Below are 454,397 nucleotides of genomic sequence, written 5' to 3' on the forward strand. Positions count from 1 at the left end.
GGCTTCCATCTCCATGCGGATCGACTCTTCCAGCGAGATGTTGGGCGCGCGGTTGATGCCGGGCACCACCGAGCCTTCCTTCATCTCCGGAATGAACGCCGTGCCGAGGAACGGCATCAGCGCACCGGTGGCCAGAAACACTGCCACGGCCACGATCACGGTCTTGCGGCCGTTGTTCAGGCTCAACTCCAGCAAGCGCAGATACGGCTTCTTCATCTTGCGGATCAGCCACGTGTCATGCGCGTCGTGTTCGGCGTGTGGGTCATCGCTGTGTTCACCTTCCACGCGCTTGTGCGCCTTCGGCTTGAGCAGATACGACGACAGCACCGGGGTGAGCGTGAGCGACAGCACCAGTGAGAAGAACAGCGCAATCGCAATCGTGAAGGCCAGCGGCGCGAACATCTTGCCTTCCATGCCCTCCAGCGTCATCAGCGGCAGGAACACCAGGATGATGATGCCCACGCCAAAGATCACGGGCGTCGCCACCTCCGTCACCGCATGCAGGATCACGCGCGCGCGACTCTCGTTCGGATCGCGCGGCTTGGCGAGGTGCGCGAACGCGTTTTCCACCACGACCACGGAGCCATCGACCATCAAACCGATGGCGATCGCCAGCCCGCCCAATGACATCAAGTTGGCCGAGATGCCCAGCTTGTTCATTGCTATGAAAGTCAGCAACGGCGTGAGGATCAGCGTGCCGACCACGATGAGCGACGAACGGATGTCGCCGAGGAACAGCAGCAGCACGATCACCACCAGCACCACGCCTTCGGCCAGTACCTTGATGACGGTCTGCAGGGCCGAATCGACCAGCTCCGAACGCTCGTAGTACGGCACGATCTTCAGGCCGTCAGGCAGCATGCCGTCGCTGTTGATGGCCTTGACGCGATCCTGGATGCGGGCGACGACTTCCTTGGCGTTGCCGCCGCGCATCATCATCACCACACCGCCGACGGATTCCGTCACGCCGTTCTTGACCACCGCCCCCGCGCGCACCGCCGTGCCGATCTTCACCTCAGCCACATCGCGGATTGTGAGCGGCGTGCCGTTGACCTCCTTGAGCACGATGGCGCCAATGTCGTTGGTGTCGCGCACCAGGCCCACGCCGCGGATCAGGTATTGCTCCGCGAAGTGCGGCAGCACACCGCCACCCGAGTTGGCGTTGTTGGCGGCCAGCGCCTCGAACACCTGCTTGACCGTCACGTTGTGGTGGCGCAGGCGTTCCGGGTTGACGAGCACCTGATACTGCTTCTCGTAACCGCCCTGCGAGTTGATCTCCGCCACGCCCGGAATCGAGCGCAGCAGTGGCCGCACCACCCAGTCCTGCGCGATACGGCGCTGGGTGAGTTCCTCGACCGAGAGTTCCTTGTCGCCGTCATCCGGTTTGTCGAGCGTGTACTGATACACCTCGCCCAGGCCCGTCGATACGGGGCCGAGCACTGGCGTCACGCCTGCGGGCATGCGCGACTGCACCTCGATCAGCCGTTCCATCACAAGCTGGCGCGCGAAGTACACGTCGGTCTCATCGGTAAAGACGAGCGTGATGAGCGACAGGCCCGGCTTGTTGAGCGAACGCATTTCGGTGAGCGCCGGCAGACCGGTCATGGCCATTTCCACCGGCACGGTCACAAAGCGTTCAACCTCTTCCGGCGAGCGCCCCGGCGCTTCCGTAGCGATCTGCACCTGCACATTGGTCACGTCCGGAAATGCGTCAAGCGACAGCTTGCGTGCGGCGTCCAACCCGAAGAACAGCAGCACGGCAGCAATCACCGCCACCACGAGCCGCTGCTTGAGCGCGCCGCGAATCAATGCGTCGATCATGCGCCCTCCATCTCGGCGCGCTTGCGCTCATTGTTCAGATGGAAGCCGCCTTCAACGACGATCGGCTGACCGGCCTGCACGCCGGAAACGACAGGGCGCACGCCGTTCGATTCATCGCCCAGCTTGACCGGCGTGAGCTGGTAGTTCGTATCGCTGGTGCGCACGAACACGTAGTCGCGGTTGTCTTCACGCACCACCGCGGAGGTCGGCACTACCACGCGTTCTTCCGGGCGCGACTGGATGATCAGCGTGGCCAGCATCGACGGTTTGAGCGCGCGCTCGGCATTGTCGACTTCGGTGCGCACCGTGACCGTACGCGTTTGCGGGTCAACAATGTCCGACACCCAGATCAGCTTGCCGACAATGCGGTCTCCTGCGCCGGTGTCGATCTCTACGACCTGCCCCGCACGCACGCCAGCAGCGGCGTTTTCGGGCACTTCGCCCACCACCCACACGCGCGACAAATCGGCCACGGTGAATAGCTCATCGGCCGGCTGCACCACCTGGCCGCGCGTTACCTTGCGCTCCACCACCGTGCCGCCGATGCTCGCCACCACGGGCGAGATCGACGACATGCCGCCCGTGCGCATCTTCGCCAGCGTGCCAGGCGACACGCCCATCACGCGCAATTGGTCGACGGCTGCGCGCACTTCGGCATCGGCCATCGCCAGTTCGCTCTGGCGCTTCTGGAGTTCGGCCGAGCCGATCACGTCGGCGGCCAGGAGCAGCTTCGCGCGTTCCAGCGCGCGGGCCTGCAAGTCACGCTGCGCGGCGGCCTTCTGATAGGCGAGCTGCGCGGCGCCAAGCTCCGTGCTGTGCAGTTGCGCAAGGATGTCGCCTGCCTTGACGCTCTGGCCCGGCGTGGCAACCAGCTCCGTCACACGACCCGTGACGGTGGCGCCGATGCGGGCCACGCGCTGTTCGTCAAATGCGATCTGCCCCGGCACCCGCAGGCGCTCGGCAATCGGCTGCTTGCCGACCGGCGCCACCTTCAGGCGCTGCACCAGCGTGGGCTGCGCAACGACGAGGTTGGGATCGACGGCCTGTTGTGCGGCCTTCGCATCGTTGCCGGCGTCTTTGCCGCAGGCGCCCAGCAACAGCATCGCCGCCAGGGCAACGCCGGCCAGCCGGATCGAAGAAGAAAGAGAAGAAGGTGCGGTCATGGTCTGGCTGGATTCGTGAGTTCGGGAGGCAACGCGATGGCTCGGGCGTGTCATTGGGCCTCCGGCCACAAGCGGTCAAGTTCAACGGCGGCGGTGCGCAGGTCTGCGCGTGCAGCAATCAGGTCATTGCGTGCCTGGCGGAAGACGCGCTGGGCATCGAGGTAGTCGAGAATCCCGCGCTCGCCGTGGCGGTATGCGGCTTCGGCCACGCGCAGCGCCGATTCGGCTTGCTTGATGACGCCGGATTCGAGCGCGCTGACTTGCGACTCTGCAATCTCGTATTGGCGATAGGCGGATTCCACCGCTTGGCGCGTGCGCAACTCGCGGTCGCGCAACAGGGCGCGTGCACGTTCGCGGGCGGCCACGGCTTCACCGACGGGACCAACGCGGCGATCGAACAGCGGAATCGACATCACCAGACCCACGCGGCTGTCCTGCAGATCGGGCTGACGGTCGACCGACCCGCGCAACGCGAGCGACGGCCAACGCTGGCTGCGCTCGTGCGCGAGACGCGCTTCGGCCTCGCGCACGGCGGCGCGGTCGGCTTCCAGCTCCGGATGCGTGGCGAGGACCGTGCTGACCAGATCGGCCAGGGGCGGCAAATGCGATACGGAAGGCGTCTCCGCACCGGCATCGACATCGAACGTCAACGGCAGATCGGTGCCCACGGCGCGGCGCAGTTCAGCCAGCGCCTGTTGCACGCGCAGTGCGGCGGCCTGTTCGTTGCGCTGCGCGTTGAGCAGCTCTGCGTCGCCACGGATGAGTTCGTAGCGCGGGGCTTCGCCGGTTTCCACCCGCACGGCCACGCCACGGCGGATCTGCTCGACCAGCGTCACGTCTTCGCGCGCGTTGCGCTGCTCGGCTTCGCGACGCACCACGTCGTAGAAGCGCAGCTTGAGATCGGCCTCCACGTCGCGTGCCTGCGATCGGGCCGTGGCCTGCGACGCTTCGTACGCGGCATCCGCGGCCTGCGTACGGGCGGCGCGCTGCCACGGCAAGTCGAGCTTCTGCGTGATCGACACGCTATTGGTGCGGCCTTCCGCCGCACCCGGCATGCGGGCACGCTGGCGGCCAGCCATGGCTTCCACCTCGGGGTTGGGCCACGCGCGTGCGGTGGCGATGCCCGCCTGCGCAGCCTGCACCTGCGCCTGTGAAGCGGCGAGCGCCGGATGGTTGGCGCGGGCCAGCTCCAGCAACTGCTGCAAGGTGTAGCGCGGCTGCGGCAGCGCCTCGTCAGCCCGTGCGGTGCCGGTCTGGGCACCACGTTGCGAAGGTGCCGGGGGCGCGGCGTTGGCGTGGACGGCAATTGCAGCCAGCACGGCGGAAAGAACAGCACGTCGCGACACGCGCGCACCCGCTGCGGGGCGCGGGGTGGCCGCATCCTGATTGGACAACATCCGAAATCATCCTGAAAAAGAAGAACAGGCAAGCGCGAACGCCCAGCCGGTCAAGGGGCCGGTTGGCGCAGCACTAGCAACTCAAGGGGATGGTTTCCGGCGAATGCCGGAGATCAGGCGTGTGCGGGAGGACGCAGCATGGGGGCCGGCGTGGGGCCAGCCTGGAACGGGGGAAGAGAGACACGGACGCGCGCGACACGCAGGCCGGGCGTCAACGCCATGGGAGGCGGCGGCAGCCACAGTTCCGGCGCGTCGCTGGGGTGGTCAGGGGCGGCGGCGCTGGTCGAGGGCGCATCGGGCGCATCGGATGCGTGCGCAACCCAGTGCTCAGCGCTGAAGCACTGGCTGGGCTGCTTGACCGCCTTGCCGAGCGCAACCTTGATGGCACGCTCGAAACCCTTGCTGGGCTTTGCAACAGGCAGCGCATCACCCGGCACGTCGTCGACCACGGCTTCGATGGCTTCCAGCGCGTCGTCCGCAGCCTGGCCATCGGGGAAATGCGTGGCCGAGAACACCGAAACCGTAAACAACAGGCACCAGATCGTGACGAGCCAGCGTACGCCGCGCACGCGCGACAGCACGCCCCGCGCGGTGGCGCGAGACAACGTCGGCAAGGCGGAGGAAAGATTCGTCACAAACATGGGCTCCGAATACTATCGGAAAAATGCTGCATCTGCACACAACGTCGGCCAGATGACGCAGATGTCAATCGGAATCGACCTGACTTTTGCGAATCCGTTCCATTTCGTGCCAATGCGCACGCACCCAGTCGTCCAGGCCGACGAGCGTCCGGTTGAGCGATTCACCGAGCGGGCTGAGACGATATTCGATGTGCGGCGGGACGCTGTCGTAGATGGTGCGCAGGATGAGGCCGTTGGCTTCCAGCTCGCGCAGCGTCTGCGTGAGCATTTTTTGCGAGACGCCGTCGCCCACGCGGCGCAGGAGTTCGTTGTTGCGCACGGGGCCGTTTTCCAGCGCGGGGAAGATACGCAACGCCCATTTGCCGGCTACCAGTTCGAGTGCGCGCGTAGACGGACAGGCGCCGGCGGTGCCTTCAGACGGGTTTTCCTGCGTTGAAGAAGGAGCCATGTTGTCGGCCATGGGGCCTCCGGAACACGATTGGGATACGCGTGACCGTACCGCCAATCGTGCTGGCCCGCAATGCGCCCCGGTCAGGACCCGAGCGCCCTTGGCGAAGGCGTCCCGCGCGTGCCGATCGATCTGGAGTGTTCAATATCGACACCTGTGGAATTCGAACAGCTTCACGTTTGTGCCGTCACCGAATCACGCGTCGTCCCAGGACAGAAACAGGCGCTTAGAAGTTGTGCCGGATCCCGATGTCGAATCCGTTGGAGGATTTACCCGGCGCGGTCACGGCGCCATCAAGCGCTGAAGCTGACGTACCCCCGTTGCTCACGTGAGCAATGGCCGTATACAAGGCAGTTCGCTTCGACATCGTATAGACATAACCAAGCGCCCACTTCTTGGCCGTCGGGCTGCTTGCCGCATCAGTGCTGTAACGCGAGTATGCGATCCGGATGGCGCCAGCGCCGGCGGGAATCTTCGCACCAACCAGCCAACCCCTAGCGCTGACCGGTCCGTTCTTGTCCCACTCGTACATGCCCATGGCGCAGACCACGCCAAAATCATAGCTCGCACCGGCGTTGTTCTGCCGAACATCGCCTGCTGCGTAGCGAGCCCGGCTGACTGCGCCAGCGACGGTAAAGGTCCCAGTGGAGTAGCCGGCGCGAACTCCAAAGCCGTTCCCGTCTTTGGAGGTAGGGGTACCACTAGGATTTTCGCCCATGTAATACATCGCGTTGAACTGGAAGCCGGAGCCGCTGAATCCCTGAGGCCCGTATCCGATCGAGGAGGCGTTGAAGCTATGTCCGTAGAGGTACGAGATGCTGTTTGAGGCGCGGACCGTAGTCGGGCCGGTGATCGCGGAATTCAGCACTTGGCTGCCGCCGCTGCCACCGAGGTCAAATGGATCAAAGACGGCAAGATTCATGTACTGCGGCACATACTCTCGGCCGAGGCGAATTTCACCCCAATTGCTTCCGACGCTGATCGTCGAACGACGGTTGAACGTGAGCCCGCCATTGCCTGTAATACCGGTGGACTGGTTGTTGATGTTGGTGGCTTGGCCAGTGCCGGTGTCCGCGTTCACACCGCTCTCCAGCCAGAATCCGGCCTTGAGGCTGCCGCCAAGGTCATCCTGGCCTCGGAAGCCGATCCGGGAGGCGGCAAGGTAGCCGCTCGCCATCTGGTTCAGGTTCGAAATGCTGCCGGAACCGTGTGCCAAAGCCATGTCCACAGTGCCGAACAGGGTCACGCTGGATTGTGCGTAAGCGGTTCCGGCCAGCGAAGTCGCGAGGACAACGGGCACGGTGATGGCTTTCCGTGTGATCGAATTCGATCGCATTGGATGTATCTCCTAAACCTTGTTAACGTTTTGATTTCTTCCGGAAGCGTTGCACCACCCCCGATAAGGAAAGCGCAGCGAGCGAGAGCGCGAAGAGCGTCCACAACCCGCGTGCTACCAACGCAGCCACGATCCCCTGATTGCCGGGCAGCCATCCGGTGTGCAGCGGGTACACCACGTTCAGATAGCGCACTGTCAGCGGCTGCTCGGTGGCTCGCACGATGCGCAGTACCGAGGCGTCAGCCTCTCGCAGGTACACCGAGTGGAAGCCAAAGGGGTTCCACTCATCCACACGCAATCGCACGCGAAGCACGCCACCGCGCGCCGCGTAGATTCGTATCGGTCGAGCTTGCGGCAATGCGACGGATGCGGCAACGAGTGCTTGGCCCAGCGTAGACCGTTGCCCCGCGCTTGCGGCCTGCCCGGCGGGTGGAGGCACAACTGAACCTCCGCCTGCAATCGCCGACAGCGCGCTGTTAGCGAGTTCGGGCGAGCGCAGTACGAAGCCGGTGGTCAGCATCATGGCGAGTGGAAGGATGGCGAACGGACCGATCCATCGATGCCATTGCTGCCAGGACGAGCGCGCAGGCATCCGCCTCACCCGCAACCAGACGCGCAGACCCATCGTGATCGATACCAGGGCGAGCAACGCCGATGCTCGAAGTACCCAGGGCCCGACTTCACCGAGCATCAGATGCTCGTGTAATTCGAACAGCTGGGTTTTCCAATCACGGTTGTCCGGCTGTAGTTCGCCTGCCGTGCCGCGCGTCGCATCGATCTCGGCCCAGCCGCTCTCGCTGGGCTGCGCCGTGCGTAGATGGACACGGATCGGCGCATCGGGGCCACGTGGCAGGTCGACGAGGTCAGCCTTTGCCGTCTGGTACCGGCTCGCCAGTTCAACCATGCCCCGATCCAGCGCTTTCCCCCATTCTTGTACCGTAGGAGGACTCGCCTGCGGCGAGGGCAGCGGCTGCAGCCACAGCAGGGTGACGCCTGTTAGCGCCGACACCGAAAGCAACGGTGCGAGCACCCAGCCTAAGTAGCGGTGCCATTGGTAGGAGAACTTCATGCGGCCTCCCGTTCACGGCTGCCGTCCGTCATGGCAGCCGCGCTGCGCTGACGGCCAACGTACTGGCTCGGCGTCATGCCCCAGGCACTCTTGAAGTGCCTGCAGAGATGGCTTTGGTCATAGAAGCCTGCCACTTGCGCTGCAGATGCCAGCGACTCGCCATCGGCTAACAGTGTTCGCACCAACTGGAGCCGCTGCAGACAGACGAAGCGGTGTGGCGAGACACCTGCGTGTTTGCGAAACACAGCAGAGAAGCGCCATACGCTCAGTCCGGCCTTCGCGGCTAGTTCATTGAGAGAAAGGCGCTCGTCGAGATGCTCGTCTATGTACGTGATCGCCCAGGCGACACGCGGGTGCGTGGTCATCTTTGGTTCCTCCAGAAACGGCGTTTTTTTGTAGCTCTATGGCCGTCAAGTGTAGGAACTACCCACGGCAGGTTCCGCTGAAATGCTTTGCCCGCAAACGAACGTCGTGGCGTTGTAATGGCGTGTAACGGCATGAAGTCTTTATGACCAGCGCATGCCAGGCGCAGCAAAATCGTCCAAGACGCTTCACTCGTTTTTCACGTAGCCAGCAGCACGAACTTTTGAAGACCGGATACGCGCCATGCTCAGCAAATCCGTCCAAGACGCTCAGGACCATGGCACATAGAATTTGCCGACCACGCCACCCAAAGCTGTTCGGTTGTCGCTTTGCTTGTGGTCCGTCGTGACGCTGCTGAAGCCCGAACTTGACCCGGTATCCGACGAGTCAGTGGCGTTAGAAGGGTGCAGCACACGCTGCCTGTTCAATCACGCTGGACCCGCCGATCTTTCAATTTCCCGCCCCAAAGAAAACCGATTGGAGAAGACAATGAAAGCTATCAACAAGCTTGCCGTCGCGGCATGTGTAATTACGAGCTTTGGCGCAGCGACCGTTGCCCAAGCTCATGGCATCTGGTTTGCACAGCGCTCGAATGAGCTTGCCCTGATCTACGGCGTGGGTGCCGATGATCTGGACGCGGTGAAGCGCCTGCCGAAGATCAAGGCTGTCGCGGCCTACGATGAGGGCGGCAAAGAAGTACCCATGCAGCTCACGCCTCGCGGACCGCTGCTCGTGGTGAGCACCGAAAACCAGACGGCGATCGTCACTGCTTTTCTCGACCATGGTCCGTGGAGCAAAACGCCCGACGGCGAGTGGTACAACAAGGGCAAGGACGAGGTGCCTGATGCCACGATCAGCGAACACACCTTCAAGTACGCGGTACATCTGCGCCGGCTGAATATGGTGCCACCAGTGCTGCCCGCCCAAAAATTGCAAATCGTGCCAATGGCGAAGCATATGCCCGAGAAGATGGGCCAAACGCTTGTGGTCCGTGTGTTGTATGAGGGCAAGCCCGTTCGGGGAGCGCTCGTGCAGCCCGATTACGTGACTGACCCCGATTCCAAACCACTGAAGACCGGTGCCGACGGCATCGCGACCATCAAGGTGCGAAACCAGGGCCTCAATGTCGTTGTTGCGACACTCATCACGCCACCTGCGAATCCGGTGCAGACGAACCGCGACGAGTATCTGGCGACGTTGTCATTCGTGCTGCCGCACCAGCCCGAATAAGGCCGACCAAGGTCAAACATGGCGGGCCCTGTACGCACGCGAAAATGCATCGAGTTTGCATATGAACAGCTCACTCCCGTCCTTTTTGCAGTTCATCACTGCGCTCGCTCTTGCAGTGCTGACCGGCCTCGCCTGGCCCCGGCTGCGCAATTGGCTGCGTGGCCGCTCCCTGGCACAGACTGCCTCCTCGATGCTGACGGTGCGGGTGCGCCGAATCGTTGACGAGACAGCCGACATCAAGTCGTTCGAACTCGTGAGCGCCGACGGCTCTGCGTTGCCCGTCTGGAGCGCCGGCGCACACATCGACGTGCGACTCGACCCAGATACCGTTCGGCAGTACTCCCTGTGTGGCGCACCTGGCGCGCAGGACGTGTATCACATCGCGATCAAGAATGCGCCAGACTCACGCGGGGGTTCACGCGCGATGCACCAGCGCGTGGGCGTCGGCGATACGCTTGTCATCGGTCATCCGCGCAATCACTTCGAACTGATCGACGATGCATGCCACTACGTACTGATTGCTGCCGGCATCGGGATCACGCCGCTGCTCGCGATGGCGCAGGAGCTGCAGGCTCGCGGTACCTCGTACGAACTGCATTACTTCACGCGTTCGATCGCCGAGACCGCATTCCAACAAATGCTTTCTGCGCAGCCGTATGCCGATCGCGTGAGCTTCCATTACGCCGTGGGCGCGCGGCTGCGTGACATGCTCCAGCTGCGGCTTTGCCACTATTCTCAAGGCCACCACCTTTACATGTGCGGCCCGCGCCGGTTTACGAGCGTCATCGACGATGTCATAGCCGGTATCTGGCCGTCTGAGGCGGTCCACGTCGAATACTTCGGCGCCGACGCTGCCGCGGCGTCCGCACCGAGCCACGCGTTCGAGGTCAAGCTCGAGCGGTCGAAGCGTACGATTCCGGTTGCCGCCGGATGCAGCATCGCCGATGCGCTATGCGCGCACGGTATCTCCGTCGCCACCTCGTGCCGTGAGGGTGTCTGCGGAACCTGTTTGACCGGCCTCGTGGCCGGCACGCCGGACCATCGCGACGCGTTCCTCAGTGACAAGGAGCGTAAGGCTGGCGACAAGATCATGATCTGTGTCTCGCGTGCGAAGTCCGCGCAGCTCGTGCTTGATATCTGACCACGACAGCGGTCGAAAGCTTCCCCTGCTCGGAGCGTCGATGAGGAGTACGTGCGTACGTGGCGCCGACCGAGCAAGCGTGATCAAGGTTTGATCGGCAACGAGGTGTTGCCCTATCTGCTCACTCCGATTCCAACAAGGATGCCAACCCCGCCGCGCGCGGATCGCTGAATGTCGTGCCGTTGTGCGGCATGAAAGTTGGTGTGCCGATAGGCTTTCAGAAAAAAATTGGCGCGCCACGCACATCGGCGGTCAACTCAATGGAATCTCCAAGATCCACTTGACCGTCCACCGGTCGGTGCTGCGCGTCAAACCGCGTCCAATACCGAAGTTGAAAACGAACGGCTTACGGTCCACATCAAACGCGAGAAATAGAGTGTGCTGCTGCTCGTGCAATGGTAGGAGATGATCAACACGCCCCAGTCCAGCGTAGTACTCCAGCCCGGTGCGAATTCCGGATGCGACTGTGCGTGCCACCTTAAAAGCGGGCGCAACCTCTGGCACACCGCTGCGATCGGGGCCAGAGAGGTTCCAGTCAAGAACCGGGTTGATGGCCCATAGCCACCGGTCATTCTGAAAACCATAAATCGGCCGCAACTCCGCCGCTTGTTGCGATTGCTCAAATCGTGTCGCAACGTGAGCCAGCTCGACGTTGAGACCAGCGAAGTGGCCAACACCATCTTCCGGTCGAACAGGCATCCACTTTACGCGGAGCTTCGGACCGGTGACGTAGTACGTGTTATCGCGCGTGAGCGAGGTCGGAACGTACAGACCGAGCTCCACTGAGGGCGTCAATCCGTAAGAGAACTCGGCGGTTGCACGCCAACCGTGGGGGGTTGTGACTTCTTTGGGGTAGGACGGTTCTGCGATGCCGCTTGGTGTCGTGTTCAGATGCAGCTCCAAACCAAACTCCCCCGGTGCGTTGATGTCGCCCGTATAGACCTGGATTTCGTCTGGCAGCGCGGCGTGCACCGGCGGTGCCGACACGTACAACAAACTTGCGGTGAGCCCGGCAATGCGGGCAATGCGCGAATTGAGCATGGGGATAATCCGTTTTCTGCAAGCCGAAGCGCAAATGTTGAGCGAGCGTTCTTGCTCAATGTCCTAGTGCGTTACAGCCAGGTGTCGAGTAGTGGATGAACTGGACTTGTACGGCACTCACCTGGGAGCTCTTGCTACGGATGTACGTTGCATTCGTTCGGAGAAGAATGTGGTCGATCTGCCAAGACGGCAGGTCGCGGAATCGGCGGCACGAAGAGAACGCGCCCGCCCCTCCGGCACAGTTGAAATCAATGCCAACCGCATGGGCGTGCGAACGGGTGCAAATCTACAGAAAATGCTAGCCGGGTCCGAACATACCGTTTGGTGCGGTTGGAAACTTGGCAGCTCTTGGGCTTGCTTCCAATGAGGCTAGTCGAGCTGGCCCTGGCAGACGTACTTGGTGTGAAGGTAGTCGTCCAGCCCGTGGACAGAGCCTTCCCGGCCGTAGCCCGATTCCTTCACGCCACCAAACGGCGCGGCCTCGGCGGCCAGCGCGCCTTCGTTGATGCCGACAATGCCGGTCTCCAGCGCTTCAGCCACGCGCCAGATGCGACGCACGTCCTGGCTGTAGAAGTAAGCGGCCAAGCCAAACGGCGTGTCGTTGGCGGCGGCAATCACGTCCTCTTCGGTGGTGAAACGCGTGAGCGGCGCGACGGGGCCGAAAGTTTCTTCGCACGCGCAGGCCATGGTGGCATCGGCGTTGATCAGCACCGTGGGTGCGTAGTAATTGGCGCCGAGCTGGGTCAGGCGTGCGCCGCCAGTCAACACCTTGGCGCCCTTCGCGATGGCGTCCTGCACGTGCCGGTCGATCTTCTCGACCGCGCGCGCGTTGATCATCGGGCCGATCTGCGAAGTCGGGTCCGTGGCCGGCCCGACGCTGAGCGCTGCAACGCGTGCTGCCAACTTGGCGGCAAACGCATCGTGCACGGCGTCGTGCACGAACACGCGGTTGGGAGACACGCAGGTCTGCCCGCCGTTGCGGAACTTGGCCGCCATGAAGCCTTCGACAGCGGCATCGATGTCAGCATCTTCGAACACGATAAAGGGTGCATTGCCGCCAAGTTCGAGCGAGAGCTTCTTGAGCGTGTCGGCACTGCGGCGCGCCAGATGCTTGCCGACCGGCGTCGAGCCCGTGAACGTGATCTTGCGCACGCGGGCATCGTCCAGCCAAACGTCCACCACTTCAGGCGTCCGCTCGCGCGAGGCGGTCACGATATTCAGCACGCCCGGCGGCACGCCGGCTTCCTGTGCCAGACGCACGAGCGCGAGCGATGTCAGCGGCGTGTCTTCTGCCGGCTTGCAGACCACGGTGCAGCCCACGGCCAACGCCGGTGCAATCTTGCGTGCAATCATCGCCGCCGGAAAATTCCACGGCGTGATGGCTGCCACCACGCCCACTGGCTCCTTGAGCGCAAACATGCGCCGGCCGGGCACCGGCGCGGGAATGACCTCGCCATTCATACGTGTGGCTTCTTCGCCAAACCATTCGATGTAGCTTGCGGCGTAGGCCACCTCGCCCTTGCCTTCGGCAAGCGGCTTGCCCTGCTCGAGCGAGATCAGCTTGCCGAGATCCTCCTGATGCGCAAGCACCAGATCGTTCCACCGCTTGATGATCTGCGCACGCTGTTTGGCGGGCACCTTGCGCCAGGTTGGGAATGCGGCATGCGCGGCATCCAGGGCGGCTCGTGCCTCCTCGGCGCCGGAATCCGGCACGCGCGTGATGAGGTGGCCAGTGGCCGGGTCTGTCACGTCCAGCAGTGGCCCGGTTGCGGTCCGCCATTCGCCGGAGATGTAGTTGGCACTGCGGATCAGGTCCGCACGATCGAGTGAGAGAGACATAGTGTTCTGGTCAACAGCAAATGAAGATCAGGCAGCGGCAACGTGCGCGGCAATCGCCTCGCCCACCTGCGTGGTGTTGGCGGTGCCGCCCAGGTCAGGTGTGCGCGGGCCGTCCTTGAGTACGGCTTCGATGGCTGCGACGATCGCGTCGTGCGCTGCCCGCCCTGCGCCCTGCCCTTGCGTCAGAAAATCCAGCATCAGTGCACCCGACCAGATCATCGCAATCGGGTTGGCGATATTCTTGCCGTAGATGTCCGGCGCGGAGCCGTGCACCGGCTCGAACAACGACGGGAACGTGCGATCGGGGTTCAGGTTGGCCGACGGCGCCAGGCCGATCGTGCCGGTCGTTGCTGGGCCGAGATCGGACAGGATGTCGCCAAACAAGTTGGTGGCGGCCACCACATCGAAGCGGCCCGGCTGCAGCACAAAGCGCGCGGTCAGGATGTCGATGTGCTGCTTGTCGAGCGTGACATCGGGGTATTGCTGTGCAACCTCATCGGCGCGGGCGTCCCACCACGGCATGCTGATGGCGATGCCGTTGCTCTTGGTGGCGAGCGTCACGTGCTTGCGCTGGCGGCTCTGTGCGAGGTCGAAGGCGAACTTCAGCAACCGCTCCGCGCCCTTGCGCGAGTAGACCGATTCCTGAATCACGATCTCGCGGTCGGTCCCTTCGTACATGATGCCGCCGAGCGATGTGTATTCGCCTTCGGTGTTTTCGCGTACGACGTAGTAGTCGATGTCGCCAGGCTTGCGATTGGCGAGCGGGCACGGCACACCTTCAAACAGGCGCACCGGGCGCAGGTTGATGTATTGATCGAACTCGCGGCGGAACTTGAGCAGCGAGCCCCACAGCGAGATGTGATCTGGCACGGTGGCTGGCCAGCCGACGGCGCCAAAGAAGATCGCATCCATACCCTTGAGTTGGGCTTTCCAATCGTCCGGCATCATCTTGCCGTGCTGCTGGTAGTAGTCGCAGCTGGCCCATTCGATGGTGTGGCACTCCAGCTCGAAGCCGAAGCGCTCGGCTGCCGCCTGGATGACGCGCAGGCCTTCGGGCATGACCTCCTTGCCGATGCCGTCCCCGGGGATGATCGCGATGCGGAATGCGGGAATCATGTCGTTCCTTTTTTTTCTGTTAGACGGAGACCAACGCAGCGCGGTCCCGCTCGTCGAGCCAGCCTTGGCGCAGTTCGGGCACCGAGTTGGCGAGTTGTTCGTAGTACGGATGATGCGGGCCGCGATCGAAATCGGCGCGCGCCACCTGCGTGAGTTTGCGGCCGTGCTGCATGACGACGATCTCGTCGCACACCGCGCGCACCGTGTGCAGATCGTGGCTGATGAAGAGATACGACACGCCAAGATCGCGCCGTAAGTCTGCCATGAGGTTGAGCACCGCCGCACCCACCACGGTGTCGAGTGCGGATGTCACCTCGTCGCAGAGGATCAGGTCAGGCTCGGCCGCCAGGGCACGCGCCAGATTCACGCGCTGCTTCTGACCACCCGAGAGACCGCCCGGCAACCGCTGGGCCACGCTGTGCGGCAAGCGCACGAGATCGAGCAACTCGCGGATGCGCCGCTGCAACGCCTCGCCCTTCAGGCCTTTGTAGAACTGCAGCGGCCGCGCCAGGATGCGTTCGATGGTGTGCGACGGATTGAGCGCCGTATCAGCCATCTGGAAAACGATCTGGATGCGGCGCAGCTCTTCGTGGCTCCGGTTGGCAAGCAGCGGCTTGAGTTCTCGGCCGGCGAACGTCATGTTGCCCTGGCACGGTGCAATCAGGCCTGCAATGGCCCGCGCCAGCGTGGTCTTGCCTGACCCCGATTCGCCGATCACGCCGATGGCCTGTCCGCGATAGAGCTTGAAGTTGATGTCATCGAGGATGCGCGTGGCCGGCTGGCCCTTGGCATCCACCGGTCCGTATCCGGCGCCCAGTTCGTGTACGTCGAGCAGCAGCTCGCCCTCGCCCAGGCAGTGCTCCGCTGGGCGAGCGGTTGGCCGCGCCGCCGCCAGCAGGCTCTTGGTGTAGTCATGATCAGGCGTGGCAAGGATGTGCGCGGTCGGGTTGATCTCCTGCATCTGGCCGCCGCGCAGCACCAAGATATGATCAGCCATCTGCGCCACCACAGCCAGGTCATGGCTCACGTAGACGGCGGTGGCGCGGCGCTCGCGCACCACGCGCCGGAACGCACGCAGCACTTCGATCTGCGTGGTCACATCCAGCGCAGTGGTCGGCTCATCCAGGATCACCAGATCCGGATCGATGATGAGCGCCATGGCAGCCATGAGCCGCTGCAACTGCCCACCCGACACCTGATGCGGATACCGCTCGCCAATGGTTTCGGGATTGGGCAGCGCCAGTTCGCGGAACAGTTCCACGGCTTTGGCCTCGGCTTGCGCGCGCGACATCGTGCCGTGAATGCGGGCAGGCTCCACCACCTGATCCAGGATCGTGCGCGACGGGTTGAACGACGCCGCCGCACTCTGCGCGATGTAAGCCACGGTGCGCCCGCGCAAAGCGCGTTGCTCTGCGGGCGGCAGGTGCAGTACGTCGATATCGCCAATGCGGATGCTGCCCGATGCGATCTCGCAGCCACGGCGCGCATAGCCCATCAGTGCGAGCGCGGTGGTGGTCTTGCCGGAGCCCGACTCGCCAATCAGCGCCAGCACCTCGCCGGGTTGGATGGCAAAGCTGAGGTTGTCTACGAGGGTCTGTTCGCCTGCGGTAATGCGCAGGCCTTCTACGACGACGGACGCACCCATGTTCAACGCCCTCCGCGTTCGCGGGCCGCCCGGCCCGGCAGGTTGTCGATGACGATGTTGACGGCGATGGTCAGGCTCGCAATGGCCAGCGCCGGCACGATGACGGACGCGCCAGCATCCGGCAGCGCACCGATGTTCTCGCGCACCAGAGAGCCCCAGTCGGCCGACGGCGGTTGAATGCCGAGGCCCAGGAAGCTTAGGCTCGCCAGCAGCAGCACGACGTACACAAAGCGCAGCCCCAGATCGGCCAGCATGGGCCCGAGGATGTTCGGCAGGATCTCGCGCAGCATGATGTACAGCGTGCCCTCGCCGCGCGTGCGCGCCACGGTCACGTAGTCGAGCGCATTGATGTTGACCGCCAGCGAGCGCGCGATGCGATACGCGCCGGGCACGTAGATGATGGCGGCGGTCACCACGAGCATCGTCACCGAAGACCCGAAGCCGGCCACCATCAGCAGCGCGAACATCTTGCTCGGGATGGCGGTGAGCGTATCGAGCACGCGGCTCAGCGTGGCGTCGACCAGCCCGCCCATGGCAGCGGCGAACAGGGCCAGCACCGTGCCCGTGCCGCTGGCCAGCAAGGTGGCCACGAGCGCCACGCCCACCGTGTAGCGCGCGCCTTCCACCACGCGGACGAACATGTCGCGGCCGAGGTAATCGGTGCCGAACCAGTGGGCCGCACTCATGGGCCCGAAGACGTCGCCGTTGCCATCGCCGCTGGTGATCAGATGCGCGGGCAACAGCGCGGGGCCGACCAGCGCCGCCAGCACCCAGAACACCAGCACGGCCAGACCGATGAGGCCCGTGACGCCGAAACCGCTCAGCAAGCGCCGTATGGGGTGGCGCGGTGCAGGTGGTGCGGGCGGCGTGCCGGCCGGCAACGTAGGGGAAGTTGGCGTGGTTTCCATCGTCAGGCTCTTGTTCATAGGATCAGCATCAACGGTGGCGCAGACGCGGGTTGGCGACAATGCCCAGCACATCGGCCGTCGTCACGAGCAGCAGATAGCCCGCGCAGAAAATCATGGCGCAGGCCTGCACCAGAGGCATGTCGCGCTGCGAAACGCCATCCACCATCAGCTTGGCGATGCCGGGGTAATTGAAGATCGTCTCGATGATGATCACGCCGCCCAGCAGATACGACAGCGACAACGCCACCGCATTCGCAATCGGCCCCACCGCGTTTGGCAACGCATGCGCGAGCACCACGCGCATCGGCGAGGCGCCCTTCAGACGCACCATTTCGATGTACGGCGCCTCGAGCTGGTCGATGACCGCGGCGCGGCTCATCCGCATCATCTGCGCAACGATCACGCAGCACAGGCTGAGCACCGGCATGGCAAACGCCTTCAGCATGTGACCCAGCGATTCGATGTCGTTGACGTACGACAGCGCTGGCAGCCAGCGCAGCTTGACGGCGAACACCAGCACAGCGAGCGTCGCCACCAGAAACTCCGGCACCGACACGACAGCCACGGACGCGGTGGAGGCAAGCCTGTCGAACCAGGAGCCGCGCCACACCGCCGAGGCAACGCCCAGGCTGAGCGCGATCGGCACCGAAAACAGCGCCGTCACCGCGGCCAGCAGCAGCGAGTTTGGCAAGCGGCTTGCCACAAGCTCGGCCACCGGCATCTGCGTGGTGGTGGATTGCCCGAGGTCGCCGCGCGCAATGCCGGCCAGCCAGTGCACGTAGCGCTGCGGCGCCGGCACGTTCAGGCCCATCTGCGCGCGCAGCGCTGCCAGGGCTTCGGGCGTGGCGTCCTGCCCCAACTGTTCTTGCGCGGCGTCGCCCGGCAGCACAGCGGTGATCGAGAACACGATGACGGACACCGCCAGCAACGACAGCAGCGCCAGCGCCACGCGCCGCACGAGCAGCTTAAGGATGACTCGATTCATGACAGCCCCTTCATCACTTTTCGCAAGAACGCCACCACCGCACCGTCAGGCTTCAAGCCAGACGTTCTCGGCAAACGAGTAGCCCATCAGGCCGCCCAGCGGGATCGGTGCCAGGCCCTTGAGCTTGGTCGTGTGCCCGTCGATGCTGGCCAGGAACAGCGGAATGCCGATGCCCGCCTTCCCATGGATCATGGTCTGCATGTCGGCATACATCTGCTTGCGCTTGCCGACATCCGTCTCGGCGCGGGCGGCGACAAGCAACTGGTCAAACTTCGGGTTCTTCCAGCGCGATTCATTCCATGCGGCGTCGGACTTGAAGAACTGCGTGAGGATCGTATCTGCGCTCGGGCGCGGGTTGACGTTGCCGAAACCCACCGGGCTGCTGAGCCAATGGTTGGACCAGTAACCGTCGGCAGGCATGCGCTTGACGTCGAGATCCAGGCCGATGCGCTGTGCGGTCTGCTGCAGCACCAGTGCAATCTCGACCGAATACTGGGCCGCCGGTGATGCGACAACAGGAATTTTTCCGGTCACGCCCGACTTCTGCAGGTGAAATTTTGCCTTCTCGATGTCGAACGCGCGCTGCGGCAGCCCCTTGAAATAGAAGCGGTTGGTGGGGTCGATCGGCTGGTCGTTGCCCAGCACCGCGTAGTCCAGCGCGATGGTCTTCTTCATCTGTTCGCGGTCGAACAGGTACTTCATTGCCATCACGAAATCGGGGTTCGCACCCGGGCCCATATCTTTGCGCATGATCAGGTCGGAGTACTGGCCCGATTGCGTCGCGAAGATCGCGTAGCCCGGCGTGCTCTTCACACGTGCCACGGCGCGCGGGTTGACGGAGGCCACCAGGTCCATCCCGCCCGACAGCAGCGCGTTGACGCGTGCGCTTTCATCGCCGATTCCGACGAACTCGATCTCGTCAAGATACGGCTTGCCCGGTTTCCAGTACCCCTCGTTACGCACGACGACCGTACGCACGCCAGGCTTGAACTCCTTGAGCTTGTACGGTCCGGTGCCGATGCCGGCGCTGAAATCCGTGGTGCCGTCCTTCACGATATGGAAATGGAAGGTACCCAGGATCACCGGCAAGTCGGCGTTCGGGGCGGTCAGCACCACGGTGACTTCGTTCGGGCCGGTGGCCTTGACGCTTTCGATCTGGTCGGCCAGCACCTTGGCCTTCGAGGCGGTGGCCGGATCCTTGTGGCGCATGACGGAATACACCACATCAGCCGGGGACAGCGCCTTGCCATCGTGGAAAGTCACACCCTTGCGCAGCGTCAACACCCAAGTCTTGGCGTCCGCCGTGTGATACGACTCAGCCAGCGCGGGGCGCGGTGTCAGGCTGCCGTCCAGCACGAACAGGCCGTTGTAGACCATGTTGCAGCGCACGTAGTCGCTCTGGTTCGACTGTTTGGCCGGGTCGAGCGTATCGGTCGCGGCTGCCGTGGCCGCCGCCACTCGGATACGTCCACCACGGCGTGGCGTCTGCGCATATACGCTGGCAGCGGTGCCAGCTAGGCTGCCGGCCAGCGTGGCCTGCATGCCGCCGGCCATCAGCATCTTCAACACGTCGCGTCGCGAGGCACCGCGCTTGAGCGACTCCATCACGCGCTGGCTTTCGGCGGGACCGACAAGGTTCTTGAACTCGTTATGGCTGTCGCTCATGGTGGGGCTCCTGATGGATCTGCTCTGAATGGAATGCGTTGCGATCGTTGGATACTGCGAAAGACTGCGTTTGCGGCACAGCTCAGGCAAATCGGTCCTTGAGCTGGTAGTACATGCCCACCGCCGGCAGGAACCACGGCGGGCCAAAGTGACCGGGAATGGCGCTCCACGCGCGATCGCGCCACGGGTTGGCGGCAGCGTCGCCGGCCATGACCGCAGCCATGCGCTCGCCCATGTGTACGGACATCTGCGTGCCGTGCCCGCTGTAGCCCATGGAATAGAACAGGCCGTCGCGCTCGCCGGCGTGCGGCAGGCGGTCTTGTGTCATGTCGACGAGCCCACCCCAGCAGTAATCGAGACGCACGTCGCGCAGCTGCGGGAAGGTTTCCGTCAGGCCGGCACGCAGGATCTCACCGCTCACCGCATCCTGCTGCGGACTCGACACCGCAAAGCGCGCGCGGCCACCGAAGACGAGCCGATCATCCGGCGTAAGGCGGAAGTAGTGGTGGATATTGGCCACCGTCACGTAGGTGCGGCGCGCGGCCAGCAACGCATGCGCGCGCTCCGCGCCCAGCGGTTCGGTGGTGACGATAAAGCTGCCGATGGGCACGATGCGCCGGCGCAGCCAGCCGAACGTGCCGTAACCGCCATGACGCGACGCGCCGGTCGCAAGCAACACCTGCCGGGCCTGCACAGTGCCGCGCGTGGTGTGGATGCGATGCACCTGCCCCTGCACCCGCTCGATGCGCTGCACGCAGGTGCGCGTATGGATCTGAGCACCCTGGCGTTGTGCCGCGATGGCCAGGCCCTGCGCAAAGCGGCCCATGTGCATCTGGCCGCTGCGCTTGTAGAGCAAGCCGCCATGAAAGCGCTCGCTCTGCACTTCGGCACGCACGCGAGCGGCATCGAGAATCTCCACGTCCGCATCCACACCGTCTGCGATCAGGCGATCTGCACTACGTTGCAGTGCCTGCATCTGGTACGGCTTGGTGGCGAGTTTCAATTTCCCGTTGCGCTGGAAGTTGCAGGCAATGCCCTCGTCGCGCACGATGCGCTCAACCGTGTCCACGGCGGCGTCGTAGGCGTGGTACCAGGCGCGGGCGCGGTCCACGCCAACCTTGGCGGCCAGGTCCGCGTAGTCCACGGCCAGGCCGTTGTTGACGTGGCCTCCATTGCGCCCCGACGCCTCGGGCGCCACCTTATCGCCCGCTTCCAGCACGACCACGCTGGCGCCGCGCCGGGCCAGCGCCAGCGCGGCCGACAACCCCGTGAAACCGCCGCCGACGATCACCACGTCTGCCTGCGTCGGCAGATCGTGCGCGTCCAGCGCCAGCGCGGGCACCGAGTCGTTCCAGTAGGAGTCGAGTTTCATGGGGGCCATGTGGGGTAGCTATGGAGACGCGGCTTAGAGACCAACAACACCGGGCAGGCCGCCGATGTCCTGGATCTCGGTGTAACGGTACGCCGGGTTGCCCGGGCCGTGGCCGCGGTTGACGAACACCTTGTTGACGATGCCGAGGTCATCGGCCGACATCAGGTCGTAGCGCAGGCTGGACGACACGTGCAGCACGTCTTCGGGGTTGCAGCCCAGCGAATCGAACATGTATTCGAACGCCTTCAGGCGCGGCTTGTAGGCCTGAGCCTGCTGCGCGGTGTACACACGGTGGAACGGCGCACCGAGCATCGCCACGTTCTTCTGGATCTGCGCGTCATCAGCGTTGGACAGGATCACCAGCGGGATTTCCTTGGCCACCTTGGCCAGACCTGCCGGCACGTCGGCATGCGGGTCCCACGTCGGCACGGCGTCGTAGTAGGCCTGGCCGTCGGTGTCGAAGTACTGAATCTTCCACTTCTTGCACAGGCGGCGCACGGCGTTCTTGAGCACCACCTCGTACGGTTTCCAGTCGCCCAGCACTTCATCGAAGCGGTAGGCAGTGAAGTCGGCAATGAATTGCTCCATCTGCTCGGCCGGGATACGGTCCGCAAACAACTCGCGCGTCATCTCGCCCATGCGAAAGCGCGTGAGCGTGCCATAGCAGTCAAAGGTGATGTACTTGGGGCGGAAGGTCATGGTTTGAGGTCCTAAGGTCCTGAATGTGGCTGCCGTTATGCAGTCTTTGCAGCGCGGTTATGACGAAATCATTGAAGCACGCGGACTCACAACGGTTGTAGGGAAATGCACGGTCTCACGTGAGAAAGCTGCTGTTTCTAGTGGCACTCGCGGCATGCCATGCGGTGTGCACTGCTGGCGTGCCGTACGCACCGCCAAGGCACGCTAGTGCGTCGCAGCAAAATCGATCAGCACACTTTTGAAGCGCAAGTTGGCCTCCACGGCTTGCCGGCCCAGATCCTTGCCGATACCCGACTGGTGATAGCCGCCGGTGGGGATGACGAAATCGGCGCTGCGCCCGTAACGGTTGATCCAGACGGTGCCCGCCGCGATGCCACGCACGGCGCGCAGCGCGCGTCCGATGTCTGCGGTGTGCACGCCGGCGGCCAGACCGTAGTGTTCGTGCGCAGCGAGTGCCAAGCCTTCCTCTTCATCATCGAAGGTCTGCACCGTCAGCACGGGGCCGAAGATTTCTTCCTGCACGGCGGGGTTGTCTGCGCGCACACCTTCGAGCAGCGTGGGCTGGAAGTACGCCCCGCCCGGGCCATCGCCAAACAGGCCCCCGCCGCAGCGCACCTGCGCGCCGGCATCCCGCGACCGCTCCACGATGTCGAGAATGCGCCCTGCCTGCGCCGCCGAAATAATCGGCGCCAGCGTAGCGGAGTCATCCCAGGTGGCACCGGGCCGTAGCGCGGCAAAGCGTCCTGCGATGCGTTCGATCAATGCCTGGGCAATCCGCCGTTGCACGATCAGCCGTGAGCCGGCCACGCACACCTGTCCCGCGTTGCCGGTGATGGCGCCCGCGACAATGCCCGCCAGCCGATCGATGTCCGGCACGTCGTCGAATACGAGCTGCGGGCTCTTGCCGCCCAGCTCCAGGGTGACGGGCTTGGGGCCGTGCGATGCGCAAGTGGCCATGATGGCTGCGCCGGTGCGTGTGGAGCCGGTGAAGGTCATCTTGGAGATCAGCGGATGCCGCGTGAGTGCATCACCCGTGGTACGGCCGTCGCCCTGCACCACATTGAACAGGCCCGGTGGCACGCCCGCTTCGATGGCTAGCTCAGCCAGCCGGATGGCCGAATATGGCGTCAGCTCGGATGGTTTGAGCACGACAGCATTGCCGGCTGCCAACGCCGCACCGACTTTCCACGAGACCATCACCAGCGGAAAATTCCATGGCGTGATCGCACCAACCACACCGTACGGTTCGGCCACCACCATGCCGAGGTTGTCGTGCCGCGTGGCGGCCACGTCGCCGCCAAGCTTGTCGGCGTATTCGGCAAAGAAGCGCAGGCCCTCGGCGGTGAACGGCACGTCCCAGGCAGTGGCGTCGCGCAGGGGGCGGGTGGAACACACGGCTTCGAGCGGCGCCATGTTTGCCACGGCGGCGTCGATCAGGTCGGCCCAGCGGCGCAGCACGCGCGCCCGGTCACGCGGGGCACGGCGCGCCCAGTCCGTCGTGCGCCACGCCTGCCACGCATCTTGCACGGCAGCGTCAACGGTGGAAGCGTCCGCCAACGGCAGCTCCGCATGCACGGCGTTGTCGGAAGGGCGGCGCACGGTAATGCGGCCCGCGTCGGGCACAAGCCTGCCGCCAATGAAATGGCCGGAGGGCACGAGGATGGTCTGGGGGTCAAATTTGGCCACGAAATTGGGGGGCGCCGAGGTCCGGCACGCATATTGAAATGAGGTCATTGATGCTAGGCAGGATGGCTCGGCATTTGTGTTCGTAACCGCGGGCGCTACCGCATCGAATTGCGAAACCCGCACCCTCCACAGAGGATGCTTGCAAATTGCGGGCAAACCCGAATTCGATCTGGCTCCGCGCCGCGATGTCGTCCAAGATAAGTGCCGGTGCCACCTTCATCCTTCGCCGGAAGGAACCTCCCATGTCCTCCTCGTCAATACCCGCCCAGAACCCGCCCACCGACGACGGCGTGGTGCTGCGCTCCATGACCGCCGATGATCTGGCCCAAACACATGCCCTGTCAGAAGAGCAGCGCTGGCCGCATCGGCCGGCCGATCTGGCGCAGAGTTTTGCGCACGCCGAGGGCATCGTCGCCGAGCGCGACGGCCAGATCATTGCCGCCGCGCAACGTTGGCGCTGGGGGCCGCGCCACGCCACCATCGGGCTGGTCATCGTGACGCCCGCATGCCAGGGCAGGCGCATCGGCCATCGCCTGATGAGCGCACTGCTCGACGGGCTGGACAACCACACCGTGCTGCTACATGCCACCGCAGAAGGACGCGGATTGTATGAGCGACTGGGCTTTGTGCGCACCGGTGAGATCCGCCAGCACCAGGGCATTGCGCAACCCACGCCGCTGATCGCCCTGCCCGCCGGCTGGCGCCTGCGCCCGGCCGGGCTCAATGAGTCTGCGGACCTGCGCCGTCTCGACGCCCAGGCGCGCGGCATGCCGCGCGATGCACTGATCGACGATCTGCTCGCCAGCGCAGACGCCTGCGTCGTGCTGGACGACGACGGCGAGGCGCGCGGCTTCGCGATGCTGCGCCGATTCGGGCGCGGCCACGCCATCGGCCCCGTGGTCGCCCCGGACGCCGAGAGTGCCAAGGCGCTGATTGCGCATCTGGCAGGCATCAACGCCGGCCACTTCACCCGCATCGACATCGATTTCGACAGCGGCCTGGCCGAGTGGCTGGAGAGCATCGGCCTGCTGCGCGTGGATGCCCCCACCACCATGGTGCGCGGCGAGCCGCTGACCACACCGCCCGGCGCGCCCGCGCTGTTTGCCATCGTGACCCAGGCAATGGGTTGAGCCCCGAACATTGCGCTGACCGCTCATCGTGACGAACACATTCCTCTACAAGTCCGACCCTGTTCGCGGCCGTCAATGGGCGGAAGTCTTCCGCCAGCACGCGCCTGACATCGACTTCCGTATCTGGCCTGACATCGGCGATCCGCTTCGGGTTCGGTTTCTTGCGGCCTGGGAGCCACCCGCCGATATCGCGACACAGTTTCCGCACCTGGAGGTGCTGTTCTCTTCGGGCGCGGGAGTCGATCAATTCAACTTTGCGACGCTGCCGCCGACGCTGCCCGTGGTGCGCATGGTGGAGCCCGGTATCGTGCGCGGCATGGTCGAGTACGTCACGCACGCCGTGTTGAGCCTGCACCGCGACATTCCCGCCTACCGCCGCCAGCAGCAGGCGGAGCAATGGCGCCCGCTACCGGTGCGGCCCGCCAATGAACGCCGCATTGGCGTGCTGGGGCTCGGCTCGCTGGGGCAGGCCGTGCTGGCGCAGTTGCAGGCTTTCGGTTTCGACTGCGCGGGCTGGAGCCGATCGCGCCATGCCATCGACGGCGTGCAGTGTTTTGCCGGGCAAGACGAACTGGCCGCCTTCCTGGCGCGCACCGACATCCTGGTCTGCCTGATGCCGTTGACCGATGCCACGCGCGGCGTGCTCAACGCAGCATTGTTTGCGCAGTTGCCGCAAGGCGCCGCGCTGGTGCATGTTGGCCGCGGCCCGCAGCTGGTGAGCGACGACTTGCTTGCAGCGCTCGACAGTGGGCAGCTCAGCGAAGCCATGCTCGACGTGACCGACCCGGAGCCGCTGCCCGCCGGCCATGTGTTGTGGCGCCATCCGCGCGTCCACATCACACCGCACATTGCCAGCATGACGCAGCCACTTTCAGCAGCAGCGGTGGTCATCGACAACCTGCGCCGCTTCACCGCCGGCGAACCCATGGTCGGGCTGGTGGACCGCTCGCGCGGCTACTGAAACCACGCATCAAACGGCGCGCCGCACGATCTGCTGCTGCGCGCCGAACAACAGCAGCACGCTGCGTTCTTCCCGCGCAAAGCAGCACCAAGGCTCAGGCCGCACAGCCTACTCTTGAGTCCATTGATTGCCTTCACTGCACGAACGGACTCTGCCATGACCCAGCTCACCGATCTGCCCCAGCTTGCCTCGCTTGACGCCATCGACCGCGCGCACCTGATCCACCCGGTCGCCTCCTGGCGCACCCACGAGCAACGCGGGCCGACCGTGCTGACATCCGGACGCGGTGCGTGGCTGACCGACGCGCACGGCAACGAACTGCTCGACGCCTTCGCGGGCCTCTGGTGCGTCAATGTCGGCTACGGGCAAGAGAGCGTGGTGCAGGCCGCCGCCGAGCAGATGCGCCGCCTGCCCTACGCCACGGGCTACTTCCATTTCAGCAGCGAGCCCGCCATCCGCCTGGCCGACAAGCTCGTGCAGATCACGCCGCGCTCGCTCAATCACGTCTATCTCACGCTGGGTGGGTCGGAGGCGGTGGATGCCGCCGTGCGGTTCATCGTCCAGTACTTCAACGCCATCGGCAAGCCGACGAAGAAGCATTTCATTTCGCTGGAGCGCGGGTATCACGGCTCGTCTTCCACGGGCGCGGGGCTGACGGCGCTGCCGGCCTTCCATCGTGACTTCGACCTGCCCCTGCCTACGCAGCACTACATCCCCTCGCCCAACCCATACCGCGCGGCCAACCCGGAGGATGCGCAGGGCATCATCGAAGCTTCGGTGGCGGCATTGCGTGCCAAGGTGGCCGAGTTGGGCGCAGACAACGTTGCCGCGTTCTTCTGCGAGCCGATCCAGGGCTCCGGCGGCGTGATCGTCCCACCCAAGGGCTGGCTCAAAGCCATGCGCGACGCCACGCGCGAACTGGGCATCCTGTTCGTCGTGGATGAAGTCATCACTGGTTTTGGGCGCACCGGCCCGATGTTTGCCTGCGATGCCGAAGGCGTCGACCCCGACATCATGACGATGGCCAAGGGGCTCACGGCCGGGTATGTGCCGATGGGCGCAACGATGGTCTCCGATCAGATCTACGCGGGCATTGCCGACGGCGCGCCCGCCGGTGTGCCGATCGGCCACGGCGCGACGTATTCGGCGCACCCGGTGAGCGCGGCGGTGGCGCTGGAAGTGCTGCGCCTGTACGAAGAAGGCGGCATCCTCGCCAACGGCCAGCGCGGCGCAACGAGTTTTGCAGCGGGGCTCGACGGGCTGCTTACGCACCCGCTGGTGGGCGACTCACGCCATCGCGGCCTGCTGGGCGCACTCGAACTTGTGAGCGACAAGGCCACCAAGCGCGGCTTTGACGCTGGACTTGGCTTGCCCAATTTGATTGCCTCGGCTGCCTATGGCAACGGCCTCGTGTTCCGGGCGTTTGGCGACAACATCCTCGGCTTCGCCCCCGCGCTGACCTACACCGAAGACGAATTCGCACAACTCTTCGCGCGCCTGAACAAGACACTCGACGACGTGCTGGCCATGCCCGCCGTGCGTGCAGCGCTCGCCTGATGCAACCGGTAGCAACAGGCCCCAACAAGCTGACACAAAAGACACCGGCTGCCGCAGAATCGGATCTATCTTCCACGCCTTCGCCCCTGCCATGACCGAAGCTCTCAAGATCGATCGTCTGGACCTGCGCATCCTCGCCCAACTGCAGAAAAACGGGCGCATGACGAACGTGGACCTGGCCGACGCCGTGGGCCTGTCGCCCAGCCCGTGCCTGATCCGCGTCAAGCGCCTGGAACAAGCCGGCTACATCTCCGGCTACGGCGCGCACATCCGTCTGGAAAAGCTGGGCGACACGCTGACCGTCTTCACCGAGGTCACGCTGTCGGACCACCACCGCGAAACTTTCGTGCGCTTTGAAGCCGCCATCCGCGAGGTGGACGAGGTGCTTGAATGCCACCTGCTCTCCGGCGGCTACGACTACCTGCTGCGCTTCATCACGCGCGGCGTCAATCACTACCAGGAAGTGATTGAAGACCTGCTGGAGCGCAACATCGGCATTGCCAAATATTTCAGCTACATCGTTATCAAATCGCCGTTCATCAAAACGCACTGTCCGATCGAACGGCTCTTTCCCAACCAACGCTGACGCCCCTCGAAACCAAGTCCACTGCTGGATGCGGTGAGGAACAACCTGCATGACAACCGCCCTGATGCTGCATCGCGCCGATGGCGCCCCAATCTCAACCGCGTTCCGGCAAGCCGGCCTGAGCGCCGACGACCCCTTCGCACAAGAACGGGAGATTGCCTGGGAAGGGCCAAACGCCATGAGTGCCGGGCGGGCGAGCTTTGTCGGCGAACGGGATGTCGCGAGCTTTCCGCATACGGAGACGCTCGCCGTCGTGGAGGGTGAGCTGACGCTCACGGCGCCGGGCTCGGCACCGCAGGTGATTGGCGCGGGCTGCGGCGCGGTGATTGCATCCGGCACGGCCGTGCGCATCAAGGCTGCCGCCGGCGTTCGATTCGTGTTCTGCGCTGCTGTCATCAACACACCGACCACGCCGGCGCTCATCCCGCTGCACGCCGATGCGGATTTCAAACCGTCGGGCGGCCCCGCTCCGGAGGTGCTGCTCGGGCCGGTTCCGCAGTGCCGCAGCGATAACGTCTTCACCGACGAGCCCACGCAATACCGCGCCGGCACCTGGGACTCGACGCCGTATCACCGCATCGTGCGCCCTCATCCGGTGAACGAGTTCATGTACGTGCTCGATGGCGGTGTGCAGTTCGCTGGCCCGGATGGCAGCGTGCTGTCCGTAAGCACCGGCGATGCCATCTTCGTGCCGCAGGGCGCCGCCGTCGGATGGCAGAGCACAGAGCGCGTCGCCAAGTTCTACGTAGTACAAAACGCACAGGCCTGAACGAACGAGGAGCACGAGTCATGTCCCAGCCGTTGCGCCTCATCGAGAGCGCCTCTTCCCTTCCATCGCAAGCCGACGTCGTTGTGATCGGCGGCGGCATCATCGGCGTCTTTGCTGCCTACTACCTGGCCAGGCGCGGCGTTTCGGTAGCCGTGGTCGAAAAGGGCCGCATCGGGGCCGAACAGTCGAGCCGCAATTGGGGCTGGTGCCGACAGCAGAACCGCGATGCGCGTGAACTGCCGATGGCCACCCGGAGCCTTGAACTTTGGGAGCAGTTTGCGGCCGACACGGGAGAAGACACAGGTTTCCGCCGGTGCGGTCTGCTCTATCTCAGCAACGACGAAGACGAACTTGCCCGCTGGACGAAGTGGCGCGATTTCGCAAAGACGGCCGGCGTGACCACGCACATGCTGAGCAGCCAAGAAGCGTCCGAGCGTGGCCGTCTCACAGGCCGCGCGTGGAAAGGCGGCGTGTTCTCACCCAGCGACGGCACGGCGGACCCCGCCAAGGCGGCACCAGCTGTGGCCGCTGCGCTCGTGAAGCTCGGCGGCACCGTGCACCAGAACTGCGCCGCACGGGGCCTTGAAGTCGAGGGCGGCCGCGTCAGCGGCGTCGTCACGGAAGCCGGAACCATCAAGACCCGCACCGTGGTGTTTGCAGGCGGCGCTTGGGCGTCTTCGTTCTGTCGCCAATTGGGCATTCGTTTTCCGCAGGCGACCGTTCGCCAATCCATCGTGCGTGTGACGGGGGTGACCGAGCCGGTGCCTGACGCGCTGCATACCGCGCGCGTGTCCATCACGCGCCGCAGCGATGGTAGCTACAACCTGGCCATCAGCGGGCGCGGACGTGTGGACCCGACGGCACAGTTGCTGCGCTTCGCTCCGCAGTTTCTGCCGATGTTCGCGAAGCGCTGGCGCAATGTGTTCCCCGGTGGGCTGGAAGGCATTCGCGCGGGCCACGAAACACTCGCGCGATGGCGGCTCGATGCCCCTACGCCCATGGAACGCATGCGCATACTCGACCCGCGGCCGGATGCAGCGGCCGTCAGACAAACCTACAACCGCGCCGTCGAACTGCTGCCGGTGCTGGGCCAAGCGGGCGTCGCCAATGCCTGGGCCGGTTTCGTCGACAACACGCCGGACGGCGTGCCCGGCATCGGAGAAGTGCCGGAGATTCCCGGGTTCATCCTGGCCGCAGGCTTCTCAGGCCACGGGTTCGGTATCGGCCCCGGCGCCGGCCATCTGATCGCTGATCTGGTGACAGGCGAAAAGCCGATCTTCGACCCTGCCCCCTACGACCCGGCACGCTTCAAGCACTCGGCATGGGGCAAGGTGGCGGATTTCTAGCGCCGCGGTATCGGGATGGAGAAAAACATGGCCGCAATTCAAGAACCTGATGGAACGGCGGCCAACGCGCGGCGAGCAACTTCGGAGAACCAGCGCACGCCCAGCGGCAGCGCGTCGTCGTTGAAGTCGTAGCACGGGTGGTGCAGCGGGTATTCGCCATCGGGGCCGGCATCCGCACGGCCTTGACCGAGCCAGAGATAGGCGCCGGGCTTGCGCTGCAGCATGAACGCGAAGTCTTCGGAGGTGAATGCAGCGTGTGGCGCCTCTGCAGCCTCCAGGCCGATCGCCTGCGCCGCGTCCAACGCGAGCATCGATTCGGCCGGCGTGTTGATGGTGGCAGGGTAATAGCGGCGGTAATCCACCGCCACCTGTGTGCCGCTGCCCAGCGCGATGCCATTGGCCGTGTCGCGCAGTGCCGCCTCGATGCGATCCTGCGATACAGCATCAAAGCTGCGCACGGTGCCGGTGATGCGTACTTCGGCCGGCAGCACGTTATGGCTGTGCCCGCCTTCGATGCGCGTGACGGACAACACCGCCGATTCGCTCGGATCAATGCGGCGCGACACGATGGTGTGCAGTTGCGCCACAAGCTGGCTGGCGGCGAGGATGGCGTCCGGCGTGTGGTGCGGTTGGGCCGCATGCCCGCCACGTCCGCGCACGGTGATATCGAACCGATCTGCCGCCGCCATGATCGAGCCCGGCCGCGTCTGCGCATGTCCGAGTGGCAGATCCGGCCAGTTGTGTAACGCATAGACGGCATCGCATGGAAAACGCTCGAACAGGCCGTCTTCAATCATCCGGCGCGCACCGGCCTGGCCCTCTTCGGCAGGCTGGAAGATGAAATGGACGGTGCCGTCGATGCCCGTGCGCGCAAGCTGGCGCGCGGCGCCAATCAGCATGCTGGTGTGGCCGTCATGCCCGCAACCGTGATGCTTGCCCTGCATGCGGCTCGCGTGTGGTGATCGACCCAGTTCCACCATCGGCAGCGCGTCCATGTCGGCGCGCAGCGCGACACTGCGGGTGCCTCGGCCGCCGCGCAGCGTACCCACCACGCCGGTGCCGCCAATGCCCTCCTCTACCGCCAGCCCCAACACACGCAGCGACTGCGCGACGATGCCGGCCGTCCGGTGTTCTTCGTAGGCGAGTTCCGGATTCGCATGCAGGTCGCGGCGCAGTGCCACGAGGTCTGGCAGCAGATCGGCGACCGGTTCCGCAATGGCGTCGCGCTTCACTCGCCGGCCTCGACTGCGTCGGCAAGCTGGGCCAACGTATGGAAGTGGTAGTCGGGCACGGTGTGCTCCGATTCGATGGTGCCGCCCGAGTCTTTCATGCCGTGCCGGCGCTCGATCCAGCAGGTGGTGATGCCCAGGCGTTTGGAGATGCCGATGTCGTGGTACTGGCTCTGCGCCACGTGCAGGTTGTCGGCTTGCTTGAAGCCCCAGGCGCCTTCATAGCGGCCACGCGCGTAGGCGAAATACTTCGCATCGGGCTTCTCGCAGAGGGCATCGTCGCAGCTGAGCAGCAGGTCGAATGGTTCGCCCAACGTCCGCTGAAAATGCTCGAGCGCCCAGGACTGCGCGTTGGTCATGGTGACGAGCTTGAAGCGCTTGCTCAACCGCTGCAGCGCCTCCACCGAATCGGGAAACGCCGGCCATTCCGCCACCGAATCGCGAAAACCACGCGCCAGCGCATCGCTATCGGGCAGGCCAAGCTGCTGCGCCACGATGTGCCAGCACGGCACCAGATCATCGGGATACCACTCGGTCTGGCCACGTTTGCGCGCTGCCCGATACGCGCCTAGAAAATCCTCGTCGGTGACCCTGCTGTCGGGCACCGCCCGGCGCAGGTAGGCAAGCATGCCTCCCTCGAAGTCGATCAACGTTCCGACGACATCGAAAGTGAGCACTTTGAAATCCCGAAGGGCCATGACAACGCTCCTGAATGGTTGGACGCCAGAATGAATCCAAGGGTGGCGGCAAGCCACCTTGCATGGCGTCTAGCTTAGGAGCAGCCACGCCAACGATGGTGCCGATCGCGCGCCACGGCACGGCAGCGAATTGCGTTTTTGCCGAGCTGGCGCACAGATCGTTTGGTGAGCGGCCCTGGGCGACGATACCCGCACCGCGCCTGGTGGTTACCTCCAGGTGCGTACTTGTTGCCGCACAGCGCCGTCCTTACTCTGAGTGCATCGCAACGCATCCGCTTGCCGGCCCGGCAGCGGACATCTCGGAGGTTCCATGCTTCAAACCGCCTGGCTCTGGCTGCTGGCAGCCGGGGCTGTGGAGATTGCCATGGCGGTCTCGCTCAAATTTGCACAGGGGTGGACGCGCCCCATCCCGAGCGTGCTCGGCATCGTGACGGCGCTTGCCAGCGTCTTCCTGCTCACGCATGCCATGCGCGGCCTGCCCGCAGGCACGGCCTACGCCATCTGGACAGGCATCGGCTCAGTGGGCGTGACGGTGCTGGGCATCGTGCTCTTTGGTGAGAGCATGCAGCCCGCGCGCCTGGCCTGCATCGGGCTGGTGATTGCCGGCACCGTCGGCCTCAATTTCTTCAACGCAGCATAAGACCGCATCAGGAGCCCAGCATGACCCGCCTGCTCTATATCGAAGCCTCTCCCATGAAAACGCTGTCCCACTCCATCGACGTGGCAAAGCAGTTTCTCGATGCCTACCGCATCGCGCACCCAGGCCATGAGATGGACACGATCGACTTGTGGAGCAAGGACATCGACCTGCCCGAATTCGACGCCGATATGATCGGCGCCAAGTTTGCGGTCTTGCGCACCCAGAACGCCACGCCGGAACAGCGTGCGCAATGGCAGCGCGCGGTGGCGCTGTCGCAACGCTTCAACGCGGCAGACCATTACCTCTTCTCTGTGCCGATGTGGAATTTTGGGGTGCCCTATCGGCTCAAGCATTTCATTGATGTGGTGACGCTGCCGGGGCAGAACTGGAACTGGTCGCCGGCCACGGGCTATCAGGCGCTGCTCTCGGGCAAGAAGGCGGCGCTCGTCTACGCCAGCGCTGGGGCGTACGCCGCACACACGGAAGGCGTAAGCGAATCGCCGGACGACTTTCAGAAACCTTATCTGCGCCGCTGGCTTCGCTTCCTGGGCATTGAAGACGTGACCGAGATCAGCGCAGCACCCACGCTCACCACGCCCGACGTGCTGGCGGCCGCCAAGGCGGATGCCAAAGCACGCGCCGCCGCACTGGCATCTGCCTTCTGAAGCGCTTACCTGCCGACGGGGTTGACCGCGCCTCAAAGTGTATCTACCATAGTTACACTTTTGCATTCACCACCATGTCCACCAGCAGCCGCTTCGCCGTCGCCGTGCATATCCTCACCCTGCTTGCTAGCGCAGAGGGGCCGGTGCCGTCGTCGCTGATCGCGGGCAGCGTGGGAACCAACCCGGCGCTCATCCGGCGTCTGGTGGCGCAACTGGCCGACGCCGGTTTCGTGACCTCGCAGATGGGCGCGACGGGCGGTGCCACGCTGGCACGGCCGGCAGAGCGCATCACGCTGCTGGACGTCTTTCGTGTGGTGGAATCGCCGGTGCTGATTGCGCTGCCGCCCAATGCACCCAACCCGGCGTGCGAGGTCGGCCGCGAGATCACCGGCGTGCTGGAGCGTGTGACGGAGCGCGCTCAATCCGCGCTGGAAGCAGAGCTTGCCGCGCAAACCATCGCCAGCATCCTCAGCGAGGTAGGACACGCACAACGCCGCCGCCGTCGAGCCTAGCCAGGCCGGCATGTCGGCCTATTTTTTTACCCCTATATGTAACTGTATTAATTACATATAACGTTTCAACCACTCGAACCATTCCATAAGGAGTTGACTATGAAGATCGCAATCATCGGCGCCACGGGGCGCGTGGGCACCCGCCTGATCGACGAAGCACTGCGCCGCGGCCATCAGGTCACGGCCATTGCGCGCACGGCATCCAAGCTGCCCGCACGTGCTGGCCTGACCACCAAGGATGTGGATGTGGCAGATCAGGCTGGGCTCACGGCCGCAATTGCTGGCAACGATGTGGCCTACAGCACGGTGCGCTTTCTGCAGGCAAGCGCCGACCAGATCGTTGGTGCGGTGAAGAAGGCGGCCGTGCCGCGCCTGCTGGTGGTGGGTGGCGCCGGCAGCCTGGAAGTGGCACCGGGCGTCGCGCTGATCGACACGCCGCAGTTCCCCAAGGAGTACTTTGAAGAAGCCTCGGCCGGCCGCGATTTGCTTAACGCGCTGCGCAAGGAAACCGAGCTGAATTGGACCTTCGTTTCGCCGTCGGCCATTTTCGAGCCGGGCGAGCGCACGGGCCACTTCCGCGTCGGCAAGGATTCGCTGCTCGTGGATGCGAACGGCAAGCCCTGGATTTCGATGGAGGACTTCGCCATCGCCTTCCTCGACGAAACGGAAAAGCCGGCACACCCGCGCCAGCGCTTCACGGTCGGTTACTGATCAGCGGCAGAGGGAAGGCACAGCCAGTGCCTTTTCGAAGGAATCGCGGCGCAAGCTCGGGTCTTGCGCGCTCAGGCAATAAGCGCTGCTCCCGACTTCCACACGGGCCTGCCAGCGGCCCGCAGGGCCGCGCGATTCCTCGATCGACCGTGCCGCACGTGGCGCAGAAGCGTCTGGCCCGAATGCGTGACCGGTGCCGTGCGCTGTGCTCTGGGCGATGTTGTCTTCAGCGTGGGATCGCGCTCGCTGGCTGGGTATCAGCGGTGCAGCCAGATCGAGCGTGCGCGCTTCAACTGCATCGGCAGCCGCGGGCACGGCAGACATGGGCTGCTGCACCGGTTCAGCTGAATGCGGGATGGAATCTGTTTGGGGCAACTTCGATGGGGTGCGCGCGCCGCGCTCCGGACGCAGCGCCGACGCCGGCGGAGGCTCGGTGTCAAGCAACCGCCCTTGCAGCATCGGCGGCGCGTCGTGGCGGGCTGGCACCGGACGATCGCGCCACCATGCCAGCAACATCAGATGCCCCAGCACCACCAGTGCCGGGACCACCAACCGCGAGCGGCGCCAATCAATGGCTGGGCGTATCTGCCATGCCGGGAGGCGCATCATCGGGCTCGATCGGCTCGGGCGCGGAATCCAGCGCAGGCAGGCGGATCACGATTGCACAGCCCCGGCCTTCTGCATGGGCCAGGCCGTCTTCGATGGCCACCGAGCCATTTCCCAATTCAACGATACGGCGCACGATCGCCAGGCCCAGGCCACTGCCCTGCGACTGGCTGGTGCGGGGGCGGTAGAAACGCTCGAATACGCGATCGCGCTCGTCGGGCGGAATGCCGGGGCCGGAATCTTCAATGCGCAGCTCGACCATCGGCGTGCCCGCCTGGTCGACACGCTTGACGGCCAGCCGCACCTCGCCACCGTTGGGCGTTTCGCGCACGGCGTTGTCGAGCACGTTTTCCACCAGCGTCGCAGCATCTTCATGTGACACCGACACCCACGCCTGGTTGGCGCCGTCGTACGACAGCGTGATGTTGCGACGCTCGGCGCGCGAGGCCTGCTGGATCACGCCGCTGCGTGCACAGCCCGCCAAGTCGGACAACGCGCCCTGCGCAAGCTGCGCCTCCACACGACGCGCATCCAGCCGCGCAATGGCGAGCAACTTTGCAAGCGACTGCGTTGCGCGTGAAATGCCGCGATCGAACTCGCGCAGCGCGGTAGAACGATCATCTTCGCTATCGGAATGCGACACGACATACGCCTGCGCCTGAATGGCCGCCAGCGGCGTGCGCAGTTCGTGCGCGGCATCGGCGAAGAAACGGCGGTCCGCCTCGATGCCACGACGTACACGCGCGAACAGCCCGTTCAAGGCGTCGACCAGCGGTTTCAGCTCCGCATGTTCCACGCTCTGCACGGGGTCAAGATCGGCGGAATCGCGCGCCTCGACCTGGCGCGTGAGCGTGCGCAGCGGCTTGAGACCCTGGTGCGCCGCCCAACCAACCATCACCATCAACGCGCTCGCCAGGATGGCCAGCGCCACCGCCACCTCTTCGAACAGGTCTCGAATGGCGCGCTCGTACGCGGTCAGGGGCTGCGCCACGGTGGCCGAGATTTTGCCGTCGACGCTGTCGACCGTGTAGCTGCGCCACGGCTTGCCCTCCAGCATGATTTCAACGACGGTGTCGTGCGCCTTGCCGCACGGCATGGTGGGTGCACCCGGGAAGGCGGTGATGACGTGGCCGGCGCGATCGCACAGCACGTAGCGGAATTCGCCCGGCAGGATGTTGGGCAGCGACAGGCCCAACTTGATGTCGGTGAGCCGGCGCAGGAATTCTTCGCGGCGCGGCACGTCGTCCATGTTGAGCGTGGTGAGGTCCGCATAGGCCTGCGCCGACATGCGTAGATCGCTCACCACCTGGCGGCTGTTGGTGCGCGAGATTTCCAGATGCGCGATGACGAGCTGCACCAGCAGCATCAGCACCAGCGCGAGCAGGATCAGCACATACAGGCGGAACGACAGCGAGCGAACCCGCAGGATGGCTGGAACCGCCAGCTTCATTGGGCGGCCCCGCGGTTGCCGCCGATCATGTAGCCGACACCGCGAATGGTCTGGATGGTTTCGTTGCCGAGCTTGCGGCGCAGGTGGTGGATGACGACTTCCAGCGCGTTGGCGCTCACGCTGTCGCCCTCGCGGTAGAGCGCATCCATGAGCGTTTCGCGCGGCACCCAGCGGTGGGCGCGGCGCACAAGTTCAAGTAGCAGTTGGTATTCACGCGGGGTCAGTTCGATGATCTGCCCCTCTTGCGTCACACGCTTCTGCGAGGGCTCGACCACCAAATTGCCGACGTTCCACTGGTTGGTGCTCTGCCCCGCATGCCGGCGCAGCACGGCGCGCAGGCGGGCGATGAGTTCATCCACGGGAAACGGCTTGACGAGAAAGTCATCCGCGCCGGAATCCAGCCCCTTGAGGCGCTCAGACAGCGCATCGCGCGCGCTGGCGATGATGACGGGCACGTCGCTGTGCGCGGCCCGCAGTTCTTCGAGGAAGGTATGGCCCTCACCATCGGGCAGTCCAAGATCGAGCACGATGGCTTCGAAGGTGTTGGTGGTGATCCATTTCTGCGCGTCGACCAGGCGGCGCACCCAGGTCGCGTTGTAGCCGGCCTGACGCAGCGCGCGGGCCAGCGCCGTGCCCAACGGCAAATCGTCTTCGATAAGGAGGATGGCGTTCATGCGCGGGAATCTCGGCGGCGGTAATGACGGTAAACGGACAACCGGCGCGTGGAAAACAGGCGCCGGCGAAGCTCGAAATCTACCGCAACGGACTGAGCTTTGCCTTAAATGTGTGGAGACACGTGACGAGAAAGTCGCCCCGCCAACACATACCGGGCGCGGTTTCAGACGTGCGGCGTGGCGTTTAGCTATCATTCTGAAATTCTGATTGCATTTTCCTTAGCAACACGCGCATGTTCCGCCTCCCCACCACCGCCACCGCCCCGTTCTGCCCATCCGAGGTGCGCGGCACCGTTGCCGTGCCGCCCGGCTTGCCGCTGTGGAAGAAGCTGTTGCGTTTTGCGGGGCCGGGGCTGCTGGTATCGGTCGGCTATATGGACCCGGGCAACTGGGCGACCGACATTGAAGCCGGTTCGCGTTACGGCTATGCGTTGCTGTTCGTGGTCGTGCTTTCGAGCCTGGCGGCCATGGCGCTGCAGTGCCTGTCGGCGCGGCTGGGCATCGTCACCGGCATGGATCTCGCGCGCGCCTCTCGCAACCGCTATCAGCCCGGCGCATTGCGTGTGCAATGGCTGCTGGCAGAGCTGTCCATCATTGCGTGCGACTTGGCTGAGGTGCTGGGCTGCGCGCTGGCCTTCCACCTGCTGCTGGGCGTGCCGATCCTGTGGGGCGTAGCGCTCACCGCGCTGGACACGCTGATCGTGCTGGGCCTGAAGGGCAAAAACTTCCGCCAGCTTGAAGCCATCGTGCTGGGGCTCATTCTCACGATCGGGCTGTGCTACTTCGTTGAACTCGTGCTCATCAAGCCGCACTGGCCGTCGGTGGCAGCCGGGTTGATGCCCTCGTGGCAGGCCGTGAGCCAGCGCGAGCCGCTGTATCTGGCCATCGGCATCCTGGGTGCAACGGTGATGCCGCACAACCTGTATCTGCATTCGTCCATCGTGCAGACGCGCATGACGGCTAGCACCGAGGCGGCCAGGCGCGAGGCAATCGGCCTGTCGCGGCTGGACACCATCGCGTCGCTGAGCCTGGCGCTACTCGTGAACGGCGCGATCCTGATCCTGGCCGCAGCGGCATTCAACGCGCATGGTCACCAGAACGTGGCGGACATCCAGGATGCCTACCACCTGCTGGAGCCCATCGTCGGGACGGCGCTGGCGGGGCTGCTGTTTGGCATCGCGTTGCTGGCGGCCGGGCAAAGCTCCACCTTTACCGGCACCATCGCCGGGCAGATCCTGATGGAAGGATTCCTCGACTTGCGCATCCCGTGCTGGCAGCGGCGGTTGATCACGCGCGCGCTGGCGCTGATCCCTGCGTTCATCGGCGTGGCGATGCTGGGCGACCACGCCATCGGCAAGCTGCTGGTCATCAGCCAGGTGGTGCTCGGCCTGCAATTGCCGTTTGCGATGTTTCCCCTGATCCGCATGACGAGCGATCGCACGCTGATGGGGGTATTTGTTAACAGCCGTTTAACGTCATGGCTCGCGTGGGGATTATTCATCGTCATCAGCATCGCCAATGTGTGGCTGGTGTGGCAGCTGCTGGCTGGCTGAGACGCCCGTTGCGGGATTCCCCCACTAAAAATCCGCGCACGGGGTTGCCTGTCGCCATTAGAATGCGCGCTTTGTTGCGCAATCCGGCCCCGCCCGCGCCCGCATCATCCCGTCGCGCCAGAGGGTCTCTCTTGCCCTGCCTTGAGCGCGAACCTGCCTACCGCTTCCGACCTGCCCGACGCACGCACACCCTCGCGTGACTATCAGGCGCGCCATTTCGTGCCGATGATCATCGCGCTGAGCAAATGCGGTGTGCTCGGCTACGCCTTCGCGATCGTGCTGGGCTGGTCGGTCGGGCTGCTGCATTGGCCCGAGCCGCTGCTCGCGCTGCTCCTGCTGCTGATGGCGATCGTGGTGGTGGCACAGCGGTATCGGCACACCGGCATGTGGGGGCTGCTGGCGCTCACGCACCTGTTGGCAGAGGAGGTGGCCATCATCGCGTTCGGTCATCAGGCGGGGCTCCAATGGGTACTGCCGGCGTTCTATCTGATGCCGCTTGCGACCAGCCCCGCATGGCTCAACCGGCGCGACTTCTGCATCGCCATGGCGTTGTGCACGGCCGGGCCCATTGTCGCGCTGCTGATCGCTCCAGAACCCGCCACGGCAATCCACCACGGCTGGCTGGGGCTGGTGCTTTATCTGCCGATCTGCATTGCCGCAGCCGCCGTCATTCACCATTACCTGCTGCGCGCCATGGCCCGGCACTTTGCGGCCGAACGCAGCCTGGCCGATCGCGCCAACACTGACCACCTGACCGGCATGCTCGCGCGGCAGCGCTTCTTCGAGCTGGGCACCTTTGCCGTCGAACGTGCGCAGCATCATGCCGAGCCGCTGTGCGCGCTGTACCTCGACGTCGATCACTTCAAATCCATCAACGATACGTGGGGACATGCCGCCGGTGACGAGGCACTCGTCGCGCTGTCCAATGCGCTGGCGGGCGTGCTGCGCCCAGCCGACCTGTTCGGTCGTCTGGGCGGTGACGAATTCGCCGTGCTGCTGCCGGGTTGCGGCCTGACCGGCGCGCTGGCCGTGGTGGAGCGGCTCAAGACTGCGGTGGCCGGCACGCAAACGCCCGCGGGGCCGCTGACTGTGAGCGTAGGCGCCGCTCCGCTACGCCCCGGACAGGACTTGGCCCACCTGCTGGCAGATGCCGATCTCGGCCTGATGGAAGCCAAGCGACAGGGCCGCAACCGCGTGTGCGTGCCGACCGACGCGGAGCCGCAAGCAACACTGCGGCAGTAAGGCAGGCACGTTATGTGCGGCGCAGCATCCGTGTTTTCTGCACGGAGATGCCCATGGAGTGGCTCAACGCCCACACCTTCCTGCGCGTGCCGGCCCGCGATTGGGCCGCCGCCGCATTGACTGTGATCGCTGCATACGTATTGCTGTCCAGCGTATTGCACCTGATCTGCAACCGGTTTGACGCGCGCGCGCGCCGTACCGGCTACCGCTTCGACATTCTCGTCACGGCGGTGCTACGCGATACGCATCCGCTGTTCATTGCGCTGGCAGCCTTACTTGCCGGCTCGTACTTCATCGATCTGCCCACGCGCATTGCCAACAAGCTCGACCACATCTGGTTTGTGATCATCGGTTTCCAGATTGCCTTGTGGCTCAATCGCGGCGTGAAGCTGTGGGCGCGCGACCGGCTGTCGACACAGACGCACGCCACACGCAACCCGGTGATCACGTCGATGACCGCGTGGGTGCTGCGGTTCGCGCTGTGGTCGATGCTGCTGCTGGCCATTCTGGCCAACGTGGGCGTGAACATCACGGCCTTCGTCGCCAGTCTGGGTGTGGGCGGCGTGGCGGTGGCGCTGGCAGTGCAAAGCATCTTGAGTGACCTGTTTGCCTCACTCGCCATCGGGCTGGATAAGCCCTTCGAGATCGGAGACTTCATCGTCTTTGAGTCGATTGCCGGCACGGTGCAGCACGTGGGCCTCAAGACCACACGCATCCGCAGCCTGTCTGGCGAAGAGATCGTCGCTTCCAACACGGCGCTGCTCAAGAGCACGATTCACAATTACAAACGGATGTCGGAACGACGCATCGTCTTCGCCTTTGGGGTGACCTACGATGCGCGTGCCGCACAACTGCAGAAGATTCCGGACATCGTGCGCCGTGCGGTAGAAGCCGCCGGCAACACGCGGTTCGATCGCGCGCACTTCAAGGAGTTTGGCGAGAACGCGCTGAACTTCGAGGTCGTGTATTTCGTAACCGATCCGGACTTCAACCTGTACATGGACATCCAGCAGCGCATCAACCTGACGATCCTGGAAGGTCTGGAAAATCTCGGCACCTCGTTCGCGCTGCCCACACGCACGATCCAGCTGGTGCGTCGTGACGGCGAGCCGGTTGAGCCCGAAGACCTGGCAGACCGCAAATCAAACGCAAACACCCAGCGCGTGAGCGCGCGCGCTAGCGGCTGACCGCCACGGGCATGCTCAGGAACGCCGCATCAAGGCTGCGCCATAGCGGCCTTGAGCGCGGCACCATGTCTTGCCGGAAGTACCACCAGAAGTAGCCGCCGACAAAGCGAGGATGGGTGACCGCGAGCCCGTAGTAATGCGCGACGAGCGCCGGCTTGCGTGCGGCATGTCGCGTCCCGACTTCTCCAAAACCCAGCGCGGCATGCGAAAACAGTCCGCCTAGCCTGGTGAACACGGCGCTCCAATCGGGCGGAGGGATCTTGCAGTCGTCTTCATAGAAGCTGATGAACACATAGTCGAGCCCATCTCGCAGGCGCAGCGGCACATTACGTTGCACCCACTCGAACATCCCGCGTGATGGCTGCTCGGCGCAGCCCTCGTTGTAGTACAGCGTGAGCGCTGTACGGCCGCCGCCGGCTTTGATGGCTTCATAGGCGGCCATGGTCTTGTCGATCACGTCACGCGTGGGGCCGGTCCACTCGCCGTTGATCTCGTTACCGATTTCCCAGACATCGACGTTGCTGCCAAGGGTGTGCAGGTAAGCAGCGGCACGCGCACGCAGTTGCTGTGCGGTGTATTGCCGGAGCGAGGAAGAATCCACCAGTTCGCCCATCACATACGCGACGTCCCGGATGGCGGCCACCGCCCCAACGTAATGCGGCGCGTCCATGCCTTCATCAAAGACGACGCGCACCGTGGGCGTGCGCGAGAGATGCGACAGCGCATCCACCACGGCTGGTACGTTGTCCACCGCATCGACCGTCACGCCATACAACGGCGCAGGGCCGACAGGCATGGCGCCTACCGGCCCTGCGGCTTCGGCGGATGCGCTCAATGCCAACATGGCTGCTGCCAGTAACGAGCGCATCCGGCACATCGTCACTTCACCGTGCTGGCGTCCGCCCAGGTGTACCCCATGCCGGTGATACCGGTGATGATGGTCTGGAAGTCGGTATAGCCGGGCGTGCCAAGTTCCGGCTCCAGCCAGAACGGATGGAAGAAGAACGAGGCAAAGCCGTCACGTACCACCTGTGCATACATCGCATTGGTCAAGATGTCCTGTGCGGTGTACGTCAGGCATGACGATGGATCGATATTGCAGATGTTGTATTCCACGTTGCCCAGGTTTTCCGGAATGATGCGCTGGTTGTAGTAGTCCTTCTGAATGATGTAGGGGAAGAACTGGCCGACCGAGAAATCATGTCCCGCGGTGGTCGAGTTCAAGGTCTGCGGGTTGTCCGAGGTGTAATACACCACGCGTTGATACGTGTTTTTGAAGTACTGCGGCACCGCCTTGATGGACAACGGAGACGATTGATAGTGCGGCGCCTCCCAGGCAAACGGCGCATAGCCGTTGAGCTGGAACTCCAGCAGCCCCGAAGACAATCGCCCGGCTGCCCATTGCGTCGAGTCCTCGTTCACAGGCCTGTTCTGCGTGGCGAGCCAGAACTCGAAGTCGTTCGCGCTGACGGCGTTGATGAGGTTCGGGATATTGCTGTACTGGTGCGTGTAGCCGTGCATCAGGATCTTCCCGCCCCGTGGCAACGCATGGTTGAGCGCCGACTTGAGCCCCGTCGCATTGACCAGGTGGATCGTCTGCGACACGCCGCCGTTGTAGACGCCGTTCGGGTCTTTGTACAGCGGGATGGTGGCGATCGAGAACGGAATCTTCTTGCTGTACAGGTAGTCCGTCAGCGTGTTGATGGACGTCACGGTATTGGTGGCGTTGACGTCTTCCAACCGAACCAGCGCGCGGTGCAACGTGGGCGCATTGGTACCCAGGATGTCATGCAGCATGTCGCACATCGCCAGGTAGCGATCGCGTGGCCCGATGTAAGAGAACGGCATGTCGGCCACGTACCAGAAATTGCCCGACCGCATGATGTATGGCGCCGTTTCCTGCGTCACCGAATTGGTGATCGTCACTACGCTGCTGGCCTTGGTGGCATCGGCCACGGAGGTCACGCCGATGTCCGGATCGGCGCTGATGACACCGCTCGTGGCATTGAAGGCGTAGTACTTGGTCATGCTCTGGCTCTTGTACGACACCGTATCGAAGAACCCGGGGTTTGGCGCGCTCGCCGAGGGCGCGGCGTTCATGCCGCGCAGACCGACAAAATTGATGCCGTAGCGCGAGGTGAACGGATACGCCGTGTTCCAGGCAAGTTCCCACAGGTTGTATTTGAACCAAACCACGGTCTTTTGCGTGGTGCTCACATCCGACAGGAACGCCGCCGGTATGGGGTTGTTGTAGTAACTCCCCATGTAAAAGATGGCGGTGTACTGCTCGGTCATGCCGGCCGTGTAGTTCTGCACGGGCAGCAGCGTGATGGTGGTGTTGAAGTGCGCGAGCAGGTTGTACAGCATGATCGCGTACGACTTGCCGAGGTTGGTGTACTGGTCGTTTGGGGGGGCGTCGTACAGCACCAGCATCGGGGCCGGCGTGCTCGTTGTTGTTCCGCCTACTGTCACGCAGATGGGCCCGAGCCCGATCGTGCAGGTGGCGGCCTGTGCCGGCGCTGTCAGCGAAACGCCGAGCAGGCCGCCCGCAAAGACGAGCGCGCACAGGAACTTACGTAGCAATGTCTTCATGATGACTCTCCGACTCATGGCAATCATGGGCGATAGAACGAGCCGTCCGCTTGGCGGTAGAGCCCGAGGTTGAAGTTGGGGCCACGATCGTGGCCACGGTCTGTACCTGTCGTCTCGTTTTCCGGCGTGCCGGGGCGGACTTCGGTCATGACCGCCGGGCGCGGCGGTGGAATGACCTGTCCGTTCTCGTCCATGACGCCGTAACCGTAGGCGCGCGCGCCTCCTGTCACGGGCCTGGGTGTGACTGCTGCCACAACGGTGGGCTGCAGGGGTTCCGCAGCCGTGGCCGTCGCCCTGGAAGACGCGGGCGTTGGGGCTTTTTTGTCGGTGTCGGCGCCGGGGCTACCCTGGTCCGTCGCGCCGGTCACGATGGCAGGTACGCGTCCATCGCCCGACCACGGCGGCGCCACGATCAGCCACCCGGCAACAAGTGCGGAGGCAACCAACACGCCGCCTCCGATTTGCTTCGCTTTCATCAAGCCTCCTAGCCGTTCAGGCGGTGCTGCGTTGACGACCCTTGCGCGGTGGCACGCGCCGCTTCCAGATCGATGATTTCGGCTTCGGTAGCCGGTTTGCGAATGAGTTGGGGGCCGCGCGCCACCATTTGTGGCTGCGTGGTGAAGGCTTTCTTCAGCGCATCGACAATGCGCCGACAGGCGTGGCCGTCGCCATAGGGGTTGTGAGCCTGCGCCATGCGCTCGTATTCGGCGGCGTTATTGAGCAGCGCTTCTGCTTCATCGACGATGCGTTGCGTATCGGTGCCGACCAGCCGCGCGGTGCCCGATGCCACGGCCTCTGGCCGCTCGGTGGTATCACGCGTCACCAGCACCGGCTTGCCCAGCGCGGGCGCCTCTTCCTGAATGCCGCCGGAATCGGTGACGATCAGGTAGGCGCGGTCCATCAGGTAGACGAACGGCAGGTAGTCCTGCGGCGCAATCAGATGAACGTTGTCGTGGCCGGAGAGGATGGCGTTGACCGGCTGCTGCACGTTCGGGTTCAGGTGCACCGGATACACGACCTGCACATCCGGATGACGCGCCGCCAGCAGGCGCAGCGCCACGCAGAAGTTCTCGAACGGCTCGCCGAAGTTCTCGCGGCGATGGCCCGTCACCAGGATCATTCGCCGGCCCGCTTCCAGGAACGGATAGCGCGCCGCCATCTGCGCTGAAAGCGTGGCGTCGTCGTCCAGCCGTTGCTTGACGGCCAGCAGCGCATCGATGACGGTGTTGCCGGTAAGCGTGACCTGCTCTGGGTCGATGCCCTCGTCCAGCAGGTTCTGGCGCGATTCGGCCGTGGGCGCGAAATGCCAGGTCGTCACAGAATCGGTAACACGCCGGTTCAACTCTTCCGGCCATGGCGACCAGATGTTGCCGGTGCGCAGACCCGCTTCCACATGCCCGACCGGAATGCGCCGGTAGAACGCCGCAAGGCTTGCCGCCAGCGTGGTCGTCGTGTCGCCGTGGACGAGCACGGCATCGGGCTTGTAGGCATCGAGCACGCCGTCGATGCCGCCCAGCACGTTCGACGTGATGTCGGATAACGTCTGCCCAGGCCGCATCAGGTTGAGGTCAAACTCCGGCACGATGCCGAAGAGTTCCAGCACCTGATCCAGCATCTGCCGGTGCTGCGCACTCACACACACCGCCGACTCAAAGCCTGCCTCGGCCTGCAATGCCTGCACCAGCGGCGCCATCTTGATGGCCTCCGGGCGCGTGCCGAACACGGTCAAAATTTTCCCTGTCATGATTCCCCCCAAGTCATCTGCATCGGCGCATGCGAAGCGCGACGACGAACGTGTCGCTTCTGACGCCGGCACAGACTTCGCCAATGAGCGAAGGCCGTGCCAAGCGTCCCGCTTTGACTCGCCATGGCGCTGCGACGCCATCCTTCGGACGCCGCTGCCATTTCTCTTTGTTACCCGTTTCCCTCGGCGGTCAAAAACGTTTCATCTGCGACACCTCTGACTGGGGTCTGCTTGAATCCAGGGTTGCTTAGAACCAAAGAATGGCTCGCGCGACCACCCCCTTTGCTCGATCCGCATGCGTCAATGGCAAGCGGTATTGCACGGTCAAATCCAGCCAACTGGCCGGCGCTGCGTAGTGCGACTCCCGAAACCAGTAGCGGAAGTTGATGCCTGGGCCAACACCAAGCGCGAGCCGCTGGCCGATCGCCTTGTTGTCGTGATCGCCCGCCAGAACGATATGCGGATAGACCGTCAGGCGATCGCTGATCGAGTTGAGCAACCACGTGTGTCCGTAGCGCATTTCCGTGCTGACGATCATGCGGCCCTGGTTGAGGAAGTACGCGCCCTCGCCATACACCTGCCACGTCTGCCAGCGCGGCTTGGTGACCTGCAGGTCGAGCCCCTGATCGGTCGAAAAGCCGATGCGTAACAACGTATCGTTGGTGGTCAGTTGCCCGATGCGAAAGAGACGCTCGGCGGTGAACACCAGGTTGATGTCCTTGATCGGCTTGTAGCGTGCGCCCACCGAGCCCTGCACGGTGGGCAGGCCGGTGTTGCCGTTGCGGTCGTACACGCTGTCGTAGCCACGCGCGAAGAGCTGGAAGATGCTGCCGTCTCGATAGCCGATGCCCGGCGGCTGCCAGTACACCTCCGCGCCCACCTGCCCTGCGCTCACTGTATTGGGCAACCCGAACGCCGACGTTTGATACGCGCCCGACACCACCATGCCGACGGTGCGCTGCATCTGTTCGACTTCACGCCGGTAGCCGAAACGGCGGTCTGGCTGGAGGCGGTCGTCGCCATTGCCACCGGTGTCGCTCTTGGCATCGGCGTCGGCATGGTCGAGGCTTTCCCGGAAGAGCTTGATGGCGGTCGGGTTGTCGCCCAGGCGCTTTGCTGCGTAGGCGGCATCGGCGTAGTGGGTCCAGGTGCCCTCGCCCGTGGCGAAGCCACGCTGGAACGCTGCCAATGCAGCGCGGTCGTCGCGCGCACGCAGGTGGCTGTAAGCCTCGTTCAACTCTCGCTGGCCGATCACGCGCGGATCATTGGCGGACGTGGCGTCGCCCTGCGCTTCGGGCGCCATCGCCTGGGCAAGCAGCGCCTTCGCGTAGCGCTGGCGCGCCGGATCCGTAGCGTGATCGACGGCCAGTGTGGCAGCCTGGGTTGCGCCATCCCGATCGCCCAATTGCAAGCGTGACTGCGCCAGGCGCACCTGCACGTCGGCATCGGGGTCGTCCTTCATGCCGCTGAGCGCATCGATGGCAGCCTGCGGATGCTTGGCGGAGTACGCGCTGTCCGACCACGCCAGATGCAGGTTGCGTTGCTCCTGCGCGGTCCAGTCGGTGCCTTGCACGGCGTGCGCAAAATCCTGCTCGGCCACAGCGGGGTCATTTGCTTTCTGCGCCAGGAACCCGTGCTGCGCGTACACGCGTGGCTCATCGGGATACTTCCGCAGCAGCGCGTCGGCCTGCGCGCGTGCCGCATCCAACTGGCCCTTGCGCGTAAGCACATCGAGTAGCAACAGGTTCAGTTGCAGGCTGTCAGGCTGCACAGCCAATGCCGCGCGCGTGGCGGCCTCGGCATCGTCGAGCTTGTTTGCATCGATGGCGTGATAGGCGCGATCGGCGCGAAAGTAGGCGTCGGGCTGCAACGGCGCTGGCTGCTCTGCCAGTGATACGCCATGACACAGCGCCCACACTGCCGCTGCAATCGGCCAGCGCAGATGGCGCACGGTTAAACGGTTGGCTCTCTCGTGTGTCATGCCACACCTCCCGCAACAGATGGATTGGGCCGCGGGTCCGGCCCATGAGGCAGGTCCGGCGGCACAGGAATCGGGGGGATGGTGGAAACCTCGGGTGCGGGTGCCGTGCCGGCTGCAACACCTGGGCCGGCGCCCGTCATGGATTCGACGGCCAGCATGGCCGAATGTGCCGCCGGGCCAAACACGACCGTCGCACGGCGGTTGGGATCGGCCATCTGCGCCAGCTCGGCCGACATCTCGTGGTCGCACGCCATGAAGCATGCGACCTTGCGGCCCGCAGCACGCGCCAGCTCTTCCAACGCTTCGCCGTCGGGCAACTCCGACACGGCGATGTTGAGCGAACCGTCTTCGCCAATCGAGAACGGCACCACGTGATGCCGCACAGCCAGGTCGCGCGGCAGGCAATCGGCCAGCGCGCCCAGCACGACGTTGGTCAGACTCACGCGCGGCAGGTCGACCTGCTCGGCCAGCGCATCGGCCAGCGTGTCGGGCGTCACCAGGCCCTGCTCGACCAGCACCTGCCCGAGACGCCGCCCAGTTTGGCTCTGGATGGCAAGCGCCGCGTCCAACTGCTCCTGCGTGAGCACTTCCCACTTGACCAGCGTTTCGCCCAGCTTGCAGCGCGTGCGGCCGAGCGCGTCGTTCGACAGATAGGTGTGCTGCGTCTTGTCCCAGGCGATGGGCTTGCCGGTCAGGCAGTAGATCAGGAAGATCTTCCACGCCCGGCATACCGAGAAGAAGTTGATGAAGTTGTTCACGACGAGCCTGGGCAGACACAGCACGCCTTGCAGCGGGCCATTGAGCCGACCGACAAAGTACACGCGCTGCGCCAGCCGGTTGAACAGCAGCGCGGCATTGACAGCCAGCAGGTCCTGCATCCAGAAGCTGCCGACCACGAACGTGCCATCCGGAATCGTGACCACGCCTTTTGCCATCAGCGCCCCAAGCGCCAGATAGTTGAGCGAGAGCACATACGCCAGGATCGAGAACAGCGCCGTCAGCACGCCCTTGCGGTCGCGGAAGAACATGTAGCGCGTGATGAGATTGCCGTTCCAGCCCATCTGCAACCAGCCCTGGAACGCAATGCCGAGCACCCAGCGTGCGCGCTGGCGATACGCCGTGCGGAACGTGCTCGGAAAGTATTCGCGCGTGGCCAGGAGTTGCGGACGCATGCCCTTGCGCCGCCCCAGGTGCCAGCGTGTGCGCGTCTTGCCCGCGGCGTCTTCGGCCGGCGCTGCGTTCTCGCAGATCGGGAAATGCACGAACGCTTCGCGCATGCCCAGTTCGCGCAGGCGGAAACTGAAGTCGTAGTCTTCCGTGAGCGTGCTGGTGTTGAACGGAGAATCGCCGCGCACCTTCATCACGGCTTCGATCGCACGGCGGCTATAGCACAGCGCCACGCCCGCCCCGGGCACCGTGCCGGTCAGCGCCTGACGCGCCACCAGGTCTTTCTGGTGCGTCTCGGAAAAATCATCCATGTACGTACCGGCCACCCACTCGTACCACTTGCGTTCAAGCGATAGCACCGGCAACTGCACCAGATCCTGATCGATGATGAAGTAATTGAAGTACTTCAGCTCCAGCGGGTGGATCACGTCTTCACAGTCGTGCATGATCACGCCGGCAAAGCGGATGCCGTGCCCCGCCTCGTGCCGGATGATGGTCTGGATGATGGTGTTCAGGCAGTCGGCCTTGCATGTCGGGCCATCGTGCGTGACGGCAGCGCGCACCACGCGGCCCGGATAGCGGCGCACCATGCGCTCGACCTCGGTGGTGGTCTCCGCATCGTTGCGGTAGGCGCCGGCAAAGATGATGAAGCGCGTGTACTCCATCGTCGCCAGGGTGTTCTCGACCATCTTGGCGATGACGTCGTACTCCTTCCACGCCGGCACCATGATGGCGAGCCATTGCTCTTCGCGCTCACGCAGCGACTGCGCCGAGATCGTGACGGGAGTGCGGCCACGCTGCGGCCAGAGCCACAGCTCCCGCACCCAATAGAAGGCATCCAGGAAAAAGTCGTCGGCGGTACTGATGAAGATGACGAGCGTGGTCGCCACCGTCAAGGTGTTGAGCAACGCGAGGTAAAGGTCCCATGGCAGATCGCTCATGGCTGCCCCCCCGCTCCCACCCTATGGGCGCGTTGCCAGTGTCCGGCGTACCCCCCGCCTTGCGCTGTGGCACTCATGCTTCTCCCCAAAGGTCTTCTTCGACGTCCGACGCAACCGCTTTGCGCCGTGACATCCGGCCCGATCGCCTGCTGCCAATCGGTGGATGTGTCGCTCTCTAGCCTGCTTCTCGCGAGGGGGAACGCGAGGACCATACCAACACCCGCCGAGGCGCGCGGTTATGCGGTGCAGTGCACCACGTACGCCTTCAGACACGTGTCGGACACGCAGGGTTGTTGCATGAGTGAACGCAAGACGGGCGTGACGAGCGTCGCTAGATCGGCGCCACGGCATGCAATGTCATCTGATGCGATGGGGTATTCGTCCAGGCAGCGGGCAGGCCTCCCTACAAATGACGGAGGCGCGGAGCGCCCGAGTGCAGGGTGTTTGGGTTAAGCGAGCGGGGGCCCGCCTGAACGGCACGGTGCGCAGATTGCGGTATGCGTGGCCGCTCGCAACGGGCAGCGGGTTGCAAAGCCTTATGCGCAAAGGATCTGCCGGAAGATTCGCAAGCCGCGGGCTGCCCGCCACGCAGTCTCGCTATGTGTGCGCGACGTTGCCGGGCGAATGGACGCCCGGGCTGACAACAGCGACCCAAGCAATTCTGCAAATCGGTTACAGCACTGAAACACAAAGCCGCGCTCTGGGCGCGGCTTGTTGGATTGAACGTATCGGCCTGTGCGTCAGAACTGTTCCCAGTCGTCTGCATCGTTGGAGACAGCAGCCAAGGCAAGCTTGCCGGGCTTGGGGGTGGCTGCCGCGGCAGGCGCTGCCTTCGCGCTCTGAACAGGAACAGCGGCTGGCTTGACCGGCGCAGCCGGGCGCTTGCGTGCCGCGCGCGACGTCGCCGCGACAGGTTTGCGTGCGGCCGGTTTAGCGACCGGGCTGGAAGCGGTCAATACGGCCGATGCAGCCGAAGCGGCAGACGCCGCCTTTGCAGCCACGGGCGCCAGCACAGGTTCGGCGCGCACACCCGCCACCGGCAAGCGGAACGACGCCACCGCCTCGCGCAGCACGCCGGCCTGCTCTTCCAGCGATTGCGCAGCAGCGGCTGCCTCTTCCACCAGCGCGGCGTTCTGCTGGGTCACCTCGTCCATCTGCGTGACGGCCTGGTTGACTTGCTCGATGCCGGCGCTTTGCTCGTCCGATGCCGAGCTGATCTCGCCCATGATGTCGGTCACGCGCTTGACTGCCACAACCACTTCGTCAATCACCGCGCCGGCCTCGGTGACCAGCGTTGAGCCGTTCTCAACGCGGCCCACTGAATCGCTGATCAACTCCTTGATCTCCTTGGCCGCCGTGGCCGAGCGCTGCGCCAGGCTGCGCACTTCACCGGCCACCACCGCAAACCCACGGCCCTGCTCGCCAGCGCGCGCAGCTTCCACTGCGGCATTCAGGGCGAGGATGTTGGTCTGGAAGGCAATGCCTTCGATCACGCCGATGATGTCTGCGATCTTCTTGCTGCTGTCGTTGATGCCCGACATCGTCTCGATCACGCGGCCCACCACCTCACCGCCCTTGACGGCGATATCCGAAGCGTTGCCCGCAAGCTGGCTGGCCTGGCGTGCGTTGTCGGCGTTCTGGCGCACGATGCTGGTCAGCTCTTCCATGCTCGATGCTGTTTCTTCCAGCGACGACGCCTGTTCTTCCGTGCGTTGCGACAGATCCATGTTGCCGGCCGCAATCTGCTTGGTGGCGCTGGCAATGGATTCGCTACCGCCGCGCATCGTCACGATGGTACGGATCAGCCCGTTCTGCATGTCGATGAGACCTTGGGTGAGCGCGCCCATTTCGTCCTTGCTGCTGACGGTGATGTGCTCGGTCAGGTTGCCCTGCGAGATCGCGCTGAAATGTCTCAGCATCTTCGACAGCGGCACCGAAATCGCGCGGTGCAGGCCGAATGCGCAGCCCAGTGCCGCCGCAATGCCCACCACGATGGCGCCAATGATCAACATCAGGAACCCGTGCGAGCGGGCGACCGCACCTTCGTAGGCAGTCTTGGCCTGCTCAGCCTGGCTGCGATCCAGTGCGTCCACGGCAGCAGACAGTGCCACGAACTGCGGCGGAATGATGGTCATCACCACCTTATCTGCGGCAGCGGTATCGTGCGCCCGCAGGGCGTTCATCAGCGGTTCAACACCATCGCGGAACAACGCTGCGCGCTTGGCCTCAACGTCGGCGGCCAGGCGCGCTTCCTCCGCGTTCATGGGCAGCGCCTTGTATTGCTTCCACGCACCCTCAGACTTGGCGCGGTAAGCGTTGGCCTTTTCGATGATGGCCGGCACGTCGGCCGCATCCGGATGGAAGACCGCCCGATCCAGCGTCGTACGCACGATCGCTGCGTTCAGCTGTGCCTTGCCCATCAGCGATGCCGAAGCAAGCTGATTGGTGTAGATCTCGTTGATATTCGCGTCGGATGCGCGCATCCCGATCACGCCAATGGTGCCGGTAATCGCCAGCAGCAAGGCGAGCAGCGTCAGCGCTGCATTGAGACGGAAACGGATGGAAAGTCGATTGAGCATGGGAATCACCGCGGGGTTATCGCCTCCGCTATATCGGTCGGCCCGCGCCGTTTCTGAAGCCGGCGCGGGCGCTCCCATGTCAGATGTGGCTAGTAAGGCACTGCCATGTTGTTTTCGATGCGGGCGCGATCACCCACGCGCAGTCCGTTCGGGTTGTTCTGTGTAAGCGTGACGCGCGAGTTGTCGTTCAGGCGCATGGTCACGCGATAAGTCTGGCCGACCACCGTGTTGCCTTCCACGGCGTTGCCCGCCATGGCGCCCGCCACCGCACCGCCGATGGTGGCCACGGTGTTGCCGCGCCCGCCGCCAACCTGGTGGCCAAGCAAGCCGCCCACCACGCCGCCGAGTACCGCACCTACGCCGCTAGACTGGCCGCGCACGGGCACCGACTCGACGTATTCAACAACGCCGTAGCGGTTATCAGCGGGCGCTTGATAAGACTGATCGCCGTTGTTCGGATACGGCGAATAGTTCGGTTGCGAGTAAGTCGGCTGGGGCTGCGAATAGGTCGGCGCCGGCTGCTGCGGATAGGGCTGCGGCGCGTTCGGGTCGTAGCTGCCGTAGCCGTTGTTGTACGTGGTGTCGTAACCGCTGCTGTAGGTGGTCGGGCCGATGCTGTTGCCGTAGGCATTGCTGCCCGCGGCATAACCCGCGCCATAGCCCGCGCCGTAACCGGGGTACGCCGGCGCTGTCACGCAGCCTGTCAGCGCCGCTGCCACGGCAGCCAATGTGGCCACTGTCACCCAACGCGCTACGCGCCCTGTACGGTCCGACTTGTTCGTTGCTCGCATGATGAATCCCGTCTTGTGAACGAGGCGTCTGGGCCGGACCAGCAGTCTGCTCTGCGGCCTGCAGCCATGCGCCTCTTGCCGCAAAGTCTATGCCGCACGCCTGCAAACCCGTGCAACCAAATCCGCTCATCGGTAACGGGGTGTAACCGCATGGCGGCCATGGCTTCCAGCACGGCTGTGGGGCACGCGTTATCATCGCCAAGCGCCGTGCTGCGCACCTCCTTGCCGACCGGGCCTTGCCCCATTCATGCGGCCCGCCTCCTCTCCTGACCATGCAACCGAACCTGCTGCTCCTCATTGCGATGACGCCCGAGAACGTGGCGCAGATCGCTGAACATTTTCACGTCATCCATGCACCGACCCGCGCCGAACGCGATGCCGCCATCGCGCGCGACGGGCAAGATGTCCGCATCGTGCTGACCAATGGCTCGACGGGCCTGACGGGAGCGGAAATTGCCGCGATGCCCAAGCTGGAACTGGCCTGCGCATTGGGCGCTGGCTACGAGAACATCGATTTGGAGGCCGCCCGCGCACGTGGCGTAGCGGTGGCCAACGGCGCCGGCACCAACGACGCCTGCGTGGCCGACCACGCCTTTGGCTTGCTGCTGGCGACCGTGCGTGGCATTCCTAAGCTGGATCGTTCCACACGCAACGGCGTCTGGCGCGACGACATTCCGCTGCAGCCCGGCGTATGCGGCAAGCGCCTGGGCATCGTTGGTCTGGGCACCATCGGGCTGCAGATCGCGCGCCGCGCTGCCGGCTTCGACATGCAGATCGGTTATCACAACCGCAAGCCGCGCGACGGCGTGTCATACCGCTACTTCGATGCACTCGAGGACATGGCTGAGTGGGCCGACTTCCTGATCGTTGCCACGCCGGGCGGCGCGCAGACCAAACACCTCGTCAACCAGACGATCCTGGAAGCGCTGGGCCCGAACGGCTACGTGGTCAACATTGCGCGCGGCAGCGTGGTCGATACGGCGGCGCTGGAAGCGGCCATCCGCTCGGGCAAGCTGGGTGGCGCTGGGCTGGATGTGTATGAGAGCGAGCCCAAGCCGCCGGCCGGGCTGCTGGACCTGGAGCAGGTCGTGCTGACGCCGCACATCGCCGGCTGGTCGCCGGAATCGGTGCAGGCTACGGTGGATCGCTTTCTCGAGAACGCCCGCGGGCACCTGGCGGGCACAGGCGTGGTGTCCCCGGTGTAAACCAGGGACACGTCAATCACGCGATTACGACGCCGGACGCTTCATCTGGCAAGACGTCGGCTGGGCCGCAAGGTGCGGTTCCAGCGTGACGTCGGTACGCCAGCCGTAGCCGGTGTTTTCCTGGTCGTACTTGATCTTCTTGCCGTCGGCCTTCACCCAGGTGGTCACGTACAGCGTCTGCTGTGCCTGGTGATCGGTCTTGCGCATCTCGATCGGGCCGTTGAGGCCGTCGACCGTCATGCCTTCCATCACCTTGGCCACCTTGGCAGGCTCGGCTGAACCGCTGGTCTTGATGGCTTTGGCCAGGAAGGCGATGCCGGTGTAAACGTCAGCGTTGAAGAAGTCGTCGTTGTACTTCTTCTTGAAGCCGTCAAGCACGGCGCTCGTTTTCGCGTTGCCGTCGTTCGGCGCGAAGTAGCTGATGACCTTCACGCGATCCGCGCCTGAGGCCCCCATCGCCGTAGGCACACCGGTGGTGCCGGCGTAGTACGTATAGAAATTGGTGGTCAGGCCCGCATCTTTCGACGCGCGGATCAGCAGTGCCAGATCGCTCCCCCAGTTGCCCGTGATGACCGTATCGGCGCCCGATGCACGAATCTTCGCGACATACGGCGAGAAGTCCTTCACTTGCGCAAGCGGGTGCAGATCTTCACCCACCACCTGGATGTCCGGACGCTTGCGCTTGAGGTATTCCTTGGCCGCGCGCGCCACCTGATGGCCGAACGAGTAGTTCTGGTTCAGCAGATAGACCTTCTTGATGTTCTGGTCCTTGGCGAGATAGCTCGTCAGGGCCTCCATCTTCATGTCGGAGTTGGCGTCCAGGCGGAAGTGCCAGTAGTTGCACTTGCTGTTGGTCATGTCCGGATCGACCGCCGCGTAGTTGAGATAGATGATCTCTTTGCCGGGGTTGCGGTCGTTGTACTTGGCGATGGCGTCCTGCAGTGCCATGCCCACGCTGGAGCCGTCGCCCTGCGCAACGTAACGGATGCCCTGGTCGGTGATCTGCTTGAGGATCGTCAGGCTTTCTTGCGGCGATACCTTGTTGTCAAAACCGACGACTTCGAACTTGGTGCCGTTGCCGCTCCAGTTCTGCTGGTTGGCCAGGTCGGCCGCATATTGCCAGCTGCGCAGCTGGTTCTGGCCCAGCGCGCCCATCAGCCCGGACAGCGGATCGATCCACGCGATCTTGACGGTCTCGGCGTGGACGGTGCTCGGGCAAAATGCGCCTGCGAATGTGCCAACTGCTGCCGCCGCGCACAGCGCGAGTCGGAATGCCTTCATGCAAATGTCTCCTGATGTCTTATCGTTTGACGCCGTGCAGAAGGCATCGTCGAGCATGGTTTTGCACAAAACCGCAAACCGAGGCTTGCAGCAGCTCGATCCTTCCATACACAAACGTATGTGCATGGTAGGAGTGCGTTTGTTGCCGTGTCAACCCGCGCAAACCTGGGGGCCTCAGCACGATTTAAGCGCTGGACAGGCCCGCCAGCGGGGCTAGAATCCGCCTTCATGCCAAAGCCATCCCTGCAGATCGACGAACACGACGAAGCCGTCGAGGTCGATGCCGATTCCGCCTCCCCTGCCACACCGCGTGCACAGCTCACGCCCGACGACTGGGTTCGCGCCGCCACCGATCTGCTCGTCACCAAAAGCATTGATGCCGTGCGCGTGGACGTGCTCGCCAAGCAGCTGGACGTGACGCGCGGCAGCTTCTACTGGCACTTCAAGAACCGAGACGATCTGCTGCACCAGGTATTGCAGGACTGGAGCGAGCGCACGCGCGTGGGCCCCAAGCTGGAGCGGCAAAATCCGTCGGTCCAGGGGCTCGTGCGCGATTTGCTCGCACTGCCGTTTCGCGGACGCAGCGCGCGCCGCACGGCCATGATCGAATTCGCCATCCGGGCCTGGGCGCGGCGCGACCCGATGGCGCAAGAGGCTGTCGAAGCCGTCGACGAGCATCGTATGGATTACTACGTCCAGCATTTCCAGGCGATCGGCTTTACGCGCAAGGATGCCAAGACGCGCGCCTTCATGCTGTACGCCTACCAGCTGTCGGAGGCCACGCTCTGGCACCAGGGCAGCAAGCCCGACAAGGACGCGCGCCGCCGCTTCTTTGAAGACACGCTGCTCGCCGGCGCACCGCAAGAAGACTCGGCCGCACCTGTGCGGGAATAAATCGTGCTGCATCGGGCGCATTCCACTTTGAGTGCGCCGCGATGCCCGAATCGCCAGCCTTCCACACATCCGACCTGCCCGGCCGGCTCGATCGCCTGCCCTGGAGCCGCTTTCACACGCGCGTGGTCATTGCGCTGGGCATTACGTGGCTGCTCGACGGCCTGGAGGTAACGCTGGCCGGCGCTGTGGCCGGCGCGCTCAAGCAAAGCCCATCACTGCATCTCACCAACGCGCAGGTTGGCATTGCCAGCAGCGCATACCTGGTCGGTGCGGTGTTCGGCGCACTGCTGTTCGGCTGGATGACGGATCGACTGGGCCGCCGCAAGCTGTTCTTCATTACGTTGGGCGTCTACATCCTGGCCACGCTGGCGACAGCGTTTTCGTGGAGCTTCGCCAGCCTGGTCGTGTTTCGCGTGCTCACAGGCGCAGGGATCGGCGGTGAATACGCGGCAATCAACTCAACCATCCAGGAGCTGACACCGGCGCGCGTGCGCGGCTGGACGGATCTCGCCATCAACGGCACGTTCTGGGTTGGTGCCGCGTTGGGCGCGGGAGCATCGTTGTGGCTGCTGGACCCAGCGCACATGAGCCTCGATACCGGCTGGCGGCTGTGCTTCTTCATCGGCGCCCTGCTGGGGCTCATCATTCTGGTGATGCGTTTCTGGATTCCGGAGAGCCCGCGCTGGCTCATCACGCGCGGCCGACACGAAGAAGCGCAGGCCATCGTGGGCGATATCGAGAACGAAATCGTGGCGCGCGGCCATCGCTTCGATACCGCGCCGCTGCCTGCATTGCGCATGCGCAGCCGCGGTCATCCACGCTTGATGGAAGTCGCGCGCGTGCTGTTCGTGCAGCACCGGCAACGCGCGCTGGTGGGCCTCGCGCTGATGGCAGCGCAGGCGTTTTTCTACAACGCGATCTTTTTCACCTACGCCCTGGTGCTGACGGATTTCTATGACGTGCCCGCAACGAAGGTCGGCACGTACCTGCTGCCGTTCGCACTGGGCAATTTTCTCGGGCCGCTGCTGCTTGGGCGGCTGTTTGACGTGGTGGGCCGGCGCACGATGATTGCCACGACCTATGCAATCAGCGGCGTGCTGTTGCTGGTAAGTGGCGCGCTGTTCAAGGCGGGTGTGCTCGATGGCACCACACAGACCATCGCGTGGACCGTGGTGTTCTTCTTTGCATCGGCCGCCGCCAGCTCGGCATACCTGACGGTGAGCGAAACCTTTCCGCTCGAGGTGCGCGCGCTGGCCATCGCGCTATTCTATGCCGTAGGCACGGGGCTTGGAGGCGTGGCCGGGCCTGCGCTGTTCGGCTGGCTGATCGATACGCACTCGCGCGGTGCCGTGTTCGGCGGCTATGCGTTCGGCGCGGTGCTGATGCTGCTTGCGGCCGCGGTGCAGGCTTGCTGGGGGACGGCAGCCGAGCGCAAACCGCTCGAACATGTGGCTGCGCCGCTGTCGGTTGACGACAGCCCGGCTTGATCTACGCCAAACCGGCGCCACGTGCGTCGTCGCCGGTCGCCTATATACTTTCGCGCAGCGCTTTCCCGTGCATTTCCCGCTTATTGGAGACACCCATGCCTGACGCGACTTACGACAACCAGAATATCTTCGCCAAGATCCTGCGCGGCGAGCTGCCCTGCATCAAGGTGTACGAAGACGACCACACGCTTGCCTTCATGGACATCATGCCGCAGGCCGACGGCCACGTGCTGGTGTTGCCCAAGGAAGGCGCGGCAGAGCTGTTCGACCTGTCCGATGACGCTGCATCGGCCGCCATCCGCACCACGCGCAAGCTGGCGCGCGCCGTGCGTGCTGCGTTCACGCCGCCGGGCATCGCGGTCTTCCAGCTCAATGGCAGCGCTGCCGGCCAGACGGTGCCGCACGTGCACTTTCACGTGCTGCCGCGCTACAGCGATACCCCGCTGCAACCGCACGCCCGGGTGCAGGCCGACAGCGACAAGCTGAAGGCCCACGCAGACAAGATCATCGCCGCACTGCAAGCCGAATAAGCGCCGCCGTTACGGCGCAGCAGACGGCACTGCCGAATCTGCCTGCGCCGTGGCGCCCGCCCGTCCATCCCCCCGTCGATAGGCAAGCCGATACAGCACCGGCAACACCAGCAGCGTCAGCGCCGTCGACGACAGAATCCCGCCGATCACCACCGTCGCCAGCGGACGCTGCACTTCCGCGCCCGTGCCGGTTGCCAGCGCCATCGGCACGAAGCCGAGCGACGCCACCAGCGCGGTCATCAACACCGGGCGCAAGCGTGTGAGCGCGCCCTCACGCACCGCCGCGTCGACCGACTTGCCGTTCTCTCGCAGGCTGCGGATAAAGCTCAGCATCACCAGCCCGTTGAGCACCGCCACGCCCGACAGCGCGATGAAGCCCACCGCCGCTGAAATCGACAGCGGAATACCGCGCAACGCCAGCGCCAGAATGCCGCCCGACAGCGCGAACGGAATACCGGAGAACACCAGCAAACCGTCCTTCAGGTTGCCGAACATCATGAACAGCAGCGTGAGCACCATGCCCAGCGCCAGCGGCACCACGACCTGCAGGCGCTCGGTGGCCGACTGCAACTGTTCGAACTGCCCGCCCCACGCCATCCAGTAACCGGCCGGCAGACGCACCTGCGCATCGAGCACCGCCTGCGCTTCTTCGACGAACGAGGCGATGTCGCGCCCACGCACATTTGCGCTGACGACGATGCGGCGCTTGCCGTCTTCGCGGCTGACCTGGTTGGGGCCGGTGACTTCGTTGAGCGTGGCCACATCGGACAGGGGCACGTAGCCCTGGCCATTGGGTAACGCCAGCGGCAAGCGGCCCAGGGCAGCCGGGTCGCTGCGTGAGGTTTCTGGCAGGCGCACGACAATGCCGAAACGACGGTCGCCCTGGAACACCATGCCCGCGTCCTTGCCGCCGATGGCAGCGGACACCGTGTCCTGTATCGCGCCGATGGAGAGGCCGTAGCGCGCAGCCTTGTCACGATCGATGTCGACGTTCAGGAAAGGCAGTCCGCCGGTCTGTTCGATCCTCACCTCGGTGGCGCCGGCCAGCTTGCCGAGCTGCGCGGCAATGATCCTAGCCTGCGCCTCAAGCACGCCCATGTCATCGCCGAAAAGCTTGACAGCCACGTCGCTGCGCACGCCCGAGATCAGCTCGTTGAAGCGCAGCTGAATCGGCTGCGAGAACTCGTACGCATTGCCGGGCAGTGCTTCCACCGTGGCACGAATGTCGGCGAGCAACTGATCCCGGTTGCGGCGTTTTCCGTCGGGGCCAGCGGGCCAGTCGCGCTCTGACTTGAGCATGATGTAGCCGTCGGAGATGCTGGGCGGCATCACGTCGGTCGCGACTTCGGCCGTGCCGGTGCGCGCGAAGACACGCTCGATCTCGGGAAACTTCGCCTTCAGCGCGCGCTCGATCTGCATCTGCATGTCCAGAGATTGCGCTAGGCCCGTGCCCGGCACGCGCATGGCCTGGATGGAGAAATCGCCCTCGTTCAGGTTCGGGACGAACTCCGCACCCAGGCGCGTGGCTGCCACCAGCGAGACCGAAACAGCCACCGCTGCAAACGTCAGCACCACGGCCGGCGCGGCCAAGACACGCTCGAGCAACGGCGCGTACATGCGGCGCGCCCAGCCCATCAAGCGGTTCTCCTTCTCGGCGACGCGCTCGCCAATGAACAAGGCCACGGCAGCCGGCACAAACGTGATGGAGAGAATCATGGCCGCAGCCAGCGCCAGCACCACCGTGATCGCCATCGGGTGGAACATCTTCCCTTCCACTCCCGAGAGCGCAAAGATCGGCAGGTACACCACCATGATGATGAGCTGGCCATACAGCAACGGGCGGCGCGCTTCGCGGGCGGCTTCAAACACCTCGTCGAAGCGCTCGGCGCGCGTGAGCGGTCGGCCGCGTAATTCCTGCGCATGCGCAAGGCGCCGCACGCAGTTCTCGACGATCACCACGGCGCCGTCGACGATGATGCCGAAGTCCAGCGCACCCAAACTCATCAGGTTGGCGCTCACTTTGGCCGACACCATGCCGCTGAACGTCATCAGCATCGACAAGGGAATCACCAGCGCGGTCAGCACCGCTGCACGCAGGTTGCCCAGGAAGAGGAACAGCACGGCCATGACCAGAATGGCGCCTTCCAGCAGGTTCTTCTTGACCGTCGCGATGGCCTTGTCGACGAGCACCGTGCGGTCGTACACCGACTCGACGCGAATGCCCGCCGGCAGCGTCTTGCGAATCTCCTGCATGCGCTTGTCCACGGCCTGCGAGACGGTGCGACTGTTCTCGCCCATCAACAGAAACGCCGTGCCGAGCACCACCTCGCGCCCATTGCTGGTGGCGGCGCCCGTGCGCAGTTCGCTGCCACTTTCGATGCTGGCGACGTCACGCAAGCGCACCGGCGTGCCGTTGGGGCTGGCGAGCACGACGTTGCCGATGTCGGCTGCATCGCGCAACTGGCCGGGCGCACGCACGAGGTATTGCTCGCCCTTGCGCTCGATATAGCCAGCGCCGACGTTGGCGTTGTTGCGGTCAAGCGCGGTCACCACATCGGCCAGCGTGAGCTTGTATGACGCCAGGCGTTCGGGGCTCGTCGCCACCAGAAATTCCTTGGCAAAACCGCCGATGGTGTTGACCTCCGTCACGCCCGGCACATTGCGGATCTGCGGGCGGATCACCCAGTCCTGCAGCTCGCGCAAGTCGGCGGGGGTGTAAACGGTGCCGTCGGGCTTGCGCGCGTTGGCATCGGCTTCCACGGTCCACATGTAGATTTCGCCGAGGCCGGTGGAGACCGGCCCCATGCTCGGCGAAATGCCATCGGGCAACTGCTCCTTTGCGGCCTGCAGACGTTCGCTCACCAACTGGCGCGCGAAGTAGATGTCGGTGCCCTCCTTGAAGATCACCGTCACCTGCGACAGGCCGTAGCGCGACAGCGAGCGCGTCTGCTCCAGCTTGGGCAAGCCGGCCATGGCGGTTTCCAGCGCATAGGTGATGCGCTGTTCGGTCTCCAGCGGCGAATAGCCCGGTGCGGGCGTATTGATCTGCACCTGCACGTTGGTGATGTCGGGCACGGCGTCGATCGACAGACGCGTATAGCTGTACGCGCCGAATGCGGCGGCCGCCAGCACGGCCAGCAGCACCAGCCAGCGCTGTCCAATGACGGTACGCAAGAGGCGTTCAAACATGTCGCCTCCTTTTAGTGGCCGTGGTCGGCGGACTTGCCGGCTTCGGCCTTCAGCACGTAGCTGTTGGTAGCCGCGTAGCGCGTGCCGGCGGGAAGCCCTTCGAGGATTTCCGTCCAGGTGCCGTCGGTGCGGCCCGTTTTGACCGGGCGCACTTCAAAGCCGGCGGGCACCGGCACAAACACTGATGGTTTCTCATCGACGGTCTGCACGGCATCGGCGCGCACGGCCACGGGCACCTGCACGCGCCCCGATTCGACCGACACGTTGACGAACATGCCGGGCCGCCAGGCGAGCTTCGGGTTGTCGAGCGTGACGCGGGCGGGCGCGGTGCGGGTCTGTTCGCCCAGCAATGTGCCAACGTAAGAGACCTTGCCTTTCACGGCGGTGTCCGTGGCCGTGGCGCGCACGATGGCGGCAGCGTTGGTGGTGACCGCTTCCAGGTCCTTGGCGGTGACGGAAAAGTCCGCCCACACGGTGCGCAGGTCCGCCACGGTAAAGACAGCTGTCTCCGCCTGCACGGCCTCACCTTGCGACAGGTGCTTGGCGACCACCACGCCATCAAACGGCGCACGCAGCTCGAAGCGATTCAACGCCGACCCGGCCGGCGCGGCACCAATGGCCGTCAGCTTCTGGCGGGCGTTGTCCGCCGCAATACGCGCTTCCTGCAGCGACGTGCGCGCCTGCTGGTAATCCTGTTCGGCGGCGATGCCCTGCTCCCAGAGGCGCTTTTCGCGTGCGTGTGTTTCCTGCGCGAGCGCAAGGCGTTGCTGGGCCGCCTGCAGTTCGCTGCGCTGATCCGACAGCGCGGGACTGGAGAGCACGGCCAGCAGTTGGCCGCGGGTCACACGCTGGCCCAGTTCCACCGCCACCTTCTCGGCCACACCGGCCACGCGCGGCACCACGTGCGCGGTGCGGTCTTCGTTCAGGCGGATCTCGCCGGGCAGGACAACCTCCGTTCGCAACTCGGTCGCCCCTGCGGTGTCCACACCGATCTTTGCATTGGCGATGGCCTCCGCCGTCATGGCAAGCGTCTCGGCGTGGGGTGCCTCGGCTTGCTCTGTGGCGGCGGGTGCGGGTGCTGCCTCAGCCTCGGACGTCGCAGTCTGGCGCGCGCCCATGCCGAACCACAGCCCGGCAGCGGCCAGCGCGCCGAGCACGACGATGAGCGCGATGGCGCGCCGTTGTTGCGGTGGAAGTGTCATGTCTGCAGAAAGAGAAAGGCCGCGCTACTGGCCGAGGATGCGATCGATGCCGGCTGCCGCCTGATGCGCGCGAGACAGCGCAGCCAGGTATTGCGCGCGCGCCTGGAACAGCGTGCGCTGGGCGTCCAGCACATCGAGAAAATTGAACTTGCCGGCATCAAAGCCGATGCGTGCAGCGTCATACGCGCGCTGCGCGCCGGGCAACACGTCTTGCCGCAGCGACTGCACGGCGTCGCGCGCCGCGTCGAGCCGCGCCACGTCCTGCGCCAGCGTGGCGTTCTGTTCAAGCTGCAGGGCGCGGTAGTCTTCAAACGCCTTGTCGGCCAGACGCTGCGCCTCGAGCTGGCTGCCCTGGTTGCGATCAAACAACGGCAGTGGCACGGCAATGCCGAGCACCGCCATGTTGTTGTTCGCGGCGCTGTCGCGCTTGGCGCCCACCGTGAGCATTACGTCGGGCACGCGCTTGCTACGCTCCACGTTGGCGAGTGCCTGGCGGCGGTCGATCTCCAGACGGGCGCGGATGGCGCGGGGCGTGTTTTCCAACGTGCCGGTGGCCTGACGCGCTTCGGGCGGCACGACGGGCAGCGTCTCTGCGCTCCCGTCGGCTTCGGGCGCGGCAGAAGGCGCGCCCCAGAAGGCCGCCAAGGCGCGCTGGGCGACCAGCAACTCAGCATTCGCGTCACGCAGCTCGATGGCGGCACTGGCACGGGCCACGCCGGCCTTGGTCTGCTCCACGGGCGACACCTTGCCTGCCTGAACGCGACGCGCGGCAGCGGATTCGGCCTGGGCGGCCAACGCATCCGACGCCTGCGCGAGCGCCAGGCGCTCCTGGGCGATCACCAAGTCGAAGAAGGCCCGCGCGACATCCGCGCGCAACTCGGCCTGCAGCACGGCAGCATCCTGCGCGGTGGCGTCTCGTGCCACTTCTGCGGCGCGTGTGCGGGCCCCGCGCTTGCCGCCCAGTTCCAACGGAATATTCAGTTGCGCCGTCATCGTGGCGCGGTCGCGGCGGACGTCTTCCGTCGTGAAGGCCGCTTCCGGATTGCGCAGGCGGCGGGCCTGGTCGAGTGCACCTTCACTGGCGGCCACCTCATAGCCGGCAGCGGCCAATGCCGGGTGTGATTGCACCGCGCGCTCAACGGCTTGCTGCAACGTCACGCGTTCAGATGCCGCAACCGCAGACGCCCCTGGCATAGAAAGGGCCACCGGAGCGACGGGGTCAGTCGCCGCAGCGGTGGCCAACGGGGCAGCCAAAAGACACATGAGGGCTGCCCCGACGGACTGGACACGGCGCATTACGCAATCGCGCCGTCGGTGTACGGATCCGGGCTGCGCGGGGTGCTCAGGCCGCCATCGGTGTAAGGGTCACGCGCGCCAACGCGGGCGTCGAGCACCGTTTGCGCGGCGCCGTCTGTGTACGGATCACGCGTGCCGGTCCGGGCACCATCGGTGTACGGGTCACGGGCACCGGCCTTGGCCAGCGGCGCGAGCATCGACTTGGCTTGCGGAGCGCAGCAGGCATCGTGATTGCCTTGCGCGGCCACGGCCGTGCCGGTTGCCAGCATTGCGGCCAGTGCAGCCAGGGGAAGCACACGTTGGAATCGAATCGCCATGAGAATCTCCTTCAAAAGGCCTGACACCAGCAAACAGGGAGGGGGCGATGTCAGTGGAGCCAGTCTAGGGAGCGGTGCACCACGCGGGCATGACTCGAAGATGACAAACTTGTCATCTTTGTGCCCCGGCCTGAGGTTTTGGCATATCGTGGCGGCATTGGCGGATACACCAGCGCGCCACTTTTCACCATGCGACTGCTCATTGTTGAAGACGAGCCCAAAGCGGGCGATTACTTGCTCAAGGGCCTGACGGAATCCGGCTTTGTGGCCGACCTCGCCCGCACCGGCCCCGAGGGTCTTTTCCAGGCCATGGAGCATGACTACGACCTGATCGTGCTCGACGTCATGCTGCCCGGCATGGACGGCTGGCAGGTGCTGCAGGAACTGCGCCGTCGCAAGAGCACGCCGGTGCTGTGCCTGACCGCCCGCGACGAACTGGCCGACCGCCTGAAGGGCCTGGAACTGGGCGCAGACGATTACCTCGTCAAACCCTTCGCCTTTGCCGAACTGGTGGCGCGCGTGCGCACCATCCTGCGGCGCGGCCCGTTGCGTGAAAGCGAGATCCTCGAAATTGCCGACCTGACCATCGACACGATCAAGCGCCGCGTGACACGCGCGGGCCAGCGCATCGACCTGACCGCCAAGGAATACGCGCTGCTGCATCTGCTGGCGCGGCGCGCGGGCGAGGTGCTCTCGCGCTCGCTGATCGCCTCGCAGGTGTGGGATGTGAACTTCGACAGCAACACCAATGTGGTCGACGTGTCGATCCGGCGTCTGCGCGCCAAGGTGGACGATCCGTTCGAGCACAAGCTGATCCACACCTTGCGCGGCATGGGCTACGTGCTGGACGCGGTGGGCCGTTAATGGCGTCGCTCACTGGTTCGCTCATGCGCTGGCCCGCATCGCTTGCGGGCAGGCTCGTGCTGGCGTTTGTGGTGGTGGCGTCGGTCACGCTCACAGCAGCTGGCACGTATCTGTACTTCGCGCTCAACGCTCAGCTGCGCGCGACCGACGATGCCATGCTGCTCGGAAAGATCGCCCAGCTACGCCACCTGGCCAGTGAGGCATCCAGCGCCGACGATCTGGTGCGTACCGCGCACCGCTATACCGATGTGGTGTCGGGCCACGATGGGCTGATCCTGCGTATTGCCACGCCGGAAGGCCGCACCCTTGTGGAGGTGAACCCCGAAGGAGAACAGGTGAAGATGCCGCCTGTGATTGGGGCTGCGGTAACGCCGTCAGAGTCCTCCGTACACACATGGACTTCGATGACCGGCATGGCATCGCGCGCCGTGGCCGCGGAGGCATGGTTGGGTCAGAACAACAGGAACGTCATCGTGCTGGTGGCGCAGGATGGCGACAGCCGTGCAGCATTGCTGACCCAGTACCAGCGCCACATCGTGTTTGCCGTACTTGGCGGCGTGGCTGCGGTGGCGCTGCTGAGCCTGCTGCTCGTGCGCGGGACGCTGCGCGGGTTGGCACGCATCGGCAGTCAGGCAGCGGCCGTGGTGCCGAGCCAGCTCGACACGCGCCTCACGCTGCAGGGTGCGCCGCGCGAGTTGGCCGACTTGCTGGCATCGCTCAACGCCATGCTCACGCGCCTGCAGGATGGCTTTGCGCGGCTCTCGCAGTTCTCGGCAGACCTGGCGCATGATTTCCGCACGCCGCTGGCCAATCTGGTGGGCCAGACTGAAGTCACGCTCGCACACCCGCGCACAGGCGAGGAATACCGCAGCGTGCTCGAATCCAACCTGGAGGAATACGCGCGCCTGTCGCACATGATCGAAGACATGCTGTTCCTGGCACGCGCCGACCATGCGCGCGTGGCGCTGTCCATCGAGGCGCTGGATGCGCGGCACGAGGTGCAGGTGCTGGTCGATTACTTCGAGGCGGTGGCCGCCGATCGCGACATCGCCATCGAGGTGCACGGCGATGCGCAACTACGCGCCGATGCCACGTTGCTGCGCCGGGCGATCAACAACCTGCTCGACAACGCGCTGCGTCACACGCCCACCGGCGAGCGCGTCGACGTGACGATCGAGACAGCGCCGCAGGGGATCGCAATCGCCGTGCACAACCCAGGGCCGGGCATTCCGCCGACCGCGCTGCCGCTACTGTTCGAGCGGTTCTACCGGGGCGACCCCTCGCGGGCGCAGTCCGGTGCGCAATCAAGCCAGTCGACCGGGTTGGGGCTAGCCATCGTCAAAACCATCATGGACCTGCACGGCGGTAGCGTGCAGGCCAGCAGCCCGCCGGGTGGGCGGACCGAGTTCCGGCTTGTGTTTCCTGCTTGACGCAAGGCTTAGGTGCCGATCCGCAGTGCCGATGGCGTACGCGCGGCATCCTGCCCGTCGTCGCGCAGAATCTGCCGATATGCCGCCACGACCATCGAGCCGATAAAACGCAGCAGGCGGCGCGGCGCATTGATGTCTTCCGTCACCGCAAAGCGGGCCGGCGTACCCTCGATCGGTTCACCGGACAGCCAGAAACGCACGCCCGCCGGCACGTCGATCGACTGGCCGGGCTTGAGCCAGATGTCTTGGCGCTGATGCTCTTGCGTGACCCACAACAGCCCGGCTTGCGCGGCGATGGTTTGGGCCCGTGCCGACCGCCAGCTCACCGGCACGCCCGGCCGGTCCAGTTCGAAGATTCTGATTTCGCGCATGGTTGAGACTCCTGTGCCGGGGTTCGTGGTGGATTTTTATGGGGACTGCTGATCGGCACGGTTCCATCTTGCGCGGCAGATCAAACCGTTGACATGAACAGTTGCGAACAGTTTGGCTGAACTGTTCAGCATCTTTCGCGAACAGTTCATCGGCGTGACCGACAGAACTGCATTTGGATATGTCAAACCGTTCGTTCTCGGCCGAGCGCGGGCTGGCTAGCATGGTCCATCGCCATTCCCGCCGGAGCCGCCATGCCAGCCGATCACAACACCGCCATCGACACCACGTTCGGCACCCTGCGCGTACGCCGCGTGGCAGGGCATATCGGCGGGGAGGTGCTCGACCTCAAGCTCGGCGCCGAGTTGACGGAAGACACGTTCGCGAGCCTGTATGCGGCGCTGCTCAAATACAAGGTGTTGTTCTTTCGCGACCAGCAGCAGTTGGACGATGACCGGCATCAGGCCTTCGGTAAGCGCTTTGGCCGCATCGTCGCCCACCCGACCGTGCCCGCGCCCACCGGCACGCAGCTGTTTGAACTCGACGCATCAAAGGGCGGCGGCCGTGCCGACTCGTGGCACACCGACGTGACGTTTCTCGATGCGTTTCCGAAGGTATCGATCCTGCGCGCGGTGACGATTCCTGCTTACGGCGGCGACACGGTCTGGGCCAACACCGCCCGCGCCTATGAGCAGTTGCCCGACCCGCTCAAGCAGCTTGCCGAGCAGCTCTGGGCCGTGCACACCAACGATTACGACTACGGTGCCGAGCGCACGCAGATCGACAGCGCACGCCTGCGGCATCACCGCGATGTGTTTACCGCCTCGGTGTATGAAGCCTCGCACCCCGTGGTACACGTGCACCCGGAGACCAGCGAACGCGCCCTGCTGCTCGGGCATTTCGTCAAACGCTTCACGGGCCTGACGGGAAGCGAATCGACGCGGCTGTTCGAACTGCTGCAGAACCGCGTAACGCGGCTGGACAACACCGTGCGCTGGCAATGGCGCCAGCATGACGTCGCCATCTGGGACAACCGCGCCACGCAGCACTACGCCATCAACGATTACGGCAACCAGCCGCGCCTGGTACGCCGCGTGACCGTGCACGGCGACACGGCCATCTCAGTGGACGGCAGCCGCAGCACGCAACTGCGCCGCCCTGAAGCCACCAACGACCCGCACATCGACACGCTGGTGGCCAACGCCCACTGACCCACTGATATCAAGCCCCGGCCGCCTGCTGCACCAGCCGGTGGTAGAACCGGATCAGCTCCACCAGATTGGCCTCGGTGATCCGCTCGTTGGTGCCGTGAAAGCGCGGCAAGTCTTCGGGCTTGGCGCGCACCGGCGAGAACCGATACACATGGTCGGCAATCTCGATCATGTGGCGCGAATCCGTCGCACCTATCATCAGCCCGGGTGCCACGACCGTGCCCGGGAACAGCTCGCGCACCGTCTTGTTGATCAACTGATACGACGCCGACTGCGTGGGCGACACTGGCGAGGCCTCGCTCGAACCGGGCAGCCGGCTCAGTTCGAACTTGCCGTGGGGCGCTGCCGCCTTGGCGGCATCTTCCACGTGCGCGGTGACGGAGGCGATGGTGTCGCCGGGCAGCAGGCGGAAGTTGACCGTGGCCTCGGCGCGGCCGGGCAGCACGTTGTCCTTGTTGCCGGCCTGCACGATGGTCAGCGCAGTCGCGGTGCGCAGCATGGCGTTGGAGCTGCCTGACGCCTCCAGTTGCTTCTGCACCAGCGGCCCGAACAGCCACAGATTCGACAGTGCCACGCGGCTGAAACCCTGCATCTCGGGCGCCAGCGTTGCAAACATCTCCTGCGCAACACCGCGAATGCCGGCAGGCAATTGATCGTCATCCAGCCGCTTGAGCGTGGCGCTCATCATGGCGATGGCGCTCTGCCCATGCGGAGGCGGCATCGACGAATGCCCCGGCGTGGCCCCCACCTTGAGTTGCACGGAGAGAAAGCCCTTCTCTGCCACGCCGATCAGCGCCGCCGGTTTGGTGAGCCCCGGCAGCACGCCTTCGGTAATCAGCAGACCTTCGTCAATCACGAAGTCGAGACGCTCGCCGCGCGATTTGAGCAGCGCGGCGATCTGCCTGGCGCCGCGCTCGCCACCCACTTCCTCGTCGGCGCCAAAGGCCAGGTGGATGGTGCGGCGCGGCTTGAAGCCGCTGGCGGCCAGCAGCTCGATGGCCTCCATCTGCGAGATCAGGTTGCCCTTGTCGTCCCATGCACCACGGCCCCAGACCATGCCGTCTTTCACCACACCGTCGAAGGGCGGCTGGGTCCAGTCGCCCTCGGTGCCCGGGGCGATGGGCACGACGTCCTGGTGCGCCATCAGCATGATGGGCTTTAGCGACGGGTCGGAGCCCTTCCAGGTGTAGAGCAACGCAAAGTCGCCCACTTGCTCACGCTGCAGCACGGCATGCGCTTTGGGATAGCGCGCCTCGAGCATGGCGTGCAACTGGCGGAACTGGTCGGCGTTCAGTTGCGCATCGGTCGCGCTCGACACGGTGCGTGCGCGTACGGCTTCGGCCAAGTGCGCCGCAGCGGCTGGGCCATCTACTGCGACCGGCGTGACAGCGGGTACATCGAGCTGGCGCGAGCTGTGCCGCCACGTGTTGAACGCCACGAAAGCGGCCACCAACACCACAACCGCAATGACCAGGCGCAACAGCCGCCCCACGACGGTTCCACGGCGTTTGAACGACGTACGCATCTGTCTCCTCTCCTTTGAAGGTGCATGGCCTTCGCCCGATTTATATGCGCCGGGCGTAAGGCGCCAGTATCGCCGGAGTCGCTTGTGTTCGGTGGGCTTCCGAATGCGGCCTCAAAACGCGCGAAAGAATGGCCCGGCTCCCCCTTTTTACGGAGCCAGCCCGGCGCATCGTCCCGAGGAGAATGCGGCCCGCCGCGTGATAATCCGCACCGCCCCGTTCTGGCGTGTTTGGCTACAATGCCTGAACAGTACTGAACAGTCACGTGCATCTGTTCAGCAGCATCCAGACAAGCCTTCGCGCCCATGAAACTCCTCATCGATGCCACCACCCGCGTGCCGATTGCCGACCAGATCGTGGCCGGCGTGCAGGCGTGGATCCGCGACAACGACGTGCGCCCCGGCGCCAAGCTGCCGTCGATCCGGCAACTGGCGGCCGATTACGGCATCAGCCGCTTCCCGGTGATCGAGGCGTACGACCGATTGGTCTCGCTGGGCCTGCTGGATTCGCGCCACGGCTCCGGCTTCTATGTGGCCGAGAGCAACCTGACCGGGCGCGACGGGCGCGGCTGGTCAGACCCGCGCCGGGCAGAGGCCGAGTCCAAACACATCTTCGAGCAGTTCAGTTACCCCGATGGCATGCTCAAGCTCGGCGGCGGCTTCGTGCCGGCCGACTGGCGCGATGTCGACGGCCTGACGCAGGCTATCCGCCAGGTCTCTCGCACCGACACACACGCGGTGATCGACTACTCCTCGCCACTGGGCAACATGGCGCTGCGCCATCAGGTCATGATGCGGGCACGCCAGCTTGGCATCCAGGCGGAACTGCCCAATGTGTTGATCACCGCCGGCACAAGCCAGGCGATCGATCTTGTGATGCGCCACCTGCTCAAACCCGGTGACACGGTGTTTGTGGAAGACCCCGGCTATTACACCGTGTTCGGCCTGCTGCGGTTGCATGGTGTGAAGCTGGTCGGCATTCCGCGCCGCAGCGACGGGCCCGACGTGGAAGTTACCGAAGCGATGCTGCGCGAGCACCGCCCCAAGCTGTTCTTCATCAACAGCGTGCTGCAGAACCCCACCGGCTCGGTCGTGTCGCCGCCGGTCGCGTTTCGGCTGCTTGAGCTGGCACGGCGCCACGGCTTCACGTTTCTGGAAGACGACATCTTTGCCGACCTGCAGGCCGATCCCACCGCGCGGCTGGCAACGCTGGACCAACTCGACCAAGTGATCTACGTGGGCGGGTTTTCCAAGACGGTGTCGGCGTCGCTGCCGGTGGGTTACCTGATTGCCAAGCGTGAGCTGGTGCACGACCTGACCAACGTGAAGATGCTCACGAGCGTGGGCGGCTCGCGTTTTGCCGAAGCCGTGGTGAGCACGCTGCTGGAGCGCGGCGCCTATCGCAAATATGTGGAGCGGCTTCGCCAGCGCGCGGGTGACTCCGTCATCGCGTCGCTCGATGTGCTGGCCGACGCCGGCTGGGAGGTGTTTCACCATCCGTCGGGTGGCAACTTCCTGTGGGCGCGGGTGCCGCATGTGGAGGATTCGCGCGATCTGGCGGCCACCGCAGAGAAGCACGGCGTGACGTTGGCGCCCGGACACTACTTCCGCCCGAATCTGGAGGTATCTCCGTGGGTGCGCATCAATAGCGCGTACGCAACGGAGCCGCGTGCGGTGGCCTTCCTGCAGGAGGCAGGCAAACGGGCCACCCGCAAGCGCGCATAGACGCGGCGCTGGCATGACGGTTGCGGCAGGTTTGCCGTCTGCTCTCACTCAGGAGCCCGTTATGCCCTCCGACAAGTTCCGTTCTGCCCGCCCGCCGCTGGATGAAGTCGGCAAGGCAGGCACCACCTATGTTCAAGGCCCCAGCCCTGCCGACCCCGTGCGGCAGGCGTCACAACGCATCCGCTCTGTGGATGCCGCCGGCACCGAAGCCTCCGGCAGCACGATCGACACCGACGGCAAAAGCCAGGAGGCGGCCAAAGACCCGTCGCTCTGGCAAGACAACGTCATCTATTCCAACGCGTCGCTGGTCAACACCAGGCCCGAGCCGGACCCGGACGCGCCCATTGCCGGCATCGACAGCCGCCGCAGCCAGGGACAACCGACGGTAGCGCCGGAAAGCGGACACAAGCTCGTGCACCGCGGGGTAGTCGACGAGACCGTGCGCAACGGCACGCGTGCGGCACAGCGATTTTCTTTGGAAGACGACGAGCAAGCTTAGCCCGGTCCGCTGCACCCCTTCCGTCACGGCACCTGTTACCCCGCTCAGGTATTTGAATCCCCCCCGCGTGGGCTGAAGGTGCGCGGGAAGACGACCGGCGCGCTGCGGTCAATCAGGCGATAGCCCTTGGCGGGGCGGTACGAATCGCCTTCTGCCACCCCCGCCTCTTCCAGAAAATTGGCCGACAGCATTCGGGTGCGGAAGCCGCTTTTATCGACTGGGCGACCGAGCACAATCTCGTACATGCGCTGCAACTGCGGCAGCGAGAACGGCTCGGCCAGCAAAAACGCCGGCAACGACGTGTATTCGACCTTGCTGCGCAAACGCTCCACGGCGGTGCGCAGGATCTCCGCGTGGTCGAAGGCGAGTTCAGGCGCGCGAAGCACGTCGTCCACTGCAAACCACGCCACGTCGGCCGCATTGGCGCCCTTGGCAAGCGCCACACCCTGCGCGGGCATCAACGCAAAGTAGACATGCGTGGCCGACCAGCCGCGCGGGTCGCGTGTGGCCCCACCCCAACTGCCGAGCTGCTCAAGATACGGGCTCCCCACGCCGGTCTTCTCCAGCAGCTTGCGGCGCGCGCAGTCTTCCAACGTGGCATCGACAGCCGTATCGACAAACCCGCCGGGCAGCGCCCATGCGCCGGGAAAAGGCTCGCCTTCGGCGTTGGGGCGCTGCACGAGCAGCACGCGCAATACATCATCCAGCACCGTGAAGATGACGACATCCACGGTGGTGAACGGTAGCGGGAAGGACTTGGCAGACGATCGGGTGGCCATGGCGGGTCACAAATTTCTTGACTGCCTCAATAGTAAGTTGTATTGTCCAACCCATACAAGTTGTACTGTACAACTCAAACACAAAAAGGGAGGTCACCATGTTCGGCATCCGTTTCATCAAGTCGCAGCCCACCGTTCACCTCATGCAGTTCCGCGCCGGCAAGGTGGTGCGCGAAGGATCGGGCCTGTCGTTCTTCTATTACGGCCCGACGACCACGCTGGTGGCCGTGCCGGTGGCCAGCCAGGACCGCCCGTTCATCCTTGAACTGGTGACGGCCGATTTCCAAAGCGTGACTGTGCAGGGCCAGGTGACATACCGCATCAGCGACCCGCGCCGCACCGCCGCGATGATGGATTTCTCGCTTGCCAAGAACGGCCAGACCTACGTGTCGGAAGACCCGAAGCGTCTGGGCGATCGCGTCGCTCAGCAGGTCGAAGTGATCGTGCAGCAGGCCGTCCAGGCGATGGAGTTGAAGGCTGCGCTGCGCGCATCGGCCGCCATCGCACGCACCGCGCAAGCCGAATTGGCTGCGCAACCGGAAGTGGCTGCGCTGGGGCTGGAAGTCCTCGGCGTGTCGGTCATGGCGGTCAAGCCGACGCCCGACATCGCTCGCGCGCTGGAAGCCGAGGCGCGTGAATCCAACCTCAAGGCCGCGGATGACGCCGTCTATTTGCGCCGCATGTCGGCCGTAGAAAACGAACGCGCCATCCGCCAGAACGAGCTGGACACCGACATCGCCGTCGAGCAGAAGAAGCGCCAGATCCGCGAGACGCAGATGGAAGCCAAGGCCACGCTGATGCGCAAGGAGAATGCCCTGCGCAACGAACAGATGGCCGCCGATGTGGAACTCGAAGGCCAGCGCAAGGCCTTCGTGGCCGGCCAGGCCGAGAACAGCCGCACGCTGGCCGAAGCCGAGGCTTACCGCGTGGCCGCCGTCATGCAGGCGCTGGAAAAGGCCGACCCACGCATCGTCAACGCGCTTGCTGCAGCCGGCATGCAGCCTGGCCAGCTCATCGCTCAGGCCTTTGGCGGCATTGCCGAACGTGCCGAGCGCATCGGCCAGCTCAACGTGTCGCCAGACCTGCTGCAAGGGCTGATGAACGCCACCGCCACCAGCAAGGCAGCATCATGAGCACCGATGGCCGCAAGGTCGTGCTGGTGACGCGCCGCACCCGGCTTGAAGAGCTGGTGGCGCGCCACCACACGCTGGCGCAGGCAAAGTTCTATCTCGAACACCTGGGCGCCGATTTTTCCGACTACCTGGCCGAGAACGCCGCCTACGCGCGCAGCCTCGAAATCACCGTGCGCGCGCTTGAAGCCTGGGGCCGTTACCAGGTGGTGGACCGCAGCTACCTGCCCAACTTCATCTTTGCGCCGGACGACATCATCGTGGCGCTTGGGCAAGACGGGCTGGTCGCCAACTCGATGAAGTATCTCGACGGCCAGCCGCTGATTGGGCTGAACCCGGAGCCCGGCCGCTGGGACGGCGTGCTGCTGCCCTTCGAGCCGAAAGACCTCGGCACCGTGCTGGCCGACGTGGCGCGCGACAAGCGCCCCACCAAGGCCGTGACGATGGCCGAAGCGCGTTTGTCCGACGGGCAAGTGCTGCGCGCCGTCAACGACCTTTTCATCGGGCCGCGCACGCATGCATCTGCGTTGTATGAAATCGAGGTGGGCGAGCGGCGCGAAGCGCAATCGTCGTCGGGGATCATCGTCGCCACGGGGTTGGGTTCGACGGCGTGGCTGAAGAGCATCGTGACGGGTTCGATGGGCGTTGCACGCGCCATGCATGCGGGCGGCGATGGCTTTCGCTACGAACCCGAACCGTGGGACACCCCGCAACTGACGTTCGCCGTGCGCGAGCCGTTTCCGAGCCGCGCATCGCAGGCCACGCTCGTGTTCGGGCATGTGGATGCGGATCAGCCGCTCAAGCTGCGCTCGCGCATGCCCGAGAACGGCGTGATTTTTTCCGACGGCATGGAAGCGGATTACCTGCGGTTCACCGCTGGCATGGAAGCGACGATTTCCGTGGCGGCAACACAGGGGCGCTTGGCGGTTTGAATGAAAAAAGGCGGCCGGACCAGGACCGCCGAAGGAGACACCGCCGCGCTCAGTGCGCCACGGCGTTGAAATTGGGCGGCCGTCGATCGACGAACGCCCGGAAGGCTTCATGCGCCTCCGGAGACTTCAGGCGCTGCGCAAAGCAGGCGCTCTCGGCATCCATCTGCTGCTTGAGCAATTCGGCATCGCGCATCAGCCGCTTGGTTTCGGTCAGGGCGCCCAGCGGCTGGCGCGCCAACCGCGCCGCAATTGCCTCCGCCTCCGTGCCGAGCTGATACAACGGCACCACCCGATTCGCCAAGCCCCACGCGAGCGCCGATTCCGCGCTCACCGCATCGCCCAGCGCGAACATCTCGAACGCGCGCACATGGCCCAGGCGCGCGGGCATCAGCAGGCTCGATGCCGCTTCCGGCACCAGCGCCAGATTGACGAACGGCGTGGAAAGCTGCGCGTTGTCCGCCAAGAGCACGAAGTCGCAATGCAGCAGCATGGTCGTGCCGATACCGACCGCGCGGCCCTGCACTGCGGCCACCAGCGGGCGCGTGGCACGTGCCAGCGCATGCAGGAAACGGATGACGTTGCGTTCGCCCTCACCCTTGCCGCCGGTCATGGCAATCGATGCGAATTCGCCGATGTCGTTGCCGGCGGAGAACATGTCGCCTTCAGCGCGCAGCAGCACCACGCGCACGTTGTTGTCGCGCTCGGCGGCGTCCAGCGCATCGGCCAGCGCGCCGTACATCGCGTCGGTCATGGCGTTCTTCTTGTCGGCGCGTGCCAGGGTGAGCGTCAACACGCCATCGGCGGTGCGGCTCTGGATGTGTTCACTCATTGCTCGTCTCCGTTGGGGAACTTGGTTTGCAGGCTGGCGAGCCAGCGTGCGACAACATCGATCTCGGCGTCGGTAAAGCCTTCGGTCAGCCGCGCATTCAGCTCGGCAAGGCCGTTGCGTGTTTCTGCCAAGGCTTCACGTCCGGCGGGCGTGATCCAGAGCTGCCAGGCGCGGCCATCCTTGGCATCGGCGCGGCGCTCGATCAAGCCGGCGTCGACTGAGCGATCGACCAGGCCGCTCATGGCGGACGGGCCGAGGTCCAACGCGGCGCCGGCTTCGCGCATCAACGCGCCGTCGTTCTTCTCCAGGAAGAACAGCAGGCCGGACTGCGCGGCGGTCACGCCCTCGCCAGTGCGCGATTGAATCCAGCGCTGCAGGCGGCGTTGCCCAACGCTGATCAGATAGACAAGGCGGCGGTCGGGTGCCGTCATGCAGCCACCGCTTCGTTGCGTGTGGCGGCGGCACGCTCGCGTAGCCAATCCGCCAGACCTGGCCACAGCGTGGTGGCGAACTGCGAGCGGAAGAAGCCCATGTGCCCCACCGCGCCCCCGGCCTGTGCAGGCGTGATTTGCCGGCGCTCGACCCACGTGTTGGTGAAGTGCATCGTCAACGCGTTGATGGCGGCGGGCGTAGCCCACGGGTCGTCGTCAAAGCCGTAGACGAGCACGGGATGCGTCACGCGGTTGAAGCGTTCGGTGGCGCCCAGCGTCGGGTCGTCGAAAAAGTAGCGCGGCATGCCGGCCCACGCGCCCCATTCGATGGCAACGCCGCCGGGCAGATCTTCGCCCAGGCCCATGCGCTTGCCCGGCACGTAGCCAATCAACCGCGCCATCAAGGGGCCAATGCCGCGCAGGATCAACTCCACGCGCCAGCGTTCGCCGCGTTGGCGGATGAAGCGCGAGTTGCCCGTGTGGCAGGCCACCTGCACCACGCCCGCGACATCCCAGTCGGCGCAGCACAGACCGATGGCGTGGCCGCCCACCGAATGCCCGACCGCCAGTTGCGGCAGCTCGGGGTAGCGCGCCCTTGCCCATCGCATCACGCCTTCGGCGTCGAGCAGCGCCCAGTCGCGCATGCGGGCAGCAAAGCGGCGCAGGCTCTTCGGCCGGGATGCGCCGATGCCGCGGTAGTCATACGTGATGGCGTGGAAACCGCGTTCGGCCAGGAACTTGGCGAACGCTTGGTAGATGCGTTGCGGCACGCCCGTAGCCGGATGCATGACCAACACACCCTGGGGTGTGCCGGCAGCCGCCCAGAGCATGGCGCCCAGCGGGTAGCCGTCCGTAGCGGGAATGGTGTGCGGTGTGCTGTTCATTACGTCGATTTAGTTCGCATGCGAAGTGTTTACTTTGTATGCGAAGTAAATTGGTGTGTCAACGACAGAAAGATAAAGTACTTGCTTAACTATTCAGAGTCGCTATAGTTAACCACATGCTTAACCATGACACTTCCCTCGATCTCGCCTTCCAGGCACTGGCCGACGGCAACCGGCGCGCGATGCTGGTGCAGCTCGTGCGCGGGCCGGCGTCGGTGAGCGAACTTGCCCAACCGCTCGATATCTCGCTGCCCGCGGTGATGCAGCACCTGTCGGTGCTGGAGAACTCCGGTCTCGTGCGATCGGAAAAGGTGGGCCGCGTGCGGACTTGCCGTATCGAACCCGAGGCGCTGAGCCTCGCCGAGCAGTGGATCAACCAACGACGCCTGGAGTGGGAACAGCACTTCGACCGCCTCGGCGCCTATCTGGACACCCTCAAAACCCAAGGAGACTTGCATGACGACGACCATTGACAGCCCCGCCAGCACGACCCTGCGCCCCCTCGTGATCTCGCGCACCTTCCCGGTATCCCGCGACTGGGTCTTCAAGGCCTGGAGCACCGCCGAGCACATCAAGCGCTGGTTCTGCCCGACGCACTACACGGTGCCCGACGCGACGGTCGAGTTTCGCGTGGGCGGCAAGTTCGACGTTTGCATGCGCTCGCCCGAGGGGCAAGACCACTGGTCGCGGGGGCACTTTCTGGAGATCGTGCCGAACGCGCGCCTGGTGATCGACATGAACGTCGTTGACGGCGACAACCGCCCGCTGATGAACGCCCACACCGTCGTCACATTTGCCGAAGAATGCGGGGGCACGCGCATGGAAGTCACGCAGACCCACACGCCGCTCGCGCCGATTGCCGAGATGATGATCAAGGGCGCGTCCGAAGGCTGGAAGCAGACGCTGGACAAGCTGGAGCGCGAAGCCGCAAGCGTGCCGGTGGCCGATGGCATCCAGCGCTCGGTGGTGCATGCCACCTTCACGGTGGAGCGCACGTACGACGCACCGCGCTCGCGCGTGTTCAAGGCCCTCACAGACCCGGCCGCCAAGGCCAAGTGGTTTGCCGGCGGCAACGGCTACACCTTGCTCGTGCGTGAGATGGATGCCACGCCCGGCGGCCGCGAAGTCGTCAAGGGCCGGTGGGACAGCGGTGTCGTGTCCAGTTTTGAAGCGCTGTATCACGACGTCATCCCCAACGAGCGGGTCGTCTATTCGTACGTGATGCACCTGGACGATCGCAAGATTTCCGCCTCGCTCGCCACGTTGGAATTGCGTGAGCCGAAGGACGGTTCGGGCGGCACGCACCTTGTGATGACCGAGCAAGGCGCCTTCCTGGATGGCTACGACGATTCCGGATCGCGTGAGCGCGGCACGCAATTCCTGCTCGACATGCTCGGCAATTCGCTCAAGGACTGAGCATCTGCAATACGTCGCGCGTGACGGCCGCCAAGGTGACCGCCGCGCCGACAATCAACACTGCCGCCCACAACACGCCGCCCAGGTGCGCCAGAAGCGCCTGGCGCGGCGTCATTGCGCGTACTGCGCGATACCGTTGCCGAACGACCAGTTCTCGGGCAGCACCTCCACCAGATTGATGAACACATCTTCGGGCCGCACGCCGGGCTTGTCGCCCAGCAGCTCGACGATGCGGCGATAGAGCGCCTGCTTCTGCTCACGGTTGCGCGTGTTGTTGGCGGTGATCTGGATGATCACAACGTCGTCGCTGCGCGCGATGCCGAAGTAGGTCGGGCTGACGCTGAAGGTGCTCGCGTCGTGCTCGGTGAGCGTCATGAAGCGATCGTCTTCCGGCACGTTGAACGTCTCGCGCATGGCGCGATAGACGCCGTCGAAAATGGCCTGGTGATAAGCGGCTGGCTTGCCGCGCCGCAGTGACACCTGAACGAGAGGCATGGTCCACTCCTTGGTTTGCAGTGACCACAGCATGCCTCACATTGATCATTGAAAAAAGACATCCTAAGATATTTCAATCATTCGATTTCAAAATGATTGAACATGAGAATGCTCGACCTGGAGGCTGTACAGGCTTTCGTGCTGACGGCCGATCTGAAGAGCTTCACGCGCGCGGCGGAGGCCATGGACTCCACGCAATCCGCCGTGAGCCTGAAGATCAAACGGCTGGAAGATGCGCTCGGCCGCCGGCTTCTGGAACGCACGCCGCGCCTCGTGCGGCTATCGCAGGATGGCGCCGCCTTTCTGGCAGCGGCGCGCGAGCTGGTGGCCGCGCACGAGGGCGCGCTGGGCGCATTTGGCGTGGAACGGCGACGGCTGTCGGTCGGAATCAGCCATCACATCGTCGGGGCCGAGCTGCCACGTCTGCTGCGTCAGATGGGCTTGGCCGAACCGGCGTTGACGCTGGAAATCCGCATCGCCAGTTCGTGGGAGGTCCTCGACATTTTTGAGAGCGGCGCGTTGGATGCCGCCATCGTGCTGCGCCACGACAACCGCCGCACCGACGGCGAAGTCCTTATGGAAGAACCGTTCGGCTGGATGGCCGCGCCCGACTTCGAGCACCGCGCCGGCGAGCCAATCCGCCTGGCGAATCAAGCTGATACGTGCCGCATACGGCAGATGGCAGTCGCCACGCTGGAAGGCGCGGGCATTGCCTGGCAGGAGGTGTTTGTGGGCGGCGGCGTGGCCACCATCGTGGCAGCCGTGGCAGCGGGCTTGGCCGTGGCGGCGCTCAGCCGCCGCGTGGCGCCACCCGGCACGGTGGACATGGGCGAAGCGCTCGGTCTGCCCCCGCTTCCACCACGCAGCGTGGTGCTGCATTCGCGTTTGACCGATCCTGTGGCGAAGAAGGCGCTACGCACGTTCGCGTCCACCTTGCGGGCCACGGCGGGGCGTTAGCCGATAGCCATAGGCGCACATTTGCGCAATCGCTGCACCGCGCGGCGCCTGCGGGGCGACTATGCTTTGCCCCATGAAACCGCGCACTGAACACGACTATCACCGCCGCATCGCCCGCGTGATCGAGGCGATCCTGGCCGACCCTGCCGCCCCGCACACGGTGCAGAGCCTGGCGGCGGTAGCGCACCTGTCGCCGTTTCACTTTCATCGCATCTACCGCGCGCTCACCGGCGAAGGCGTGTTCGAGACCGTCCAGCGCCTGCGGCTGGCGCAGGCTGCGCACCGTTTGAGCGGCGCAGAAGATTCCGTCACCGATGTCGCACTGAATGTCGGCTATGGCAGCCCACAGGCCTTCGCCCGCGCTTTCCGTGAATTCACCGGCGTAAGCCCGCGCGCGTTCCAGAGCCGGCAGCAGGCGTTCAATGTGCGCAGCACCGAGACCGCAGACCTGCCGCCCATCGAGCTGATCGAACAGCCGCCTCTGCACGCGCTCTGCCTGCGCCACGACGGCCCCGTTGCGACCATTCGCCAGACGTTTGTCATGCTGCGGCAACTGCTTGGCATCGATATGGAATCGGCGGATGCGCCTGACCGCATTGGCGTTTGCTATGGCGACCCGGAAACGCCTGGCTCGTTCGAATACTTCGCGGGCGTGATCCTCGATACGCCGCGCGCGATCACTGGCCGCCTGCTGCCGATGCGCATCGAAGGCGGTTTCTACGCTTGTCATCGGCTGATCGGCCCTTACGCGCTGATCGCGCCCACCATGCAGGCGCTCTACGGCGGCTGCCTCCCGAGCTACGGCTTCGAACCAGACGACCGGCCAGCGCTTGAGTTGTATCGCGGCCCAGGGCGGCACCGCCCGCCACGCGCGTGCGTCACCGACCTGATGATCCCCATCCGCAAGGAGTAAAGATGTTGCGTCGTTGCCTTGCCGCCGCACTGGCGGCCATTGCCATGGGCGCTGCCTATGCCGGTTCCGCTGATGAGCCTGCTGCGCAGTACCACGTAGGTGAAACCACACGCGCGTTCCACCCGCAGGCTGAGCGCCATTGGCGCGGGGCACGCACGCAGGCGCTCATCACCAACGTCTGGTATCCGGTGGACGTTTCTGTGCCGGAGGTGTTGCACAACATTGACGCACCGGGCCGGTCGCCCTTCCGCATGCAGCCATCGGCGGGCGAAGCGCCGCTCGCGTCAACGCATGCGCAATATCCGCTGCTGCTGCTTTCGCACGGCACGGGCGGCACGGCAGGAAGCCTCGATTGGATGGCCGCAGCGTTGGCAGCAAACGGCTACATCGTCGCGGGCGTGAACCACCCGGGCAACACGGCGCTGGAACCGCTCACGCACGACGGCTTCATGCTGTGGTGGGAGCGCGCCACTGATGTGAGCGAGGTGTTGGATGGCGTTCTCGCCGACCCCGTATTGGGCGCGCATGTCGACCGCACGCGCATCGGCGCAGTGGGCTTTTCGTTGGGCGGGTATACCGTGCTGGAGCTAGCCGGCGGGCGCACGGATGTTCCGGCTTTCATGGCGTTCTGCGGCTCGCCGCAGGCCGATGCGATCTGCCATCCGCCGGAGATGGCCCGCGCGCAGATCAACCCGGCTGCCGACACAACGAGGTCACCGCAAACGGAAGCATCCCTCGCCCGCTCCGGTGCGTCCTACCGCGACGCACGCATCAAGGCCGTCTTTGCGATGGCGCCCGCAGTGGGCATGGCGATGGACGCCACATCGCTCGGCAATATCAGCATTCCGGTCTCACTGATGGCCGGAGACGCGGATGTCACCGTGCCCGTCGACACCAACGTACGCCGCGTCGCCAAGATGCTGCCCAAGGCCGATCTGCTACTGGTGCCGGGCGCGTCGCACTACACGTTCGTGGACACGTGCCTGCCAGGTGCCGCACCCTATGTGCCGCTGCTGTGCAAGGACAACCCCGGCGTCGATCGCGATGCGGTGCATGCCCAGGCCGTGCGCCGGGCGTTGGACTTTTTCGCGGCGACGCTGCCCGGTCAGACCTGAGCGTCGTCCGCGATTCGGTGCAGGTCGATTACTGCTTCTGTACCGCCACGCTGCCGATCGAATAGCCCGCGCCAAACGAGCAGATCATGCCCAGGTCGCCCGACTTCAGGTCGGCACGGTGGCGGTGGAACGCAATGATGGAACCCGCCGATGCCGTGTTGGCGAATTCATCCAGAATGACCGGCGCTTCGTCCGCCGACGCATCGTGCCCAAGCAAGCGCTTGCCGATCAGCTGGTTCATCGCCAGGTTGGCCTGATGCAGCCAGAAGCGGCGCACGTCGGCCGGGACATGGCCCAGTTGCTGCAGATGACCGGCAATGTGTTCGGCGGCCATCGGGCAGACTTCCTTGAAGACCTTGCGGCCTTCCTGGCGGAAGAGCTGATCGCGGTCGTCCGGGTTGCGGTCTTCACTGCGCGAGAGGTAGCCGGCGTTGTTGCGGATGTTGTTGGAAAAGCTCGTCGCGCATTTGGTGCCGAGCACACGCCAGGCGTCGGTGGAGCGCGTGTCTTCTGCACGCTCGACCAGCACGGCCGTGCACACGTCGCCAAAGATGAAGTGGCAGTCGCGGTCTTTCCAATCGAGGTGGCCAGAGGTGATTTCCGGGCTCACCACCAGCGCGGCGCGCGCTGTGCCGCTGCGCACCGCATTGATGGCCTGCTCCAACCCGAAGGTGGCCGACGAGCACGCGACGTTCATGTCGAACGCGTAACCGCCCGCGCCAATGCCGTTTTGAATCTCCACGCCCAGTGCCGGGTACGGGCGTTGGAAGTTGGACGTCGCGCACAGCAGCATGTCGACGTCGGCGGCATCGCGGCCAGCGGCGGCCAATGCATCGCGCGCGGCCGCCACGCCAATCTCGGCTTGCAGCGACAACGCATCGTCGGGGCGTGGCGTCAGATGCGGGCGCATGCGCGTCGGGTCCAGCACGCCAGCTTTGTCGACCACGTAGCGCTGGCGAATACCCGAAGCCTTCTCGATGAACTCCGCCGACGATTCCGCCAGCGCCGGCAGCTCGCCCGCCGCAATCGCCGCAGCGTGCTCCGCGTTGTAGAGCTGGGTGTAGGCGTTGTACGAGGCGACCAGCTCCTCGTTGGTGATGACCTCGGGCGCGACCCACAGGCCCGTGCCGCTGATGACGACGTCGTGCATACCCGGAATTTGTGAATTTTTCGTGGCGGCGACGATAGCACATCGGCCCGGCAATGCGGGTTGCGGGATGTGGTCGTTTACATCTAGTTTGGCCTTGCGCTGCCGCGCGCACATGGGCACGCGGCCGCTCCTGACTCTACGCCCGAGCGGAAAACAATGCGTTACGCTAGCCGCCATCCCCCAACTTCGCAGGAAACCCGCATGCCTATGCTCAGCCCCTCCCGACTTGCCCGAGCATGTGTGGCCGTCGGTGCCGCCCTCATCACCACGCTGGCGCTGGCCCATCCAAAGCTGCTCTCGGCCAATCCCGCCGACAAATCGACGGGCCCAGCGCCGGCCCAGATTGCGCTCCATTTCTCGGAAAAACTGGTCGCGCAGTTCTGTGACGCAACGCTTGTCATGACGGCAGCATCCGGCCCCACCAATGTGGCCGCCAAGGTTGCCACCAGCAGCGACGGGCGCACGCTGACCATATCGCCCACGCAGCAACTCGCGGCCGGGCCGTATCGCGTTGACTGGCATGTTGTTGCCGCAGACACCCACCGCGTGGCCGGCAACCTCACGTTCCAGGTGAAGTAACGCAATGCCGGAGGACTGGCTGGCCGTCACCCTGCGCTTTGCGCTGTATCTGGATTTGATGGCGCTCTTTGGCGTATCGCTCTTCAGCCTTTACGCGCTGGGCCCGACCGATCGGCCGTCAGCCATCTCGCGCTTGTACGGCAGGGTGGCCGAAGCATCGGCATTGGCCGGCATCGTGCTGTCGCTCTGGGACGTGGTGGCGATGGCCGAGTCGATGACAGGCGCCACGCACTACAGCCAGTTGACCCGCCATGTCTTCGACATGATCCTGACCGGCACGGCAGTCGGCGCGGCATGGCTGGTGCGCATAGCGGTGCTTGCGGCGGGTCTCGTCACGGCAATCGCGTGGCGTCGAAATACGCGCCGCCGACAGATTGGGCTGGCGGCGTCGGGCGGCATCGCGCTGGCCACGCTTGCGTGGGCCGGGCACGGCGCCATGGACGACGGCGTGCGTGGCATGGTCCATCTCGCCGCCGACATCGCACATCTGCTGGCGGCTGGCACGTGGGTGGGTGCACTGGTCGCCTTCGTCTTGCTGTCGTTGGCTGCGCGGGCCCGCACGCCGGATTCGGTGCAAACGCTCAGCCTTGCCTCCAGCGGCTTCGCGACCATCGGCACGTGCATCGTTGGGATGTTGATCGCCACGGGCGTTGTCAACTACGTGCTTGTCGCCGGCCCAACGTTCGATGCGCTCTTCACCACGCCGTATGGATGGTTGCTGCTTGGCAAGCTCACGCTGTTTGTGTTGATGCTCGCGCTGGCGGCAGGCAATCGCTATCGGCTGAGCCCGGGGCTTGCGGCCGCCCTCAGCGTGGGCGATTCGACGGGCGCGGTGAAGGCGCTGCATAGAAGCCTGCAGGCGGAGACCTGCCTTGCCATGCTCATCCTCGTGCTTGTGGCTTGGCTGGGTTTGCTTTCGCCGATGCCTGCTTAGCGGCCCGCGCGGTCAACAAAACAAAACGGGTGACAGCGCCGCGCCATCACCCGTTCGTTGTTGCGTACCGCCGGCGCGGCGCTTACTTGTTCGCCGCAAGCTCCATGATCATGCGCGACAGCAGATAGAGACGCGGCACGAGGCTCTCCACTTCCGCGTATTCCTCCGGCGTATGGATGCCGCCGCCAACGATGCCGAAACCATCGAGCGTGGGCGTGCCGACACCCGCCGACAGGCTGGAATCAGCCGCGCCGCCGCTGCCCTCAAGCGTCAGCTTGCGTCCGATCTCGCCGTAGATGGCTTGCGCCTTGGCGGCAAGTTCGTCCGACGCGGCATTGCGCGGCATCGGGGGGAAGCCTCGCACCAGCGACGTCTTCACTTCCGTATCGGGGATCAGCTTGTTGGCCGACACACGCGTCAGATCGCGTTCCACGCGGTCGAACTCCTCCGGCACGGCCACGCGCACGTCTGCATAGGCCGTTGCATGGTCGGGAATGACGTTGGTTGCGTCGCCCGCCTTGAGCACGGTCACGTTGAAGGTCGTCTGCTTGGCGCTGTCGCCCAACTTGCCGAGCTGCAACACCTGGTGCGCCAATTCGTTGGCGGCGTTGCGACCCGATTCGGGTGCCACACCGGCGTGCGCGGCCTTGCCTTTGATGTCGATCTCCGCCGTGCCGCTGCCCTTGCGCCACACGACCAGCCCATCAGCGGGCCGGCCGGGCTCCAGGTTGAGCGTCACGTCATGCTGCTTGGCCTCGCGCTCGATCAACGCGCGCGTGCCCTTGGAGCCGGTTTCCTCGTTGGTGTTGAGCAGCAGCGTGACTTGCCCGTATTGCTTGAAGTCGAGCTGCTGAAGAATCTTCATCGCGTACAAACCCGCCACCACGCCGCCCTTGTCGTCCATCACGCCGGGGCCGTAGGCGCGCTTGTCCTTGATGGTGAACGGCTTGGCGCGGGCCGTGCCGTCTTTGAAAACGGTGTCCATGTGGGCCATCAGCAAGATGCGCGTCTTTCCAGTGCCCTTCCAGGTGGCGAGGATGTTGTTGCCGACTGCCGGCGCGGCGGACACCGTTTCCACGTGGGCGCCGGCCTTGCGCAGTTCATCGGTGACGATGCTGCCCATCTGGCTGAGCCCCGCTTCGTTGCCCGTCCCCGAATCGATATTCACCAAGCGCTCAAGCAGGTGCAGTGCGTCGCCACGGTAACCCTCTGCGGCGGACAGCACCTTGGGATTGGCATCGGCAGCGCAGGACAGCCCTGAGGCACACAGCAGCAGCGCAGCAACGGCAAGGCGGGATGGTTTCATACGGGACCTTTGTAGCGGAGTGGCAAAACGGCCATTACACACAAGATCGGTGCTTGCGGGGGCGGCCATGTTGCGCGAGGCGCACGGGTGTCACCCGCAGCTTGCTCTGGCAGACAAGTCATGCAGGGGCGGCGGGTGGCACGATCAAGCACTGGTGCAACTATTCATTGCATGCATTACCGGTCATTCAAAGAATAAATTTCACAAATAATGCACGCCCCGCTAATCTGATCCCCTTTGATTTGGCGAGCAGACGATGGCGGAGCTTTATCTCGTACGGCACGGACAAGCCTCGTTTGGCGCGGCAGATTACGACCGGCTCTCTGAACGCGGCGAGCAGCAGAGCGTCTGGCTTGGTGAATATTTCGCGCGGCAGGACATTGTTTTTGATCGCGTCATCTGTGGCACCTTGCGCCGCCATGAGCAGACCGTCGACGGCATCCTGCGCGGCATGGGCATTTCGGGCGCAGCGTATGAGCAGCACGCCGGGCTGAACGAATACGACTTCCAGGGGCTCTTTGCCGCGCTCGGCGAAGATTTTCCGGAGCTGACACAACTGGCCTCAGGCTCGATGCGCGATCACTACCGGGCGCTCAAGCAGGTGCTGCATCTTTGGTCGGACGACAAGATTCGCGGGCCGCTGCCCGAGACCTGGGCCGCCTTCCAGCAGCGCGTGGCCGATGCGCGCGCGGCCATCCAGGCCGGCGGCGGGCAGCGTGTGCTGGCGATCAGTTCCGGCGGCCCAATTGCGGTAACCGCGCAGCAGGTGCTGGCCGCCCCACCCACGAGCGCCATCGCGCTGAATCTGCAGATCCGCAACAGCAGCGTCTCGCAGTATTTCTTCAACGCTGAATCGTTCCAGTTGGCCACTTTCAACGGCGTCCCGCATTTGGACGACCCGACGCGACGCGCATTCCAGACATACGGTTGATCGCCCTGGCGGACGACCAAAACACAAAACCATTGGAGGAGCACACCATGAGCACGAACCTGTTCGACCTGACCGGAAAGATCGCCCTGGTCACCGGCGCCAGCCGCGGTATTGGCGAAGAGATTGCCAAGCTGCTTGCAGAACAAGGCGCGCACGTGATCGTATCTAGCCGCAAGCTGGCCGACTGCGAAGCCGTGGCAGAACGCATCCGCGAAGCCGGCGGCAAAGCAGAAGCCCTCGCCTGCCACGTCGGGCGCATGGAAGACATTGCAGCGGCGTTCGACACCATCCGCCGCACGCATGGCCGGCTCGACATTCTCATCAACAACGCGGCGGCAAACCCGCACTTCGGCCACATCCTCGACACAGATTTGGCGGCCTATGAGAAGACCGTGGAGGTGAATATCCGGGGCTACTTCTTCATGTCGGTTGAAGCCGGCAAGATGATGAAGGCGCAGGGCGGCGGTGCGATCGTCAATACCGCGTCGGTCAATGCGCTGCACCCCGGCGACAAACAGGGCATCTACTCCATCACCAAGGCCGCCGTGGCCCACATGACGCGCGCCTTCGCCAAGGAATGCGGGCCGTTCGGCATTCGGGTGAATGCGCTGCTGCCGGGTCTGACCAAGACCAAGTTCGCAGGCGCCCTGTTTGAAGACAAGGCCACGTACGACCGCTGGATCAGCGAGATCCCGATGCGCCGCCACGCCGAGCCGCGCGAGATGGCCGGCACGGTGCTTTACCTCGTGTCTGATGCGGCGAGCTACACCAACGGCGAGTGCATCGTCGTCGATGGCGGCATGACGGTCTGACGCAGGCCTTGCCGCCCGAAGGAAGCGAGATGACGACCCTGCCCCACGCCGCAGTCGCGCGTGCCGATTTCGGCCGTGTGTCGGTGTTCTTCGGTGAGAAAAGCGGGAAATATCCCGATGGCAACCAGGTCGTCATCCGCGGCTCGGACACGCTGGCCGCGTTCGACACGCCGCTGGTTTCCAACCACATCGGCCCGGAATTTGACGCCACCGAGCTGGTGGTAATGGGGCATGTGCATGAAGACCACATGGCCGGTCTGCATCGGCTGCCCCGCGCGACGGTGCACGTGAATGAAGCCGATCTGGCCGCGGCTCAAAGTTGGAACGGCATGGTCGCCACGTACGGCCTGGACGATGCCACCGCCCCGGCCATGCTGGAGAAGCTGCAGCGCGAATTCTTCTATGCGCCTCGCCCCGATGCGCTGGGCTATGAAGACGGGGCGCAGTGGGACCTGGGCAATACGCAAGTCCGCGCGTTTCACATGCCCGGCCACACCGCCGGCCATACCGTTCTGCTGGTCGAGCCCGAAGGCGTGGCATTCATCGGCGACATTGACTTGACCGGCTTCGGGCCCTATTACGGCGACGCCTCCTCAAGCCTGCGAGATTTCCGCCGCACTCTGGCGCGCTTGCCGGACATTCCAGCCGAGGTGTGGGTCACGTCGCACCATCGCGGCATCTACACAGACCGGGAGCATTTCCTGCGCGACTTGGCGGCGTATACGGCCAAGCTCAATGAACGCGAACAGCGCCTGTTGGCCATGCTGCGCGAATCCCCAAAGACTGTGGCGCAATTGGTGGAGCAACGTCTGCTGTATCCGCCGGGCTACGAGGCGTTGTGGGTGGTCAGCGCGGAAACCCGCACGATTTCCCAGCACCTGGCCGAACTGCAGGCCGATGGGCGGGTGCAGGTGGACGGATACGGCATGTACCGGGTCGACTGAGGCGACCGTCGCGGTGATGCGGCGCGCCCGCAACATCGTCCTTGAAATCTGTGGATACCTGTATATATTTACAGTAACTGTAAATTTATACAGCACTCGCCATGGACGACCTGATCCGCATCAAAAACGAGTACGACCGCCAGACGGTGCTCTGGCTGCGCGAGCGCCTGGGTGAACAGGCGCTGAACGAAGTCGTGTTGCGCATGGAGGTGCGTGGGCGGCCGTATGCGTCGGAAGTCTGCCGCACGCTGGGTCTGACGCCGCCGCCGCGCAAGCGGGCGACCCCGCGTGCGCGACCGCTCAATCGGGCCGTGGGCGAGGCTTATCTGGCCACCATTCGCGGCATCCTGGGCGGTGGGCATATGGCGGCGTAGCGCCGGTTTGCGTCATTCCTCCAGCGTGGCAGCGGTCTCTTCGCGCAGCCAGGCGAGCCAGGCGCCAGCCGGGCTGTCGGCGGCAATAGGCGCATCGGCCAGCAGGTAGTAGCCTGAACCGTCACGCCTAAACCCTTCGGGCGCAATCAGCCGCCCATCTTTCAGGTCATCACCCGCCATCAGCTTCGATGCGATGGCCGTGCCCTGCCCCGCCAAGGCCGCCTGCAAACTCAGATAGAAATGTTCATATCGCGCCTCTGGCAGCCGCCCACGCGGCCGCGCCGTGCCGCTGGCACGCCACCACGCCTGCCATGCATCTGGGCGCGTGGCGGTGTGCAGCAGCCGACGGCGCGCGGCAGGATCCGCTTCGCGGGCGTGCACCGGACCAATCCATTCGTCGCAAATGGGCGCCGCATGCACGTGTGCGGGCCATGCAAAGTCATCACGGCGCAATGCCACGTCCACACCGGTGCGTGCGAAATCGATGGGGCCGCCCGCCGCAAACAGATGAATCTGGATGGCCGGATGCCGCGCCTGAAAACGCGACAGTCGTGGGATCAACCACCGCATCGCAAGCGTCGGTTCGCATGACACCACCAATGCGGAAGACGTCGCCCGGCGAGCAATCCGGTCGATGCTATCCGTGAGAATTCCGAACGCATCGGTGGCGGCCGCATGCAACTGTTCACCCGCGGGCGTCAGGAAAACCGCCCGATTGCGACGCTCGAACAGATCCACGCCTAACGACGCTTCCAACTGCCGTATCTGCCGGCTGACAGCGCCATGTGTCACGTGCAGTTCCTGCGCCGCGCGCACGAAGCTGCCATGCCGAGCTGCGGCTTCAAACACACGCAGCGTATTCAAGGGAGGCAATGCCATCTGTCAGTTTTTCTCACCGAAAAACGGCATCATAAATCGATTTTCAGCGATGGCGGAGGCCTCCAGAATCGGCGCATCCTCACTTTGCGATTGCGCCTGACATGAGCGAACTCCTTGCTGTTGCCGTCATCACCATCCTGGCCGTCATCAGTCCGGGCGCGGACTTTGCCATGGTCACGCGCAACAGCCTGCTGCATGGGCGGCGCGCAGGCGTCCTGTGCGCAGTGGGCATTGCGCTGGGCGTGCAGGTGCACGTGTTCTACACGATGTTCGGCGTAGGGCTGCTGATCGCGCATGCGCCAACGCTTCTGCAGGGCATCAAGCTGGTGGGCGCGGCGTACCTGGTGTGGATTGGCTGGAAAACGCTGTCGGCCAAGCCGTTGCCGAGCGGCGAGACTGCCGGTGACAGCGTCGGTGCTCCAACGCTATCGACCATCGCCGCGCTGCGCATGGGCTTTCTCACCAATGCACTCAATCCGAAAACGACGCTGTTTGTGGTCAGCACGTACACGCAGGTTGTTCACGCGGGCACACCGCTCGCCGCCCAGTTCGGCTATGGCGTCTTCATGTCGGCGGCGCACGCGATGTGGTTTGCGTTGGTGGCGGCGGTGTTTGCCTCAGGTGCGTTGCGACGCTCGCTGCTGGCACGGCAACGCCTCGTAGACCGTGTGATTGGCGTGATCCTGATCGGTTTGGGATTGGCGCTAGGGCTCGCGCGGCTTGCGTGATGTCACACAGAGCGGCCTGCCCGTGCCTGCGCCCATGCCGTCTGCCCCAGGTCTTCTGCTGCATTAACAGGCGCCAGCCTGTTTGAGACAGTGCCCTCGCGCCCTGCCCCGTCGCCACATGGCGATGGAGGCCACCGCGCAGACCCGCTGACCCGCAGCACAACCTCACACCTGGAGTGCAACCATGCAATGGAATCGCGCCTTCACCGACCTCATCCGCAACGGTCGCGCAGCTTACTGGGGCAACTGGACGCTCGCCCCCACCATCAAACCCGGCGCCGTCGGTTTTGTGTCGCCCGACACCGGAGACTTCACACCCGTCAAGCCTGAAACGCCGGGCGTGGCAGTCAATACGCGCACCGTACCGAATCAATGGAAGCTGTCGACCAACAACGTCCACCGCACCGAGACCAGCGTCAAGCTCGATGGCTCGGCCACCGATCCTGAAAGCGGCACGAAGATTAACGCAGGCGTGGAAGTGAAATGGGAGTTCTCGGCGGTCGGGTCGATCGCCTCGGAATTCGGCATTGCGTCGGAGTCGTACATCAATGACCTGACGCAGCTCACACGGCCCGAGACGATCAAGTGGCTGGCTGAGCAGGCACAGTCCGTCAGCATGGGTTCGGGCGGGAACATCGCGCAGGGCTTCGGCGTGGTGACCAGCGTGATTCTGGCCAACAGCGGGCTGAACGTGGGCTCGCAAGACAACAACTCGTCGTTCTCGATTACTGGTTCAGCAGGTGCCGTGCATGACATGCTCGGCAGCGCGACGGGCAAGGGGTCGTTTGTGTCGGTCAACCAGACCAAGAGCGTCGACCAGCATCTGTGGCCGTTCGAGCCCGGCAAGCAGGCGCCCGCGCCCATTCCGGTGGCCTACACCTTTGCGTCGTTCGACGGCAACCTGCTGATCCCGAACTGGATCACGCGCCTGGGCGGCTTCGAGATCTACTTCAACAACAAGCCCGGCTGCACCTACGTCACGCACATCAAGCTGCGTTTCAACACGCCGCAAGGCCCGCGCAGCGACGAGTTTTCGCTCAGCGGCGGCATCTCGAAGACGGTCGCGAACATCCCGCTCAACGCCACCGATATCCAGGTCGACGTGAAGTTCCAGGGCGTCGTGAACAGCGACAACTATTCGTTCCGCTGGCCCAGCCCGCTCGGCCAATGGCTGACCGGCCGGCGCGAGATCGAAATGACCGGCGTGTGGCCGGGCCCGACCCACGCCGTCGAAAAGTAACGCCAAAAGCAAAGCGGCGGATCGGCCGGGAGGGGACGTCCGCCGCGCTGTCTCTGTATGCGACGTCTGGTACGTTAAGCCACCTGCTGGCGCTTGCGCTCGATATCCGGCAGGAACACCGTCAGCAGGCCGATGAGCGGCAGGAACGAGCAGAGGTGATAGACGTTGTAGATGTCGGTTGCGTCAGCCAGCTTGCCGAGCACCGCAGCGCCAATGCCGCCCAGCCCGAACGCAAACCCAAAGAACAGGCCCGACACCATCCCGACCTTGCCGGGAATCAGCTCCTGCGCATACACGAGGATGGCCGAGAACGCCGAGGCCAGCACCAGCCCGATGATCACCGTCAGCACGGCGGTCCAGAACAGGTTGGCGTACGGCAGCAACAGCGTGAACGGCGCCACGCCCAGGATCGACACCCAGATCACGACCTTGCGGCCCACGCGGTCACCAATCGGCCCGCCCACGATCGTGCCCACCGCCACCGAAAACAGGAAGAGGAACAGGAACAGCTGCGACGTCTGTGCCGAAAGCTGGAACTTGGTGATCAGGAAGAACGTGTAATAGCTGTTCAGGCTCGCCAGGTAGAAGTACTTGGAAAACAGCAGCACGACCAGCAGCGTCATCGCAAACGCCACCTGCTTGCCCGACAGCTGAACCGCGGCATGCGCGCGGCCGCCTGCCTTGCGGCCATGGCCCGCGGCGCGTTCACGCTTGTACCAGCCGCCCACGTGATAGAGCACGAAGATGGCGATCAGCGCCGCGATCGAAAACCACGCAAGGCTGTGCTGCCCGTACGGCATGATGATGATTGCTGCCAGCAACGGACCCATCGCGCTGCCCACATTGCCGCCCACCTGGAACAACGACTGCGCCAGCCCATGACGGCCACCCGAGGCCATACGCGCCACGCGCGACGATTCCGGATGGAAGATCGACGAGCCTGTGCCCACCAGCGCCGCCGCCAGCAGCACCGTGCCAAAGTTGGGCGCCACCGACAGCAGCACCAGCCCCACCAGCGTGAAGCCCATGCCCACCGACAGCGAATACGGCTTCGGATGCTTGTCGGTATACAGCCCGACCATCGGCTGCAGCAGCGACGCCGTGATCTGGTACGTAAGCGTGATCAGCCCAATCTGCGAAAAATCGAGGTGGAAGTTGCCCTTGAGCAGTGGATAGATCGCCAGGATCAACGACTGCATCATGTCGTTGAGGAAGTGCGCGAAGCTGATGGCGCCGATCACGCCAAAGCCGGTCTTGTCGGCCTGCGCGGCGGGGGCGGCCGATGCAGCGGCCGTGCCGTTTGCGGTGGTTTGCATGATGGTTTGCGGTAACGGTGTTGAGGCGAGGAAGCGCTCAATCTTGCGCCTAAACGGTGCAGGCGTGTTACCGCAAATTCGACAACGATTAACGCAAACCGGACAATTTACTGTCGGGGCAAAAGCGTCAGCCCGCGCGGCGCCGTTTCCACCCAGATACCGGCCATCTTCCCGCAAACCCTTGCCCAGCTTGCCCTGGCAGGTAGCTAACGTGTTAGCCGTTTTCTCGCCCGGGGCTACTCCGTTCGGAGCATGGCCGCTCAGGAGACGCTTTCTATACTCGGCAGCATGGACTGCAGCACGACGCCAGAAACAAGCGCAAGGCGCCAGTGCCGACAGCCTGACGGAACCCGCTGCGTGACCAACTTCACACGCACAACGATCCGCAAACTGAACCGATGACCAGCATCGACGATGCCGCACATCGGCCGACATGGGAGGGGAGCCATGATGATCCTGCTAACGGGAACGCTATGCCGCGCGATGGGAGACCTTTTTTATCAGGCCCTGCTCGACGACCGGGTCGTCTGCTGCTTCGTCACGTCCGAAGCCGTGGATGTCACTGGCAACGCCTCGCGCCCGTCGCCCGCTTCGTCCCCGTGTACCGACCCTCGGCTCGCTGACGTCTCTCGGTCAGCGAGTTATTGCGCGCCCCTCGTCCCGTAGGGCGCGCTCTTTTCTGCCGATGCCGTCAGCGCGGGGGCGCTGGCGGGTCACCCCGCACCTCACCCCAAGAGATGGCTCAGCCGATCAGCCCGGCGTCCGTCAACTCACGCTTCATATAGGCATAAAGCACCGGCGCAGCAATCACGCCGCCCACGCCAAACAGCGCTTCCATCACGATCAGCGCGAGGATCAGCTCCCACGCGCGCGCATCGATGCGGCTGCCGATAATGCGTGCATTCACGAAGTACTCCAGCTTGTGCACCACCACCAGAAAGATGAGCGATGCCACCGCAAGTTCCAATGAGGCGGTCACGCTCATCACCACGATGGCCGTGTTGGAGATGAGGTTGCCCGCCACAGGAATCAGCCCGGCCACAAAGGTCAGCAGGATCAGCGATTTGGAATACGGCACGTGCTGCCCGAACAGCGGCAGTGCGCCCAGCAGGTAGATGGCCGCGAGCGCGGTGTTGAGCGCCGAGATCTTGACCTGCGCGAACACCACCGCCTCGAATGCATCGGTCAACCGGCTCAGCCGGTTCACCAGTGCTGCGGCCAGCGGCTTGTGGTCCTCGGGATCAAGCGTATCCGACCAGGCCACCATCGCCCCCAGGATCAGCCCAACCAGCATCAATGCGCTTGCACGCAACCCGTCGATACCGAGGGTCGACACCTGATGGCCGTGCTCCTTGATCATCTGCACGAGCTGGACACGCAGCTCAGTCACCGATTGCGGAACGTAATCGACCACCGCCGCCGGCAAGGATTCCCGCAGGTTGTCGAGCACGTCGGCAATGCGCGTAAGCATGCCTTCGAGCCCATGCCCGTGCTCGACCAGGCGCCCGATCCCGATGCCAAGCCCAGCAAGAATGAGGGCGGCGATGACGAACACGCAGATCACCGCGACCGCCTTCGCGCGCCTGGATAGCCTGCTGCGCTCGCGCAAGCGCGCTTCCAGCTTGCGCGCCAATGCGTAGACGAGGAAACCGGCAATGGCAGCCGGCAACAGGTGCAGCCACAGCACGGCTGCAATCATGGCCGCCACCAACACATAGCTGACAGCATTGATGGGGCGAGTGTGTGCGTTGGAAGGAAGCTCGGGAGGCAGCATCGTCATGAAAACAGGCCAGCAGCAATGTTGATGGAGAGCGCGAGGATGCTCGTATTGAAGAAGAACGACAGCAGTGATTGCCCTAGCACCGCTCGCCGCATTGCACGCGAACGAATGCTGATATCGGCCGTCTGGCTGGCGACCGCGATCGTAAAGGAGAAGTAGAGGAAATCCCAGTAATCGGGGTCGAGCTGCTCGTCGGGAAACTGCAGCGGCGGCTCGTGGGGCGAACGGTAATACAGATGCGCGTAGTGCACCGTAAACATCATCGGCACCATGAGCCACGCGCCGAGCACCGTGATACCGGTGAACACGTAGTGCGACGTCTGCGCATGCCCCGCCGACTTGGCTGTCGCAAGCTCAAACGCAATGGCCACCATGCTGGCCACGACACCGAGGCAGACCACCGCCAGCACGGCCGACGTACGCTCGTCTTCACGGCGGGCGACGGCGCGGATACGGCGTGGGTCTGCGCGCAGCATCATCACTGTAATCAGGATCAGGTATGCCCACACGGCGATATCCCAGCCGAGCAGCAGGCGCGTAAGCCACCCGTGCGCTGGCACAACAGCGACCGCAACGGCGCCCAGCGCAAACGCAGACAGCAGGCGCGGCCGTGTCGCAGCAAAGCGGGAAACCTGGGAAATCTCGGAGGACTTGTCTTGCGGGTTCACATGCGCCTCAGGTGCGTGCTCGGGATATTCACACAAGGCCGGCACCGCCAGCCGATGAGGCGACATGGTAGCCGCTTCAGCGCAGCATCAGGACGGCGAGAGCATTGAGGCAAACGAACGCTTGCAGCGTTCCTGCAGGCGCTCGTGCGTTGAGAGCTGCTCTGCGACGACGGTGGCCTCCGGATACACGCGGCACATGCCGATCATGGCGGTCTCCAGCGACCCCTGCGAGCCAGCCTGGAACTGGAATTGCTCCAGCACCGTGTCATCGGCATCACGCACGGTAATCTGGAACGGGCCCGGGGTGACGGTCGCACAGCCAGCCAGCATGGCGGCCGAGGCCAGCGTAAGGCACAGAAGGGAGCGGGTCGGACGACGGAAACGGATCATCATGGCTTCCTGGTTGCGATGAGAGTGAGACGCCGCAATGGCGACTCGGTTCGCAATCATCGCGCTTCCCCGGTGACACAAACAAAAACGCCCGCGGTGTGCGGGCGTCTTTCCGGGAGGAACCAGGCTCAGGCCACGGCGCCTTCGGTGTACGGGTCAAACTTGCTACCGGCCTTGGCACCTTCAGTGTAGGTATCGAACTTGCCGGCACGGGCCAGGGCGCCTTCGGTGTACGGGTCAAACTTGCTACCGGCCTTGGCGCCTTCAGTGTAGGAATCGAACTTGCCGGCACGGGCCAGGGCGCCTTCGGTGTACGGATCGAACTTGCTGCCAGCCTTGGCGCCTTCGGTATAGGTATCGAACTTGCCGGCACGGGCCAGTGCGCCTTCCGTGTACGGATCGAACTTGCTGCCGGCTTTGGCGCCTTGCGTGTACGGATCGAACTTGTCGCCAGCCTTAGCGCCATCCGAATACACGTCGAAACGTTGGCTGACCTGCGCAGCACCTTGCGTGTACACGTCAAACTTGGCTGCTGCCATGGCCGGCACACTTGCCAGGGCGATCAGGGCAGCAATCAGAGTACGTTGGGCTTTCATGATGTCTTCTCCAGATGGGCGCAGCGCGTCGGGCAGGTGATCCGGGCGTTTCCTGGATCTTCTTTTCGCTGCGGCGCCGCATTCGATGGAGTCATCGTAGGCGAGCCTGTTAAGACAATAAATGTCGCGACAGACAATTTATTGTTGCGGTTTGTGAAATTACGGGAAAACCCGCATCAACAGTGGCTTTGCGGCCTGCAGCAACGGCTGGCGGTTCGATTTGCGCAAACCGAGGATGTGACTTTTTCGCCTAAAGTCAGCGTTGTGCGGCTTTCGAACGCGTTTTATTGTTGCGCTCTGACGCATCGCGTCATGGTTTTGAGACCCACACAGATTGCCATTTCCCGATACAAACGCGCACAGGTTGGCGAAAGACTCTGTGTCACACTGCCCGGCATTCGCTTTCAAACCCATCCACGATGAAACACCTTCTGCTCGCTGTGTCCCTGCTTGGTGCTGCACTTCTTTCCGGCTGCGGCGTCGTGGCCGCGCCGTGCCGCGTGGCATCTGCGGGCCTAAAGATGGTGCCGCTGGTTGGACATGTGGCGGCCGCGCCCACTGACGCCTGCGCCGACATCATCGATTGAGCGTCATTAGGCGAGGCAAACCCAATATCTGCGTCTATTGAGGCTTCGCAGCCTCCTGCTGCTGAATCACCCAGTCCTGCAAGTCTTTCAGTTGCTGGGCGTTGCTGTGGAAAGCTTCGGCCTCGCGCTCGTGCTGGGCTTCAACGTCAGAGAGGACAACGCCACTGGCGGTTTCATCAAGGAGGCCGGCGGCGCTGGGAAGCCCGGCCCGGTTGGCGGAGTTCCACATGCCGACAAAGCGACCAGGGATGCGGCAAGCAGCATCGTCGTGCACAACGATTTCATGGGGTACCTCGCGGTTTCGGTAAAGGATGCGGTCTCGGAAGACGGTCTGGATGCGCGTCTGCGCCTGGGCTGCTTGATCGGCCACGTGCGCGCTGACATTTGCCTGGCGCGTTTCGGTTTGTGCGACAGCCACCTTGGCTTGCAGCGCGTGCGATCGCTCGACCTGAAGCCGATGCAGATCGCCGGCGCCGTAGCCAAGGCCGAACGCGAACACCAACGCCAGGATGGCGCACGCCCAGAAGCGTGGGTCGAGCAGGCTCATGACGGGGCTCCTCCAGTCAGTACAGCACGAGCGCGCAACCACAGCGCGCGCCGATCATCGAGGCCATTCGTGCCGCCATTGACGCGGCGCGTCAGTTGCACGAAGGCGGCGTCGCTGTCCTGATCGGCAAAGCGGTTGAGCCCATTGTTCAGCCAGAACCACGCGGCCGATGCCGTGGCGTGCGCGGGTGTCTCGAGCAGTTCGGGCTGCGCTTCGAGATCGAGGCCCAATGCGATGCCGCACGCACGGTAATTGGCACGGCCCGTGATCTGGATAAGGCCGCGGCCAAGAAAGCGCTTGCCGTCGCCGGGTTGCGTATTGCCGAGGTCGGCACGCCCTTCGTAGCCGCGCTGCGCCAGCGTGGGACCCCACAGCTCGCGCACGTAGCGCAGTTGCCCGGATTCGTGCCCGACCTGCGCAAGAAACGCGGCAATGCGTGCGGTCGTGTTGATCTGCCGGAACAGCAACACGTCGGCCAGGATGGGGGCGAACACATCGGCGCGCCCGCCGGCGCTGGGCATGACGGCGCGCAGTTGCGCCGCGGTGAGAAGCGGTTCAGCCATGGTTTGCCTTGTGCAGGGATTCGCGCACGTCGTCGACGACCTCGGCGAGGTCGGCATCGCGCCGCTTGTTGATGAAGTTGAAGACCCAGCGCACGAACGCCCAGCCAGGCAGGCCGCAGACAAAGTAGATGCCGCCGAGTGCCATGGCACCGTTGGCCGAGCCGATCCAATGCGCCACCCCGAAGTACTGGATGACGGTGGCCCCGCCCCCTACGCTGGCGATGACGGTGGAGATGAGCGCAACGGCCCACTCTCCGCGGGCGCGAGGCAAGGTCATCACCATGACGACGATGGTGGCGAGCACAGTCGCAGCAAAAGCCACGGCTGCGAACCCGCCAAGCGCCTTGAAGGCAGCAGCGCCCGCCACCCCCGCAACGGCGCTGCCGCTGATGGGTTCAGACATGGTTCCCCCGGAAATGAAAAAGCCCGCGCGAAGGCGGGCTGTGTTGCTGGGATGGCGGTGCTTACCAGTCGATGGCTTGCACCTCTTCAATACTGTTTGCGGCGTTGATCCTGGCGATCAGGTCGGCGTACTTCTGCTGCGCGGCGACGCGGTGGGCCAGCCAGTCGGCGTTGACTTGCTGGATTTGCGCGGCAGTGTGCGCGGTGAAGGACCAGGCATCGTTGTTGGCGCACCAGATGCGTGTTGTCCAGTTTGACGGTGCGACAGCCGAGGCGCTGACGGCGCTTTGGAGGTTGCGTTGATCGTCGTCTTGGGATGGGTACGTGTGGGGTGTGCCGAGGGCGGATGAGGTGAAGCCGGTGGTGAGGGCCGAGGCGCAGACGGTGCTTGCCTTGATGGCTTGTGCTGTACGCACTTGGTCCAACGTCATGAGCGAGAGCGGATCGACGGCAATCGGGTTGCCGTCTGCATTGGCAGTGATCCTCTTGCCAGCCGCTTGCGCGTCCATCAGTTGCGCATGGGTCGTCGACCATTTGGATTCGTCGATGGCGTCGGCAGGAATGTTTGTGCCGTGGATGGCGGGATCGTAAAAGCCACCGGTGGATTTTGCGTAGAAGATCATGTTTTATTCCTCATTTTCCGATTGCCAAATACGAGCCACCACTAATGTTGCGCGTGCCGCCTTCCCCAAAAATGACGCTGGTCGCGGACGCGCCACTAAAGTTTTCAAGCGTCCCTTGCGCACCACCAGTGGGCAAACCTACTAGGCAATAGCACGCGATTGAAAATGAAATCGGAAACGTTACCGAAGCTGTCCCGGTTGCTGGCATCGCCGGAATTTGGCCCCACTGCAAAATCAATCCACTTGGTAACTTTTGGTAGCCACTGCTCTGCAGAGACGAGCCGAGCAGAGACGAAAACTGCATCTGCCCGGAGCCTGAAATCGGGATCCAACTGACTGTTGAGGCTAGCAAGGTGATTGAATCGGTTCCACTCAAAGCAAACGATGCCAAATTTCCACCGGCGCCAAAGATGTTGTCCGAACCTTGACGCTGGATGACGGTGCCTGATGCACCACCAGGGTGAAAGGTAATGGTCGAGCCAACAGGAACCGACGACAACAAAGGCAACGTCAATGTGATGCCGTTACCTACCAACGTAACCACCTTCCCACAGACTGAAGCAGGCAATGTAGTGTTCGCGCTGAACCCTACGTAGTCCGCAAGCTGCAGCCCTGCGGTCTTCACAAACGCCGTCGTAGCCAACTTCCCACTGTTATCAAACTGCGCAGGCGTCACCCCCGTCGTCAAAGTCTGCCCGGCGCTCACCCACCCATTCACCCCATTCGACACAAACTGCACAGCTTCACCGGGATTCAGCGTGAGGCTGTTGGCGCTGCTGCCCTGGCCGAACGCGAGCGTATCGGCGCCATTGCGCGTGACGGCGGTTGAGCCGCTGGCCTGCATATAGGTCACGCAGATGCTCGTGCCGTTCGGGCAGTTGGCGGCGGGCGGCAGCGTCATGGTCTGGCCGGTGGCCGTGACGTTAACCAGTGCGCCAAGCGCCGCCGTGGTGAGCGTGCTCGATGTGGCGACGTTCTGGATGCTGGAATAGCGCTCGCCGATCGCCGCCAGAAAGCCACCCGTCGGTGCCGTCGGCACGTTGGGATACGGGACGATGCTGGCGTTGGTAATCGTGCTCTGCCCGTTGGCAACCGTGATGACGGCCAACCCTACGTAGCCCGCGGTTACAGCGGGCGTGGTCTGCGTGCCGGTAGATGCAGCAGTGCCAGCCACGAGTTGCAACGACACCTGCCCCGCCCGCGTCGTCGGCTGCGCATTGCCGCTGCCACCCGGCCCGTTGAATGCCTGCGAAGGGTTCGCGCTGTTGTAGTACGGCAGCACGACGTTGTTGACGTCGCTCTCAAGGTAAGCCGCCTGGATCAGGTAGTTCTGGCTGTAGCCGGACGTGGCAGGTGCCGTGAGAGTAAAAGACTGCGCATCCAGCAAGATGCCTTGCTTCAGGATGCTGTGCGCAGTGTCTTGCGGCAGCGCGCTGTACAGCGTGCCGTCCACATTGGCGAGCTGGTAGATCTGCCCCGGGTTGATGGTCACGCTCATCGACGCGGGCGTGGTGGGCACGCAGCCCAGGCCCGAGATGACGGTGGATGTGCCAAACAGATCCGCGCACAGCTTTGCCAGCGCGATCATGGTCTGCCGGTTGGTGTTCAGCAGGTCCGTGGTTTGCGGCACCTGGCCGCTGTAGACAATCTGACGATCCAAGACTGTTCTCCAAAAGAAAAGCCCGGCGTCTTGCCGGGCTGTCGGTGGTAAGGAAAGCGCGTGGGTCCGCGCTTAGGAACTGATGCGCGTCCAGATGATCGAGGCGGCGGGCCGCACCGATTCGATGGCGGCATAAATGTCGGCGTCCGACACGGTGTTGCTGCTCATCGATGGGTCAACGTATTCGCCTTGCGAGGGCGCGCTGTAGCCTGTGGTGACAATGCTGTAGCCGGCCACGTTCGGGATGCCACTGCCAAGCGGGCGATACGCCTGCACAAACGCCTGATACGTCAGCGAGACCTGCCCGTAAGCGCCGGCCATACCGTAGCCGCTGTTCGGCGCATCGTAGGCGCCGCAGTCTGTAGGGCGGCTCGGTTCGATGATCGTCGGGGCACGTCCGGTCAGGTCGTTCAGCACGCGGATGATGGCGCCGCGCGTGCCGCGTTCACGAAACAGGTTGGCGACGATGTTTGCACGAAACGATGCGTCGGATTGCCCGGTCCTGCGCCGGATCGACAGGCCAAAGAAGTCGGCCGCAATCATGTCGAGCCAGCCGTCAGTGGCGGTCAGAATGCGCGTCTGCTCCCTCGCATAGGCATACAGGCCGTAGACGTAGGCGCCGCTGTATGCGAGCCCCTGCAGCAGCCCGTTGAGGATGGGCGACTGCGCCACATCACCAAACCAGCGCGGTAGATACCCGCGTATGCGCGTGAAGATGTCTTGTTGGTCACCGGTTGCCATTACGTCACCGTGATGGAGTTGGTTGTGGCTTTGATGACCTGCAGGCTGGTGGCCGGCAAATCCGCTGTGCTGCCGTTGAGCAGTGTGCCGGTGACGTTGGTGACGGCCGGCGACGCGTCATACGCCACCTGCGCCAGTCGTGAATACGTCAATGCTGTGCCCAGCGGCAAGCTGTTGATGTAGCTCAGCAAGGCCGCCTGCACTTGCAGCGCGACGGCCTGATGCGTGTAGCCTGCAGCCGTGGCGATGCTCATGGAGACCGTGGCGTTAACGACGACAGGCCCGTACACATAGAACGTGCTCGTCACCGGGCGCACGGCATCCACGGCGTTGCTCACGCTGGCAAGCAGCGTTGACGTTGGCGAGCCCGTGCCGTCATCCACGATCACGATGAACGTGCCGTTCTGCGGCAAGCCGGCGTAGGTCTGGTTCTCCAGAATCACGTACGTCAACCCCTGCTTCACGCTGGCGATGGCCGAGCCGATGGCCGTCCTGGTGGCCTTGGACAGACTCGCAACATAAGCGATGAAGCGCGATCGGAATGCGGTATCGGGCTCGGCATCTGCGCCGTTGACGAACGCCGCCGTATTGCTGACCGTGTCCACGCCCGAGATGGCACCCACGATGGTGGATACAGCACCCGCCACCGCATTGCCCGCCGCGCCGGGCGTGACCGCTTGCACTGGCACGCTCACGCTGGCCGTACCGGCTGCAATCACATAGCCGCCGAGCGTGGCGCTGTAGGCAGGGTTGGTCGTATCGACCACCACGTTGAACTGCTGCGTACCGTCGCCCGTCTGCACCACCGCCGTCACCGGCACCAGCACCTGCAGCGTGACGGTGAAGCGCGAGAACGTGACGCTGCCCGTGGCCGGCACGGCGGCCAAGCGTGTCAAGCCGAAATCGGCCATCCACGTATCGAGATCGGCGCCGCTCGAGGTTGCCGCTCGAGTGATCGCCAGCACCTGCAGGATCAACCCTTGCAGCCACACCGTGACCGCCGCGTTGGCTTCAATGACGGCGCGCAGCACCGATCCGACCGTCAGGTCGACCAGCACCTTGGCGTAACCCTGGATAGCCGCCACCTGGTTACGCACGAGCGTCACCCAGTCTTGCGTCTGAATGGACATATCACTTGCTCACATTGAATTGAAGGGACACCGGCTCACGTGTGACCGCGCTGCTGTACAGAATGCGCACGCTCACACCACCGGTGATGGCCGCGACATCCACCTGCGGCTCGGGGTCTTGCGCAACGCCGGCTTCCTGCAGGATTTGCGAGCGGATCAGCCCGCGCATCGCCGGCACGTCGAGCGTTTCGCCGATCTTCTGCGGCAGGCCTGCGCCGTAGTCGGTGTGAAAGATGTAGTCGCCAGGGTTGGTAACGAGGCGCCGCACGATGCGTTGCTGCGTTCGCAGGTCTGCACTGGCCAGACCCAGATCGCCGGTGGGCGACACCATGATGTCGCCGCCCACCCAGTGGTTCGCGTCGTTCAGAAGTTGCTGCGTCATGCCACGCTCCCTGTGTTGCTGGACCCAGACTGCACGCCGGTATGGCGGTGCGTGTCATCGATCCGATGGCCATTCGCCGAAACCTGGCCGCTGAACTGCGTATTGCCGCTGATGCTCATCGAGTTTCCCGTGCCGTTGTTGCCCGACACCGCCATGCCCGCCTGGCCCGTGATGGTTTGCGTAACCACCAGCGCACCGTCGATCTGCACAGGCCCCGTGTGGTTCCACTGCGGCGCCTGGGTGGTGAGCGTGCCTGCGCTGATGAGCGTGACCGTGCCGTCGTTGTGGAATTGCAGCTTGGAGCCCGACGCGTGTGTCAGGAAGAACTCGCCCGACTGCGCGCCGGTCGGCCGCGCCTGATCGCTGAACAAACGCGCGCAGATGTAGCCGTTCTCGATGTCGCCGCCAAGAAACTGCACTTCCACCTGGTCGCCCGGGCTGACCGGCGCATCGATGCCCCAGCCATTGCCGACCCAGGCAGAGGCAACGGGCATCCAGCCGGTCAGCGAGCGCGCTGGGTCGGCGGGGTCTTCAGGTTGGAGGCGTACGCGCGCGGAGGCCGTACCGGGGTCGTAGCTGGTGACGATGCCCATGCGGTTCTCCGCGCGATTGGACTGCGCCATCATCGCGGCGAGCACCATTTGGTTGCGAAGCTGTTGGATCATTTGCTCGTTCCCTTGTTGATGTTCTTGGCCGAGATGTCCATCACATAACCCTCGCTCAGGCTCATGCTGCGGGTGATGCTGTCGATGAGGTAGTCCTGGTCAAAACGGGTGCCGGTACCTGTTAGACGGAGGGTGTCGGTCTGCCACAGGAGGTGGTCCGCAGGCAGGCGAGCGCGTAGCTTCATTGCGTGCTGAACCGTTTCGTCGTGTACCTGCTTGGCCAAACGCTTGACGCCCGCCTGATCCAAGCCGTTACCCACCGCAGTACGCGTTGGCTTACGCCCTTGCCCGCCATCGGACTCGCTGCTGTATCGAGCGGTCAGGGTCTTGCCTTGCTTCAAATTCCAGGAGCGGGCTTCGACTGTGATGCCCTTCGCAATGGTCAGATCGCGCGATAGCTGGAGGCTAGTCACGTTGGCAGTGGGCATACCCCGCGCATCGCTAGTCCAACGCAACTCGTAGGGTTCTGGCGGCTCGGGGGCGCGAGGGCCGAAATACAGCGTCCTGCCCGTCACGTAGCAGACAAAGCTCTCTGCACGCGCCAGCGCGGTCAGCAAGTCCCACTCGCTGCGCTGGCTGGTCATGCCGACCTTGTCGTGGGCATACAACTTTCCGACCGGACGCTCCGTGTCATTGCCGGCAATCTGCAACCCATACCCAGCCGCAAGGGCGGCCGCCACCTCAGACGCGGTCTGATTCTGGAACTGCATCGTCACCATCGCATCAATGAACAGCGCGGTGAGATCGCGCCCGCTCAGTGTCAGTTGAGCCGATGCAGGATCAAAATCAACGCTATCGACGTGGCCGTAGATGAGGCTCAGCAGATTGGACTCGTCATACTTCAGCGGATTTGATGGAAACCCGGCGAAGATCTCGACCAGTAACTCGGGTTGGCTGGAAAACCAATTCGCGTCTCGGTCAGGTGGCAGTGCACTCGCCGCCAACGTGAGTTGAAACGTGTCCGCCTGCTCATACGAGTTGTTCTGGACTGACCAGCTCACACAGGCCGGCACGCGTTCACCACCCACCTTCACGATAGAGCGCGGCTGCCGCACCTCGGGGATCACAGGTAGCTTGTTCAGGCTCATAAGAAAAAAGCCCCGCATTGCGGGGCTGTCCAGTTGACGAGAACGATCGGCTATGGCTTAGGCAACCCGCCAGCACCGTCCTTGTTGGGCGGCACCACGAGGTTCCTGATGCCTTGCACCAGTGGGTCCCACGCAAGATCTGGGTTGGCCTTCGCTAGGCTTGTCCACGCCATTGCATCGTTGTACTCCTTGGCGGCAATCTTCATCAGGTCCCCTCCTGCAGTCACCACCTGCTTGGCGCTTTTATAGACAGACGTGATGTTCTTCTGCACGCGGCCGGCAACGCGATCAAGCTGAACCAACACCGGCAAGCTCAACGCCGAATTGATCTGGCCATTGAGCTTCGCTACCTGCTGTGCCACCGGGTTGTTCGGCAAGATGCCACCCAACGTCGCCACCGTCATCAGCTGGTTGTTCGCCGAGGTCACCAATGCTTGCGCACGATCACGCACGGCCGTGACTTGCTGGAGTACGTTGCTCAACGTTGATTGCGCCGCATTGGCAAAACTCGCTACCGTTGTGATTGCCGAGTTAGCTGAATTGATCAGACAGGAGAGCGTGCCATCGCCAACCGCGTTTGCCATGTCGGCAAGGGCGGCCGCATCACTCCTGATCTGGCCATCAATGCTTTGCACATCGCTGCTCTGAGGTTTTGCCGCCGTGCTCGATACCTCGCACGAGATCTTGTACGGTATTTTGTAGGCGCGCTGAAAGTCCGCATTGAACTCGCGCACAACAACCCAGTAGTACAACTCCGACCACTGCAGTAGCAATCGCTGGCCGCCGATACGCAGGTTGTCCAGCTCGCGTGCACGTGACAGTGCATCCTCGCCAAGCAACCAGCCCGACCACTCGATGGGACGCTCGAAGTCGCCCATGGAATGGATCACGCGCGTGCCGCCTACAAGTTCGTGCACCGCCAGCTTCTGCGTTCCGCCAAAAGGGAGGGCTTCAGGAATCTCCAAGTCCTTGAACTGGAAGCTTCCAAGTTTGAGAGCAAAATCAGGCATAGGTGGTATATCCAGATGGTGACACGTGCATGGCAGTGTTGAAGTCACTGGACCCGGTTTGCGGACGCGCCAGGTGGTTGTCAGCGTGCTTCCATACCACCGTCCCAACAGCACGGCCGTCCATGACTACATCGCCTTTGAGCGCAACAGGCCTTGCATCCGCAGGCTTGACGGTGTTGCTCACAGGGTTGCGGTTATGCCCCTCGTTCGAGTATGAAGCGGCGTGATCACGAACGATTGAATCCGTGTATGCCTTCTTAAGCTTCGTATCGATGTAGTCAACAACGTCGCCGAGATTGAATCGTTGTGCGAAAGATCGGAACGCGTCAACGACGCTCTTTATGAACGCCTGAATGAAGGTGAATGGCATTGCCGCGATTCTGCTGAAAGAATCCCAAGCGTCTTGGACTCTAGCTTTGATCTTGTCGAAAGTCGGCTCGACATACCCCCACAGCGTCGCAACTACAGATTTGATCTTGCTAAGAATCGGCTGCACATGTTCCCAGAGTCCTGCCGCAAAGGTTTTGACTCTCTCGAAAAACACGAATAAATGTGCTTGGACCCAATCGGCTGACTGCTTCACCAGCTCAAAAGCCCCAAGCAATCTCGGCTTGATCTCGTTCCAGTTTTTGTAGATCAAGATTGCCCAGCCAGCTACGGCAGCAAGCACCAGGGTCAGCGGTAACGCGACCGCGCTGATCGCGCCCACTGCCGCGGCCATTGCGGCACCGATGCCTGCGCCTATCGTCGTCATCACCATGCCGATCACCGACATGATCACGGGGAAAATCCCGCTTAGTGCAGTGAGTGCTGCTCCGAACTGCAAGACAACGCCCGCCCCCACGGCTGCGCCCGCTAGCACCGCAGCCAATCCGAGAAAAACTTTGGTCAGCGTGGGATGCTCCTTCGCAAACTCCGTCACGCTCTGGAGCAACGCATTGAGCTTCTCCAAACCAGCAATTGCCACCGGCAGAATGTGCTCACCTAACGTCATCTGAAGATTGGCAAGCTTGGCTTGGTACTCGAGCTCCAAGGCCTGCATGCTCGGCTTTGCCACACCCGACGTGCTCGTCGCGGTTCGAGGCAATGCGATCGACTTGGCGTAGTCGTCCGAAGTCGCCTTTCCATTCGTCGCGACGTAGGTCTGACGCATCGAGTCCAGCACATCCGACACTCTCTGCGGGGCAATCAACCCGGTATTCGGGTTCGTAATGGCACTCTGCAGCTGCTTGGTTTTTAGCGCTGACAGCGCGCTCTCTTCAAACTTACCGCCAGCATCAGAACCCATGACCGCCATCACGCCAGACTTGGCCTGCGCGAGCTGAGGCATCACCAACTTTGCCTGGTCAAAGCTACCAAGCGTCGCTGTTGTTTCACGCAGCAGTTTCAAGTTATCGAGGGACGACTGCCCCATGACATTCAGGCTCTTGGCGAACTTGTCCGCCTGAGATGCCATCGCGTCGCCTGGCATGACTTGGCTGAAGCGCTGAAGCTCGGTCTGATACTGCTTGGCGGCATCCAACGGGCCGTCAAGCATCTTGAAGCCCTTGGCACCTGCACCGGAAAGCACGCCTCCGGCGTCAATCATCTTGCCGATCTTGTCGAGCCGCGCCTTCAGCGCGTCTGCATCCAGATTCAAGCGATTGAAGTGTCCCGCGAGGGTCATCAACCCACGCGAAACGTTATCCACCAACGCAATCTGTATCCCAATCTTGTAAGCATCGAGGCTCATAGGAATCCTTGTTCGTCTGTTGAGGCCACCGATCTCACGTGTGCGCGTTTGCGGTGGGATCGATCGGGCGGCCCTCCAGCGCCGCCGTCACCGCATCGCCCACGCTCATTTGCACTGCGTCGGCGTGCTCGTTCGCCACCACACCCAGGAAGGGGTGCGGTGGCGTCTGCGCACTGCCTAGCTCCAGGACGACAGCCTGGTTGGCGTTGGAGCCGATGGCCGCCTCCAACCCTTTGACTTCGCTGCCGATGGAGTCACGCAGCGCATTCACGCGCGCCGCCTCGGTCATGCCGGCGGCGGCTGCACTCTCCACGGCCTTGGTGCGGGCGGCCTGCTCCATTGCCGCAGCGGCTGCGGCCAGCCCCTGCGACAACGCCTCCGGCACCCGCGTCTCCAATTCGGTCAGGCGACGCACCATCTCAGTCAACGAGAGGTTCATTCGCGCTCCTTGAAAGACATCGTCCTCAGGTCGAACTCCGCGCCATGGAATTCGCTGCATTTGATGGCCATCGCCTGCCGCATGGTGTCGTCCAGTGAAAACGCCACGTCGAACGGAACACCGTTATGCACGAGCCACATCGCCTCGTGAAACGGGCCGTTCGTCAGGAGTTTTTTAGCTCGGACTCCGACGTGGCAATGTTGAGGAAGCTGGCCGCCACACCGCGCTGCGCGGCTTCGTTTCCTTCTTCGCCCAGGCGTTGATACAGCGCACGCAACTGGGCTTCCGAGGCAGGCGTCGGCACCGGATCACCATCGATCGCGCTGACGAACTTCAGGTGCGCGACCTCGGCCAGGTAGAGCATGTTCAGCTCGCTGCCGCCCGCGGCCTTGGCAAAGTCCAGATTGGCCAGCGGGCTGGGCTTGCGCAGCGTGATCTTGCGGCCCAGTGCATCGTCGACCACCGCTTCTTTCGCGGCGGCCTTGATGATCTGTTCAGACGGAGTGATGGTCACGTTGGTCATCAGGACACCTTGATGCGGCGCGAAGCCACGAAGTTGACGGATTGCTTGATGGTGGCATCGCCCGCGCGGTTGCCAGCATCGGCCAGGGTCATGAGCACGCCGTCATAGCGGAACTGCGAGACCGAGCCATTGGCTTCCTGAATCGTCTCGTAGATCTGCGCGGGGGCTTCGTTCACGCCTGCGTAATAGCCCGCTTCGAGTTGCGCGAAGTAGTTGTCGAGCGTGGCGTCCTGGCGCTCTACGTCGAACGAACCTGACCAGCCGTCGAAGAAGCGCACGTGGTCAGTAATACCGTCCAGGCGCTTGACACGCACGTCGGTCACGTCCTGCTTGCTCTTGAAAGCCGTGATCTTGTTCGGTTGCAGCGTGCCGCTTGCGGTTTGGATGACCAGCGTGTAGTCGCGGCCGACGGAGTAGCCTTGAATCGGCATAACGTTCTCCAAAAGAAAAGGCCTCGCGCCGTGCGAGGCCAAAAGGTTGATTGACAGGTATCAGGTGGATTACTGATTCGCGGTCGAAGTGCGGATCACCGTGGCTTGCGAGCCTTCCACGTTCACCAGGAACTTCTCGATGACCGACAGGTAGACCACCTTCACGTCGGCCTGCATGTAACCCAGCGCCACGCGGTTCATGGGGTTGTTGTTCGCATCGATCTGCACCGAGAACGCCGGGCCACCATTGACCGCGCCGATCATCCCTTGCTGCTCCATCGAGCTGAGGAAGTTCGACAGCGTGGCCGCTGCCTGCGCGCGCACCGTGGCCGACTGCAGCTGGCCGACGTACTTGCCCATGCCCGCGTTGATCGTGCTGGCGATGTAGTTGGTCATGCGCGTGTAGTTGTCGCCCTGTGTGAGCGCGTTCGAGCTGGTGTTGTGCCCCGCGCGGCAACCGAAGTACGCGCCGCCCGGCACCGGATTCGTCACCACATCAATGCCCGCCTGGATCAGCGCTTGCAGCTCGGCCGAGCTGTAGCTCTGGTTCGCGAACGTCTTCTGCGTGCCCACCACGCCGTAGATCTGCTTGTTCAGGCTGCTGTTCTGCGGGGACAGGTTGGCCAGCAGGCCCGCGACAAACCCTTGCGGCGACACCAGGCGCGTCACACCGTTGACGGTATCGAGCCAGTACACCCAATCGCCAAACAGCAGCTTGAAGGCGTACGAATCAATGCCGGCAGTGCTCTTGGCCGTCACGGCGTTGGCGATGGTGTCGCCGCTCGGGCCCGTGCCGATCATGTAGATGCCTTCGGACAGGCCAAACGCCACCTGCGTCGGCCAGGTCGTCGCATCGGCGCAGTCGGCCAGCATGGCGATCGACACGCCTTGGTTGCGCAGCGCGTACATGCCCTTGCGCGGTACGGTGTCCTGGCCGAGCAACACAGCGCCGGTGATGGTGGCCGCGCCATCGGTACCGCCCGCCAGTTGCAGCGTGGCGGCCGTCGGTGCGGTGGTGCTCGCGCCTGCGGTGGCAGTGATGATTTGCGAAGCGCCGCGCATCACGCTGACGCCGTTGTTGATGGCGTTGGCGATCGCCACCCACAGCGCATTGCCGGTCTGGCCTGCACCGATGTTGTCGAACACTTCCGGCGCCAGCGTGGGCGCGGCCACAGTCACTTTCCACGTGTTGGCTGCCGAGCCCGCCGACAGCGCCACCGTGACAGTGTTGCCCAGCGAGCCCGTGTACTTGGCGGTGAACGTCACGCCGTTGGTCTGGGCGACCACCGTGGCAGCGGTGTCGGTGCCGTCGGTCACGCGCACGCAGCGGAAGTTGTTGGCGCCCTGTTGCACTGCCACGGCCACTGCAGTACCCATGTCGTAGGTGCGGTTCTGGATCGCGCCGAACGTCTGCGCGTACATGGCCATGTTGCCGATCAATGTCGGCGAGTTGACGGGACCCCAGCTGGCCGTGCCGACCACGCCGAGCACGTTGGTGGGAACGCCGTTGAGCAGGGTGACCTGCGGCGGAACAATCTGGACGTACAGGTCCGGAACGATGAGAGCAGTGGTATTGATGCTGCCCTGCTGGACGATCGGCATGCGTGCCTCCAAGTGAGAAAACAAAATGGCCGCACAAAGGCGGCCGGCAATAAAAACCGCCCGAATGATTAGGGGCGGTGCGGTTGGTTGACTTCGATTACTGCACGATGGTCCGAACAGGAAACTGTGCGCCCATCGAGGCACCGGCCGTCACGTTCTCCGCCCCCGTCGCAATCTGGTAGGCCGTGTCGGTCACGATGGTTGCGTACTCCACGGCGTACCGCAGGTCACGCCGGTAGATGCCATTGGTCAGATCGTCATGCTGATGGCCGCGCTTGTAGCGCAGCGCGGCGCCCTGGTCGGGCAACGTCAAGCGCACGATGCCCGAGAGCACCGAATCAACCTTGCCGGCAATGACGTCGCGCGGCGCGCCGCCATTCGCCCACGTCGAGATCAGGAACGTGCGCTCTTGCCGGCGTGTCTCGCGCTGCACGGTCCCGATGCCACCCACGCGCGGCGAGATATACGTCGCATTCGGAATGGTGATCGACGTGCCAGCAGCCGTTGCCGGTTGATCGACCGCCACCAGCGCAGCGAGCGCCGCCGCGACGCTGGCCGGCGTATCGCTGGCCTGCGCGGCGTAGGCATACGCCCGGTCATCCACGAGCAGCACAACGTTCTGCGGCGTGCTGACGGTGCCGTTCACCATGACGGTTTGTGCGGCTACGCTCAAGGCCAGCGTGTTGGCCGGCGGTGTGGCCACGGTCCAGTCGGAGAACGCGGTGTTCGCATGCCGTTGATGGCTCGTGATCGGAAAGACCGAGACGTGCGCCTTGTTGGCCTGCAGGTCGGTCTTCAGTTGCGTCATGTTGGGCCAGCCGCTGTAGACCACCACCGGATTGCCCGTGATCGACGGCTGGCTGGTTCCGTTCGGATAAACCACGCCGGTGACGAGCGTGACGAGTGCGTTGGAAACATCGGAGAGATCTGCCATAAGACAAGCGCCTTCATCGATGCGCGCAGGAATGCGTGATCGATCGAGTGAGTTGCATCCAGGTTTGAAACGGCCCCGATCGGATGGTCACCGTGCAGTGACGTCGAGGCAGGTGTTGCGTGCAAGTGCATCAGTGAGCAAAGCGGAGAAACAAAAAAGCCCGCTGGGTGGCGGGCTTTTCTTCGCTACGTCTGCGCTTCGTCTGGGTAAGTCAATGCACCCCAGTGGGGTGCATGTCTCGGTCTGAACCGGTTACGCCGCGAGGGCAATCGAACATCTGGGAAACAGAATACGAAGGGGATATAAACGGTGCAAGGGGGCTGAAGAAAAAAATCAGAAAAATTTTCAGGCGGCCATCGGAGCCGCCGCTGCGGCCTTGGCTGCAGCACGCACGGCCTTCGTCATCTGCGCGCGAGCGACCTCCGAATCGATGACGTGCGACATGATCGACTGCGCCTTCGCAAGCCGCACCTTCCAGTGCTTGAGCGTATGCGGCGACGCGCCGTACTTGCGCACGAGAATGCGGCACACCATCTCTGCCGGCATGCGATGCACGTAGTGATACTGCAGCAAGCGCTTTGCTACAGGGTCAGCAATTTTCTGCCAGGCGTGCTCCACCAGCCAGCCGTCGTTCACATCGATGCTGACGATGGCCTGCGGCGCGCCGCTTTCCGCATCGCGCATGGCAACGGCCAGGCGTGCCCACGATGCGCAGTACTGCGGTTGCCAGCTTGGGTCGCGCACCACGCGACTCCAGTTCTCCAGACGGTCTTCGATTCCCATGTCCCTTGTCCTCGTATGTTCAGTGCTTGTTGATAGCGATATCGGCATGCGTCAATCGGCTTCGCGCGGCCGCCTTGCCCACTGCAGACAGCGCAAGAACGCGACGGCGCATGCGCCTATTGAAAGACGCGCACCTGCGCGGGCGCCGCACGCACCGATTGCACCCAGCGGCCTGTGACGCCGCACTTGCGCTCCTCATCCAGCTCCAGCCGCTTGGCGGCGATCAATTCGCTGCGGCGCGCAGAGACGCTCGACTTTTCAATGCGCAGCGCCTGCGCGATTTCGGCAATCGTGGCGGTGCCGCTGCGTGCCACGTAGTCGGCAATGCGATCGCACTGCAGCTTGGCCGTGGACGTGGTGCGGCCACGTCGAAAAGCATCCATCGAAGTTTGGGTGACAGTCATGGAAAGAGGCTCCAGTCGGCGCGGGGTGGCGCGCGGATTGAACAAGATTCGGATCGGCCGCGGCGCCTCCAGCAAGCGGGAGGTCGGTCGATGCAGAGAAGTTTAGATTGTTCTAAACTGTTGCGTCAAGACACTTCTAATACACAAATTAGAAATTTCTTGCTCTAATGCGACCCATGGACATCTACGACAACCGCCGCCAGTGGCTGACCTACTGGATCCAGACCCTCGTCAACGGAGACCGCTCGGCGTTCGAGCGTCTGTACGGGTATTCGCGTTCGCAGGTGGCACAGTTTCTCTCGCGCACCTACCAGGATGGCCGCAGCATCGGCGACATTGCCGCGCGCCGCCTTGAGAAGAAGCTGGGGTTTGCCGACCGTGTGATGGACACGCCCTTCTCCGATGCCGCCGCGCATGCTGCAGGCGGCAGCGCTGGCGACGTGGTACGCACGAGCGCTGGCGCTTCGGCGCACAGCAAAGGCTTTCCCGCACGCCCCATCACCACGTACAACAGCCTGGACGAACTGCCGGCCGAGACAACGATCCTGATTACGCACGTCGACGTGGCGCTTTCAGCCGGCAATGGGCGAGAAACGTGGCACGTTGAAGAGAAGGAACCCCTGCCGTTCCAGGCCGATTACGTCCGCCGGCTGGACGCCAGTCCCAAACACCTGGTGGCGGTGAAGGTGCGTGGCGACAGCATGGAGCCGCGCCTCTTTGATGACGACACGGTGGTCGTCGATAAGGCGGACCGGCGCATCCCCACGGGCGGCGGTGTGTTCGCGCTGGTGTACTGCGGCGAGATGCTGGTGAAGCGGTTGTTCCGCCTGCCCGACGGCTCAATCCGGGTGGTCAGCGACAACAAGGAGAAGCACGATCCGTTCATCGTGGCACCCGAGCAGCTCGAACACATCGACATCGTCGGCCGGGTCAAGTACCGGTCAGGCATGGGCGATTTCTGAGCGCCCCCAACGTCGACTTCTCAACACACAAACCCGCTTCGGCGGGTTTTTTTGTACCAAATCGCAGTCTTCTAAACATCACAAATTAGACATTTCTTGACATAAAGTTAGAAATGTCTAAAATACTGGGATGCGATGCGCTCAAGACAACGTCGCAGGGAGAGGGGAAGATGGCCGGCACGGCCTCGATCAAAAATGGGGCATGGCCCCGGGTAGCGTGAATCGCCAGCCCCGGTGTCGCGCCTGGATGCGAGGCCGGCAGGTCGATCTGGTGATCGTGGTAGCGCTGTTTTGCGCGGCGTTGCGCGAGCTCGGGCGCCTGCTCTGACGCGGAGACCCTCATGAAGCATGAACCGAACGCCGATCCAAGGCCTGTGGCCAGCGGCAACACGGCCTTCGTCGACTGGTTGCTCATCATCGGGATGGGGCTTTTTGCCGGCGGCGCGATGTATCTGGCCGTGCTCGTGCGCACGACCTACTAAACGTGCCGCGCTCAAACCAACTTAACGCGAACTGAATGACTTGAATGACTGAAACTGAAACACTGAACCGTATTCTTGAAGCAACCCGCACGGCATGGGGCCTGCCGGCCCTGCGATGCGGCGCCGCTTCACTCACCTCACAAAGCGCGCTGCATCAGCAGACAATCCAGCCAGCGATCAAACTTGTAGCCCACCGCCTCCAGCACGCCCACCTCGCGAAACCCGCAACGCGCGTGCAACTTGGCTGAGCCCGGATTTTCGCGGCCGCCGCCCACCACCGCCACCATCTGCTTGAAACCGCGCATCTGGCATTCACGGATGAGCGCCTCCAGCAGCAATGTCCCAACGCCCCGCCCTTGCGCTGCAGTGTCGAGATAGATGGAATCTTCCACGGTGTGGCGATACGCAGGCCGCGCGCGATGCGGGCCGGCATACGCATAGCCGAGCAGCACGCCGTCAGCTTCGGCCACAACGTATGGCATGCCGGCATCCTGCAGTGCGTGAAACCGGCGCGTCATCTCGGGCAGATCGGGGGCGTCGATCTCAAAGCTGGCGGTGCCGGTCTGCACGTTATGTGCGTAGATGCCGACGATAGTGGGCAGATCCTCCACCGTAGCCGGACGAATAGCGATGGCACCAGATTCGTGCACGGAAACGGCAGCGTTGATGGGCATTGCAGAAGACATGGCGGCAGGATTCAGAAGCGATATGAAGCGTTCATTGTCACGCCAATTCCACACGATCCGCATATCACCGAGTGCATTCCGGTGACATGGCTATCGGGCGGCGCCGGAATGCGGTAACTTGGCAGACGCTTTCGCCCCCCGCCCGCCGCGCCCTTCCTGCCATGCATGACCTGTTTCCCCTGATCGCCGAATACGGCGCGTTTGCCGTATTCCTGAATGTGCTGCTGACGCAAGCCGGTGCACCACTGCCGGCCGTGCCGACGCTGCTGGTGGCCGGCGCGCTCACGTTCCACGGACCGCTCTACCTGATGGAGCTGGCGCCCGCCGCCGTGTCCGGTGCACTCCTGGGCGACGGCCTGTGGTACTTCGCAGGCAAGCGCTATGGCCGGCACGTCATGGCACTGCTGTGCCGCGTATCGCTGTCGCCCGATTCGTGCGTACGGCGCACGCGCACGCAGTTCGAGCGCTGGGGCGCGCCGATGCTGCTCATTGCGAAATTCGTTCCGGGTTTGTCGACGGTCTCGTCTGCGCTGCTGGGCACGATGCGCACGCCGTTCAGCACATTTGCGCTGTACAACCTGGTGGGCTCGGCAGTTTGGGCAACGCTCTGGCTGCTACTGGGCCGCGTGGCGCATGACAGCATCGACCAGGCGCTGCGCCAGCTCGATCTGCTCGGCACGCGTGCCGTGCTGTTGATCGCATTGCTGGCCGCGGTGTATGTGGCGGCACGCTGGCTGCAGCGCTGGCGCTTTCGCAAGATGCTGGAGATGGCGCGCATCTCGCCCGATGAACTGCACGCACTGATCGAATCGGGCGCGGCCCCCGTCATCATCGACGTGCGCGCCGACAGCTCGCGCATGCTGCAGCCGCAACGCATTCCGGGGGCGATGCTGTACGACATGTCCACCAGCCACCGCGCGATCGAGATCGACGGCCCCGACCGCGAGATCATCATCTACTGTGCCTGCCCCAACGAGGCGTCTGCCGTGATGCTGGCACGTACGCTGATGGGACGTGGCTTCAAGCGCGTGCGTCCGCTACACGGCGGTATCGATGCATGGGTGGAGCGCGGCTACGGCGTGGAGCACGTGGTATCGGTCACCCCCGCCACACTCGCAACGGCGGAGGCGGGCGCCTGAAGCTCACGACGCATGTGCGCCGCACCGACAAAGCGAGCGCACAAAAACAAAAAGCGCACCTCGCGGTGCGCTCTCCCGTAAGTACGGCAAACATGCGGTGCGCCAGCCCCCCGGCTCGGACACCCCGCATCGGTCCGTGTGCATCCGCCCGAGGACGGATGTGGCGAAATGATCCCCGTTTGATCCCTTCTTCGCCAGTCGGACTTGACCCCCTTGTTATTCATTTGCAACGCTGCCGCATCAAACGTATGCGCGGCGTGCTCACGTTGTTATTTCCCGTCCTTCTTTCGTTGCCTTGCGGCTGGCCATTTATGCATGGCACTCCTGCGTACTAACGGCCGGCTAGCCTCAAACTTTAGGCGCCGCCGGCAATCGTCAGGCAAACGTATCGATCGCACCTTCGTGGCTGGACACACGGCGCGGCGCCACCGTCAGCGTGTCGGCGCGGTCTTGCGAGCCGCCGTTGCCATAGCGGCTGCCGCTGCCCCCGTTGCCCGAACCGCCACCCTGGTTTTGCGCCGACGAGCCTTGTGATGCGCTCTGCTGCTGGCTGAAATCGCCCGTGCTGACGGACGTTTGCGCAAGCTGCATCCCGCCTTGCTGCATGGCGTCGCGCAGGCGCGGCATGGCGTCCTGGACGAGTTCGGCCACGGCTTGGTGCTGGCAGACAAAGCTCGCGTTGACCGCGCCGTTGTCCACTTCCAGCTTGACGTGCATGCCGCCCAGCTCGGCCGGATTCAACTGCAGCTCGGCCGACGATTGGCGATGCACCTGCATGAAGGCGAGCTGGCTGGCCATGCTCTGCGGCCACGCGGCATCGCCAAACGTGGGCAGCGTATGGATTTGCTGCGGCGTGATCGACGTTCCTGCTGCAGCGGTTGTGTTGGCGCCAGCCACAGCAAAGGTCGGTGCGGCCATGCCCGCGTCGCCATTGGCGCGCGACAGCACGCCCTGGAACTGCATACCGCCGCCCTGCGCATTGGCCTGCGTGCCGGCGTTATCCGAATTGCCGGTGTTACCGCCATTGCTGGCGTGGCTGGTGGCATCGGTCACGGCGGCGGTTGCCGGTTGCGCGACGGTGCTGTGCGCATTCAGGTCGGTGCGGCGCGGCAGGCCGCGGTCGGCATTGGCGCCCTGTGCAGACGACGTGCTGCCGAGTTGGCGCACGGCAGCCGGCGTGTTGTCGGCAACGGCGCGCGTGCGGGCCATGGTCTGGGCCAGCGTGCCGCTGTCGGGCAGTGCGGTGGCAGGTGGCGTCGGCGTGTTTGCGGCGTTGGCTTTGGCGTCCTTGGCGGCGGGCAATCCGGCTTGGCCGGCTTGGCCCGCTTGTGCCGTCGTAGCCGGGTCTGCGGCGCCCTGCGTACTGTTGGCAGCCGCAGTTGCGGCGGCCAGTGCGGGGGCGTCATTTGCGGACGATTTGCCAGCCGCCTGCGCCGTCGCGTCGGCATCGGCGTTGGTATTCGATTGGGCAGCGGGCTGGGCGATCGGCTGTTGGGCGGCAGCGGCTTGCTGTGCGGCCTGGCGTGCGGCCTCGATCTGCGCAGCCAGTTGTGCCGCCGGGTCAACCACGGCCTGCTGCGCAGCGGTATCGAGATCCTTTGCACTGGCAGGCTGCGCCGGCTTGGCGTTGGCCGTATCGGCGGTGGTACTGGCCGGCGTGGTGACAGCCTGCGCGGGCGCGTTGGCATCTGCCGGTTTCACATCCTGATCGTTGCGTGCGGCGCCGGTGCGGGCGACATCCTTGCGGGCGATATCGGCACGGCGGCTGGCATCGTCGGCGGTGGATTGTGCGTCGGCGCGTCGGCGCGCGGCGTCTTGGGCCAGGCGGTCCGACAACAGGTTACCGAAGGTATCGGTGCCCGACGAGGAGGCCTGTGTCTTATCGGCGGCGGCAGTATTGCCGGCCGACAGCATGGCGCCCAGGTCCTTGGCAGCGGCGTTGGGGGTGGCACTCAAGCCCACGTTGACTCCATCTTGCGACTGCGTGTTCGCGTTGGTCTTCAATTGCCGCCCTGTGCCGCACGCATGCGGATCACCTTGGCGGCGTGTTCGTCGTTGTCGCGCTGGGCACGGCGTTCTTCGTCCAGGCGCTGCTCTTCAATGTGGCGTTGGCGCAGGATGTCGAACGATTGCTCGCGGCGCTGCTTTTCGAGCCAGTTGGCCCGGCTCATCGCAAGCTGCTGCTCCAGCGCGTTGATGGTGCCCTTCTGCTGGTGCACGGCATTGCCCAGGCGGTCGATAAAGGCCGCGTAGTTGCGCAAACGCGTGACGTCCATACCGCCTTCGGCGCTGCTCAGCATCTGCTGGTGATAGTTGTTGCGGTAGTCGGACAGCAGTGCCAACTTTTGCGTGGCGGCCTCGCGCGTGTTCATCAGGCGGCCGACTTCCTGCGTGGCTTTCTCGGTGTCCTTCTGCGCCAGTTCCAGCACGGTTTCGAGGCGGAACGGCTTGTTCATGGTGGTCATCGGTAGACCCTCCAGCTTCCCGTTACATCAACCCATCGGACGCAAACCCGGCGGCTTTAGCCTCCGGCTTGCGCAACGCTTGCGGTTTCACAGTGTCAAGTGGGCGTTTCATGCCAACACTCCCTGCATCTTCTCCAGCGTGTGCTCGCGGCTTTCGTTCTCGAACATGCCCTGCTGCAGGAACGCTTCCATGTCGGGGTAGCGCGCGATGGCCTGGTCGGTCACCGGGTCGCTGCCACGTGCGTAAGCGCCCACGGCAATCAGGTCGCGGTTGCGCTGGTAGCGGGCATAGAGCTGCTTGAAGCGGCGGGCCGTGTCGAGCTGCTCGCGCGGCACGATGGCCGACATCACGCGGCTGATCGACTGTTCGATATCGATGGCCGGGTAGTGGCCCTGCTCGGCCAGCTTGCGCGAGAGCACGAAGTGGCCGTCCAGAATGGCCCGAGCCGCATCGGCAATCGGATCCTGCTGGTCATCGCCTTCGGCCAGCACGGTGTAAAACGCGGTGATGGAGCCGCCGCGCCCATTGGCATCCACCATGCCGTTCCCGGCACGCTCGACCAGCGCGGGCAGCTTGGCAAACGCCGAGGGCGGATAGCCCTTGGTGGCCGGCGGCTCGCCGATGGCCAGGGCGATCTCGCGCTGCGCCATCGCATAGCGCGTGAGCGAATCAACGATCAGCAGCACGTTGCAGCCGCGGTCGCGGAAGTACTCGGCAATCGTGTGGGCGTAAGCGGCGCCCTGCAGGCGCATCAACGGCGAGGTGTCTGCCGGTGCGGCCACCACGGCCGAGCGTGCCATGCCTTCGTCGCCAAGAATCTCGTCGATGAATTCCTTGACTTCGCGGCCGCGCTCGCCGATCAGTCCCACCACCACCACGTCGGCTTCGGTGTAGCGGGCCATCATGCCCAGCAGCACGCTCTTACCCACGCCGGAGCCGGCGAACAGACCCAGACGCTGGCCCTGGCCGACGGTCAGCAGACCGTTGATGGCGCGCACGCCCACGTCGAGCACATGCTCGATCGGCTTGCGCTTGAGCGGGTTCAGCGGTGCCGGGTTCAATGTGCCCCAGGCCAGGTCTTCATGCGCGCCCAGCGGCCCCTTGCCGTCGAGCGGCTCGCCGTTGGCGTCCACCACACGGCCCAGCAGGCGCGGCCCCACGGGCAGGTATTTGCTGTGTGAAATCGTCGGGTCGGCTCCGTCTTCGCTCGACACCGCCAGACGTTGCGGCTCCAGCGGGAACACGCGCGCACCGGGCACCACGCCCATCAGATCCGTTTGCGGCATCAGGAAAGCGCGCTCTTCGGCAAAGCCCACCACTTCGGCCAGCACGTGCCGGCCGTGCGGCAGTTCCACGCGGCAGGCACTGCCCACCGGCAGCTTCAGGCCAACGGCTTCCATGACCAGGCCGGCCACACGCGTAAGCTTGCCGCACGTCACCACCGGGCGCGCCAGACGCGCACGCTGCGCGGTCTGCTGCAAGTGGGTTTGCCACATGCGCACGTTGGGATTGTTGACGGCGCTCTGCGCTGCCGGCTGCATGGTCTCAGGCGACATGGAGTGCCCCTCCTGCCACGCGCTCGGCTTCCGAGCGCTCGCTGGCAAGCCATGCGGTATCGCGGCCCAGCGCGCGGGTCAGTTCGGCCCAGCGGGTTTGCAGCGTGGCATCGGTTTCGCCAAAGCGGGTCTGCACGCGGCAGCCACCGCGCTCGATGGCGGCATCGACGATGAGCGTCCAGCCGGCGGCGGCCAGCTCGGTGCCCAGCGTCTGGCGGATCAGCTCTGCATCATCGGCATGCACGCGCAGCATGGCGGGCGCCGGTGCGGTGGGCGCATCGCCCAGCACTTCGCGAATCAGCGGCAGGATGCGCTCAGGCTGCGCATGCAGCGCGCCATGCAGAAACTGCTGCGCGAGTTGCAACGCCAGATCGACCAGCTCTTCGGCAACGCTGCCGTTCAATTGGTCGATCGCGTCGCGCACGGATTGCATCAGCGCGGCGATGTGTTTGGAATCTTCCTCGCCCTGGCGACGGCCTTGTTCAAAGCCATCCTGAAAGCCTTGCGCGAAACCATCGCGGCGGCCTTCGTCACGGGCGGTGGCAAGCTCGGCGTCCAGCGCGGCCTGCCATTCCTCTTCGGAAATCGGCGGTTCTTCAGGCTCGGGCGGCGGAGGCGGCGGCGCGGCGGCAGCAACAGCCTCTGCGGCCTGCCGACGGAAGTCGGTCGGCTCCCACGCCTGGTATTCGACCAGCGTGTCGCGCGGGATGATCGGCGGACGCGGCATCTCAGCGCCCCATCACAGCAAAGCGGCCAGCACGGTCAGACATAAGCGTCCTCCGCCTTGCGGCCGATGGTGATTTCGCCTTCGTCGGCCAGGCGGCGCGCAACCACCAGGATTTCCTTCTGCTGCGCTTCGACTTCCGACACCTTGACCGGGCCCAGCACTTCCAGCTCTTCCTTGAGCATCGTGCCGGCGCGCTGCGACATGTTGGCGAACACCTTGTCGCGGAACTCCTGCTTGGCGCCCTTGAGGGCCACCACCAGAACGTCCTGGCTGATCTCGCGCAGCAGCGTCTGCAGCGCACGGCCGTCCAGATCGATCAGGTTGTCGAACACGAACATCTTTTCGACGATGGCATCGGCCAGTTCCGGATCGCGCGAGCGCACGCCTTCGATGACGGAGCTTTCTACGGCGCTCGGCACCAGGTTGAGGATTTCCGCTGCCGTGAGCACGCCGCCCATCGCGTTCTTCTTGCGATGGTCGTTGCCTTGCAGCAGCTTGGTCAGCACGTCATTCAGCTCGCGCAGCGCGCTGGGCTGAATGCCGTCGAGCGTGGCGATACGCAGGATGGTGTCGTTGCGCAGGCGCTCGGTGAAATAGGTCAGGATTTCCGAAGCTTGATCGCGGTCCAGGTGGACCAGGATCGTGGCGATGATCTGTGGGTGTTCGTTGCGGATCAGTTCCGCCACCGACGATGCATCCATCCACTTCAGGCCTTCAATACCGCTGGTGTCGCCGCCCGACAGGATGCGGTCGATGATGTTGGCAGCGCGGTCGTCGCCCAGTGCCTTGCGGAAGACGGTGCGGATGTACTCGTTCGAATCCACGTCCAGCGGCAGGTCTTCGGCTTCGATGAAGAACGCGTCAAAGGCGTCGAGCACACGCTCGCGCGACACGTTCTTCAGCGCGGCCATGGTCGCGCCCAGCTTCTGCACTTCGCGCGGGCCCAGGTGCTTGAGCACTTCGGCGGCTTCGCTTTCGCCCAGCGACATCATGAGGATGGCGCTGCGTTGGAGTCCTTCGGCGCTCATTCGTTACTCACCCATTGTTTGATGACGGCCGCGACTGCGCGCGGGTTGCTCTGCGCCACGCGGCGCATGGTCTCGAGCTTCTTCTCGAAGTCGTTGTTCTTGAGTTGCGGCAGCGCGTCCGGCAGCTCTTCGGAATCGGCGCCGGCAGCCGCCGGGCCTTCCAGCTCCGGCCCGGCCGAAGCCGCGGCGCCGGTGATGATCGGGGCGTTCGGATCTTCGCCTTCGCGGCCGACGAAGGTGGGCGTGGCCGCCTCGTCCTTCTTGCCCATCGAGCGGATCGCCGGACGGATCACCGCGAACACCAGGATCAGGAAGCCGATTGCCAGCGCCAGATATTTGGCGGCCTGGATGGCGTACTGGATCATCTCCGGCTGCTTCCACAGCGGCAGGTCATCCTTGGCGATCGGCATCGAGCCCGAGAACTGGCTGTTGACCACGTTCACGGAGTCGCCACGCTTGGCGTCAAAGCCCACGGCATCCTTGACCAGCGCGTTAAGGTTGGTCATCTCGGCTTCCGACAACGGCTTCCAGGTCTTGCCGTCGCCACGGTAGTTGACCACCACGGCCACCGACAGGCGGCGCACGGTGCCCACTGCGGCGCGGGTGCGGCGCACGGTCTTGTCGACTTCGTAATTGGTCGTGGTGTCGCGGGTGCTCGACGAATTGCCGGTGGCTGTGCTGCCGCTCGTGTTGGCAGCCGCCGCTTGTTGCGGTTGGCTATTCGGGCCGTTTGCAGCCGGTTGCGACGCCGAGGCCGGCGCCGGTGCGGTCGGCAACATGCGCGGCGCGGTCGGCGGTTGGTTGGACAGCGCGCCCGGAACGCCGCCCTGGGCGTCGGCCTTGTTCTGCGTGGCTTCAGCGGTGTGCGTGCTGCGCACGGCTGCATTGGCCGGGTCCTGGTTCGGACGATACGTCTCGGCCATCTGCTCGGTGTTGTCCAGATCGACGTCGGCCGTCACCTGCGCACGCACGTTGTCTTCGCCCACCACAGGGCCGAGGATGGCTTCGATGCGCTTGATATAACCCTGCTCGACGTCGCGCACGTAGCTCAACTGCGTCGGGTCAAGGCCCGAGGCGTTGTCCTGGAACGACGACGACAGCAGGCGGCCCGATTGGTCGACCACCGTCACGTTGGCCAGCGGCAGGTTCGGCACGCTGCTCGACACCAGGTGGCCAATGGCCTGCACCTGCGAGCGGTCAAGCATGCGGCCCGGATACAGCTTGAGCAGCACCGACGCGCTGGGCTTGGCCTGCTCGCGCACGAACACCGACGGCTTGGTCATCGCCAGATGCACGCGGGCGGACTGCACCTCCTGCATGGCCTGGATGGTGCGGGCCAGCTCGCCTTCCAGGGCGCGCTGGTAATTGACTTGCTCGGCAAACTGGCTGGTGCCGAATTTCTGGTTTTCCATCAGCTCGAAACCGGCCTGGCCGCCCTTGGGCAGACCTTGCGAAGCGAGCTTCAGACGGGCTTCATGCACGCTCGTCTCGGGCACCATGATGGCGGTGCCGCCTTCGGCAAAGCGGTACGGCACATTCATTTGCTGCAGCGCAGCGATGATCGCCCCGCCGTCGCTGTCGGACACATTGCTGTACAGGACGCGGTAGTCCGGAGCGCGGCTCCACAGCATCGCGGCGGCAATGACGGCCACCAGCGCGGCACCGCCGATCATCAGCAGCAGTCGCGGCGACAGACGGCCAAGCGGGCCCAGGGCGCCCAGCGCACCTGCACCTCCCGCTTTCTGGCGCGTCATCGCGCCCTGGCCCACCGCCGGCATATCGACCGTACCGAGCGTGTCGGCGACAGCAACCGAATCGGCTGTCGTTGGCATCCCAAATCTCCTGACTGACTACGTTGCTTGAGCGCTCACCCAATGTCTGGGCATGGCTCCGTGGTTGCCATTATCGGCAGCGGGTGCGCAAGCAAATTGCCAAGAAGAGGGCCTTTTCCCGTTCTTTTGGGCGCTTGGGAACGGCGGGCGGGCGGCTACCTTTGCATCACCGTGGCGCCATAGCGACCAACCGGCCGGGGCGGAAAGCGCTCCAGGAATGCCGGCCCAGGCAGCTAATCAACGGCCCCACAAGCAAGACAGAGAAACGAGGAGCTTTCTTCACATGGACATTACGAACGCCAATTCAGTGGTCTCGCTAATGAACAGCGTGCTGGCGCCGTCCAGCACGGTGGGCGGCATTGGCGGGGGCGTCGGTTCGGCCACGGGCGACGGCGCCAAGGTCAGCGTGGACTTCGGGGCGGTGCTCAAGTCGTCGCTGGACCGGGTTGACGCGTCGCAGCAGAAGGCTGAATCCGTTTCGCGCAGCTTCGAAATGGGCAACAACGACGTGGATCTGCACGACGTGATGCTCTCGCTGCAGAAGGCCAACATCGACATGCAGACCGCGGTGCAGGTGCGCAACAAGTTCGTCTCGGCGTACCAGAGCATCATGAGCATGTCGATCTAACGTCACTTTTCTACGCTTCTTTTTCTTCGCGCCGCATGTCCAAACACGCCAAACACCGAGCCAAGCCCGCCCGAGGCAGTCTGGCGCTGGTCGTCATCGCCCGCGACGAGGCCGCCTGCATCGAGCGCTGCCTGATGAGCGCCAAGCCGCACGTCGACCGCATGATCGTGCTGGATACCGGCTCGACCGACGACACCGTGGCGATCGCCAAGGCGTGCGGCGCGCAGGTGCACCATTTCACGTGGGTGGATGATTTTTCCGCCGCCCGCAATGCCGCGCTGGCCGCCGCCAATGCGGACTGGAACCTCGTGCTGGACGCCGACGAGTGGATCGAGGCCGGCACGGAAGAGCTGCGCAACGCCTGCACCTTTGGCCCGCTGCTCGGCGTGGTTTGCATCCGGAGCGAATACGACATTTCCGGCCATGTGGAGCATTCCAATAGCTGGATCGCGCGCCTCTTGCCGCGCGGCGTGCGCTACAAGGGCCGCATCCACGAGCAACCCGTCGCAACCGCAGCCAACCTGCAGCGCGTGCGGCTGCCGCTCGTGATTGGCCACGACGGCTATATGAACGCCAAGCTGGACCAGAAGCGCGGGCGCAACCACACCCTGCTGCAACTGGAGTTGGCCGCGCATCCGGATGACCCGTATGTGCTTTACCAGCTCGGCAAAGATTTCGAGATCAACCAGAAAGACCCGGCCGAGGCCGCCGCGCATTACCAGCGCGCGCTGGCCACGGCACCCAAGGCGGCGCCATATCGGCATGACCTGTGCATCTGCCTGCTGGCGTGTCTTTCCAAATCGAAGCAACTCGACGCGGCCATCACGCTGGCGGGTGAATGGATGGAGGAGTGGTCCGGCTCGCCCGACTACTTTTACATGCTGGGCCACCTGATGTTCGAGGCAGCGGCACAAGACCCCGCGCAGGCCGAGAAACAGTGGCTGCCAATGGCGGAAAACGCCTTCCTGAAGTGCCTGGAGATTGGCGAGCAGCCCAAGCTGGACGCTGCCGTGTTCGGGCGCGGCAGCTTTGCCGCCGCAAAGTACCTGGCGCTGACCTACCGCGCCCTGGCCGACACGCTGGCCATCAAGTCGAACCAATATTCCGACCTCGCGCGGCAGATGCAGGAACGCAGCGCAGTCGCGGCCGCATGAGCACGCAATCATGAAGACAGTCATCCTGGCCGGGGGCCTCGGCACGCGCATCAGCGAGGAATCGCACCTGCGGCCCAAGCCGATGATCGAGATTGGTGGCCGCCCGATCCTGTGGCACATCATGAAGATCTATGCCGCCCACGGCATCAACGACTTCATCATCTGCCTCGGTTACAAGGGCTACGTCATCAAGGAGTACTTCGCCAACTACTTCCTGCACATGTCGGACGTGACGTTCGATATGTCGAAGAACGAAGTGACGGTGCACGAACGCCACGCCGAGCCCTGGCGCGTCACGCTGGTCGACACGGGCGAACAATCGCAGACCGGCGGGCGCCTGAAGCGCGTGGCCGCCTATCTAGACCCGAACGAGCCGTTCTGCTTCACCTATGGCGACGGCGTGTCCGACATCGACATCACGAGCAAGATCGCCTTCCACCGCGAGCACGGCAAGATGGCCACCGTGACGGCCGTGCAGCCGCCTGGCCGCTACGGCATGCTCCAGCGCGACGGCGCACGCGTGACCGGCTTTACTGAAAAGCCTCCCGGTGACGGCGGCAGTTGGATCAACGGCGGCTTCTTCGTGCTCAATCCATCCGTGATCGAATACATCGCGAGCGAAGACACGCCGTGGGAAGGCGCGCCAATGGCACGCCTGGCCGAGATGGGCGAATTGAACACGTTCGAGCACCACGGTTTCTGGCAGCCGATGGACACGCTGCGCGACAAGAACAGTCTGGAAGCCCTTTGGCAGGCCGGGAGTGCACCGTGGAAAAAGTGGTGACGCTCGACCCGCGTGCTTGGGTTGGCAAGCGCGTCTTCCTGACCGGGCATACCGGTTTCAAGGGCAGTTGGCTTGCGCTCTGGCTGCGCCAGCTTGGCGCCGAGGTGTACGGCTACAGCCTGGCACCGGAAACAACGCCGAATCTGTTCACCGCTGCTGACGTGGAACCCGCATTGGCCGGTCATACGCTGGCGGATATCCGCGATGCGGAGGCCCTGCGTATCGCGATGACAGCGGCGCGGCCCGATGTGGTGTTCCATCTCGCGGCGCAACCGCTGGTGCGTGCGTCGTACAACGACCCGGTTGGCACCTACGCCACCAATGTGATGGGCACCGTGAACGTGCTGGAAGCCGCGCGCGGCTGCACGAACCTGGCTGCCATCGTGGTGGCTACCACCGACAAGTGCTACGACAACCGCGAGTGGGCCTGGGGCTATCGCGAGACCGATGCACTCGGCGGCCATGACCCGTACAGCGCATCCAAGGCCTGTGCCGAACTCGTCGTCGCAAGCTACCGGCGCGCCTTCTTCGCCAACGGCCCGCTGCTGGCCACGGGCCGCGCAGGCAATGTGATCGGCGGCGGCGACTGGTCAGAAGACCGGCTCATCCCCGATGCCGAGCGCGCGATGCGTGCCGGTACCCCGCTAGTCATCCGTTCACCTCACGCTACGCGGCCCTGGCAGCACGTTCTGGATTGCCTGCATGGGTATCTGGTGCTCGCGCAACGGCTGCTGGCCGGCGACGCGGCCTGCGCGACCGCCTGGAACTTCGGCCCGGACAGCGCCGCCACCCGCACGGTCGAACAGGTCTTGCAAGGCTTGCAACACCATTGGCCCACGCTGATCTGGCAACTGGACGCCAACTCCGCCACCGGCAAGCACGAAGCCGGCATGTTGCATCTGGACGCCAGCCGGGCACGCCAGCAGCTAGGCTGGCAGACAGCGTGGCCGTTCGAGACCGCGCTGGAACAGACCGCCGCGTGGTATCGGCATCTGCATGAAAAGACCGCGGGCGCACGCGCGCTCTGTGACCAGCAGATCGACCGCTTCACCGCCGTCGCGTCTGCCGCCACATCCTGGAGCGCCGCATGAGCCGCTTCACCATCCAACCGACACCGCTGGCCGGCGTGGTCGAGATCAGCCGCAAGGTCATCGGTGACCATCGCGGCTACTTCACGCGCTTCTTCTGCGCAGACGAACTCGCCGCCGCCGGCTTTGACAGCCCGATCGCGCAAATCAATCACTCGTATTCCGCCAAGCGCGGCACCGTGCGCGGGCTGCATTTTCAGTACCCCCCGCATGCCGAGATCAAGCTCGTGAGCTGCGTGCGTGGCCGTATCTTCGATGTAGCCGTTGACCTGCGTGCGGGCTCGCCGACGTTCCTGCAATGGCATGCGGTGGAGTTGTCCGCCGAACGCCACAACAGCCTGCTGGTGCCGCGCGGATTTGCCCACGGCTTCCAAGCGCTGGAAGACGATTGCGAGCTGCTGTACCTGACCTCGACGCCGTACGCGCAAGCCGCTGAAGACGGGATCAACCCGACCGACAGCCGCCTAGGCATCGCCTGGCCGCTCGACATTACCGAATGCTCCGACCGGGACCGCAACCATCCGCCGCTGACGAACGCGTTTGCGGGCATTGCGCTGCGAGCCCTGAATCCTGAACTGCAGGAACAGCCATGACCCAGAAGATTCTGTACTCCAAGCCGTCGATCACCGAGCTGGAAGTCGAATACGCCACCGACGCCGCACGCAACGGCTGGGGCGACCAGTGCTACGCCTACATCAATCGCTTCGAAAAGCAGTTTGCGGAATTTGTCGGCACGCAGTACGCCATTGCCACATCAAGCTGCACCGGTGCCATGCACATGGGCCTGGCCGCGCTCGGCATCGGCGCCGGCGATGAGGTGATCCTGGCCGACACGAACTGGATCGCCACGGCATCGCCCATCACTTACGTGGGCGCCACGCCGGTGTTTGTCGACATCCTGCCGGACACGTGGTGCCTGGACCCGGCACTCGTGGAAGCGGCCATCACGCCGCGCACAAAAGCGATCATCGCCACGCACCTCTACGGCAACCTGTGCGAGATGGACCGCCTGCTGGACATCGGCAAGCGCCACGGCATTCCTGTCATCGAAGACGCGGCCGAGGCTGTGGGCTCTCGCTGGCACGGCCACGCAACGGGGTCGCAAGGCATCTTCGGCACGTTCTCGTTCCATGGCACCAAGACCATGACGACGGGCGAAGGCGGCATGTTCGTCACGAACGACCGCGCGCTGTACGACCGCGTGATGACGCTGAACAACCATGGCCGCGTGCCCGGCGGCAAGCAGTTCTGGTCTGACTTCATCGGCTTCAAGTACCGTATTTCCAACGTGCAGGCCGCCATCGGCTGCGCGCAGCTCGAGCGCATCGACGCACTGGTTGCGCGCAAGCGCGAGATCTTTGCCGAGTATCAGGCGCACCTTGGCGGCGTTGCTGGCCTTGCGCTGAACCCCGAGGCGCCCGGCACGCTCAACAGCTACTGGATGCCCACCGTCGTGTTTGACGAAGCGCTGGGCATTACGCGCGACGGGCTGCTGACTGCGTTCTCGCGCCGCGGCATTGATGCACGCGTGTTCTTCTATCCGCTGAGCGAAACCGAGCTGTTCGGCACGTCCGCCGCCACCGCGCGCCACAACGCGCCCAACAGCTACGCGATTGCCGAGCGCGCCATCAACCTGCCGTCGTATCACGACATGTCGAGCGAGAACATCGAGACGGTGTGCAACGTCGTGCTCGATCTCGTGCGCGAACATCAGGAGACGCTGACATGCCTGGCATCCTGAGCCCCGATCAAATCGAGACATTCCAGCGCGACGGCCTGCTGATCCTGCGCGACTTTTACGCGCCGTCGCAGATTGAGCCGATTCAACGGGCGATCTACGACATCATCGGTCTGGTGATCGACAAATACCGTCTCGACATTGACCGCGCACCGTTTGCGCCGGAACGATTCGACGACGGCTATCAGGCGGTCATCAAAGCCAATCGCAAATACGGCGCCGAGGTGTACGACGCCGTGAAGCAGATCCCCGCCTTTGTCCGCCTGCTGGGCGACGAGCGCCATGAGCAGCTCGTTCGCAGCGTGCGCCCCGGCGCGCTGCCGGGCATTGCGCACGCCGGCTCCGGCATCCGCATCGACAACCCGCGCGAAGAGAAATTTCGTGCCAACTGGCATCAGGAATATCCGGCCCAGTTGCGCAGCCTCGACGGCGTGGTGTTCTGGAGCCCGCTGGTGGAAATCACGCCCGAGATCGGGCCGGTGGAATTCTGCCCCGGCTCGCACGTCGAAGGCCCGCTGCCCGTCTTCAGCGCGGACCCGGACAACGCCGGCAAGCAAGGCGCCTATGCATTGCTGATCAAGGACGAGGCGAGCTACCTCGCGCGCTATCCGCACGTGCAGCCTCTGACCAAGCCGGGCGATCTGGTGATGGTCGACTTCCTGGTGCTGCACGCATCGGGCCACAACACGAGCCAGCGCTCACGGTGGTCGATGCAGTTCCGCTACTTCAATTTCTGCGAGCCGACCGGGCGCTCGCACGGCTGGAAGGGCTCGTACGCCAACGGCGTCGACTTCCGTACCGTCCACCCCGAACTCTCCGTGGAAGCCTGACCATGATCCAAGGTGCACTGCCCTGCAACGTCTGCCAGCAACCGCTGCCAGAACCGATTTATCGCGCCGCGCCGCAAAGCTCGCTGTCTTCCCTGCGCCGCGCCATGGACGGCACGCTCGAGGTCTTCTGCTGCGCCGCGTGCGGCCATATCCAGACCGTCGAACTGTGTGACAACGGCAGCTTCTACGACACCGAGTACGACATCCTCGTGGGCAGCGAGGAAGAAGACCAGATTTACGCTGTCGAGAACGGCCAGAAGATCTTCCGCGCCGATCACCAGGTCGCCACGTTCCAGCGCAAGCTCGCCTTACCGGAAGGCGCGCGCGTGGTCGACTTCGGCTGCGCAAAGAGCGCGACCATGCGCCTGCTGAAGCAGCAACGCCCGGACGTGAACGTCCACCTGTTCGACATCAGCGACCGCTACGTGGGCTTCTGGGAGAAATTCCTGAGCCCGGAAGAATGGGCCACGTACACGATCCCGCCGGCATGGCAGCGTTCGTTCGATGTCGTCACCTCGTTCTTCTCGCTGGAGCACATCCCAGACCTGAAGACGGCGCTGCGCAACATCCACGGCCTGCTGCGCGACGGCGGCCGCCTGTACGCCATCGTGCCGAACACATTCACCAATTCGGTGGATTTTCTGGTGGCTGATCACGTCAACCACTTCACGCATACGTCGCTGCAGACGCTGCTGGCCAATCACGGGTTTGACCTGCTCGAAGCCGATGCGCAAAGCCACCGTGGCGCGTTCGTCGTGACTGCCGTGCGCCGTCCTGGCGACAGTAAAGTCGCGCCGGTGGTCGACGCACAAGAATTGGCCGACACACAAAGCGCAGCCAACAAGCTGGCCAACTTCTGGCAGCAAGCGTCCAGCCATCTGACCGACTTTGAAACGCAGCACGGCAGCGCGCCCGCGGTGATCTATGGCGCCGGTTTCTATGGCGCCTACACCGCAAGCAACTTGCAACAGCCGCATGCCCTGCGCGCGTTTGTCGATCAGAACCCATACCTGCAAGGGTCCTCCCTGGCGGGCAAGCCGGTCGTGGCGCTGGACAGCATTCCGGATGAGGTTGAGGTGGTGTACCTGGCCGTCAACCCAGTCATTGCAGATGAAGTGCGGCACACCGTGGAAGCGGCGTATCCGAATCGCTTCCGCTATTTCCGCTTCCAGCCATGATCGCGCGCGGCTCCCTCGTCCTTCGGGAATGGCGCGAGAGCGACATCGCGCAACTGCTGCCGTTGCGCAACGATGTGCCGACGCAGCTGCAGCTCATGACGCGCCCGCGGCCCAACTCGGCCGCGAGTGTGCGCGACTGGCTGATTGCAAAATCGAAGCAGAGCGATCTGGTGCTCTTCGTCATTGCCAGTCAGGCAGATGACAGCGTGCTGGGCTACCTGCAGTTGAACCACATCGATGCGGTGAACAGGCACGCTTCGCTCGGCATCTGCCTGGCGTCGTCTGCGCAAGGCAAGGGCCACGGGCGCGCCGCATGCGAAGCCGCATTTTCCTACGCCAGTGAAACGCTGTGCCTGCGCAAGATCACGCTGGAAGTGCTGGCCGAAAACACGCGCGCCATCGCGCTGTACGAGAAGCTCGACTTCCGGACCGTCGGCACGTTGGCCGGCCACTACCTGCAAGACAACCGCTGGCACGACGTTGTTCTCATGGAACGGATGCTGGCGCCATGAAGGTCGTGATCACACAACCGATGCTCTTCCCGTGGGTCGGGCTGCTTGAGCAGATCCTGCTGGCCGACGTGCTCGTCAATTACGCCGACGTGCAGTTCTCCAAGGGCAGCTTCACCAACCGCGTACAGATCAAGGAGCCGGCCGGCACGCGCTGGATGACGGTGCCGCTGGAGAAGTTCCACCTCGGCGCACGCATCGACGAAGTCAAACCCGCCACCAACGTTGACTGGCGAGCACAGCATCTGCGCATGCTGGAGCAGGCCTACGAGGCCGCGCCGCATGCAAGCGACATGCTGACGCTGGTGCGCTCCGTGTACGAAGCCGACTACGCCAACATGGGCGAACTGGCACTGGCATCCATGCACGCGGTGTGCCGCTACCTGGGTATCGAGCTGGACCGCAAGTTTGTCGATTCGCCTGAACTGGACATTCCCGGCCGCAATACCGACCGTGTGCTCGCCATCGTGAAGAAGCTGCAAGGCGACACCTACATCACCGGACACGGTGCCAAAAACTACCTGGCCCACGCCAAGTTCGAGCAGCAAGGCGTTGCCGTCGAATACATGAATTACGCCATGCGGCCGTATCCGCAGTTGCATGGCGCGTTCACCCCGTTTGTCAGCAGCCTGGACCTGATTGCCAATCATGGCCCGGCCGGCAAGCAGTACATGTGCCCTCAGACCCTCCACTGGCGCGAGTTCATCCAATGAGTGAAATCGAAGCAATCCAAACCGAAGCGCTGCGAGACGTGGCGCCCGTGAAGCAGGCGGAGGCCATCCAGCAGGTTGCGCTGAGCGTCTGCATCCCGACCTACAACCGCGCCCGCTATCTCGACAACCTGCTCGCAGAACTGGTCTCGCAGATTGGCGAACTGAAGTTCAGCTACGAACTGCTGATCGGCGACAACTGCTCGACCGACGCCACCGAAGAGGTCGTCGGCCGCTATCAGGACAAGCTGAACATACGGTATTTCCGCCGCCCATCCAATCTGGGCTCGGCAGAAAACCTGAACCAGCTTTATCGCAGCGCGCAGGGCAAGTACGTGCTCTACCACGCCGATGATGACCTGCCGATCCTGGCCGAGATCAACAACAACATCGACATCTTCGAGCGCAACCCGGGCGTGGATGTCATCTTTGCGCCGTGGTTCATTCACGACTTGCCGACGCGGCAGGATGTCACCGCGTTCTATCGCCAGGACGACAACTACCTGATCGAGCAGCACGACTACGCCAAGCTGCTGGCGCTGGTCTTGTCGCACCACCTGTTTCCGGAGATCTACCTGGCACGCCGCGAGGTGATGGACCGCATCTATTTCAGCGCGCCCGAACCTGCGTTCTACGCCTTCGTGCACGCGGCAGAAATGATCGGCTCCAGCGCGGTGTACTTCAGCAAGACGCCGTTCTATCGCTCGGTCTCGCGCTACTTTGCCGACGAGACCCGCGCCCAGGCCGGCAACGAAGAAGTGAAATATGCATGGGACCGCTATCGCGGCGGCCTGGAATACCTGTTCGGCAAGTTTTCGCACACGCTGCCGGCAGCCGAGCGCCCGGAGTGGCTGAACGCCATCAACCAGTTCGTGCTGGCGCGCATGAAGGTCGCGCTGCGTCTGCGCACGCATGAAGGCGGCAACTGGATCGACAACTATTACATCGCCAACCGCATCCGCGCGCTGGGCGAAGTGTCCGATCTGCCGGCGCCGTATGACCTGTACCGCGTCAATGCCGCGTTCGAATACGTAACCAAGCTCGATCCGTTCAAGCCCGAGCCGCCGAAGTACGCCACCCTGCGCCGCGCGCCGCTTCAGGTCTTTCACCATGCGCACGGCTTTGCCGAAACCGGGTTTCTGGTGCTCGACGACGATGCCGCCATTCCGCATCACACCATCGTCGTGACGCCAATTCCGATGGACATTGCGGTGCCGGCCGGCCGCGAAGTCCGCTTCGTATCGGAACTCGAAACGCTCGCCAAATTCCCCTGAGTCACTGGTCACGCCAACATGGACCTCTCCAACGCCAATTCCGTGGTCTCGCTGATGAACAGCGTGCTGGCACCGTCAAGCGCCGTCGGCGGCAGCACCGCCAGCGGCGATGCCGGCAAACCCAGTGTCGACTTCGGCTCCGTGCTCAAGTCGTCGCTGGACCGTGTCGACGCTTCACAGCAGAAGGCTGAATCCGTTTCGCGCAGCTTCGAAATGGGCAACAACGACGTCGACCTGCACGACGTGATGCTCTCGCTGCAGAAAGCCAACATCGACATGCAGACTGCCGTGCAGGTGCGCAACAAGCTGGTCTCGGCATACCAAAGCATCATGAGCATGTCGATCTGAGATCACGCTGCCCCGCCCTTTTCCATGTTCCGGAAAAGGCTTTTTGGTCGTCCTTGATATTTATATTGCGTGCAATATAATTGCGTCATCGATTTCAAGATCGATCTCCCGGCCGACATGTCGCCGACCGGGCTTCCCAAATAAGAGGACCCGACCATGAAGACGCTCTACCAGACCCAAGTCACCGCTGAAGGCGGCCGTGCCGGCCATGTTCGCAGCGCCGATGGCACGCTGGATCTGCCCCTCTCGCTGCCGCGCGAACTCGGCGGCGCAGGCGGTGCCGCCACGAACCCGGAGCAACTGTTTGCCGCCGGTTATGCCGCCTGCTTTGAAAACGCTGTGCTGCATGTTGCACGTGGCAAGCAAATCAAGCTGGCGTCGACATCGGTGACGGCCACGGTGGGCATTGGCCCGCGCGAAGATGGCGGGTTTGCGTTGACAGTGTCGCTGGCTGCCACCCTGGGCGGCGTGGATCAGGCGACGGCGGAGGCGCTTGTGACTGCCGCACATGGTGTATGCCCCTATTCGCATGCCGTCCGTGGCAATATTGACGTCCAATTGAACACGGTCACGCGCTGAGCCTTGCTAGCCCTTCTCGGGCCGATGCGGCACTCGCCGCTCGGGCGCCAGACCGTCCCCCCGGGAGTTTTCCGTGAACGACGTGCTGGCGCTCGATCAGCAGCTCTGCTTTCCTTTGTATGCCGCCGGCCATCTGCTGACGCGCCTCTACCGCCCGCTGCTGGATGAACTGGGCCTGACCTATCCGCAATACCTGGTGATGCTGGCGTGCTGGCAGCAGGCGCCGTGTGCCGTGGGTGACCTCGGGCGCACGCTGTACCTCGATACGGGCACGCTTACGCCGCTGCTCAAGCGCCTGGAAGAACAAGGCCTGGTCACCCGCACGCGCGATCCCGATGACCAGCGCCGCGTCGTCATTGAGTTGACCGATGCCGGCCGCACGCTACGCGAACGCGCCGCCAAGGTGCCCGAAGCGCTTGCGTGCAAGATTCCGCTGGAACGCGATGAAATTGGCGCCACGCGCAACGTGCTGCGCAAGCTGCTCGACGCCCTCGCCACGGCGGAGGACCGCGAATGAGCGCCCCGTCCGCTTCTGCCGACGTGGCGTTGGTCGTCATCGCCCGCAATGAAGCCGCCAGCATTGCGCGCTGCCTGCTCAGCGCGAAGCCGTTTGTCGATCGCATGGTGGTGTTGGATACGGGCTCCACGGATGACACCGTGGCCATTGCGCAGTCGTGCGGCGCACTTGTCAGCCACATGGCCTGGACGAACGATTTCTCAGCCGCGCGCAACACGGCGCTGCAGGCAGCCAACGCCGACTGGAACCTCATCCTCGACGCTGACGAATGGCTGGAAAGCGGCGGCGACCATCTGCGCACACTCTGCGATGCAGAACCGGCAGTGGGCGTGGTGTGCGTCAAGAACGATACCGACGCGGCCGAATCCGCCAGCCAACTGATTGCGTGGATCCCGCGTGTGCTACCGCGCGGCGTGCACTACACCGGGCGCATTCATGAGCAGCCCGTGTCGTCATTGCCTGCGGCGCGCGTGCCAATCGTGGTGCGCCATGACGGCTATACCGCGGTCAGGATGCAGATAAAAGGCGAGCGCAACATGCAACTGCTGCTCGATGAACTCACCCAGAGGCCGGATGACCCGTATGTGCTGTATCAGCTCGGCAAGGAGACCGAGCTGCATCACGAAGACTACGCAAAGGCCGTGAATTACTATGCACGAGCCTTCAGCCTTGCACCGCCTGATGCGCCGTACCGCCGCAACCTGACGCTGCGCTATGTGTACAGCCTGGGCAAGGCCGACCGCATTGAAGAAGCACTGGCGCAAGGCGATGTCGCCATCCAGACGTGGCCAGATTTTCCGGACCTTTGCTTTGCGTTGGGATTGGTCTTGCTGGATGCGGCCGCCAAACACCCTGATGAGGCGGCCAGCCGGTGGCTACCGCTGGCAGAACAGGTCTTCAACCGCTGCCTTGAGATCGGTGATCAGCCGGAGATGGACGGCAGCGTCGTCGGTCGGGGCAGCTTCCTCGCTGCCCAGCAACTGGCCATCGTGTACCAGATGCAGAGCCACGCGCTCGCACGCAAGTCCGAGCACTATCTGACGCTGTCAAAACAACTGCAGGACGCTTCGTCTCAGTAACGCGCCATGCTGCCGTAAGCGTTGCTTGCGGTAGTGGCGCGGCGCGCCGTGTCGATACGCTTTTGCAGGCGGTCCAGGCGCGGATACACCATGGCGCGCACGCGGGCGTCATCTTCCAGAATACGTACGAGCAGCGTGCGCTTGCGCTCCACGTCGGCGCGCGAGAGCTGCGGATGCGGCTCGGAACGGCGCAGTGCGTCCACGTAAGCGGCGCTCTCGCGTTCAAGCGTACTGACGACTTCCCAGTTACCCACTTCGGCCGCGCTCACCATTTCGGCGGTCAGGCGTGCGATGGCTTCGTAGCAGGTGAACAGACTTTCGCTGTCCTTGATCGGGATGTTGCGTTGCATATTGGCTCCAGTTGGGCCGAATTCAGTCAAAGGTCGCTTAACTTCAAAACAACCGGCAATCAGCTCACAACGCTCAGGTGGCTGTTCGCCACGGCGGTGCCAGGCTGGCCCATCTGGCCAATGGCAAGCCACGCATCCTGCAGCGGGACAAGCAACGCGTCCACTTCGGCGAGGATCGTCAGATCGTTGTTGCCGTGGGCCACCAGCAGGCGGCGCAGCATGTAGTCGTACAGATTGTTCAGTTGCACGGCGATGTCGCCACCGCGCTGGTGATCAAGGCTGGCCTGCAGGCCCTGGCCGATGATCGAGATGGCCTTGTCAAACGCCCGCACCTTGGCCAGCACGTCGCCACGCTGGATGGCGGCGCTGGCCAGGTTGATGGCGGCGCGCGCGCCTTCAAACAACATGGCGATCAGGCGGTGCGGATTTGCGTCTACCACGGACGTCTCGATGCCGACTTGCGCATAGGCACCGATGGCACGGCGTGCAGCGTACATGGAAAAGGTCCTCGCTGTAGTCTGTTTTGTTTTGGGTTGTGCTCTAAACCTGAACCTGGCTTAGTTGCTGCTCGAAGTCTGCTTTGTAATGGCCGCGAGCTGCGTCGTCAGGTAATTGCTTGTGTTCGTCATGCTCGCCACCGCTGCCGACAACGCGTTGAACTGCGTGTAGTACAGCGCCTGCTTGTTATCCAGCCGCGTCTGCATGGCGGTGATCTGGCTGGCAAGCGAGGTGAGCGAACTGTTGATCGAGTCCGTCTCGTTCTGCACCATGCCGCTGGACGACAGCAGGTTGGTCATCACCGTGTTGAGCTGGGCAGCGTAACCGCGCTGCACCGTGACCGTGCCACGGGCGCCCAGCGGACCACCGGCAATCTGCACGGTCAAGCCGTCGGTGGATGAACCGGCGATCCCAAACAGGTTCTGCCCCGAACCGGTTGCTGCAACGCCGTTGATCGTGCCCTGCACATCCACACCGTTGCTAGCCGTGGGGCTCCCGCCGAAGAGCGACGAAGCCCCATTGCCCGACACCGACACCGCCGACACCGAGCCGAACTGGCTATCGGTGATGCTCAGCACACCACTGGCATTGGCCGACACAGATGCGTTGACCTTGGCGTTCTGCAGCGTGGTCGATGCGTTGATCTGGCTCTGGATTTGCGCAGCCAGCGTCGCCGCGGTGTAGCTGCCGGCCGCCAACGTCACGTTGACGGACATCCCGCTGATGTTGAACGCGAGCGTGTCGTTCACACCCGCCGTGATGGTCGTGTTGGCAGCGGCCGAACCCGTGAGCGTGCCCTGCGAGGCCAACTGCGTCACGTTGACGGCGTAGCTGCCGGCCTGCGTGGAATCGGAGAACGTCGGCACGCTGACGAGCGAATCGGTGGCCGTGCCGGTACCGGCAAACAAACCGGCAACCTGGCTGGGCGACTTTGCAATGGCAGCCGACAGCTTGGTGTTGTCCACCGACAGCGTGCCGTCGGAATTCATCGTTACGCCCACACTGCCCAGCGACTGGTAATTGCCGTTGCCCACCGCCTGGCCCAGCACGTCGGTAATCTGGTTGATGAGCGTCTTGGTACTCACGTCGCCAGCCAGCGGGCCGTTGTTAGCCTTGTTGGTGGTGTCGATGTTGGTGAGCGCGTTCAGTTGCGTACGCAGCGCGTTGTAGCCGTTCACGAAGTTGGTGACGGCGGTGGTGGTGGCGGTCGGGTCGTTGGCGACCGTCACGTTGGTGCTGCCCGTCTTGGACAGCGTGAACGACGTGCCATCCACCACGTTCGACAACGTGTTGGTCGGGCTCTGCACGGCAATGCCGTTGATGGTGGCCAGGGCGTTCTGGCCCGTGGTCACCTCGGTCATGTTCTGCGTGCCGGCCGGGTCTTGCGAGAGCAGCGATTGCAGCGTCGAGTCGCCCGACACTGAAATCTTCATCTCCGAGCTGGAACCGCCCGCGGTCGACGTCAGCACCAGACGGTACGGGCTGCCGCTGCCGTCGTTCACGATGCTGGCCGAGACACCCACGTTGGCCGAGTTGATCGCATCACGGATACCCGCGAGCGTGTTGTTGGACGAGTCGATCGTGATCGAGCCGCCCGCCAGGTTGCCGTTCTGCGTGAACGTCGAACCGGTGTACTTGCCGCCCGAAAGCGAGCCGCCCGACACCGAGCCGAACGAAAACGAAATCGTGGTCGACGCGCCGCTGCCGATGGCGGTCGTGGTGGACGTTTGCCCCTGCGCCGCCAGCACCTGCGATTGCGCAAGCTGCGAGACATTGACAGCGTAGGAACCTGCAGGCGCCGAACCCGTTACCGACGCACTCAGCATCGAGGTGTCGTAGCCGCTGGCCTTCATCGCGCTGTAGTTCGACGCGCTCGTCAGGTTCGACAGCGTGGTCTGGAAGGTCGACAGCGCACTCTTGAGCGACCCCACAGCCGACAGCTGCGTCTGGTACGAGCTTTGCTGCGTCTGCAGCTGCGTCAGTGGCAGGCTTTCCACCTTCATGAGGCTGGACACCAGCGAGTTGACGTCGATGCTCGTCCCAATGCCAGGAATCGAGATCGGCGGTACGTAGGTGCTGGTCGAGGAGGTGGTAGTGGTAGTCGCCATGATCGGGTCTGATAAGCGTCTGCGCCGGCGGAAGTCTCTCTACACAACGGCACGGGCCGCAGCTTCTTTAGGGCAGGTTATGCAGGCGCCACCCACGAAAAGGAGGGGTATCCGACAAAAGAAAAAAGGCCGACGCCCCGAGGAGCGCCGGCCCTTGGCCCAGCCGCCAGGCAGCTGGGTGGCATTCAGCTTACCGATTAGCCCTTCAGCAGGCTCAGGATGCTGTTCGGTGCCGAGTTGGCTTGCGCCAGCATCGCCGTACCCGCTTGCTGCAGGATGTTCTGGCGAGTCATGTTCGACGTTTCCGACGCATAGTCCGTATCGATCATCACCGACTTGGCGGCAGACAGCGCCGTGTTCGACGAGGTCAGCGTGTTGATGGTCGAGGTCAGACCGCTTTGCTGTGCACCCAGGTCAGCGCGGGCTGCCTTCAGGCTGGCCAGATCGGTGTCGATCTTCGCCTGGGCTGCCGTTGCGTTGGCCGTCGACGTCACGCTCGTGCCGCTCAGCGTGCCGAAGCTTGCCAGGTTGGCGTTGGTGACGGTAGCGACGTCGGTCGATGCGTTCTGACCGTATTGGAACGTGGTCGAGGTCACCGTGCCGTCGAACAGCTTGGCGCCGTTGTAGTTGGCGTTCGTCTCGATGTTCTTGTTGGCCGTGGCCAGCTGTTGGTATTCCTTGTCCAGGTTGGCCTGGTCGGTGGTCGACAGACCGCCGTTGTTGGCTTCCACAGCCAGTTGGCGCATACGTTGCAGGTTGTTTTCAACCTGGCCCAGGTACGAGTCAGCCGTTTGCAGGTACGACTGTGCGTTGTTGGCGTTCTGGATACCTTGGGTTTGCGAGTTCAGCGTGGTCGTCAGGCTGGAGGCCACAGCGTAAGCAGCGGCATCGTCCTTCGCGCTGTTCACGCGCAGGCCGGTCGACAGACGTTGCAGCGAGGTCTGCAGGGCATCCTTCGATGCCGACAGTGCTTGCTGCGTTTGCAGGGACGAGATGTTGGTATTGAGGCTGAGGGACATGACGGCTCCTAAGTTTCCCGATGGTTTGTTGCCCGTGTTTGCTAATTCCGGCTAGGCCGGGCAACGTGACCTGCAACTTGAAGGGGATCAGGTCTGCGTTGTACTCAGGTTATCGGTGGCCTCTGAGGAAAGTTTAGGGTCGCCTTGACAAATTTGTGCGTCGGCGGCGGTTTGGGCTTGCGGCCGCCTGACTTGCGGCACCCCTCCAAAAGAGGCTGCGAGCCTGCTTCTTGGCCTGCAGGCCCTCGGCTATACTCGTTCGACCAGTTCATAGGCGCCAGCATCCCTCTATATATAGAGCGCCACACAGTGCACAGATGGGGAGTTGCAAGCCCGCCAGTTCGGCCGGAAGGCCAGCGGGCGGAAAGAAGAGCTCGATGCGAGCCCGCGTTTGACCCGCAACCCCCACCATGCTCAATGTCCTGATCGTCGAACCGCACGATATTGCCCGTGTCGGCCTGCGCCAGATCCTCAAGGATTCGCGCCTGGCCCGGCAGATCGAGGCCGTGCCGGACCTGCGCGATGCCAATAACGACCTGCTCGCCCAGCGCGAGTGGGACGTCATGCTCTTCTCGGTGGAATCGGCCACCGGAGACGAATTCCAGACCATCAAGACCGTGCGCCAGCAGCATGCGCGCCTGGCTGTGCTGGCACTGGGCCGCCACCCTGAAGCGCTGCTTGCCGTACGGGCGCTGAAGGCGGGCGCCGCTGGCTATCTGCCGATGGACGCCAGCCAGCCGCAGCTGCTGGCCGCCGTCAACGCCATCTCCAAGGGCAAGAAATACCTGCCGTCGGACCTCGTGGAAGTCCTGGCCGACAACCTGAATGTCGACTGGGATAAGCCGCGCCACGACATCCTTTCCGACCGCGAATTCCAGACGCTGCGCATGCTGGGCTCCGGCCGCACGCTGGGCGAGATTGCCGAGGCGCTGCAGATCAGCGTCAAGACGGTCAGCGTGTATCGTGGGCGGGTGCTCTCGAAGATGAAGCTGCGCAACAACGCCGAGCTGACCATGTACGTGGTCAGCAACGGCCTGCAACTCTAGGGTGCCCCGTAAAGCTACTGCGCACCCCGATCTTGGCCTTGCGATGCTCGTCGTACACGTGTACGGCTGCGCTTCTCACGCCAACCTCGGGGCGCTCGCTACGCTTTCCGGGGCACCCTAAATAGACTTAAGACTTATAGAAACCGGGGAACACGCTCGCCGTACCGGCGAGCGTTTTCGCGCACGAGGTCCTGCACCGCTGCTGGCTCCAACGGCCGCGTGAGCAGATAGCCCTGAAACTCGTCGCATCCGACTTCGCGCAGAAATTCAAGCTGGCCGGTGGTCTCCACGCCTTCAGCCACGGTCTTCATGCCCATGGCCTGCGCCATCATGATGATGGCCCGCGTGATGGCCGCGCGTTCCGCCACATGCGGCAGGTCTTGAACGAACGAGCGGTCGATCTTCAGCGTATCGATCGGGAAGCGGTGCAGATACGACAGCGACGAATATCCGGTACCGAAATCGTCCAGCGCCAGCGATACGCCCATCGCGCGCAGCTCGGTGAGCAACGCATGCAATGACGGATCGTCGCGAATCAGAATGCCTTCGGTCATCTCCAGTTCCACCGCGTTGCCGGGCAAGCCGCTGGTCGATAGCGCGCCACGCACCATCGCACTCAGCTGCCCCGAGCTGAATGCCTGGCCCGAGAGGTTGATCGACATGCGCAAGTCCGGCAGCCCGATGCGGCGCCAGCGCGCAAGCTGGTCGCAGGCGGCGCGCAGAATCCAGCGGTCGATCTCGACGATCAGGCCAGTTTCTTCGGCGTCCTGAATGAACTGGCCAGGCATCATGCGGCCGAAATCGGCCGAGTTCCAGCGGATGAGCGCTTCCACGCCGACGATGCGGCCGCTCCTGACGTCTACGCGCGGCTGGTAGTCGGCGTAGAACTCGTTGCGGTCGCTCGCACGCCGCAGGCCCGATTCAATGCGGAAGCGGCGCGAGACGCGATCGTCCAGGTCGCTCGTAAAGGTCTGGAAGTTGTTGCGGCCGCGCTCCTTTGCCAGGTACATGGCGGCATCGGCCTTGCGCAGCAGCGTGTTCGGGTCGTCGCCGTCGTGCGGCGCCACGGCAATCCCAATCGACACACCCAGGTACAGCTCCTGCCCCTCGATATGGAACGGCGCGCTGATGGCCGAAAGAATGCGCTCGGCCACGCGTCGCGTGCCCAGGCCATCGAGCGCTTCGAGCATGACGACAAATTCATCGCCGCCCAGGCGGGCCACGGTGTCGGCCTCGCGCGCACAGGCCTGCAGGCGGGCCGCCACTTCACGCAGCAGCATGTCGCCAAACTGGTGGCCCAGCGTGTCGTTGACGTTCTTGAAACGATCCAGGTCAAGGAACATGACCGAGACGCGCGAGCGGTTGCGGCGTGCAATCGCCAGCGCGTGCTCCAGGCGATCTTCCAGCGCGGAGCGGTTCAGCAAACCCGTCAGCGTGTCGTGCGTGGCCAGATGCCGGATGCGCTGCTGGGCTTCGCGGATCTGCGTGATGTCGACCAGCGACACCAGCACCGAGTATGGCGTCGCGCCGGCTTCCGACGCCCGCGGGGAGGCCGTCATCGAATGACCGCCGTCGGCATACAGGGGCGTCCAGTTGCTGGAAACCCACACGGTGCGGCCATCCACGCAGTGCATCCCGAAAATCTGGTTCAACTGCGGCTGACCTTCGGCGATCACGTCTTGATCGGGCCAGTCGGCCTCGTGGATGGACGCATCGAATTCATCCACCGCGGCGTTGACAACCGTGGGCAGCAAGCGCCCCACCAGCGCTTCCACCGGCAAACCCAGCAGCCGGGCGGCGCTCGGATTGGCGTAGGTGATGCGGCGGTCTGCCCCGCAAACGAGGATGCCCTCTGTCAGCGCGTTGACCATCGACAGCAGGTCCAGCTTCGGGCAGAAGCCCGGCGGCTCTCCGCGCGCAGGACAGTCGGCCGGCAAGCCATCGGCATCGACAAGTGCAAGGTCAATACGGGTGGAAAAGGGCAAGGAATTCAAGGCGGCTTCCGGCAAGGCAACGCAGGTATGCAGGGCCGGGACGTGCCGGCGCGTTCCTTCATTACAACGGCACGCACGGGCAAATCTTTCGGGCCAACGTCACTTTTGCGGCGGAACTGGCCAGCCGGGAGGCGCTAAGGCGCGCGATGCAACATCATTGGCACATGAAAGTGCTCTAAAAACCACTTTCCGTGTACGCACCGCCCGACCCTGTACATCGCAAACGCCCGAGATAAGCGGGATTGACCGCGTTTCTTGCTGGAATGAGCTGGACACAGGTGGGGAAGAATGCCATCCGAGAACCCGACTCTGTGCTTTGCGTTGTTTTACGGTGTGTTGCGCGATGCGAGCCGGGAAAGCCCACCCCCCCCTTAGTCCCCGAGTGATCCCCATGGCCGAAGCCGCTGCCGCCACTACCGCCCCCGCCCCAGCAAAGGGCGGCTCTACCAAGCTGCTGCTGATCATCCTGATCGTGCTCCTGCTCGTCGGCATGGGCGGCGGCGCTGCTTGGTTCTTCCTCGGAGGCGGCAACCACGCCGCGTCCGGCCCCGCTGCACCGCCCAAGCCCAAAGAGCCGGTGTTCGTGGCCATGGAAACCCTGACCGTCAATCTGCAGCCCGAGGAAGGCAACGACCGTTATCTGCAGATCGGCATCACGTTCAAGAGCTTCGACAAGCATGCCGAAGAAGAGATCAAGACCTATACGCCCGAGTTGCGCAGCAAGGTCCTAATGCTGCTGGCCAGCAAGACGCCCACCGAGCTGTACCCGGCGGAGGGCAAGGTCAAGCTGTCCAAGGAAATCGTTGAACTGTGCGAACACGTCTTCAAGGCTGTCGGCAAGGAATCACCCGTCGCAGACGTCTTGTTCACCAACTTTGTGATCCAGTGACATGCTCAAGGAAGAGTTTCTTTCCCAGGAGGAAATCGACGCGCTTCTGAAGGGCGTGTCCGATGACGCGGACGACGACCCCGTCGAAGCCGCCGACCCCTCGGGCGTACGCTCGTACAACCTGGGCTCGCAGGAGCGCATCGTCCGTGGGCGCATGCCCACGCTGGAAATCATCAACGAGCGGTTTGCGCGCAACTGGCGCATCGGGCTGTTCAACTTCATGCGGCGCAACGCGGAGATTTCCGTCGGGCCGGTGAAGGTGCAGAAGTACAGCGAGTTCATCCGCAACCTGGTGGTGCCGACCTCGCTCAACCTTGTGCACGTCAAGCCGCTGCGTGGCACGGCGCTGTTCGTGTTCGACCCCAACCTGATCTTCCTGGTGGTCGACAACCTATTCGGTGGCGACGGGCGCTTCCACATGCGCGTGGAAGGCCGCGACTTTACCGACGTGGAGCAGCGCATCATCCAGCGCATGCTGCACCTCGTCTTCGAGCACTACGCCAAGGCGTGGCAGCCGGTCTACCCGATCGATTTCGAATTCCTGCGCATGGAAATGCACACCGAGTTCGCCAACGTGGCCACGCCCAATGAAGTGGTGATCACCACCAGTTTCAGCATTGAGCTTGGCAACAACGGCGGCGACGTGCACATCTGCATGCCGTACACCATGATCGAGCCGATCCGCGACCGGCTCACCTCCGCCATCCAGGGCGAAGCGCTGGAAGTGGACAAGCGCTGGCTGCGGCTGCTGTCGCAACAGGTGCAGACCGCCGAGGTGGAGCTGATTGCCGACCTCGCTACGGCCAAGGTGCAGGTGTCAGACATCCTGAACATGAAGGTCGGCGACGTCATTCCGCTGGAGCTGGATGACTGCGTGACCGCCAAGGTAGACGGTGTGCCCGTCATGGAATGCAACTACGGCACGTTCAACGGCCAATACGCACTGCGGGTCAACCGCATGCTGAATATGAGCGGCAGCGAGTCTGCCACGGAGTCTGACGATGACAACTGAACCGACCATGAACCCCGAAGCCAACGCCGACGACATCGATGTCGAGATGACGATGGAAGAGGCCATGGCCCTGGAAGCCGCGCAGCGTGCCGCGGCAAACCCGCCGGCGGCTGCGCCCGCCGCCGAATCCAACCCGGTGTTCAAACCCCTGACGGCCGACGGCCTGGGCGGCGCCCAGCGCAACGACATCGACATGATCCTGGACATCCCCGTGCAGTTGACGGTGGAGCTGGGTCGCACCAAGGTGCCCATCAAGAACCTGCTGCAACTCGCGCAAGGTTCGGTGGTAGAACTCGACGCACTGGCCGGTGAGCCGATGGATGTACTTGTCAACGGTTACCTGATCGCCCAAGGTGAAGTGGTGGTGGTCAACGAGAAGTTCGGTATCCGCCTCACCGACATCATCACGCCGTCGGAACGCATCCGTAAGTTGAACCGATAAGCCACACAAGTGCGCCGTCAATCGGCACCCTGACAGCAACCAATGCTCCCCCCGGGCAAGGTGTTGAAATGAACCATGCAGTGGATTGGGCCCGCACGCTAGGCGGGCTGTTTGTAGTGTTGGCGATGATCGTGGCGGCCGGCTGGCTGCTGCGCCGTCTGCAGCAGCGCGCGGGCATGGGCCCCGCCGGTTTAGGCCGGCGCCGCAGCCAGGTGATCACCGTGGTCGCGCAGCAGATGCTGGGCGCCCGCGAGAAGGTCGTCGTCGTCGAAGTGGAAGGCACTTGGCTCGTGTTGGGCGTCACGCAGCAGCACGTGCAGACGCTCCACACGCTGCCGCGCCCCGCTGAAGCCGCCTCCACGCCGGACGATCATTCCGGCGATGGCACTTCCGGCTCCGGCAAGCCGCCCCGCTTTGCCGACGCGCTGTCCATCCAGCTCAAGCGTCACCTGACGGGAAAGTCGGAATGAACGCGCGCACCTTCTTCCGCTGCCTGATAGCAATGGCCCTGCTGGGCGCCACACCCGCCGTATTCGCACAGGCGCAACCCGGCCTGCCGCTGCTCACGGGCACCGCCGGTGGCCAAAGCTATTCGCTGCCCGTGCAGACGCTGGTCTTCCTGACGTCACTCGGGTTTCTGCCGGCCATCATCCTGATGATGAGCAGCTTCACGCGCATCATCATCGTGCTGTCATTGCTGCGCCATGCGCTGGGCACGCAAACCACGCCGCCCAACCAGGTACTGATCGGGCTGGCGCTGTTCCTCACGTTTTTCGTCATGTCGCCGGTGCTCGACAAGGTGTACACCGACGCCTACGTGCCGCTGCGTGACAACAAGATCACCGTTGAACAGGCCATGGATACGGCCGCCACGCCGCTGCGCCAGTTCATGCTCAAGCAGACGCGCGAGCCGGATCTCGCCCTGTTCGTCAAGATGGGCAACATGCCGGCCATTGCCTCGCCTGAGCAGACGCCCATGCGCGCGCTCATTCCAGCCTTCGTCACCAGCGAGCTGAAGAGCGCGTTCCAGATCGGGTTTGCCATCTTCATCCCGTTCCTGGTGATCGACATCGTGGTGGCGGCCGTCCTGATGTCGATGGGGATGATGATGGTCACCCCGTCGATCTTCTCGCTGCCGTTCAAGATCATGCTGTTCGTGCTGGTGGATGGCTGGCACCTGCTGCTGGGCTCGCTGGCGCAGAGCTTTGTGCAATGAGCGCCGATAGGAAACCGACATGACACCCGAGTACGTTCTCGATATGGCCCGGCAGGCCATGCAGGTCGCGATGATGGTGGGCGCGCCGATGTTGCTGGTGTCGCTCGTCGTCGGTTTGCTGGTGGCCGTGTTCCAGGCCGCCACGCAGCTCAACGAGCAGACGCTGTCGTTCATCCCCAAGCTGCTGGCCGTGGCTGCCACGATGGTGCTGGCCGGCCCGTGGATCGTCGCCGTGATCGTCGACTACACGCGCGGCGTGCTGACCAATATCCCCAACTACGTCAACTGACGCGACGTAGCGCGCAGGCCACCGATGATCCAATTCACCGCCACGCAGCTCAACGGCTGGATTGCCATGTACTGGTGGCCGCTGGTGCGCGTGCTGGCGTTTATCGCCATTGCACCCCCGTTTGCCAATACCGAGATCCCGACATCGATCAAGGTGGCATTTGGCGTGGTCATCACGGTGGCGCTGGCGCCCATGCTTCCGGTGCCCGCAGGCGTGTCGGTGGGCTCATACGAAGGGCTGTGGATCACGCTGGTGCAGGTGTTGATCGGGCTGGCGCTGGGCTTTTGCGTGCAGCTCGTGTTCTCCGCCATCAGCGGTGCCGGCGAGGTGATGTCTGTGCAGATAGGCCTGGGTTTCGCCTCGCTGCTCGACCCGACGCAAACCGAGAGCAGCATGTTGCTCGGCCGCTTCCTCAGCCTCACGGCCGTCACCGCGTTCATTGCCGGCGATGGCCATCTCGTGCTGCTGCACGCCCTGTTCGACAGCTTCACCGCCCTGCCCGTCTCGGCAGCTCCGCTGGCCAATCCGGGCTGGCAGACGCTGGCCGGGGGCGGCACGATCGTCTTCGCGCTGGCCCTGCGCATCGCCCTGCCCATCATCGCGATCATGATGATCGTCAACCTCGGCTTTGCCGTACTTTCGCGCACGGCACAGGCGCTCAACCCGTTTGCGGTCGGCATCGCCGCCACGCTCGTGGTGGGGCTGATGCTCGTCATGGTGATGATGACGTCGCTGGCGCCGGTAGTGGAGCGGTCGGTGATGGATGCGCTGGATTTGGGTGGACGGGCGTTCAGCCAGTTCAGTACACCCCAGGTATCGGGCCAGCCCCGTCCATAGTCCGCACGAATTTAAACGACAGTTTCAATACCCCTCTATATGAGGGAATCCATTCAAGCACCATCGCTTCAATAACCGCGCGAACGACACCATCCTGTTTGTCACATTCCTCGCGCATTCTCGCCGGCGTCGCGCATGTGACACGAAGTCACGCAAGCGGTTGTTTTCCTAGGGGACTTTTCAGTATGATTCGGCCCCAGGGTTGGGGAATAGCAAGCGCTTTGAAAGACAAAATCGGCCGAGAATAACGGCCTGCGCATTCACCCAGATCAATCGAAAACAATGAGAGCGAATCGGGTGAGGCAAGTGTTGCGTTGATGCGCGACAGCCGGCCCCGCGCCGGGCACCGCACACACTGCGGCCACTGGCAGTGCTCCACATGCGAACACCGATATGCCCGATTTGCACTGGACAATCCCGGTTGCTCGCTGGTCCTGCTGGCCTGCCATTGGTGCTGATTCAATATCGTCTCCGGAAATCGGTTTTATTGAACCGATGGTTCGGCGGCGTCTGAGCTCGCTCTCTAAAAGCGCGCTGAAGGTCGCACACGATTGCGCGGCCGATGTCCCACGCGCGCGTATCGTCTTTGCCTCCCGGCATGGCGAATTGCGCCGCACGGCCGGCATTCTGGCCGACATCGAGAACGCCGATCCGGTTTCTCCCACGGCATTCAGCCTGTCTGTACTGAACGCCATGAGCGGCGTATTTGGCATTGCGCGCGGCGACACCTCGCCTGCCATCGCCGTGTCGGCCGGCCCCGCTACGCTGGGGCTCGCTCTGCTGGAAGCGCATGCACAGTACGAATCGGACCCTGCTTCACCGGTGCTGCTGGTCTACGCCGATGAACCCGCCGATGCGCGCTTCGGCTCCGTGGCCGATGAGGTGGACACGTGCGCGCTGGCCGTTCTGCTGGACGGGTCAGCCGGCGCTTCGTTGATGTGTTCGCATGGCTGCGCAACGGAGGGCAGGCAAGCGGCGCATGCCATGACCACGCAAAGCCGGGCCGTTCTGCACTGCCTGACATCTCGCACCTCCAGCACTTGGCAACACGCAGACAGCAGTTGGACATGGCAATGGCGCGAGGGCCCATGGCAAGCACACTGAGCGCCCGCCTCAACTTGGCATGGCGCTTGGTGGCAACGGGGCTGGCCTTTACCGTCTTCGGCGTCTGCGGGGTGCTGTTCTCCGTCGTCGTATTTCCTTTGGCTTGGCTGTGGCCGCATCGGGCATCGCGCCAACGCACTGTCACGTTCGTTATCCATTGGTTCTTCCGTACGCTGGTGCGCGCGCTCCAATGGCTGGGCGTGATGAGACTGGATGTGCAAGGTGCGGACGATCTGCGTGCACGCCGACCCGCCATTGTGGTGGCCAACCACCCGACCTACCTGGACGTGATGGTGCTTCTGGCGCTGACTCCGTCAGCCTGCTGCGTGGTGAAGAACGCCCACTGGGGTAACCCGTGCTTCTGGGGCATCGTGCGTGCCGCCGAATACATCAGCAACGCAGACCCGACCGAACTGGTAGAGGCGAGCGCGCGCCAGTTGGCCGCGGGGTACACCATGATCATCTTCCCGGAAGGCACGCGCAGTCCGGCCAAGGATCGCTTACATCCGTTCTCGCGCGGCTTCGCGCACATGGCGCTTAACGTGGGAGCCCCCATCGTGCCCGTGCTGATGGATTGCGACCCGCCCGCCTTTACCAAAACCATGCGGTGGTACGACGTGCCACCACGCGCGTTCTGCATGAAGGTCGCCGTGCTGCCGCCCATCAGCGTCGCGCAATACGTGCCGGATGGCGCGCCGCCAGCGCTCGCCGCACGCGCGCTTACCACTGGCGTCGAAACCCACATCACCGATCATCTTCTGCAACATGGATTCTTTGAAGCTCGAAATTAAGCAACTTCTTATCGAAGCGCTCGATCTGGAAGATATGACGCCAGCCGACATCGACGACGATGCACCGCTCTTTGATACGAACGGTATTGGCTTGGATTCCATTGACGCACTGGAAATCGGCATCGTCCTGCGCAAGCGTTACCAATTGACGATTGCCGCCAATGACGAACATACGCGCGAGCATTTCCGCTCGATTAACACACTCGCCGCACTGGTGAAGAGCCAACAATAATCGCCCGGGCATTGGCACCGGCAGGCACAGGGAGAGAAAAACATCATGACGGACACTGAGATCCTCGAGCGCATTCGCGCCATTTTCAAAGAGAACTTCGATATCGATCCGGCGCGCGTCACGCCCGAAGCGCATCTATTCGAAGAGCTGGATCTGGACAGCATCGATGCGGTCGATCTGGCAATCAAGTTGCAGGAAATGACCGGGCGACGCATCAAGCCGGAGGAGTTCAAGACGGTACGCACGGTGGGCGACGTCATCGGCGCAGTCGAATCGCTGCTCGCGGCATAAGCGAATGCAGGCGCAACCTGCACGCCAACCCAAAGCACTGCCCAACTGGGCGCGTGGCGCAGCACAAGCGGCGCTGAAGATCGCGTATCCGCTGGTGCTGATCGGGGCATGGCATTTCGGCACGCCGCGCTACGCTGGCATCGCGCTGCTGACGTTGCTCTGGATGCAGCGGTGGATCGGCGCGGGCAACGTATCGACGCTGCTGCGCCAGCTCACGCCGCTGGATTGGCTGACCGCGGGAACGCTGACATGCATGTCCGCCGCCGTCGCCATCACGGATAGCGAATTGCTGCTGCGCCTGTATCCGGCGCTGGTCAATGCTGGGCTGTTGCTGAGCTTTGCAGCCACCCTTCGCTCGGGCCCTTCCATGATCGAAAAGTTTGCGCGCATGCGCCTGCCCGACCTGCAGCCGCGCGCCGTTTGCTATACGCGGCGCGTCACTCAGGTGTGGTGCGTCTTCTTCGCACTCAACGGAGTGACGGCAATGATTGCGGCCGTGTACTGGTCGCGCGGTGCGTGGGCGCTGTACAACGGCGTGATCGCTTACGTCCTGGTCGGCGTGCTGGTTGTAGCGGAAATGGCGTTCCGTCATTGGATTGTGCGCCCGCACGCCCTGCCGTCGGAGGCGACATGATTGCCCTCCACGATTTGCTGTCGCCTGCGCAGCCTGATGACACTGTCGTCTGTGCCGATGGCCAGCAATCCATAACGTCCAGCGTCTTCCGTGCCCGTGTAGCAGCCTGCTCAGCGGTGTTCGCTGGCCAGCAGGCGACACGCTACGCGCTGTGCGTCGACGATCCGTTCGATTTCACATGCGCGCTTTTTGCGTTGTTTGCTTGCGGCAAACACGTCGTGATTCCCGCCAGCGCTGCGCCTGCCTATCTCGGTACGCTGGCGGACGCATACGACGCGCTCATCACCGATACCGACCTCTCGACCATCGGCACGCATGCCGAAGGCGTGACGCTCGGCGCGATCCATCCGGATGCCCTTATCACGCTGTACACCTCGGGTAGCGCCGGCGCACCCAAGCCTATCCGTAAGACGCTCGCGCAATTCGATGCGGAAGTCTTGACACTTGAACGCCAGTGGGGTGTGCAGATGGGCACCGGCGTAGTGCTGGCCAGTGTGCCTCATCACCATATTTATGGGCTGCTGTTCCGGGTGTTCTGGCCGTTGGCTGCCGGGCGCGCATTCAGCCGACAGACCGTTACCGAACCCTCCGCATTGCAGCGTGCCCTGGTATTGCAACCCGCTGCCGCGTTGGTCTCCAGCCCGACCCAACTGGCACGATGGCCGTTGCTTTCGGGTTTCGATGCGTTGCCTGCACTCCCAACCGTGTTTTCGTCTGGTGGCCCGTTGGATGCGGCTGCAGCAACAGCGTTTGCAAATGCACATGGAAGTGCACCCATCGAAGTGTTTGGCAGCACGGAAACCGGCGGCATCGCCTGGCGCCGCCAGGACCGCTCCCACGCATGGCAGCCGTTCGGCAGCATCGAAGTCCGCCAGGAAGACGACGGCGCCCTTGCCGTACGCTCGCCGCATCTACCACACCGCGACTGGCACCGCACCGATGACGCGATCGCGTTTGACGACAGTGGCCGCTTCGTCCTGCGTGGCAGGTTGGACCGCGTCGTCAAGGTTGACGGCAAGCGTGTCTCGCTGCCAGAAGTCGAAGCGTGGTTGGGTGCACATCCATTTGTGGCGCGGGCCGCGGCAACACTGCTAACGGGGGGGGCGCGCGACCGATTGGGCGCGCTGGTCGCGCTCACCCCGGCTGGCGCGCAGGCGCTGGGCGCGCAAGGCCGCGTGGCGCTGGCCAAGACGCTGCGCCGGCACCTGTCCGCCTACACCGAGCCCACGTTGATCCCGCGCCGCTGGCGCTTCCGCATGGCCATGCCGGTAGACGCGCGCGGCAAATTGCCCGCAGCAACCGTGGCGGCTGCGTTCCGGCCTGGCGCCGAGGGCTTCGAAACGCTCTCCCATGTCAGCGATGCCGACAGCGATCACTACGAGTTACGCGTCGGCCACGATCTCGTCCATTTCGCGGGCCACTTTCCTGGCCTCCCGATCCTGCCCGGTGTGGTGCTCATCGACTGGACTGTGGGCCTGGCCGCTGCCCGTAACAGCGCGGTACGTACGATTACGTCAATCGACCAACTGAAGTTCCTGGCGCCCGTACTGCCTGGCGCCGTGGTGTCGCTGCGCCTCGCGCACGAGCCGGATCGCAGCCGCGTACGCTTCACTGCCCGACTCGGCACCCGTGATTGCGCTTCGGGCGTACTGGTCCATGGGGAGGCTGTGTGAGCCCGAACACGGTCATCGTCATCCCGATCTACAACCACAAGGATGCGATCGGCAACACCGTCGCAAACCTGTTGGTCCACGGGTTGCCGATCCTCATCGTCGACGACGGCAGCAACACGGCCACGCAATCCGTGCTGGCCGCGCTCGCTCAGCAGTACGCACAACAAGTCACGCTGCTGCGGCTACCGGAAAACGGCGGCAAGGGCGCAGCTGTGATGGCCGGTCTGCGTGCGGCCCACGCTGCCGGCTATACCCACGCCCTGCAGATCGACGCCGACGGCCAGCACAATGCGGGCGACGTACCACGCTTTCTTGCCGCCGCCATCTCCGCGCCCGACGCCATCATCCTCGGCCGCCCGGTCTACGACGCAAGCGTGCCCAGGTCACGCCTGTACGGCCGCTACCTCACGCACGTGTGGGTGTGGATCGAAACGCTGTCACTCGACATCCGGGATTCGATGTGTGGCTTTCGCATCTACCCCTTGGCGCTGGCGTGCAAGCTGATGGATGACGTGGCGCTGCCCACCCGCATGGATTTCGATATCGAGATTCTGGTACGCCTGCATTGGCGCCGGGCGCGCATCGTCACGCTGCCCACGCCCGTGACGTATGAACGCGGCGGGCTGTCGCACTTTGACGTGCTGTGGGACAACATCCGCATCAGCAAGAGCCACACGCGGCTGGTGGCGGGCATGCTGCTGCGCTTTCCGATGCTACTGGTCGGAAAATGCTTGCCGCGCTGGCGTCATTCTTCGGCATCAAACACGACGCAAGGTTGGTGGCGCGTGGCCGAGCGTGGCAGCCGGTTCGGCATGCAGCTTCTTGCACTGAGCTGCCGCCTGTTCGGCACACGCTTCACTTCGTTGTGGCTATACCCGATCGTCGCGTATTTCCTGATCACCGGCCGTGCGGCGCGAGAGGCATCTCGGCAGTACTTCACCCGCCTGCATTCGGCGTCGCCGGGCACGGGTATGCCGCAACCGGGTTGGCTCAGTGCGTACCGCCACATGATCGCGTTCGCGCAGTCGGGGCTGGACAAGCTAGCCGCATGGTCGGGGCAGGTCAAAAATGAACGCGTGCGCTTTGATGACCCGACGGCATTCGAAGCGCTTGTTGCCAGCGGTCGCGGTGCGCTGGTCATCGGCGCGCACCTGGGCAATCTGGAGATGACCCGCGCGCTGGCTGCCCGTCATGGCCTCGCCAAGGTAACGGCGGTGGTCTATACCGAGCATGCGCAGCGCTTTAACCACGTGCTGGCGCAGGCGCATCCGGATGTCGTCTCGCACCTGATGCAAGTGACCGACTTCGGCCCGGCCACAGCCATGCTGATGCAAGAGCGCATCGACGCAGGCGAGCTGCTCGTGATTGTGGGCGACCGAGTGCCCGCACACGAATCCGGCCGCACCGTGGAGGCCAGCTTTCTGGGCGCGCCCGCGCAATTCGCACAGGGCCCTTATGTGCTGGCACACGCGCTGGGCTGCGCGGTGTACCTGTTTTTTTGCCTGAAGACGGGGCGAGACCATACGCTGTATTTCGAGCCATTTGCCGAGCACGTGACGCTACCGCGTGCCGATCGCGCACGCCACCTTGGCGCATTGGCCCAGCGTTACGCCGAGCGTTTGGAACACTATTGCCGCAAAGCCCCTTTCCAATGGTTCAATTTCTTCGATTTTTGGGCGCGCCCCAACACCACCAAGAACATGGACGCCCATGGCTGAACACGATTTGAACGTGCCCGCGCAAATCAATGCGCCCGCCCAACGGCTCGGCGTTGTCATCGGCAACCGTCATCTGACGATTGAAGACGTCGTTGCCATTGCGCGCGACCAGCAGCCGGTTTCGCTCAGCGCCGATGCCGCGTGGCGCGATCGCATCGAACGTGGCGCGCAATTCCTTTCCCAACGGCTGGCCGAAGGCGCAACCATCTACGGCGTCAACACAGGCTATGGCGACGCTTGCCAGGTGAACGTGCCAATGGCGCTGGTTGAAGCCCTGCCGCTGCAGCTCACGCGCTATCACGGTTGCGGCATGGGGCGCCACCTGGAGCCGGCTGAAACGCTGGCCGTGGTGGCTGCACGGCTGAACTCGCTGGCCCACGGCTATTCGGGTGTGCGGTACGTGCTGCTGCAGCGCCTGGCCGACCTGATCAACCATCGCATCCTGCCGCGTATTCCGGCCGAGGGATCGGTGGGCGCAAGCGGTGACCTGACGCCCCTGTCGTACGTCGCCGCCACGCTGGTCGGCGAGCGCGACGTGCTTTTCAACAACCATGTGCAGCCCGCTGCCGGCGTGTGGCAACAGATCGGCCACGCGCCCATCACCCTGGCCCCAAAAGAGGGGCTTGCGCTGATGAATGGCACTGCGGTCATGACTGGCCTCGCGTGTCTCGCCTACGCCCGCGCTGAACAACTGATTCGCCTGTCTTCTCGACTGACGGCCCTGGCCACGGTGGCACTCGACGGGCGTGCTGCGCACTTCCACCCGACAATCTTCGCGGCCAAGCCACATGCGGGGCAGGCAGAAGTTGCCGGATGGATTCGCGCGGATCTGGCGGGATGGGATGACGCATCCGCGCACCGCGTACAAGATCGCTATTCGATCCGCTGTGCCCCGCACGTGATCGGCGTGGCGCGCGACGCGCAGTCGTGGATCCGCCGCGACATCGAGAACGAACTCAACAGCGCCAACGACAACCCTCTGGTGGATCCCGACGCGCAGGAGATCCTGCACGGCGGCAACTTCTATGGCGGGCACATCGCGTTTGCGATGGACGCGCTCAAAACAGCCATTGCCAACCTGGCCGACCTGATGGACCGCCAGTTTGCGCTGCTGGTGGACGACAAGTTCAACAACGGGTTGCCGCGCAACCTGTCGGGCGCCACTGCCGAGCGCGCACCGATCAACCACGGTTTCAAAGCCGTGCAGATCTCGTCATCAGCCTGGACGGCCGAAGCGCTCAAGCACACCATGCCGGCCAGCGTCTTCTCGCGATCAACGGAAGCGCATAACCAGGACAAGGTCAGCATGGGCACGATTGCGGCGCGTGATTGCCTGCGCGTGCTGGAGCTAACGGAACAGGTGGCCGCCGCACATACGCTCGCTGCTGTGCAGGCAGTGCGATTGCGCTGTCAGCTTGACCCGTCCACGCAGGTTCCACCATCCGTACAGGCGTTCGTGGAGCGTATCAGCGCCATGTCGACGTTCGTGAGCGAAGACCGCCCACTGGAAGCCGATCTGCGCGCACTGACGCTCGCCATCGAGCGCGGCCTGCTCACCAACGCAGACAACCAACAGGAAATGCCAGCATGACTTCCCGCGACCTGCCGCCACTGGCCGCCAGCGCCCAGGTTGAAGTGCCGTTTCACGACGTCGACGCCATGGACGTCTGCTGGCATGGTCACTACCTGAAGTACTTCGAGATCGGCCGCGCCGCGCTGCTGCGCCGCTTCAACTACGACTACCGCGAGATGCGCGACTCCGGCTATCTATGGCCCGTTGTCGAAGCACGCCTGAAGTACATCAAGCCGGCAACCTACGGCCAGCAGATCGAGGTGCGCGCAACGCTGCTGGAATATGAGAACCGCCTGAAGATCAGCTACGAGATCGTCGATTGCGGATCTGGCATCCGGCTGACCAAGGGCACCACCACGCAGGTGGCGGTATGCGCCCGCACCGGCGAACTGCAGTTCGTCTCGCCGCCCGTGATGATCGAACGTGTGGAGCGTGCATGGTTGGGCTAAACGCTATCGTGCGCGCGTGGATTGCCGCGCTGATGCTGGGGGCATACACACTCGCCAGCGCGGCATCGACCGAAGTGCCACAGGGCAGCACACTCGTCTCGCAAGTCGCTGCGCAATTGGCACAGGCACGTGGCGTACGCGCGCAGTTCGTACAGACGCAATCATTGCAGGCCATGCAGAAGCCGCTGGTAAGCAACGGCACGCTGCTGTTCTTGCGCGATCTGGGCGCAGTCTGGCGCGTCGAGCAGCCTACTCGCATGACGTATGTGATGACCGATTCCGGCGTCACGGTGCTGGATGCCAACGACAAGCCGACGCGTGGCGCGCGCAACGCCGCTGGTGTAGCGCAGGTCTCGCGCATGATGCGCGCGATGCTCACGGGCGACCTGTCCGCGCTGTATTCGCAGTTCAACGTCAATGCACAAGGCAACGTCAGCCGCTGGCATCTGAAGTTGACCCCCGCCCAGCCGCAATTGGCGCAGGCACTGCGCGGACTGGATCTGTCTGGCGACACTTACGTGCGGAGCATCCGCATCCAGTCAGCCAATGGTGATGAAACACGCATCGAGTTCTCGGGCAACACGCGTGTGGAAGCGCCCAGCGCTGCCGAGCGCACGCTCCTGGGAGCGCCCTGATGACGCAGGAGCTGGGGTTGCATCGGCCAGCCCTCTCTGTCCGACGAATGTGGGGCATCCGGCTCGGCTGGCTGGCGGTCGTGCTGGCCGCCCTGCTCTATTGCGGCGTGCGCCTGCACGACGGTACGGCGTTGCAAACGAACCTGCTGTCGTTGCTGCCGGATACCGAGGCCGACCCGGTTGCGGAAAAGGCTGTCGACACGCTGGCGACATCACTGGGGGACCGCGCGGTCTTCCTGCTCAGTTGCAGCAACGCTGACCATGCAAAAGCGGCAGCCATGCAGTTCGGTTCGCAACTCAAGCGCAGCAAGGCTTTCCGCACCGTGATTGCCCAGTTGCCGCCATTCGATACCGCGCAGATCACCCGCTTCTATCTGCCTTACCGATTCAGCCTCCTAAGCGCCGCAGACCGCGCAACGCTGGATGACACATCCACCGCGCTGCCCACACTGCTCGCGCAAAGGCTGTACGTGCCGGTCGAGGCCGGGCTGAGCGCTCCGCTGGCTGACGACCCATTCGGCTGGCTCAGCCACTGGCTGGCGGGCCTGCCGCTGGCCGCCACGCGGCTCGAACTGGAAGACAACCTGCTGATTACCCGGCGCGGTGACACCACCAGCGTCTTGGTCACCGGCACGCTGGCCGCTTCCGCCTACGATGGGCAAACCCAGGCCGACGTCCGCACCGCCGTCGCCCAGGCTGAGCAATCATTGGCACGTACCTTTCCGGACGTCACGCTGGTGCGCACCGGGGCAGTGTTCTATGCCGCCGCTGCGCGCAGCGCTTCGGAACAGGAACTGCATCGCATCGGCATCATCTCGACGCTCGGTATCGCTTTGCTGATGTTGTGGGTCTTCCGCTCGCCGCGCTTTCTGCTGCTCGGGTTCCTGTCCACAGCCATTGGGATCGTGTTTGCGTTGGCGGCAACGATGCTGGTCTTTGGAAAGCTGCACCTCCTCACGCTCGTATTCGGCGCCAGCCTGATCGGCGAGGCGGTGGATTACTCCATTCAGTACTTCGTCGGTCACCTCGGTGCCCAGGGGCAAGACGCACGGCGCACCGCGCGCGAGGTCCGGCCGGCGCTGCTGGTGGCGCTTGCAACAAGCCTGCTCGGCTACGCGATCCTGGTCGGCGTGCCATTTCCGGCGTTACGCCAAATTGCGTGCTTTGCCATCGCAGGGATCGGAGCGGCCTTCTTGTCAGTGGCATCGCTGTTGCCTGCACTGCTGACGAATGCGCCGCGACAGCCATACCGCACCTACGATTGCGCCGCGCGTTGGCTGGGCCGCTGGCAAGCAGCACTGACGCGACGGGGGGCTTGGGTTTGCCTGGCACTCATTGCGGCGGCCGCCGTACCCGGATGGCTACGCCTGACCAGCGACGACGACATCCACCTGCTGATCCAGCGCGACCCCGATCTGGCACGACAAGAAGCTTTCGTGCGCGAAGCCATCGGCGTAGAAAACAGCACCCAATTTTTCGTTGTGAAGGGCGACTCCGCCGAGCAGGTGTTGCAACGTGCTGAAACACTGCAACACAAGCTGGAGCTGCCAATTGCAGGTGCCTCGCTCAAGGGCGTGCAATCCGTCGCCCAGTTCGTGCCTTCGGCTCATCAACAGGCGGAAGACCGCGCCCGCCTGAGCAAGCGCGTGTCTGCTGATCCGCAGGCCCTGCGCGCGACCCTGACGGACGCTGGTTTCCGGCCGGAGATCGCCGCCAAGTACGTGGCGGCGGTTGAAGCCGCGCCTGGCAGCCCGCTTACGGTGGACGCATGGCTGGCGATGCCTTGGTCGCAGCCCTATCGCCACCTTTGGCTAGGCCAAGTGTCGAGCGCCGGTGCGCCGCCCATGTTTGCCGCCATCGTCATCCCGACCGGTGTCACGACGGCGCAGTTGCCCGCGTTGGCAGCGTTGGCCGATGCCACCCCCGGTATCCGCTTCGTCGATAAACCCGCCAGCGTCGCGCGCCTGTTCGCCACTTACCGCGTCGATAGCGGTTGGTGGCTGGCTGGGGCGCTCAGCCTGATCCTCATGCTGTTCTGCCTGCGCTATGGCGTCGCCGCCGGCGTGCGCGTGACCTTGCCGGTCGTCTGCGCTGTCGGCATCACGTTTGCTGTGTATGGCTACGCGGGCATTCCGCTGAACCTGTTCCATTGGCTGGCCCTGATGCTGGTGCTGGGCGTCGGGGCCAACTACGCTGTGTTCCTGCGCGAAGGTTGTGCCCGGCAGCGCGCGGATATCGGTGGCGTATTGGGGGGCGTGTTGCTGTCGGCGTCTACCACGCTGCTCTCGTTCGGCCTGTTGGGTACCAGTGCCATGCCGGTGCTGCGCAGCTTCGGCATGACGCTAGCCCTGGGCATTGTCATTGCGGTTGCCTTGGCGCCGCTGGGAATGCCCATTGTCAGACATCGACCATCATGACCGCTTCTCCTGTTTATCTGCACGCGCTCGGCATGGTCAATGCGCTGGGTGATGACGTGAATGCCATCCGCCGCAACTTGGCAACCGGGCATGCGCCTGGCATGGGCGTGATTGACCGGCCGGATGGCTCAACGGGCATGGTCGGACGCGTCTTGTCGGCCCTCGAGCTCGAGCCGCCCGAGCACTTGTCTGCCTACGACTGTCGCAACAACCGGTTGCTGCTTGTCGCGCTCGCGCAGATTCAATCGGCGGTGGAGCGGGCCCGCACCCAATATGGCCCGCGCCGGATTGGCATCGTCCTCGGCACCAGCACGTCGGGCGTCGACGCTGCCGAGGCGGCACTGCGCCATGCAAAAGAACACGGCAACCTTCCTGACGCGTTTGACTATCGCCAGATGGAAATCGGCACGCTGGCACCGTTCGCCGCTGCGGCACTGGGCACCACTGGTCCGGCTTATACGGTATCCACCGCTTGCACATCGAGCGCCAAGGCTTTCGCCTCGGCCCGCAGGTTGCTGCAACTGAATCTGTGCGACGCGGTGGTCGTAGGTGGCGCGGATTCGCTGTGCGAATTGACGCTGCAGGGCTTTGCCTCGTTGGAATCGACCAGCGCCGCGCGCACCAACCCCATGAGCCGCAACCGTGCCGGTATCAACATCGGCGAAGGGGCGGCCGTATTCCTGATGACACGTGAACAGGGCCCTGTACGGCTGGCGGGTGTGGGGGAATCGAGCGACGCTCACCACATTTCTGCGCCCGACCCGACCGGCGCCGGCGCTGAGGGCGCCCTGCGTGCCGCTTTGGCGGATGCTGGCGTCGATGCCAGCGCCATCGGTTACGTTAACCTGCACGCCACCGCCACCCGCAAGAACGACGAGATGGAAGCGCATCTGATGGCGCGCGTCTTTCCAACAGGTGTGCCGACCAGCGGCACCAAGCCGCTGACGGGGCACACGCTGGGCGCCGCAGGCGCCACCGAACTCGGCTTCGCATGGCTGACGCTTGCCGATGAAGGCATCACCCTGCCGTGCCACATCTGGGATGGTGAAGCCGACCCCGCGCTACCCACGCTCGATCTGATCGAAGACACCTGTCGCCTGGGCTCCGGCCGGTACGTAATGAGCAACTCGTTTGCTTTCGGCGGCAGCAACGCCAGCCTGATCCTGGGCCAGGGATGAGCATGACTGATACCGAAGTGAGGGCTGCTTTCCCCTTGGCTCCTATCGAATCGATCCTGCCGCATCGCGGCACGATGTTGCTGCTCGCAGGCGTCGACTCCTGGGATGACGAATGTCTTGCGGCGGTTGCCCATGTCGACCCTGCCGCCTGGTATGCCGACACCTGCGGCAACATGCCTGCGTGGATCGGTATCGAGCTGATGGCGCAAGCCATTGCAGCGCATGTCGGCCTGCTTTCGACGCGCGACGGGCAACCGGCACGGCCTGGCGTGCTGCTGGGCTCACGCAAATACGAGGCCAGCGTGCCCGCGTTTGAACACGGCCAGCCGTTGCGCGTGGAGGCACGCGAGCTGTTGCGCGGTGCCGAGGGGCATGGCGCATACGAGTGCACAATTAGCGCCGGCGGACGGCGCTTGGCCAACGCCATCATCAAGGTCTACCAGCCGACCGATTTTCAAGCATTCATCGAAGGGAGTCTCAAGATATGAGCCGCCGTGTTCTTGTGACGGGCGCGAGCCGTGGCATCGGTCGCGCGATCGCCTATCAGCTCGCATCCGACGGGTTTGACGTCTCGGTGCATTGCCGCAGCGGCCGCAACGAGGCCGATGCCGTTGTCGCCGGTATCCAGGCGCAGGGTGGCACTGCCCGTGTGCTCCAGTTCGATGTACGCGACCGCAATGCCTGCCGTACGCAACTTGAAGCCGACGTTGAGGCGCATGGTGCCTATTACGGCATTGTTCTGTGCGCGGGTGTCACCCGCGACGCTGCCTTCCCCGCCTTGACGGACGAAGACTGGGACATCGTGCTCGAAACCGGCCTGGACGGTTTCTATAACGTCCTGCACCCGCTCACCATGCCGATGGTGCGCGCACGCAAGGGCGGGCGTATCGTCACCATCGCATCGGTCTCGGGCGTGATGGGCAATCGAGGGCAGGTCAATTACAGCGCGGCCAAGGCCGGGCTGATTGGTGCAACGAAGGCCCTGGCAGTAGAACTGGCTTCACGCAGCATCACCGTCAACTGCGTCGCCCCGGGTCTGGTCGAAACCGAGATGCTGTCCAACGTCGAACATCTGGACCACGCACTCCAGACTGTCCCGATGCAACGCGTCGGCCGGCCGGCCGAGGTAGCTGCGGTGGTCGGCTTTTTGATGTCGGATGCGGCGTCGTACGTCACACGCCAGGTCATCGGTGTTAACGGCGGGATGATCTGATGAAGCGTGTTGTCGTCACCGGCATGGGCGGCGTTACCGCCCTCGGCTCTGAGTGGAGCGAAATCCAGTCGGCCCTCGCGCGGGGCCGTAATGCCGTTCGGCGTATGCCGGAATGGGATTACTTCGACACGCTGCACGCTCGGCTGGCGTGCCCGCTGCCGGCGTTCACGACGCCGGCGGACTACCCGCGCAAGAAGACGCGTTCAATGGGGCCTGTGTCGGTGTACGCCGTGCGCGCAAGCGAGCTGGCCCTGGCCGATGCGGGCTTGGCGGGAGACACCTCCATCGCCGATGGCCGCATGGGCGTGGCGTATGGCTCGTCGTCGGGCTCGGTGCAGCCCATTCGCGCGTTTGGCAGCATGCTGGACACAGGCTCGATGCAGGGCGTCACATCCAACAGTTACGTGCAGATGATGCCGCACACGACTGCGGTCAACGTCGGGCTGTTCTGGGATCTGAAGGGCCGGGTCATTCCCACGTCGTGCGCGTGCGCATCGGGCAGCCAGGCGATCGGCTATGCCTATGAAGCCATCGCGACCGGCAAACAGACGATGATGCTGGCCGGCGGCGCCGAGGAACTGTCCGCCCCGGCCGTGGCCGTGTTTGACACCCTGTACGCCACCAGCACGCGCAATGACGAGCCGCACCTCACGCCTCGCCCGTTCGACAAGGCCCGCGATGGTTTGGTCGTGGGCGAAGGCGCAGCCACACTGGTATTGGAAGACTACGACCACGCCCGCGCGCGCGGCGCGCGCATCCATGCCGAGGTCGTCGGTTTCGGCTGCAATTCCGACGGTGCGCACATGACGCAACCGACCGCGGCCACCATGAGCCAGGCCATGCGCCTGGCGCTGCAGGATGCACGCCTGCCGCAGGACGCCATCGGCTACGTCAACGCGCACGGCACATCCACAGACCTGGGGGACGTAGCCGAGAGCCATGCCACGGCCGAGGTCTTCCGCCCCACGATGCCGATCAGCTCACTCAAGAGCTATATCGGTCATACGCTGGGCGCATGCGGCGCCATTGAAGCGTGGTGGACCATCGAGATGATGAAGCGCAACTGGTACGCGCCCACGCTCAACCTCGAGAACGTCGACCCGGCCTGTGCACCGCTGGACTACATCGCTGGCACTGCGCGCGCCCTTGATACCGAGCACGTGATGAGCAACAACTTCGCGTTTGGCGGCATCAACACGTCGCTGATCTTCAAGCGCGCTGCTTGATGTCGCTTAGCACTTCGCGCCCCTTGGCTGCACCGGAACGCGTGGTCGTGACGGGCCTGGGTATCGTCAGTTGCCTGGGTAATACGCTGGATGGGGTTTCTGCGGCGCTGCGCGACGGCCGCTCAGGCCTCTCGCACGTTCCGGCCTGGCAGGCGTTGGGGCTGTCGAGCCAGGTCGCAGGCTTGGCCTCAGTTGAGGGCGCTCCGCCGTTTGCACGCAAGTTCGAACGCTTCATGGGCGAGACCGCACGCATGGCTTGCCACGCGGCACGCAACGCCATCGACGATGCTGGCCTGGACTCGGTGGCTCTGCAAACGCCGCGTGCGGGCTTGGTGGCGGGCTCCGGCAGTGGTGCGTTGGCCGCGTATGACATTGCGCTGGACGCCGTACGTGCGCGCGGCGTGGAACGGGCGTCGCCCTATATCGTGCCGCAGGTCATGAGCAGTACGGTGTCCGCCAACCTTGCGCAGGTGTTTGGACTTGGCGGCATCAGCTACTCACCGTCTTCAGCTTGCACCACGTCGGCGCTGGCGATTGGTCAGGCTGCGCAGTGGATCCGATCGGGCCAGCAAGACATCATGCTGGCCGGCGGTGCAGAAGAACTACACGACAGCTATGCCATGTTCTTCGATGCCATGGGCGCGCTGTCGCGAGCACCGGCGCACGCGCCCGAGCGCGCGTCACGCCCCTACGATGTGGCGCGCGATGGCTTCGTGCTGGCTTCCGGCGCTGGCATGCTGGTGCTGGAATCGCTTACGCACGCACGCGCCCGTGGCGCCCGGATCTACGCGGAACTGACCGGCTTCGGGCAGAGCACCGACGTCAACTCGATGGTGTCGCCACGTGCACCGGGCATTGCGCGCGCGATCCAGAGCGCGGTAGATGATGCAGGCACCCGCCCTGACTACATCAATACGCACGGCCCATCCACACCCTCGGGCGACGTGGAGGAGCTGCTCGCCCTGCAAACCGTATTTGGTACCGCGGTGCCGCCGTTCTCGTCCACCAAGGCCCTCACTGGGCATCCACCAGGGGCGGCGGGCGCGCAGGAAGCCATCTATACCCTGCTGATGATGCGGGACGGCTTCATTGCGGGTTCGGCCGGTATCGAAACACTCGACCCGGCGGTTGTCGGCCTGCCGCTGGTGCGCCAGTCGCGTGCCGCTCGCGTCGAGCGGGCGCTATCGATTTCCTTTGGGTTCGGCGGCAGTTGCGCCGGGCTGATGTTCGACGCCGTGATCTGACACCATCCTCGGCGATTTTCTCAACGCAATAAGAAGACAGGAGTGCTCTCAATGAAGAAACAACTGCTGCTGGCCGCCAGCGCGCTTGCCATGCTCACCCAGGTTGCACACGCGCGCACAGAAGTCATGACGTACCCGATCCAGCCCGTGCTGCAATCGCAGCAATTCGCCCCCGGCGTGGCGCTCTACTTCGGCAACCAAGCGCACCCGGCCGTGGTGTCCAGCCTGGGTGAAGTCACGAAGTCGTCCCACCCGGCGCGAAAGACCGCCACCGAGGTCGAAATCTGCAACGCCACGCTGGCCGATGCCCTGCGCCAGCTCGCAAGCGCCGCGCACGACCGTGGCGCGAATGCTGTCATCAACATCAAGACGTGGTTCCATTCGACCGAGAGCAAGGACGAGAACAACTACACCTGCGGTGTCAGTGGCGTATCGGCGGCATTGCGCGTGAGCGGCGAGCTGGTCACGGTCGAAGCGGCCAAGTAATCGGCGTTCATCGTCCGCACCCACTCACACTCGTTACAGGAGTCTGGAATGAAGCGTCACCTGATGCTGGCCGTGCTATGCGTTGCCACGAGCACCGCCGCGTTTGCCCGCAACGATGTCGAGGCGTACTCACTCGATGCGGCCTTTAAGAGCGAAGGCTCCGACAAGGTGGGCAGCGATATCGCGCTCGTCTTCGCTGGCCAGAAGCATGCGGCGGTCGAGAAATCGATGGGCGAGATTGCCACCAACAAGAAGACCAATGGCGTCGGCCGCAGCGATGAAGCGGCGTGCCAGTATGTGTTCCTGTCTGCCGTGCTGGCGCTGCAGGAACGTGCGCGCCAGTTGGGTGGCAACGCGGTCATCAATATCAAGAGCAACTACAAGAACAAGCTGACCGAAAGCGCCACGGAGTTCACCTGCGGGTCTGGCGCCCTCATGTCGGGCGTTGCACTGAAGGGCGAGGTTGTGACCCTGAAGAAGTAGTGGCCAGCGGGCGCCGCCGGCCAGGAAGATCGGTCGGCGGACCCTCAGGCAGCCAACTTGGTGGCGGCGACATTGACGAGCGTCTCGCGCCGCTTGCCCGGTTTCGGATGATGCAAGCCCAGGCGTTCAAACAAGCCGAAATCTGCCGCCCTGCTCCACCAGAGATACGGTAGCGACACATTGCGTTGGTCAAAATCGAAACCACCTGCACGCAGCATTTGCAGATACCCGTCCGCACTCTTTTGCACATGCATCGGATGACGGAACAGCAATCGGATGACCCACGACTTGATATACGCGTCGGTCGATTCAGCGAACAGAAGTACGCCGCCCGGCTTCAATACGCGGTGGAACTCCGCCAGCGCGCGCTCCTGTTCGACAAGATGATGAAATGTCTGATGGCAGAAGACGATATCTGCGCTGGCATCGGGCAAGGGCAGCGCCGCGCAATCGGCATGCAGGATGTCGACCGGTGTGCCGATGGCACGGGCCGCCCCGCGCGAAGCCTCCAGCGAAGGCGCATGGCAGTCCACACCGACAATCCGTTGCGGGGCAAACGCTTGCTCCAGCAACCGAAAGGAAATGCCCTGTCCGCACCCCACATCCACCAGGACCGGCGCGGCAGGCAGCGGTTTGGTGATCAGACGTTTGAGGTCATTGATGGCAACACGCAGCACATGGTGCTCCCACGTATACGTGCGCAGAAACCAGATGCCGAAAGCGGTTTCCGGAACAAAAGATCCGATATGCGCAGGCGTTGAAGTGGTATCCATGGATGAATGGTGTCGGTCTGAAAATCAAAACGGGTTTTCAAGGCTGGCGCATTGTACCGACATCGAACACCGGTTTTCAAAGCGTTTGGGAAGACGTAATCTCGTGCGTTATCTCGGCCGGCCGCAGAAAGACAACGATAGTTACAACCGATAATGCACACCACTACCCCAGCAGTCGAAAAGCACGAACATGTTGACGTCGCCATCATTGGCGCGGGCCCGTCAGGCGCAGTAGCGGCAGCCTTGCTGCAGCGCGCCGGGCGCAATGTGCTGGTGCTCGAACGCCAGCATTTCCCGCGCTTCTCCATTGGCGAAAGCTTGCTGCCGCAAAGCATGGCCTACCTTGAGGCGGCGGGCATGCTGCAAGCCGTTGTGGAAGCAGGATTCCAGTACAAGAACGGGGCGTATTTCGTACATCAGGACAAGCACGCCTCCTTCGATTTCCGAGACAAGCATTCCGCTGGCTGGGGCACGACGTATCAGGTTGAACGTGCGGTGTTTGATCAAACATTGATTAAAAGCGCCGCCGAACAAGGCGCCGACGTTCGCTTTGGCCACACCGTGCGCACGATGCAGCCGGGCGATGCGCCTGTGCTGGAGGTAGAAGACGAAGCTGGAAACGCGTATGCCGTACACGCCCGCTTCGTGCTGGACGCCAGCGGTTTTGGCCGCGTGCTGGCACGCCTGCTGAATCTTGAAGCGCCGACCCGCATGCCAACGCGTGCCGCGCTGTTCACGCACGTGCGCGACGCCTTGCCTGCCGGTAGCACCGATCGCGACAAGATCTGCATCGCCGTTCACCCGGAGCGGCGCGACGTCTGGTACTGGATGATCCCGCTGGCCAACGGCCGCTCGTCAGTCGGCTGCGTAGCCGAAGCGAGTTTCCTCGACGTGCCGGAGGCAGAGCGCGAAGCGACCTTGCGCAAACTGATCCAGGCCGAACCGAATATTGCAGCGCTGATTGGCGACGCGCCATTCCTCATGCCCGTGCGACAGATCGGTGGCTACGCGGCCAATGTAGAGCGCCTCTATGGGCCGGGCTATGCGTTGCTGGGCAATGCGGGCGAGTTCCTGGACCCGGTGTTCTCGTCAGGCGTAACGATCGCATTGCGCTCGGCGGACCTGGCAACGCGCGTCCTCGTGCGCCAACTCAACGGCGAAACCGTCGATTGGCTTGCCGATTACGACAAGCCGCTACGCAAGGGTGTCGATACGTTCCGGGCCTTCGTTGACCGGTGGTACTCGGGCGAGTTACAGGACATCATCTTCCACCCGCGCCACTCGCCAGGCATTCGCCGCATGATCAGCGCCATCCTGGCGGGCTACGCCTGGGACGAAACGAATCCGTTCGTGGTCAATCCGGAGCGGCGCCTCAATACGCTGCACGAGGTATGCCGGCGGGAAATGGCCTGAGGGAAGCGCCGCTGCGCACGCCGGGGCCGATGCAGCCCGGGCCGCTTACCGACGGCGCGCCAGCAGATCATCCACCACCGGCACAACGGCCAGCAGCATCAGGATGGACGCCAGCGGAATCGTGGCGGCATAGCCCAGATGCTTGAAGCCCAACGCGCCCGCCACGCCGCCCACGAAGAACATCCCCAGCAATGACGCCAGCAGGCGTAGCTTGGGCCGATTGGCGACGACGGCCGGCAGGTTGCGGTGCCCGTGGTTCCAGTAGATCGCCTTGCCGATTTCGATGCCGATATCGGTGGCCAGGCCAGTCACGTGCGTGGTGCGGATTTCCGCTTTCGAAATCTTGGTGATGATGGCGTTCTGCAGCCCCATCAGGAAACACAGCAGTGCCACGGTGGCCGGCACGAACACGACCCGGTATTGCCCAAGCGACGTGCCCATCAGGCCGAAGAGCAACAGCAGCGCGGCCTCGAGCATGAGGGGCAACGCGAATTCACTCTGCGTGCTGCGCCGGCGGCCCCAGTTGACGAGCACCGCCGTGCAGGCGGCACCGCAAAGGAATGCCAGCAGCGAAGCAAAGCCTGCAAGCACGAGGACGATATCGCCCAGCACAAGCGAGTCGGCCATCGCCGAGACGATGCCGGACATGTGGGAGGTGTATTGCTTGACTGCGAGGAATCCGCCTGCGTTGGCGGCGCCCGCCACGAAGGCCAGCGACTGACCGAGGCGCCGGTTGGCATCCTCTGAGCGTTCTGGGCTGGTCAGGCGGCGAAGATACTGGATGGGCATGACCAGTCCTGACGGTAGGTGAGCCGACATGATACGCCGCGCCCTCCGACCGCCCGACCTCGCCGTATCAAGGATTGATGTACTGGAACAGCGACATGCCCTGCATGGCCGTGAACGTCTTCTGCGCGGCCTGCAGCGACACCTGCTGCTGAGAAAACTGCGAAATGGCGCTGGTGTAATCCACCGATTGCAGCTTCGAGATCTGCTCCTTCAACTGCTCGCCGTAGTTCGAGCCGCTGCTGTTGAGCGTGGTGATCTGCGCTTGCTGCGTGCCCACCGTCACCTGCGCTTGCAGGGCGACCTGATAAGCATTGTCCAGATTGCCCTGCGCCGTTTGCACGGCCTTTTGCAGGTTCGCGACGTCCGTGGCCTGGGTGGCCGCGTTGATCGGGGTCGACAGTGCCGTGATCAGGTTTTCGTACGTCTTGAAGACGCTCTGATTGGTGTTCGGGTTGGACGTATCCGAGTTGGGGATGCGCACAAACACCGAATCACCCGACACCGAATTCGGCATCGAAATGTTCTGGGATACCTGCACCGTGGGCGGCTGGCCGCTGCCAACGTACTGCACGGAACCGCTGGTATTGGTGAAAGGATCAGTCGTGCCGTTGGCGCCGCCAAACAGAGCCACGCCCGAGGCATCGCGCTGGTTGGCCGTCGACAGCAGCTGCTGATACTGCTGCTTGACCTGCGCCAGCACACCAATGCGCTGCGAATCCGTCATCAGCGAGGTGTTGGCACCCACCAATGTCTGCTTGCCCTGCTGCAGCGTGGTCACCAGGTTGGTCAGCGCCGAAGACACGCTGGTCAGGCGTGCGTCGGTGGTGTCACGGTTGGACTGGTATTGGTCGTTGGCGTCCTGCGTTTGCTGCAGTTGCGCCATCTGGCCAAACGCGCTGGGATTGTCGCCCGCGCTGTTGAGCGCGATGCCGCTTGCAATCTGCTGCTGCAGCGTGAGCAGGTTCGATTGCGTGTTCTGCATCGAAGCGGAAGACGCGGCAAAGAATTGGGCGCTACTGACTCGCATGATCGGTCCGGACGAAGGGCTTTAGGACGTTATCGGCTGGCGGGGCGATTTCTTCAGCCGCCCGATCAGCCGCCGGCAATCGACAACAAGCTGGCGAACAGCGAATTGGCCGTCTGCATCACCTTGGCGGAGGCCTGGTAGGCCTGCTGATACTTCATCAGGTTCATCGCCTCGTCATCGAGGTTCACCCCCGACACCGACTGCTGCTGTTGCGTGGAACTGGCCAGCAGCGCCTTCTGCGAGGTCAGGTTGGTGCTGGCCCGGTTGGCCTGCACACCCACCTGGGTGACGAGGTTGTTCCATGCCGAGCCGATCGAGGTCGTGCCGCCGTCCAGCAGGTTGCTGTTGCGCAGCTTGGCCAGCGCGCTGGCGTTGCGGTTGTCGGTGCTATTAGCGGTGTTGGCTGAAATGGCGAAGGTGTCACCGTTGCCTGGCGAGCCCGACAGCGTCATCTGCACACCGTTGAACGCATATGTCGCGCCCTGCGTGTACGGCGCCGTGCCGCCCGTATACGTGGTCGACGTGCCGCCCACCGTGACCGTCACACTGCCCGGGAACCCCGACAGCGAACCACCCACGGCCGAGCTGTACGTCAGGTTGACCGGCGAGGCGAGCGGCGAACCGGCATACGTGCTGTCCACGCCCAGCGACGACACCGTGGCGCTGCCCGTGTTGTTGCTGCCCTGGTTGAGCACCACGGGCGAGGCCGCAGCCACGTTGTGATAGTCGGTGGTGAGCGTCTGCATGGTGGCCGCCGCGTTGGCGGTCGGGCGCACCAGGAAGGAATCACCGCTGTTCATCGTGCCCGACAGGTTGAGCGTGACGCCGTCAATCGTGGTCGGCCAGCTCGACACCGTTACAGAGGCGGAGCCGTCCGGATAATGCGAAACGGTGTAGGCGCCGCCCTGAAACTTCACCTGATAGTCGTAGCCCTGCCCCGCATTGGCGTTGGTGATGCTGGCAGTGAGCGTGCCGCTGCCGGTGTTGTTCGTGCTGGGCGCAACGCTCGGGCTGGCCACGGAGAAGAGGTCCGTGCCCATCTTGCCGTTGGCGTCCATGCCAAGCTTGTTCTGCGCGTTCACGTCGGCCGTCACAGCCGTGGCCAGGCGGCCCAGGCTGTTTTGCGCCGGGATCAGCGTGTTGTTGCGGAAGTCCATCAGGCCGCCGAGCGCACCGCCGCCGAGCTGGCTGTCGTCGATGTTGACCGTGCCGCCCGGGCTCTTGTACCCCACCGACAGTTGCGTCGGGTCGTACTGCGACGGCACTGCCGTCAACTGGTAGCTCTGGTTGCCCTGTACCAGCGCCTGGCCGTTGCCCACGTAGATGTTGAACTGGCCGTCGCCGGTCTGCACCACGCTCGCCTTGATCGACTGATTGAGCGTCTGGACAAGCTGGTCGCGCTGGTCACGCAGGTCGTTGGCCGGCTGGCCGGTCGACGCTTCCGCCTTGGAAATCTGGTCGTTCAGCGAGGCGATCTGCTGCGCGGTGCCGTTGACCGAACTGATCTGCGTCTGCACCTGCGTATTGACCTGGCTGTTGAGCGAACTCAGCTGCCCGGCAATCGAATTGAATCGGCTTTGCAGGCCCGCAGCCGCATTCAGGAAAACCTGGCGCGCGGTGGTATCCGACGGCTTGGAAGCCAGGCCATCGGCGGCATTGAAGAAGCTGGTGAGCGACGAAGTCAGGCCGCTGTTGCTGTCCGACATGTACTGGCTCAAGCCCGACACCAGGCTATTGAGCTGGTCGGCCGCGCTGGTCGAGGCCTGGCCGCTTTGCACCTGTGCAGTCAGGAACTGGTCGTAGATGCGCTTGACGGTCGTGACATTGGCGCCCTGGCCGAGATAGCCCACGCCGGCATACAGCGGAATGTTTTCCGTCTGCACGGCTTCCTGGCGCGAATAGCCGGGCGTGCTGGCGTTGGCAATGTTGTTGCCGGTCACCTGCAGGTTGATATCGGCAACCCGCAGGCCGGACGCGCCAATATTCAGAAGGGAGCTGCTCATAGTTGTCTCGGTGCGGGCAGCACGAAGCCGCCGGAATAAGCTCTAGAAACAACATCGGCCGGACAAGCGCAAACTTGAGCCGGCCGTCGTCGCCAAAATATGGCTCTTAGATCACTCAAACGATCTGTTTGAGCACCGCCATGATCTTGTGGGCGTAGTTCGGATCCGTGGCGTAGCCTGCGCGCTGCAAGCCCTTGGCAAACGACGCCGCATCGTTGCCGTTGCCGGCTGCCACGACGTTGCTGTAGCGCGGGTTGTTGGCCAGCAGGTTGGCGTAGTCCTTGAACGCCTCGGCGTACGAGCTGTAAGCGCGGAATTTCTCCTGCACTTTGTGGGCCACGCCGCCGATGTATTCGGTGGTGGTTACCGTGGCGGTCTTGCCTGCCCACGAGCCGCCAGCCTTGATGCCGAACAGGTTGTGCGTATTCGTGCCGTCCTTTGCCTTGATCTCGCGGCGGCCCCAGCCGGACTCCAGCGCGGCATGGCCGATCATGAAGTTGGCCGGAATGCCGGTTTCCTGCGCGGCCTGCGACGCGTGGCCGATCAGCTTGTTATAGAAGCTGGTCATGCGCTCGCCGCGCGGCTCAGCGGCCACCGTCGACAGGTCAACCTCTGGCGGTGCGCTCGGCGCCTGGGCTTGCGCATCCGCCTGCTTGCGCAGGGCGGCCAGTGCACGTTGCACGCGTTCTTCCAGACCCGGGCGCGGTACGGTACTGATGCCCGAACCGTCGTCTTCGGTGCCCGGCGCGACGGCCGCGGCCATGCTGTTGAGCGACGAGCGGGCGATGGCCTTGGCGGCATCGCTGGTGGCACCGGCAGCACCCGGCAGCGCGGTATTGGTGGCCGTCGTGTTGGACAGCGCGGTATTCACCTTGCCGCCTGCATCCGGGTTCACATGGTTGGCCTGACGCAGCATCTGCTTCAGAAGCTGGTCTGCCACGCCCACGCCGCGCGAGGCCATGGTCTGCGAAAGCTGCTGGTCGAGCATCGACGTGTACATCTTGCTCGACGACGAATCGAGCGGCCCGTTCTGTGGCGACGCATCGCGCATCTGCTTGAGCATCATGTTCACGAAGATCGCATCGAACTGCTTGGCGACGGTCTTGGCGGCGCCGGTCGGATCCGTACGTGCCGTTTGCTTGAGCGACTCGAAACCCTTGGAATCGAGCGCCAGGCGGCTGGTGAGGTCGGTTTGATTCATCGTGGCCTCTCCAGCGTCAGATGATTTCCAGATCGGCGCGCAGCGCGTTGGCCGCCTTCATCGCCTGCAGGATCGAGATCAGGTCTTGCGGATTGGCGCCAATCGCGTTGATGGCCTTGACCACGTCCGCCAGGTTGGTGCCGCCCTTCACGTTGATGAGGCTGCCGCCTTGCTGCTTGACCTCGATGTTCGAGCGCGCGCCCGCCACCGTCTGCCCTTGCGAGAACGGCGCCGGCTGGCTCACGACCGGATCTGTGCTGATGGTGACCGACAGGCTGCCGTGCGCCACCGCGCAGGGCTCGAGCTTGACGAGCTGGTTCATGACCACCGAGCCCGTGCGGGCGTTGATCACCACACGTGCGGCAGCCAGCGCCGGCGTCACGTCAATGTTCTGCAGCTTGGCCAGAAAGCCGACGCGGTCCGACGCCAGGGCCGGTGCGCGCACGTTGATCGTGCGGCCGTCCGCGGCTTGCGCCGTGTCCGTACCGAACTGCTTGTTGATGGCGGTGACGATGTTCTGCACGGTGCCGAAATCTGTCGTGCCGGTATCGAGCTGGATACTGCCCGCCTCGCCCACCGTGGCCTGCACGGCACGCTCCACCGTCGCGCCATTGGCGATACGGCCGGCGCCGAGCTGGTTGATCTGCACCTTGCTGCCATTGGCCGATGCGCCTGCGCCGCCAATCACCACGTTGCCTTGTGCCAATGCGTAGAGCTGGCCGTCCACGCCCTTGAGCGGCGTGAGCAGCAGCGTGCCGCCACGCAGGCTCTTGGCGTTACCGATGGACGACACCGTCACGTCGATGGTCTGACCCGGCCGCACGAAAGCGGGCAACGTGGCCGTCACCACCACGGCGGCGGTGTTCTTGAGCTGGATGCTCGCGCCGGCCGGCACATTGATGCCGAACTGCGTGAGCATGTTGTTGAAGCTCTGGACCGTGAACGGGGTTTGCGTGGTCTGGTCACCGCTGCCGTCCAGGCCGACGACAAGGCCGTAGCCGATCAGCGCGTTGTCGCGCACGCCGGCAACGGTGGTCAGATCCTTGATGCGATCCGCGTGTGCCGTTGTCGGAACAACCGCCGAAATTGCGCTCAGTGCCACCAGGGCCGCGCCAAGGGTTCGATACAACCTCGTTCGATGCAAAGTCATGGCAGATCCCTTAGAACGGTGACACGGTCAGGAAGAACCGCGACAGCCAGCCCATCTGCTGGGCTTCGGCCACATAGCCCGTGCCTCGGTATTCCATACGTGCGTCCGCCACCTGGGTAGACAACACGGTGTTTTGATTGTTGACGGTGGTCGGGTTGACCACGCCGGAGAACTTGATCGACTCGGTGCCCTGGCCCACGGCCATCTGCTTCTCGCCGCTCACCACCAGGTTGCCGTTGCCCAGGACTTCCACCACGGTCACGGTAATCGTGGCCGTGAAGTTGTTTTGCGCACCGTTGGCGCCCTTGCTGTCGAACTTGTTGGCGTCGCTGGCCGACACACCCAGCAAAGACAGCACGCCCGGGTTCATGCCGGCGAATGTCGGCACCGAAGCGCTCATGCTGCCCGAGCGGTTGACGCTGCCGGAGGTCTGCTTGCTGGCCGCCGTGTTCTCGGTGATCACGATGGTGATTGTGTCGCCCACCATGTGGGCGCGGCGGTCTTCAAACATGCCGCGGAAACCGCCGCTGCCCGATGCCACTTCCTGGTAGATCGCCCCGTTCTGGCGCGGCGCCATCACCGGCATCGGTGGGCGCGCGGTTGTCGGACCTTGCACGATCGGGGCCGGCGGCGGCAGCATGCCGCACGCCGTAGCGAGCAAGGCGGCCGTGCCAAGCACGACCAATTGAACGACTCGAACAGCAGACACAGCGCGGCCGCTGTGCTTGCCATTCTGGAGCGAGTAAACCGGGGGGGTATGCATCGCACTACATCCTCAAAAACTGCGCCGTCAGCTCAAAGCTGAGACAGCTTCTCCAGCATCTGGTCCGACGTCTGGACCGACTTGCTGTTGATCTCATACGCACGCTGCGTCTGGATCATGTTGACCATTTCTTCCACCACGTTCACGTTCGACGTTTCAACGTAGTTCTGATTGAGCGCGCCCACGCCGTTCGAGCCCGGGTTGGCCAGGTTGGCCGTGCCCGACGCTTCGGTTTCGGCGTACAGGTTTTCGCCCATGCTGCGCAGGCCGGCCGGGTTGATGAAGTTGGCCAGCTGGAACGTGCCCACCTGCGTGTTGTTGACCGTGCCCGGCGTGGTGACCGTCACAACGCCGTCCTTGCCGATGGTCAGGCTGGTGGCGTTCTGCGGCACCGTCACGGCCGGCTGGACCGGGTAACCGCTCGAGGTCACAAGCTGGCCCTGCGCGTTGATCTGGAAGCTGCCGTCACGCGTATAGGCCAGCGTGCCGTCGGGCATCTGCACCTGGAAGAAGCCGTTGCCGTTGATGGCCACGTCGGTCGAATTGCCGGTCTGCTGCAGGTTGCCCTGCGTGTGCAGACGCTCGGTGGCGACGATGCGCGTACCGGTACCGATCTGCATGCCCGAAGGCAGCGTGGTCTGTTGCGACGACTGCGCACCCGGCTCGCGCACGTTCTGATACAGCAAGTCTTCGAACACGGCGCGCGAGCGCTTGAAGCCCGTCGTGTTGACGTTCGCCAGGTTGTTCGAGATGACATCCAGCTGCGATTGCTGGGCGTCCATCCCGGTTTTGGAAATCCACAGGGAGCGAATCATGTTCGAGTCCTTGGTTGATTCAATTCAATGCGCCGGCCGCTCAGGCGTGGCGCAGCAGTTCATTGGCCGACTGGGCGTTCGTATCGCTCGTGTGCAGCGACTTCATCTGCATTTCCAGTTGGCGCGAGATTTCGATCATGTTGACCAGCGAGTCGGTCAGGTTGACGTTGCTGCCTTCCAGCGCCCCGCCGGTCACACGAACTTTTTCATCCACGTCGGCATCCTGACCGTCGCGCTGGCGGAACAGGCCATCGGCGCCGCGGTCGATGTTCGACGGGTCGATGCTCACCAGCTTCAGACGGCCCAGCGACACGGGCGGCGTACGGCTGTCGGCGCTGATCGCGTTGACCGTACCGTCCTTGGCAAACTGCACCGTGGTGTCGGGCGGCAGCGTGATCGGGCCGCCATCGCCCAGCACCGGCTGGCCGGAGAGCGTCTGGATCGTGCCGTCAGGACCGAGCTGGAACGTACCGGCGCGGGTGTAAGCCTCGCCGCCATCGGGCGTCTGCACGGCAAAGAAGCCTTGCCCGTCGATGGCCACATCCAAGCTGCGGCCGGTGGTCTCGATCGGGCCGGGCGCGAGGTCCGTACCGATGGCCGAGGCCATCACGTAGCTGCGCGTGGGCGAGCCATCGCCTTGCACACCCACCGTATGGAACGCGTCGATCTGCGCCTTGAAGCCGGTGGTGCTGGCGTTGGCGAGGTTGTTGGCGCTGGCAGCCTGTTGATCGAACAGGTGCTTTACGCCAGTCATCGACACGTAGATCGAGCGGTCCATGCGAGTGTCCTTGGTGTGCGGTCAGTCAGCTTCGGGCAACGACGATTACATCGTCACCAGGGTCTGCAGGATGGTGTCCTGCGTCTTGATGGTCTGCGCGTTGGCTTGATACGAGCGCTGGGCAATGATCATGTTGACCAGCTCGGCAGACAGGTCCACGTTGGATTGCTCCACCGCCGACGACTGCAGCAGGCCGAACGAACCCATGCCCGGCGTGCCCAGGTTGGGGGCGCCCGAGTTGGACGTTTCCACCCACTGGTTGCCGCCGATGTTCTGCAGACCTTCGGGCGACTTGAAGTTGGCCATGGCAACCTGGCCCAGCGTCGACGTGCGGCCGTTCGAGTAGCGCGCGGTGACGGTGCCATCGGTACCGACCGCGTAGCTGGCCAGGCGACCGGTGGCGTAACCGTCTTGCGTCACGCCCGGGGCCGTGTCGTTATAGCCGCCGCCGTACTGCGTGGTGCCCGTGAAATCCATGCTGGCGATGCTCATGCCGGCGAAGGCCGTGGCGATCTTGCTCGGCGTGGAAGTCAGCTGGCCGCTGCTGTTGAACGTCAGCGATGTCACCGGGTTGCCGCCGGTCGGGTTGTTGCCGTCAACTTGCGAGTACACATCCCAGCCCGCGGCGGTGCGCACGTAGTAGTTGGTCAGCATGTGGGCCGTGCCCGTACCGTCGTACACCTGTTCCGAAACGGAGTGGTTGAACGTGGCCGAGTTGGTGGCCGAGAACGGCGTGGTGGTCGGCGCCGTGGCGGCAGCATCCAGGTTCACGCCGAACGCGGTGTTGGTGGTCGCCAGCGGCGCCAGGTCGTTGACGGGAATCTTCAGGTTGGTCAGCACGGCGGTGTTGACCTTGCCGGTGGAATCCACGCCGTAGCCGGTCAGGTTCTGGCCGGTGGCCGAGATGATGAAACCGTTCTTGTCGGTCTGGAACTGGCCGTTACGCGTGTACGACACCTGGCCGCTGGACGGGTCGACCATGCGGTAGAAGCCCGTGCCGTTGATGGCGATATCCAGCGGGTTGCCGGTGTTGGTCACGTTGCCCTGCGTGAACGACTGCGACACCTTGGTCACGCTCACGCCCTGGCCGATCTGGTTGTCGGACGCACCCACGAGCGAGCGTGCGTACACGTCGCCAAACTCGGCGGTCGATTTCTTGTAGCCGACAGTGTTGGCGTTTGCCACGTTGCTGCCGATCACGTCGAGGTTTGCAGAGGCGGCGTCGAGACCGCTCAGGCCTTGCTGGAATCCCATAGTGTTCTCCCGTAGAAGATAAAAGCGCGGGGTCTGCCCGCAGTTGACCGGTGATTACTGAATCGATGCAACGTCGGACAACCTGGCGGTTCCGCCAGACGCCAACGCCAGTTGCATCGTGCCGTTGTTGATCGTGACGCCGGCCACCTTGTCGATGCCCAGCGCGTTGGCCGTGACGACTTTTCCACCCTGCGTGGCCGACACCTTGATGGAGTAGGCACCGTCGGCGAGCTGGTTGCCCTTGTCGTCTTTGCCGTTCCACGTGTAGTTGCCACTGCCGGCCGCCATCTGGCCGAGGTCGACGGTGCGCACAGCCACGCCCGCAGCGTTCGTGATCGTGACGACGACATCGTCGGCGCCGTTGGGCACCGAGACGCCGAAGTTGGCAGCGCCCGAAGCCAGCGTCAGGTTGTTGGTCGGCACCTGCACGGTGCGGCCGATCATCGACGACGCCTGCGTTGTCGCGTTCTGCGTGAGCATGCTCGACATCGTGGTGTTCAACTGCTGAATGCCGTTCACAGTGTTGATCTGCGCAAGCTGCGAGGTCATCTGCGAGTTGTCCATCGGGTTGAGCGGATCCTGGTTCTTCAACTGTGCCACGAGCAGTTGCATGAACGTGTTCTGCAGGTCGTTGCCGCTCGTGATGGCAAGCTGGTTGCCCGAGGTCGTGCTCGAGGCGCCGGTGGTGCTGGTGGTTGAGCTGACGGTCATGTTGGTGTCTCGCTGAGAATGGAGCCGCTTACTGGCCCAGGGTCAGAGCCTTGGAGGCCATCGTCTTGGTGGTGTTGGCGACTTCCACGTTGGCCTGGTACGAGCGCGACGCAGAAATCATGTTGACCATTTCGTCCACCACATCGACGTTCGGCATGGTCACGTAGCCGTCGGCATCGGCCAGCGGGTTGCCTGGCTGGTGCATGCGCTTCATGGGGGTGACGGTGTCTTCCACCACGCGGTCGACCGACACGCCGGTGGCGTAGTCGTCAGACTCCTGCGCGGGCGAGAACACCACCTGCTTGGCGCGGTATGCCTTGCCGTCCGGGCCCGTCACGCTTTCGGCGTTGGCCAGGTTGGAGGCGACCACGTTCATGCGCTTGGACTGCGCGGTGAGCGCGCTGCCAGCTACATCCATCACCTTGAATAGCGACATGTTGATTCCGATGTCTTCAAACACTGTTGCCGGCATTGCTGCCGAACCGATCCGGTTGTTCTGTATGGCGGCTTGCTCCGGACCGATCTTTCCCGGCCCGGAGCGCCACACAGTTCCCGCCCCTCTTTCGCCGCGCGTGATTGCAGCGCGGTCGTCTTAATGCCTGTCTGCTGCTCTTGCTACGTCGCGCTAGCTGTTCTGAATCGCCGCCAGCATCGACTTGATCTTCTGCGTCACGATGCTCAGATCGGCCTCGTAGCGCACGGTGTTGTCGGCAAAGCGCATGCGCTCGCCATCCATGTCGACCGTGTTGCCATCGATGGACGGCTGCTGCGACGTGCGGTATTGCACTTCGCCCTGCAGCGCCTTGGTCTGCTGCGACAGCGACGCTTGCATCAGCGACACATCGCCGGCCGGTGCGCCATCCACTGTCAGATGGCCTGAGGCCGTTGCCGTCATCGGCAGGCTGTTACCGCTTTGCTGGCCGACCGCCTTCTGCAGCGCCGACTGAAAATCGAAGTCGCGCGCCTTGTAGTTGGGCGTATCGGCGTTGGCGATGTTCGAGGCCAGAATCTGGTGGCGCTGCGAGCGCAGGTGCAGCGCCTGCTCCTGAAAACCGAACAACTGATCCAGCTTGTCGACCATGTCTGTCATTCCTTGCGCGTGGCGCCCTGGTTACTGCTGCCACCCGCCTGGGTTGCGTTCTGTATTGCGTTTGCGTGTTGCACGTTCCCTTCGGCCGGAGAACTCGGCATCAGCGGCCCCTTCAAAACCGCCGATGCCGTCTCCAAAACCGCTGAACCGCTTGTCATGCTGAGTTGCCGTCATGCAACCTCAGTGGAAAAGACCTGTCTGCGATTCCGATATCTGGCCGAAGAATGGGCAACCTAGCCGTCTACCGGGGCAGGCTGTACGGCCAGGAACCGCACAACGCCAGGGACTTCACCACGTTGCAAAGTCTAGGGGCCGGTGTGCAAGACCATTCGTCCGAATAAGGGGGGGATTGGCCGACATTTCCGCATTTGGCGTTCGCGCACGCGTGGCTAAACTTCACCGGACTTTTGATGAAGGGGCTCTCCATGTCCACGCGGTTTGCACGCAGCGCGCACCACCAGAACCGACCTGCCGCCACGGCCATGCCGCTGGCTGGGCGCAAGCGCCAGCTGTTGTTGATCCTGGCGCTGGGCCTGCTGGCGAGCATCGCGCACCCGATCCTGGCGCACGCACAGGGCATGGTGCGCGTCGGCTATCCGCCGGCCCAAGCCGTGCAACAGCCCGCGCAGCCCACCACCATCCAGGGCCCGAACGCCATCCAGATGCAGATTCAGCAGCAACTGCAGTCGCAACTGGACATCCTGGGCGGCACGAATGAGACGGGAACGCCACGTGCGTCGGTGGAAGTCGGCCCGGTAGATGCCCGCGTGGCCAATCAGCCCTGCGACCAGATCGACCTGATGCTGCCGGCGGCCAACCGTCTGCGCGGCCGTATACAAGTGGGCGTGCGCTGCCGCTCGCCGCACGCCTGGGCGGCCTGGGTACCGGCCACGATTCAGATTACGGGGACGTATTACGTCGCCTCGCACCAGCTTCCGCCGGGCAAGACGCTTGATATGGGGGATCTGGAAGCCCGCACGGGCGATCTCTCGATGCTGCCAGCCTCGGTCGTGCAGCAGCCGGCCGATGTGGTGGGGCGTGTACTGCTCACAAGCGTGGCCGCCAACCAGCCGCTGCGCGCCGAAAGCCTGCGCCTGCCGGTTGCCGTGCAGGCCGGCCAGACTGTCAAGCTCATCGCCGAGGGCGGCGGCTTCCAGGTCAGCAGCGACGGCCGAGCCATGAACCAGGCTGCCGTGGGCCAAGTGGCGCAGGTGCGCACTGCCAACGGCAATGTCGTCTCCGGTATCGCGCAGTCCGCCGGCGTCGTGGCGATCCAGTTTTGATACCAAATTGATAGCGATAGATCACTTTCACACTGTGATGCGTTATCGTTACCCGCCGCTAAAGTTTGGGCCGGGGTTGGCCGATATGGGTGTTAGGATGAACGCGCTCTTCGGAGACACCCGTGAAAATCAACCATATCGTGAACAACACGCCGGCCGTTGCGCCGACCAAGGACGCTGCGTCCGGGTCGACGCGCGCGACCGGCTCGTCCCCGGCCGCTACGACGGCTTCGGGCACTACGCGCCACACCGGCGATGCGCCGTCGCTGTCGGTCCAACAAGTCTCGCGCCAAGTGGGCAGCGGCGACTTCGACGCCGCGCGCGTCGAGCAGATCCGCAGTGCCATTCAGAACGGCACGCTCAAGATGGACGCCGGCAAGATCGCCGATGCGGCGCTTTCCGACGCGCAATCGCTGCTCTCCACGCGATCCAAGAAGGTCTGACGGGGCATTCCCGTCGTCCGTCCCCTGCATTTTCTGACGCCGCCGGTCCGAGAGTTTTCGACTCCGGACTGATCGCGGCGGGGCGGCGTGCCGGCCGGCGGCTGCCCAAGCTCCCAAGCCGAAGGTAGTCACATGGACAACACACTGCTGATCCGCACCCTTGCCGACGAGCAGGAACTGCTGCGCGCAGCCACCCTCACCCTGGATGCCGAAGCGCAGGCGTTGCGCGATGGCGACATGGTCGAGCTTGAGCGCATCACCCAGACCAAGCAGAAACAGCTCGCCGCCCTTGGCGAGGCCGACCGCGACCGCCGCCTGTGGTGGGCTCAGCACGGCGGCGCTGATCCGTACGGGCTGGTCAAATACCTGCGTACCGATGAAACCGCCAGCCGCCTGTTCGACGAGAACCTGGCCCTGGCCCGCCTGCTGCGCCAGCGCAACATCGACAACGGCACCCTGATCGACCTGCGCCTGCGCGCCACGCAGAACGCGCTGTCCGTCCTGCATGCTGCCAACAACGGCGGCGGCACACCCTATGGCCGCGACGGCAAGCAACCGCTGTCGATGCCACGCTTCTCGGTCGTCGCGCAATAAGCCACCACAACACGTTTTTTGGGTACAAAAGCCACGCTTTACGCTCACGTCAATGGGCGTGAAGTGGGGCTAGCTGCTGCTGCCTGATCCTGCTATCTATAGGGGGGTCTAGCACACCACCGATCGGGGTAAACAAAAAGGTTTACATCCCATTGATGGGTGCAACAAGCATGCTGGGGATTTATTCTGCGATTTTGGCGGAGTTAATCCTCCGCGCCTGGCGACATAAACAAGAAAAACCGGAAGGAATTTGCGCCTGAAATGGCGTGCCAAGGTTTCGGCCCGGCGGCACCGCATTGCGGTGACTGCCGGTTGAACGGGGAAATATACCGAGACCGCACGCCAGAAGCATTTCCACAAGCACGGCCATATTGATTTTGGACCTGCTGGGTTCAAATAGACGCGGCAACAAGCTGATTCCGGAAATGGGCAAACAAACCATAACCAGACAGGCGGCGCAGTGAAATCAATCGTAGTGGAGGCACACCCTTTGGTGCGTGCCGGCGCGACCCATGTGTTGCAATCCTTGCCGGCCATCACAGAAGTGGTCAGCGTCGAGCCAGACGAAGCTCTCTTTGAAAACCTCGCGGCGCATGCGGACGCCGAACTGGCCCTGATCGGCTTGCCCTTACCCGGCATCGACGATCTGCCAGCCCTCTCCCGGCTGTTGCAACAGCCGCATCCCCGGCATGTCGCCGTATTGGGCGAAACCGATTCCGCTGCGCACGTGCGGACGCTGATGCAATTGAATGTCTCGGCCTATCTGCTGAAAAGCTATTCCGGCAAATTGATTGCAGCGGCATTGGAATTGGTACTCGCCGGCGGCCGTTATGTGCCGGCGTCGATCGTGCTGACACGGCCTGAAGCCATTGCGGCAGGTTCTGCCAACGGTAATGACGATGGCGCATTGCTCGGTCTGACGCAGCGTCAATATGAGATTCTCGTCTTGCTTTCGCGCGGGCATCCGGTCAAAACCATCAGCCGCATGCTGAGTATTTCCGAGGCGACAACCAAGGCGCATATCAACGCGCTGTATCGCCGGCTGGAAGTGCGCAGCCGTACCGAGGCCGTCTTCGTTGCCACGCAACGCGGCGCCATGCTGCTGAATCAGTCGAACATTGGGACCGAGGCCTCAGCGCCGTCCTCCCCGCCGTTGCGCCTGGCGCGCACGGGCTGACGCAGCCGCCCTTTCGGCTTTTCCGCATAACAAAAAACGGCGCCCGGAATCCGGACGCCGTTGTAAATGCCCGCCCGCGGTGTCGAGACGCGGGCGGTGACAAGGAAAAGCAGAACGCGAAAGGCTTAGAACTTTGCGCGGATGCCTACACCGAAGGTGTCGGCCGTCGACAGGTCCGACACCTTGTCGCGGAAGTACGCCGCATATACATCGGTGCGCTTGGACAACGAATAGTCGTAGCCAACTGCCCAGGTGTTGCGCTTCACGTCAGCCGCACCCGAAGTCTTCGTGTACGCGTACGACGCCAGAACGCTGCCCGGGCCCACCGGAATCGACACACCCAGCTGACCGCCGTTGCTCTTGGCGTCGCCGGTGCTGATCGTGTTCTTGATGTACTGATATTGGCCGTACAGCTTGACCACGCCAAAGTCATACGTGGCACCCAGCTGCCCCGCCGTCTGGCGCGCGAAGCCGGCCACCAAGCTGTTCAGGTCGCCAGGGGCGCCGTCGTAACGCACCTGCTGGAACGCCGCCGTGGCTGCAAAATTGCCACGGAAGTACAGCAGGCTGCCGCCCCACTTGTTCTGACCGTTGTGGCCGGCTTGCTCGCCCGCGCCGTAGATCAGGTTAGCCGTCAGGCCGCCCATGTCCGGCGTGGAATACATGATCGAGTTGTCCCAGCCCGAATCCCCCACCAGGCCCGAGATACCTGCGGCGCCCGTACGGCCGTTGCCGAGGTAGGTGTGGAACACCATCGGCGAGAACGTGTACGAATCGATGAACGGGTTAAACAGGATCGTCGAAACGAAGTACGGCGGGGTGTTACGACCGAGCTTGATCGAGCCCCAGCTGTTCGACTGCAGACCGACAAACGAATTACGTGCGAAGAAGTGGTCGCCATCAAAGCGGCCGGACTTGCCCGTATCTGGGCGGAAGAACGCTTCCAGCGTGAAGATCGCCTTCAGGCCGTTGCCCAGATCTTCGCTGCCCTTCATGCCCCAGTACGACGTCGACATGCCGCCCGAGTTGACACCCCAGGCGCGGTCCTGGCCCAGGTTCTTGGTGGCGCCCGCCCAGGCATCCACCTGGCCATACAGCGTCACAGACGACTGGGCCTGCGCCGCGCCTGCGGTCAGGCCTGCGGCGGCGGCCAGCACGGCCAGCGAAAAACGTCGCTTGAGTTGCATTATTGATTTCTCCCTCTTGTGGTTCCGGTGTGTTGAATCGACTGAATCAGCATTGGGGCGGCAGGTGGCTCAACCCGCCGCCGCTGAGATGGCGCCATGAATGCAACTGCCGTGCCAATACGCTGTCGGCAAAGCGTCGCTTCACAAATAAATATGTTTTCTGGGGAAGGGGCGCAGACTAGCTTGAATACTTTAGGCGAACAAGTCCCCATCGCGGGGTGTGTGGCGCCGTTTCTGCACCGGTCTGGCGCAGTGCGCTTTCAGTCGTTTTGGAGCACGCGGATGTCAACTTCGCGCGTGTAGCGCTCGGGGGAAAAGTCGCAGTACGTGAGGGAGATCGGCACATCAGCCACGCTGTAGCCGATACGACGCACACGGACCAGCGGCACGCCGGCTTCCACGCCGAGCTGCGCGGCCTGGTGAGCATCGGCCACACAGGCCAGCGGGGCCTCGCGAGAGCGCGCGATGGTCAGGTTGGCGCGCTGAAAGACCTGCACGAACAGGCGGTCTTCAAAGTCGCGCGCCTCGAGCATCGCCGCAAGCCGGGACGTGAGCCACGTACGCAGCAGCATGATGGGCTGCCCATCCACCTGGGCGCGGCGCTCGACAAACGCCACCTGCGCGCCCACCGCCAGGTCAAGCGCGGCAGCCACGGTCTCGTCGGCCGCCTCCAGCCGAAATGCACTGACCGTATAGACGGCGCCCGGCATGTATTCCAGCGCGGCGTCGGACTGGCCCGGCGCGTACAGCACCGGCCGATGCGGCCCCACGCGATCGAGCACCACGCTGCGCTGCCCCCGCGAGCGCTTGAGCAGCCCGCGCGCCGCCAGCTCATTCAGCGTGCGGCGCGCCGTCAAGCGCGATACGCCGTAGCGCTGGGCGACTTCGTTCTCGCTGGGAGCGATGCTGCCCGCCGGCAGAGCTCCATGCAGGATGTCGAGCCGAATACGGTCGGCCAGTTCAAGGTATTTGGGCAGGCGAGGCGTCATGCCGTCGTTATACAGGAACGCTCATCACGCGCAGCAACGCAAATGGCCCACCGGGCAGGTGGGCCATTTGCGTTGCACGCTTGCGCGCGCGTCAGGCAGGGCCTGGCAGATCAGGCGATCAGGAACTTATCGCGGTGCTTGCCGATCCAGGCCGGAGCACGGCCGCGGCCGGACCACGTTGCGCCCGTCTTCGGGTCACGGTACTTGGCCGGCACCGGCGCCTTCGCACCGGCACGGCGGCCGCGACGCTGAGCCAAGCCCAGGTCTTCAGCCGTCAGGCCATATTCAGCAACCGTCTGGCGCACTTGCTGGATAACCGCTTCCAGTTCCTTGGCGCGCGCAGTTTCGATCTGCTCTTCCAGTTTGGCCTTTTGTGCAATCAATTCCTTGTATGACGCCATATGCGCTCCCAATAAATTCTGGTGTGAAGTCTGGTGTGGATCAGATATTAGATCAATTGTATTCATAACTGAAATCAAATTTCAACGTTTTTGATCGTGCCCCTTCAAACGGCTGCACTCAGCAAGGAATCAACTCGTGGCACACCGGATGCTCAGTTTCAACCGGAAAACCGGATTGACGCATCGGATTAGCGTACGCGATCATGCAAAGCCGCAGGCTGGTATCGCGTTGCATTTCAGTGCCACCACCATAGCAAGCGCAGCCGGGTCCCGCAATTCCGGCTTTTGCCGCAAGCAGCAATCCGCAGCAGCACAGCAAACGCAATATCAACTCATACGCAGGCCGCACCGTGCGCGTCTGCCATGCAACGCGATTGGATCCGCCATGGCATGCCCATTCGGGTTTGTCAGTAAATCGATTCAAAGCACCACCCTCATGGTTGCAGTTGGACGAGACAACAATGAATACGCCCTTGCCGCGTCGTTTTTACTATCTGCCTTTGTTTGTTGGCGTACTGGCAGGCATCCTCTTTGCCGCCGCGACCTTTTTCTTTCCCGAACGTTCAGTCGAACGGATCAGCGCTTATTTCATCCTGACAATGGGAACATGCGTTTTGATGTGTGCAATCGGGTTGGCACTGACGCATTGCTGGATCGATCAGCATTTCGCCACGCAGCAAGGTAGAAATGACGCGGATACTGAAATAGGACCAGCGCCCTCCGCCCAGCCGCAGCAAGCCGTTTTGAAACCCGCAACCCATAAGAACAACAGCGGGGCCGACAAAGCGAATCCGGAATGTGTTGTATCGACCACAAACTAGACTTTGCGCCGCGCACGAGTTTTGCGCATCATGAACAGCACTGCCCCCGACTTCCGGTAGACGGTGCGTTCTTATTGCGCGCCTCCGAAGTCCACGCTTAATGAGAGAGGACGGGCGATACCTCAGGTTGGAGCGCGGGATGCCAGACGAAATTTCCTACCCGTTGTCGGCGCAGAGCCTTCCGGTTCCGCTCTATGTGGTGCTCGAAGGCCGCATCGTCTTTGCCAATGCGGCGGGCGTCTGCATGGTGCGGGCGTTGTCGGCCGATCAACTGCTCGGCGAGCCCTTCTCGCGCTTCTTCCAGGACGTGCCCACGTGGCTGGAGACGCATACCGGCGAAGACGCCGATGTAAGCCAGCCCGATGCTGGGGCCATATCGCCAGCACAACTTGTCTCAGCCCTTTCCGCAGGCGATTCCAACGAGGTGGTCAGCGTTCGGCTGACGGTCACGCCTACCCGCTTTGACGGGCTGCCGGCGCAGCAGGTTGTCGTGCACGGATTGCCGCTGCCGCTCGATGCGCAACTGCCGGGCAAGGCCGGCGAGCGCGTGCTGAGCGCCGAGGCCATTGGTGCAGCGCTGCCGCATGAGCATCTCGATCATCTGCTTTCCACGCTGCCGTCCGCCGCCTCGCTGGGCGAGCGGTTGCATGCCGCGCTGCGGGCGCTGGAAGCGGCCTTGCCCTCGGCGCTGTGCGTGGTGGTGCGCGTCATCTCCGGGCGCGCGAGGCTCTATGGCACGCAGCGTGCCCGGGCCAAGTTGGCATTGCGCGACGATCACGCGGCGCGCCTGCCCACCGCACCACAGAGTGAGTTCGATATCGAACTGGCCCGCATTGCACCTCTGCTCAATGAGCTGGCGCCCATCGAACTGATTCGCGAAACCAATGCGCCCGCAGCTTTGCGCGAAGCGGTCGTCCGCGTGTTGGATACCGCGCAGCCGACATGGCTGTGCCGCATCCCGGCCCAGCATGGCGGCATGGCCGTCGCCGATGATCTGCTCTGCCTCTTCTTCCCAACTGCCAACCCGCCCGACGACTCAACGTTGCGCGTGGAGTGCGGCCGCTACATCGCCGCGTTGGTCAAGCTGCTGCGCCTGGAGAATGAATATCGCCAGGCCCGCGAGCTGCGCGATCAGTACCGGCTGGTCGTCAATCATTTGAGCGAGGGCGTGCTGACGCTGTCCACCGATGGCCGCGTGCTGTCGTACAACCGCAGCGCGGCCGAGATCCTGCGCATGTCGGGCGCGCCATGGAAAGGCCGCCCCCGTGTGGCACTGAACGACATGATGCTGGGCGAAGACGGCGCCATCCTGCCGCGCGCCGCATGGCCCTCCACGCTGGCCGCCCGCACGGGGCGCGCGATCAGCAACGTCGTTGTGGGTGTGCCGGCCGGCAATGGGCAGATCGTGTGGCTGCGTGAATCGGTGTTGCCGATGTTCTCACCGGACAGCGCTTCCCCCCACGCGGTGCTGGTCATCTTTACCGACATCACGGCCGAGCGCTCCGCTTACGAGCAACTTCGTCTGCTGGAGACCAAAGATTCGCTCACGGGCCTGCCCAATCGGGCGGCGTTCATCGAGCGGCTCGATGCGCGGCTGACGCTGCCGTCCACGGGCGAATCCGCGTTGCTGTATATCGGGCTCGACCACTTCAAAACCGTGAACGAGGCGATGGGGCACCACGTGGGCAACCAGGTGCTCAACATGGCGGCGCAGCGCATCCGCAGCCAGACGGGCCAGCGCGCGTTGCTGGCCCGCCTGGGCGGCGATCAGTTCTGCGTGGCCATCGATGATCCGAGCGCCGCCGACACACTCGCGCAACAGGTGCTCGACGCGCTGGCCCGGCCCTTTACCGGCGGCGAGCGCGAGGTGCATCTGTCAGCCAGCATTGGCGTAGCGGCCTACCCGGAAGATGGCGCCGATGCGGCTTCGCTGGTCAGCCATGCTGAAGCCGCCATGTACCGCGCCAAGGAAAACGGCCGCAACCGCATCACCCGGTATTCGCGCACGCTGGAAACACAGATGCTGCGCCGCTTCACACTCAACGAGCGCATGCGGCGTGCGCTCGGGCGCGGTCAAGTGCGGCTGGTGTATCAACCCAAATACGCGCTGGACTCGGGCGAACTGGTGGCGGTCGAGGCGCTGATGCGATGGTCCGACCCCGAGCTGGGCGCGGTGTCGCCCACCGAGTTCATCGACGTGGCGGAAGAGTCGGGCTACATCCTCGAACTTGGCCGCTGGGCGCTCATGCAAGCCTGCGCGCAGGGCGAGGCATGGGCGCGCAAATTCGGCTTCACGGGGCGTATGGCGGTGAATGTGTCCGCACGGCAGTGCGATGCCGGCGTGATCGAGCGCGACGTCGACGAGGCACTCAAGGCCTCGGGCATGGCGCCGGGCCGGCTGGAGCTTGAATTGACGGAAAGCGTGCTGCTGGCCGACCGACAATCGACGCAGCGTTTGCTGATGAGCCTGGCCGCACGGGGCGTGCGCATTTCGCTCGATGATTTCGGCATCGGTTTCTCGTCGCTGTCATACCTGCGCAGCTTGCCGATCCACAACATCAAGATCGATCGATCGTTCATCAGCGGCGTACCCGGGGTGGCCGACTGCGTGGCACTCACCAAGACCATCATCGCGATGGCCCGCGCACTGAACATGACGGTCACGGCCGAGGGTGTGGAGACCCCGGAGCAATCGGCTTTCTTGTCTGCACATGCATGCGACGAGGTGCAAGGCTTCCTGTTTGGGCGGCCGCTGGAAGTGTCGGCGCTGGAAGATTTGCTGCGCAGTCGAAGCCGCGCACAGGCATAAAAAAACGGACCCAAAGGTTTAACCTCGGGTCCGTTTCTTTTAGGTCGACGCTGAGGTCGAACCGAAATCAACGCGTCGATACGTTGCCCACCAGGCCGCCCAATGCGGCGCCGCCCAGCGTGGCACCCGGACCACCAATCAAAGCAGCGCCGGCCAACCCGCCCACACCCGCGCCAATAGCGGTATTGCGTTGACGTGCCGTCATGTCGGCACAGCCGGTTGCAGTCAGCAGCGTGGCACCGGCCAGCAAAATCGTCAGTACCCGAACCATGTTCTTCTCCTTGAATGCGTCGGTCGCGATCAAGCCATCGCGTAACAAAAGTCTGGCCAACGGGCGCTCAATATGCTGTTTCAAGTTGTAATCAATCGTTGCAATGTGCTGCCCATCCTCGCCGACAAGTCCGTGCCACATTCGCGAGCAGCGCCGATCCAAACCCGTCGCCACGCGGGTCGGATGGTGTTTCCCACAGACTTATCCACATGTTCTGTGCATAACCCGCCTCGCCCGCCGAGACCCAAGTCACAAAAGGGCTTGACGGGTTTGTGCAAACGTGCAGATCACGTAAAACGTGTGCGTGCAGCGCAAGTTATCCACATCGGCAGGGGCTGTTACATCGTGCAACAAACCCTTGTGCGTCAAGCGCTTGCGATGGATTCTGCAAGCAGTGTGCGCGCTACTGTGGACAAGTTGTGCCGGCCGGAAGCGCCGGGCCGGTTTGCCGACCGCCGCAGGAACCGCACGCCCACGGGCGGGCGTCGGCCTAAAACACCCGTCCACGAGCGTTTGACGCTCGAACACGCGCGCTCAACTGTCGGCGTCGAACCTCTGCGAGCGGAAGACGCCCCTCAAACAATCGCATTCGGATGTTTGAGCTCGAAATTTTCGACCTCTGACAACCGGCTCCCACCCTCGGACGGCGGCGCTTCAGCCTGAACGAGTCGACGTCGAGTCTTTGACGGCGAAGCTCGGCTCTCGGAGGTTCAATGGGTCGGATGTTTTTGGGCCGAGTCCGGACCCCTGAGGGCCGTGCACCACTGTTTGACGGTGACGTGCCGGTGTCGGACTATCGAAATCTAATGTTTGAGATCGGCACACCCACCCAACACAGCAGCGCTGGGCAAGCTGCAGTCAACCGGCGGGGCACGTAGCGCTGCATCTGCTTGGCCGGTGGCCGATCGCCGCATGCATCGGACGGACATACGCCCAGCGTGCTCGGGTTCCGGAGCATCTCGGGCCAATTCGATCATGACGATCTCACGGGTCAACGGACGTGATCTGCGGCGGCGCCTCGTTGTGAGGTGAGCCAATCCCGTTAGATCACGGGGCGAGATCAGCCGGCGTATCGACATCGCGCAAGATGCCGGCGTCATCGGTCTCGACGCGGACGAGCTTGGCGGGATCGATCAGCCGCCGCGCGCCCTCGTCGCCGTCGAGCGACATCAGCCCTGCGAAGAAGTCGGCGCCGAAGCCGATGGGGTGGCCCCGCTGCCCGGCGTGAAAGGGCGCAACGCAAGCGTGCGAGTCGAGTGCGTTGGCAACTTGAGTGATCGTCTCGGGCGCAATCCACGGCATGTCGGCCAGGGCGATGACCCAGCCGCTGGCTTGCGGGCGCGCGGCCACACCGGCTGCCAGGCTGGCGCCCATGCCACGAGCGGCATCGGCACACCGCAGGACTTCGCAGCCTGCTTCGCCCAAGAGCGCAGCCAATTGATCGACCTGCGCGCCATGCGTGGCAGCGGCGGGCACCACGGCCACCACGTCGCCCAATGCCTGCTTCAGATGGCGCGCGGCCTGGACCGCAACGGGGATGCCGTCGGGCAGCAAGGCAAGCAGCTTGTTGGCCACGCCCGCCGCATCAAACCGGCTGCCGCGGCCTGCGGCCAGCAACACGCCAACAACAGGCCGCTGCTGCATCAGACCACCTCGGTCTTGAGCGTGACTTCCACGTTGTTACGCGTGGCGTTCGAATACGGGCACACCTGATGCGCCTGGGCCACCAGTTTCTCGGCATCGGCTTGCGACAGACCGCTGATCCGTGCGGTCAGGCCCACCTTCAGACCGAAACCGCCCTCCTCGCGCGTACCGATACCCACATCGCAGTGGATCTCGATGTTGCTCGGATTGAGCTTGAGCATGCTCTTCGCAACGAAGTCACACGCCGAGCCAAAGCACGCGGCATAGCCGGCGGCAAACAGGTCTTCGGGCGTGGTGGTGTTGGGCTTGCCGGGGCCGCCCATGGCCTTGGGCACCGACAAGTCGTGCGAGACCTGGCCGTCTTCGGTCTGCGTGTGGCCGTTGCGGCCGCCTGTGGCCTTGGCGTGGGCGGTGTACAGGATATTCAATGCCATGACATGCTCCTCCGGAGGGTGAACAACGCAATCGCGGACGCAAGAATCAGTCCGCAAAACTGGGAGATACGAGGCTGCAAGAACAAGAAAGCCGGCACACATGACTGCATGCCGGCTTCGATCACATCACGCGACGATGACACTCACACCGTATCGAACGGCAGCTTGCGCTGACGCTTGCCGGTCAGGGTGAACAACGCGTTGGCTACCGCCGGTGCAATCGGCGGCGTGCCGGGCTCGCCCAGGCCGGTCGGGTTGTCTTCCGACGGCACGAAGAACACGTTCACCGGCGGCGCGTCCGGCATGCGCACGGGCGGGAAATCGGTGAAGTTGCTGTTCTTGGTGGCACCGTTTTCGATGTCGATGGCAAAGCCCGGTTGAATCATCGCCAGACCGAACACGCAGGCACCCTGGATCTGCGCTTCCGCGCCCATCGGGTTGACCACGCGGTTGGCATGCACGCCTGCGGTGACGCGATGCACGCGCGGCTTGCCCTGATCGACCGACACCTCAACCACGTACGCCACCACCGATTCGAACGACGCATGCACCGCCACGCCCCAAGCCTGGCCCTTGGGCAGCTTGCGCTTGCCGTAGCCGGACTTGTCGACGGCGAGCTGCAGTGCCGCGCGATGGCGTTCATGCTCCTTGCCGGTAAAGCGCGCGAGACGGAAAGCGACCGGATCCTGCTTGGCCGCATGCGCCACCTCGTCGACCATCGTCTCCATCACGTAGGCCGTATGCGTGTGGCCCACGGAACGCCACCACAGCACCGGCACGTTTACGTCCGGGTGATGCACCGTCAGTTGCAGCGGGAAGCCGTAGTCGTTTTCAACCACGCCCTCGACCATGGTTTCATCCACACCGTTCTTGACCATGAAGGCCTCGAACGGCGTGCCCTTGAGGATCGACTGACCGACGATCACGTGGTCCCAGCCGACAACCTTGCCGCTGTTGTCCACGCCCACGTTGACGCGGTGCAGATGCATCGGGCGGTAATAGCCACCGCGGATGTCGTCTTCGCGGCTCCAGATCACCTTGACGGGGCCGTTGTGCCCGGCCGCCGCATAGGCCTTCGCCACGTTGGCCGCTTCCACCACGTAGTCCGACGTGGTGATCGCGCGCCGGCCAAAACCGCCGCCCGCCATCATCGTGTTCAGCTCGATCTTCTCGGGCGATACGCCGAGCACCTTGGCGATGGCCCCTTGGTCGATGGTCTGGAACTGCGAGCCGACCCACACCTTCGCGCCCGTGGTCTTGCCGCCGTCTTTCTGCAGATCGATCGTGCAGTTCAGCGGCTCCATGGGCGCGTGCGCCAGATACGGGAATTCGTAATCGGCCTGAATGCGCGTCGCGGCAGATTGGATTGCGCTCATGTCGGCAGCCTTGGCCACCGTGCCGGGCTGGCCGGCGAGCTTCTTGTATTCCGCCATCAGCGCGGGCGTCGACACCGTCGAGCCGGCGTCTTCCCACGTGACCTGCAGCGCGTCGCGGCCCTGCTTGGCCGGCCAATAGCCGTCAGCAATCACGGCCACGCCCGTGCCGCCACGGTCGGTCGGGATCTGCAGCACATCGACCACGCCCTTCACCGCCTTGGCCGCAGCCGCGTCGTACTTGGCCACCTTGCCGCCAAAGCGCGGCGGGCGGGCCAGCACGGCCACCTTCATGTTGGGCAGGCGCGTGTCGAGGCCAAACTTGAGCGAGCTGTCGAGCTTCGCACGTGCATCCAGACGTGGCGTCGGCTTGCCGACAATGCGGAACTGCGACGGGTTCTTCAGCGTGACCTGCGCCGGCACCGGCAGCGCCATCGCCGCCTGGGCCAGTTCGCCATACGTGGCGCGGTGGGTGCCCGACGTGACCACGCCATTGGCGGTGCGGCACGTGGAAGGATCGACCTTCCAGCGTTCCGCCGCCGCCGAGATCAACATGGCACGTGCCCGGCCGCCCAACTCGCGGTACTGCTGGAACGAGTGGTTCAGCGCGGTCGAACCGCCCGTCATTTGAATGCCAAAGCCCGGGTCCTTGTACGGATCGCCAGCTGGCGCCAACATGCCGCGCACGTTGCGCCAGTCCACGTCGAGTTCTTCAGCCAGCGCCATCGGCAATGCCGTATGCACGCCTTGACCGAACTCAAGCCGGTTGACCGCCACCGTGACAGTGTTGTCCGGCGCAATGATGATGAACGCCTGGGGCGGCGAAGGCGGCTTGGCCTTGGCGTCCTGCGCACCCGCCAGTATCGGGGCCACACCCAGCGCCAGTCCGCCGCCGGCCAGCGTCGTGAGTTTCAGAAAACTGCGTCGGTCAAACGTTGCCGCACCGGCATCCGCAGACGCCGGTTGATGTTGCGCGCCGCCACCGGCCAGCGCTTCAAGATTTCGAATACGCATCGTGAATTCTCCGGTGGGGCTCAGGCCAGCGATTTCGCTGCATCGTGAATGGCTGCGCGAATGCGTTGGTACGTCGCGCAGCGGCACAGGTTACCGGCCATCGCGCTATCGATATCGGCGTCGGTCGGCTTCTTCTTGGTGCGCAGCAAACCCACCGCGCTCATCATCTGGCCGCTCTGGCAGTAGCCGCATTGCGCCACGTCGTGCTTGACCCACGCGTCGAGCACCGCCTTGCCGACCTTGTCGTCGGCGATGTGTTCAGACGTGGTGATCTGCTGGCCGGCCACTGCAGAGATGGGCAGCACGCAACTGCGCGTGGGCTGGCCGTTCAGATGCACCGTGCAGGCGCCGCACGAAGCGACACCACAACCGAATTTCGTGCCAGTCAGACCGAGGTTGTCGCGCAACGCCCAGAGTAGCGGCGTCGACGGATCAGCATCAACTTCCACCGGTTTGCCGTTGATGTTCAACGTGACCATTGGGGGATTCTCCTTGTGGGGCGTGAAGGGGTCTTGCCGTTATAGACCCTTTGATATAGCGGGCTGTCGGCATGGACGGGGTGTATTAAAGCAGGTTCGGATAGGTTCTGCTGGCGCCCACGTCACATGGTTTCTGGCGGGCAGCACACGTTTTCGTTGGCTCTCGATCTGGTGTTTCATTTGCCCCAAAAAAACCGTCCGGAATCCGCCCACCCAACTTGACAACACCCCGCCGTCACCATCACTATCGCCAAATGCATTCTCAGCAGACCACCTTCCGTACCGCTCCTGCCCGCACCCTCTTGTGCGTGCGCGGTCTGCTATCCGCTTCTCTACTACGCGTGTAAGCGCGTAGATCTCTCTTTCCCCCTCGTTCCGGTATTTGATCGGTCCGTGCCTTAACCGGCGACGGGCCTTGTGTGTGGCGCAATCTGTGCGCCAAATCGTTGGAGCCTCTCATGCCTGCCTCGATCCTGCTTTCGCTACGACTACCGAGCGGTTGCCAGACCACGCGCCCGTGGCTGTCTGGCCGCCACATCCCGAACCCGATTCCGGCCACCCCGGACGCCGCCCGCGCGGCTGTCCCCTTTGTACGAAACCGATCTCGATCTCACAGGACGCACACACCATGTTGAAGAACCCCAGCACCAAATACCGCCCCTTCCCCGCCATCGCCCTCGCCGATCGCACCTGGCCCAACAAGACCATCACCCGTGCACCCATCTGGATGAGCACGGATTTGCGGGATGGCAACCAGGCCCTGTTCGAGCCCATGAACGCCGAGCGCAAGATGCGCATGTTCAAGATGCTCGTGCAGATTGGCTTCAAGGAAATCGAAGCCGCTTTCCCCGCCGCCTCCCAAACCGATTTTGATTTTGTGCGCGAGCTGATCGAGGGTGGACACATCCCCGACGGCGTGGCCATCGAAGTGCTCACGCAAGCGCGAGAAGACCTCATCCGCCGCACGATGGAATCGCTGCGGGGCGCCAAGCGCGCCATCATCCACGTCTACAACGCAACCGCGCCGGTGTTCCGCCGCACGGTGTTCAACACTGACCGCGAGGGCGTCAAGCGCATTGCCGTGCAAAGCGCCAAGCTGATCCGCGAGATTGCGGAAACGATGCCCGAGACGCAGTGGACATACCAATACAGCCCCGAAGTCTTCAGCGGCACCGAACTGGATTTCGCGCTGGAGGTTTGCAACGCGGTAACCGAAGTCTGGGAGCCGACGCCCGAGCACAAGATCATCTTCAACCTGCCGGCCACGGTGGAGATGGCCACGCCAAACATCTACGCCGACCAGATCGAATGGATGCACCGCAACCTGGCGCGCCGTGATTCGATCATCCTCTCCGTGCATCCGCACAATGACCGCGGCACGGCCGTGGCTGCGGCTGAACTGGCCGTGATGGCCGGCGCCGACCGCGTGGAAGGGTGCCTGTTCGGCAACGGCGAGCGCACCGGCAACGTGGATCTCGTCACGCTTGCGTTGAACCTGTACTCGCAGGGCGTTGATCCGGAGTTGGATTTCTCGCACATCAATGACGTGGCACGGACCTGCGAAGACTGCACGCAACTGCCGGTGCACCCGCGCCATCCGTACGTAGGCGATCTGGTGTTCACGGCGTTCTCGGGTTCGCACCAGGACGCAATCAAGAAGGGCTTTGCAGTGCAGAAACCCGATGCGCTGTGGGAAATGCCCTATCTGCCGATTGACCCGGCCGACGTGGGCCGCACGTATGACTCGATCATTCGCGTGAACAGCCAGTCGGGCAAGGGCGGCATCGCCTATTTGCTGGAATCCGGCTATGGCGTTGCCATGCCGCGCCGCCTGCAGGTGGAATTCAGCAGCACCGTGCAACAGCTGACCGATGAAAGCGGCCGCGAAGCCACGGGCGCCGACATCTGGGCACTGTTCCAGCAGACCTATCTGCGCGGCGATGGCGCGATCGGCTACGTATCGCATCGCCTGACCGAGCGCGATGACGGCAGCCAGCATATCCGCCTGGTGGTGAACATTGCAGACCGCGAGCACATCTGCGAAGGCACCGGCAACGGGCCGCTGGATGCGCTGGTGCATGCGCTGTCGCACGTGCTGGCGGCACCCGTGTCGATCCATCACTACGAGGAACGTGCGCTGGGTCAGGGCGCCAACGCCGATGCCATCGCATTTGCAGAAATGGCTGCGCCGGGCGTGGCGGGCAGCGTATTCGGCGTGGGCGTGGATGCAAACCTGACAACGGCATCGATTCGCGCCGTGGTGGGCGGCGTGAATCGCCTGATCGCACGGGCCGGTGACGGCATGCTGCGCAGCGGCAAAAGCGAGGCGGAAGCGGTGTAACGCACAAGTCCGGCTCACGCAGTGGAGCGCGAGTTGCTAAATTGGAGAGATGGGTCTCGGGCAGCGCCCGGGCTCATCCTTTCCCAAGCGCGCCCGCGTGCACATCCACTGCCACAGGAGAACCGACATGACCACTCGTCCGACCGCGAAAGAGAATGCCAAGCGATTTGCCAGTGTGATCCAGGCGCTGCAGGCATGCGAGGCCGCTTGCACTCATTGCGCGACGGAATCCGGCAAGAATGGCCACGCCGAAGCCATGGCGCGCTGCATCGGCGTGTGCACGGATTGCGCGGAATACTGCGCTCTCACGCGCAAATTCCTCGAGCGCAATAGCGAATTCGCAGAACTGCTGTTGGAAGACTGCGCCGAGATCTGTTCTCAGTGCGCCGAAGAATGCGATCATCACGGCCAGGGCCATTGCAGCGCCTGTGCAACCGCCTGCCGCGCCTGCCTGGACGCCTGCCTGAAAGTCGCCGGCGTTGAAGCCGTCACCGCTGAGCCGACTGTTTTCTGATTCTTTTTTCAACGCGTATGAAAATTGGCGAACTCGCCCAGCGCACGGGCATCAGCATCGAGACCATCCGCTTCTATGAAGCGCAGGGCTTGCTGCCCCCGCCGGCGCGGGCCGCCAACAATTACCGCGTCTACACGCCTGAGCATGTCGAGCTGCTGGCCTTCATTGCGAAGTGCCGGTCGCTCGATATGGCGCACACCGAAATCCGCCGGCTGCTTGAGTTGCAGGCCAACCCGCAGGCGTCGTGCGAAGAGATCAACAACCTGCTGGACGAACACCTGCGTCACGTTGAAGCGCGCATCGCCGAACTGACCGATCTCAAAGGTCAGATCGAGGCGATCGGGCAACGCTGCACGACGGCCGCATCCGTGGCTGAGTGCGGCGTGCTGCAATCGCTGCACGAAGAGCCCGTCGCCGCCAATCATCACGGCCACAGCCATGAACATGGCGAGGGCGAACACGCGCACCGGCATATTCGCGGCGTGCATCGCTGAGCTGTCTTTTTCCATGCTGGGCACGTCACTTTGACGTGCGCTTTGACGTGCGATACTCGCCGCATTTCACGACACGTGGGTGAGGCGGATGAAGACGAAACCGACTGCAGCAGCACGATTCCAGCATCGACAACGCGTGGCATGCGCGGCGCTTGGCGCGATCGCGTCTGCCGCGGCTGTCACGGCGCAGGCAGCAACGCCTTCGCGCATCACCGATGTCACGTTGTATCCGGATAGCGCCACCGTCGTGCGCACGGCCACGGTGGCCACAGGCGCCCGCAGCGTAGAACTGACCTGTCTGCCGATGACGTTCGACGCAGACAGCCTGCGTGTGGAAAGCGACAGCAGCATCCGCGTGGGCGATGTGCGCGTAGAGAGCATTCCCAGCGAAGGCAGCGGCTGCGCCAGAACGGCGCTGGACACACAAATCCGCACGCTGGAAGACCAGCGCGCCGCGCTTGGCGTGCAGATCCAGGCGAATGCGCTGTCAGCCAGCTACCTGAAGGCCGTGAGCGAACGCACGGGCGGCGATGGGCGCGCACCGGCCACGGATTTTTCCACGCTGGGCCGCGCGACCGACGCGCTGGCACGCAACGCACAAGACGTCTTTACCCGCCAGGAACAACTGAAGAAGCGCGATGCTGAATTGAAGGCGCAGCTTGACGCGCTGCAACGCACGCACGGCTCGGCGTCCGGCACGCTGCGCACGGTGCGCATTGCCGTGGCGGCACCGCGCGGCGGTGAATTGCGCGTCAGCTATCAGACATCGCGTGCGGGCTGGCGGCCGGCGTATCAGGCGAGCGTGGATTCGCTACGTTCGAACGTTGTCGTCGAGCGGCAGGCCACGCTTGCGCAATCCACCGGCGAGGACTGGCGCGGCGTGCATCTGCGCCTGTCGACGGGCCAGCCGCGCAACACGCCGCGCGGGCCGGAGCCGTATGCGTGGCAATTGGATATTCAGCCACCGCCGCAAGCGATGCCCTACCCCGCCGCACCTGCAGCGGCGATGGCACCAGCACCCAAGGCCAGATTCGGCCGGAACAATGAGCAACGTGAGGCAGACAGCGAGCCGCTATTCGAAGTGAACGCCGTCCAGACAGCCTTTGCCACCGAGTTCGATGTGCCAGGCGCTGCCGAACTGCCCTCCGACGCCCAGAAGGTCACGCTCACGTTGGCCAGCGAAACGCTGCCCGCCAAGCTGGCGGCACGCAGCACCCCGCGCATGGACACCACGGCGTACCTCGTTGCGACGGTGGACCGCCCGCAAGGCATCTGGCCCGCCGGCAACATGCAGTTGCGCCGCGATGGCGCGGTGGTGGGCAGCACACAGTGGAATCCGGCAGGCGAAGACCAGAAGGTCACGCTGCCCTTTGGCCGCGACGACCTCGTGAGCGTGGTGGTGGAAACACCGAAGACATTCCAACGCAGCGTGGGCCTGCTCGATAACCGCAACGAGCGCCAGTTGGCGGCGCTTTACACGGTACGTAACCGCCACCGTGACGCGATCGACGTGCAGATCCTGGAAGCCACGCCGGTCAGCCAGTCCGACGATATCAAGGTGCGCTCGACCTTCTCGCCGGAACCCGCCAAGCGCAACTGGGAACGCCGCCCCGGTGTGATCGCATGGGAGCAGACAATTCCGGCCGGCGAAAGCGCGCGCTTTTCGGCCGATTACCAGATCACCTACCCGAAAGACGCGCGCATCACCGGCTTGCGCTGATCGCGTTGCCCCGCGCGCGCCGGCAAATCAGGCGCGCGTGCGCATCACGCGCAGGCCGTTGAACACCACCAGCAGGCTCGCGCCCACGTCGGCGAAGATCGCCATCCACAACGTCGCGTCGCCCATCACAGCCAGCGCCAGAAACACCGCCTTGATGCCCAGCGCCAGCACAATGTTCTGACGCAGCACGGCCACCGTGCGCCGGCTGATGCGGATGAAGCTGGCGAGCTTGCGCGGGTCGTCGTCCATGATGGCCACGTCGGCCGCTTCCAGCGCGGTAGCGGTACCTGCGGCGCCCATGGCGAAACCGATATCGGCGCGCGCAAGTGCGGGGGCATCGTTGATGCCATCGCCGACCATGCCGACGAAGCCGTGCTGTGCGGCAAGCTCACCCACCACGCGTTGCTTGTCGGCGGGGAGCTGCTCTGCGTGCACGTTGTCGATGCCGACCGTCTTGGCGATGGCCTGTGCGGCGCGGCGGTCGTCGCCGGTGAGCATGACGGGCGTCACGTCCAGTGCGCGCAATGCGGCGATGGCCTCGGCGCTTTCGGCACGCTCGCGATCACGCACGCCGAACAGCGCCACGACACCGTTCGCGTTGCATAGCGTGACGGCGGACATACCCTCCGCTTGCAGTGACTCGGCGGCAGCACGCCAGGCGGAGGTATCAAAGCCACGCTCCGCGACGAGCGCCGCATTGCCAAGATGCCAGCGCACACCGTTGAGCGTGCCCGCCACACCACGACCCGGCAGCACCGACAGGTCTTCCACCGCATTCGCATCGACCGCACCGTGCGCCGCAGCGGCCTGCACGATGGCCACGGCGATCGGGTGCGTGGTGTTGGCATCCAGCGCTGCCGCCACTGTCAATGCACGCAACTGCGTGGTGTCGGTTGCGGCGTTCAGATCTACGACGGCGCGGCGTGCGCCATCGGGCAGCATCACCGTATCCAGCACCGGGCGGCCGGCGGTGAGCGTGCCGGTCTTGTCCAGCGCCAGCGCGCGCAGGCGCCGGCCGCTTTCCAGATACACGCCGCCTTTCACGACGATGCCGCGGCGCGCCGCAGCGGCCAGGCCGCTGACCACCGTCACCGGCGTGGAGATCACCAGCGCGCACGGGCAGGCGATCACCAGCAGCACCAGCGCGCGATACGTCCACGCCAGCCAACCGTCGGCGGTGACCAGCGGGCCGATGACGGCCACCGCCAACGCCAGCAACATCATCGCGGGCGTATAGATGGAAGAGAATTTGTCGACAAAGCGCTGCGTTGGCGCGCGCTGCGATTGCGCTTGCTGAATGGCGCCGGCGATACGCGCCAGCGTGCTGTCCGCAGCCACCGCCGTGGCCTGTGCCTCGACCACGCCGTCGGTCACGATGGTGCCGGCAAGGATGGTGTCGCCAATGGCTTTTTCCACCGGCAGGCTTTCGCCGGTGACGGGCGATTCGTCCAGCGCGGCGCGGCCGCTCACGATGCGGGCGTCGACCGGCACGCGGCTGCCGGTGCGCACACGCAGGCGCGCGCCAACGGCAACGCTGTCGACAGCCACGTCGCGCCAACCGCCTGCACCATCGGCCAACTCTGCGGTGTCCGGCGCGATGGCGGTAAGAGCGCGCACAGCGTCGCGGGCCCGCACCAGCGCGCGCGCCTCGATGGCTTCTGCTACGGCAAACAGGAAGATCACCATGGCGGCTTCGGCCCACTTGCCGATCAGCAGCGCGCCGATGACGGCCACCGCCATCAGGAAGTTGATATTGAACGTGAGCGCGCGCACAGCGATCCAGCCCTTGCGCAGCGTCGGGCCGCCAGCCAATGCAATGGAGGCTAACGCCAGGGCCAGCACCGGCCACGCATGATCACCAAGCGACCAGGCGATGGCTTCCGCCCCGAACGCGGTCACGCCGCCGATACCGAGCAGCCACGTGCGGCGCGAGATACGGGACGGCTCCGCAGGCGCTGCGGCCAGGCGATCGCGCTGTTCAAGCACCTCGCCATCCATGCCGATGGCACGCAGCGCTTCCAGGAAGGGCGCCACATCGTCAACGGTGTGGTGGATGGTGAGATGCCGCTCCAGCAAGTTGAAATCCAGCGCGACAACGCCGTCGGCGCTGCCCAGCTTGGCGCGGATCATCCGTTCTTCAGTCGGGCAATCCATCTGCTCGATGCGCACGACGGTGCGGCCGGTAGCGGCTGCGCGCGCTTCGGCATCTAAGGGCGCCGCGGCTTCGGGCGCTTGGCCGTGATCATGATCGTGGTGGTCGTGATCGTGATGATCGTGGCCATGATCATGCGCAGGTTGGGCGGCGTCCCTTGCGACCGGTTGCGCATGACCGCAGCAACCGCCGCAGCCGGAGGCTTCCGGCTTGGCGTGGTCGTGGACAGGCAGGGCGGAGGCGAGATCGGGTTTCATGCCTCCATTCAAAACCCTGAAGAAGCTTCAGGGTCAAGCCCCGCATTACCGTGACGTCAGATGAGGTCTTTCGTCCACTTGGTGACGATGGCGCGGGCTTCTGGCCAGTCACCGAGGCCCGATTCGGCATTGATATGGCCGCGCGCGCCCAGGTTGACGGGCTCCGCACCCCACGTCTCGGCTTGGCTGTGGCTCCAGGCGGCGTCGCTGAATGGATCGTCGGTGCTGAAAACGAGCACAGCGGGAAACGGCAAACGCTGCTGCGGAATGGGGCGGAAGTCGGCCAGCTCCGGCGGCATGCCGGCGCGATCGAGCTGTGGCGGTGCGACCAACAAGGCCCCGCGCACCCGCACGGCACGCGCCGACGTGGCCGCCCAATGCGCCGTCAGCACGCAGCCCAGGCTGTGCGCCACCAAAACGACATCGCCAGGTGCTGCGCTGACTTCGGCTTCCAGCGCGGCCATCCAATCCGCACGCGTGGGGACAAACCAGTCGCGCTGTTCAACACGGCGATCACCATGCAGGCGTTCCCAGCGCGATTGCCAATGCTCGGGGCCGGAGTTCTGCCAGCCCGGCAGGATGAGGACGGTGGGGGTAGCGCTCACGGTGGCTCCGTCGGTAGAAGGTTGGATTGGAATGCAGAACATTCTGCCGCGATTTGGCAGGCGGCGTTGGCAGCACTCATCGACAAAACCGCTCAATCGATCCAAATATTCTGTTTCACAGGCAGATTGCCAACTTCTAGAGTCGCTCTGAAATCCCGCCAACAGGGATTCCGAATCCTAGGGTCCATCGACCCCTCACTCGGAGGAGACCATGCTCGCACTGCTCGGGCTGCTGACCATCGTCGCACTGTTTGTCGTCATCCTGACCAAACGCATGTCGCCGCTGGTCGCGCTCATCGCCATTCCCGTCATCGCCGCGCTTGTGGGCGGCTTCGGGCTCAACACCAGCAAGTTCATCATCGGCGGCATCAAGGACGTCGCGCCCGTCGCGGGGATGTTCATCTTCGCCATCCTGTACTTCGGCATCGTGACGGACGCCGGCATGCTCGACCCGATCATCGACCGCATCCTGCGCACCGTGGGCAGCCGCCCGCCACGCATCGTGGTGGGCTCGGCGCTGCTGGCGCTGCTGATTCACCTGGACGGCTCGGGCGCGGTGGCGTTCCTGATCACCATTCCGGCCATGTTGCCGCTGTACGACCGGCTCGGCATGGACCGCCGCATCCTGGCGTGCGTGACGTCGATGGCGTGCGGCGTGAACTTCCTGCCGTGGACGGGGCCGATGATCCGCGCTTCCGCATCACTGCACATGCCCGTGACAGACATCTTCAACCCGCTGATTCCGGTGCAGATTGCGGGGCTCGTTTTTGTATTCGCGTGCGCATGGCTGCTGGGCAAGCGCGAAGAAAAACGCCTGGGTCTCGCCAACCATGCCGGCGGCGCGCAAGTCGTTGCGCGCCCGCTGTCAGACGCTGAACAAGCGCTGCGCCGCCCACGCAATTTCTGGATCAACCTCATCCTCACCGTCGTGGTGATGGGCGTGATGGTGAGCGGCAAGGTCGACCCGGTGGTGATGTTCATGCTGGGCGTCGTGGCCGCGTTGCTGATCAACTACCCCAACGTCGATCAGCAACGCCAGCGCGTGGACGCCCACGCCAAGGCTGCCCTGATGATGGCGAGCATCCTGCTGGCGGCCGGCGTGTTCACCGGCATCATGAGCAAGTCCGGCATGCTCACCGCAATGGCGAAGACGGCGGTCGACTTCATTCCGCCCGGGATGGCGCACCACATTCCGGTGGTGCTGGGCGTGCTGTCGATGCCGCTGTCGCTGCTGTTCGATCCGGATTCGTTCTACTTCGGTGTGCTGCCCGTCGTGGCAGAAGCATCGAAGATGCTGGGCGTTGCGCCGGTGCATGTGGCGCAGGCCGCCGTGCTTGGCCAGATGACCACCGGCTTCCCGGTCAGCCCGCTCACACCGGCGACGTTCCTCGTGGTGGGCCTGTGCGGCATCGAGCTGGCCGACCATCAGAAATTCTCGATCCCCTTCCTGTTCGGTGCCTCCCTGCTGATGACCGCAGTGGCCGTGGTGCTGGGCGTGCTTCCGTGGTGATGGCATGAAGACCGCGTTGAAAACACTCCGCATCGGCGGCGGCGCCGGATATTCGGGCGACCGTATCGAACCGGCGCTGGAACTCGCAGAGCACGGCGACATCGACGTGCTGATGTTCGAATGCCTGGCCGAGCGCACCATCGCGCTCGCGCAGCAGGTGCGCCGCAAAGACCCCTCGCACGGCTACGACCCGCTGCTCGAAGCGCGCATGCGCGCCGTGCTGCCGGCGTGCGCGGCGCGCGGCATCCGCATCGTCACCAACATGGGCGCGGCCAACCCGCAGGCGGCTGCCGAGCGCACGCGCGACATCGCACACGAGCTGGGCCTCAAGCTGCGCGTGGCGGCCGTCACCGGCGACGATGTATTCGATCTGCTGCGAGCCCGCGGCCAGGACTTCACGCTGATGGATGACGGCGCGCCAGTCGCATCGCTGCAGGCACGTATGGTGTCGGCCAATGCGTACCTCGGCGCGCAGGGCATTGTCGATGCGCTGGCGCAGGGCGCGGACGTCGTCATCACCGGGCGCGTGGCCGATCCGGCGCTCGCGCTCGGGCCGCTCATCCACGCATTTGGATGGCGCATGGACGACTGGCATCGCCTGGGATGCGGCACGCTTGCCGGGCATCTGCTCGAATGCGCGGGGCAAATCACGGGCGGCTACTTTGCCGACCCCGGCATCAAGGACGTACCCGATCTCGCACGTCTGGGCTTCCCCATTGGCGAAGTCGGGGAAGACGGCTCGGTGCTCATCACCAAGGTCGCCGCGGCCGGTGGCCTTGTCACCGAAGCTACGTGCAAGGAGCAGTTGATGTACGAAATTCATGACCCGGCGCGCTACCTGACGCCTGACGTGGTGGCGGACTTCTCCAACGTGCGCATGCACGGCAGCGGCAAAGACCGCGTCGTCATTGAAGGCGCCACCGGCACCCCGCGCACGGGGCAGTTGAAGGTTTCGATCGGCTATCTCGACAGCTATATCGGCGAAGGCCAGATCAGCTATGCCGGCCCCAACGCGGTGGCCCGCGGCAAGCTGGCGCTCGACATCGTGCGCGAGCGGTTGGCGCTCACCGGCGTGCAGATGACGGAGACGCGCTTCGAGCTGATCGGCGTGGATGCACTGCACGGCGCAGCCCTTTCCCGCACCGATGCCGAACCGTACGAAGTGCGCGTGCGCGTGGCCGCGCGCACCGAGTCGATGGCCGAAGCCGTGCGCATCGGCAACGAAGTGGAAACGCTGCTGACGTGCGGCCCGTCCGGCGGCGGAGGCGCGACCAAGTGCGCGCGCGAGATCATCGCTGTGGCGTCGACGTTGATTCCCGAAGAACTTGCCCCGCACGCCGTGCACATCCTGGAGAGCTGACATGCCCCGCACCCTCCGCGACCTCGCCCACACCCGCGCCGGCGACAAGGGCGACATCTCGTGCATCTCCGTCATCGCGCTTCGTCCGGAATGCGCGGAAGAATTTGCCTTGCTTGAGCAGCACGTCACAGCCGAGCGCGTGCGCGCGCATTTCGCTGAACTCGTCCGCGGCGATGTCGAGCGCTACGTGCTGCCGCAGCTGGGCGCGCTCAACTTCGTGCTCCACGGCGCCCTGGCCGGCGGCGTGACACGCTCACTGGCGCTGGATGCGCATGGCAAGTCGCTCGCAAGCGCGCTGCTCACGCTGGAGATTCCAGGCTAAGCTGGCACACCACGCCCGGCATCGCCATGAACCTCTCGGTCAAGCAGCTCCGCGCTTTTGCCGCGCTGCGCGAGCACAAGAACTTCACGCAGGCGGCACAGACGTGCCACTTGTCGCAATCGGCATTCAGCGCGCTGATCCAGAACCTGGAGGCCGATGCCGGCGTGCGTCTGTTCGACCGCAACACGCGCCATGTTGAACTGACCCCCGAGGGCGAAGCCTTTGCCGAATCGGCGCTGCGCCTGCTGGCCGATTTCGAAGCGACGTTCTCGGAGTTGCGCGATCGTGCCGCGGCACGCACCGGGCGCGTGACGGTGGCCGCGCTGCCGTCGATCGCGGCGGGCATTCTGCCGGGCGTGCTGGCCGCGTTCTCTGCACAGCATCCGGGCATTCAACTGGCGCTGCACGATCAACTGTCGGACCCGTGCATCGACATGGTCCGGCGCGGCGCGGCGGACTTCGCCATCGCGGCCATGGGCGCCGACATGGCGGGCTTGGCCGCGCAACCGTTCTGCACCGACGACTTCCACCTCGTCTGTCACCAGGATCACCCGCTCGCACAAAAGCCGGCGCTGGCCGTGGGCGATCTCGTCGACACGCCGTTCATCCACCTCGCACGCAACACGAGCATCCGGCAATACCTCGATGCGGCGCTGCATCCGACCAAGCTGCGCAGCGGCATGGAAGTCGAACACCTTGCCACTGCGGCCGCGCTCGTGGCAGCCAACCTGGGCATCACCGTCATTCCTGCGCTGGCGCTGTTCCAGTTCCGTTTGCCGGAGCTGGTGGTGCGGCCCCTTCCCCTGCCGGGGCTCGTGCGCACGCTGTATGTCATCCGGCGCGACGGGCGTAGCCTGTCGGTGGCGGCGCAAGGGCTGCTGGACTTGCTGCTGGCGCACCCCGCGCGCGCGACGGCGTCTGTTTGACGCGGCGCAACCCGGGCACATCCGGGTGCAGCATCGCCCACCTGCGCTGCTACAGTGAGGCATTCCCATATCAATTCTGCGAGCGCCCCATGCATCAACGCATTCTTGCCGCTTTTGACGGCACTCATGAAGCCCACTTGGCGGTCGAGGAAGCCGCCGCCCTGGCCCGAGCATTCAACGGCCGGGTCCGGGTCGTGTGGGCGATCGGATCGCCGGCCATGCCGGAGTCGCGCGAAATCTACAGCGTCGACAAATTGCGCGAAGAGGCACACCGCACGGCCAGCGCATCGCTGGTCGAATTGCAGCGCCTGTTCGACGCTGACGGCACCGCTGCTGAAACCGGCGTGCTGATGCTCGACGCCACCGACGACGACATCGGCCACGCCCTCGAGCACGAGGCCGAGCGCTGGCAGGCCGACACCATCGTGGTGGGCTCGCACGGCAAGCACGGGCTCGCGCGCCTTCTGCTGGGCAGCGTGGCCGAGCGCACGGCGCGCCTGTCGCACCGCACCGTCATCGTGGTACGTGCCCAGCACCCAGACCTCGATGCCGGCTGATCTTGTCTGAAGTCGAATAGCTCCACTATGCAACTTGTTGCATAGAAAAAGACGGCTGTGCTATGTTGCATCCCACGTTGATGCAATCCGTTGCACTTTCTGCTCAGGAGCCAGCATGCCGCAGCCGATTCCCCAGACATTGATCGCCCCCGCGCAAGCCACGCTCGAGGCTTGGCATGCCATGCTCGACAGCGGCAACATGGACGATCTCGACCGGCTGTTTGCCGACGAAGTGGTCTTCCGATCACCCGTGGCGCATACGCCTTACCCGGGCCGCACGGCAACCACGCTGGTGCTGCGCACCGTCAACACTGTCTTCGAAGACTTCAAATACCACCGCAGCTTCGCCACCGACGAGGGCCTAAGCGTGGTGCTGGAATTCAGCGCCAACGTGAGCGGCAAGGCCCTCAAGGGCATCGACATGGTGCGCTTCAACGCTGAAGGCAAGATCGTCGAGTTCGAAGTCATGGTCCGCCCGGCCACCGGCTTGCAGGCACTCGGCGCGGCCATGGGCGCCAAGCTGGGCGACAAGATCGGCCTGCTCAAGGCCGGCGCCTGAACGCCTTTCCCTGATTTAGACCCCAATTCCATACCAAGACCAACGGAGACTGCCATGTCGCTGCCGCCGATCCTGCAAAACCGCCTGTCCGTGCCCGTGGTGGGCTCGCCGCTGTTCATCATTTCCAACCCCGACCTCGTGATCGCGCAGTGCAAGGCGGGCGTGGTTGGCTCGTTCCCGGCGCTCAATGCGCGGCCGGCCGAGCTGCTGGAGACCTGGCTGCAGCGAATCACCACGGAGCTGGCCGAATACGACGCGCAGCACCCCGACAAGCCGTCGGCACCGTTTGCCGTCAACCAGATCGTGCACAAGTCGAACGACCGCCTGGAGCATGACCTGGAGCTGTGCGTGAAGTACAAGGTGCCCATCGTCATCACCTCGCTGGGCGCGCGTGAAGATGTGAACCAGGCGGTGCACAGCTACGGCGGCATCGTGCTGCACGACGTCATCAACAATAAGTTTGCCAAGAAGGCGATCGAGAAAGGCGCGGATGGCCTGATCGCCGTGGCGGCGGGCGCGGGCGGCCATGCGGGCACCACCTCGCCGTTTGCGCTGATCCATGAAATTCGCGAATGGTTCGATGGCCCGCTGCTGCTGTCGGGCGCGATCGCCAACGGCAATGCGATCCTGGCAGCATTGGCAGCTGGTGCGGACCTGGCCTACGTCGGATCTGCGTTCATCGCTACCGAAGAAGCCAACGCGATCGAGGGCTACAAGCAAGCGATCGTGGAAAGCACCGCCAGCGATATCGTCTACACGAACCTGTTCACCGGCGTGCACGGCAACTACCTGCGCAAGAGCATCGAAGGCGCCGGCCTGGACCCGGACGCGCTACCGGAATCGGACCCGAGCAAGATGAACTTCGGCTCTGGCGGCGGTGCCAAGGCCAAGGCATGGAAGGACATCTGGGGCGCCGGCCAAGGCGTGGGCGCGGTCAAGCGTGTGGTGCCGGCAGCGGAACTCGTCAAGCGCTTTGCCGAAGAGTTCGAGGTGGCACGCCGTCGCCTGAACAACATCGAAGCGCTGCGCGCTCCGGCGGGTGACAAAGCGACGGTGTAAGCGGCCAGGCCCTTAGGACATCAGGGCCATCAGGCCGTTACAGAGGCTGGCTCCAGCAACGGCAGCACATCGTCTGCCCACGCGAGCCAGCCTTCTTCGTAAACGATGCCGCGCTGAAGCACTGCGTGCTGCAACTGCTGCGCACGTGTGAGATCAGACCGCGAAAAATCGCGCTGCTCGATCTCGCGGAAAGTGTTCAGGCGCGTGCGGTGCTGCTCGATCAGGCGCTGCATCTCGTCGGCAAAACCGAGCGGGCCAATCACCGCCTCGGCGCGCAGCTTCACCAGTACTTCCTCACGGTTGTCCGACGACACGGTCGGCTCCAGCACCCAGCGGGCGAGTTCGGCCTGGCCTGGCGGCAGCACGGTGTACGTCTTCTTGCGGCTGTCTTCCTCTTCTTCCACGCTCACCCAGCCGGCTTCGGCCATGCGGCCAAGCTCGCGGTAGATCTGCTGATGCGTGGCGCTCCAGAAATAGCCCATCGATTTGTCAAAGCGTCGAGCAAGCTCGTAGCCCGAGGAGGGCTTTTCCAGCAAGGATGTCAGCAGTGCGTGTTGGATGGACATGGTGGAATTTTTTTTGTAAGCCGTTGATTCTAAATGCAGAACGCTGCCCGGGTGGAAGATTTTTCCGGCAGAAACAAGGCTTTCGTGGCAATAAGGTCAAGCACTTGCCATGGCATTTTGAACAGTAATTGAAACCCGGAGACTTACATTCTCCAGTAGAAGTGGCGACTCAACTCGGAGCCCATCCGGGGCACCAGAGTCGGCGGGGAAGGAGTCTCGACGCTTCCAGGCACCGTCGCAAAGAAAGCAAATCCTTGATGCAGATCAAGTAAACCGGACATCCCTTCTCAGGTTTCCCCGCATCAGGCCGATTGGACAACCGGTGCAAAACAAAAATAAGAGTTGCGGCACTGCGCGCGATATCGCGATGCCCAATCTCTCGAACGCCAGGTCAACGCCCTGAATTACGCCCTTCGCAAAACGGAGGCGTTTGCAGTGCGAGCAGTCGTGAGCTGGTTTTACACATCACCACCATTTCGCACGAACGGCCTAGCTCGCCGGCATCAGGCGCCAACAGGGGACACGGTAAAGCCCGCCACGGGTGAAGCCGTATGAGAAAAACGAACTACGCATGACCCGGCCTACCCTTAAGCTCCAAGCCGCCTTTTTTGCCACCATCATTGTGGCCGTGCTGCTCGCTGGCTTCTTCGTCAGCCAAAAGAACAAATTTCGCGGGGAAATCCAGGCACTGGTCGGGGAGCATCAGCAAGCGCTGGTGAAGGACGTTGCCGCCGACCTGCGCCAGCGGTTGGACGAGTATCTCGATCTTGTGCAACGCACCGCCGGACAGACGCACTCCGTTCAATTTCGCTCGCCTGAAGACGTTCGGCGCTACTTCCAATCCATCGCGCCCGTGGCCGGTCTGTTCGATAGCGTTTTCCTTGTCGGCATGGATGGCAAGGTCAGTGCCATTTCTCCGCATGCGCAACGGGTGATCGGGTTAGACGTCCATGACCGGGACTATTTCAAGCAGGTCGTCGTCGTGGGTCAGCCCACGATATCGGCACCGCTGCGAAACCGCATCGGAGGGGCGCCAAACATCGTGTTGGCTGCGCCCGTCTTTGACGAGACTGGCCATATGGTCGGCGTCTTCTGCGCCTCCCTGGGCCTCCTGCGTCCGAACTTTCTGGGCGACATGCGCAACGCGCGCATCGGCGCAAACGGCTACCTATTCGTCGTGCAACGCGGTAACGACCCGGTGTTCGTCATTCACCCAGATGACACCAAGCTGCTGGCCAACACCAATACAGACCCCACAATTGCTCGCGCCCTGGCCGGCCGGCCCTTAGACGAAACGGAGCCCATGGTCAGCATGGAAAACGTCATCGCTGTCGGGTGGACGGTTGGATCGGTCATTCCGCGGGACGAAGTCGATGCACCGTTTGCGGCCATGCGGCACAGGTTTGGTTGGGCTGCGTTCTTTCTCATCATGCTGGTGGCCTGCTCCGTGTGGGGCGCGATGCATCTGCTGCTGCGCCCGCTGGGACGTCTGCATAAGGCCCTGCGCAATCCGGATCGCGATGAATGGAGCCGTTTGACCAAGCTCGATGTTGGCCCCGCATCGCCCGAAATCGAATCCATTGTCGGCAACCTGCGCGCGCTCATGGGAGAAGTCGTGCGGCAGCGAGCGGAACTCGAAGCAGTAAACGACGCATCCCCGCTCGGCTTCTTCAGAACCCGAAACGATGGCCAGACGACCTACATCAACGAGGCGTACTGTCGAATTCTTGGCCTATCGAAGGAAGCCGCGCTTGCGAATCAGTGGCGCGAACGGCTCGCCCCGGAAGACAGGCCACGCGCAGAGCACGCGTGGGATACGGCAAGAGAGAACCGGATCGTCTTCCGAGACAATCAGCGCATCTGCATACCGGGCGAGCCGGAACGGGAGATCTCGGTCACAGCTGCGCCCGTCGTCGTCGACGGAAAAGCGCGTGGATATGTCGGCGTGGTCGAAGACATCACACAACGTGTTCGAGCGGAACAGTCGATTGCCGCACTGATGTCGGTTCTAGAAGCCACTCCTGACTTCATTGCCCAAACAGATCGCGATGGCAAGCTGACCTACATTAATCCCGCCGGGCGGGCATTCGCCGGACTGCCTGCCGACAAGGCAATCAGCGAAACAACCATTGCCGATTATCACCCGCCAGAAACTGTCCGGACGCTGAGAGAGGTCGCCGTGCCGGCCGCCCTGCGGTCTGGCGTCTGGATGGGCGAAACGCTCGCGTACAACGCCAAGCGCGAAGCCGTGCCCGTGGCCCACACCGTCATCGTCCATCGCGACGCGACCGGTCGGCTGGACCACTACTCGGCAATCATGCGCGACATCAGCCAGGAAAGAGCCGCCAAGGAGGTTGTGGAACGCAACGCTGAAACCTTGCGAACAGTGACGGACGCCATGCCAGGCGAGGTGTGCTTTGTGGGAGCAGATGGCCGATATGAATTTGCCAATACGTCCTACGCCCGAAAGGTCGAAATGCCGCGTTCCAAACTCATCGGCAAAACCGTTCCGGAAGTCTTTGGCATCGCCGCATATGAGCGGTTACGCGAGCCGCTCGAAAAGGCGCTAGCAGGCAGTCCTCAACGGTTCGAGCGAGAAGAGCGCACCGGTGGGTCGCTCGCCTACAAGGAAGTGCAGTACGTTCCCCAGTTCCGGCCCGACGGTTCCGTCATTGGCGTGCACGTCCTGATCACGGACATCACAGCCCGCAAAGAGAAGGAGCTGCGTCTGAAGTCCTTGTCGGAAACCGACCATCTCACGGGCTTGCTCAATCGTGCTGGTTTCGAAGACCAGCTGGCAAAGGCCGTCTCAACTGACAACCGCCGTGAGCTGGGCGCCCTGCTGCTGATCGACTTGGACGGCTTCAAACGCGTCAACGATACCTATGGTCACGCCACTGGCGATGAGGTGCTTCGTAGCTTTGCAGACCGGCTGCGCACCGTCATGCGTCCGACGGACTTCGTTGCCCGCTTTGGCGGCGACGAGTTTGCCGTCATCGTCGGCCCCGTGAATGACGACACGTTGCATCGACTGGCCGCCCGCCTCATCTCGGTCGGCGCCAGGCCGTACAAGTTTGGCGAGGTGGTCATCGAGCTCGGTTGCAGCATCGGCGTCTCTCGCCTCCGTCACAACGTCGACCGCGCTGCAGTTGTCGCCGCTGCAGACGACGCGCTATATCGCGCCAAAAACCTGGGCAAAGGCCGCTACGAATTTGCTGACGACGTTGCTGGCGAAGTACTCGACCTCGACCCCGGCTCCGCCACGCCCGTGTAGCCGCTACGCAGCAGGCGCTACCGCAGACCCGATCCGACCGATTCGATCTGCGAACGTTACAGAGCCTCCAGTGGACGCTTTACGCACCAATTCGCCAACGCGGGTTTGATGCCGAACTCGCGCGTTTTTGCGCACTGCAAGAACGTTGCGTCTCAGTCGGCAGCCTGCGTCGACATGAAATCTTGGGCGGCCTTCACCAGCCATGTCCGCAGGGCTTGCAGCGGCGGATAGTCGGCACGGCTCGTGGGCCAGGCGAGGTAGTAACGCTCGGCGCTCTCCATCTCGGGCACATGCGGCAACGCCCGAACCAGGTCGCCCTGCTGCAGCTCGTGGGTGATCAGAAAGCGCGGCAGTAACGCCACGCCCAGGCCGGCAACGGCAGCTTGCGCGGCAGTGGCAAATTGGTCGAACAGCATGCCCTGGGGTTCTGCCGCCGTCACCTGATGGCTGGCCAACCAACGCGGCCAGGCATCGGGGCGCGAGGCCAAGTGCAAGAGCGGCGCATGCAGCAGATCGCGCGGCTGCGCAAAGTCGTACCGCGCCAGCAATGCCGGGCTGCAAGCAGGCACGACGGTTTCGTTCATCAGCAAGGCCAGTTCCGCCCCCGGCCAATGCGGCGTACCGAAATGGATGGCCGCGTCCACCGCTTCCAGTTGAAAGTCGAACTGCGACAGCCGCGTCGTCAGATTGATGGTGATGCCGGGGTGCTCGTCAAAAAACGCCGGCAGGCGCGGTGCCAGCCAGCGGGTGCCGAAGGTCGGCAGGATGGCCAGATTCAAGCTGCCGCCCTGCGGATTGGCTCGAAATCCGACCGTGGCGCTGGCGATGCGCATCAACGCGCCGCGGATTTCCTCCGCGTACGCCTGGCCCGCCGCGCTCAGCCGTACGGTCTGGCGTTCACGCACGAACAGCTCAGCGCCCAGGCGATCTTCCAGCGCGCGGATCTGGCGGCTGACGGCACTTTGCGTCAGATGCAGTTCAGCGGCGGCGGCCGTGAAGCTCTGGTGGCGCGCAGCAGCCTCGAACGCGCAGAGCAGGGACATCGGCGGTAGAAAGCGGCGGGACAGGAACATGGGCGGGAGGTGTACGGTGCGGAAGTGGCTTAGTCATTCTAGTTTGGAATGATCTAAGGCCGGATTATCGTTTGACCAGCGTTCCATAGCCAACCTAGCATGGCCTCGTCCCTGCCAAACCCCATTCAGTCATGAGCACCGCGCATCAACCCTCGGCGTCGAACTTCATCCACGCCAACGAAATCCGCTCCCGCTTTTCGCGCGCCATGTCCGCCATGTACCGCGAAGAAGTGCCTCAATACGGCACGCTGGTGGAGCTGGTATCCGACATCAACGCTCGCACGCTGGACGCCCAGCCCACGCTGCACGCGCAGATGGCGCAGTCGGGCGAACTGGAGCGGCTGGACGTCGAGCGCCACGGCGCCATCCGCGTCGGCACGGCCGCCGAGCTGGCCACGCTGCGCCGGCTGTTTGCCGTCATGGGCATGGAGCCGGTGGGTTACTACGATCTGTCGGTGGCTGGCGTGCCCGTGCATTCAACGGCGTTCCGCCCGGTGGGCGATGCCGCGTTGCTGGCCAATCCGTTTCGCGTGTTCACCTCGCTGCTGCGGCTTGAACTGATTGCCGACGCCGCACTGCGCGACAAGGCCGCTGCCATCCTGGCGCGCCGGCAGATCTTTACCCCGCGCGTGCTCGAATTGATTACTCAATGCGAGGCCGACGGCGGCTTGGCCGATACAGATGCCGACGCGTTCGTACGCGAGGCGCTGGAGACCTTCCGCTGGCACAGCACCGCCACGGTCGACGCTGAAACGTATCGTGCGCTGCAAGCCGCCCACCGTCTTGTGGCCGACGTGGTGTGCTTCCGCGGCCCCCACATCAATCACCTGACGCCGCGCACGCTCGACATCGACGCCGCGCAGGCCGCCATGCCTGCACGCGGCATGGACGCCAAGGAGGTGGTGGAAGGTCCGCCGCGCCGGAACTGCCCCATCCTGCTGCGCCAGACGAGCTTCAAGGCGCTGCAAGAAGCGGTGCGCTTTACCGACGATGCCGGCGCCCACACGGCGCGCTTTGGCGAAATCGAGCAGCGCGGCGTGGCGCTCACGCGCAAGGGCCGCACGCTATACGACCAACTGCTGGCCGAGGTGCGCAGCATGGGCAATGCCGGCAGTGCCGCGCCCAACTACGGAAGTCAGCTGGCCCAGGCGTTCCGCGCGTTTCCGGATACCCATGAGGCATTGCGTGCGCAAGAGCTGGCGTTCTATCGCTACACCCTCACGCCGTCAGGCCATGCCCACGCCGACACCGCAACGGCGGCCGATGCATCGTTAGATGAACTTCTGACCAAGGGCTGGGTGCAAGCCGATCCCATCACGTATGAAGATTTCTTGCCGGTCAGCGCGGCGGGCATCTTCCAGTCCAACCTGGGCGGCGAGGAGCAGAAGCAGTATCAAGCCAACGCCGCACAGCAAGTGTTTGAGATCGCGCTGGGCGCACGCGTGCATGACGAAATCGCGTTGTACGAGGCTGCGCAGCAGCGCTCGATCGATCAGGTGCGCGCCGTGCTGCGCAGCACGCCCGTCGCGGATGCCGCATGACTGGCCTGCACACGCCAGCCGCCATGCCGGGCTTTGCCGCCCCGTTTGCGAACCCTGCCGGCTCGCCCATCCGCGAACTGTTTCCGTACCTCAGCCAGCCGGGGATGATCTCGCTGGCGGGCGGGTATCCGTCGCCCAGTCTGTTCGATGCCGAAGGGCTGGCGCACGCCGCCGCCCAGGCCATGGCGGGCGATGCGCAAGCCTTGCAGTACGGGGCGACTGAAGGGCTGCCCGTCCTTCGCACGGCGCTCGCAGCGCTGATGGGCGCACGGGGCATTCAGGCCAGCGCCGAGCAGATGATGGTGACCACGGGCTCGCAGCAAGCGTTTGACCTGCTGGTGCGTGCGTTGATCGAGCCGGGGGATACGGTGCTGGTGGAAGTGCCCGCCTACCCTGCCACGCTGCAAGCCTTGCGCCTGGCGCAGGCCCGCATCGTGCCCGTGCCGATGGACGAACACGGCCTGCAAACCGATGCCCTGGCCGACCTGCTGCATCAACTGCCCGCCACGCAGCGCCCCAAGCTGCTCTACACCGTGCCGAATTTTTCCAACCCGCGCGGCACGCTGCTGTCTGCACAACGGCGCGAAGCCCTCGTGCAGCTGGCCTGCACCCACGGCTTCTGGGTGGTAGAAGACGATCCCTACGGCGAGCTGCGCTTTGATGCACCTGAGGGCCACGCCGTTGCCATGCCCCCGACGCTGCGGGCAGAGGGCGACCGGATGGCCGCAGGCGGGACGAACCCGGTGGTGTATCTCTCCAGCCTGTCCAAGACCGTCGCTCCCGCGCTGCGGATCGGCTGGATGTTGGCCGACAGCAGCCTGCTGCGTCGGTGCGCCATTGCCAAGCAGACGGTGGATCTGTGCACGTCTCCGCTGGCGCAGATGGTGGCGGCGCGCTATCTGGAAAGCGGCCGCTATCCGGCCACGGTGCAGCGCGCGCGCATCGAGTATCAACGGCGCATGCAAGCGCTGGTGCAAGGCATCGCCACGCAGCTGGATGGCCGTGTGCAGTGCGCAGCGCCGGCAGGCGGCATGTTTGTCTGGGCGACGTTCGCGCAGTCGATCGACCCGCAAGCGCTCTTTGATGCCGCCGTGTCGCAGCACGTGCTCTACGTGCCCGGAAAGGCGTTCTATCCGGACAACGCGCAACTCAACACCATGCGTCTGTCGTTCGCCGCGCCAGAGGTGCCGCAGATCGAGCAGGCCGTACAGCGGCTGGCCGCAGCCGTGGCGCTGGCCATGCGTTGACGCCTCCTCAAATAGAGACAACCTTCATCGCATAGCCATGACACCCGACAACCTGATTCCGGCCTTGCGCGACATCGTGGGCCCCGCCAATGTTCTGACCGGCGACGACTGCGCCGAATACGAATCCGATTGGCGCCAGCGCGTGCGCGGCAAGGCGCTGTGCGTGGTACGGCCCGGCTGCACGGCCGACGTGGCTGCGGTCGTGCGCGCGTGCGTACAAGCCGGTGTGTCCATCGTGCCGCAAGGTGGCAATACAGGCCTGGTGGAAGGCTCGGTGCCCGATGCCAGCGGCGAGCAAATCATCTTGAGCCTGCGCCGCATGCAGACCGTGCGCACCATCGACGCCGCCAACATGACGATGACGGTGGATGCCGGCTGCGTACTCCAGTCGCTGCAGGACGTGGCAAGCGAGGCCGGCATGCTGTTCCCGCTGAGCCTCGGTGCGGAAGGCAGTTGCACCATCGGCGGCAACCTGGCCACCAACGCGGGCGGTACGCAGGTGCTGCGCTACGGCAATGCGCGCGAGCTGTGCCTGGGGCTGGAAGTCGTGCTGGCCGACGGCCAGGTCTGGGAAAACCTGCAAGGCCTGCGCAAGGACAACACCGGCTATGACCTGCGCAATCTCTTCATCGGCAGCGAGGGCACGCTGGGCATCATCACGGCGGCCACGCTGCGGCTGTATCCGCAACCGGCCGCGCAATTGACGGCGTGGGCCGCGGTGCCTTCGCTGCAAGCCGCCACGGCATTGCTGGCGCTGTCGCACCGGCATCTGTCTGCGGCGCTCACGGGTTTTGAGGTGATGAGCCAGGAAGGGCTCAGACTGGTCGACACGCACTATCCGCATCTGCGCGTGCCGATGTGGCGCGAAACGATGTGGTGTGTCCTGCTGGAAGCGTCCGACAGTGAATCCGAGGCGCACGCCCGGGCGCAGTTTGAACACCTGCTGGAAACCGCGATGGAAGACGGCATCGTGACCGACGCGATCATCGCCGAGAACATCCGGCAGGCGCACGACCTGTGGCACATCCGCGAGAGCATCACCCTGGCCCAGGCGGCCGAAGGGCCCAACATCAAACACGATGTCTCGGTGCCGATCTCGCGCATTCCCGAGTTTGTGGCGCAAACCGATGCGCAGCTGCAAGCGCTCGCACCCGGGCTGCGGCTCATCAACTTCGGGCACCTGGGCGACGGAAACCTGCACTACAACGTGCAGCCGCCGGCGGGGGCAGACGCCGCGGCGTTCGTTGCTGCGCATGAGGCTGCGATTGGTGATGCGGTGTACCAGTCCGTCCACCGATTTGGCGGTTCGATCTCAGCCGAGCATGGCATCGGCTCGCTCAAGCGCGATCACCTTCCGCACTACAAGGCGCCGGTGGCGCTGCAATTGATGCAGACCATCAAGCAGGCGCTCGACCCGCAACGTCTGCTGAACCCGGGGCGCGTGCTCGCATGATCGCCCGGTCAGATCAGATGGCGCGATAGGTGTCGCTCACGGCCATTGATTGCATGGGGCGGCGCAGCGTCGGATCAAACGGATTGATCTGCGTGGTCAGCCGATTGGCCTCGCGCAGGAGCATGTCGTAGACGATGGGCAGGCGCTCGGCGCTCAGGCGGTTGGCGAGCGTCCCCACGGAAAGCGCGGCGACGACGTTGCCATTGCGATCGAACACCGGCACGGCAATGCCGGCCATGCCTTCAAGCAGCCCGTCCGTCTTGGCGCTGTAGCCGAGTTCGCGTGCCTTCCTGACCTCGGAGCGCAGATAGACCTCGTCGTAGACGCTGTAGTGCCGGATGCGCGGCAGGTTGTAGCGCAGCACTTCCTCCTGCTCGGCGTCGGGCAGGTGCGCGAGGATCACCAGCGCGCCCTGGCCCACACCGAGTTCGATCCGCCCGCCCACATCGCCCGTGAAGGTGCGAATGGGGTACTGCCCTTCCACGCGGTCCAGACACACCGCATCGAAGCCCGAGCGCACCAGCAGCAGCACCGTATCACCGAGGCTGGCATTCAACCGCAGCAGGGCCGGCCGGGCGACGGAGCGCAAGTCGTTCACCGCGCCCGCCTGGGCCGCCAGACAGAAGAGATCCAGGCTCAGCCGGTACAGCTTGTTCTGCTGATCCTGCTCGACCATGCCTTCTTGCGTCAGCCCCTGCAGCAGACGGTGCGTGGTGGCGGGGGTCATTCCCAGGGTCTTGGCCAGATAGGTGACGCGCACACCTTGGTGCTGCTGCTCCGCCATGGTGCGCAGGATCTGAAAGGTGCGGTGCATGGCACTGCGCTGATGCGCGTCGTCTTCGGAATCGACAGACATAAAGCTGGAATGGACTGAATTTGGTTGATCGATTGTATTCCGATGAACGGAATAAATACGAGAAAAATTCCAACTACAGCGTATACACCTAGGCTAAATCGATGTTTTGGCACACCTGTTGCAATAGCATATCCATATTGTTCAATTGGAAGAGTCTGGCGACGCCCCCAGTCGCAAAGGATCACCGATGAGTTTTCTGCGCCTGAACCATGTCTCCAAGCAGTACGGCGACCTCCGGGTCGTTCAGGACTTCAACCTGAACGTGCACAAGGGCGAATTCGTCTCGCTGCTGGGCCCGTCGGGTTGCGGCAAGACGACGACGCTGCAGATGATTGCGGGCTTCGCAGAGGTGACCGAGGGCTCGATCGAGCTGGACGGCAAGGACATCACCCGCGCCAAGGCCAACGCGCGCGGCCTGGGGATCGTGTTCCAGACCTACGCGCTGTTCCCGCACATGACGGTGCGCGAGAACGTGGAATTTGGGCTGGAGATGCGCAAGTGCCCCGCAGCAGAGCGCCGCGAGCGCGCCATGCAGACGCTGGCGCTCGTGCATCTGGACAAACATATCGATCGCTACCCGCGCGAGCTGTCCGGCGGCCAGCGGCAGCGCGTGGCCCTGGCGCGGGCGCTGGTCATCAAGCCACCGGTGCTGCTGCTGGACGAGCCGCTGTCGAACCTGGACGCCAAGCTGCGCGAAGAGATGCAGTTCGAGCTGCGCGAGATCCAGCGCAAGGTTGGCACGACCACCATCATGGTCACCCACGATCAGGCCGAAGCCATGTCGATCAGCGATCGCGTGGTCGTCATGGAAGCGGGCCGCATCACGCAGGTGGATACGCCGCTGGCGGTGTACGAGCACCCGCGCAATGCGTTCATCTCGACGTTTGTCGGCAAGGCCAACCTGCTGCATGCGGCAGTGGTGTCCGGCGCCAATGGCGAACTTCGCGCCTCGGTCGGGGCCGTGGAGCTGGCGCTGCCACCGGGCACGCCGGCAGGCAGCAAGGTCGTGCTGGCGCTGCGCCCCGAAAAAATGACGTGCAACGCAGACGGCACCGGCCGTTGCGAAGGCCGCGTGACCGAACGCTTCTTCCTCGGCAACCAGTGGATGTACACCGTCGATACGCCGCTCGGCGCGATGCTTGTATCTGCCGTCAACGATGGCGACGCCCCGCGCGACGTGGGTCAGACCGTCGGCGTGGATTGGGAAGACCGCTATGTCCGCGTGATCGGTAGCGAGGGGACCGCAGCATGAGCCGCAGACCGACCTGGGTGCCGTGGAGCATGACCGGCCCGGCGCTGGCGCTCTTCGGCGTGATGTTGTTCGTGCCGCTCGCGCTGAGTGTGATTTTGTCGTTCAACGTGTTCGACGCCGACAAAGGCCCCATTGCGGGCACCTTCACGTTTGCGCACTACCTGCACGTGGTGCAAGACCCGTACTACTACGAAATCTTCTGGCGCACGCTGCGCGTCTCGGCGCTCGTGACGCTGATCTGCATCCTGATCGGCGCGCCCGAGGCCTACATCCTGAGCCGGATGCGCAAGCCCTGGCGCTCCATTTTCCTGCTCATCATTCTGGCGCCGCTGCTGATCTCGGTCGTGGTGCGCGCCTTCGGCTGGAGCATGCTGCTCGGGCCGGAAGGTCTGATCAACGCCGCGTTCAAGGCCGTTGGCATCGGCTCGGTCAAGCTGCTGTACAACGAGACGGCCGTCGTGATTGCGCTGGTGCACGTGATGCTGCCGTTCATGGTGATTCCTGTGTGGACCTCACTGCAAAAGCTCGACCCGTGGGTGGAAAACGCCGCGCTTTCGTTGTCCGCATCGCACTTCACGACGTTGCGCCGCGTGGTGCTGCCGCAGGTCATGCCGGGCATTCTGTCGGGCAGCCTGATCGTGTTTGGCCTGGCGGCCAGCTCATTCGCCATTCCGGGCCTGCTGGGCGGGCGCCGCGTGAAGATGGTCGCCACGCTCATCTACGACGAATACCTGAACGAACTGAACTGGCCCCTGGGCGCAGCCATCGCGCTGATTCTGCTGGCGGCCAACCTCGTCATCATGCTGGGCTGGAACCGCATGATCGAAGGCCGCTACAAGAAGACGTTGGGCTGAAGGAGCGCACATGCAAAAGAACGGACCGCTCGCGCTCATCTTCAACGCGCTCGTCATCACCTTCATGCTGGCACCGCTGGTGATCGTGTGCATCGTCGCCTTCACGCCCGAAGAAACGCTCACGCTGCCCACCAGTCATTTCTCGCTGCGCTGGTTCGACCAGGTGCTGCATCACCCCGACTTCGTGCAGTCGTTCTGGAACAGCCTCTGGCTGGGCCTGGCGGCAGCCACGCTGTCGACCGCACTGGCAGTGCCGGCCGCCATGGCCATCGTCCGCTACCGCGCGCCGGGGCTGCAGTATCTGCAAGGCGTGTTTCTGTCTCCGCTGATCATTCCGCATCTGGTGCTGGGCGTGGCGCTGCTGCGCATGTTCTCGCTGGTGGGCGGGCAAGGCAGCTTCGGCTGGCTGATCTTCGCGCACGCGCTGATCGTCACGCCGTACACCATGCGGCTGGTGATGGCAGCGCTGGTGGGCTTTGACCACTCGGTCGAGCACGCCGCTTATTCGCTGGGTGCGAGCAGCTTCACGGTGTTCCGCCGCATGACGCTGCCGATGATCCTGCCTGGCATCACGGGCGGGTGGCTGCTGGCCTTCATCAACAGCTTTGATGAACTGACCATGTCGATCTTCGTGGTGTCGCCCGCCACCGTCACGCTGCCGGTGCGCATGTACATGTACGCCACGGAATCGCTCGACCCGATGATGGCCGCCGTCTCGGCGCTGATCGTCTTCCTCACGCTCGCGCTGATGCTGCTGCTGGACAAGGTCTACGGCCTGGACCGCATTCTGATCGGCAAGCATTGAGACACAGATCGCGATGAACGCTCCTGCAAACCGCTCTGCCCGCGCGCAGCTGCAGCGCCTTAAAGAGCGCAATCGCCCCACGGTGGCCTTTGTGCTGGATGGCCGCCCCGCTGAAGCCCTTGCCGGCGACACCGTACTGACGGCCGTGCTCACGCAAACAGGCCAGCTGCGCATCAATGAATTCAGCCACCAGCCGCGCGCGGGGTTCTGCCTGATGGGTGCGTGCCAGGACTGCTGGGTGCGCCTGGCCGACGGCAAATCGCTGCGCGCCTGCCAGACCATGATCGAACCCGGCATGCACATCTGCACGCAACCCGCCGGCAGCGAGGGAGCCGCGTGATGACGCAACCCGCCCCCACGCTGCAGCGGCAGTCGCAAGAGGATCTGCAGCCCGTCATCATCGGTGCCGGACCGGCAGGCGTGCGCGCGGCGCAGACGCTGCTGGCACACGGCCTCAAGCCCATCGTGCTGGATGAAGCCCCGCGCGCCGGCGGCCAGATCTATCGCCGCCAGCCGGATGGCTTCGCCCGCAGCGCCGCCGATTTGTATGGCACCGAAGCCGCGCGAGCGCAGGCCGTACATGCCGCCTTTGACCAGCTCCAGCCACAGATCGATTACCACCCGCAGACCCTGGTGTGGAATGCCCAGCCCGATCTGCTCGACCTGCTGCATGTGCCGACGCGCGCGGTCAGCAGCCTGCCCTGGCGCGATGTGATCGTCGCCACCGGCGCCACCGACCGTGTGCTGCCGATCCCGGGTTGGACGCTGCCCGGTGTCTATACGCTGGGCGGCGCGCAAGTCGCGCTCAAATACCAGGGCTGCGCGATTGGCGATGCCGTCGTGTTTGCAGGCACTGGCCCGCTGCTGTATCTGGTGGCCAGCCAGTACGCCAAGGCCGGCGCAAACGTCGTGGCGGTGCTCGACACTGCCCCGGCCACCGCGCGCTACAAGGCGGCACCGGCCATGCTGGGCCAGCCTGCCGTCATGGCCAAGGGCATGGCGCTGGTGGGCTGGCTCAAGCTGCACGGCATTCCCATGCATCACGGCGTGCGTCTGCTGCGCGCCGATGGCGACGCAGGGGTCGAGCAACTCGTGTGGCAAGACAGCGCAGGCCGTGAACAACGCACGGCGTGCTCCGCTGTGGGCATGGGTTACGCACTGCGGCCCGAAACACAGCTCGCCGATCTGCTGGGCTGCGCGTTCGAGTTTTCTGCGCTGCACCGTTGCCATGTGCCGCGCATTGATGCGATGCGGCGCAGCTCCGTCGCGGGCGTCTATCTGGCGGGCGATGGCGCGGGCATCATGGGCGCCGACGCAGCCGAGTACTCGGGCGAATTGGCCGCGCTCGCCTTGTTGCAGGATCGGCAAATCACGGTCGATACCGATCGCTTGGCTGCGCTACGCCAGCGCCTGCAGAAGATCGAGCGGTTCCGCCACGCGCTGGAAGTCGCCTTCCCGTTTCCCGATGACTGGGCCGCGCACGCCAGCGACGACCTGGTGGTATGCCGCTGCGAAAACGTCACCGCGGGCACCCTGCGCCAGACGGCAGCCGAATGCGGCGTGCACGAGCTGAACCGGCTGAAGGCGCTGTGCCGGGTCGGCATGGGCCGCTGCCAGGGCCGGATGTGCGGTGCGGCGGCAGCAGAAATCCTGGCGCACGCGCAGTCCGTTCCGCTGGCACAGGTGGGGCGACTGCGCGGGCAGGCACCGATCAAGCCGCTGCCGCTGGATGTGACCGAGGTCATCGAACAGGAGGGCCACCATGCGTGAGCAGCTTGCATGCGACGTGGCCATCATCGGCGGCGGCATCATGGGCAGTGCCACCGCGCTGTTCCTGCGGCGGCGCGGGCTGGCCGTCACCTTGCTCGAGCGTGACCTGTGTGGCTCGCGCTCCAGCGGCGTCAACTTTGGCGGTGTGCGCCGCCAAGGGCGCTCCATCGAGCAACTGCCGCTGGCCCAGCGTTCGCACCAGATCTGGGGGCGTCTGACCGAACTGATCGGCACCGAGGCCGAGTACGAGCGCAGCGGACACTTCAAGATCGCCCGTAGCGTGGCCGACATGGAATCGCTGGCGAGCTACGCAGCACGCAGCGAGGGCTACGGCCTTGGGTTGCAGCTCATCGAAGGCCGGACTGCACTGCAAAAGTACTTTCCGATGGGCGGCGACCAGGTCGTCGGCGGCTCGCTGTGCCCAGAAGACGGACAGGCCAACCCGCGCCTGCTGTCGCCCGCATTTGCGCACGCGGCGCAGGCGGCAGGCGCCGATGTGCGCGAGCACGCGCCGGTGCAATCGGTCGAGCACGATGGCGCGCGCTTCGTCGTCCATGCGCGCCAGCATGACCGCGATCTGGAGGTCAAAGCCTCCGCGCTCGTCAACTGCGCCGGGGCGTGGGCCGCCCAGTTTGCCGCGCAATGGGGCGAGCCCGTACCGATGTTCACCATCCCGCCCACCATGGGCGTGACCGAGCCGCTGCCGTTCTTCCTGCCCTGGAGCCTGGGCGTGGAAGGCGGCGGCATTTACTGCCGCCAGGTGCGGCGCGGCAATGTGGTGTTCGGTGGCGGGCGCGGCTACGTGCTGGACGACCAGCGCGCACGCTCATCGCACGTGGCGATCCTTCGCCAGTTGCCGCAATTGGCGGCGCTGCTGCCGCAACTCACAGGCGCCCACATCATCCGCACCTGGAGCGGTACGGAAGGCAATCTGCCCGACGACCAGCCCGTGATTGGCGCCAGCGCCCGCCGCCCCGGCCTGTTCCACGCGTTCGGCTTTGCCGGCGCCGGCTTCCAGCTCGGACCCGGCGTGGGCGATGTCATGGCCGAGCTGATTGCCGAAGGCCGCACCACCACGCCGATCGAACCCTTTTCCATCCAACGCTTTCTGCCACCCGCAGCTTGATGCACTTGATGCCCCAGGAGATCACCATGCTTGTGAAACACGCGAAAACACCGTTCACGTCCGTCATTGCTGCGGCTGCCGGTATGGCGCTGCTCGCCGCGGGCGCCGCCCACGCCGACACCAAGACGCTGTACATCGGCATGAACGGCGGCAACATGGAACGCACGTACACGCAGTTCGTATTCCCGCCGTTCGAGAAGGCCAATAACGTCAAGGTCGTCGTCGTGCCCGGCACCTCGACCGACATCCTCGCCAAGGCCCAGGCGACCAAAGGCAAGGCACAGATGCACGTGATGACGCTGGACGACGGCGTCATGTTCCGCGCCATCGGCATGGGACTGTGCGAAAAACTCAAGCCATCGGCCAATCTGTCGGCCGTGCCAGCCATTGCGCACCTCAAGGGTGACTACGCGGTCGGCTTGTCGATGGGCCTCACGGGCCTCGCCTACAGCACCAAGATCTTTGCCGACAAGGGCTGGACGCCGCCCACCTCGTGGGGCGACCTGGCTGACCCGAAATACAAGGGCAAGGTGGTCGTGCAATCCATGCCGGCTTCGTCGTTCGGGTTGGACGCCTTCCTGATGTTCAACCGCCTCAAGGGCGGCACGGAAAAGAACGTCGACCCAGCCTTCAAGGCATGGCCGACCACCATCGGCCCGAACGTGGTCGAGTACATCCCCAACTCGTCGAAGGTGGTGGAGATGATGCAGGCCGGCGATGCGGCGCTGTTCCCGTACACGCTCACGCAGGTCGAGCTGATGAAGTCCAAGGGCATCCCGATGGAATTCGTCGCACCTAAGGAAGGCGCCGTCGTTCTGTTGACAGCGCAGTGCGTGCTGGCCAACAACCCGGATGCCGATCTGGCGCAGAAGCTGGCCGACTACCTGATCAGCCCCGAGGCGCAGGCACTCGCCATGGAAAACGGCTCCTACAATCCAGTCAACCCCAAGGCGCCGCTCAAGGGCAAGGCGGCGGAAGAGCAAAACAAGATGAACACCATCCTGAAGACGGCCGTTGCGCCGGACTGGGACGTGATCAACGCCGAGCGCCCCGAGTGGAGCAAGCGCTGGAACCGCATCGTCGAGCGTTGAGTTGAACGCTGCCGCACCGCAACAGTTTTTCGATTGAACACGAGAGAAGAGCAAGGATTCACGCCATGTCAGATTCACGAACACGATTGCAGACCGTACTGAAGGCCCTCGGCCTGGACCTGAAGGCCTATGAAGGCACGGACTGGACGAGCCGCGCCCCGCGCGATGGCGCGGTCTTGGCGACCGTGAAATCGCATACCGCCGGCGAGGCCGAGGCCGCCATCCAGAGCGCGCATCAGGCGTATCTGGCGTGGCGCGTCGTGCCGGCACCCGTGCGCGGGGAGCTGGTGCGCCGCCTGGGCGAGGTGCTGCGCACGCACAAGGCGGCACTGGGTGAACTGGTGTCGCTGGAGGCGGGCAAGATCACCTCCGAGGGGCTGGGCGAAGTGCAGGAGATGATCGACATCTGCGACTTCGCTGTCGGTCTGTCGCGGCAACTGCATGGCCTGACCATCGCCAGCGAGCGCCCTGGGCACCGGATGATGGAAACGTGGCATCCGATGGGCGTGGTGGGCATCATTTCGGCGTTCAACTTTCCGGTGGCGGTGTGGTCGTGGAACGCCGCGCTCGCCCTGGTGTGCGGCAACGCCATCGTGTGGAAACCGTCGGAGAAAACGCCGCTCACCGCCATTGCTTGCCAGCACCTGATGCAGCAGGTTGTCGACGCGTTCAATGCGGAAAAGCCGGGCGCGATTCCTGCCGGACTGAGCCAACTGCTGATCGGCGGCCGCGACGTTGGCGAAGCGCTGGTGGCCAGCCATCTTGTGCCGGTCGTCAGCGCCACAGGCTCGACGCGCATGGGCCGTCAGGTGGGCGTGAAGGTGGCGGAGCGCTTCGGCCGCTCGATCCTGGAGCTGGGCGGCAACAACGCGATGATCGTCACGCCCTCGGCGGATCTGGAACTGGCGGCGCGCGCCATCACCTTTGCTGCCGTGGGCACGGCGGGCCAACGCTGTACGTCGCTGCGTCGCCTGATCGTGCACCGCTCGGTGGCCGACACGCTGCTCGCCCGTCTGGAAAAGATCTACCAAAGCATTGCCATTGGCGACCCGCTGGCCGATGGCACGCTGGTCGGCCCGTTGATCGACCAGGCTGCCTTCGACGGCATGCAACAGGCACTGGCGCAGGCACGCGCTGAAGGCGGCGAAGTATTGGGTGGCGAGCGCGTGCGCGAAGACCTCGGCGCCGACGCCTGGTACGTGCGCCCCGCCCTGGTCAAGATGCCGAAGCCGACGAAGGTGATGGAAAGCGAGACCTTCGCGCCCATCCTCTATGTCGTGACGTATGACGGCGACACCGAGCAGGCCATCGCTATCCAGAACGGCGTGCCGCAAGGCCTGTCGTCCGCCATCTTCACGGCAAACCTGAACGATGCGGAGCGCTTCATGTCGTCGGCGGGCAGCGACTGCGGCATTGCCAACGTCAACATCGGTACATCGGGCGCTGAGATCGGCGGCGCATTCGGCGGCGAGAAGGAAACCGGCGGCGGCCGGGAATCCGGCTCGGACGCGTGGAAGGGCTACATGCGCCGCGCCACCAACACCGTCAACTACAGCGGCGCGCTGCCGCTGGCACAGGGCGTTCGGTTCGACGTTTGATCGGCGCCTGAGCGACGTAATGATCAGGGCGGTGGCGCAGCATGCTCCGCCGCCCTGATGGTCAACGCGTGCTCAACGCGCCGCACCGCCCACATCGGTGATCGCGCTATAGACCAGCGTGCGCAGTTGCCGCCGCACAGGGTAGGCAGACGAAGGCAGCACCTGTGTCAGGAACAGGCCGATCAAATCCTCCTGCGGGTCCACCCAGAAGAAGGTGCCGGCCGCGCCGCCCCAGAAGAAATCGCCCGTGCTGCCGGGAATCAACGTGGCGGCCTGCGAGATCGTGGTCGCAAAGCCCAGCCCGAATCCCACGCCGTCATAAGCTGCCTCGCTGAACATCGAAGGCGACGACAGGCTCGACATGTCGCGCCCGCCCGGCAGATGGTTGGCCGTCATCAGCGCCAGCGTTTTCGGCCCCAGCAGGCGTACGCCATCCAACTCGCCGCCCTGCAGCAACATGCGTGAGAAGCGCAGGTAATCCGCCGCGGTGGAAACCAAACCACCGCCACCGGAAACGAAACTGGGTGGTTTCAGGTATGGGCTGGCGCGCGGATCGTCCTGCAAGACCGGCCCACGATCGGACACCGCCTTCGATCCCATCGCCCCCACGGCGTAGCATGCACAGAAGCGCGAGGCCTTCTCTTCCGGCACGTGAAACGCCGTATCGACCATGCCCAGCGGGTCGAAAATCCGCTCCTTCAGGAACGTCTCAAACGGGATGCCGCTGATCTTGCCGACCAGGTAGCCGAGCACATCGGTGGAAACGGAGTAGTTCCACGCCTCGCCCGGAGAGAACTCCAGCGGCACGCCGGCCAGCTTCTCGATCATCTCGTCGAGCGTGCCATCGGTGACGATATCGCCCAGCTTCAGCCGGCGGTACGCCGCGTCGACATTCGTGTTTTGGTGAAAGCCATAGGTCAGCCCGGAGGTGTGGCGCAGCAGGTCGACCATGCGCATGGGGCGTTTGACCGGGCGCGACTGGAAGCCCTCCATGAAGCCGCCGGCGTGCACGCCCAGGTTCGCCCATGCGGGGATGAACTTGCTGACCGGATCGTCCAGCGCAACCTTGCATTCCTCCACCAGCATCATGAACGCCACCGATGTGATGGGCTTGGTCATCGAGTAGATGCGGAAGATCGAATCCTCGGCCAGCGGCACCTGGCGCTCGCGGTCGGCCAGGCCCAGCACGGAGTTCAACGCCAGTTCGCCGCGCCGCCACACCTGGACGAGCGCGCCGGGTAGCTTGCCGGTGGCAATGTAGGCGTCATCGATGAAGCGCTCGACCCGTTCGAGCCGATCGCGGGACATCCCCTGCGTTTGTGTGCCTTGCCTGTCCATGCCTTCTCCTTGCATTGATGCCCGCGCCGGGCGCAGGCGTGCCAGACTCCGATCCGGTCTGCGCGGCATTCCGACGCGCGCAAACCGGCCCAGCGACACTGTACAGCGCTGATCCATTGCCCGCGACAATGCCCGGCCCGCGCCTATGCTTCAATGCGGTTCGACCGCAACCCCGTACCAACATGAAGCGCTTCGACGATCTTTACCTCTTCACGCGCGTAGTGGAAGCCGGCGGCTTTTCCGCTGCCGAGCGCGCCACGGGCATCCCCAAGTCACGTCTGAGCCGGCGCATTGCCGAGCTGGAGGCGCAGCTTGGCACGCGGCTGCTGCAGCGATCGAGCCATCGCGTATCGGTCACGCCCGTGGGCGAAGCGGTCTATCGGCACGCGCGCGACATGGCTGATGCGTCGGCGGCCATTGAAGCGCTGGCTGGCGCAGCACGCAGCGAACCGGCCGGCGTGCTGCGCGTCGGCACGTCGCCTTTGCTGGCGGAAACGCTGGTGGCCGGCTGGCTGGCCGAATTTGCCGATGCGCATCCAAAGCTGCGCATCGAGCTGGACTTGTCCAACACCTACGTCGACCTGATCGAGCAACGCATTGACGTGGCGATCCGCGCGGCCACGGGGCCACTGCCCTCGCGCGATGTGGTGGCGCGGCATCTGGTGGTCTCGCCTCGCGTGCTGGTGGCCAGCCCCGCATTGATTGCCCGTGTGGGTGAGCCCGACACGCCCGCCGCGCTGGAAGATTTCCCTTGCCTGGGGCAAGGCTCGCTCGCGCGCAGCCGCGATTGGATATTGCAGGATGCGCGCGGCCATCGGCTGGCGCTGCCGATCCGCCCGCGCTTTGCCAGCGACAACATCATCGCCCTGCGCGAAGCGGCCATTGCCGGCCTCGGCATCACCATCCTGCCGCAGCATTGCTGCCATGCGGCGCTTAACAGTGGCCACCTGCGCACGGTGCTGCCGGGCTGGACACCCGAGCCGGCCGACCTGCACGCACTCTATCCCTCGCGTGCAGGCGTGCCGCCTTCAGTGAAGGCGCTGGTGGCGTTCCTGCGCGAACGCTTTGCCGCCGAAGCCACCATGCAGCCGATGCCTTGACGCCGCGCGTTACTTCACCACGCGGCCAAGGAAGTCGAGCATGCGCGCACCAATTTCCGCATGGTGCGTCTCCAGCGCAAAGTGGCCGCTGTCGACAAAGTGAATCTCCGCATCGGGCAGGTCGCGCTTGAAGGCCTCCGCGCCGGGCGGAATGAAAATGGTGTCATTGCGTCCCCACACCGCCAGCAGCGGCGGGCGATGCGCGCGAAAGTACGCATGCAGCGCCGGATACAACGCCACGTTGCTCGCGTAATCCAGGAACAGATCCATCTGGATGTCGAGCTGGCCCGGACGGCTCAGGAAATATTGATCCAGCAGATAGCCATCCGGCGCCACGCGCGTCGGGTCCGGCACACCATCCAGGTATTGCCACTGCGTCATCTCATCTGACACGAGCGCATGCAGCGCGCGGCGATGGGCTTCGTCCGGGTTGTCCCAATAGGCCTTGACTGGCGCCCACGGCCCCTCGCCCAGGCCTTCCTCATAACCGTTGCCGTTCTGCGTGACGATGGCGCTGATCCGCTCCGGATGCGCCATCGCCAGACGCCAGCCCACCGGCGCGCCGTAGTCGAACACGTAGATGGCGTAACGCGACAGGCCGATCGCTTGCGTAAAGCCGTTGACCACGCGCGCCAGGTTGTCGAACGTGTAACGAAAGCCGCTCGGCACCTGCGTCAAGCCAAAGCCGGGAAAGTCCGGCGCCACCACGTGATAGCGCTCCGCCAACTGGGGGATCAGGTTGCGGAACATATGCGACGCGCTGGGAAAACCGTGCAGCAACAGCACGGTGGGCGCATCGGCTGGGCCAGCCTCCCGATAGAACACGCGCACACCTTCGACATCCACCGTGCGGTGGCGCACAGCGCTGGGGGCATACGCATCGACAACCAGATCAACGGTTCGGGCAGGGGCGTTCATGGCAAGGCTCCGGGATGGGTTTCGGGAAACAGCAGCGAAACCATCGTAACCCTTATAACCTATCTTTACAAGTTACATGAAATTTTCCCATCGTTCGCATACCGATTTGTGATGTCAAATAAAACGGGCACGCCGTCTGGCGTGCCCGCGCGGGAAACGATGCAGCCGAAAAACTCAGGTGAGCCGCTCGAGCGCCTGGGCGGCAATGCGCCGCGTGATGGCTTCGGCCGAGTCTTCCGTGGCCAACTGGCCGGCCTGGCCCGACCACAGGTTGATGAAATCACCTGAGCCGGTCGGCTCCGTCTTGGCGCGCAGCGGCGCCAATGCACCACCAGCCGTGGGGAAGGCCGGGGCAAACGCGCTCATCGGGCCAATCTCACGCATCAGTCGGTTGACGATGCCGCGTGCCGGGCGGCCGGTGAACAGGTTGGTGAGCGCGGTGTCGGCATCCGTTGCCTGCTTGAGCGCCGCGCGATGAATGGCCGATGTCTTGGCCTCCGGCGACAGCATATAGGCCGTACCGATCTGCACCGCCGACGCCCCCAGCACCAACGCCGCCACCACACCGCGCGCATCGCCAATGCCGCCCGCTGCGATGATCGGCACCTTCACCGCATCCGCCACTTGCGGCACCAGCGCGAACGTGCCGACCTGCGATTCGATCGTCTTGGCGAGGAACATGCCGCGATGGCCGCCGGCCTCGTTGCCCATGGCGATGATGGCGTCTACGCCGCGCGCTTCCAGCCAGCGCGCCTCTTCCACCGTGGTGGCAGCGGAGATGACCTTCGCCCCCGTAGCCTTTACGCGGGCCTGCAATTCCGGCGAGGGCAGGCCGAAATGGAAACTCACCACTTCCGGCTTCAATTCCTCCACCAGCGCGCAGGTCGCTTCGTCGAACGGCGCGCGGTTGACGGCTGGCGCTTGCGCGTTCAAGTCAATACCGAACTCGGCGTAATACGGTGCCAGGTGGGCACGCCATTTGGCATCGCGCTCGGGGTCAGGCTGCGGCGGCGTGTGGCAGAAGAAGTTCAGGTTGATGGGGCCGCGCACGGCCGCCCGGAACTGCTCGACCTGTTGGCGGATCTGCTCGACGCTCAGCATCGCGCACGGCAGCGAACCGAGGCCACCGCCCCGCGCCACGGCAATCGCCAGCTCCACGCCAGCCACGCCCGCCATCGGCCCCAGCACGATGGGCACTTCGATATTGAACAACTCCAGCACGCGTGCATCAGGCCATGCGCTCATGATCATCTCCGGCAAGGAACTTGGACGACACATGGTAATGCTGCGAGCTTTTCATCGGACTGACCTGTTGAAACGCGCATGCAATAAGTAACTGGAATAGCGCGTTAAATTGGTTACAATTCCATTACCGATTTTTCTTGCAGATCGCCATGTCCTCCCCCGCTTCCGCCACCGCCGATGCGCCCCTGTTGATTGCCGACGACCCGGTGCTGGACATGCTCAACACCGTGGCCAACGTCGACGGCCAGCCCCACGATTTCTGGCAAAACGACGCCGATGTCTCCGATTGGCTGGTGCGCGCTGGCTGGCTCGCGGAGCCTGTGGCAGGCCGCTATCCGTCCGGCGTGCTGCTGGCCGTGGCGCGGCACCTGCGCGAAGTGATTCGCGCCTTGGTGGAGGCGCGCAAGTCGGGCCGCGCAGCCAGCGCCGATGCGCTGAATGTGTTCCTGCGGCAGGCGCCAAGCCATCCCGTGTTGGTCTGGGAAAACGGCACCCCGCGTGTCGAACGCCTGCGCCCAACCGATTCCGTCGAGCAGTGTCTGGCGCCGCTGGCCGAAGCCGCCGCGCATCTGCTCGCAGAGGGCGATTTCCAGCTCGTGCGTGTGTGCGAACACCCCGAATGCACGCTGTGGTTTTACGACCGCACCAAGTCGCACAAGCGCCGCTGGTGCAGCATGGCTGTCTGCGGCAACCGGCACAAGGTGGCGGAATACCGCAAACGCCAGCAGGGCTGATCGCACTTCGCTCGTTCCAATGCTGGAACGCCGCGTCGCGGCCAGACTGGCTGCGCATCAGATGACTGGTTCGTAATCTGTTCTCCCGAAACATTCACCGCCTCAGGAGAACAGCATGTCTCAAACTCAATCCGCACCCACACAACGCCTCGCAGGTCGCACCGCTATCGTCACCGGGGGCTCGCGCGGCATTGGCGCTGCGGTGGCGCATCGACTGGCCGCCGACGGTGCGCGCGTAGCCGTGGTCTATCGCAGCAACGCCGCAGAAGCCGACGCCGTGGTCAACGCCGTCCGCAGCACCGGCGCGCAGGCCATTGCCGTGCAAGCCGACGTAAGCGACGCATCGTCCGTCGATGCAATGGTGAGCACCGTGCGCGAGGCCTTCGGTACCATCGACATCCTCGTCAACAACGCCGGCATTCTGGAAAACCAACCGGTCGGCAGCATCGACCTCGCATCGTTCGACGCGCAGTTCCGCACCAATGCTTTCTCGACGATTCTCGTGACGCAGGCGGTGCTGCCGCATGTGCCGGCTCGCGGCGGGCATATCGTGAACGTGTCTTCCAGTCTGGTGTACCGCCCTCGCGCAGGGCTGGCGGTATATGCGGCAAGCAAGGCCGCCGTCAGCGCCCTCACCCACGCGTTTGCCGTAGAACTGGGCCCGCGCAACATCACCGTCAACGCCGTGGCCCCCGCCCTCACGCGCACCGACATGACCGCCCCGATTCCCGATGAAGTGAAAGCGCGCATGCGCGAATCAACCCCGATGGGGCGCCTGGCTGAACCGGACGACATCGCCGATGCCATCGCGTTCCTGGCCTCCGACGACGCCCGCTGGATCACCGGCCGCACCTTGATGACCGACGGCGGCTTCATCTGAGAAAGTAACCACCCAAACGCGTGCAACGCCGCCAACTCCCGCACGCAGAGGGTGTGGCCGTACCCTGCCCTAGATGGCGCCTTGGATTTTTGTCGCGGGGAGGAAAAAGAGGGGAGGCTGTCTGAGCGCAGCGAGTTTGGCTCCTTCCCCTCCCCGTGACGAAAATCCAAGGGGAAGTCGCCATCTCGGGCGCGCCTTTCTTTGCTTACCTTTCTTTGGCAAGACAAAGAAAGTAAGTCGACCCCGCCAGGGGCCGAAACCCAACAAAAAACCAGCACCAACAAGCCGCGCCCGATGAAAAACACGAGCGCAGCGCCCAACAATTTACTCAGCCAACTGCTTCACAAGCCGATAAAGAAACTCCCGCCCGTCATACAACCGCGCAATCTCGATACGCTCATCCAGACCATGCGTGCGCAGATCAGCCGGCTCGGTAAACAGCCCCGACACGCCATACATCGGAATGCCCGCATTGCGCATGAACCGGCTGTCAGTCGCGCCCGTGCTCATCGCCGGAATCACCGGCACATTCCACATCTGCTGCGTCAGCGCCTCCACCGTCTTCACCAGGTCACCATTGAGCGGCGACGCGGGGCTTGCAAGCGGCTTGTTGACGTAGCGCACGCTGATCTTCTCGTTGCCTATCACCTGCTTCAACTGACGATCGATATCGGCCGGATCATCGTGCGGCAGGATGCGGCAATTGACGGTGGCCTTGGCCGATTGCGGCAGCGCGTTCTCGGCGTGGCCGGCGTTGACCATCGTGGCCACGCAGGTGGTGCGCAACTGCGCGTTGTAAAACGGAATGGCCGACAGCCGATCGATCGCAGCCTGGTCCGGCTTGCCGGTGCCGACCGAACGCATGTCGTCCGCCAGTTGCCCCGTGGCCAGCGGCGCGCTGCGAGCAAAGTAAGTCTGCGTCACGTCGGCCAGCTTGACGGGAAACTGATACGCCCCCAGCCGATCCAGCGCGGCTGACAACGCATAGATCGGGTTCGTCTTGGTCGGCACCGAGCTGTGTCCGCCCACGTCCCGCACTTCCAGCTCGTACGTCGTGTACATCTTCTCGGCCACCTGAATGCGGTGCAGCACCGGCTTGCCGTTGCGCAGCTCGCCGCCACCGCCTTCGTTGATACCGAACTCGGCCTTCACCAGCTCCGGCTTGTTGTTGACGATCCAGTACGCGCCGTTGGTCGGCACATCGCCGCGCTCCTCGTCGGTGGTCAATGCGAGGATGATGTCGCGCGATGGCTTGAAGCCTTCCTGCTTGAGCTGCCCCAGCACCGACACGAAGGCCGAGGCCATCGCCTTGTCGTCGATCGCGCCGCGCGCGGTGAAATAGCTGTCGATCTCTTGCAGCTTGAAGGGGTCGGTCTTCCAGTCTTCGCGCTTGGCTTCCACCACGTCAATGTGGGCGAGCAGCAGCATCGGCTTCTTGGTACCGGCGCCCTTGAAGCGCAGCACAAGGTTGCCCTTCTTCGGGAACGGCTCAAGCACCTGCATGTCGGCAGCGGCAAAACCTGCATCGCGCAGGCGCTTTTCCATCGCATGCGCGGCCTTGGTCGTGTCACCCACCGAATGCGTCGTGTTGATCTCGACCAGCTCTTTGTAGATGTCGTGGTAGCGCTGCTGCTCGGGCGTGAGCGTGGTGGGCGCGGGCTTGCTGGCGGGAATGCTCTGAGCGAACGCGCCGGCGCTGCATGCCAACACAGCTGCAGACACCAAGGCGCGAACGGGAACACGACGACACTGGAAACGCATGACACCTCCGGATAATCGTTATGTGAACCGGCTCATGGCGCGTGGCGAGTGGCTCGAGGGGCGGAGCAAGGCCATGAGCGGCTTCTGAGTGCACCGCATAAAACAAAGCGGGGCCGACCCGAAGGCCGACCCCGCAGTGTAGCGCCGCGGCAGCCATTTCGCTGCCAGGGCAACTCATCAGAAAGCGTGCTTTACATCGCCACGCGGAACACCGCCACAGCGCGGCGCAACTCGTCCGCCTGTTCTTCCAGCGCCTGCGCAGCGGCAGCGGCTTCTTCCACCAGTGCGGCGTTCTGCTGCGTCACGTCATCCATCTGCGTGACGGCTTCGTTGATCTGCTCGATGCCGGTGCTTTGCTCAGCCGAGCCCGCGCTGATCTCGCCCATGATGTCGGTCACGCGCTTCACGGCCACGACGATCTCTTCCATCGTCTTGCCGGCACGTGCCACCAGCGTCGAGCCGGATTCCACACGCGTGGCGGAATCTTCGATCAACGATTTGATCTCCTTGGCGGCAGCCGCGCTGCGCTGTGCCAGCGTGCGCACTTCACCGGCCACCACCGCAAAACCGCGGCCCTGTTCGCCTGCACGCGCGGCTTCCACCGCAGCGTTGAGCGCCAGGATGTTGGTCTGGAACGCAATGCCTTCGATCACGGCGATGATGTCGGTGATCTTGCGCGACGACTCGCTGATCTCGCCCATGGTGCTCACCACGTCCTGCACCACGGCACCGCCCTGCACGGCGATCTCGGAGGCGCTCACCGCCAGCGTGCTCGCCTGACGCGCGTTGTCGGCGTTCTGCTTCACGATGCTCGTCAGCTCTTCCATGCTGGATGCGGTTTCCTCCAGCGAGCTGGCCTGCTCTTCCGTGCGTTGCGACAGATTGGTGTTGCCCGCAGCGATCTGCTGCGTGGCGGACGCGATCGACTCGCTGCCGCGACGCACCGTCACCACGGTCTCCTTCAACTTGGCTTGCATCTGTTGCAGGCCTTCCATCAGCAGGCCCATCTCGTCACGCGAGTGGATGCGGACGTCGGTGGTCAGGTTGCCGCCGGAAATTTCGTGGAAGTGCACGAGCATCTCTGCGAGCGGGCGCGAGATGGCGCGCGACAGCACGAAATAGCAACCGGCGGCAAGCGCCAGCCCGATGGCGATCACGATGATGAACGTCCACACCAGCCCATTGAAGAAAGACTGTGCCCTTTCGTACGACGCAGTGGACACTTCCATCTGGATGGCATTGAGGCGATCGGACAACTCAGCGTACGCACGGAATTGCGCAGGCATTGTCTCCATCGCGACGCGGCGAGCGCTTTCACTGTCGCCGCGCTGGATAGCGGCAATGGCCTCGCCGATACCGCTCTTGACGATCTCACGCAGCTTCTTCGCTTCACCGGCCACCTTTTCTTCTTCTGGCGTGGAAAACGGCAAAGTCAGATAGCTTGCCCAAGCCTTGTCGCTGTTCTGGATCTGCAAATTGACACGCCCGATGGCGTCGGTGGCCTTGGCTGCGTCCGTTTGCACCACGGCACGGTCCAGTGCCGTACGCGCCTGCGCAAGCTTGGATTCCGCCTGCCCCAACGCGCGGGTGGAAGCAAGGTTATTGGAATAGGTTTCCTTGAGCGCGGCGTTGGAGCGCATGTTGCCAACCAAGCCCAGCACGCCGACACCCGCCAGGAACACAGCCAGAACAAACAGCACCAGCGCCAGCCGTGCCTTGATGGAGAGCGTCTTCATATCTGTCGCGCGAAGTTGGGGGAGCGTGAAGTGGTTCCTCTGAGGGAACTGAATTCAGCAAAACTAACGACAGATCCTCAACATTCTTTAACTACATTACGAGGGTTTTCCCGAAGAACAAGGCCCCGTGCGACTCTTGGCTCACACCTGCATGCGCACCATCAACGCGTTGTCCAGCGGCACGCCGCGCACCGTCACGGTCTGCCGCGCCACCACTTCAAACCCATTCCGGGCAAAGAAAGGCTCGGCGCTCAAGCTCACGTGGGCTTGCACGCGCGGCACATCGCACTGCGCTGCCAACCCTAGGAGGTGACTCATGAGCTGTTGCCCGACACCTCTTCGCGCGTGCACGGCCGATACGAAGAAGTGATCGATATAGCCATTCGCCTGCAAATCGGCATAGGCCACGGGCTGCCCGTTGCGTTCCGCCACGAAGGGCTGGATGCGGCGGATGCGCTCATTCCATTGTGCGACGTCGTAGTGGGTCGGGGCCCACGCTTCGCACTGCTGCGGCGTATATTGCGCGGCGGCCAGACCGTGCACGGCGGAATGGAAGACCGCATGCAGCAGGGGCTCGTCACCGGGTCTGAAGGCGCGGATGACAACAGGCGATTGTTCAAGCGGTGCGTTCATGATCATTGCCCCGCGTGCGGCAGGTCCATCGATGCGAGCACGTCCTTGATGTGCTGCGCCGCCTGCTGGGCATTCTGCGCAGCGGGCACCGGCGGCTGCTGATCGGTCGACAGGTTGCGCACGTGGTCGTCAATGCTGACACCGGTGCCCAGCGGCGCAAGCATCGCCGCCGATTCGTGCATGGCCCACTGGAAGTCATTGAGCGGCGCGTTACGGGCGGCCTGCAAACCGGCCGGGTTCGCTGCCATGGCGCGGGCGGCGACTGGGTCGCGGTTGTCATCTGGCGCACTCAATTCCAAGACCTGCCCTAGGTCGGGTGCGCTGGCATCGCGCGCAGTGAGCGGCGTCCGGATGTTGTAGCGCATGCGCAGCGTCTTGATGATGGCGGTGTGATCGTACGGCTGCGCCACGGTCGAGCGGAAGATCGTGCCCTTGGGAATCCATGGCGACACCACCACCGCCGGCACGCGCACGCCCAACCGATCGAATGCGAAGAGCTGCCCCGGCTGCGGCGGGCTAGGCGGCACCACGGCAGGCGGCGGCACATGGTCGAAACAGCCACCGTGCTCGTCGAAGGTGATGATGAGCATGGTCTGGTGCCACTGCGGCGAACTGCGCAGCGCGTTGTACACCTGCGCGACAAGCGCGTCGCCGTAGCCGACGTCATGCGGCGGGTGCATATCGTTGGGCCAGTCGAGATCGGCAAAGTAGCGGGGCTCGATAAAGCTGTACGAGGGCAACTTGCCGCTGGATGCATCGTCGAGAAAATCGTCGAACAGGTGGAAGTGGTCCAGATGCAACCACAGCCGCGTGAGCGTGAGCGACTGCGCGAAGTCGTGGTAATAGACGGCCCAGTCGTTGGGCGCCACGCCGTCGAGCACATTGAACAGCGTCGGCATCAAGTACGGGAAGTGCACCGGCGAGTTGTTCGGATAACCGTGCGCGGTGCCGGTGTGCACGAAAAACCGGTTGGGCCACGTCTGGCACGGCGCCGAGGCAAACCACGCATCGCACACGGCGTAATTGCGCGCCAGCGTGCTGAGCGCGGGCACCTGGTCCGCCGTGAAGAAATGCATGATGTCGCGCGGGTCGCCACCGTTCTTGGCGTAGTTGGTGGTGAAGCCCTGCATGGTGGGCGTCTGCCCTAGCGGCATCTGCTGGCCGAAGAGCTGCTGGTTGATGTCGGTAAAGAGTTCGCCCGGGTCGGGATTGGGCAGCGTCATCACGTTGGCCGGCGCGGGCGTCGTCCACACGCGGATGGGCTGGCCGCCACCGTCGGGGTTGGTTTCTTCGCCCGACAGGCCGTCGAACTCCGCGCTCTTTGAATACAGCGTGCCGAACAGGTTGTCGAACGACCGGTTCTCCAACATCAGCACGACCACGTGCTCGATTACATCCAGGCCTGCCATGGTGGCCCCCTCGTCTCGTTTTCGTTGCTTCGTTTTGCGGCCCGCGCGGGGCGGCGCCCTGCGGGTCACTATAGGAAGAAACGAGGGGGATTGGCGTTGCGCGCGTCTACGGACGTACCGCCGGCAGCACACGCCACGCAATCAGCGCGCTGCCCGCCGCCATCAGCCACACCACGGGCCATGACGACCACGCCAGCACCTGCGGCAGGCATAGCGATGTGAGCCCGAGGGCCGCAAACGCGCCCGTGTTGCCGAGGCCCAGCGCCGTGCCCGCACGCTGCGCGCCGGCCAAGGTGGCCAGTTCGGTATAGCCCACGCCATGCCACGCCGATACGCAAATACCGCCCGCCACCACGGCCGCCACCAGCGCGACGCGCATAACCGACAGATCGATCGACAGCGCCGACGTCATCCACGCCACCCCGGCCAGCACCGCAAACAGCGCGACGCTCAACCGCGCGCAGGTCAGCAGATAGGCGCGGCGATTGCCGTGACGGTCGGTCCAGCGGCCGCTCCACACGCGCATGACGGCCGCCCCGCCCTGCACCGCTGCCATGGTCAGACTGAGCGTGAGCACATTGGCGTGCGCAAAGTCGCGCAGGAACACCGTGGCAAAAGCGACGACCGCGCCTTGCGGCACACACAGCAGCCCAATGGCCAAGGCCATGCGCAACAGCGTCGGATCGCGCAACGGGCCCGTACCGCCAGGCGCCGCAGTGTGTGCAACCGCATTTGCCGTGTCCGGTGCGTCATGCACCCACAGCCACGTCAGCGCCGCAGTCAACGCACACGCCGCCGCCAGCACGCCATACACAGCGGCAAACCCGGCGTGCGCGGCCAGGCTCGGCAGCACCAGCGCGCCAATGCCGCCGCCCAGCGGTACGGCGGTCTGGCGGATGCTCATGGCCAATCCGCGCTCGCCTTCGCGAAACCAGCCCATGACAGCGCGCCCGCTTGATCCGTTCACGCTGCCGCCCAGCAGGCCGACGCTCAGCATGCCGCCCACCAGCCACGCAAGCGGCGGCACGAGGCCATGCAGCGGCGCCACACAACATGCCATCACGAACAGCGCCAGCGCCGTCAGCCCAAGCCCCGTCAGCAGCACCGCGCGGTCGCCCCAGCGGTCGGTCAGCAAGCCCCACGGCAATTCGCTGATGGCGATGCCCAGCCCCAGCGCACCCAGTGCCACGCCCAGTTCGGCATTGCCCAGGTGATACGCCGAGCGAATGAACACGGCAGTCGTCGGGATGCCTGAGAACGCTGCCGAAAAGCTCGCGTTGGCCGCCACACCCACGCCCAGCACCTTCCAGCGGTGATGGCGCGACATGGGCGTCGAAGTGGCCGGTAAGCACATCGCGGTTGTCATGATCGTTTCTCCAGAAATGCGTTTGACAGCAGCAGTCTGGCGGAGCAACATCAGGCCTAAATGACGTTAATCCCTCATTTCAAGACATCATGCGCAGAATCGGCTTTTTGGTGTTTCCGGGCTGCAGCCTGCTCGATTTCACTGGCCCGCTGACGGCCTTTGACGTGGCGAACCGGCTCGCGCCGCAGCCGGCATATCGCATCGACGTGCTGTCCGAAAGCGGCACGCTGGTGCAGAGCGCGCCCGGCCTCGTCATGCAGACGCAGGGCCTGGACGATCCGGCCTTCGATACGTTGATCATCTCGGGCGGCAACGGCCCGCGCGAAGACGCGTTTTCGCCGCGGCTGATCACCTTCGTACGGGAAGCGGCCGAGCATTCGCGACGCATGACGAGCGTGTGTTCCGGCGCCTTTGCGCTGGCGGCGGCGGGCCTGCTCGATGGGCGCCGCGCAACGACGCATTGGCGCATGGCGGCACTGTTGCAGCGGCGCTATCCGCGCGTGCAGGTGCAGAGCGACCACATCTTCATCCACGACGGGCCGGTGTGGACGTCGGCCGGCATCTCGTCGGGCATCGACCTGGCGCTGGCGCTCATTGAGGAAGACCTGGGCGTCGACGTATCGCGCGCCGTGGCCCGCGAGCTGGTGGTCTACCACCGGCGGCCCGGCGGGCAATCGCAGTTCTCGACCTTGCTGGAGCTGGACCCGGCATCGAGCCGCATTGCACGTGCGCTGGGCTATGCGCGCGAGCACCTGCATGAAGCGCTGGACGTCGACCGCCTGGCCGAAGTCGCCCACCTGAGCCGCCGGCAGTTCGACCGCGCCTTTGTGGCAGAGACTGGCCAGACGCCGGCCAAGGCCATCGAAAAGCTCCGTGCAGAAATCGCCCGGCCGCGCGTGGAAGCCGGTGATGAATCGCTGGAACAGGTCGCGCGCGCCGTGGGCTTTGCCGATCCGGAACGCATGCGGCGCGCGTTCATCCGCGTGTTCGGGCAGCCGCCGCAATCGGTGCGGCGCTCCGGGCGGACAGGACGATCAGGGCACACACGCCTGGTGGCCTAACACACCGTGCCAATGCATCCGCTACCCTGGTGCACCTGAAATCCGTAGCCTCGAATTCGCACCGATGTCCGACAATCAAGACTTGCCCCTGCTCTACAGCTATCGCCGCTGCCCCTACGCCATGCGTGCGCGCCTGGCGATGCTGCAGGCCCATCGACGCTTCCAGACGTTTGAGATCGTCATGCGCGACAAGCCTGCCGAACTCTTGGCGCTGTCCCCGAAAGGCACCGTTCCTGTCTTGCATCTGACGGACGGCGGCGTGCTGGAAGAGAGCCTTGACATCATGTGCTGGGCTTTCGAGGCACGCGACCCCGAAGGCTGGTGGAGCCGCGCGCAATCCGACGACAACCTCGCACTGCTACGCACCAACGACGGGGAGTTCAAACGCCAGCTCGATCGCTACAAATATCCCGATCGCTATCCCCAAGAGACCGCGCCGCGCGAGACAGCCCGTGCGCGGGCAACGGAAACCCTGCTGATACCGCTGGAATCACGCTTGCTGGATCAACGCTATCTTGGCGGCTCGACACCGTGCGCGACCGATCTGGCGATCTTCCCGTTCGTGCGGCAGTTTGCAGCGGTGGAGCCGGACTGGTTTGCCGGTCAGCCTTGGCCGGCGGTGCAGGCCTGGCTTGCCGAGTGGCTCAGCAGCCGCCTGTTCGAGGTCTGCATGACAAAGCAGCCCGTACAGGCCGTTGCCGTGTTTCCCGAGTATCAGCATCCGAATTGATCAATTGATCGACTGATCCATCGATGGAGGCGTGTGTGCAATGAACGAACCGCAAACTGCATCCCCCGACAGCACTGCAGCGCGCGTCGCGTTGTGGCGCGCTTTGCATGTGCACAGCGATGCACCGCCGCATGTGCTGGAAGACGAGGTAGGCCTGAAGTTGCTGGCCCCGGAACCCGGCTGGCAACAACGCGGCGACATGGATCCGCAGTTCACACGTCCGTTTCGCGCGTCCATTGTGGCGCGCGCACGCTTTATCGAAGACCTCGTCATCGAACAAGCGGGCCGCGGTTTGAGCCAGTACGTGATTCTCGGGGCGGGGCTGGACAGCTTTGCACAACGCCGGCCCGATGTGGCATCGCGCATGACGGTGTTTGAGGTCGATCAGCCAGGCCCGCAGGCTTGGAAGCGGCAGCGCCTGGAAGCGCTGGGCTTTGGCGTTCCGCATTGGCTGCGCTTCGTTCCGGTGGATTTTGAGGCGCGCGAATCCTGGCAGGATGCGCTGGTCGCGGCCGGGTTTGATAAGGGCAGGCCGGCCATTGTGGTGTCCACGGGCGTGAGCATGTATCTGTCGAAGGCAGCGAATGCGGCCACGCTGCGGCAGGTGGCGTCGCTTGCACCGGGCTCGATGCTCGCGATGACGTTCCTGCTGCCGTTGGAGACGGCAGACCCGGACGTCCGGCCTGGCCTTGAGATGGCGGAAAAAGGTGCACGCGCGAGCGGCACGCCGTTCATCAGCTTTTTCACGCCGCCCGAAATACTCGCGCTGGCCAGCGAAAACGGCTTTCGCGATGCCCAGCACATTTCTGCAGACACGTTGACGGAGCGCTATTTCTCTGGCCGCACCGACGGCTTGCGCCCGCCGCGCAATGCCGAAGAGCTGCTCGTGGCGACGGTCTAGCCGCGCGGCGCGTCTACCGCTCGCGCAGCGGCCCGGGCAGCGCCTTCAGGCCGATCCACAGCACCCCGATGACGACGTTGACAGGCACGCTCAACGCGCTGGGCACATAGAACAGCACCGACAGGCCCGGGGTTTTGAGCCCCAGTTCCAGCACGCCGCCCAGTGCGTAGAAAAGCAATCCGCACCAGAGCCAGCGCCGCATATAGGCCAGCAGCCAGTGCGCATGCGCCTGGTTGAAGCGCCACGCGGCGGAGCGCTCGAACAGGTTGCCGCGGCTGGCGTCTTTGAACAGCCAGCCGAAGAAGAAATAGCGGTACAGCAGCGTGCGAAAGGCGAGCTCTTGCATGATGGCTCCCTCGGCCAAACCAGCTTCAGGCAAGCAAGTTTGGCTCCAAAATCGCACGGGCGCCATGCCCTCCAGCGCCGGGTTGATCATGAAGCACCCGGCCGAGCCGCCCCTCTTTCAGCTCGCCAGCTTCTTGAAGGTCTCCAGCACTGCGTCGCCTTTGAACGGCTTGACGATCCAGCCCTTCACGCCGGCAGCCTTGCCGCGGTCTTTCATGGCAGGGCTGCTTTCGGTGGTGAGCATGATGACGTTGACCGTCTTGTTGCCCAGCTCACCGCGCACCTTCTCGACCATGGTCAGGCCGTCCATGTTGGGCATGTTCACATCACTGATGACGAGTCTGACGCCGGGGTTGGCCTTGATCTTCGCCAGGCCGTCTTTGCCGTCCACGGCGGTGTCCACCGCCAGACCGTGCTTCTTCAGAAAGCCGGCCACCTCATCGCGGACGGTGCTCGAATCGTCGACAACCAGAATCTTGCTCATGACGCTTTCCTCGTTCTCAATCTTTCCAATCAAAACAATTCCAACTCGCCGCCGGACTCCACTTCGTCGCTCACATCGGCCACGAAATCCAGCGGGGCATGGGCACACACGCACACGGTAGCGTCCACACGCACCGTGTCGTTGATGGTGACCGCGTAGGCGGCCACGTAACCGGGCCTGAGCACGTCCAGATACGGCAGGCAGCGTGCGCTCACCACATAAGGCGTGGACATGCCAAGGTCGGGAAACACCTGCAGCAGCTCCTGGTTCAGCGCGCCGCAGCACAAGTTGCCGATTTCCAGACGCGCTTCTTCAAAAGAACGCCCCGAGCCTTCACCAGTGAAGTAGGCGCGCGTGGCGTCGGAGTCATCAAAGCGCAGCACCAGCAAGAGGCGGAATGCGATGGACGAAATGGTGAGGATCAGGGCGTCCTCGCCATTCAGGGTGCCACCCTCGGCCGCGGTGCCGATATGGCAGGTGTCTTCCGGCTGCCGCGTGAGCCGCGTACGTGCGGCCTTGCGGAAGATGCGATCGAAACTCTCTTGTGCGTTGCTGCGGATCACGTCGGGCCTGCCTAGTGAAGCTGGTGTTGAAACTGGCTGGCCAGCGCCTCGACGCTCGACAGCGACGCGGTGATCATCTTGCCGCCCGCCTGGATGTCCTGGAACGTGGCAGTGGTGGTCAGATCGTTCAAATGCAGGCTGTTGCGATAGCTCTTCGACAGTTCTTCCGAACGCGCGGCGAGCGCACGCACCTCGCTGGCCACCACGGCAAAACCCCGGCCCGCCGTGCCCGCACGCGCCGCCTCGATGGATGCATTGAGTGAGACGATCACCACATGCCGCACGATGGATTGCAGTTCCTGGTTCTTCGCGTGCATATCGTGGTTCTGCTCCATGAGCGAGATCATCTGCTCGTGCCAGCGCTCGAACGTCAACGCCAGGCCGCGCAGGCGCGCCGCTTCTTCGGCAATCTGCCCGGCGCGGCTCGCCCACTGTTCCTTCGCGGCTGTGGCCGACTGCAACTCGGTACGCAGTTGCTCGATGACTTCCAGTTGATCGGCAGCAGCGTCACGCATCTGGGCAACGGTGGTTTCCAGTGCGGCAACCTCACGCATGCCCGTTTCCACCCGTGTGGCTTGCCTGTCCAGGTCGGCCGACAGATCGGCAATGCGGCGATCGGCCTCGCCCACGGTGCGCGCCATCGCATTCACTTTCCGCTGCCGGATCAGCCACACCAGTACGCCAGCGACCAAGCCGCCAGTCATCACGGCCAAAACAATCGACCCCATCACGATGCTTCCTTATCCAGATCCGTACGTACGGCGGGTGGTGCGCACAGCGCAGCGTTCACGCTGTCGACCGCAAACCGTTCAGGCAGGCACACCACCGTCTGGAACTGGCGGAACGCCGCGCCCTTGTGATCGTCGGTGAAGCGCAGCTCGATGCGGCCGTGCTCGCGCTTGAGGAACTCCAGCACAGCGTCCATGCCGACGCCGCGTCCGGACACTTCTGTCACCTTGTCCGCGGTCGAAAAGCCCGGGCGGAAGATGCACTGCGCGATGTCTTCGTCGGTCGCCTGTTGGTCTGCGCCGATGCAGCCGCGCTCCATGGCGATACTGCGGATGCGGTCGAGCGCCAGGCCGCGGCCGTCGTCGCACAGCGTGATCTGCAGCATGCCCTGGTCAACGCCCACTTCGATGTCGATCGTGCCGGCAGCCGGCTTGCCGTGGGCGAGACGCTCTTCGGCCGGTTCAATGCCGTGGTCGATCGAGTTGCGTAGCAGGTGCATGAACACGTTCTGCAGGATGCCGCGCGCTTCGGTGCTCACGCGGTAGCCGTTGTCATCAATGCGCACGGCAACAGGCTCCTTGCCCAGCTCCTGCGCCAGCGACGGCAGCGATTGCAACGCGCCGGACAACAGCGCGTCCACCGTCTCGCTGCCCAGCAGGCGCAGCAGTGGATAGACCGAATCGCGCATCGCAACAAGTTCGTGCGGGCTGCCTGGGTTGGCCGCTTCCAGCAGACGCAGGCTTTCCTGAATGCGGGCCATCACATCGGGGGCGGCCTGCACGGCATTTCCCGGTGCCGCATCGCCCTTGCGACCCAGCTTCACCTCGTTGATGCGGGCGTAGTTTTCGATGGCCTCGCGCACACGCGTCAGCTCTTCCATCAGCCAGTCCTGATCCCAGGTGTGCTCGGTGTCAGGTTCGCGCAGCGCGTGGTAGGTCTGCTCGGTCTCGTGCACCACGTTGGTCAGATGCTGCAGGTTGTACGTGCGCGCATTGCCCTTGATGGTGTGCATGTTGCGGAACAGCGCCGCAATGGCCGCGCTGTCCGCCTGCGAATACTGGCGGATGATCCGTTCGTTCTCGTGCACGAAGGTCGTGGAGCTGTCGATGAAGTGCTGGAACTTCTCCTGGCTCACCGCCAGGATCTCGCCAATCATCTCCAGGTTGCGGCGCTGCTCGCTGGCCTCGGCGGCCAGCTTGCGCAGTTCGGTCACGTCGCGCACGCACAGCATCAGGCGCAGGATCGTGTCGCTCTCGTCGGTAATGGCCGACCACGACAGATCGAGCGTCTTCGTGCGTCCATCCGGCATGCGCTTTTCCACCTCGCTCGCAAGCAGATGCTGGTTGAACGCGAAGTTGATGATGTCCTGCCCCAGGCACGCATCGACCGCCGCTTCCACCTGCGACAGCGTATCGGCGCCAAGGCTGGTATCGGCAAAGATCAGCTCCATCAGCTTGCGGCCGGCAATCTCCTGCGTCTCGAAAATCGATTCAAGGTAGATCGAATATTCCTCGTGCACCACGCCGCCATCGACCACGGTCAGGATGCCCTGCTGCATGTTCTGCAGCATCGCCTGGATGTCGGCCGTTTTCTGCTTGAGAAGCGCGGCGTTCTCCTGGATCTTCTCGATCATCTGGTTGAACGCAACAACCGAATGACCGATTTCGTCCATGCGGCCCACCGGCACACGGCGCGTGAAGTCCTGGCTTGTGGCGATCTCGCTCATCTCGGCCTGCATGCGCGTGAGCGGGCGGGTGATCTGGCGGTACAGCAGCATGCCGATGGCGGTCAGCAGCACGATGGCCACGCCGCTCACCACGCCGATGGTGGTGGCGGTGCTCGCAAGCTTGCCGTTCAGGCCGGCAATGGCTTCGTCTTTCTCACGGTTTTTCTCGATGCGCAGCGTCTCGACAATCTTTTCCAGCACGTCGCGGTAACTGGCCACGTTGGCAAACAGGAAGGCCTGTGCCAGTTCATCCTTGCCCGCGAGCTTCATGTCGGTGGTTTGCTGGATGGCCTCGACGTAGCTGTCGACGCTTTCCTTGGCCTGCGCAACCAGCCCTTCCTGCGCGTGGCTGTTGGCGCGCTTGGCCTGCACGTCCAATGCTGCCCGCAGTGCCGCTTCCTTGGTTTTCAGGTCGTCCGAGGCCTGCGCGACGATGTTGCCGTCCGGGGCATACACCAGCGCCATCGTCGCAAGTTGCACGTCCTTGACGAGCGATACAAGGTCGGCCGATGCCAGCGCGCTCGGCACCACGCCCTCCGTCACCTGGCGGACCTCTGCCGCGCTGCCGCGGGTCTGGTAAACCGCGTATCCGCCGATAGCCGCCAGCGCGGCAAACATCAGCACCACCAGCAATGTAATGCGATGACGAATGGTCATTTGAAATTCTCTCGATTCAGTCACCCCCTGAAAGAAGGGATGCCTCAATATGTTTTCCTGAACATCGGAGGCGCAATTATTGAAGTCGAAAGATGACCAATCGATGACCGCCACATCGACCATCCGGGCATTGCGGTATTGAATTTCCGTGCGCAGGTATTGCGCCGCATACCCGCGCGGCACTTGGATTCCCCGCGAAATCGTTTGACATCCCCACTCAAGTAGGGGAATTGCACGAAATCGCTAAAGTTATTTTTCTCGTCGCCGTTAACTCAGCGCCGTTTTATTTCCTCTTTTATTTCTCGCCTTATTTTTCGCGCTGATTCCAAAAGCAGAAAAAGGTGTTTCTCAGTTTCCCGGCGCGCAACCTGATGGCGCATCTCGCCCACCGTTGCCAAGTGGCTACCGGCCCATGTTCCTGCCAGAATGTTCTGCTTGGGCCCACCACGGAGGCAGACACATGAAGAAGAGCACGCAGGACACCGCCGCACCCGCATCCGAGCTGATCGACGCACGCATTGCAGAGCTGAACGACTGGCGCGGCGAGATGCTCGCCCGCCTGCGCGCCGTCATCCGCGCGGCCGACCCCGACGTTGTAGAGGAATGGAAATGGAGCGTGCCCGTGTGGTCTCACCATGGCTTGATCTGCACCGGCGAAGCCTACAAGCAGACGGTGAAGATGACGTTTGCCAAGGGCGCCTCCGTGCCTGACCCTTCCGGCCTGTTCAATTCCAGCCTGGACGGCAACACCCGTCGCGCCATCGACTTCCGCGAGGGCGACAAGGTGAACGAGAAAGCGTTGAAAGCGCTCATCCAGGCGGCCATTGCCGTGAACAAGGCCGGAACCAAACGCTGAAGAACGCGTAAGCTCGCGCGGGTCGGGCCGGAGCCGTTAACATACGGCCCGCCTGATCAACCAACGGAGCAACCGCAGTGATTCAACCGACCAGCGTATTCAAGGACAACCTCGCCCAACTGCCCACCATTGACGGCATCGAACGCATCGACTTGGTCGATGGCCAGGGCGCCGTGGTGGCCGACATCGAAAACAAGCCCGGCAAGCAAGGTTCGGTGGCGGTGTATCACTACCTGCAGCAGACGTTCGGCCAACTCGACGCCAAAGCTGCCGAGCACGGCCTGGCCGTGTTTGCCGAGCACACCATCGACGCACGCAACCGCCCCGGCGCCCACCCGAATGTGGACCGCCTGCTGGCCATCGCGGCGGGTGAGCCGGCCCTGCGCATCAACGTCGTCAAGGCTGGATGACGCATCGCTAATGCACGCCGCAAGTAGCGAGTGAACCACCTATTCTCTCGCTGCACTGCACACAGCGGCATCTGAAAAGCTGTGCGCCGCGCACGCTGATTGCCAGTCATGGGCACGCGGCGTAGCATGAGGCAGCCCTTCTTCGGGAGCCGCCTCATGCCTGACCAGCACGAAGACAAGGTCCGCCAGCACATGGCGGATGCAGTGGCCCTGGCGCGCGAACGTGCGCCCGATATTGCCGACCTGTTCGAACCGTTCCTGCGGCATTACTACGGTCTGGCAGACCCCGAAGACGTGATCTCGCGCAGCGTTGCCGACCTTTACGGCGCGGCGATGGCGCACTGGCAGCTCGGTCAGAAATTCGTGTCCGGGCAACCCCGCGTACGGGTCTACAACCCAAGCCTCGAACAGCACGGCTGGTACTGCGGTCACACGGTCGTTGAAATCGTCAACGACGACATGCCGTTCCTGTTCGACTCCGTGACCATGGAGATCAACCGGCAGGGGCTAGCACTGCATTCCGCCTTCCACCCGGTCTACCGCGTACAGCGCGATGCCGCAGGCATGCGCGTGGCGGTATCGGCCGGCGGCGGCGTACAGCGTCCGGCGGCCCTTGCGGGCGACATGCCCGATACACCCGCCGACGCGGATACGGAAACCCACGGCGCTGCCCGCTTCGAGTCGACCATCCACATCGAGGTCGATCGTTTTTCCGAGCCCGAACGCCTGCAGGCGCTGCACGACGGCCTGATGCGTGTGCTGGGCGACGTGCGTGCCACCGTGGAAGACTGGAAGCCCATGCAGGCCGCCGCCCACGCCGCCATCGAGGCGCTGGCTGTTCGTGCCGCCCAGCCGTCCGCCGGTGACGTGGAACGCGCCGAGATTGCCGAAACACAGGCCTTCCTCAGCTGGATGCTCGAGCGGCATTTCACCTTCCTTGGCTATCGTGATTACGAACTGATCACGCAAGACGACGGCCATTACCTGCGCGGAATACCCGGCACCGGCCTGGGCGTGCTGCGTGAAGCGCTGCGCGACACCTCCACGCCGGACACGACGCGCCTGGCACCGGGCGCGGCCAAGTTCATCGACGCCCCCGAGCCCATCTTCCTCACCAAGGCCAATTCGCGCGCCACCGTGCACCGCCCCGGGTATCTCGACTACGTCGGCATCAAGCTGTTTGACGCCGAGGGCCGCGTCTGTGGGCAGCGGCGCTTCCTGGGGATGTACACGTCGAACGTCTACATGGTGCCCGCTGAGGACATTCCGCTGGTGCGCCGCAAGGTGGCCGACGTCATCCGACGCACGGGCTTCCTTCCCGACGGGCATCTGGCCAAGACGCTCGTCACGATCCTGGAGCAATACCCGCGCGACGAGTTGTTCCAGATGGACGGGGAAGCGCTGCACGACATCGCGCTCGGCATCCTGCGGTTGCAAGAGCGCCAGCGCACGCGCCTGTTCGTGCGCCGTGATCCGTTTGACCGCTTCGTGTCGTGCCTCGTGTTCGTACCGCGCGAGAAGTTCAATACTGATCTGCGCGTGCGTATCCAGGGCCTGCTGCAGGCTGCGTATAACGGCACCGCTGTGGAGTTCACGCCATTGCTGTCGGAATCGATGCTGGCGCGCATCCACATCACCGTGCGCACGCAGCCGGGCAACGTGCCTGAGGTGGACGTTGCCGAACTCGAAGACCGCATCGTGCAGGCCGCCCGGCGCTGGCAGGACGACCTGGCCGACGCGCTGCTCGAACGCGGCGGCGAAGAGCGCGGCAACCGCCTGCTGCGCCGCTATGCCGGCGCGTTTCCCGCCGGCTTCCGCGAGGACTACGCCGCGCGCCTTGCCGTGCGTGACATTGAACTGATGGAGCCGCTGATTGGCGCCGACGCCACTGGCAACGTGCTCAGCATGCAGCTTTATCGGCCGCTCGAAGCGCCGCCTGGTGCGCTGCGCTTCAAGATCTACCGCGCCGGCCAGCCGACTTCGCTGTCGCACAGCCTGCCGATGCTTGAACACCTGGGCGTGCGCGTCAACGAAGAGCGACCGTACTGCATCGAGCCCGCCGATGCCGCCCCCATCTGGATGCACGACTTCGGCATGGAGACCATCGACGGCAGCGAAGTCGATCTCGACGAAGCCCGCGCACGCTTTGAAGACGCCTTCGCGCGCATCTGGAGCGGCGAGCTGGAGAACGACGATCTCAACCGACTCGTGCTGCAGGCCGGCCTGACCTGGCGCGAGGTGCGCATCCTACGTGCGTATGCGCGCTACATCCGCCAGATCGGTTCGACCTTCAGCAACGCGTATATGGAGAGCGCGCTGAACGGCAATCCGTCGATTGCGCGGGCGCTGGTGCGGCTGTTCCTGGTGCGCTTCGACCCCGCGCTGGCCGAGGCCGAGCGCTCGCGTGCAAGCGACACACTGCGCAAGCAGATCGACGAGGCACTCGAAGACGTACCCAACCTGGATGAAGACCGCATCCTGCGGCAGTTCCTGGGCGTGGTGGAAGCCACGTTGCGCACGAACTATTTCCAGAGCCTGCCGGACGCCGGACAGGGGCAGCCCAAGCCCTATCTGTCGTTCAAGTTCGACCCGTCGCGCGTGCCGGGCCTGCCCGACCCCAAGCCGATGTTCGAGATCTGGGTGTACTCGCCGCGCGTGGAAGGCGTGCACCTGCGCGGCGGCAAGGTCGCGCGCGGCGGCCTGCGCTGGTCTGACCGGCGCGAGGATTTCCGCACCGAGGTGCTGGGGCTGGTCAAGGCGCAGATGGTCAAGAACACCGTCATCGTGCCGGTGGGCTCCAAGGGCGGCTTTGTCGTCAAGCAGCCGCCACCGGCCAGCGACCGCGATGCGTATCTGGCCGAGGGCGTCGCGTGCTACCAGACCTTCCTGCGCGGGCTGCTCGACCTGACCGACAACTACGTCGATGGCCGCGTCGTGCCGCCGCGCGATGTCGTGCGGTACGACGAAGACGATCCCTATCTGGTCGTTGCCGCCGACAAGGGCACGGCCACGTTCTCCGACTACGCCAACGCCATCTCGGCCGAATACGGCTTCTGGCTCGGCGATGCCTTTGCTTCCGGTGGCTCGGTGGGCTACGACCACAAGAAGATGGCCATCACCGCGCGTGGCGCATGGGAATCGGTTAAGCGGCACTTCAGCGAGATGGGCGTCGATACACAGACGCAGGACTTCACCGTCGTGGGGGTGGGCGACATGTCGGGCGACGTGTTCGGCAACGGCATGCTGCTCTCGCGCCATATCCGCCTGCTGGCGGCGTTCGACCACCGCCACATCTTTCTCGACCCGTCGCCCGATGCAGCCACGAGCTTTGCCGAGCGTGAGCGCCTGTTCAACCTGCCGCGTTCAAGCTGGGCCGATTACGACCGGGCGCTGATCAGCCCGGGTGGCGGCATCTTCCCGCGCACGGTCAAGTCGATCGCGCTCACGCCGGAGGTGCGCGCCATGCTGGATGTGACGGCCACCGAGATGGCGCCGAACGACCTGCTGCACGCCATCCTCAAGGCGCCCGCCGATCTGCTCTACAACGGCGGCATTGGCACGTACATCAAGGCCAGCACCGAAACGCATGCCCAGGTGGGCGACCGCGCCAACGACGGCCTGCGCGTGAACGGCGCCGAGCTGCGCTGCAAGGTCGTGGCCGAGGGCGGCAACCTGGGTTGCACGCAGCTCGGCCGCATCGAATACGCGCAGCATGGCGGGCGCATCAACACCGACGCCATCGACAATTCTGCCGGGGTGGATTGTTCCGACCACGAGGTCAACATCAAGATCCTGCTGGGGCTGGTCGTGGCCGACGGCGAGATGACGCTCAAGCAGCGCAACACGCTGCTGGCCGAGATGACCGACGAGGTGGGCGAACTGGTGCTGCGCGACAACTACTTCCAGACGCAGGCGTTGTCACTTGCACGCACGCGCACGGCGCTGTGGCTCGACCCCGAGGCGCGGCTGATGCGGTATCTGGAGCGTGGCGGGCGTCTGAATCGCGCGATCGAGTTCCTGCCCGTCGATGAAGACATCGATGCCCGCCGTGCAAGCGGCGGCGGCCTGACGACACCCGAGCGTGCCGTGCTGATGGCCTACAGCAAGATGTGGCTGTACGACGTGCTGCTGGGCAGCGACCTGCCCGACCAGCCTTTCGTGGCCGATGGTCTGCCGGACTATTTTCCGAAGCCGCTGCACACGCGTTGCGCTACGTCGATCCCCCGGCACACGCTGCGTCGCGAGATTCTGGCAACGATGCACGCCAACGCGCTCGTCAACCGAGCGGGTGTGACCTTCGTGCACCGGATGGCCGAAGAAACCGGCGCAGAGCCGCTTGCCGTGGTGTGGGCAAGCCTCGTCGCACGCGCGGTCTACCGGCTCGACGCGCTCTGGCAACAAGTCGATGCCCTGGACGCTCAAGTGCCGCACGAAACGCAAACTGCCCTGTTCACAGCGCTCGCGCAGTTGCACGAGCGCGCGACGTTGTGGTTCCTGCGGCGGCGCGTGACCGATGTGCCGACCGCAGTCGAGCACTTCCGGTCTGCGGTCGATGCGCTGGCACCCGAGATTGACGCGCTGCAACCGGAGGAATCTGCGCAGGCTGCCGCGCAGCAGCGGCAGGTCTTTATCGAAGCCGGCGTACCGGAAGCACTGGCGCGCGTGGCGACTGGCGTGCCGGCACGCGTGTCGTTGCTCGACATTGCCGAGGTTGCGACCGCCGGCGGCTGCGATGCACGGCTTGCCGCACGCGTGTACTTCGCCCTCGACCAGCCGCTGGGTTACGGGTGGCTGCAAGGCGGCATCCTCGGCCTGCCGACGCAAACGCATTGGCAGATGCTGGCGCGCGCAACGCTGCTCGAAGAACTGGGACAACTGCGGCGGCGGCTCACGCAATCCGTTTTGCAGGGTGCGACGCCCGGCGCCAGCGCGGATGGCCTCATCGACACGTGGCGCGGCACACGGCAGGACGCACTGGCGCGCTACAACCGCGTGATTGCCGATCAGGTCGCAGCCGGTTCGGCAGATCTGGCGATGCTGTCGGTGGGCCTCAAGGCGCTTGCCGAAGTCGACGCTTGATCAACGCCGCTATCGGGCACGCGCCAGTGCGGCGTTAACGCGCACTGGCGGCGTGTCGTGCGAAAACGGCGGCTGCACGACGAAGGCATCCACCACGCCTGGCTCAAAGAACATGCAGTACGTCGATCCGCCGTACTGGAAGTAGCCAAGCTCCTCGCCCTTGCAAACATGCTGGCCCGGCGTCACGTCGACCATGCATGACGACACCTCCGCCATGCCGATGAACACGCAACCCACGGTGCCCACGACTGGATCGTCGCAGGCGATGGTGATGATCGCGCGCGCGGCCATCGCTGCGCTGTAGCCTTGCGAATCGTTCAGCCCTTCCGGGTCCGCACCTTCCGATTCCACGCACGAGTAGTACGTGCCGTCTACGTGGAAGGTATCGACGATGGTGCCTGCCACGGGCGCATGCCAGCGGTGATAGTTGTAGGCACTCAGGAAGGCCTGGTAAACGCTGCCGCCTGCAAACCGCTCCGCGAGGTGGGCCTTGCCCGGTCCGAAGACGTCGCGCAATGAATACGGCTGCGCCTTGATCCAGAACGCGTCTTCATAGCGCGCATCGTGGCTGATGTTATAAGGCGCGGCCTCGCAGGCGCTGACGATCAACTTGTTGTCGCCTTCGCCCGCCACCGGCCGCATGCCGGCACGAAATCGACGCGTGAAGAAGTCGTTCCACGAGGTAAAGCCCCAGTACGGTTGCGACGGGTCGCACAGAAACTGCTCCATGCCGATACGCCGTGTCGCTTCGGGGCTGAACCAGCCGTCCGGCTCGCGCGTGTTCAGATAGGCGCGCGAGTGCGGGCCGCTGAGGAAAGCGCTCCAGCCATTGAGCACCGCCTCGAGCGCATCGTTGAAGCGCCGGTCACGGAACAGCGCGTAGCCGGATGGCATGCACATCGGCCAATCAAGCAGGGCGTTGAGCGGACAGATCACCAGCGCCTTCTCGCTGAAGCGCGGCGCGCACGTGACGATGTGGTCAATGGCGAGCAGCAGCTCTGCGCTGTCCTTGTAACCGAGTTCGTATCCGCGGTCTTTCGCTTCGTCGATGGCGCGCGCAAGGTGCATGCGCAATGCGGGCTCGCTATCGATCAGATTGGCAAGCGCGCGCACGGCGGCCACAGACGGCGTCTTTGACTGACGAGACAGCGCTTGCGCAACCAGCTCGGTGCGGAACGCTGCCAGTTGTGCTTCGCCTTCCGGCAGCCAGTTGCCCAGCCGGCGGCGTCGGTCCAACGGAACATTCGATGCAGCTTCCAACGTGGTCTCCTGGTCAATGCCGGACACCAAGCAACGTGCGTTCCACATGGGTACGGTGGCATTCGGGTTGCTTTGCCTTTGCTGTTCTCACCTGCTTGCCCATGAAAAAAACCGCACCCTCTTCCCCCGACGACGAGACTCACCCCGACCAAGCGCCGGAATCGCTCGACACGTGCCGCCGCTGCGACCTCTGGCGCCACGCCACGCAAGCCGTACCCGGTGAGGGCAAGCGGCGCGCCCGCATCATGCTCGTCGGCGAGCAGCCGGGCGACGGCGAAGACCTGGCCGGCAAACCGTTCGTGGGGCCCGCGGGGAAACTGCTCGACCGTGCGCTGGACGCCGCCGGCATCCCGCGCGACACGGTGTTCATCACCAACGCGGTCAAGCACTTCAAATGGGAACTGCGCGGCAAGCGGCGCCTGCACAAGACACCCGGCCAGCGCGAAGTACAAGCCTGCATGTACTGGCTGGAGCGCGAACTGCAACAGGAAGCGCCTGCGGTGGTGGTGGCATTGGGGGCAACTGCGTTAAAGGCGCTGCTCGACGATGCACATGCGCGCCTGCAAGAGCATTTCAACAAGCCAGTGCGCCATGAAGGCCGTACGGTGTTGGCGACATGGCATCCGTCATATGCCCTTCGCGCCCCCGACCAAGCAACGCGCGAGAGCGCCTATCTCGACATCGTGACTGCACTCAAACATGCGCGACGGCTTGCTGCCGGCAAATAGGAGACCCCGGGGCACGGGCGCGCGAGTTGCGTCGGTGGAACGAACATCGACACCCCACGGGAGCACATGATGATTTGCACCCCATATTCCGCACGTGCGTTCTGCGCGGCGGTGGCAACGTTCATTGCACTTGGCAGCGGCGCTGCATTCGCGCAAGCAACAGGCGCACAGTCTGGCAGCAGCGACAACGCGCCCGCAACCAATGGAAGCAGCACCACCGCAACCGGCACCACAAGCCGCAGCGACAGCCCCACGGGCCGTGACGCCACGCGCAACCGTACCCGTACCCGCACCCGCAACGACAGCGCCAATCCTTCCGGTGAATACGTTCCCCGCACCGGCTCCACTTCGCATCAAGACAAGAACGGCAACGTGGTCAAGGACAAATCAACGGGGGGCAGCCCGCAGGGGCGCGAGCGTCCGCCCACGGCCCCGCCAAACACTCCGGCCACGCACCCTTGAAGCAACACGTAGCGCCTCGCGCGCATTCAGGAGCACCTCATGAACAATGAAAACCCCATCCCCGGCACGCCCCTGCCCCGGCCGCTCCGGGCGACGAAGCGGCGCCCGGAGCGCCCAGCAGCGGCGAAGCAGTCTGCCCCACGTGCAACGGCACCGGTCAACGCGACGACGGCAGCCCCTGCCCCATGTGCGAAGGCAGCGGCAAGATCATCCAAGGGATTGGTGGAGGCTGATGATTCCCTGCACTTCAGCGCAAGCGGCAGGGCACGGACGTCACGGTCAGCAGACCGTGTGCATTGAGATGACGCCCGACTCGCTGGTTTGCCGTGTGCGCGCGGTCGGGCGCCCTCGTCGGGTCACGCCCGATCAACGGTGTTCCATCTCTTCATGAACCTCGTGCGCATGCTCGCGCGCCTCGTGTTCGCGGTGCATCAAGGCTTCGCGATCACGCTTGATGTCGCGGTGCTCAGCGCGCAGTTCACGGTGCTCCTCGCGGCGCTCCATGTGTCGCTCATGCTCCATACGCTCCGCACGTTCGTGATCATGGTCTTCCGGATGTGGCGGCGGCATGGGCTGCGCAAAGGCAGCAGTACCGGCGAGTGCAAACAACGCGGCAAGCAGGGTGTGTTTGTTTTTCATGGGGTGGCTCCTCTTGAGTTGTCATGAGTGCCTACCCACCGACGTTGGGGCGTCGAAATTCGGGATAGGCATCTGCAATTCAGCAAGAAGCCGGCCCCCCTGGCCCGCAGGCGAGCGCACAAGCTACGCCGGGGCCACGAGCAGAGTGTTTCTGTTTGTATCGATCGCAGGCACGTCACACGCCCTCCTGGACGTAGCGCCCAGGCAGCGACTGGTTGCACTGCAATGAGGAAGAACCGTCTAGTGAGACACAGCCATCAAACGGCGGCCGCCGGTGCGGACGTGTCCGGAAGCCTTGAGCAGAACGTAGCCCTGGAGGGTGACCCGGGCATAGCTGTGGTCGGGGCCACGGCGTTCCAGCGTCACGAGCTGTCGCTCGATGAGCGCTTCGACATCGGCGCGATCCAGGTCGTCGGATTCAGCGCCGTCGTTGACGAGCAGCAGGACGGCAAATTCATGGGGACTCAGCACAGTTGGCTCCAGCTTTTCTGTTGGTCACGGCACGCGACTCGTGACAGGGGTGGGCTTGGTTTTCACTGACACCATGAGCACTGCAAGAGCCACCAAGAACAGCGTGAGAGAGTAGCTGGGCTTGCAGGAGAAGCCAGCATAGGCACGCACGCGGCCGCATTCAAGAGGGGCAAATCCGCGCATCGTCCGCTGAGCTCTGCAGCCCCATGGTCAAGGGTGGTGCGCCAAGCGTTTGCCGTGCGGTACAGCGCACCGGCGGCAACGATTGCGCATCGCAGAAAAGTCCGTCCTCCTCCGTTTGCGCTAAGTCAATTGCGCAAAAGAATGCGCCCCGGTGACTCGCATCACCGGGGCGCTGAGCGCTGCGCTCGGCAGGCGACCTTACATGTCGTCGGCGACGATGTTGGCGCGGCGGCCAAAGCCGTGCAGCGGGTCCACGCGTTCGACGCGTGGGAGTCGCGCGTACGGATCGTCCAGTTGTGCATGCGCACCAAATGCATGCAGCGCGCGATGGCGTTCCGTGGCTCGGTCCGCTGCGTGCACTGCAGCACGGCCATGCACCACGGCGGTCACGCTGCCGTAGTGACGGGCCATGCCGGGCCGCATCGCGTACGTCTGGGCCGGCGATTGGGGCGATTGCGGCTCGACCCAATCGTTACGGCCCAGACGGCCGCGATAGCCGAAGCGATGGAAGCCTGCGGCATCAGCCGTCACCGCCTCCACGGCCTTCACAACGTCACGCGGTTCTTGTGCAGGTGCATCAACGCGTGCCAGCGAAGGCTCTTCGCGGTCGAGATTCTCCAGCACGATCGCTTCGCTGACGGGGCGCATGCCCAGTACCGGCTCTTCCGGATCGTATTCCGGGCTGCGGGTGAACGGCGTGGGCGGCGTGGCGGTGCCGGCGGGTGCTGGGCGGCCTGCCCATTCCTGCCAAGAGCGCACGTGGGTGATATCGCCGTCATCGTCGTGGTCGACCACCAGCAGGCGCGTGTTGCGCGGACGCTGCCAGGCGGGTTGCTGCTGCCCCGGCAAGGCCCCGCGCGAAGCGCGAGCCGAAGCCCCGGCGGACGCAGCCGTCACTGCCGGCGTACGTGCGAGCTTGCGGCGAATGGCGCGGTCCAGCCGCGACAGGACCATCCACACCACAAGCACGCCGCCCATGCCCGCGATGATGTTGCCGTACATGCGCAGTTGTTCGAATGGCAGGCCGCTGGGCCCCACGCTGCTGATGGAGTAGCCCACATACAGGCCGAGCATGCCCCAGATCGAGATCACGAGCACCGGCCGGAAAATACGGAACCACAGCACATGGTGCAAGGTCCCGACGACACCCTTGTCCGAAAACGACTGTCGGATCGAGTTTCGCGAAACATCAATGACGAGCATGGTCATGGCGAATTCCCCTGTTGTTGTTGGATGCCCCGGTCAGGGCTGGTCCAGCGGGCACGGGCACGCGTACGCTGGAAGGCGACGGCCGGAAAGCCGACCACCGTGGTGACAAGGTTCAGGATCCAGAACGCAACCGGATACCAGACGGTGTCGATGAAGTAGCGCAGGATGTTGTCGTCGTAGCGGCGATCGATAAAGCAGCCGATCAGCAACTGCAGCACGCATGTGATGAAGAGCAGCGTGCCGTGCCAGCGTGGAAGCGCTTCCATGCGCCACTCGGGGGGCAGCTCGACGAAGAAGCTGACCATCGACCACGTGATGACGATGAGCATGTTGTAGGCCCACACAACCGACAGCGCGTACTCGAAGAAGATCGGCCACATCATCGACTGCCGCAGGCTCGCCATCGCTGGCGCGTACTTGATCAGCGCCTGGATGCCGCCCTTGGCCCAGCGCAGGCGCTGCTTGTACAGGCCGCGGAAGGTCTCGGGCATCAGGATCCACGACAGCGCGCGCGGCTCGTAGCGGATCATCCAGCCGCCCACCTGCAGCTTCCAGCTGATGTCGATGTCCTCGGTGAGCATGTCATTGCTCCAGTAGCCGACATCCTCGATGGCGTGCTTGCGGAACATCACGACCACGCCCGACACCGTCAGCAGTCGGCCATAGACCTGCTGCGTCCGCTTGATGAGGCCCACGATCGACGAGAACTCGCCCACCTGCATGCGCCCCAGCAGGGTGGACCGCGTGCGAATGCGCGGGTTGCCCGTCACTGCACCAACGTTCGGGTTCTCCATCAGGTGGCGGATCATCCAGGCAATCGCGTCCACGTCGAGAATCGAATCGCCGTCGATGCACATCAGGTACTCGGCATCGGTCACCTGTGCAGCGGTGGTAAGGCCGATCGCCTTGCCCTGGTTGGACGACTGGTGAATCACGACCAACTGCGGATACTCCGCAGCCAGTTCGTTCAGCCGCTCGCCGGTGCGGTCGGAGCTGCCGTCGTTCACGGCGATGATGTCGTAGTTCGGATACCGCATGCGTGCGAGGTGGCTGATCACCTCACGCACGTTCGCCTCTTCGTTGTAGCAAGGGACGATGATCGACACCTTGGGGTAACTCTTCACCCCCAGCAGTGCCAGTGGGTGCCGCACGTGCTCCGTCCCGCGCTCAAGCAGGAAGTAGTGCAGCAGCCCGCCGATCATCCAGAAATACGACATGAAAAACGGATAGTAGAAGACGAAATCCGAGATCCAGCGCTTGGCTAGAAGGAAGTCCACTTCCATGTCAGCCTCCCGCCTTGGTGTTGGACGACGTGGCCGCTTCGGTCGTCGCGGGTTTCCTGTCCACTCCAGCACTCGGCGGCTGGCTCTGCGGCAGCGAGGTGCTGTTGAGCTTTTCAACGCTGCCCTTGTCGCCGCCGGGCGGCTTGCGTGTCTCGATATACGTCTTGAGCGACATCACATCACGCAGCACCTCGGTATCGGGCCGGCCGGCAATGAAGTCATCCGGGTAGTAGCCGTAATTAAGAGCACCTGCCGAGCGCAGCGCGCGCATCTGGTCGCGCAGTTCGGCCGTCGGGATCGGCTTGTCCTGATTGCGCCAGTCCACCGCCTGCAGCTCGAAGATGGTCTTCTTCAGCCCATCCTTGTGCTTGGCCACGGCGGCGGTCAGCTTCTTCATCCAGTCCTTCGGGTCCTTGGCTTCTTCCATGTACGGCATGGCTTCGAGCGCCACGTAGTCGTACGCCTCCAGGAAGTCGTCATAGTTCTGCGCCGTCCAGGCCTCGGCCTTCGGGTCCAGCACCGGGCCCGAGAAGATATTGCGTGCAGTCAGCATGTCGCGGCCGTTCTGATAGCCCTGCGCCACCGAGATCAGCTCTTTCGAGAACGAGATCAGCGCAGCGGTCTTGGCCCGCGACCACTTCTGCATCAGCTCGGGCGACTGGCGGATCTGGTTGATGTCGCCGGGCAGGCCCATGGCCTCGTAAGCCTTGAGCGCGGCGGGGCTGGCATCTTCGTAGTCATCGAGCACGCCGTCGTCGTGGAAGAGCACGCCATCGATGACCGAGTTCTTGGCGAGGTCCTCATAGATATCGCGGATCATCTGGCGCGCCTGCGGATCGAACGGCGACAGGCGCGGTGGCTTGACGGAGCCCGGCTTCTGCGGAGCACCCGGCAACGACTGCACAAGGTGCGTGGCGGCTGGATTGTTGGCCGGCAGCTTGTACGACAGCATCGGCAGCCAGGCGTACACCTCCACCTTTGCACGCGTCTTCAACTGCCATGACACGCGCGAGAACAGGTCCGCACGCATCGGCATGTGGCGGTTCGGGAAGTACACGGCATCCACGGCGCCGTTGCCCTTCGGATCGGCGAAGGCCTGCAGGTAGACCACACGCGGCGCGAGGTCCTTGATGCGGTCGATCAGCTTGCCAAGGTTGGCTTCCTGCTGCTTCGGGTCCGGGTCGTAGATGTAATCCATGTCGACCTGCACGACGCGCTGCACGGGGTTGATCTCGCCGTGGTGGGTCACCGGCTCGCGCAGCGAACGCTCCAGATCGCCGGTGTTGGTGTCGTAGCCCATCAGGCTTCGGCGGATGGCGGTGAGCGGCACATCCGGCGTGTTCGGCCCCGGCTCCAGCGTGAGCATGTACTTCAACCCCACGTTGGCGGCCTCCTGGTCGAGCATCAGGTTGTGCGCGCCGTACGGCCACACCACCGTCTGCACCTTGGTGCCGACGTTCTTCTGGATGATGTCGATGCTGCGTTGCAGGTCGTCGCGCACGCGCTTGCGGTACTCGTCATCGGTTTCGTACCGACCGAGGTTGCGCAGGTATTCGTGCGTGCTGGCCGCCGGCATCTCGTTGCCCTGCGGGTTACCCAGCGCGCCGTGGTGCATGTCTTGCGTGTGGGTGGCGAACTCTGCCAGGCCCGAGGCCTGCATCTCGCGGATCTGGTTCCAGTTCATGAAGAAGTCCCGCGGAACGATCTGCTTGTCCGACAGCTTGACCTTTGCACCCGGGGGGGCGTTGGTCCATTCCGTCACCAGACCGAACACCGCCGGAAAGCGGAACTGCTTGAGCAGCGGGAAGACCTTCGTGTAGTGGCTTTCATAGCCGTCATCAAACGTCAGCAGGATCGGGCGCTTGGGCAGGGGCTTGCCGCCATGGCGCGCCGCGTCGATCTGCGCGAGCGTGACCGGGTGGTAGCCGTTGGCCTGGATCCAACTGAACATGTTCGTCAGCATCTTGGTGTCGACGGCAAACCCGTCGGGCAACGTCTCGAAGCTGGCGCGCAGGTTGTCGCGAATGTCGTGAAAGCACAGCACGCGGAACGTCTTGCCGTCGTCCGGATCGGGCTTGGGCAGGAAGTCCACCTGAACGGCAGCGGCAGGCCGGACGGCAGCCACGAGGGCCAACGCCACGGTCAATGCCATCCAGGCGAAGAATCGTCGCAATGACGGTTGTCGGAGAGCTTGCATGGGCATCACAGCGGAATGTTGAGGTTCAGGTACAGGAACTTGCGGTTCTCGGGCTGGCCGTCATAGCTATGGCGGCCAAAGCCGATGCCGTAAGACACCTGCGTCTTGCGATTGATTTGCCACACGTGCTCCAGCCGCGCTTCGTACATCGGGCTGTTGCCGAACGACTGCTGGTTGTACATGCCGCCGGTCAGGTACACGCGCTGCGTGAACGACTTGTCGGCGTAGCGCCAGGGCGTCCACGACCAGATGGCCGTGGCCTGGCCGCTGTAGTCGCGCGATGGGCTGAAGTAGTTCAGGCCCGTCATCGTGTTGCGGCTGGTATCGGCCCCGAACAGCACGCCGATGGTGTGCCGCGGCGAGGTGAACACCTGCTGGTAGAAGTTGGCTGCCACGCGCTGGCGCAGGTTGTCGTCGGTGTAGCGCGACACGCCGTACGTGAGCGAGGCGTAGCGCGTTTCGTCCCAGGTGTAGCGCACGTTGCCGCTGACGGTCTTGCCGGTCACGCCCACCTGGTACGCCTTGTAGGGCACCTCCAGGTCATCGTTCGTGACCATGCCCGACACCTTCCAGTGGTCGCTTGGAATCCACGTGGCATCCAGCGTGCCGCCGGTCTTGCCCACCGCGCCGACGGACTGGTGCACCTCGCCGTTTACCTCGACGCCGGTGTCGAACCACTGCAGGCCCGCGCCGTTGCGCACGCGGCTCTGCGATGCGCCGTCAAACTGCGCGCGGCCGGCAAAGTTGTGGAAGAACAGGCGGTAGTGATCGGCAAACGGGCCGGTGTAGGCTTTGGTGTCGATACCGTATTCGTTGTTGGCGAACGCCGAATTGCCTTTGTCCGCCGTCGACTGGATGATGAGCTGCGGGCTCTGATAGACATCCAGATCCTTGCGCAGCGCATGCACCGAGCCATTCTCCGGAAAGCGCTCGTCCAGCCCGTTGGCGACATCCTTGGCGGTCTTCAGATCGTCTACCGCCAACGACGCACGGCCGTAACCCGCCACAACGCTCAGGTCATCCGGGTGCTCGGCAAGCGCCGTCTTGTACATGTCGCGCGAGCGATACGGCTCGGTCTGCACCATCGCGCCATCGGCACGCGCGCTGACGAGCGATGCGGCGAACGGTGCTTCGTGGCGCCACTTGTCCAGCTCGGCAATGCCCTGGTGCGTGCGGCCCGTCAGGATCAGGTACTGCGCTTCCAGACGCTTGATGCGCGAGTAATCGGGATTGGGCGTACCGGCTTCGGGCGCCAGGCGCACGTATTCCGGGTTGTCGGCCTTCATCTTGTCGAGCAGCGCGCGGGCGTCTTCGAAGCGGCCCGTGTCGAGCATGGCGTAGAAGAGGCCTTCCTGGACGTCGCCCGTTTCGATCTCGCCCGGGCTCGCATCCTTGAGCGCTTGCGCGTACGCCGCAGCGGCCTTGTCCGGCGTATCGAGATACGCATAGGCATCCCCTGCGGCCACACGCGTGTAGGCCGGCACCTTGCCAGTCTGCGACATGGCTTCGTAGCGCTTGACGGCGTCTTTCATGCGCCCACGCGAAGCCAGTGCCACCACTTCATCCGCCACGATTTCCTGGCGGAATTCGGCGTTCTCGGGCGTATCGGGCACCTTCTTGAGCAGCGCCTCGATCTCGGCCACAGCCTGATCGATGATGACGAAGCGCTCCGGCCCGTTGATGACCTTCAACTGCTGACGCCCCCAGCGGATGCGCTGTGCGGCGGCGGCATGGTCAACGTGCCACGATTCGCTTTCCTTGAACCAGTCCGGATGCTGGCGCAGGTTTTCTTGCGCAAGCGTGGCCGCACCCTCGCGCGCCTCGCGCATGACCTCGTCGTGAAAGGCCTGGCGGTCGGTCGGCATCGGGCCGACGGGCGCGTTGTCGGGCGCATTGCCGGCGGCGTGGGTCGCCGCAGCATTGGCCGCTTCCGGCGACACCGGCAGCGGTTCGAGCGCGCCGGGCCCTTGAGCGCTCGGGCCCGAAGGCACGGCCGGCGCCTGTGCAGCCGTATCCGGTGCGGGGGCGCCTGGGGGCAGGATCACCGTGGGCGACGGCGGCGCAGGCGGGGGTGCCGGGGGCGCTGCCTCAACAGCAGGCATTGGCGACGTGGCGGCCGGCGCAGTTGCCGCGGGCGATGTCGTGACGGACGAATCTGCAGGCGGCACCGCCTGTTGCGCCACGAGCAGCCTGTTGGCCGGAGACGCCGGCACGTCATCACCGCCGGCGATGACGGTCGTGGATGCAAACGCGGCCGGGCCCTTGGCCGCGGCGTCGGTCAGCTGCGTATCGATCAAGCGGCGCGTGGCCGCGTTGGAAGCATCGTCGACCGCGGCGTGCGCGATCATCGGCACCGTGCCGACCACCACAACGGTGGCAGCAGCAATCGCGCAGCGGCGGGGATGCCATGCCGCAGCCGCGCTGGTGCGCTCGGCCGGCAGGCTCCAAGAGATTGGCTCGTGGGTTTTCATTGTTGTCATGTCCAGTGAGCGGGACGTGCGGGCGCACGCCATCCGCATTGCATGAAGGGCGGACCGGGCTGAGTCAGCCGAGGCGGGCCGTACCGTTAGCGGCGCGCACCGGGGCGCGCATTGGCTTGGCAGGCGTCACGCCACCGAAGGCCCGCGTCATGGCAGCCCAGCGAGACTCAGCGCCCAGTTCAGCGCCCGATGCGGTCACCGATGCCGTGGTCCGCCCGGACGCCCCCGGCTGGGGGGATGAAGACGCCATCACCGCGTCTCGGGCCGGTGCACTGGCCTGGAGCGGAGTCGGTGTGCGTGCAGCGGTTTGCACGAACACGTCTGCGTCGTGCGCATCTCCAGACACCTGGACCGATGTCTGCGCAGATGCGGCGCTGATCGTGGCGGCAGCCCCGCCTTGCAGTTCCAGTGGAATCCCCAGGCGCATGGCGGCATACACCGCTTCGCTCTTGTTGCGCACGTTCAGGCGTCGATACAGCGTGCACGCGTGCGTCTTGACGGTGGCTTCCGAAATGCCCAGCAAGCGGCCGACACCCTTGACGGAGTGACCGCGTGACAGCAGCACCAGCACTTCGTACTGTCGCAGCGAAACATTCAGCCGCTGCGCCGCTTCCGACGCATCCAGCGAGAGCATCGGCATGGCGGCATTGGCCGCACGCGGCATCAACGCCGGATACGACTGGCCGCCGGCGAGCACCAGCCGCAGCGTGGCGAGCAAGACTTCCGGCGATTGCGACTTGGCGCAGTAGGCGTCCACCCCGCACGTCATGGCGACGTGCGCTTCTTCGGCAGACAGGCTGGCGGCCAGCAGCACCACACGGCTGGCCTCGCTGGCGTCGATGGCCTCGCGCAATTGGGCAGCGAATTCACCGGCGTTGATCGGGCCCTCGGCCTCGTCCATGCCGATGACGAGCAGATCGGCTCGCTCATCGAACGCGTGCAGTTCGCCAGGAATGCCCGCAGGCAATGCCGGGGCGACGACCTCCAGGCCGAGGGTGGGATGCGCGAGCAACTGCGCAAGTCCGGCTCGTAGCAACGGATGATTCTCCAGCAGGACTGCTTTCATGGTTTCCTCGTTTTCTTGTGAAGCGATTCCGGTCAGGCGCGCGCAGGCCAGCCGCTGCGGGCGAGCACGCATGTGACCGTCGAAACCCCGGGACCGTCCGAGAGAAGCGCCCTGCCACCGGCGGTGTGCCGGTTCTGGAGAAGCGAAGTGCGAATGCCGTGGGGACCGTGGGACCGTGAGGATCAAGCCGGTTCCGGATTCGCTTATTGGAAAAACATGTTCTGGATGTGGCGGAACTGCCTTGCACATCCAGAGTGACCGCACGACATAGAGCAAGCATCGGGCCACCTCCGTGCAGCGCAACATCTGCTTACACTTGCGGCACAAATGACGTCGTGCAGAAGGCGGGCGAAACCCGCAATGGCAAAGGATCAGCGGGCAGCGGCATCGATTGATGCGATGCCGCAAATCCGATCTATTTCTGTAACGATTTAGTTACGAATTCGCGGTGTGTGATGACAGACCCGATCATGCCATCGGTTGTCCACTGAACGTTTTTACAACCTGTTTTAAAACTTACCGAGCGAGCGCTGCAGGCGCCACATTGGCGGCATGCCCGGCAGCGGGTAGATGACCGATGCGCCCCTTCAGTGCTTATGGCGCATGGCAAAAAGGAACAGGCTGTCGATGGCGCCCACCATGAAGATCAGCCCCGCAGCCGCATGCAGCATCCAGGCGCCGTCGGCAAACGGCAGTTGGATGGATGTGTGAGGAATGACCGCCACCGCGCCCGCGGCTACCGACATGCGCAGCACCGGCACCCACCATGTGCGCTTGGCGGGCGGCGGATCGTCGCGATGGCGCGGCGCAGGGTCAGGCGTCGAAGAAGACATGCGGCAGGGACGAGATGTGATGGCCATGCTGCATTGTTGAACACAACCGATCGAAGCGAAACACAAAACAGCGCCCTGCAATGCCCGCAATTCCCCTAACTGAAGCTGCCTAGGCTGGATGTGCAGCCAAGTGGGCAAGATTCTGCAGCATGTCGGTCGTCATCTCCGCCACACCGTATTCGGGCTTCCAGCCCCAGTCGCGCCGGGCGACCGAATCGTCGATGGAGTTCGGCCAGCTGGCCGCAATCGCCTGGCGGAAGTCCGGCGCATACGCCACCTCGAACGACGGACGATGCCGGCGGATCTCCGCTGCCAGTTGCTCCGGCGTAAAGCTCACGCCTGCCAGGTTGTAACTGCCGCGCTCGGTGATGCGCTCGGCCGGGGCCTCCATCAACTCGATGGTGGCGCGCACGGCGTCGGGCATGTACATCATGGGGAGCGCCTCGTCGTGATCAAGAAAGCACGTATAGCGCTCACCCTTCACGGCCGAATGGAAGATGTCGATGGCGTAGTCGGTTGTGCCGCCGCCCGGCGCAGTCTTGTACGAGATCAGGCCCGGATAGCGCAGGCTCCGCACATCCACGCCGTGGTGCTCGAAATACCAGCGGCACCAGCCCTCGCCTGCGAGCTTGGAGATGCCGTAGACGGTCTTGGGCTCCATGATCGTGCTTTGCGGGGTGTTGTCCGCAGGCGTGGTGGGCCCGAACGCGGCAATCGAGCTGGGCCAGAAGATGCGCTCAAGCTGATGATTGCGCGCGGCTTCCAGCACGTTCAGCAGGCCATTCATATTGAGCGCCCAGCCCCACGTGGGCGATTGCTCTGCTGCGGCCGACAGCGCCGCCGCCAGGTGATAGATCTGCGTAATGCCGTGGCGCTCGATGATCTCGCGCAACTGGCCGCGATCGGTCACATCCAACGTTTCGTGGCGAATCTGCGGGTGGCGGCCACGGGGCACCATGTCGCTGGTCACGACGTTGCCAGTGCCGTAGCGCTCGGCCAGCGCGGCGGCCAGCTCCGTCCCCAATTGCCCGTTGGCGCCGATGATGAGGATGCGCGGCGCCGTTCCAACATTCGCGCTGGTGCCGGTGCTCATCAGATGATCCCCAGTTCCTTGCCGGCGGTTTCAAATGCCTTGAGCGCCGCATCGAGTTGCGCGCGCTCGTGCACGGCGCTGATCTGCACGCGGATGCGCGCCTGCCCCTTGGGCACCACCGGATAAAAGAAGCCAACCACGTAGACGCCCAACTCCAGCAGGCGCTTGGACAATGCCTGCGCCTTCTGTGCGTCGTACACCATGATCGGCACGATGGGATGGTCGCCCGGCTTGATATCGAAACCCAACTCGACGATCTTGCGGCGGAAATACAGCGCACTGTCTTCAAGCTTGTCGCGCAGCGCGGTGTCGGCTTCCAACAGATCGAGCACCTTGATGGAGGCTCCGACAATGGACGGTGCCACCGTGTTTGAGAACAGATACGGCCGCGAACGCTGGCGCAGCAGCGCCACCACTTCCTTGCGCGCGCTCGTGAAGCCGCCCGACGCTCCGCCCAGGCCCTTGCCCAGCGTGCCGGTAATGATGTCGATCTTGCCGAACACGCCACGGTGTTCGTGCGAGCCGCGGCCGCGCTTGCCGAGAAAGCCCGTGGCATGGCATTCGTCAATGCCCAGCAGCGCACCGAACTCATCGCAGATGGCGCGGATTTCATCCAGCCGCGCGATGGTGCCGTCCATTGAGAACACGCCGTCGGTAAACACAAGCTTGAAGCGTGCGCCCGCCGCATCGGCGGCCTGCAATTGCGCGCGCAGATCATCGAGATCGTTGTGCTTGTAGCGATAGCGCTGCGCCTTGCACAGGCGGATGCCATCGATGATGGACGCGTGGTTCAGTTCGTCGCTGATGACGGCGTCTTCCGCGCCGAGTAGCGTTTCGAACAGCCCGCCGTTGGCGTCGAACGCCGAGCCGTAGAGGATCGTGTCTTCCGTGCCGAGAAACTTTGCCAGCCGCGCTTCCAGCGTCTTGTGCAGGTCTTGCGTGCCGCAAATGAAGCGCACCGAGCTGAGGCCAAAGCCATGCGTGTCGAGCGCCTCGTGCGCCGCCTTGAGCACCTCCGGGTGCGACGACAAGCCGAGGTAGTTGTTGGCGCAGAGGTTGATGACCTCCTTGCCGTCAGCCGTGCGAATCTCAGCGCCCTGCGGCGAGGTGATGATGCGCTCGGTCTTGTAGAGACCGGCTTCCTCGATCGCCTCCAGTTCGCGCCGGATGTGCGCGTAGAAGGCGTCGGTGGAAGCATTGGCTTGCGTTGTCCCCATGGTGCTGCTCCTGTAGACTGCGTTGATCGATAAATCGAACATGTTCGATATATCGAATAATTCGTTCAATTTACAAGATACCAACCGATGGCACAAGCCCCCGCCACCGATGTCCTCGCCGACGGCCCGCCCGCCGTTGGTGCCAAGCTGCAAGCACTGCGCCAGGCGCGCAAGCTGTCGCTCGATGAACTGTCGCGGCGCGCGGGCGTATCCAAATCCATGCTCTCGCAGGTCGAGCGCAATCTGGCCAACCCGACCGTCGCGGTGCTGTGGCGCCTGGCCACCGCGCTTGGCGTGGGGCTGGCAGATTTTCTGTCGCCCGAAGGCGCGGCCGATGCGGCGCCCGCGGTGACGGTCATCCCCGCTCACTCCATCCCAGTCATCAAAAGCCCGGATGGCAAGTGCGAATTGAAGATTCTTGGCCCCGTCGACCTGGCGGCGCGCTTTGAATGGTATGAACTGGCGATTCAGCCCGGCGGCGTGCTCGCATCAGAGCCGCACGAGCTGGGCTCGAAGGAGCACATCTCCGTGCTGAGCGGCACGGTGACGGTGCAATCCGGCCCGAGTGAGAAGAAGGTGCGGCACGGAGAATCGGCGCGCTACCCGGGGGATGTGCAGCACGCCATCTCAAACGCCGGCAAGACGGTGGCGACGGCGTTGCTGGTGGTCGAATACGCGCAATAGCCGCTGCAGATTGACGCTGCCTAGGCTGCCTGCAGTTGGGGCGCCCGCCACACGCGCGGCAGCAGCACCCCGAGCATCAGCCCGCGCAACGCCATAAACCCCAGCATCGACAACCACAGCCCGTGGTTGCCCCACAGCGGCTGCAGCGTGACCGACAAGCCCCAGAACGCGGCAGCCGCCACGGCCATCGTCACCAGCAGTTCACGTGTGCGCGTCGCGCCGATGAACACGCCGTCAAACTGGAAGCCCCATACCGACACGATCGGCAGCAACGCCGCCCACACCAGATAGTGGCGCGCGGCTTCGCGCACGGCGGCTTGATCAGTCAGCACGCCGATGATGCCGGCGCCCGCGAGCGCGTACACAGCGGCAAAAAACCCTGCCCCCAGCACCGACCAGAACGTCGACACGCGAATCGCCATGCGCAGCGCTGCGCGGTCCCGGGCGCCCATGGCGGCGCCCACCAGCGCTTCGGCCGCGTGCGCGAAGCCGTCCAGCCCGTAGGCCATGAAGGTCAGGAAGTTGAGCAGCAGCGCGTTGGCCGCAAGCACCACATCGCCCTGCTTCGCGCCCGCGTGGGCAAACCAGCCGAAGGCGGCCAGCAGGCAAAGCGTGCGCAGGAAGATGTCGGTGTTCAGGCCCATCAGGCGGCGCCAGGCGTCGCGGGCGAGCAGTTCGGCGCGCGTGAGCGGCGGCAAGCCCACGGGCCGTTGCAGCCAGAGCAGCAGCATGCCGAGCCCAAATCCGGCAATGTCAGCCAGCGCCGTTGCCGCGCCAATACCGCCCACACCCATGCCGGCCCCCAACACCAAGGTCAGCACTGCCACCATGTTCACGGTATTGATGAAGACCTGCAGCAGCAAAGCGCGCCGCACCTGCTGGCGCCCGAGCAGCGTGCCGAGCACGACGTAGTTGGCCAGCGCAAACGGCGCCGACCAGATGCGCGTGTGGCAATACACCTCGGCCATGCGTGTGACGGATTCGCTCGCACCGAGCAGCGCCAGCGTGATGCGGATCGCCGGCACCTGCAGCGCCAGCAATGCCGCTCCAATGGCAAATGCCAGCAGCAGCGCACGCACCACGCTGGCCCGTAATGCTTGCGTGTCGCCCGCGCCGTGCGCCTGCGACACCAGCCCCGTGGTGCCCATGCGCAGGAAGCCAAACCCCCAGAACACGAAATTGAAGAAGACCCCGCCCAGCGCCACGCCGCCAATGTATTCCGGCCCCGGCAGATGCCCAGCCACGGCGGTATCCACCGCCGAGAGGATCGGCTGCGTCAGGTTGGCCAGCACGATGGGAAATGCCAGCGTCAGCACGCGCCGATGCCACTGCGCAGGTGACGCAGGTGCAACCGAAGTGGCGAAAGAGGACTCCATGGGGAGAAAAAACTGCGAGGAACGATGAAAAAGGCGGTGCAACCGCTCACGATTTCGCTATCATTGCGCCCCATTGCGGGCTCCGGAATCGGGCGGCAAGTGCGGCACCCCGCACAACGTCGCCGATGACTATACGCGAATCCCCCCGGAAGGCAGACACCGTGTTTTGCCTTTCATCGCGGCCGGACGGGTGCGGTTGATGCTACGCATCATCCGGCACACGCATGTCCTAGGCTGGTGACACCCACCACATGGGACGGCGGGCGACGCCCAAACAGCGTCGCCTCGGTAGAACTAAGCGGACTGGTAAGCAACCGCGATGCCCTGTCGAACTTCCGACTCGCCGGGGCGGAGACTCCTCTTGGAAAAAAACGTACAACGCAATCTCGGCGCCTGGGCATTGATGCTGACCGGGCTGGGCTCGATCATCGGCTCCGGCTGGCTGTTCGGCGCCGGCCACGCTGCAAAGGTGGCGGGCCCCGCTGCCATCTTCACCTGGATCATCGGCGCCGTCGTCATCCTGGCCATTGCCCTGACGTATTCCGAACTGGGCGCGATGTTCCCGGAATCCGGCGGCATGGTGCGCTATGCGCGCTACTCGCACGGGTCGCTGGTGGGCTTCGTGGCGGCCTGGGCCAACTGGATCGCCATTGTCACCGTCATCCCCATCGAGGCTGAGGCATCGATCCAGTACATGAGCAGTTGGCCGTGGCCCTGGGCGCAGTCGCTGTTCCAGCACGGTGAGCTGACGCCGCCGGGGCTGGTCCTGTCGGCCGTGCTCGTCGTCGTGTACTTCCTGCTGAACTACTGGGGCGTGAAGGTGTTTGCCAAGGCGAACAACGCCATCACGATCTTCAAGTTCATCATTCCGGCCGCAACTGCGGTAGCGCTGGTTGCAGCGGGCTTTCACCCGGGCAACTTTGGCTCGAGCACGGGCGCGAATGCGGCAGGTCAAGGGTTCGCCCCGTACGGCTGGTCCGCAGTGCTGACCGCCATTGCCACCAGCGGCATCGTGTTCGCGTTCAACGGTTTCCAGAGCCCGATCAACCTTGCGGGCGAGGCGCGCAACCCGGGCCGCAACGTGCCCATCGCGGTGATCGGTTCGATCCTGCTGGCTGCGGTGATCTACGTCGCGCTGCAGGTGGCCTTCCTGGGCGCGGTGCCGCCTGAGTCGCTCGTCAATGGCTGGCATGGCATTGATTACCACTCGCCGTTCGCCCAGTTGGCGATTGCGCTGAACCTGAACTGGCTGGCCATCGTTTTGTACATCGATGCGTTCGTCAGCCCGTCGGGCACCGGCAGCACGTACATGGCCACCACCACGCGCATGATCTACGCGATGGAGCGCAACAACACCATGCCGGCCATCTTCGGCCGCGTGCACCCGCTGTTTGGCGTGTCGCGTCCGGCCATGTGGTTCAACCTGGCGGTGTCGTTCATCTTCCTGTTCTTCTTCCGTGGCTGGGGCGCGCTGGCTGCCGTCATCTCGGTGGCCACCGTCATCTCGTACCTGACGGGCCCGATCAGCGTGATGTCGCTGCGCCGCACGTCGCCGCAACTGCATCGCCCGCTGCGTCTGCCGGGGCTCTCGCTCATCGCGCCGTTCGCGTTTGTGTGCGCATCGCTCATCCTGTACTGGGCCAAGTGGCCGCTGACGGGCGAGATCATCGTGCTGATGCTGGTGGCGCTGCCCGTGTACTTCTACTACCAGGCCAAGGCCGGCTGGCCCGACTTCAAGACGGAACTCAAGGGCGCGTGGTGGATGATCGCCTACCTGCCGACCATCGCCGCGCTGTCGTACTGCGGCAGCACGGAGTTCGGCGGCCACGGCTACATCCCCTACGGCTGGGACATGGGCATCGTGGCGGTGCTCTCGCTGTTCTTCTACCACTGGGGCGTGGCCAGCGGCTGGCATACGCGCTATCTGGATGAAGTCGAACACGTACATGACGACGTGCCAGCGCACGACACCAAGCGTGCGCCGCGCGCCGTGCCGCAACGCGCCTGACACCGCTGTTGTTCGCAAGACAAAACGCCCGACCGGTTCTGCCGGCGGGCGTTTTTTCTTGCCTGCGCGCTGCCGGGATCTGCTCAGCTGTGTGCGCTAGACTGCGCCGCAACCCACCGGACTTTGCGTACAACCCAACGCCATTTCATTTGCCCATGACTCGACTCCTCGGCCTGCTCCTGATCGCGCTGTCCCTGAGCGCTTGCAGCAAGAAAGAAGAATCCGGCCCCAGCGGCGGCCTATCGCCCACGATGACGGCTGCCGCGCCGGCGCCTGCCGAAAGCGCCAAGATGGCCGATCGCGCCGAGCAGCGCTTTCTCGCCTACGAGCACCGCGTCTCATTGGAAGTCGATCCGCCGCAACTGGAGCGCCTGTACCGCGAGCTGCAGGACACCTGCGTGAATGAGGTCACATGGCACTGCACGGTCATGGACGCCAGCATCCAGCTCGAACGCGACCAACGCGGCGGCACCGCGCACCTGAACCTGCGCGCCAGCCCCGAGGGGGTCCGAGCCATGCGCAAACGCCTGACCGATAGCGGTGGCGTTGTCAGCCAGGGCACCCACGTGGACGACCTCGGCCAGCCCATTGCCGAAGTCGGCAAGCGCCTGGAGATGCTGAAGAATTACCGCGCAAGCCTGCTCGACCTGCAGCGCAAGGCGACCAAGGTGGAAGACCTGATCCTGATCGCAGAAAAGCTCGCGGAAACGCAATCGGAACTGGAGGCCGCCACTGGCCAGAACACGCACCTCATGGACCGCGTGAACCGCGAGGTGCTGTCGATCGACCTGAGCACGCGGCAGACGGCAGCGCGCAGCCTATGGGCGCCCATCGGCAATGCCTTGCGCGAGTTCCTGCCCTCACTGGTGCGCGCCAGCGCGAGCGTGATTGAAGCGGTGGCCTACCTGTTGCCCTGGGGCATCGTGCTGTCGGTATTGGTGGCGCTGTTCATCAAGCTGCGGCGCAAATGGCGCCAGCGCAAGACAGCCCAATGAGCCATCGCGCGGGGCGCTAGACCGTGGCCGGCTGACGTTGCGGCTCGGCCGCCACCACGGGCGCACCCTGCACACGCTCCACCGCCTCGAACAGGGCGCGGATGTTTGCCGCGCCAAATCCGCGTGCGCCCTGACGCTCGATCAGTTCGAAAAAGAACACTGGCTCCGCCGTGCGCGACGGCGCCAGAAATGACTGCAACAACAGGCCATCGGCATCGCGGTCGGCCATGATGCCAAGCGCCAAGGCAGCGTCGCGCGGGACGGGGCAGTGCCCGATGCGCGCCAGCATGGCGTCGAACACTTCGGGCATGGAGCCGGCAAAGTTAACCTCGTGACGTTCGAGCGCAAGGCTATGCGCCAACAGTGCAGGCACACGCAGCGCCAGGTGCTGGATGCCCGCGCCGCCGTGCACATCGACAAAGCGGTGCAGTTGCGTCGTCTGGCTGGTCGGTGTGGGCGCAGAGAGCACGAGCTTCACGCTGCCGCTGGCGTTCTGCAGCACCGTGTTGATCATGCCGAGACTGCGCGTCTGGATGTGCTCGGTTTGCGTGACATGCAGGCCAAAGCCCGCTTCGTAACGCGCGACTGTTGCGTCCATCGTGTGGCAAGGCAGGCACAGCGCGAGGTGGTCAAGCCCCTGCGCTCCATCGAAGGCAGCATCGCCGGCAGCAGGGTCGCGCTCAACAAACGTGTGCGTGACATGACCGATACCGCCCACGCGTGCCATGCGCACAGGGCGCTCCCCGTGCGGCGTGGGCAGAACGCCCCAGTGCGGCGGTGCCAGATCGGCCGCGCCGGCACGCACTGCCCGGCGATGCGCGACATCAACATCCTCGACCCCGAACATCACGTCATTGACGACGATTTCGTCGGCACGTGGCGCAGCGACGCGACTTGGCTCGACCCGCAACCACGCATGGCTGCCCACCCGTTCCACATCGCTCGCAGGCGCCTGCAAGGTGCGCAGAAAATCGCGGGACCAACTCGGGCCGCTGACCGATACCGACGCCACCGACGCTAGTGTCATGACCGTCTCCTGACGCCGCACAGCGTCGTGTTTGGATGGTTGGGGAAAACGCCTGCCGCTTCAGTATCGAAACCCGGCGGCACCGGACAACTACGGGCGGGCGTATGCCAATGCGCCCGCTGCCGTTGGCACGCACGGCTTCTCGGGGGCACGCGCTGCGCGCGGCGGCAAATAGGCGTCCGTCACGGCGGCGGACCATGCATGCGGCCGACGGACGATGCCGTGCCGCGCCAGCCACGCGGCATAGCCCGACATGAGCGAGGCATCGTGCCGGCCCCACACGCCATCGGTCAGCCACGTGGTGGACACGGCGCGCAGCGACCGCGCAATCGTGGTTCGCGGGAAATACGGAATGACGCGCTCGAACAGCGGCAGCGCGCTGGCCGGATCTGCATGGGCCGCGGCAAACCCGCGCGAGGCGGCTGCCAGCAAACCGCTGACGGCGCCGGCATTGCACGCCAGCCAGCGAGCATCCGCGGCCAGCAGATAGCTGTGATACGACGGCGCGCCGATCTCATCGATCGGCCAGACCTGGCGCTGCGCATCGGGCAGGGTCGAAGGCATCACGCCCTCCCACGCCCAGTAGCTGCCGAAGCTCGCATCGGCCACGCCATCGCGCAGCTCATCGAAGGTCAGTTCGCGCACACCAGCGTCGACCAGCTTCACGGCATCGGGGTCGCCGCCATCTGCGCGAACGATGTCGGTCAGCAAGGCGCGCGCACGCACCGTGGGGTTGAGCGCCACACGGCGCCCACAGAGATCGCGCGGGCGCGTGATGCCGTGCCCGTTTACCGAATGGATAGCTTCCAGGCTGCGCTGGTTGACGGCGGCCACACCACAGACCGGCTCGCCTGTCTCAAAACGGGCCAGCACGCGCCGCGTCGGGCACACACCCAGATGCACATCGCCGCGCATGACGTGATCGAGCGTGTCGCCTCGGGCGTCGTCACGCACGACGATTTCCACGTCCAACCCCGCACGCGCAAACCAGCCCTTGGCGCGCGCGAGGTAAAACCCGGCAGCATTCGTCCACGGGTGAAAGTACTCAAGCATGAGGCGAACGTGCTGCATGGTGCGAACGGCCGATGGCCAAGTGGACAACGGCCCCAGTGTGCGAGCCATGACCACCACCGCGTACTACGTGGATTGTGCAAACGGCTCACGGGTCCTACGAAGCCATCGCGAAAACTCGATGGAACCCCGTTGCCCAAGCAGTGCCGCAGTGGGCGCGCGGGCAGTAAGCCAGCTCTGCCGCAAGATCTGGAAGTGCCGTGCTAGTCCGAAGCGGCCTTGATGAAATCGATGAACGCCCTGAGCGGCGCCGGAACAAGGCGCCGCCCCGGATAGTAGAGATACGGCCCCGGGAACGGCCGCCACCAATCCTCGAGCACGGGTTCGAGCGCACCGCTTGCAAGGTGTGGACGTAGCCAGTCTTCATAGAGATGGACAACGCCCACGCCGGCCAGGGCCGCGTCCACAACAAGATCGGTCGCCCCGCCAATGCGAACGAGCAGCGGACCCGACGGCTCTACCCGAACCACTTCACCATCGCGCTCGTATTCCCACGGCGGCATCGCACCGCTTGCGAACTTGCCACGCAGGCAGGCGTGATCGAGCAGGTCGCGCGGATGAGCGGGCCGGCCGCGTCGATCGAGATAGCCGGGTGCCGCTGCCGTTGCGAACCGCTGCGATCGCGGGCCGATCGGAACGGCGATCATGTCCTGTTCGAGCCGCTCGTCATAACGGATGCCTGCGTCGAAACCTGCAGCCAGGATGTCGACAAAGCTCTCTTCGGCCACGACCTCCAGCTGTATCTCGGGATAGGCGTCGAGAAAGCCCGGGATGATGGCGGGCAGCACCAGCCGCGCGGCGCTCATCGGCACATTGAGCTTCAGCGTGCCGGCGGGCCTTTCGCGAAAGCTGTTGACGACATCGAGCGCGGCTTCCACCTCGCTCAAGGCGGGCCGCAGGCGGCTCAGCAGACGCTGCCCCGCTTCAGTGGGCGAGACGCTGCGCGTCGTGCGGTTCAGCAGGCGCACGCCGAGCTGTGTCTCCAACCGCCGCACCGCCTCGCTGAGCCCGGATGCGCTCGCGCCCATCAGCCTTGCACCTTCGCGGAAGCCCTTGGCCTGCGCCACCGCCACGAAGGCATTCAGATCGCCCAGATCGACTTTCATTGTTCGCATTTTCGTACAACCCGTGCGGATTATGTCCCCTTATCGCGCACCGCGCTTGCGCCTAATCTGCCGTCACCTCTTCTTTTCACACAGGAGTGTGACCATGTCTCCCATCACTCAGTCCGGCACGTTTTCCATCGGCGGCCACCAGGTGCACCGCCTCGGCTATGGCGCCATGCAGCTCGCTGGCCCGGGCGTCTTCGGCCCACCCAAGGACCGCGACGCGGCGCTTGCCGTATTGCGCGAGGCTGTTTCTTCGGGCGTCAACCATATCGACACAAGCGATTTCTACGGCCCGCACGTCACGAATCAGTTGATCCGCGAAGCCTTGCATCCGTATCGCGACGACCTGCTCATCGTCACCAAGATCGGAGCCCGGCGTGACGCGACGGGTGCGTGGCTGCCGGCGTTCTCCGCGCAGGCGCTGACCGAAGCGGTGCACGACAACCTGCGCAACCTCAGTCTGGATGTTCTGGACGTGGTGAACCTGCGGATCATGTTCGACACGCACGGCCCGGCCGAAGGATCGATCGAGGCGCCCCTCTCGGCCTTGGCCGAACTGCAACGGCAGGGACTCGTGCGGCATATCGGGCTGAGCAACGTCACGGCCAACCAGATCGCACAAGGGCGACGGATCTGCGAGATCGTCTGCGTGCAAAACCACTACAACCTCGCCCACCGAAGCGACGACGGGCTGATCGACGCGCTTGCCCGCGACGGCATCGCGTATGTCCCGTATTTCCCGCTGGGTGGGTTCAGCCCGCTGCAATCGTCCACGCTCAACGCTGTCGCAGCGCGGCTTGGCGCAACACCAATGCAGACCGCACTCGCCTGGCTGCTGCACCGGTCACCCAACATCCTGGTGATCCCGGGCACCTCGTCGGTCGCCCACCTGCGCGAGAACCTGGGCGCGGCGGCGATAACGTTGCCGGAAGATGCGATGCGCGAACTCGACGCCGTTGCACATGCCTCGGACGAGGCGGCGTGATTCTGCGCATGGCGGCTGTTCTCTGGCGATGCGCCGCCACGAAACCGGCGCAGCCTGACGGACCCTCAGCCCGGCTGAGACTGCAAAGCCAGCGCGGCCGCCGCGGCGCGCGTTTCCACACCAAGCTTCTCGAAGATGTGCTCGAGGTGCTTGTTGACGGTACGCGGGCGCATACCGAGGATGTCGCCGATGTCGCGATTGGTCTTGCCGCGTGAAATCCACAGCAGCACCTCCGCCTCGCGCGCGGTCAGACGAAACCGTGCGCAGAGGCGATCGCTCACCTTGCGGTCGTCGTGCTCTTCCAACTGGATGACCCACGCGCTGTGCGGCGCGGGGCCAGCCAACCTTGCCACCAGCCGCACGGCCTCGCCGTCTTCCGCCATCCGGCCGGCCTCGGGCGCGCCAACGGGTCCCACGCTCTGCGCCAGCCACTGCTGCAATACCGGCGGCAGCCGCTGCATGTCGCCGTGGTCCGGATAGAAGCGCGCAAACAACGGCGCGACCCGCGAGCTGCGCCAGTGGATCGCGCCGTGCACATCGGCCACCAGCGCCGCACGCCCACCCAGGCCAACGATCTCGTCTGCCTGCCGGTGCGCACGGGCTCGCTCCAGATGCGCAGCAACACGCGCAAGCACCTCTTCCGGGCGGATCGGCTTGGTGATGTAGTCGATACCGCCTGCGCGGAAACCGCGCACAACATGCTCGCTCTCCGTCAGCCCCGTCATGAAGATCACGGGAATCTGCGCGTGGCGCGCATTGGCCTTGATGTGCTCGCAGGTCTCGAAGCCGCTGATGCCGGGCATGACGGCGTCCAGCAGGATGATGTCGGGGGTCAGGCGCTCGATGCGATCCAGCGCGCTGGGCCCGTCCAGCGCCACCAGAACGGTGTAGCCGACCGCGTCGAGCGCATCGGACAGCAGCGCCAGATTGTCCGGCGTATCGTCAACGATGAGCACGACGCCGGAGCCCGCAGCGGCCGCACCGATCGCCTGCGAGGCCGATGGCATATGCAGCGCCGCAGCGCCGGCATGGTCAATCCACGCTGTGTTCATCTGAAGGGGCTCCTTTGAGCAACATATCCAGTTCAGTCAGCCGGAAGCGCCGCGCGGCCGAACGCACAGGTTGCAGCACGCCGGCAAGATCAGGATCGCGATGTTCGGCTTCATCCAGCAACTCGATGAGCCCGCGGATGTAGCCGATCTCGAGCAGCGGCCGCAACTGTGCGACCAGCTCTGCCGGCAGCGGCGCATGCGAGCGTGCCGGCGGCGGCGCTTCCTCAACCGCTTCGCTGTCGACAATCCATTCGAGGTTGAGCAGCTCGCCCACTTTGTCGAGCAGCTGCGGCAGGTGCACAGGCTTGGCAAGGTAGTCGTCGCATCCGGCAGCCGCACCGCGTGCGCGGTCACCGGCAAAGGCATTGGCTGACAACACCAGGATTGGCGCCACACTGAGCGCCTGCTTGCGGATCAGCCGGCTGGCCTCGAAGCCGTCCATCGATGGCATCGAGACATCCATCACGATCAGGTCGACCGGCAAGGTGCCAAGCTGGCGCATCGCCTCGGGCCCGCTGGCGGCTTCGACGAGCGTGAAGCCCAGCGGCGCGAGCGCGCCCACCACGATGCGGCGCTGCTCGCGTTGGTCATCCACCACCAGCACGGTCCGCCGCACACCGCGATACCCGCTGACATGGCGGATGCGGTCGACCGCGCGGGGCTCGCGCACCTCCGGCAGAAACAGTCGCACGGTGAAGCGCGTGCCCTCGCCGGGCACACTGTCCACGCTCAGCTGGCCGCCCATCAGCGTGGTGAGCATGCGGCAGATGGTCAAGCCGAGGCCAGCGCCGTTGTCCTGCGCATGCGCCGCGGCGCCCCGCTCGAACGGCAGGAAAATGCGCTCCAGCTCATCCGAGGCAATGCCGATGCCGGTATCGAGAATTTCGAACGTGGCAATCTCACGCGCGTAGGCCACACGCAGCGACACCGTACCGCTGTCCGTAAAGCGCACCGCGTTGCCCAGCAGATTGATCAGGATCTGGCGCACGCGCTTCTCGTCCATGCGCACCGCATCGGGAATGCGGCCCACATGCTCCATGCGGAAGGCCAATCCTTTTTCAGAAGCGTGCGGTTCCATCATCGCTTCGATCTGCGTCAGGAACGCTGGAAACGCCACCTGGCTCACGTCGAGTTGCAGCTTGCCGGCCTCGATGCGTGCCACGTCCAGCAGCCCGTCGACCAGGGCCAAGAGGTGCTCGCCACTGCGGAAGATGGTGGCAAGGCCCTCGCGGCGCGCCGGTGCCATCGACGGATCGCGCATCAGCAGTTGCGCATAGCCGAGGATGCTGTTGAGCGGCGTGCGCAGTTCATGGCTCAAGCCAGTCACGTAGCGGCTCTTGGCCCGGTTGGCAGACTCGGCGGCTTGCTTGGCCTGCTGCAGCATGGCGTCGGTCTTGCGGTGCGCTTCGATCTCGCGCATCAGCAGCATGGTCTGGCGGTTGGACTCTTCCTGCGCGACCTTGCGGCTTTCCTTGGCGAGCACCAGCCACCATGCGCCCACGCAGCCGACCAGCGCCAGCGCAAAGAACGCCTTGGTGTAACCGCGCGCCAGCAATTGCAACGGCGATTGGTCCGCGCTCAGGGTGACGGCGGTCTGGTAGTAGATCAGCGTCAACACGCCTGCCAGCAAGCCCAGCACGATCAACAGCACGGCGGCGTACTGCGCCACGCGCACGTGCAGTCGCGGCAGTTCAGTGTTGGGAAACCAATGGCGCCAAGCCTGTGCGATTTGCGCGGACAGTCTGCCGTGCGGCTTACAGGCATCGCCGCAGCGCGCATCCAGCGAGCAGCATAGCGAGCAGATGCTGCCGGCGTAGGCGGGGCAATGCGCCATGTCCTCTCGCTCAAACACGTTCTCACAGATGACGCAGCGCATGGCGCCGGCGTGCGCATGTTCGGCGTCGGCGGGCGCGTGCACCTTGCGGGCGAGGTAGAACCGCCCGCGCGTGGCCACGGCGATGAGCGGCGCGCAAAGGAACGCCATGCCCAATGCGACGAACGGCGACAGCGCTTCCGTCACGGCACCGAACAACCCGAGGTGAGCGAGCGTCGCGACCACCGAGGCGATCAGCATGGCGCCCACGCCAACCGGATTCACGTCGTAGAGGTACGCGCGCTTGAACTCGATGTGCGCGGGGCTGTATCCCAATGGCTTGTTGATGACGAGGTCCGCCACCAGCGCGCCGATCCAGGCGATGGCAACGTTGGCGTACAGCGCCAGCACTTCGCTCAGTGCCTCGAACACGCCCAGCTCCATCAGCAGCAGTGCGATGAGCACGTTGAAGACGAGCCACACCACCCGCCCCGGATGACTGTGCGTGAGGCGCGCAAAGAAGTTGGACCATGCCAGTGAACCGGCGTAGGCGTTGGTGACGTTGATCTTGATCTGCGACACCACCACGAACAACGCCATGGCCGCCATCGCCAACGCAGGTGAGCCGAACACGTACTGATAGGCCACCAGGTACATCTGCGTGGGCTCCACGGCGCGCGCCGTGCCCACCTCGTGCTGAACGGCGAGGAAGACGAGAAAGGAGCCGCCCAGCATCTTCAGCGCGCCAGGCACCACCCAACCGGGCCCGGCCGCCAGCAACGCCAGCCACCACTTGCCGCGGTTGGCGCGCGTCTTCTCGGGCAGAAAGCGCAGGTAGTCGACCTGCTCGCCAATCTGCACGATGAGCGCAAAGGCCACGGTGCAGCCCGCGCCAAAGGCCAGCAGGTTGAAATCGCGCCCCGACTCCGACAGGCCGCCAAAGCTCGGCCAGTCGGCAAAGGCGCGCGGATTGCGCAGCAACACTGCAGCGTAGGGCAGCAGCAGCAACACCAGCCACAGCACCTGGGTCCAGCTCTGCAGCTTGTTGATGGCCGTGATGCCGTGCGTCACCAACGGGATGATCACCAGCGAGCACAGCACATAGGCAATGGGGAGCGGCAGCCCGACGTAAAGCTGCACGGCCAGCGCCATGATGGCCGCCTCCAGCGCCAGGAAGATGAACGTGAAGGTGGCGTAGACGAGCGAGGTGACCGTCGAGCCGATGTAGCCGAAGCCGGCGCCGCGCGTGAGCAGGTCCATGTCGACACCGAAGCGCGCTGCGTAATAGCTGATCGGCAGGCCGGTCAGGAAGATCAGCACGCTCACCACCACGATGGCCCAGAACGCGTTGGTAAAGCCGTAGTTGATGGCCAGCGAACCGCCAATGGCCTCCAGCGCCAGGAACGAGGTGGCTCCCAGCGCGGTATTCGCCACGCGGAATTCCGACCACTTGCGGAATCCGCGCGGCGTATAGCGCAATGCGTAGTCTTCCAGCGTCTCGTCGGCGACCCACGTGTTGTAGTCACGGCGGATCTTAACGATGCGCTGGGTGCCGGATTGGTGCACGAACGCTCCCCGTTTCGGTGAACCGCGCCTGAGCTTCATGCTCTAGGCGAGAAGGCGCGGCGGGCGATGCAAGTTCCGTTCCGCCCTGACGCTCGCCCGGCTCACGGCGGTGATGTCGCTGCGTTTTTGCTTGCGGATGGCTGTGCCGTGCAATGCGGCCGCGCTGTACGTCGGTTGACGTATTCCGGCAATCGAGGCCCCCGCCTAGGCTTGCCTCCATGCCTGTTCACAACGACCACCATCCGCAACCGGGAGAAACCACGATGTCACGCCACCCCTCGCGCCTTCGGCGCCTCGCCTTGTGTCTTGCCGTCACGCCACTGCTGGCGGCGCCGCTTGCCGCGCTCGCGCAATCGCACCCGACCGCCAAGGTCAATACCACCAAGCTTGCCGTGACCGACACCGAGGTCACGGTCGGCCAACTGCATTCGGCCACCGGCACCATGGCGATCAGCGAGACCGGATCGATCCAGGCAGAGCGCCTGGCCATCGACCAGATCAACGCCGCGGGCGGCGTGCTGGGCCGCAAGATCAAGATCATCCAGGAGGACGGCGCATCGGATTGGCCGACCTTTGCCGAGAAGGCGAAGAAGCTGCTCGAAGCTGACCGTGTCGCCACCGTGTTCGGCTGCTGGACCTCGGCCTCGCGCAAGGCCGTGCTGCCGGTGTTCGAGAAAGACAACGGGCTGCTGTACTACCCGACGTTCTACGAGGGGCTCGAGCAATCCAAGAACGTGATCTACACCGGGCAGGAAGCCACGCAGCAGATCCTGGCCGGGCTGGATTGGGTGGCCAAGGAGAAGAAGGCAAAGACGTTCTATCTGGTCGGCTCCGACTACATCTGGCCGCGCACGTCGATGAAGATCGCGCGCAAGCACATTGAAAACGTGCTGCACGGCGAGGTTGTCGGCGAGGAGTACTACCCGCTGGGCAACACGCAGTTCGGCTCGCTGATCAACAAGATGAAGCTCAAGAAGCCCGACGTGATTTTTGCTGCCGTGGTGGGTGGTTCCAACGTGGCCTTCTACAAGCAGATGAAGGCCGCGGGCGTGACCGCCGACAAGCAGACGCTGCTGACGCTGTCCGTCACGGAAGATGAGCTGCTGGGTATCGGCGGCGAGAACATGGCCGGCTTCTACGCCTCCATGAAGTACTTCCAGAGCCTGGACAACCCCAACAACAAGAAATTTGTCGAGGCCTTCAAGGCCAAGTACGGCGCCAAGGCCGTCATCGGCGACGTCACGCAGGCGGCTTACCTCGGCCCGTGGCTGTGGAAGGCGGCGGTGGAAAAGGCCGGCAGTTTTGACGTCGACAAGGTGGTCGCGGCCTCGCCGGGCATCGAGCTGAACACCGCACCGGAAGGCTACGTGAAGGTGCACGCCAACCACCACCTGTGGAGCAAGACGCGCATCGGGCAAGTCCAGACGGATGGCCAGTTCAAGGTTGTCTACGAGTCGGGTCTGATCGAACCGAATCCGTTCCCGAAGGGTTATCAGTAACCCGCCGCAGACGCGGTCCGGCCGCATCGCAGTTGCAAGCCGGACGGACCGCTCCCCACCGCATCCATCGTCTTCGTGGAGCCGCCATGACCTCGTTGTCGGAATTCGGGGCGATCTTCGCCATGCAGGGCTTCAACGGCCTGTCGTTCTTCTGCGTGCTGCTGCTGATGGCACTGGGCCTGGCCATCATCTTTGGGCAGATGGGCGTGATCAACATGGCCCATGGCGAGTTCCTCACCATCGGCGCGTACACCACGTACCTGCTGTCAACGCTCACCGCCAGCTACGCGCCAGCACTGCAGCCGTACTACTTCTTCGCGGCCGTGCTGCTGTCGTTCGTACTGGCAGCGGCCATGGGTTACGCAGTCGAGCGGTTGATGATCTCGCGGCTCTACAACCGCCCGCTCGACACGCTGCTCGCCACCTGGGGCCTGAGCCTGACCATGCAGCAGGCTTTCCGCTCCATCTTTGGCGCCAAGGAGGTCAGCCCCACGCTGCCGGACTGGTTGATGGGATCGTTCTCGCCAGGCGGCGGCATCGATATCCCGATCAACGGCCTGTTTGTGATGGCACTGACCACGCTGCTGACCGGTGCGCTGTTCCTTCTGCTGTTCCGCTCCCGCTGGGGCCTGCAGGTGCGTGCCACGGTGCAGAACCGCGTGATGAGCGGTGCGGTCGGCATCGACACGCGGCGCGTCGACCGCATGACGTTCGCACTCGGTTGTGGCGTGGCCGGGGTGGCGGGCGCAGCGTTCACCACCATCGGTTCGACCGGCCCGACATCGGGGTCGCTGTACATCGTCGACACCTTCCTGGTGGTGGTGTTCGGCGGCGCGCAAAGCCTGCTGGGCACCATCGCGTCGGCTTTCACCATCGCCCAGACGCAATCGACCACCGAGTTCTTCCTCACAGGCTCGATGGCCAAGGTGCTGACGCTCTCGGCCGTGATCCTGATCCTGATGATGCGGCCGCAGGGGCTGTTCTCGGTCAAGGTCCGCAAATAAGGAGTCCGACATGAACCCCACGCTTCATTCATGGCTAGAGCGCAAGCGCGATTGGCTCGGCCTGGCCGTACTCTGCGCCGTCATCTTCGTCGTCATGCCGCTGGCGTTTGATGTATTCCGCCTGAACCTGATCGGCAAGTACCTGAGCTATGCCTTCGTGGCCGTCGGCCTGGTGCTGTGCTGGGGCTACGGCGGCATCCTGAGCCTGGGCCAGGGCGTGTTCTTCGGGCTCGGCGGCTATTGCATGGCGATGTTCCTCAAGCTGGAAGCCTCCGACCCGGTCAGCACCAAGATCCAGTCCACGCCCGGCATTCCCGACTTCATGGACTGGAACCAGTTGACCGCCCTGCCGTTGTTCTGGGAGCCATTCCGCCACTTCGGCTTCGCGGTGGTCGCGGTGGTGCTGGTGCCCACGCTGCTTGCGTTGCTGATCGGCATCGCCATGTTCAAGCGGCGCGTGGGCGACGTGTATTTCTCCATCGTCACGCAGGCCATCGCGGCGATCCTGTCGATCCTCATCATCGGGCAGCAGGGCTGGACGGGCGGCGTCAACGGCATCACCGACCTGAAGACGCTGCTCGGCTGGGACATCCGCACCGACTCCGCCAAGCTGATCCTGTACTTCGTCACCGCCGGCCTGCTGGTGGGCTGCATCGTGCTCGGACGCTTCATCCTGCGTTCCAAACTCGGCCGCCTGCTGATGGCGATGCGCGACAAGGAAGAGCGCGTGCGCTTTTCCGGTTACGACGTCGCCAGCTTCAAGGTGTTCGTGTTCTGCGTGGCGGCGGCCATGTCGGCCATCGGCGGGGCGATGTTCACGCTGCAGGTGGGCTTCATGTCGCCGTCGTTCGTCGGCATCGTGCCGTCGATCGAGATGGTCATCTATGCCGCGGTGGGCGGACGCCTCTCGCTACTGGGCGCGGTGTACGGCACGCTGCTCGTCAATTTCGGCAAGACGTACTTCTCTGAGTCCTTCCCGCAGCTGTGGCTGTTCCTGATGGGCGGCCTGTTCATCGCCGTGGTCATGTACTTCCCCAACGGCCTGGCCGGCCTGTACGACAGCCACGGCCGCAAATGGATCGCACGGCTGCTGCAAGGCCGCCGCGCGGCGGCAAAACCGGCGCCCGGCGCCACCGCGCAAGGCTAAACCCGGAGACCATCATGACCCAACCGATCGGCGTGGAAATGCCCAAGCCCGTGCTGGCGATCGAAGACCTGACGGTGTCGTTCGATGGCTTCAAGGCGGTGGACAGCCTGAACCTGTACGTAGACCGCAACGAAGTGCGCGTGGTGATCGGCCCCAACGGTGCCGGCAAGACCACGGTGCTGGACCTGATCTGCGGAAAGACGCGCGCCACCTCCGGCAGCATCCGCTTCAACAATCTGGAGCTGACGAAGATGCGCGAGCACGACATCGTGCGCTCGGGTGTCGGCCGCAAGTTTCAGACCCCCTCCATCTACGAAAACCTGACGGTGTTCGAGAACCTGGAGATGTCGTTCCCGCGCGGGCGCAAGGTGCTCGGAGCACTCGCCTTTCGCCGCACGCCCGACGTGGTGGAACGCGTGGAAGCCGTGGCCCGCGACATCTTCCTGCACGACCTGCTGCACCAGCAGGCGGACCTGCTCTCGCACGGGCAAAAGCAATGGCTTGAGATCGGCATGCTGCTCATGCAGGAGCCGGAACTCGTGATGCTCGATGAACCCGTTGCCGGCATGAGCGTGTCGGAACGCGAGAAGACAGCGGAACTGCTCGGCCGCATCAGCCAGGGCCGCTCGGTGCTCGTCATCGAGCACGACATGGAGTTCGTCAAGAGCATCGCCCACCGCGTGACGGTGCTGCACCAGGGCAAGGTGCTGGCCGAAGGCAGCATGGATGCGGTGCAGGCCGATCCGAAAGTCATTGAAGTCTATCTGGGCCATTGAGCCCCGGAGCCGCACATGTTCAACGTGACCGACCTCGTTTCCGGATACGGCCAGAGCCAGGTGCTCCATGCCCTGAACCTGCAGGTGGCGCCGCAGGAGATCGTGGCCGTGATGGGCCGCAACGGCATGGGCAAGACCACGCTCTTCAAGACCCTGATGGGCATTCTTCCGACGCGCTCGGGCAGCGTATCGATCGACGGCCAGGAACTGACGGCCCTGCCCTCGTTCCAGCGCGTGGCGCGCGGCATCGCTTACGTGCCGCAGGGTCGAATGATGTTTTCGAGCATGACGGTGCTGGAGAACATCCAGACCGGTCTGCCGGCGTCTGCCGGCGGGCGCGTGCCGGACGAACTGTATGCGCTGTTCCCCGTGCTGTACGACATGCGCGGGCGCAAGAGCGGCAACCTGTCAGGCGGCCAGCAACAGCAGCTCGCCATTGCGCGGGCATTGGCCACCAACCCGAAGGTCCTGCTGCTGGACGAGCCGACCGAAGGCATCCAGCCGTCGATCATCAAGGACATCGCACGAGCGCTGAAGGAGATCCGCAAACTCCGGCAGCTCACCATCGTCGTGTCAGAACAGGTGCTCAGCTTCACCCTCGATATCGCCGACCGCTTTCTCGTCATCGACAAAGGACGCTTCGTCTACGAAGAAACGCGCGACAAGGTCGATGCCGCCACCATCAGCCGATACCTCTCGGTTTGACCGACCTCACACCTAAGGAGCAAGCATGCGTCACGGGGACATTTCGAGCAGCCAGGACTGCGTTGGCGTGGCCGTCGTCAACTACAAGATGCCGCGCCTGCACACGCGCGCCGAGGTGCTGGAGAACGCGCGCAACATCGGCCGGATGCTGGTCGGCATGAAGCAGGGTCTGCCCGGGCTGGACCTCGTGGTGTTTCCCGAATACTCCACGCACGGGATCATGTACGACGCCGCCGAGATGTACGAGACGGCGGCCACCATCCCCGGCGATGAGACCGCCATTTTTGCCGCGGCATGCCGCGAAGCCAAGGTGTGGGGCGTGTTTTCGCTCACCGGCGAACGTCATGAAGACCACCCCAACAAGGCGCCCTACAACACGCTCATCCTGATGAACGACCAGGGTGAAATCGTGCAGAAGTACCGCAAGATCATGCCGTGGTGCCCCATCGAGGGGTGGTACCCCGGTGGCTGCACCTACGTATCCGAAGGCCCCAAGGGCCTGAAGATCAGCCTGATCATCTGCGACGACGGCAACTACCCCGAGATCTGGCGCGACTGCGCGATGAAGGGCGCCGAACTGATCGTCCGCTGCCAGGGATACATGTACCCGGCCAAAGAGCAGCAGGTGATGGTGTCCAAAGCCATGGCGTGGATGAACAACGTCTACGTGGCGGTCGCAAACGCGGCCGGTTTCGACGGCGTGTATTCGTACTTTGGGCACTCGGCCATCGTTGGATTCGACGGCCGCACGCTGGGCGAATGCGGCACCGAAGAGATGGGCATCCAGTACGCCGAGCTGTCGGTCGGGCTGATCCGCGATGCGCGCAAGCACCTGCAATCGCAGAACCATCTTTATAAGCTGCTGCACCGCGGCTACACCGGCACCATCAACTCCGGTGAAACACCGGAAGGCGTGGCCGCCTGCCCCTTCGATTTCTACAAGACCTGGGTGAAAGATCCGGCCGCCGCGCGAGCGCAGGTCGAGGCCCTCACCCGCCGCACCGCCGGCACACCCGAATGCCCCATCGATGGCATCCCCCACGCCTGACGCCACTTCCCTGAGGAGAAACCACCATGCAGCATTTCAAGATCCAGCCCGGCAAGCCACTGGCTGAGCAGGCCGAACTCGGCCACAACCGCTGGCATCCGGACATCCCGTTCCTTTCCAAGGTCAAGCCTGGCGAAGAGATCATCATCGAATCGCTGGATTTTCTCGACGCGCAGATCCGCGACGACGACAAGGTCGACGACGTGCGCAATGTCGACCTGACGCGCGCGCATCCGCTCACAGGGCCCTTTTACATTGAAGGCGCGGAGCCGGGTGACCTGCTGGTGGTGGACCTGCTCGACATCAAGCCCGTTACGCCGATCGGCTTTTCCGGCGTGTTCGCAAAATCCAACGGCGGCGGCTTCCTGGCGGATTATTTTCCCGATGCCGACAAGGCCATCTGGGACTTGAAAGGCGTCTATGCCACGTCGCGCCATATTCCCGGCGTCCGGCTGGCCGGACTGACACACCCTGGGTTGATGGGCTGCCTGCCCTCCCGCGAACTGCTGGACGAATGGAACCGCCGCGAAGCACCGCTGGCCGCCAAGGGCCTGGCCCAGCCGCCTGACCCGCGCACCGCCGTGCTGCGCGGCGTGTCCGGCGCAGAATTCGATCGCATGGCAGGCGAAGCTGCGCGCACGGTGCCGCCACGCGAGCACGGCGGCAACACCGACATCAAGGATCTCTCGATCGGCACGCGCATTTTCTTCCCCGTGTACGTCAAAGGCGCCGGCTTCTCGATGGGCGATCTGCATTTCTCCCAGGGCGACGGCGAAATCGGCTTCTGCGGCGCAATCGAAATGGACGGCGCTACGCGTGTCGGGTTCGACCTCATCAAGGGCGGCATGGCCAAGTACAACCTGAGCGCACCGATCTTCATGCCCAGCCCTGTCAAGCCGCGCTACGACCAGTGGCTGACCTTTGAGGGCATCAGCGTAGAGAACGGCACCAACTACTACCTGGATGCCACCGTCGCCTATCGGCAGGCGTGCCTGAAGGCCATCGATTACCTCACGCACTTTGGCTTCACCGCCAGCCAGGCCTACATGCTGCTGACGGCCGCGCCGGTGGAGGGGCGCATCGGCGGCATTGTCGACATTCCGAACTGCGCGTGCACGGTGTCGATTCCCACGGCGATCTTCGATCAGGACATCACTCCCAAGGGCATGCTGAACGACAAATCGCACTGGGGCCACAAGCCCGCTTGACGTTGATGACCAATACGCGCCGGCCATGGCGGCACCGCTGCGGCCGGCGCAGCAACGGAGGCATGCATGCCGCTATACGACATTCGCTGTACCGCTTGTGACGGCATTTTCGAACGGCTGATTCCGGCTGCGAAACTGCACGCGCCCACGCCCTGCCCGTATTGCGACGAAGACACGCCCGCCGCGCCAATGCCGACCGGTGGGCGCGTTGCATTGAAGTCAGTTTCACGCTGGCAACCCAGTTCGCTGCATGAGCAACTGGCGGGCAAACCAATCACCGGGCCAGGCAGCGCAGGGGGCTCCGGCAGCCGCAACAGCGTCCTCCATGTCTGCGGCGGAAAGCACTGCTCGATCTGCGGTGTGTGAGCCCAGACGCTGACGGCTGATGGTGGCCTCTTGCATACACAACAACGCGCGGCCAAGGCGCCTGCCTGACCGGCAGACGCCTTGGATTGCGCAAGCGGCGGCTTACGCTACCGCCTTCAGGCCTTCCATTGCCTCACGCACATAGGCGATCAGGTCCGGGCCCATCCACGGGCTGGCGGATAGTTCGGGCTCCCGCTCCATCGCCAGGCGGACTTTGGCCTGCGTCTGCGGATCATCGCCCGCATATGAGCGGAACAGATCGATCCACTGCCGGGCGAGCTGCTGCATCTCCGGTGCATGCGCTGGCGTGCCCTTGGCCAAATGCTGCCGCACCTGCGCAATGAGGGTCGGCCACTCGTTGGCGCGCTTGCCGAAGTTCGCACGCATGAATTGCTGCTCTGCCGCCGACAGGTACTTCCCATAGATCGCCAGCTTGGTTTCGTTCGCCGCCTCCATGATGAAGTCGAGCATCTCCAGGCTGATTCCGGTGCGCTCCTGCAACGCCGGCTCGTTGATGTGCATCGTGTGCAGCTTGGCCGTAAGGACCGGGTCCAGCGCCGCATCCTGCGCGAGCAGCGCCATCCATTGCTTGGCGAGCGCTTGCGCCTCGCTGCTGCGTGCGTGCACGCCGCGCGTCATCGCATCCTGCACGGTGGACACCAGCGCCGCCCACCGCTCATGACGCGCCGTATCGGCGTCCATGCGTTCGGCGCGGGCACGTTCTTCCTGCGAAAGATATTTGTCGTACATGGTCATCCATTCCAAGGTTGTGAGCCACTCGGTCAATTCGGGCTCCTCCTCGCGCACGAGCTGGCCGTGCAGCCGCGACAGCCGATCGCGCAGCACGCTGGCCTGCGTGATCTGCTGATCGAGCATCGCAATCTGCCGTTCCACGATCGTGGTGAAGGGGATGTCCGGATTGGCCAGGAAAGCCCCGACATCGGCCAGCGACATGCCGAAACGCCGCAGCGCCTGAATCTGGTGCAGGCGTGCGACGTCAGCCTTGTCGTACAGCCGGTAACCGCTGTCGGAGCGGGCCGAAGGCGTGAGCAGACCGATGGTGTCGTAGTGATGCAACATGCGCACCGAGAGGCCGCAGCGTTTGGCGAGATCGCCCACTTTCAACAACATGGTGGCTCCTGTCTTCTGGCTTGGACACAGGCTAGGACCTCACACAATGTGAGGGTCAAGCACGGCCTGAGTGGATCGCAATAGGCAGCGCCCGGTGTACACGCGGGCACATCCGGCATTCTGAACCAGGCCCCTCTGTGGTGGGGACCATGCCCCGCGAACCCGCGCCGCTGCGTGCGTCACAAAAAGTTCATTCAACTCTGTGTTCAGCGGGTCGTTTAGCGGAATGTCCGTTCTTGCGTCTGCCGCCAACGTCATGACTTTCTCATCGCTTCCCTTGCCCGCAGGCATTGCGCCCGAGATGCTGCGCACGGTGTTCCAACCGATCTTCCGCCTGTCGACCACCGAGGTGCTCGGCTACGAAGCCCTGCTGCGCGGGCCGGTGGGGTCGGCCATGGAATCGCCGGCGGCCCTGTTTGCCGCAGCCTCGGACACGGCAGGCACGATTGCCCTGGAGACCACCGCCGCGCGTCTGGCCATCGCCAATTTCTCGGCGATGCGTCTGACGGGCAAGCTGTTCCTGAACTTCAGCGCGCAGGGCGTACGCCAGTTGCTGGAAGACCATGCCCGCCTGCTGCATGCCATTGCCGACCACGACCTGCACCCCTCGCGCATCGTCATCGAATTGACCGAGCAAACGCCCATCGATGATCTGGCCAGCTTTGCCGAGGCCCTATCGGTGGCACGCGACTTCGGCCTGCAATGCGCGCTTGACGATTTCGGCACCGGCAATGCCAACCTGAACCTGCTGATCGAGCTCACACCCGACTTCATCAAGCTCGACAAATATTTCCTGCGTGACATTGCCAAGCACCCGGCCAAGCTGGACATGGCGCGCACGCTGCAGCAGACGCTCAAGGGCGGCGCCACCAGCATCATTGCCGAAGGGCTGGAGACCGAAGACGAACTAGGCGTGGTGCGCGATCTGGGCATCCGCTTCGGGCAGGGTTTCTTCCTGGCGCGCCCACAGGACAAGCCCGCGAGCGACATGTCCAGCCACGCGGCGCGCGTGCTGCAGTCTTCGCAGATTGCGGTGTTTCCGCAGGCTGTGCGCGTCGGCTGGCGCGCCATCACGGCGAGCAAATTGCTGCGCGTGGCGCCCACCCTGCCCTTGCGCAGCAGCAACGACGAGGTGCTGCACCTGTTCAATCGCCACCCTGATCTGCACGCCGTGGCGCTGCTCGATGAAGTCGAGCGTCCGCTCGCACTCATCGCACGCCGAGCGTTCATCGACCGCTATGCGATGCCGTATCACCGCGAGCTGTACGGCAAGAAACCGGCGTTGGCGTTTGCCAACCGGCAGCCGGTGCTGGTGGAAAAATCCGCCTCGCTGGAAGACATGTCGGCGCTGCTGATGAGCGAAGACCAGCGCTACCTGACCGACGGGTTCATCATCACCGAGCATGGCCGCTACCTGGGCCTGGGCACCGGTGAAGAGCTGGTGCGCACCGTGACGGAAATCCGCATCGAGGCCGCACGCTACGCCAATCCGCTCACATTCCTGCCCGGCAACATTCCGTTGAACCTGCACATTGAACGTTTGCTTGAGGCACGCGCGGAGTTCTACGCCTGTTATGTGGACCTGAATCACTTCAAGCCCTTCAATGATCAATACGGCTATTGGCAAGGCGATGAGATGCTGAAGATGGCCGCCGCCGTGCTGGCCAACGCATGCGAACCCACACGGGATTTCCTCGGCCACGTGGGCGGCGACGATTTCCTGATCCTGTTCCAGAGCGCCGACTGGCAGGCACGCATCACGCAGGCCATGGGGGCGTTCAACGCCAACGCGCTCGCCATGTACACGCCGGCTGACCGCGCGGCAGGCGGCATCCATGCGGAAGACCGCAAGGGCCTGCCGGCATTCTTCCGCTTCGTGACGATGGCTGTGGGCGCGCTGCACGTGCACCCCGGCGCCGCGCACAACAGCGATGACATCGGCACCGCCGCCGCCCTGGCCAAGCGGCGCGCCAAGCAAAGCGATAACGGTTTCCATCTGGAAGCCATGCACCCCGCCCCTGCCGTGCGGGCCATAGCCTGACATCTGTGCGCCTGCGCTACAGCATCGCGGGAATCAGCCCGAGCAACGCGGCCTTTACCACGGCATGCGTCTTGTTGGCGGCGTTGAGCTTGGTGATGGCGTTGCGGATGTGGAAGTTCACGTTGCGCTCGGTCATTTCCAGGATGGCCGCCACTTCAGCCGCCGTCTTACCTTCGGCCGTCCAGTGCAGTGTCCGCCGTTCAATCTCTTTCAGGCGCGTGGCGGCATCGGGCAACACCTTTTCGGCCATCAGCGTGCTGATGCTGGCGTGTGCGCGCTGGCTCAGCCAGATCATTTCAGGCTCGCTCGCGGCCAGTTCGTCTTCGGTGATGGGCGTGGCGCGGCGCACCAGGCTGAAGGTACCGAAGATGCCGGTGTGATCGCGAATGGTGTGCGACCACCCGTGGTTGAGCCCGTGGCGGCGCGCGTCCATCCAGAACGGCGCGTCTGCCGTGGCGATGCTGGACCACAGCATTGGCTTGACGCAGCGCTGCCCAAACTGCAACACAGGGTCGATGGCCAAGTAGCCGCACACCCGGTAGTGCTCGCGCCAATGTTCCGGGTAGGTGCTCCAGCAGATGGTGTTGAAGCGCGTGATCGGAATCGCTGCACGCAGGGCGTAGGCGCAATAGTCGAAGCCGAGCAGAGTCACCGCCGGTTGCAGGCTACGGATGACAGCATCGGCGTCGCGCAGTGCATTCAGCTCGCGCAGCAATTCCGCACGCCAGGATGTTGCGTAGCCAAGCGGCAATTGGTTGTGAACGCCCATCCCATCGGCCTCCAAAACACGCGCTGAATCGCCATACCGGTGCCCATTCCAGCTAACCGGCTTTCCTCAATTCAAATTAGGCGAAAAGCGCGATCAGCCTTGCGTTTTGCTGAGGCAATCGTTGGCGTGCCGGAACTATACATAATCCGAAACGAATTGCGCGCCTCGCATAGCGCATGCAATTAGTAGATTTTCTCGAATATTGGAATAACGCAATACAGCAATAAATTCTCTGATAACCAAATGGTTTTGCGCAAAAACACAGCCATTATTTAAATCTGCTGTTTATGTTCGGCATGTCGCCTTCGGCATTGCCATCTCCCAACGGGACGCGTCCTTCGTGCAGGGCCTGGGTAGGCGGAATTCGTATTGGGGGCTTCCGTCATCGCTTGCCTCCGCTGCCGCGGGTGCATCTTCATGCGCATAGCCGGATTGCGGTGCCGACAACGCCGCAAAGCGTGCGCTGGCGCCACATTGCGGTGATGCAGAGGTGCGACAAACAGCAAGGATTGCACCTCGGTGACGCGACAAAACGTCGCAGTAAAAATAACAATAATGACGTTTCACGTGCAGTTTGATCAACGTCGGAAAAAATTGACGTGTCAGATTTACACGCACATGTGACGATTCACTACCACGGCAGAGAATTAGGGCAAGAACGGCTTTCTTATTGGGGTTTCGCAGTGTCAGCGAAAGCCTTACAGTCTGGTCCGCGACTCGCCCTCTCGATGTAGTCGAGACCCCGACAAGAAACACGACGGTACGAAGCAACAGGGTTTTTTTGGCGCGTCTTCATCCTCGTCACTCCCCCGGTTTGTGGCGCTTTTTCAAATCCGGATGCTCCGGAATTGGCGGAGCTTTGCCCAAATTCAAAAAAGTGACGCGGACTTAATGCGGCGGCTGCCCCCGCCCCACTGACCCATTTGCATAGGAAGTCCCGTTTCATGCGTTCCACTCTGATTTCTCTTGGCCTCGTTGCCAGCGCTACGCTCAGTCTGTTCTCCACCGGCGTGCAGGCCAATTGCGTTGCCAATCCGCCCACGCAGTCCAACACGACGTTCCCCGCCAGCTTGACCGGCAAGCTCGCGTATCACAGCTACGTCAGCTACGGCGACGGCACCAGCCAGATCTTCATCTACGACTTTTCGGCACGCACGCTGCAGCAGGTGTCGAAGGCGGCCTGGGGCATCCAGGACCCGATGAATGCGGTGTTCAGCCCCGACGGTAAGTGGATCGCCTTCATGGGCATCACCAACAACGCGTGGAATGTGTTCTTCTGGCAAGTCGGTTCGACCAGCATGCCGATCAACCTGACCAACAGCACCGGCCAGACGCGCAATGAAGACCCGAAGTTCAGCACCGACGGCAAATCGCTGTTCTTCAAGCAGAACGGCGATGTCATGCAGGCCGCGCTGTCGTACACCAGCTCGGGCCCCGTCTTCACCTCGACTGTGAACCTGACGCGCACGGCACCGACGCTGGAAAATTCGATGCCGTTTGCCACCCCGGACGGCACGGCCGTCTACTACACCACGGGCACCGGCTCGGGCATGGGTCTGTACAAGCAGACCGTGGGAAGCACGACCAAAGTGGCGTTCGACACGCCGTCGGGCCTGGCAACGTACTACCCGATCGTGCGCGCCGACGGCACCGTCTTCTATGCCCGCTGGCACGACGCCACCAGCCAGGCTGACCAGATCTACACCAAGGTCAACCCGAGCGACACGCCCAACCAGCTCACGCTCAACGACTGCAACAGCAACAACTCCGACCCGTCGCCCGTGAACAACACGAACTACGTGTTTTTCTCGTCGACGAGCGCCGGCGGCTATCAGCTCTACCTGGGCGATGCGAGCACCGGCCAGCGCTGGAGCCTGTCGCAGTTTGGTGTGAACTCGGACACGACCAAGGCGAAGCTTGGCTCGAACTACTACGCAGGCACGCCGACGGCTGCTGCACAGTCCGTCACGCTGCTCTCGCAGGGCAAGCCGGCCAGCGCGTCCTCCAGCTACAGCGCCAGCCTCGGCCCAGCCTACGCATTTGACGGCAACACCACCAGCACGCGCTGGGATTCGGTGGAAGGCGTCGCCGGCGCGCAGTGGCTGATGGTGGATCTGGGCTCGACCCGCACCATCACCGGCGTCGACCTGTACTGGGACGCAGGCGCGAAGGTCTACTACATCCAGACCTCGAATGACGGCGTGACGTGGACGAACATCTACTCGACTTCGAGCGGTGCTTCATGGGGCCACACATCGCTGGCCAACCTCAAGGGCAGCGGCCGCTATGTGCGCATGTACGGCACGCAGCGCGCCACGCAGTGGGGTTACTCGCTGGATGAAATGCAGGTGTGGGGCTACTAAGCGGCCGCTCCGGTATCAGCATCGCCTGACATGACAAACGCCCCGGTGGCTTCGGCCATCGGGGCGTTTCTCATTGCTGCGTGCGGCGCGTCAGCCTGCCTGGAACTCGCCGGGCATGAAGGCGAACGGCTTGGCGATGCGGTTCCAGGTGTTCATCTGCGCAACGGCCAGCGTGAGGTTGGCCAGCTCCTGCTTGTTGAAGTGGCGCAGCATTTCGTTGACGAGGTCATCGCCGATGGCGTTGTCGGCCAGCAGCGTCACCGCGTCGGCCCAGCGCAGTGCGGCACGTTCACGCTCGGTGTAGAACGGGGTCTCTTCCCACACGGGCAGGGAGTACAGGCGCATGGCGCTCTCGCCCGCGTGTATGCCCTCTTTGTAGTGACGGTCCAGACAATACGCGCAGCCGTTGAGCTGCGAGATGCGGTAGCGCAGCAGTTCGAGCAGGCGCATCTCGAACCCGCAGTGGTTGACGTACGACTCCACAGCCAGCAAGGCCTCGACCATGCCGGAGGGCAACTCTCCAAAGGAAATGCGTTCGTTCATCGATGGGCTCCGTTGAAAACCGGGGCCATGTTAGGCAGCACCCGCCCATCGCGGACACCGCTTGCCGCGCATAGCAGCCATCATCGGCCCGGTATACCCCGGTACACGTTTGGGACGCTGGTGCGCCGCGTCGGCCGTATTGGGGCCTACCCCTAAATTGTCAAAAGCTGAACATTCAGCCTGCACACGGCTCGGCACGATGGCGTCTCCGCACCACGCCAGAGGATGGACGATGCCCTCCCATAAATCGCCGCATACCCCCGCGCACGGCATGAGCCGGCGCGATTTCCTGACGCTAGGTACCGCCGCCGCTGGGCTTGGCGCGCTGGGCCTGAGCCTGCCCGAAGGCGCGCATGCCGGCGACGCCAACTGGCATGCTGGCCAGCTCGCGCACCTGATTCCGGCAGCGAGCCACAACCGCCTTCTCATCAAGGCATCGTTCCAGGCACCGCTTGCACGGGCACCTTGGCTGATGGTCAACGGCAAGCGCGTCGCGGGGGAACGAACCGATGCCGCCGGCCGCTTCTGGCGCTTTGATGCGCGTGACCTGCAGCCCGCCACGCAATACACGCTGCGCATTGTCGATGCGAGCGGCAAGCCGCTGGCCGACGCGTGGCCGCTGCGTACATTCCCCGCGCCCGACGCCACGCCCGCACGGCTGCGCATCCTGGCCTACACCTGCGCCGGCGGTTATGACGGGCCGCCAGTGGCCGGCAAGACCGCATGGCTGGACATGACCGCCCGCCGCCGCCTGCTCGCACGCGGCATGTCGTTTGCGCCCGACACCGTTATCGCCAACGGCGACCACATCTACTGGGATCTGCAGACCTCGCAGAACAAACCCTTCGCACGGCAGGTGCGCGAACTGATGTGGGCAAAGTTTGGCGGCGCGCTCGACACGTCTGTGCCGATGTCGCACCCGAAGAACGAAGCCATCTTCACGCGCGTGTGCGACTACCAGATCAGCGGGCTGTACGGCACCACGCTGCGCTCCACGCCCGCGTATTTCCTGACCGACGATCACGACACGTTCGAGAACGACGAGTTTGACGACAAGGTGGCCACCCTGCCGCCGGAGCCATACGGCCTGGTGGGTGCAGAGCTCACGCAACATCGCTATTACCCCGAGTTCCTGCCCGACGCGAACCGCCCCGTGTGGCTGCCCGGCGGTGACAAGGCCGGCATGCCCATCGACAGCAACAGCGCCTTCGGCACGCTGCGCTACGGCGCATTGCTTGAAGCCGTGCTGTACGACTGTCGGCGCTTTCTCGACAACAAGGGCATCCATGCACGCGTGGTGCCGCAATGGGTGGAAGACTGGCTCGTGGCACGTACGCGCGCTGAAGACACCGCGCATTTCTTCCACGTGCCGTCGCTGCCGTTTGCGTATTCGTCGGGCAAGCTGGGCGACTGGTATCCGGATCGGCTAGACAGGAAGACCGGCCGCCTCGTGGCCAACCAGCCCAAGCCCGGTTGGCAGGCCGGCTGGCACGCGCAGCACCAGCGCCTGGTAGCGGCGTTGGCCGAGCAGAAACAGCGCGCGGCCGTGATCGTGCAGGGCGACTTCCATGCATCGGCGGCCGGCTCAATGTCGCGCTCGGGCGATCTGGCGTTCGCGCATCCGGTGCATACGGTCATGACCGGCACGCTTGGCACTGGCGACCTCGCCTTCCCGTCGGCATTCCGCAGCATCGAGACCACGCCTGCCCTGTCCGTCGCCATGCAGGAGGCGCTGCGCCCGACCGAGAAGAACGGCTTTACCATCATCGACGTGACGCCCGAGAAGATGACCTTCTCGCTGTTCATGTGGCGCCCGCCCGAGCCGGTGGAAGCCATCGATACACTGCAGCCGGCGCTGGTGTACGAGGTGCCGCGCCTGGCTTGAGGTGCCAGCGCAACAACAAGGAGACACATGGCGAAGATCTGCATCGTGGGGGCAGGCTCGATCGGCTGCTATCTGGGAGGCCGCCTGCTGGCGGCCGGCGCCGACGTCACGCTGGTCGGCCGCGCACGCATCGGCAACGAGTTGCGCGAGCACGGTCTCACCTTGACGGACTACCGCACCAGCTGCTGGCAGATACCGTCGGCTGAGGTGCGCTACGTGACCGACCCCGGCGCTGCCGCCGATGCCGATCTCGTGCTCGTCACGGTCAAATCTGCTGCCACGCAGTCCGTGGCAGATGAGCTGCAGGCCGTGATGCGCACGGGTGTCGTTGTCATCAGCTTCCAGAACGGTCTTGGCAATGCCGACGTGCTGCGGGCCACTCTGCCGCAGCACACCGTGCTGGCGGGCATGGTGCCCTTCAATGTGATGCAGCCTGGCCCCGGCGCTTTCCATCAAGGCACGGGCGGCGAGCTGGAAGTGGCAGCGTCACCCATGCTGCAGCCGTTTCTGGGTGACTTTCTCCGCGCGGGTCTGCCGCTCACGGAACGGACCGACATGGCGGCCGTGCAATGGGCCAAGCTGCTGCTCAACCTGAACAACGCCATCAATGCACTGGCCAACCGGCCGCTGAAGGAAGAGTTGTCGCAGCGTGCGTATCGGCGCTGCCTCGCGCTGGCGCAAATGGAGGCACTGCGGCTGCTGTCGCGTGCGGGCATCCAACCCGCCAAGCTGACGCCCATACCGCCCGCCTGGATTCCACGCCTGCTCGCCACGCCTGATGCGGTATTTGCGCGGCTGGGCGGCAAGATGCTCGCCATCGATCCGCTCGCGCGTTCGTCCATGTCCGACGATCTGGCTGCGGGGCGCACGACCGAAGTCGACTGGATCAACGGTGAAGTTGTGCGCCTGGCCGAGCGCCTGGGGCAACGCGCCCCCGTGAACGCGAAACTGTGTGCGATGGTCCATGCCGCCGAATCTGACGCCTCGCGCCCGAGCTGGTCGGGCATTGATCTGCTGGCGGCCTTGCGGGCTGCGGGTTAGTCGGCGCCGGCCTCGCTCGCGTCCAGCAACAACGCCATGTCCTGAATCTCGATGTGGCCATAGCGCAGGCGGATCGCGCCGAATTTGACCAGCGCCTGCAGCTCCTTGCTGAGCGTCTGCCGGCTGATGCCCAGCATCATCGCCAGCGCGTCTTGTGAGGTGGAGATGCTTGCGCGCCCCTCTGCCGATTGCGACACATCGCCGTGCGCGAGTGAAGCGATACGCCGCGCCACGCGCGCCCGCGTACCGTGCAGCGCCGCACTCGCCAGCGAGCCATACGCCAGCCGCAAGCGCGTCGCCACCAGCCGCGCAATCGCTCCGGCAAATGCGGCATCGCGCATCAAAGCTTCAAAGCGTGCCACGCTCACGGCCAGCACGGCCGAATCTTCCAGCGCGATTGCGCAGTGGCCGCGTGGTTGCTGATCGAGCGTCGACACCCCGCCAAACCAGTTGCCTGGCTCCACCAACGTGAGGATCGCCTCATCTCCGTCAGCATTGAAGATGGAGAGCTTGAGCGCGCCGCTGGCCACGCCAAAGAACGCGTGCGAACCGGCGTCCATCGGATCGCCCTGGCGAAAGAGAAATGTACCGGCCGCGATGTGCAGGGGCACCGCGGCTTCGAGCAGCGCATCGGCCGCGTGCGGCGGCAGGCTCTGGAACCAGGGGTTGGCGGCAAATGCGTGCGTCACGATTCTGTTTCCGGCCATCAAGCGCGCCGCCCTAACACCCACCCAACCGACAGCACATATCGGCTACCACCCACCACGCGCGTCACGCTGTGCTCGCACGCATCGGGACGGAACAGCTTGATACGCCGCGTCTGGAAGATCGGGCTGGCGCAGACGAACTCGCCGCCCTCCCGCGGCGACTTCAGCACGATGTTCAGTCGATAGTGCCGGCCGTTGGTGACGGGGTCGGTATGCGGTGGAATTTCCGAGCCGTCCGGATAGCGGATCAGGTAGCTGTCGAACGGGATGGGCCACGGCGCGGTGGCCAGCAGCATCTTGTCGTAGCCGGTGCCCTGGCGGCCGCGCTGCCAGCGAAAGGCGGTGCTGAAGAATGCGCGCAAGGAAGACATGGAAGCGAAGCTGCCCGATGGAATCCGGGCATGGTAGCGGGGAACTATCGACGGTTGTCGAATTTCTTCCAGTATCCGAAGGGCTCCTGGTGGCACTCGTAGTCCAGCTCGGCCACGCGAGTGTGCAGACGTTCCTGCGCCTCCTGCACGGCGAGGTTGTAGACCACCGGGCCGATCTCTTCCAGAAAGAAACTCAGGAGCGCACCGGCCTGGATGTTGCCGATGCGCTCTTCCATGTGCTCGGTGAAGTAGCGCTGGATGGATTGAACCGCTTCTTCGCGGACGTCGCGGTCAAGTTCGATGGGCATGCGAGGCGCTCGTGGTGGCGGATGAAACCGCCAGCTTACTGCCCGCGGCCATACGCATCCAGCAGCTTGAGCGTGACACCGTTGGTCCATCCGAAGCCGTCCTGCAATGGATACTCACCTCCGCCGCCGCCCGTGCCCGTTCCGTCGACGATGTATTTCTCGACCAGCTTCTGCTGGCTGGCATAGAGCTGCTCGACGCTGCCAAGAAAGCGCTCGCCGATCGCCTGGGCGAGCGGCTGCCAGCCGTACCGCTGCGCACCGCGCAGTGCGATCCATTGCAGCGGCGCCCAGCCGTTGGGGGCATCCCATTGCTGGCCAGTCTTGAAGGTGGTGGCGGACAGCCCACCCACCTGCAGCAGCGCCTGCTGCGTCCACTGCAATGTCTTCCACGCGCGGTCCGGCCGTGCGGCACCCACAAACAGCGGATACGTCATCGCGGCAGACTTGTTGTCGCGAATGCGGCCGAGCTGCCAATCGTAATCGGCGTAGTAGCCGGCGGGGTGCCATAGATAGCGCTCGATAGCGACGGCACGTTTTCCGGCGCGCACGGAATATTCGACCGTGCACGCAAAATCGCGCGCCGCTGTGCAACCGCGCGCGATGGTCTTCTCCAGCTGGAACATCAGGCTGTTCAAATCCACCGGCACGATCGACGTGGTGCGAATGGTGCCCAGCGTGGCGTTGTCGCCAAACCAGCGTGAGCTGAAATCCCAGCCGCTTTCTGCCGCCGCACGCAGGTCGCGCCAGACTTCGTTGGCGGGGCGTGCGGGAGTTTGCTGCGCGGTGGTCACGTCTTGCAGATAGGACTCGGGGCGCGGGGTGTCCTGGTCGTCCCAATAGCGGTTGAGGACAGCACCGTCGCGCATGACGACGACGTTGCTGCTCGCCTGCCCAGCGGGCGTAGTCGAGGCGCCGCGCATCCAGTACGCATATTCCTTGCGCAGTTGCGGCAGGTAGCGCTTGAGCGCCGCATCACCCTCCTGCTGCGTGGCCAGCTCGACCATCAGCGCAAAGAACGGCGGCTGCGAGCGGCTGAGGTAATACGTGCGATTGCCGTTCGGGATGTGGCCGAACTGATCAATGGCATAGGCGAAGTTGTCGAGCATGTTGTCGACCAGATCTTCACGGCCTGCTTCCTGCAGGCCGAGCATGGTGAAGTAGGTATCCCAGTAATAGCCTTCGCGGAAGCGGCCGCCGGGCACCACGTAAGGCTTGGGCAGCGGGATGAGCGAGCTGTTGTCGGGCGCGGTGGTCGTTGTGCGCGTGAGCGCTGGCCACAGCCAGTCGATGTGCGCGCGCAAGGACTGCCCCGCGGGCGGTGTCACGGGCGTCTCCACCGGCGGCGTGAAGTACTGATCGACAAACGCCTTGAGCGAGAAACCCGGCACGTTCTTCTGTGCCTGGTACGCCTGCAGAATGACAGCCGGTGCAGCTTTCGGCACGGCATCGACAAACGTCTTCTGATCCGGATACACCTGCGCGGACTGCACGGCCGCGAACAAGTCGCCGTAAAGCTTGTCGGGCGACGGCGGCAGCGCGGCACCCACGCCCACATCGGCCAATGCGGACGACGCCGCCAAACCGAACGCCAGCCATGCGGCAACGTTCGCCGCACGGCGCCGGATCAAAAAGTGAGCCTGTCGATGCATCGTCATCTCCTGCCTGGTGGACGGAAAGCCAGTCCAGAAAAGGAGACGGCGACAGCGTTGTCAAATCGACAGGTTTTGCGCAAAACGGCGGCGTACCGAAGCGCAAGAAATGGCGCCGTATTGGGCTCTGCGGGCAAGCAACTTGCTGATGCGCGGCGATGCTTGGCTCGGTCATCCGGCCCGGCGCTACCCGCGCACAACCTCGTAGCGCATCTCCACGAAGGTGTTCTTGTAGGGCACGGCGGAAGTGAGCTTAAGCGCGGGCTGGACGATGCGGCGTGGCAACAGGGGCAGCCCGGTGCCCAGCGTGACAGGCATCACCTGCACGATCAGTTCGTCAAGCAGCCCTGCATCGAGAAACTTGCCGGCGAGTTCACCGCCACCAACGATCCAGAGATTGCGTCCGGCGGCCGCGGCGAGCATGTCGCGGTGCACGGGCGCCACATCACCACGCACGAAGCGGACGTCTGCGCCTTGCACTGCCGGCGGCGTGCGCGATGTGAAGACCCACGCAGGCTGCACGTAAGGCCATGGCTGCGCTTGCCCCTCTGGGCCCGGTTTGGCCAGTTCGCGAAGTAGCCATTCGTAGGTGGACGCACCCATCGCCAGCGCGCCGACGTCGCGAATGAAGCCGTCGTAGCTCGTGCCTTCCAGTGAGCCAAACTGCATCAGCCAATCGAGCGAGTGATCCGTCGTGGCGATGAAGCCGTCCAGGGTGGCAGCGGCGTAATACTGCGTCTTCGACATGGCGGGCTCCCGTTGAAATTTAGGAGCGAAATGCTACGCCGCACGGATTGCCGTTGCCTTGCGGGCGGCGCTATGCCACCGGAACGGCGTTGCCGGCATCGGCAGCGCAAATCCGGTTGCGCCCCTGATGCTTGGCGTCGTAAAGCGCGCGGTCTGCGCGTGCGCTCAGCCGGTCGAACGATTCACCGGGTTGCCATGCCGCCACGCCACCGCTGACGCTGTAGCGGCAGGGTTGCGCACCGGCCATGACAACTTGCGCGGCAGCTGCCTTGCGCAAGCGTTCTGCGAGATGCATGGCATTGCCGCTGTCTGTGTCGGGCAGCAGCAGCGCGAACTCTTCGCCACCGATGCGCCCAAGCACGTCGGTCGGCCGTAACTGCGCTTGCGCCATCTGCACAAACGCGCGCAACACGGCATCGCCAGCGGCATGGCCGAGGGTATCGTTGATGCGCTTGAAGTGGTCCAGATCGAGAATCAGCAATGCCAGCGGCTTGGCGTGCCGCTGCACACGGCCGACATGGCGGCGTGCCAGCACCTCGAAACCCTGGCGCGACAGCGCGCCAGTCAGGAAATCACGATTGGCGGCATCGCACGCGTCCGCCAGCAGTGCGTCATGCACCATCAACATGGCCGACATCGACAGGATGGGCATGATGGCCGCCGCCACCACGAGCAGCAGCACGCTACCGGCGGTGGCAAACATGCTCGGGCTGGACGCCGCGCCCAGTGTCAGGAAATAGATGCCGCGTACGAGCTGACAGACGCCGAACACGAAAGCAATGACGGCCGTTACCCGGTACGGATAGGTCGGTCGACCGGCGGGCGAATGGCGCAACAGCATCCACACCAGTGCCGTGCAGAAGGCGGCTGAAAACAGCGTGGTCGAAAACACCCGCATGGGGATGCTGTCGACGGCGTAGCGCCAGTAGATGACTGCCACTCCCACCGCTGTCACGCCAGCCAGCAGGATGGGCCACTGCGGGCGCCGTCCGAGAAACCGTGCGCAGCCCGCGTAGTACGCAGCACCACCGAGCGCCAGCAGGACGTTCGCCACAACAACCGAAAGGCTGTCGGGGATCTTCCCACGCAGCAGGATCAACGGCAGCGCTAGCACCACGGCCAGATTGGCACCAAACCACTCTGCAATGCCAGGCTTGCCGGCGCGCAGCAACGAACCCAGCAGCCCCAGGAGCACAAAGCTCATCAGCGCCGACGTGGCAATGGCGACGCCTGGATCCAGCATGAGCACTCCCGCAAATCTTGTGTGGCGGGGATTCTACGAAAAGTGGCGCGTTGCGGACATCACCGGGTGGAGGGGCACGGCGCGCCTTATCCCAGCCAGACTCCACCCTGGATCGAACGCCGCAATTCAACTGCAGCTGGCCGCTTCTATGGTGATGGCAGCCTTGCATCCAGGAAGCGCCGCGCTAGGTCAGGGTTTGGGTCCGAGATCGTCTACGGCGTGTCCGCCGGTGGCCTGCAACGCGGCTTCGGCGGCGTCCACCTGTGCAGGCTCGGCCTCAATGGTCAGCAGAAAGCGCCCGCCGATCACGACGTTCTGGAATTTGCGCTCGTAGGTCTCGGCGTTTTCGCCGCCGGGCTCGTGGTCGCCGCAAAGAAAGTTGCCGCACACGGCACCCGCCTCGTCACCTTGATGTGACAGCGCGACGCGCTCCAGCGTGAGGCCGGTATTCAACACGGCTTGGCGGGCCGCCTCAGCAGCGGCATGGTCTGTGAAGATGCGGACGATGGTCGGCATGGGGGGTTCTCCTCGTCGTGGTGAACCCAAAGTTGACGCATCGGCCGTGCCCGGCGATGCGTCGGGCGACTGCCTCAGAACAGCGCCATCTGCCGCACCCCAAACCCGATGGCCTCTTCCACCCGCATGCGGGCATGCGTGAGCGACCCTTCGATGCCTGAGAGCGTACCGGCCAGCCAGCGGTAGAGCAGTGGAGCCTGACCGCGCGGGCTCAGGTGGATTTCACCGAGCTTCTTGCCGCGCTTGTCACGGTAGTAGTGGGAGCGATAGCCGCGTTCCCAATGCGTGATCGGGCCGCGCCATCGGCGTAAGCGGCGGGGTTTGGTGGGGGGAGTTTCGGCTGGTGATGCCGACAGTGGTTCCTCCCAGCCGAAAGCGGGTTTGGCGAACAGCGGCAAACCTTCCAGATCGGGGTAAAAATCCATCGTCGTATGCTCAGCTAGCCGCGCCGCCGCAGGCTTTGCAGACAAAAACGGCGCGTAGGCCGCATGATACCTGGGTTTATGGCAGACGGCACGTGCAAACGCCCTAACGGCGCGCATCGGAACAACGTTGCACGCGCCAGACAGTAGACGCTTCGGTATGATGGCCGCTCCCAGTCTCATGACACGCGGCAATCGACCGGTACCTAGCATGAAGAACGCCTTTAACACGTTGATGACACCCCGAATCGCCTGCGCCCTGCTGTTGGCGGCAAGCTTCGCCACCCAGGCTCACGCCCAGGAAGGCGCCTTCGCCCCGCTGCTCCGCCATCTGGCCGACCGCCTGGTCACCGCCGACCAGGTTGCGCTGAGCAAATGGGACAGCGGCCAGTCGGTCTACGACCCGGCGCGCGAGGCGAAGGTCATCGCCAATGCTTCGGCGCAAGCGCCCGCTTACGGCTTGGCGGCCCCGGACGTGAGCGATGTCTTCACAGACCAGATCGAGGCGAACAAGGAAGTGCAGTACGCCCTGCTGAACGACTGGCGACGGGCCGGTGCTGCGCCCACCGCGCAGCGGCAGAGCCTGCCGGATGTGATCCGGCCCAAGCTAGACGGACTGCAGAAATCCATCCTGCAAGCCTTGCGCGATGCGGCATCGGCACGCGGCCACGCGGATTGCCCGATGCAGGTGGCGAACGAAATCGGCCGTGTGGCGCAGGAGAAATCGCTCGACAGCTTGCATCGCATTGCACTGGACCGCGCAACGGCACGGCTCTGCACCACCCGCTGATCCAATAAAAATTAGCGCCGGCAAGTATGTAGCGGGCGCAAACAAAAAAAGAAAAGCCGGCCCGAGCGGACCGGCTGTCTGAGCAGATGCAATGTCTTCAGCGCGGCAGCGCCGGAGATAAATATCAGCCCAGATCCACAGGCACAAAAATCTTCGTATCGTCACGCTGCACCAGCAAGGCGACATGCTTGCCGGCGCGGTCCGCCAGCGTGCGTAACTCCTGCACCGATGACACCGGCGTGCCGTTGAGCGACAGGATCACATCGCCCGGCTGAATGCCGACTTTGGCCGCCGGGCCTGTGACGTCCATCACCACGAGGCCGCCGGGCAAACCGTTCTGGCGCTTCTCTTCCGGTTGCAGCGGTCGCACCGCCAGGCCCAGGCGGCCTTGGTCCGGCGCCGCCTTTTCACTGGACGCCACCTTCGCATCCTTCGCTGCGCCAACGGTCACAGTCAGCGTAGTCGGCTTGCCCTGGCGAATGATCTGCAGCGGCACGGTGGAGCCCGGCTTGATGTCGGCCACCTGCTCGGGCAGATCGCCCGACCGGTCGATGCGCGCATCGCCAATCTGCAGAATCACGTCGCCCGGTTGCAGGCCGGCCTTCGCTGCGGGGCCGCCGTCTTCCACCGAGTTGACCAATGCGCCTTCGGGCTTGGGCAGCTTGAAGGAATCGGCCAGCGACTGGTCGACCTCCTGCACCGCAATGCCAAGCCGGCCGCGCGTGACCTTGCCGGTAGATACAAGCTGCTGCTCCACCTTCATCGCCACATCAATCGGCACGGCAAACGACAAGCCCTGGTAGCCACCGGTCTGGCTGTAGATCTGCGAATTGATGCCAATCACCTGGCCGCGCTGGTTGAACAGCGGGCCACCGGAGTTGCCCGGGTTCACGGCCACATCGGTCTGGATGAACGGCACATAGGTATCGTCCGGCAGCGAGCGCGACTTGGCGCTCACGATACCCGCCGTGACGGTGTTCTCGAAACCGTACGGCGAACCAATGGCCAGCACAGGCTCTCCCACCTTGGTGTTGGCGGGGCTGCCGATCTGCACCACCGGCAGGTTCTTGGCCGAGATGCGCAGCACTGCCACGTCGGATTGCTTGTCGACGCCGAGCACCTTGGCCTTGAACTCGCGGCGATCGGTCAGCTTGACGTTGACCTCCTGCGCGCCATCCACCACGTGGGCGTTGGTCAGGATCAGCCCATCGGCCGACACGATGAAACCCGAGCCCAGACCGCGCACGATCTGGTCGCCGCGCTGCTGCGGCATCTGCGGCATGAAGCGCTTGAAGAATTCGGAGAACGGATCATCCGGGCTCATGCCGGGCGGCAAGCCCTGCATGCTCGTGCGCTGCGCGTGCGCGGTAGTGCTGATGTTGACCACCGCCGGGCCGTAGCGATCGACGATGCCGGAGAAGTCCATCGGCGCCGCCACAGCCACCGGTGCAGCACCGGGAGCCGGCGCCGTTGTTGCCGTCGCGGTAGCCACGGGCGCCGCCACCGCACGCGAAATCATGTCTTTCTGCAGATAGGCATAGCCGCCTGCAACGGCGACCACTGCGGCCAGGCCAGCCGCACTGCGTGCCAGGGTTTGACGCGTCATTGTCGTGTCCTCTCTTGCTTAGCACGAGGGTCACGGCCTGCGGAGTCGCCTGTCGTGCCCATCGGTTGAAGGCATCGTAGGCGGGCAGACTTAAACGAGACTTAAAGGTGCAAGGCGCACGCGCACATCACACGAAACAAAATGTTTCTACGCGTTGGCCTTGAATGGAAAGCGCAGCACCACGCGCAAGCCGCCGCCCTCGCGCGCTTCCAGCGCCAGGGTTGCGTCATGCGCTTGCGCGATCTCCCGGACGATGGCGAGGCCGAGGCCGCTGCCGCCCGTGGGGGCCTGCGCTGGCCGATAAAAGCGATCAAGCACGCGTTCACGTTCCTCCGCAGGAATGCCAGGGCCGTTGTCTTCCACCACGAGCTGTGCACCGCCGTCGGGCGTATGCTCGGTCGACACATCGACGCGCGCTCCGGCTGGACAGTATTTCAGTGCGTTGTCGACAAGGTTGACCAGCAGCACGCGCAGCGCATCGGCATTACCGATAACGGATGCCGGCTGCGACTCCACTGCGATCCCCAGGTCAATGCGCTTTTGCACTGCCGCCGGCGACAGTTCGGCAACCACGTCGACCGCCACCGCCTCGAGCGCAACCGTTGCGCGCTGCGTATCGGCAGCGCCCGGCTCCTGCCGGGCGAGCGTCAGCAACTGGCCAACGAGGCGAATCATGCGTTCCACACCGCGATGCAGATCGGCATGCGCGGCGCGGCGTTCGTCTTCGTTCTCGGCGCGGTCGGCCACCTGCAGCTGCAGCTTGAGCGCGGCCAGCGGCGTGCGCAGCGCATGTGCAGCGTCGGCGACGAACGCACGCTGGTGCGCAAGAGCGGTGCCGAGTCGCGCAAGCAGGTCATTCAGAGCATTCGTCAGCGGGCGGATCTCGTCAGGCAAATCGTGCGTGGGCAACGGCGACAGCGCTGCCGCATCGCGCGCCTGCACCTGCTTGGCCACGGAGCCCAGCGGCGCCAGACCGCGCCCGACCGCCAGCCAGACGATCCATCCCAGCAGCGGCAGCAGGATCAACAGCGGCGCCACCGTACGCAACGCCATGCGCGCCGCCACCTCGTGCCGCGCGCTATATGGCTGGGCGATCTGCACCACGGCGGGCCCGAACGCGACGCTATAGATGCGCCACGGGCCCTCCGGCGTATTCGCGTCGGAAAAGCCCAGCTCCGCCTGGTCCGGTAGATCGGGCCGTGCGTGTGAGAGATACAGGCTGCGGCCAGTGCCGTCCCAGATGCGGATCACGACGTCGTCGTCACGCGCAATGCCCGCGAGTGCCGGCGGCGGCGGGTCGATCCACTGGCTCGGCAGCGCGGCGGCCACCTGCTGCATCTGGTAGTCGAACAGCGCGTTGGCTTCCTGGCGCGCTTGCGCGTAGATCAGGCCGGTGGCGATGACAATGCCCGCCAGCAGGCCGCCGGCCAGCCACCACAGCAGGGTTTTACGGATCGATTGCATGGGTTATTGGTGCGCGTCGCCGTCGGCAGGTTCCGCAGGCGACGTTGACGCCTCACGTGGAATCACATACCCCACACCGCGGATGTTCTGGATGAAATGGCTGCCGAGCTTCTTGCGCAGCGCGTGGATGTAGACCTCGACCGTGTTGCTGCCGACCTCTTCATCCCAGCCGTAGAGGTTGTCCTGCAGCTGCGCGATCGACCACACCTTGCCCGGCCGCGCCAGCAGCGCATGCAGCACCGCAAACTCGCGGCCCGACAGCTTGACCGGCACCCCCGCACGCAGCACCTCGCGGGTGACGGGGTTGAGCAGCACCTCGCCGTGGCGCATGAGCGGATCGGCGCGGCCACCTTGCCTGCGCAGCAGCGCATGCATGCGTGCCGCCAGTTCCTGCAGGTCGAAGGGCTTGACGAGGTAATCGTCTGCGCCGGCATTGAGGCCGGCCACGCGGTCGGCCACCGCATCGCGCGCAGTCAGGATCAGGATGGGGATAGCGATGCCGCGCTGCCGCAGCTCCCGCACCACGTCCAACCCGTCGCGCTTGGGCAGGCCGAGGTCGAGCAGCATGAGGTCGAACATGGTGGTGCCGGATTCTGCACCGGCGGCGCCGGGGGCAGTCACGGCGTGCACGGCAGCCTCGCCGTCGCGCACCCAATCGATGGCGAAACCGTCGTGGCGCAAACCCTTGCGCACGCTGTCGCCAATCATGTCGTCGTCTTCCACGAGCAGTACGCGCATGACGAATCAAAAATAGGCCGAGGAAGGCCCATTGTAGAACCGCCGCGCGGGCGGCCCGCGCTTTGTGCGAAACCGCCCGCAAACTCACCCCCGCATCAGAACCCGCCCGATTTGATCAGCTGATTCAACGCGCCGATGTTCAGGCTGCCCCAACCCGTCGGGTAGTCCCAGCCTTGCGCGGCGTTGTAACCGTAGCCCTGGTAGCCGTTGTTGCCCGAGACCACGTCATAGCGCAGCAGCGATGCGTTGACCGGAATGGCGCTGTACAGGCGCGCCGCCGGGAAGCCCAGGTTGCCGTTGGCCGCCAGCAGCCGTGCCCAGAAGCCGACGAAGATGGGCGAAGCCAGGCTTGTGCCGCCAATCTGCTGCAGTTGCCCGTAGTTATAGATGTAGGCACCGGTGCCTTGCGCCGCGTCGAACGACACATCGGGCAACAGCCGCGCATTGCCGCCCTGCCAGCTCGGCGCCGGCAGGATCTGGCTGATGCCGCCGCCCGTGGCCCACAGCTTGCCGTTGCCGTCCAGGCCTTCGTTCCACACGGTCTCGCTGGCGAAGCTCGATCCGCTCGTGTAGAGCGTGGTGCCGCCAATGGCCAGCACGTGCGGCGACGATGCCGGCCACGACACGCTGTAGTTGCCGCCGTCCGGATACCCGCGGTTATTGCACTCGTAGACGCCCTCGTCGCCGGAAGACACGGAGAACGTCTGCCCCTGCGCAGCGGCCGTGGTGAAGATGGCTTCTTCGGCGTCGAGCGTGCCGTCGGCGCTGGCGTCGTTCTCGCACCAGCCGAGCGACACGTTGATGATCTTGGCGGTGTTGTCGGTCACCGCCTTGTTGAAGGCCTTGGTCAGACCCGTGTTGCCCGGCGCATTCAGGTCGGCCATGTAGAAAGCCAGCTTGCCGACCGCGCCGCCGGCCGCGCCCACGATGGACTGGCTGTCGAGGTTCCACTCGCCCTGGCCTTCCTGGTCATCGGTGTAGTTGCCGCTGGTGCCGTTGGTCTTGATCGTGGTGGTGGACACCGCGGCATAGCCGTTGTTGCTCGTGAACGTGCGCAGGTCACGCAGCGTTTGCGATACACCGCCGATGGTGATGACGCCCACGGTGGTGCCCGCCGCCGTCGGCACGCCGGTCGCGCCGTACAGCGCCGGGAATTCCTTCGGGTAATGGCCCGTTGCGGTGCCCGCCGCCAGCGTGCGCGCTTCGGCCACATCGCCCACACGCAGCAGCGGACGCGCACGCGCCACGTTCTGCAGGCCCAGCACCGAGCCGACGATGCCGCCCAGTGCGCGTGGCACCTGGGCCTTGCCGCTGTTCGCAAACCCGCTGCGGCCGGCCAGCTGGTAATGCACCAGCGACGTGTTGAACGCCGCCTTGACCGTGCCGGCCGTGCCACGCGCCGACACCAGCAGCCGGTTGGGCGCCACATCGATATCGATAAAGCCGTTCTGCCGCAGATAGCGCACCACGGCATCCACCTGCGCCTGGGTGGGCGCGTGGTCGGCCAGGAACTGCTCGGTGGTCAGGTACTTGCGATAACGCGAGCTGCGCGGGTCATTCACATCGTGCGCGAGCGCTTTCAGCGTGGCCTCGTTGCGCAGCTTGAGGCTGATCAGCACATCGGTGGTCTGGCCAGGCGCGACCTCGTTGGCGGCGCCGCGCGCCATGAGCTGCGGGCCGGTCACGAACGCCTTGGTGTGGGTGTCGACCCAATCGGTGGCGGCATGCAGCGGCCCGGCGGCGAGCACCAGCGGCCATGCATACGCCAGATGGCGGCACAGGGTGGAAAAACGCTGCATGGGGAGAGCAGTACGGAGCATCGGATGTCCTTTTGAGGAGTACGACGTTGCAGGACCACGCCGCTTGTGACGACGTGGGCGTCGTTCACCGTATCCAACGCGCTGCCCTTGCAACAGTGCAAAAAGAGTCAGTTGCATCCGGAGCGCGCTGCATCTAGCAACCCCTCGCCGGGCGGTTGCGCAAGGCAGCGCTTGCCTTTATCGTGATGCGATCCGCCATTCGAACCCGCGCGCAGATGAGCGCCCAGCAAGCCACTTCCCCCGCCACCCCTGATTCACCGACCGACCTGCGCGAGCGCATTCGCGCGGCGCGCCCGTCGCTCTCGCCGGCCGAACGCCAGGTGGCGGATTGGGTGCTGCGCCAGCCCGGTACGGTGCTGAGCCTGCCGGTGGCCGCCATCGCGCGTGAGGCCGGTGTCAGCCAGCCGACCGTGATCCGCTTCTGCCGCTCGATGGGCTGCCACGGCCTGTCGGACTTCAAGCTGCGGCTAGCGCAAGGCAACGTCGCCCGGGATACCGCGCCGGCGCGCATCGCATCCCCCTCCGGCACGCGCGTCCTGCAGAACGCCATCGATTCGCTCACCACGCTGCAAGATCGATTCGACCCGCGCACGCTTGATGCAGCGGTGGCGCTGGTCGACAGCGCACACCGCATCGACCTGTACGGCTTCGGCAGCTCGGGCGTGGTGGCGCTCGATGCACAGACGAAATTCTTCCGCTACGGCATTCCCGCGAATGCGTATAGCGATCCGTATCTCGTGTCGATGTCGTTGAACGTGCTGCAGGCGGGCGATGTGGTGATCGCCATTTCCAAATCGGGCGCGTTGCCCGAACTGCAGACAGCGGTGGAGCGCGTGCGCGAACTGGGCGTGCACGTGATTGCCGTGACAGCGCCCGACAGCCCGCTCGCGGCACTGGCCGATGTCGTGCTGCCCGCCGACGTGGACGATGCAGTAGCCGATCGTTCGATGGTCGCGCGCCTGTTGCACCTGGCGCTGCTCGATGCGCTGGTGCTGGAAGTGGCGCTGCGCAAGGGCAGCGCACTCCATCACGCCGATCAGCCTGAGTAACGCGAGCGTTGCGTCAGTGCCCCTGGGCCACCGCGTGGTCCATCGCAGCGCAAAGGCCGATCAGCCCCGGATACGGAGAATGAATCACGTACACCGGCATCGATGCCACATAGGCCGAGAAGCGGCCCTTGTCTTCAAAGCGGCGCCGGAACGGTGAGTTGGCAAACGCCGGCCCCAGACGCGGGACGATGCCGCCGCCGATGTACACGCCGCCGCGCGCACCCAGCGTGACCGCCAGGTTGGCCGCAATGGTGCCGAGAAACGCGCAGAACGTATCGACGGCATAGCGGCAGCGTGCGTGGTCGCCCGCGGCGTCTTCCATCTCGCCCAATGCGATAGCGGTGATGTCGGCCGCGCGGCGCAAGGTGGGGCCTTGCTGCCAGAGGTCGAAGCACGCACCCAGCGCCTCGTAGATCAGCTCCAGGCCCATGCCGGAGATCAGCCGCTCGGCCGACACATGGCCGAAGCGCTCGCGCGCGAAGCGCCAGATGACGGCTTCCTCGTCGTTCATGGGCGGAAAGGCGACATGGCCGCCCTCGCCCGCCACGGCGATGTAGCGGCCCTCCTGCGTGGGCAGCAGCGATGCAACGCCCAGGCCCGTGCCGGCGCCAAGCAGGGCCCGCGGTGCATCGGCCAGGCTCGCGCCGCCGCCCACCTGTTCCAGCTCCTCTGCAGGCAGATACGGCAACGCATGCGCCAGCGCGGCAAAGTCGTTGAGCACGACGAAGGTGTCGAAGCCCAGCGACTGGCGCATCGCCTCGATCGAGAACGCCCAATCGCGGTTGGTCATGCGAATCTGGTCGCCCAGCACCGGATTGGCGATGCCGATGGCCGCATGGCGCACGCCGGCGGTTGCGATTTCCGGCGGCAACGATGCCAGGTACGCGCGCATGGCCGCTTCGAGCGAAGGGTAGTCATCGCCGGCCAGCACACCGATGTGGGCCAGGCGCATGGGCGCCATCTCCACCGCAAAGCGCACGTTGGTGCCGCCAACATCGGCCACCAGCCGCGGGTAGGCCAGCATGTCGGCCAACTGGTCGGCCCCCGTGCCCGCGTTCACCTCATGTAGTCCAATAGACATCGAGCGGTACCTCCCGCTGATGAATGACGTAGCTCACCGGCAGCGCACGCTGTGCCACGCCTCGCGCGGCATCGTCGAACACACCGCGCTTGACCGGTCCCGAGATCGAAAGGAACAATCGCCGCGCCGCACACAGCGCAGACAGATTCAGGCTGATACGCCGATGCGGCGCTGTGCCTGGGCGCACCGGCAGATAAGCCGGAGCCTGCGTGCGATCGATGCCCTCGTTCAATTCAGGCGCGTCGGGAAACAACGATGCGGTATGCCCATCTTCCCCCATACCGAGAATCACTACGTCGGGTTGCTGAAACGGATCATTGGCAGTCGCCACGCATGCATCCACGTCAACCGATTCGCCATGCACGTGCGGTGACAACACCAGCGGAAAAAAGCGCGCCGCCGCCGCCGCATCCTGCAACAGGTGCTCGCGGACAAGGCGCGCGTTGCTGTCGGCATGCTCGGGCGGCACGGCACGCTCGTCGACCAGCGTGATCGACACATCGGCCCAGCGCAGCGGCAACACACGCAGCGCGGCAAACAGCGCGATGGGCGAACGCCCGCCCGACACGGCCAGGCACACGCTGCCCTGTTCTTCGATCACATGCGTGAGCGTGTTGGCAATGGACGCTGCCAATGCTTGCACCTGCGCCGCGGGGTCTGGAACTGCGTGCCAGCGCATCGCCATTACATCTCCTCGTGCCAGGCAGCGTTGTCGCGCGAGAGCAGCGCGCTCGATGCCGCCGGGCCCCAACTGCCCGCGGTGTAGCCCTTGGGCGGAATGCGTGCTTCGTTCCACGCTTCAATGATCGGTTCGACCCAGCGCCAGGCTTCGGCCTGTTCATCGCGGCGCACAAACAGGCCCAGCTTGCCGTTGACGGCGTCCATCAACAGCCGCTCATACGCGCCGGCATGGCGCACGCCGCCGTGGTCGGTAAAGTCCAGGTCCAGCGTGGACGGCTGCAGACCGAGCGCCGCGCCCGGCGTCTTGGTCAGGAACTGCAGGCGGATGCTCTCTTCAGGCTGCAGGCGGATGACGAGACGGTTTTCCGGGAACTGGATCAGCGGCTTGGGAAACAGCGCGTGCGGCACGTCGTGAAAACGCACCACGATCTCCGCCAGCCGCTGCGGCATGCGCTTGCCGGTGCGCAGGTAGAACGGCACGCCGGCCCAGCGCCAGTTGGCAATCTCGGCCTTGATCGAGACGAACGTTTCAGTACGGCTGTCCGGCGGAATGCCCTGTTCATGCAGATAGCCCTGCACCGGCTGCCCCGCGATGGCGCCTTCAAGATACTGGCCGCGTACGGTCTTCTCGGGCACTTCCTGCAGCGGGATCGGCTTGAGCGCCTTGAGGATTTTCAGCTTCTCATCGCGGATGGCGTCTTGCGACAGGCTCGACGGCGGTTCCATGGCGACGATACACAGCAGTTGCAGCAGGTGGTTCTGCACCATGTCGCGCAGCGCGCCGACACCGTCGTAGAAGTCGCCGCGCTTTTCCACGCCAAGCTGCTCGGCAATGGTGATCTGCACGTCCTTGATCCACTCGCGGCGCCACAGCGGCTCGAACAGCGCGTTGCCAAAGCGGATCGCCATCAGGTTCTGGACAGACTCTTTCCCGAGGTAGTGGTCGATCCGGTAGATCTGGTCTTCGGCAAAGAACTCGGCCACGGCAGAGTTGATGCGCTCGTTCGATGCGAGATCGGTGCCCAGCGGCTTTTCCAGCACCAGCCGCACATTGGGCGTATTCAGCCCGACGCGGGCGAGCTGCTTGCAGATGTCGATGAAGAAGCCCGGGGCGGTGGCCAAGTAGCACACGGTTACCGGGGCGCGGTCTTCACCCAGCGCGGCGGCCAATCCGTCGAACTGCTCCGGTTTTCGGGCGTCGACCTGCTGATAAACGATGCGCTCGGCAAACGAGGCCCAGGCGTCGTCGGAAACGGGCGCACCGGAGTACAGGCGCATGGTCGGGCGCGTTTCACGCTCCAGCAGGGCAAGGTAGCCGGCTGTCTCCAGCGGCTGCGTGCCGATGGCGAAGATCCGCCCACGGGGGTGCAGTTCGCCGCCCTGATGCGCATCGAACAAGGCCGGAATCAGCTTGCGGCGGGCAAGATCGCCCGTACCGCCGAACAACACCATGTCGAATGCGGGCACCGACATCGTCATCTCCTGTGTGTGAGCCATCGATTAGGCTAGCCTAGCTGACTAGCAAAGCCACGTCTTTTAAGCTCATTTTGTAGTATTACTACATCGCGAGCAAGGCGTTCGTGAAACTGCCCGGGCAAGCGTTTCCGGCAAGGCTTTTGCCGCAGGGCGTGGGCTTCGGCGCGACTTCTGGCACGCAATTCGCGTGCTCGCCCGTGTTATCGGCGCTGCATCGGATGCGATACCTGTGGAAAACCCTGCACCACATCCGGCGCATTTGTAGGAAAATTACAGCATTCCGTCCTGCCCGGACCTACCCCCCAGGAGAACCCGCATGGCCCTGCACCGCACTTTGGCCGCCGTCACCCAGCGCATCATCGACCGCAGCCGCGGCCCCCGCCAGGCCTATCTGGATGTCACCCGCAAGAATGCCGGCCGCAAGGTCGAGCGTACGCTGCTCTCGTGTACGAACCTCGCGCACGGTTTTGCTGCCATGCCGGGCGAAGCGAAGATCCGCCTGAAAGCACTGGAGCGGCCGAACCTTGGCATCGTATCCGCCTACAACGACATGCTGTCGGCGCATCAGCCGCTGGAGGCGTTTCCGGCGTGGCTCAAGCAGGCGGCGCTGGATGCCGGCGGCACCGCGCAGTTTGCCGGTGGCGTACCGGCCATGTGCGATGGCGTCACGCAGGGCCAGGACGGGATGGAGCTGTCGCTGTTCTCGCGCGACACGATTGCCTTGTCGACGGCCGTGGCGTTGTCGCACCAGATGTTCGACGCGGCGCTGTACCTGGGCGTGTGCGACAAGATCGTGCCAGGGCTGGTGATTGGCGCGCTGTCGTTCGGCCACCTGCCCGCCGTGTTCGTGCCGGCCGGCCCGATGACCACCGGCATCAGCAATGATGAAAAAGCCCGCACGCGGCAGCTTTACGCGGAGGGCAAGCTCTCGCGCGCCGACCTGCTCGAAGCCGAATCCAAGTCGTACCACGGCGCCGGCACCTGCACGTTCTACGGCACGGCCAACTCCAACCAGATGCTGATGGAGGTGATGGGCCTGCACCTGCCGGGCACCGCCTTCATCAACCCGAACACGCCGCTGCGCGAAGCGCTTACCCGTGAATCGGCGCGCCAGGCGCTCAAGCTCGTCTTCAGCGGCGACCAGTACACCCCCATTGCCGACGTGCTGGATGAGCGCGCCTTCGTCAACGGCATCGTCGGCCTGCTGGCCACGGGCGGCTCGACCAACCACACGCTGCACCTGATTGCCATGGCGCGCGCGGCCGGCATCCTGCTCACGTGGGACGACTTCAACGACCTGTCGGGCGTGATTCCGCTGCTGGCGCGTGTCTACCCGAACGGAAAGGCCGACGTGAACGAATTCCAGGCCGCGGGTGGCCTCTCCATCGTGATTCGCGAACTGATCGATGCGGGCCTGCTGCACGACGACGTGACGACGATCATGGGCAAGGGCCTGCGCCGTCATTCGCAGGAGCCGTTCCTTGACGGTGACAAGCTCGTGTGGCGCGATGGCGCTGCCGCCTCGCTCGATACCAACATCGTGCGCGGCGTGGCCGAGCCGTTCTCGCCGGACGGCGGCCTGCGCGTGCTCGACGGCAACATCGGGCGCTCGGTCATCAAGGTGTCTGCGGTCAAGCCCGAGCATCGCTTTGTGGAAGCGCCGGCGCGCGTGTTCCTTGCGCAGGACGATCTGATCAACGCGTTCAAAGCCGGCGAACTGGAGCGCGATTTCGTGGCCGTGCTGCCGTATCAGGGCCCGGCCGCCAACGGCATGCCCGAACTGCACAAGCTCACGCCCACGCTGTCGGTGCTGCAGGAGCGCGGTTTCAAGGTCGCGCTGGTGACGGACGGCCGCATGTCGGGCGCGTCAGGCAAGGTGCCGGCCGCCATTCACATCACGCCGGAAGCGCTCAACGGCGGGCCGCTGGCGCGTGTGCGCGATGGCGACATCGTCGTGCTGGATGCCGAAGCGGGCACGCTCTCGGTGCGCGTGCCGGAGGCCGAGTGGAATGCCCGCCAGGTCAGCGTGCCCGATCTGTCGCATTACCACGCCGGCGTTGGGCGAGATCTGTTCTCGGGCTTCCGCCGCAATGTGTCGGCAGCGGAAGAAGGCGCCTGCACGTTGTTCGTCTCGGCCGGCGCATAAGGGCGCATAAGCCAACACGATCCAACCGGCCGAGGCCCCATGCCTCGGCCGGTTGTGTTTACAGCGTCGATTTGTCGATCGAGATACCCAGTTCACCGGCCATCTGCTCGACAAGCGCCTGGAGCCTGGCCACCTTGTCGGCCAACTGCTTCTGCTCCGCCTTCAGCGCTTCAAACTCAGACGGCGCGATTGACTCGTCAACGCCGCCGCCCTGCCGGATGTCGGCTTGCGCAACTTCACCGCACAGCAGGTGCATCCAACGGCTTTCACGCTCGCCCGGCATACGCTGCAGCTTCACGACATAGGGCGGATCGTTCTCGGCCAGTTCGTCCAGAAACGCTTCAACGGATGAAATGTCGGCAAAGGCGTGGAACCGCGCCGCGTTCAGTCGCAACTCAGCTGCAGTCTGCGGGCCGCGCAGCAGCAGCACGGTGAGCAACGCGACGGACTGACTTGGCACACCCAGCACGCGGTTCATGTTGTGCTCGAAGCGCGGCACACGGCTGCTGCTGCCTTCCATGACCAGGCTCAGGGACTTCAGCCCGTCGATGGCCGTAAGGATCTCGGCTTCGGTAACGGACATGACCGGCGCACGTGCGGTTTTCTGATTGCAGCCGGCCGCCAGCGCGTTGAGCGTCAGCGGATAAGTGTCGGGCACCGTGTGCTGCTTTTCGACCAGAACGCCGAGCACGCGTCCTTCAAGGGCGGTCAGAGTACGGATGGCGCGACGCTGTGGCGCGTCGGGATTGATATTCATGATGGGACGGCGACGGATACGCTGGGTGGGGGCAAATCGAATCCCGACATCATATCCGGCACCCGCAGGCAGGAGGCCCTGCCTGCGCAATGACAACCGAGGCTCAGCCCTTGGCCGGACCGCGTACCAGCAACACCGGCGTGGTTGCCTGGCGGATGAACTTCTCGGCCACGCTGCCCAGCATCGCATGCGCCAGGCCACGGCGGCCGTGCGTGCCGATCACCACCACATCGGCGCCGCTTCGCACCGCTTCGGCCTGCAGGGCACCCGCCACATCCTCACCCACGTTCTGCGTTTCCACCAGCACCGTTTCCTGCTGCAGACCGGCAGAGGTGAGCGTTGCGGCAGTGTCTGCCAGCAACGCGGTGCCGGCCTGGATAAACGACTTGCGCAGCTCGGTCGGGTCGTAATAGCCGACGTCGAACAGCATGGCCGGGCTGTCGACGATATAGACGGCGCGGATGGTGCTCTGGAATGCCTTGGCAAGGCGCACGGCCTCGGCCAGAGCCAGCTTGCTGGTTTCGCTGCCATCAATGGCGACCAGGATCTTCTTGTACATGGTTCAAGCCTCGCAGGGGGAGTGGTTGTCGGAATACTGTGCCGGGGCAGCAACATGGCCGCCTACACACTATTCTGTGACATCCACGGCCCTTTTGCGTTGCGCCAGATCAGATGGCCGCGACCATGCGACGCAGCAATGCACCACCATCCGCCCGCCCCTACGCCTGAGTTGATTGCCGCTTATCGCAGCGCGCGGTATCGCCTAAGCACGCCGGAAGGCGACGTGCTGCTGCGCGTCGACGCCATCAACCCGTGCGTGGCGGCATTGCTCGCGCAAGCCAATGTGCCGTGGGCCGTCTTCGTGACGGCGCATCAGCCGTTTTCGCACGCAGTGTCTGCCAATGAAAATGCTGCGCGGCAGGCCGAGCTGCTTGCCTGGGCCATCGCACGCGGCATGGCCTGGCTCTCGGGCGAAGGCGGCCCGCCGGAAGATGCCCCGGCGAACACGTGGCCGCCCGAGCCGAGCCTGCTCCTGTTCATCGAAGACCCTTCGGTTGCCGATACATTGATGCTCACCTTCGAGCAAAACGCCGTAGTGCTGTGCGATGCGTATGGATTTTGTACCTTGCGTTGGCACCCGTATCTGCCAGACTGATTCTGCACAGGGCACTTGGCGCACAGCGCTTTGCAACACCGTAAGTGGCGCTTCCGATTCCTAAGTGCTTGCGTGGATACATCAGCAGGAGGTTCGTATGGAACTGCACATGCAATCGCATCATTGGGAGCGCCGCATGCCCGACTGGCTCGCCGCCAGCGTGGCCGGCCTCGTGGGCGGCGCACTGGTCATCGTGCTGGAGTTCTTCTGGTCGACCATGGTGCTCAATGAAAGCCCCTGGCGCCCGACCCACAAGATCGCCGCCATGATCATGGGCCGGGGTGCGCTGGAAGAGATGTCCTTGTTCAGCTTCAGCATCGTGGGGACAGCGCTCGTGCTGCACTTCGTGCTGGGCGCCCTCATGGGGATGATCCTTGGGGCCATCATCGCGCCGTTCCACTTCGATTCGAGCCCCGGCATGCTCGCCGCTGTCGGCGTGGCGTTCGGGATCGTGGCGTACGTGGTCAACTTCTACGGCATGACGGCCGTGTTCCCGTGGTTCGTGTCGGAGCGTGGCTCAGGGCCATTGCTCGCGAATCTGCTATTTGGCGTCGTGACGGCGATCACGTACGGCATGCTGGAGCGGCCCATGCCCAAACCCATGCACTGACACACCCGCCTTTTTCCTGCGGCGCCGCAAGCTGAGCGGCGCCATCAGGGTGCGGCCGCTTCGGGCAACCCATGCCGGAGGCGGCCGTTTTGCATTGCGGCGCAGCATGCAGACGGCGCGTCGGCGCGATCCGTACGCGGGGTGTGCCTCGTCCTTACGTTGCCTTGCACGATCCGAGTGCGCGACCTAGCCTGTCTTTAGCGTGTTGAGGGAGTCCCTCGCCGGAGGTGCCCATGGCCCTTGCGATTGCGCTCGTGCTGATCGTCGTGCTGGCGGTGGGGTTTCACTTTGCCAGCCCGTGGTGGATCACCCCGATCGCCTCCAACTGGGTGCGCATGGACGACACGCTGACGATCACCATCGTCATCACCGGCGTGCTGTTTGTCGCCATCAACCTCTTCGTCGTCGCGGCGCTCCTGCGCTATCGCCATCGCGATGGCCAACCCAACCAACGCGCCGCCTACGAGCCGCACAACAAGCGCCTGGAATGGTGGCTGATCGGCATCACCACCGTGGGTGTGGCAGCGCTGCTCGCGCCCGGCCTGTTCGTCTATGCCGATTACGTACGCCCACCACCGAACGCCCTGCAGATGGAAGTGCTCGGCCAGCAGTGGCAATGGCGCTTCCGCTTTGCCGGCCCCAGCGGCAAGCTCGGCACGACCGACGTGCGCTACATGAGCAACGACAACCCGTTCGGCATGAACCCGGCTGACCCGAACGGACGCGACAACGTCCTGATCGAATCCCCCGAGCTGCATCTGCCGATCAACCGCCCGATCCAGGTGCTGGCGCGCTCGCGCGATGTGCTGCACGACTTTTATGTGCCGCCGTTCCGCGCGCGCATGAACATGGTGCCGGGCATGGTCACCACGTTCTGGTTCACGCCCACCAAGGCAGGCCGCTACGACATCCTGTGCGCGCAGCTCTGCGGTATCGGGCACTCCAACATGCGCGGCGTGGTGGTCGTGGAAGACGAAGCATCGTTTGCCCGCTGGCTCGCACAGCAGACCACCTTCGAACAGAGCCAGAAGGCGAAGGTGCAGGCCGCCCCCGCCGCTGCGGGCGGCAGCGCACAGGCTCTGGCGGAGCAAGGCCAGGCGCTCGCCCAGGCCAAAGGCTGCGTCGCCTGCCACTCGGTGAATGGCACCCCTGGCGTCGGCCCGACATGGAAGGGCTTGTACCGCTCCACACAGACCATGGCCGACGGCTCAACCGCAGTGGCCGATGAAGCCTATCTGCGCGCCTTCATCCGCGATCCGAAAGCGCGTGTGGTCAAAGGCTTCGCGCCCATCATGCCGAACTTCGACCTGAGCGAGCAGGAACTCGCAGCGCTGGTGGCGTACATCAAAGCGCAAGGTGGCGACGCTGCGGCGACCGCTGCAAAACCGTAGCGAGGAGAAACCATGTCCTACGGACACGCTGACCACGACCAGGGCCACGCACCTCAAAGCTTCTGGACACGCTACGTCTGGAGCCAGGACCACAAGGTCATCGCGGTGCAGTATTCGCTCACGGCCATCGCCATCGGGCTGGTGGGGTTGGTGCTGTCGAACCTGATGCGGCTGCAACTGGGCTTTCCGGGCAAGTTCGCCTTTATCGACGCCAACCACTACTACCAGTTCGTCACCATGCACGGAATGATCATGGTGATCTACCTGCTCACGGCGCTGTTCCTGGGCGGCTTCGGCAACTACCTGATCCCGCTGATGCTGGGCGCGCGCGACATGGTGTTTCCGTTTCTGAACATGCTCAGCTACTGGGTGTATCTGCTGGCCGTACTGGTGCTGGTGGCGAGCTTCTTTGTGCCGGGCGGGCCCACCGGCGCGGGCTGGACGTTGTATCCGCCGCAGGCGATCCTGCCGGGCACGCCCGGCACCGAATGGGGCATCGTGCTGATGCTGGTGTCGCTCGCCATCTTTATCGTGGCGGCCACCATGGGCGGGCTCAACTACGTGACCACCACGCTGCAGGCACGCACGCGCGGCATGACGCTCATGCGCATGCCGCTCACGGTTTGGGGCATCTTTACGGCGACCGTGCTGGCGTTGCTGGCGTTTCCGGCGCTGTTCGTGTCGGCCATCATGATGCTGCTCGACAAGACGCTGGGCACCAGCTTCTTCATGCCTGCGGTGGTGTCGATGGGGCAGCAGCTCAACCACAGCGGCGGCAGCCCGCTGCTGTTCCAGCACCTGTTCTGGTTCTTCGGGCACCCCGAGGTGTACATCGTCGCGCTGCCCGCCTTCGGCATCGTGTCGGACCTCATCAGCACGCACGCGCGCAAGAACATCTTCGGCTACCGGATGATGGTGTGGGCCATCCTGATCATCGGTGTGCTGTCGTTCGTCGTCTGGGCACACCACATGTTTGTCTCGGGCATGAACCCATACTTCGGGTTCTTCTTTGCCACCACCACGCTCATCATCGCCATCCCGACCGCGCTCAAGGTCTACAACTGGGTGCTTACGCTCTGGCGCGGCGACATCCACCTGACCGTGCCGATGCTGTTTGCCATCGGCTTTATCAGCACGTTCGTGATCGGCGGGTTGACGGGGCTGTTCCTGGGCAACGTCAGCGTGGACATTCCGCTGTCCAACACGTACTTCGTGGTGGCGCACTTCCATATGGTGATGGGCGTGTCGCCGATCCTGGTGGTGTTCGGCGGGCTGTATCACTGGTATCCCAAGGTGACGGGCCGCATGCTGAACGACACGCTGGGTCGTGCGCATTTCTGGATCACCTTCGTCGGCACGTACCTCATCTACTTTCCGATGCACTACCTGGGTGTGCTCGGCATGCCGCGCCGGTACTACGCGTATGAGGGTTACAGCTTCATCCCGCCGTCCGCGCAGACGCTGAATACGTTCATCACCGTCATCGCCATCATCGTGGGGCTGGCGCAGTTGCTGTTCCTCTTCAACCTGGCGTGGAGCCTCGTGCGCGGCAGGAAGGCCGAGGCCAACCCGTGGCGGGCCACCACGCTCGAATGGCAGACGCCGCAAACGCCACCCGTGCACGGCAACTGGGGGCCGACGCTGCCGGTGGTCTATCGGTGGGCATACGAGTACAGCCCGCCCGGCCGAGTAGATGACTTTGTGCCCCAGAACGAACCGCCCACCGGCGCACCCGACATGGGAACGGAAACGGAAGCGGCGCCCGGAGCCACCATCCTTCACACCAGCGGGGTGCGCACATGACGACCCTGCCCCGCCACTTTGTTCCCACTACTTCGCCTGTATTGCCGCACGCCGGGCGCATCGGCCTGCGCGTGTTCATGGCCGTGGTGACGGCGCTGTTCTCGCTGCTGCTACTGGCCTATGCCATGCGCATGCGCGAGCCGGATTGGATGCCGGTTCCGCACCCGGCGCTGCTGTGGTGGAACACGGGCGTGCTGGCGCTGGCCAGCGTGGCCATGGAACTGGCACGGCGCGCGCGAGCACGCCACGCGATCTGGTTGCTGGCGGGCGGCGTGCTCGCCGCGCTGTTCGTCTTCGGCCAATGGGCCGCGTGGCAGCAACTGTCCGCCACCGGGCAAGGCGTGGCAGTCAACCCATCCAACAGCTTCCTGTATGTGTTCACCGGCCTGCATGCAGCGCATGTGATCGGCGGCCTTGTCGTCTGGGCGGTGACGGTCGCGCGCCTGCGCAAGAACGCCGAGCGCACCCAGCGCGCCGTTGCCCTCTGCGCGACGTACTGGCACTTTCTGCTGGCCGTGTGGCTCGTGCTGCTGGCCGCGATGTGGTGGATCACGCCCGCCTTCGTCAGCGCCATCTGCGGGCCGTTGTACGGAGCCACGCCATGAGCCACTCCACGCTTCCAACCGACCCGGCAGTCTCGGCAGACGCCGCCAAAGGCTGGCCCGGCATCGTCAACGACTGGTCGGCCGACCGCGAAACCTTCAAGGTGCCGTGGGGCAAGGCCATGATGTGGATCTTCCTGCTGTCGGACACCTTTGTCTTCAGCAGCTTCCTGGTCGGCTACATGACGGTGCGCATGTCGACCACCGTGCCGTGGCCCGACCCGTCCAAGGTGTTCGGGCTCTCGGTGGGCGGCGTGGAAGTGCCGCTCCTGCTGATCGCCATCATGACGTTCGTGCTCATCAGCAGCAGCGGCACGATGGCCATGGCGGTGAACTTCGGCTACCGGCGCGAGGCAAAGCGGGCGGCGCTGCTCATGCTGGCGACCGCCATCCTGGGCGCGGCGTTCGTGTCGATGCAGGCGTTCGAGTGGACCAAGCTGATCGTGCACGAAGGCATCCGGCCGTGGGGCAACCCGCTGGGCGCAGCGCAGTTTGGCGCGTGCTTTTTCATGATCACCGGCTTCCACGGCTTTCACGTGACGTGCGGCGTGATCTACCTGTTGCTGGTCGCGCGCAAGATCCTGCAGCCGGGCTTTGCCGAACACGGCAACTTCCAGATCGTGGAGATCGCGGGCCTTTACTGGCACTTTGTGGATCTCGTCTGGGTGTTCATCTTTGCGTTGTTCTACCTGTGGTGAGGCCTGTCATGGACCACACGGAACCCTCTGCCCACGGGCAACAACACCCCATCGGCATCTACCTGAAAATCTGGGGCCTGTTGTTCGTGCTGAGCACGATGTCGTACCTGGTCGATTATTTCCACGTGCAGGGGCTAATGCGCTGGACGCTGATCATCGTGTTCATGATCGCCAAGGCCGGGCTGATCGTCTCCGTGTTCATGCACATGATGTGGGAGCGGCTGGCCCTGGTGTACGCGATCCTGCTGCCGCCGCTGGCGTTGCTGGTGCTGATGGTGCTGATGGCGGCGGAAGCGCATCACACCTTTGGCATGCGCATGCTGTTCTTCCATTGAGCCCCGAGCTGGGCGGGGCCGAGCACGGCCCGGCGAGGCTCGCATCCGGCCCCCGGGGAGCGGAGCGTGGACCTCGAACAGTGGCGCTCCGCAGTCTGAGGTCCAAAATTTCGACCTCAAACTGTCGCGTTCCACCCTCAGACCGTGGAACGCCAGCCTCAACCCGTCGAGCTTGACCCTCCGAGGGCGGAACGCGAGCCTCAAAGTGCGGATGGATCGAATGTTTTTGTGCGGAGCGTGAGCCTCGGACAGTGGCGTTCGAGCCTCCAAGGCCGAAACGCCAGCCTCCGAGCACGGCAATCGCGTGTTTGACAGTGAGACGCGACCCTGTGACGGTGGCGGTCGAGCCTCAAAGCGTCACGTTCGACCCATTGCGCCCCACGCTCGACGCCCGCACGGTGGAGCGCCAGTGTTTGCGCCTGGAGCGCCACCATCCGAGGGTGGAATTCGAGTGTTCGACCGTGGAGTGCGATGCTCCAACACTCGCAGGCGACCGGGCAGCCCTGCCCAGGGCCGCCGCGTTGCCAGGGCGATGAGATTTAGCCCAGATGGATGGCGTCCAGCGCCTGCGTGAAATCCGCCAACAGATCGGCCTCATCCTCAATGCCAACCGACACGCGCACGAGCGAATCGGCAATACCCATCGACGCGCGGCGCTCGGCGCCCATTTCCCAGTAGATGGTCGGCGCCACCGGAATCACCAGCGTACGCGTGTCACCCAGGTGCGTGGCGCGCACGGCGTAGCGCAGGTGGTCGAGCATGTCGACGTAATCCGCGCCGTCCACCAGTTCGAAGCTCAGCAGGCCGCCGTAATGGCGGAAGAGCTCGGTGGCGCGGGCGTGCTCGGGGTGCTCGGGCAGGCCGGGGTAGTAGACGCGCGCTACCTTCGGGTGCGCGGCCAGCGTTCGGGCCAGCGCCAGGGCGTTGCTGCAGGTGCGGTCAATGCGCAGCGCCATCGTTTCAGCGCCCACGGCAATGCGGTGCGCGGCATCGGCAATCAACGTCGCGCCCTGGTCGCGCAGGCCCTTCTTGCGAATCTGCTGGATGCCCTGCATTTCCGGCTTGGCCTTGCGGTATGCCGGGTAGATGTTCGGATACGCCGTCCAGTCGAACAGGCCGGTATCCACCACCGCACCGCCCAGCGCGTTGCCGTGCCCGCCGATGTACTTGGACAGCGAATGCACCACCAGGCTTGCCTGCGCGTCGCGCGCGCGGAACAGCCACGGCGAGGTCATCGTGCCGTCGACCACGTAGATCAGCCCGCGTGCCTTGCAGACATCGCCAATGCCCTTCAGATCCGCCACCTGGGTGCGCGGGTTGGCAATGGTTTCCACGAAGACGAGGCGTGTATTTGGCTGCACAGCGTCGGCCACGGCCTGGGCAGACGTGGCATCGACGAAGGTTACTTCCACGCCCAGGCTGCGCAGCGTCTCGAACACGCTGTTGGTGTTGCCGAACAGGAAGGCGCTGGAGACCACGTGGTCGCCCGCGCGCAGCAGGGTCGAGAACACCGCCATGATGGCCGCCATGCCGGTGGCGAAGCACGCAGTGGCCACGCCCGCTTCCATCATCGTGATCTTGGCTTCCAGTGCGGCCGTGGTCGGGTTGCCCTGGCGCGCGTAGGTGTAGCCGGGCTTGCCCTGGAACACGTCGATCAGCTCGCGCGTATCGGCATAGCCGTACGTGGTGGACGTGTGCAGTGGCTTGTGAACGGCGAAGTGCTCGATGCCGGCTTCTCGGTCGGCGTGCAGGAGGGCGGTGGTCAGTCCGGTCATGGCAGGGGCAGCAGAAAGGCGGTGACGGGCGGGAAAACGGGAGGAAAGTCCCGCATTATCGCGCGATTCCGGGGCCACCTGGGCGCCAGAGCCCGAGCGGGCGTGGAACGTGGCTTGCGTCGCCACCTCGCGTTGCAAGACCGACCGGATTCCAAGCCTGGTGACGAGCCCATCTCCTGCGTCCTCCCCTCCTCCCCATCCTGCTGAGGCATCGAGCCTGCAGCAGCGGATCGTGGGCGCGTTGTGGCGCGCCATCTGGCGCTACCGCAAGCGCGTGCTGGTGGCCGTGGGGCTGCTGGTGCTGGCCAAGCTGTGTGCGGTGGGCGTGCCGATCGTGCTCAAGTGGATCGTCGACGGCTTTAGCGATGCCACCCGGGCGCGCGTGTTTCCGGCCTTCCTGCTGCTGTCCTATGCCGTCCTCCGCTTTGGCGGCACGCTGTTCGGCGAGCTGCGCGACATGGTGTTCTCGCGCGTGTCACAGCCCACGGTGGCAGGCTTCATGGCGCAGGCCTTCGAGCACCTGCACCAGCTCGGCCCGCGCTTTCATGCGAGCCGGCAGACGGGCGGCCTGATCCGTGATGTGGAGCGCGGCACCACCGGCATCGAGTTCCTGCTGGGTGTCGCGCTGTTCACGATCCTGCCGACCATGGTGGAGATCGGCTCCGTGCTGATCATCATGATGAGCCGCTACAGCGGGTGGTATCTCGTCACCATCCTGGCCACGTTTGCCGCCTACTGCACCGCCACCGTGCTGCTCACGCGACGCCGCGTGCGCCTGCAGCGGCAGATGAACGAGTTCGACTCGATGGCCGGCAGCCGGCTGCTCGACAGCATGCTCAACCACGAAGCCGTGAAGGTCTACACCAGCGAGCGCTTCGAGGCGCACCGCTACCGCGACATCCTGCGCCAGCGCATCGAGACGGCGGTCGCCAACCAGCGTGCGTTGTCATTGCTGCATGTGTCGCAAAGCGGTGTCATCGCGGCAGGCGTAGCGACCGTCATGCTGCTGGCCGGGCAGGACGTAACGCGCGGCGTGCTGTCGGTCGGCGACCTTGTGCTGATCAACGCGTACATCATCCAGGTGTGCCTGCCGCTCAACGCGCTGGGCTTCATGTTCCGCGAGGCGAAAGACGCCGCCATCAATGCCGAGCGCCTGTTCCACTTGCTCGAACAGCGGGCCGACGTGGTGGACTTGCCCAACGGCGCACCGTTGCGCGTGACGCAGGGCGAGGTGCAGTTCGACCACGTGGATTTCGGCTACGAGCACACGCGGCCCATCCTGCACGACCTGTCGCTGCACATTCCGGCGGGCCACACGGTGGCGGTGGTGGGCGGCAGCGGCTCGGGCAAGTCGACGCTGGCGCGGCTGCTGCTGCGCTTCTACGACCCTTGGGCGGGGCGCGTGTCCATCGACGGGCAAGACCTGCGCGTGGTCACGCAAGACAGCGTGCGCCGCGCCATCGGCATCGTCCCGCAAGACACCATCCTGTTCAACGACACCATTGCCTACAACATCGCCTACGGGCGCGAAGGCGCGACGATGGCCGAGGTGATCGACGCCGCGCGCGCGGCCTATGTGCACGACTTCATCGCTGCGCTGCCCGAGGGTTATCAGACCATGGTGGGCGAGCGGGGGCTCAAGCTCTCGGGCGGTGAAAAGCAGCGCATTGCCATTGCGCGGGCGCTGCTGAAGAACCCTTCCATCCTGATCTTTGACGAGGCGACCTCCGCGCTGGATACGCGCTCCGAACGCGCCATCCAGCGCGAGCTGGATCGGCTCTCGGCACACCGCACGACGCTGGTGATTGCGCACCGGCTCTCTACGGTGGTGGACGCGCATGAGATTGTCGTGCTGGAAAAAGGCCGCATTGTCGAGCGCGGCCGCCATGTCGACCTGCTGGCCGCCAACGGCGTCTATGCGCAGCTCTGGACGCTGCAGCGTCAACAGTCCGACCTGGAGCAGGCCCAGCACCGGCTTGCACAGCAGCCAATCAATCTCGTGGCGCTGGTGGTGAGCGTGCTCGACGGCCTGCGCGAGGCCATCGATGCGCGCCGCATCACCGTGTATTCCGTCATCCGCTCTGAAACGCCGAGCATCACGGGCGACCCGAGCCGCCTGCAAGGCATCGTAGGTGACGTGCTGAGTCACGCCGTGCTGGCCAGCCACCCGGGCAGCCGCATCGAGATCGTGCTAGAGCGCGTGGAAGGCATGGCGCAGTTGCGTGTGACTGACACGATTGCCATACCGGCTTCGGCGGCTGCCGCCATTCCTACCGCATCGCACACGCCTGCCGAGATGGAGCCCGACGCCGCATTGTCAGCCTTTGGGCCAACGGCAACCCCGCCGGCGCCCGCGCCGTTCGACGTACTGGACCCGGTGGAACCGCTAGCGCCGCTGCGGCAAGAGCCGCGCGCGTTCGACACCGCGCTCGTGGCCACCGCGCAAGACGCGGCCCCAACACCCGCAGCCACGCTTGACCCGTTGTGGATTCGCTCTGTCGTCGAACAGCACGGCGGGCGCTTTGCCGTCGTGCCGCTGCCCCATGGCGAGGGCACAACGTATGTGATGGACTTCCCGATCCGCGCCGTGGCGCCGCTTGCGACCGCGCCCGGCGAGCCCGTGCCCGCCACCGCGCAGCAGGCGCCACGAGGCGAACGCACCACGCTTGCGCCGCCGGATGCGCTATCCGGTGTGCACGTGCTCATCGTCGATGACCAGGAAGACGCCCGCGAGATACTCCAACTGCTGCTGGAAGACTACGGCGCCACCGTCACCGCTTACGGCGCGGCCAAGCCTGCACTTGCTGCGTTGCGCGCGGCGCCGGGCAATTCCTGGCCCGATGTGCTGGTCTCCGACATTGCCCTGGGTGACGACGAAGACGGCTACGCGCTGCTGCGCAATGTGCGCTTGCTGGAGTCCGAACGCGACATGCCGCTCGATGCCCGCCTGCCCGCCGTCGCACTGTCCGGTTATGACAGACCGGAAGACCGTACGCGCGCGCTGCTGGCCGGTTTCCAGTTGCACCTGGCCAAGCCCACCGAGCGCGGCGAGCTGGTCACCGCCATCCTGAGCGTCATCCGCGCGCGGCGTGCGCCCGCGCATGAATCGCACGCCTCCCTTTCCTTCCAATCAGCCCAGGAGTCTCCATAAGCATGCTGGCCGATTTCGATCCTTCCGCCCAACGTGAGGCGCCGCAGAAACAACCGCACCAGACCACATCGCACTTTGCTGGCGCCGACGCCGCACGGCGTGCGGTGGAGATGGCGTTGCCGCTCATCACCCAAGCGATGAAGCGTCCGCAGGAGGTGGGCGACAGCGGCTTTCTGCACATCGTTGTGATAGACCCCGCACGCTCGCCTGCGGAATGCGCCTTTGATGACGCCGTGCTCTACGAATATTCGGTAGGCGATCGCACGCAATGGGATGCGGACTACGCCGCCTATGCGCGCGCCAAGGCGCGGCTGGCGTGGCAGCACGGCATGAGCACACATGCACTGCAGGCACTGCGCCCGCACGTGCTGCGCGCGGGCGACACCAACCTATGGGGCAGCGCCGTGCTCGACGGCATCGTGGTTGGCGTGAGCGGCGCGCTGCCGTTCTATGACGAAGCCTTCGCGCATGTGGTGGCTGCGTGCCTGCGCGCCATCGCCAAACAAGCCGCTGCTGCCACGAGCGGTACGCTGCGGCTCGCCTGACACTCCTCCCTCCACGCGCGGCACGACGGGCGTGATGCCGTCGCCGCGCCGTTTCTCCTTGCGCTCCACGTAAGAATTGCGCGGTCACTTCGGCGGCGGGCTGGCCCGAACGCGTGACGCCATGACGGCCCACCGCGCGTACGTGCCACACGCCATGTCCGCATCAACCTGCCGCAAACGCTTGTCCGGACAAGCGAGAGACGCTTCCCCACATTCGCTCCGCGCGTAGCGCCGGAATACCTCGCAGCACAAGGTTGCGCGCCGTGGCACGCCGGCTGCTGAGGGACTTCGCACGTGGCTTCCAACGCTTCATCACCACAGGCCGCGACGATAAGAGGAGAAACGACATGCGCATCGCCATGGTCAGTGAACACGCATCGCCACTCGCCGACTTGGGCGGTGTCGATTGCGGCGGACAAAACGTCTACGTGCGCCATGTCGCGCGCCAGCTCGCACGGCTGGGCCATCGTGTCGATGTCTTCACGCGCCGCGAGCGCCCGTGGGACCCAGAGGTGGTGCCGTTCGATAGCGGATGCCGTGTCATCCACGTACCAGCCGGGCCGGCCGCTGTGCTGCCCAAGGAAGCGCTGCTGCCGCACATGCACGCCTTTGGCCGGCACCTGCTGAACCACTGCGCCCGCGCCCAGGCCAGCGGCGACGCCTACGACGTCATCCACGCCAACTTCTTCATGTCGGGCCTGGCATCGCTGGCGGCGTCTACACGGTTGCACCTGCCGCTGGTGATGACGTTCCACGCGCTGGGCCGCGTGCGCCGGTTGCACCAGGGCAGCGCCGATGGCTTTCCGGATGCACGCTTCGCGATCGAAGAGACGCTGGTGCAACGCGCCGATCGCGTCATTGCCGAATGCCCGCAGGATCAGGCCGATCTGGAAACGCTCTACCGCGCGCGGCCCGAGCAGATCGATGTCGTGCCGTGCGGTTTTGACGCCGCGGAATTTGTTCCCATCGACCGCGCCGAAGTGCGACGCCGCCTGGGCGTGCCGGCCGACGCGTTCGTCGTGCTGCAACTGGGCCGCATGGTGGCGCGCAAGGGCGTGGACAACGTCATCGAGGCCATCGGCAAGCTGCCGCCCGATGCCCGCAAGCGCGTGCGCCTGTACGTGGTGGGCGGCAACACCGTTGCGCCGGACGTGGCCGCCACGCCTGAACTCGGCCGCCTGCAAGCCATTGCCGAGAGCGCTGGCGTGAGCGCGCAGACCACCTTTGTCGGCAAACGCGGCCGTGCCGATCTGCGCGCGTGGTACAGCGCCTGCGATGTGTTTGTGAGCACACCGTGGTACGAGCCATTCGGCATCACGCCGGTGGAGGCCATGGCGTGCGGGCGCGCGGTCATTGGTGCAGACGTCGGCGGCATCCGCTCGACCGTGCGGCATGAACGCACCGGTTTTCTCGTTCCGCCCAAGGACCCGCAGGCACTGGCTGCACGCCTGCTGCAACTGATGCAGCAGCCGGAGCTGTGCCGCGAGCTGGGGCAGGCCGGGCTGGTGCGCGCCCGCATGCTCTACACGTGGCTGGGCGTGGCCGGGCAGCTTGAGCGTGCCTACCTCAAAGCCATCGACTACCACGCACGCGCCATGGGTCGCATGACCGACGCCACGCCCAGCGCCAATGCCGCTGCGCTGGCGGGGCTCGCGGCTTGACCGCTTTCTTCCCACCCTTCCATCCCATCTCTTCCATCTCTTCACGCCGCCATGACCCAGACTGATTTGAACTCGAACCCCAACACCACACCCACGCTACGCGACAAGGTCATCATCGTGACCGGCGCGGGGCGCGGGCTGGGCGCCGCCATCAGCCGCGTGCTCTCTGCCGAAGGTGCCACGGTGGTCGCCACCGACCACGATGCCGGCACCGCCGACCGCACCGCCGCTGAACTGATCGCCGAGGGCAGCCAGTCGCACGCCATTGCGCTGGACGTGGGCGACGAAGCCGCCGTGCGCGGCGCACTCGATGAAGTGGTCGACCGCTTTGGCCGTGTGGATGCCGTGATCAACAACGCGGCCATCGACATCACGCTGCCGATCGATGAACTGAACGTGGAAGACTGGGACCGCGTGGTGCGCACCAACCTGCGCGGCCCGTTCCTGCTGGCCAAGCACGCCAGCGTGCTGATGCGCAAACGCGCGAGCGGTGCCATCGTCAACATCGCGTCAACCGCTTCGCGCCGTGCGTGGCCGAATGCGTCGGTCTACCACGCCACCAAATGGGGGCTGCTGGGGCTGTCGCACGCGCTGCATGCCGAGCTGCGCCCGCACGGCATCAAGGTCTCTGCCGTGATTGCCGGGGGCATGCGCACACCGTTCCTGCTCGACCGCTTTCCCGATATCGATGTGAGCAATCTGCAGGACCCGGCCAACGTGGCCGCCGCCGTGCGCTTCGTGCTGCTGCAGCCGCCCGAGACGGTGATCCCGGAAGTGATGGTGCTGCCGATGCGGGAGACGTCATGGCCCTGATGCGTGCGCCGTTGCGGCTGCGATCGCGCCCCGCCATCTTTCTCGACAAGGACGGCACGCTGCTGGAAGACGTGCCCTACAACGTCGATCCGGCACGCATTGCGTTGGCACCCGGCGCGGGCGAAGGCCTGCGGATGCTGGGCGCCACCGGCTTGCCGCTGATCGTGGTGAGCAACCAGCCCGGTGTGGCGCTGGGACTCTTTCCCGAGGCTGCGCTGGAAGGGGTGGCAAAGCGGCTGGGCGAATTGTTTGCGTTGCACGGCGCCACGCTGGGCGGCTTCTATTTCTGCCCGCACGCGCCGGCCGCCGAGGGCAGCATCCATTGCGCCTGCCGCAAGCCGGGCGACGGGTTGTTGCGCCAGGCCGCTGAGGCACACGGCCTTTCCCTGGAAGGTTCCTGGATGATCGGCGACATCCTCAACGATGTGGAAGCCGGCCGGCGCGCGGGCTGCCAGACCATCCTGATCGCCAACGGCAACGAAACGCTGTGGCAGCCGGGGCGGCTGCGCGTGCCGGATTACATCGTCGGGCGCTTTGACGAGGCGGCTGCCATCGTCATTGCCCAGCAGGCGCGGCATGCGCCGCGCGCACAACACCTGAGGGCGGTTGCATGATCGCAGCGGGCATTCCCGAGCGCCGTGCCGTGTGGGCCAACGCGAGCCGCATCCTGTGCATACGGCCTGACAACCTGGGCGACGTGGTCATGACCACGCCGGCCTTTCACGCGCTCAAGGCCGGCGGGCAGACCCGCCGCGCCAGCCGCCATCTCACGTTGCTGACATCGCACTCGGGCGCCACGGCGGCGCCGCACCTGTCCGACATCGACGACGTGATCGTCTGCGATGTGCCGTGGGCCAAGCACGCCAGCGCGGCCGATGCCGAGCAGACGCGCGCGCTGGTCGACACCCTGCGCGAGGGCGCATTCGACGCGGCGGTCATCTTTACCGTGCACACGCAGAATCCGTTGCCGGCCGCCATGCTGTGCTTTCTGGCCGGCATTCCGCTGCGCCTGGCGCATTGCCGTGAGAACCCGTACGCGCTGCTGACCGACTGGATTGCCGACCCCGATGCGCGCATTGCCGCCACCGCGCCCGGTGACGTGCGCCACGAAGTGCGCCGTCAGCTGGACCTCGTGCAGCACGTGACCGATGTGGCCGCGCATCTGCCGCATCGGCTGCGCTTCAACGTGCGCCCAGCGGATCGCGACGCCGTGCACGCCAAGCTGGGCGAGCGCGGCGTTACTACGGACGCCCCGTGGATCGTCCTGCATCCGGGTGCGACCGCAGCGTCGCGGCGCTATCCGCCCGATCGCTTTGCGCATATCGCCTGCACGCTGGCGAACCGGTATGGCTGCCCGGTGCTGGTGACCGGCGCACCCGCCGAAGCGGAGTTGGTGCAGCAGGTGTGCCTGCCAGGGCTCATTGCCGGGCAGCGCGTGCTGAACATGGCCGGGGCGCTCACGCTGGGCGAGCTGGCGGCGCTCATCGAAGGTGCGGCGCTGCTGGTGTCCAACAACAGCGGCCCGGTGCATCTGGCTGCGGCCACGCAGACGCCGGTGGTCGATCTCTACGCGCTGACCAATCCGCAGCACACGCCTTGGGCTGTTCCGCACGCGGTGCTCTCGCACCAGGTGCCGTGCCGCTATTGCTATCGCAGCGTGTGCCCGCTTGGCCATCAGGCCTGCCTGACCGGCGTGACGGAAGAGGAAGTGGTCGCAGCCGCGCACCCGCTATGGCAGTCGTCGCGCGTGGCGCAGGCGTTATGGCCAGCTTCCGTCGTGCCTGCATTGCCTGTATCGAATGCGCCAACGCCGGTCGCCTGAGCGTTGCGCGTGACCTGTACTGACTGAATCGATTGACGGAGCCCCCGCATGGAAGACAAACCGCTCTACACCCTCGGCATCAACGCGGCGTATCACGATTCCTCCGCCACGCTGGTGCGTGACGGTGTGGTGATTGCCGCCGCTGAAGATGAACGTTTCACGCACGTCAAGCACGCCAAGCGGCCGGTGCCGTTTTCCACCTGGCAGTTGCCGTATCACGCCATCGATTACTGCCTGGCCGAAGCCGGCATCGACCTCGCGCGCGTGGATCAGGTCGCGTATTCGCTGGACCCTGCCCTGCTGACCGACCTGCAGGCGCAAACCCATATCGCCCTGCCGCTACAGCCTTCTGCCCAGATGGATCTGCCCCCGGGCGCCGCACCGTGGGACCCACTGTTTCTCTCCTACGTATTGAACGCCCCGCGCCAACTGGCCGACGGCGCGCCGCATCATCTTCAGGCACGCTTCGCCAACGTGAAGCACACCGGGCCGTTCCGCTGGTCGTTTGTCGAGCATCACCTGGCGCACGAAGCCAGTGCGTTCCTGGCGGCACCGTTCGAAGACTGCGCCGTACTCACCATGGACGGCCGAGGCGAACGTGCGACGACTTCCTACGGCCTCTTCCGCAACGGCGAATACACGCGCCTGCAACAGGTGGATCTGCCGCACTCGCTCGGCCTGCTCTATGAGGAGGTGACGGACTACCTCGGCTTTCTGCGCTCGTCCGACGAGTACAAGGTGATGGCGCTGGCGTCATACGGAGAGCCGCGCTATGTCGACGCATTCCACGAGATGGTGCGGGTCGAGGCCGACGGCCGCTATACCGTGGCACCGCTGCGCCTGGAAGAACGCTTCGGCCCGCCGCGCCAACGGGGCGGCCCAATGGAAGCGCGCCACTTTGACATTGCCCGTTCACTCCAGCAGGTGCTGGAAGAGACCGTGCTGACGATGAGCCAGTGGCTACATCAGGCCACGGGCGCCCGCAATCTGGCCATGGCAGGCGGCGTGGCGCTGAACTGCGTGATGAACGCGCGCATACGCGACCGTGGTCCGTTTGAGAACGTCTGGGTGCAACCGGCCGCAGGCGATTCCGGTACGTCGCTTGGCGCAGCGCTGTGGACGGATTACCAGACGCGCGGCAACAAACAGCGCCTGTGGAAGATGGACCACGCCTATCTCGGCCCTTCATATGCCGACGAAGAGATCGAACAATTCCTCACGTGGTCCAAGCTGCCGTTCGAACGCCTGGACAACATTGCCGAGCAGACCGCCGAGCTGCTGGCGCAAGGGCAGGTGATCGGCTGGTTCCAGGGGCGCATGGAGTTCGGCCCGCGTGCGTTGGGTGCGCGGTCCATTCTGGCTTCGCCCATCCCTGCAGACATGCAGGCGCGGCTAAACGAGATCAAGGATCGCGAAGACTTTCGCCCCGTCGCCCCGGTGGTCATGGAAGAACGCGCTGCCGACTGGTTTGTCGGTGCGCAAGCCGCGCCGTTCATGCTGTTCATCTTCGACGTGCGGGAAGACCGCGCCGCGCAGATCCCGGCCGTGCGTCACGTCGATGGCACCGCGCGCGTGCAGACCGTCAACCGGCGTCAGCATCCGCTGTATTTCGACCTGCTGGCGGCGTTCGAGCGTCGCACGGGCGTGCCGATCCTGGTCAACACGTCGTTCAACACGCGGGGCGAGCCCATGGTCCGCAGCCCACGCGATGCGGTGGAATCGTTCTGGACGTCGCCGCTCGATGCCTTGGTGATCGGGCCGTTCCTGCTGCGCAAGACGGCCGTGCGCCCGGACCAAACGCAAGCACAGGAAGACGGCGCCGTGCGCAATGTCGACGGCCTGCGGCGCGTTCCCGGCCTGGCGGGGGTTGCATGAACCAGCCGATGCCGTTTGACGTGTCGTCGCTGACCCAGGCGCAAGAGGCACCGGCCATGTCCGTCGTGATCGCCACGTGGCGACGGCCGCAGATGCTGCAACGCTGCCTGGACGGCCTGCTGGCGCAGACGTTCGACGCGCGCCGGCTGGAGTTGGTGGTGGCTGACGATGGCCCTGACGACGCCACCCGTGCGGTCGTGGACGGCTTTGCCGCCGCGGCCCCCGGCTGGCGCGTGCGTTACGTGCCGGTGCGTGAGACACAAGGCCCGGCGGCCGCCCGCAACCGCGGCTGGCAGGCCGCCACGGGCGACATCATCGCCTTCACCGACGACGACACCATTCCCGCGCCCACGTGGCTGGCCGAAGGCTGGCGCATCATGACCACGCCCGAAGACGCTGCCGGTACCGACGGCAGCGCGCCGCCCGATGCCGCGACCGGTGCTGTACGCATGCCGTTGCCCACGCGTCCCACCGATTACGAACGCGACGCCAGCGGCCTGACCCGGGCGGAGTTCGTCACCGCCAATTGCTTCGTGCGGCGCGCGATGCTGGAGCGCATCGGCGGCTTTGACGAGCGATTCCGGCTGGCGTGGCGTGAAGATTCCGATCTGCAGTTCCGCATCCTGGATGCAGGCGGGCGCATCGTGCAGGCACCGCGCGCATTGATGCACCACCCGGTGCGGCCGGCGCCGTGGGGCGTGAGCGTGTCGCAGCAGCGCAAAGTGTTTTACGACGCGCTGCTCTACAAGAAGCACCCGCAGCGCTACCGCACACGCATCCGCCCGGTGCCGCCATGGCATTACTACGCCATGGGCGCCGCTGTGGTGATTGCGCTCGCTGCGCTGGCGGCGCATCTGCCTTGGGTGGCCGGTGCGGCTGCCATGGCGTGGCTGGCGCTCACGGTGCGCTTTACAGCCATGCGGCTTCACGGCACTGCGCACACGGTGCGGCATGTGCTTGAAATGTTTTGGACATCCATCGCCATCCCGCCGCTCGCGCTGTACTGGCGCCTGCGCGGTGCGTGGCATTTCCGGGTCTGGTTCCTATGACGTCCGCTGCTGAACTCCTGCGCGGCGCACGCCGCATTGCCGTCTTTCGCGCCCTGCAACTGGGCGACATGCTGTGCGCCGTGCCTGCCTTGCACGCGTTGCGGGCCGCCGCGCCACAGGCACATATCACTCTCGTCGGGCTGCCATGGGCGCGTCAGTTCCAAGAGCGCTATGCCGATCTGCTAGACGACTTTGTCGCATTCCCCGGCGGCGACGGCTTTCCGGAAGCCGGGCCAGCCGATGCGGATGCCACGCATGCGTTCTATGCCGGGATGCGCTCCCGTTGCTTTGACGTCGCCATCCAACTGCACGGGAGCGGGCCGCAATCGACGGAGGTAGTCCGCCAGTGTGGCGCGCACCATGTATTCGGGTTTCAGCCTAATGGCGTGATTGCAAGGCAGACCAATGCAGCGCAGCTTCCATGGCCGACGCAGTTGCCCGAGGCGCAACGGCTGCTGGCCCTGCTCATCCACCTGGGCGCACCGACGGTGCCCGCCACGCCCGATTTTCCGCTCGGGCGCGACGACTATGCCGAAGCCCTCGCTCTACTGCGCCGCCACGCGCTGGATCGCGACCGCCTTGTCTGCCTGCACGCCGGTGCCCGCATGCCCACACGGCGCTGGTGGCCCGAGCGCTTTGCCGCGGTGGCCGACACACTCACGGTCAGCGGTTTTCATGTGGTGATGACAGGCGCGCCATCGGAGGCGGCGCTCGTTGAAGAAGTCCGCAGTCACATGCGCCAGCGTGCGGCCTCGGTCGTCGGGCAAACCGCGCTGGGCGGGCTGGCGGCGCTGCTGCGGCTGGCACGCCTGCTGATCTGTAACGACACCGGCGTCTCGCACGTGGCGGCGGCGGTGCGCGCGCCCAGCCTTGTCATCGCCTGCGGCAGCGACGTGGACCGCTGGGCGCCGGCAGACCGCACGCTGCACCGCGTGCTGGCGGCGCACCCGCCCTGCCGGCCTTGCATGCACTGGACATGCCCCACGGGCCATGAATGCGCGCGCGATGTGACCGTGCACGAGGTGCTAGACGCCGCGTATGCCACGCTGTTCGACCCCGATGTGCACCTGCGCGCGTCGCACGCACCGCAGCCAGCCGACACCCAGAGTGCATCGCACACGATCGAGAACTCGACCTCATGAACCACCCGACGCGACAACGCCTGCGCATCCTGACGTGGCACGTGCACGGCAACTACCTGTATTACCTGTCGCAGGTGCCGCACGACTTCTATCTTGTTACGCGGCCGCCCGATGCCTCTGGGCGGGTGCCGCCCGGTTATGCGGGCAAGGTTGGCGCACTGCCCTGGGGTGACAATGTGCACGAGGTGCCGTTCGACGCCGTTGCCGGGCAACACTTCGATGCGGTGCTGTATCAATCGCGCGCCCAATGGGAAGACGATCGCCTGTCTGTGCTCAGCGCCGCCCAGCGCGCCCTGCCGACGATCTACCTTGAGCACGATCCCCCGCAGGAACACCCGACCAACACGCGGCACTGGGTGCAAGACCCCAATGTGCTGCTGGTGCACGTGACGCCGTTCAACGCGCTGATGTGGGACAGCGGCATTACGCCCACGCGCGTGATCGAACATGGTGTGCACCTGCCCGTGCTGGCGCGCTACAGCGGCGAACTGGAGCGCGGCATTGTTGTCGTCAACCATCTGCACAAGCGCGGGCGGCGGCTCGGCGCAGACGTGTTCCAGTCGCTGCGTCAGCGTGTGCCGCTCGACTTGGTCGGCATGGGCGCGGAAGCGGCAGGGGGTATCGGTGAAGTGGGCAATCTCGCTCTGCCCGCCTTCTGCGCGCGCTACCGCTTCTTCTTCAACCCGATCCGCTATACCAGCCTGGGCTTGGCCGTGGTGGAAGCCATGACCATCGGCATGCCGATCGTCGGGCTGGCTACCACGGAGATGAGCACCGTCATCCGCAACGGCCACAACGGCTATGTCGATACGAGCCCCGATGCGCTGGCCGGTGTCATGCAGACGCTGCTGCGCGACCCGGCGCTGGCCTGCCGCTGGGGCGACGCCGCACGCGAGACGGCGCGCACGCGTTTTGGCATCGACCGCTTTGTCGCCGATTGGCTGAACGCGTTTGCCACCGTCATGGAAAACAGAAGGGAGGCGGCATGAGACACCACGGAGACGCACATCATCCAGGCCACCCTCAACCGCACCCAAATTGGCGCGATCAACGCCGCGTGCTGGTCACGGGCGGCGCGGGCTTTCTCGGCTCACACCTGTGCGACCGCCTGTTGCGCGACGGGCACGACGTGCTGTGCGTCGACAACTTCTACACCGGCAACAAGCGCAACATCGCCCACCTGCTGGGGCACCCGCGCTTCGAGGTGCTGCGCCATGACGTGACCTTCCCGCTGTATGTGGAGGTGGACGACATCTATAACCTCGCCTGCCCGGCATCCCCCATCCACTACCAGCACGACCCCGTGCAGACCACCAAGACCAGCGTGCACGGCGCGATCAACATGCTGGGACTGGCCAAGCGCGTGGGCGCGCGCATTCTGCAAGCGTCAACCAGCGAGGTGTATGGCGACCCCCATGAACATCCGCAAACCGAGCGCTACTGGGGCAACGTCAACCCCATCGGCGTGCGCTCGTGCTACGACGAAGGCAAGCGTTGCGCCGAGACACTGTTCATGGACTACCGCCGCCAGCATGGCCTGGACGTCAAGGTGGCGCGCATCTTCAACACCTACGGCCCGCGCATGCACCCGAACGACGGGCGCGTGGTCTCCAACTTCATCATGCAGGCGCTGGCCGGCGAGCCCATCACGCTCTATGGCGATGGCCGCCAGACGCGGGCCTTCTGTTACGTGGATGATCTGATCGACGCGCTCGTGCGATTGATGAACACGCCAGCGGAATTTGCAGGGCCGGTCAACCTGGGCAACCCCGTCGAGATGAGCATGCTCGACATAGCGCAGCAGATCGTTGCGTGCACACGCTCGACCTCGGAACTGGTGTTCCACCCATTACCGCAAGACGACCCCACGCAGCGCTGCCCTGACATCGCGCTGGCGCGCGAGGCGCTCGGCTGGGAGCCCCACACCGCGCTGGAGGTGGGACTGGCCCGCACGGTGGAGTATTTCCGGCAGCAGTTCTTCCTTGCGCCGATGCCCGTGCTGGCCTGACTTCCGCGCCGCCCCCCAGCGTTAGCCGACCGACAGCGTGGGGATGGCGCGGCGGCGCTGGCGGTCTGCATCCATCTGCCGCCACAGCGCCACAGTGGAGGGCTGCACGGCATGCCTGCGCAACAAGGTACGTGGCAGGCGTACCAGCGCGGCGGGCAACGCTTCTGCGAGCACGCCTTGTTCGGCCATCGCACGTATCGCCCGGCCGGTGACCCGCCACGCAAGGTCCAGCGGCAACCGAAGCCAGGCGCTCAGCAATTCGTTGCGCGTCAGCAGCGCGCGCCGCTGCATCACGTCACGCACCGGCGAGGGGTTGTGGTGCGTGACCACCTCCCGGCAGTAGACGATGCGCCAGCCGGTGTCGACCAGGTCGAGCGCGAGCACGCTTTCTTCTCCGCCGATAAAGAGGTCGCGCCGGTAGCCGCCTGCCTCGGTAAACGCGCGCGTGCGCGCCACGCACGCCCCGGCCATGAAGCCGAGCAGCGCCGGGCCCGGCAGGCCGTCGGCTGGCAGCGTGCTGGCGGCCATGGGTTCGCACGCGGTGTCGTCGCGGCGCGTGGGGCCGACCAGGACATGCGCCGCCACCACGCCCACCGACGGATACCGCTGCAGCACATCCACCGCGCGCGCCACCGAGCCCGGCAGCCATGCGGTGTCGTCATCGCAGAAGGCAACGTACGGCGTGTCGACGGTGGCCACGCCAAAGTTGCGGCCGGCCGCGCCGTAGTTGCGCGGCAGACGCACGAGCGCAACCTCGGGAAAGCGGGTGGCGATCTGGTCAGCGGTGCCGTCGGTCGAGCCGTTGTCGACCGCCACGATGGGCCAGGGTTCATCCAGGGCGGCCAACTTCTCCAGCGTCTCCAGCACAGTGGCCGCCCGGTTATATGTGAGCACGACGATGGAACACGGTGCCTGGGCCCGACGGGCGTCATCCAACGGTTGCATGATCGGATTCTCCTTGCTTGGATTCCAGCAGCCAGAAGCGTTCAGGCTGGTGCAGATCTTCCACACCACCTGGCCCAAAGGCGCGCAACTGACTGGCGTAACAGGCGACGGCGCGGCGCTTCTGACGGCCATCGGCCGCCGTGGTGGGCGACACGGGCGTGGCAACGATGCCCTGGCCCGCCAGCGCAACGATGCGCTCCTGCACGACGCCGCGCCCGCGCCGGTACAGCGCATCTTCGTAGCCGATCCAGAGGCGCTCCGGCAGCTTGTGCATCAGCATCAGGGCCGCTTCGTGCACAAGCACGTGATCGCTGTGAAACAGCCCCAGCGGCACGAATACCGCATCTGCCGTGCGCTTTTCCACCAGGCGGTACAGCGCGCGCTCCAGCTCCGTTACGGTAGGCGTCTGCCCGTACTGGCTGTCGCAGAAGCCGAGATGGTGAACGGTGGCGCTCACCTGCGCGTGGGCCTGTGCGTCTTCCTGCCGGCGCGCGGCCACCGCTTCGTTGGAATCGGCAAAGCCCCCGTCGCGATCCCACACCGTCGACACGGGCGTGGCAGGTGCGCCGCCAAACACGGTGACGGTGCGACTGCCGTGATGCGCAGCCAGCAGGGCGCCGCACGAGAAGATCGCGTCGTCAAAGTGCGGAGAAATCACCAGCACCGGCCCCAGGCTGGCGACGCGATCATGCAGCTCCCTACTCATGCCCGTGAGGCGCGGGGCGTGCGAGCGCCGTCAGTGGCTTGCGGGTCCAGCTCGACCTTCATCCAGCCGGGCTGGCGCGTGTCGAAGGCGCGGTATGTGCCGCGCACGAAGTGCGGATTCGTGCCGCAGATGGCGTTGGTTGGTTCGCGCAGTGTCGGCTCGGGCACGTCTTCCAGACGGATGTCACCGATGCCGTGAAAAACACCAGCTTTCATGATTGACCCCTCGTTGATGGACAGGACACCGCGCCTGTTGCGCGGTTTCGCCCAAGACACGCAACCCCGGTGCCTGCGCGCAAGCCGACCGCTCTTTTACGAACCGCGCACAGCCAGCACAAAGAACAGCAACGTACTGGCGCACATGCACAGGGTCGCCACCCACGCCGTGCCATGCAGCAGCCGTGAGCTGGGGAACGGCCCCATCACGGCCTTGCGGCGCGACATCAACTGCAGCATCACCATGACGGGCGTCGCCGCCACGCCATTGAGCACCGCAGCCCAGTAAAGCAACTTGAACGGCTCGATGGGCAGGAACACCATCACCGTGGCTACCGCCATCACAAGCGCCAGGAACAGGTAGAACTTGGGCGCGCGGTGCACCTTGGCCTCCAGGCTGCTGTGCCACTGGAAGGCCTCGGCAGCGGCATAGGCGGCAGAGCCCGCGAGCACCGGCACCGCCAGCAGCCCCGTGCCGATCACGCCCACGGCAAACAATGCCTGCGCAAATGGGCCAGCCACGGGCTTGAGCGCTTCGGCGGCCTGGGCGCAGGTCTCGATTTGCGTGACGCCGTGCGTGTGCAGTGCGTAAGCGGCCGTCAGCATGATGCAGAAGGCGATCAGCGCCGATACCACCATCCCGACCGTGGTGTCGATGCGGATGCGTGCGAGCTGATCCTTCGCCTGCCAGGGCGCTTTCTTGAGCGGCGCTTCGTCTTCGGCCAGCCGCGTCTCTTCGACTTCGCCTGCGGCCTGCCACACAAACAGGTAGGGGCTGATGGTGGTGCCGAACACCGCCACCAGCGTCATTGCATAGTCTTTCGACCAATGCAGCCGGGGCACCACGGTGTCGTGCAGCGCGTGCGCCCAGTCCACTTTCACGACAAACGCCGTGGCCACATAGGCCAGCAGTGACAGCGCAGTCCATTGCAGATAGCGCGCATAGCGGCGGTACGGCATCCAGACTTGCAGCACGAGCGTGAAGACGGCAAACAGGCATGCATACCACGCTGTCGAACCACCCAGAAGCAGGCGCACGCTGTCGCCCATGGCCGCAATGTCAGCCCCCACGTTGATGATGTTGGCAAGCGTTACCAGGGCCACAAATGCATAGGCGAGCCACGGCGACTGATGCCGCCGGATGTTGGCGACCACGCCCTGGCCGGACACACGCCCCAAGCGGGCACTGACGAGCTGAATGGAAATCATCAGGGGCAGGGTCAGCAACAGCGTCCACAGCATGCCGGTACCCATCTGCGCGCCGGCCTGCGCATAGGTGGCGATCCCGCTCGGATCGTCATCGGCCGCGCCGGTGATCAGGCCGGGCCCCAACCGGCGGTACCACGGGGCGTCGTCTGCGGCCGGCACGTTGCGCTCAGCTGCGATTGTCTGTGGGCGGCGCGTCGGTGGTCTGGTCGCCCGGGTCGTGCAGCTTGTCGCGTGTGATGCCAGGCGGCACCTCGCCCTGGCGCATGCGGCGCAGCGTGTCGTGCCGGCTTTGCGGCTTGGGTGCCGTACTGCCGGTGCGACCCACTTCCGCATTGGCCGGCCGGTCGCCGGGCTTGCGGTGCGATTCGGCCTGTTCCCAATCAGCCTTGCGTTGTTCGGCGTCTCGGTTTTCCTTCTGTTGCTTGTCTCGCATGATTGGCTCCGGTGTGCGGGTGCGGGTGTGCAAAATCAGCGGCGTTTGCGGATCAGGCTGACCTGTCCGTTGCGCTCCAGGATGGCGGCCTCTACATCATCGAGCGTGCGCGAGCCCAAGGTCTGGCGCACGCTCTCTTGCAAGTCGCCCACGGTGATGAGCGCTGCATCCATCTGGCCTTGGTCGAAGCGCCCTTCGCGATAGACCTCGCGCTCGCGGCCCGCGATGAGCCGATCCAGCTTCGGCAGCCGCACGCACGCCCAGCCCAGAAGGCGGTGCACGGCCACCAGCGCAAGCGACGCCGACACCGTGGCCACAAACGGCGAGGCCCCGACAATCGCGCGACTCAGCGTCGCCCCGAGCAGCACGGCGACAACGAAGTCGAACGGCGCACGCTGCCCGAACGAGCGTCGGCCCGACAGACGCACCAGCGCCAGCCCGATGGCGAACACAACCACCGCGCGCATCGCGGTTTGCAGCGGGTTGAGATCCTTGCCTTCGCCAAACAGGAACAGCAGCGTGTCCATGGCGCCTCCCGTCGTCGATGTGGAGTCTGTTCCACCAGCAGAGCAAGCGGCGTGCCGCAGGGCATGCGCGCGAGAGTGCACCCCAAGCCACGTTCGAGCGCAATGGCATGCCGCGTGCTGAAAGCCGTGTATCCACTCTTTCATAGCGAGCCCGCCATGCCCGACCAGCCACAGCAGCAACCACCACAGCATCAGGACCGCCAGCCCGGCACCGAGGGCGACATGACGCCGCATCCCCGCGCAGAGATGGAGGATTACGTCGGCAGCGGCAAGCTGACCGACAAGGTGGCCATCGTCACCGGCGGCGACAGCGGCATCGGACGCGCCGTCGCCATCGGCTTCGCCAAGGAAGGCGCTGACGTGCTGATCGCCTACCTCGATGAACACGACGATGCCAACCAGACCTGCCGCCTCGTACGCGCGACCGGCCGTCGCTGCGAAGCCATTGCCGGCGACCTGGGCGACGAAGCGCATGCCCGCGCGGTGGTCACGCAGGCGGCGGCCATGTTCGGCAAGATCGACATCGTGGTCAGCAATGCAGCAGAACAGCATCCGCAGCAGAGCCTGGCCGACATCGATGCCATGCAACTGGAGCGCACGTTCCGCACCAATGTCTTTGCGATGTTCTATTTGATCCGCGCGGCGCTGCCGCACCTGCATGAAGGCGCGCGCATCATCACCACGACGTCAGTCACGGCGTTTCGCGGCAGCGGGCATCTGGTGGACTACGCCGCCACCAAGGGCGCAATTGTGGCGTTCACGCGCTCACTGGCGCAGCAGCTGGCGGACAAGGGCATTCTGGTAAATGCCGTGGCGCCGGGGCCGATCTGGACACCGTTGATCCCGTCCACCTTCGATGCCGAGCACGTCGCCAAGTTTGGCAGCAAGGAGCCATTGGGCCGGGCCGGCCAGCCGGATGAAGTGGCGCCCTGCTACATCTTTCTCGCGTCTGCCGATGCGAGCTACATGACGGGGCAGACGCTGCATCCGAATGGGGGGGAGATCGTCAATGGGTGACGGGGCTCTCCCCCCTTCCACATCATCAAAACGCCGTCCGCATCCCCACCATTGCGCCGAGCTGGTTCACGCCCTTGGCGGGCGTGGTGCCGCCGCCTCCGCCGCTGACGGAATACTGCGCGTTAGCGCTGTTCCAGAGATAGCCCGTCTGCGCGTACAGCGCGGTCCGCTTGGACAACGCATAAACGCCGCGCACCACAGCCATCGTCGCGCTGCGGCTCTGGTCGGCGTTCACGAGGCGGATCAGGCCGGCATCCAGCGTGAGTGCGCCCGTGAGTGGATAGCTGCCGTTGACGAAATACAGGTTGGAACGGACGTCGCCGGCAACGGCCTGCACGTGGCGACCGATCCAGCCGACGCCAAGCTTGGCGTTACCGAGTTTCACGTAGCCGTTGGCGACGATGCGGCGGTCCTTGTCGCCCGCATCGGTGAACGCGATAGGCGCGCTGCCGTTGAAGAACGATGCGGTGGCGCCGGTGCCGCCGCGTTGCTCTTCGTAGGCGCCGGCCACGCCAAAGGTGGCGGCGTCGTACTTCACCATGGCCGACATGGCGCGGCACGCCGATGCATTGCCGGCCACCTCGCCCGCGCAGGTTCCGGAGGCCGGCACACCGCCCGCCGCGTCACGCCCGAACGAATACGTAGCACCCAGCGTCAGGCCGCTGAAGGTGCCTTTGTAGGCGATGGTGTTGTCCGTGCGCGCGTTTGGAATGTAGGCATCGAGTGAGCCGATGGCGTACTGGCTGGGCCCGAGGATGTCCGCATCGGCCAGCGACAGAAACACCATGCTGTACTGCCGGCCCAGCGTGACGGTGCCGTAATCACTCGCGAGCCCGACCCACGCCTGCCGGCCGAAGAGACGGCCGCCCTGACCGGAAGTGCCGGTGTCGGTGTTGAAACCACTTTCCAGCGTGAACACGGCCTTCATGCCGTTGCCCAGGTCTTCAGCGCCGCGCAGGCCCCAGCGCGAGGGCAGCGTTCCCGTCACCGATGGGATGCGTGTGAGGCCATTGCCGTTGGCATTGGCATGGCTGACGTATTCGATGCCCGTATCAATCAGGCCGTAAAGCGTGACGCTCTGTGCGTTGGCGGCGCCGCTGGCGAGTGCGCACGTGGCCGCTGCCAGTGCGAGACAGTGCGTACGCAAGGTGGTGGTTTGCATATGGGGCCCCTCCTAGGGTCGAGCCGGTCCCGCCCCCCATGTCTGGCGGGCCGGCAGTTTGGAATGCTTGGAAGGCGCCGTCCGGGCGGACGGCGCTGAAGAAGCGCTGTGTCAGTCCTGCACGCGCGGCCGCTTGAGCAGCAGCAACGCCGCAAGCGCCGCAACAACAGTGACTGGGATGCTCGCGCCGATGATGGTGGTGGCATGCTGCCCCATCGCCAGCAACTGGCCCGCCAGCAACGGGCCCGCGATCGAGCCGAGCCGGCCCACCGCCACCGCCGCGCCCACGCCGGTACCGCGCACGACGGTCGGGTAATAGGCTGCCGCCAACGCATACAGCACCGACTGCGCGCCGATCACAAACAGCCCGGCCATGAAGGCCCCCGCCGACATCGACGCCATGCCGCCCGCAGCAGCCAGCAGCGACAGCGCCGCGATGATGCCGATATACATGCCCGACACCACCCAGCGCGGGCGCGCCGCGTCCATCAGCATGCCGATACCCAGCGCACCCGCACCGCCACCAATGTTGAACAGGATCTGCACCATGCCCACCTGCGGCCGGGTCAGCCCCTGCGCGGCCATCAGCGAAGGCAGCCAGTTGAGCAGGAAATACAGCACGATCAGCGTGAAGAAATAGCTCACCCACAGGAACAGCGTGGCGGCCGTCCGGCGCTCGCCAAACAGTGCCCATGACACGGGCGGTGGCTGAATGGCACCACGCTGTGCGCTGTCGAACCGGCGCGATTCCCGCAGCGTCAGTAGCAGCGGCACCACCACCAGCGGGCCAAAGCCGCCCACGTAGAAGATGTGGCGCCAGCCGGAATCGCCCGCGCTCAACATGCCGACCACCGCGGCAATGGCACCGCCGAACGGGATGCCGCAATACATGACGCTCACGGCGGTATTGCGCAGGCGCGTGGGTACTGCCTCAGCACACAGCGCGATCAGGTTGGGCATGGCGGCACCCAGGCCGATACCGGTGGCCACGCGGATCATCAGCAGGCTGTTGAAATCCCACACGTGCGCGGTAGCGATCGAAAAGATGCCGAACAGCGCTGTGGCCAGGATCAGCACGCGCTTGCGGCCGATGCGATCGGCCAGGCGGCCGCCCAGCATGGCGCCCGGCAACAGGCCGAACGTGCCGGCGCTGAAGGCCAGGCCCATCTGCCCGACCGATAGGCCGAACTCGCGCGCCATGCGCGGCGCGGCCACGCCGATGGATTGCAGATCGAGCCCTTCAAGCAGTGCAACGATGAAGCACAGCCCGAGGGTCATGGCGACACCGGGGCCAACGTTCTCCCGGGTCAATGTCGTGGTGGTGGTTTGCATGGCGTCTCCTTCCGGATGTTGGGCGGCCGTCATTGGCAACTGAAGCTCGACGCGTCGTTGACGTTACCGGTGCCCGTATAGCGGGCGTTCTTCGGGTATGCGCACAGGGGGCGTGTGCGGTCGTGGCCAGCGGAATTCCAATCGCTGGGCACTTCGGTATTGGGCACGGCGTTGGCTGGGCCGCGCGCGGTGGCGACCACACTGTCAGGCGCCACGCCGTGTTCCACCCAGGCCACCAGCGGCGTGAGCATGTCGAACTGGTCAGCGGTTGGGCCGCCCGAGCAGTGGTTCATGCCGGGCACCGGATAGAAGCGCGCGAAGTTGCTGGCATCGCCGCCGTTGGCGGCTGCCAGGCGCTGGTACCAATCGGTCGTGTCGTCGGACGAGAACACCGGGTCGCTCGTGCCGTGATAGACCATCAGCTTGGCGCCGCGCCCCTTGAGCGTGCCGAGGTTGGTCTCATCGGGCGGCGTCATGAACGACCAGGCGGATTCGGTGTACGTGCCGTCGGTGGCGAAGATCTTCGGCGCGTCGGTGTCCATGTTGAACGCCAGGCCATACGCGATGAGCGACGTGATGGCGGACGCTGGCTGCGGCGTGGTCGTAAACACGAACGCCAGCGCTGCGGGATCCAGCTGGATCGAGTTGCCCTGCTTCCAGGCTGCCCAATTGCTGCCGCTGATACCGGCATCAAACGAAAAGCCCGAGTACAACGCCTGTCCTGCGCTGTTGTGCGCACCGGCAAACAGGTTGGCCATCACGGTCTTCTGCGCAGGTGTCAGGCAGGTGCCGTCGCGTGCGCCGGTGCAGGTCGGCACATCGTTGGCGAGGCTGAAGGCGGTCTGGCACGCCTTGAGGTTGTTGATCATGCCGTCGGTCGTACCGTCCAGCGCATCGCACTTGGCGAGCACATGGCTGGCCACCATGGCGCGCTCCGTGGCGCTCAGGGACGTGGTGATGTCTGGAAAGCCAGCGCTGGTGTTGGCCGTGGCCACCGTCGCCAGCTGCTGCGCGCTGTACACCTCATTGATGGCCGCTTTGGGCAGATGGAAGCCCGGGTCGCCGGCCACGATGCCGTCATACGCATTGGCCGAGCGCGCGGCAGCCACCATCGCGTGGCGCCCGCCGTTGGAGCACCCGCCAAAGTAGCTGCGGTCCGGCGTCTTGCCGTACACCTGCGCGATCATCGACTTGGCCATCGGCGTGAGCGTCGCGACGGCGTTGTAGCCGTAATCGAGGCGCGCCTGCGGGTCGCGACCGAACAGCGGCACCTGGCTGCCGTTATGCCCGGCATCCGAACTGATCACTGCAAACCCCGAGCCCAGCGCACTGCTGACGGGCCCGCCACCCAACGCGCCCAACGCGGTGGCCACCGAGCCATCCAGGCCGCCGTTGGCCTGATAGAAGAAACGACCATTCCACGCCTTGGGCAGGCGCATTTCAAAACCGATGGCGTAGGTCTTGCCGTCTACCGGGCTCACGCGGGTGTTCATGGTTCCGGTGATCAGGCAGTGCTCGGGCACGGCGTTGCCGCCCACGCTCAATGTGCCGGCGGCCACGGTGGAAATGGCGGTGATGCTGGTGTTGGCAAAACTCAGCTTGCCGGCAAAGCTCTCGCACGCGGTGGCGAGGGTCAAACCGGTGGCAGGCGTGAGCTGCGGCAACTGCGATGCTTGCGACGTTGATGCGTCGCCTGTGCTGTCGTCGTTGCAGCCGGCGCAGCTCAGCGCGAGGGCGAGCGCGGCCAGCGCCATGCCCCGTGACATGACGGTCTTCATGAGTCTCCTCCTGGGTGGATGAACCAGTCTTTGCCGGTTGGTCGTATTGCTGCGTTGGGATCAGCCCGCGCGGATCACAGCGGGATCGCCATCGCGATACAGCGTGTCGACCCGCTCTGCACGGTGGCTAAGCACGGCCCGCTGGTTGAGCGTGCCCTTGTCTGTGATCTCGCCCCGGTCCAGCGATGGGGGAGCGTCGAGCAAGAGCAGTCGCGCCACGCGCGTGGCGCTGCCGGTGGCGGTGGCATTCAGTTCATGCAGCAGCGTCGAAAACGCGGCATGCACGGCGGGGGCGGCCAGCACTTCCGCCACACTTGCGGTGGGCGGCAGGCCAGACAAGCCGCGGCATCGCTCCATTTGCGGAAACACCAGCAAACCGATGTCGTCACGGTTCATGCCGGCAATCACCACGTCCTGCACGTACGGCGCGCCCGACGCGATCACGCGGGCGCGCAACGGCCCCACGCTCACGAAGGTGCCGGAGCTGAGCTTGAAGTCCTCCGCGATGCGGCCATCGAAGACGAGGCCTTTCTCGGGGTGCTCCGGATCGTAGAAACGCAGCGCGTCACCGCTGCAGTAATAGCCGTCTTCGTCGAAGACCGGGGCGGCAGGCTCTTCGCCCAGGCGCCAATAGCCACGCATGACGTGCGGCCCGCGAAAGCGCGCCTCCAGCTTGTCGCCCACGGGCACGAGCTTGAGTTCGCACCCCGGTGCCGGCGTGCCGACGTAGCCCGAGCGCATGATCGGCGCGGTGGTGAACAGGCAGCACGGCGAGGTCTCGGTCATGCCCAGCCCGGCCATGATGCGGATGCGCTCGCCGCAGTGCTGGCCGGTCACGCGCTCCAGCCGGTCCCATGCCTCTTGCGACAGGCCGGCACCGCCAAAGAAGTAGAGCTTCACGCGCGAGAAGAAGGTCTCGCGCAGCGCCGGGTCCCGTTCCAGCGCCAGCGCGAGCTCTTCCCACCCCTTGGGCACGTTGAAATACGCGGTGGGTGCGATCTCGTGCAGATTGCGCAGCGTCTCGTCGAATTTGCCGGGCACAGGGCGGCCGTCGTCGATGTAAAGCGTGCCGCCGTTGTAGAGCACGATGCCAACGTTGTGGCTGCCGCCGAAGGTGTGGTTCCAGGGCAGCCAGTCCACCAGCACCGGCGGCTCCTTGGCAAATTCGGGAATGGTCTGGCGCAGCATCTGCTGGTTGCTGCACAGCATGCGGTGCGTGGTCGGCACAGCCTTGGGTGCGCGTGTCGAGCCGGAGGTGAACAGCACCTTGACCAACGTATCGGGGCCGGTTGCGGCCTGCGCGGCGTCTGCCGTCGTCACGGGCGTCTGCAGCAGCGTGTCGAAGGCTGTAGCGCTGCGTCTCGGCAGCACGCCGTCACGCGTGATGACCTCCACGCCCTCCGGCACCACCGCGTCGATGGCTTTAGCGAAGGCCGCGCCATCTGCCGCATAGACGAGCCCCGGTGTGAGCACGTCAAACACGTGGCGCAGCTTGCCGAAATCCGTCGACACCAATGCATACGGCGGCGACACCGGCGCATACGGCACGCCCGCCCACATGGCGCCCAGCGCCAGCTGCAGATGCTCAAGATCATTGCCGGACAGAATCGCCAGCGGGCGCTCGGTGGAGACACCGCGATCCAGCAGCGCCTGGCCGATGGCGCGGGCACGCTCCAGCATCTCGCGATACGTCAGCTTGATCCACGCGCCGTCCGCCCCTCGACGTGCAGCCAGCACACGGTCCGGATGGCGCTGCGCGCCCGCGACCAGGCAGTCGGTCATGCGTTGCGGATGCTCGGCAAGCGCCTCGGTATTGCGCACGTGCCAGACGGTGCCGTCGCGCGCGTCCGTCTCGCAACGCGCAGGTGCATCGCTCACGGCGACCTGCCTGTATGGGTGATCGGACACACCTGCCGGGGGCGGCGTGTGATGCCCGGTTTGAGCCTGCATTTCGACGTGATTCACGCCTTGTCTCCTGAATGCGCCGCCCGTTTTATGGTTGTGGTGGGCGGCTGCCGAACTTCAGATCGATTAAATCGGATAGTGCCGCGGCGTATTTTGCAAAGTAATCCAGCGCAGCTCGGTAAATTCCGCAATCGACGCCTTGCCGCCAAACCGGCCATAGCCGCTGCTCTTCACGCCGCCAAACGGCATCTGCGCCTCGTCGTGCACGGTGGGGCCGTTGATATGGCAGATGCCCGATTCGATACGCTGCGCAACCCGCATGGCGCGCGACACGTCGCGGCTGAACACGGCGGCCGACAAGCCGTATTCGCTGTCATTGGCCAGGCGGATCGCCTCTTCATCGCCATCCACGCGCGCCACCGTGACCACGGGGCCGAACGATTCCTCGTTGTACAGCCGCATGGCAGGCGTCACGCCATCCACGATGGCCGGCTGCACGATGGCGCCATCCATGTGCAAGCCGACGGGCAGCGCAGCGCCGTGCGCGCGGGCATCTTCCACTAGCGCCTGCACGCGCTTGGCCGCACCCACGCTCACCATCGCGCCCAGTTGCGCGGTGGCGTCGGTCGGGTCACCTGCGCGAAGCGTGCGCGCCTTCGCGGCCAGCTTGTCGACGAGGGCATCGGCAATCTTGCGATCGACGATGACGCGTTCGGTCGACATGCAGATCTGCCCCTGGTTGAAGAATGCTCCGAAGGCGATGCCGTCCACCGCGGCGTCGAGATCCGCATCGTCCAGCACCAGCACCGGCGCCTTGCCGCCCAGCTCAAGCAACGCGGGTTTCAGATGCCGCGCGGCGTGCTGCGCAATGATGCGCCCCACGTGCGTCGAGCCCGTGAAGTTCACACGCCGCACCGCCGGGTGAGCGATCAGGCGTTCCACCACCTGGGCGGCGTCGGCCGGGGCGTTGGTCACCACGTTGACCACGCCATCGCCCAGGCCAGCCTCTTGCAGCACGGTGCCGATGAGCCGGTGCACGCCCGGACACATCTCCGATGCCTTGAGCACGACCGTGTTGCCACACGCCAGCGGCATCGCAAGCGCGCGCGTGCCCAGGATCACCGGGGCGTTCCACGGCGCAATGCCGAGCACCACGCCGCACGGCTGGCGCACGGCCATCGCAAAGTTGCCCGGCACATCCGACGGGATGACACTGCCGTCGATCTGCGTGGTCATGGAGGCAGCTTCGCGCAGCATGTTGGCCGCCAGCATGACGTTGAAGCCGATCCAGTTGGGGCTGGCGCCGGTTTCGGCCGCACCGGCACGGATGAACGTCTCGGTGTGCTGGTCCATCAAGTCGGCCGCCTTGAGCAGGCGCTTGCGGCGCTCACCCGGCGGTAGCGCTGCCCACACAGGGAAGGCATCGGCGGCGGCCTGCACAGCGGCGTCCGCATCCTCCAGCGTGGCCGCCGCCGCACGCGAAGCGACCGCGTCGTTGACTGGGTTGCGGCGCTCGAAGGTGGCACCGTTTGCGGCTGGCCGGCTTTGACCGCCGATCAGCAGGGTCACAAGCTGAGTCACGTCAGGCATGGGTTCGTCTCCGGGGGCGTTGGAGGAGGCGGATCAGGCGCGCTTGTATGCCTGCAGACCCGGCTTGATCGACTTGTCATCCAGGAACTGCTTGAGGCCCTGCTCACGGCCGCCCTCCGGGTCCCGCAGCGTGGCCTGGTCGAGCTTGGCGTACAGGTAGTCCTCGTTCTGCTCCCACGTCAGCTCGCGGCTGCGCTTGAAGCCGTGCTTGGCGGCACGCAGCACCACCGGGTTCTTCTCCAGCAGCTTCTCGGCCAGTGCCACGGTGCGCGCACGCAGGTGGGCACGCGGCACGCTCTCGTTGACGAGGCCCATGGCGGCAGCCTGCTGGCCGGTGAAGGTCTCGCCGGTCATGATGTAGTAGAGCGCCTGGCGGTGGCCAACGGTATCGGCCATGGCCTTGCTGACGAGGTTGCCCGGCGGGATGCCCCAGTTGATTTCCGACAGGCCGAAGGTGGCCTCGTCTGCGGCAATCGCCAGATCGCACGCCACCAGCGGCGAGAACCCGCCACCGAAGCACCAGCCGTTGACCATCGCGATGGTCGGCTTGGCATACATGCGCAGCAGCTTCCATTGCCACTGGCAGGCATCGCGGCGGATCTTCTCTTGCAGGATCTCCGGGCCCGCGTCCACTTCGCGGAAGTATTCCTTCAGGTCCATGCCCGCCGTCCAGGCATCGCCCGCGCCGGTCAGCACCAGCACCTTGGCATCGGCATCCAGCTCCAGCGCTTCGAGCACCTGGATCATTTCCGAGTTGAGCGTCGGGCTCATGGCGTTGCGCTTCTCGGGGCGGTTGAACGTCACCCATGCAATGCCCTGGTCCACCTTCACGTCCACGGTCTGCCAGCGCCCTTGGTAATCAGCCATTTCCATCTCCTTGATCTGTCGGCTGCTTGAGACGCCCGCCGCCTTGTGTGTGCGGCGCGTCTCAGCTTGGTGCCCATTTAATATCAGGTAACCTGATATAACAAGGAGATTATCATTGCCGTAAACCCTGATCCGAACGACACGTAGCAGAATGTGCGCATCTGCATAGGTGCACACCCACTCACATCCATGGCGGCCACACGAACCAAACGCAACACACCTCAGCCCGCGCAAGACGGGGCCCCGGCAACGTCTGCCCGACTGCCCTACCTGATCGGCCGCACTGACCGCATCGTCAAGCGGCGCCTGGGCGAAGCGCTCGCCCCGCACGGGCTGACGGTGCCGCAATTCACGGCGCTGTCCGTGCTGCACGCGCGCGGCAGCCTGTCGAACGCGCAACTGGCGGAACGCTCGTTCATGTCGCCGCAATCGGCCAATGAAGTGGTGAAGACGATGGAAGCGCGGGGCTGGGTGACGCGCACGCCCGATCCGACGCACGGCCGCATCGTCATGCTGGGCCTGACCAACGAAGCGCTCGCACTGCTGGCGCTGTGCGACGAGGCCGTCAGCCGGCTGGAGAAGGAAATGCTGCAGGGAATCGACGTCGCGCACGCGGCATTGCTGCACGATCTGCTGCTGCAATGTGGGCGGAATCTGCGCTGAGCGGGCGCCTTCAGTTGCCCCGGCAGTCGCCGTTATTCAATGTAATAAAGTCTGATCATAGGAACATTCTGATCGACACCCCTCGGCGATAGAATGGCTGGTCGCCGCCGTTCGAGCGGCCTTCGCCCCCCCTTCAACGCACCGCGGTTCTGAAACGCCTCCATGTGGATTGTCCAACTCGCGCTGCGAAGGCCGCTGACGTTCATCGTCCTCGCCCTGCTGATCCTGCTGGCGACGCCGTTTACGCTGATGCGTACGCCCACGGACATCTTTCCGGAAATCGACATTCCGGTCGTCAGCATCATCTGGAACTACAACGGCCTGCCCGCCAAGGAGATGGCCGACCGCATCGTGTCTGTCACGGAGCGCAGCCTGACGACCACCGTCAACGACATCGAGCACATCGAGTCGCAATCGTTGAACGGCATCTCGATCGTCAAGGTGTTCTTCCAGCCGACGGCCAACATCCAGACCGCGCTGGCGCAGATCGTTTCGGTGTCACAGGCGCAGGTGCGTCAGTTGCCACCGGGGACGACTCCGCCGCTGATCATCAAGTATTCGGCGTCGAGCATTCCGATCCTGCAGTTGGGCCTGTCGAGCAACACGCTGTCGGAGCAGGAACTCAATGATGCGGCGCTGAACTTCCTGCGCCCGCGCCTGATCACGGTGCCCGGCATCGCCGTGCCGTTCCCGTATGGCGGCAAGAGCCGGCAGATCACGGTCGATCTCGACACGCAGAAGCTGCTGGCGCAGGGCCTGACCCCCGTGGACATCGTCAACGCGGTGGGCGCACAGAACCTGATCCTGCCGGCCGGTACGCAAAAGATCGACGCCACCGAATACGGCGTCACGCTCAACGGCACGCCGGGCAGCATCGCCGCGCTCAACGCAATTCCCGTCAAGACCAGCAACGGCGCCACGCTCTACTTGGGCGACGTGGCCCACGTGCGCGACGGTTTCTCGCCGCAGACCAACGTGGTGCGCCAGGATGGCCAGCGCGGTGTGCTGCTCTCCATCCTGAAGAACGGCGGCGCATCAACGCTGGATATCGTCAACAACATCCACAAGCTCCTGCCCGCCGCAGCAGCCGCGCTGCCGCAAGACTTGAAGATCACGCCCCTGTTCGATCAGTCGCTGTTCGTAAAGGCAGCCATTGAAGGCGTGATCCGGGAGGCGATCATTGCCGCGTGCCTGACGGCCGCGATGATCCTGCTGTTCCTCGGCAACTGGCGCAGCACGGCCATCATTGCTGTGTCGATTCCGCTGTCGATCCTCTCGTCGATCATCGTGCTGCACCTGATTGGCGAGACCATCAACCTGATGACGCTCGGCGGCCTGGCGCTCGCGGTCGGGATTCTGGTGGACGATGCCACTGTCACCATCGAGAACATCGAGCGCCACCTGCACGAAGGCAAGGAACCTGTTACCGCCATCCTGGACGGCGCCGCCGAGATTGCCGTGCCGGCCTTTGTGTCGACCCTGTGTATCTGCATCGTCTTCGTGCCGATGTTCTTCCTCACGGGCGTGGCGCGCTACCTGTTCGTGCCGATGGCCGAAGCAGTGATCTTCGCGATGCTGGCGTCGTATGTGCTGTCGCGCACGCTGGTGCCGACGCTGGTGATGATGCTCATGACCGGGCACACGCAAGACGCCAAGAAAGCCAACGCAAAACCGAGCACGTTCGGCCGCATCTATCGGGCGTTCAACACGCAGTTCGAACACATGCGCGGCAACTACGCCGCGATCCTGGGCGGCCTGCTGGAATACCGCCGCGTGTTCGCGCTGTCGTTCCTGGGCTTCTGCGTGGCATCGTGCGCGCTGTTCCTGGTGCTCGGCCGCGATTTCTTCCCGGATGTGGATGCGGGCCAGATCCGCCTGCACATGCGTGCACCGTCGGGCATGCGCATTGAGGAAACCGCGAGGCTGGCCGACGAGGTGGAAACGGCCATCCGCGAGATCATTCCCAAACAGGAGCTGTCGACCATCCTCGACAATCTGGGCGTGCCGAACTCGGGGATCAACCTGTCGTACAGCAACGCGGGCACCATCGGCACGCTGGATGGCGAAATCCTGATCGCCCTGCACGAAGGCGAGCGCAAACCCAGCGCCGAATACATCCGCCGCCTGCGCGAAGAATTGCCGAAGCGCTTTCCGGGCGTGGAATTCGCCTTCCAGCCTGCAGACATCGTCAGCCAGATCCTGAACTTCGGCCTGCCGTCGGCCATTGACGTGCAGTTCTCCGGCGCCGACGTGGCCACCAACAAGCAGCTCGCGGGCGTGCTGGCCAACCGCATCAAGCAGATTCCGGGCGCGGTGGATACACATGTGCACCAGCGCTTCGACCAGCCAACGCTGGCCTTGAACATGGACCGCACCCGCATCCAACAGGTGGGCCTGGAAGGGCGCGACGTCGCGCAGAACCTGCTGGTATCGCTCAGCTCAAGCTTCCAGACCTCGCCCACGTTCTGGCTGAACCCGATCAACGGGGTGGTGTATCAGGTTGCCGTCACAAGCCCGCAGTACCGCGTCGACTCCCTTGATGCACTGCTGCGCACGCCGGTGGCGGGCTCGCGCGGTGGCGCTGCTCAGGCGGGCGGGCCGCAGTTGCTGGGCAACCTCGTGCAGGTCAGCCCCGGGGTGCAGCCGCAGGTCGTCTCGCACTACGACATCACGCCCGTGGTGGATGTATACGCCGCCGTGCAGGGCCGCGACCTGGGCGCCGTCGCCAAGGAAGTGCAGAAAGCCGTTGACGACATCCGCCCCAAGCTGCCGCGCGGCGCGCAGGTCACGGTACGCGGCCAGGTGAAGACGATGGAATCGTCGTTCCTCGGCCTGGGCGTCGGACTGGTGATGGCGATCGTGCTGGTGTACCTGCTGATCGTCGTGAACTTCCAGTCGTGGATCGACCCGCTCATCATCGTGACTGCCCTGCCGGCAGCGTTGGCGGGCATCGCGTGGATGCTGTTCGTGACGGGGACCACGCTGTCGGTGCCGTCACTCACGGGCGCCATCATGACGATGGGCGTGGCGACGGCCAACTCGATTCTGTTGATCTCGTTTGCGCGTGAGCGATTGGCAGAAGGCATTGCGCCTGTGCAGGCCGCGCTGGAAGCGGGGGCCACCCGCCTGCGCCCGGTGCTGATGACGGCCCTGGCGATGATCATCGGCATGGTGCCCATGGCATTGGGCCTGGGCGAAGGCGCAGAACAGAACGCGCCGCTCGGGCGCGCGGTGATCGGCGGTCTGCTGTTCGCGACCGTCTCGACCCTCTTCTTTGTTCCGGTGGTGTTTGCCAGCGTGCACAACAGATTGCAGCGGCGCGCCGCCCGGCGTAGTCACGATTTGCGGGGAAGCGAAGGACATGTCTGAGCAAACATCCAGTGCCCATTCTGGGGCGCATTCTGGGCATCCAGCGGACGGCCCGCCCCACCACGTCGTCACGGTTGACCCGATCGAACAGGTCGACCGCGGCCCCGCCATGCGCCGGGCTCGCTGGGTCGTGATTGCCGTCGGGGTGGTGCTCGCGCTGGGCGCCGCGCGCACGCTGGTCGGCCGGTACTACAACGCGCATGCGCTGGAACGGCAGGTGAACGCGCAGACCAGCCGCTACGTCACCACCATCGCCCCCAAACCGGCCAGCGCCAACCGCGAACTGACGCTGCCGGGCACGCTGCAGGGCTACGTTGAATCGCCCATCTATGCGCGCACCAGCGGTTACGTGCTGCGGTGGTTCAAAGACATCGGTGCGCACGTCGACAAGGGCGAAGCGCTGGCGCTGCTCGACACGCCGGAAGTCGACCAGGAACTGAACCAGGCACAGGCGACACGCAATCAGGCCGCCGCCCGCAAGGCATTGGCGCAGACCTCGCTCACGCGCTGGCAGAACCTGCGCCAGAAAGACGCCGTCTCGCAACAGGAACTGGACGAGCGCACCAGCGCCGCCAATCAGGCCCAGGCCGACCTGGCTGCTGCTGAAGCCAACGTGCGCCGCCTGCAGGAACTGCAAGGTTTCCGCCGCGTGGTGGCCCCGTTTGCGGGTGTGGTGACCAAGCGCAATGTCGATGTGGGCGCGCTGGTCAATGCCGGCAACGCGGGCGCCAATCGCGAGCTGTTCACGCTTGCGCAGACCGACCCGCTGCGCATCTACCTCTATGTGCCGCAGGCGTATTCGCAACAGGTGAAGGTCGGGCAGGACGTGGCCGTGACGCTGGCTGAGCTGCCGGGCCAAACCTTCCACGGCACCATCGCGCGCGCCTCCGGCGCCATCGACGCCACCACGCGCACCATGCAGGTGGAAGTGCAGTTGCCTAACAAGGACGGGCGTCTGCTGCCCGGCGCCTATGTGCAGGTCGCCATCAAGGGCAAAGTCACCGGCGACGAAGCCGGCGCCAGCGCGAAGCCAGATGCACAGGTTGCCTTCACGGTGCCGACCAACACGCTGCTCTTCCGCAAGGAAGGCCCGCGCATTGCCGTGGCGGAAAACGGCCATGTGGACCTGCGCCCCGTCACCATCGGACGCGACTACGGCCGCACGGTTGAAATCGTCTCGGGCCTGAAAGCAACGGACGCGCTGATCCTCAACCCGGCCGATTCCATCGAGCAGGGCGAAGCGGTGACCATCGTCACGCCGGCCCCGGCATCAGCGCCCGCGGCTTCCGCGCCGCACGCATCATGACCCGGTTGCGCACCACCACGCTGGCGGCATCGATGATCGCCGCGCTGGCCGGTTGCTCGCTCGCGCCGACCTACGAGCGCCCGGCCATGGACGTGCCCGCGCACTGGCAAACCGAAGCGCCCTGGCGCGCCGCGCAACCCGCAGACGCCGCGCCCAAAGGGCCATGGTGGCAGCGCTTCAACGATCCGCAGCTCGACAAGCTCGTCACACAGGCGCTGGCGCACAACCAATCGCTCAAGGTCGCGTTATCGAACCTGGAGCAGGCACAGGCTCAGACGCGCGTGGCCCGCGCAAGCCTGTTGCCGACCATCACAGCCACCAACAACGACACGCGTACGCGCACGTCGTCGGAACGGCCGCTCTCTTCATACACGAGCCCGACGATGTCGACGGTGCAGAGCGATTTCGTCCTGCGCGCCGACGCGAGCTATGAAGCCGATCTGTTCGGCCGCGTGCGCAACACCGTCGCCAACGCCGCCGCAACTGAAGAGCAGGCCGGCGCCAATCTCGAGAACTTCCGCCTGCTGCTCGCCGCGCAGGTCGCAACCACCTGGTACAACCTGCGCGAGACCGATGCGGAAATCGCCGTGGTGCAGGAAGGTCTGGCGCTGCAGCGCAAGGCGCTCGATTTCGTTACCTCGCGACATCAGGACGGCGTGGCGTCGGGGCTTGATCTGGCCCAGCAACAGGCGCTGGTGGACAGCACCGCCACGCAGGCCGAACTGCTGACCAAGCAACGCGCGCAGTACGAACACGCGCTGGCTACGCTGGTCGGTACACCGGCACCGGCCTTTCATCTCGACCCTGCACCGCTTGCGGGCACCGCGCCGCAGATTCCGGTGGCGCTGCCTTCCGACGTGATCGAACGCCGCCCGGACGTCGCCGCCGCTGAACGGGGCGCTGCTGCCGCCAACGCGCAAGTCGGCGTGGCGCGCGCTGCGTTCTTCCCGAGCGTGATGCTCAACGGCGGTGCCGGTTGGGAAAGCCGCGATCTTGCGCTGTTGTTTTCTGCGCCCACGCTGCTGTGGTCGTTCGGCACACAGATCGCCCAGACGGTGTTCGACGCCGGCCGCACGCGGGCGCGTGTGGACTTTGCCAACGCGGCCTACCAGGGCGCGATCGCCAACTACCGGCAGACGGTGCTGGGCGCGTTGCAGGAAGTCGAGGACGGTCTTGCGGGGCTGCAATCGCTGGACCGTGCGGCAAACCAGGCGCGCCATGCCGTCGAAAGCGCCCGCAAGGTCTACGACATTGCGAGCGTGCGCTACGAGGGCGGGCTCGCAACCTCGTTGGACGTGATCACCGCGCAGCAATCGCTGCTGAACAACCAGCGCACGGCCGTGCAGATTCTCGGCCAGCAGATGACGACGAGCGTGTTCCTCGTCAAGGCGGTGGGTGGCGACTGGAACCACGTCGCAGCCGCGCCGGCGGCCACGCGGTAGGCATCAGGCAACGCGGCGCAGGAAACTCGCGCCAACAAAGAGGCCGCCCAGCCAGCTCAGCGTGAGCGCCACGGCAACGAGCAGTTCAAGCAGATCGGTGCCATCGCCAGGCACGCGCAGCGCCAGCGCAATCACCGCAGTCATCAGCACGCCCGCAGCCAGCACGCTCACAAGCAGCGCACCAAGCCCGGTCGACAACGTGCGCACGATCGGCGGATGGACATGCGCCGGCGGACACAGCTCAGACATGCGGGCGCGCACATAGGCCGCCGTGCGGGTGCCGTCGGTGGCATCGGCGTGATGCCGCATCACGTGCATCCAGGTTCGGGTGTCCAGCACCCCGGAACTCAGTTCCTGTGCAACGCGGCGCAGGGCTGCGCGCTCGCGCGCGTGGTCGGTGGCGTCAGAGGGCGTTTCATTGGGGGCGGGCTTGTCGAACACGGCCGGTGCTGCAGCAGGATCGGTCAGCCGCACCTCATGCCGATAGGTCACGCGCACGCGGCGCGAAAACCAGATGTACGCTGCCGAGCCGATGAGCAGCAGCGCCTCGGCCGCCAGCAGCAGCATGATCGGCATGCGCCCTGCCGTGCCGCCGGAGGCTTGTGTCGTCCAGGCATGAATGCCGCCGCTCATGGCCAGCGTGGCTAGCAACTGGAGCACGCTGTATCCGAGCCACACCATCGGAAACCAGCGCAGGCGCAGGAAGGCCAGGGTAACGAGCCCCAGCGGGAAGACGAGCCCAGCCAGTGCCGGCGCCGCCCGGGCTGGCCCACCGTTGGCCTCGCCGAGCGTGAGCATCATGCCCATCGCCAGCACGATCGCCAGCGCTGGCAGCGTGTTCAGCCACAGCAGCGTCACGAGCCAGCCGCGCACGCCGTACAGGCGATGCGCCCGTGCGCGCGCCGCCGAAATTGCCATCCAACTCTCTTGCATGAAGCTCCCCGACCGGGTCTGCCATACGTCGCATGTGGCGCAGCATGACTTCTGAATTTTCGCGATTGTGTCACCGGGGCAAGTCAGTTGCCCCCCTCCAAAGTGGGGACAGCCGCACATTGTCGCCAATGTCTGGCCACATCCAATGCTGGCAAGGCTTTGCGGGTGATTAGTTGTTCTTGACTCAGATATTGAAAACGCTGAGTGTTGTATTGGCGCCTGCGCGCAAGCGCTCCAGCACCGCGAGCCCCTGCATGTCCGCTCCGCATACTGGGCCGAACCATTTGCATGTCATGTGGGCAACCAGGCTCCTTACACTCGCTGCAAACCACAAGGAAGCCGATATGCGCCCACACCGTCTGCCGCAGTGCTTGCTGTTCGCCCTCACCCTGAGCCTTGCGCTCGCCGGCGCCGCCAGTGCCGCGCCGGGGCCTGAACCGGTCGACATCCTGATCCGCAACGGCACCGTGGTCGATGGTAGCGGTGGCGCGCCGTTCGTGGCTGACGTAGGCATCCGCCACGACCGCATCGTGCTGGTGCAGCCCTCCGCCGCGGGCGTGCAGGCGAAGACGGTGCTCGATGCGCGCGGGCTGGTGGTGGCGCCGGGCTTTATTGATCCGCATACGCACGCCTATCACAACCTCGTCTCCAAAGACCGTCACCAGAACTTGCCCTATCTGCTGCAGGGCGTGACGACGGTGGTGATCGGTAATGATGGCATCGTGCTCGAAGCCGACGGGCCGGACCTCGATCGCATCGGGCCGACGCTCAAGGCACTGGAAGCCAATCGCATCGGCACCAACGTGGCCATGCTGGTGGGCCACAACGCCGTGCGCCACCGCGTGATGGGCGACGTGGACCGCGCCCCCACCGCTGACGAACTCAAAGCCATGCAGAGCCTGATGGAAGACGGCATGCGCGACGGCGCATTTGGCATGTCGACGGGCCTCGTGTACACGCCCGGCGTATTCGCCAAAACGGACGAGGTGGTGGCGCTGGCCAAGACGGTGGCCGTGCGGGGCGGCATCTACGACACGCACCTGCGCGATGAGGGCAACTTCCGCACTGGCCTTGTCAACGCGGTGAAAGAGGCGCTGGACATCGGCCGGCAGTCGGGCATCCCGATCCACATCTCGCACATCAAGGCGCTGGGTGTGGATTCTTGGGGCAAGAGCGCGGAGGTCGTTGGGCTGATGCGCGAAGCGCAGGCCAGCGGCATGAACGTATCGGCAAGCCAATATCCGTACACAGCGTCTAGCACGCACATCATTCCGGCGCTGGTGCCGGGCTGGGCACGCGACGGCGGCAACGTTGCGCTGCTCAAGCGGCTGGAAGACCCGGCCATGCGTGCGCGCATTGCGGCCGATATGGAAAAGGCCATGCAGCAGCGCAACGGGCCGGCGGCGCAGGTGCTGATCTCCACCAACCCCGAATACAACGGGCAATCGCTCGAAGCGCTGGGCAAGAAGCTGGGCGTGAGCCCTGTCGATGCGGCCATCAGCGTGATCCAGCACGGCGGCACGAACATCGTGTCGTTCAACATGAGCGACGCCGATCTGGAAGCGTTCATGAAGCAGGACTTCGTGGTGGGTGGCTCCGACGGCATTGCCGGGCACCCGCGTGAGGCCGGCACCTTCGCGCGCCGCATCGGCGAATACGTGACGCGCAAACACGTGATGACGCTGCCGTTTGCCGTTCGCCAGACCAGCGCGCGCACCGCTGAGATCTTCGGCATCAAAGACCGCGGCACTGTGGAGGCAGGCAAGTTTGCCGACTTGGTCATCTTCGACCCCGCCACTTACGCCGACCGTGCGAGCTATGAACAGCCGGGGCTGCCGCCCGTGGGCGTGCGCTGGGTGCTGGTCAACGGCACGGTGGCGGTGGCCGACGGCAAGGCTGTGCCGGATGTTCTGGCGGGCCGGGCCCTACGCAAGCCAGCCGTTCAGATCACGTCGCCAAGTTCGCGCACATCGGTGCCGGTGCAGCACGCGAGTATCTCGGCAGGCTCTTCGCTGACGGACAGATAGACATGCCCGACTGCGCTGTCGAAGTACAGGCTGTCGCCGGGTGCCAGTCGAAAGGCGTCGCCGTTTTCGAAGCGCAGTTCGATCTCGCCGCCCAGCACAAAGACGAATTCTTCGCCGGGGTGGCGGATGTAATCCGGAAAATCATCGACCGAGCGTGCGCGGATGTGCGCGCGCATCGGCAACATGCGTTTACCGGTCAGCGCGTCGGCCAGCATGCCGTATTCGTAATTCGGCGTGTCATAGATGACCTGGCCGCCCGAGGGCGTGAAGGTCGGACGTAATGGTCCGGCATCCGGCGTGCGGCGCCGGCCGAGCAGTTGCTCGAACTCCAGCCCGAGCGCCTGCGCCAGCCCGGCGAACTTTTCATACGTCAGTGCAATGTCGCCGCGCTCGGCCTTGGAGATGGTGGACAGCGCCACGCCAGAGCGCTCCGACAGCTCTTGGAGCGTCAGCCCGCGCGCCTTGCGTGCCTCGCGAATGCGCGCGCCCACCTCCTGGTGATTGAGTTGCGCCGGTGCCTCTTCAATAGGTGGATGGGGCTGGATAGCCGCTTTTGCGCTGGATGCCACGCACGTCTCCGGGTTTTCTCGTATACGAGAATTTGATTTTTCTCGTATACGATAACTCAAACCCTCCCCAGCCTCCAACCTAGGAGAGCAGCCCCGTGTCGACACTCGCCCTCGACAGCCGCCCCGCGCTGTCACGCACGCAAGTCATTACCGCCACCACCATCGGCACAGCGCTGGAGTTCTACGACTTCACCATCTACAGCTACTTCGCCATCCAGATCGGGCAACTGTTCTTTCCATCGGCATCGCCGGTGAACCAGTTCCTCCTGTCGATCGGGGTGTTTGGCGTGGGCTTTGTGGTGCGGCCGCTGGGCGGCGTCATCATCGGTGCCTATGCTGACCGCGTCGGCCGCAAGAAGGCGATGGTGCTGACCATCATGATGATGGCGCTGTCGTGCGCGCTCATCGCCACGGCGCCCACGTACGCCACGGCCGGCATCTTCGCGCCGATGATCGTGCTGGCCGCGCGCCTGATGCAGGGCTTTGCAGCAGGCGGTGAGTTCGGGCCCGGCACCACGCTGCTGGTCGAATACGCAAGCGACCGCACGCGGGCATTCTTTGCGAGCTGGAACTTTGCGGCAACCGCACTGGGGCTCGCACTGGGCGCGGCAGTCGCCACGCTCATCAACGTGACGCTCTCCAAGGAAGCGGTGCTCGCCTGGGGCTGGCGGCTGCCGTTCCTGCTGGGCATTTTTGCGGCCCCGGCCGGCATGCTGATCCGCCGCCGGCTGGAAGAAACACTCGACCGCCGCGATGCGGCGCCCGGCCACGTCAAACCGCAGGGTGCCCTCAAGGCCGCACTGACCACGCATCTGAAGCTGACCATTCTCGGCACCTTTGCGGAGCTGGGCGGCTCGGTGTCGGTGTACATCACCGCGTTCTTCCTGCCGAGCCACGCGGTGCGCACGCTGCATATGTCACCCACGGCAGCGGTGGCCTCCGGCGTGGTCAGCTCACTCGTCCTGTTTGTGGCCGCACCGATTGCCGGGCGCCTGGCCGATCGCTACACCCGCAAGCGCTTGCTGGTCACCTCGCGCATCATCATGCTGCTGGCGGTGTACCCGGCGTTTGCCTTCCTGGGCGCGCATCCAACGCCGCTGGCGCTGTACGCGGTATCCGCATTGCTGGCGGTGTTCGTAGCCGCGCAGATCGTGCCCGTGCTGGTGATGATCCCGGAGCTGTTTCCCAAGCATGTACGCGCCACCGGCATTGCGCTCACGTATGTGGTGAGCGCATCGTTCTTCGGCGGGTTCTCGCCGTTCATTGCGAGCTGGCTGGTGGAGCGCACGGGCAACCCGCTGGCACCGGCCTGGTATGTGGCTGCAGCATGCCTGGTGTCACTGGTGCCGGTGATCTGGCTGCGTGACCGCACGGGCGAAGCGCTTTAAAGGGAATGTTCATGTCGCACAACGACACACTCGTCAGCCGTTCTGCAGTGGAACTGCGCCGGCTGATCGGCGCCAAGGAAATCTCGCCCGTCGAGTTGCTCGACGCCTGCATCGAGCGGATCGAAGCCATCAACCCAGCCGTGAATGCCGTCACAGCGACGTGCTTTCCGCAGGCACGCGAAGCCGCAAAAGCCGCAGAGCGCGCCGTGCTCAATGGCGAACCGCTCGGCCTGCTGCATGGCCTGCCGCTGGGCGTGAAGGATCTTGAAGACACCGCCGGCCTGCTCACCACGTACGGCTCGCCCACCGCGCGCAGCAATGTGCCGATGCAGGATGTGTTGCTGGTCGAGCGCCTGCGCGCTGCGGGCGCAGTGCTGGTGGCAAAGACCAACGTGCCGGAGTTCGGTGCCGGCGCCAACACGCGCAACCCGGTGTGGGGCGCAACAGGCAACCCGTTCAACCCGATGCTGAATGCGGGCGGCTCATCGGGCGGCGCGGCAGCGGCGCTGGCGTGCGACATGCTGCCCGTCTGCACCGGCTCCGACACCGGCGGCTCGCTGCGCATTCCGGCCTCCAAATGCGGTGTGGTCGGCTTTCGGCCATCGCCGGGGCTGGTGCCGAATTCGCGCAAGAAACTCGGCTGGACACCCATTTCGGTGGTTGGCCCGATGGGGCGCACGGTGGCCGAAGCCTGCCTGCAACTGGCCGCCACGGCGGGTCTGTCGGCGAGCGATCCGCTCAGCTTTCACGTCGATCCACTGAGCTTTGCCACGCCCGCGCCCGTCGATCTGTCCTCGCTGCGCGTCGGCTGGACGGAAGACTTCGGCTGCTGCGATGTCGATGCCAGCATCCGCGCGGTCTTCCGCGAGCGCATTGCCGCCATCGCGCCGATGTTCCAATCGTGCGAACCCGTGCAGTTCGATCTGGGCGAGGTGCATCGCTGCTTTGACGTGATCCGCGCAGAGAGCTTTGTGGCCGGCCTGCACGATGCCTATACGCGTGACCCGGCCTCGATTGGCCCCAACTCGCGCGCCAACTACGAGCTGGGCGCCGCGATGACGCTTGCCGATTGTGCGTGGGCCCAGGCGGAACAGACACGCATTCTCCAGCGCTTCCAGGGGGCGTTCGGCCAGTTCGACGTGATCCTGTCGCCGACGACGCCGGTGTCGCCGTTTCCGTGGAGCGAGCTGTATGCCACGCACATCGACGGCCACGCGCAGGAGAACTATTACCGCTGGCTGGCGCTGACGTACGTCGTCACGCTGACCACGCACCCGGCGATCTCATTGCCATGCGGTGTTGACCACGCTGGCATGCCGTTCGGCCTGCAGATCGTCGGGCCGTTCCACGGCGACCGCAAGACGCTTGCCGTGGCGCATGCGCTCGAGCAGGCTTTCGACGCGTCTGCTACGCTGCGGCGGCCGCGTCCGGACCTCACCAAGCTCACGCAGCCGACGCCGGCACTCCAATCCATCGTCACCGCACCGCCGGTGTTCGATGCCGCCACGAGCGGCATGGGCACCTCGGCCGTCTGAACCTATAACAACCTCCTCGACATGACCGATATCCAACGCCTCCACACCAACGCCCGCATGAGCCAGATCGTGATCGCCAATGGCATCGTGCATCTGGCCGGGCAAGTGCCCGACGTCGACTTCAAGTCGGTGACGGAGCAGACCAACAACATCCTCGAGCGCATCGATGCTCTGCTGGCCGAAGCGGGCGTGGACAAGACGCGACTGATTTCCGCCAACATCTGGCTGACCGACGCCAAGCACTTTGCCGAGCTGAACGCCGCCTGGGAAGCCTGGGTGCCGGCCGGCCACGCGCCTACGCGCGCCTGCGTGCAGTCGGGCCTGATGCGCCCGGGCATTGACGTCGAGATCGCCGTCACGGCATTGGCCAAGCCTTAAGGAGCGGCTCGCCATGCGCTTTGACACCCTTGTGCTGGGCGCCGGCATTGTCGGCGTATCGGTAGCGGTGCATCTGCAGCAACGCGGGCGCGCCGTCGCCCTTGTGGACCGCCGTGCGCCGGGCTTTGAGACGTCGTTCGGCAATGCCGGGCTGATCCAGCGCGAGGGTGTGTATCCGTATGCGTTCCCGCGCGACCTCTCGACGCTGTTGCGTTATGCGAGCAATACGTCGGCCGACGTGCATTACCACCCCGGCGATATGCCCCGGCTGCTGCCGTTTCTGTGGCAGTACTGGCGCAACTCGCACCCCACGCGGCACGCAGCGATTGCACGTGCGTATGCACCGCTGATCGCGCACAGCGTGAGCGAGCACCGCGCGCTGGCCGAAGCCGCTGGCGCCACAGGGCTGATCCGCCCCAGTGGCTGGATCAAGGTCTTCCGCAACGCGGCCACGCAGGACAAGGAAACGCGCAACGTCGAGCGCTGGCAGCGCGAATACGGCGTCGCCTTTGAAGCGCTCGACCCGGCGCGCCTGCGCAGCGTTGAACCGCATCTGGACACATCGCTGCTGGGCGGCCTGCGCTACACGGAAGCGGATTCCGTGAGCGACCCAAACGCGCTGGTCACGGCCTACGCAAAGTATTTCGAGCAACTCGGCGGCCGCCTGTTTGAAGCCGATGCCAACACGCTCACGCCCAACGCACCGTGGCTGCTGCAAACCAAGGAAGGCGAGCTGCGCGCCGACAACGTCGTCATCGCCATGGGCCCCTGGGCGGACGTCATCACCTCACGCCTGGGCTACAGCCTGCCGCTGGCCGTCAAGCGCGGATACCACATGCACTACGCGCCCGCGCAAGGTGCGCAGTTGAACCATCCCGTGCTGGATGCCGACGGCGGTTATGTGCTGGCGCCGATGGCGCGCGGCATCCGGCTGACCACCGGCGCGGAACTCGCGCACCGCGATGCACCCAAGACGCCCGTGCAACTGGACGCTGTCGAGCCCGTCGCCCGCAAGCTCTTTCCACTGGCAGAACGTGTGGATGCGGAACCGTGGATGGGCGCTCGCCCTTGCACGCCCGACATGTTGCCGATCATCGGGCCGGCGCCCCACCATCCAAGCCTGTGGTTCGCGTTTGGCCATGCACACCACGGCCTGACGTTGGGCCCGATTACCGGGCGATTAATTGCGGAAATGATGACGGGCGAGACACCCACCGTGGATGCTCGCCCGTTCCGTGCGCAACGCTTCTGGGATTCAGCTCGCTAGTTCCATCCGCGCGGGTGTGGGGCCGGTACTTGATTGGCAGGCCGTCGTCTCGCAAGTACTTCGGGCCCCGCCCTAGAACTCCATATCCAGCTCGTCGATATCTGCCTGTTCAGCCTTCGCCCCGGCAATCCATTCGGCGACGTGCGGGTGCTCGAGCACGCGCAGGCAATACTCGGCAATCTCCGGATCGAGCTTGACGTCGTAGGTCAGGAATCGCATGACGACTGGCGCATACATCGCGTCAGCCATGCTGATCTCGCCAAACAGCCAAGGGCCGCCGTACTGGGCGAGGCATTCGCGCCAGATGAGCGTGATGCGCTCGATGTCGTGCTGCGCGCGGGACCAGATGCGGAAGTTCGGGAAATGTGCGCGCAGATTCATCGGCAGTGCCGAGCGCAGCGCGCTGAAGCCCGAATGCATCTCGCCGCAGATCGCTCGGCAATGCGCGCGGGCATGTCGGTCGGCGGGCAGCAGCTTGGCCTCGGGGCGGAGTTCGTTGAGGTATTCGGCAATCGCCAGCACGTCCCACACTTTGCGGCCTTCGTGCGTGAGGCACGGCACGAGAATCGACGGCGACAGCAGCAGCAATTCCGCGCGCGATGAGGCGTCGATGGGCACGCTCACCGTCTCGAAAGGCAGGCCGCTGAGCTTGGCCAGCAGCCAGCCGCGCATCGACCACGACGAATAATTGCGACTGCTGATCGTCAGCGTTGTCAGGTCGACGGATTTCATATCGGTCCCCGGTTGTCCCCGTTTTCCAATCAGGTGCATGACCGGCGTCAGGCACCTTGCCGGTGCGCTGGTTGCACCCGCCCGCTGCAAGGACGCGTGCCACGCCGCACCCCGCGTGGATGCCGCGCAAAGCCTGTGCCAGTCATCATCAGCGCGGATGCGGTTTTGCGCCCACCGGCATGTGAGGTGGCATATGTATTGCCTGCTTCGTTCGACCGGCCTTGACGTGTCTTGCGACGCCATCACGGAACCCGCCATGAACCTGCTCGCGTATCCCCTCTACCAGTGGCTGTCCGAATGCCTGCGGCCCGCGCGTGCATGGGCCTCGTTCTCGCGGCTGGCGATGGCGCAGTGGCCCCCGTCGACTGTGCATCCGACTGCCCGGGCAATGGATGCCTGGCTCGAACTGCTGGAGTGCAGCGCGATCACGCACCGCCGCCCATCGTTCGGTATCGACAGCGTTGAGGTCGACGGCCGCGCGGTGCCGGTCGTGGAAGACACCGCGATGCAAACGCCGTTCGGCACGCTCGTGCACTTCCGCAAGACAACGCCCACGCCGCAACCGCGCGTGCTGGTTGCTGCGCCCTTGTCCGGGCACTTCGCCACGCTGCTGCGCGGCACGCTGCGCACGATGCTCGCCGATCACGACGTGTACGTGACGGACTGGCACAACGCGCGCGACATTCCGGTGTCAGCCGGGCGCTTCGGCTTTGATGAATACGTCGGCCACCTGATCGATTTCATCCGCCACATCGGCCCCGACGCACACGTGCTGGCCATCTGCCAGCCGACCGTGGCCGCGCTGTCGGCGGTCTCACTCCTGGCTGCCGACAACGACCCCGCACAGCCCGCCAGCCTCACACTCATGGCCGGCCCCATCGATTGCCGCGTCGGCCCCACCGCGGTAAACGACTTGGCCAACAGCAAGCCGATCGAATGGTTCGAGAAGAACCTGATCGGCGTCGTGCCGCCCGGCTTTGCGGGCGAGCAGCGCCGCGTGTATCCGGGCTTCGTGCAGTTGAGCGCGTTCATGTCGATGAATTCGGAACGCCACGTGCAGTCGTTTGAAGAGATGTACTACCAGCGCGCCAAAGGCGACCCTGCCAAGGCCGATACGATCCGCGCCTTCTACGACGAATACCTGGCCACGTGCGACCTCACCGCCGAGTTCTATCTGGAAACGGTAGAAAAGGTCTTTCAGCAATACGCATTGCCGCGCGGCGAGTTGATGGTCGGCGGCCGGTTGGTCGAACCGGCGGCGATCCATCACACCGCGCTGCTGACGGTCGAGGGGGAGAAGGACGATATCTGCGCGGTCGGGCAGACCGTCGCTGCGCAGGATCTGTGCTCGGGGCTGCCGCCCTACCTGAAGACACACCATGTGCAGGCCGGTGCAGGCCACTACGGCGTGTTCAACGGCAGCAAATGGGAAAAGCAGATCTACCCGATCGTGCGCGCCACTATCCACGACAACGAGCCCTTCGACGCCAGCACCGGCGCCCGTGACGAAGACAACGCGCACCGCGTCACGCTGCGTGCGCTGCTCGATGCGCGAACGTCGAGCCAGGCCGTCACCCGCCGACGCTCGCGCAAGATGGCGCTCACGCACTGACTGTCAGCGAGGCGTCATTCAGCAGGGCGAGTATCGAAGCCGGGCAGGTCATTCTCCATCGATGTTGATCGATTCACGGAGGGTTGCGATGAACACTCACACCACGGAGTTCCAACGCGCTTCGAGCCTGTTGCATCCGGGCGGCAACCCGATCCGCCTCAAATCGGGCGACTTCGTTGCGGTGGATCGCCGCCAGGACGCCAAGTACGCAGCGACCTATCGCCCGCAAGCGCTGTACAGCCGCGCCGACGAAGGCTTTGCCGCCAACAACGAAGCCTTCCTGCTGCATGAGGTTGCCACCAACCGGCCGATCTACCTGGAAGAGACCGGCCCGACCGACTTCCATCTGCATCTGCCGCCGGGCGCGTTTCAGTTCGTGCTGGTCACCTCGGGCGTATTTACGTTCGACTACGATGGCCGGCTGCATTACGTCGGCCCCGGTTCGGTGATCCTGCAAAGCGCGATCGTGCATCGGCAGCTTTTCTACACGTGGTCGGGCCTGTCCACCGAAGACAACCTGAACACGCCGCAAACCGTGGTGCCCGACGCACTTTCCATGGGGTGCTCGGGCAAGTTTCTCGAAGCGTTCATTACCGATCCGACGACGTTTCCCAACCCGACGATTGTGCCGTCGGCGCTGATCGACGAAGCCGAGACGCCGCGCATCGCCTGGAGCCACCCGGCGCATGACCGGCCCGCCGGTGCAGACTTCTGGGTGCAAGACCCGCTGGAATTGCATGCGCTGTACAAGCCGCTGGCTGGTGACTCCATCCAATCGCCCGGCCCGGTTTACGTGCGCGACACCGGCATCGAAGCACCCAGCGGCCAGCTTGTGACGGGACACATCATTGCGACCAACCCGCGCGGCCAGTCGAGCCTGCCCAAGAGCCAGGCAGGCGTGGTAGATGCAGCGTCCTTCTCGAAAGGCGAGGTGGTCATTTACCGCGTCATTCGCGGCACGGCCGAATTCAAGGACGGCGCGGGCAACACGCTCGAGCTGGCCGCCGGCGACGTGGTGACGGCAGGCCAGCATTCGGTCACGCTCGTCGGCATGGGCGAAGACACGCAGATCCTCCGCCTCGGCCTGCTAAGCAACATCGAAAAGCTGCGCAGCTGGACGCGCATGCAATGCGACGAGATCGACGGCCTGGCGGGCCGCATCATCACCAAGACAGAGACGCGCCCGCAACGGACCGAAGGTAAGCCGGTCGGGTATCTCTACGGAACCGTCGCGGCATCCAACGGGAACACCGGCCGCTTGAGCGTGGCAAACGGAAAGCGGGTGTAGTCGGAACTCGTTACGCCGCCGCCGTCGCACTCCACCACGGCTTTTGCGATGGGCACGAACACGGGCCGGCAATACATGCGCGACTTCAGCAACACGAAACGCGCGGCAAGCGGGTCTACCCCGATGTGCGTGAAGATGCCGAGGTCCCAATGCTCCTGCGGCGTCTCCGTGACGACGATCTGCGCCGCGCCGATGTCGAGAAGCGCCGTTCGCCCCATGCGGATGCGTTGCCCGGTATAGGTCGGCCCCATGATGGTGTATTCGCCGTCGCTGATGGCGACAACCTTGCCCGTCAGCGCGCGCGGCACGGGGTAGATGCCGAGCTGCACAAGCGGCACCTTGTCGCCCACCGGCAGCGTGACCGTGGCACCCTCGCCCGCCTCGATCATTGCAGCGACAGCTTCCGGATCGCACACCGGCCCGACGGCGATGCCGCTCAAGCCTTGCCGCAACGCTTCGTGCAGGACGTGCATGTCATCGCACGTGCCGCCGGACATGCAGTTGTCGCCGTGATCGAGCAGCAGCACGGGGCCGCTGCCCGGCGCATCCGCCAACTTGGCCGCGCGCGCGATCGATTCGGTCAGCGGTTCAGAGCGATAGACGAACCCTTCGCGGTCGGCCCAGATGGCATCGGCGATGCGTTGCGCCGCAGCGTCTGCTGCGTGCTTGTCGCCGTTACCAACGACCACGACGGAAAGGCACGGCGCAGCAATGTCCGCCAGCCCGAATCCGGCCAGGATCGACACGGCCAGCATGCCGTCAGTCTCGGCCCGCTTGGCGAGCGCCACGGCGCGGTGCATCGCCCCTTCGTCGGTACGGCTGCGCAGTGTGTGCGTGACCATCGGCAGGCGACGCCACGCGAGCACGGGGTTCGCGCGGCCGGCCAGCTTGTCGAACAGCAGGCGGCCGGCGTGCTCGCCGGTTTCGTACATGTCGACGTGCGGATACGTCTTGAAGCTGACTGCGATGTCGGCCAGGTCAATGAACTTCTGCGTGAGGTTGCCGTGCAAATCCAGCGCAACGGCAATCGGCACGTCGGGCACCACCGCACGCAGGCGTTCGAGCAGATCGCCTTCGCCGTCGTCGCTGTTCTCGGCGACCATCGCGCCGTGCAGATCGAGCAGCAGCGCATCGCACCCCGGCGCAGCCGCGACGATGACATCGCACAACGTGGTGTACGCCAGCGCTGCCACGCGCCCGCTCGGGTTCGCCCCGGCAACAACGGGCACGACGATTTCCGCGCCGGCCGCCTCGGCCAGATCAATGAACGCACCGGCCGCTGTGCGCGTGCCCTTGGCGGCGCGATAAGCGTCATCGCCGTAGTGCGGATGGAACGATGCCAACGGCGTCGGCACCGGCGAGAACGTATTGGTCTCGTGATTGAAGCGAGCGATCAGGATGCGCATGAGCGGTCGGGTGATGGTGTCAAACGCGGCCGGCGGCTTGCAGCATCGCGTGCAGCAGCACGTTGGCCCCGGCTTCGAGATGTTCCGGGCTGGCGTCTTCGATCTCGTTGTGGCTGATGCCGTCCTTGCACGGCACGAAGATCATCGCGGTGGGAGCCACACGGGCAAGGTAGACCGCGTCATGGCCTGCTCCGCTGATCACATCCATCTCTGACAAACCGAGTTGGCGAGCGCCGCTGCGCACTGCGTTCACGAGCGTAGCGTCGAACGGCTGCGGCGGAAAATAGACGACCTGGCGCAACGCAATATCGATACCGCTGCGCGCGGCCAACGCCGCCACGGCCTCATGCAGTGCCGCATCCATGTCGGAGAGCATCGCATCGTCGGCGGCACGAAAATCGATCGTCATCGACACGCGGCCTGGAATCACGTTGCGCGAATCCGGATGCACGCTCAGGCAGCCCACCGTGGCGCGCGCATGCGGTGGGCGCTCCAGCGCGATGCGGTTGGCAATGCCGACAAGCTCCGCCGCCGGCAGCAACGCATCGCGGCGCAGTTCCATCGGCGTGGGGCCTGCGTGCGCTTCCATGCCAGTCAGAACCACGTCGTACCAGCGTTGGCCCAGCGCGCCAGTCACCACACCAATCGTCGTGCCGTGCGCTTCGAGCACCGGCCCTTGCTCGATATGCGCTTCGAAGTAGGCACCGACCTGCCTGCCGCCAACCGGCTCGGCGCCCGCGTAGCCGATGCTGCGCAGCGCCTCGCCCACGGCCACGCCATCGCGGTCCTGCGCGGCCAGCACGGCGTCCAGCGCAAACTCGCCGATGAACGCGCCAGAGCCCATCATCACCGGCACGAAGCGCGAACCCTCTTCGTTGGTCCATACGGCCACTTCGATGGGCGCTTCGGTTTGAATGCCCGCGTCGTTGAGCGTGCGCACGACTTCGATGCCGGCAAACACGCCGTAGTTGCCGTCGAACTTGCCGCCGGTCGGCTGCGTGTCGATGTGGCTGCCGGTCATCACTGGCGGCATTGCATTGTTGCGCCCGGCGCGTCTGGCGAAGAGGTTGCCGATGGCGTCCACGCGTACGGTGCAGCCCGCGGCTTTGGCCTGCGCAACGAAGAAGTCACGCCCCTGGCGGTCGAGATCCGTCAGCGCCAGGCGCCGCACGCCACCCTTGGGTGTCGCGCCAATGCTGGCCTGCTGCATGAGCGTGTCCCACAGGCGCGCGCCGTTGATACGGAGTTGAGTCTCTGTCGTCATCATTTCTCGCAAGTTCATGCAGCCAGGCCGACACCAAGGTACCGGTCCTTGATGGCGTCGTCGGCGCGGAAGGCTTCGTTGCTGCCGGTGTAGACCACACGGCCCTGTTCAATGATCACGTGGCGGTCAGCGAGCTGCGTGCAGACCTCCAGGTTCTGCTCGACCAGCAGGATGGACACGCCCGCCTGCTTGATCATCTTCAACTGCGCGACGATCTCTTCCACGATGACGGGCGCCAGGCCCTCCACCGGCTCGTCCAACATCAGCAGGCGCGGGTGGTTCATCAGCGCGCGGCCAATGGCCAGCATCTGCTGCTCGCCGCCGGAGAGGTTGGCGCCACCATTGCGCCGCCGTTCGTGCAGGCGCGGGAAGATGCGGTAGATGTCGGCCAGCTGCCACGGAGAATCGCGCCGCACGCCGAGCTTCAGGTTCTCTTCCACCGTCAGCAGCTTGAAGATGCCGCGATGCTCGGGCACGAGGCACAAACCCTGCGCGGCAATGCGATGCGCCGGCTGCCCGGCGATGTCCTTGCCGCGAAAACGCACCTGCCCGCCGCGCGGCGTCACCACGCCGGCAATCGTCTTCAGGGTGGTCGATTTTCCGGCGCCATTGCGGCCGAGCAGCGTCACGAGTTCGCCCTCGCCCACCGTGAGCGCCACGCCCTGCAGCACGTGGCTCTTGCCGTAATAGCCGTGGAGGTCTGCAACGTCGAGAATCGCCGTCGTTGTCATTTCTTGCCTCCGGTGATCATGTTGCCGAGATACGCGGCGCGCACGCGTGGGTCCGCTCGTACGGCATCGGGCGTGCCTTCCATCAGCACCTTGCCCTGCTGCATGACGGTGATCGTGTCGGAGATGTCCATGACGATGTCCATGTTGTGCTCGATCAGCACGACGGTATGGTCTTGCGCCAAGCCGCGAATGAGCGCCTTCATGGCAGGCAGATCGTCCACGCCCATGCCGGAAGTCGGTTCGTCGAGGAAGATCGCGCGCGGGTTGGCGGCCAGCGCCATACCGACCTCCAGCCGGCGTTGCTGGCCATGCGAGAGCGCGGCAGCCGGCGTGTCGGCCAGGCGTGGCAATTCAAGCCGATCAAGCACGCGGTCGACCGTATCGGTGCACGCCAGATCGCCCTGCGGCAGGCGCCAGCCGTGCATGGCACGACGCGGCGTGGTACCGAGTGCGGCGAGGCGCAGGTTCTCGCGCACGGAAAGGCTCGGGAACAGGCTCGTCACCTGGAACGAACGCGCAATGCCGCGCTGCACGCGCTGGAAGTCGGCCTCGCGCGTCACGTCGTGGCCATCGAAGACGATGGTGCCGCTGGTGATCATGCGCGTGCCCGTGAGCATGTGGAACAGCGTGGTCTTGCCCGCGCCGTTCGGGCCGATGACGGAGTGCACCGTGCCGGGCATCACACGCAAATCGACGCCACCCAGTGCAGTGAACTTGCCGTATTGCTTAACGATGCCAGTGGCTTGAAGGATGGGCGTGGCGGTCATGCGCTTTCCTCCTGCACTGCCGGTGCGTTACGCGGTGCGCGCATGCGTTGCCACAGCTTCTGTCCGAGCCCGAACAGCCCGCGCTGCATGAACAGGCTCACCGCAATCAGCAGGAAGCCGAGCAACATGAGCCAGCGCGGCCACAGGCTGGAGAGCCAGTCCGACAGCAGCACGTAGAACGCCGCACCCAACACCGAGGCAAACACGTTGCCCGTGCCGCCGATAACGGTCATCACCAGGATCATCTCGCTGACGTGGTAATCGATATTGGCCAGCGGCGCGATGCCCGTGAGCATGGCGTGCAGCGCGCCGGCCAGGCCCGTGACGGCGCCCGAGATGACGAAGGCCAGCAGCTTGAACGCACGCACGTTGTAGCCGACAGCGAGGGCGCGTTCTTCGTTGTCGCGAATCGCCAGCAGCGTGCGGCCGAATACCGATTCCGTCACGCGTTGCACGAGGAAGAACACAACAAGGAACAGCACCGCCACGAACGCATAGAACGCCCAGGGCGAGCCGGCAAACGCCGGGCGCGGAATGTCGAGCAGGCCGTTATCCCCGCCCGTGAGCGATGGCGTGGTGTAGGCCAGGAAATAGAACATCTGCGAGAAGGCCAGCGTGAGCATGACGAAGTACGTGCCGCGCTGGCGGATGGCAAACCAGCCGACCAGCGCCGCCACGATCGCACCGACCACAACGGCCAAAACAAGCGCCACAGGCATCGGGAGCGACAGCTGCGTGAGGCCGACGCCCACCGCATAACTGCCCAGCCCGAAGAAAATGCCCTGCCCGAACGACAGCAGCCCCGTATAGCCAAGCAGCAGGTTGCAGGCCATGACGGCCATCGCATAGACGAGCACTTCGGTGGCCAACGTGCCTGACGTCAGCACCAGCGGCAGCAATAGCGTCACGCTCAGCGCCAGCCACCAGAAGCGGTAGCGCGAAAGTCCATGGAATGCGGCGTGCATCATCCCCTCCCCAGCAGGCCGTGAGGGCGCAGCAGCAGCACGGCCGCCATCGCCACGTAGATCATCAGCCGCGCGCCCTCGGGCCACAGCGTGCTCATCAGGCTCTGCACGATGCCCACCAGCAGGCCTCCGACCAGCGCCCCCGCAAAGCTGCCCATGCCGCCCACCACCACCACAACGAAGGCGACGCCGAGGGCCTCTACGCCCATGAACGGCTCCGCGCCGCGAATGGGCGCAGCCAGCACCCCGGCCACCGCCGCCGTAGCCGCGCCCAGCGCAAACATCAGACTGAACAGGCGGAACACGTTGATGCCGAGCAGCGACACCATCTCGGTCGATTCGCTGCCCGCGCGCACCGCACTGCCCAGGCGCGTGCCCTCCAGCAGCCACCACAACGCGAGTGCCAGGACGGCCGTAAAACCGATGACGAAGAGGCGATATTTCGGGTAGACGAAATCGCCCCACATCACCACGCCCTGCAGCGCATCGGGCGCAGGCACATCTACGCCCAGCGGCCCCCAGGCCACGATGATGAGTTCCTGCACGACCAGCGCCAGACCCACCGTGACGACGATGTGGAACTCGTGCGCCTGCGCATACACATGGCGCAGCAGCACCTTCTCCGTCACCCAGGCAAGCGCGCCGATGACGATGGGCGCGAACACAAGTGCCAGCCAGAAATTCATGCCCATCTGCAGGGCTTGAAAGCAGAGATACGCGCCCAGCGCATAGAACGCGCCGTGAGCGAAATTGACGAAGCGCAACAGCCCGAAGATGATCGACAACCCCACCGCCAGCAGGAAGTAGAGCATGCCGATCCCCACGCCGTTGACGACCTGGAGCAGGTAGACATTCATTGCGTTGACCGAAATGGCACTCAGGAAGACAGGCGCCCGCGCTTCAGCAACTGAAGCCAGGCGACCGGCAGATCAGACCCTCAGGCCAGCTTGCACTGCGTCTGTTCAATCGGCAGGAATGCCTTGCCGACGGCAACCACTTCAGCGAAGTCGTCCTTGTCTTTCATGCGGCTCTTGGGCTTGCCCTTGAGCAAGTAGTAGTTCTTGAGCACTTGGTGGTCGGCCGCGCGAATCTCTTCGGGGCCCGTGAGGCCGTCGTACTTCATGCCCTGCAGCGCGGCGATCACAGCCTTCGGATCGGCGCTGCCAGCCTTGGCCATCGCGTCGAGCAGGATCTTCGTGCAGGTGTACGAGCCTGCGAGGCTGTAGTTCGGGTTGGATTTGAACGTGGCCTGCGTGCGTTTCACCAGATCGCGGTTGGCGGGCGTATCGACGTCGTGCCAGTACTGCGCGCCGAAGTAGACGCCGTCGCACAAGTCAGCGCCGAGCGATTCGAACTGCTCCAGGCCAGATGCCCACGCCACCAGGATCGTCGTGTTCTTCTTCATGCCGAAGCTCACCGCCTGACGTAGCGTGTCGGAAGATTGCGAGCCGAAGTTCAGGATCAGCAGCACATCCGGCTTGGCCGCCATCGCGTTGGTCAGATAGCCGCTGAATTCCTTCTCGGTAAGCGCGTGGTAGCTGTTGCCCACATGCTCGATGCCCTTTTCCTTGAAGATGTTCTTGGCAGCCGACAACAGCCCATCGCCAAACACGTATTGCGGCGTGATGGTGTACCAGCGCTTGGCTTTGGGCATCGACTCGATCAGCGGGCGCACGGTGCGCTCGATGGCGCCGTATGTGGGCACCGACCAGCGGAAGGTCGCGCGGTTGCAGTCCTTACCGGTGATTTCATCGGCGCCCGCGGTGGTGATGAACACGCCGCCGAACTTCTCCGCCTCCTTGCCCATCGCCAGCGACTCGGACGACAGGATGCCGCCCGCGAAGTAGCGCGCGTTCTTCTGTTGCGCGAGTTCCTGCACCTTGCGCACGGCGGTGGCCGGCTTGCCCTCGGTGTCGAGCACGCTGTACGCCAGCGGGCGGCCGAGCACCTTGCCGTATTGCTCCACTGCCAGCTTCATGCCCAGGTCGGCGAACTTGCCGTTGGCAGCGAACGGACCGGACATCGGCACCGGGCAGCCCAGTTCGATGGCATCTGCCGCCAACGCAAGGCGGGCCTGCAGCAGCGACGCGGGCACGGCGGACAGCGCCGCCAGTTTGAGCAAGTCTCGACGATTCAAAGCGCACTCCTTGGGGTTCGTGTATGGGACACAACAAGCGCCTGGAGCCACCTGGGGCGGCTTCCTCCTAGCCTGACCGGCGAGGTTTTCGCCGACGGTAGCGTCGAGCAAGAACCAGACCAGTTTCTTATATTTGTTATGATAAATAGGCGAAATCATCATAGAAGCCGCGTCCTCGCCGCGTCAACGACGAAGAGGTCGGTGTTTACGCCAAGGTGTGCGTGATGAAGATGCCGGGTGACGATGCGGGAATGCGGTGCGTGCGCACGATCGAAGGGCATGCATGCACCACGCCGGACAGCCGGGTGACACAACCCTGAAGTTAGAATGCGCGCAACAAGGAACGGACATCCATGGCCACACTCGGACCAGGCAAGACGGCGTCGATCGGCATCCGCAAGCAGAAGCGCGCCGACCTCGTGGCCGAAGAACTCAAGCGGCTGATCACGCAGCGCAACCTCAAGCCCGGCGACAAGCTCCCGCAGGAGATCAAGCTGCAGGAGACCTTCGGTGTGAGCAAAGGCACCATCCGCGAGGCGCTGAAATCATTGGAGGTGCAGGGTCTGGTGAGTGTGAGCACGGGGCCCGCCGGCGGCGGCACCATCGTCGAGGTGCCGTTGGACCGCACGTTCCAGCTCATGCAGAACTATCTGTTCTTCAAAGACATCGGCATTGCAGACGTCTACACCGTGCGTCGGCTGCTTGAGCCGGAGCTTGCCGCCGGGGCGGTGCCGCATCTGACCGAAGACGACTTCCGCGCGCTCGAGCACACCATCGATCTGTGCGACCCGGCTTCTGCCAAAGCTGCCGCGCCACTCGATCAGCGACAGGAAGACCTGAGCTTTCACGACATTCTGGCTGCGGCCAATCCCAACCCGATGCTGCGGTTCTGCTGCGAGCTGATCAACGAAATGATTCGGCAGCTTGTGGTGTTCGGCAATGAAACGTCACCGAAGGACCACGCCAAGTTCGGCGCGTCCAACGTCAAGTTCCACCGGCAGATTCTGGATGCAGCGCGCGCGCGCGACGCTGAGACCGTGCGCGAACTCATGAGCACGCACATGGAAGATTGCACGCATCACGTCACGCGCATGAAAGGCCGCGTGCACGGCCGTCTTGTGCTCGACTCCGAAATGCCGCGCCGCAATCGGCCGCAGCTGGACGACCACGACGACAGCGACGACGGCGCGTGACGGCTCAGTAGGTCTTGTAGGGCAAAAACTTGCCGCTCATGACAATGCGAACGCGATCGCCCTTGGGATCGGGCTCGCGCGTGAGATCCATGTTGAAGTCGATCGCGCTCATGATGCCGTCGCCAAACTCTTCGTGGATCAGCGCCTTGAACGTCGTGCCGTACACGCTGATGAGTTCATAGAAGCGGTAGATCAGTGGATCCGTTGGTACCGCTGTGGGCAGTGACCCCTTGTACGGCGTCACCTGCAGCAGCATGACGGCCTCTTCAGGCAGATCCAGCGCTGCGCCAACGGCCTTTGCCTGCGCTTCGGTCAGCGTCATCTGGCCGAGCAGCGCGGCGGTGCTCCATTCCTTGCTGTGGCCGATCACCTCGGCCAATTGCGTCCACGTCAGTTGCTTTTTGATCTTCTGCAGGACGATCAGATCTGTTACGTCTTCGCGTTGCATGGCAGCTCCCTGGGTTGGGTGAGAAAACAGCACGCGACATGAGCAAGGTCGATGCCAACCAGGGAACGCCGCGCCCCCTTTTTGAAGGTTGCGCCGATGACGGCCATGCCGCCATCGTGCTTTGACGTTCGACGCGAAGGACGTCAGAACCAGTGCATGATCCCGGTGTACACGCCTTGCTGGCCCGAGCCGGGGGCCGGCTTGCCGCCACCCGCCTCAACCGAGAAAGACGCGTTGCTGCCGTTCATCACGGTACCGATGGTGCCGTACAGCAACGTGCGCTTCGAGAAGTAGTAGTTGGCGCCCACCGTCAGCAGCGTGCCGTTTCCGCCGCCCTGGTTGCGGTTCGCCCTGTATGCACCGCCGATCAGCGTCAAAGCCGGCGTGACCTGATAGTTGGCCCCCAGCCAGTAGGTTTGCTGGTGGGTCGCGCCGCTCGGGTTGTCCGCGTCCGCAACAGTGGCGCCGCCCGACTGGATACGGCTGTAGCCGCCGAACAGCTTGAGGTCGCCGATCTGATACGTGCCACCTGCTGTGAACAAGCGGGAAGCGGTATAGAGGTTGGTGAACTCGCCGTTGGTGTCGCGAATTTCTTCGTAGAAGGCCTTAAGCATCAGCGGGCCATTCTGGTAGGCCATGGCGCCGGCAAGCTGCCTGCCAGCGTTGAAGTGCCCCGCCGTTCCATTCAGGCCGGCTTGCGCGCGGAACGAGAAGCCACCCCAGGTCGGCGAGTTGTAGGTGATCGCTTTCTGGCGTGAACCCCAAGTACGGTTGGCCTGCAGCGTCTCGGCGCCCATGTTCTGCAGACCCATCGGGTCAATCGACCATGTCTCGCCATCGGGAATGCCCATGGCCCGGCCGAGCAACAGCGTGCCGTATGTGGTGCTCGATAGCCCCACGACGGCGTAACGATTGAACAGCGCATCCGATGAACCCGAGCCGGAATTGAAGCCGTTCTCGAGGTTCATCACAGCAGACAGGCCGCCACCCAAATCCTCAGAACCCTTGAGGCCCCACATGCTGGTCCCCCACTGGTTGCCGCCGTACTGCAGGTTGCTGGCGGTGCCGTTCGCAGTCGCAATCTTGTTCGTGTAGTCAATGCCCCCGCCGACGCGGCCATATAGCGTGACACTGCTCTGAGCGGCGGCCAGGCCGCTAGTGGCTGCCAGCAGGGCTGCAGCGGCCGCGATGGCAATTCGCTGGGATGGGTTCTTGATACGCATAGCTTTCGTCTCCTCAATTTGGCGTTGTCTTTGTTCGTTCGAGCCGAGTCTCTTGGCGGGCCCGGACAGGAGAATGAGGAGAATTGACAGCGCTGTCAATGTAGGGAGTTGCCCTAGTTTTTAGCCAAGGCACGTCACTGCAAGGCGTCGGAGACGATCGCGTGTGATGGCTCGGACCTAGGGCAAATCCCGAGATTGACAGCGCTGTCAATTTTGACCATTCTGCAGTCCCAACCGGCCCGTGAACCGGATGCCGGTGCCGGCCAAAACGCCCTTGCGCGTGATGGCGACGAACCTCCATGTGCGCGAGCCGTCCTGCGGCTGGCCACAGAGCCGTCGATGTACTTCCGTCCTAATCTGCAGTACATCTTGCATCCGGACGGCACCAGCCAGAACAAGAACGCGTTCGTAATCGGGCTGACAGCCGGCATAGCGTTCTGAACGACAACATCAATGAAGAAGGAGACATTCATGCTTTCCCGCGTACTGAACACCATTGCCGCCGCCGCGGTCCTCACCTTCGCAGCCACCTCGGCCCACGCCAGCAAGGAAGCACCGGTGATCGGCTTCTCGATCGATGACCTGCGCGTCGAGCGCTGGACGCACGACCGCGACTACTTTGTCGAATCCGCCAAGAAGCTGGGCGCGACCGTGAACGTGCAGTCGGCCAACGCCAACGAAGCCAAGCAGATCGCCCAGATCGAAAACCTGATCGCCCAGAACGTCGACGTGCTGGTGATCGTCCCGTTCAACTCCAAGGTGCTGGGCAATGCCATCGCCAGCGCCAAGAAGAAAGGCATCAAGGTTGTGTCGTATGACCGCCTGATCCTGAATGCCGACATCGACGGCTACGTGACCTTCGACAACGTGAAGGTGGGCGAGCTGCAGGCGCAGGGCGTCGTGAAGATCGCGCCGAAGGGCAACTACTTCCTCCTGGGCGGCGCCGCAACCGACAACAACGCCCGCCTGCTGCGCGAAGGCCAGATGAAGGTTCTCAAGCCGTACGTCGACAAGGGCGACATCAAGATCGTTGGCGAGCAGTGGACGCCGGAGTGGGACCCCTCCAAGGCGCAGAACATTGTTGAGAATGCGTTGACCGCAAACAACAACAACATCCAGGGCATCGTCGCGTCCAACGACGGCACGGCCGGCGGCGCGATCCAGGCGCTGGCACGCCAGAAGCTGGCGGGCAAGGTGCCGGTGTCGGGCCAGGACGCCGATCTGGCCGCCGTGCGCCGCGTGGCTGAAGGTACGCAAGCCATGACGGTGTACAAGCCGATCAAGGAAATTGCCGCCACCGCAGCCGAAATGGCCGTCGATTTCGTGAAGGGCACGGCGCCGAAGTTCAACACCAAGCTGAACAACGGCAAGAAGGATGTCGATACCGTGCTGCTGACCCCGACGCTGCTGACCAAGGACAACCTGGATAGCACCGTCGTCAAGGACGGCTTCTATACGCATCAGCAGATCTTCGGCAAGTAAGCAGCCGGTGCAGCAGTCGGTCGTCGGTCATCGGCGGTCAGTGGTCAGTCGTAGTGAGTAGGAGAACGCCATGAGCAGTAACGGCACCCTGTTCGAGATGCGCAACATCGTGAAGTCGTTCTCCGGTGTGCGCGCGCTCGACGGCGTCAGCCTGGCAGTGAAGCCAGGCGAGTGCGTCGGTCTGTGCGGGGAGAACGGCGCCGGGAAATCGACCCTCATGAAGGTGCTGTCGGGGGTCTACCCCTACGGCACCTTCGAAGGCGAGATCCTGTGGGAAGGTGAGCCGCTGCACGCACATTCCGTGCGTGACAGCGAGCGCGCCGGCATCGTCATCATCCATCAGGAGCTGATGCTGGTGCAGCAGCTCTCCGTCACGGAGAACATCTTCCTCGGCAACGAGATCACCAAGCCGGGGGGCCGCATGGACTACGACGCCATGCACGCCAAGGCGGAAGAACTCCTCGCCCGCCTGCGCCTGACCGATGTGAACGTGGCCGCGCCCGTGATGAACTACGGCAGCGGCCACCAGCAGCTTTTCGAGATTGCCAAGGCGCTCGCCAAAAACGCGCGCCTGCTGATCCTGGACGAGCCGACGTCATCGCTGTCCGCCAAGGAAATCGAGGTGCTGCTGTCGATCATTGACGACATCAAGCGCAGCGGCGTGGCGTGCGTGTACATCTCGCACAAGCTCGATGAGGTCAAGCGTGTGTGCGATACCGTCACCGTCATCCGCGACGGCAAGCACATCGGCACACGCCCCGCCGCCGACATGACCGTCGACAACATCATCACGATGATGGTCGGCCGCGAAATGACATCGCTCTTCCCCAAGGTCGAACACACCGTAGGCGAAGTGGTGATGGAAGCGCGCAACGTCACCTGCTGGGATGTCACCAACCCCAACCGCAAGCGCACCGACAACGTGAGTTTTGCCGTGCGCCGCGGTGAGATTCTCGGCATTGCCGGCCTGGTGGGCGCCGGGCGTACGGAGATGGTGTCCGCGTTGTTCGGCGCTTACCCTGGCCGCTCTAGCGCCGAGATCATCATGGACGGCAAGCCGGTCAAGGTCGGCACGCCCGCACAGGCGATTGCCAACGGTATCTGCCTGGTGCCCGAAGACCGCAAGCGCCACGGCATCGTCCCGCTGATGGCCGTGGGCGAGAACATCACGCTCGCCACGCTGGCGCAGTACGCACGCGGTTTGCGTGTCGACAAGGGCGCCGAACTCACCACCGTCGACCGCGAGATCAAACGCCTGCGCATCAAGACCGCAAGCCCCGCACTGGCGATTGCCAGCCTCTCCGGCGGCAACCAGCAGAAGGCCGTGGTCACGAAGATGGTGCTGGCGACGCCAAAGGTGCTCATCCTCGATGAGCCCACGCGCGGTGTCGACGTCGGCTCCAAGTACGACATCTACAAAATGATTGCCGACCTGGCCGCCAGCGGCGTGGCGATCATCATGGTCTCTTCCGAGATGCCGGAAATCCTTGGCATGAGCGATCGTGTCCTGGTCATCGGCGAAGGCCAGTTGCGTGGCGACTTCGTCAATCAAGGCCTGACCCAGGAGCGCATCCTGGCTGCTGCAATCAACGCTGAACCCGGCCGCCAAGCGGCTTGAATTGCCATGTCCAATATCCTGCAATCCCAACTCGCCCGCCAAAACGGCGGCAATGGCGGCCCGCGTCTTGATGGTCGCGCCATCCAGCAACTGTTCGTGCGCTACAAGGTGCTGGCGCTGCTGCTGGCCGTTGCGCTCATCTGGATCTTCTTCTACTTCCAGACCAACGGCACGTTCCTCAAGCCCAACAGCATCTCCAACCTGTTCCTGCAGATGTCGGTCACGGGCATGCTGGCCTGCGGCATGGTGTTCGTCATCATCGCGGGGGAGATCGATCTTTCGGTCGGCTCGCTGCTTGGCCTGCTGGGCGGGCTGGTTGCCATCCTCACCGTCAACCTCGGGTGGAACACCTGGCTGGCCGTGGGCACGGTGCTCGTGGCAGGCGCGGCCATCGGCGTGGTCAACGGCTTCATCACGACCAAGCTGCGTGTGCCCTCGTTCATCGTTGGCCTGGGCGGCATGCTGGCCTTCCGCGGCCTGCTGCAGTGGAGCACCGACAGCGTGACGATTGCCCCGGTGCCCGATGACCTCGGCAACCTCGCGCAGAGCTTCGTGCCGGCATGGCTGTCGTGGTCGCTGGCTGCTGTCATCGTTGCCGGTTCGGTTGTGCTGACCGTGCGCCGCCGTCGCGAGCGTGCCCGCCTGTCGCTCTCGCTCACGCCGATCTGGGCTGACGGACTGAAGCTGCTGGCCATCGCTGCCGCCTCGTTTGGCTTCGTCGCGGTGCTCAACGACGCCAGCGGTGTGCCGCTTCCGGTACTCATCCTCCTCGTGCTGCTGGCCATCTTCTCGTACGTCGCGACACAAACCGTCTTCGGCCGTCACGTCTACGCAGTGGGCGGCAACATGGAAGCCACGCGCCTGTCCGGTGTGAATGTCGGCCGCGTCAAGCTGCTGGTGTTCGTGCTGATGGGCCTGATGTGCGCTTTCGCGGGCATCATCACCACGGCACGTTCGGCGGCAGGTTCGCCCTCCGCCGGGGTGGGCGGCGAACTGGATGCCATCTCCGCGTGCTTCATCGGCGGCACGTCGATGCGCGGCGGCTCGGGCACGGTGTACGGCGCACTGATCGGCGCACTTGTCATGGCCAGCCTCGACAACGGCATGCAGCAAATGAACGTCGACGCCTCGTGGCAGATGATCGTCAAAGGCGTGGTGCTGGTGGTCGCGGTGCTGATCGACGTGCTGTCGGGCTCCAATCGCGGCTGACCGCGGCTGCTGACGTCGGCAAACGCCACACAACTCCTGGGCCCGTCTGGGCCCCTTCCTGATCTGGAACGACACGGCGGCGCGCGATGATGTCGCAGCGCCAGCCGCCGGTCGCGCCTTTCTTTCCTTCATCCCGAACGGACTTCCACATCGTGGCTGACTACCAAACCCCTGCTCGCGTTCTTGTGACCGGCGTAGCTGGCAACCTGGGCCGCAAGGTCGTCGAGGCACTGGCCTCCGCCCCGTGGTGCACCTCCATCATCGGCGTCGATTGGGTTGCACAGAACGTCGAGTTTTCGCCGCAAGCGGCCCAACGTTTCCAATGGGTCAAGGCCGACCTCACGCAAGCCGATGGTGCATGGACGGATCTGCTGAGCAACGTCGATGCGGTCATTCACTTGGCCGCCATCCACTCCACGCCAGACGCAACGTGGGAGCAAGCGCTGGCTTCCTACGGCATGACGCTCAATGTGCTGCAGGCCGCTGCCACGCACGGCGTGCGCCGCTTCGTGTTCGCCTCGTCCAACCACGCGATGGGCGCGTACAAAGACCAACCCCTGGCCGGCACCATCGGCCCCGGCAAACTCACCGCCGAACTGCCCCCCGCCCCGGGAACGCGCTGGAATAACGGCACCGAAGACGTCTACTCGCTCGCCTACGGAACGTCCAAGGCCATGGGCGAACGGCTCTGCAAAGCAGTGGGCGCCGTCTCCGAAGCCAACGGCGGCAAGCTGTCGATCGTGTCGCTGCGCATCGGCTGGGCATTACCCGACGAAAACGACCCCAACGACATCAACTATTCCGGCACCGCTGACACACCCGTGCCGACCGAGTTGCCCGATGAAGCCAGCCACGTGGCGCTGCGCTGGTTCCGCAACATGTGGCTCTCAAACGGGGATTTGCGCCGGCTGTTCCTGTGCTCGATCACGGCCGACCCTGCGCGCTGGCCAGCATCGGCCATCGTCGTGAATGGCGTGTCAAACAACCGCGGAATGGATTGGGGCCTGGAGACCGGGCGAGACCTGCTGGGGTATGAGCCGCAGGATGATTTGTATGCGTTGATCACGGCAACGCGGTAGCGCTCCATGCAAAAGGCCCGGCTAATGCCGGGCCTTTTGTATTAGATGCGAGCAAATCAAGCGACGCGAACCGGCCGGAGATTATCTTCTTCTGGTCCAACCGCTTCATCGAGCGCGGCGTTGCCGCGATTCCCCCTGAATGTTCGAATCTTGTCAAGCAACAGAACAAACAGGCTCCCGAGCACGACACCACCGATGAGCGAAAGCAGCGCCAGCGCCAGCGAGCCGGGCCCCGAGCGGTACTCCGGCAACGTGGGACCGGAAACAAAGCGCGCCTCTGAGATGTGCTTGTTGCGCATCTGCTCGGCAATCACCATGATCTGGTTATAAATCTCACGTGTCTTGTCGTCTGTAAGGTCCTTGCCCGCGAATACAGCTTGTGCTGTCTTCACGAACTCAGCTAGCAACGCGTTACCGGTTTTGGGTTGGCGAGTGCTCTGGTCGACGCGTTCATAGAATTCACTGCGCAACCCATTCTGCTCGGCGTCGCGTTCCAGCAACGTGAGCTGCGATTTCAGGTCGGCAATTTCGGTTTCAATACCAACGAGCTGTGCTACGGGAGATAGATAGCGAGACGCGTTGTTGTCACTGCCGGTCGAAAGCAATTGGCGCGCTTCCATCTTCGACGCCTCGGGGTACTTGCCGGCGATCGATCGTGCTGCTTCGAGTCGGGTGGAGGCCTGGGTCAGGGCCAGCCTCTTCTGGATGATCTGGTTATCGATCTGTTGCTTCTTCGCCTTGGCTTCACCTGCTTTGGTATAGATCGTATCCAGCAGATCTTCACTCAGCATGGTGTCCTTGATGTAGTCCCCCATCAGTTGAACACGGGCTTGCGCGTTCTCCGCCGACCGATCCTTGAACGTGATCGAGAAACCTAGGATACCAATGGTGTCGAGCATCCCCTTCGCGTCGGTGATGTAACGCAGATCATCTCTCGACAACGGTAAAACCGCCTGCAAGTGCGCCTGAACGAAGCGTTCACTCAGATTTCCCAACAAATACTCACCGTTGGCATCGCTCGTTTTCTTGTTGTCTTCGAGATAACGGTATAGCGTCTCGCGATCCCAGAATGCAGCCTTCTGGACGTTGTATTCCGCAAACTTACGCGGCGCGCGCATGAACCCTTCGCTGGAGTACTGACGGGCAACCCAAAATGAGAGCACAAAAATCAGTAAGGACAATACGGCAGCAAACAAAATGATCTGTCGTCGTAGTTCCCAACAGCGCGCAACTAAGGCCTGCAAATCAAGAGCGAATAGATCGCCGTCGTCATACGCTGCCGGATTCATCTTCTTCATTACCTGTTCCGTTCAAAAAAATTGCCGATTACTTGCCAGCAAGGGCAGCCGCAGTCACTTGATGTCTTTTTTGTTGCGCGGGCTTCCATTCGGCCCTGTCAGCTCGCTACTCATCGCCCATATGAAGCGGTAAAAACCGTTACAGCTTAGTGACGAACTGCGCAATGGAAATGAGAAAAGGACGAAATCAAATACGCCTTTTTCGCCTCACCCCAGATGATTGCCCAGTCAACTTAGGCAATTTTCAGCAGTTTTGCACCCACTTTCAAGGTCTGCCGCTGTGCGACCGGGCAAAAATCGGGCACGTAACGATAATGGCTTGGGATTTCGGCCGGTACCCTCCAGCGCGAGGGTTGACTAATGGATGGTCAACAGAAAGAACGCAAGCGTGCCCCCATGCACGGCGGTATGTCGTCCAATTAACAGTGGTAGCGCCACATCTCAAACCGGCGCACAAGTCGATTCCCGAATCACCAACTCATACTGCAAATTTTCGTGCACCGAATGCGGCTTCAGGCCCGGTAGATGCGGGCGGTGGATCGCAATGAGCTGCTCCACCGCTGCATGCGCCATCGCCTGGATCGGCTGACGCACGGTGGTGAGCGCCGGCCAGAGCTGGCGTGAGAGCGGCGTGTCGTCGTAGCCGCAAATGGAGAGTTCTTCCGGCACCTTGATGCCTCGCGCCTGCGCCACGCGCAGCACGCCGGCAGCCATGTCGTCGTTGCCTGCGAAGATGGCGGTCGGACGTGGCTCGCAGGACAGCAACCGCTCGGCGCAGGCAACGCCAGACTCGAACGAGTGCTCGCCCTGCTCGACCAATCGTTCGTCGACTTCGATACCGGCCTGCGCCATCGCGTCGCGATAGCCGAATACGCGCTGATACGCCGCGCCGTGGGCGGGATCGCACACCACGAAGCCGATGCGGCGATGCCCGAGCCCGATCAGGTGCAGTGTCATGTCACGCGCGGCAGCGCGGTCTTCGGTGTTGACGGACAGCCCCTTGTGCTCGCGGTCGGCGGGGGCCAAGCGCACGTAGTCGATGCCAGCTTCATCCAGCGCTGTGATGAGCGACGGCACATCCGACACCGGTGGCGTCAGGATGATGCCGGCCAGTGCACGCTGGCGCGCGCTCTGGATGATCTGCTCAGCGAGGTTCGGATCGCGGTAGTTGCAGGGCGTGAGCAGCAGGCTGTAGTCGAGCGCCTGGCAGGCTTCGAGCGCGCCATGCTGAATGTTGACGATGTAGTTGTCGGAGGGGTTGTCGTAGACCAGCGCGATGATGTCGGCGCGCTTGCTGGCCAGTCGCCGGGCAGCCGGGTTGGGCCGGTAGTCGAGCGTCTGCATCGCCTCGACCACCTTCGCGCGCGTCTTCTCGCTGATGTTGGGCTCGTGGTTCAGCACGCGCGAGACGGTCTTGATAGACACGCCCGCATGCGCGGCAACATCATCGACGGTGACAGCTCCTGCGTTGCGCTTCATGGTCTGACGATGGTCTGGCGAGAGTGGTTCTGGAACACGGAACGGGCGCTATCACGCGCCCGCCAATGTGTTCGATTTTACCGCCATCCCCCAAGCCGCGCGGCCAAAAAACTAACGGGCGCTCAACCCCGAACGGCCGATCGGCAGCCGAACAATGCCTTGCGCCAGGCTCACGCCCAGCAGAACGAGGCCGCCGCCGATCCAGTGATAGCCGTGAACCGTCTCGCCAAGCATCACCGCAGCCATACCCGCCGTGAAGACCGGCATCAGGTTCATCAGCACCGCCGTACGCTCGCTGCCGATGCGCTTGAGCCCCTGCATCCACAAATACGACGCGACGATCGACGAGGCGATACCCGCAAACACCACCAGCCCGATGCCCTTCGCCGGCACCGCCAGGCTGTGCGCGGTCATGGCCACCGGCACAAGCATCACGACGGCCACCAGCACCTGCACGTACAGGTTGAGCCACTGCCCAAACGGCAGCGTCCAACGGCGATAGAGGATGTTGTACAGCGCGTATGCAGTGGCGCCGGCAAGCACCAGCACGTCGCCGTGGTTGATGCCGCCATCGAACAGGTTGGTCGGTTCTCCGCGCCCCAGCAGATACAGCACGCCCACCAGAGACACCACCACGCCCGTCACTGCCTGCGCACCGACAGGCTGACGAAATACCACCACATTCAGGATCAGCCCCAGCATTGGGATCAGCGCCCCGATCACGCCCATGTTGGTCGCGCTCGTGCTGTGCGCCGCGTAATACGCCAGGCACTGGTACATCACCATGCCCAGCAGCGCGAGCACCGCAAAGCGCCGCCACTGCGCCAGCACAGCCCGACGTTGGCGCCACAGCGGCCGCACGCAAAAAGGCGTCAGCACGATGGCCGCCAGCAACCACCGGTAGAACGAAATGGCCGCCGGGTCCACCACGCCGGCCGCGGCCTTGGAGACGATGGTGTTGGCAGCCCAGATCAGCACCGCCAGCAAGGGATACAGCACAGGCACGACGGCCTCCTCGAACAATGGAAGACCGCAGTTTAGTAATGTCCGGTTCAAAACATATACTTCAAACCAGACAACATCACCCCTCGAAAGCGACAACCGTGGCCGACACCCTGTACACCGCCTACCGCGAAGCCGACCTACGCGTGCCCAAAGGAGCGCCGTTCTACTTTCGCTACGATCATTTCGAGCCCGAAACCGATATCGAGCCACACACGCACCCGTGGGGCCAGATCAACCGCATCAGCCTGGGGTTGATGGAAGTGGTGGTCGATGGCCGCCGGCTGACCGCGCCCGCCGAATACGTGATCTGGGTGCCGGCCAACCAGCCCCATTCGGCATCGATCCGGCAGGCGACGGACTTCCTCTCGGTGTACATGGCCGAACCGCTTGCGCAGCGGTTGCCACCCATGGCCTGCCTGATTCCACAAACGCCCCTGGTGCGCGCGCTGTTTGAAGACTTCGCCACGCGCCGCGTCGCCGCCATGACCGACGCGTGGGACCTGCGCCAGTTCGAGTTGTTGGTGGAAATGTTGGCGCGTGCCGGCCACGCCGACAGCTACCTGCCAGACAGCACCGACCGCCAGCTTGAGCCCATTCTGCAAGCCATCCGCCTGGACCCCGCCGACACCACCACGCTGCAGCAATGGGCCGAACGCGTGCACAGCACCGAACGCACACTTGCGCGCCGCTTCCAGACCGAACTCGGCATGAGCTTCTTGCAATGGCGCAACCGCGTGCGCCTGCTGCGCGCGCTGGTGTGGCTCAAGGAAGACCGCCCGGTGCAGGACATTGCGCTCGCGCTCGGGTATGGAACGCCTTCGGCATTTATTGCGATGTTCCGCAAGCAGGTCGGGTTTTCGCCCGAGCGCTATCGCCGGCAGATGGGCGGCGAGACCGAACGCCCCGCCGCCTAGACCGTTGGCGTCAAGCGACCGAATAGCCGCCGTCGGCTACCAAGGCGTGGCCCGAGACAAAACTCGCATCGTCCGACGCGAGGAAGGCCACGATGGTCGCCATCTCCTGCGCGCTGCCGACACGGCCCGCCGGGGTGCCCGCCGCAAAGTCATACATCGCTTCTGCAGACGGCCAGATGCCGCGATGGTGGAACGGCGTCTCGATCAGCCCAGGCGCCAGCGCGTTGACACGCACACCTCGGCGAAACCATTCGATCGATGCCGTCTTCGTCATGCCGATCACCGCGTGCTTGGTGCCGATGTACAGGCCCGCGTTCTCGAAGCCAATCACACCGCCCATCGACGCATTGTTGATGATGCTGCCCGAGCCTTGGCGGAGCATCACCTCGGCCTCGTACTTCATCGAATGGAAGACGCCGCGCACGTTGGGGTCGAATACCTTGTCGTAGGTGGCGTCGGTCTGCTCGGTGAGCGGCGCGAACACGCCCTCGGTACCCGCGTTGTTGAAGGCGATGTCCAGGCGCCCATATGTGGCGACGGTAAAGTCGACCATCTTGCGGATATCGTCTTCGCGCGTGACGTCGGCTTCCACGGCGGCCGCCTCGCCGCCTTGCGCGCGGATGGCCTCGACGAGCGCGTCGAGTTCCGGCTTGCGCCGTGCCGCCACGACAACCTTGGCGCCACGCCGGGCCAGTTCAATTGCCGATGCATGCCCGATGCCCGAGCTGGCGCCCGTGACGAGTGCAACCTTGTCTTTAAGTTGTGCGGATTGCATGGATTGCATGGATTGCGTGTTGAGTTGCGTTGCTGCGTTCATTGCCGGCTCCTTGCCGTGAGTGGGTGAGCTGGCGCTCGGTTCTTCCGTGCTGCCAGGCTTGGAGCCAAGTATGGATAGGCCAACGCGGCAAATAAATGGAATAATCCGGCAAACAAAATTCCTATTTCTGGAATTCAACAACCCCATGCAAGACCGCCTCGAACTGCTGCGCATCTTTGCCACGGCCGCCGGCACACCGACATTCCGCGAGGCGGCTGCACGGCTCGGCGTGTCTCCGCAGGCCGTCACGCGGGCGGTGCGGGAGCTGGAAGACACGCTGGGCGAAACGCTCTTTCATCGGAACACCCGCAGTGTGCAGATCACCCGCTACGGGCAAGACCTTGCCGCGCAAGCCCAGGCCGCATTGCAGACCGTCGATGGCCTGTTCGATCGTTCCTCCGCCAAGGCGACGGAGGCGAGCGGCATCGTACGAGTCACAGCGACTGCGCACATGGGGCGCACCTATGTCATGCCCGTGCTGACGGCGCTGATGCAGCAACACCCGGGTCTTGTCGCAGACCTTCGCCTGTCGGACGTGCCTTCCGCCGTGGTGGATGAGCAGATCGACGTGGGGGTACGCATTGGCTTCATCGGGGACAACCGCTTCGTGGCGCGCTCGGCCGGTAGCGTAGCGCTGTGGGTGGTGGCCGCGCCCGCGCTGCTTGCCCGCGTGGGCGAACCCAAGACGCTCGATGCACTGCTGGAGCTGCCCGTCACCACACTCATCAACCGCAGCGACGGCCGCGCCTGGCCGTGGGGCTTTCGCGACGACATCCAGCTCCAGCCTCACCGCACCGTCTTCGTGACTGATGACCCGGAAACTGAGATACAAGCGGCCTGTGCGGGCCTCGGCTTCACGCAGACCACGGAGTACTTGGCTCGCTCGCACGTGGAGCGCGGCGAACTGGTACGCGTGCTGCGGCGGTTCGAACCCCCACCTTGGACGCTCCACGTCTATCGCCCCCAGCGAGGGCCGGTACCAACGCGGGTGCGGGTGGTCTTTGATGCGTTGGCCACGCAGTTGAAAGCGCTTCGCCCAAGCTGAACAACGGCAATACCGCGCCGCAGCGGCTAAGAGTCGCTAACAAAACCTAGCGCAGCGATCCTGGCTAGGCGCGACGACGCAGACAGTACAAAGGTACGGCAAGGAGGAGCAACGACGCCAGGAAGGTTTTGTTAGCGACTCTAAAAACAATTGTGAGAAACCGCGCCGCAACGCCGTTTGCGGGGCGCAGTGTCCTTTAGAATTCGCTCTGTTGCAGATTTGGAAGTCCACACATGCGCACACCACGGTTCGCATCTGCCCGGATGCTGGGCAGCGCGCTCACCCTGAGCACGTTGGCACTCAGCGGCTGCAGTTCGCTGATGTCAGAAGGCACGACCACCGCGGCCGGTATCGGCGGTGCAGCCCTGGCTGCCAAGGTGACCGACAACGCAGCAGTGGCCACCGGCATTGGGCTGGGCGTGCAGGCCGGCGCACGGGCCGCGTTGCAACACAGCCAGCGTGTCGTCCACACCGAAACCCAAGACCACATCGCGCAGATCGCCGGGGCGCTGGCCGACAACACCGTCGGCAACTGGCAGGTCAAGCACCGCATCCCCTTGGAGCCTGACGAACACGGCCGCGTGGTGGTCACGCGTTCGATCAACGGACCGCTCGTCAACTGCAAGGAAATCCTCTTTACCGTCGACGGAATGGAAGATGGCGCTGCAAAGGTCGACTTCTTCGTTGCCTCCATCTGCCACGACGGCAAGCAATGGAAATGGGCGACCGCGGAACCGGCCACGGCGCGATGGGGTTCGCTGCAATGAGCCGCGCGCGCTGGCTTGTAGCCGGATGTGCGGGCCTGATGGCCGGCTGCTCGTCGGTGGGGCCGTTGACCGGCGCGGCAGCGGGCGTGGCCACGGGCACTGTCACGGGCAACCCGGCGGTGGCCTATGGCGTGGCCGTGTCGGTCAACGCCGCGACCGATGCCTCCATCAAATACGCAACGCGTAAATGGGCCGCCAGCGAGCAGGATGCGCTGGCGATGGCAGTCGGGCGATTGAGCGACAGCACACCTTCGCTCAACTGGTCGCTCGAACGCATGATGGGCTTGACCAAGGCGCACGGCCAGGTCGTGCTGGTACGCACATTCACGACGCCGCTGGCCACCTGCCGCGAGGCCGTCCTGACCGTTCAGGAAGCCCTGGCTCCCAAAAATGCGCCCGGCGCCGGTTACACGATCTATGCGTGCCAGAACGGCACCACATGGCAATGGGCCAACGCCGAGCCCGCCGTGCCGCGCTGGGGCAACCTGCAATAGCGCGACGCGCGCGTCAGGATTTGGCGGCATGGCACGGGTAGCGATCCAGTTCGAAGCGCTGCCATCGTCAGCGCAGTGCTCGAGCCGCCGCGCAACCTCGTCGATCTGCAGGAACTTGCTGCGGTATTTGAAGCGGCCGGCATTTATCCCACGCTGATATTGGATTCGGTGCAGGACGACCGAGGAGGGCATGGCGCGCGGTTGATTTGGTACGCCCGCGGACGCTGACTTAAGCGTCAATCAGACGAGACATTAGAAGTTTTCACCTCAGGTTGTTGGAGAACGAGCCGTTCTGGGGGATGCGCTTTCTGCGCGTCCTCTCTACGATGCGGGCGCGCATTCGGTGCGGGGGCAGCGCAGCAGCCATGTGCGCTGTGGCATCGAAGCGGCTTTCCAAACTCCAATCAATAAAAAGGACTTTCATGTTTCGCATTTTCGTATCCGGTATTGCGCTTTCTCTTGCCCTGTCGGGCTGCGCGGTCAGCGTCGGCAGTGGAACGGGCGTTGACAAGATTGCCGACGCCACGCAGGAATCGCTGCAAAAGCAATTCGTGCCGGGCGTCGCCAAGCGCGAGGACGTAGCGCTCGAACTGGGTGCACCCAGCGACAAGGCTACCGCCGGCGGTCTCGACATCTGGAACTATCGCTACGCGCGCAATGCGGCAATCGGCGTGGTGTTTGTCGGGATTCCGATTGGTTCGAAGAAGATCGCGTCGTTCTACTTCGACGATGCGGACGGCGTGCTCAAGAAGATCGAATACAAGGTCCTGCAGCAGTAACCCATCACACCTGCCGCGCCCGCCACCCAGGGCGCGGGCGCGGCATGGCCAACGTCCGCACTCGCGGCAGCACGTCAATTCCCCCATTCCAATCCGCGAATCCTCTTGGCTTGTGTAATTTAATACGAATCATTATCATTTGTGTTCTCAACAAAACTGAAGACTGCCATGCACGGTATTGCCCTCCTGCTCGGGCTGCTGGCGGCGGGCTGCCTGTATGCGGCCGCGCCCAACCAAGTGCTGCTCGCGCGCGCTTCGCGTCTGCGGGGGCGCGTGCTGTGTTGCGTTGCCGTTGCGTTGTCGGGCATCGCCGTCGTGCTGTGGAACGATGCGCTCGGCTGGCCGGGGGCAATCATCGCGGTGGTGCTGCTGGTCACGGGGGCCTTGTCGCTCTGGCCCATGTTGGGAGCGTGGACACAGCAACGGCGTGCAGGCCTGGAGGCGCGCTCATGAACGGCGTGGGCACCAAGTGGCTGGCCGGTACCGTGCTTGGGCTGCCGTTGTCGGTTGCGCTGTGCACGCTGGCGATCCTGTGGCTGCCGGGCGGCTGGGAAAGCGGCGTCATCGGCGCCCTGCTCGTGTGCCTGCCGCTGTGGGCCGTGATCATCAGCGTGAGCGTGCTGTTTCGGAGCAGCGCCCGCGCGTGGGGCGTGCTGACGGCAGCGAACGCGCTGTCGTTCGGCGCGCTGTGGCTGCCGCGCCTGTTGGTGACCTGACCTTGCAATGAAATCGACGACCTTGCGTCTATATCAGACGCTGCATACTTGGGTGGGCCTGATAGCGGGCTGGGCGCTGTTCATCGCGTTCTTTGCGGGCGCGCTCACTGTGTTCCATGAAGAACTGCATGCGTGGCAGAACCCGCTGCGCGCTGACCATGCCGCCGTTGCCACCAAGCCGGCCGATATCGATCACTTCGTGAACACGCTGGTGCGCACGCACCCGGCCGCTGCCGCGAGCGCGTACGTCATCTTCCCCAACGAGGGCGAGCCGGATTTCTCCGCGTATTGGCAGAACAGCAAGGGCGATTGGCAAATGACGACCGGCAGGGGGCTCGCTGCCGGCAAGACCTCGCCGAAAGATCTGTCGATCGAGCCGTCGAAAGGTGAGCTGGCCAATTTCCTGAATCGGCTGCACTACTCGCTGGGTCTGGAAGAACCGGGCATGTACTTCATGGGCGCGATCTCAGTGCTCTATGGCGTGGCGCTCATCTCGGGCGTGCTGCTGCACCTGCCCCGCCTGAAGAAGGATCTGTTGGCCGTGCGTCCGGGACGCAACCTCAAGCGCTTCTGGATGGACATGCACAACGTGCTCGGACTGTTCAGCCTGCCCTTCCACCTGATCTTTGCGATCACCGCGCCGGTGCTGTGTCTGAGCATCGCACTGATGACCTTGTTCAACACCGTAGCGCTCAACGGCAAGCTGTTCGATGCGGTGCCGCGTGTGACGACGGCAGCCGGCACGGTGGTTGCGGCCAACCGTGCGGCGCCGATGTTGCAGGCTGAGCAACTGCTCGCCCGCGCACGCGAATTGGCCGATCCGAACTTCACCGTCAAATCGATCCACTACCAGCACATTGGCGATACGAATGCCGTGGCGGAAGTGCGCGGCAGCAGCACACGGGCGGTCGGCGACTACGGCTCCGTAGCGATTCGCGCGGCTGCCAATCAGCCCGACAGCGGCAAGCTCGTCGGCAACCAGACGTCCGATGCGCGCGACACCAATCACGCGATCTACAGCCTCGTCTACGGCCTGCACTTCGGCACTTACGGCGACATCGCCCTGCGTCTCGCGTATCTCGTGATGGGCCTGGCGGGGGCGTTCGTCTTCTATTCGGGCAACCTGCTGTGGATCGAATCGCGCCGCAAGCAACGCAAGGCCGATCAGCCACGCGTGCATCAACTGCTGGCGCGCGCCACGGTTGGCGTGTGCATCGGATGCTGCGTCGGCGTGATGGCGACGTTCCCGGCGGCGCTGCTGTGGCCCGAGCGTTCGGCCGGCGTGACGTACTACACCGTGTTCTTCGCGGCGATTGCCTGGGCGATGCTGCGGCCGCCAGCACGCGGCGCCGTCGAACTGCTGAGCGCTGCCGCCATTGCAGCGGTGCTTGCGCCCATCACCAATGCCGTCGTCACCGGTGACCACCTGCTGCGCACGATGGCGCGTGGCGACTGGATGGTGGCCGGTTTCGACCTGGGCGCACTGGCGCTTGCGTGCGGCTTTGTCGGCCTTGCGCGCGCGACGCTGCGCCGGGCGCGCCACGGTGCGCCCGATTCTGTCTGGGCCGTGCCGGCGCGTGAACCTCGCACCGGCAATGACCTGCACCCGAGCGTCGCCAGAGAGCCGTAGCTCCACACGCTCCGCACCAAAGCCCACAACCACCCGCACAGGACTCGCGCATGCCGCCCGCCGGCTCGCGCGGGGCTGCGCACGCCTACACAACATTGATCCAGGGGAGCTTGATCATGCGAGCCGCTGCTTTACCAACCGCTTCACGCCGTCCTATCGCCTGCCTTCGCCCAACGCCGCTGGCACGCCGGCTCGCGCTGGCATTCGTCGCCATGGGTGCAGGCGCATCGGCGCACGCGCAGCAGACCACCACGCAGGTCGACCTGCCCGCCACGCAAGTCACTGCGGGCAAACCTGCCGCCTATGGCGCGAAGCAGGCCAGCACCGGCGCACTGGGCGACAAGGCTGTGCTCGACACACCGTTCACCATCAACGTTGCCACGCAGGAGCTGATCCAGAACCGGCAGGCGCAGACCATCGGCGAGGTGTTCAAGGGCGACCCGGCGGTCACCGCCAACAACGACGGTTACATCGGCGAGGCGTCGAACATCACCATCCGCGGCTTGCAGCTCGACCTACTGGAGGGCTACAAGGTCGACGGCCTGGCCGTCCCCAACTGGGGCAGCGATGTGCCACTCGAACACTTCGAGCGTGTGGAACTGCTCAAGGGGCTATCGGGTTTCATGTATGGCTTCGGCACCCCGGGCGGCATCGCCAATTTCGTGACCAAACGCCCGACCAACACCTTTGGCGGCAGCGCCACCTTCGGCTTTACGAGCGGCGGCACGCTGAAGGAATCGATCGATATGGGCGGGCGCTTTGGCCCGACCAAGGCCCTGGGCGCGCGCCTGGGTGTGGTGCATGAAGAAGGCGATACCTTCGTCGACGGCGGCCATATCAAGCGCGACTCCGCATCGTTGGCGCTCGATGCGCGCATCACGCCGGATCTGCAGTGGTCGTTCGACGGCCTGTACATGCAGCGCAACGTACAGGGCGCCTACTACGGCATCATCCCCGGCCAGGATTTTGGTGTGCCGGTCACGGAGTTCGTGCGCACGCCGCGCGCCATTGACGGCAGCCAACGCGTGTCATCGCGCGGGTCGTATTACGAGACCGAGATCAAATCCGTCGGCACCGAACTGAACTGGGCTGCCACGCCCGATTGGAACGTGCGCGCCGCCTATCGCTACACGCAGCAGAACCGCGGCAATGCCGACAGCGCGATCCAGCTGACCGACAACGCAGGCAATTTCAGCGAGTTGCAGTACAGCTCGTACCAGCGCTACCAGTACAGCCAGGCGCAGGTGATGGCCAACGGCAAAGTGCGCACGGGCCCGATCGAACATGAACTCGTCTTAGGCACGTCATGGCAGAGTCTCACGCAAGCCACAGGCGGCTTTGCTTCCACGCTACTCGGCACCGGAAACCTGTACGACACGTCCGCGTTCGTGTCGTCCGGGGCGACACCGATGCGGGTGCCTTCGTCCGACGGTCTGGCTCGCACATCCCGTATCGACCAGACCGCCGTCTTTGCCAGCGACACGGTCAAATTCAACGAGCAGTGGTCGGTGCTCGGCGGGTTGCGCTACACGCGCTTCAACCAGACCGGCTACAACACCGACGGCAGCACCTCAGCCAAGTACGACCGCGAGCCGATCACGCCCACGCTGGCGGTGATGTTCAAACCCATGCAGCCGGTGACGCTGTACACAAGCTATGTGGAATCGCTGGAGGCCGGTGCCAGCGCACCGATCACCGCACTCAACGCCGGCACGGTATTCGGGCCGCTCAAGAGCAAGCAGGTGGAGGTGGGTGCCAAAGCCGAACTCCACGACTGGACATTCGGCGCGGCGCTGTTCCAGGTGCAGCGCGGACTGGCGTATCTGCGGCCGGACAACGTCTATACGCAAGATGGCATGACGCGTTATCGCGGGTTCGAATTGAGCGCTCGCGGCAAGCTCGCGCGTGACTGGACGCTGCTGGGCGGGGTGCTGTTCATGAATTCCCAGAACACGGAATCCGATGCCTCCGTGCTGGGCAAGCGGGCCTATGGGTCGCCGCGCTTCAAGGCGACGGCGTATGTGGAATATGCCGTGCCGCCGGTGCCCGGGCTCGTGCTGTCGGCGGGCGGCCAGTACGTCGGCAACTCGGCGCTGGAGGCCAACAACAGCAACATCGTGCCGGGGTATCACACGTTTGATGTGGGGGCGCGGTATTCGACCAAGGTGGGCGGCAAGCCGGTGACGCTGCGGTTCAATGTCGACAACCTGACGAATGAGAAGTACTGGTTGCCGAGTTGGGGGTTCATTCTGGTGCAGGGGGCGCCTCGGACGTTTAGGGCTAGTGCTACGGTTTATTTTTGATGTTTTGGTTTTTGGTTCGGAGCTTGATCTTGGTGGTGCATCCCTTGTTTCATCCCCTGCCGGGGCTGACTCACTTTCTTTGGTCTTGCCCAAAGAAAGTAAGCAAAGAAAAGTAAGTCGGTCCCGGCAGGGAACGAAAGAGAGGTGGACCACCAACACAAAAAAACAAGTTGCATATCTAACCATTAACAACTACCATCCACTTCACCATGTTCGACCACTGCCTCTACTTCAACACCACCGCCCTCGCCCGCAAGCTCGACCGCGTCTGGGCAGATGCTTTTGCGCCTTTCGATCTCACGCCGCCGCAAGGCTTCATGCTCCGTGCGATCGTCGACCGCCCGGGCATGCTGCAAAGCGAGTTGTCGGAAGCGATGTCCGTCACGCGCCCCACGGCAACGCGCGCGCTGGATGGCCTGGAAGCCAAGGGCTTGATCGAACGCCGCAAGACGGAAGCCGACGGCCGCGAGACCGCCATCTTTCCGACGCGGGAGGCGGTCAAGATCGGGGCAGCGTTGAACGAGGCAAGCGGCGCCGTCACCGCAAGGCTGAAGCGCGTGCTGGGCAGTAACGAATTCACCGATACGGTGACGAAGATCCGAGGTGTGCGCTCCACCCTGACATGAGCGTCCGTTTTTTTTGATTAAATAATTGCATTGCTAACTAATAAGGGAAACGATCATGCCCATCCTCAACGTCAAAGTCAGTGCCCAACGTTCTGCAGAAATGACGCAGAAGATCTCCAGCACGCTGCTGGAACTCACCTCTCGCATCCTGGGCAAAGACCCGAAGGTAACGGCCATCGCCATCGACTATGTCGACCCGGAAGACTGGGTCGTCGGCGGGCAGACGCTGGCCGCACAAGGCAAGAACAGCATCTATTTCGACATCAAGGTGACGGACGAAACGAATACCAAGGCGGAGAAGGCGCAGTACATCGCCGAGGCGTTCACGGCGTTTGCTGAGCTACTCGGCAATCTGCACGAAGAGAGCTATATCTATGTGCAGGACGTTCGCGCCGCAGCTTACGGCTACGGCGGCAAGACGCAGGAGTACCGCTACCACCACGCGTAAATGTGCCGATCGCGTCTCTCCCACCCAACAAAAGAACAGGTGAAATCATGAACCGCATGAGCGCTTTCTTCGCGGCCAGTTGGCTGGCCGCCGCGTTGCTGTACTTTGGCCAACATTCGTTGCCGCTGACCGCGCTCTCGGGTGTGGTGTTGCTCGCTGGTTTCGATTTGTTGCGTCCATGACGCTTCAGCGCGTGCACTGTTGCGCCCGGTATTGCAAGGGGCTGCAACCGTGGCCGGCAGAGAACGCGCGGCTGAGTGCGCTGACACTGCCGTAACCGCATTCGTCGGCAATGTGATCGAGCGGCAGTCGGCCCGTGCGCAGCAGAAACGCCGCCAGCTCCAATCGCAGCGCCGCCACGTAACGCCGCAGGTTGCTGCCGGTGGCGGCAGCAAAACGGCGCGTCAAGGTGCGCTCGCTCATCGCTGCCTGGGCGGCCAGCTCGGCCAATGCAGGCGGCGATTCCAGTTCCCGCTCCACCATTTCCTGGATGGCCAGGATGGCCGCATCGCCGTGGCGCTTGAACTGCGCCGTCCACACGGTCATGTGCTCGTACGACGGCAGGGATTGCGTGAGCGCCGTGCGCAACATCCGGCGAGATGCGCCCACTCCACAGCAGTGATCGATGACGTACGCACAGGCGTCCACTGCGGGGTTGATGCCGCTGACGGTGATGATGCGGCCATCCACCGCGAGAGGTCGGTCCGGCGTGTAATGCACGTCGGGAAAATGCCGTGCGAACCAGGCGCGCTCACTCGCCAGCCCGGTCGCTCGACAACCATCGAGCAGCCCAGCCTTGGCAAACAGCGGCGCCGCATTCATGCCAACCACGAGGGCACCGGCGTCATAGCGCGTGCGCAGCCAATCTGCGATGCGCGCCTCTTCCGCGTCTAATGCCGCCTCCGGGGCGAACTGTGCGGGAACGATCACGACGTCGTATGCGACATCGGTCAGCGCGGCGGTGGCGGACACCGGCATCTCGCCAAAGCTCGACACGGCGGCACCGTCGGCGGACAGCAGATCAATGTCGAAGAGCCGGCTGCCCATCACATCCACGCTGCGCGCCTGCATGGTGCCCGCCACCAGCAGCATCTCCTGGGTGAGAAACACATACCCGGCAAAAAGGCGCGGCGGCAGCAGGATGGCGATGCGGGCCCGCGCATGCGCACTGCGGCGTTTGGAGGCTGCTTTCGGCTGGCGCTTCATATCAATAAAGTGGCGATTCGGATCAACCGGAATTGTCGCGGCCTTGTTGAAATACGGCAACCCATCCGCCCCCTCCGGAGCCGCCATGATTGCCCGCACGCTGTTCGACGCTGAACACGACACCTTCCGTGAATCCGTCCGCCGCTTTATCGACGCCGAAGTCCTGCCCCACCACGAGCGCTGGGAAGACCAGGGCTACGTCGACCGCGCCATCTGGGAAAAAGCGGCCGCCGCCGGCTACCACTGCGCCAGCATGCCCGAGGCCTACGGCGGCGCAGGTGCCGACATCCGCTACAGCACCGTTCTGATGGAAGAGATTGCCCGCGCAGGTGCCACGGGCCTGGGCTTCGGCCTGCACTCGGAAATCGTCGCGCCCTATCTGCTGCACTACGGCAGCGAGGCATTGAAGCAGCACTACCTGCCCAAGCTGGCGAGCGCTGAGATGATCGGTGCGATTGCGATGACCGAGCCTGGCGCGGGCTCCGACCTGCAAGGCGTGCGCACCACCGCCACGCGCAGCAGCGACGGCAGCCACTACGTGCTCAACGGCTCGAAGATCTTCATCACCAACGGCTGGCACGCAGATGTCGTGATCGTCGTGGCGCGCACCACGCCGGAAGGCGGCGCCAAGGGCACGAGCCTCTTCGTGGTCGACACCCGCATGGAGGGCTTCAGCAAAGGCAAGCGCCTGAAGAAGGTCGGCATGAAAGCGCAGGACACCGCTGAGCTGTTCTTCGACAACGTGCGCGTGCCCGCCGGCAACCTGCTCGGCGAGGAACATCGCGGTTTTGCCTACCTGATGCAGGAACTGCCGTGGGAGCGCCTGCAGATTGCCATTGGGGCCATCGCTTCGGCCGAAGGCGCGCTTGAATGGACGCTGCGCTACGTGCGCGAGCGCCAGGCCTTCGGCAAATCCATCCTCGATTTCCAGACCGCGCGGCACGCGCTGGCGGAACTGAAAACCGAAGTGCAGATCGGCCGCGTGTTCGTCGACCAGTGCATCGCGCTCAAGCTGGCCGGCGCGCTCGATGCCGCCACGGCGTCCATGGCCAAGTACTGGACCACCGACCTGCAATTCAAGGTGATGGACCGCTGCGTGCAACTGCATGGCGGCTACGGCTACATGTGGGAATACCCCATCGCCCGCGCGTGGGCCGATTCGCGCGTGCAGCAGATCTACGGCGGCACCAACGAAATCATGAAAGAGCTGATCGCCCGCACCCTTTAACGAGCACGACCTTCAGGACGCAACGCTATGGAAGCCTATATCTACGACGCCGTTCGCACCCCGCGCGGCAAGGGCAAGAAAGACGGCAGCCTGCACGGTGTCACGCCGCTGCGCCTGGCCGCTACCGCACTGCGCGCCATCCGAGACCGCAATCAGCTCGACACATCGCTCGTGGATGACGTGGTGCTCGGCTGCGTGGAACCCGTGGGCGAACAAGGCGCGTGCATTGGCCGCGTGGCAGTGCTGTCAGCCGGCTATGCCGAGACGACGGCCGGCGTGCAGATCAACCGCTTCTGCGCGTCGGGCCTGGAGGCCTGCAACATGGCCGCTGCGCAGGTGATGGCCGGGCAGAGCGACTTCGCCATCGGCGGCGGCGTGGAGAGCATGTCGCGCGTGCCGATGGGTGCCAGCGGCGGCGCATGGCCTGTGGACCCGGCCGCGGCCATCCCGCTGTACTTCGTGCCGCAAGGCGTGTCGGCCGACACCATCGCCACCAAGTGGGGCTACAGCCGCCATGACGTCGACGCCTACGCCGCCGAGAGCCACCGCCGTGCGCATGCAGCCAGCACAGCCGGCTGGTTCACGGGTTCCATCGTGCCGGTGCGCGACCAGAACGGCCTGACCATCCTCGACCGCGACGAGATGATCCGCCCGCAGACCACCGTGGACACACTCGCACAGCTCAAGCCGTCGTTTGCGGAATTGGGCGAGCAATACGGCTTTGACGCGGTGATCCGCCAGCGCTATCCACAGCTTGAGCGCATCGAACACGTGCACCACGCAGGCAACAGCTCGGGCATCGTCGACGGCGCGGCGGCCGTGCTGATCGGCAGCCGCGAGGCCGGCAAGCGCGCGGGCCTCAAACCGCGTGCGCGCATCCGCAGCTTTGCCAGCATCGGCTCGGAGCCGTCGATCATGTTGACCGGCCCCTCCTACGCAGCAGAGAAGGCGCTCAAGCGCGCCGGCATGTCGGCGGCCGACATCGACCTGTACGAACTGAACGAAGCCTTCGCCTCCGTCGTGCTGCGCTTCATGGAGGTGCTGGCCGTTCCGCATGACCGCATCAACGTCAACGGCGGCGCCATTGCGATGGGCCATCCGCTCGGCGCCACGGGCGCCATGATTCTCGGCACGCTGCTGGATGAGCTGGAACGCCGTGGGGCAAGCACGGGCCTGGCCACGCTGTGCGTCGGTGCCGGTATGGGCACCGCCACCATCATCGAACGCATTTAAGGAGCGTGCTGACATGATCGACATCACCATCGACACCGACGGCATCGCCACGCTCACGTGGAACCAGCCGGGCCGCGCACAGAACGTGCTCAACGGCGAAACCTGCGCCGCCTTCTTTGCCGCCATCGACCGCGTGTGCGCAGATGCAAGCGTCAAGGGCATTCTCGTCACGTCCGCCAAAGCGGATTTCATTGCTGGCGGCGACCTCGAATGGCTGCAGGCCAGCGACGACGCAGCCACGCTGTTTGAACGCACGTGCGACCTGCATCGCATGCTGCGCAAGCTGGAAACCTGCGGCAAACCCGTGGCTGCGGCGCTGCCGGGCTCCACGCTGGGCGGCGGGCTGGAGATTGCGCTCGCCTGCCACTACCGCGTGGCGGCCGACAACGCCCGTGCACGCTTCGGCCTGCCGGAAGTCACGCTCGGCCTGTTGCCGGGTGGTGGCGGCACGCAGCGCTTGCCGCGCTTGATTGGTGTGCAGAAAGCGCTGCCGATGCTGCTTGAAGGCAAGCGCATCAAGGCGGCTGAGGCGCTCAAGCTCGGCATTGTCGATGCGGTCGTCAACGCGGGGGAAGAAGCCGATGCTGCGCGCACGTGGCTGCTGGGCGAAGGCCAGATCCGCGCGCTGCAACCGTGGGACATCAAGGGCTACAAGGTGCCCGGGGGCGGCATCTCCAGCCCCGCCGTGCAGCAGCTATTCACGGCGGCCAACGCCATGCTCCGGCAAAAAACCTACGGCAACTATCCGGCGGCGGCCAGCATCCTGTCGTGCGTGTACGAAGGGCTCATCACCGATCTCGATACAGGCCTCAAGACCGAGGCACGCTACTTCGTGCAAGCGGTGCTGTCGCCGGAGGCACGCGCGATGATCCGTACCCTTTTCTTCAGCCTGAACGCCGCCAACAAGCTGGCCGCACGCCCCGCCGATGTGCCCACGCGTCGCTACGCCAAGATCGGCGTGCTGGGCGCCGGCATGATGGGCGCCGGCATTGCCTACGTCACCGCCAAGGCGGGGCTGCCCGTCGTGCTGCTCGACACCACGCAGGAAGCCGCCGAACGCGGCAAGGACTATTCGCGCAAGCTCGTCGAGAAACAGGTACAGCGCGGCCGCCTGCATGCCGACCAGGCTGAAGCGCTGCTCGCGCGCATTCAGCCCACCACGTCCTACGCCGACCTGGATGGCGCGGGCCTCGTCGTTGAAGCCGTGTTCGAGCAGCGCGACATCAAGGCCGACGTCACGCGCCAGGCCGAGGCCGTGCTGTCGCCCGATGCCATCTTCGCGTCCAACACGTCCACGCTGCCGATCACGGGGCTGGCCGAAGCAAGCCAGCGGCCGGGCAACTTCATCGGGCTGCATTTCTTCTCGCCAGTCGACAAGATGCCGCTGGTGGAGGTGATCGTCGCCCGGCAAACCACGCGGGCCACGCTGGCGCAGGCGCTCGATTACGTGAAAGCCATCGGCATGACGCCCATCGTGGTCAATGACAGCCGCGGCTTTTATACGAGCCGCGTCTTTTCGACCTACGTGCTCGAAGGCCTGGCGATGCTCGCCGAAGGCGTGGCGCCTGCGCTGATCGAAAACGCCGGGCTGCTGGCCGGCATGCCGGTGGGGCCGCTTGCGTTGATCGACGAGGTTTCCAGCGAGCTGATCCACAAGGTCAACCAGCAGACCCGCGCCGACCTGGGTGTCGCCTACATCGCGCGCCCGGGTGAAGCCGTGGCCGAGCGCATGGTCGCGCTGGGCCGCATCGGCCGCAAAGCCGGCCAGGGCTTTTACGACTATCCGGAGAGCGGCAAGAAAACGCTGTGGCCCGGGCTGGCGACCGAATACCCAAAAGCCGCCGCGCAGCCTGACGTTCAGACGCTGGTCGATCGCCTCATCACCGTGCAGGCCGTGGAAACCGCACGTTGCCTGGATGAACACGTGGTGACCGATCCGCGCGATGCCGACGTGGGCGCGCTGCTCGGTTGGGGATTCCCGGCATTCCGGGGCGGGCCGGTGTCGCACATCCATCGCATGGGGGTGGGGGCCTTTATTGAACTGTGCGACCGGCTGGCTGCGGAGCACGGCCGCCGGTTCGCGCCGCCCGCCCTGTTGCGTGACATGGCAGACAAACACACTGCGTTTTACGAACGCTGACGCTCAGACGCCGCGCGGGCAGTCCATGCGCGGCGCCTCGCAACGTACAGGCGTTGCGCCGCGCAAACAGAACCTGAGGGTAAATCCGAGTCCCCCCAAAAAAAGCAAACGATTGCGCATCCGGTCATTACCCCGTTTGTTCGGCTTCAGACACAGAGGCTCCGCTCCGATATAGAGTGAGAGGCACATGAAATGGCCGATATTCAGGCACGCTACGCGCGTGCCCAAAACGACTGGACACGCAAACGATGGAGTGGGGATGCCCGCAGAGCAATCGAAGGCTTCTTCTGGTAGTACGACTGATATCACGCCGCAGCCCGGGTGGCGGCGCAGGCTGCTATCGCCGCTGAATGTCGGGGCGCTGCTGATCCTGTTGTTCATCTGGACGTTCACGTTCCATCAACTCACCCAGGAGCGCGACAGACTGATCCGCGATGCGCAGTCGCGCACGCAGGTTGAAGCACAGGCGTTTGGTGAGTACTCACTCGGCAGCGTGCGGCGCGTGTCGGAATTCCTGCTCGATCTGCGGGCAAGCTGGCTGGCCGGTCGCGAAGTGTTCGAGCAGGTCATCCACGAACGGCAGGAGGTTGTGCGTGACCTGACCTTCCAGGTGGCCGTGATCGACGAGAACGGGATGCTGCTCTACTCCAGCATTGGCCCCACCACGGAACGCGTCGACCTGAGCCAGCGCGAACACTTTCGCGTGCACAAGGAATCGGGCGGACGCGATGTGCTGTTCATCAGTGACCCGGTGCAGGGCAAGGTCTCGAAAAAGTGGTCGATCCAGTTCACGCGCCCCATCCTCAGGGCTGGCCAGTTTGCCGGCGTCGTGGTGGTATCGGTCAGCCCGGAACAGTTCGCCAGCTTTGCGAATACGCTTGCGATTGGCAAGGACGGGGCTGCCACGATCATCCGCGAGTCCGGACAGATCCTGGCTCGCGTGCCCAACCCGACCGCCGGTATCGAAAAGCCGCCGCGCCGCCGGCAGTTCAACAAACCGGGTGCGCTGGAAACGGGCAGCTACCGCGTGGTGTCGGGCACCGACGGCGTGGAGCGCATCATCGGCTATCGCCATGTGCCGGAGATTGGGCTGTACTTTCTGGTGGGCGAGTCGGTGGCCTCGGTGCTGGCGCCTTACGACGGCTATCGGCGCACTGCACTGGTTGAGGCCGCCGCCTCCACCTTACTGATGGCGCTGCTGTATTTCACGCTGCGCCACCAGGGGGCCGAGCGCAAGCGGCACATCGAAGACATGCGCCTGGCCTCCATGGTTTATGCATCGAGCAGCGAAGCAATGATGGTGACGACGCTCGACGGGCGCGTGATCGACGTGAACCCGGCTTTTACGGTCACCACGGGCTATTCGGCGCAGGAGTTCAAGGGCCAGTCGAGTGACGCCATCCGCTCCGAATGCAACGAGCGCGCCGTGATTGAAGCGATGCGCGACGGCGTTTCAACCAAGGGCTCGTGGAGCGGCGAATACCTGATCCGCCGCAAGGACGGCAGCGAGTTCCCTGCGCTGCTCACCGTCGACACGTTTGCAGACAGCACGCTGGGCGAGCCGCGCCGGGTGGCGCTCATCCACGACATGACGGAGAAAAAGCGCGCTGAAGAGGTCATCTGGCGGCAGGCCAACTTCGATGCGCTCACCGATCTGCCCAACCGGCACATGTTCTACAACCGCCTGCGGCAAGAGATTGCGCGGGCGCGGCAGACGTCTACACAACTGGCGTTGCTGTTCATCGATCTGGACCGTTTCAAGGAAGTGAACGACACGCTCGGCCACGACCAGGGCGACATCCTGCTCAAGGAGATCGCGCGGCGCATCTCGGCCATCGTGCGCGGCACCGATACGGTCGCGCGGCTGGCCGGCGACGAGTTCACCATCATCCTGCCGGACCTGCCCGATGGCTCGGCGGCCACGCCCATCATCCGTAGCTTGCTCGCGCGCATTGCCGCACCCCTGCAGCTTGGCGAGGAAAGCGTGGAAGTGTCGGCCAGCATCGGGGTGGCGCTGTACCCGCGCGACGCCGACAGCGCGGAATCGTTGCTCGTGCGCGCAGACCAGGCCATGTTTGCGGCCAAGAGCGCGGGACGCAATCAATGGGCCGCTTTTACCCCGGCATTGCAGCGCGCCGAACAGGAGCGCCTACGCGTGACCAGCGACTTGCGCGTGGCGCTGGCACAGGGCCAGCTTACGGTGCATTACCAGCCCATCGTCGATCTGCTGACGGGCAAGGTCCGCAAGGCAGAGGCCCTGATCCGCTGGCGGCATCCCGTGCGGGGCGAGATCGATCCGGCAGACTTCATTCCGGTGGCTGAAGACAGCGGGCTGATCGTCGAGATCGGCAAATGGGTGCTGAACAGAGCGCTGGATCAGCTCACGGAATGGCACACCACGCTCGACAACACGCTGCAGGTGTCGGTCAACAAGTCACCGCTTGAATTCCGCGCGCACCAGTCGGGCACCGAATCGTGGCCCAAGGTGGTGGAGCGCCGAGGGCTTCCACCGCACAGCCTGGTCGTCGAAATTACCGAAGGCTCATTGATGGCCGATAGCGCGGAGGTGGTCGAACACCTGCACGAATTCCGGCGCGCGGGCGTGGACATCGCACTCGATGATTTCGGCACGGGGTATTCGTCGCTCTCGTACCTGAAGCGCTTCGACATCGACTTCATCAAGATCGATCAGTCGTTCGTGCGCAGCCTCGCGCATGACCCGAAGGACATCGCTCTGTGCAGCGCTATCGTGGGCATGGCGCACGCACTGCGTATCAAGGTCATTGCCGAGGGCATCGAGACCGAAGAGCAGAAGGCGATTCTGGTCGCGGCCGGGTGTGACTACGGCCAGGGCCACCTCTTCTGCCCGCCGGTGCCGCCGGCAGCGTTTGAAGCCTTTGTGGCCAAAAGGCAGCTTGCGGAGACTTAGGCGGCGCAGGGCACGCCACTTCGTTCATTCGGCGCCCATCTTGCTTTCATCAACTAGCCGCCGCGGCCAGCACCGGTGCCAGTGCCCACCACTGTGCGGTTCTTACCTTCGTGCTTGGCCTGGTACAGCGCAATGTCGGCGGCTTCGATCAACGTGGTGGTCGGCACGTCGTGCACCGGGCTCACCAGCGCGCCGCCAATGCTGACCGTCACATATCCGCCCGTGGACGAATGCATGTGCGGCACCTGCAGGGCCTCGATCGCGCCGCGGATCTTTTCCGCCAGCAGCTTCAACCCCTCGGCACTGTTGCCGGGCAGCACGACAGCAAATTCCTCGCCGCCAAAACGCGCCGCCAGGTCACCGGGTCGGCCCAGGCATGCTTCCACCGTGCTGCCGATGCGCTTGAGCACCTCGTCCCCAGCCACGTGGCCGTAGGTGTCGTTGTAGAGCTTGAAGTTATCGACATCGATCATCAGGAAGGACAGCGCCGTGCCCTCGCGCGCGCCGCGCCGCCATTCCGCGCTCAGATATTCGTCAAGGTAGCGGCGGTTGGCCAAGCCAGTCAGACCATCGGAGTTGGTCAGGCGGCGCAGTTCCAGATTGGCTTCGAGCAACTGCTGCTGCGATTGGCGCAGCGCGCGGTACGCCTCGTCACGCTGTAGCAGGTTGACGTACGAGCGCGAGTGGTAACGGATGCGCGCAAGCAGCTCGATGCGGTCCGGCAGCTTGACGAGGTAATCGTTGGCGCCCGCAGCAAACGCGGCGCTCTTGATGACCGGCTCTTCCTTGGTCGACAGCACGATGATGGGCACGTCGCGCAGCACCGGGTTGGCGCGGTAGTCGCGCACCAGCGTCAGGCCATCGGTACCCGGCATCACCAGGTCTTGGAGGATGACGGTGGGGCGCGTCTGGATGGCGGCAACCATCGCTTCGTCCGAGCGCGCGCAGTAGTGGAAATCGATGCGGTCTTCACCGCCCAGGGCCTGACGAATGGCTTCGGCCACGATGGCTTGGTCATCCACCAGCAACACCATCACCGGAACATCGGCGGCCGCCGGCGTACGCAGCAGCGCGCGTGCGGCTTCCAGCGCGGCGTCCGCTGCAGGGATGGGCTTGGTTTCGTCCGGACCGTCCGGATCACCCGGCATCTCAGATGGGTGGTTGGTCATGTGATGCTCCCCGTTTCTGGTTATGTATGTGTGATGGTCGTGGCCGTGCGTGCTTCAGGCGCGCACGAGCGTGATAAGTTCGTCGGCGATGCGGTCAAGCGGCAGAATGGCGCGCGCCGCATCAAGTGCTGCCGCGGCCTTGGGCATGCCGTACACCGCGCTGGTTGCCGCGTCCTGCGCAATGGTGTGGTAGCCCTTGGCGCGCATTGCCTTCAGGCCGATGGCGCCGTCGCGGCCCATGCCCGTAAGCAGTACACCGATGGCGCTACCCCGCCAGTGTTCAACCACGCTGTGGAAGAACACGTCTACCGACGGGCGATATGGCGTGCTGACCGGCTCTGGCGTGTAGCCGAAAGTGCCGCCGGGCAGCACATGCATGTGGTCATTCGTGGCGGCAAGCAACACCTCGCCCGCACGCGGGCGGTCGCCTTCCGCGGCCACGCGCACCGTCAGCGCAGTCTGGCCATTCAGCCATTCGGCCATCCCGGCTGCAAAGGCCTGGTCAACGTGCTGGATCACGGCAATGCCCGCGGCAAACTCTGCCGGAAGTTTGCCCAGCACGGCGGCCAATGCCGTGGGCCCACCGGCAGAGGCGCCGATGGCCACCAGCGGCACCGCGCCGTCCAGCGCGTTGGTGCAAACGCGCGGCCTGGGCGCAACGGGCTTTTCCAGCAGGCGGCCGATCTGGTCAATCTTGGTGAGCAACGGATGGTTGGCGTCGGCATCCGAGCCACCGCCGAGGGTGGGCGTATCTACGGCATCCAGAGCGCCCGCGCCCATCGCCTCATACACACGCCACGCGTTGGCGCCCACGCTGCTGGTCACCACCAGGATCGCGCACGGATTGCGCGACGCCATGATCCGCCGGGTGGCTTCCACGCCATCAAAGCGGGGCATGATCAGGTCCATCAGCACCACGTCGGGCGGTTGCGCGGCGCAAAATTCAACCGCCTGCGCCCCATCGGTCGCCACCCACAGCACGCGGTGCTCGGGCCGGCGTGCGATCGTGCGGCGCATGGCTTCAACGGCCAGCGGCATATCGTTGACGATGCCGATATTCATGTCCGCGCTTCTCCAATCAGGTCACGCACTGCGTCCAGCAGCGCTTCATCGTGGAAACTGCCTTTGGCGAGGTAATAATCCGCGCCGGCATCCAAGCCACGACGGCGGTCTTCCTCGCGATCCTTGTACGACACCACCATCACCGGCAGCGCCTTCAGTGCAGCGTCGCGCTTGATGAGCGTGACCAGCTCGATGCCGTCCATGCGCGGCATGTCGATGTCGGTAACGACGAGGTCAAAGTCTGCGCCACGCAAAGCGTTCCAACCATCCATGCCATCCACCGCTACGGTGACGGCGTAGCCGCGTTTTTCCAACAGCTTGCGTTCGAGCTCGCGCACGGTGAGCGAATCGTCCACCACCAGCACGTGCTTGCGCTGCTGCACGGCCACGCCCTGCCCGCGCTGCACCTTGTCGAGCTGGCCGCCGCGCACGAGCTTATCGACCGAACGCAGCAGATCGTCCACATCAACGATCAGCACCGCGTCGCCGTTTTCCATCAGCGCACCGGCGGCGATATCACGTACCTTGCCAAGCCGCGCATCCAACGGCTGCACCACCAGCATGCGTTCGCCCAGGAAGCGGTCGACAGCAATGCCGTATGTCTCCGCGCCCTCGCCGATGACGACCACCGGCACGCTCTCGCGCGCCTCGCCCGGCGGCTGCGTGCCGAGCAACTGATGCGCCGTCACCAAACCCACCGGACGACCTTCGAAGCTGAAATGCTGCTGCCCTTCCAGCATGTCGATCTCGGCGCGGGCCAGCTCCAGTGTGCGCCGCACGTAGGCAAGCGGAAACGCATACGCTTCACCACCCACGTCCACCAGCAGGCTGCGGATGACCGACAGCGTGAGCGGCAACTGCAGCATGAAGCGCGTTCCACGCCCGGGCTCGTTGTGGATGCGGACGTTACCGCGCACCGCCTTGACCACCTCGTGCACAGCATCGAGCCCGACACCGCGGCCGGACACATCCGTCACGTGTTCGCGCATCGAAAAACCCGGCAGCAGCAGGAAGTCGAGCAACTCGTGATCCGACAGACGGCTGGCGGTGTCGGCATCGGACAGACCGCGCCGTACCACGGCAGCACGCACGGCTTCCAGATCGATGCCTGCGCCATCATCTGCCACGGTAATCAGCAGCTTGCCGGCACTGTGACGTGCTTCCAGGGTGATGGTGGCTTCTGGCGCCTTGCCCTGCGTCTCGCGGGCTTCGGGCGTTTCCACGCCATGGTCGACGGCATTGCGCAGGAGGTGGCCCAGCGGGGCGTCGAGCATATCGAGGATGTCGCGGTCAACCTGCGTGGCCTCGCCGACGATGTTGAAGCGCACCTGCTTGCCCAGCGAGCGTGCCAGGTCGCGCACCACGCGCGGATAGGCGTGCGTCGCGTCGCCAAACGGCCGCATGCGGCATTGCAATGCCTCGTCGTACAACTGCTGTGCAAGGTGGGTGCTGCGACGGTCGAAGCGATCAAGGTCGTCGATGTGCTCGCCCAGCGTCTGCTGCATGTGGCCGAGCATCTGGCGCACGTCGTTGAGCGCTGCGTGCATGTCGGCGTCAGCATGCTGGTCGAGCCGTTCGACCAGCGTTTCGTAGAGTGCGTCGAGCGCCAGCGTGGCCGCGCGGTGGCTGCGTTTGACGCGCAGCATCGATTCACCGAACGGTTTGAGCCAGCGTGATTCGACCAGCGATTCGCCCGACAGGCTGAGCAGACGGTCGAGGTTATCGGCACGCACGCGCAGCATGCGGTGCGGATCGCGCGTGTTGCCGATGGGCGCACGATGCGGTGCGGGGGCAGCCGGCTCTGGCGCTGGCACGGGCGGAGTCGACAAGGCGGCCACCTCGGCATTCAACAGCGCCATCGCCGCCTTCATCGTGGCATCTTCGGCAGCCGCGTCAGGATCGGCAAAAGTTGCAGCGACAGGCGCAGCGGCGGCACGCTCCGGCGCGGAAAACGCAACCAGCACGGCCTCTACTTCGGCGCGCGGCAGTTGGCCCGCGGTGCCGGGCTGGCCGACGCGCAGCAACAGATCCGTGCCGCGCAACAGCACGTCGATATGCGCGGCGGTCAGCACGAGCGTGGCGCGCTGTGCTGCCACGAACCACTCCTCCATGCGGTGTGCGACGTCAACGCCGTCCTGCAGGCCGACGATGCGCGCGGCGCCCTTGAGCGAATGCGCGGCACGCATGCAGGCTTCCAGCGCGGCGGCATCGGTGGGCGCGCGCTCCAGCGTCAGCAGGCCAGTCGACAGCACACGCGTCTGCGTCTGCGCTTCCTCATGGAACAGCGCCAGCAAGGATTGGCGGCCCAGATCGTCATCCACGCTCATCGCAGGCTCCGGGCAATCGAGTCGAACACGCGATCGGTGTCGAGCAGGCCAATGGTGGCATCGCGCCACGCCAGCACGCCACGTGCGTGGGCCGTGGTGGCGTGCGTGAGTGTAGACGGCACCGGCAGCAGCGCGGTGGCCGGAAAGCGCAGCACGCCTTCAACCTCGTCCACCGGAAAGACGGCCGATTCATCACGGTGTGCAGCCACCAAGAGCCGGGCATAACCATTGCGCCCGGCGTGTTTGCTGCCCGCATGATCCAGGCCCAGCAGCTCGCCCAGCGATACCGCCACCGTAAGCGCCCCGCGGATGTTGACCAGCCCCAGCACCACCCGGTTACGCCGATGCGGCAACGTGTGGATGGCGCGCGGCGTGTCGATCTGCCGCAACGCGGTGGCCGGCAGTGCGAGCCATTCGTCAGCGATACGGAATACGAGCACGGCCAACTCCGTCCCCGCGTGCTCCGGGGTACGCAGCGGAGCAGCCGTGCGATGCGCCAGCGCGGCAGCTTCCAGGTCGGCATCGGTCAGCGCGCGATCCAGCAGCGCGGCGGCGCCCTCTTCAAAGATTGGGCAATTCAGGCAGCGCGAATACTCGGCCAGGCGCGGGCAGGATTGATCGCCGCGCGTGCCGATGCGGTTCCAGCAGTCATCAACGAGCGTGGTAACGCCCGCGTGGTCATGGACGGCGTGCGCCATGCGTTCCTCGTGTGTGCTCCGGTGCTTCGGATTCGGATGATGCGGATGGTGTCTTGCCCTGGCGTGCCAGTGCACGCTCCGCGCGCAGCATCAGTTGGCGTGCGGCCACGGTATCGCCGGCCACGTCGAGCAGCGCGGCAAGGTGGGTCAGCGCTTCGTAGTGCGCGGGTTCCAGGTACAGCGCCTTGCGGTAAAAGTCGCCTGCATCCGCGTGGCGCCCGCGTGCATCGGCAATCAGGCCGAGCAGGTAAAACGTGTCGGCCTCGGGTGCGCGCAGGTTGGCGATCTCCAGCGCCACGCGCTCGGCTTCGTCAAGATTGCCGGCGTCGGCCAGCCGCCGGGCGTCGGCCACCGTGGGCCGCTCGCGCAGCATGGCTTCCATCTCGGGAATGACGGGCGACAAGGGCCGCACCGCAAAAGTGGGCGCTGGGTTGGGCCGGGGCGGGATCTGCAGGCGCGCCGCCACGGGGCGCACCGGCACCGACGGCAACGCCACGCCGGGCAATCCCACCACGGAAGCCGCATGCTCTGGCGGCAGCGGCAAACGGAACGGCAACGGCGCCCGCGCACCCGTCTCACTTGCGGCCGTGCGTTGAAATGCAAACGCCAGCGGAATCCGCGCTGAACTCATCGCGTGACGCATCATCAGGCCCGTTTCAGCAGGGCCGACGAAGATCATGCCGTCTTCCGCCAGCTGTGAATCGAGCCGGCGAATCGCCTGGTCCTGCGCGTCGCGGTGGAAGTAGATCAGCACGTTGCGGCAGAAGATGAAGTCGTAGCGTGTGTCGTCCGCCGGTGCGTCGGCCAGGTTGGCTTGCGCAAAGCGCACCAGTCCGCGCACGGTATCGCTCAACTGCCAGATGCCGTCGGCCTCGGTGAAATGCCGATCGCGGAAGGTCAGCGGATGGCCCCGGAAGGCATTGCGCCCGTACACCGCGCGCCGTGCCTGCTCGATGGCGCGCGCGCTGATGTCGATGGCGTCGATGGTGAACCGAGCGGGATCGATGCCGGCATCGAGCAACGCCATCGCCGCAGAGTACGGCTCTTCGCCCGTCGAGCAGGGCGCACTAAGGATGCGCAGTACCCGCATCGGCTCGCGCGCAAGTTTTTCACCCACCACGCGGGCAAGCGTGACGAACGCCTCGCGGTCTCGGAAGAACCACGTCTCGGGCACGACCAGCGCTTCGATCAGGGCCTGCCGTTCTTCGGGCGCGGTGTTCAGGCGCAGCCAGTACGTATCCAGCGCCGCTGCGTCCACGGTGTTCGGCATGCCGCGCTCGGCCAGCATTGCGCGCGTGCGGTCCAGCACGGCGCGCTCCAGCGCGTTCGTGCCGAGCGACGGCGCATCAATGCCCGTCTCGTGCGAGAGCCAGGCTTCAAAGCGGGGATCGACGGCCACCATGACGATCAGCCAACGGTGGCCGGAAACAGCAATGCACGCACTTGCGCGTCGAGCATCGCCTCGGTATCGACCCGCTGCACGAGGCCATCGCCCAGGCTTGCCACGGGGCCGAGCCAGCGTGCGTTGGGCGTGGCGACACCGCTGTCGGCAAAGTGCGCATCGTCGATGCGGCGCGTGTGCGTTGCGTGCTCGAGCATCAGGCCGAGCAGCGGTGCTTCGTCGCCGCGGGAACTCGATTCATAGCGCACCAGCACCAGACGCGTGGAACGCAACGGCCGCGCAGGGCGGCCCAAGGCAAGCTGCGGCACGTCGATCACCGGCACAGGTGCGCCATGCCGTTCGATCACGCCCGCTACCCACGCAGGCGCACCCGGAATCGACTTGGTGGCGGCCAAGGGCAGCACTTCAGCAATCTGCGCCACGTTGAGCGCATAGCGGTCGCCATCGAGCTGGAACAGGAGGTAAAGCATGGCGATTCTCGCTACGGCAAAAACACCTCAATGCGGATGCGCTGCGGGTCAGGCTTCGATCTTGAAGCGCGACACGCCGGTACGAAGCTGGTTGGCCACCAGCGTCAGGTCATCAATCGCCTGCGACGACTGGCGCAGCGATTCCGCCGTCTGCTGAGCAGCTTCGGACAACTGCGACAGCGCCTGCGTAATCTGCTCGGCGCCCGTCGCCTGCGTCTGCATGCCTTCGTTCACCATCTGGAAGCGGGGCGCCAGCGTCTGCACCTCGGTAATGATCTGGGAGAGCTGCGTGCCGACCTGCTGCACATCACGCATACCGCGCCGCACCTCTTCCGAGAACTTGTCCATGCCCATCACGCCAGCGGAGACGGCCGATTGGATTTCCTTGACCGTCTGCTCAATGTCGTAGGTGGCGACTGCCGTCTGGTCAGCCAGTCGGCGGATTTCCGTGGCCACCACCGCAAACCCGCGGCCGTATTCGCCAGCCTTCTCCGCCTCGATGGCCGCGTTGAGCGACAGCAGGTTCGTCTGGTCGGCCACCTTGGTGATGGTCGACACCACCTGGTTGATGTTGGTCGCCTTCTCATTGAGGATCGCCAGCTTGGCGTTGACCGAACCCGCAGCTTCCATCACGCCGCGCATGGTGTCTTCCATGCGGGTCAGGCCGCCCTGGCTGGCGCCGGCCAGCGTGGCGGATTGCTCGGCCACGCTCGATACCTCGTTCATCGTGCGCAGCAGGTCGCGCGACGTGGCAAAGATCTCGCGCGACGTTGCGCCGATCTCGGTGGTGGTCGCGGCGGTCTCGGCGGCGGTGGCCTGCTGCTCCTTGGAGGTGGCGGCAATCTCGGCCACGGACGTCGTCACCTGCAGGGAAGATTTCTGCGCCTGCGACACCAGGCTCGCCAGCTCTTCGGCCATGCGGTTAAAACCTTCTTCCAGCGTGCCGAACTCATCGTTGCGGCGCAGATCGAGCCGGCCCGACAGGTTACCGGTGCGCATGTCGTCGTGGGCACCCACCACACGGGCCATCGGCACCGTAATTGCCTTGAACAGCGCATAGCCCAACACCAGCGCGGCCAGCAGCACCACACCCAGCGCTACGGCCAGCGTGATCTCGGTGCTCTGTACCGAGCTGCGAATCTGCTGCGCCGATTGGTCGGCTACCGCGCGGTTATCCGTCACGAGCTGTTCGGCAAGGTTCACGGCCTCTTCCCAGGCAGGTATGGCATGTTGCGCCACAGCCTGCGCAGCCGGCCGGGATTTGGCTGCCTGTTGCACAGCGTCGTTGAACATGGCCAGGTATTTGTCGATGGCGGCGCGATACGTGCGGAACCGCTGGCGGTCATCCTCACGGAAGATGGTGGCCTCGTAGGCGGCCGAGTATTGATCCAGCTCCCGCACGCTTTTGGCCGCGCGATCCAGGTCGCGCCGCGCCGCGTCTGCATCGGTATCGACAAACAATGCACGTTCGAGCATCGCCTGGCTATTGCGCGTCGCTGCGCGCAGCGATGTGGACAAATACAAGCCGGGTACGGAATCGCGCTCCAGGCTCATGGCCTCTTCGTCAATCGCGCGAAGCCGCGTGTACGACACCGCCGCCATGATGACCATCAAAATGAACAGCACACCGAAGCTGAAGACGATGCGGTTGCCGAGTGAGAAGCGGCCGCCGCGAAGCATGCCTGACAGGGTTGCGTTGCTGATGCGGGGCGTCGCAGAGACCATGTTTGAAACCTAGAAGAAACCGACAAGAAAGCCGTGGCGAAAAAGACGTGAAAGCGGCCCAGAGCGCGCCACACAGGAGTGTATGGAATGGTAAAGGAACGTATCGGTCACCGGAACCGAAACCTGTGTGATTCCGCGTCAATACAAGGGTAAGCCCCTGCCCGGTCAAGGGTGAAGCGCCGCCCATTGAGCACAGGCGAGCACTCGGGGCCCTCCCCGCCGGAGCCCCTCAGCTGCCGCGCGCTGCCCGCGCAAACGCTTGCACCACGTCGGCAGACGCGTCGGTGATGGCCCAGTAGCCCATGCCGGCGCTGCGCCAGACCATCAACTGGTAGCCGCGCTCGGTGCGCAGCGCGGGTTCGGTGTCGCTGCCGGCTTCGGGGCGTACGTACAAGTCCACCGGATGCTGCGCTGAGCGGTAGACCAGCACCGCTACCGGGCGGCCGTCGATGTAGTCCAACCGGCCGCCGATGAGCGGGAACCCGCGTGCGGCAAGGTCGGTAACGGGCGGCGCATAGTCGATGCGGCCGTTGAACCACGGCTTGACCGTGTGCCGATCGGACGACAGCACATCCGTTTCCCGCGCACCCAGCAGCGCCCGCACGTGACTGGCGGTGATGTCGTGCGCGGTGAGCGCAGCCGTATCGGGCCGGCCCACCAACACGCCGACACCAAGTGCTACAGCCGCGAGCGCGCCGGCGCCCAATCCCAAGCCGAGCCCCCGGGACGGCGTGATCAACCAGTTGGCCAAGCGCCGCCATGGCGATTCCGTCTGGCGCGGCGCGCGCGGGCGGGGCAATTCGGGGCGCACGCCAGCCTCCGCCTGCACGGCCTGCACCGCTTGCAATACGCGATTGCGCAAACCCGCCGGCGCCTTCATGTACAGCGTCGGCGCACGCAAGCCCTGCCGCAGCGCACGCACCACGCCATCGTGGCGCGCCGCAATGTCGGTGCAAGCGGCACACGTGGCCAGATGCGCTTCCATGCGCAGGCTGTCGGCCGCTCCGAGTTCGCCATCGGCGCGGGCAGCCAGCAACGCGCGGATGTCGTCACAGTTCATGGCGGAACTCCTTGGTGCTGTTTCCCAGACCGCCCGATGCCCGGATGGGTGTCACATTGGTGCGCAGCGGTGCGTTGTCTTCCGTAAGCAGGCGCGCGAGCTGCTGCCGCGCACGTGCCAGCCGCGACATGACCGTGCCGATGGGCGCGTCCACCACGGCGGCAATGTCGCGGTACGGCAGGTCTTCCAGCTCGCGCAGCACGAGCACCTCGCGATATGGCACGGGCAACTGCGCCAGCGCGGCATGCACGCGGCGCACGTCGTCGATGCGGGCGAGCAGCGCGGCGGGGTCGACGCCGTAGCTGGCGCTGTCGTCGTTCGCCTGGCCGGCGGCCGCGTCGTCATCCCACGGCTGGGCCGGGGCCTGTTTGCGGCGCGCGCATTCCGAGAACCACGTGTTGCGCACGATGGCGAGCAGCCACGGGCGGCCGTCGCCGCCGCGAAACCCGCCGAACAGCCGAAATGCGCGCAGGCAGGCTTCCTGGACGATGTCGTCGGCGTCTTGCGCGTCGCCCGAGAGCCAGCGCGCCAGGTTGTAGGCGGCGTCGACATGCGGCAGCACCGCCTGCGCAAAGCGCTGGGCGTCGGTGGGCAGATCGAGCGTGGGGTCTGACAGGTCGGGCATGGCGGCCTGGAGGCGGTTGACCTCCGTATACCGGGGTGCAATCCAGTTTATTCCCGCGCTGAAGAAATTTTGTGAAAACGCGAATCTTATGGAATACGCGGGCACCCCAGCCGGTATGACAGGCAGGACCGGCGCTTCCTTCATTTCCATCGCGCTGGGCCGCTACCCAACTCAGTCATCTATTGCAGGGGACACCCATGAGCAAGCAACCCGGACGACGCCAGTTCCTGCAACTGGCCGCGGTCGGCGGTCTGGTGTACGCATCCGGCCTGCCCGGCTGGCAGGCGATGGCGGCCACCACGCGCGCCGCCGGCACCAAGCAGGACGATTTCTATTTCGTGCAGTTATCCGACACCCACTGGGGCTTCAAGGGCGCGCCCAATCCGGATTCGCAAGGCACGCTGCCCAAGGCGATTGCGGCGGTGAATGCGCTGTCGCCGGCGCCAGATTTCGTCATCTTCACGGGCGACCTGAGCCACATCAGCGACGACCCTGCCGAGCGCCGCAAACGCCTGGCCGAGTTTCGCGACATTGCCGCCAAGATCAAGGTGCCGGTTGTGCACTACATGCCCGGTGAACACGATGCCTCGCTCGACAACGGCGAGGCCTATATCGAACTCTTCGGCCGCACGCATTATTCGTTCGATCACAAGGGCGTGCACTTCATCGCCATCGACAACGTGTCGGACCCATCGGCGCGCGTGGGCGATGCACAACTCGCGTGGCTGGCGGCGGATGTGCGCTCCGTGCCCGAGCACACGCCCATCGTCGTGTTCACGCATCGGCCGCTGTTTGATCTGTACCCGCAATGGGATTGGGCCACGCGCGACGGCCAGCAGGTCATCGACTTGTTGATGCCGCACCCGAACGTGACGGTATTTTACGGCCACATCCACCAGGAGCATCACCACATGACCGGGCACATTGCGCACCACTCGGCGCGCTCGCTGATGTTCCCGCTGCCCGCGCCACCCGCACCGGGCTCACAGGCCAAGCGCAACCCTGTCCCGTGGGATGCCGCAGCGCCCTATCGCGGCCTGGGCTGGCGCAGCATCACCGAGCACGGCAAGCAGGACGCCGCCACCTGGGCGCTGGCCGAACAGCCAATCCAGCCGAGCAGCGAAGCCACCATCACCAAGACGCCGGAGACCACCTGACATGCGCCCTCTCATTGCACACAACCCCAAGCGCCGACTGGCGCTGCGTCAGTTCACCGTGCTCGCGGCGGGTGCGGCCCTCGCCTGTGTTGCGCACGGCGAGGGCCCCACGGTCATCCGCGTGCACGCGCGCAAGTTCACCTTCACGCCCGACAAGATCTCGCTCAAGCGTGGCGTGCCCGTGGTGTTCGAGCTGACCGGGCAGGACATCCTGATGGGTTTTTCGATTCCGGATTTCAACGTACGGGCCGACGTGGTGCCGGGTCAAACCGTGCGGCTGGCGCTTACGCCCGACAAGACAGGCACGTTCGATTTCCTGTGCGACATCTTCTGCGGCTCGGGCCACGAGACGATGAATGGAACGTTGACCGTCACCTGAAGCGCACCGCCCGACGCCCAACGCAAAACGCCCCGACCTGTTCGGGGCGTTTTCATTGACGGGATGCACGCATGACGTGCGTGCAGCGGCATACAGATTCTTTACGACGCGCGGGAATAAACCGTCGGCCTACGGTGTTTACTCCGATAGCACGCCATCGACCCGCACTCTGGAGGACCTACATGTCGTCACGTTCGAAGCGTCGTCTACGCACGTTGCTGTTTGCTGTGTTCACACTCATGTCAGGCATCGGGACGCACGCTGCAGTTGCGCAGGAGGCGCCGCCACAGGCCAATCGCGAGCAGGCCTTCTTCGCCGAAAACGATGTCGCCATGACAAAGATGATGGACGGCATGGCCCCGAAGCCCAGCGGCAACATCGATCAGGATTTCGTCGCGATGATGACGCCACATCATCAGGGCGCCATCGACATGGCCGTGGCCTACCTGCGCTACGGCCAAAACGAACAACTGCGCCGCATCGCGCAGGAAATCGTCGTCGCGCAACAGCAAGAGATTGCCGCGATGCGCTTGGCGCTTGGCCAGCCGCCGCCCCCGTCGGCACCGGTCCCCACGCAGCTCCGCCCGGCCTCCGCAACGACTGCGCCCGCATCCCATGCGGCGCATCACGCCCACACCGCCACCCCCCAACAGGAAGACCGATGAAGAATCGACTGTTTGTTGCCACGGCGCTTGCCGCAGCGGCCATCACGTGCGCCGCGAGCGCCAGCGCCGGGCAGGCACCCGCATCCCTTGCCTCGCCTGACATTCCCATCAGCCACAGGGATCGCGTCTACGCGGCCGAGCAATTCTCGAACACGGTGTCCGTCACGGACCCCGCCAGCAACACGCTCCTGGGTGTGATCAAGCTGGGCGATCCTGCGCCCGGCAACTTCAGCCCGCTCTATCGCGGACAGGTGCTGGTGCACGGCATGGGCTTCTCGCCAGATCACCGGACATTGGCGGTGGTCTCCATCGGCTCCAACTCGGTCACGTTCATCGATACGCAGACCAACGCCGTCAAACACACCACGTATGTGGGCCGCTCGCCTCACGAAGCGTTCTACACGCCGGATGGCAGCGAGGTCTGGGTGACCGTGCGCGGCGAAAACTACATCGCCGTGCTCGATGCCAATACCTATGCAGAGAAGACGCGCGTTACCGTACCGGCGGGCCCCGGCATGCAGATCTTCTCGCCGGACGGTAAGTACGGCTACGTGTGCTCGTCGTTCAATCCGGAAACGGTCGTGATCTCGACGGCCGATCACAAGATCGTGGGACACATCAAACAGGAATCGCCGTTCTGTCCCAACATTGCGGCCACGCCGGATGGCAAGCAGGTGTGGTTCACATTGAAGGACATCGGCAAGGTGCAGGTATTCAACGCCCGCCCGCCGTTCAATGCGATCACGTCGTTCGAGACCGGGCCCATCACCAACCACGTCAACTTCGCGCATAACGCCAAGGGCACGTTTGCCTATGTGACGATCGGCGGCACGAACCAGGTCAAGGTATTCAGGACCGACAATTTCGAACAGGTCGCGACGATTCCCGTCGGCAAACTTCCGCACGGTCTATGGCCGTCCGGTGACGGCACACGCATCTATGTCGGCCTGGAGAATGACGACGCACTGGCCGTCATCGACACACTGACGAACAAGGTCGTATCGACTGTTCCGATTGGGCAGGCACCGCAGGCGCTGACGTACGTGCCGAACGCTGTGCCGGAAGGCAACGGCACGGAGAACCTGCAACCGCTTGGCACAGCGGGGCAGGTCAGCCCTCTCGCACTCGTACCGGCCGCCGCAGACAAGTCCGACGTATCGGCCGCCCCCACCAGCGTGGCGCTGTTCGATCAGGGGCTCATCCAGGTGTTTCAGGCATCGGTGACCGGATTGCAGCCGAAGCAGCCCTATGCGATTGCCTTGTCACAGCATGCGGATGGCAGCGGCCCGCTTGAGACCCTGGCGAGCTTCATGACCAACCCGGCCGGTGGCGCCATCGTCAACTCGATCGGGCAGATTCGGCAGGTGGTCATGCCTGGCAACGCGGACGCTGGCAACACGCGCCGGTATCTTGTGATTGCACCGGTGGTGTCCGGCAAGCTTGGGACTGCGGTGCAGATTCAGGCGCGCTAGGCAGCTCGGGCCACGAGACGATGAATGGAACATTGACCGTCACCTGAAGCGCAGCGGCCAGCGCCCGACGCCCAACGCAAAACGCCCCGAACAAGTCGGGGCGTTTTCATCTGCGAGCGCTGCCTCAGGCCAGCGCGTCGCGCTCGGCCAAGGTCAGCAGCAGCTCGTCGAGTCGCTCCAGGGTGGAGGTCATGCCGTCCTTCATACCCATGTCGATGACCTTCTGCACATCTTCCGGCGAGTTGTACAACACCACGGTCGTCACGAGGGTGCGTTCGTTCGCATCGGCAAAGGTGACATCCCAGCGGGCGCGAGGCATATGCGGATTCACGGCGCCGGTTTCATCAGAAAAAGCATCAAGGGCCGCATAGCTGTCGATCGGGTTGATCTTCTGATAGTCCAGACGGCTCCAGAATGACTCTCCATCGGGCGTGATCATGGCGTAGTGCCAGTAGCCGCCCTCTTTGAATTCCATATGCTTGGTCTTGGTGGTCAGCGGCTTGGGCGCAAACCACTGATCGAGCAGTTCGCGCTTCGTATGGCAATCCCACACAAGCTGGCGCTTCGCCGCGAACTCTCGCCTCACGGTGAGGCTGCTCTTTTGCATGTCGACGAGGAAATCAAACCGAAGATCAGCCTTCATTGTTTTCTCCTTGGAGTTTCTCTAAGAGGTTGTCCAGATTGCTGTACCTGCTCGCCCAGATCGCGTGCTGCTTCTCAAACCAGCGCTCGGCTGCGGCCAGCTTCTTGCGCTCGAGCGTGCACGTCCGGATTCGGCCGCTCTTCTGCGAGCTGACCAGCCCGACGCCTTCCAACACCCGCATGTGCTTCATGAATGACGGCAGCGCCATGTCGAATGGCTCTGCCAGTTCACTCACCGTCGCGGGCCCTTCGCCGAGCCGCTGAATAACTGCCCTGCGCGTTGGGTCCGAAAGCGCGTGAAATACCGCGTCTAGCGCAATTCCATTGTTATCCATTTGGCTAACTATATACATGAGAATGCGTTGATGCAACCGGGTTCGACAGCATGTTGTAACGCAGGCGGGTGGCCGGTCGGCATGCACACACCCCCATGCTAGGATGACCTTCCCCCCGGCAGCAGCCACACCGCACATGACAACCATCTACGCGACACTCGGCGTGCAGCCGGACGCGACCCTGGACGAAATCAAGCGCGCTTACCGCCGCGCCACGATGAAGTGGCATCCCGACCGCAACCTCGGCCGCGAAGCCGAAGCCTATGCGGCGTTCCAGGAAATTCGCGAAGCCTACGCCATCCTCTCCGACGCTGAACAGCGCCGCGTGTACGACGAGGTCTTCGCGCAGGAAATGCAGCGCTGGCAAGCGGAGCGTGATGCGCAGGAAGCACAGGAGCGAGAGGTGCAACGCGAGCGCGAACGCCTCGCACAGGAGCATTACGAAAAGATGGTCGCCATCGCCATGCGCTTTGCCGACGATGGTCACAATCGCGACGTCTTGTTCGGCGTGCTGCTTGGCCGGGACTGCGATGCAGAACTTGCCGCGCGCATTGCCGACAGCGTGTGGGCCTTGCAGGAAGCACGGCGCGACAACGTGGCCGCCACAGACACGCCCGACAGTGAAGCGACGGTCCAACCCGATGAAGCGACTTCGCCCCAGCGGCACTCAAGCGCGTTCGAGACGTTCTGGCAGGGGTTGTTTGGTCTGCGGCAATAGCTGCCGAGCTTTCACCAGCGTAGTGCGGCGCGACACGCGCCGACGGGCATACGCCAATTCTGATTTATAGTTTCGCCCCTGCTCAGACGAAGCAGCCATGGGTACACTCTCCGCCATCGTTTTCAGTGCCATAGAGAAAACGATCGAGGTGTGGAAACCTTGTACATACCGGGCAGGAACCGAGCATAGGTTCTTGTCCTCATTTGCTATGGCTTGGCTTCGTCTCCCTCCTGGGGCGAGCCAGGCTTGAACGGCTTCGGCCGTGCCGATTGGTATGTATCGGTTTTCCACCTTGCCTGTGCTCGCCCACCCCTCCCAAGGGTTGGGCGCGGTTCCGTTCATCAGATGAAGAGGAATGCCGTGACCTGCTCGATCTCCCACGCCACCAACTCACCGGCTGGCGACGCGCTTAGCGAATATCAGAAAGGCGTGCTGTCTGCGCGTGGATTCCTGCGCGCGGTGTTCAGCCGCAACGCCGCGGGCAACACGTGCGATACGGGCGCGACGCCTGCGCCAGAACATCCGGATCAACAACGCTGACTTCATGGGCGACCCAGGCGCATGAGGTCTGCGTGCCGATGTTGCAGCATCGGTGCGGGGGCTTGCCTGGGCTCGCCCGCCCTTACACCCGCGCTACCTCGCGCCCAGCAAACGACACTCCGCCGACAACGCCAACAGGTTCGGATCGCGCTCCCGATTGCGCTGCATCACCAGCACGATGTGCTGGCTGATCGCATAACGCGCGGCCAGCGGAATCAGTTGCACCTTGGGGCTGAAATCGGCCACGCGGCGCGGCAGCAACGCGTAGCCGATGCCGCCGCTCACGAGGTTCATCAGCGAGAAGATGTCGCCCACGCGCAGGGCAATCTGCGGCGCAAAGCCGGCCTTGTCGAAGGCGGCCATGAAATCGTGATACGTCGCAAAGTCGTCGCCGAGCGCGACGAACTTTTCGGCGCGCACGGTTTGCAGGTCGATCTCCGCTGACGACGCATACGGCGAGGCAAGCGGCGCGGCAAACAGGATCTCGTCATCAAACATCGGCACGGTCAGCAGATCTGGATTGCGCAGCGGCTCGCCCAGCGCGATGACGATGGCGTCGAGTTGCCCGTCTTCCAGCTTGGCGAGCAGGCTGCGGTTCGAGCCGAGGGTGAGTTCGATGTCGAGTGCGGAGCGGCGCGTTTTCAGGCCTGCAAAGATGCGCGGCAACGTGCCGACCGTCATCGAATAGAGCCCGCCGATTTTCAGCGTCGTTGACGAAAAGCCCGCAGCTTCGCGCGTGCGGCGCACACCGGCTTCGCACTCGGCCAGGATGCGCTCCACGTGCTCGGCAAACACGTAGGCGGTCGACAGCGGAATCAGCTTGCGCCCATCGCGTTTGAACAGCGGACAGCGCAAACCTTCTTCTAGCGAGTGCAGCGCGCGGTGCACGCTCACCGTGCTTTGCCCCAACGCCTCCGACACGCGGGCCATGTTGCCCAGCGTCATGAACGACTGGAAGACTTCGAGCTTCTTCAGGGTGATGTCTTCATCGATTGCCATGGCAGGGGCTCCTCCGGGCGCGTTCTACGGGCGCGCTGCTCTCAGAATCGGCCATCGTTTCATTAACCTCAAGTTAATGAAACAACGCCTAGGTTGATTGAAGTGCACCTTTTTACAGCCTACGGTACAGGGCATCAAATCCATCAAGGCTGGAGACGCCACCCAATGCAACCGATGCCCACCCAATCGGCAAACGGGGCCAACGCACCCATCCCGCCCCAATGGCGCCGCCGGCGCGATGAGAAAGAGCGCCGCCTGACTGCAGCCCGGCGCATTGCCAACGGCAAGGTCATTCCCACCGGCGATATCGTCGCCGCACTCGAAGCACTGCTCGCCCCGGGCGACCGCGTCGTGCTGGAAGGCAACAACCAGAAACAGGCGGATTTCCTCTCGCGCTCACTCGCCAAGGTCAACCCCGAGCGCCTGCACGATCTGCACATGATCATGCCGAGCGTGAGCCGCGCCGAACACCTCGACATTTTCGAGGCCGGCATCGCGCACAAGCTGGACTTCTCGTTCGCCGGGCCGCAGAGCCTGCGCATCAGCCAGTTGCTGGCCGACGGGCTGCTGGAAGTCGGCGCCATCCACACCTACATCGAGCTGTATGCGCGGCTGGTGGTGGATCTGATTCCGAACGTGTCGCTGGTGGCCGGTTTCAAGGCCGACCGCGACGGCAACATCTACACCGGCCCGAGCACCGAAGACACGCCCGCGCTGGTCGAGCCCGCCGCGTTTTCCGACGGCATCGTCATCGTGCAGGTCAACGAGATCGTCGATGACCCGGCGGACCTGCCGCGCGTCGACATTCCAGGCTCGTGGGTCGACTTCATCGTGCAGGCAGACAAGCCGTTCTACATCGAGCCGCTCTTCACGCGCGACCCGCGCCTCATCAAACCCGTGCACGTGCTGATGGCGATGATGGCCATTCGCGGCATCTACCAGCGGCACAACGTGCAGTCGCTCAACCACGGCATCGGTTTCAACACCGCCGCCATCGAGTTGATCCTGCCGACGTACGGCGAGCGCCTGGGCCTCAAAGGAAAAATCTGCCGCAACTGGACGCTGAACCCGCATCCGACGCTGATTCCCGCCATCGAATCCGGCTGGGTGGAGAGCGTGCACTGCTTCGGCACCGAACTCGGCATGGAACGCTACGTGGCCGCGCGCCCCGATGTGTTCTTCACCGGCCGCGACGGCTCGCTGCGCTCGAATCGCATGCTGTGCCAGCTGGCCGGCCAATATGCGGTGGACCTCTTCATTGGCGCGACGCTGCAGGTGGATGGCGACGGGCATTCGTCCACCGTCACGCGCGGGCGGCTGGCCGGCTTTGGCGGCGCGCCCAACATGGGCCACGACCCGCGCGGCCGCCGTCACGCAACGCCTGCGTGGCTCGACATGACCGAACCGGTGACGATGCTCGAGCGCGGCAAGAAGCTCGTCGTGCAGATGGTCGAAACATTCCAGGAAGGCGGCAAGCCGACCTTTGTCGACACGCTGGACGCGGTGGCCGTGGCCAAGCAAAGCGGCATGCCGCTCGCGCCCATCATGATCTACGGCGACGACGTCACGCACCTGCTGACCGAAGACGGCATTGCATATCTCTACAAGGCCCGCTCGCTGGAAGAGCGGCGCGCCATGATTGCCGCCGTGGCGGGCGTCACGTCGATTGGACTGCGCCACGACACGTCCAAGACCGAGCAGATGCGCCGCGACGGCCTGATCGCCCTGCCCGAAGACCTCGACGTGCGCCGCAGCGATGCCAGCCGTGAATTGCTCGCCGCCAAGAGCATCGCCGACCTCGTCGAATGGTCCGGCGGCCTGTACGAACCGCCTGCACGCTTCCGGAGCTGGTAATGGAGAAGACATTGCAACGGCCTCTGCCGGCCAGCCCGAAAGCGCGTGCAAAGCGATTGGCCGCGCTGGTCGAATCTGCCCTCATCGACGAGGTGACGCTGTCGCCCAAACCTGGTCTGGTGGATGTGCGTGGCAACGGCGCACATCACGATCTCGACTGGACGCTGATGGTGCATTCCGCGCAGACGCTGCGCCCGGCGTTTGAAGCCATGGCGTTGGCCGGCGCGCAGATCGAAACGCAAGCCGGCGCACAACTCGCGCTGCGCGAGCGCATCGGCCGCCTGGGGCGCGAAGGCGAAGCGGCCATGCTCGATGCCACGGGCGGCATCAACACGCACCGCGGCGCCATCTGGGCGCTAGGCCTGCTGGTCACGGCTGCGAGCCAGGCGCCGCAAGCGTTAAGCGCAGCCGCTGTTGCGGGCCGCGCCGCGCGCCTGGCGAACATTCCCGATCGCTTTGCGCCCGTCTCGACTGGCCACAAAGGCGAGCGCGCCTGCAACGATTACGGTGTCGGCGGGGCCAAGGGCCAAGCCTGTGCCGGCTTCCCGCACGTGATCAAAGTGGCGCTGCCGGCGCTGCGCGAAGCGCGTGCGGCCGGCATCCGTGAAGACCACGCACGCGTGGATGCATTGCTTGCCGTCATGGCTGCGCTGGACGACACCTGCGTGCTCGCACGCGGCGGCGCCAAGGCACTGCACGTCGTGCAAACCGGCGCGGCCACCGTGCGCGCAGAAGGCGGCTTGGCAACAGCACAAGGCCGCCGCGCTTTCCGCACGCTTGAACAAGACATGCTGGCGCTGCACGTGTCGCCCGGCGGCGCAGCCGACTTGCTGGCCGCCGCGCTCTTCCTCGATCGCTTGCCCGCAAACGCGCACGCAGCGTCCGACATCGAATCCGCTCATCAGGAAACCGAACATGGAGCATCTTGATTTTCAGTTCACCGGCGGTGCACCCGCCGGGCGCCGCGCGTATGCCGGCGTGGTCGGCTCGGGCGACCTCGAAGTGTTGTTGACGCCGGGCGACGCCGGCCAGATCGACGTAGCCATCACCACGTCCGTCAATGGCATGAGCGCGACGTGGCAGGCGCAGCTTGCGCGTGTGTTCGGCTCGCACGCGTGGCCGGCTGCCAAGATCACTATCAACGACTTCGGCGCGACACCGGCCGTGGTGCGGTTGCGGCTTGAGCAGGCGCTTGAAGCGCTCGCGCAATCTTGAGGAGACACGCATGTCACGCAACCCGATTGAACGCGACAGCTTTATCGAACGCGATGCGCGCCGACGCGCCATCGCCCTGCTCGACCCCGGTACCTTCCGTGAACTGCTGGACCCCTTCGAACAATTGACATCGCCGTGGCTGCCGCGTCAGGGCATCGTCACGCAGGCCGATGATGGCGTCGTGGTGGCGCGCGGCACGCTGGGCGGACAGCCCGCCGTGGTGCTTGCCATTGAAGGCGCATTCCAGGGCGGCAGCATGGGCGAAGTGTCCGGCGCCAAGATTGCGGGCGCGCTGGCACTGGCCGTGGAAGACAACCGCAACGGCATTCCCACACGGGCCGTCATCGTCTTCGAAACCGGCGGCGTGCGGCTGCAGGAAGCTAACCTGGGCCTTGCCGCCATTGCTGAAATCCACGCAGACATCCGTGCGCTGCGCGAGTATGGGCCGGTGATCGGCATCACGGCGGGCGTGGTCGGCTGCTTTGGCGGCATGAGCATCGCCGCAGGCCTTTGCAGCTACCTGCTGATGACGCGCGAAGCACGCCTCGGCCTGAACGGCCCGCAAGTCATCGAGCAGGAAGCCGGCATTGAAGAATACGACTCGCGCGATCGCCCTTTCATCTGGAGCCTCACCGGCGGCGAGCAACGCGCCGCCACCGGGCTGGCCGATGTCTGCATCGAAGACGATTCCGTCACGATCCGCGCGCAGGTGATCGAGTGGCTGCGCGCCGGCGTGCCAAAGCACCAGCGCAGCGAGCAGATCGATCACTACCTCGAACGCCTCAACGCCGTCGACACATCGCGCCAAGCCACGGCAGAAGATGTGCGCGCGCACTATGCAAAGGACGTCGCATGAGCCAGAACGATCTTTCCACGCGCGGCGCGACCTGGATGCACGCGCTCGCCAACGGTACGCCGGTGCCGGGTTACGGCAGCACGCTGCAAGTCGTCGATGCCGCACTCGCGGGTCAGCCGGCGCGCTACATCGCTGTCGTGCCCGATGCCGAAAACCGCTTCCCCCGCGCACGCAACGGTGAAGTCGGCCTCATCGAAGGCTGGCAGCTCGCGCGTGCCGTGCGCGATGTCATGACTGCAGATGCCGCGCAGGAAAAGAAGCGCGCCATCGTCGCCGTCATCGATGTGGCAAGCCAAGCCTACGGGCGCCGGGAAGAGGCCTACGGCATCCACCTAGCACTGGCAGCAGCGGCGGATGCCTACGCCGCCGCCCGATTGGCTGGCCACCCCGTCATTGGCCTCATCGTCGGCCGTGCCATGTCGGGCGCGCTGCTGGCACACGGCTACCAGGCCAATCGCCTGCTCGCCCTGGACGATGCCGAAGTAATGGTGCACGCCATGGGCAAGGCCGCAGCCGCGCGCGTGACGCTGCGCTCCGTCGCCGACCTGGAACGCCTCGCGCAAGAGATTCCGCCCATGGCGTACGACATCGCCAGCTTCGCGTCGCTGGGGTTGTTGTGGCGATTGCTGAAGGTGAAGTCTGCCGACGCGCCCGATGCAGGTGACATCGATACCGTGCAGACGGCGCTCGCGGCGGCGCTGGCCGACATCGCAGCCGACCCGTCGCGCGGGCTGGAAAGCCGCCTGGGCGCACCGCTGCGCGGCGCATCGTCGGAAGTTCGCAAACGCCTGCGCGAGCAATGGAACGCGCAGCCAGAAAGCGCATAACGAACAGGAGCACATCACGGCGCGAGCACATGCGCCCTCGATGGTTTGGCCGTACTTGCCCTAGATGGCGCCTTGAATTTCTGTTGCAGAGAGGAAAAAGGAAGGGGAACTGTTTGAGCGAAGCGAGTTTTCCCCTTCTCCGCCCGGTTATGGAAATTCAAGGAGGGGTTCGCCGCATCGGGCGCGCCTTTCTTTGCTTACTTTCTTTGGCAAGACAAAGAAAGTAAGTCAGCCCCGGCAGGGGATGAAACAAGGGATGCACCACCAACGCAATCAACGCAAAACAACCAGTCCTCAACCCTCGATCACCAAACACCACAACAGGCGACCCATCGCCGTTCCTTCAGGAGACAAAGACGTGATCATCTACGGTACAACCCTGCTGGCGCTATGTCATATCGCCGGCCTCTTCCTGGGCGACCTGCTCGGCCAGGCCATCGGCGTAAAGGCCAATGTCGGCGGCGTGGGCATCGCCATGCTGTTGCTCATCTTCGCGCGGCTCTACCTGCACAAGCGCGGCCTAATGCCCGCCGCCACCGAGGCGGGCGTCTCGTTCTGGGGCGCGATGTACATCCCCGTGGTGGTGGCCATGGCTGCCACACAGAACGTCGTCACGGCACTGCGCGGTGGCCCTGTCGCACTGCTGGGCGCCATCGGCGCGGTGCTGGTGTGCGGAGTCTGCATTGCACTCATCAACCGCACGGGCAACGCAGAAGACCGGCAACCGCTGCCCCCGCTGCCTGAATCCGAACAAGCCCGCGCCTAAGGAGCCGCACCATGCTGTCAATGCTAGAGAAAGTTCTGCAGCACAACGGGCTGGTCGCGGCGTTTGCGCTGGTCGGCATCGTCATGGGCCTATCGATGTGGGTGTCCAAGAAGCTGACGTTCGGGCGCGTGCACGGCTCGGCCATCGCCATCATGATTGGGCTGGTGCTCGCCTATTGGGGCGGCATGCAGACCGGCGGCGAACGCGGCCTGGCCGACCTGAAGCTGTTCGGCGGCATCGGCCTGATGGGCGGCGCAATGCTGCGCGATTTCGCCATCGTGGCCACGGCCTTTGAAGTGCAGGTAACCGAGGCGCGCAAGGCCGGCATGATCGGCGCCATCTCGCTGCTGCTCGGAACGGTGCTGCCGTTCATCGTCGGTGCCTGCGTTGCCTACGCCTTCGGGTATACCGATCCGGTGAGCGTCACCACCATCGGCGCGGGTGCCGTCACGTACATCGTCGGGCCGGTCACCGGTGCGGCGCTCGGTGCCACGTCCGATGTGATGGCGCTGTCGATTGCCACGGGCCTCGTCAAGGCGATCCTGGTGATGGTCGGTACGCCGTTCGCGGCCAAGGCGCTGGGCTTGAACAACCCGCGCGCGGCCATGGTGTTCGGCGGGTTGGCGGGTACGGTCAGCGGCGTGTCGGCAGGTCTGGCGGCCACGGATCGGCGCCTGGTGCCCTACGGCTCGCTGGTGGCGACGTTCCATACGGGTATCGGTTGCCTGCTCGGGCCGTCGATCCTGTTCCTGGCTACGCAGGCATTGCTGCGATGACACAGACGCAGCTGCGCGCGCACGATCTGCTTTGGGTGTCTGAGACACCCAAAGCGATGGATGGCGCGCCCTTGCCGGACTGGGCCATCACGGCATACCGGCAAGGGGCGCCTGTCGTGGTGCGACGCGCCCCGCGTAGCACCGATGGTTCCGTGCCGGTCGGCCTGCGCGGCGGCGCGCGGCATGAACGCTGCGCAGCGACGGTAGCCGCCAACAGCATCACGCGCGTGGTCTCGCCCGAGGGGTTGGCAGCCCAAGCCGTCTCCATCGCCCACGACGCACCGTTCGCTGCGCTGCGCACTTTGCGCGCGCTGGCGCCCAGACTCAACGCACTCGGCTGGGCGTGGGGGCCGACGGGCGGCGCCGGCTTTGCGCTCGCCAGCGGTTTGCCGGTGTTGCATGCGGACAGCGATCTCGACCTCGTTGTGCGCATGCCGCGTGCCCCGTCGACTGCGCAACGCGATCAGCTCGCCCGCCTGTTGGGCGATACCGAATGCCGCGTCGACCTGCAGATCGACACTGGCCACGGCGGCTTCGCGTTACGCGATTGGCTGGCGTCGCCGCATCAAACGTTGCTCAAGACCGACCACGGCCCCCGCCTCGTCGCAGACCCATGGAGCGACGCGGCATGAGCATCCTGTTCATGTTTCCCGGCCAGGGCAGCCAGCGCGCGGGCATGCTGCATGCGCTGCCTGGTGACCCGGCTGTTGCGCAGACGTTGACCGAAGCCGGCGACGTGCTCGGCGTCGACCCGCTCACGCTCAACACCGCAGAGGCGTTGCGGTCGACGGTGGCCGTACAGCTTTGTATCTTGATTGCCGGCGTGGCCGTGGCTCGCACGCTGACTCGACAGGACGCAGGGCCGGACATGGTCGCAGGCCTGTCCATTGGCGCGTGGCCTGCGGCGGTTGTCGCCGGTGTGCTGGCGTTCAGCGATGCACTGCGCCTGGTGCGCCTGCGCGCTCAGCTCATGGAAGACGCTTACCCCAGCGGTTACGGCATGGTCGCCATCGTCGGCCTCGCCGAACCGGAGGTCAGCGGCATCGTTGCGCAAGTCAGCACCACCGCCACGCCGGCCTATGTCGCCAACGTGAATGCGGAACGGCAGATCGTCGTGGCCGGCAACAACGCAGCGCTCGCGCAGGTCGCCGAGCGCGCGCTGGCCCACGGCGCATCGAAAGCGACGCGGTTGTGCATGGCGGTGCCGTCGCACTGCCCGTTGCTGGACGCGCAAGCCGCCGACCTTGCGGCCGCCGCGGCAAAGGCCACCGCCCACGCGCCACAGATCACCTACGTCAGCGGCAGCCGCGCGCGTGCGCTGTTTCGCGCCAATCTCATCGTCGAAGATCTGGCCTGGAACATGGCGCGGCCGGTGTTGTGGCACGACACGCTGCGGCATGCGCTGGAACGCGGCGCAAACATGGCGGTGGAGGTGCCGGGCGGCGGCGCTCTGGCGCGCCTGGCGCAGGGTGTGTTTGCCGCAGAGGCCGTGTTGGATGCGGGCGCCGGGCTGGATGCGGTTCGGGTGCGGATACAGCGACAACGCCGCGGGGACGGCCCTTGAATTGTCTGCCCCATGGACTTTCCAGCGGCATTCCGGCATCGTTGCGCGCCGGATTTCATCGCTCGTGAGAGGCCCCGAATTGCGCGTCCTGTCCATTGCCGCCATCGCCACCTTGTTCGCCACTTCCGCGTTGGCGGCCACCACGGAAACCGCCGAAGAAGAACTCGCAAGCTGGTACTACGTCGCACAGTCATTGACGTATGGCGGCTACGAAACCGATGGCTTGAGCTTTTACGCCAACTGCGAGGACGGGCGGCTCCACGTTGCGGTATCCACGAGTGCGCAACCGGGGCAAAACGGAACGGCCCTCCGCATCCAATTCGCTTCCGGCCCTTTGCGCTTGACGATTCCGGCGCGCCTTGAAGTGTCCGACATGGAAGCGTATGCCGTGGGTGACGTAAAGCCGCGGGCGCGCTTCTACGCGTTGTTCCATACAGGCAAGCCGATCACGGTCAAAGTGGGCGGCGCAGACACGCAGCCTCTGCAGCTTCTGCAGCTCTCGGCGCGAAACGCCGACACCGGTGCCCGCCAGCTTGAAGCGGTTTGCCCAGTGGCACGCCGAACAGGTCAATAAAAAACGGGGCACATGGCCCCGTTTCTGTTCGCCCATCGCCGCTTAGACGATTTCCCGCGTTTCCATGAACTGGATGTCCGGAAAGCGCTCCTGCGTCAGGCGCAGATTGACCTGGCTCGGCGCCAGGTACACGTAATCGCCGGCACCATCCAGCGCCACGTTGTGGCCGGCCTTGTCGATCAGCTTGTCGATATCTTCCTGCTTGCCGCGCAGCCAGCGGGCCGTGGAGCATTCGTGCGGTTCGAAGATGGCGTCGACGCCGTATTCGTGCTCCAGCCGGTGCGCAACCACGTCGAACTGCAGGATACCGACGGCGCCCAGCACCAGGTCGTTCGATGCCAGCGGGCGGAACATCTGCGTGGCGCCTTCTTCGGCCAGTTGCTGCAAACCCTTCTGCAACTGCTTCAGGCGCAGCGGGTTGTTCAGGCGCGCGCGGCGGAAGAATTCCGGCGCAAACGACGGGATGCCCGTGAACTTGAGCGCCTCGCCTTCCGTAAAGGCATCACCCAGCCGGATCGTGCCGTGGTTGGGCACGCCGATGATGTCGCCGGCAAATGCCTCTTCCGTGGTGTTGCGGTCCTGCGCCATGAACGTGATGGCGTTGTTGATGGCGACCGTCTTGCCGGTCGACACCTGCAGCAGCTTCATGCCGCGTTCGAAGCGCCCCGAGCACACGCGCACGAAGGCGATGCGGTCCCGGTGCTTCGGGTCCATGTTGGCCTGAATCTTGAAGACGAAGCCGGTGAACTTCTCTTCCATCGGCTTGACTTCGCGGGTTTCGGTGGGGCGCGCCAGCGGCTCGGGCGACTGGTCGACCAGCGCATCGAGCAGCGACTGCACGCCGAAGTTGTTCACCGCCGAACCGAAATACACCGGGCATTGCTTGCCGGCCAGGAACGCCTCTTTGTCGAACGTGTGCGATGCGCCGCGCACGAGTTCGATATCGATGCGCAGTTCTTCCGCCTGCGAGCCCAGCACGCGATCCAACTCCGGGTTATCCAGACCTTGAATCAGGCCGGCCGTGGCGCCCTTCTCGCTGTCGGCGTTCGGGTCGAACAGCTGCACCGTGTCGTTCACGAGGTGATACACGCCCTTGAACGACTTGCCCATGCCGATCGGCCAGGTCATCGGCGCGCACTGGATCTGCAGCACGCTTTCGATTTCATCGAGCAACTCGATGGGCGCACGGCCTTCTCGGTCGAGCTTGTTGATGAACGTGAGAATGGGCGTGCTGCGCAGGCGGCAGACGTTGAGCAGCTTGATGGTCTGCGCTTCCACACCGTTGACGGAGTCGATCACCATCACGGCGGAGTCGACGGCCGTGAGCGTGCGGTACGTGTCTTCCGAGAAGTCTTCGTGGCCCGGGGTGTCGAGCAGGTTGACGATGTAGTCGCCGCCCTCATTCCGGTACGGGAACTGCATCACCGACGAGGTGACGGAGATGCCGCGCTGCTTTTCCATCTCCATCCAGTCGGAGGTGGCGTGGCGGTTGGCCTTGCGCGCGCGCACGGCGCCGGCCATCTGAATGGCGCCGCCGAACCACAGCAGTTTCTCGGTGAGCGTGGTTTTACCCGCATCCGGGTGGGCAATGATGGCGAACGTCCGGCGGCGCCGGATCTCCTGCTGCAGCGTACTCACGGGCAAAAACCGAAAGGGAGAAGTGATGAATGCGCCCATGGCGTGGGCGCTGGCTGGCGGGGTCATCCCGGCGGCCGATGGACTGCCCGAACGGAGTTGTCAATCCGGGGCAGCCGAGATTGTACGCGATCGGCGCCCTTGCTTAGGATCAACTGATCCGAGCCGCAAGCGGGGGAAACTCCCTAGGAACCGTCCCCCAGACGGAGGAGACCAACCCGTTGTGGGAATGCACTGACAACCCTTTCGGAGGCGGTGTTATCGAAGTTGTCATGAAGCTCCCGTATTGTGGAGTCCGTCGCGAAACCCGCCTTTGGGTACGCCGCGACATTGAAAGAAGCAAAGAAGCAAGGAGTCCAACATCGTGCGTAGTCGAATCCCTGTCGATCCGGCAGTGCAACGCATCATCGAGACCACCCGCAAGGCGTGGCAACTCGACGAGCAAAGCGTGCGCGCGGCGCGTCAGCAGCGTGCCGCCAATCGCCGCAAACGGATCAAGGCCCTGCCGCAGGACAGCCTGCAGGCACTCGCCGCACTCGCCCTGCAAGCTGAAATCTGGGCCGTGCGCAAGACCGTGGTGACGGTCGGCTAGCCGCGCAGTTCCTCACCGTGTCGAGGGCCACAGTCGTGGCCCTTTTCTTTTGGGCGGCACGCAACGGTGGGGCATGGCGGTTGCTTATGAATTGGCTGACATGCATCAGTTCAGGAGGCCGACATGACCGAATTGACCCCCAAGCCGCCCGGCAGCAGCAATGGCGCCAACGGTGCGACCATCACCACGCTCCATCCGCAGATCGATCACACTGCCCAGCGCGTCAAAGATGCCACGGCAGAAGGCATCGACCGGCTGGCGAGCGTCCTTTCCACGGCGCTCACACAGTTCGACAAACGCACCGAACAGTTGAAGAACCTGCACGCGAATGTGTCGGAGCAGGCAAGCGGTTCCGTGCGCCAGCATCCGGTCATTACGATCGGTCTGGCGTTCGTGGCAGGCATGCTGCTGGAGCAGTTGACGCGAGATTAAGCCGGCGTCCTTAGGTCTTAGCGGCTGTTGCGCGCTGCGTTTGCGTTGCCGCCGGTCCCACCACTGGAGAGATTTGCCGCCAGCGTCGGGTTGAGCAACGCCGCCTGCGCGGCCGCACCGGCTTGACCCGAGGCTTCGTACTGGCGACTGCCGAATCGCAGCGCATATTGCCGCGTGACCAGAGCGCCGAAGAAGAAGATCTGGGCGGAGTAGTAGATCCACAGCATCAGCGCCACCACCGAGCCCGCGGCCCCGTAAGACGACGCCACGGCGCTGTTGCCCAGATACAGGCCGATGAGGTGTTTGCCCAGCGTGAAAAGCAGCGCTGTTACGACGGCCCCGAGGGCAACGTCGCGCCAAGCCACACGCGTTTCCGGCAGCATTTTGAAAATGGTGCCGAACAGCAGCGATACGACCGCAAATGAAAACGCCGACGACAGCACCTGCGCCACCAGCAGCGCGATGCCCGAGGTGGAGCCCGCCCACAACGCCCCCCAGAAGCGCTCCACCACCGCCAGCGCTGCGTTGATGGTGAGCGACACCAGCAGCAGAAACGCCAGCACCAGGATCAGGCTGAACGACAGCAGACGCGAACGCAACAGGCCCCACAGTCCTGCCTGCTGGCGCGGCGGCACTTCCCACAGTTCGTCCAGGCTGTCCTTGAGTTCGGAGAAGGCCGTGGTGGCGCCCACCAGCAACAGCGCGACGGCCGTGGCTGCAGCGAAAAGGCCGCTGCCCGAGCGCCGGGTAGCGGCGAGTACGGCTTCCACCGCGGAGGCGCCCTGCGCGCCCACCAGACCCTGAATCTGCCCAAAGATTTCGCCGCGCGCGGCCTGTTCGCCAAAGAACAAGCCGGCAATGGAAATGACCAGCACCAGCACCGGCGCCATTGAGAACAACGTATAGAACGACAACGCCGCACCCTTGCTCGCGGCGCGATGTGCAGACCATTGCCGCACCGCCCCCATCAGCACCTGGGCGGAGCGCTTGAGCAGGTCGCGGTCGAAGCAGGCAGCCAAGCGCATGGAAGTTCCTTGCAAAGCGATGCGGCCAGCGCTGTGCCGGCCTCGACCTTGAGCCTAGTCAGCGCACGGCACGCGCGCAAGCGCGACCGTGGCTGCGAGGAATCTTGAGGGCTTGCGCCCTCAGTCGTTACCGCTGCCCAGCAGCCGGCTGATGAGAAAGCCCGCGCCGAATGCCAGGCCGATCGTCGCAAGCGGGTGCGATCGCATGCAGTCCGCCGCATCGCTCATCAAACGCTGCTGCGAGGCGCGCCATTGATCGCGCTTGGCAGCGGCCTCGTCAAGTGCGGTGGCCGCTGCGTCGGCAGTGCGGTCGATGGCCTGTGCCGTGGTCGCCTTCACACGCTCGGCGGCTTGCGCCACGTCGCCGCGGATGAGGTTGCCGTTGGCATCGGATTTGGGAAACGGGTTGGTTTGAGACGGTTCCATCAATCAGCGCTCCTGGAGTTGCGTGGCATTGTGAGAGCCGGGTTGAAAGCTGTGCGCATCATCCCGGCGTCATCCTCTGCCCGCGACCAGGCCCCAGATGAGGCTGACCACAAACAGCACCACGAAAATCATGAAGAGGATCTTGGCGATGCTCGCTGCACCGGCAGCGATGCCGCCAAACCCGAGCACGGCCGCAATCAGGGCGATGATGAAAAAGACGACTGCATAACGCAGCATGGTGACCTCCTGTGCAGTTGAGTGAGCTTGCCGCCATGGGGCGGATACCCCACTGGTCCAGCAAGCCGCGTACCGCGCCAGGAAGTCTGGTTATGCCTCGGTGGCATGCGCGCGGCCGGAGCCCGCGCTGTTGCCGTCGCCGCCGTCGTCGGCGTTGCTGTTGCCGTATTCCTCCAGCCGGTTGTAAAGCGTCTTGAGGCTGATACCGAGCAGTTCAGCCGCACGCTTCTTCACCCCACCGCACTGCTCCAGCGTGGCAAGAATGATCTTCTTGTCGGCACTCGCCAGTGAGGTGCCGACCGAAATCGTCAGCGTGGAACCGGACGAGACCTGCGTGCTCGACACCTGCAGCGGCACATTGGCCGTATCGATGCCGGCGTCGTCCGACAGGATGTACGCGCGCTGCACGTAATTGCGCAGTTCGCGCACATTGCCCGGCCAGTGATAGCCGCGCAGCGTTTCCATGGCCGGCGGCAGGAATGCCTTTTTGGTATTGCTCTGCGCGTTGAGCTGGTCGAGGAAATGTTGAGCAAGCAGCTCCACATCCTTGCCGCGCTCGCGCAGCGGCGGCAGTTGCAACGGAAACACGTTCAGGCGGTGATACAGGTCAGCGCGCAGCTTGCCGTCTGCGACGGCCTCTTCGGGGTCGCGGTTGGTGGCGGCAATCACGCGCACGTCGGAGTCGATCTCGCGGTTGGTGCCCACGCGCATGAACACGCCGGTTTCCAGCACGCGCAGCAGTTTCACCTGCAGCTCGATCGGCATCTCGGTAATTTCATCGAGGAACAGCGTGCCGCCATTGGCACGTTCGAAATAGCCCTTGTGCTGGCGGTCGGCGCCGGTAAAGCTGCCGCGCTCGTGGCCGAACATTTCCGACTCGATCAGGTTGGGCGAAATGGCACCGCAGTTGACCGGCAGAAACGGCTGCTTGCGACGCAGGCTGAGGTCGTGGATGGTCTGCGCGGCCAGTTCCTTGCCGGTGCCGGATTCGCCAATCAGCAGCACAGTCGCCTCGGTAGGCGCCACGCGGCTGACCTGGTCATACAGCGTCTGCATCACGGTCGAGTTGCCGAGCATCTGCCCGAAGAGGCCCAGACGGCGCAGCTCACCACGCAGGTTGCCGATCTCGGCTTTCAGATCGCCCGGGCGCGGGATGCGCGCCAGTACGGATTTCAAACGTTGGAAATTGACGGGCTTGACCAGATAGTCAGCCGCGCCCATGCGCAGGGCCTCGACGGCGGTTTCCACGCTGGCGTGGCCTGTCATGACGATGATCTCGGTGCCGGAGTGCGGCGCGATGTCTTCCATCAGATCCATGCCGTTGCCGTCGGGCAGGACAAGATCGATGAGCACGGCATCGGGGCTGTGACGCGACATCTGAATGCGCGCATCGCGCAGCGACCCGGCCAGCGCGGTGGTGAAGCCTTCGGCACCCACCAGCTCACCTAGAGCAGCGCGTGCATTGGCATCGTCTTCGACAATCAGGATATGTGGCATCTCGATTTGGTTGGATGTGCCGGTATGTGCCGGCGGTCATGCAGGGCGCAACGACGCGCTCGACTGGAGAACCGGCGGCAGGTGCAAAAACTATTCCATCCAATACAACTGCGCCATCGAGCGGGCAAGCCCACGTTGGCAACGTGGGCGTCGGTAATTTTTACACGCACGCATGCAAGAAATGGATCGAATACGTCACTCTTCAGGGAGCACCGCGGGTACTACGCAGCAGTCAGCATAGTTGAGAAGGTCAGCGCTTCGCCACCTGCGGGCCGAAATGGACATCGTACGCCGCATGACAAATGTGAAACCCGCGCGGCATCTGTGTCTCAGGCCCGTTTCTTGTCAGCGTTTGGCCGACAGGATGGAAGAAACGTCAGCGCATGCCCGACATACAACGCGCTTGGGCGGCCCTGATAATGGCTCAACTTTTCAACACAATGTGACGGGATGACGACGTACCCTGCCTTTCGAAGACTGCATCGCTGAAGATGCAGCCGCTCGCCAGGACGTCCCCGTCGCGACCAACCACGAGGGAGCCATGTCCTTGAGCGAAGCCTTCGCCGACGATCGTGCAGTGACCGTCGGGCGCCTGAGCTATCCCCCTGCCCTGGCCGACTTTGACGACACCGAACGCGTGCCGTCCGACGCCGAAACATCCCCCGCCCAATCGATCGCCGAGCCGGATTTCGGTCACCTTTACGGCCGCTCGCCCGTGATGCGCGCGCTGTACGACCAGATTGGCAAGGTGTCAGGCACGCTGGCCACTGTGCTCATCATGGGCGAATCGGGTACGGGCAAGGAGTTGATTGCGCGCACGGTGCACGACATGAGCCCGCGCGCAGACCAGGCGTTCATCGCAGTGAACTGCGGCGCCATCTCGCCCAACCTGATCGAGTCGGAACTGTTCGGCCACGAGAAGGGCAGCTTTACCGGGGCGGCCCAGCGGCATATCGGCTATTTCGAACATGCCTGCGGCGGCACGATCTTCCTCGATGAAATTACCGAGATGCCGGTCGAGATGCAGGTCAAGCTGCTGCGCGTACTGGAGACCGGCGTATTCATGCGGGTGGGCGGCACTGAGCCCATCCAGACGCGCGCACGCATCATCGCGGCCACCAACCGCAACCTGCTGGAAGCGGTGAGTGAAGGCGCCTTTCGCGAAGATCTGATGTATCGCCTGGCCGTGGTGCCGCTGCAGGTACCGCCGCTGCGCGATCGCGAAGACGACATCGAAGAGCTGGCCCTGCACTTCCTTGCCCAGTTCAACGCCGCGCACCAGACCGACAAGGTGTTCTCGCGCCAGGCCCTGTCGGCACTGCGCGGCCAGCCGTGGCCCGGCAATGTGCGCGAGTTGCGCAATGCCGTGCAGCGCGGCTACATCCTCGGCGAGAAAACCGTCGAACTGGCCGCGCCGCTGGCGCCCGCACGCGGCCCTGCGCGCCCGACCGTCAAGGAAGGTGTGCTCAGCCTGTCGGTGGGCGTGACGCTGGCGGATGCGCAACGCGCAATGATCCTGGCCACGCTGGAGCATTTTCATGGTGACAAGCGCCAAGCCGCCAAGACGCTCGGCGTCAGCCTGAAGACGCTGTACAACCGCCTCGACCTCTACCAAAGCACCGCGGCCGCTGCCATGGCGGCCTGACGACGGCGCTTCTCAAGGCTCCAACCCTGCCGTACCCGCTGCATCCGCGCTGACGTTCTAGCGCGGATGCGCGTGCGCGCGCTCGCCGGGATGTTCGTGGCGGCGGCGCTCCTGCGGTTCCGGTGTCGGCCGACGGGGTGCGGGTTCGGTTTCCGCGCGGGCGCGCGGGCCCGTGCGGACGGCGGTGGTCAATGTCATCGGCATGGCGAGCCCTTCCCTTTCAACGTTACTGGCCTTGCTTCGAGCTACCGGGGTACGAATTCCCCGTGGTCGTCGCAGCATCGTTGCCGCCGGCCTGCACGCCCGAGTGCGACATGTCGCCCGCGCTATTGGTGCCGCCTGGCACGGTTGCATCCGACTTCGATTTCTTGTGATGGCGATGCTTCTTGTGCATCGGCTTGTTGGTGTCGCTGTCATTCCCCGCGGCAGGTGTCGCCTGGCTGCCTGGCATCGATGTATTGGCCGTGCGGTCGGCAGTCGAAGACGGCGGATCGGTGCGCTTGCCCGGCGCCTTGGTCGGGTTGCTGGATTCCTGGTTGTCGACCGGCGCGGTCGTCGTCTGGGCGACGGTCGTGCCGATGCCCAGCCCGAAGATGACGCTGGTGAGCGCAGCGGTCAGGAAACGTGTTCGCATGTGGTTTCTCCTGGAATGTCATGCTTCGAAAAGAAGGCAATGGAAGCGCACTGCGGCGCGTCTCCCACCTTCGGCGCAGCAACGCATGTACCTGCGGTGCCACCCGCCTGCACCGCGCACGCAGCCCGCAGCCGCCGTCGGCGCTGTCATGTGCCGGCAACAATGGGCATATAAAAACGACATGACCATGTAGAAACGGCGTGCCAGCCGCCCGTAAAGCCTTGTGGCGACTGGCTTTGTTGACATGGCATACCCTTTGCATCGATGCGGTGACCGGTCGACGTAATTGTCGACGCCCACTCACCAAAGGAGGCAAGGCGAATGGTCAAGGCCGCTCTGGAAATGCGTGCGAAGCAGCATCTCGCGCTAACGCCGCGACTGCAGCAATCCGTCAAGCTGCTGCAGTTGTCTGCAACCGAATTTGCGCAGGAAATGCAAGAAGCGCTCGCAAGCAATCCGTTCCTGGAAGAGGTCGAGCAAGAAGCGGGTGCGCAGCCCGATGCTGCACGCACCGGCGACATTGCCATTCCTGCCGATCGGGACGGCGCCGCGGCCGATCACCCGCCTGCAGACGACGCTCCGCTGGAAACCACCACGAGCGCCATCGAGACTGATCCGACGCTGGCCGCATCGGAGGATTTCCCCACCGACTTCAGCACCTACTACAGCCACGGTGGCGCCCACCATGGCGATGGTGAAGACAGCGACATCGGCGAATGGGTGCACTCCACGCCGAGCCTGCGCGAACATCTGCATCAGGAGTTGCGCAGCTATCGCCTGTCAGACCGCGACTGCCTCCTCGCACAGACGCTGATTGAAGCGCTGGACGACGACGGTTACCTGCGCCAGTTGCTCTCCGAGTTGATTCCGCTGGCGCCAGTGGAGCCGCCACCGACCGAGAAGGAAATGCAGATTGCGCTGGCGCTCGTGCAAAGCCTGGATCCGCCGGGCGTGGCGGCGCGTGATCTGGCGGAGTGCCTGCGCCTGCAGATTGAAGCGCGCCCCGCCGACACCGAAGCCGAAGAACGCATCCAGGAGATCGCGCAAGACATCGTGCGTAGCCACCTGCCGCGCTTGGCCAAACGTGAACTCACGCAGATGCGTCGCGCGCTCGGCTGTACCGAAGAGGAGTTGCGCGATGCCTGCGCCCTGATCCGCATGCTGGACCCGCGCCCGGGGCTGCGCTTCTCGCAAGCGCATGCGGGCTACATCGTGCCCGACGTGATCGTCGCCAAGATCAAGGGCAAGTGGGTTGCCGTGACCAACCCGGCGGTGGCGCCGTGCGCGCGCGTCAACAAGGTCTACGCGGAGTTGTTTGCCCAGACGCGCGGCCACAATCGCACGCCGCTGGCGCACCAACTGCAGGAAGCCCGCTGGCTGATCCGCAATGCGCAGCAGCGCTTCGCCACCATCCAGCGCGTGGCCGAGGCAATCGTCGCGCACCAGAAGCACTTCCTGGAATACGGCGAGGTGGCCATGAAGCCGCTGGTGCTGCGTGACGTGGCCGAAGAGCTTGGCCTGCACGAATCGACCATCTCGCGCGCGACAGGCAACAAGTACATGGCCACGCCGCGCGGCATCTTCGAGTTCAAGTATTTCTTCTCGCGTCAGCTGGCAACCGACACCGGCGGTGCATGCTCGGCCGCGTCGGTGCGGGCGTTGCTCAAGGAGATGATCGAAGCTGAAGATGCGGACGCACCGCTCTCCGATGTGTCGCTCGCCAAGATGCTCGCCGAGCAGGGCGTGATCGTTGCGCGCCGCACAGTGGCCAAGTATCGCGGGCTGATGCGCATTGCGCCGGCGGAAATGCGGCGCCAGGTCTGACGCGCCCCGCCATCGACAGGAGCCCCGTGCGCAAGCTGCCCACCGATCATTACCCGCACCGCGATAACGGCGATGCGACCACCGCGTCCTTGCATCTGGCCGACGTGACGATGTTTTGGGCGGCGGAGAGCGGTGGCGTCAAACGCTACCTGCGCGCCAAGCACGACTTCCTGCGCTCCACGCACTGGCGGCACACGTTGGTCGTGCCCGGCACAGCGGACGACGCTACCAATGAGATCGCCGTGGTGCCAGGTGTGCCGCTGCCGCTGTCGCATGGCTATCGCATTCCGCTGCGCACGGGGCCGGCCGTGCGAGCGCTGTGTGCATTGTCGCCAGACCTCATTGAAGCGGGGGACCCGTACCGGCTGTCATGGGCAGCGGTGCATGCCGGCGCGCAGCTGCAGGTGCCGGTGGCGGCGTTCTATCACTCCGATCTGCCAGCGTTCTTCCGCCGCCTGGGCGGCCCGCCTGCCGAGCTGGCCGCGGCCGCGTACGCCCGCAAGCTGTATCCGCACTTCGATACGGTGTTCGTGCCCAGCCGTTACATCGCCCAGAAAGTGGCCGACCTGGGTGTGCAACGCATAGAACTGCAGCCGTTGGGCGTAGACACGCGCTTGTTCCATCCCGCGCGGCGCTCGCTGCGCTGGCGCGAACAACTCGACCTGCCGCGCGATGCACGCGTGCTGCTGTACGTCGGCCGCTATGCGCCTGAGAAGAATCTGCACGTGCTGTGCGACGCGGTGGACAAGCTGGACGACGGCAGCGTGCTCGTCACCATCGGTTCGGGCCCGACACCGCCACGTGGCAAGCACGTACGCGCACTCGCATATGAAGGCGACACGCAGCACCTGGCCGCAGCCATGGCAAGTGCCGATGTGTTTGTGCATGCGGGCGATCAGGAAACATTCGGCCTCGTCGCATTGGAAGCGATGGCCAGCGGCGTGCCGGTCGTCACCTGCGCAGCCGGCGGTTTAAGCGAGCTGGTGAACGAGCGCGTGGGCTATGCCGTGCCGCGCTGCCGCGCTGACGATTTCGCGCAGGCACTCCAGGCGCTGCGCCAGCGCGATCCGGTCGCATTGGCGCATGCGGCACGCCGCCATGCGATGCAATACGACTGGCAGGCCGTCCTGCCGCAACTTCTGCAACGCTACCGCGCGCTGCTCGGCCGGCAAACCAGCACCGCTGCGCAGTCAACTCCACAACCGGCTCGCGAGCCCGTGCGTGCTTCGCGCGGCCGGTAACCCTGATCGATCGACTCTGTTCATCATGTCGCGCTATCTCATTCTTGCCATGCACGATGTCACGCCCGCCACCTGGCCTGCGTGCAAGGTGTTGCTCTCTGCGTTGGATGAGGTGGCGCGCGTACCCAAGTCTCTGCTGGTCATTCCGAACTTCTATCGCGGCCCGACCGCACGCAGCAGCGAGCGCTTCTGCCGCGTGATGAGCGAGTGCCTGGCCGAAGGCGATGAGCTTGTCCTGCACGGCTACGCGCACCTGGACGACCAGCCCCCCGGCGGGGTGATCAACCAACTGATCCGCACGCGCTATACCGCCGGTGAAGGCGAATTCTCTGCCATTCCGCTGGCGGCGGCGCGCGCGCGCATTGAAGCTGGAGCTACATGGTTTGCCGCCAACGGCTGGCCGCTGCATGGCTTTGTCGCCCCGGCGTGGCTGATGAACCCGGCAACCTGGGAAGCGCTGGACGGCCTGCCCCTGCGCTATACGACCACGCTGCAACGCTTCTACCTACTGCACCCGCGGCGCCCGCTCAAGGCGCCCTGCCTGACGTACAGCGTGCGTTCGCCGGCGCGCCGGCTGGTGTCGCGGTATTACTTGCGCTGGCTGGCGCAGCGACACGCCGAGACACCGCTGCTACGTCTGGGCCTCCATCCAGCCGACGCGGCCCATCCCGACGTCATCCGCCATTGGCAAGAGCTGCTCGCCGCATGCCTGGAGACGCGCACGCCCGTCACGAAGAACGGCTTTGCGCAGGTGCTGGCCCAGGCGTGGATGGGCGGCCCGGAAACCACCGTCGCCGGGCACGCACAAACGTCGTATTGAGCGCGGGCGCTAGAACAACCACACCGACAATCCGCCGATCAGCATGCCGAGCCCGGCACCTGCCAGCACGTCGCTCGGATAGTGCAGGCCAAGCACGACGCGAGAGACGGCCACCATCAGCGTAAACGGCACGAGCGCCAGCGCCATGCGCGGGTAATACGCGGCCATCACGATGCTGAACGACACCGCGTGCAGCGTATGGCCCGACGGAAAGCTGAACTGATCGAGCACGCGCCCGCACAGGTGGATCTCTTCACACGACAGGTAAGGCCGAGGCCGGCACACGCCGCGCTTGAGCAGGATGTAGATGACCAGCGACAGCAGCCCCGTGAGCCCCATCTGCTTGGCGCATTCCCAGCCGGTGTCACCGCCTACCACGGGCAACGCCGCCATCAACGCATACCAAAGCATGCCGTCGCCAAGGCGGCTGACACCACGATAAAAGCGCATGGCCGACGCATCGCCCGCCACGTGATTGAGCGCCACGGCGAGTTGCCGATCACGCTCGCGCCAGCGCTTCCAGTCAGGCCAGGCGTGGGTCGCCATGGTAGGCCTCCCCGTTGGCGGCAGCGTCGTGCACGGCGATGAGCGCCGCTTCAAAGCGTTCGAGCACACGCGGCCAATCCAGACTCTGTGCGGTCAACCGCGCCGCTTGACCCAGGCGTTGGCGCAAGCCGGCATCCGTGGCAAGTGTGACGGCAGCCTGCGTGAACGACGCGGCATCGCCGAGGGGCGCGAGCCAACCGTTCTCGTGGCTACGCACGTGCATGCCGGCCGCGGCGGTATCGAACGCCACCACGGGCAAGCCACTGGCCATCGCCTCGACCACCACGTTGCCGAAGGTCTCCGTCACGCTTGGAAAGAGAAACACGTCTGCCGATGCATAGTGCGCGGCCAATGCCTCGCCATGCTGCGTGCCTGCAAAGATGGCATCGGGACAGCGACGGCGCAGCGCGTTGCGTTGCGGACCATCGCCCACCATGACGAGGCGCGCGTCGGGCACGCGCTCGCGTACGGCATCAAACGCATCCAGCGCAACACCCAGGTTCTTTTCCAACGCAAGACGCCCGACCACGAGCACGGCCGGCGTGTCAGCGTCAGCCCCCCATTGCGCACGCAATGCGTGACTGCGGGCTTGCGGCGTGAACCTGTGTGCGTCCACGCCGCGCGTACTGACGGTCAGGCGTTCGAAATCGAGGTCGCTCAACTGCCGCTGCAGTTCGCGCGTCGGGACGAAGGTGCGATCGGTGCGATTGTGAAAGGCGCGCAGGTAGGCACGCACCAGCGTTACAGCGCCCTCCCAGGCGTAGTGCCGGCCGTACTCGTCAAAACGGGTTCTGAAATCCGAGGTCACGGGCACCCCGAGTTGACGCGCGGCCCGAATGGCCGACCAGCCGAGCGGTCCTTCCGTGGCGACATGCACGAGGTCGGGCCGATACGCGCCCCATGCGCGAAGCAGGCGCCGGCGTGCTGGCAATCCCATACGCAAATCCGGATACAGCGGAATTGGCACGCCAGGAACCCGCAGCGTGTCTTCCGCCAACGCAGGCTTGCCAGCGTCGATGGCCCTCTGACGCGGCCGCGCCAGCATCACGTCATGTCCGCGCGCCTGCAGAAACGCCACGGTGCGCGCGGCAGTGAGCGATACGCCGTTGAGTTCCGGCGGCCAGGTTTCGGTCACATAAGCGATGCGCATGGGTCGATCAACCTTTGTGCTTATCGCGGCTGTGCGAAGGACCGCCCGTCTGGCCTCGCTTGTGAGCAAGATCGTCTGCGCTGCGATTGGCGACCTGGCGATCGCTGTCGTCACGGTTGGCCGCATGGCGTTCTCGCACGACGCGTTCTACGCCGGGGGTGTTGTGCAGATCGGTGTCAAGCTGCCCGCTTTCGATGTCGCGTGCGGCCTGCTCGACATTGCTTCGCGGTCCGGAACGTTGCTCTTCAAGGTTCTGATCGCGCTCGTGAGGCAGCCGCTCTTGCGATCCCGACTCCGGCTTGCCCTGCTCCGGCTTGCCGAGCATTTTGTCGATGTTTTCAGCGTTTCGACCCGCGTCTGGCGCACGCGGCGGCGTAGTCCCTGCCGGTCGTTCGCCGCGCTGATGCGGGCCACGTAAGGTGGGGCGTAGTCGGTTCATGGCGCCCTCCTGCGGACGTGATCTAGTTGCCTTGCGCACCGCAACCGACGTGCCAACAACGCCCGCATGCTCCGCACAATCGACAAGACCTGCACCACTCCTGCACAACACCGCGACGCAGACAAGGCAACGTACCAATGGATCCGCCAGCGTCGCGACGTGATCGTTGCGTAAGGGTTACATGCGCGCTTGTAACGCTTGCTGCGCAAGGTGATCCGAAAGCAATCAATGCGGGAGGCGTACGCGTTCAGGACGCCGGGTGGGACGGCCGCGCAGTCGGTCCAGCAAGCGTTGCGACATGCCTGCCGGCGCGTCAGTGGTGCCAAGCAGCGTACCGAGCGGGCGCAATCGATCGACGTGATCACATACAACTTTGATCATTGCCGTGATCGACGTTCCAAGCAGCAAGCCCCACAAGCCCCACAGCCAGCCCCACAGCAGCAGGCCGATGTAGACCACGCACGGATCGAGCTTGGAGGCCCGGCTCTGCAGCCACGTCACGAGCAGCGTGCCGACCAGGGTAGCCAGCAGCAGCGTGACACCTGCCACGACAAGCGCATCCGACCACGCGCCCATCTGCAGATACGCACCGATGCCGCTGGCCACGGCAATCACCACCGAACCGAGATACGGCACGAAGTGCAGCACGGCCGTCGCCAGCCCCCAGACTGCTGCGTCTTCCATGCCGAGCAGCACGAAGGCCACCGTGGTGAGTACGCCCAGCACAATGTTGGTTGCAAACAGCACCAGCAGCGAATACTGAATCTGCGTGCCGATGACCGCCATCATGCGCACCGCGCGCTTCTTCTCGCTCAACGTGTTGCCCACCGCGCGCACCCATTTGCGTTTAAGTGCCTGGCCTGACGCGAGCAGGAAGTAGACAAGAAACGAGACCACGACGAGTTGGCCCGCAAGCGCGAAGAGGTTGGCGGAACCCATCCATAGAAACTCGCGCAGCGGCAGCACCGGCTGCGCGGCAGGAGCCGCGACCGCGGGCGGCCGTTTGGCAAGTGCCGGCGCCGGCTTGCCCTGCACTCCTTCGGCGGCATGTTCGAGTGCGACAGTCACATCGCGCATCTTGTCGAACGCGCCACCCATATGCCCACGCATACCGTCGATGGCTTCGGCCATGCGCTCCGCCGCCACGGGCAACCGGTCTGCCATGGCCGAGACGCCGTCTTGCATCCCGAAGACCAGCACTGCACCGGCAATCCACAGGCCGAGCACCACGATGGCTGCCGCAATGGTGCGCGGCACATAGCAGTGCCGCAGCCACACGACCACCGGGTTCAGCGCAAACGCCAGCACCACGCCGAGGGTGAGCGGCACCAGAAACGCCCGCGCCCACTGCAAGAAGACCAATGTGCCGCCAATGGCCACCAGCACCATGGCCACACGCCAAGCCGGCTGCCGTAGCCCGTCGAGCAGACTGCCGTGCAAGGGTTCCGGCTGCGTGGGGGATGGATCGAGTTCGGCGGGCATGGCAGAGAATGTGGTTCACCGTTCTCTGCGCAAAAGTTGTGCCGGGGCGCTATGGCTTTGCGGAAACAGGCATGGCAAGCATGCGCAACGTGCGCACCAGATCGTACGGCGACACCGGCTTGATCAGGTGTTCTTGAAAACCCGTGGCCAGCGCCCGAGCGCGATCGTGCGGCTGCGCAAATGCGGTCAGTGCAATGGCCGCCATTGGCGCAGCGCCGCCGGGCAGGTGTTCGTGTTCCCACGCACGAATTCTCTGCAGGATCGCGTAACCGTCTTCATCGGGCAGCGCGATGTCGCACACCACCGCTTGGGGGCGGCCTGCCTCGCCTCGTGCGCTCCAGACTTCGAGCAACGCCATGGTCTCGTGCCCGGAGCCCACGCTACCGACTTCGGCACCGACCTGCGTCAGCAGTGTGGCCAGCGCATCGCGCGCATCTTCCTGATCATCGACCAGCAGTACGCGCAGACCCGCCAGCGATGGCAGGGGCCCGGTGCGTTCTGGGTCTTCAGCCAGCGGCGCGATCAGATCGGCGCCGGCATGCAGCGGCAGATACACGGTA

The 454,397-nt window shown here is 64.5% G+C and carries 430 protein-coding genes and 1 pseudogene (2 of these 431 running past the window's edge); 220 read left to right on the plus strand and 211 right to left on the minus strand.

The window, feature by feature from the left end:
• The 8 genes from NG898_RS17875 to NG898_RS17910 form a co-directional block, all read right to left on the minus strand.
• Positions 1–1,821: the 5' portion of an efflux RND transporter permease subunit gene (locus tag NG898_RS17875; RefSeq protein ID WP_252693701.1), read on the minus strand. It extends 1,329 nt beyond the left edge of the window; only the first 1,821 of its 3,150 coding nucleotides appear in the window; the start codon lies at positions 1,819–1,821; its stop codon lies off the left edge, out of view.
• Positions 1,818–3,038: an efflux RND transporter periplasmic adaptor subunit gene (locus NG898_RS17880; RefSeq protein ID WP_252693702.1), complete on the minus strand. Its 1,221-nt coding sequence runs from the start codon at positions 3,036–3,038 to the stop codon at positions 1,818–1,820. Before NG898_RS17880 ends, NG898_RS17875 begins: the two co-directional genes overlap by 4 nt.
• A complete protein-coding gene (locus NG898_RS17885; RefSeq protein WP_252693703.1) occupies positions 3,035–4,381 on the minus strand; it encodes a TolC family protein in 1,347 nt (448 codons plus the stop codon). The genes NG898_RS17880 and NG898_RS17885 overlap by 4 nt, the downstream gene beginning before the upstream one ends.
• 113 nt (positions 4,382–4,494) lie before the next feature.
• On the minus strand, positions 4,495–5,022 hold the full coding sequence (locus NG898_RS17890) for a hypothetical protein (protein WP_252693704.1): 528 nt from the start codon (positions 5,020–5,022) through the stop codon (positions 4,495–4,497).
• Positions 5,023–5,086: 64 nt separating this feature from the next.
• The gene (locus NG898_RS17895) at positions 5,087–5,482 is read right to left on the minus strand and encodes a winged helix-turn-helix transcriptional regulator (RefSeq protein ID WP_252693705.1); all 396 of its coding nucleotides are present in this window, start codon (positions 5,480–5,482) and stop codon (positions 5,087–5,089) included.
• A 214-nt stretch (positions 5,483–5,696) separates the two neighbouring features.
• The gene (locus tag NG898_RS17900; protein ID WP_252693706.1) at positions 5,697–6,806 is read right to left on the minus strand and encodes a porin; all 1,110 of its coding nucleotides are present in this window, start codon (positions 6,804–6,806) and stop codon (positions 5,697–5,699) included.
• Positions 6,807–6,828: 22 nt separating this feature from the next.
• The gene (locus tag NG898_RS17905; protein ID WP_252693707.1) at positions 6,829–7,875 is read right to left on the minus strand and encodes a PepSY-associated TM helix domain-containing protein; all 1,047 of its coding nucleotides are present in this window, start codon (positions 7,873–7,875) and stop codon (positions 6,829–6,831) included.
• Positions 7,872–8,240 (minus strand): helix-turn-helix domain-containing protein, encoded by a 369-nt coding sequence (locus NG898_RS17910; protein WP_252693708.1) that lies wholly within the window; start codon positions 8,238–8,240, stop codon positions 7,872–7,874. The genes NG898_RS17905 and NG898_RS17910 overlap by 4 nt, the downstream gene beginning before the upstream one ends.
• Positions 8,241–8,583: 343 nt before the next feature.
• Between NG898_RS17910 and NG898_RS17915 the strand changes: the two genes are divergently transcribed.
• Both NG898_RS17915 and NG898_RS17920 read left to right on the plus strand, forming a co-directional pair.
• Positions 8,584–9,468 (plus strand): DUF4198 domain-containing protein, encoded by an 885-nt coding sequence (locus tag NG898_RS17915; protein ID WP_252693709.1) that lies wholly within the window; start codon positions 8,584–8,586, stop codon positions 9,466–9,468.
• A 61-nt stretch (positions 9,469–9,529) separates the two neighbouring features.
• Positions 9,530–10,609 (plus strand): PDR/VanB family oxidoreductase, encoded by a 1,080-nt coding sequence (locus NG898_RS17920; protein ID WP_252693710.1) that lies wholly within the window; start codon positions 9,530–9,532, stop codon positions 10,607–10,609.
• A 252-nt stretch (positions 10,610–10,861) separates the two neighbouring features.
• Here the strand turns inward: NG898_RS17920 and NG898_RS17925 are convergent, their stop codons facing one another.
• The 10 genes from NG898_RS17925 to NG898_RS17970 form a co-directional block, all read right to left on the minus strand.
• The gene (locus NG898_RS17925) at positions 10,862–11,650 is read right to left on the minus strand and encodes a hypothetical protein (RefSeq protein WP_252693711.1); all 789 of its coding nucleotides are present in this window, start codon (positions 11,648–11,650) and stop codon (positions 10,862–10,864) included.
• Positions 11,651–12,019: 369 nt separating this feature from the next.
• Positions 12,020–13,489, minus strand: a complete 1,470-nt coding sequence (locus NG898_RS17930; protein WP_252693712.1) for an NAD-dependent succinate-semialdehyde dehydrogenase — start codon at positions 13,487–13,489, stop codon at positions 12,020–12,022.
• A gap of 27 nt (positions 13,490–13,516) precedes the next feature.
• Positions 13,517–14,605 carry a tartrate dehydrogenase gene (locus NG898_RS17935; protein WP_252693713.1) on the minus strand — a complete coding sequence of 363 codons (1,089 nt, stop codon included), beginning with the start codon at positions 14,603–14,605 and terminating at the stop codon, positions 13,517–13,519.
• A 19-nt stretch (positions 14,606–14,624) separates the two neighbouring features.
• Positions 14,625–16,250 carry an ABC transporter ATP-binding protein gene (locus NG898_RS17940; RefSeq protein ID WP_252693714.1) on the minus strand — a complete coding sequence of 542 codons (1,626 nt, stop codon included), beginning with the start codon at positions 16,248–16,250 and terminating at the stop codon, positions 14,625–14,627.
• Positions 16,251–16,252: 2 nt separating this feature from the next.
• Positions 16,253–17,158 (minus strand): ABC transporter permease, encoded by a 906-nt coding sequence (locus tag NG898_RS17945; protein ID WP_252694161.1) that lies wholly within the window; start codon positions 17,156–17,158, stop codon positions 16,253–16,255.
• Between the two features lie 28 nt (positions 17,159–17,186).
• On the minus strand, positions 17,187–18,143 hold the full coding sequence (locus tag NG898_RS17950) for an ABC transporter permease (RefSeq protein ID WP_252693715.1): 957 nt from the start codon (positions 18,141–18,143) through the stop codon (positions 17,187–17,189).
• Positions 18,144–18,188: 45 nt separating this feature from the next.
• Positions 18,189–19,808, minus strand: coding sequence for an ABC transporter substrate-binding protein (locus NG898_RS17955; protein ID WP_252693716.1), 1,620 nt, complete (start codon positions 19,806–19,808; stop codon positions 18,189–18,191).
• 82 nt (positions 19,809–19,890) lie between these two features.
• Positions 19,891–21,180, minus strand: a complete 1,290-nt coding sequence (locus NG898_RS17960; RefSeq protein ID WP_252693717.1) for an NAD(P)/FAD-dependent oxidoreductase — start codon at positions 21,178–21,180, stop codon at positions 19,891–19,893.
• Between the two features lie 33 nt (positions 21,181–21,213).
• The gene (locus NG898_RS17965; RefSeq protein WP_027679994.1) at positions 21,214–21,879 is read right to left on the minus strand and encodes a haloacid dehalogenase type II; all 666 of its coding nucleotides are present in this window, start codon (positions 21,877–21,879) and stop codon (positions 21,214–21,216) included.
• Between the two features lie 204 nt (positions 21,880–22,083).
• Positions 22,084–23,565, minus strand: coding sequence for an aldehyde dehydrogenase family protein (locus NG898_RS17970; protein ID WP_252693718.1), 1,482 nt, complete (start codon positions 23,563–23,565; stop codon positions 22,084–22,086).
• Between the two features lie 242 nt (positions 23,566–23,807).
• Between NG898_RS17970 and NG898_RS17975 the strand changes: the two genes are divergently transcribed.
• From NG898_RS17975 to NG898_RS18000, 6 genes are all read left to right on the plus strand, one after another.
• Positions 23,808–24,695, plus strand: coding sequence for a GNAT family N-acetyltransferase (locus NG898_RS17975; RefSeq protein ID WP_252693719.1), 888 nt, complete (start codon positions 23,808–23,810; stop codon positions 24,693–24,695).
• Positions 24,696–24,723: 28 nt separating this feature from the next.
• Positions 24,724–25,656, plus strand: a complete 933-nt coding sequence (locus tag NG898_RS17980; protein WP_252693720.1) for a 2-hydroxyacid dehydrogenase — start codon at positions 24,724–24,726, stop codon at positions 25,654–25,656.
• Positions 25,657–25,812: 156 nt separating this feature from the next.
• Complete coding sequence (locus NG898_RS17985; RefSeq protein WP_252693721.1) at positions 25,813–27,213, plus strand: aspartate aminotransferase family protein; 1,401 nt, start codon at positions 25,813–25,815, stop codon at positions 27,211–27,213.
• A gap of 91 nt (positions 27,214–27,304) precedes the next feature.
• Positions 27,305–27,799 carry an Lrp/AsnC family transcriptional regulator gene (locus NG898_RS17990; protein WP_039599256.1) on the plus strand — a complete coding sequence of 165 codons (495 nt, stop codon included), beginning with the start codon at positions 27,305–27,307 and terminating at the stop codon, positions 27,797–27,799.
• Between the two features lie 49 nt (positions 27,800–27,848).
• The gene (locus NG898_RS17995) at positions 27,849–28,568 is read left to right on the plus strand and encodes a cupin domain-containing protein (RefSeq protein WP_252693722.1); all 720 of its coding nucleotides are present in this window, start codon (positions 27,849–27,851) and stop codon (positions 28,566–28,568) included.
• 20 nt (positions 28,569–28,588) lie between these two features.
• The gene (locus NG898_RS18000) at positions 28,589–29,914 is read left to right on the plus strand and encodes an NAD(P)/FAD-dependent oxidoreductase (protein WP_252693723.1); all 1,326 of its coding nucleotides are present in this window, start codon (positions 28,589–28,591) and stop codon (positions 29,912–29,914) included.
• Positions 29,915–29,952: 38 nt separating this feature from the next.
• On the opposite strand, the gene NG898_RS18005 is transcribed toward NG898_RS18000, so the two are convergent.
• Both NG898_RS18005 and NG898_RS18010 read right to left on the minus strand, forming a co-directional pair.
• Positions 29,953–31,146, minus strand: a complete 1,194-nt coding sequence (locus tag NG898_RS18005) for a M20 aminoacylase family protein (protein WP_252693724.1) — start codon at positions 31,144–31,146, stop codon at positions 29,953–29,955.
• Positions 31,143–31,841, minus strand: a complete 699-nt coding sequence (locus tag NG898_RS18010) for an HAD-IA family hydrolase (RefSeq protein WP_252693725.1) — start codon at positions 31,839–31,841, stop codon at positions 31,143–31,145. Before NG898_RS18010 ends, NG898_RS18005 begins: the two co-directional genes overlap by 4 nt.
• 310 nt (positions 31,842–32,151) lie before the next feature.
• On the opposite strand from NG898_RS18010, the gene NG898_RS18015 reads away from it, so the two are divergent.
• The 4 genes from NG898_RS18015 (at position 32,152) to NG898_RS18030 (ending at position 34,369) form a co-directional block, all read left to right on the plus strand.
• Entirely contained in the window at positions 32,152–32,481 is a 330-nt protein-coding gene (locus NG898_RS18015; RefSeq protein WP_024541774.1) for a DMT family transporter, read from the plus strand.
• 20 nt (positions 32,482–32,501) lie between these two features.
• Positions 32,502–33,146, plus strand: a complete 645-nt coding sequence (locus NG898_RS18020; RefSeq protein ID WP_252693726.1) for an FMN-dependent NADH-azoreductase — start codon at positions 32,502–32,504, stop codon at positions 33,144–33,146.
• 74 nt (positions 33,147–33,220) lie between these two features.
• Positions 33,221–33,658, plus strand: coding sequence for an Rrf2 family transcriptional regulator (locus tag NG898_RS18025; RefSeq protein WP_252693727.1), 438 nt, complete (start codon positions 33,221–33,223; stop codon positions 33,656–33,658).
• Positions 33,659–33,757: 99 nt separating this feature from the next.
• Positions 33,758–34,369, plus strand: coding sequence for an NAD(P)-dependent oxidoreductase (locus NG898_RS18030; RefSeq protein ID WP_252693728.1), 612 nt, complete (start codon positions 33,758–33,760; stop codon positions 34,367–34,369).
• Here the strand turns inward: NG898_RS18030 and NG898_RS18035 are convergent, their stop codons facing one another.
• The 3 genes from NG898_RS18035 to NG898_RS18045 are packed head-to-tail and all read right to left on the minus strand — an operon-like array spanning position 34,370 to position 37,099.
• Positions 34,370–34,978, minus strand: coding sequence for a hypothetical protein (locus NG898_RS18035; protein ID WP_252693729.1), 609 nt, complete (start codon positions 34,976–34,978; stop codon positions 34,370–34,372).
• Positions 34,938–36,425 carry an ATP-binding protein gene (locus NG898_RS18040; protein WP_252693730.1) on the minus strand — a complete coding sequence of 496 codons (1,488 nt, stop codon included), beginning with the start codon at positions 36,423–36,425 and terminating at the stop codon, positions 34,938–34,940. The genes NG898_RS18035 and NG898_RS18040 overlap by 41 nt, the downstream gene beginning before the upstream one ends.
• Complete coding sequence (locus NG898_RS18045; RefSeq protein WP_027679979.1) at positions 36,422–37,099, minus strand: response regulator; 678 nt, start codon at positions 37,097–37,099, stop codon at positions 36,422–36,424. Before NG898_RS18045 ends, NG898_RS18040 begins: the two co-directional genes overlap by 4 nt.
• A 233-nt stretch (positions 37,100–37,332) precedes the next feature.
• Here NG898_RS18045 and NG898_RS18050 point away from each other — a divergent pair, with 233 nt between their 5' ends.
• The 3 genes from NG898_RS18050 to NG898_RS18060 all read left to right on the plus strand — a co-directional run bounded on the left by NG898_RS18050 (position 37,333) and on the right by NG898_RS18060 (position 41,081).
• Positions 37,333–38,652 (plus strand): Nramp family divalent metal transporter, encoded by a 1,320-nt coding sequence (locus NG898_RS18050; protein ID WP_252693731.1) that lies wholly within the window; start codon positions 37,333–37,335, stop codon positions 38,650–38,652.
• A gap of 141 nt (positions 38,653–38,793) precedes the next feature.
• Positions 38,794–39,894 (plus strand): GGDEF domain-containing protein, encoded by a 1,101-nt coding sequence (locus NG898_RS18055; RefSeq protein WP_252693732.1) that lies wholly within the window; start codon positions 38,794–38,796, stop codon positions 39,892–39,894.
• 53 nt (positions 39,895–39,947) lie between these two features.
• On the plus strand, positions 39,948–41,081 hold the full coding sequence (locus NG898_RS18060; RefSeq protein WP_252693733.1) for a mechanosensitive ion channel family protein: 1,134 nt from the start codon (positions 39,948–39,950) through the stop codon (positions 41,079–41,081).
• On the opposite strand, the gene NG898_RS18065 is transcribed toward NG898_RS18060, so the two are convergent.
• The 8 genes from NG898_RS18065 to NG898_RS18100 all read right to left on the minus strand — a co-directional run bounded on the left by NG898_RS18065 (position 41,071) and on the right by NG898_RS18100 (position 52,876).
• Complete coding sequence (locus NG898_RS18065; RefSeq protein WP_252693734.1) at positions 41,071–41,958, minus strand: hypothetical protein; 888 nt, start codon at positions 41,956–41,958, stop codon at positions 41,071–41,073. The two genes, NG898_RS18060 and NG898_RS18065, sit on opposite strands and share 11 nt — an antisense overlap.
• A gap of 2 nt (positions 41,959–41,960) precedes the next feature.
• Positions 41,961–43,673 (minus strand): DUF2334 domain-containing protein, encoded by a 1,713-nt coding sequence (locus tag NG898_RS18070; protein ID WP_252693735.1) that lies wholly within the window; start codon positions 43,671–43,673, stop codon positions 41,961–41,963.
• Positions 43,674–43,696: 23 nt separating this feature from the next.
• Positions 43,697–44,149 carry a hypothetical protein gene (locus NG898_RS18075; RefSeq protein ID WP_252693736.1) on the minus strand — a complete coding sequence of 151 codons (453 nt, stop codon included), beginning with the start codon at positions 44,147–44,149 and terminating at the stop codon, positions 43,697–43,699.
• Positions 44,150–44,157: 8 nt separating this feature from the next.
• Entirely contained in the window at positions 44,158–45,417 is a 1,260-nt protein-coding gene (gene wecB, locus NG898_RS18080) for a non-hydrolyzing UDP-N-acetylglucosamine 2-epimerase (protein WP_252693737.1), read from the minus strand.
• A 247-nt stretch (positions 45,418–45,664) separates the two neighbouring features.
• Complete coding sequence (locus NG898_RS18085; RefSeq protein WP_252693738.1) at positions 45,665–47,398, minus strand: NfrA family protein; 1,734 nt, start codon at positions 47,396–47,398, stop codon at positions 45,665–45,667.
• Positions 47,395–49,506: a glycosyl transferase family protein gene (locus NG898_RS18090; protein ID WP_252693739.1), complete on the minus strand. Its 2,112-nt coding sequence runs from the start codon at positions 49,504–49,506 to the stop codon at positions 47,395–47,397. Before NG898_RS18090 ends, NG898_RS18085 begins: the two co-directional genes overlap by 4 nt.
• A 740-nt stretch (positions 49,507–50,246) precedes the next feature.
• Complete coding sequence (locus NG898_RS18095) at positions 50,247–52,085, minus strand: methyl-accepting chemotaxis protein (protein ID WP_252693740.1); 1,839 nt, start codon at positions 52,083–52,085, stop codon at positions 50,247–50,249.
• 89 nt (positions 52,086–52,174) lie between these two features.
• On the minus strand, positions 52,175–52,876 hold the full coding sequence (locus NG898_RS18100; protein WP_252693741.1) for a glycine zipper 2TM domain-containing protein: 702 nt from the start codon (positions 52,874–52,876) through the stop codon (positions 52,175–52,177).
• Between the two features lie 272 nt (positions 52,877–53,148).
• Between NG898_RS18100 and NG898_RS18105 the strand changes: the two genes are divergently transcribed.
• The gene (locus NG898_RS18105; RefSeq protein WP_252693742.1) at positions 53,149–54,081 is read left to right on the plus strand and encodes a 2-hydroxyacid dehydrogenase; all 933 of its coding nucleotides are present in this window, start codon (positions 53,149–53,151) and stop codon (positions 54,079–54,081) included.
• Between the two features lie 24 nt (positions 54,082–54,105).
• Here the strand turns inward: NG898_RS18105 and NG898_RS18110 are convergent, their stop codons facing one another.
• Complete coding sequence (locus NG898_RS18110) at positions 54,106–55,362, minus strand: branched-chain amino acid ABC transporter substrate-binding protein (protein ID WP_252693743.1); 1,257 nt, start codon at positions 55,360–55,362, stop codon at positions 54,106–54,108.
• Positions 55,363–55,590: 228 nt separating this feature from the next.
• Between NG898_RS18110 and NG898_RS18115 the strand changes: the two genes are divergently transcribed.
• The 3 genes from NG898_RS18115 to NG898_RS18125 all read left to right on the plus strand — a co-directional run bounded on the left by NG898_RS18115 (position 55,591) and on the right by NG898_RS18125 (position 58,273).
• A complete protein-coding gene (locus NG898_RS18115) occupies positions 55,591–56,256 on the plus strand; it encodes a TetR/AcrR family transcriptional regulator (RefSeq protein WP_252693744.1) in 666 nt (221 codons plus the stop codon).
• A 41-nt stretch (positions 56,257–56,297) separates the two neighbouring features.
• Positions 56,298–57,743: an MFS transporter gene (locus NG898_RS18120; RefSeq protein WP_252693745.1), complete on the plus strand. Its 1,446-nt coding sequence runs from the start codon at positions 56,298–56,300 to the stop codon at positions 57,741–57,743.
• Between the two features lie 95 nt (positions 57,744–57,838).
• The gene (locus NG898_RS18125; protein WP_252693746.1) at positions 57,839–58,273 is read left to right on the plus strand and encodes an HIT family protein; all 435 of its coding nucleotides are present in this window, start codon (positions 57,839–57,841) and stop codon (positions 58,271–58,273) included.
• A gap of 9 nt (positions 58,274–58,282) precedes the next feature.
• Here NG898_RS18125 and NG898_RS18130 read toward each other — a convergent pair whose 3' ends face one another.
• The 4 genes from NG898_RS18130 to NG898_RS18145 all read right to left on the minus strand — a co-directional run bounded on the left by NG898_RS18130 (position 58,283) and on the right by NG898_RS18145 (position 64,277).
• Positions 58,283–61,462, minus strand: coding sequence for an efflux RND transporter permease subunit (locus NG898_RS18130; protein ID WP_252693747.1), 3,180 nt, complete (start codon positions 61,460–61,462; stop codon positions 58,283–58,285).
• An 11-nt stretch (positions 61,463–61,473) separates the two neighbouring features.
• Positions 61,474–62,664 (minus strand): efflux RND transporter periplasmic adaptor subunit, encoded by a 1,191-nt coding sequence (locus tag NG898_RS18135; protein ID WP_252693748.1) that lies wholly within the window; start codon positions 62,662–62,664, stop codon positions 61,474–61,476.
• Between the two features lie 24 nt (positions 62,665–62,688).
• Positions 62,689–63,822: a TolC family protein gene (locus NG898_RS18140; RefSeq protein ID WP_252693749.1), complete on the minus strand. Its 1,134-nt coding sequence runs from the start codon at positions 63,820–63,822 to the stop codon at positions 62,689–62,691.
• A gap of 137 nt (positions 63,823–63,959) precedes the next feature.
• Positions 63,960–64,277 (minus strand): hypothetical protein, encoded by a 318-nt coding sequence (locus NG898_RS18145; RefSeq protein WP_252693750.1) that lies wholly within the window; start codon positions 64,275–64,277, stop codon positions 63,960–63,962.
• Positions 64,278–64,466: 189 nt separating this feature from the next.
• Here NG898_RS18145 and NG898_RS18150 point away from each other — a divergent pair, with 189 nt between their 5' ends.
• Positions 64,467–65,141 carry a heavy metal response regulator transcription factor gene (locus tag NG898_RS18150; protein ID WP_252693751.1) on the plus strand — a complete coding sequence of 225 codons (675 nt, stop codon included), beginning with the start codon at positions 64,467–64,469 and terminating at the stop codon, positions 65,139–65,141.
• On the plus strand, positions 65,141–66,571 hold the full coding sequence (locus NG898_RS18155) for a heavy metal sensor histidine kinase (protein ID WP_252693752.1): 1,431 nt from the start codon (positions 65,141–65,143) through the stop codon (positions 66,569–66,571). The genes NG898_RS18150 and NG898_RS18155 overlap by 1 nt, the downstream gene beginning before the upstream one ends.
• Positions 66,572–66,579: 8 nt before the next feature.
• Here NG898_RS18155 and NG898_RS18160 read toward each other — a convergent pair whose 3' ends face one another.
• Complete coding sequence (locus NG898_RS18160; RefSeq protein WP_252693753.1) at positions 66,580–66,942, minus strand: DUF2917 domain-containing protein; 363 nt, start codon at positions 66,940–66,942, stop codon at positions 66,580–66,582.
• Between the two features lie 252 nt (positions 66,943–67,194).
• Here NG898_RS18160 and NG898_RS18165 point away from each other — a divergent pair, with 252 nt between their 5' ends.
• Entirely contained in the window at positions 67,195–68,151 is a 957-nt protein-coding gene (locus tag NG898_RS18165) for a TauD/TfdA dioxygenase family protein (protein WP_252693754.1), read from the plus strand.
• Positions 68,152–68,161: 10 nt separating this feature from the next.
• Here NG898_RS18165 and NG898_RS18170 read toward each other — a convergent pair whose 3' ends face one another.
• Positions 68,162–69,676, minus strand: coding sequence for a M20 family peptidase (locus tag NG898_RS18170; RefSeq protein WP_252693755.1), 1,515 nt, complete (start codon positions 69,674–69,676; stop codon positions 68,162–68,164).
• A gap of 303 nt (positions 69,677–69,979) precedes the next feature.
• On the opposite strand from NG898_RS18170, the gene NG898_RS18175 reads away from it, so the two are divergent.
• Both NG898_RS18175 and NG898_RS18180 read left to right on the plus strand, forming a co-directional pair.
• Entirely contained in the window at positions 69,980–71,398 is a 1,419-nt protein-coding gene (locus tag NG898_RS18175; RefSeq protein WP_024977656.1) for an aminotransferase-like domain-containing protein, read from the plus strand.
• A 61-nt stretch (positions 71,399–71,459) separates the two neighbouring features.
• Positions 71,460–71,897: a DUF3005 domain-containing protein gene (locus NG898_RS18180; RefSeq protein WP_252693756.1), complete on the plus strand. Its 438-nt coding sequence runs from the start codon at positions 71,460–71,462 to the stop codon at positions 71,895–71,897.
• Positions 71,898–71,941: 44 nt separating this feature from the next.
• Here NG898_RS18180 and NG898_RS18185 read toward each other — a convergent pair whose 3' ends face one another.
• Positions 71,942–72,676 carry an NUDIX hydrolase gene (locus NG898_RS18185; RefSeq protein WP_252693757.1) on the minus strand — a complete coding sequence of 245 codons (735 nt, stop codon included), beginning with the start codon at positions 72,674–72,676 and terminating at the stop codon, positions 71,942–71,944.
• A 98-nt stretch (positions 72,677–72,774) separates the two neighbouring features.
• On the opposite strand from NG898_RS18185, the gene NG898_RS18190 reads away from it, so the two are divergent.
• Positions 72,775–73,809 carry an SPFH domain-containing protein gene (locus NG898_RS18190; protein ID WP_252693758.1) on the plus strand — a complete coding sequence of 345 codons (1,035 nt, stop codon included), beginning with the start codon at positions 72,775–72,777 and terminating at the stop codon, positions 73,807–73,809.
• The gene (locus NG898_RS18195) at positions 73,806–74,738 is read left to right on the plus strand and encodes a diacylglycerol kinase catalytic domain-containing protein (protein ID WP_252693759.1); all 933 of its coding nucleotides are present in this window, start codon (positions 73,806–73,808) and stop codon (positions 74,736–74,738) included. Before NG898_RS18190 ends, NG898_RS18195 begins: the two co-directional genes overlap by 4 nt.
• A 49-nt stretch (positions 74,739–74,787) precedes the next feature.
• On the opposite strand, the gene NG898_RS18200 is transcribed toward NG898_RS18195, so the two are convergent.
• Genes NG898_RS18200 through NG898_RS18210 form a run of 3 tightly spaced genes read right to left on the minus strand, consistent with a single transcriptional unit; the run spans position 74,788 to position 76,882 of the window.
• Positions 74,788–75,567 carry an enoyl-CoA hydratase-related protein gene (locus NG898_RS18200; protein WP_252693760.1) on the minus strand — a complete coding sequence of 260 codons (780 nt, stop codon included), beginning with the start codon at positions 75,565–75,567 and terminating at the stop codon, positions 74,788–74,790.
• Positions 75,564–75,998 carry a MarR family winged helix-turn-helix transcriptional regulator gene (locus NG898_RS18205; RefSeq protein ID WP_252693761.1) on the minus strand — a complete coding sequence of 145 codons (435 nt, stop codon included), beginning with the start codon at positions 75,996–75,998 and terminating at the stop codon, positions 75,564–75,566. Before NG898_RS18205 ends, NG898_RS18200 begins: the two co-directional genes overlap by 4 nt.
• Positions 75,995–76,882, minus strand: coding sequence for an alpha/beta hydrolase family protein (locus NG898_RS18210; protein ID WP_252693762.1), 888 nt, complete (start codon positions 76,880–76,882; stop codon positions 75,995–75,997). Before NG898_RS18210 ends, NG898_RS18205 begins: the two co-directional genes overlap by 4 nt.
• A gap of 116 nt (positions 76,883–76,998) precedes the next feature.
• On the opposite strand from NG898_RS18210, the gene NG898_RS18215 reads away from it, so the two are divergent.
• Positions 76,999–77,355, plus strand: a complete 357-nt coding sequence (locus NG898_RS18215) for an ArsR/SmtB family transcription factor (RefSeq protein WP_092971126.1) — start codon at positions 76,999–77,001, stop codon at positions 77,353–77,355.
• On the plus strand, positions 77,339–78,298 hold the full coding sequence (locus tag NG898_RS18220) for an SRPBCC family protein (RefSeq protein ID WP_252693763.1): 960 nt from the start codon (positions 77,339–77,341) through the stop codon (positions 78,296–78,298). The genes NG898_RS18215 and NG898_RS18220 overlap by 17 nt, the downstream gene beginning before the upstream one ends.
• Here the strand turns inward: NG898_RS18220 and NG898_RS26120 are convergent.
• Positions 78,288–78,413 (minus strand): hypothetical protein, encoded by a 126-nt coding sequence (locus tag NG898_RS26120; protein WP_260773637.1) that lies wholly within the window; start codon positions 78,411–78,413, stop codon positions 78,288–78,290. The genes NG898_RS18220 and NG898_RS26120 overlap by 11 nt on opposite strands.
• Positions 78,410–78,793: a tautomerase family protein gene (locus NG898_RS18225; RefSeq protein WP_252693764.1), complete on the minus strand. Its 384-nt coding sequence runs from the start codon at positions 78,791–78,793 to the stop codon at positions 78,410–78,412. The genes NG898_RS26120 and NG898_RS18225 overlap by 4 nt, the downstream gene beginning before the upstream one ends.
• A 102-nt stretch (positions 78,794–78,895) precedes the next feature.
• Between NG898_RS18225 and NG898_RS18230 the strand changes: the two genes are divergently transcribed.
• From NG898_RS18230 to NG898_RS18240, 3 genes are all read left to right on the plus strand, one after another.
• Entirely contained in the window at positions 78,896–79,750 is an 855-nt protein-coding gene (locus NG898_RS18230) for a LysR family transcriptional regulator (protein ID WP_252693765.1), read from the plus strand.
• Between the two features lie 73 nt (positions 79,751–79,823).
• Complete coding sequence (locus NG898_RS18235) at positions 79,824–80,663, plus strand: AraC family transcriptional regulator (RefSeq protein ID WP_252693766.1); 840 nt, start codon at positions 79,824–79,826, stop codon at positions 80,661–80,663.
• A gap of 2 nt (positions 80,664–80,665) precedes the next feature.
• A complete protein-coding gene (locus NG898_RS18240) occupies positions 80,666–81,778 on the plus strand; it encodes an alpha/beta hydrolase family protein (protein ID WP_252693767.1) in 1,113 nt (370 codons plus the stop codon).
• A gap of 28 nt (positions 81,779–81,806) precedes the next feature.
• Here the strand turns inward: NG898_RS18240 and NG898_RS18245 are convergent, their stop codons facing one another.
• The gene (locus NG898_RS18245; protein WP_252693768.1) at positions 81,807–82,928 is read right to left on the minus strand and encodes a beta-ketoacyl-ACP synthase III; all 1,122 of its coding nucleotides are present in this window, start codon (positions 82,926–82,928) and stop codon (positions 81,807–81,809) included.
• Positions 82,929–83,129: 201 nt separating this feature from the next.
• On the opposite strand from NG898_RS18245, the gene copC reads away from it, so the two are divergent.
• Both copC and copD read left to right on the plus strand, forming a co-directional pair.
• Positions 83,130–83,507: a copper homeostasis periplasmic binding protein CopC gene (copC, locus tag NG898_RS18250; protein ID WP_392397966.1), complete on the plus strand. Its 378-nt coding sequence runs from the start codon at positions 83,130–83,132 to the stop codon at positions 83,505–83,507.
• 4 nt (positions 83,508–83,511) lie between these two features.
• Positions 83,512–84,441: a copper homeostasis membrane protein CopD gene (gene copD, locus NG898_RS18255; RefSeq protein ID WP_252693769.1), complete on the plus strand. Its 930-nt coding sequence runs from the start codon at positions 83,512–83,514 to the stop codon at positions 84,439–84,441.
• A gap of 82 nt (positions 84,442–84,523) precedes the next feature.
• Here the strand turns inward: copD and NG898_RS18260 are convergent, their stop codons facing one another.
• Entirely contained in the window at positions 84,524–85,747 is a 1,224-nt protein-coding gene (locus tag NG898_RS18260; RefSeq protein WP_252693770.1) for a M20/M25/M40 family metallo-hydrolase, read from the minus strand.
• Positions 85,748–86,003: 256 nt separating this feature from the next.
• Between NG898_RS18260 and NG898_RS18265 the strand changes: the two genes are divergently transcribed.
• The 4 genes from NG898_RS18265 (at position 86,004) to NG898_RS18280 (ending at position 88,808) form a co-directional block, all read left to right on the plus strand.
• Positions 86,004–86,678, plus strand: a complete 675-nt coding sequence (locus NG898_RS18265) for a histidine phosphatase family protein (RefSeq protein WP_252693771.1) — start codon at positions 86,004–86,006, stop codon at positions 86,676–86,678.
• 47 nt (positions 86,679–86,725) lie between these two features.
• Positions 86,726–87,490: an SDR family oxidoreductase gene (locus NG898_RS18270; protein WP_252693772.1), complete on the plus strand. Its 765-nt coding sequence runs from the start codon at positions 86,726–86,728 to the stop codon at positions 87,488–87,490.
• A gap of 29 nt (positions 87,491–87,519) precedes the next feature.
• Positions 87,520–88,434 (plus strand): MBL fold metallo-hydrolase, encoded by a 915-nt coding sequence (locus NG898_RS18275; protein ID WP_252693773.1) that lies wholly within the window; start codon positions 87,520–87,522, stop codon positions 88,432–88,434.
• Between the two features lie 101 nt (positions 88,435–88,535).
• The gene (locus NG898_RS18280; RefSeq protein ID WP_252693774.1) at positions 88,536–88,808 is read left to right on the plus strand and encodes a CppA family protein; all 273 of its coding nucleotides are present in this window, start codon (positions 88,536–88,538) and stop codon (positions 88,806–88,808) included.
• Positions 88,809–88,820: 12 nt separating this feature from the next.
• Here the strand turns inward: NG898_RS18280 and NG898_RS18285 are convergent, their stop codons facing one another.
• A complete protein-coding gene (locus NG898_RS18285; protein WP_252693775.1) occupies positions 88,821–89,687 on the minus strand; it encodes a LysR family transcriptional regulator in 867 nt (288 codons plus the stop codon).
• Between the two features lie 101 nt (positions 89,688–89,788).
• On the opposite strand from NG898_RS18285, the gene NG898_RS18290 reads away from it, so the two are divergent.
• Together NG898_RS18290 and NG898_RS18295 are read left to right on the plus strand one after the other, a co-directional pair.
• Complete coding sequence (locus NG898_RS18290; protein ID WP_252693776.1) at positions 89,789–90,415, plus strand: LysE family translocator; 627 nt, start codon at positions 89,789–89,791, stop codon at positions 90,413–90,415.
• A gap of 184 nt (positions 90,416–90,599) precedes the next feature.
• The gene (locus NG898_RS18295; protein WP_252693777.1) at positions 90,600–91,655 is read left to right on the plus strand and encodes a hypothetical protein; all 1,056 of its coding nucleotides are present in this window, start codon (positions 90,600–90,602) and stop codon (positions 91,653–91,655) included.
• Positions 91,656–91,729: 74 nt separating this feature from the next.
• Here NG898_RS18295 and NG898_RS18300 read toward each other — a convergent pair whose 3' ends face one another.
• From NG898_RS18300 to NG898_RS18320, 5 genes are all read right to left on the minus strand, one after another.
• On the minus strand, positions 91,730–92,971 hold the full coding sequence (locus tag NG898_RS18300) for an MFS transporter (RefSeq protein ID WP_252693778.1): 1,242 nt from the start codon (positions 92,969–92,971) through the stop codon (positions 91,730–91,732).
• A gap of 742 nt (positions 92,972–93,713) precedes the next feature.
• The gene (locus NG898_RS18305) at positions 93,714–94,751 is read right to left on the minus strand and encodes an AI-2E family transporter (RefSeq protein ID WP_252693779.1); all 1,038 of its coding nucleotides are present in this window, start codon (positions 94,749–94,751) and stop codon (positions 93,714–93,716) included.
• Complete coding sequence (locus NG898_RS18310; protein WP_392397887.1) at positions 94,748–95,392, minus strand: DUF1345 domain-containing protein; 645 nt, start codon at positions 95,390–95,392, stop codon at positions 94,748–94,750. The genes NG898_RS18305 and NG898_RS18310 overlap by 4 nt, the downstream gene beginning before the upstream one ends.
• Before the next feature lie 114 nt (positions 95,393–95,506).
• On the minus strand, positions 95,507–95,809 hold the full coding sequence (locus tag NG898_RS18315) for a hypothetical protein (protein ID WP_313903625.1): 303 nt from the start codon (positions 95,807–95,809) through the stop codon (positions 95,507–95,509).
• 128 nt (positions 95,810–95,937) lie between these two features.
• Positions 95,938–96,405: a hypothetical protein gene (locus NG898_RS18320; RefSeq protein ID WP_252693781.1), complete on the minus strand. Its 468-nt coding sequence runs from the start codon at positions 96,403–96,405 to the stop codon at positions 95,938–95,940.
• Positions 96,406–96,824: 419 nt separating this feature from the next.
• Here NG898_RS18320 and NG898_RS26190 point away from each other — a divergent pair, with 419 nt between their 5' ends.
• The gene (locus NG898_RS26190; protein WP_175537095.1) at positions 96,825–96,992 is read left to right on the plus strand and encodes a DUF6726 family protein; all 168 of its coding nucleotides are present in this window, start codon (positions 96,825–96,827) and stop codon (positions 96,990–96,992) included.
• A gap of 34 nt (positions 96,993–97,026) precedes the next feature.
• Here the strand turns inward: NG898_RS26190 and NG898_RS18325 are convergent, their stop codons facing one another.
• The 20 genes from NG898_RS18325 to NG898_RS18415 form a co-directional block, all read right to left on the minus strand.
• Positions 97,027–97,539, minus strand: coding sequence for a hypothetical protein (locus NG898_RS18325; protein WP_252693782.1), 513 nt, complete (start codon positions 97,537–97,539; stop codon positions 97,027–97,029).
• Positions 97,536–98,102: a glycoside hydrolase family 19 protein gene (locus NG898_RS18330; protein ID WP_252693783.1), complete on the minus strand. Its 567-nt coding sequence runs from the start codon at positions 98,100–98,102 to the stop codon at positions 97,536–97,538. The genes NG898_RS18325 and NG898_RS18330 overlap by 4 nt, the downstream gene beginning before the upstream one ends.
• A complete protein-coding gene (locus tag NG898_RS18335) occupies positions 98,095–98,505 on the minus strand; it encodes a hypothetical protein (protein WP_175537094.1) in 411 nt (136 codons plus the stop codon). Before NG898_RS18335 ends, NG898_RS18330 begins: the two co-directional genes overlap by 8 nt.
• Positions 98,506–98,566: 61 nt before the next feature.
• The gene (locus NG898_RS18340) at positions 98,567–99,127 is read right to left on the minus strand and encodes a DUF4376 domain-containing protein (protein WP_252693784.1); all 561 of its coding nucleotides are present in this window, start codon (positions 99,125–99,127) and stop codon (positions 98,567–98,569) included.
• A gap of 10 nt (positions 99,128–99,137) precedes the next feature.
• Positions 99,138–100,787 (minus strand): gp53-like domain-containing protein, encoded by a 1,650-nt coding sequence (locus NG898_RS18345; protein WP_252693785.1) that lies wholly within the window; start codon positions 100,785–100,787, stop codon positions 99,138–99,140.
• Positions 100,788–100,859: 72 nt separating this feature from the next.
• Positions 100,860–101,528, minus strand: a complete 669-nt coding sequence (locus tag NG898_RS18350) for a hypothetical protein (protein ID WP_252693786.1) — start codon at positions 101,526–101,528, stop codon at positions 100,860–100,862.
• Positions 101,528–102,658 carry a baseplate J/gp47 family protein gene (locus NG898_RS18355; RefSeq protein ID WP_252693787.1) on the minus strand — a complete coding sequence of 377 codons (1,131 nt, stop codon included), beginning with the start codon at positions 102,656–102,658 and terminating at the stop codon, positions 101,528–101,530. The genes NG898_RS18350 and NG898_RS18355 overlap by 1 nt, the downstream gene beginning before the upstream one ends.
• A gap of 1 nt (position 102,659) precedes the next feature.
• Positions 102,660–103,040 (minus strand): phage tail protein, encoded by a 381-nt coding sequence (locus NG898_RS18360; protein WP_252693788.1) that lies wholly within the window; start codon positions 103,038–103,040, stop codon positions 102,660–102,662.
• Positions 103,037–103,705, minus strand: coding sequence for a phage baseplate assembly protein V (locus NG898_RS18365; protein WP_252693789.1), 669 nt, complete (start codon positions 103,703–103,705; stop codon positions 103,037–103,039). Before NG898_RS18365 ends, NG898_RS18360 begins: the two co-directional genes overlap by 4 nt.
• Positions 103,702–104,793: a phage late control D family protein gene (locus NG898_RS18370; RefSeq protein ID WP_252693790.1), complete on the minus strand. Its 1,092-nt coding sequence runs from the start codon at positions 104,791–104,793 to the stop codon at positions 103,702–103,704. The genes NG898_RS18365 and NG898_RS18370 overlap by 4 nt, the downstream gene beginning before the upstream one ends.
• Before the next feature lie 50 nt (positions 104,794–104,843).
• Positions 104,844–105,851: a LysM peptidoglycan-binding domain-containing protein gene (locus NG898_RS18375; protein ID WP_252693791.1), complete on the minus strand. Its 1,008-nt coding sequence runs from the start codon at positions 105,849–105,851 to the stop codon at positions 104,844–104,846.
• Positions 105,796–107,535, minus strand: a complete 1,740-nt coding sequence (locus NG898_RS18380) for a hypothetical protein (protein WP_252693792.1) — start codon at positions 107,533–107,535, stop codon at positions 105,796–105,798. The genes NG898_RS18375 and NG898_RS18380 overlap by 56 nt, the downstream gene beginning before the upstream one ends.
• A 34-nt stretch (positions 107,536–107,569) precedes the next feature.
• The gene (locus tag NG898_RS18385) at positions 107,570–107,974 is read right to left on the minus strand and encodes a hypothetical protein (RefSeq protein ID WP_252693793.1); all 405 of its coding nucleotides are present in this window, start codon (positions 107,972–107,974) and stop codon (positions 107,570–107,572) included.
• Positions 107,971–108,105 (minus strand): hypothetical protein, encoded by a 135-nt coding sequence (locus NG898_RS26125; RefSeq protein ID WP_260773752.1) that lies wholly within the window; start codon positions 108,103–108,105, stop codon positions 107,971–107,973. The genes NG898_RS18385 and NG898_RS26125 overlap by 4 nt, the downstream gene beginning before the upstream one ends.
• A gap of 32 nt (positions 108,106–108,137) precedes the next feature.
• Positions 108,138–108,497 (minus strand): hypothetical protein, encoded by a 360-nt coding sequence (locus NG898_RS18390; RefSeq protein WP_252693794.1) that lies wholly within the window; start codon positions 108,495–108,497, stop codon positions 108,138–108,140.
• Positions 108,497–108,928: a hypothetical protein gene (locus NG898_RS18395; protein WP_092971094.1), complete on the minus strand. Its 432-nt coding sequence runs from the start codon at positions 108,926–108,928 to the stop codon at positions 108,497–108,499. Before NG898_RS18395 ends, NG898_RS18390 begins: the two co-directional genes overlap by 1 nt.
• A gap of 69 nt (positions 108,929–108,997) precedes the next feature.
• A complete protein-coding gene (locus NG898_RS18400; RefSeq protein ID WP_252693795.1) occupies positions 108,998–110,530 on the minus strand; it encodes a phage tail protein in 1,533 nt (510 codons plus the stop codon).
• A 97-nt stretch (positions 110,531–110,627) separates the two neighbouring features.
• Positions 110,628–111,464 (minus strand): hypothetical protein, encoded by an 837-nt coding sequence (locus tag NG898_RS18405; protein ID WP_252693796.1) that lies wholly within the window; start codon positions 111,462–111,464, stop codon positions 110,628–110,630.
• Positions 111,465–111,809: 345 nt separating this feature from the next.
• The gene (locus NG898_RS18410; protein WP_252693797.1) at positions 111,810–112,247 is read right to left on the minus strand and encodes a hypothetical protein; all 438 of its coding nucleotides are present in this window, start codon (positions 112,245–112,247) and stop codon (positions 111,810–111,812) included.
• 116 nt (positions 112,248–112,363) lie between these two features.
• Positions 112,364–112,651, minus strand: coding sequence for a hypothetical protein (locus tag NG898_RS18415; RefSeq protein ID WP_252693798.1), 288 nt, complete (start codon positions 112,649–112,651; stop codon positions 112,364–112,366).
• A 176-nt stretch (positions 112,652–112,827) separates the two neighbouring features.
• On the opposite strand from NG898_RS18415, the gene NG898_RS18420 reads away from it, so the two are divergent.
• A complete protein-coding gene (locus tag NG898_RS18420; protein WP_252693799.1) occupies positions 112,828–113,613 on the plus strand; it encodes a S24 family peptidase in 786 nt (261 codons plus the stop codon).
• Positions 113,614–113,954: 341 nt separating this feature from the next.
• On the plus strand, positions 113,955–114,095 hold the full coding sequence (locus NG898_RS18425; RefSeq protein WP_175537092.1) for a hypothetical protein: 141 nt from the start codon (positions 113,955–113,957) through the stop codon (positions 114,093–114,095).
• A gap of 137 nt (positions 114,096–114,232) precedes the next feature.
• Here NG898_RS18425 and NG898_RS18430 read toward each other — a convergent pair whose 3' ends face one another.
• Complete coding sequence (locus NG898_RS18430; protein WP_392397888.1) at positions 114,233–114,769, minus strand: GNAT family N-acetyltransferase; 537 nt, start codon at positions 114,767–114,769, stop codon at positions 114,233–114,235.
• A gap of 173 nt (positions 114,770–114,942) precedes the next feature.
• Between NG898_RS18430 and NG898_RS18435 the strand changes: the two genes are divergently transcribed.
• Positions 114,943–115,920, plus strand: coding sequence for a DedA family protein/thiosulfate sulfurtransferase GlpE (locus tag NG898_RS18435; RefSeq protein ID WP_252693801.1), 978 nt, complete (start codon positions 114,943–114,945; stop codon positions 115,918–115,920).
• A 375-nt stretch (positions 115,921–116,295) separates the two neighbouring features.
• Here the strand turns inward: NG898_RS18435 and NG898_RS18440 are convergent, their stop codons facing one another.
• The 6 genes from NG898_RS18440 to fliF form a co-directional block, all read right to left on the minus strand.
• Positions 116,296–117,882 (minus strand): flagellar hook-length control protein FliK, encoded by a 1,587-nt coding sequence (locus tag NG898_RS18440; RefSeq protein WP_252693802.1) that lies wholly within the window; start codon positions 117,880–117,882, stop codon positions 116,296–116,298.
• A gap of 38 nt (positions 117,883–117,920) precedes the next feature.
• Complete coding sequence (fliJ, locus tag NG898_RS18445; protein WP_065855816.1) at positions 117,921–118,385, minus strand: flagellar export protein FliJ; 465 nt, start codon at positions 118,383–118,385, stop codon at positions 117,921–117,923.
• Between the two features lie 108 nt (positions 118,386–118,493).
• Positions 118,494–119,942: a flagellar protein export ATPase FliI gene (gene fliI, locus NG898_RS18450; RefSeq protein WP_252693803.1), complete on the minus strand. Its 1,449-nt coding sequence runs from the start codon at positions 119,940–119,942 to the stop codon at positions 118,494–118,496.
• On the minus strand, positions 119,932–120,669 hold the full coding sequence (gene fliH, locus NG898_RS18455) for a flagellar assembly protein FliH (protein WP_252693804.1): 738 nt from the start codon (positions 120,667–120,669) through the stop codon (positions 119,932–119,934). Before fliH ends, fliI begins: the two co-directional genes overlap by 11 nt.
• 35 nt (positions 120,670–120,704) lie before the next feature.
• Entirely contained in the window at positions 120,705–121,697 is a 993-nt protein-coding gene (gene fliG, locus NG898_RS18460) for a flagellar motor switch protein FliG (protein WP_024977623.1), read from the minus strand.
• Positions 121,694–123,529, minus strand: a complete 1,836-nt coding sequence (fliF, locus tag NG898_RS18465; protein ID WP_252693805.1) for a flagellar basal-body MS-ring/collar protein FliF — start codon at positions 123,527–123,529, stop codon at positions 121,694–121,696. The genes fliG and fliF overlap by 4 nt, the downstream gene beginning before the upstream one ends.
• A 283-nt stretch (positions 123,530–123,812) precedes the next feature.
• Here fliF and fliE (NG898_RS18470) point away from each other — a divergent pair, with 283 nt between their 5' ends.
• The 15 genes from fliE (NG898_RS18470) (at position 123,813) to NG898_RS18540 (ending at position 135,945) form a co-directional block, all read left to right on the plus strand.
• The gene (gene fliE / locus NG898_RS18470; RefSeq protein ID WP_045203479.1) at positions 123,813–124,157 is read left to right on the plus strand and encodes a flagellar hook-basal body complex protein FliE; all 345 of its coding nucleotides are present in this window, start codon (positions 123,813–123,815) and stop codon (positions 124,155–124,157) included.
• Positions 124,158–124,192: 35 nt separating this feature from the next.
• Positions 124,193–125,311 carry a glycosyltransferase family 2 protein gene (locus NG898_RS18475; protein WP_252693806.1) on the plus strand — a complete coding sequence of 373 codons (1,119 nt, stop codon included), beginning with the start codon at positions 124,193–124,195 and terminating at the stop codon, positions 125,309–125,311.
• 10 nt (positions 125,312–125,321) lie between these two features.
• The gene (gene rfbF, locus NG898_RS18480) at positions 125,322–126,095 is read left to right on the plus strand and encodes a glucose-1-phosphate cytidylyltransferase (protein WP_045203481.1); all 774 of its coding nucleotides are present in this window, start codon (positions 125,322–125,324) and stop codon (positions 126,093–126,095) included.
• Entirely contained in the window at positions 126,080–127,186 is a 1,107-nt protein-coding gene (gene rfbG, locus NG898_RS18485) for a CDP-glucose 4,6-dehydratase (RefSeq protein WP_252693807.1), read from the plus strand. The genes rfbF and rfbG overlap by 16 nt, the downstream gene beginning before the upstream one ends.
• The gene (gene rfbC / locus NG898_RS18490; RefSeq protein ID WP_252693808.1) at positions 127,183–127,776 is read left to right on the plus strand and encodes a dTDP-4-dehydrorhamnose 3,5-epimerase; all 594 of its coding nucleotides are present in this window, start codon (positions 127,183–127,185) and stop codon (positions 127,774–127,776) included. Before rfbG ends, rfbC begins: the two co-directional genes overlap by 4 nt.
• On the plus strand, positions 127,773–128,924 hold the full coding sequence (locus NG898_RS18495; protein WP_252693809.1) for a DegT/DnrJ/EryC1/StrS family aminotransferase: 1,152 nt from the start codon (positions 127,773–127,775) through the stop codon (positions 128,922–128,924). The genes rfbC and NG898_RS18495 overlap by 4 nt, the downstream gene beginning before the upstream one ends.
• Positions 128,909–129,751 (plus strand): phytanoyl-CoA dioxygenase family protein, encoded by an 843-nt coding sequence (locus NG898_RS18500; protein WP_252693810.1) that lies wholly within the window; start codon positions 128,909–128,911, stop codon positions 129,749–129,751. The genes NG898_RS18495 and NG898_RS18500 overlap by 16 nt, the downstream gene beginning before the upstream one ends.
• Before the next feature lie 2 nt (positions 129,752–129,753).
• The gene (locus NG898_RS18505) at positions 129,754–130,929 is read left to right on the plus strand and encodes a class I SAM-dependent methyltransferase (protein ID WP_252693811.1); all 1,176 of its coding nucleotides are present in this window, start codon (positions 129,754–129,756) and stop codon (positions 130,927–130,929) included.
• Positions 130,926–131,441: a GNAT family N-acetyltransferase gene (locus NG898_RS18510; RefSeq protein WP_252693812.1), complete on the plus strand. Its 516-nt coding sequence runs from the start codon at positions 130,926–130,928 to the stop codon at positions 131,439–131,441. Before NG898_RS18505 ends, NG898_RS18510 begins: the two co-directional genes overlap by 4 nt.
• Entirely contained in the window at positions 131,438–132,151 is a 714-nt protein-coding gene (locus NG898_RS18515; protein WP_252693813.1) for a WbqC family protein, read from the plus strand. Before NG898_RS18510 ends, NG898_RS18515 begins: the two co-directional genes overlap by 4 nt.
• Entirely contained in the window at positions 132,148–133,422 is a 1,275-nt protein-coding gene (locus NG898_RS18520; protein WP_252693814.1) for a glycosyltransferase family 2 protein, read from the plus strand. Before NG898_RS18515 ends, NG898_RS18520 begins: the two co-directional genes overlap by 4 nt.
• Positions 133,423–133,440: 18 nt before the next feature.
• Positions 133,441–133,770 carry a flagellar hook-basal body complex protein FliE gene (gene fliE, locus NG898_RS18525; RefSeq protein WP_252693815.1) on the plus strand — a complete coding sequence of 110 codons (330 nt, stop codon included), beginning with the start codon at positions 133,441–133,443 and terminating at the stop codon, positions 133,768–133,770.
• 156 nt (positions 133,771–133,926) lie between these two features.
• Complete coding sequence (locus tag NG898_RS18530) at positions 133,927–134,349, plus strand: organic hydroperoxide resistance protein (protein ID WP_092971075.1); 423 nt, start codon at positions 133,927–133,929, stop codon at positions 134,347–134,349.
• Positions 134,350–134,422: 73 nt separating this feature from the next.
• Positions 134,423–134,866: a MarR family winged helix-turn-helix transcriptional regulator gene (locus tag NG898_RS18535; protein WP_045203492.1), complete on the plus strand. Its 444-nt coding sequence runs from the start codon at positions 134,423–134,425 to the stop codon at positions 134,864–134,866.
• Positions 134,863–135,945, plus strand: coding sequence for a glycosyltransferase family 2 protein (locus tag NG898_RS18540; protein ID WP_252693816.1), 1,083 nt, complete (start codon positions 134,863–134,865; stop codon positions 135,943–135,945). The genes NG898_RS18535 and NG898_RS18540 overlap by 4 nt, the downstream gene beginning before the upstream one ends.
• Here NG898_RS18540 and NG898_RS18545 read toward each other — a convergent pair.
• The 4 genes from NG898_RS18545 to NG898_RS18560 all read right to left on the minus strand — a co-directional run bounded on the left by NG898_RS18545 (position 135,939) and on the right by NG898_RS18560 (position 139,920).
• Positions 135,939–136,295 (minus strand): flagellar protein FliT, encoded by a 357-nt coding sequence (locus NG898_RS18545; RefSeq protein WP_092971072.1) that lies wholly within the window; start codon positions 136,293–136,295, stop codon positions 135,939–135,941. The genes NG898_RS18540 and NG898_RS18545 overlap by 7 nt on opposite strands.
• Before the next feature lie 59 nt (positions 136,296–136,354).
• Positions 136,355–136,792, minus strand: a complete 438-nt coding sequence (gene fliS, locus NG898_RS18550; protein WP_092971071.1) for a flagellar export chaperone FliS — start codon at positions 136,790–136,792, stop codon at positions 136,355–136,357.
• Positions 136,793–136,852: 60 nt separating this feature from the next.
• Positions 136,853–138,901, minus strand: a complete 2,049-nt coding sequence (gene fliD / locus NG898_RS18555) for a flagellar filament capping protein FliD (protein WP_252693817.1) — start codon at positions 138,899–138,901, stop codon at positions 136,853–136,855.
• A gap of 197 nt (positions 138,902–139,098) precedes the next feature.
• Positions 139,099–139,920: a flagellin N-terminal helical domain-containing protein gene (locus tag NG898_RS18560; protein WP_252693818.1), complete on the minus strand. Its 822-nt coding sequence runs from the start codon at positions 139,918–139,920 to the stop codon at positions 139,099–139,101.
• A gap of 410 nt (positions 139,921–140,330) precedes the next feature.
• On the opposite strand from NG898_RS18560, the gene NG898_RS18565 reads away from it, so the two are divergent.
• Positions 140,331–140,966, plus strand: coding sequence for a LuxR C-terminal-related transcriptional regulator (locus NG898_RS18565; RefSeq protein ID WP_024977602.1), 636 nt, complete (start codon positions 140,331–140,333; stop codon positions 140,964–140,966).
• A gap of 134 nt (positions 140,967–141,100) precedes the next feature.
• On the opposite strand, the gene NG898_RS18570 is transcribed toward NG898_RS18565, so the two are convergent.
• Positions 141,101–142,837, minus strand: coding sequence for a sensor domain-containing protein (locus NG898_RS18570; protein WP_252694164.1), 1,737 nt, complete (start codon positions 142,835–142,837; stop codon positions 141,101–141,103).
• 514 nt (positions 142,838–143,351) lie between these two features.
• Here NG898_RS18570 and fliL point away from each other — a divergent pair.
• The 25 genes from fliL (at position 143,352) to NG898_RS18695 (ending at position 164,992) form a co-directional block, all read left to right on the plus strand.
• Entirely contained in the window at positions 143,352–143,849 is a 498-nt protein-coding gene (fliL, locus tag NG898_RS18575) for a flagellar basal body-associated protein FliL (protein WP_252693819.1), read from the plus strand.
• 1 nt (position 143,850) lies between these two features.
• A complete protein-coding gene (gene fliM / locus NG898_RS18580) occupies positions 143,851–144,861 on the plus strand; it encodes a flagellar motor switch protein FliM (protein ID WP_045203498.1) in 1,011 nt (336 codons plus the stop codon).
• The gene (gene fliN, locus NG898_RS18585; protein ID WP_092971065.1) at positions 144,851–145,303 is read left to right on the plus strand and encodes a flagellar motor switch protein FliN; all 453 of its coding nucleotides are present in this window, start codon (positions 144,851–144,853) and stop codon (positions 145,301–145,303) included. The genes fliM and fliN overlap by 11 nt, the downstream gene beginning before the upstream one ends.
• Before the next feature lie 68 nt (positions 145,304–145,371).
• On the plus strand, positions 145,372–145,773 hold the full coding sequence (gene fliO / locus NG898_RS18590) for a flagellar biosynthetic protein FliO (RefSeq protein ID WP_252693820.1): 402 nt from the start codon (positions 145,372–145,374) through the stop codon (positions 145,771–145,773).
• Positions 145,770–146,519, plus strand: a complete 750-nt coding sequence (fliP, locus tag NG898_RS18595; RefSeq protein WP_252693821.1) for a flagellar type III secretion system pore protein FliP — start codon at positions 145,770–145,772, stop codon at positions 146,517–146,519. Before fliO ends, fliP begins: the two co-directional genes overlap by 4 nt.
• A gap of 19 nt (positions 146,520–146,538) precedes the next feature.
• Positions 146,539–146,808 carry a flagellar biosynthesis protein FliQ gene (fliQ, locus tag NG898_RS18600; protein WP_004631435.1) on the plus strand — a complete coding sequence of 90 codons (270 nt, stop codon included), beginning with the start codon at positions 146,539–146,541 and terminating at the stop codon, positions 146,806–146,808.
• 24 nt (positions 146,809–146,832) lie between these two features.
• Positions 146,833–147,645, plus strand: coding sequence for a flagellar biosynthetic protein FliR (fliR, locus tag NG898_RS18605; protein ID WP_252693822.1), 813 nt, complete (start codon positions 146,833–146,835; stop codon positions 147,643–147,645).
• A gap of 393 nt (positions 147,646–148,038) precedes the next feature.
• On the plus strand, positions 148,039–148,749 hold the full coding sequence (locus tag NG898_RS18610) for a beta-ketoacyl synthase chain length factor (protein ID WP_252693823.1): 711 nt from the start codon (positions 148,039–148,041) through the stop codon (positions 148,747–148,749).
• Positions 148,734–149,540, plus strand: a complete 807-nt coding sequence (locus NG898_RS18615) for a lysophospholipid acyltransferase family protein (RefSeq protein WP_392397878.1) — start codon at positions 148,734–148,736, stop codon at positions 149,538–149,540. The genes NG898_RS18610 and NG898_RS18615 overlap by 16 nt, the downstream gene beginning before the upstream one ends.
• Entirely contained in the window at positions 149,515–149,772 is a 258-nt protein-coding gene (locus NG898_RS18620; protein WP_004631431.1) for a phosphopantetheine-binding protein, read from the plus strand. Before NG898_RS18615 ends, NG898_RS18620 begins: the two co-directional genes overlap by 26 nt.
• A gap of 45 nt (positions 149,773–149,817) precedes the next feature.
• Positions 149,818–150,063, plus strand: coding sequence for an acyl carrier protein (locus NG898_RS18625; RefSeq protein WP_252693824.1), 246 nt, complete (start codon positions 149,818–149,820; stop codon positions 150,061–150,063).
• Between the two features lie 4 nt (positions 150,064–150,067).
• Positions 150,068–150,697, plus strand: coding sequence for a COG4648 family protein (locus NG898_RS18630; RefSeq protein WP_252693825.1), 630 nt, complete (start codon positions 150,068–150,070; stop codon positions 150,695–150,697).
• The gene (locus NG898_RS18635; RefSeq protein ID WP_252693826.1) at positions 150,694–152,370 is read left to right on the plus strand and encodes an ApeI family dehydratase; all 1,677 of its coding nucleotides are present in this window, start codon (positions 150,694–150,696) and stop codon (positions 152,368–152,370) included. Before NG898_RS18630 ends, NG898_RS18635 begins: the two co-directional genes overlap by 4 nt.
• The gene (locus NG898_RS18640; RefSeq protein ID WP_252693827.1) at positions 152,367–154,088 is read left to right on the plus strand and encodes a glycosyltransferase family 2 protein; all 1,722 of its coding nucleotides are present in this window, start codon (positions 152,367–152,369) and stop codon (positions 154,086–154,088) included. The genes NG898_RS18635 and NG898_RS18640 overlap by 4 nt, the downstream gene beginning before the upstream one ends.
• Positions 154,081–155,679, plus strand: a complete 1,599-nt coding sequence (locus NG898_RS18645; protein ID WP_252693828.1) for an HAL/PAL/TAL family ammonia-lyase — start codon at positions 154,081–154,083, stop codon at positions 155,677–155,679. Before NG898_RS18640 ends, NG898_RS18645 begins: the two co-directional genes overlap by 8 nt.
• Positions 155,676–156,110 (plus strand): acyl-CoA thioesterase, encoded by a 435-nt coding sequence (locus NG898_RS18650; protein WP_252693829.1) that lies wholly within the window; start codon positions 155,676–155,678, stop codon positions 156,108–156,110. Before NG898_RS18645 ends, NG898_RS18650 begins: the two co-directional genes overlap by 4 nt.
• Positions 156,098–156,745, plus strand: coding sequence for a LolA family protein (locus tag NG898_RS18655; RefSeq protein WP_252693830.1), 648 nt, complete (start codon positions 156,098–156,100; stop codon positions 156,743–156,745). The genes NG898_RS18650 and NG898_RS18655 overlap by 13 nt, the downstream gene beginning before the upstream one ends.
• Positions 156,745–159,162: an MMPL family transporter gene (locus tag NG898_RS18660; RefSeq protein WP_252693831.1), complete on the plus strand. Its 2,418-nt coding sequence runs from the start codon at positions 156,745–156,747 to the stop codon at positions 159,160–159,162. Before NG898_RS18655 ends, NG898_RS18660 begins: the two co-directional genes overlap by 1 nt.
• Positions 159,159–160,340, plus strand: a complete 1,182-nt coding sequence (locus tag NG898_RS18665) for a beta-ketoacyl-[acyl-carrier-protein] synthase family protein (protein ID WP_252693832.1) — start codon at positions 159,159–159,161, stop codon at positions 160,338–160,340. The genes NG898_RS18660 and NG898_RS18665 overlap by 4 nt, the downstream gene beginning before the upstream one ends.
• 2 nt (positions 160,341–160,342) lie before the next feature.
• Positions 160,343–160,828, plus strand: coding sequence for a hotdog family protein (locus NG898_RS18670; RefSeq protein ID WP_252693833.1), 486 nt, complete (start codon positions 160,343–160,345; stop codon positions 160,826–160,828).
• Positions 160,825–161,553, plus strand: coding sequence for a 3-ketoacyl-ACP reductase FabG2 (locus tag NG898_RS18675; RefSeq protein WP_252693834.1), 729 nt, complete (start codon positions 160,825–160,827; stop codon positions 161,551–161,553). The genes NG898_RS18670 and NG898_RS18675 overlap by 4 nt, the downstream gene beginning before the upstream one ends.
• The gene (locus NG898_RS18680; RefSeq protein ID WP_252693835.1) at positions 161,553–162,779 is read left to right on the plus strand and encodes a beta-ketoacyl-ACP synthase; all 1,227 of its coding nucleotides are present in this window, start codon (positions 161,553–161,555) and stop codon (positions 162,777–162,779) included. Before NG898_RS18675 ends, NG898_RS18680 begins: the two co-directional genes overlap by 1 nt.
• Positions 162,779–164,023, plus strand: coding sequence for a beta-ketoacyl synthase N-terminal-like domain-containing protein (locus NG898_RS18685; protein WP_252693836.1), 1,245 nt, complete (start codon positions 162,779–162,781; stop codon positions 164,021–164,023). Before NG898_RS18680 ends, NG898_RS18685 begins: the two co-directional genes overlap by 1 nt.
• A gap of 51 nt (positions 164,024–164,074) precedes the next feature.
• The gene (locus NG898_RS18690) at positions 164,075–164,509 is read left to right on the plus strand and encodes a hypothetical protein (protein ID WP_252693837.1); all 435 of its coding nucleotides are present in this window, start codon (positions 164,075–164,077) and stop codon (positions 164,507–164,509) included.
• 48 nt (positions 164,510–164,557) lie between these two features.
• Positions 164,558–164,992: an excinuclease ABC subunit A gene (locus NG898_RS18695; protein WP_252693838.1), complete on the plus strand. Its 435-nt coding sequence runs from the start codon at positions 164,558–164,560 to the stop codon at positions 164,990–164,992.
• A gap of 44 nt (positions 164,993–165,036) precedes the next feature.
• On the opposite strand, the gene NG898_RS18700 is transcribed toward NG898_RS18695, so the two are convergent.
• Complete coding sequence (locus NG898_RS18700) at positions 165,037–165,765, minus strand: class I SAM-dependent methyltransferase (RefSeq protein WP_252693839.1); 729 nt, start codon at positions 165,763–165,765, stop codon at positions 165,037–165,039.
• Positions 165,766–165,918: 153 nt separating this feature from the next.
• Here NG898_RS18700 and NG898_RS18705 point away from each other — a divergent pair, with 153 nt between their 5' ends.
• Entirely contained in the window at positions 165,919–167,178 is a 1,260-nt protein-coding gene (locus tag NG898_RS18705; RefSeq protein WP_252693840.1) for an NAD(P)/FAD-dependent oxidoreductase, read from the plus strand.
• Positions 167,179–167,223: 45 nt separating this feature from the next.
• Here the strand turns inward: NG898_RS18705 and NG898_RS18710 are convergent, their stop codons facing one another.
• From NG898_RS18710 to flgB, 12 genes are all read right to left on the minus strand, one after another.
• Positions 167,224–167,967, minus strand: coding sequence for a YoaK family protein (locus NG898_RS18710; RefSeq protein ID WP_092971059.1), 744 nt, complete (start codon positions 167,965–167,967; stop codon positions 167,224–167,226).
• Positions 167,968–168,034: 67 nt separating this feature from the next.
• The gene (gene flgL, locus NG898_RS18715) at positions 168,035–168,994 is read right to left on the minus strand and encodes a flagellar hook-associated protein FlgL (protein ID WP_252693841.1); all 960 of its coding nucleotides are present in this window, start codon (positions 168,992–168,994) and stop codon (positions 168,035–168,037) included.
• A gap of 65 nt (positions 168,995–169,059) precedes the next feature.
• Positions 169,060–170,997, minus strand: a complete 1,938-nt coding sequence (gene flgK / locus NG898_RS18720) for a flagellar hook-associated protein FlgK (protein WP_252693842.1) — start codon at positions 170,995–170,997, stop codon at positions 169,060–169,062.
• A 115-nt stretch (positions 170,998–171,112) separates the two neighbouring features.
• Positions 171,113–172,198: a flagellar assembly peptidoglycan hydrolase FlgJ gene (gene flgJ / locus NG898_RS18725; protein ID WP_252693843.1), complete on the minus strand. Its 1,086-nt coding sequence runs from the start codon at positions 172,196–172,198 to the stop codon at positions 171,113–171,115.
• Between the two features lie 16 nt (positions 172,199–172,214).
• Entirely contained in the window at positions 172,215–173,348 is a 1,134-nt protein-coding gene (locus tag NG898_RS18730; protein WP_252693844.1) for a flagellar basal body P-ring protein FlgI, read from the minus strand.
• A 10-nt stretch (positions 173,349–173,358) separates the two neighbouring features.
• Complete coding sequence (locus NG898_RS18735; RefSeq protein WP_252693845.1) at positions 173,359–174,111, minus strand: flagellar basal body L-ring protein FlgH; 753 nt, start codon at positions 174,109–174,111, stop codon at positions 173,359–173,361.
• Between the two features lie 32 nt (positions 174,112–174,143).
• Positions 174,144–174,926 (minus strand): flagellar basal-body rod protein FlgG, encoded by a 783-nt coding sequence (gene flgG, locus NG898_RS18740; protein WP_009240010.1) that lies wholly within the window; start codon positions 174,924–174,926, stop codon positions 174,144–174,146.
• Between the two features lie 40 nt (positions 174,927–174,966).
• The gene (gene flgF / locus NG898_RS18745; protein WP_024977569.1) at positions 174,967–175,704 is read right to left on the minus strand and encodes a flagellar basal-body rod protein FlgF; all 738 of its coding nucleotides are present in this window, start codon (positions 175,702–175,704) and stop codon (positions 174,967–174,969) included.
• 45 nt (positions 175,705–175,749) lie between these two features.
• The gene (gene flgE, locus NG898_RS18750) at positions 175,750–176,958 is read right to left on the minus strand and encodes a flagellar hook protein FlgE (protein ID WP_252693846.1); all 1,209 of its coding nucleotides are present in this window, start codon (positions 176,956–176,958) and stop codon (positions 175,750–175,752) included.
• 54 nt (positions 176,959–177,012) lie between these two features.
• On the minus strand, positions 177,013–177,669 hold the full coding sequence (locus NG898_RS18755; protein ID WP_252693847.1) for a flagellar hook assembly protein FlgD: 657 nt from the start codon (positions 177,667–177,669) through the stop codon (positions 177,013–177,015).
• 28 nt (positions 177,670–177,697) lie between these two features.
• A complete protein-coding gene (flgC, locus tag NG898_RS18760; RefSeq protein ID WP_004631403.1) occupies positions 177,698–178,105 on the minus strand; it encodes a flagellar basal body rod protein FlgC in 408 nt (135 codons plus the stop codon).
• 189 nt (positions 178,106–178,294) lie between these two features.
• On the minus strand, positions 178,295–178,750 hold the full coding sequence (flgB, locus tag NG898_RS18765) for a flagellar basal body rod protein FlgB (RefSeq protein WP_024977565.1): 456 nt from the start codon (positions 178,748–178,750) through the stop codon (positions 178,295–178,297).
• 434 nt (positions 178,751–179,184) lie between these two features.
• On the opposite strand from flgB, the gene flgA reads away from it, so the two are divergent.
• From flgA to NG898_RS18785, 4 genes are all read left to right on the plus strand, one after another.
• Positions 179,185–180,042, plus strand: coding sequence for a flagellar basal body P-ring formation chaperone FlgA (gene flgA, locus NG898_RS18770; RefSeq protein WP_252693848.1), 858 nt, complete (start codon positions 179,185–179,187; stop codon positions 180,040–180,042).
• Positions 180,043–180,164: 122 nt separating this feature from the next.
• Positions 180,165–180,485 carry a flagellar biosynthesis anti-sigma factor FlgM gene (gene flgM, locus NG898_RS18775; RefSeq protein ID WP_092971051.1) on the plus strand — a complete coding sequence of 107 codons (321 nt, stop codon included), beginning with the start codon at positions 180,165–180,167 and terminating at the stop codon, positions 180,483–180,485.
• Positions 180,486–180,617: 132 nt separating this feature from the next.
• Entirely contained in the window at positions 180,618–181,079 is a 462-nt protein-coding gene (locus NG898_RS18780) for a flagella synthesis protein FlgN (protein ID WP_004631399.1), read from the plus strand.
• Positions 181,080–181,539: 460 nt separating this feature from the next.
• Positions 181,540–182,256, plus strand: coding sequence for a LuxR C-terminal-related transcriptional regulator (locus NG898_RS18785; RefSeq protein WP_252693849.1), 717 nt, complete (start codon positions 181,540–181,542; stop codon positions 182,254–182,256).
• A gap of 125 nt (positions 182,257–182,381) precedes the next feature.
• On the opposite strand, the gene NG898_RS18790 is transcribed toward NG898_RS18785, so the two are convergent.
• From NG898_RS18790 to NG898_RS18800, 3 genes are all read right to left on the minus strand, one after another.
• Entirely contained in the window at positions 182,382–183,443 is a 1,062-nt protein-coding gene (locus tag NG898_RS18790; protein WP_252693850.1) for a porin, read from the minus strand.
• Between the two features lie 260 nt (positions 183,444–183,703).
• Positions 183,704–184,432, minus strand: a complete 729-nt coding sequence (locus NG898_RS18795) for a GntR family transcriptional regulator (protein ID WP_252693851.1) — start codon at positions 184,430–184,432, stop codon at positions 183,704–183,706.
• A 110-nt stretch (positions 184,433–184,542) separates the two neighbouring features.
• Positions 184,543–184,833 carry an H-NS histone family protein gene (locus NG898_RS18800; RefSeq protein ID WP_252693852.1) on the minus strand — a complete coding sequence of 97 codons (291 nt, stop codon included), beginning with the start codon at positions 184,831–184,833 and terminating at the stop codon, positions 184,543–184,545.
• 461 nt (positions 184,834–185,294) lie between these two features.
• On the opposite strand from NG898_RS18800, the gene NG898_RS18805 reads away from it, so the two are divergent.
• Together NG898_RS18805 and NG898_RS18810 are read left to right on the plus strand one after the other, a co-directional pair.
• Positions 185,295–185,654, plus strand: a complete 360-nt coding sequence (locus NG898_RS18805; RefSeq protein WP_252693853.1) for a hypothetical protein — start codon at positions 185,295–185,297, stop codon at positions 185,652–185,654.
• A 139-nt stretch (positions 185,655–185,793) separates the two neighbouring features.
• A complete protein-coding gene (locus tag NG898_RS18810) occupies positions 185,794–188,463 on the plus strand; it encodes a putative bifunctional diguanylate cyclase/phosphodiesterase (protein ID WP_252693854.1) in 2,670 nt (889 codons plus the stop codon).
• A 67-nt stretch (positions 188,464–188,530) separates the two neighbouring features.
• Here NG898_RS18810 and NG898_RS18815 read toward each other — a convergent pair whose 3' ends face one another.
• From NG898_RS18815 to NG898_RS18835, 5 genes are all read right to left on the minus strand, one after another.
• A complete protein-coding gene (locus tag NG898_RS18815; protein WP_009277078.1) occupies positions 188,531–188,734 on the minus strand; it encodes a hypothetical protein in 204 nt (67 codons plus the stop codon).
• A 1,047-nt stretch (positions 188,735–189,781) separates the two neighbouring features.
• Positions 189,782–190,378 (minus strand): nucleotidyltransferase family protein, encoded by a 597-nt coding sequence (locus tag NG898_RS18820; protein ID WP_252693855.1) that lies wholly within the window; start codon positions 190,376–190,378, stop codon positions 189,782–189,784.
• Positions 190,378–190,812 carry an organic hydroperoxide resistance protein gene (locus NG898_RS18825; RefSeq protein ID WP_009240025.1) on the minus strand — a complete coding sequence of 145 codons (435 nt, stop codon included), beginning with the start codon at positions 190,810–190,812 and terminating at the stop codon, positions 190,378–190,380. The genes NG898_RS18820 and NG898_RS18825 overlap by 1 nt, the downstream gene beginning before the upstream one ends.
• 143 nt (positions 190,813–190,955) lie before the next feature.
• On the minus strand, positions 190,956–193,199 hold the full coding sequence (locus tag NG898_RS18830; protein ID WP_252693856.1) for a xanthine dehydrogenase family protein molybdopterin-binding subunit: 2,244 nt from the start codon (positions 193,197–193,199) through the stop codon (positions 190,956–190,958).
• A 20-nt stretch (positions 193,200–193,219) separates the two neighbouring features.
• Entirely contained in the window at positions 193,220–193,678 is a 459-nt protein-coding gene (locus NG898_RS18835) for a (2Fe-2S)-binding protein (protein ID WP_004631388.1), read from the minus strand.
• 628 nt (positions 193,679–194,306) lie between these two features.
• Here NG898_RS18835 and leuA point away from each other — a divergent pair.
• The 4 genes from leuA (at position 194,307) to NG898_RS18855 (ending at position 198,747) form a co-directional block, all read left to right on the plus strand.
• Positions 194,307–196,019, plus strand: a complete 1,713-nt coding sequence (gene leuA, locus NG898_RS18840) for a 2-isopropylmalate synthase (protein ID WP_252693857.1) — start codon at positions 194,307–194,309, stop codon at positions 196,017–196,019.
• 127 nt (positions 196,020–196,146) lie between these two features.
• Positions 196,147–196,533, plus strand: coding sequence for a four-helix bundle copper-binding protein (locus NG898_RS18845; protein WP_092971030.1), 387 nt, complete (start codon positions 196,147–196,149; stop codon positions 196,531–196,533).
• Between the two features lie 17 nt (positions 196,534–196,550).
• A complete protein-coding gene (cadR, locus tag NG898_RS18850; RefSeq protein WP_045205831.1) occupies positions 196,551–197,027 on the plus strand; it encodes a Cd(II)/Pb(II)-responsive transcriptional regulator in 477 nt (158 codons plus the stop codon).
• Between the two features lie 88 nt (positions 197,028–197,115).
• Positions 197,116–198,747: a mucoidy inhibitor MuiA family protein gene (locus tag NG898_RS18855; RefSeq protein ID WP_252693858.1), complete on the plus strand. Its 1,632-nt coding sequence runs from the start codon at positions 197,116–197,118 to the stop codon at positions 198,745–198,747.
• Positions 198,748–198,774: 27 nt separating this feature from the next.
• Here the strand turns inward: NG898_RS18855 and NG898_RS18860 are convergent, their stop codons facing one another.
• Both NG898_RS18860 and NG898_RS18865 read right to left on the minus strand, forming a co-directional pair.
• Positions 198,775–201,156: a heavy metal translocating P-type ATPase gene (locus NG898_RS18860; RefSeq protein ID WP_252693859.1), complete on the minus strand. Its 2,382-nt coding sequence runs from the start codon at positions 201,154–201,156 to the stop codon at positions 198,775–198,777.
• A 56-nt stretch (positions 201,157–201,212) separates the two neighbouring features.
• Complete coding sequence (locus tag NG898_RS18865; protein WP_252693860.1) at positions 201,213–201,761, minus strand: RBBP9/YdeN family alpha/beta hydrolase; 549 nt, start codon at positions 201,759–201,761, stop codon at positions 201,213–201,215.
• Between the two features lie 211 nt (positions 201,762–201,972).
• Here NG898_RS18865 and NG898_RS18870 point away from each other — a divergent pair, with 211 nt between their 5' ends.
• The 7 genes from NG898_RS18870 (at position 201,973) to NG898_RS18900 (ending at position 208,054) form a co-directional block, all read left to right on the plus strand.
• Positions 201,973–203,271: a CitMHS family transporter gene (locus NG898_RS18870; RefSeq protein WP_252693861.1), complete on the plus strand. Its 1,299-nt coding sequence runs from the start codon at positions 201,973–201,975 to the stop codon at positions 203,269–203,271.
• 4 nt (positions 203,272–203,275) lie between these two features.
• A complete protein-coding gene (locus NG898_RS18875; protein ID WP_252693862.1) occupies positions 203,276–204,631 on the plus strand; it encodes an acyclic terpene utilization AtuA family protein in 1,356 nt (451 codons plus the stop codon).
• Between the two features lies 1 nt (position 204,632).
• Positions 204,633–204,953, plus strand: a complete 321-nt coding sequence (locus tag NG898_RS18880; protein ID WP_252693863.1) for an AtuA-related protein — start codon at positions 204,633–204,635, stop codon at positions 204,951–204,953.
• Positions 204,954–204,979: 26 nt separating this feature from the next.
• Positions 204,980–205,879: a LysR family transcriptional regulator gene (locus NG898_RS18885; protein ID WP_252693864.1), complete on the plus strand. Its 900-nt coding sequence runs from the start codon at positions 204,980–204,982 to the stop codon at positions 205,877–205,879.
• A gap of 89 nt (positions 205,880–205,968) precedes the next feature.
• A complete protein-coding gene (locus NG898_RS18890) occupies positions 205,969–206,436 on the plus strand; it encodes a universal stress protein (RefSeq protein ID WP_252693865.1) in 468 nt (155 codons plus the stop codon).
• Between the two features lie 115 nt (positions 206,437–206,551).
• Positions 206,552–206,995 (plus strand): nuclear transport factor 2 family protein, encoded by a 444-nt coding sequence (locus NG898_RS18895; RefSeq protein ID WP_252693866.1) that lies wholly within the window; start codon positions 206,552–206,554, stop codon positions 206,993–206,995.
• A gap of 54 nt (positions 206,996–207,049) precedes the next feature.
• On the plus strand, positions 207,050–208,054 hold the full coding sequence (locus NG898_RS18900; RefSeq protein WP_092971020.1) for an NAD(P)H-dependent flavin oxidoreductase: 1,005 nt from the start codon (positions 207,050–207,052) through the stop codon (positions 208,052–208,054).
• 29 nt (positions 208,055–208,083) lie between these two features.
• On the opposite strand, the gene NG898_RS18905 is transcribed toward NG898_RS18900, so the two are convergent.
• Positions 208,084–208,620, minus strand: coding sequence for a PadR family transcriptional regulator (locus tag NG898_RS18905; protein ID WP_252693867.1), 537 nt, complete (start codon positions 208,618–208,620; stop codon positions 208,084–208,086).
• Between the two features lie 571 nt (positions 208,621–209,191).
• On the opposite strand from NG898_RS18905, the gene NG898_RS18910 reads away from it, so the two are divergent.
• Positions 209,192–211,894, plus strand: a complete 2,703-nt coding sequence (locus NG898_RS18910) for a PAS domain-containing protein (RefSeq protein ID WP_252693868.1) — start codon at positions 209,192–209,194, stop codon at positions 211,892–211,894.
• Between the two features lie 152 nt (positions 211,895–212,046).
• On the opposite strand, the gene gcvA is transcribed toward NG898_RS18910, so the two are convergent.
• The gene (gene gcvA, locus NG898_RS18915; protein WP_252693869.1) at positions 212,047–212,967 is read right to left on the minus strand and encodes a transcriptional regulator GcvA; all 921 of its coding nucleotides are present in this window, start codon (positions 212,965–212,967) and stop codon (positions 212,047–212,049) included.
• Between the two features lie 131 nt (positions 212,968–213,098).
• Here gcvA and hglS point away from each other — a divergent pair, with 131 nt between their 5' ends.
• From hglS to NG898_RS18930, 3 genes are read left to right on the plus strand one after another with little or no spacing between them, the layout of a single operon-like run.
• A complete protein-coding gene (gene hglS / locus NG898_RS18920) occupies positions 213,099–214,508 on the plus strand; it encodes a 2-oxoadipate dioxygenase/decarboxylase HglS (RefSeq protein WP_252693870.1) in 1,410 nt (469 codons plus the stop codon).
• Positions 214,505–215,755 (plus strand): aminotransferase-like domain-containing protein, encoded by a 1,251-nt coding sequence (locus NG898_RS18925; protein ID WP_252693871.1) that lies wholly within the window; start codon positions 214,505–214,507, stop codon positions 215,753–215,755. The genes hglS and NG898_RS18925 overlap by 4 nt, the downstream gene beginning before the upstream one ends.
• 37 nt (positions 215,756–215,792) lie before the next feature.
• A complete protein-coding gene (locus NG898_RS18930; RefSeq protein ID WP_252693872.1) occupies positions 215,793–217,208 on the plus strand; it encodes an FAD-binding oxidoreductase in 1,416 nt (471 codons plus the stop codon).
• A 13-nt stretch (positions 217,209–217,221) separates the two neighbouring features.
• Here the strand turns inward: NG898_RS18930 and NG898_RS18935 are convergent, their stop codons facing one another.
• Positions 217,222–218,064: an IclR family transcriptional regulator gene (locus NG898_RS18935; RefSeq protein WP_252693873.1), complete on the minus strand. Its 843-nt coding sequence runs from the start codon at positions 218,062–218,064 to the stop codon at positions 217,222–217,224.
• A 187-nt stretch (positions 218,065–218,251) separates the two neighbouring features.
• Here NG898_RS18935 and NG898_RS18940 point away from each other — a divergent pair, with 187 nt between their 5' ends.
• From NG898_RS18940 to amaB, 8 genes are all read left to right on the plus strand, one after another.
• Positions 218,252–219,316 carry an ABC transporter ATP-binding protein gene (locus NG898_RS18940; RefSeq protein WP_252693874.1) on the plus strand — a complete coding sequence of 355 codons (1,065 nt, stop codon included), beginning with the start codon at positions 218,252–218,254 and terminating at the stop codon, positions 219,314–219,316.
• A complete protein-coding gene (locus NG898_RS18945) occupies positions 219,313–220,170 on the plus strand; it encodes an ABC transporter permease (protein ID WP_252693875.1) in 858 nt (285 codons plus the stop codon). Before NG898_RS18940 ends, NG898_RS18945 begins: the two co-directional genes overlap by 4 nt.
• Before the next feature lie 10 nt (positions 220,171–220,180).
• Entirely contained in the window at positions 220,181–220,975 is a 795-nt protein-coding gene (locus tag NG898_RS18950; protein WP_092971010.1) for an ABC transporter permease, read from the plus strand.
• A 13-nt stretch (positions 220,976–220,988) separates the two neighbouring features.
• The gene (locus NG898_RS18955) at positions 220,989–221,315 is read left to right on the plus strand and encodes a (2Fe-2S)-binding protein (RefSeq protein WP_252693876.1); all 327 of its coding nucleotides are present in this window, start codon (positions 220,989–220,991) and stop codon (positions 221,313–221,315) included.
• Entirely contained in the window at positions 221,315–222,745 is a 1,431-nt protein-coding gene (locus NG898_RS18960; RefSeq protein ID WP_252693877.1) for an FAD/NAD(P)-dependent oxidoreductase, read from the plus strand. Before NG898_RS18955 ends, NG898_RS18960 begins: the two co-directional genes overlap by 1 nt.
• Positions 222,738–223,871: an NAD(P)/FAD-dependent oxidoreductase gene (locus NG898_RS18965; RefSeq protein WP_252693878.1), complete on the plus strand. Its 1,134-nt coding sequence runs from the start codon at positions 222,738–222,740 to the stop codon at positions 223,869–223,871. Before NG898_RS18960 ends, NG898_RS18965 begins: the two co-directional genes overlap by 8 nt.
• Positions 223,872–223,897: 26 nt before the next feature.
• Positions 223,898–224,962, plus strand: a complete 1,065-nt coding sequence (locus NG898_RS18970; protein ID WP_252693879.1) for an ABC transporter substrate-binding protein — start codon at positions 223,898–223,900, stop codon at positions 224,960–224,962.
• A gap of 65 nt (positions 224,963–225,027) precedes the next feature.
• The gene (gene amaB, locus NG898_RS18975; RefSeq protein WP_252693880.1) at positions 225,028–226,560 is read left to right on the plus strand and encodes an L-piperidine-6-carboxylate dehydrogenase; all 1,533 of its coding nucleotides are present in this window, start codon (positions 225,028–225,030) and stop codon (positions 226,558–226,560) included.
• A gap of 72 nt (positions 226,561–226,632) precedes the next feature.
• Here amaB and NG898_RS18980 read toward each other — a convergent pair whose 3' ends face one another.
• A complete protein-coding gene (locus NG898_RS18980) occupies positions 226,633–227,898 on the minus strand; it encodes a serine hydrolase domain-containing protein (RefSeq protein WP_252693881.1) in 1,266 nt (421 codons plus the stop codon).
• A 182-nt stretch (positions 227,899–228,080) separates the two neighbouring features.
• Here NG898_RS18980 and NG898_RS18985 point away from each other — a divergent pair, with 182 nt between their 5' ends.
• Entirely contained in the window at positions 228,081–228,998 is a 918-nt protein-coding gene (locus tag NG898_RS18985) for a LysR family transcriptional regulator (protein ID WP_252693882.1), read from the plus strand.
• Between the two features lie 9 nt (positions 228,999–229,007).
• On the opposite strand, the gene NG898_RS18990 is transcribed toward NG898_RS18985, so the two are convergent.
• The gene (locus NG898_RS18990; RefSeq protein WP_252693883.1) at positions 229,008–229,916 is read right to left on the minus strand and encodes an alpha/beta fold hydrolase; all 909 of its coding nucleotides are present in this window, start codon (positions 229,914–229,916) and stop codon (positions 229,008–229,010) included.
• Positions 229,917–230,090: 174 nt separating this feature from the next.
• Entirely contained in the window at positions 230,091–231,161 is a 1,071-nt protein-coding gene (locus NG898_RS18995) for an NAD(P)H-dependent flavin oxidoreductase (protein ID WP_252693884.1), read from the minus strand.
• Positions 231,162–231,310: 149 nt separating this feature from the next.
• Here NG898_RS18995 and NG898_RS19000 point away from each other — a divergent pair, with 149 nt between their 5' ends.
• Both NG898_RS19000 and NG898_RS19005 read left to right on the plus strand, forming a co-directional pair.
• Positions 231,311–231,895, plus strand: a complete 585-nt coding sequence (locus tag NG898_RS19000) for a CGNR zinc finger domain-containing protein (RefSeq protein ID WP_252693885.1) — start codon at positions 231,311–231,313, stop codon at positions 231,893–231,895.
• Between the two features lie 115 nt (positions 231,896–232,010).
• A complete protein-coding gene (locus tag NG898_RS19005; RefSeq protein WP_252693886.1) occupies positions 232,011–232,775 on the plus strand; it encodes an SDR family NAD(P)-dependent oxidoreductase in 765 nt (254 codons plus the stop codon).
• A gap of 324 nt (positions 232,776–233,099) precedes the next feature.
• Here the strand turns inward: NG898_RS19005 and NG898_RS19010 are convergent, their stop codons facing one another.
• The 5 genes from NG898_RS19010 to NG898_RS19030 form a co-directional block, all read right to left on the minus strand.
• Positions 233,100–234,536, minus strand: a complete 1,437-nt coding sequence (locus NG898_RS19010; protein WP_252693887.1) for a M20/M25/M40 family metallo-hydrolase — start codon at positions 234,534–234,536, stop codon at positions 233,100–233,102.
• A gap of 191 nt (positions 234,537–234,727) precedes the next feature.
• Positions 234,728–236,272 (minus strand): methyl-accepting chemotaxis protein, encoded by a 1,545-nt coding sequence (locus tag NG898_RS19015; protein ID WP_252693888.1) that lies wholly within the window; start codon positions 236,270–236,272, stop codon positions 234,728–234,730.
• Between the two features lie 141 nt (positions 236,273–236,413).
• Positions 236,414–236,905, minus strand: coding sequence for a GNAT family N-acetyltransferase (locus NG898_RS19020; RefSeq protein WP_252693889.1), 492 nt, complete (start codon positions 236,903–236,905; stop codon positions 236,414–236,416).
• 2 nt (positions 236,906–236,907) lie between these two features.
• Entirely contained in the window at positions 236,908–238,314 is a 1,407-nt protein-coding gene (locus NG898_RS19025; RefSeq protein WP_252693890.1) for an alkaline phosphatase family protein, read from the minus strand.
• 106 nt (positions 238,315–238,420) lie between these two features.
• Positions 238,421–239,680: an MFS transporter gene (locus NG898_RS19030; RefSeq protein WP_252693891.1), complete on the minus strand. Its 1,260-nt coding sequence runs from the start codon at positions 239,678–239,680 to the stop codon at positions 238,421–238,423.
• An 89-nt stretch (positions 239,681–239,769) separates the two neighbouring features.
• Between NG898_RS19030 and NG898_RS19035 the strand changes: the two genes are divergently transcribed.
• The 3 genes from NG898_RS19035 to NG898_RS19045 all read left to right on the plus strand — a co-directional run bounded on the left by NG898_RS19035 (position 239,770) and on the right by NG898_RS19045 (position 242,372).
• Positions 239,770–240,741: a GlxA family transcriptional regulator gene (locus NG898_RS19035; protein WP_252693892.1), complete on the plus strand. Its 972-nt coding sequence runs from the start codon at positions 239,770–239,772 to the stop codon at positions 240,739–240,741.
• Between the two features lie 64 nt (positions 240,742–240,805).
• On the plus strand, positions 240,806–241,471 hold the full coding sequence (locus tag NG898_RS19040) for a glutathione S-transferase (RefSeq protein ID WP_252693893.1): 666 nt from the start codon (positions 240,806–240,808) through the stop codon (positions 241,469–241,471).
• Between the two features lie 40 nt (positions 241,472–241,511).
• Positions 241,512–242,372 carry a class I SAM-dependent methyltransferase gene (locus NG898_RS19045; protein ID WP_252693894.1) on the plus strand — a complete coding sequence of 287 codons (861 nt, stop codon included), beginning with the start codon at positions 241,512–241,514 and terminating at the stop codon, positions 242,370–242,372.
• Between the two features lie 13 nt (positions 242,373–242,385).
• On the opposite strand, the gene NG898_RS19050 is transcribed toward NG898_RS19045, so the two are convergent.
• The 5 genes from NG898_RS19050 to NG898_RS19070 all read right to left on the minus strand — a co-directional run bounded on the left by NG898_RS19050 (position 242,386) and on the right by NG898_RS19070 (position 246,876).
• The gene (locus NG898_RS19050) at positions 242,386–242,718 is read right to left on the minus strand and encodes a hypothetical protein (RefSeq protein WP_252693895.1); all 333 of its coding nucleotides are present in this window, start codon (positions 242,716–242,718) and stop codon (positions 242,386–242,388) included.
• Positions 242,719–242,835: 117 nt separating this feature from the next.
• Positions 242,836–243,201: a response regulator gene (locus NG898_RS19055; RefSeq protein ID WP_024977498.1), complete on the minus strand. Its 366-nt coding sequence runs from the start codon at positions 243,199–243,201 to the stop codon at positions 242,836–242,838.
• Between the two features lie 29 nt (positions 243,202–243,230).
• Positions 243,231–243,764, minus strand: a complete 534-nt coding sequence (locus NG898_RS19060; RefSeq protein ID WP_252693896.1) for a hypothetical protein — start codon at positions 243,762–243,764, stop codon at positions 243,231–243,233.
• An 11-nt stretch (positions 243,765–243,775) separates the two neighbouring features.
• Positions 243,776–244,492, minus strand: a complete 717-nt coding sequence (locus NG898_RS19065) for a methyl-accepting chemotaxis protein (RefSeq protein WP_252693897.1) — start codon at positions 244,490–244,492, stop codon at positions 243,776–243,778.
• The gene (locus tag NG898_RS19070; protein ID WP_252693898.1) at positions 244,492–246,876 is read right to left on the minus strand and encodes a HAMP domain-containing protein; all 2,385 of its coding nucleotides are present in this window, start codon (positions 246,874–246,876) and stop codon (positions 244,492–244,494) included. The genes NG898_RS19065 and NG898_RS19070 overlap by 1 nt, the downstream gene beginning before the upstream one ends.
• A 460-nt stretch (positions 246,877–247,336) precedes the next feature.
• Between NG898_RS19070 and NG898_RS19075 the strand changes: the two genes are divergently transcribed.
• The 3 genes from NG898_RS19075 (at position 247,337) to NG898_RS19085 (ending at position 253,221) form a co-directional block, all read left to right on the plus strand.
• Positions 247,337–247,732 (plus strand): DUF1801 domain-containing protein, encoded by a 396-nt coding sequence (locus tag NG898_RS19075; protein WP_252693899.1) that lies wholly within the window; start codon positions 247,337–247,339, stop codon positions 247,730–247,732.
• Positions 247,733–247,809: 77 nt separating this feature from the next.
• On the plus strand, positions 247,810–248,142 hold the full coding sequence (locus tag NG898_RS19080; RefSeq protein ID WP_252693900.1) for a DUF2322 family protein: 333 nt from the start codon (positions 247,810–247,812) through the stop codon (positions 248,140–248,142).
• Between the two features lie 156 nt (positions 248,143–248,298).
• The gene (locus NG898_RS19085) at positions 248,299–253,221 is read left to right on the plus strand and encodes an NAD-glutamate dehydrogenase (protein ID WP_252693901.1); all 4,923 of its coding nucleotides are present in this window, start codon (positions 248,299–248,301) and stop codon (positions 253,219–253,221) included.
• Positions 253,222–253,230: 9 nt separating this feature from the next.
• On the opposite strand, the gene NG898_RS19090 is transcribed toward NG898_RS19085, so the two are convergent.
• Positions 253,231–254,529: a phosphatidylserine decarboxylase family protein gene (locus tag NG898_RS19090; protein ID WP_252693902.1), complete on the minus strand. Its 1,299-nt coding sequence runs from the start codon at positions 254,527–254,529 to the stop codon at positions 253,231–253,233.
• 53 nt (positions 254,530–254,582) lie between these two features.
• Between NG898_RS19090 and NG898_RS19095 the strand changes: the two genes are divergently transcribed.
• From NG898_RS19095 to NG898_RS19105, 3 genes are all read left to right on the plus strand, one after another.
• Positions 254,583–255,209 (plus strand): UdgX family uracil-DNA binding protein, encoded by a 627-nt coding sequence (locus NG898_RS19095; protein WP_252693903.1) that lies wholly within the window; start codon positions 254,583–254,585, stop codon positions 255,207–255,209.
• 66 nt (positions 255,210–255,275) lie between these two features.
• Positions 255,276–255,671, plus strand: a complete 396-nt coding sequence (locus NG898_RS19100) for a hypothetical protein (RefSeq protein ID WP_252693904.1) — start codon at positions 255,276–255,278, stop codon at positions 255,669–255,671.
• Between the two features lie 387 nt (positions 255,672–256,058).
• Positions 256,059–256,337: a hypothetical protein gene (locus tag NG898_RS19105; protein ID WP_252693905.1), complete on the plus strand. Its 279-nt coding sequence runs from the start codon at positions 256,059–256,061 to the stop codon at positions 256,335–256,337.
• Between the two features lie 213 nt (positions 256,338–256,550).
• Here the strand turns inward: NG898_RS19105 and NG898_RS19110 are convergent, their stop codons facing one another.
• The 9 genes from NG898_RS19110 to kbl form a co-directional block, all read right to left on the minus strand.
• Positions 256,551–256,781 (minus strand): hypothetical protein, encoded by a 231-nt coding sequence (locus NG898_RS19110; RefSeq protein WP_252693906.1) that lies wholly within the window; start codon positions 256,779–256,781, stop codon positions 256,551–256,553.
• A 381-nt stretch (positions 256,782–257,162) separates the two neighbouring features.
• Positions 257,163–258,173 carry a PgaD family protein gene (locus NG898_RS19115; RefSeq protein WP_252693907.1) on the minus strand — a complete coding sequence of 337 codons (1,011 nt, stop codon included), beginning with the start codon at positions 258,171–258,173 and terminating at the stop codon, positions 257,163–257,165.
• A complete protein-coding gene (pgaC, locus tag NG898_RS19120; protein WP_252693908.1) occupies positions 258,170–259,456 on the minus strand; it encodes a poly-beta-1,6-N-acetyl-D-glucosamine synthase in 1,287 nt (428 codons plus the stop codon). The genes NG898_RS19115 and pgaC overlap by 4 nt, the downstream gene beginning before the upstream one ends.
• 1 nt (position 259,457) lies before the next feature.
• Positions 259,458–261,653: a poly-beta-1,6-N-acetyl-D-glucosamine N-deacetylase PgaB gene (gene pgaB, locus NG898_RS19125; protein WP_420803705.1), complete on the minus strand. Its 2,196-nt coding sequence runs from the start codon at positions 261,651–261,653 to the stop codon at positions 259,458–259,460.
• 5 nt (positions 261,654–261,658) lie between these two features.
• Positions 261,659–264,124, minus strand: a complete 2,466-nt coding sequence (pgaA, locus tag NG898_RS19130) for a poly-beta-1,6 N-acetyl-D-glucosamine export porin PgaA (RefSeq protein WP_252693909.1) — start codon at positions 264,122–264,124, stop codon at positions 261,659–261,661.
• Between the two features lie 73 nt (positions 264,125–264,197).
• Positions 264,198–265,199: a LuxR C-terminal-related transcriptional regulator gene (locus NG898_RS19135; protein WP_252693910.1), complete on the minus strand. Its 1,002-nt coding sequence runs from the start codon at positions 265,197–265,199 to the stop codon at positions 264,198–264,200.
• Positions 265,200–265,786: 587 nt separating this feature from the next.
• Positions 265,787–266,032: a hypothetical protein gene (locus NG898_RS19140; protein ID WP_252693911.1), complete on the minus strand. Its 246-nt coding sequence runs from the start codon at positions 266,030–266,032 to the stop codon at positions 265,787–265,789.
• A gap of 109 nt (positions 266,033–266,141) precedes the next feature.
• Complete coding sequence (locus NG898_RS19145) at positions 266,142–267,125, minus strand: NAD-dependent epimerase/dehydratase family protein (RefSeq protein ID WP_252693912.1); 984 nt, start codon at positions 267,123–267,125, stop codon at positions 266,142–266,144.
• Entirely contained in the window at positions 267,125–268,342 is a 1,218-nt protein-coding gene (gene kbl / locus NG898_RS19150) for a glycine C-acetyltransferase (RefSeq protein WP_252693913.1), read from the minus strand. Before kbl ends, NG898_RS19145 begins: the two co-directional genes overlap by 1 nt.
• Before the next feature lie 87 nt (positions 268,343–268,429).
• Here kbl and NG898_RS19155 point away from each other — a divergent pair, with 87 nt between their 5' ends.
• The gene (locus tag NG898_RS19155) at positions 268,430–269,026 is read left to right on the plus strand and encodes a helix-turn-helix domain-containing protein (RefSeq protein ID WP_004631320.1); all 597 of its coding nucleotides are present in this window, start codon (positions 268,430–268,432) and stop codon (positions 269,024–269,026) included.
• Positions 269,027–269,046: 20 nt separating this feature from the next.
• Here NG898_RS19155 and NG898_RS19160 read toward each other — a convergent pair whose 3' ends face one another.
• Positions 269,047–270,402 (minus strand): MATE family efflux transporter, encoded by a 1,356-nt coding sequence (locus NG898_RS19160; protein ID WP_252693914.1) that lies wholly within the window; start codon positions 270,400–270,402, stop codon positions 269,047–269,049.
• Between the two features lie 361 nt (positions 270,403–270,763).
• Between NG898_RS19160 and NG898_RS19165 the strand changes: the two genes are divergently transcribed.
• Both NG898_RS19165 and NG898_RS19170 read left to right on the plus strand, forming a co-directional pair.
• Positions 270,764–272,410, plus strand: a complete 1,647-nt coding sequence (locus NG898_RS19165; RefSeq protein ID WP_252693915.1) for an APC family permease — start codon at positions 270,764–270,766, stop codon at positions 272,408–272,410.
• Between the two features lie 155 nt (positions 272,411–272,565).
• Positions 272,566–273,405 (plus strand): DUF4349 domain-containing protein, encoded by an 840-nt coding sequence (locus NG898_RS19170; protein WP_252693916.1) that lies wholly within the window; start codon positions 272,566–272,568, stop codon positions 273,403–273,405.
• Between the two features lie 16 nt (positions 273,406–273,421).
• On the opposite strand, the gene NG898_RS19175 is transcribed toward NG898_RS19170, so the two are convergent.
• The 3 genes from NG898_RS19175 to NG898_RS19185 form a co-directional block, all read right to left on the minus strand.
• Complete coding sequence (locus NG898_RS19175) at positions 273,422–274,432, minus strand: VOC family protein (protein ID WP_252693917.1); 1,011 nt, start codon at positions 274,430–274,432, stop codon at positions 273,422–273,424.
• Positions 274,433–274,522: 90 nt separating this feature from the next.
• Positions 274,523–275,485: an ABC transporter substrate-binding protein gene (locus NG898_RS19180; RefSeq protein WP_252693918.1), complete on the minus strand. Its 963-nt coding sequence runs from the start codon at positions 275,483–275,485 to the stop codon at positions 274,523–274,525.
• Between the two features lie 221 nt (positions 275,486–275,706).
• The gene (locus tag NG898_RS19185) at positions 275,707–276,609 is read right to left on the minus strand and encodes a LysR family transcriptional regulator (RefSeq protein ID WP_252693919.1); all 903 of its coding nucleotides are present in this window, start codon (positions 276,607–276,609) and stop codon (positions 275,707–275,709) included.
• A 103-nt stretch (positions 276,610–276,712) separates the two neighbouring features.
• On the opposite strand from NG898_RS19185, the gene NG898_RS19190 reads away from it, so the two are divergent.
• Positions 276,713–277,597, plus strand: coding sequence for an aldo/keto reductase family oxidoreductase (locus tag NG898_RS19190; protein WP_252693920.1), 885 nt, complete (start codon positions 276,713–276,715; stop codon positions 277,595–277,597).
• 65 nt (positions 277,598–277,662) lie between these two features.
• Here the strand turns inward: NG898_RS19190 and NG898_RS19195 are convergent, their stop codons facing one another.
• Both NG898_RS19195 and NG898_RS19200 read right to left on the minus strand, forming a co-directional pair.
• Positions 277,663–278,649: a response regulator transcription factor gene (locus NG898_RS19195; RefSeq protein ID WP_252693921.1), complete on the minus strand. Its 987-nt coding sequence runs from the start codon at positions 278,647–278,649 to the stop codon at positions 277,663–277,665.
• A complete protein-coding gene (locus NG898_RS19200) occupies positions 278,630–282,067 on the minus strand; it encodes a hybrid sensor histidine kinase/response regulator (RefSeq protein WP_420803706.1) in 3,438 nt (1,145 codons plus the stop codon). Before NG898_RS19200 ends, NG898_RS19195 begins: the two co-directional genes overlap by 20 nt.
• Positions 282,068–282,291: 224 nt before the next feature.
• On the opposite strand from NG898_RS19200, the gene urtA reads away from it, so the two are divergent.
• The 8 genes from urtA (at position 282,292) to NG898_RS19240 (ending at position 289,781) form a co-directional block, all read left to right on the plus strand.
• A complete protein-coding gene (gene urtA / locus NG898_RS19205; protein ID WP_252693923.1) occupies positions 282,292–283,527 on the plus strand; it encodes an urea ABC transporter substrate-binding protein in 1,236 nt (411 codons plus the stop codon).
• A gap of 86 nt (positions 283,528–283,613) precedes the next feature.
• On the plus strand, positions 283,614–284,531 hold the full coding sequence (gene urtB, locus NG898_RS19210; protein ID WP_252693924.1) for an urea ABC transporter permease subunit UrtB: 918 nt from the start codon (positions 283,614–283,616) through the stop codon (positions 284,529–284,531).
• Between the two features lie 94 nt (positions 284,532–284,625).
• Positions 284,626–285,678: an urea ABC transporter permease subunit UrtC gene (gene urtC / locus NG898_RS19215; RefSeq protein ID WP_392397889.1), complete on the plus strand. Its 1,053-nt coding sequence runs from the start codon at positions 284,626–284,628 to the stop codon at positions 285,676–285,678.
• Positions 285,679–285,692: 14 nt separating this feature from the next.
• The gene (urtD, locus tag NG898_RS19220) at positions 285,693–286,454 is read left to right on the plus strand and encodes an urea ABC transporter ATP-binding protein UrtD (RefSeq protein ID WP_252693926.1); all 762 of its coding nucleotides are present in this window, start codon (positions 285,693–285,695) and stop codon (positions 286,452–286,454) included.
• A 15-nt stretch (positions 286,455–286,469) separates the two neighbouring features.
• A complete protein-coding gene (gene urtE, locus NG898_RS19225; RefSeq protein ID WP_027679771.1) occupies positions 286,470–287,159 on the plus strand; it encodes an urea ABC transporter ATP-binding subunit UrtE in 690 nt (229 codons plus the stop codon).
• A 25-nt stretch (positions 287,160–287,184) separates the two neighbouring features.
• On the plus strand, positions 287,185–288,207 hold the full coding sequence (locus tag NG898_RS19230; RefSeq protein ID WP_252693927.1) for an aliphatic amidase: 1,023 nt from the start codon (positions 287,185–287,187) through the stop codon (positions 288,205–288,207).
• Positions 288,208–288,233: 26 nt separating this feature from the next.
• Complete coding sequence (fmdA, locus tag NG898_RS19235) at positions 288,234–289,415, plus strand: formamidase (RefSeq protein WP_252693928.1); 1,182 nt, start codon at positions 288,234–288,236, stop codon at positions 289,413–289,415.
• A 66-nt stretch (positions 289,416–289,481) separates the two neighbouring features.
• Positions 289,482–289,781: an FmdB family zinc ribbon protein gene (locus NG898_RS19240; RefSeq protein WP_252693929.1), complete on the plus strand. Its 300-nt coding sequence runs from the start codon at positions 289,482–289,484 to the stop codon at positions 289,779–289,781.
• Positions 289,782–289,883: 102 nt separating this feature from the next.
• Here NG898_RS19240 and NG898_RS19245 read toward each other — a convergent pair whose 3' ends face one another.
• Complete coding sequence (locus NG898_RS19245; RefSeq protein ID WP_252693930.1) at positions 289,884–290,912, minus strand: MerR family transcriptional regulator; 1,029 nt, start codon at positions 290,910–290,912, stop codon at positions 289,884–289,886.
• A gap of 256 nt (positions 290,913–291,168) precedes the next feature.
• Here NG898_RS19245 and NG898_RS19250 point away from each other — a divergent pair, with 256 nt between their 5' ends.
• Entirely contained in the window at positions 291,169–292,953 is a 1,785-nt protein-coding gene (locus NG898_RS19250) for an EAL domain-containing protein (RefSeq protein WP_252693931.1), read from the plus strand.
• Positions 292,954–292,969: 16 nt separating this feature from the next.
• On the opposite strand, the gene NG898_RS19255 is transcribed toward NG898_RS19250, so the two are convergent.
• Positions 292,970–293,722, minus strand: a complete 753-nt coding sequence (locus tag NG898_RS19255; RefSeq protein ID WP_252693932.1) for an autoinducer binding domain-containing protein — start codon at positions 293,720–293,722, stop codon at positions 292,970–292,972.
• A gap of 944 nt (positions 293,723–294,666) precedes the next feature.
• On the opposite strand from NG898_RS19255, the gene NG898_RS19260 reads away from it, so the two are divergent.
• Complete coding sequence (locus NG898_RS19260) at positions 294,667–296,085, plus strand: discoidin domain-containing protein (protein ID WP_252693933.1); 1,419 nt, start codon at positions 294,667–294,669, stop codon at positions 296,083–296,085.
• Positions 296,086–296,175: 90 nt separating this feature from the next.
• On the opposite strand, the gene NG898_RS19265 is transcribed toward NG898_RS19260, so the two are convergent.
• Positions 296,176–296,628 carry a carboxymuconolactone decarboxylase family protein gene (locus NG898_RS19265; protein ID WP_252693934.1) on the minus strand — a complete coding sequence of 151 codons (453 nt, stop codon included), beginning with the start codon at positions 296,626–296,628 and terminating at the stop codon, positions 296,176–296,178.
• A gap of 232 nt (positions 296,629–296,860) precedes the next feature.
• Between NG898_RS19265 and NG898_RS19270 the strand changes: the two genes are divergently transcribed.
• Both NG898_RS19270 and NG898_RS19275 read left to right on the plus strand, forming a co-directional pair.
• Positions 296,861–298,513, plus strand: a complete 1,653-nt coding sequence (locus tag NG898_RS19270) for an alkaline phosphatase D family protein (protein WP_252693935.1) — start codon at positions 296,861–296,863, stop codon at positions 298,511–298,513.
• Between the two features lie 27 nt (positions 298,514–298,540).
• On the plus strand, positions 298,541–299,554 hold the full coding sequence (locus tag NG898_RS19275; protein ID WP_252693936.1) for a 2-dehydropantoate 2-reductase: 1,014 nt from the start codon (positions 298,541–298,543) through the stop codon (positions 299,552–299,554).
• Here NG898_RS19275 and NG898_RS19280 read toward each other — a convergent pair.
• The 8 genes from NG898_RS19280 to NG898_RS19315 form a co-directional block, all read right to left on the minus strand.
• On the minus strand, positions 299,551–300,243 hold the full coding sequence (locus NG898_RS19280; RefSeq protein ID WP_252693937.1) for a Crp/Fnr family transcriptional regulator: 693 nt from the start codon (positions 300,241–300,243) through the stop codon (positions 299,551–299,553). The genes NG898_RS19275 and NG898_RS19280 overlap by 4 nt on opposite strands.
• A gap of 17 nt (positions 300,244–300,260) precedes the next feature.
• Positions 300,261–300,632 carry a 2OG-Fe(II) oxygenase family protein gene (locus tag NG898_RS19285; protein WP_252693938.1) on the minus strand — a complete coding sequence of 124 codons (372 nt, stop codon included), beginning with the start codon at positions 300,630–300,632 and terminating at the stop codon, positions 300,261–300,263.
• A gap of 44 nt (positions 300,633–300,676) precedes the next feature.
• The gene (locus NG898_RS19290; RefSeq protein ID WP_252693939.1) at positions 300,677–300,940 is read right to left on the minus strand and encodes a DUF2164 domain-containing protein; all 264 of its coding nucleotides are present in this window, start codon (positions 300,938–300,940) and stop codon (positions 300,677–300,679) included.
• A gap of 35 nt (positions 300,941–300,975) precedes the next feature.
• The gene (gene treA, locus NG898_RS19295) at positions 300,976–302,589 is read right to left on the minus strand and encodes an alpha,alpha-trehalase TreA (protein WP_252693940.1); all 1,614 of its coding nucleotides are present in this window, start codon (positions 302,587–302,589) and stop codon (positions 300,976–300,978) included.
• A 186-nt stretch (positions 302,590–302,775) separates the two neighbouring features.
• The gene (locus tag NG898_RS19300) at positions 302,776–303,336 is read right to left on the minus strand and encodes a dihydrofolate reductase family protein (protein ID WP_252693941.1); all 561 of its coding nucleotides are present in this window, start codon (positions 303,334–303,336) and stop codon (positions 302,776–302,778) included.
• A gap of 70 nt (positions 303,337–303,406) precedes the next feature.
• Complete coding sequence (locus NG898_RS19305; protein WP_252693942.1) at positions 303,407–304,579, minus strand: GGDEF domain-containing protein; 1,173 nt, start codon at positions 304,577–304,579, stop codon at positions 303,407–303,409.
• Between the two features lie 189 nt (positions 304,580–304,768).
• On the minus strand, positions 304,769–305,095 hold the full coding sequence (locus tag NG898_RS19310; protein WP_252693943.1) for a hypothetical protein: 327 nt from the start codon (positions 305,093–305,095) through the stop codon (positions 304,769–304,771).
• Positions 305,096–305,169: 74 nt separating this feature from the next.
• Positions 305,170–305,520, minus strand: coding sequence for a hypothetical protein (locus tag NG898_RS19315; protein ID WP_092970943.1), 351 nt, complete (start codon positions 305,518–305,520; stop codon positions 305,170–305,172).
• A 208-nt stretch (positions 305,521–305,728) separates the two neighbouring features.
• Between NG898_RS19315 and NG898_RS19320 the strand changes: the two genes are divergently transcribed.
• Positions 305,729–306,307, plus strand: a complete 579-nt coding sequence (locus NG898_RS19320; RefSeq protein ID WP_252693944.1) for a chorismate mutase — start codon at positions 305,729–305,731, stop codon at positions 306,305–306,307.
• A 124-nt stretch (positions 306,308–306,431) separates the two neighbouring features.
• Here the strand turns inward: NG898_RS19320 and NG898_RS19325 are convergent, their stop codons facing one another.
• The 4 genes from NG898_RS19325 to NG898_RS19340 form a co-directional block, all read right to left on the minus strand.
• Positions 306,432–307,913, minus strand: a complete 1,482-nt coding sequence (locus NG898_RS19325) for a DegQ family serine endoprotease (RefSeq protein WP_252693945.1) — start codon at positions 307,911–307,913, stop codon at positions 306,432–306,434.
• Between the two features lie 147 nt (positions 307,914–308,060).
• Positions 308,061–309,377 (minus strand): sensor histidine kinase, encoded by a 1,317-nt coding sequence (locus NG898_RS19330; RefSeq protein WP_252693946.1) that lies wholly within the window; start codon positions 309,375–309,377, stop codon positions 308,061–308,063.
• Between the two features lie 3 nt (positions 309,378–309,380).
• Entirely contained in the window at positions 309,381–310,115 is a 735-nt protein-coding gene (locus NG898_RS19335) for a response regulator transcription factor (protein WP_252693947.1), read from the minus strand.
• Positions 310,116–310,210: 95 nt separating this feature from the next.
• Positions 310,211–311,935, minus strand: a complete 1,725-nt coding sequence (locus tag NG898_RS19340) for a S53 family peptidase (RefSeq protein ID WP_420803707.1) — start codon at positions 311,933–311,935, stop codon at positions 310,211–310,213.
• A gap of 215 nt (positions 311,936–312,150) precedes the next feature.
• Between NG898_RS19340 and NG898_RS19345 the strand changes: the two genes are divergently transcribed.
• A complete protein-coding gene (locus tag NG898_RS19345; protein ID WP_252693948.1) occupies positions 312,151–312,984 on the plus strand; it encodes a MurR/RpiR family transcriptional regulator in 834 nt (277 codons plus the stop codon).
• 13 nt (positions 312,985–312,997) lie between these two features.
• Here the strand turns inward: NG898_RS19345 and NG898_RS19350 are convergent, their stop codons facing one another.
• Genes NG898_RS19350 through zwf form a run of 3 tightly spaced genes read right to left on the minus strand, consistent with a single transcriptional unit; the run spans position 312,998 to position 316,219 of the window.
• Positions 312,998–314,065 carry a glucokinase gene (locus tag NG898_RS19350; protein ID WP_252693949.1) on the minus strand — a complete coding sequence of 356 codons (1,068 nt, stop codon included), beginning with the start codon at positions 314,063–314,065 and terminating at the stop codon, positions 312,998–313,000.
• A complete protein-coding gene (gene pgl, locus NG898_RS19355) occupies positions 314,046–314,750 on the minus strand; it encodes a 6-phosphogluconolactonase (protein WP_252693950.1) in 705 nt (234 codons plus the stop codon). The genes NG898_RS19350 and pgl overlap by 20 nt, the downstream gene beginning before the upstream one ends.
• The gene (zwf, locus tag NG898_RS19360; RefSeq protein WP_024977939.1) at positions 314,750–316,219 is read right to left on the minus strand and encodes a glucose-6-phosphate dehydrogenase; all 1,470 of its coding nucleotides are present in this window, start codon (positions 316,217–316,219) and stop codon (positions 314,750–314,752) included. The genes pgl and zwf overlap by 1 nt, the downstream gene beginning before the upstream one ends.
• A 319-nt stretch (positions 316,220–316,538) precedes the next feature.
• Here zwf and edd point away from each other — a divergent pair, with 319 nt between their 5' ends.
• Positions 316,539–318,368, plus strand: coding sequence for a phosphogluconate dehydratase (gene edd, locus NG898_RS19365; RefSeq protein WP_252693951.1), 1,830 nt, complete (start codon positions 316,539–316,541; stop codon positions 318,366–318,368).
• 58 nt (positions 318,369–318,426) lie between these two features.
• On the opposite strand, the gene NG898_RS19370 is transcribed toward edd, so the two are convergent.
• Positions 318,427–319,125, minus strand: a complete 699-nt coding sequence (locus NG898_RS19370; RefSeq protein ID WP_252693952.1) for a YceH family protein — start codon at positions 319,123–319,125, stop codon at positions 318,427–318,429.
• Positions 319,126–319,228: 103 nt separating this feature from the next.
• A complete protein-coding gene (locus NG898_RS19375) occupies positions 319,229–319,684 on the minus strand; it encodes a universal stress protein (protein ID WP_252693953.1) in 456 nt (151 codons plus the stop codon).
• Positions 319,685–319,822: 138 nt separating this feature from the next.
• On the opposite strand from NG898_RS19375, the gene NG898_RS19380 reads away from it, so the two are divergent.
• From NG898_RS19380 to NG898_RS19410, 7 genes are all read left to right on the plus strand, one after another.
• Positions 319,823–320,281 carry a DUF3293 domain-containing protein gene (locus tag NG898_RS19380; protein ID WP_252693954.1) on the plus strand — a complete coding sequence of 153 codons (459 nt, stop codon included), beginning with the start codon at positions 319,823–319,825 and terminating at the stop codon, positions 320,279–320,281.
• A 97-nt stretch (positions 320,282–320,378) separates the two neighbouring features.
• The gene (locus NG898_RS19385; protein WP_252693955.1) at positions 320,379–320,891 is read left to right on the plus strand and encodes a hypothetical protein; all 513 of its coding nucleotides are present in this window, start codon (positions 320,379–320,381) and stop codon (positions 320,889–320,891) included.
• 233 nt (positions 320,892–321,124) lie between these two features.
• Positions 321,125–322,282 (plus strand): cytochrome c oxidase subunit II, encoded by a 1,158-nt coding sequence (locus tag NG898_RS19390; RefSeq protein WP_252693956.1) that lies wholly within the window; start codon positions 321,125–321,127, stop codon positions 322,280–322,282.
• A 12-nt stretch (positions 322,283–322,294) separates the two neighbouring features.
• Positions 322,295–324,085: a cytochrome c oxidase subunit I gene (gene ctaD / locus NG898_RS19395; protein ID WP_252693957.1), complete on the plus strand. Its 1,791-nt coding sequence runs from the start codon at positions 322,295–322,297 to the stop codon at positions 324,083–324,085.
• A complete protein-coding gene (locus NG898_RS19400) occupies positions 324,082–324,690 on the plus strand; it encodes a cytochrome c oxidase subunit 3 (RefSeq protein ID WP_252693958.1) in 609 nt (202 codons plus the stop codon). The genes ctaD and NG898_RS19400 overlap by 4 nt, the downstream gene beginning before the upstream one ends.
• Positions 324,687–325,385 carry a heme-copper oxidase subunit III family protein gene (locus tag NG898_RS19405; RefSeq protein ID WP_027679737.1) on the plus strand — a complete coding sequence of 233 codons (699 nt, stop codon included), beginning with the start codon at positions 324,687–324,689 and terminating at the stop codon, positions 325,383–325,385. The genes NG898_RS19400 and NG898_RS19405 overlap by 4 nt, the downstream gene beginning before the upstream one ends.
• A gap of 8 nt (positions 325,386–325,393) precedes the next feature.
• Entirely contained in the window at positions 325,394–325,720 is a 327-nt protein-coding gene (locus NG898_RS19410; RefSeq protein ID WP_252693959.1) for a cytochrome C oxidase subunit IV family protein, read from the plus strand.
• Between the two features lie 539 nt (positions 325,721–326,259).
• Here the strand turns inward: NG898_RS19410 and NG898_RS19415 are convergent.
• Positions 326,260–327,495: a cystathionine gamma-synthase family protein gene (locus NG898_RS19415; protein ID WP_252693960.1), complete on the minus strand. Its 1,236-nt coding sequence runs from the start codon at positions 327,493–327,495 to the stop codon at positions 326,260–326,262.
• A 232-nt stretch (positions 327,496–327,727) separates the two neighbouring features.
• Between NG898_RS19415 and NG898_RS19420 the strand changes: the two genes are divergently transcribed.
• From NG898_RS19420 to NG898_RS19470, 11 genes are all read left to right on the plus strand, one after another.
• Entirely contained in the window at positions 327,728–330,646 is a 2,919-nt protein-coding gene (locus NG898_RS19420) for an ATP-binding cassette domain-containing protein (RefSeq protein WP_252693961.1), read from the plus strand.
• A complete protein-coding gene (locus tag NG898_RS19425) occupies positions 330,643–331,191 on the plus strand; it encodes a hypothetical protein (protein WP_420803711.1) in 549 nt (182 codons plus the stop codon). Before NG898_RS19420 ends, NG898_RS19425 begins: the two co-directional genes overlap by 4 nt.
• Before the next feature lie 347 nt (positions 331,192–331,538).
• A complete protein-coding gene (locus NG898_RS19430) occupies positions 331,539–332,852 on the plus strand; it encodes a glycosyltransferase family 4 protein (protein ID WP_252693962.1) in 1,314 nt (437 codons plus the stop codon).
• 51 nt (positions 332,853–332,903) lie between these two features.
• Positions 332,904–333,665, plus strand: coding sequence for an SDR family oxidoreductase (locus NG898_RS19435; RefSeq protein WP_092970925.1), 762 nt, complete (start codon positions 332,904–332,906; stop codon positions 333,663–333,665).
• Complete coding sequence (locus tag NG898_RS19440; RefSeq protein WP_252693963.1) at positions 333,656–334,279, plus strand: D-glycero-alpha-D-manno-heptose-1,7-bisphosphate 7-phosphatase; 624 nt, start codon at positions 333,656–333,658, stop codon at positions 334,277–334,279. Before NG898_RS19435 ends, NG898_RS19440 begins: the two co-directional genes overlap by 10 nt.
• The gene (gene waaF, locus NG898_RS19445) at positions 334,276–335,487 is read left to right on the plus strand and encodes a lipopolysaccharide heptosyltransferase II (protein ID WP_252693964.1); all 1,212 of its coding nucleotides are present in this window, start codon (positions 334,276–334,278) and stop codon (positions 335,485–335,487) included. Before NG898_RS19440 ends, waaF begins: the two co-directional genes overlap by 4 nt.
• Before the next feature lie 48 nt (positions 335,488–335,535).
• Positions 335,536–337,362, plus strand: coding sequence for a carbamoyltransferase family protein (locus NG898_RS19450; RefSeq protein WP_252693965.1), 1,827 nt, complete (start codon positions 335,536–335,538; stop codon positions 337,360–337,362).
• A complete protein-coding gene (locus NG898_RS19455) occupies positions 337,359–338,411 on the plus strand; it encodes a glycosyltransferase family 2 protein (RefSeq protein WP_252693966.1) in 1,053 nt (350 codons plus the stop codon). Before NG898_RS19450 ends, NG898_RS19455 begins: the two co-directional genes overlap by 4 nt.
• Positions 338,408–339,553, plus strand: coding sequence for a glycosyltransferase family 9 protein (locus NG898_RS19460; RefSeq protein ID WP_252693967.1), 1,146 nt, complete (start codon positions 338,408–338,410; stop codon positions 339,551–339,553). The genes NG898_RS19455 and NG898_RS19460 overlap by 4 nt, the downstream gene beginning before the upstream one ends.
• Positions 339,550–340,542, plus strand: coding sequence for a glycosyltransferase (locus tag NG898_RS19465; RefSeq protein ID WP_252693968.1), 993 nt, complete (start codon positions 339,550–339,552; stop codon positions 340,540–340,542). Before NG898_RS19460 ends, NG898_RS19465 begins: the two co-directional genes overlap by 4 nt.
• Positions 340,539–341,561, plus strand: coding sequence for a UDP-glucuronic acid decarboxylase family protein (locus NG898_RS19470; RefSeq protein ID WP_252693969.1), 1,023 nt, complete (start codon positions 340,539–340,541; stop codon positions 341,559–341,561). The genes NG898_RS19465 and NG898_RS19470 overlap by 4 nt, the downstream gene beginning before the upstream one ends.
• A 21-nt stretch (positions 341,562–341,582) precedes the next feature.
• Here NG898_RS19470 and NG898_RS19475 read toward each other — a convergent pair whose 3' ends face one another.
• The 6 genes and pseudogenes from NG898_RS19475 to NG898_RS19500 all read right to left on the minus strand — a co-directional run bounded on the left by NG898_RS19475 (position 341,583) and on the right by NG898_RS19500 (position 345,596).
• Entirely contained in the window at positions 341,583–342,506 is a 924-nt protein-coding gene (locus tag NG898_RS19475; protein WP_252693970.1) for a glycosyltransferase family 2 protein, read from the minus strand.
• Positions 342,490–343,212 (minus strand): PIG-L deacetylase family protein, encoded by a 723-nt coding sequence (locus tag NG898_RS19480; protein ID WP_252693971.1) that lies wholly within the window; start codon positions 343,210–343,212, stop codon positions 342,490–342,492. Before NG898_RS19480 ends, NG898_RS19475 begins: the two co-directional genes overlap by 17 nt.
• 95 nt (positions 343,213–343,307) lie before the next feature.
• Positions 343,308–343,427 (minus strand): annotated as a pseudogene (locus NG898_RS19485) (glutathione-dependent formaldehyde dehydrogenase); the annotation flags it as partial.
• A 96-nt stretch (positions 343,428–343,523) separates the two neighbouring features.
• The gene (locus NG898_RS19490) at positions 343,524–344,795 is read right to left on the minus strand and encodes an Nramp family divalent metal transporter (RefSeq protein WP_252693972.1); all 1,272 of its coding nucleotides are present in this window, start codon (positions 344,793–344,795) and stop codon (positions 343,524–343,526) included.
• Positions 344,796–344,802: 7 nt separating this feature from the next.
• Complete coding sequence (locus NG898_RS19495; RefSeq protein WP_252693973.1) at positions 344,803–345,069, minus strand: hypothetical protein; 267 nt, start codon at positions 345,067–345,069, stop codon at positions 344,803–344,805.
• 35 nt (positions 345,070–345,104) lie between these two features.
• Positions 345,105–345,596, minus strand: coding sequence for a DUF421 domain-containing protein (locus NG898_RS19500; RefSeq protein ID WP_092970913.1), 492 nt, complete (start codon positions 345,594–345,596; stop codon positions 345,105–345,107).
• A 156-nt stretch (positions 345,597–345,752) separates the two neighbouring features.
• Here NG898_RS19500 and NG898_RS19505 point away from each other — a divergent pair, with 156 nt between their 5' ends.
• A complete protein-coding gene (locus NG898_RS19505) occupies positions 345,753–346,613 on the plus strand; it encodes an SDR family oxidoreductase (RefSeq protein WP_252693974.1) in 861 nt (286 codons plus the stop codon).
• Positions 346,614–346,638: 25 nt separating this feature from the next.
• Here NG898_RS19505 and NG898_RS19510 read toward each other — a convergent pair whose 3' ends face one another.
• The 6 genes from NG898_RS19510 to NG898_RS19535 form a co-directional block, all read right to left on the minus strand.
• Positions 346,639–347,775: a porin gene (locus NG898_RS19510; RefSeq protein WP_252693975.1), complete on the minus strand. Its 1,137-nt coding sequence runs from the start codon at positions 347,773–347,775 to the stop codon at positions 346,639–346,641.
• 111 nt (positions 347,776–347,886) lie between these two features.
• On the minus strand, positions 347,887–349,107 hold the full coding sequence (gene mhpT / locus NG898_RS19515) for a 3-(3-hydroxy-phenyl)propionate transporter MhpT (RefSeq protein ID WP_252693976.1): 1,221 nt from the start codon (positions 349,105–349,107) through the stop codon (positions 347,887–347,889).
• A 29-nt stretch (positions 349,108–349,136) separates the two neighbouring features.
• Positions 349,137–350,885, minus strand: coding sequence for a tannase/feruloyl esterase family alpha/beta hydrolase (locus tag NG898_RS19520; RefSeq protein WP_252693977.1), 1,749 nt, complete (start codon positions 350,883–350,885; stop codon positions 349,137–349,139).
• Positions 350,886–350,945: 60 nt separating this feature from the next.
• Positions 350,946–352,835, minus strand: coding sequence for a feruloyl-CoA synthase (locus NG898_RS19525; protein WP_252694169.1), 1,890 nt, complete (start codon positions 352,833–352,835; stop codon positions 350,946–350,948).
• 81 nt (positions 352,836–352,916) lie between these two features.
• Positions 352,917–354,380 carry an aldehyde dehydrogenase gene (locus NG898_RS19530; RefSeq protein WP_252693978.1) on the minus strand — a complete coding sequence of 488 codons (1,464 nt, stop codon included), beginning with the start codon at positions 354,378–354,380 and terminating at the stop codon, positions 352,917–352,919.
• A 33-nt stretch (positions 354,381–354,413) separates the two neighbouring features.
• Entirely contained in the window at positions 354,414–355,247 is an 834-nt protein-coding gene (locus NG898_RS19535; RefSeq protein ID WP_065859218.1) for a p-hydroxycinnamoyl CoA hydratase/lyase, read from the minus strand.
• 189 nt (positions 355,248–355,436) lie between these two features.
• Here NG898_RS19535 and NG898_RS19540 point away from each other — a divergent pair, with 189 nt between their 5' ends.
• From NG898_RS19540 to NG898_RS19555, 4 genes are all read left to right on the plus strand, one after another.
• Positions 355,437–355,910: a MarR family winged helix-turn-helix transcriptional regulator gene (locus NG898_RS19540; protein WP_252693979.1), complete on the plus strand. Its 474-nt coding sequence runs from the start codon at positions 355,437–355,439 to the stop codon at positions 355,908–355,910.
• A 162-nt stretch (positions 355,911–356,072) separates the two neighbouring features.
• Positions 356,073–359,279, plus strand: a complete 3,207-nt coding sequence (locus NG898_RS19545) for an efflux RND transporter permease subunit (RefSeq protein WP_252693980.1) — start codon at positions 356,073–356,075, stop codon at positions 359,277–359,279.
• The gene (locus NG898_RS19550; protein WP_252693981.1) at positions 359,272–360,585 is read left to right on the plus strand and encodes an efflux RND transporter periplasmic adaptor subunit; all 1,314 of its coding nucleotides are present in this window, start codon (positions 359,272–359,274) and stop codon (positions 360,583–360,585) included. The genes NG898_RS19545 and NG898_RS19550 overlap by 8 nt, the downstream gene beginning before the upstream one ends.
• Complete coding sequence (locus tag NG898_RS19555) at positions 360,582–362,027, plus strand: efflux transporter outer membrane subunit (RefSeq protein ID WP_252693982.1); 1,446 nt, start codon at positions 360,582–360,584, stop codon at positions 362,025–362,027. Before NG898_RS19550 ends, NG898_RS19555 begins: the two co-directional genes overlap by 4 nt.
• A 3-nt stretch (positions 362,028–362,030) precedes the next feature.
• Here the strand turns inward: NG898_RS19555 and NG898_RS19560 are convergent, their stop codons facing one another.
• Positions 362,031–362,945, minus strand: a complete 915-nt coding sequence (locus NG898_RS19560) for a hypothetical protein (protein ID WP_252693983.1) — start codon at positions 362,943–362,945, stop codon at positions 362,031–362,033.
• 359 nt (positions 362,946–363,304) lie between these two features.
• Here NG898_RS19560 and NG898_RS19565 point away from each other — a divergent pair, with 359 nt between their 5' ends.
• Complete coding sequence (locus NG898_RS19565; protein ID WP_252693984.1) at positions 363,305–364,987, plus strand: N-acyl-D-amino-acid deacylase family protein; 1,683 nt, start codon at positions 363,305–363,307, stop codon at positions 364,985–364,987.
• On the opposite strand, the gene NG898_RS19570 is transcribed toward NG898_RS19565, so the two are convergent.
• Entirely contained in the window at positions 364,903–365,556 is a 654-nt protein-coding gene (locus tag NG898_RS19570; RefSeq protein ID WP_252693985.1) for a helix-turn-helix domain-containing protein, read from the minus strand. The genes NG898_RS19565 and NG898_RS19570 overlap by 85 nt on opposite strands.
• A 95-nt stretch (positions 365,557–365,651) precedes the next feature.
• Between NG898_RS19570 and NG898_RS19575 the strand changes: the two genes are divergently transcribed.
• From NG898_RS19575 to NG898_RS19590, 4 genes are read left to right on the plus strand one after another with little or no spacing between them, the layout of a single operon-like run.
• Positions 365,652–366,944 carry an MFS transporter gene (locus NG898_RS19575; RefSeq protein WP_252693986.1) on the plus strand — a complete coding sequence of 431 codons (1,293 nt, stop codon included), beginning with the start codon at positions 365,652–365,654 and terminating at the stop codon, positions 366,942–366,944.
• An 11-nt stretch (positions 366,945–366,955) separates the two neighbouring features.
• Positions 366,956–368,479: an amidase gene (locus tag NG898_RS19580; protein ID WP_252693987.1), complete on the plus strand. Its 1,524-nt coding sequence runs from the start codon at positions 366,956–366,958 to the stop codon at positions 368,477–368,479.
• A 21-nt stretch (positions 368,480–368,500) separates the two neighbouring features.
• A complete protein-coding gene (locus NG898_RS19585) occupies positions 368,501–368,857 on the plus strand; it encodes a RidA family protein (protein ID WP_252693988.1) in 357 nt (118 codons plus the stop codon).
• 13 nt (positions 368,858–368,870) lie between these two features.
• Positions 368,871–370,124 (plus strand): NAD(P)/FAD-dependent oxidoreductase, encoded by a 1,254-nt coding sequence (locus NG898_RS19590; protein ID WP_252693989.1) that lies wholly within the window; start codon positions 368,871–368,873, stop codon positions 370,122–370,124.
• A 72-nt stretch (positions 370,125–370,196) separates the two neighbouring features.
• Here NG898_RS19590 and NG898_RS19595 read toward each other — a convergent pair whose 3' ends face one another.
• On the minus strand, positions 370,197–370,856 hold the full coding sequence (locus NG898_RS19595; protein WP_027679701.1) for a glutathione S-transferase family protein: 660 nt from the start codon (positions 370,854–370,856) through the stop codon (positions 370,197–370,199).
• Positions 370,857–371,112: 256 nt separating this feature from the next.
• Here NG898_RS19595 and NG898_RS19600 point away from each other — a divergent pair, with 256 nt between their 5' ends.
• Positions 371,113–372,468, plus strand: a complete 1,356-nt coding sequence (locus NG898_RS19600; protein WP_252693990.1) for a polyhydroxyalkanoate depolymerase — start codon at positions 371,113–371,115, stop codon at positions 372,466–372,468.
• An 88-nt stretch (positions 372,469–372,556) separates the two neighbouring features.
• On the plus strand, positions 372,557–373,756 hold the full coding sequence (locus NG898_RS19605; protein WP_252693991.1) for a cupin domain-containing protein: 1,200 nt from the start codon (positions 372,557–372,559) through the stop codon (positions 373,754–373,756).
• Here the strand turns inward: NG898_RS19605 and NG898_RS19610 are convergent.
• The 7 genes from NG898_RS19610 to NG898_RS19640 form a co-directional block, all read right to left on the minus strand.
• Positions 373,687–375,162, minus strand: coding sequence for a M81 family metallopeptidase (locus NG898_RS19610; protein WP_252693992.1), 1,476 nt, complete (start codon positions 375,160–375,162; stop codon positions 373,687–373,689). The genes NG898_RS19605 and NG898_RS19610 overlap by 70 nt on opposite strands.
• A gap of 19 nt (positions 375,163–375,181) precedes the next feature.
• Entirely contained in the window at positions 375,182–376,426 is a 1,245-nt protein-coding gene (locus NG898_RS19615) for a Zn-dependent hydrolase (protein ID WP_420803708.1), read from the minus strand.
• A 14-nt stretch (positions 376,427–376,440) separates the two neighbouring features.
• Positions 376,441–377,157 carry an ABC transporter ATP-binding protein gene (locus tag NG898_RS19620; RefSeq protein WP_252693993.1) on the minus strand — a complete coding sequence of 239 codons (717 nt, stop codon included), beginning with the start codon at positions 377,155–377,157 and terminating at the stop codon, positions 376,441–376,443.
• Positions 377,154–377,924 carry an ABC transporter ATP-binding protein gene (locus NG898_RS19625; protein WP_252693994.1) on the minus strand — a complete coding sequence of 257 codons (771 nt, stop codon included), beginning with the start codon at positions 377,922–377,924 and terminating at the stop codon, positions 377,154–377,156. The genes NG898_RS19620 and NG898_RS19625 overlap by 4 nt, the downstream gene beginning before the upstream one ends.
• Positions 377,921–378,889 (minus strand): branched-chain amino acid ABC transporter permease, encoded by a 969-nt coding sequence (locus NG898_RS19630; protein WP_252693995.1) that lies wholly within the window; start codon positions 378,887–378,889, stop codon positions 377,921–377,923. The genes NG898_RS19625 and NG898_RS19630 overlap by 4 nt, the downstream gene beginning before the upstream one ends.
• Complete coding sequence (locus NG898_RS19635; protein ID WP_252693996.1) at positions 378,889–379,746, minus strand: branched-chain amino acid ABC transporter permease; 858 nt, start codon at positions 379,744–379,746, stop codon at positions 378,889–378,891. Before NG898_RS19635 ends, NG898_RS19630 begins: the two co-directional genes overlap by 1 nt.
• A gap of 80 nt (positions 379,747–379,826) precedes the next feature.
• Positions 379,827–381,026 (minus strand): ABC transporter substrate-binding protein, encoded by a 1,200-nt coding sequence (locus tag NG898_RS19640; RefSeq protein ID WP_252693997.1) that lies wholly within the window; start codon positions 381,024–381,026, stop codon positions 379,827–379,829.
• Positions 381,027–381,379: 353 nt separating this feature from the next.
• On the opposite strand from NG898_RS19640, the gene NG898_RS19645 reads away from it, so the two are divergent.
• Positions 381,380–382,219: a FadR/GntR family transcriptional regulator gene (locus NG898_RS19645; RefSeq protein WP_252693998.1), complete on the plus strand. Its 840-nt coding sequence runs from the start codon at positions 381,380–381,382 to the stop codon at positions 382,217–382,219.
• 4 nt (positions 382,220–382,223) lie between these two features.
• Here NG898_RS19645 and cynS read toward each other — a convergent pair whose 3' ends face one another.
• Both cynS and NG898_RS19655 read right to left on the minus strand, forming a co-directional pair.
• Positions 382,224–382,667: a cyanase gene (cynS, locus tag NG898_RS19650; RefSeq protein ID WP_252693999.1), complete on the minus strand. Its 444-nt coding sequence runs from the start codon at positions 382,665–382,667 to the stop codon at positions 382,224–382,226.
• Positions 382,668–382,810: 143 nt separating this feature from the next.
• A complete protein-coding gene (locus NG898_RS19655) occupies positions 382,811–383,890 on the minus strand; it encodes a porin (protein WP_252694000.1) in 1,080 nt (359 codons plus the stop codon).
• Positions 383,891–384,103: 213 nt separating this feature from the next.
• Between NG898_RS19655 and NG898_RS26130 the strand changes: the two genes are divergently transcribed.
• The 5 genes from NG898_RS26130 to NG898_RS19680 all read left to right on the plus strand — a co-directional run bounded on the left by NG898_RS26130 (position 384,104) and on the right by NG898_RS19680 (position 389,278).
• Positions 384,104–384,331 (plus strand): carbohydrate porin, encoded by a 228-nt coding sequence (locus NG898_RS26130; RefSeq protein WP_260774050.1) that lies wholly within the window; start codon positions 384,104–384,106, stop codon positions 384,329–384,331.
• A gap of 30 nt (positions 384,332–384,361) precedes the next feature.
• Positions 384,362–385,372, plus strand: coding sequence for a D-xylose ABC transporter substrate-binding protein (xylF, locus tag NG898_RS19665; protein ID WP_252694001.1), 1,011 nt, complete (start codon positions 384,362–384,364; stop codon positions 385,370–385,372).
• A 70-nt stretch (positions 385,373–385,442) separates the two neighbouring features.
• Positions 385,443–386,990 carry a xylose ABC transporter ATP-binding protein gene (locus NG898_RS19670; protein ID WP_252694002.1) on the plus strand — a complete coding sequence of 516 codons (1,548 nt, stop codon included), beginning with the start codon at positions 385,443–385,445 and terminating at the stop codon, positions 386,988–386,990.
• A gap of 6 nt (positions 386,991–386,996) precedes the next feature.
• Positions 386,997–388,199 (plus strand): sugar ABC transporter permease, encoded by a 1,203-nt coding sequence (locus tag NG898_RS19675; protein WP_252694003.1) that lies wholly within the window; start codon positions 386,997–386,999, stop codon positions 388,197–388,199.
• Positions 388,200–388,351: 152 nt separating this feature from the next.
• On the plus strand, positions 388,352–389,278 hold the full coding sequence (locus tag NG898_RS19680; RefSeq protein ID WP_252694004.1) for an NAD-dependent epimerase/dehydratase family protein: 927 nt from the start codon (positions 388,352–388,354) through the stop codon (positions 389,276–389,278).
• A 56-nt stretch (positions 389,279–389,334) separates the two neighbouring features.
• On the opposite strand, the gene NG898_RS19685 is transcribed toward NG898_RS19680, so the two are convergent.
• From NG898_RS19685 to NG898_RS19695, 3 genes are all read right to left on the minus strand, one after another.
• Positions 389,335–390,576, minus strand: coding sequence for a GumC domain-containing protein (locus tag NG898_RS19685; RefSeq protein WP_252694005.1), 1,242 nt, complete (start codon positions 390,574–390,576; stop codon positions 389,335–389,337).
• Positions 390,577–391,017: 441 nt separating this feature from the next.
• Positions 391,018–392,055, minus strand: a complete 1,038-nt coding sequence (locus tag NG898_RS19690) for a LacI family DNA-binding transcriptional regulator (RefSeq protein WP_252694006.1) — start codon at positions 392,053–392,055, stop codon at positions 391,018–391,020.
• Between the two features lie 111 nt (positions 392,056–392,166).
• Positions 392,167–393,060, minus strand: a complete 894-nt coding sequence (locus NG898_RS19695) for a DMT family transporter (protein ID WP_252694007.1) — start codon at positions 393,058–393,060, stop codon at positions 392,167–392,169.
• A gap of 98 nt (positions 393,061–393,158) precedes the next feature.
• Between NG898_RS19695 and NG898_RS19700 the strand changes: the two genes are divergently transcribed.
• Positions 393,159–393,974, plus strand: coding sequence for an AraC family transcriptional regulator (locus NG898_RS19700; RefSeq protein ID WP_252694008.1), 816 nt, complete (start codon positions 393,159–393,161; stop codon positions 393,972–393,974).
• A gap of 10 nt (positions 393,975–393,984) precedes the next feature.
• Here the strand turns inward: NG898_RS19700 and NG898_RS19705 are convergent, their stop codons facing one another.
• Positions 393,985–394,791: an SDR family NAD(P)-dependent oxidoreductase gene (locus tag NG898_RS19705; protein WP_252694009.1), complete on the minus strand. Its 807-nt coding sequence runs from the start codon at positions 394,789–394,791 to the stop codon at positions 393,985–393,987.
• A gap of 145 nt (positions 394,792–394,936) precedes the next feature.
• Here NG898_RS19705 and NG898_RS19710 point away from each other — a divergent pair, with 145 nt between their 5' ends.
• The 11 genes from NG898_RS19710 (at position 394,937) to NG898_RS26135 (ending at position 403,781) form a co-directional block, all read left to right on the plus strand.
• Entirely contained in the window at positions 394,937–395,836 is a 900-nt protein-coding gene (locus NG898_RS19710) for a LysR family transcriptional regulator (RefSeq protein ID WP_252694010.1), read from the plus strand.
• Between the two features lie 233 nt (positions 395,837–396,069).
• Positions 396,070–396,603, plus strand: coding sequence for a hypothetical protein (locus tag NG898_RS19715; RefSeq protein WP_392397882.1), 534 nt, complete (start codon positions 396,070–396,072; stop codon positions 396,601–396,603).
• Positions 396,600–397,097, plus strand: coding sequence for a hypothetical protein (locus NG898_RS19720; protein ID WP_092970874.1), 498 nt, complete (start codon positions 396,600–396,602; stop codon positions 397,095–397,097). The genes NG898_RS19715 and NG898_RS19720 overlap by 4 nt, the downstream gene beginning before the upstream one ends.
• A gap of 422 nt (positions 397,098–397,519) precedes the next feature.
• Positions 397,520–397,876: a hypothetical protein gene (locus NG898_RS19725; RefSeq protein WP_252694011.1), complete on the plus strand. Its 357-nt coding sequence runs from the start codon at positions 397,520–397,522 to the stop codon at positions 397,874–397,876.
• A 168-nt stretch (positions 397,877–398,044) separates the two neighbouring features.
• The gene (locus NG898_RS19730) at positions 398,045–398,329 is read left to right on the plus strand and encodes a hypothetical protein (RefSeq protein WP_252694012.1); all 285 of its coding nucleotides are present in this window, start codon (positions 398,045–398,047) and stop codon (positions 398,327–398,329) included.
• Positions 398,326–398,592, plus strand: coding sequence for a hypothetical protein (locus NG898_RS19735; RefSeq protein ID WP_252694013.1), 267 nt, complete (start codon positions 398,326–398,328; stop codon positions 398,590–398,592). The genes NG898_RS19730 and NG898_RS19735 overlap by 4 nt, the downstream gene beginning before the upstream one ends.
• A gap of 7 nt (positions 398,593–398,599) precedes the next feature.
• Complete coding sequence (locus tag NG898_RS19740) at positions 398,600–400,222, plus strand: PepSY-associated TM helix domain-containing protein (protein ID WP_252694014.1); 1,623 nt, start codon at positions 398,600–398,602, stop codon at positions 400,220–400,222.
• Positions 400,223–400,338: 116 nt separating this feature from the next.
• A complete protein-coding gene (locus NG898_RS19745; RefSeq protein WP_252694015.1) occupies positions 400,339–402,525 on the plus strand; it encodes a TonB-dependent siderophore receptor in 2,187 nt (728 codons plus the stop codon).
• Positions 402,526–402,734: 209 nt separating this feature from the next.
• Positions 402,735–403,151 (plus strand): MarR family winged helix-turn-helix transcriptional regulator, encoded by a 417-nt coding sequence (locus tag NG898_RS19750; protein WP_045205663.1) that lies wholly within the window; start codon positions 402,735–402,737, stop codon positions 403,149–403,151.
• A 55-nt stretch (positions 403,152–403,206) separates the two neighbouring features.
• On the plus strand, positions 403,207–403,599 hold the full coding sequence (locus NG898_RS19755; protein WP_045205662.1) for a tautomerase family protein: 393 nt from the start codon (positions 403,207–403,209) through the stop codon (positions 403,597–403,599).
• Between the two features lie 47 nt (positions 403,600–403,646).
• Positions 403,647–403,781: a hypothetical protein gene (locus tag NG898_RS26135; protein ID WP_004632518.1), complete on the plus strand. Its 135-nt coding sequence runs from the start codon at positions 403,647–403,649 to the stop codon at positions 403,779–403,781.
• A gap of 4 nt (positions 403,782–403,785) precedes the next feature.
• Here NG898_RS26135 and NG898_RS19760 read toward each other — a convergent pair whose 3' ends face one another.
• Positions 403,786–404,805, minus strand: coding sequence for a GlxA family transcriptional regulator (locus tag NG898_RS19760; RefSeq protein WP_252694171.1), 1,020 nt, complete (start codon positions 404,803–404,805; stop codon positions 403,786–403,788).
• Between the two features lie 85 nt (positions 404,806–404,890).
• On the opposite strand from NG898_RS19760, the gene NG898_RS19765 reads away from it, so the two are divergent.
• From NG898_RS19765 to NG898_RS19780, 4 genes are all read left to right on the plus strand, one after another.
• Positions 404,891–406,033, plus strand: a complete 1,143-nt coding sequence (locus tag NG898_RS19765; RefSeq protein ID WP_252694016.1) for an acyl-CoA dehydrogenase family protein — start codon at positions 404,891–404,893, stop codon at positions 406,031–406,033.
• 27 nt (positions 406,034–406,060) lie between these two features.
• Positions 406,061–407,266, plus strand: coding sequence for an acetyl-CoA C-acetyltransferase (locus NG898_RS19770; RefSeq protein WP_252694017.1), 1,206 nt, complete (start codon positions 406,061–406,063; stop codon positions 407,264–407,266).
• Positions 407,267–407,279: 13 nt separating this feature from the next.
• Complete coding sequence (locus NG898_RS19775; RefSeq protein ID WP_252694018.1) at positions 407,280–409,406, plus strand: 3-hydroxyacyl-CoA dehydrogenase NAD-binding domain-containing protein; 2,127 nt, start codon at positions 407,280–407,282, stop codon at positions 409,404–409,406.
• A 259-nt stretch (positions 409,407–409,665) separates the two neighbouring features.
• Complete coding sequence (locus NG898_RS19780; RefSeq protein WP_252694019.1) at positions 409,666–412,335, plus strand: bifunctional diguanylate cyclase/phosphodiesterase; 2,670 nt, start codon at positions 409,666–409,668, stop codon at positions 412,333–412,335.
• 53 nt (positions 412,336–412,388) lie between these two features.
• Here the strand turns inward: NG898_RS19780 and NG898_RS19785 are convergent, their stop codons facing one another.
• From NG898_RS19785 to NG898_RS19825, 9 genes are all read right to left on the minus strand, one after another.
• Complete coding sequence (locus NG898_RS19785) at positions 412,389–413,504, minus strand: diguanylate cyclase domain-containing protein (RefSeq protein WP_289813069.1); 1,116 nt, start codon at positions 413,502–413,504, stop codon at positions 412,389–412,391.
• A 54-nt stretch (positions 413,505–413,558) separates the two neighbouring features.
• Positions 413,559–414,566, minus strand: a complete 1,008-nt coding sequence (gene cheB / locus NG898_RS19790; protein ID WP_252694020.1) for a chemotaxis response regulator protein-glutamate methylesterase — start codon at positions 414,564–414,566, stop codon at positions 413,559–413,561.
• On the minus strand, positions 414,563–416,893 hold the full coding sequence (locus NG898_RS19795; protein WP_252694021.1) for a hybrid sensor histidine kinase/response regulator: 2,331 nt from the start codon (positions 416,891–416,893) through the stop codon (positions 414,563–414,565). Before NG898_RS19795 ends, cheB begins: the two co-directional genes overlap by 4 nt.
• A complete protein-coding gene (locus NG898_RS19800) occupies positions 416,890–417,591 on the minus strand; it encodes a chemotaxis protein CheW (protein WP_252694022.1) in 702 nt (233 codons plus the stop codon). Before NG898_RS19800 ends, NG898_RS19795 begins: the two co-directional genes overlap by 4 nt.
• Entirely contained in the window at positions 417,572–418,993 is a 1,422-nt protein-coding gene (locus tag NG898_RS19805) for a CheR family methyltransferase (RefSeq protein ID WP_252694023.1), read from the minus strand. Before NG898_RS19805 ends, NG898_RS19800 begins: the two co-directional genes overlap by 20 nt.
• 5 nt (positions 418,994–418,998) lie before the next feature.
• Positions 418,999–419,463, minus strand: a complete 465-nt coding sequence (locus tag NG898_RS19810) for a chemotaxis protein CheW (RefSeq protein WP_252694024.1) — start codon at positions 419,461–419,463, stop codon at positions 418,999–419,001.
• Positions 419,464–419,511: 48 nt separating this feature from the next.
• Positions 419,512–421,188, minus strand: coding sequence for a methyl-accepting chemotaxis protein (locus tag NG898_RS19815; protein WP_252694025.1), 1,677 nt, complete (start codon positions 421,186–421,188; stop codon positions 419,512–419,514).
• A gap of 229 nt (positions 421,189–421,417) precedes the next feature.
• On the minus strand, positions 421,418–422,248 hold the full coding sequence (locus tag NG898_RS19820) for an anti-sigma factor family protein (protein WP_252694026.1): 831 nt from the start codon (positions 422,246–422,248) through the stop codon (positions 421,418–421,420).
• A complete protein-coding gene (locus tag NG898_RS19825; RefSeq protein ID WP_252694027.1) occupies positions 422,238–422,873 on the minus strand; it encodes an RNA polymerase sigma factor in 636 nt (211 codons plus the stop codon). The genes NG898_RS19820 and NG898_RS19825 overlap by 11 nt, the downstream gene beginning before the upstream one ends.
• A 197-nt stretch (positions 422,874–423,070) precedes the next feature.
• Here NG898_RS19825 and NG898_RS19830 point away from each other — a divergent pair, with 197 nt between their 5' ends.
• The 4 genes from NG898_RS19830 (at position 423,071) to NG898_RS19845 (ending at position 426,546) form a co-directional block, all read left to right on the plus strand.
• Positions 423,071–424,030: a metallophosphoesterase family protein gene (locus tag NG898_RS19830; protein ID WP_252694028.1), complete on the plus strand. Its 960-nt coding sequence runs from the start codon at positions 423,071–423,073 to the stop codon at positions 424,028–424,030.
• Position 424,031: 1 nt separating this feature from the next.
• Positions 424,032–424,409, plus strand: a complete 378-nt coding sequence (locus NG898_RS19835; RefSeq protein WP_045205649.1) for a cupredoxin domain-containing protein — start codon at positions 424,032–424,034, stop codon at positions 424,407–424,409.
• 182 nt (positions 424,410–424,591) lie between these two features.
• Positions 424,592–425,074 carry a DUF305 domain-containing protein gene (locus tag NG898_RS19840; RefSeq protein WP_232038849.1) on the plus strand — a complete coding sequence of 161 codons (483 nt, stop codon included), beginning with the start codon at positions 424,592–424,594 and terminating at the stop codon, positions 425,072–425,074.
• The gene (locus NG898_RS19845; RefSeq protein WP_252694029.1) at positions 425,071–426,546 is read left to right on the plus strand and encodes a YncE family protein; all 1,476 of its coding nucleotides are present in this window, start codon (positions 425,071–425,073) and stop codon (positions 426,544–426,546) included. The genes NG898_RS19840 and NG898_RS19845 overlap by 4 nt, the downstream gene beginning before the upstream one ends.
• Positions 426,547–426,670: 124 nt before the next feature.
• Here the strand turns inward: NG898_RS19845 and NG898_RS19850 are convergent, their stop codons facing one another.
• Both NG898_RS19850 and NG898_RS19855 read right to left on the minus strand, forming a co-directional pair.
• The gene (locus tag NG898_RS19850) at positions 426,671–427,189 is read right to left on the minus strand and encodes an SRPBCC family protein (protein ID WP_252694030.1); all 519 of its coding nucleotides are present in this window, start codon (positions 427,187–427,189) and stop codon (positions 426,671–426,673) included.
• A complete protein-coding gene (locus NG898_RS19855) occupies positions 427,179–427,523 on the minus strand; it encodes an ArsR/SmtB family transcription factor (protein ID WP_252694031.1) in 345 nt (114 codons plus the stop codon). The genes NG898_RS19850 and NG898_RS19855 overlap by 11 nt, the downstream gene beginning before the upstream one ends.
• Positions 427,524–427,659: 136 nt before the next feature.
• Between NG898_RS19855 and NG898_RS19860 the strand changes: the two genes are divergently transcribed.
• A complete protein-coding gene (locus NG898_RS19860) occupies positions 427,660–428,241 on the plus strand; it encodes a J domain-containing protein (RefSeq protein ID WP_252694032.1) in 582 nt (193 codons plus the stop codon).
• Between the two features lie 360 nt (positions 428,242–428,601).
• Positions 428,602–428,781, plus strand: coding sequence for a hypothetical protein (locus NG898_RS19865; protein ID WP_252694033.1), 180 nt, complete (start codon positions 428,602–428,604; stop codon positions 428,779–428,781).
• A gap of 93 nt (positions 428,782–428,874) precedes the next feature.
• Here NG898_RS19865 and NG898_RS19870 read toward each other — a convergent pair whose 3' ends face one another.
• On the minus strand, positions 428,875–429,780 hold the full coding sequence (locus tag NG898_RS19870; protein ID WP_252694034.1) for a LysR substrate-binding domain-containing protein: 906 nt from the start codon (positions 429,778–429,780) through the stop codon (positions 428,875–428,877).
• 165 nt (positions 429,781–429,945) lie between these two features.
• On the opposite strand from NG898_RS19870, the gene mdcA reads away from it, so the two are divergent.
• The 10 genes from mdcA to NG898_RS19920 all read left to right on the plus strand — a co-directional run bounded on the left by mdcA (position 429,946) and on the right by NG898_RS19920 (position 438,212).
• Positions 429,946–431,634: a malonate decarboxylase subunit alpha gene (gene mdcA / locus NG898_RS19875; protein ID WP_252694035.1), complete on the plus strand. Its 1,689-nt coding sequence runs from the start codon at positions 429,946–429,948 to the stop codon at positions 431,632–431,634.
• Positions 431,634–432,563 carry a triphosphoribosyl-dephospho-CoA synthase gene (locus tag NG898_RS19880; RefSeq protein ID WP_252694036.1) on the plus strand — a complete coding sequence of 310 codons (930 nt, stop codon included), beginning with the start codon at positions 431,634–431,636 and terminating at the stop codon, positions 432,561–432,563. The genes mdcA and NG898_RS19880 overlap by 1 nt, the downstream gene beginning before the upstream one ends.
• Positions 432,550–432,849: a malonate decarboxylase subunit delta gene (locus NG898_RS19885; RefSeq protein WP_252694037.1), complete on the plus strand. Its 300-nt coding sequence runs from the start codon at positions 432,550–432,552 to the stop codon at positions 432,847–432,849. Before NG898_RS19880 ends, NG898_RS19885 begins: the two co-directional genes overlap by 14 nt.
• Positions 432,850–432,859: 10 nt before the next feature.
• On the plus strand, positions 432,860–433,705 hold the full coding sequence (locus tag NG898_RS19890) for a biotin-independent malonate decarboxylase subunit beta (protein WP_252694038.1): 846 nt from the start codon (positions 432,860–432,862) through the stop codon (positions 433,703–433,705).
• The gene (gene mdcE, locus NG898_RS19895; RefSeq protein WP_252694039.1) at positions 433,702–434,532 is read left to right on the plus strand and encodes a biotin-independent malonate decarboxylase subunit gamma; all 831 of its coding nucleotides are present in this window, start codon (positions 433,702–433,704) and stop codon (positions 434,530–434,532) included. The genes NG898_RS19890 and mdcE overlap by 4 nt, the downstream gene beginning before the upstream one ends.
• Positions 434,533–434,890: 358 nt before the next feature.
• A complete protein-coding gene (gene madL / locus NG898_RS19900) occupies positions 434,891–435,298 on the plus strand; it encodes a malonate transporter subunit MadL (protein ID WP_252694040.1) in 408 nt (135 codons plus the stop codon).
• Positions 435,299–435,309: 11 nt separating this feature from the next.
• Positions 435,310–436,074: a malonate transporter subunit MadM gene (madM, locus tag NG898_RS19905; RefSeq protein ID WP_232038835.1), complete on the plus strand. Its 765-nt coding sequence runs from the start codon at positions 435,310–435,312 to the stop codon at positions 436,072–436,074.
• Positions 436,071–436,706 (plus strand): malonate decarboxylase holo-ACP synthase, encoded by a 636-nt coding sequence (locus tag NG898_RS19910; protein ID WP_252694041.1) that lies wholly within the window; start codon positions 436,071–436,073, stop codon positions 436,704–436,706. The genes madM and NG898_RS19910 overlap by 4 nt, the downstream gene beginning before the upstream one ends.
• On the plus strand, positions 436,703–437,638 hold the full coding sequence (mdcH, locus tag NG898_RS19915; RefSeq protein WP_252694042.1) for a malonate decarboxylase subunit epsilon: 936 nt from the start codon (positions 436,703–436,705) through the stop codon (positions 437,636–437,638). Before NG898_RS19910 ends, mdcH begins: the two co-directional genes overlap by 4 nt.
• Positions 437,639–437,702: 64 nt before the next feature.
• Positions 437,703–438,212, plus strand: a complete 510-nt coding sequence (locus tag NG898_RS19920; RefSeq protein ID WP_252694043.1) for a hypothetical protein — start codon at positions 437,703–437,705, stop codon at positions 438,210–438,212.
• A 42-nt stretch (positions 438,213–438,254) separates the two neighbouring features.
• Here NG898_RS19920 and NG898_RS19925 read toward each other — a convergent pair whose 3' ends face one another.
• Complete coding sequence (locus NG898_RS19925; protein WP_004632461.1) at positions 438,255–439,850, minus strand: peptide chain release factor 3; 1,596 nt, start codon at positions 439,848–439,850, stop codon at positions 438,255–438,257.
• Between the two features lie 361 nt (positions 439,851–440,211).
• On the opposite strand from NG898_RS19925, the gene NG898_RS19930 reads away from it, so the two are divergent.
• Both NG898_RS19930 and NG898_RS19935 read left to right on the plus strand, forming a co-directional pair.
• Positions 440,212–440,439: a hypothetical protein gene (locus NG898_RS19930; RefSeq protein WP_004632457.1), complete on the plus strand. Its 228-nt coding sequence runs from the start codon at positions 440,212–440,214 to the stop codon at positions 440,437–440,439.
• Positions 440,440–440,562: 123 nt separating this feature from the next.
• The gene (locus NG898_RS19935; protein WP_252694044.1) at positions 440,563–440,871 is read left to right on the plus strand and encodes a hypothetical protein; all 309 of its coding nucleotides are present in this window, start codon (positions 440,563–440,565) and stop codon (positions 440,869–440,871) included.
• A gap of 17 nt (positions 440,872–440,888) precedes the next feature.
• Here the strand turns inward: NG898_RS19935 and NG898_RS19940 are convergent, their stop codons facing one another.
• The 4 genes from NG898_RS19940 to NG898_RS19955 form a co-directional block, all read right to left on the minus strand.
• On the minus strand, positions 440,889–441,896 hold the full coding sequence (locus tag NG898_RS19940) for a YihY/virulence factor BrkB family protein (protein ID WP_252694045.1): 1,008 nt from the start codon (positions 441,894–441,896) through the stop codon (positions 440,889–440,891).
• 120 nt (positions 441,897–442,016) lie between these two features.
• On the minus strand, positions 442,017–442,322 hold the full coding sequence (locus tag NG898_RS19945) for a hypothetical protein (protein ID WP_045205628.1): 306 nt from the start codon (positions 442,320–442,322) through the stop codon (positions 442,017–442,019).
• 69 nt (positions 442,323–442,391) lie between these two features.
• A complete protein-coding gene (locus NG898_RS19950) occupies positions 442,392–442,559 on the minus strand; it encodes a DUF1328 domain-containing protein (RefSeq protein WP_004632450.1) in 168 nt (55 codons plus the stop codon).
• Between the two features lie 90 nt (positions 442,560–442,649).
• Positions 442,650–444,056 (minus strand): sigma-54-dependent transcriptional regulator, encoded by a 1,407-nt coding sequence (locus tag NG898_RS19955; RefSeq protein ID WP_024978047.1) that lies wholly within the window; start codon positions 444,054–444,056, stop codon positions 442,650–442,652.
• Positions 444,057–444,597: 541 nt separating this feature from the next.
• Here NG898_RS19955 and NG898_RS19960 point away from each other — a divergent pair.
• Positions 444,598–445,701 (plus strand): sigma-54 interaction domain-containing protein, encoded by a 1,104-nt coding sequence (locus tag NG898_RS19960; RefSeq protein ID WP_252694046.1) that lies wholly within the window; start codon positions 444,598–444,600, stop codon positions 445,699–445,701.
• 226 nt (positions 445,702–445,927) lie between these two features.
• On the opposite strand, the gene NG898_RS19965 is transcribed toward NG898_RS19960, so the two are convergent.
• On the minus strand, positions 445,928–446,335 hold the full coding sequence (locus NG898_RS19965) for a hypothetical protein (RefSeq protein WP_252694047.1): 408 nt from the start codon (positions 446,333–446,335) through the stop codon (positions 445,928–445,930).
• A gap of 321 nt (positions 446,336–446,656) precedes the next feature.
• Here NG898_RS19965 and NG898_RS19970 point away from each other — a divergent pair, with 321 nt between their 5' ends.
• From NG898_RS19970 to NG898_RS19980, 3 genes are read left to right on the plus strand one after another with little or no spacing between them, the layout of a single operon-like run.
• Complete coding sequence (locus NG898_RS19970; RefSeq protein ID WP_252694048.1) at positions 446,657–448,159, plus strand: RNA polymerase factor sigma-54; 1,503 nt, start codon at positions 446,657–446,659, stop codon at positions 448,157–448,159.
• Between the two features lie 26 nt (positions 448,160–448,185).
• The gene (locus NG898_RS19975; protein ID WP_252694049.1) at positions 448,186–449,400 is read left to right on the plus strand and encodes a glycosyltransferase family 4 protein; all 1,215 of its coding nucleotides are present in this window, start codon (positions 448,186–448,188) and stop codon (positions 449,398–449,400) included.
• A 25-nt stretch (positions 449,401–449,425) separates the two neighbouring features.
• On the plus strand, positions 449,426–450,220 hold the full coding sequence (locus tag NG898_RS19980; protein WP_252694050.1) for a DUF2334 domain-containing protein: 795 nt from the start codon (positions 449,426–449,428) through the stop codon (positions 450,218–450,220).
• A 9-nt stretch (positions 450,221–450,229) separates the two neighbouring features.
• On the opposite strand, the gene NG898_RS19985 is transcribed toward NG898_RS19980, so the two are convergent.
• Together NG898_RS19985 and NG898_RS19990 are read right to left on the minus strand one after the other, a co-directional pair.
• Entirely contained in the window at positions 450,230–450,766 is a 537-nt protein-coding gene (locus tag NG898_RS19985) for a phosphatase PAP2 family protein (RefSeq protein WP_024978053.1), read from the minus strand.
• The gene (locus NG898_RS19990; RefSeq protein WP_252694051.1) at positions 450,744–451,916 is read right to left on the minus strand and encodes a glycosyltransferase family 4 protein; all 1,173 of its coding nucleotides are present in this window, start codon (positions 451,914–451,916) and stop codon (positions 450,744–450,746) included. The genes NG898_RS19985 and NG898_RS19990 overlap by 23 nt, the downstream gene beginning before the upstream one ends.
• A 61-nt stretch (positions 451,917–451,977) precedes the next feature.
• Here NG898_RS19990 and NG898_RS26250 point away from each other — a divergent pair, with 61 nt between their 5' ends.
• A complete protein-coding gene (locus NG898_RS26250; RefSeq protein ID WP_252694052.1) occupies positions 451,978–452,334 on the plus strand; it encodes a hypothetical protein in 357 nt (118 codons plus the stop codon).
• Between the two features lie 246 nt (positions 452,335–452,580).
• On the opposite strand, the gene NG898_RS20000 is transcribed toward NG898_RS26250, so the two are convergent.
• Together NG898_RS20000 and NG898_RS20005 are read right to left on the minus strand one after the other, a co-directional pair.
• A complete protein-coding gene (locus NG898_RS20000) occupies positions 452,581–453,837 on the minus strand; it encodes an AI-2E family transporter (RefSeq protein ID WP_252694053.1) in 1,257 nt (418 codons plus the stop codon).
• A 49-nt stretch (positions 453,838–453,886) separates the two neighbouring features.
• A protein-coding gene (locus tag NG898_RS20005) for a hybrid sensor histidine kinase/response regulator (protein WP_252694054.1) crosses the window boundary here: on the minus strand, positions 453,887–454,397 show its 3' portion. 1,907 nt of this gene lie beyond the right edge of the window; 511 of the gene's 2,418 nt are visible here — the last part of the coding sequence; its start codon lies beyond the right edge, outside the window — the gene reads right to left on this strand; its stop codon occupies positions 453,887–453,889.

It is taken from the genome of Ralstonia mojiangensis (assembly GCF_023955645.1).
Classification (GTDB): domain Bacteria; phylum Pseudomonadota; class Gammaproteobacteria; order Burkholderiales; family Burkholderiaceae; genus Ralstonia; species Ralstonia mojiangensis.

Excerpts from the sequence above, each read along its gene's own strand:
- NG898_RS17880 (WP_252693702.1), bottom strand. The coding sequence starts at position 3,038 with ATGACACGCCCGAGCCATCGCGTTGCCTCCCGAACTCACGAATCCAGC.
- NG898_RS17885 (WP_252693703.1), bottom strand. The coding sequence starts at position 4,381 with ATGTTGTCCAATCAGGATGCGGCCACCCCGCGCCCCGCAGCGGGTGCG.
- NG898_RS17890 (WP_252693704.1), bottom strand. The coding sequence starts at position 5,022 with ATGTTTGTGACGAATCTTTCCTCCGCCTTGCCGACGTTGTCTCGCGCC.
- NG898_RS17895 (WP_252693705.1), bottom strand. The coding sequence starts at position 5,482 with ATGGCCGACAACATGGCTCCTTCTTCAACGCAGGAAAACCCGTCTGAA.
- NG898_RS17900 (WP_252693706.1), bottom strand. The coding sequence starts at position 6,806 with ATGCGATCGAATTCGATCACACGGAAAGCCATCACCGTGCCCGTTGTC.
- NG898_RS17905 (WP_252693707.1), bottom strand. The coding sequence starts at position 7,875 with ATGAAGTTCTCCTACCAATGGCACCGCTACTTAGGCTGGGTGCTCGCA.
- NG898_RS17910 (WP_252693708.1), bottom strand. The coding sequence starts at position 8,240 with ATGACCACGCACCCGCGTGTCGCCTGGGCGATCACGTACATAGACGAG.
- NG898_RS17920 (WP_252693710.1), top strand. The coding sequence starts at position 9,530 with ATGAACAGCTCACTCCCGTCCTTTTTGCAGTTCATCACTGCGCTCGCT.
- NG898_RS17925 (WP_252693711.1), bottom strand. The coding sequence starts at position 11,650 with ATGCTCAATTCGCGCATTGCCCGCATTGCCGGGCTCACCGCAAGTTTG.
- NG898_RS17930 (WP_252693712.1), bottom strand. The coding sequence starts at position 13,489 with ATGTCTCTCTCACTCGATCGTGCGGACCTGATCCGCAGTGCCAACTAC.
- NG898_RS17935 (WP_252693713.1), bottom strand. The coding sequence starts at position 14,605 with ATGATTCCCGCATTCCGCATCGCGATCATCCCCGGGGACGGCATCGGC.
- NG898_RS17940 (WP_252693714.1), bottom strand. The coding sequence starts at position 16,250 with ATGGGTGCGTCCGTCGTCGTAGAAGGCCTGCGCATTACCGCAGGCGAA.
- NG898_RS17945 (WP_252694161.1), bottom strand. The coding sequence starts at position 17,158 with ATGGAAACCACGCCAACTTCCCCTACGTTGCCGGCCGGCACGCCGCCC.
- NG898_RS17950 (WP_252693715.1), bottom strand. The coding sequence starts at position 18,143 with ATGAATCGAGTCATCCTTAAGCTGCTCGTGCGGCGCGTGGCGCTGGCG.
- NG898_RS17955 (WP_252693716.1), bottom strand. The coding sequence starts at position 19,808 with ATGAGCGACAGCCATAACGAGTTCAAGAACCTTGTCGGTCCCGCCGAA.
- NG898_RS17960 (WP_252693717.1), bottom strand. The coding sequence starts at position 21,180 with ATGAAACTCGACTCCTACTGGAACGACTCGGTGCCCGCGCTGGCGCTG.
- NG898_RS17965 (WP_027679994.1), bottom strand. The coding sequence starts at position 21,879 with ATGACCTTCCGCCCCAAGTACATCACCTTTGACTGCTATGGCACGCTC.
- NG898_RS17975 (WP_252693719.1), top strand. The coding sequence starts at position 23,808 with ATGTCCTCCTCGTCAATACCCGCCCAGAACCCGCCCACCGACGACGGC.
- NG898_RS17985 (WP_252693721.1), top strand. The coding sequence starts at position 25,813 with ATGACCCAGCTCACCGATCTGCCCCAGCTTGCCTCGCTTGACGCCATC.
- NG898_RS17990 (WP_039599256.1), top strand. The coding sequence starts at position 27,305 with ATGACCGAAGCTCTCAAGATCGATCGTCTGGACCTGCGCATCCTCGCC.
- NG898_RS17995 (WP_252693722.1), top strand. The coding sequence starts at position 27,849 with ATGACAACCGCCCTGATGCTGCATCGCGCCGATGGCGCCCCAATCTCA.
- NG898_RS18000 (WP_252693723.1), top strand. The coding sequence starts at position 28,589 with ATGTCCCAGCCGTTGCGCCTCATCGAGAGCGCCTCTTCCCTTCCATCG.
- NG898_RS18010 (WP_252693725.1), bottom strand. The coding sequence starts at position 31,841 with ATGGCCCTTCGGGATTTCAAAGTGCTCACTTTCGATGTCGTCGGAACG.
- NG898_RS18015 (WP_024541774.1), top strand. The coding sequence starts at position 32,152 with ATGCTTCAAACCGCCTGGCTCTGGCTGCTGGCAGCCGGGGCTGTGGAG.
- NG898_RS18020 (WP_252693726.1), top strand. The coding sequence starts at position 32,502 with ATGACCCGCCTGCTCTATATCGAAGCCTCTCCCATGAAAACGCTGTCC.
- NG898_RS18025 (WP_252693727.1), top strand. The coding sequence starts at position 33,221 with ATGTCCACCAGCAGCCGCTTCGCCGTCGCCGTGCATATCCTCACCCTG.
- NG898_RS18030 (WP_252693728.1), top strand. The coding sequence starts at position 33,758 with ATGAAGATCGCAATCATCGGCGCCACGGGGCGCGTGGGCACCCGCCTG.
- NG898_RS18035 (WP_252693729.1), bottom strand. The coding sequence starts at position 34,978 with ATGATGCGCCTCCCGGCATGGCAGATACGCCCAGCCATTGATTGGCGC.
- NG898_RS18040 (WP_252693730.1), bottom strand. The coding sequence starts at position 36,425 with ATGAAGCTGGCGGTTCCAGCCATCCTGCGGGTTCGCTCGCTGTCGTTC.
- NG898_RS18045 (WP_027679979.1), bottom strand. The coding sequence starts at position 37,099 with ATGAACGCCATCCTCCTTATCGAAGACGATTTGCCGTTGGGCACGGCG.
- NG898_RS18050 (WP_252693731.1), top strand. The coding sequence starts at position 37,333 with ATGTTCCGCCTCCCCACCACCGCCACCGCCCCGTTCTGCCCATCCGAG.
- NG898_RS18060 (WP_252693733.1), top strand. The coding sequence starts at position 39,948 with ATGGAGTGGCTCAACGCCCACACCTTCCTGCGCGTGCCGGCCCGCGAT.
- NG898_RS18065 (WP_252693734.1), bottom strand. The coding sequence starts at position 41,958 with ATGTGCCGGATGCGCTCGTTACTGGCAGCAGCCATGTTGGCATTGAGC.
- NG898_RS18070 (WP_252693735.1), bottom strand. The coding sequence starts at position 43,673 with ATGAAGACATTGCTACGTAAGTTCCTGTGCGCGCTCGTCTTTGCGGGC.
- NG898_RS18075 (WP_252693736.1), bottom strand. The coding sequence starts at position 44,149 with ATGAAAGCGAAGCAAATCGGAGGCGGCGTGTTGGTTGCCTCCGCACTT.
- wecB (WP_252693737.1), bottom strand. The coding sequence starts at position 45,417 with ATGACAGGGAAAATTTTGACCGTGTTCGGCACGCGCCCGGAGGCCATC.
- NG898_RS18085 (WP_252693738.1), bottom strand. The coding sequence starts at position 47,398 with ATGACACACGAGAGAGCCAACCGTTTAACCGTGCGCCATCTGCGCTGG.
- NG898_RS18090 (WP_252693739.1), bottom strand. The coding sequence starts at position 49,506 with ATGAGCGATCTGCCATGGGACCTTTACCTCGCGTTGCTCAACACCTTG.
- NG898_RS18095 (WP_252693740.1), bottom strand. The coding sequence starts at position 52,085 with ATGCTCAATCGACTTTCCATCCGTTTCCGTCTCAATGCAGCGCTGACG.
- NG898_RS18100 (WP_252693741.1), bottom strand. The coding sequence starts at position 52,876 with ATGCGAGCAACGAACAAGTCGGACCGTACAGGGCGCGTAGCGCGTTGG.
- NG898_RS18105 (WP_252693742.1), top strand. The coding sequence starts at position 53,149 with ATGCAACCGAACCTGCTGCTCCTCATTGCGATGACGCCCGAGAACGTG.
- NG898_RS18110 (WP_252693743.1), bottom strand. The coding sequence starts at position 55,362 with ATGAAGGCATTCCGACTCGCGCTGTGCGCGGCGGCAGCAGTTGGCACA.
- NG898_RS18115 (WP_252693744.1), top strand. The coding sequence starts at position 55,591 with ATGCCAAAGCCATCCCTGCAGATCGACGAACACGACGAAGCCGTCGAG.
- NG898_RS18120 (WP_252693745.1), top strand. The coding sequence starts at position 56,298 with ATGCCCGAATCGCCAGCCTTCCACACATCCGACCTGCCCGGCCGGCTC.
- NG898_RS18125 (WP_252693746.1), top strand. The coding sequence starts at position 57,839 with ATGCCTGACGCGACTTACGACAACCAGAATATCTTCGCCAAGATCCTG.
- NG898_RS18130 (WP_252693747.1), bottom strand. The coding sequence starts at position 61,462 with ATGTTTGAACGCCTCTTGCGTACCGTCATTGGACAGCGCTGGCTGGTG.
- NG898_RS18135 (WP_252693748.1), bottom strand. The coding sequence starts at position 62,664 with ATGACACTTCCACCGCAACAACGGCGCGCCATCGCGCTCATCGTCGTG.
- NG898_RS18145 (WP_252693750.1), bottom strand. The coding sequence starts at position 64,277 with ATGGCGATTCGATTCCAACGTGTGCTTCCCCTGGCTGCACTGGCCGCA.
- NG898_RS18150 (WP_252693751.1), top strand. The coding sequence starts at position 64,467 with ATGCGACTGCTCATTGTTGAAGACGAGCCCAAAGCGGGCGATTACTTG.
- NG898_RS18155 (WP_252693752.1), top strand. The coding sequence starts at position 65,141 with ATGGCGTCGCTCACTGGTTCGCTCATGCGCTGGCCCGCATCGCTTGCG.
- NG898_RS18160 (WP_252693753.1), bottom strand. The coding sequence starts at position 66,942 with ATGCGCGAAATCAGAATCTTCGAACTGGACCGGCCGGGCGTGCCGGTG.
- NG898_RS18165 (WP_252693754.1), top strand. The coding sequence starts at position 67,195 with ATGCCAGCCGATCACAACACCGCCATCGACACCACGTTCGGCACCCTG.
- NG898_RS18170 (WP_252693755.1), bottom strand. The coding sequence starts at position 69,676 with ATGCGTACGTCGTTCAAACGCCGTGGAACCGTCGTGGGGCGGCTGTTG.
- NG898_RS18175 (WP_024977656.1), top strand. The coding sequence starts at position 69,980 with ATGAAACTCCTCATCGATGCCACCACCCGCGTGCCGATTGCCGACCAG.
- NG898_RS18180 (WP_252693756.1), top strand. The coding sequence starts at position 71,460 with ATGCCCTCCGACAAGTTCCGTTCTGCCCGCCCGCCGCTGGATGAAGTC.
- NG898_RS18185 (WP_252693757.1), bottom strand. The coding sequence starts at position 72,676 with ATGGCCACCCGATCGTCTGCCAAGTCCTTCCCGCTACCGTTCACCACC.
- NG898_RS18190 (WP_252693758.1), top strand. The coding sequence starts at position 72,775 with ATGTTCGGCATCCGTTTCATCAAGTCGCAGCCCACCGTTCACCTCATG.
- NG898_RS18195 (WP_252693759.1), top strand. The coding sequence starts at position 73,806 with ATGAGCACCGATGGCCGCAAGGTCGTGCTGGTGACGCGCCGCACCCGG.
- NG898_RS18200 (WP_252693760.1), bottom strand. The coding sequence starts at position 75,567 with ATGAGTGAACACATCCAGAGCCGCACCGCCGATGGCGTGTTGACGCTC.
- NG898_RS18205 (WP_252693761.1), bottom strand. The coding sequence starts at position 75,998 with ATGACGGCACCCGACCGCCGCCTTGTCTATCTGATCAGCGTTGGGCAA.
- NG898_RS18210 (WP_252693762.1), bottom strand. The coding sequence starts at position 76,882 with ATGAACAGCACACCGCACACCATTCCCGCTACGGACGGCTACCCGCTG.
- NG898_RS18215 (WP_092971126.1), top strand. The coding sequence starts at position 76,999 with ATGCTTAACCATGACACTTCCCTCGATCTCGCCTTCCAGGCACTGGCC.
- NG898_RS18220 (WP_252693763.1), top strand. The coding sequence starts at position 77,339 with ATGACGACGACCATTGACAGCCCCGCCAGCACGACCCTGCGCCCCCTC.
- NG898_RS26120 (WP_260773637.1), bottom strand. The coding sequence starts at position 78,413 with ATGACGCCGCGCCAGGCGCTTCTGGCGCACCTGGGCGGCGTGTTGTGG.
- NG898_RS18225 (WP_252693764.1), bottom strand. The coding sequence starts at position 78,793 with ATGCCTCTCGTTCAGGTGTCACTGCGGCGCGGCAAGCCAGCCGCTTAT.
- NG898_RS18230 (WP_252693765.1), top strand. The coding sequence starts at position 78,896 with ATGAGAATGCTCGACCTGGAGGCTGTACAGGCTTTCGTGCTGACGGCC.
- NG898_RS18235 (WP_252693766.1), top strand. The coding sequence starts at position 79,824 with ATGAAACCGCGCACTGAACACGACTATCACCGCCGCATCGCCCGCGTG.
- NG898_RS18240 (WP_252693767.1), top strand. The coding sequence starts at position 80,666 with ATGTTGCGTCGTTGCCTTGCCGCCGCACTGGCGGCCATTGCCATGGGC.
- NG898_RS18245 (WP_252693768.1), bottom strand. The coding sequence starts at position 82,928 with ATGCACGACGTCGTCATCAGCGGCACGGGCCTGTGGGTCGCGCCCGAG.
- copC (WP_392397966.1), top strand. The coding sequence starts at position 83,130 with ATGCCTATGCTCAGCCCCTCCCGACTTGCCCGAGCATGTGTGGCCGTC.
- copD (WP_252693769.1), top strand. The coding sequence starts at position 83,512 with ATGCCGGAGGACTGGCTGGCCGTCACCCTGCGCTTTGCGCTGTATCTG.
- NG898_RS18260 (WP_252693770.1), bottom strand. The coding sequence starts at position 85,747 with ATGAAACCATCCCGCCTTGCCGTTGCTGCGCTGCTGCTGTGTGCCTCA.
- NG898_RS18265 (WP_252693771.1), top strand. The coding sequence starts at position 86,004 with ATGGCGGAGCTTTATCTCGTACGGCACGGACAAGCCTCGTTTGGCGCG.
- NG898_RS18270 (WP_252693772.1), top strand. The coding sequence starts at position 86,726 with ATGAGCACGAACCTGTTCGACCTGACCGGAAAGATCGCCCTGGTCACC.
- NG898_RS18275 (WP_252693773.1), top strand. The coding sequence starts at position 87,520 with ATGACGACCCTGCCCCACGCCGCAGTCGCGCGTGCCGATTTCGGCCGT.
- NG898_RS18280 (WP_252693774.1), top strand. The coding sequence starts at position 88,536 with ATGGACGACCTGATCCGCATCAAAAACGAGTACGACCGCCAGACGGTG.
- NG898_RS18285 (WP_252693775.1), bottom strand. The coding sequence starts at position 89,687 with ATGGCATTGCCTCCCTTGAATACGCTGCGTGTGTTTGAAGCCGCAGCT.
- NG898_RS18290 (WP_252693776.1), top strand. The coding sequence starts at position 89,789 with ATGAGCGAACTCCTTGCTGTTGCCGTCATCACCATCCTGGCCGTCATC.
- NG898_RS18295 (WP_252693777.1), top strand. The coding sequence starts at position 90,600 with ATGCAATGGAATCGCGCCTTCACCGACCTCATCCGCAACGGTCGCGCA.
- NG898_RS18300 (WP_252693778.1), bottom strand. The coding sequence starts at position 92,971 with ATGCAAACCACCGCAAACGGCACGGCCGCTGCATCGGCCGCCCCCGCC.
- NG898_RS18305 (WP_252693779.1), bottom strand. The coding sequence starts at position 94,751 with ATGACGATGCTGCCTCCCGAGCTTCCTTCCAACGCACACACTCGCCCC.
- NG898_RS18315 (WP_313903625.1), bottom strand. The coding sequence starts at position 95,809 with ATGATCCGTTTCCGTCGTCCGACCCGCTCCCTTCTGTGCCTTACGCTG.
- NG898_RS18320 (WP_252693781.1), bottom strand. The coding sequence starts at position 96,405 with ATGAAAGCCCAACGTACTCTGATTGCTGCCCTGATCGCCCTGGCAAGT.
- NG898_RS26190 (WP_175537095.1), top strand. The coding sequence starts at position 96,825 with ATGAAACACCTTCTGCTCGCTGTGTCCCTGCTTGGTGCTGCACTTCTT.
- NG898_RS18325 (WP_252693782.1), bottom strand. The coding sequence starts at position 97,539 with ATGAGCCTGCTCGACCCACGCTTCTGGGCGTGCGCCATCCTGGCGTTG.
- NG898_RS18330 (WP_252693783.1), bottom strand. The coding sequence starts at position 98,102 with ATGGCTGAACCGCTTCTCACCGCGGCGCAACTGCGCGCCGTCATGCCC.
- NG898_RS18335 (WP_175537094.1), bottom strand. The coding sequence starts at position 98,505 with ATGTCTGAACCCATCAGCGGCAGCGCCGTTGCGGGGGTGGCGGGCGCT.
- NG898_RS18340 (WP_252693784.1), bottom strand. The coding sequence starts at position 99,127 with ATGATCTTCTACGCAAAATCCACCGGTGGCTTTTACGATCCCGCCATC.
- NG898_RS18350 (WP_252693786.1), bottom strand. The coding sequence starts at position 101,528 with ATGGCAACCGGTGACCAACAAGACATCTTCACGCGCATACGCGGGTAT.
- NG898_RS18355 (WP_252693787.1), bottom strand. The coding sequence starts at position 102,658 with ATGTCCATTCAGACGCAAGACTGGGTGACGCTCGTGCGTAACCAGGTG.
- NG898_RS18360 (WP_252693788.1), bottom strand. The coding sequence starts at position 103,040 with ATGACGCAGCAACTTCTGAACGACGCGAACCACTGGGTGGGCGGCGAC.
- NG898_RS18365 (WP_252693789.1), bottom strand. The coding sequence starts at position 103,705 with ATGATCCAACAGCTTCGCAACCAAATGGTGCTCGCCGCGATGATGGCG.
- NG898_RS18370 (WP_252693790.1), bottom strand. The coding sequence starts at position 104,793 with ATGAGCCTGAACAAGCTACCTGTGATCCCCGAGGTGCGGCAGCCGCGC.
- NG898_RS18380 (WP_252693792.1), bottom strand. The coding sequence starts at position 107,535 with ATGAGCCTCGATGCTTACAAGATTGGGATACAGATTGCGTTGGTGGAT.
- NG898_RS18385 (WP_252693793.1), bottom strand. The coding sequence starts at position 107,974 with ATGAACCTCTCGTTGACTGAGATGGTGCGTCGCCTGACCGAATTGGAG.
- NG898_RS18390 (WP_252693794.1), bottom strand. The coding sequence starts at position 108,497 with ATGACCAACGTGACCATCACTCCGTCTGAACAGATCATCAAGGCCGCC.
- NG898_RS18395 (WP_092971094.1), bottom strand. The coding sequence starts at position 108,928 with ATGCCGATTCAAGGCTACTCCGTCGGCCGCGACTACACGCTGGTCATC.
- NG898_RS18400 (WP_252693795.1), bottom strand. The coding sequence starts at position 110,530 with ATGCCGATCGTCCAGCAGGGCAGCATCAATACCACTGCTCTCATCGTT.
- NG898_RS18405 (WP_252693796.1), bottom strand. The coding sequence starts at position 111,464 with ATGGCAGATCTCTCCGATGTTTCCAACGCACTCGTCACGCTCGTCACC.
- NG898_RS18410 (WP_252693797.1), bottom strand. The coding sequence starts at position 112,247 with ATGGGAATCGAAGACCGTCTGGAGAACTGGAGTCGCGTGGTGCGCGAC.
- NG898_RS18415 (WP_252693798.1), bottom strand. The coding sequence starts at position 112,651 with ATGACTGTCACCCAAACTTCGATGGATGCTTTTCGACGTGGCCGCACC.
- NG898_RS18420 (WP_252693799.1), top strand. The coding sequence starts at position 112,828 with ATGGACATCTACGACAACCGCCGCCAGTGGCTGACCTACTGGATCCAG.
- NG898_RS18425 (WP_175537092.1), top strand. The coding sequence starts at position 113,955 with ATGAAGCATGAACCGAACGCCGATCCAAGGCCTGTGGCCAGCGGCAAC.
- NG898_RS18430 (WP_392397888.1), bottom strand. The coding sequence starts at position 114,769 with ATGCCCATCAACGCTGCCGTTTCCGTGCACGAATCTGGTGCCATCGCT.
- NG898_RS18435 (WP_252693801.1), top strand. The coding sequence starts at position 114,943 with ATGCATGACCTGTTTCCCCTGATCGCCGAATACGGCGCGTTTGCCGTA.
- fliJ (WP_065855816.1), bottom strand. The coding sequence starts at position 118,385 with ATGACCACCATGAACAAGCCGTTCCGCCTCGAAACCGTGCTGGAACTG.
- fliI (WP_252693803.1), bottom strand. The coding sequence starts at position 119,942 with ATGTCGCCTGAGACCATGCAGCCGGCAGCGCAGAGCGCCGTCAACAAT.
- fliH (WP_252693804.1), bottom strand. The coding sequence starts at position 120,669 with ATGCCGCGTCCGCCGATCATCCCGCGCGACACGCTGGTCGAATACCAG.
- fliG (WP_024977623.1), bottom strand. The coding sequence starts at position 121,697 with ATGAGCGCCGAAGGACTCCAACGCAGCGCCATCCTCATGATGTCGCTG.
- fliF (WP_252693805.1), bottom strand. The coding sequence starts at position 123,529 with ATGCCAACGACAGCCGATTCGGTTGCTGTCGCCGACACGCTCGGTACG.
- fliE (WP_045203479.1), top strand. The coding sequence starts at position 123,813 with ATGGACATTACGAACGCCAATTCAGTGGTCTCGCTAATGAACAGCGTG.
- NG898_RS18475 (WP_252693806.1), top strand. The coding sequence starts at position 124,193 with ATGTCCAAACACGCCAAACACCGAGCCAAGCCCGCCCGAGGCAGTCTG.
- rfbF (WP_045203481.1), top strand. The coding sequence starts at position 125,322 with ATGAAGACAGTCATCCTGGCCGGGGGCCTCGGCACGCGCATCAGCGAG.
- rfbC (WP_252693808.1), top strand. The coding sequence starts at position 127,183 with ATGAGCCGCTTCACCATCCAACCGACACCGCTGGCCGGCGTGGTCGAG.
- NG898_RS18495 (WP_252693809.1), top strand. The coding sequence starts at position 127,773 with ATGACCCAGAAGATTCTGTACTCCAAGCCGTCGATCACCGAGCTGGAA.
- NG898_RS18500 (WP_252693810.1), top strand. The coding sequence starts at position 128,909 with ATGCCTGGCATCCTGAGCCCCGATCAAATCGAGACATTCCAGCGCGAC.
- NG898_RS18505 (WP_252693811.1), top strand. The coding sequence starts at position 129,754 with ATGATCCAAGGTGCACTGCCCTGCAACGTCTGCCAGCAACCGCTGCCA.
- NG898_RS18510 (WP_252693812.1), top strand. The coding sequence starts at position 130,926 with ATGATCGCGCGCGGCTCCCTCGTCCTTCGGGAATGGCGCGAGAGCGAC.
- NG898_RS18515 (WP_252693813.1), top strand. The coding sequence starts at position 131,438 with ATGAAGGTCGTGATCACACAACCGATGCTCTTCCCGTGGGTCGGGCTG.
- NG898_RS18520 (WP_252693814.1), top strand. The coding sequence starts at position 132,148 with ATGAGTGAAATCGAAGCAATCCAAACCGAAGCGCTGCGAGACGTGGCG.
- fliE (WP_252693815.1), top strand. The coding sequence starts at position 133,441 with ATGGACCTCTCCAACGCCAATTCCGTGGTCTCGCTGATGAACAGCGTG.
- NG898_RS18530 (WP_092971075.1), top strand. The coding sequence starts at position 133,927 with ATGAAGACGCTCTACCAGACCCAAGTCACCGCTGAAGGCGGCCGTGCC.
- NG898_RS18540 (WP_252693816.1), top strand. The coding sequence starts at position 134,863 with ATGAGCGCCCCGTCCGCTTCTGCCGACGTGGCGTTGGTCGTCATCGCC.
- NG898_RS18545 (WP_092971072.1), bottom strand. The coding sequence starts at position 136,295 with ATGCAACGCAACATCCCGATCAAGGACAGCGAAAGTCTGTTCACCTGC.
- fliS (WP_092971071.1), bottom strand. The coding sequence starts at position 136,792 with ATGTACGCTGCACGCCGTGCCATCGGTGCCTATGCGCAAGTCGGCATC.
- fliD (WP_252693817.1), bottom strand. The coding sequence starts at position 138,901 with ATGGCGACTACCACTACCACCTCCTCGACCAGCACCTACGTACCGCCG.
- NG898_RS18560 (WP_252693818.1), bottom strand. The coding sequence starts at position 139,920 with ATGTCCCTCAGCCTCAATACCAACATCTCGTCCCTGCAAACGCAGCAA.
- NG898_RS18565 (WP_024977602.1), top strand. The coding sequence starts at position 140,331 with ATGCTCAATGTCCTGATCGTCGAACCGCACGATATTGCCCGTGTCGGC.
- NG898_RS18570 (WP_252694164.1), bottom strand. The coding sequence starts at position 142,837 with ATGGTCAACGCGCTGACAGAGGGCATCCTCGTTTGCGGGGCAGACCGC.
- fliL (WP_252693819.1), top strand. The coding sequence starts at position 143,352 with ATGGCCGAAGCCGCTGCCGCCACTACCGCCCCCGCCCCAGCAAAGGGC.
- fliM (WP_045203498.1), top strand. The coding sequence starts at position 143,851 with ATGCTCAAGGAAGAGTTTCTTTCCCAGGAGGAAATCGACGCGCTTCTG.
- fliN (WP_092971065.1), top strand. The coding sequence starts at position 144,851 with ATGACAACTGAACCGACCATGAACCCCGAAGCCAACGCCGACGACATC.
- fliO (WP_252693820.1), top strand. The coding sequence starts at position 145,372 with ATGAACCATGCAGTGGATTGGGCCCGCACGCTAGGCGGGCTGTTTGTA.
- fliP (WP_252693821.1), top strand. The coding sequence starts at position 145,770 with ATGAACGCGCGCACCTTCTTCCGCTGCCTGATAGCAATGGCCCTGCTG.
- fliQ (WP_004631435.1), top strand. The coding sequence starts at position 146,539 with ATGACACCCGAGTACGTTCTCGATATGGCCCGGCAGGCCATGCAGGTC.
- fliR (WP_252693822.1), top strand. The coding sequence starts at position 146,833 with ATGATCCAATTCACCGCCACGCAGCTCAACGGCTGGATTGCCATGTAC.
- NG898_RS18610 (WP_252693823.1), top strand. The coding sequence starts at position 148,039 with ATGCCCGATTTGCACTGGACAATCCCGGTTGCTCGCTGGTCCTGCTGG.
- NG898_RS18615 (WP_392397878.1), top strand. The coding sequence starts at position 148,734 with ATGGCAAGCACACTGAGCGCCCGCCTCAACTTGGCATGGCGCTTGGTG.
- NG898_RS18620 (WP_004631431.1), top strand. The coding sequence starts at position 149,515 with ATGGATTCTTTGAAGCTCGAAATTAAGCAACTTCTTATCGAAGCGCTC.
- NG898_RS18625 (WP_252693824.1), top strand. The coding sequence starts at position 149,818 with ATGACGGACACTGAGATCCTCGAGCGCATTCGCGCCATTTTCAAAGAG.
- NG898_RS18630 (WP_252693825.1), top strand. The coding sequence starts at position 150,068 with ATGCAGGCGCAACCTGCACGCCAACCCAAAGCACTGCCCAACTGGGCG.
- NG898_RS18635 (WP_252693826.1), top strand. The coding sequence starts at position 150,694 with ATGATTGCCCTCCACGATTTGCTGTCGCCTGCGCAGCCTGATGACACT.
- NG898_RS18645 (WP_252693828.1), top strand. The coding sequence starts at position 154,081 with ATGGCTGAACACGATTTGAACGTGCCCGCGCAAATCAATGCGCCCGCC.
- NG898_RS18650 (WP_252693829.1), top strand. The coding sequence starts at position 155,676 with ATGACTTCCCGCGACCTGCCGCCACTGGCCGCCAGCGCCCAGGTTGAA.
- NG898_RS18655 (WP_252693830.1), top strand. The coding sequence starts at position 156,098 with ATGGTTGGGCTAAACGCTATCGTGCGCGCGTGGATTGCCGCGCTGATG.
- NG898_RS18660 (WP_252693831.1), top strand. The coding sequence starts at position 156,745 with ATGACGCAGGAGCTGGGGTTGCATCGGCCAGCCCTCTCTGTCCGACGA.
- NG898_RS18665 (WP_252693832.1), top strand. The coding sequence starts at position 159,159 with ATGACCGCTTCTCCTGTTTATCTGCACGCGCTCGGCATGGTCAATGCG.
- NG898_RS18670 (WP_252693833.1), top strand. The coding sequence starts at position 160,343 with ATGACTGATACCGAAGTGAGGGCTGCTTTCCCCTTGGCTCCTATCGAA.
- NG898_RS18675 (WP_252693834.1), top strand. The coding sequence starts at position 160,825 with ATGAGCCGCCGTGTTCTTGTGACGGGCGCGAGCCGTGGCATCGGTCGC.
- NG898_RS18680 (WP_252693835.1), top strand. The coding sequence starts at position 161,553 with ATGAAGCGTGTTGTCGTCACCGGCATGGGCGGCGTTACCGCCCTCGGC.
- NG898_RS18685 (WP_252693836.1), top strand. The coding sequence starts at position 162,779 with ATGTCGCTTAGCACTTCGCGCCCCTTGGCTGCACCGGAACGCGTGGTC.
- NG898_RS18690 (WP_252693837.1), top strand. The coding sequence starts at position 164,075 with ATGAAGAAACAACTGCTGCTGGCCGCCAGCGCGCTTGCCATGCTCACC.
- NG898_RS18695 (WP_252693838.1), top strand. The coding sequence starts at position 164,558 with ATGAAGCGTCACCTGATGCTGGCCGTGCTATGCGTTGCCACGAGCACC.
- NG898_RS18700 (WP_252693839.1), bottom strand. The coding sequence starts at position 165,765 with ATGGATACCACTTCAACGCCTGCGCATATCGGATCTTTTGTTCCGGAA.
- NG898_RS18705 (WP_252693840.1), top strand. The coding sequence starts at position 165,919 with ATGCACACCACTACCCCAGCAGTCGAAAAGCACGAACATGTTGACGTC.
- NG898_RS18710 (WP_092971059.1), bottom strand. The coding sequence starts at position 167,967 with ATGCCCATCCAGTATCTTCGCCGCCTGACCAGCCCAGAACGCTCAGAG.
- flgL (WP_252693841.1), bottom strand. The coding sequence starts at position 168,994 with ATGCGAGTCAGTAGCGCCCAATTCTTTGCCGCGTCTTCCGCTTCGATG.
- flgK (WP_252693842.1), bottom strand. The coding sequence starts at position 170,997 with ATGAGCAGCTCCCTTCTGAATATTGGCGCGTCCGGCCTGCGGGTTGCC.
- flgJ (WP_252693843.1), bottom strand. The coding sequence starts at position 172,198 with ATGAATCAAACCGACCTCACCAGCCGCCTGGCGCTCGATTCCAAGGGT.
- NG898_RS18730 (WP_252693844.1), bottom strand. The coding sequence starts at position 173,348 with ATGACTTTGCATCGAACGAGGTTGTATCGAACCCTTGGCGCGGCCCTG.
- NG898_RS18735 (WP_252693845.1), bottom strand. The coding sequence starts at position 174,111 with ATGCATACCCCCCCGGTTTACTCGCTCCAGAATGGCAAGCACAGCGGC.
- flgG (WP_009240010.1), bottom strand. The coding sequence starts at position 174,926 with ATGATTCGCTCCCTGTGGATTTCCAAAACCGGGATGGACGCCCAGCAA.
- flgF (WP_024977569.1), bottom strand. The coding sequence starts at position 175,704 with ATGGACCGCTCGATCTACGTGTCGATGACTGGCGTAAAGCACCTGTTC.
- flgE (WP_252693846.1), bottom strand. The coding sequence starts at position 176,958 with ATGGGATTCCAGCAAGGCCTGAGCGGTCTCGACGCCGCCTCTGCAAAC.
- NG898_RS18755 (WP_252693847.1), bottom strand. The coding sequence starts at position 177,669 with ATGACCGTCAGCTCAACCACCAGCACCACCGGCGCCTCGAGCACGACC.
- flgC (WP_004631403.1), bottom strand. The coding sequence starts at position 178,105 with ATGTCGCTATTCAAGGTGATGGATGTAGCTGGCAGCGCGCTCACCGCG.
- flgB (WP_024977565.1), bottom strand. The coding sequence starts at position 178,750 with ATGGTCGACAAGCTGGATCAGTTGTTCGGTTTTCAGGAGCAGGCGCTG.
- flgA (WP_252693848.1), top strand. The coding sequence starts at position 179,185 with ATGTCCACGCGGTTTGCACGCAGCGCGCACCACCAGAACCGACCTGCC.
- NG898_RS18780 (WP_004631399.1), top strand. The coding sequence starts at position 180,618 with ATGGACAACACACTGCTGATCCGCACCCTTGCCGACGAGCAGGAACTG.
- NG898_RS18790 (WP_252693850.1), bottom strand. The coding sequence starts at position 183,443 with ATGCAACTCAAGCGACGTTTTTCGCTGGCCGTGCTGGCCGCCGCCGCA.
- NG898_RS18795 (WP_252693851.1), bottom strand. The coding sequence starts at position 184,432 with ATGACGCCTCGCCTGCCCAAATACCTTGAACTGGCCGACCGTATTCGG.
- NG898_RS18800 (WP_252693852.1), bottom strand. The coding sequence starts at position 184,833 with ATGGCGTCATACAAGGAATTGATTGCACAAAAGGCCAAACTGGAAGAG.
- NG898_RS18805 (WP_252693853.1), top strand. The coding sequence starts at position 185,295 with ATGAATACGCCCTTGCCGCGTCGTTTTTACTATCTGCCTTTGTTTGTT.
- NG898_RS18810 (WP_252693854.1), top strand. The coding sequence starts at position 185,794 with ATGCCAGACGAAATTTCCTACCCGTTGTCGGCGCAGAGCCTTCCGGTT.
- NG898_RS18815 (WP_009277078.1), bottom strand. The coding sequence starts at position 188,734 with ATGGTTCGGGTACTGACGATTTTGCTGGCCGGTGCCACGCTGCTGACT.
- NG898_RS18820 (WP_252693855.1), bottom strand. The coding sequence starts at position 190,378 with ATGCAGCAGCGGCCTGTTGTTGGCGTGTTGCTGGCCGCAGGCCGCGGC.
- NG898_RS18825 (WP_009240025.1), bottom strand. The coding sequence starts at position 190,812 with ATGGCATTGAATATCCTGTACACCGCCCACGCCAAGGCCACAGGCGGC.
- NG898_RS18830 (WP_252693856.1), bottom strand. The coding sequence starts at position 193,199 with ATGCGTATTCGAAATCTTGAAGCGCTGGCCGGTGGCGGCGCGCAACAT.
- NG898_RS18835 (WP_004631388.1), bottom strand. The coding sequence starts at position 193,678 with ATGGTCACGTTGAACATCAACGGCAAACCGGTGGAAGTTGATGCTGAT.
- leuA (WP_252693857.1), top strand. The coding sequence starts at position 194,307 with ATGTTGAAGAACCCCAGCACCAAATACCGCCCCTTCCCCGCCATCGCC.
- NG898_RS18845 (WP_092971030.1), top strand. The coding sequence starts at position 196,147 with ATGACCACTCGTCCGACCGCGAAAGAGAATGCCAAGCGATTTGCCAGT.
- cadR (WP_045205831.1), top strand. The coding sequence starts at position 196,551 with ATGAAAATTGGCGAACTCGCCCAGCGCACGGGCATCAGCATCGAGACC.
- NG898_RS18855 (WP_252693858.1), top strand. The coding sequence starts at position 197,116 with ATGAAGACGAAACCGACTGCAGCAGCACGATTCCAGCATCGACAACGC.
- NG898_RS18860 (WP_252693859.1), bottom strand. The coding sequence starts at position 201,156 with ATGAAACCCGATCTCGCCTCCGCCCTGCCTGTCCACGACCACGCCAAG.
- NG898_RS18870 (WP_252693861.1), top strand. The coding sequence starts at position 201,973 with ATGCTCGCACTGCTCGGGCTGCTGACCATCGTCGCACTGTTTGTCGTC.
- NG898_RS18875 (WP_252693862.1), top strand. The coding sequence starts at position 203,276 with ATGAAGACCGCGTTGAAAACACTCCGCATCGGCGGCGGCGCCGGATAT.
- NG898_RS18880 (WP_252693863.1), top strand. The coding sequence starts at position 204,633 with ATGCCCCGCACCCTCCGCGACCTCGCCCACACCCGCGCCGGCGACAAG.
- NG898_RS18885 (WP_252693864.1), top strand. The coding sequence starts at position 204,980 with ATGAACCTCTCGGTCAAGCAGCTCCGCGCTTTTGCCGCGCTGCGCGAG.
- NG898_RS18890 (WP_252693865.1), top strand. The coding sequence starts at position 205,969 with ATGCATCAACGCATTCTTGCCGCTTTTGACGGCACTCATGAAGCCCAC.
- NG898_RS18895 (WP_252693866.1), top strand. The coding sequence starts at position 206,552 with ATGCCGCAGCCGATTCCCCAGACATTGATCGCCCCCGCGCAAGCCACG.
- NG898_RS18900 (WP_092971020.1), top strand. The coding sequence starts at position 207,050 with ATGTCGCTGCCGCCGATCCTGCAAAACCGCCTGTCCGTGCCCGTGGTG.
- NG898_RS18905 (WP_252693867.1), bottom strand. The coding sequence starts at position 208,620 with ATGTCCATCCAACACGCACTGCTGACATCCTTGCTGGAAAAGCCCTCC.
- NG898_RS18910 (WP_252693868.1), top strand. The coding sequence starts at position 209,192 with ATGACCCGGCCTACCCTTAAGCTCCAAGCCGCCTTTTTTGCCACCATC.
- gcvA (WP_252693869.1), bottom strand. The coding sequence starts at position 212,967 with ATGTTCCTGTCCCGCCGCTTTCTACCGCCGATGTCCCTGCTCTGCGCG.
- hglS (WP_252693870.1), top strand. The coding sequence starts at position 213,099 with ATGAGCACCGCGCATCAACCCTCGGCGTCGAACTTCATCCACGCCAAC.
- NG898_RS18925 (WP_252693871.1), top strand. The coding sequence starts at position 214,505 with ATGACTGGCCTGCACACGCCAGCCGCCATGCCGGGCTTTGCCGCCCCG.
- NG898_RS18930 (WP_252693872.1), top strand. The coding sequence starts at position 215,793 with ATGACACCCGACAACCTGATTCCGGCCTTGCGCGACATCGTGGGCCCC.
- NG898_RS18935 (WP_252693873.1), bottom strand. The coding sequence starts at position 218,064 with ATGTCTGTCGATTCCGAAGACGACGCGCATCAGCGCAGTGCCATGCAC.
- NG898_RS18940 (WP_252693874.1), top strand. The coding sequence starts at position 218,252 with ATGAGTTTTCTGCGCCTGAACCATGTCTCCAAGCAGTACGGCGACCTC.
- NG898_RS18945 (WP_252693875.1), top strand. The coding sequence starts at position 219,313 with ATGAGCCGCAGACCGACCTGGGTGCCGTGGAGCATGACCGGCCCGGCG.
- NG898_RS18950 (WP_092971010.1), top strand. The coding sequence starts at position 220,181 with ATGCAAAAGAACGGACCGCTCGCGCTCATCTTCAACGCGCTCGTCATC.
- NG898_RS18955 (WP_252693876.1), top strand. The coding sequence starts at position 220,989 with ATGAACGCTCCTGCAAACCGCTCTGCCCGCGCGCAGCTGCAGCGCCTT.
- NG898_RS18960 (WP_252693877.1), top strand. The coding sequence starts at position 221,315 with ATGACGCAACCCGCCCCCACGCTGCAGCGGCAGTCGCAAGAGGATCTG.
- NG898_RS18965 (WP_252693878.1), top strand. The coding sequence starts at position 222,738 with ATGCGTGAGCAGCTTGCATGCGACGTGGCCATCATCGGCGGCGGCATC.
- NG898_RS18970 (WP_252693879.1), top strand. The coding sequence starts at position 223,898 with ATGCTTGTGAAACACGCGAAAACACCGTTCACGTCCGTCATTGCTGCG.
- amaB (WP_252693880.1), top strand. The coding sequence starts at position 225,028 with ATGTCAGATTCACGAACACGATTGCAGACCGTACTGAAGGCCCTCGGC.
- NG898_RS18980 (WP_252693881.1), bottom strand. The coding sequence starts at position 227,898 with ATGGACAGGCAAGGCACACAAACGCAGGGGATGTCCCGCGATCGGCTC.
- NG898_RS18985 (WP_252693882.1), top strand. The coding sequence starts at position 228,081 with ATGAAGCGCTTCGACGATCTTTACCTCTTCACGCGCGTAGTGGAAGCC.
- NG898_RS18990 (WP_252693883.1), bottom strand. The coding sequence starts at position 229,916 with ATGAACGCCCCTGCCCGAACCGTTGATCTGGTTGTCGATGCGTATGCC.
- NG898_RS18995 (WP_252693884.1), bottom strand. The coding sequence starts at position 231,161 with ATGAGCGCATGGCCTGATGCACGCGTGCTGGAGTTGTTCAATATCGAA.
- NG898_RS19000 (WP_252693885.1), top strand. The coding sequence starts at position 231,311 with ATGTCCTCCCCCGCTTCCGCCACCGCCGATGCGCCCCTGTTGATTGCC.
- NG898_RS19005 (WP_252693886.1), top strand. The coding sequence starts at position 232,011 with ATGTCTCAAACTCAATCCGCACCCACACAACGCCTCGCAGGTCGCACC.
- NG898_RS19010 (WP_252693887.1), bottom strand. The coding sequence starts at position 234,536 with ATGCGTTTCCAGTGTCGTCGTGTTCCCGTTCGCGCCTTGGTGTCTGCA.
- NG898_RS19015 (WP_252693888.1), bottom strand. The coding sequence starts at position 236,272 with ATGAAGACGCTCTCCATCAAGGCACGGCTGGCGCTGGTGCTGTTTGTT.
- NG898_RS19020 (WP_252693889.1), bottom strand. The coding sequence starts at position 236,905 with ATGAACGCACCGCTTGAACAATCGCCTGTTGTCATCCGCGCCTTCAGA.
- NG898_RS19025 (WP_252693890.1), bottom strand. The coding sequence starts at position 238,314 with ATGGCAGGCCTGGATGTAATCGAGCACGTGGTCGTGCTGATGTTGGAG.
- NG898_RS19030 (WP_252693891.1), bottom strand. The coding sequence starts at position 239,680 with ATGACAACCGCGATGTGCTTACCGGCCACTTCGACGCCCATGTCGCGC.
- NG898_RS19035 (WP_252693892.1), top strand. The coding sequence starts at position 239,770 with ATGCGCAGAATCGGCTTTTTGGTGTTTCCGGGCTGCAGCCTGCTCGAT.
- NG898_RS19040 (WP_252693893.1), top strand. The coding sequence starts at position 240,806 with ATGTCCGACAATCAAGACTTGCCCCTGCTCTACAGCTATCGCCGCTGC.
- NG898_RS19045 (WP_252693894.1), top strand. The coding sequence starts at position 241,512 with ATGAACGAACCGCAAACTGCATCCCCCGACAGCACTGCAGCGCGCGTC.
- NG898_RS19050 (WP_252693895.1), bottom strand. The coding sequence starts at position 242,718 with ATGCAAGAGCTCGCCTTTCGCACGCTGCTGTACCGCTATTTCTTCTTC.
- NG898_RS19055 (WP_024977498.1), bottom strand. The coding sequence starts at position 243,201 with ATGAGCAAGATTCTGGTTGTCGACGATTCGAGCACCGTCCGCGATGAG.
- NG898_RS19065 (WP_252693897.1), bottom strand. The coding sequence starts at position 244,492 with ATGGGGTCGATTGTTTTGGCCGTGATGACTGGCGGCTTGGTCGCTGGC.
- NG898_RS19070 (WP_252693898.1), bottom strand. The coding sequence starts at position 246,876 with ATGACCATTCGTCATCGCATTACATTGCTGGTGGTGCTGATGTTTGCC.
- NG898_RS19075 (WP_252693899.1), top strand. The coding sequence starts at position 247,337 with ATGAAGAAGAGCACGCAGGACACCGCCGCACCCGCATCCGAGCTGATC.
- NG898_RS19085 (WP_252693901.1), top strand. The coding sequence starts at position 248,299 with ATGCCTGACCAGCACGAAGACAAGGTCCGCCAGCACATGGCGGATGCA.
- NG898_RS19090 (WP_252693902.1), bottom strand. The coding sequence starts at position 254,529 with ATGTGGAACGCACGTTGCTTGGTGTCCGGCATTGACCAGGAGACCACG.
- NG898_RS19095 (WP_252693903.1), top strand. The coding sequence starts at position 254,583 with ATGAAAAAAACCGCACCCTCTTCCCCCGACGACGAGACTCACCCCGAC.
- NG898_RS19100 (WP_252693904.1), top strand. The coding sequence starts at position 255,276 with ATGATGATTTGCACCCCATATTCCGCACGTGCGTTCTGCGCGGCGGTG.
- NG898_RS19105 (WP_252693905.1), top strand. The coding sequence starts at position 256,059 with ATGAACCTCGTGCGCATGCTCGCGCGCCTCGTGTTCGCGGTGCATCAA.
- NG898_RS19115 (WP_252693907.1), bottom strand. The coding sequence starts at position 258,173 with ATGACCATGCTCGTCATTGATGTTTCGCGAAACTCGATCCGACAGTCG.
- pgaC (WP_252693908.1), bottom strand. The coding sequence starts at position 259,456 with ATGGAAGTGGACTTCCTTCTAGCCAAGCGCTGGATCTCGGATTTCGTC.
- pgaB (WP_420803705.1), bottom strand. The coding sequence starts at position 261,653 with ATGCAAGCTCTCCGACAACCGTCATTGCGACGATTCTTCGCCTGGATG.
- pgaA (WP_252693909.1), bottom strand. The coding sequence starts at position 264,124 with ATGAAAACCCACGAGCCAATCTCTTGGAGCCTGCCGGCCGAGCGCACC.
- NG898_RS19135 (WP_252693910.1), bottom strand. The coding sequence starts at position 265,199 with ATGAAAGCAGTCCTGCTGGAGAATCATCCGTTGCTACGAGCCGGACTT.
- NG898_RS19140 (WP_252693911.1), bottom strand. The coding sequence starts at position 266,032 with ATGTCTTCTTCGACGCCTGACCCTGCGCCGCGCCATCGCGACGATCCG.
- NG898_RS19145 (WP_252693912.1), bottom strand. The coding sequence starts at position 267,125 with ATGAGCACCGGCACCAGCGCGAATGTTGGAACGGCGCCGCGCATCCTC.
- kbl (WP_252693913.1), bottom strand. The coding sequence starts at position 268,342 with ATGGGGACAACGCAAGCCAATGCTTCCACCGACGCCTTCTACGCGCAC.
- NG898_RS19155 (WP_004631320.1), top strand. The coding sequence starts at position 268,430 with ATGGCACAAGCCCCCGCCACCGATGTCCTCGCCGACGGCCCGCCCGCC.
- NG898_RS19160 (WP_252693914.1), bottom strand. The coding sequence starts at position 270,402 with ATGGAGTCCTCTTTCGCCACTTCGGTTGCACCTGCGTCACCTGCGCAG.
- NG898_RS19170 (WP_252693916.1), top strand. The coding sequence starts at position 272,566 with ATGACTCGACTCCTCGGCCTGCTCCTGATCGCGCTGTCCCTGAGCGCT.
- NG898_RS19175 (WP_252693917.1), bottom strand. The coding sequence starts at position 274,432 with ATGACACTAGCGTCGGTGGCGTCGGTATCGGTCAGCGGCCCGAGTTGG.
- NG898_RS19180 (WP_252693918.1), bottom strand. The coding sequence starts at position 275,485 with ATGCTTGAGTACTTTCACCCGTGGACGAATGCTGCCGGGTTTTACCTC.
- NG898_RS19185 (WP_252693919.1), bottom strand. The coding sequence starts at position 276,609 with ATGAAAGTCGATCTGGGCGATCTGAATGCCTTCGTGGCGGTGGCGCAG.
- NG898_RS19190 (WP_252693920.1), top strand. The coding sequence starts at position 276,713 with ATGTCTCCCATCACTCAGTCCGGCACGTTTTCCATCGGCGGCCACCAG.
- NG898_RS19195 (WP_252693921.1), bottom strand. The coding sequence starts at position 278,649 with ATGAACACAGCGTGGATTGACCATGCCGGCGCTGCGGCGCTGCATATG.
- NG898_RS19200 (WP_420803706.1), bottom strand. The coding sequence starts at position 282,067 with ATGAAGCTCAGGCGCGGTTCACCGAAACGGGGAGCGTTCGTGCACCAA.
- urtA (WP_252693923.1), top strand. The coding sequence starts at position 282,292 with ATGTCACGCCACCCCTCGCGCCTTCGGCGCCTCGCCTTGTGTCTTGCC.
- urtB (WP_252693924.1), top strand. The coding sequence starts at position 283,614 with ATGACCTCGTTGTCGGAATTCGGGGCGATCTTCGCCATGCAGGGCTTC.
- urtC (WP_392397889.1), top strand. The coding sequence starts at position 284,626 with ATGCCGCTGGCGTTTGATGTATTCCGCCTGAACCTGATCGGCAAGTAC.
- urtD (WP_252693926.1), top strand. The coding sequence starts at position 285,693 with ATGACCCAACCGATCGGCGTGGAAATGCCCAAGCCCGTGCTGGCGATC.
- urtE (WP_027679771.1), top strand. The coding sequence starts at position 286,470 with ATGTTCAACGTGACCGACCTCGTTTCCGGATACGGCCAGAGCCAGGTG.
- NG898_RS19230 (WP_252693927.1), top strand. The coding sequence starts at position 287,185 with ATGCGTCACGGGGACATTTCGAGCAGCCAGGACTGCGTTGGCGTGGCC.
- fmdA (WP_252693928.1), top strand. The coding sequence starts at position 288,234 with ATGCAGCATTTCAAGATCCAGCCCGGCAAGCCACTGGCTGAGCAGGCC.
- NG898_RS19240 (WP_252693929.1), top strand. The coding sequence starts at position 289,482 with ATGCCGCTATACGACATTCGCTGTACCGCTTGTGACGGCATTTTCGAA.
- NG898_RS19245 (WP_252693930.1), bottom strand. The coding sequence starts at position 290,912 with ATGTTGTTGAAAGTGGGCGATCTCGCCAAACGCTGCGGCCTCTCGGTG.
- NG898_RS19250 (WP_252693931.1), top strand. The coding sequence starts at position 291,169 with ATGACTTTCTCATCGCTTCCCTTGCCCGCAGGCATTGCGCCCGAGATG.
- NG898_RS19255 (WP_252693932.1), bottom strand. The coding sequence starts at position 293,722 with ATGGGCGTTCACAACCAATTGCCGCTTGGCTACGCAACATCCTGGCGT.
- NG898_RS19260 (WP_252693933.1), top strand. The coding sequence starts at position 294,667 with ATGCGTTCCACTCTGATTTCTCTTGGCCTCGTTGCCAGCGCTACGCTC.
- NG898_RS19265 (WP_252693934.1), bottom strand. The coding sequence starts at position 296,628 with ATGAACGAACGCATTTCCTTTGGAGAGTTGCCCTCCGGCATGGTCGAG.
- NG898_RS19270 (WP_252693935.1), top strand. The coding sequence starts at position 296,861 with ATGCCCTCCCATAAATCGCCGCATACCCCCGCGCACGGCATGAGCCGG.
- NG898_RS19275 (WP_252693936.1), top strand. The coding sequence starts at position 298,541 with ATGGCGAAGATCTGCATCGTGGGGGCAGGCTCGATCGGCTGCTATCTG.
- NG898_RS19285 (WP_252693938.1), bottom strand. The coding sequence starts at position 300,632 with ATGTCTTCCTTGCGCGCATTCTTCAGCACCGCCTTTCGCTGGCAGCGC.
- NG898_RS19290 (WP_252693939.1), bottom strand. The coding sequence starts at position 300,940 with ATGCCCATCGAACTTGACCGCGACGTCCGCGAAGAAGCGGTTCAATCC.
- treA (WP_252693940.1), bottom strand. The coding sequence starts at position 302,589 with ATGCATCGACAGGCTCACTTTTTGATCCGGCGCCGTGCGGCGAACGTT.
- NG898_RS19300 (WP_252693941.1), bottom strand. The coding sequence starts at position 303,336 with ATGTCGAAGACGCAGTATTACGCCGCTGCCACCCTGGACGGCTTCATC.
- NG898_RS19305 (WP_252693942.1), bottom strand. The coding sequence starts at position 304,579 with ATGCTGGATCCAGGCGTCGCCATTGCCACGTCGGCGCTGATGAGCTTT.
- NG898_RS19310 (WP_252693943.1), bottom strand. The coding sequence starts at position 305,095 with ATGCCGACCATCGTCCGCATCTTCACAGACCATGCCGCTGCTGAGGCG.
- NG898_RS19315 (WP_092970943.1), bottom strand. The coding sequence starts at position 305,520 with ATGGATTTTTACCCCGATCTGGAAGGTTTGCCGCTGTTCGCCAAACCC.
- NG898_RS19320 (WP_252693944.1), top strand. The coding sequence starts at position 305,729 with ATGAAGAACGCCTTTAACACGTTGATGACACCCCGAATCGCCTGCGCC.
- NG898_RS19325 (WP_252693945.1), bottom strand. The coding sequence starts at position 307,913 with ATGACGCGTCAAACCCTGGCACGCAGTGCGGCTGGCCTGGCCGCAGTG.
- NG898_RS19330 (WP_252693946.1), bottom strand. The coding sequence starts at position 309,377 with ATGCAATCGATCCGTAAAACCCTGCTGTGGTGGCTGGCCGGCGGCCTG.
- NG898_RS19335 (WP_252693947.1), bottom strand. The coding sequence starts at position 310,115 with ATGCGCGTACTGCTCGTGGAAGACGACGACATGATTGGCGACAGCGTG.
- NG898_RS19340 (WP_420803707.1), bottom strand. The coding sequence starts at position 311,935 with ATGCTCCGTACTGCTCTCCCCATGCAGCGTTTTTCCACCCTGTGCCGC.
- NG898_RS19345 (WP_252693948.1), top strand. The coding sequence starts at position 312,151 with ATGAGCGCCCAGCAAGCCACTTCCCCCGCCACCCCTGATTCACCGACC.
- NG898_RS19350 (WP_252693949.1), bottom strand. The coding sequence starts at position 314,065 with ATGTCTATTGGACTACATGAGGTGAACGCGGGCACGGGGGCCGACCAG.
- pgl (WP_252693950.1), bottom strand. The coding sequence starts at position 314,750 with ATGGCGATGCGCTGGCACGCAGTTCCAGACCCCGCGGCGCAGGTGCAA.
- zwf (WP_024977939.1), bottom strand. The coding sequence starts at position 316,219 with ATGTCGGTGCCCGCATTCGACATGGTGTTGTTCGGCGGTACGGGCGAT.
- edd (WP_252693951.1), top strand. The coding sequence starts at position 316,539 with ATGGCCCTGCACCGCACTTTGGCCGCCGTCACCCAGCGCATCATCGAC.
- NG898_RS19370 (WP_252693952.1), bottom strand. The coding sequence starts at position 319,125 with ATGAATATCAATCCCGACGCGCCACAGCGTCGCGCCATCCGTACTCTG.
- NG898_RS19375 (WP_252693953.1), bottom strand. The coding sequence starts at position 319,684 with ATGTACAAGAAGATCCTGGTCGCCATTGATGGCAGCGAAACCAGCAAG.
- NG898_RS19380 (WP_252693954.1), top strand. The coding sequence starts at position 319,823 with ATGCACCACCATCCGCCCGCCCCTACGCCTGAGTTGATTGCCGCTTAT.
- NG898_RS19385 (WP_252693955.1), top strand. The coding sequence starts at position 320,379 with ATGGAACTGCACATGCAATCGCATCATTGGGAGCGCCGCATGCCCGAC.
- NG898_RS19390 (WP_252693956.1), top strand. The coding sequence starts at position 321,125 with ATGGCCCTTGCGATTGCGCTCGTGCTGATCGTCGTGCTGGCGGTGGGG.
- ctaD (WP_252693957.1), top strand. The coding sequence starts at position 322,295 with ATGTCCTACGGACACGCTGACCACGACCAGGGCCACGCACCTCAAAGC.
- NG898_RS19400 (WP_252693958.1), top strand. The coding sequence starts at position 324,082 with ATGACGACCCTGCCCCGCCACTTTGTTCCCACTACTTCGCCTGTATTG.
- NG898_RS19405 (WP_027679737.1), top strand. The coding sequence starts at position 324,687 with ATGAGCCACTCCACGCTTCCAACCGACCCGGCAGTCTCGGCAGACGCC.
- NG898_RS19410 (WP_252693959.1), top strand. The coding sequence starts at position 325,394 with ATGGACCACACGGAACCCTCTGCCCACGGGCAACAACACCCCATCGGC.
- NG898_RS19415 (WP_252693960.1), bottom strand. The coding sequence starts at position 327,495 with ATGACCGGACTGACCACCGCCCTCCTGCACGCCGACCGAGAAGCCGGC.
- NG898_RS19430 (WP_252693962.1), top strand. The coding sequence starts at position 331,539 with ATGCGCATCGCCATGGTCAGTGAACACGCATCGCCACTCGCCGACTTG.
- NG898_RS19435 (WP_092970925.1), top strand. The coding sequence starts at position 332,904 with ATGACCCAGACTGATTTGAACTCGAACCCCAACACCACACCCACGCTA.
- NG898_RS19440 (WP_252693963.1), top strand. The coding sequence starts at position 333,656 with ATGGCCCTGATGCGTGCGCCGTTGCGGCTGCGATCGCGCCCCGCCATC.
- waaF (WP_252693964.1), top strand. The coding sequence starts at position 334,276 with ATGATCGCAGCGGGCATTCCCGAGCGCCGTGCCGTGTGGGCCAACGCG.
- NG898_RS19450 (WP_252693965.1), top strand. The coding sequence starts at position 335,536 with ATGGAAGACAAACCGCTCTACACCCTCGGCATCAACGCGGCGTATCAC.
- NG898_RS19455 (WP_252693966.1), top strand. The coding sequence starts at position 337,359 with ATGAACCAGCCGATGCCGTTTGACGTGTCGTCGCTGACCCAGGCGCAA.
- NG898_RS19460 (WP_252693967.1), top strand. The coding sequence starts at position 338,408 with ATGACGTCCGCTGCTGAACTCCTGCGCGGCGCACGCCGCATTGCCGTC.
- NG898_RS19465 (WP_252693968.1), top strand. The coding sequence starts at position 339,550 with ATGAACCACCCGACGCGACAACGCCTGCGCATCCTGACGTGGCACGTG.
- NG898_RS19470 (WP_252693969.1), top strand. The coding sequence starts at position 340,539 with ATGAGACACCACGGAGACGCACATCATCCAGGCCACCCTCAACCGCAC.
- NG898_RS19475 (WP_252693970.1), bottom strand. The coding sequence starts at position 342,506 with ATGCAACCGTTGGATGACGCCCGTCGGGCCCAGGCACCGTGTTCCATC.
- NG898_RS19480 (WP_252693971.1), bottom strand. The coding sequence starts at position 343,212 with ATGAGTAGGGAGCTGCATGATCGCGTCGCCAGCCTGGGGCCGGTGCTG.
- NG898_RS19495 (WP_252693973.1), bottom strand. The coding sequence starts at position 345,069 with ATGCGAGACAAGCAACAGAAGGAAAACCGAGACGCCGAACAACGCAAG.
- NG898_RS19500 (WP_092970913.1), bottom strand. The coding sequence starts at position 345,596 with ATGGACACGCTGCTGTTCCTGTTTGGCGAAGGCAAGGATCTCAACCCG.
- NG898_RS19505 (WP_252693974.1), top strand. The coding sequence starts at position 345,753 with ATGCCCGACCAGCCACAGCAGCAACCACCACAGCATCAGGACCGCCAG.
- NG898_RS19510 (WP_252693975.1), bottom strand. The coding sequence starts at position 347,775 with ATGCAAACCACCACCTTGCGTACGCACTGTCTCGCACTGGCAGCGGCC.
- mhpT (WP_252693976.1), bottom strand. The coding sequence starts at position 349,107 with ATGCAAACCACCACCACGACATTGACCCGGGAGAACGTTGGCCCCGGT.
- NG898_RS19520 (WP_252693977.1), bottom strand. The coding sequence starts at position 350,885 with ATGAAGACCGTCATGTCACGGGGCATGGCGCTGGCCGCGCTCGCCCTC.
- NG898_RS19525 (WP_252694169.1), bottom strand. The coding sequence starts at position 352,835 with ATGCAGGCTCAAACCGGGCATCACACGCCGCCCCCGGCAGGTGTGTCC.
- NG898_RS19530 (WP_252693978.1), bottom strand. The coding sequence starts at position 354,380 with ATGCCTGACGTGACTCAGCTTGTGACCCTGCTGATCGGCGGTCAAAGC.
- NG898_RS19535 (WP_065859218.1), bottom strand. The coding sequence starts at position 355,247 with ATGGCTGATTACCAAGGGCGCTGGCAGACCGTGGACGTGAAGGTGGAC.
- NG898_RS19540 (WP_252693979.1), top strand. The coding sequence starts at position 355,437 with ATGGCGGCCACACGAACCAAACGCAACACACCTCAGCCCGCGCAAGAC.
- NG898_RS19545 (WP_252693980.1), top strand. The coding sequence starts at position 356,073 with ATGTGGATTGTCCAACTCGCGCTGCGAAGGCCGCTGACGTTCATCGTC.
- NG898_RS19550 (WP_252693981.1), top strand. The coding sequence starts at position 359,272 with ATGTCTGAGCAAACATCCAGTGCCCATTCTGGGGCGCATTCTGGGCAT.
- NG898_RS19555 (WP_252693982.1), top strand. The coding sequence starts at position 360,582 with ATGACCCGGTTGCGCACCACCACGCTGGCGGCATCGATGATCGCCGCG.
- NG898_RS19560 (WP_252693983.1), bottom strand. The coding sequence starts at position 362,945 with ATGGCAATTTCGGCGGCGCGCGCACGGGCGCATCGCCTGTACGGCGTG.
- NG898_RS19565 (WP_252693984.1), top strand. The coding sequence starts at position 363,305 with ATGCGCCCACACCGTCTGCCGCAGTGCTTGCTGTTCGCCCTCACCCTG.
- NG898_RS19580 (WP_252693987.1), top strand. The coding sequence starts at position 366,956 with ATGTCGCACAACGACACACTCGTCAGCCGTTCTGCAGTGGAACTGCGC.
- NG898_RS19585 (WP_252693988.1), top strand. The coding sequence starts at position 368,501 with ATGACCGATATCCAACGCCTCCACACCAACGCCCGCATGAGCCAGATC.
- NG898_RS19590 (WP_252693989.1), top strand. The coding sequence starts at position 368,871 with ATGCGCTTTGACACCCTTGTGCTGGGCGCCGGCATTGTCGGCGTATCG.
- NG898_RS19595 (WP_027679701.1), bottom strand. The coding sequence starts at position 370,856 with ATGAAATCCGTCGACCTGACAACGCTGACGATCAGCAGTCGCAATTAT.
- NG898_RS19600 (WP_252693990.1), top strand. The coding sequence starts at position 371,113 with ATGAACCTGCTCGCGTATCCCCTCTACCAGTGGCTGTCCGAATGCCTG.
- NG898_RS19605 (WP_252693991.1), top strand. The coding sequence starts at position 372,557 with ATGAACACTCACACCACGGAGTTCCAACGCGCTTCGAGCCTGTTGCAT.
- NG898_RS19610 (WP_252693992.1), bottom strand. The coding sequence starts at position 375,162 with ATGCGCATCCTGATCGCTCGCTTCAATCACGAGACCAATACGTTCTCG.
- NG898_RS19615 (WP_420803708.1), bottom strand. The coding sequence starts at position 376,426 with ATGACGACAGAGACTCAACTCCGTATCAACGGCGCGCGCCTGTGGGAC.
- NG898_RS19620 (WP_252693993.1), bottom strand. The coding sequence starts at position 377,157 with ATGACAACGACGGCGATTCTCGACGTTGCAGACCTCCACGGCTATTAC.
- NG898_RS19625 (WP_252693994.1), bottom strand. The coding sequence starts at position 377,924 with ATGACCGCCACGCCCATCCTTCAAGCCACTGGCATCGTTAAGCAATAC.
- NG898_RS19630 (WP_252693995.1), bottom strand. The coding sequence starts at position 378,889 with ATGCACGCCGCATTCCATGGACTTTCGCGCTACCGCTTCTGGTGGCTG.
- NG898_RS19635 (WP_252693996.1), bottom strand. The coding sequence starts at position 379,746 with ATGAATGTCTACCTGCTCCAGGTCGTCAACGGCGTGGGGATCGGCATG.
- NG898_RS19645 (WP_252693998.1), top strand. The coding sequence starts at position 381,380 with ATGGCCACACTCGGACCAGGCAAGACGGCGTCGATCGGCATCCGCAAG.
- cynS (WP_252693999.1), bottom strand. The coding sequence starts at position 382,667 with ATGCAACGCGAAGACGTAACAGATCTGATCGTCCTGCAGAAGATCAAA.
- NG898_RS19655 (WP_252694000.1), bottom strand. The coding sequence starts at position 383,890 with ATGCGTATCAAGAACCCATCCCAGCGAATTGCCATCGCGGCCGCTGCA.
- xylF (WP_252694001.1), top strand. The coding sequence starts at position 384,362 with ATGCTTTCCCGCGTACTGAACACCATTGCCGCCGCCGCGGTCCTCACC.
- NG898_RS19670 (WP_252694002.1), top strand. The coding sequence starts at position 385,443 with ATGAGCAGTAACGGCACCCTGTTCGAGATGCGCAACATCGTGAAGTCG.
- NG898_RS19675 (WP_252694003.1), top strand. The coding sequence starts at position 386,997 with ATGTCCAATATCCTGCAATCCCAACTCGCCCGCCAAAACGGCGGCAAT.
- NG898_RS19685 (WP_252694005.1), bottom strand. The coding sequence starts at position 390,576 with ATGAAGAAGATGAATCCGGCAGCGTATGACGACGGCGATCTATTCGCT.
- NG898_RS19690 (WP_252694006.1), bottom strand. The coding sequence starts at position 392,055 with ATGAAGCGCAACGCAGGAGCTGTCACCGTCGATGATGTTGCCGCGCAT.
- NG898_RS19705 (WP_252694009.1), bottom strand. The coding sequence starts at position 394,791 with ATGAACGCAGCAACGCAACTCAACACGCAATCCATGCAATCCATGCAA.
- NG898_RS19710 (WP_252694010.1), top strand. The coding sequence starts at position 394,937 with ATGCAAGACCGCCTCGAACTGCTGCGCATCTTTGCCACGGCCGCCGGC.
- NG898_RS19715 (WP_392397882.1), top strand. The coding sequence starts at position 396,070 with ATGCGCACACCACGGTTCGCATCTGCCCGGATGCTGGGCAGCGCGCTC.
- NG898_RS19720 (WP_092970874.1), top strand. The coding sequence starts at position 396,600 with ATGAGCCGCGCGCGCTGGCTTGTAGCCGGATGTGCGGGCCTGATGGCC.
- NG898_RS19725 (WP_252694011.1), top strand. The coding sequence starts at position 397,520 with ATGTTTCGCATTTTCGTATCCGGTATTGCGCTTTCTCTTGCCCTGTCG.
- NG898_RS19730 (WP_252694012.1), top strand. The coding sequence starts at position 398,045 with ATGCACGGTATTGCCCTCCTGCTCGGGCTGCTGGCGGCGGGCTGCCTG.
- NG898_RS19735 (WP_252694013.1), top strand. The coding sequence starts at position 398,326 with ATGAACGGCGTGGGCACCAAGTGGCTGGCCGGTACCGTGCTTGGGCTG.
- NG898_RS19740 (WP_252694014.1), top strand. The coding sequence starts at position 398,600 with ATGAAATCGACGACCTTGCGTCTATATCAGACGCTGCATACTTGGGTG.
- NG898_RS19745 (WP_252694015.1), top strand. The coding sequence starts at position 400,339 with ATGCGAGCCGCTGCTTTACCAACCGCTTCACGCCGTCCTATCGCCTGC.
- NG898_RS19750 (WP_045205663.1), top strand. The coding sequence starts at position 402,735 with ATGTTCGACCACTGCCTCTACTTCAACACCACCGCCCTCGCCCGCAAG.
- NG898_RS19755 (WP_045205662.1), top strand. The coding sequence starts at position 403,207 with ATGCCCATCCTCAACGTCAAAGTCAGTGCCCAACGTTCTGCAGAAATG.
- NG898_RS26135 (WP_004632518.1), top strand. The coding sequence starts at position 403,647 with ATGAACCGCATGAGCGCTTTCTTCGCGGCCAGTTGGCTGGCCGCCGCG.
- NG898_RS19760 (WP_252694171.1), bottom strand. The coding sequence starts at position 404,805 with ATGAAGCGCCAGCCGAAAGCAGCCTCCAAACGCCGCAGTGCGCATGCG.
- NG898_RS19765 (WP_252694016.1), top strand. The coding sequence starts at position 404,891 with ATGATTGCCCGCACGCTGTTCGACGCTGAACACGACACCTTCCGTGAA.
- NG898_RS19770 (WP_252694017.1), top strand. The coding sequence starts at position 406,061 with ATGGAAGCCTATATCTACGACGCCGTTCGCACCCCGCGCGGCAAGGGC.
- NG898_RS19775 (WP_252694018.1), top strand. The coding sequence starts at position 407,280 with ATGATCGACATCACCATCGACACCGACGGCATCGCCACGCTCACGTGG.
- NG898_RS19780 (WP_252694019.1), top strand. The coding sequence starts at position 409,666 with ATGCCCGCAGAGCAATCGAAGGCTTCTTCTGGTAGTACGACTGATATC.
- NG898_RS19785 (WP_289813069.1), bottom strand. The coding sequence starts at position 413,504 with ATGACCAACCACCCATCTGAGATGCCGGGTGATCCGGACGGTCCGGAC.
- cheB (WP_252694020.1), bottom strand. The coding sequence starts at position 414,566 with ATGAATATCGGCATCGTCAACGATATGCCGCTGGCCGTTGAAGCCATG.
- NG898_RS19795 (WP_252694021.1), bottom strand. The coding sequence starts at position 416,893 with ATGAGCGTGGATGACGATCTGGGCCGCCAATCCTTGCTGGCGCTGTTC.
- NG898_RS19800 (WP_252694022.1), bottom strand. The coding sequence starts at position 417,591 with ATGGCGCACGCCGTCCATGACCACGCGGGCGTTACCACGCTCGTTGAT.
- NG898_RS19805 (WP_252694023.1), bottom strand. The coding sequence starts at position 418,993 with ATGGTGGCCGTCGATCCCCGCTTTGAAGCCTGGCTCTCGCACGAGACG.
- NG898_RS19810 (WP_252694024.1), bottom strand. The coding sequence starts at position 419,463 with ATGCTTTACCTCCTGTTCCAGCTCGATGGCGACCGCTATGCGCTCAAC.
- NG898_RS19815 (WP_252694025.1), bottom strand. The coding sequence starts at position 421,188 with ATGGTCTCTGCGACGCCCCGCATCAGCAACGCAACCCTGTCAGGCATG.
- NG898_RS19820 (WP_252694026.1), bottom strand. The coding sequence starts at position 422,248 with ATGAACTGTGACGACATCCGCGCGTTGCTGGCTGCCCGCGCCGATGGC.
- NG898_RS19825 (WP_252694027.1), bottom strand. The coding sequence starts at position 422,873 with ATGCCCGACCTGTCAGACCCCACGCTCGATCTGCCCACCGACGCCCAG.
- NG898_RS19830 (WP_252694028.1), top strand. The coding sequence starts at position 423,071 with ATGAGCAAGCAACCCGGACGACGCCAGTTCCTGCAACTGGCCGCGGTC.
- NG898_RS19835 (WP_045205649.1), top strand. The coding sequence starts at position 424,032 with ATGCGCCCTCTCATTGCACACAACCCCAAGCGCCGACTGGCGCTGCGT.
- NG898_RS19840 (WP_232038849.1), top strand. The coding sequence starts at position 424,592 with ATGTCGTCACGTTCGAAGCGTCGTCTACGCACGTTGCTGTTTGCTGTG.
- NG898_RS19845 (WP_252694029.1), top strand. The coding sequence starts at position 425,071 with ATGAAGAATCGACTGTTTGTTGCCACGGCGCTTGCCGCAGCGGCCATC.
- NG898_RS19850 (WP_252694030.1), bottom strand. The coding sequence starts at position 427,189 with ATGAAGGCTGATCTTCGGTTTGATTTCCTCGTCGACATGCAAAAGAGC.
- NG898_RS19855 (WP_252694031.1), bottom strand. The coding sequence starts at position 427,523 with ATGGATAACAATGGAATTGCGCTAGACGCGGTATTTCACGCGCTTTCG.
- NG898_RS19860 (WP_252694032.1), top strand. The coding sequence starts at position 427,660 with ATGACAACCATCTACGCGACACTCGGCGTGCAGCCGGACGCGACCCTG.
- NG898_RS19870 (WP_252694034.1), bottom strand. The coding sequence starts at position 429,780 with ATGGCAATCGATGAAGACATCACCCTGAAGAAGCTCGAAGTCTTCCAG.
- mdcA (WP_252694035.1), top strand. The coding sequence starts at position 429,946 with ATGCAACCGATGCCCACCCAATCGGCAAACGGGGCCAACGCACCCATC.
- NG898_RS19880 (WP_252694036.1), top strand. The coding sequence starts at position 431,634 with ATGGAGAAGACATTGCAACGGCCTCTGCCGGCCAGCCCGAAAGCGCGT.
- NG898_RS19885 (WP_252694037.1), top strand. The coding sequence starts at position 432,550 with ATGGAGCATCTTGATTTTCAGTTCACCGGCGGTGCACCCGCCGGGCGC.
- NG898_RS19890 (WP_252694038.1), top strand. The coding sequence starts at position 432,860 with ATGTCACGCAACCCGATTGAACGCGACAGCTTTATCGAACGCGATGCG.
- mdcE (WP_252694039.1), top strand. The coding sequence starts at position 433,702 with ATGAGCCAGAACGATCTTTCCACGCGCGGCGCGACCTGGATGCACGCG.
- madM (WP_232038835.1), top strand. The coding sequence starts at position 435,310 with ATGCTGTCAATGCTAGAGAAAGTTCTGCAGCACAACGGGCTGGTCGCG.
- NG898_RS19910 (WP_252694041.1), top strand. The coding sequence starts at position 436,071 with ATGACACAGACGCAGCTGCGCGCGCACGATCTGCTTTGGGTGTCTGAG.
- mdcH (WP_252694042.1), top strand. The coding sequence starts at position 436,703 with ATGAGCATCCTGTTCATGTTTCCCGGCCAGGGCAGCCAGCGCGCGGGC.
- NG898_RS19935 (WP_252694044.1), top strand. The coding sequence starts at position 440,563 with ATGACCGAATTGACCCCCAAGCCGCCCGGCAGCAGCAATGGCGCCAAC.
- NG898_RS19940 (WP_252694045.1), bottom strand. The coding sequence starts at position 441,896 with ATGCGCTTGGCTGCCTGCTTCGACCGCGACCTGCTCAAGCGCTCCGCC.
- NG898_RS19945 (WP_045205628.1), bottom strand. The coding sequence starts at position 442,322 with ATGGAACCGTCTCAAACCAACCCGTTTCCCAAATCCGATGCCAACGGC.
- NG898_RS19950 (WP_004632450.1), bottom strand. The coding sequence starts at position 442,559 with ATGCTGCGTTATGCAGTCGTCTTTTTCATCATCGCCCTGATTGCGGCC.
- NG898_RS19955 (WP_024978047.1), bottom strand. The coding sequence starts at position 444,056 with ATGCCACATATCCTGATTGTCGAAGACGATGCCAATGCACGCGCTGCT.
- NG898_RS19960 (WP_252694046.1), top strand. The coding sequence starts at position 444,598 with ATGTCCTTGAGCGAAGCCTTCGCCGACGATCGTGCAGTGACCGTCGGG.
- NG898_RS19965 (WP_252694047.1), bottom strand. The coding sequence starts at position 446,335 with ATGCGAACACGTTTCCTGACCGCTGCGCTCACCAGCGTCATCTTCGGG.
- NG898_RS19970 (WP_252694048.1), top strand. The coding sequence starts at position 446,657 with ATGGTCAAGGCCGCTCTGGAAATGCGTGCGAAGCAGCATCTCGCGCTA.
- NG898_RS19980 (WP_252694050.1), top strand. The coding sequence starts at position 449,426 with ATGTCGCGCTATCTCATTCTTGCCATGCACGATGTCACGCCCGCCACC.
- NG898_RS19985 (WP_024978053.1), bottom strand. The coding sequence starts at position 450,766 with ATGGCGACCCACGCCTGGCCTGACTGGAAGCGCTGGCGCGAGCGTGAT.
- NG898_RS19990 (WP_252694051.1), bottom strand. The coding sequence starts at position 451,916 with ATGCGCATCGCTTATGTGACCGAAACCTGGCCGCCGGAACTCAACGGC.
- NG898_RS20000 (WP_252694053.1), bottom strand. The coding sequence starts at position 453,837 with ATGCCCGCCGAACTCGATCCATCCCCCACGCAGCCGGAACCCTTGCAC.